The sequence below is a fragment of the Schlesneria paludicola DSM 18645 genome, from assembly GCF_000255655.1.
Classification (GTDB): domain Bacteria; phylum Planctomycetota; class Planctomycetia; order Planctomycetales; family Planctomycetaceae; genus Schlesneria; species Schlesneria paludicola.
Map to the genome: position 1 here is coordinate 214,978 of NZ_JH636436.1, position 461,373 is coordinate 676,350.

The window sequence follows — 461,373 nt, forward strand, 5'->3', positions numbered from 1 at the left end:
GTGCGATTGCCAAGAGCAATGAGCTTCTTTTATTCACATCAGAAAAATGCCGAGCGCTTGACTCGCATATCACGCTTGACAGGTCGATCCCGGAAACTCGCCAATCTGAATTGTTATTACTCTTCTCTGTGTCTCCGTGCCTCTGTGTCTCCCCTCATCCCCGCGGGACCCACTTGTACGTTTCGCGTACTTTGGGCGCACATGGGTGGTGAGCGAGACACAGAGGCACGGAGACACAGAGAAGAAGATGACACAGAGAAGATCAACGCAAGCAGAGCGAATGGGATCTCACTTCTTTTTCTTTTTGGGAAGAGGTGTGCGGTTGTCTTCCGCGGGAGTGAGTGGTGCTTTCGCTTCTTCGGCGCTCAGCGGGCGGACTTTGATCTCTTTGAGGCCTGCGGTGGTCGCGAAGCAGGAGATTCCGAAGGGGCGTGAAGGTTCGACTTCGCCGCGAATCGAAATTTTCTTCCCCTTCGTGGCGACGCTGACAACTTGCTTCTCGTCGATCCAGGCCATCAATCCCAATTCGGAAACACGCAGGCGGATCGTGTACCACTCACCGCTTTCAAACGATTCATACCGAGCCGTCTCGTTATTCGCGGCATCCAATCCGTCAAGGCTCGAGATTCCGACAACGCCACCACCCCAGCCTCCGATGATCAGGCTGCAGGGGTCTTCGTTGATTTCAAAGGTCAGGCCACAGAAGAAATCATTTCCTTCGATGCGTTGCGCCCGGACCACCACTTCGTAGTTCATCTTCGGCAGGTCTTCGCCGGTCCAGGTGATTCCGGTCATGTCGGAACCCTGCTGCATGACGATGACACCGTCTTTAACGGCGACGTCCCCTTCACCGCCGAAGTTCGTCGACGTCCAGTTCTTCAGCGTCTTGCCATCGAACAAGGATTTCCAGGTGGGATCTTTTGCGGCCGACACGGTCTGAACGCTGGAGAAGACTGCAGACGTTGCGGCGATGGCAAAGGCCAGCATGAGAATGCTCCGCCGCTTGAAGGTCACGGCGTTCACAAAGTTATTCAGGCGCGGCATCGTCGAAATCTCCAATGGCATGAATCAGTTATCGGACTCTCAAGAGAGCGGAGAAGATTATACCGCCTGAACTCGAAAGAGGCATTCGTTCGCGGCCAGTCCTGGCATTCGTGAATGCTTCTTCATCAAGATCGAATCACACGACGTGTCTATCGAATCTTATCTTCGCCGCATCGCCGAATGAGATCGAAAGCAAAACCCCGATCGGCACGCAAGAACGCGCCGATCGGGGTTTTGAGATTGCTCGTGAGGCTGCAACTACACTTGGGTGATTGGACTCGCACCCGTTTTGTATTCCAATGCCGCATCGAATATTTCGTTACCGCCGAGTTATCGAACGACGTCATCGTCGTCGACACCTCTTAGACGGCCCCGCATCGGTCCTATGGTGCGCGATGGTTCGACTCGTTTAAATTCATGATGATCGAACCCGCCGAGCGCTGCCTGCATCCCATCAGGGTCGTCTGGAAATCCAAGACCCTCGGCAGTATTGAGGATGGTTTTCAATCGCAAGGAAATGATATCGGCTTGAGACGCCTTACGCTTTTCCAATTGCTGATGGAGTGACGTCACACGTTCTTCGATGGCGGTCAGTTCTTCTTGACGCCGTTTCAGGTCTTGTTCGAATTGTTTGACGAGCTGTGACTGAATTGTTTCGGACGCGACCTTTCGGGCCGCTTCATCTTTGGACTCTTTCAGAATCTCCAAGGCATTCTGAAATTCCTTCATGCTTTGAAGCTCTTCTTCGGAAACGGGGACTTCGATCACACGTGCGACGCGTGCGGTCTCGGTCACGAGTCGTGTTCGAGTTGGCCGGTTTGGCATGTCGCTGACGTCAAATCCTGGAGCCGCATCACGCGTGCCACTTTGGAAGGTTGTTCTGTCCTTTACGGAATGCGAACGACCCTTGGGTGCCGCCGGAGCTACTGGTACAGCAAGGGGACGCTTCGTTGGTACCTGAGGAGACGACTCAAGTGTGTCTTGAGAGCAGACATATGCTGTCGCGCCGATCACGCTCAACAAGCATGCTACGCCGATCTGGATGTTTGTTCGGTTCATGAAACGATCCTTGAGCTGAGGTCAGGGGACTGGAGTTTGAGATTTGTCTTTTGGCGAAATTGCGAGCTGTTCCATCGCTTGCAGAGCGGTCTTGAGATCATGCAACTCTCGTTGCCAGGCATCGTCACTTGTCGTCTGCCGAATTGAATCCGTTGGATTCCAGCGGTTCTCGATGGCATCGAGCACCGTGCGCGTCTGATCGAGTTCTCGCTGCCACTCGTCCGGTGCGCTTGTGAAAAGTTGCTCAGCGTTGACACGCTCGTGCACCGACGGATTGACTCGATCGAGGTGAAGTGCAAAGGGATCAGTAGGTGAGCTTGGGCTGTCGCGAGGAAACTCTATGACTGGTGGTGATGTCGGGTTCGTGGGACCCGGGGCGAACCAACGGGACAATCCGATTCCCCCGAGCAGGCAGGCGGTGACAATTGTCGCCTGACGCACGACATTCACGATTGTTGAACGTCGCTGCAGCCAGCGCCTGTGCCAGTGCAGGCGACGTGATCGTCGGCCCTGTTGAAGGTGAGCGAGCAGCGATGACAGGCGTTGTTCGACTTCGCGGGCATCGCGATATCGGTCACCTGGATTCTTCGAGAGCAGGCGGTCAACCGTCTCGGCGAGTTCCGCAGGCACATCATGGTTGACTTCGTCGAGCGGACGATGCGGGTCGTGGCAGATGCGATTCAGAATCGCCATGGCGTGCTCGGCCCGGAAAGGAGGGCGGCCGGTGCACATGAAATAGATCACGCTGCCCAGACTAAACAGATCCGAACGATGATCGATCGGTTGGCCGCTCGCCTGTTCTGGTGACATATAGTGCGGTGTTCCCGCAACAATGCCGGTGCGCGTGAGCGTTGCGTCATCAACGGTGCGAGCCAAACCAAAATCGGAAATCAGCACGCGTTCCAGAGATTCTTCCAGCAGGATGTTCGCGGGTTTGACGTCACGATGAACCAATCCTTGAGCGTGTGCGGCCGCCAATCCTGCTGCCGCCTGACTGGCGATCCGCAAGACTTCTTTCGTGTCGAGCGGTCCACGTTCATCGACACGGGACTGTAGCGACTGGCCGGGAACGTACTGCATCACCAGGAACGGGGTGTCACCATCAGGCTGTACGTCGTAAATGGGAATCACATGCTCGTGAACGACGGCCGCGGCGGATTGCGCTTCTCGCGAGAAGCGCCGTCGCGCGGCACCGTGATTCGCCAGATGGGGCTTCAGCACTTTGATCGCCACCACGCGGTGCAGTTCCGTGTCGAATCCCTTCAATACGACACCCATTCCGCCAGCACCCACGACGCGTTCGACCTCATAACGACCGATCCGGCCGAGCATTTCGGGGTGACTGGGCGGCGACAGGAAATCGAGCGACACCGGTTCACATTCGGCCCCAGGTTCGTCGGCGCTACCGCCCTCGATCGAGATCACAACCGAGGAACCAATCGCACCCTGATAGGCGGCCGTATCATCGCCGCGGGCCAGTAACGTTTCACGGACTTCGCTTAGGAGTTCATGGTCGTCGGAGAGTTCGAGCAATCGCTGTTGGCAGCGGGGACACGTTTCGACATGATTGGCTGTCGAACGAAATTCGGCACTGGAATCGTCGGCGACCAGCAATTGTTTGAGGTGAGCATCGTTACATCGCATCGTCATCCTCCCACTGCTTGATCTCTTCACGCAGCCGTGTGAGCACTCGGCTGCGTGCGATGTAGACGGCACCGATGGTCAGGCCCAGTTCCCGCGCCACGTCATCGACGGGCCGGTTTTCGATTGCTGTGAGTGTGAATGCCCGCCAAGTGGCGTCTTTGAATGTGGATCGGACTCGATCCGCTGCGCGGCACAGGAGTTCTCGACGATGGGACAACCGGATTTCACGGCTCGAAAAACCATCGCTCGCCGGATGTTGTTCAAGCACGCCAAGCAACGACGTTCCGCCGCGTGCGGTGGCGTGACGGCGTCGCTGACTCGAAATGTCGATCAACTGATTGCGAGCAATCCGAAACAGCCAGGTCCGGAACCGAGCCCGATTGCCATCGGGTTGCCAACGTCCCACCGATCGGGCCACTGCCAGCATGACGTTCTGCACGAGTTCACTGGCATCGGCATCTTGCAGGCCCCCACGCCGAGCAAACCGGTAGACGAACGGTTCATAGATCGAGGTAAAATCGCGCCACGCCTCCGCGTCGGCCGTGGAAGGCAGACGCAAGATCAAGCTGGCTCGAGTTTCGGGGATGTTCGCCATCAAGGTCTCCTGAACGACATCATATACACGAACCATAAAGCGAATTCTTTCACGTTTTTTTGATTTCCTCGAAAAGGCAACAGGCAATTCTCCGTCGGCATTTCTCTGTGTCTCCCTCACCCCCGATGGACCCACTTGTACGTTTCGCGTACTTCGGGCGCATGGGTAGTGAAGGAGACACAGAGGCACGGAGACACAGAGGGAAGAGGGGAAGCGCCAGTGCTTTGCCTGGCGATTGGAAAGCGCTTAGGATCGTGGTTCTGCGCAAGGCGGATCTTTGAGTTGCGGTGTAATGACATCAGAGGGATTTCAGAATGACGATGTTGATGAATCGTGGCAGACTCAATACCCCGCGGATGGTTGCGGCCCTTTTCGTCGCTCTGCAGGGTTTCAGTTCGCAGCTTGCGATGGCTCAGAATGTTCCGCCTGCCGGATTCATTTCGCTGTTCAACGGTAAGGATTTGGCCGGTTGGCAGGGGGGAACGACATTCGATCCCGCGAAGCTTGCCGCGATGCCAGAGGCGGAACGCGCAGAGCAGATCGCCAAGTGGACGGCGACCATGAAGGAACACTGGCGGGTTGAGGCGGGCGAACTCATCAACGATGGTCTCGGCGACTATGCGACGACCGACAAATATTACGGGGACTTTGAACTTCTCGTCGAATACAAGACGGTTGCAGGCGCGGATTCCGGCATCTATCTGCGTGGTTGTCCGCAAGTTCAGATCTGGGATATCAACCAGCCAAGCCTGCCTGCCAACCCCGATCGCAATCCCAATAAGGGTTCGGGCGGACTGTTTAACAATCGTCCGAAAACCCCGGGCCGAGATCCGCTCGTCGTGGCCGACAAACCGTTTGGAGAATGGAATTCGTTTCGGATCATCATGGTGGAATCGCGAGTCAGCGTTTGGTTGAATGAGAAGCTGGTTGTCGATCACGCGGTCATGGAGAACTATTTCGATTCCAATCGAATGCTTCCCGTTCCGAAGACCGGGCCGATTCAATTGCAGACACACGGGGGAGAGATTCGCTGGCGGAATATTTTCCTTCGTGAGATTTTCCCCGACGAAGCGCAAAAAATCCTGGCGGCGGGTTCGGCGATCCTGAAGTGAGACGACGAATTCAGACGACTTGGAACGAGGCTCGCGAGTCTGTTTTCATTCCTCTAATGTACTCAACAACGAATGACTGACGAGTCGAATTGCAAACCTGTCGGAACAGAGTGGCTGTGCCACTAGCAGAACAGAGTGGCTGTGCCACTAGATCGAGGACCACTTGATGACTTGGAACAGAGTCTGCTTTTCCTTTTTCCTGGTGATGGGTGCCATGTTGACTGAATCCGCTTCCACGACGCGGGCCGACGATCCCGTGCTGTTTATTACCTCGTTCGCGGCCGGCGAACAGGGGGGCATCCAGGCCTATCAGTTCAACGTGATGACGGGAGCTTTAACACCGAAGCATCGAACATCCGGTGTCGAACATCCCTTCTTCATTGCACTTTCTCCTGACAAGCGGTTCCTGTATTCGATCCACGCCAAGTCCTTCGGCGGAAAAGATTCCGAAGAGGTCGCTGCTTACGCGCTCGATGGTCGCAGTGGTCAGATGACGCTGCTGAATCGGCAATCGAGTCGCGGCACGGCGAGCTGTTATCTCGATGTGGACTCAACCGGCAATACGGTCCTCGTTGCGAACTATTCCACCGGCAACATTGCGTCGTTTCCGGTCAAGAAGGATGGGGCATTGGGTGAATCGGTTTCGTTCTTTCAACATGTCGGCTCAAGCGTCGATCCGGCTCGTCAAACTGGCGCGAACGCGCACTGTATCGTCGTTAGTCCCGACAATCGATTCGCACTGGTGGCCGACCTGGGCATTGACCAGATTCTCACCTATCGCCTCGATGCGGCGACCTCGAAACTGTCGCCGTCTGAGCCGCCTTTTATCAAGTCGCCAGCAGGCGCGGGACCGCGGCACCTGACATTCCATCCCAACGGCCGCTATGTCTACGTCATCAATGAACTGAAGAACTCGGTGACGCTCTATGACTATGCAACGGCATCGGGGCAGTTGACCGAACGCCAAACGATTTCGACGTTGCCGCCGGACTTCACTGGTGTGACACATACCGCGGATGTGAAGATTACGCCAGACGGTCGGTATTTGTATGGAACCAACCGAGGCCATGACAGCATTGCCGCGTATCGGATCGCTGACGATGGCACGCTGACGTTGATTGAGATTGTCCCGAGTCGTGGTCAGGGACCACAGAATCTGTTGATTGCCGGGCATGGGGCGTGGCTGATTTGTGCCAATATGCCGGGCAACAATGTGGCGGTGTTTCAGATCGATGCCAAGACCGGCAAGTTGAGCGCCACCGGGGAACCGGTCTCGCAAATCAGCCCATCCTGTATCCGCTTGTTGCCGTAGTCAAAGAGTGTTGGCTCGCGTCCGTTCACATTACGGCGCGAGCAAGCCAACGAACTTGCGAACTCTAACCTCGGACGATGCCTCAAGATTCTGTCATCGTAGAGCGGCGGTGCTACGATGGGTATCGGCGATGGAGGTGTCGTATGATCCCGTCGATCAAATCGTTGCGGGCGGCGGTCACGGTGAAGGTATGGTCGGCGTCTTCGATGAACTCGATGTTCAGGTTGCCCCGTGCACGCAAGTCCTGGGCTTTTCGCTTGGCGTGGTAGTTGAGAATTTCGTAGCCAGGATCGGACACCGAAAAGAACATGGCGAGGTGACGTCCGGCTTGTTCGATGCGGCCAAGGTCGCCTGGTAGATCTTCCTCGCGCGGGTGTCCCAAACCACTCGAAGGGGCGGTGTCGGACAATGATGAGTCGTGCGATGCCGCGACCGATTTCCGGCGACCATATCGCTGGAAGACCATGGAGATCGCGCCGCGAACACCGATCTTGCTTCTGCCGGAAAGCAGGCGAAGCCATTTCTTGGGGTCGATCGCGACGCTCTGGTAATAGTGGAATGATCGTAGCGCATTCGTGGGTGAATCGCTTAACGTCATTCCTTCTTTCCAGAAGAAGGTCAGCGGGTTGATCAACACGGATTCGACGAGTGCGGGGTTGGAAATCTGTGCGGCCGATTGAAAGGCCGCATACGCCCCCGAGCACAGTCCCGCCATGACAATGCGTGTGGCGCCAAGTTGCTGTTGGAGTTCACGAATGACCAGATCAATGTCTCGAAAGGTCGTTGTGGGATAAGGATCATTCTCGCGGCCCCCGGGTTCGATAGGGCTATCACCCAATCCGCAGAGATCGATTCTAAGGCAACGGAAGCCTTCCGCGGCGAGCCGTCTGGCAAGGTGCACGTTCAGTCGATTCGGACCAACACGATAGGTCGATCCTCCATTGAGCAATACGATCATGGGATGATCGTAAGAAGGGGATTCCTTCGGTTCGCTGACAATGCCAAACAGTTGCGGTTGCCCGTTGATTGTAAACGTCGCTTCACGGATCGAAGCGTGTGCGGTGGCTGCCATGGTCGGGCCACTGGTCAGTTCAATCGAAGCGGGAAACGAGGCCGATTGTCGCGGTGTCAGATGCTGCAAAGAATTGCTCGTGCCATCCATCAACCAATCGACCAATTGCTGGATGGCGGTATCGGGGACTTCAGTGCGATGCGGCTCCGCCATCATCTCGTCGTAGCCAGCGGTGGAGATCTGCTGGACACGAAGGCCGAGTGAACTCCAGTGCTCAGACAACTTGCCATCGTCGGGCCGCTCGGCCGGAGTCGCGATCAGAATCCGGCCACAGTCGGGCGGCGATTTCATCAGGTCAATCACACCGAAGCTGGCGATCGTTTCGCTGGTGAGTTTAAATCCGGCCGCTTCGACGTCGTTCGTGGGAGCGGCAGGTCGCGCGGGGGCATCCGAGGTCAGGCTGATCGCTTTCATCTCGCGGGCATAGGCGCGTCCTTTGACAACTGGAGCCCAAAGGATCAAGTTGTCGATCTGACTTTCCGTCGTCGCCAGAGTGGCGAGCGTTGCGCCCAGGCGTAGTCCAATTACTGTGATCTGCTCGCAGCCAAGCGTCTCGCGCATCCAGTGGATTGCATCGTGGATATTCGACAACCACGTACCGACGCGATCAGAATCTTCGTCGAACCCGGGTGAATCTCCTGTCCCATGCCAGTCGAATCGCAGCGTCGGCAGGCGGTGCATCGCCAGCGTGTTGGCCAGGTGCCGCAGGGTGCGGTGGGAATGGATCTGTTCGTATCCCAACGGCGAGCAGATCACGATGCCATGATTCAAGCTTTTCTGAGAAGGATGCTCGTGCAGCCATGCAAAGCAAGGGCCACCGCGGCCATTCAAGTAGAACGCCATGCTCTGTGCGGCGATCGGAACACCCACAAGTCTGTCTCCCGTAGTGGTCGCCTCATCGCTCGGGGATGCCAACATCATTGTTCGTCTCGATTCAGGATGAGAGAAACCGACGTCGGCGTCTCGAGATTCAACGCTTCGATCTCGCCGCGGAGGACACTCGGCCGTGTTCCGGTTGCAATCAATCGGACAACTTTCTTTCGCTGCGGCGGCAAATGAAAGTCGTTGTCATCCGGGCGGAATCCCCCGATACGCAGACGGACATCATGCAGAAACCGATCCGATTCGATCGTCAATTGGCATTCTGTCGGGCTGGTCTGTCTGACCTCGGTATTGATGGTTGCCGAGGCCATGATCGACTCGCGTCTCCGGACGAAATATGAGGCATCGCTGATGATCCGACGATCCGCGTCGAGCAGTGAAACAATCACGACGTCATGATGTGGCGGACCGAATCGATAGGCATAGTTCGCGTCGTAGAAGCTGCCCAGCACTTCATCGGCGCTGATGCACTGACGTCCGCGTGCCGGCAGTTCCAGTGGTACCTCTTTACGTGCAACAATGACGTTGGGTTCTTTCCATAACGTGACTTCGACGGACCCTGTCCATCTTTCGTTCGATTCGTTGATGCTATGAATGTGCAGTCCATTCAAGCCTTCGTCCGTGATGACGATCTGGCGATTGCGCCACGTCCGTTTCAAGAAGTAGTAGGTGGCTTTGGGCAGGCCGGTGCTGTCGATGAGGCCCCAGCCTGCTGCGGGCCATAGATCTTTGAAGAACCAGACCAAGCCACCACGATTTTCACTGTGACTGCTCCGCCATTCGGAGAAGGTCTGGGCCATCATCTCGCCCGGGACGACGCGGCTGAGGTCCAGATATCGAGGCATATCGGTCGATCGAAGCATCACCGGATCGACGTTAAACAGTTGTTTTAAGTAGTGGTCCCGGACATCTTCGAAGTCCCAGCCCGCACCGGTGTCGCGTGGAACTCGCTGTTTCCATTTTGGATGGTGCATCGTCGGCAGGGCGCCTTCGGTGATCAGATTGATCGTGTCCGGTTCGGGTAGATTGGCGAAGCCCAAACATTCGGGTGTGAACTTTACGCCGGCCTGACGGAGTTCGGTGGGGGGGCGAAGGTACGCACCCACACCATAAAAATGACTGATCCCCGTCGACGGATGGAATGGCAGGACGCCGCCCGTTGGTGTCGAAGGGACGTAGGTTGTACCGGGATGCAGTTCCGCACAGAGCGCCGGCAGTCGCTCTGCGAACCAGGGGTTGCTCCAGCGCTCACGCGGCATGCCCAGCATGGCGGCTTGTTGTTCGACTTCGCTGTTGCCGCAATAGACGACGATGCTCGGGTGACTCGCCAGTCGTCGCAGTTGTTCGGTGGCCTCGGATTCAATATTGGCGGCGAACGCGGGATCATCCACGGGGTAATCCATGTTGGCGAACATCATGTCCTGCCAGACCAGAATTCCCAGTTCGTCGCACAAGCGATAGAACGTGTCGCTTTCATAGATCATCGTGCCGACCACGCGCAGCATGTTGGCGCCGGCCTCGCGCGCCAGTGTCAAGTCGTGGCGCAACGACTGTTCCGTTCCATCCAACGTGAAGACGTTCGAGACGGTCCAGCACGCACCACGGCAGTAGATCGGCTCGCCGTTGATGCTCAGCGAAAACCCTTGCTCGCGACAGACGCTTAGCGTTCGAAAGCCGACGGATCGATGATGCAAAGTGAATTGATTGGAACCAGACTCCAGTACGACGCGACACGGAAGCTGCGGTTGCGAGCCGTGCGTATGCGGCCACCACAACGGCGCGTCTGGCACCCGCAGTTCTCCGCTGAGTCGGACATCGCTGCCTGTGGTGTCTGCTCGGCCGCCCTTGGTGATCTCGATGTTGCATTCGAGTTCGCCGACGCGGAGAAGGACTCGATCGATCGGCACGGCGGCAGACAGGTCCGCGCTGAGCGAGACGATGCCCGTCGTTCCTTCGAGCCGGGTCGTGAGATGAATGTCGGTCAGAGACGCACTGGCTTGTTCGAGTCGAATGGCGCGCCAGGGACCGATGGCCGGGACGGGCGGTGACCAGCCCGGAATGCGTCCCAGTAGCGGCGTGCGTCGCCACCTGAGCTGTTGCTGCCCCACAAGATTTGTTTTCCAGCGCGGTCGTGGTCTCTTCTTCTGCAGATCCGCCGTCACTGAGCGAAAGCCGATGACGAGTTCATTGTTGCTGTCGAGTTGCCGCGTCACATCGATCGTGTATCGGCGAAACGCATTGTCGGTCGTCAGGAGCTGTTCGCCATTCAGCCAGATCTCGGCCAGGCTGGCTAAACCGTCGAAACATAGCCAGCGCCGCTGATCGACATTCGACTCGCTGGGGTTGGGGCCTGCAAACGACGTCCGGTACCACCAATCCAGGGCATCAATGTTTGTCGGATGTTGCATGTCCCAGCGGCCGACAGACTCGAGCGTTGCTGCGACGGTTCCCGGGACCGACGTTGCCAGCCATTCTGCGGGCAGCGCGTCGAGCTGTGAAGGACTCGTGATCGAGCCAGATGCATGCGAACAGCACGACCATTCACCGAGCGGCAGCGTCGGCGTCGTTGGGTCGTCACGTTCTTGAATCGCGAGCATCTGGTTCTTCCGAACGGTTCAATCGGCCAGCAGAAAAAGCGATTTCAAATCGTCGGTGGCAAGCTGCCACTGGGTGGCCATTTGATCAATCGGTGTCAAGTCCAAGGTTCGCTTCCGGGCCATGGCGCGGGCGAGTTGGAACTGCATCGTTTTTGCGCCGCTGGACAATCCTTCGTAGACGTCAATCGCTCGTTCGAGACGCGCGATGCCGCGCGCCTGCAGCCATTTCAGATAGGTTGCCGACAGTTCGTAACAGGCACCGAATTGACGCAGGGTGGCAAACGAGTATTGATGGAAAGTTTCAATTGGCTCATTGGCCAACCATTGCAAATCGGCTTCGAAGCGCGGTTTGAACTTGTGGAACGGATTTGCCGCGGGCAGTTTGTGCAGTTCGACCTTCAGGCGATCAACCGAGGCACGCGTCAGAGCCTCGCCGACGAGGGCCAAGGCGTTGCTGCGTTTGACGATTTCGACATACGGTGGAAGCACCGAAGGGTGCGGGAAACCTGACAGGTGCAGGATCTTGGCAAAGTCGTCGCCGCTCAGGTGGTAGTAGCCTTGACCGTGGAAATAGCCCAGATGCTGATTCGCCGGATCGATCTCGATCACGGCGACGGTCGATTTCATATGTTCGCGCTGGTACGCGGTTCCGGCGGTGTCGGGAAGGTAGTACGAGTCAAGTTCGACCAGGACCGGTCGCCCCAGGCTGACTTGTTCTTCCAGGTGCTTGACCAGCGGTCGCCAGATCATCAGTTCTTGAATCTCAAGTCCGAATAACTGATACAGGTCGACGTGCGGAAATTTGAAGAACGTCCACTGATCGCCTTCGAAATCCGCGGTCAATGTGAATGGCAATGCCGCGATCGGTTCGAAACCCCAGGCATGCAGGAGTTCGATCCAGACGTCGACATAGCAATTCGTCTCGGCCCACTGACGTTCGCCGCTATGAATGGCGTGCCGTTGGTACGTCGTTGGGTCGAGCGGGAAGACGTGGTTGCTCATAGTGCGAGTAAATTCTTGATGTCGGCGGGCCAGTGATCCGGATCAAGGCCATGCGTTTTGAACAGTGCCAGGGCAATCCGTTCCAGGCCGAACCCGATACAGGACGAGTGTGCGTATTGACCGTCGTCGGTCTTGATTTCGAATGAATGTCCGAAGTGATCGAGATGGCAGTTGCACGACGTGATGGCGGTGGGCTTTTCGGTGCTCGCCACGGCGATCACCAGTTCGTATTTCAGGTCCTGTTCTTTTTGCGTGGCGGCCATCATTCGTCCGCCGCGACCGAAGAAGGGATCATTGGCGAGGACGCGTTCGACTTTCAGGCCCACGCTATTCAGGATCTCTTCACCCAGGTTCAGCCAGTGATTGCGATGTTCAAGAGCTTGCTCGGGCGTTCCGAGCCGCACGAACTCGCGCTGGCGGAAGATCTGCATGCGGCAGGGATCGATCGACGGTTCGTGGCGAAACACGAACGATCGCAGATCGACCAGTCGGCCTTGTGCGGGCAATGTTCCCGTCGCCGTCGGATAAAGCGGATAACAGGCTGCGGGCGTCATCATGACTTCGGTAGGTGTCAGATCGCGCGTCCAGTCTTCACCTGCAGCTCGCTTTTGCAGCAGCTTGACGTGATCGCGTTCGTTGCCGGTGAAGCTGTGAACCGAACCCATCAAATCGGGAAAGGTTTCGAGGTGATTCGTTTTCAGATAGGCCTGACGATTCAGGATCGCCGGGAACCGCATCACCTCGGCTTTGAACCCCTTGGCACGCTGCGTCACAAGATGCTCGAACTGTTCGATGATGTTTTCGAAAACACCGCTGTGTCCGTACAGGCCTTTGACGCCCAAGGGGATCAAGAGTCCCGCTTTGGTCAATTGATCGAGGTAAGCCTGGTAAGAGGCGGTCAGCACATCGTTCGAGATGCACATCGTTCAATGTCCTTCTTTGTGAACCATCAGCATGGTGGCGTTCAATTTTGTGATGCGGTCGTTGTTGACCATCAGGGCGGCGCCGTACGAGTCGCGCAGATGACGGGCCAGACTGAACTTGGAATCGTTGCGATAGCCAGAGATTCCGCAGATCAAAAGCGCCTTGCTGACGATGTCCACAATCCGCTGCGAACAGGACACCTTCAGGTTGTTGGTGCGAATCGAGAAGCCGAATCCTTTGAAGGCATCGGAGCAATTTTGTTCGAGCAGATCCTGATACTCTCGCGTCAGACTTTTGACGTTGTGCCGCATTTCTTGCAGGACCTGGTCCACTTCTGCCAGTCGAATGGCCGAGATGGGCGTCTCGCCCGGTGTCTTGCGGGCTTCGACGCGGACGAACGCGCGGGCGCGATTGACGGCGTCCATGGCGATGCCCGACCAGAGTGCACCCCAGACAATGTGCGAATATGGATGCATCGTTTCCGTCAGGATTTCTGTGAACGAGACCGGCAGGATTTGTGCCGCATCCCCTTCCGCCGTCAATGTGAATCCAGAACTGCAGGTTCCGCGAAAGCCCATCGTGTCCCACGTCGACAGCGGGATGGCCGTGAATTCACCGCGTCGGACCATCACGTGCACTTGATCGCTGGCGGGTGATTCGGGCGAACGGCGGCAGGTGACCAGGATGTCATCCGCTTGCAGCCCATACGAAATCACAGGAGCCTGTTTGGTCAGTTTGAAGCGATCGCCGTGCGTCTCGACTGCGCAGAGGCTCGACAGCAAATCTCCGCCTGTTCCGATTTCGGTTGTGGCAGATGCCATCAACAGTTGTTGTTCGGCAAGTTGCCGCAGGTAGTCGCGAAAGTAGGCCGATTGCTGCCCGTGTCGCACGACACACGCCACCTGGATGCAGTGCATGGCGTAGATCATCGCGGATGAACCGCAGTACTGACCCAGGACTTCGCACAGTTCGGCGATCTGGCTGATGTTCAGTCCCATGCCGCCGTATTTGGTGGGAACGTAGGCGCTGAGCAGTTTGGCTTCGCGCAGTGCAGCGAACGCTTCTGTGGGAAACCGTGCCTCACGGTCCACACTTTCGGCATGTGCGGCGAGCGACTGTTTTCCGACGGCGTGGACCTGCCGGACCAGTTCGTGGAAATCGACCGTCGCATCCAGGCTGCAATTGCAGGCGAGCGTATTCATGAGGTTCCAAGCATCTTCCAGGGAACATTACTTCGTCAGGTTGGAAACGGCTTCGGTGATGGCGGAAATGCTTTTGAATGTTTTGCGGCTGAGCATCGATTCCGGGAATTCGATGTCGAAACGGTCTTCGAGCGCCAGCATGATTCCCACGGTGGCAAGCGAGGTCAGGCCGACGTTGTACAGGTCGGCATGCTCATCAAGGCCACCGACATCACACGACAGTCGTCCATGTTGAGACAGGATCTCGCGGATTGTTCCAGAGTCGACGCTGACAGTGTTGGTAAGGTGATTCATCGTTCGGATACCGTTTCACAACAAACAACAGGGAACCGTAAATTTACAAGGAACCGTAACGAGGGACGTTCAGTCCACACGTCCGAGACAATTTCAGAAACCTGCACACTCCCTAAAGGGGATGGGCGGGTTTTCGAGGCACGCTTCAATTCTTGGCTGCGGTCTGGTGTCGGGAACGTTCATGGGCTCAACGGAACACACACCGGCAGCAGGAACCAGAGAAATTTTTGGTTCAAAAGCTCCTCGTGTCTGGCCCGTCACAGCAACACTCGCCACAGGGTGACGTTGCTGCAAATGAATCGAACAGGTTTGATTCGGCTTCCTGCGAAATCCCTGCAGGTTGCGCCCTCGAGCGGCTCGATCCGATTGGAAGCCTAGCTTGAGAATCCCCGCGTGAAACAAAAATGTTGCGGTCCGGCCACTGACTTTGTTCACTTTTCGCAAAGGTGACGATTCCGCACATCGTCACGAAGATTCGTCGTTCCAACAGCTTTGGCGACAGTGTATTACGTTTTCTTAATGAATCTGCTATTGAATGATTCGGGTGACGATTTCCGTTCAGAATTGTAGCCTTCGATCAGAGTTCCGCCATGTCGGATTTGCATTCACCGGATTTCGTTGTATTTGGCGAAATGATCGGTCTACGATTCGGGACATTGATCGCAAATTTCCAGTGATTGCCACGGTATCCAGGTCTTACAAACAAGCACCAAAAGGAAGGATGATTTCGCGATGGACCAACTTCTGACCGGTCTGCACCAGTTCCATACGGACATTTTTCAGCACGAGCGGTCATTTTTCGAATCATTGGCATCGGGACAGCATCCGAGTGCCCTGTTTATCGGTTGTTCGGATTCGCGCGTCGATCCCTCGATCATCACGCAAGCGCGGCTCGGTGAGCTCTTTGTTTTGCGGAACGCAGGCAACATCGTTCCTTGCCACGGTGCCTCAAACGGTGGTGAACCCGCCACGATCGAATATGCGGTCACTGCATTGGGTGTCAAAGACATCATTATTTGTGGCCATTCGGGATGCGGGGCAATTCAGGCGATGTTGGAACCGCACAGGATGGACAAGCTGCCGCTGGTTCGCGGCTGGCTGAATCACGCCGATGCCACCCGGCAGATCGTTGCCGAAAATTATTCGCAATACAGCGGCGAGGAACTTCTGGAGATTGCGGTTCGTGAGCATGTGCTGGTTCAGATCGAGAATCTGCAAACGCATCCCTCGGTGGCCACGAAACTGCAGCGGGGTGATCTGACGTTGCATGCCTGGATCTACGGGATGAATACGGGCGAGATCCTGGCGTATTCCACGAAAGACGGCGGGTTTGCGTCATTGACGAACCTCGATCCGCGTGAAGGCAGCAAACGCAGCGTGGCCAACCACCGCGAATCGAAAGGCACGAAGAGCTCGAAGAAGAAGTCGCGTGCCTGACCGACGAGATGGTCTTCGGGTGGCCGGGACTGGACGAGCGAAGCGCTGGACGCCCGGGGTTTCGGCAAACCCCACCAATCCCGGCCCTGCCCCCCCCCAAGATTTCGCTGTGAAGAAGCACGAGTGGTTTCGGCGATTTCGGCGGGCGTCCTTCATGCTCTGGCTGTGGCGAATTGACCTTGGTGTCAACGGAGGTGATACTCACAGGTGGCCAATCGTCCAGAGTTTGCCGTCGTGAGGTGTTGCCGATGTCGTTTGCTCGTGCTTGTGGGCTCACACTGCTTCTGATCGTCGCCTCGGGCGTTCACGCGGATGATTCGCCTGTCGACTACATGACGCAAGTCAAACCGTTGCTCGCGAAGCATTGTGCTGGCTGTCACGGGGCACAGAAGCAGAATGTGGGATTGCGTGTCGATTCGGCTCAGGGGTTGTTCGTCGGTGGTGACAGCGGTCCGGTCGTGATTCCCGGTGAGTCTGCCAAAAGTCTGCTGGTTCACGCCGTGACAGGGACCGAGAACGCCTCGCAGATGCCGCCCGAGGGGCCACCGCTGAGCACGGACGCGATCGCGTTGATTCGGCGTTGGATCGATGCCGGCGCGAAATCGCCGGCGGATGAAGTGGTCGAAGCGGCGGCGGCGAAGACCAGTGATCACTGGTCGTTTAGGCCGATTCACCGGCCAACCGTGCCTGTCGTGACGCGATCCGGATCTCTGCGGAATGGCATCGATAATTTCATTCGTAGCCGGTTGGAGCACGACCGGCTTGAGCCGGTCGAAGACGCCGATGCCACGACCCTTGTTCGACGCGTTCATCTGGATCTGCTGGGGATTCCACCGGCAGTGGAAACGGTGCGGGAATTTCTTGAGGATCAATCGCCCGATGCGTATGAACGGTTGCTCGACCGCCTGCTGGCATCGCCCCACTATGGTGAACGCTGGGGACGCGACTGGCTCGATTCGGCCCGCTATGCCGACTCGAACGGCTTCACGCGTGATCAGCCGCGAACGATCTGGAAATATCGCGACTGGGTGATCGGCGCTTTCAATCGCAATCTGGGATTCGATCAATTCACGATCGAGCAGCTGGCGGGGGATCTGTTGCCCAACCCGACGTTGGATCAACTTGTCGCCACCGGATTTCACCGGAACACGCTGATCAATGAAGAAGGCGGAACTGATCCCGAACAGTTCCGCGTCGAGGCGGTGGTCGATCGAGCCAACACGACAGGGACCGTCTTTCTGGGGCTGACCGTCGGGTGCTGTCAGTGTCACGACCATAAGTATGATCCACTGTCCCAGCGGGAGTATTACCAGTTTTACGCCTTCTTCAATTCGACCGAATTCACGCCGGGGAATCAGACGTTACCCAAGATTGATGTCCCAACCGCTGACCAGATTCGGATGGGTGAGCCGGAACGGGCCGCGCAGATTCGCGCGGAAATCAGTCGGCTGGAACAAGAATTGAAGGATCGTGATGCGGACATTGCCGCCGATCAGACGGCATGGGAGAAGCTGCTGACGGAAGACGACAAGAAGAAGCTTCCGTACAATATCAAGAATGCAGTGGATCTGGTGGTGGCGGATCGGTCGGACGTTCACAAACGCGATTTGAGCAACTATTTCCGCGGCCTACCACAGGCACGCGAAAAGCATCCACAACTCAACGAGATTTCTCGACTGCGTGACCTCGAGCCGAAGTTCGCTGTCACCATGATCACGCGTGAGAGTGCCGCACCCCGCGAAACGCATATTCATGTTCGAGGAGATTTCCTGCGTCAGGGGGCACGCGTTGAGCCGGCCGCTCCGGCAGTCCTGATCTCGACAGGGGGGCAGGGGCCCATGGGAAGCCGCTTGAAGCTCGCAGAATGGCTGGTGTCGTCGGGCAATCCCTTGACCGCGCGCGTGATCAGCAATCGGTACTGGCAACGACTGTTCGGCCGCGGACTGGTGGAAACCGAGAATGACTTCGGGACCCAGGGCGACCGGCCGACGCATCCGGAGTTGCTCGATTGGCTGGCCAGCGAATTCCGTGATGTCAGCCCCTCCTCGGCGGCAGGTCCCGCCTGGGATTTGAAGCGACTGCTGCGATTGATGGTTTCGTCGACGACGTACCGGCAATCGTCGTTCGCGCGTGCGGACCTTGTGGAACGTGATCCATTGAACAAGTTGCTGGCACGCCAATCACGATTGCGGATCGATGCCGAGATGATTCGTGATACGGCGCTTGCGGCGGCCGGCCTGTTGACGGAAGAACTGGGCGGGCCGCCGGTCTATCCGCCGCAACCCGAAGGCGTGTTTGATTTCACTCAGGATAAAAAGCCCTGGAAGACGTCGACGGGGCGCGACCGGTTTCGGAAGGCGATGTATACCCATCTGTGGCGATCCAGCCTTTACCCGTCGATGGCGGTTTTCGATTTCCCTGAACCGAATGTCGCCTGCACCCGCCGTGTCCGCTCGAATACCCCCTTGCAATCGTTGACCCTGGCGAACGACGAAACCTTCTTCGAATTTGCTCAGGGGTTTGCCGTTCGGTTGCTGGAATCGGCGGCGTCGGACGACAGTCAACGCCTGGGGATGGCCGTGGAGACTGCAGTGGGGCGGGAACCGACGTCGCTGGAACTGGCTCGGTTACGCGGCTACCTGCAGCAACAGCGGGAACGGTTTACGCATGACGTTGCCGCTGCGGAACAGTTTGCCCCGAAGTCCAAGCCCGCGAACTCGTCTGTTCAGGAGGCCGCGGCGTGGACAGCGGTGGCCCGCGTTTTAATGAACCTGGATGAGTTCATCACGCGGGAATAGGCGACTTTACGGCGTGCCGGACGAGATCGAGTTTCCTTCGTTCCACGTTTTCCTTCGTTTCACGGTCACGAAATGTGACAGGGGGCGAGGTCCGCCGACGACTTTGTGCCAAGTTGTCAAAGATGCGTGTGTTCCAGAGTCGCTCGTCTTGAAGCCGCCACCGTGGACACGATCCGCACATGAGACGTACGTGTGACGATCGCGGACCCCTCTGTTGATTGCCGGAAGACAATCTCAATCGGACCGCAATCGATTCCGGCCGCCCATGATAGGTCGGCAAAGGCGGTTGGCCTGATGATCGAGAGCAGCGATCGGAAGGCTCGCAACCGGGCTTGTCCACGTCCGGCCGCAAGGGGGTGAAGGAGAGCGAGGTTTCTCAATCATTCTAAATTCGCCACTTCGCCAGGTTTATCTTCTCGACGTGCGAAGTCGCAGGCCCAAATTTTTTGATCACCTTAATCCTCTTGATCGCTTTGTTCTCTATCACCTTATTTCACTGGAACTTAGATGTGCTCAGTGGGTTCGGATCGTGTTGATTACGTTGAGCAACATGCTAGCGGTCTTGTTTACGAGGCCCGGGTTTTCACCCGATGTGTGATAAAGCACGTGACGAGCGCGCACTCGTAGTGGGAACCTGGATGAGCGTCGCAACGGAATTGAGGTCGTGGAAGAACTGCATTTGAATTTCCCGCTTCAATCAGAGACCAGGGCAGGTTCTGGGTTCGAGGAACCTGAGCCCACTGGTTCACGATCCTCGGGTTTCCTGCCGGGCTGATTCTGTGATCATACGATCTCCGGGAATCTTGTCAGGACCAAGTCGATGCAATCTTCTAAACCTTTGGAAGACTCATGGTTGCGATCCCGTACCGAGGTCGTGCTCGCGCTCGGATCATTCGCGTTCATTGAGACTCGATGATCCAACGCGTTGCCCGATCAAACGACCAAGACGAGCCGAGCGGTGGCGCACGAAGGTTGTTGCTCGTTTTTTGAAAACATGTCGGGGTTTTAGAAACGCACTGACAGTCCGGCGCCGGTAAACATCGAGTCAGTCTCTCGGCTCAGCCGTTGTCCGACGCGCGCGTCGAGCTGAACGTTCGTGGTGAGGTAATAGAAGACGCCGGTATCGATGTAGTTCTGGCCGCGATTATCGCTCGAATTCGTCGAGAAAATCGTATACCACTCGGCAAACCCACCTACTCGTTTTGAGACTTGGAAGAGTAACGACAACGATTGATGCCAGGTCTCGTTGCTGTCCGATCCATGCACACCCACGGGAACGGCGGGGCTAATGCCCGTGATGACCTGTGTGACATCTGTGTTTCGCAGGAAATCGACACCGGTACTGGCCTTTAAATACAGCCATCGTCGGAAACCCCAGCCGAGGACGAGATTTCCAAAGGGTTGCATGACACCGGCCGAGACGCCGCCCGTGCCGGTTGGCAACGTCGATCCGCCGAGGATGGTGACCATCGGACGCCAGTCATCCTGCTGGAAGGCTTCGTACTTGAAGCCGACATAGAGGTCACTGCCGCCAAAGCTGTTGTCTTTCAATCCTGTGGCTTGATCGGTGACGTCGGTCATCACGTAGCCGAACCATTTCATTCGAAGCTCGAATTCGTCGGTCAATCCGACTCGGATCAGCGATTCGGGCAGTGTCCGGTGGCTGGTGTGCAAACCGCTGTCGTTGCTGCGCGAGAACGTGTACCCCGTTTCGATGATCGTGACCCCTTTGCCCGCGGAATAGGTGGCATCCGTAAAGTCGGGCCGGTCGGTGTTGATCAGGTTGTAGAAGTCCCATTCGTCCGTGACCTCTTGTCCGAGCAGGTTGGGACGCATGTTTTCCCAAAGGCTTCCTGGGGCGTGACAATCGAAGGCGCGAATGCGAGGAAATTCGGCGGGATCGGCGATCGTGATGTGGCCGTTTCCCCAATCGGTTGGGCGAGGATAGGCCGGAGGGTTCGCGGGATGATTGCTCACAAGAAAATTGGTGAGATCCGGTTGATGATCTGGCGGGAAGACGGTGTCTGGTTGCGTTGGTGGAGCCGAGACCAGGGTGGCGCGTTGCGGAGTCACAAAATCGTCCGCGGCGGGGATCGCCTCGACGAACACGAGCAACACGGCCATCGCAACGAATACAGGCTGAAAGAAGTGACCCAACAGGGTCTGACCAAGAGTCCAATTGTCGTCCGACGAATCCGAGTCCTCATCATTGCTACCGCGAGACGATCGTCCCAGGCTGCCGCCCCGTCGATTCTGATCACGAATTGCCTGCGCGGGGGCATTGCGAGCGGTTTGCCAGGCCGGTTTCGTGTCAGGATTTCGACTGTGCGGGACATTCGATTCAAAGTTGGCCCGCACGGAATGGCCACAAAGCAGCGACAACGCCAAGAGCCACAGGAGCGATCGTCGTCCGAACGCGACAAGAGGACGCTCGGTGAGCGCCAAGCAGAGCTTAAAGACGTACATCTGATCCGATCTACTGCGAACCGGTGGCACTTCGCGTGATTGCGATGTCACAAGTCGCGATAACGGTTGGCAAACAGGCGCCGATCGCCAGAAGCGGGTGGCGCTCCATTCTGGCGAACGGCTGATGTTTCACGCCGAAAGGTTTACGAAGCGGACGTCATTGAGTTCGAGAGCTTGGTCTTCACAACGGCATGACAGTATCGAGTCAGTGCGGAGCCTGTCCCTATCATTGCGCACAAAGCTCAGTGGAAAGATCGGCAGATTCGTTAAGGTCCATGATGGGGCGTTCAAGCCTCTCGAATTTGTCATGTACCGGTGCGTTGGGATCGCGTCCCACGGTTCGTGACGAGCCTGAAATGAAGAATGCCGCTCGAAGACGATCGTCTTCGAGCGGCATTGAGAACCGCATTCTTCACGCCGCGTCGTGATTAGAACGTGATACAAACGTCGGTGATGAACAGAGCCTGGTTGCTCTTGTTTCCATCGCCGTAGGGTTTGAACCCATTCGGATTGACGGCCAGATCCGTGCCGCCGGTGTACCAGTCAAACCGGAAGTTCGGGCGAATGAAGAAGTTGGGTTTGCCGGTGGGGTACCAGCGAGGTCCAACTGTGGTTTGGAAGAAGTCACCCGTGTATCCACCGGGCAACGTTGCGACTGGCACACCGGCCATGTTGCCGGTGATACCGCTGGGGGCATTGCCTGGCAGGAAGCCAGCGACGCGGTAACCTTCTTCGTCACGCCACCATTCAAAGTTTGCACCCCAGGTCCAATGATCATTGAACTTGCGGAAGAGGTATTGGTTCACACCGTACCAGTTGGCGCGACGACCATTGATGGTCGCATCTCGCTGGGTACCGAAGTCGGTCTGGCCGACATAGGTCCAGTCGTCGTTGATCGGTTTCGTGTAGACGACCGACTGATAGTATCGCTGTGTAAATTGCAGGTTAAAGTTCGGTTCCTGAGTCAAGAAGATCATCTGAGTCAAGTTCGACTTGTCTTGGAACGTATAGCTGTAGCCGCCGACATAGCCCATGTGTGGGTTATGGCCGTCGAAGTTGTCCCAGCCCTGGATCATCCCGCTGCTGACCGTCAACTGATCATTGACGGTATAGGTCGCCAAGGCACCGGTATGAGTGAAAGGCTCACCCCACTGATAGGTGTAGGGCAGAGAGCTGAAGAAGTTCTGGGTCGTGTCGACGGTGAAGTAACCGACGGGCGACAGGAAGTGGCCAACTTTGACCTTCAACTTCTTGTAAGCACCTTCCAGATAGAATTGTGGAAGGGCCAGGCCATACAGGCCGAAGTTGTTGTTGATGTTTGGCGTTTCCAAACCGGTTTCGGTCGTCAAACGAGCGTTGGTACCGTACAGCAGGTCAAAGCGACCCCCGAAGTCCCAATCCTTGTTGGTCGTATCGGTGGCTTTTTCACCGTACAACCAGAGCTGGTTCATTTGATATTCGTTGGAACGGTCCGTCCAGGTCACGGGGCCGTTGTAACGATTGGAAGGGTTGTTGAAGTTCATGGTATAGCTTTGCGCCAGGTTACCACCGAACTTCCAACCCTTGTCCTTCAGATGGTTGTTTCCGCACTCGTCGGTAAACAAATCCATCAGCGTGAACGGATCAGATGAATCTGCTCCGCCCGCAGCCGCGCATCCTCCGGCAGCAGCAGCCCCACAGCCAGGAGCGGCAGGACCGCACACGGGAGCGGGGGTTGCAGGAGCCGCACAGGTATCGCAATTCAAGCCGGCATACAGCCCTTTCAGGCGGTTTGCGGCGTCATCAAAAATATGATCACAGCAGGCGGGCTGAGCTGACGTGCAGCCTGTGGCGGTCGAACACTGTGGTTCGGCCGCCGACAGCACTCCCGCCACCAGCATTCCTGCCGTGCCGACCATCATGGACAGACCCGTCCCGATGTCGACGAATCGAAGCTTCCTTAGACCCAACATCTGTCACTCCTTGTGGTACTTAATCGGAACTGCCCAGCGTCGCCTCGTTCGTTACTCACAGTTAACCGTCGAGTTCCTGCCGACACCCGTCGTTGAGCGTGGCGACAGCAGTCGCATAGATGCGACACCTCGTCGAAACGCATAGAGCCTGTCGCCCCCCTTAAAAAGCGCGTAAGGAGTTCGGGCCTGCCCGTCGCTATCGGATTGATCCCAGTGAGAATTCGAACGATTAATTCAGCTACTGCGCGTTCGGCGTAACGCCATTAAATACGCTGATCGTCAAGGGTTTCCTGGCTTGTGTTGGCCCTCATGACGCTTCGGCGGAATCTGCCGAAGTGTGGTTAGTCAGTCGTTTTTTGTTGCATTTATAATACTGTTAAATGATTCGTGTTGATGATCCGTGGAGCACGTCGAGAATTGCCGCTCGACCTCAGACGGATTTCCGAAGGATCAATTTGTTGACACCAGAAACGAGTGTTCCATGCCGACGAGGACGCGCAATCGACGGCACGAGAGTGGGCACACGCATCGTTGTCGACGGGCGATCGTGCCTTCGAACTGTCTACTGAAGGTGATTGGATTGGGGGCGGCGAGAGCGCGCATGGCATGCGATTCAGGTCGACCAATTGGCGACTCTGTTGATCTTCCGACGGCGGCGATCCAAGATACTTCGCTTCTATCCCAGAAATGCGATTGTCGATGTATACCCGCAGATTGCGCGTTCGCAGTAGAAGGTCAGTGCGTCATGGAATCGTCCGTCCCCGTTGTGATGTCGTCGGGTGGTTTTTCTTTTCGGGCCATCGCGGATTGGGCAAAGTGGCCCTCCGACTGGGTCATGAATGAAGTCACTGCGGTGGCCACGGATTCACAAGATCGCGTGTTCGTATTCAATCGAGGCGATCATCCCGTGGCGGTCTTCGATCCCGATGGCCAGCCGCTATTCTCATGGGGCACCGATCTGTTTGATCGGCCGCACGGCATCTGGATCGGTCCGGGCGATGAGGTTTACTGTACCGACGACTTGGGGCACGCCATCCACAAGTTTACGGCGGAAGGCCGGCACTTGATGACGATGGGCGTGCGTGGCCGACCGTCCGACACCGGCAACAGTTCGATCGACTATCGTACCATTCAGCGCAGCGGGCCGCCGTTCAACTTCCCAACCAATCTGGCCGTTGCACCAGACGGTGACCTTTATGTTGTGGACGGGTACGGGAATGCACGTGTGCATCAGTTCTCGCCTGATGGGACGCTGCGCCGATCCTGGGGTGAACCGGGGTCTGGCCCGGGACAATTCAAAGTGCCGCATGGAATCGCCATCGATCGAAACGGCGTGATCTTTGTTGCTGACCGCGAGAACAGTCGCTTGCAGCGATTCTCGCCGACGGGCGAATACCTGAACGAGTGGGCAGATGTGGCTCGGCCCTGCGAGGTTGCGATCGATGACCTCGGACGCGTCTACGTGGCGGAACTCGGGTACCGGACGGGGATGTGGCCGGGGACATCGGCACCATCGGTTGACTCGACGGGGGGCCGGTTTAGCATCTTCGACACAACGGGAACCCTGTTGGCGCGGTTCGGCGGCGGTCAGCGCCCGTGCGAGCCGGGCGATTTCTTTTCACCACACGACATCTGGCTGGATTCAAAAGGAAATGTGTATCTCTCGGAAGTGATCCGTTCCTGCTGCGGAAACAAGCGTCCCGCCGTAGGCGATTATCACACGTTGCAGAAGCTCGAACGACTTGAAGGAACAGCTCCATGAAAGCGTGGCGATTCTATGGTTTCGGCGATATGCGATTGGATGACATTCCGGAGCCCGTCTGTCTGCCAGGGCATGTGGTGGTTGAGCCCCTTGTGGTTCAGCCGAGCGTGACCGAGGCGCAGTTGGCGTTCGGCATTCCGACCTTGGCCTATGATCGAGTCAAAGAGCGACTCGAAAAAGATGCTCCGATCCAACTATTTGGTCACGAATTCTGTGCCCGCATTTGTGAGATTGGTGCTGGAGTGACCGGTTACAAGATCGGCGACCGTGTCGCGGCACGGGCAAAGCTTCCCTGTGGCAATTGTTCGTTATGCAATTCCGATCGCAGCACGCTCTGTCGACGCGGACCCGTCATCGGGTTTGACCAGCCGGGTTGTTTTAGTGAACGGGCACTATTGCCCGAGATATCGCTGGTCAAAGTCGACGACCGCATTTCCAACAGCGTTGCCGCCTGCCTGCAGTCGCTCAGTGACAGCGTGGCGGCGGTCGAGACGGCTCAGATTCAGATTGCCGATTCGGTCGTCATTTTCGGTCAAGGCAGCATGGGGCTGGAATGCCTGCAGATTGCGCGGATCAGCGGTGCCGGGCAAGTGATCACCGTGGACGTGCGTGACGAGGCCTGTGCCGTGTCGCGCGAGTTGGGAGCCGATCATGCACTCAACGCCAAGACCTGCGACGTCGTGGCCACGATTCGAGAACTGACTGGCGGGATCGGGGCGGACGTGGTGTTTGAATGCGCGGGGGGAAGTCCGAAACAGGGACTCGCCGGACATCAGACGCTGCTGAATGCACTCAACTCGGTCCGTTCAGGCGGCAAGATTATCGGGGTGTCGTGGTTCGGTGGACCGGTCGAACTTCCGATCGATCTGTTTCGCGAACGCAGCCTGCGGTACCTGTTCCCGGATATCAGCACGCGGGAACATCTGCAGTATACGGTTCAGGCGGTCGCGTCGGGCCGTGTTCGATTAGAACCGACGATTCGGCATGTGCTGCACGGGATTGAATCGGTTCCTAAGGCGTTTGAGATCACGGCGCATAAAGGGAAGTTTCAGGCGATCAATCCGGCCCAGGTGGTATTTGAGGCGTGAGGCGTTCCGTATCTTCTCCCTTGGTGGAAAATCCTCGTTGCCAAGCTCCCGCTTGAGGGTGTCCGGGAATTCTCCCTCGTTGCCAAGCTCCGCTTGGCAACGAGGGAGGCGGACGAGGGGTCGCTCCCGCTTGCTAACGAAGTAAAAATGCTCGCGCATTGGGATGCTTCCCATGACTCGCTCGCGCTATCAGATCGTTGAAACCGAGTATTCGTACTTCATGACCTGCACAATCGTCAGCTGGCTGCCGGTGTTCACGCGGGTTGAGGCCGTTGACATCGTCTATGAGTCGTGGCGGTACGCCCAGCGTGAACGAGGGCTGAAATTGTTCGGCTACGTGATCCTCGAGAACCATCTCCACCTGATCGCGTCGGCGCCCGATCTGTCGAATGTGATGCAGCGTTTCAAGTCCTTTACCGCCCGCCAGATTCTCGCTCTGCTGAAATCCAAGGGCGAGCGAACGTTGTTGTCGCAGCTTGAAACATCCAAATTGCAACACAAGACCGAGAGCCAGTATCAAGTGTGGGAGGAAGGGAGTCATCCTCAGCAGATCAGGCCGGACGAGATGATGTGGCAGAAGCTGGAATATATTCACAATAATCCTGACCGTCGCGGATATGTGGATGATCCCACACAGTGGCGGTATACGAGTGCTCGAAATTATGCGAAGCAACCGGGGCTGATTGATGTGATCACGGATTGGAAGTGAAGGCGTAGGAGCGTTACCAAGCGGAGCTTGGTAACGAGGGAGAATTCCCGGCCGCGTCTCCCTCGTTCTCGTTCCCTCGTTACCAAGCTCCGCTTGGTAACGCCTCATGTGATCCCGGTTTCTGCGGAGTGCAGCACTTCAGGAAGCGTTACCAAGCGGGAGCTTGGTAACGAGGGGAAGACGAGGCTGATTGCTTCTTCTCTGTCAGAAATCGTCTGCTGGTCGCGCCAGAGTTACTTTAGGCAATTCCGGTGGTCTATACTGCATCATCCACGCGTCGACCGGGTGGTCGGGCTGAGACGGATTCGCAGAGCAACAGGAATGCAGATGCAGCAGACAGACGTGGCGATTATTGGCGGTGGAATCATCGGGCTCGCAACCGCCTATCGGTTGCTCGAGCGGTTTCCGGGCCGCAAGGTAACGATCCTCGAAAAGGAACGCGAAGTCGCGCAGCATCAGACCGGGCATAATTCCGGTGTGCTGCATTCGGGCATCTACTACCGGCCCGGGTCTCTGCGTGCGATCAACTGCCGTGAAGGCAAGTTGGCGATGGAAGCGTTTTGCCAGAAGGAAAACATTCCGTTCAACCGCTGTGGCAAAGTCATCGTCGCCGTGACATCCGACGAGATCCCGCAGCTCGAACGAATCTTCGAACGTGGTCTGGCGAACGACATTCGCTGTGAGCGAATCGGGCCCGAACGACTGAAAGAGATCGAACCCCATGTGGTAGGTGTCCAGGCGATTCATGTCCCGGATGCCGGAATTGTCGACTACCGTCAGGTCACGGAACGTTTGGCGGAACGCTTTAAGGAAGCCGGGGGAGAGCTCAAGACCAGCGCGAAGGTGACAGGCATGTTCCGTCACGATCAGCGCATGGTTGTCCAGAATACCGCGGGGGAGCTGGAAGCCCGGCTGGTCGTAAACTGTGGGGGCCTGCATAGCGACCGTCTCGCCTGGCTCTCGGGGACACGTCCCGAGGCTCAGATTATTCCGTTTCGTGGTGAATACTTTGAGCTGAAGCCTTCGGCCCATCATTTGTGTCGCGCGTTGATCTATCCAGTGCCCGATCCCGACTTTCCGTTTCTCGGTGTGCATTTCACGCGAATGATCCATGGTGGCGTCGAATGCGGTCCGAATGCCGTCTTCGCCTTCGCCCGTGAAGGCTATTACAAAACCAGTTTCAACCTGTTCGATACGTTGGAATCGGTGACGTATCCCGGCTTTCTGCGAATGGCCTGGCGCCACTGGCACGCGGGACTGAACGAATTGTATCGCTCGTTCAACAAGGCGGCGTTTGTGGCCGCGCTGCAGCGGCTGGTTCCGGAAGTCCGTGATGAACATCTTGTTCCTGCGCCGGCCGGAGTGCGAGCCCAGGCGCTAACACGCGACGGGAATCTGGTCGATGACTTTCTGATTCTCGAGAATGACCTGGTGGTGAATGTGTGCAACGCGCCGTCACCTGCCGCGACCGCCTCTTTGAATATCGGCAAGCTGATCGTCGACAAGCTGGCCCCGCGATTCGAGTAACAGGTTCGATTCGCGCGTCATGCCTTCGTTCTTCACGTCTCGGCGAATTGATCGGCAGAGGAAGAACGCATGATTGATTGCCGCGCATCTTTCTCAAGATGTCGCGATGCATGTTCACGATTATTTCATCGTCCGTGCACCGGATCTCCACATTTCAACGGTACTGTTCCGCCACGTTGCCCCTGGAGTTGGTGACAGCGCGGTTGCTCCGCGAGAAGTGTTTCATGGGGCATTGAGGAGAGTGTCATGCCGGTCACTGCAATGTGCTTTGATCGCTGGTTCGCCGTCATCATGATCCTGCTGGGGTGTGGTCTGTCTGCGGGCTGCACACAACAGACGGCGAAGCAGGTACCCGTCTATCTGGCCCGGGGGCTGGTTTATCTGGATGGCGAGCCTCTGGCGGGGGCCACGTTGATGTTTCATTCAGAAGCCGCAATCAATGGTCCCGATGGCAAACCGATTCCCGTTCCGGGTGCCCTGACGAAAGACGATGGTTCGTTTGTCGCGTCCACATATCTGCCCGGTGACGGTCTGCCCGTGGGAGACTTCCTTGTGACGGTCAGTTGTGAGAATCGTCAGGCCAAGCCGGTTCGCGACGAGTATCCCGAACTGTTGCCGCCGCAGTACCAGAACCCTGCGAAGTCGGGTCTGGTGGTTTCGATCTCCAAAGGGCGAAACGAACTGGATGTCATTGAATTGAAGTCACTGAAGAACTCGGGCGCCGTCCGGGTTGGTGCTCGGTAAGCCGTTTTCTGTTCACCAAAAAGGAATGGTCGTATGACCCGTAGCACGAGACATCGTCGTGGTTTTACTCTGATCGAGTTGCTCGTTGTGATCGCGATCATTGCGGTCCTGATTGCCCTACTGTTGCCCGCCGTGCAGCAGGCTCGCGAAGCGGCGCGCCGCACGCAGTGCAAGAATAACCTGAAGCAGATCGGACTGGCGATCGCGAACTACGAAAGCACCTATACGGTGTTTCCTTTGGCCCGAATTCAGGATGCTGCAGGCAACGACTGGCACAGTTGGACGACGATGGTTCTGCCTTACATCGATCAGGCCAACATGTTCAACGGCTACAACAATAATCTCTATTGGAACGATCCGGTGAACGCGGCGATTGTGGGGACGAAGTTGCCGTTCTATGTCTGCCCGTCGACTCCTGAAGAGAATCGCACCGATTTGAATTCGACGAATACTCCTAAACCCGCCGCAGGCGATTACACCGCAACAGGATCGCTCAGCAACAAATACTACGCGGCGCTGGGTTACTCGGGCACCGTCGGGAATGCGAACTACAACCCGTTTGCGGACAAGAATCAGGTTCTGATTCGTCAGGGTGTGCTCGCCAAGGCGAAGGACGATCCCTCGAACGCACAAGTGACCTATGCCAAGATCGTGGACGGTTCGTCGAACACGGTGACGGTGATCGAATCGGCCGGAAATCCCTCGGCGTACGGGCCGAGCAAAAGCAAGTTTGCGACGGGATCAGGACAGTTGACGGCGTCCAATAACGGTGCCGATTTCCCGGTGGTTGGCAGTAGTTATGCGTATGCGGGTGGCACCGGCTGGGCTGATCCCGGCCGCGTATCGGGCGTGCAAGGCTGTAGTGCCGATGGCACAAAGCGCGCGGGAACACCGTTGCGGCCGATCAATGGGTGCAACGACAGCGAAGGATACAGCTTTCATGTGGGCGGAATTCACGCCGTACTGGCGAGCGGAGCTGTGATCTTCGTGTCGGAAAATATCGATGCCAAAAGTTGGGCAGCACTCATTACCCGAGCGGGTGGCGAAGTCGTTGGCGAGTTCTGATCTGGATTCAAATCAAAGCGGAAGCACCTCTGTTCGTCGGCCCCGCCGGGGATCATCTCAACCCCGGCGGGCTCCGATTCAAACGGCCGATCATTTTTCGATCGGATAGCCGGCCTCTTTCCAACCACGGAAACCACCGTCGACGCTGATGACGTTGGAGTAACCCATTTTTTGGAGGTTGTCAGCCGCCAGAGCCGAGCGGAATCCGCCGCCGCAGTAGAGGACGATTTCGCGGTCGATATCAGGAACGAGCGATTCGATATCGCGTTCGATGATCCCCTTGCCCAGCGACTTGGCACCCGGCAGATGACCAGCGGCGAATTCACTTTCTTCGCGAACGTCGTACAGCAGGAATGACTCACCCGCTGCAATGCGCCGCTGGACGTCTTGAACGGAACACTCGCGAATATTGACGCGCACAGCGTCCACCAGTTGCAAGAAACGTGGCGCGTGATTGGCCATTGGAAGCTCTTTCAAGTCGAGTCGATCTTTGAGGTGAGTCTACGCAAAACGTGCCAGCATCTTACCTCGCCATGTGACATTCGGTCACCAGCCGTCGACATTTTCGAGGCCCGGGTCGATTGATTTGAGTGCTCCGTTGCGAGTGGCGATCGCCTTGAAGACGTGAGGAGTGATCTGTTTCGAGATCGATTTGGTCGAACCGTCAACCAATGAGAAGTTGCAGAGCGTACCGTGGTAACTGCCAAAGCTGAAAAAGCGGAGCGTCGCGATGGTTGTGCCCGAGGTTTGATCGGGGTTGGAATCGGGTGATGTGTCCCAACCGCTTCCGACGGCGAATGGCCAATATGTGTCCCACAAATCGGGATGGTCACGATCGTCCCACACCCGGACGCAGCAGCTAAACGCATCGGCCCAAAATCCGAACAGTGAGTCCCCAATAAAGATCGTATTCGACGACCCGTCGGTCACATCGACCATCTTGACTGCACTGTAACGATAAAGCATTCCGTTGGGTGAGGTGGGAGCATTTGCGGGACCGCTTCCATTTGCGTCATACGCACCCATTGATCCGCGATACGTCGTGTACCCCCAGTTCCATGGCCTTGCGGTAGGAAGGTTTGCCATGCTGGGACAAACATAACTTGCGATGTTCGATTGAACGATGCTTTGATTTGAAAAGCCGTTCCCTTCGCTCATTTTTTTCTTGGTGTAGTCAATCACGATGGTACCGGCATCCATTTGCGGCAGGATCAATGCATGCCATCCCCAATCCTGCGGCAGGACCCAGTCTGGAAATGTCGTCGTCCCGTGAATGCCGCGAATCACCGTATTGAAGGAGGGTGGATCCGTGAAGGGGACGGTCGTCCAGCCAAAGCGAAACTGATCGACCCAGCCCGTGGGGAATACGCGAAACGCACTTTCATAGTTATGCATCGCCAGCGTGATCTGTTTCAGGTTGTTGATGCACTGGGTGCGCCGTGCGGCTTCGCGGGCCATCTGCACGGCTGGCAGCAAAAGCGCAGCCAGCATGGCGATGATTGCGATGACGACCAGCAATTCAATCAAGGTAAACGCATGGCGTGTTGTACCCGCTGCATCGCGATCCATGAGAGGGGCCTCTTCGTTTCGAATAAGAGAAGAACCGACCGAGCCGGTGTTCCGGCGCAAGAGGTGAGACGAAATGACAGAGATGTCATTGGAAGCGTATCGCGCTGAGCGACGGCCGACAAATCTGTCCGTCTGATGTGACTCGGCGAGCACAAATTTCCCGTGTGGGTTTTTCGTTCCTCGAGCCGAACATGACCGACCGGAATCGATCGGGACCGCGCGATCATGTTGCGACAGGGTGATCGCGCAGTGTGAATGCAAGCCGCTTCGCGGCCGATTGAAATCAAAGAGCTGACACCTCGAACTTCACGAGGTCAGGGTGATTTGAAGCTCGGCGAGGTCAGTCCCCGTTGTTTCAACCGGCTGTCAGCGCAGGATGAGATAGCAAATGATTCCGACCAGGATTGTGAGCGAGGCGAATGACACGAAGTTCTCTTGAAGCGATCGCAGCGGCGATTGTTCGTTTGAGTGAGATTCTGACGGCCGCGTGGTGGGTGTGATCTGACCCCAGATCACACCTGACTTCGAATTCAAATTGGTCGACATGATCGATTCCTGCAAGTTTTGGCCGTCCCAATTGACGGCTTCAACTACAGATACGGAGGTGTCCGACCGCTCTTACAGAAATTGCTCAAAATATCGAGACTTTAGGGGTTCAAAACTCGCATTGAATCCGATTCGGTGGTGCGGTGGATTCGATTGTTTGTCGTAATGCGTTTCCGCTTAATTGTTTGGGGAGATTGTTGGTGCGTCATGGGTGGCTGAGGTGTGGTGAGGAAACACGATGCCGGTGACGCTCTTGAAATGTTGTTTCAACTGGCGATTGATTTCTTTCAACGATTCTTCAACCGCCAGAATGTCATCGGGGATGTCGGTTGCGAGCGGTCCTTCGATCTTGACTTCTGAACGCTGCACGGTGAGCCAATTATGGGGGGGCAGGTTCGTTGAGGTCGGTTTTTCGGGGAAGCAGGCCCGCAGTTCTTGTTCGCTGAAATCGTCACCGCAACAGAAGAACAGCATCTCGGTTCCTTCGGGTGGCTCGAGTGTGAGCGAGCGATGTGGGGCGGGGACGACCAGGCGGTCCACGTTTTCGGCGACATCGCGTACAGGCCGGATGATCTTGAGTTGGCCAGCGGGGTTGAACCACAGCATCACGGCTTCTTCGCCTTGGGAAATGTGACAATACACGAAAATGCGATCGCCGGTTCGCAAAGGCAGCGCGTTGGAAAGCATGCGAACGCCATCGCGGTGAAGCACATTGATGACGGGGCGAGAATGGACGAAGTTCACACTTTCGAGTGAATCCGACTTCCGATCGTTTGTCAGCCACCAGGCGGTCGCGATCGCACTGGCGAGTAGCAGGGTTGCCGCCGTCACGACCACCCAGACGCGACCGCGAGCCCGAAAACGCTCGATCTCTGCCGCGACGGCATCCGGTGCGGGGCGCGCCGCGGGGTCTGCGGCGAGGCACTTTCGACAGATGTCCCTCAGCCGGCGCGGCACATTCGCCGTGCGGAGTGGAGTGAAATCGACTTCACCTCGACGTGCATGTGCCAGTGATTCGTTGACGGTTGTGCCGGCAAACGGGGCGCGGCCGGTTAACATCCAGAACAGTGTGGCACCCAGACCGAAAACGTCGCTGGCGGGAACAGCGCGGCCCAAACGACCATTAGCGAGCGCCATTTCTGGGGGAAGGTACTCAGGTGTGCCACCGGTCAGTCTGGCATTTTCGCCCCAGGCGTCTTCCATTCGAGACAATCCGAAATCGATCAGTCTGGCTCGGCCATGCGCGTCGATCAGAATGTTCTTTGGTGTGACATCACCATGCACGACTCCTCGACGGTGGGCATAGGCCAGGACGCGAGCCATCTCGGCTGTGATCCGTGCGGCATCACGGAACGCGGGGCGTTCCGTCGAAAAGAGTTGCTCCAGATTCCGGCCGGGAACATGTTCGAGGACCAGATAAGGGCGTTTCTGAAAAATGCCCACGTCGAACACGCGGATCAGCCCCGGGTGGTCGAGTTCCGCCAGCAGCCGGCCTTCGGCGGAAACGGCGTCCCCGTTTTCGGCAGGACCATCGGCATGTTGCCGGGACAGCTTCAAGACCAACTGGCGCTCCAGGTTGGGGTCGATCACCCGATACACGTCTGCCTGGCCTCCAGAACCGAGATTTCCAATCACGACGTAGCGGCCAATTTTGGTCGAATTCGGAAGGGGCTCAACGGAAGGGCCTGCGGCGGGCCGCAATTTGGAAGTCGATCCCATCGAGACTGCGAGCGATTGGAGTTCGGTCATTTCGCGGCGCAGTTGATCGACGCGTGCGAGGCAGATTGGGCACTGGTCGACATGGGCGCGCAACCCGTCGTCGGCCGGTTCGCCCGCGGCGAGCGGCAGGAGTTCGTCGTCGGTAGGGCAATCGGTCTTCATGAGGGGGCGAGCGATTCCTCGAAGGTGGCGAGTTCGTCCCGCAGTCGTGCTAGGACGCGCGAGGCATTGACGTAGACGACATTCGTGGAAACTCCCAGTTCGGCAGCGACTTCGCTGGCGGGGCGTCCCTTCAAGATTTTGCCTTCAAAGCAGGCCCATGTTGCGGGTTGAGTGGTCTGGCGGACCTGTTCGATGCCCACTTCCAGGATGCGGCGGCGGTACATCTCGTCCCATTCGCGGGATGCCCCGTCGGCGTCCGTGGGTTCGTGTTGATCGGCCCATCCCTGCTCGGCGCGATTGCGGACGACCTGCCGGCGCGACCAGTCGGTCAGGGCGTTCTGCGTCACGCGCCACAGCCAGGTCCGAAATCGTCCGCGGCCGGAATCGAATTCGAAGCGGCTCATCGCGGGGACCAGTCTGGTGAACAGATCTTGAACCAGATCGGCCGCATCATGCTCAAGGACCCCTTGTTTTCGGAAGTACGCCATCAGCAGCGGATGATAGATGGTGAAAAACTCGGTCCAGGCAACTTCGTCGGATTTGTTGCGGACGCGCTGGATCAAGGAGACTCGGGTTTCAACCATATCACCGAAGTATACCGGGTGAGACAAATCACGGGAAAGGTGTCGTGCGCGAGGATTTAGGACGCCCGCCAGTTTGCGAATCTGTCAGGTTGTCCGTCGCGTGACCAGATCTGTTTGAACAGCCGCTTTACTCTCATTGTCCAGCAAGGCTATTCTGGTTGAACGGCTTTGATCGCCTGCTCGTGACGTCCCGCCTGAATCTGGAACCGATTTGATGAAATCGATCGCACGTCTTCTGCTCGGTCTGACAGTCTGTTGCCTTAGCGCGATCTCGGTCGGTTTTGCAGAAGACGCGGCTCCGCCGGCCAAGCCGGTCAGCTTCTATCGTCAGGTGCGCCCGATCCTGCAACGACATTGCTCGGGCTGCCATCAACCGGCCAAACTGGGCGGGAACCTGCAACTGATCTCGTATGAGCTCTTTCAGAAGGGAGGGGATGGCGGACCGTCATTCATTTCCGGCAAGCCGGATGAAAGTCTGATCGTCAAGCAGATTTCGGGTGAGAAGCCCGAGATGCCGCTGAACAGCGACCCCCTTTCGGAAAAGCAGGTCGCAACGATTCGCACCTGGATTGCTCAGGGGGCAACCGACGACACCCCCGCGACGGCCAAAGATGACATCTCGGCCGAGAAGCCACCCGTCTATACGTCGGCGCCGGTGATCACAGCACTGAGCTATTCGCCTGACAGCCAATTGCTGGCGATTTCGGGATATCACGAAGTTCTACTGCATCACGCGGATGGCAGCGGATTGGCGGCCCGCCTTGTCGGACGTTCGCCCACGATCACGTCGATTCGATTCTCGCCCGATGGAACCAAGCTGGCTGTTGCCGGTGGCGCACCGTCCCTGTTTGGCGAGATTCAAATCTGGGATGTGGCCAAGAAGGAATTGATTCGTTCGGACACGATCGGTTTCGACACGCTGTACGGCTTGTGTTTCAACGACGAGGGAACGTTGCTGGCCTATGGAACCTTCGACAACCGTGTCCGCGCGATCCAGGTCGCCGATGGCAAGCAGGTTATGTCGATGGACGCTCATACCGATCTTGTCTTTGGGACGACGTTCTCGTTGAAGAATGACCACGTCATCAGTGTCAGCCGTGATATGTCGATGAAGCTGACGGAACTGAAGACATCACAGTTTATCGATAACATCACCAGTATCACGCCTGGAGCATTGAAGGGCGGAATCATGGCTGTGCAGCGTCATCCGAAGGAAGAGCAGGTCTTGATTGGCGGTGCCGATGGCGAACCCAAGCTGTACAAAATCTTCCGGACCCAGGCCCGTCAGATCGGCGATGACTTCAATCGTCTACGAAGTTACACCAAGTTGCCCGGCCGCGTTTGCAGTCTGCAGTTCAATGTCGACGGCACAAAGTTCGTTGTGGGCAGCAGCAACGCAACATCCGGTGCCGCCAGAATCTACAAGACGGATACGGAGCAGCCGCAGGCCGAATTGAAGGGACAGACGGCCGGCGTATTTGCCGTGGCGTTCCGGCCCGATGGACAGCAGGTCGTCACGGGAGGACTGGATGGAGTCGTGCGGATGTACAACGCCGAGACGGGCGAACTGGTCAAAGAGTTCTCGCCCGTGACCCTCTCACCGGCTGTCGCCGCCGCTCAGTAGTCCTTGCACTGTCATGATTGCTCAGTAGTCGCCTTCGTTCAGGACGGCGATTTCGGGCAGGTGTCGATAGTCGTCGTTGTAGTCCAGGCCGTATCCCACGACGAACACATCGGGGATCTGGAACCCGTGATAGTCGGGTGTGATCTCGACTTCGCTACGGCCCTGTTTCCATAGCAGGACCGCCGTTCGGATGCTTGCAGGGTTCTTCGATCGCAGTTCGTTCAGAAGTCGGACCAATGTTCGACCCGTGTCGAAGATATCATCGACCAGCAGCACATCACGGCCTTCGATCTGCGGCATCAAGTTGGTGTCGATGGTCAAATCGCCCGCGACGGTGGTTTCTCCGCGATAGCTCGAGGCACGCAGGAATCCGATCTGGTGTGGCGTATCGATCGCGCGGATCAAGTCGGCGACGAGCACGATACTGCCGTTCAAAACGCCCAGCACCGTCAGTGGTCGGCCACGAAAGACCTCGGAAATGGTTCGCCCCAGTTCGGCCACTCGTTCGGCAATGACAGATTCAGACAACAGCGTGTCCATCAGACCAAAAATCCTTCACGGGAAGTGATGACTCAACGTGCGAGTCGCAAGTCGTTACTCTACGCGTCGCGATGTTGGGCAGTCGAGTCTCGGAGCGGGCTGGCTAGGGAAATCAGGGGAACAGGCACTTTGGCGCCTTTCGATGCGATCGGCGTGTCGTGGCACGGTGGCCAGTGGCTCGCGGAATTCCACAGGCCGTTCGAATCCGATTTGAGGTCCTCACGCACGGTGACCGTTTTTTACGCCATGCCGCTCGGCGGGATAAAATCATGACTTGGTCCACGATCACGATGGCGGGGAAGCCTGCCGATCTCTTTCTGCCTGACTCACCGACGAAACCGGCGGGTGTCGTGCTGTTTCTGCATGGCTATGACAATGCCACGTTGAAGGCCAACGCGTTGTACACCGCGGCGCTGAACCAGCACCACCTGATCGCTTTGTGCCCGCATGGACCGCATTGCTGGTGGACGGACGCGATCTATCCGGCATTTGACGAGGAAGTCAGCCCGCTCGAATTTCTGGCACAGCATGTTCCGGATTATTGTCGCGAGGCCTGGTCGATCGAGCCGCCGCACATCGCGGTTTGCGGCGTCGAGATGGGCGGGCAGGGGGCATTGCAGTTGGCCTATCGCCACGCGCGGCAGTTTCCGGTGGTCGTCGCGATATCCCCGAAAGTCGATTTCGAAACGTGGTGGGGGCATGGCACGTCGCTCGACGAAATCTTTTCGGACCGCGAAGCGGCTCGGCAGCGAACGGCGACGCTACACATCCATCCGCTCAACTATCCCAAGCATCAGTTGCTCTTGTGTGATCCCGCCGACGTTTATTGCATGGACGGAGTGGTGACGCTGGTCAGCAAATTGTCCTCAACGGGAATGCCGTTTGAATACGATCTGGAATCGACCCACGGTGGGTTCGGTTGGAACTACGCCAATCAGATGGCGTCGCGTGCGGTCGAATTCATGGCGACGAAGTTGAAGACGCTTTGACCCCGCGGCTGGTTAGCAACTCGTGACTTCAACGGGCTGTCAGGGTGCCCGATACGCCGGAAAGAAGGCCTCGGGAGTGCTGGCGGTCTTGCCTGTTTTCGCTTCCCATTGCTGGCACAATTGAGTGTAGAGTTCTTGATCGGCGATCATTCGCCAGGTGTAGAACGGGGCTCGAACGTGTGAGAAACCGGCTTTGAACTGAAAGAGCGAGTCTTCCGAGCCACCGTAGCCACCACCCAGATGCATCACCGTGTTGCCGCGTTCTTTCGCCCAGGTGCGGACAGAATCGAGCATCGCCTTGTTGGGGTACTGACGATGAAATTCTTCCGTCGTTCCGCTCAGGTGATACTGGACGATTCCGCAGACTTCGGAAAACAACGCGGCGCAGGCAACTTTGCCCTCGATGTAGCACACATAAAGCTGCAGGACGTCGCCGACCGCCTGTTTCAGTTCGTCGAAATAGGCGCGCGGAAAGTAGTAGTGTTCGCCGGCGCCGACCCGTTTCATGGTTTCCGTGTACGCGCGGTAGAACTCTTCCATCTCTTTCCAATCCGGCTGCATTTCGCCGGTAAGTCCTTTCTTGCGCGACCGATTGATTTCGCTTCGATGACCCGCTCGTGTCTGGTGCCAGAGTTCTTCCGTAGGCAGCGTCAGGTCCATGCAGATGGTCTGACCGTGATGCACGAGATACCCCGCCTTTTGTAGCGGCGCATGCGGAAAAGGAATCGTCGGATGCGAGCGCGCGAACACCGTGACGATGCCTCGTTCGCGCAGTCCCAGACGCATGGCCTCGAGTGCCTGGTCGAGAAACGGTTCGACGGGCGAGTCATCCTGATTGATCACCAGGGGCGAGGCGTATCCATACGGTGTGACTGCGTCGAACAAGGGACGCGAGGATTCGATTGAATCGGGCAGGGGGCGGATGATCAGCGTCAGTAGGAAGCGGTGTCCCGCGTCATCTTCCGCATGAAATGCCAGCGGTTGTCCGTCGGCGCTCGGGGCACTCAACCGATCACGGGCACTGAGCGCGACATAGTTCGGCAAATGATAAAAGTCATGTGGTGAGTCGGTCAAAAACCGACTCCACAATTCCGATTCAGGTCCAATGAAGTCACATCGCATCCAGCAGACCTCGAATTCACAGCGCGATGACTGAGGAACATCTGGTGAGACCGCGAATCAAGGATTCGCGATGTCTCGATTCGCGGGGGTGTGCAGGTCGAACTAATCCACTTCCGCTCTCGCCCGCGAGCTGTTGAGTGCCTGAGGCTTGGGCGGGGTGGTTTTGGTCCGGCCATCAAGCACTGAAAAGTTCGATCTGTGGAAGGAGATTGCCAGGATTCTTGACGTGACGGGTTTGGAAGTGCACCTGGACCGTGCCCGATGCATTTCAAACCGTCACGCGTCGAATGACGTCCGTTGATTGTTGATCGCTCACGTTAGTTTGCGATCTTGAATCCACTCCGTGTGGAACATCTGGCCACGCGGCTTGTCAGTTCGTTCGTAGGTATGAGCCCCGAAGTAGTCGCGTTGGGCTTGCAGCAGGTTGGCGGGCAACCGCCCCTGGCGGTATCCATCGTAGTAGCTGAGTGCGGCGCTGAAGACCGGAACAGGCAGCCCAAGCTGGACCGAGGTCGAAAGCACTCGTCGCCAACTTGGTTGTGCCTTTTGCACAGCCGAGCTAAAGAACTCGTCGAGCAGCAGGTTTTCCAGACCGGGCGTCTTGTCGAAGGCGGCCTTGATGTCACCCAGGAACCGCGAACGGATGATGCAACCACCACGCCACAGCAGGGCGATGTTGCCGTTGTTCAGTTTCCAGCCAAATTCTTTCGCTGCCGCGTCGAGCTGTACATAGCCTTGGGCATAGCTACACAGCTTTGATGCGTACAGAGCCTGACGTACGTCTTCGATGAATTGCTTCTTGTCGCCGGTGAACTTAGCGTCTTCGGGGCCTTTCAGGATCTTGCTGGCGCGAACGCGGGCGTCTTTCTGAGCCGACAGACAGCGGGCATAGACCGCTTCGGTGATCAGCGTCGTGGGGACACCCAGATCCAGCGCGTGCTGACTCATCCACTTCCCGGTGCCCTTTTGCTGAGCGGTATCCAGGATCTTGTCGACGAGGTATTCACCCGATTCTTTGTCCTTGACGGTGAAGATGTCGCGGGTGATCTCGATCAGATAGCTTTCGAGTTCGCCTTCATTCCAGCTCTTGAAGACCTGGTACAATTCTTCGTTGGAGAGTCCCAGTGCGTTTTTCAGGATGAAGTAGGCTTCGCAGATCAACTGCATATCGCCATATTCGATCCCGTTGTGGACCATCTTGACGTAGTGTCCGGCTCCCGCGTCGCCGACCCAGTCGCAGCAGGGGATGTCGTTGTTGGGGCCGACCTTCGCGGAGATTTTCTGGAAGATCTCTTTCACGAACGGCCAGGCGTCGTGGTGTCCACCCGGCATAATGCTGGGGCCTTTGAGCGCCCCTTCTTCTCCACCGGAAACACCGGTTCCGATGAACCGCAGTCCCGCGGAACGCAGTTCGGTGTCACGCCGATTCGTGTCGCGGAAGTCCGAGTTCCCGCCGTCGATGATGATATCGCCGGGCGACAACAGGGGCCTCAGTTGATCGATCACACCGTCAACGGGGGCACCGGCCTTCACCATGATCATGATTCGTCGCGGAGCTTTCAGGCTGCTGACGAACGATTCGAGCGTGTGATAACCCTTGATGCGGTCAACGGTTCCCGCGTGAACCTTATCGGCCGGTTCGTCTTTCAGGCCGCCAACGAATTCATCCGTGGTGGAGGTCGTGCGGTTATACACCGCGACCGAGAATCCGTTGTTGGCCATGTTCAGGACCAGGTTTTGACCCATGACGGCCAAGCCGACAAGACCGATATCATGCTGTGACATGCTGCAAGAATCCAAATCCACAAGGTGAGGTATGCCGCTATTGCCTGACGAACGGAACAGCCGGACATTTGTCTCAAATTGAATTCCAGATTGTAAACCGCTCAGGGCAAACGGAGCAAATCACAGCCCATTCGACATCGGCGGCGTCTGATGCAATCTGGCAATCGTCCTGCGGAAATCCGACAATTCGGGGATGACCGAGGGTGAACCAATGGCCAAGCCGGGAACTCGCTGTTTCAACGTGACGGCGTCAATCGCGAAAAACGGACTGTGTTTCAAACGGATGGCAGGGTTCAGCGGGCCGCGAGAGCCAGGCAGGTGTTTCCGGAGACGACGATTCCATGTTGACGATCCGACGGGCGGACAGGGCGGATATTCCCAACATCGTGCGTCTGACGACGTCCCTGGCAGAGCGTTTCATCACCAGAGACTGCACCCAGGAAGGAGCGCTGAATCTGGTTGACTCAATGAACGAATCCCAGACACATGAACGATTCGCAGGGGCCTATCGTTACTTCGTGGCGTGCGACGATGGCGAAATCGTGGGAGTGGTGGCGACTCAGGAGGATCGTCATCTTTACCATCTCTTCGTGGCGGAGCGTTATCACCGTCGTGGAATTGGACGAGACCTCTGGCAGATCGCGCGGCAGGCCTGCATCACCAATGGCAATCGGGGCCATTTCACCGTGAACTCGTCCCGTGGTTCACGCGGGGTCTACGAATCCTTTGGGTTTGTGGCGCAGCCGGAAGTGGTCGTGAACGGAGTGCCGTTCGTACCGATGAGTTTGACGCTCGACTAGTCGAAAACGCGTCCGCGTTCTTCAGTCGGCTGGCCCAAATGCGTCACTGACCAGTTTCGGCAGAATGGTTTCAGAATTGCCCTGCAGCCAACATTCCCCGCGAACGTGTGGATCGATGGTGATCGTCGTCGCGCCTGCCTTGGAGGCACGGTCGGGCAGCATGGCTGCGGGATAGACTGCGGCGGATGTACCCACTGTCAGGAGCAGATCGCATTGATCGGCGGCCTGGCAGGCTTCGGTCCAGGCTGGTTCCGCCAAGGCATCGCCGAAAAGGATCAGATTGGGGCGATGTCGGCCCCGCCAGTCGAAGGGAAAACATTGCCGCAGTTCCCACAGAAATGACACCAGGGAAATCTTCTTGTGTGTATATTTTTCCAGCGTTTCACTGATGCGGATCAGTTCATCGCGTTGAAACCGTTTGATGACCTGTTGCGTGGATGTGTCGATCACCTCGAGCAGTGAGCCGTGGATTTCGTGGACATGGGTCGAACCGGCGGCTTGATGAAGTCCGTCAACATTCTGGGTGACAACGGTCGTGGTTGTGTGTCGTTCGATTCGAGACACGGCCCGATGTGCTGCGTTGGCGTGTGCTTTCGCGATGGGGGCGACCACATTCAACACAAACTCGGCAACCTGATGCGGTCGAGTGAGCGCCGTCTTGAGCAGTCCGTCCCAGGTCGCAAATTGTTCAGGAGGAAATCGATTCCAGAAGCCATCGGTATCGCGAAACGTAGGAATTCCACTGCTCGCCGAAATACCCGCTCCAGTAAAGACGACGATTCGTTCGGCTTTACGCAGCGCCAAAACAGCCGTGATCCAATTGTCGGTGTCCATGGGGCGGTGCCTCGGTTTCACGTCAAAACGACCTACCCGAAATCCTGCCCGAATCAGGGTGCGAATGACAGGCTTTGAATCCCCCTCGGCAACGATGGCTGACTCGCTCCGAGCGGCACCGTTGCCCGACTCTCAAATCACGACGCTTTGGACAACGAATCGTTGTTCGCGGAATCTCGGGACAGTTCCCTGGATTGTGTTGTTGCCGAAGAGGGGCCCGCGCGTTGAATGCGAACGTGATTCGGTGCTTCGACGCCGATGACGACATTGCATTTGCCGGTTCGGGTCACGGTAATCGTGGCGTTGCCGATCTGAATTTTCTCGCCCAGTTTTCGGGTAATGACCAACATGGCTAGTTCCATTAGCGTTTGGCATGATCTCGGGCGTTGCGTGTGCAACGGCATGCCACCCCAGATAAAGGACGCTCGACCTTGAGCGTAAAGTCTTGGGTTTGGTTCGCCAGAAAAGCGAAGAGATTTTGTCTCGGTTTCGTCCGAGACGGCACGGCCGGCACCCGCCGGAGATGGTCTTTGTCTGCGGCACAGGATAGCGAATTGATCGCGTCTGTCCAGACACAACTTCCTGTGTTTGATGGAACGGGGAAAAACGAAGGGACGCCCCGTGTACCGTCTTCCCTGTTCGCGTTTCCATCGCCACGGGGAGTGCCGATTCCCTGTGGATGAGGTCGTGTAAGTGCTTTAAGGGATATAGGTTACGCGGTGGCGGCTCTACTTCTGGCGCACTCGATTCTCGGGAGGGGATTTCGCAACCTCAATTGGCCATTACAGATGCACTTTGCCGTGCACTTTCGTGTCGTTCGCCAGATGGGGCCGGGTGCCGCTGAGGTACGCTTTGCCGGCTTCAATCAAGTACTGAATGCCGCTCATTCCGCTGTTGTCCCAGTATTCACAGGTCTGTCCCCGAACCTGAATCAGTACCAGGGATGGGTCGTCTTTTCCGCCTGGGAACCAGACTTTGAATGGCTCCTTCCAGAGTTCGGCAATCTTTTGACGGTCTTCAACGGCCGTGGCACTTCCGCTGATCGAAATGAATTTGTTGGACGACTGCATCGTCACGTTAACGCGATTGTCATGCGTGATTTCATCCATTTTTCCGGAGTTACGGTCGGTCATAAACCACAGTGTTTCATCGGCTGGCGTTTCAGCGAGCATCATTGGCCGGGCTCGCAGTTCTCCGTCCTCAGCGCGGGTCACGATCATTCCAACGTGAAATCCCTTGAGCATTTCATGCAGATGTGTGCTAGGGGCTGTATCCATGATGCACTGTCCTTTCAACGGATCGTTATCGTATGAGCGAGGATGGCGAAACGGTGAAATTCGTTCGCAAATCTCACGCCATCGACGGGGCGACGTCACAACGATTGCGTGAATCACAGGAAGATCACATGTATCTAAAAGCGTTCGTGTTTTCCGTCAGGTGTTCAATGCGACTGTACGACCGGTGCGAATGGCCTCTTGGATGGCCGTGATCACGCGTAAATCTGCGAGTCCCTCTGCACCTGGTGTGCGTGATTCTTTTCCCGATAGGACACACTCTGAAAAGTGATCCATCTCAGCCGCAAAATGATTGACGGGAGACAAGTTGAGTTCTGATGCCATTTTGGAATCACGTAGTATGAGGCGTTGTCCGAGATAGGCAAATGCCGAATCGAGATGTAGGCTTCCGTGCGTACCATGGACGTCGTAACGTCGCGCCTCACTCGTGCCGAAACTGCAATCGCCCTGCGCGATGGTGCCCGAGGGAAATTTCAGCGCAAAGGCAACAGTTTCAGGGACTTCACGGAATCGTGGATCATCCTTCGGTTGATGAGCAGTGGCTGAGACTTCAATTGGCTCCTCGCCCGTCAAATACCGGAATGCGTTCAAACAGTAGATTCCCACGTCCTGTAGCGGTCCGCCGCCCAAGGTTTGGCTCAGGCGAATGTTCGGAGCCTGGGTATTTTGCCCGTTCGTGGCCCTCATGGTTTTGAGCTTGCCGAGCTGCCCCTCACGGCATCGCTTAATCGCTTCGACGTTGAACGGCTCGTACCGCAGTCTGTATGCGATCATCAACTGACGCCGGGCCGTTTTTGCGGCCGCAATCATCTGTTCGCATTCTGCAACCGATGTCGCCATCGGCTTTTCGCACAGGATATGTTTTCCAGCTTTCAGGCCGCGCAGCGTGTACTCGGCATGCATGCTGTTCGGCAGAATGATGTAAATGACATCGACCGCAGGATTCTCAGCGATCGTGTCGTAGCTGGAATAGTCGTAAATCTGTTTGGGGTCGACGCCATACACGGCGGCAACTTTCTTCGCCTTTTCGGGATGACCGCTGACGAGGGCCACGAGTTTGGCGAGATCGCATTGTCCGAATGCGGGAAGGACTTCTTCGATTGCCAATTGGCCCAATCCCACGATGGCCCATCCGACTTTTTTGGCAGGCGGTTCGGGGATTTTGACGTGCGGCGGCTGCTTGTCGGATGGGGCGAGGGGTGGAGAATCAGCCTTTGTCATCGTGTGACTCACAAGTAAAGTGGTGCCAGCAATTAATGAGGCGTTCGCGACCAGAAAATCGCGCCGGTTTATGTCATCGATCGGGAGCTGGGGCATTACGGCGTTCCTGCGGAACCGGCATGAGCGAGCTGAGCTTGCCCCATTCGTCCCAAGGCAAGGCTCAGCGCCAGTGCGGAGTAAATTCCAAATAGCGATGTATTCGAGAGTCGCTTCTCGAATCCTGGGGTCACCCGCCGCGGAACGAGGTAGTAATCCGTAACGAAGGCTAGAGCCGACACGGCCGCACCACCGACCAGAGCCTGCCTGACATCCTGGCGGTCGACCGCGCGACCGAAATACATTTCAAAAATTCCTGCCCACGACGTCACTGCGGCTCCATTCAGAGCCATTCCGGTTGCGGTGTATTTCCAGCTCGCCTCATCGTGGGTCGCAGCTTCGTCACCCCAGGCGATATGACTGATGGCGTTCAGAGGTGCGATCGCGTTGCCTTCTTCCAATTCCCCACAGATGGCGGTGGCCAACGTTGTCGCTGTTGCGGCGGCGGCACCTGTCTGAAGCGTATTTTGCAAAAGTGCGGACGAGCCGGTCATGGTTACTCCATTATTTCAACGGTGAAGAAATTCGCGTTCGTGAGCACGACGGCCCGTTCTACGATGACGCAAAGGCCATTCCGGGGATGCTCACTTGCGGCGTCAGTTCGTGACGCAAGTTGTCGTAAAGAAGTTCCCCACCAACCGGTTGAGGACCCTGTCGAGTCTTTTGATTCAGCAGCGCGGGAGACCTGGCGAGATCTCCCAACGGAACGGAATCGCGCGCCTTGGTCCGAATCGGCGCAGGGCCGCACCGGTTCAGTGTTGACCGACAGCGGCTTTCCGGGGACCTGTACCTATTCGTCACAAAGCGGCGTTTTCTGCTCCGTGATGTTTGGGCAGGTCAATGACATCTCTCGGTTCAGTTCGATGTACGTGTGCCATTTTTCGGGGACGTCATCGTGGTAGAAGATGGCCTGTGGCGGGCATTCGGGAATACAGGCGCCACAATCGACGCACTCATCCGGGTGAATGAACAGCATCGATGCGCCTTCGTAAAAGCAGTCAACGGGGCACACGGCGACGCAGTCTGTGTATTTGCAGCCGAAGCAGGGTTCTGTCACGACCATGGCCATCGTCAGTTCCTTTCAGGATCAGAAAAAAATCAGTCTCAACCCGCTAATGCCGAAACAGCCTGAAGGCCGGGCGTGAGAAATCGATTTTCGTTCGCGATTTTGGGAAGTCGTCGATTCCGTGCGCGCGGCTCGATTGGTTCGATCCGGGCGATATCATTCTCTGATGCCGGGATGGCAGATTGGTTGAAGGCGCGTGGCTCAGTCCTGACGGGCACGATCCACGCGGCGAAAATCTCGACTGAATGGGCTGCGTTGAAATGTCCGACGACACCGTCGATTCGAAACTTATCGAAGCATGGTCACGTGGTGACGAGCGTGCTGCGACGATCCTTTTCGAGCGTTATCATGTTCGCCTGACCGCACTCATCAAGGCGAAACTATCGCGCCAGTTGGCGCGTCGAATTGATCCGGAAGACATCCTGTTGTCTGCCTATCGCAGCTTTTTCATCACGTCACGTGACCGACGTTCTTTGACCGCGGCCAATGACGATCTCTGGCCGCTGCTGGCGACCTTCGTGCTGCGAAAATTGGCGCGACAGGTCCGTTACCACCACGCCGGTCGTCGGTCCGTCGCGCACGAGCAAGCCGAATCGTCTGCAGGGATGGAAAGTGTGTGGCAACGGGAGCCCACCGCAGAGCATGCCGCGGTGTTTTTGGAAGAAGTCGAACGCCTGATGAAGCGCCTCGACGAGACCGCACGTGAAGTCGTGGTCCTGACCCTGCAAGGGTATGACGCGCCCACGATCGCTGGCCAACTTGGTCTGAATGAACGAACCGTTCGCCGAGCCCTCGAACGGGTTCGAGCATTGCTTCCCATCGAACGTGCCGATGGCATGGGTTCGCCTCAAGTGTCGTTGTCAGTTGCGCCCGGTGAGGGCCGAGTTCAACGTGATCGTGTCGAGCGGAGGGGCACAACAACCTATGATCAGTTCGTCCTTCAGCAATTCGTCGGCTCTGGTGCGTTCAGTAAAGTCTATCGTGCGATCGAACGTGCTTCCGGTCAGACTGTGGCGGTCAAGTTTCTTCGCAAGGAATGCTGGACTGACACGCGTGCGATCGAGGCCCTGATTCGTGAATACGATCTCTTGCGGCAGCTCAACCACCACAAGATTTTGGCGATTCGAAGCTGGGGAACGACACCCCGCGGAGCCTTATTCCTGGTGACCGATTTCATCTCGGGAACGAATCTGGCCGAATGGCGTCAGCATACAAAACCTGGCGTCAAACGGATTCTTGAAGTGGTTCGCGATGTTACGCTCGCTGTGGGCGCCGCCCATGCGAGACAGATCTTTCACGGCGACTTGAAACCCGCGAATGTCATGCTGAAGGACGATGGTCAGATCGTGTTGTGTGATTTTGGACTCGCCCGGTACGCCTCTGATCCAGACGATGTGCCACGCGGCGGAACGGCCGGGTTTCTGGCTCCCGAACAGATTTCCGATGTGTTCGGGAGCCTCAGCGCGCAAACCGACGTGTACGGCATTGGGGCGATGCTGTTCGCGCTACTCGTCGGGCAGCCGCCGATGACGGGGCGAGACTTGCCAGAGACGCTGGCGAATGTGCTGTCGGCATCCGTACCGAAGCCCGCGTCGAGTTATGGCGTTGTCACACCACCAGGATTGGACGAGTTTCTTCTGCGCTGTTTGCAGAAGGAGCCGTCCCAGCGATTTGCCTCTGTCGACGAGGTCTTGCAAGCATTGGATGCCATCCCGAGCGATTGACTGCGGCGGGGCAATCCACCTCTATCATTCAGAATTCTGGAAGCGAGATTGACATACCTACACTGCGTAGGCATAGTTTGCCTACGCAGTGTAGGTATGAAGCGACCTTCAAGGATGTGATCGTGGGAAATGAGAACGGGCCGGGGCTTACCGCTGCACAGCGGGAGATCATGGAGATTGTCTGGAAGCGAGGTTCCGTCACCGTGACCGAAGTTCGCGATGCGCTGGCGCAAGAACGCGAACTGGCACGCAACACCGTACAAACGATGATCGTCCGGCTTGAAGAGAAGGGCTGGCTCGTTCACCGCGAAGAAGGCCGCACGTTTGTGTATTCCGCAGCACGCCCGCGCAAAGTGTCGCTCGGGGCCAAGGTTGCGCAGCTGGTTGATCGGTGGTTCGCCGGATCGTCCGACGAAATGGTCACGGCGCTCATCGAGTACCGCGGCCTCTCGGCCGATGAAGCGGAGCGAATTCGTCAAATGGTCGAGGAAGCCGAAGCGAAAACGAAACGTCAGAACAAGCGGGGGAGACCGTCATGACTTCGCCGGAGTTTGGGGCATTCGTCAATCCGATTGCCACCTGGGCCGTCAATGTCGTGCTGGAAGTGACCGGTGTGATCGCCATCGCACTGCTTGTCGGGTCATTTCTACGCAGTCCCGTTACCCGGCACGGCTTGCTGTTGTCATCACTGCTGCTGGTTCTGTTCAGTCCAGCGATCGCTGCCTGCTTGCAGTGGAGTGAAAAGAGCCTGGTCAAGATTGTGCTCGTGAGCGCGCCAGGCACGCCAGCAGCACTGCCGATCCCCGCGGGTGCTTTAACCACTTGGCAATCGGACGAAGGCTCTGTCATCCCAGAGGAATTCAATCCGATTGCTGCCAACGAAGGTCACGCTGCGGCCGTATCAAACGCGAACCCGCCACAGCGTATGTCCGAGTTGGCGCGGCAGACCGAGGAATCGACGTTTAGGCTAAGCCCTTCAGATTCGAGTCGGAAAGAACGCGATGCCGGGATTGGCACACGTTCGCACATCGCGTCCGCCGCCGCGTCGTCGACTTCCCTAACGGACGTCCTGAGGTCTCTTGTTCAGACGCTCGGAGCCCCGCTCTTGCTGATCTGGTTCTTTGGAACGTGCCTGCTGATGCTGAAGCTTGCCGTCGGTTGCTATCGACTGGCGATATTGATGCGGGCGGCGATTCCGAATTCTCATCCCCTGATCCGCGATGCCTTCGAACGTGCCGCTCGATCGTTCGGAGATCGTCCGTTGCCCGAGTTGGTGTTGTCATCTCGAGTTTCTGGTCCGCTGTCTGCGGGGTGGATCCATCCCCGCGTGATCCTGCCCCTGACAATCATCGATCAGCTGACAAGCGATCAACTTCACGACGTGTTGGTTCATGAAATTGCACACGTCGTTCGACGCGATCCGTTGATTGTCTTGCTGCAAAACATCACGGCGGCGCTCTTCTGGCCGCATCCTTTGGTGACCCTGTTGAATCGTCGTCTGGGGCAGGCTCGCGAAGAAATCTGCGACAATTATGTGTTAAATGTGATTGATGCCGCGTCCTACAGCCGCACCCTGCTGACGATGGCGCAGTTAACCCACGCAGGGGCGACTTTGCCAGGCACGGCGGGGCTCTTCACGTCACGATGGAAGTTGGAATGGCGAGTTGCCGATCTGCTGAACGACCGCCGTAGTCGGGGAACCAGCCTGACGTGGCGCAGTGCAATGCTGGTCGGAGTGGTCGCGTCGGCGATGATCGCGGTCACGATGCTGGCCACGGTGTCGATCGCCGTTGAAGGGAAATCTAAACAGGACGACGTCGGCACGGCGAAGCAGGAAGGCCGGGCGAAGTCGGAGGAACCGGATGATGGGCTGCTCACCTTGCGTCTGGATCTGCAACTGCGCGATGGTTCGCCAGTGCCCGGCGCGATCGTAGAGACGACCGGACAATACCTCATCACTCCCCAAATCAAGGTCGCCGACAAGCGGGGGCGGGCACAGATTCGCGACCTGTTTGAGCATGGTGCCAGAATCTCTGCTCGTTCTGCCGATGGGAGGTTTCAGGCGACACTGACCAAGAATCCGAATGACCTTCGGCGGGATTTCGCGAATCCGATCGCGCTCACACTGACCCCGGCAATTCAACACCGTGTCGTCGTGACGAGCGAAGGGCGTCCGGCGGCTGATGTGCTCGTCATTGGATCGGGAGTTTCATTCAGCGCGCAGCAGCGAACGGGCCCCGATGGGATTGCGGTTCTCAATCTTCCCGCAGACGACAAGGTCCTTGTTGTCGTTGCATCAGATCCGCGGCGCGGTGCTGCGGCTGTGCGAGTCTCCGACGAACGACCACTTCAAGAATTCACAACGTTGTCGTTGTTGCCACCCGCTCCCCTACAGTTTCGATTTGTCGATCAGCGAGGCGATCCCGCTGCCGATGTCGAATTTGGTCTTCATGTTCAGTTCGACGACGCCAATTGGATTCTGGCACGCGACCTGCAAATGGTCCGCTCGAAAACCAATCAACAAGGGGAGGCGGATCTGTCATGGCTGCCGCGCGATCAACTGAAAAGGGTTGAAGTCCAGATTGTGGGTTCGAATTGGAAGGTCGATTCGACAGATCTCGATCAGCTATCACAGCGTGTCGTGACGGTCCATGTTCGACGCCAAAAACCGGTTGTGGGCAGGTTGAGTATGCCCGATGGACGCAATCCCGAAGGGGTGCTGATCTGTGGATCTGGTTTTAGTACGACGATGAACGGGACGTATGCACTCGCCCGCGTCAGGCGAAATGGTTCGTTCATGTTTCATGCCGCTTCGGATCATGGCTACGCGATGGGAGTCGCCGACGCGGACTGGGGCAGTGACATTTGGACGGGTGTCATTCTGAGCGATGATGCGGCGAAATCACCGCAGATCAAGATCACCGCGTACCCTGCCACCCCTGTGACGACGCTCGTGACGCGCGGGGCTCACAAGGTTCCCGTGGCCGGCGTCATGGTTTATGTGAAACAGTCTGCCAGCTTTGAATGGATCGACTCGACAGGAAAGAAGCACAACTGCTTGGGAGGTGTCTCAGGATCGTGGAATACCGACGCCAGGGGTCAGGTTCGAGTAGGTGTCGGGCGCGGAACGGTGGATGTCTCGTTGTATGCGGGCAAGTGGCATGAAGATCAATCTCGCGAGGTCACCTCGACGCAACCCCAGGAGTTCCTTTTTCATCGTGAATGGGATGGAAATCGGCAAGTCATTGCGAGTCTTACGAAGGATGGTGAGCCCTATCTGCCGTCGTCAAACCTCTTGATGCGTGCCTGGACCAATACGTCGCCCTACAGCAGTCCTGTTTATGAACCTGTGTTGAAAAATGACAATTTAATTGAGGTGAATTTTGACGAGAAGGCGATGGAACTTGTCGTGGTTGATCGTGAGCGTCAGATGAGTGGTTTCGGTCGAGTCGGGCTGACGGAGAAAAGTGTCGAGTTGGCGATGTTTCCGACGGCGACATACAGCGGAACTCTGTTTGATGAGAAAGGGGCGCCTCTGGTGGATCGCACCTTGAAGCTGACGACGGCGGGATCATTTCAGGATGTCGCTACACCCCAGGTGACCGACCATGAAGGTCGGTTCCACTTTGACATCGCTCCATCGCTTACGCCGCTCAGGATCGACGTGACGAACGACCTGGGACAGCCTCAATACTTCTTATTCACTCACGAGCGGTTGTTTGAACCGGGTGAAGTTCGCCACAGCGATGAGCTTCGTCCGACGCGTACGGACAAAAATAAGGAGCCGCAGGCACCAAAACGCGCGGTGCCCCTGGCCGAACGGCTTGCGTCAACGTGCGAGAACGTGCGTGTCAGTCACATGCATGCACTGCTGGTTCTGCAGGGAGACGAATCCCCAACCGTGACGGAATTGACCACCCGACTGTTCGACTACGACAAGCACAAGTTCATTCTGCATTACTTGCCAATCACCGTTCCCGCGACACAACTTCCGCTGGAAAAACCGCTCTTCGAAGACCGGAAATGGCCGCAACCCGGTGCGGGTGAAGTTGTCTTGATCGCACTCGATGGAGATCAGAAGACACTTGCGACGATGATTATCGGCACCGCCGATTTGCCCGATGCACTGCTGACTGCCAAAGAGTTCGTGGTGGCGCACCGTCCAGCCCCGATCGACGCAGGGGCCCAATATGAAGAGGCCTGTCGACGGGCTGAACGAGAGCATCGGCGCGTCTTCGTCCTCCTAGGCGGGACTCGCTGCGGACCCTGTTTCCGAATGTCGCGTTGGATCGATCGTCACCTTGCTGTGCTTGAAAAGGACTTCGTGATTTTCAAGTTTATCCCTGAACTGGACGAGAACACCCAGGGCCTTATCGACCAGATTGGCGGGCAAAAGCAGGGAGTGCCGTACTACGTGTTGACCGAACCTGACGGCACCATTTTGACGACCAGCGAAAGCTTGTTGGGGAATATTGGGATGCCAGGCACAGTCGAAGATCTCCGCCACTTCCGTCGGATGCTTGAAAAAACGACTCGTCAAATCACGGCAAAGGAAATCGGCCAACTCATTGAGTCGCTGGCAACGAAGTAGGAGCGGCACGCTTTCTATTTCGTTCTAAGTTCGATGTAGGCCGCCGTATGAAGTGAGTTGTCAATTTGTTCGCGAAACTTGCTGTCAGGTGCGCGTGGTTTCAACGACGATGGTATCGGCGAGCAGGTCGCCGAGGCGTTGGCGGTTTTGGGTGAGGGCGATGCACGCGATGCCCGGTGCCCAGCAGAAGAACCCGCAACTGTCGAACGCCAGGAAGATTTCTCGCAGCAGGCTGCGGGCGATGCCGCAGGGGCGCAAGGTGGTTCTTAACGCACGGAGGCCGCAGCACCATTTTCCCGGCGTGATTCCCCAGAGTCCCTGCATGAGGATGATCGCGATGACGCTTGCGACGATCCAGAGTCCGAGCGGGATTGCGACGTTCTGTGCGGTATGAATCGTGGGATGATCGACATTCCGTGCAAAGGCTTCGGCGAATGCGTCCCAGTCGAATCCTTGTGTCATGACCCAGCCGAGCAGGGCCGTCGTCAGGATCACCAGCGTAATGTCGATCAACCGGGCGAGGCTCCGTCGCCCCAACGAGGCGAGCTTCACGGATTGGTTGCCAAATTCGTAGTTGCGCGTCGTGTACCACCGCATCAGGAACCAGATCCCGCCACCAAAGAGTAATCCATAGGTCAGCAGTGCAGCAGGTGACAGGGCCAACATCAGGCATTCAATGTACAGCGGTGGAAATGAGAAGATGCGTTTCAACTTTGCCGCGGTGGGACGGATGCCATGTCCGTCCACTGAATAAAGAGATTCCTTGCCCATGGTCGTCGTCACGACCACGTACGATTTCTGCCCGTCATGACAGGTCACAGTCCGAAAGTGGACCGCTCCGAGTGGCAATGGTTGAGTGGCGAACATGGACCAGGTCTGTCCATCGAAGCGATAGACGTTTCCCATTGGATTTGTGGTCTTCAGACCGTCAACGATCATGACGGCTGGCTGGCCGTCAATGAGCATGGCAGTAGGTTGATCGCGCCAGAACATGGATTCACTGATTTCGGCGCGAACCAGCGACCACGGGGCGAGTTCGGTATCGGCATTCGCAACGCGCAGGGCCGACGCACATTCTTTGATGGGATTGAATTGTGCCACGTCACGATGCTTGAGGGGATTATGGACAAGCATCGTTGTCGATTCGGGCCAGAGATCGAATCCTGCGCGATACAGTATTCGGCCATCGGATTCGATGAATGTGTGGAGTTGATTGCCTGATGTCAGGACTCGAATGCTTCTGGCACCGTTGAATGAGATCGGGGTACCGCCGATTGTCCACGTCCGATTTGATGACGGTAGGACAACAAATCGACCAGTGTCCCATCGCCCGTCCTTCATTGACGAGACGAGGATGCCGTCGTCGGTTGATTCAATAAGAGCGGGATTTCGATTCAACGAGATCCATTGTCGTTCAACCCAGGGGTTGGCGGATTTGGAGACGTAAGAGGGAAACGGGGACGGATGCCAATCACCATCTATGAGTTTGAACGCTTCCTGCTGCATGGATTCGATGGTCCATGGGGGCTCGCCGTTGATGGACGAATTGGCCAACCACAATTCATCTCCGATCACCGTGGGAACTCGTCTGTGATCTGCAGGGACTTTCCAGCCAAGATCGACCAACTCGCCTGTTTCTGGATCCAAGCTCCAGACCGTCAAATCCCATCCCTGGCTTTGCGGCGTCTTAGAACTTTGATTCGAATAAATAAATCGATCTTGCCAAAATTCCGCCCGGCTCAAGCGTCCAAGATAGGGGCTGACGCCGAGCCGCAATCCGCGAATTTGATTCCAGTCAAATCGTCCGATCAGCAGTGAATCCTGTGCGACCCGGCTTCCTTCGATAGACAGAAAGGCAAGCTGCGGCAAGCTCATTCCAATCGACAAGAAAACGACGCCAAAGAGGTAGAGTGGACGCTTGCTTGACATTCTGCTTCTTCAACAGTGACCGATGATCGATAAGTGGGCATCCCATGAACGCGGAGATGTGTCGAAGAGGTTACTGATATTTATGACAAAGTGTCTCGAAGGTGTCGAAGATTTCAAGTAGCTCAATGAAGAATCCGTTCGTGAAGAGTGCCGACTGCTTGGAGGCAATATACAGGACATTGACGGGTGAACCGAAAATGCCCTTCGAGCTCCAGGTCCAACGAATTCCATGGCGAGTGGCGTATTCGAAATCATTCACGAGAAATGATTCAGAATCGCAGCAGTGACCCGAAGCGATTTGGGAATTCAGAAGTGCGGACCATGCTGTGACCTCGTCTCTGTCGAGTAAACAACGGCTGATCTCTTGCACGTCGTTGATCGAATGCTTCAACCGCAATGAGCAGAGAGTTTGTTTCTGTTGATTCCAGCCGACACTGGTAAGGACTGGACAAAAATCGATGGAATGTCCGAGCGACGCGCGTAATTGTCCGATCGATTCAAGTTCATACGTCAGTCGCATGCCGGGGGCGACAAAGCGAAACATGAACGGCTCGTTTGCTTCGGAAGGATCGGAATCGTCGTTCATGACACCTCCCTGAATTGGATCGGTGGTTCACTCGGTGCAATCTCGACTGATTCATGGACAGAGCGGATGTTGATCGGTCCGAAAGATCGCTGTCACTTCAATGGAAATAAAGAAGTGAGTGGCAACGGCATCTCGAGCCTCCCATGCACACTTTCCGCCCGCTGAATGAGAGCATACTCTTTCGGCTGAATCTACTCCCATTGACCACGACGATGATCGGTTCGTCGGACCTTCTGTATTCAGGCTGATGAGACCGCATGGAAAAGTTTGTGACCGGGGAATCGAAACGGACTGTCGATTCAGCGGCGAAGACGTTGTTGCAGCCATTCGATGCGGTTCAACAGGGAATTCGTTCCACGTTGCTGGGAATGGGGGCCAACGCATTGCTGGCGGCGATCAAGCTGGTTGCGGGAGTGCTGGGAAATGCGTACGCATTGATCGCCGATGCGGTCGAATCGATGGGCGATATTGTCGCCTCGTTGATCGTGCTCGCGGGGCTGCGGATTTCGCGTCGCGAACCTGACGATGTCTATCCGTACGGCTATGGGCGTGCGGAAACGCTGGCGGCGGCAGCGGTCTCGCTGATCATGATGGGGACGGCGATCGGGATTGCGTGGGCGGCGATTGTTGAGATTCAAACCCCGCGTCATGCCCCCGCGCCGTGGACGTTGATCGTGCTCGTGGTGGTGATCATCGTCAAAGCGGCCGTGTCGCGAACGGTCAGCACTGCCGGGGCGGAAATCGGCAGCCGATCGGTGACGGCCGACGCCTGGCATCACTTGGGGGATGCGATTACGTCCGCCGCGGCGTTCGTGGGGATTGCGATTGCCGTCTACTGCGGGCCGGGTTGGGAAACCGCCGAAGACTGGGCCGCGCTGCTGGCATCGGCCATCATCTTCGTCAACGGTGGATTTTCGTTGCTGGGGGCGATTCACGATCTGATGGATCGCAAATTGGAGCCGGAACTGTATGCCGCGGTGAGGCGGACCGCGGAATCCGTTCCGGGCGTGTGCGCCATTGAAAAGTTGGGTTTGCGAAGAACGGGTCTGCGCGTGTTCGCCGACATTCACGTCCAGGCTGATCCATCAACACCTTTACTGGAAGCCCATGCGATCGGGGGACGCGTCAAAATGGCAATTCGCCTGGCGCATCCGGTCGTGGTGCATGTGCTCGTGCATATGGAGCCGTATGAGGGTACGACGGGTGATACGGCTCGGTGAGGTTGCCGATGCGTTGAGATCGACTGCGCACCCGTATCCCCGCTCAACAACCCTTACCAAGGTTTTCTAGATATGGCCGCGGTTGAGCAGGGCCAGGATGATTAGGATCACCAGGATCGTGCCGAGACTTCCACTCGGACCGTACCCCCATCCTCGGCTATAAGGCCATGCGGGTGTGGTTCCGACCATTAACAACAAGACGATGATCAGCAGCAGTAACATGGAACGGTCCTCTGAATTTCAAAGTTGTCAAAACAAGACTGCCCGGCCGTCTCTGCATCGTGAGATGACGGCGTGCGAGAGTAACGCGATGTTTGGCCGCGATGACGAGCAATGTCGTCTGGGTGCCGGAAGAACAGCGATCAATTCAGGCGGTGGATCAAGTGACGAGATTTACATTACGCAATGCGCATGCCAAAGTCCCTGTTACAGATCGTCGGCGAGCTCGACAGTCTGATTTCTCGCATTCTGCAGGGCATTGAGCCTCGAAATCGGAGTTTCGGACGGATGGAGGCGGGACGCATTGTAAGAGAATGCGTGATGCTTGGACGATCAGGTTGCTGGGCCACGTGACAAAGGTTGCTCGAAGAGGAGGGGCAGAATTGAGTTTGGGGTCTTGTGCAATCCGGAATTTCAGCACAGATGGATCATGCGCTCGGCTGAGAGCCTCGAAAACGACACCGCCCAGGCTGTGGACCTGGGCTGTGAAATTGTTTCTGTGAGCGTCACGAACGCGAGCGTTCGTGTCCACGACGAGAGAAATTACGTGCGGTGAGCGTTACCAAGCGGGAGCTTGGTAACGAGAAACTCAGGTCTGTCGACACGAAAAGCGCGTGGCGACGCTGTGATGGTGACGCTGTTAAGATGGACTAGTCGTTGCTTTTCGAGCTGGCGATCAGGGACAGCAGTCGCAGGATTTCGACATACAACCAGACCAGTGTCACCATCAGGCCGAAGGCGGTGTACCATTCGTAGTACTTCGGGGCACCCTGGGCTGCGGCCTGCTGAATCGCGGCAAAGTCGATGATCAGGTTCAGGGCGGCCACGATCACGATCCCCACGGAAATCGCGATGCTGAACGGCGATGGCTTGTACAGGAACGACATCTGGATGCCGAAGAACGAGCAGATCATCGCGACGAAGTACATCAGGGCGATACCACCCGTTGCGGCGGCGACACCCATCACGAAACCGCGGGAGGCTTTGATCACTCCCGTTTTGTAGGCGAACAGCATGGCGGCCATTGTGCCGAGCGTCGCGAGGGCGGCTTGGGGGACAATGCCATTGAACATCTTTTCGTACATGCCAGAGATGGCACCGAGCAGCAGTCCTTCTGCCAATGCGTACAGCGGAGCGGTGGTTGGAGCCCAGGTCGGTTTGAAGGTGGTCGCCATCCCGAAGATCAGGCTGCCGATCACTCCACCAATCATCCAGGGCATCGCGGCCCCGGGATTTGCCCCTTGCGTCATGGCAAATGTCATCGATCCGGTTCCAATGCACAAACCCAACAGGATCAGCGACTTTGTCGCGGCCCCTTGAATCGTCATGCTTTGGCTGGTCGGAAAGAACTCTCCCCGAAAGGAATCCATGCTATTGGCGGACAAAACGGGGTTGCTGCTTCTCAACACGGTGAATCTCCTGATTTATTCCATTGAGCCGGAATCGATTGAGCGCGAGGATTCCAGTTGTTGTCGAACATTTCTGCTACGCAATCTTGTCTCAATCTGGTGGATGAGGCGATTCCACATTCGCCCCAACCTCTTAGGACAGTTATAGTATACGCCGAAACATTCTTGTCGGCGAGACGCTTTCCGATTGTGAATCACGCCTGGCCCACGATTTTGTGACGGAATGGCATCCTGGGCCGGATTCCCGTTCAAAATGACTGTCACATTCCGTCCGACGGCCTGTCTTTCTTTTTTTCGCCGGGGATGAAAGTCGAGTACAATCCGTTTCAGGGATCGAATTTCGGCTCACGACAACCGATAAACGTCGCGGGTTCGAAGATGGTTCACGGTGGTCCAGAGAATCGCCGCGCTTTTTTGAGTGGTTTCGGCCGCCCCGTGAACACGTTAGTCTGTAGATGAAATGGCCAAAGTGGTCTCTCTTGTCGGATGCGTGCCCCGCTCTGACGTCTCGCGTTCTATTTTTGTGATTTTTGCTCATGACTCGTCGGATGGAATTGATTGCTACGTCTGCCTTTGGCCTGGAAGCGGTCGTCGCGCGCGAACTGCAGGAACTCGGGTACACCGAACAAAAGGTCGAAGATGGCCGAGTGACGTTTATCGGAGACGAATTGGCGATCTGTCGATGCAACTTATGGTTACGTGCGGCGGACCGCGTGCTGGTGAAAATCGGCCAGTTTCACGCTCCTGATTTTGGGGCGTTGTTCGATCAAGTCGAGAATCTGCCATGGCATGAATGGTTGCCGGTGGATGCCAAGTTCCCGGTGTCGGGGAAATCGGTCCGGTCCAACCTGCACCACGAACCCACGATTCAGTCGGTGACGAAAAAAGCGATCGTGGAGAGCCTAAAACGGAACTACCAGCGGCACTGGTTTCAAGAAATCGGAACCGAGTATCAGATCGAAGTCTCGCTGTTAAAGGATGAGGCCCTGCTGTCGATCGACACCTCGGGCGTCGGTCTGCACAAGCGTGGTTACCGGGCAAACTCGGGCATGGCACCGCTGCGTGAGACGACCGCCGCGGCGTTGGTGCTCTTGAGTTATTGGAATCGCGAGCGGCCGTTTCTCGATCCATTCTGCGGGTCAGGGACGATTGCCATTGAGGCGGCGATGATTGGGCGGAATCGGGCACCGGGAATGAGCCGCGGTTTTCTGTGTGAACAGTGGTCGCAACTGACGCGCGCCCATTGGAAGCAGGCACGGGAAGAGGCGCGCGACAAGGCACTCGGGAAGCCGACACTGTCACTACTGGCAAGCGACATCGACGAAAACGTATTGCGGATCGCACAGTCGAACGCGATTGAAGCGGGGATCGGCAGCGACATTGATTTCAAAAAGATGGACGTTTTGGAACTGAAGACGGCGCTGGAATATGGCTGCGTCATCACGAACCCACCGTACGGTGAACGGCTGGGCGACGATGAATCGGCCGCCGCGATCTATGACGACATGGCGGATGCCTTTGGACCACTGAGTACATGGTCGATTTACGTTCTGACCTCGCATCCGGGATTTGAACGGTACTTCAAGCGTCGCGCGAACCGGAAGCGAAAGTTGTACAACGGTCGGATCGAGTGCCATTTCTATCAGTATCTGGGACCACGGCCGCCGTGGGAGAAGCCTCGTGATGTGACGAGTGCCGATGAAGCGGATTCAGACGCCGGTGACGTGACGGATTCGGACGGTTGAGACGAGCATAGATCGCGTCCGTGTTTTTGGTGGACATTGTCGTCAACGTGGTCCACGAATCCGTTGGCGAACACCCTGATTTGTGTGCCACTGGCGATGTCCGTGTCCGACGAGCATTGTTTCGTCGTGGGGCAATGAAGATCGCCGAGAAACCATTCGATCGTGGTTCGGTCTGAAAGACGAAAGTCGTTTGCTTCCCCACTGACGGTGTTTTTCGTTTTCGTATCGACTGCCACTGGCACACAAGAAATCCTGCCGAAATCCTGCTGGTGTTTTGAATGGTTTGCCTTGAAAAGGCAGGGAGGTTTATTGGAGTTGGACTCCAATTTTTATCACCTCAATTTTTCCTGAAATCGATGTCCCACCCTTATCGGGGTTGCGACGATCGAATCATAATGTGCTGATCCGAAACTCGTCTGATCCACATTTTGACGCGATTCGCCAGTCAGCTCGTGTTTCGAGTTGAATAAGAATGTGGACTAAGAAACCAGGAGCCTGCCATGAATGTTCGCGCCATCGTCAAATCTGCGACGGTTCTGATCGTTGCCTTTGCCTCGGTTCCATGGGCCGTTGCTGCCGACTGGGGTCTGAAAGAAGGAAATCCGGGGATCAAATCTGTGGGCGCTCTGGCGTTCGGTCCTGATGGAATTCTGTTCGTCGGCGATTCCAAGTCGGCGGCCATTTTCGCCATCGGGACGGGTGACACCAAGGTCGATCCGTCGCACAAGCGAATCGACCTTCCGGGCCTCAACAAGCAAGTGGCCACGCTGTTGGGAACCGTGCCTGCTCAGGTGACCGTCAACGACCTGGCCACCAATCCGCTGAATGGTCATGTCTATCTGTCGGTCACCAAGGGTACGGGGGCCGAGGCGACACCCGCGATCGTGCGGATCGGGGAAGGGGCCAAGTTGACGGAAGTCTCGCTGACTAAAGTTCCGTTCCAGAAAGTCGTGCTGCCGGATGCGCCAGAAGACAAAGAGATCGCTCGAGGCAACCGGAAATCGAATCCTCGCGACGATTCGATCACGGACCTGGCATACGCCGAAGGCAAAGTGTTTGCGTCGGGTTTGGCTGCGGGAAGTTCGCCTTCCAGTGTCCATCAGATTCCATTCCCCTTTGCTGAAGGTCTGACGGGCACCAGTGTCGAGATCTTCCACGGGGCGCATGGCCGTGTCGAAGATTATGCCGCGATTCGCACGTTCGTCCCGATGACCATCAATGGTGAACCCAGTTTGCTGGCCGGTTTCGTTTGCACGCCGCTGGTACGGTTTCCCATTAGCAATCTGAAGTCGTCGGAAAAGACGCGCGGAACGACGGTGGCGGAATTGGGAAATCGCAACAAGCCGCTGGACATGATCGCGTACAAGAAAGAGGGCAAAGATTTTCTCTTGCTTTCGAATTCCGCGCGCGGCGTGATGAAGATTAGCACCGAGAATATTGCGCGACCCGAGGGGATTACGGAACCGGTTAAGGATGGTAATACTGCCGGTCAGGCGTATGAGACGATCAAAGATCTGGACGGGACCGTCCAGCTTGATCGCTTGGGTGAAGATCACATTGTGGTGATCGTTCAGACCGAGGGCGTTCAAGACTTGAAGACGGTTCCCCTTCCTTGATGCCACTTGCTTGATGCTGCCATCTCGTCGACATCGGTGTGTATTCACTTTGCCTTAAGGCTCGATGTCTACCATTCTCGCGTTCCTCCACCACCTGGATGAGCTGTCCCGGTGGTGGAGGGGGCCATTCGCCGCTGGGCGATTGACCGTCGCGCCGCGAAGGTGTGTCGGCGCGTCGTGTTGGGCCAAGGCAGGTGAGTGAACCTTTACTCGAGATGAAAAGCCGAGAAGGCACGCGCAAAAATCGCTCCGATCGACAATTCTTTCCTGTGGGAACTGTCGAATTCGACACAAATGAGACTCCGGGCTTGTGTGTGTGAAATCCATGTTCGATCATATGTTGTTCGAACGCTTGATCTGGTGCTGATCAGAAATTCTGACACCGTCGCAGCGCCGTGGCCAAGACCCGACTGACGGGATTGCAACGATCGAGGGACATCTTGTCGATACAACAGAAACCGGCTGCGAAGCCCAGCCCCACCACCGATGAAAGCAATGGACGTGCCGTTTCGTCGGTCAACGGTGTGCACGTTACTGAAGCGAAGCCTGCCGTCAGTCCTTCGGCGTCTTCGTCGGGATACGGCTGGCTGATCTGGATCGTCTTGATCGGTGGGACTGCAGGAGGATGGTACACACGAGAGCAATGGCTGCCGTATGTCGGGCCCTATGTTGGCTTGGACAACAAGCCGCCTGCGAAGCCACCCGTCCGCGTGATTCCCGTGGTCACGGCAAAGGTTGTTCAGAAGGACATGCAGGTCTATATCAACGGCCTGGGCACCGTGACTGCGTTCAAGACAGTGACGATTCGCAGTCGCGTCGAAGGTGAACTGGTGAAGGTTGCCTTCACGGAAGGGCAGATCGTCAGAGAGGGGGATCTGCTGGCAGAAATTGACCGACGCCCGTTTGATGTCCAGCTCCAGCAGGCGGAAGGACAACTGGCACGCGATGAAGCGACGCTCAAGGCGGCCGATTTTACCTTCAAGCGTTACGAAGAACTGCAGGCTCAAAAGGCCATCGCGGCGCAACAGGTCGACGATCAACGTTCCATTGTTCAGCAGACGACGGGGGCGATTCAATCGGATCGAGCCACCGTCGCCAATGCGAAGCTGCAACTCGACTATTGTCATATCACCGCTCCGATCAGCGGTCGTATTGGGCTGCGGCTGGTCGATCAGGGCAATATCGTGCGTGCAAATGATCCGAACGGCATCGCCGTGATCACTCAGTTGCAACCCATCGCCTTGGTCTTCACGATTCCTCAGGACGATATTTCTCGCGTGCAGAAGGCCAATCGTGACGATCAACCGCTGGTCGTCACCGCCTTTGATCGCAACTTCAAGACCAAACTGGCGCTAGGAAAACTGTCCGCCATCGATAACCAAGTCGATGCAACCACAGGCACGGTTCGATTGAAAGCCGTATTCGACAACGAAGACGGCCTGCTGTTTCCGAATCAATTCGTCAATGCGCGGCTGTTGGTCGATACCAAGAAAGACGCGATTGTCGTTCCAACGGCCGCCGTGCAGCGTGGGCCGAATTTCTCGTTCGTCTATGTCGTTCAAGAAGACGAGACGGTCGAACTGCGGAACGTCACAGTTGGAATGAGCGAAGGGGCCGAATCCGCGATCGAATCTGGTTTAGCACCTGGAGAAGTGGTCGTTACGGAAGGTCTTGATAAGCTGCAAAAAGGTACGAAGATCACGACGAGCAGTGGTGAGCAAAGCAAGGACGGGAAAGGCAAAGGCGAGAAGGGGCAAGACTCAAAGTCGAAGGGTGATCACAAAAAAGGTGATCCCACGAACGACAAACATCGTAAAGACGCGGGGCAAGATCCTGCTCCTTCCGGGAAGAGTTCTTCGACGGAAAGCCGTCCCGCGGAAGCCGCCAAATCGACCCATCCGGCCGCTAAAAAGAGCGAGTCATGAATCCGTCTCGTCCGTTCATTTTGCGGCCGGTGGCGACAGTCTTATTCATGGTCGCCATTTTGCTGTCAGGGATGATCGCGTATCGCGAACTGCCTGTGTCGGCATTGCCGCAAGTCGATTACCCCACGATCCAGGTCGTGACGTTCTATCCGGGTGCGGGGCCGGACGTGATGACGTCCTCTGTGACCGCGCCGCTGGAACGTCAGTTCGGTCAGGTTCCCGGCCTGGCGCAGATGACCTCGTCGAGTTCTGAAGGTTGCTCGGTCATTACGCTTCAGTTCGCGCTGGAGCTGAACATTGATGTCGCGGCGCAGCAGGTTCAGGCGGCGATTAATGTGGCGTCGACCTTTCTGCCGCGTGATTTGCCCAACCCGCCGATTTATACGAAGACCAATCCGGCCGATTCTCCGATCTTGACGTTGGCATTGTCATCGGACACCTTGCCGTTGTCGAAAGTGGAAGACCTGGCGGATACGCGTCTGGCTCAGAAGATTTCGCAATTGAGCGGCGTGGGGATGGTCAGCATCAGCGGTGGTCAGAAACCGGCGATCCGCATTCAGACCAATCCGACCTCACTGTCGGCACTCGGGCTGAACATGGAAGACCTGCGAACTGCCCTGTCACTGGCCAACGTGAATCAGGCCAAAGGCAGTTTTGATGGTGGGCGGCAGGCCTACACGATCGGTGCGAACGATCAGTTGCTGACGAGCGAGCAATATCGGCAGCTCATCATCGCCTATCGGAACGGCGCACCGGTGAAACTGGTTGAAGTGGCGGATGTCATCGACAGCGCCGAGAATGTTCGTCAGGCAGCATGGATGAACGATACGCCCGCCGTAATCCTGAACATTCAGCGTCAACCCGGTGCGAACATCATCGAAGTCGTGGATCGCGTCAAAGCCCTATTGCCGCAGCTTCGAGAATCTTTGCCGGCGGCGATCAAGACCGAGATTCTGACGGACCGCACGATCACGATTCGCGCGTCGGTTGAAGACGTGCAATACGAATTGCTGATGACGATTGCACTGGTTGTGTTCGTGATCTTCGTCTTCCTGCGGAATTTTTCGGCGACGGTGATTCCCAGCGTCGCGGTGCCGCTGTCGTTGATCGGCACGTTCGGGGTGATGTATCTGCTCGACTACAGCCTGAACAACTTGACGTTGATGGCGCTCACGATTTCCACCGGCTTTGTGGTCGACGACGCAATCGTCATGGTGGAAAACATCATGCGGTACATTGAAGAAGGCGAGCCACCGCTTGAAGCGGCACTGAAAGGAGCCGAGCAGATCGGTTTCACGATCGTCTCGCTAAGTGTCTCACTGATTGCGGTGTTGATTCCGCTGCTATTCATGGGGGATATCGTCGGTCGCTTGTTTCGCGAATTTGCCGTGACGCTCAGTGTGACGATTCTGCTCTCGGCCGTGGTCTCGTTGACACTCACTCCGATGATGTGTGCCAAGCTGTTGCGGCATCAACCGGCCGCCCAGCAAAGCGCGTTGTTCCGCGCGTCAGAATGGGCGTTTGAGTCGGTGATCTGGCTGTATGGCCAAACGTTGACTTGGGTGTTGCGGCATCAGACGCTGACCCAGTTTGTTTCAATCGTGACTCTGGTGGCCACGGTGTATCTTTACACGATTGTGCCGAAGGGGTTCTTTCCCGTGCAGGATACGGGTGTGATTCTGGGGATCTCTGAAGCCCCGCAGGATATCTCGTTCGAGGCCATGGCGACGCGGCAGTTGGAATTGAATCGGGCGATCCTGGAAGATCCCGCCGTTGAAAGTTTGTCGAGTTTTATCGGGATCGACGGCACGAACATCACGATGAACAGCGGCAGGATTCAGATCAATCTGAAACCGCTGGAAGAACGTCATATCAGCGCATCGGAAGTGATCACGCGACTGCAGCCGCACTTAGCCAAGGTGCCAGGAATCACGCTCTTCATGCAGCCGATTCAGGACCTGACCGTGGAAACACGCGTCAGTCGTACGCAATATCAGTACAGTCTTGAGGATCCCGATACGAAAGAGTTGGGTGAATGGGCCCCGAAGTTTGTGAGCAAGTTACAAACACTGCCGCAACTGCGTGATGTGACCAGTGACCAGCAGAATGCCGGGTTGCAGGCGCGCGTCGTCATTGATCGTGACACCGCATCGCGGCTGGGGATCACACCGCAGGTGATTGATGACGCCATGTACGATGCGTTCGGCCAGCGGCAAATTTCGATCATGTTCACGCAGCTCAATCAGTACCGCCTGGTGCTGGAGGTGAAGCCGGAGTTCAAGAATGATCCCCGCGACTTGAAAGAGATTTACATCCGTTCGCCCGAAGGCGGCATGGTGCCGCTGAACAGCTTCACGCGTCTGGAGTACGACAAGGCGCCACTGTCCATCAATCACCAGGGGCAATTTCCGGTCGTCACGGTGTCGTTCAATCTGGCGCCCGGGGTGGCACTGGGTGACGCGGTGGAAGCGATCGCCACGGCGCGTCACGAATTGAATATGCCCCCCAGTATTGCAGCGGCGTTTCAGGGAACGGCCCAGGCCTTTCAGGCCTCATTGAAAAATACGCCGTTGCTGATTCTGGCCGCGCTCGTCACGGTCTATATCGTGCTGGGCGTCTTGTACGAAAGCTACATCCATCCGATCACCATCTTGTCGACGTTGCCTTCGGCGGGCGTCGGAGCCCTGCTGGCGCTGCTCTTGTGTCGTCACGACCTGAGCGTGATTGCGCTGATCGGGATCATTCTGCTGATTGGGATCGTGAAGAAGAACGCGATCATGATGATCGACTTTGCGCTCGACGCACAGCGGAATCAGGGGATGTCGCCGCATGAGGCGATCTATCAGGCCTGTCTGCTGCGGTTCCGACCGATCATGATGACGACGATGGCGGCGCTGCTGGGGGCCGTTCCTCTGGCGATGGGAACGGGTGTTGGTTCCGAATTGCGACGTCCCCTGGGGATTACCATCATTGGGGGTTTGATCTTCAGTCAGCTTCTGACGCTCTACACAACCCCGGTGATCTATTTGTGGTTCGACTGGCTGGCGACGCGGATCGGTTTCGATACGTCCGCGGGCGTGCTGCACGATGATCCCGAATCGTCGCTCAATCAACCGGAACCGGTTCATCACGAACGTGAGGACGGCCCATGAGCCTTTCGTCACCTTTCGTCCATCGACCTGTCGGGACGACGCTGCTGACGGTGGCGATCACACTGGCCGGAATTCTAGGGTATCTGTTACTACCGGTGTCGCCGTTGCCGCAGGTCGATTTCCCGTCGATCAGTGTGACGGCGAACTTACCGGGCGCCAGTCCCGAAACCATGGCATCGGCGGTGGCAACGCCGCTGGAACGGCAGTTCGGTCGAATTGCGGGCATTTCCGAGATGACGTCCGCCAGTTCGCTGGGCACGACCTCGATCACGATGCAGTTCGATCTTGATCGCGATATTAATGCCGCCGCGCGCGACGTTCAGGCGGCGATCAATGCGGCGCGCGGCCAGTTGCCGACGAACCTGCCCAACAATCCTTCGTACCGAAAGGTGAATCCCGCGGATTCCCCCATTTTGATTCTGGCTTTGACGTCGGACACCTATACGCGAGCACAGCTTTATGACGCAGCGGCGACGATTCTGCAGCAGCGGTTGGCTCAAGTGCCGGGTGTCGGTCAAGTCGCGGTTGGCGGTGGTTCCGCCCCCGCAGTTCGCGTCGATTTGAATCCGACCGTGCTCAATCACTTTGGAATTGGGCTGGAGGATATTCGCACGGTCCTGGGGACCGCCAACGCGAATCGTCCGAAAGGTTCGATCTCTGATGAACGGCAAACCTGGACGATCACCTCGACCGACCAACTGATGACGGCGGCGGAGTACGAGTCGCTGATCGTGGTCTATCGCAACGGTGCACCCGTCCGTCTAGCGGACATCGCGACGGTGACGGATTCCGTCGAAGATGTTCGCGCCTATGGGATCTCGGTCGAGAAAGTCGATGACAAGGTCGTGGCGAAACCATCGATTACGATCATTGTCTACCGGCAACCGGGGGCCAATATCATCGCGACGGTGGACCGGATCGTCGCACTGTTGCCGCAACTCGATGCGCAGATCCCGGCCGACATGTCCTTGTCCGTGGCGATGGACCGGACAGGAACGATTCGTGCATCGCTGCACGATGTGCAGTTCACGCTGCTGATTTCGATCGGTCTGGTGATTCTGGTGGTGTTCGCGTTCTTGCGTGATCTGCGAGCCACGTTGATCCCGACGGTCGCCGTTCCGGTTTCGCTGATTGGGACATTCGGCGTGATGTATCTGGCGGGGTACAGTCTGGACAACTTGTCGCTGATGGCACTGACGATCGCCACCGGGTTCGTCGTCGACGACGCGATCGTCGTGATTGAAAATATCTCTCGGCATCTTGAAGAGGGGGTGGCGCCCTTACCGGCGGCCCTGCAGGGAGCCAAAGAAATCGGTTTTACGGTGCTCTCGATCAGCGTGTCGCTGGTGGCGGTGTTTATCCCGATTCTGTTGATGAATGGGATTGTCGGCCGCTTGTTTCGAGAATTTGCGGTCACGCTATCGGTGGCCATCGCCGTCTCGATGGTCATTTCCCTGACGACCACTCCGATGATGTGCGCGGTGCTCTTGAAGTCCGCGAAGGACCAGCGTCGCGGTCGCCTTTATCAATTCACCGAGCGCATCTTCGACGGAATTCTTGCGGCCTATGAATACACCTTAAAGATCGTTTTGCGACATCAACGGATCACGATGCTGGTCACGCTGTCGACGATCGGCTTTACGGTCTATCTCTATATCATCATTCCGAAAGGGTTCTTTCCTCAGCAGGACACGGGCCGAATCTCTGCCAGCTTGACTGCAGACCAGGATGTGTCGTTCAAATCGATGTCACTTTTGCTGAAGCAGTTTTCCGAGACGGTCGGCGAAGATCCCGCCGTGAGCGGTTTGATTGGATTTGCTGGAGGCTCGAATAGCGGCGCTTCGAACTCGGGCCGCATGTTTATTACGTTAAAGCCGCTGAGCGAACGACGATTGAAGGCCGATGATGTCATTGCGAGGATTCGCAAGAAGGCGGCGCGCATTCCGGGGGCACAGCTCTACATGCAGCCCGTTCAGGATCTGCGGATCGGTGGACGCGCGAGTAGTGCGCAGTATCAGTACACCTTGCGTGGTGACAATCTGGAGGAGCTAACCCATTGGAGCAACAAGTTGCTGCGAGCCATGCGTGACATTCCAGGTTTGGTCGACGCGAACACCGATCAACAGAACAAGGGTCTGCAGACACGACTGGCGGTTGACCGCGACACGGCGGCACGGCTGGGCATCAATATGTCGACGATCGATAACACGCTGTACGACGCCTTTGGTCAAAGGCAAGTTTCGACCATTTATAAGCCGCTGAATCAGTATCATGTGGTGATGCAGGTCGAGTCCGAGTTCTCACAGAATCCGGATTCGATGCGGCATATCTTTTTGCGTGGTGCCGCCGATGCGCAGATTCCGCTGAGTACCCTCTACCGGCAATCGTCGGCGAACTCGGCACTGAGTGCGAATCACTCGGGGCAATTTCCGTCCGTGACGCTCTCGTTCAATTTAACCGTGGGCACGTCCCTGGGAGATGTCGTTCCGAAGATTGAGCAAGCGGCGGTGGACCTGGGAATCCCAGAGAATATCCAAGGGAAATTTCAGGGAACGGCGCAGGCCTTCCAAGATTCGCTTCGGAATCAGCCGCTGCTGATTCTGGCCGCGCTCGTCACGGTCTATATCGTGCTAGGGATCTTGTACGAAAGTTACATCCACCCGATCACGATTCTGTCGACATTGCCCTCGGCCGGGGTTGGTGCACTCTTGGCGCTCATGATTTGCAAAACCGAACTGAGCGTGATGGCGATGATCGGGATTCTGCTTCTGATCGGGATCGTGAAGAAGAATGCGATCATGATGATCGACTTTGCGATTGAAGCCGAACGCAATCACGGACGGAGTCCGGAAGATGCCATCTTTGAAGCCTGCATTTTGCGGTTCCGTCCGATCACGATGACGACGATGGCCGCATTGCTGGGCGGCTTGCCGCTGGCGTTGGGACAGGGTGATGGGGCGGAACTGCGGACTCCTTTGGGCATCGCCATTGTGGGCGGTCTGATTTTCAGCCAGATGCTAACGCTGTACACGACCCCCGTCGTTTATCTCTACCTCGATTGGCTCTGTTTGTGGTGTGAACGAGTTCGATTCGGCGGCCCGCGACCAGCACCGGTTTCTCAACAGACTGGCGTGAATTTGCCAACGGCCTAGAATCCCCCCTGATCGAACGCGCTCAACGGGGAAAGGTCATGTCGACGTCGGAAAACTTGATAACGCTGGAACAGTACGAAGAACGATTGCTGGACGGCGATCGCTGGATCGAGTTGGCGGAAGGTCGGTTGATCCGGCTGAATCCTCCTGACGACGCCCATGGTGATGTCGTTCGCAACCTGTCACGGGCACTCGCCACGTTTCTCAAGAAGTCGCCCGACACCTATGCGTGCTTCGAATTGCCGCTTATTCTGCAGCGGGAACCCGCCTTGGTGCGTTGCCCTGCGATCTCGTGCTTTCGATTCGTCGCAGGTGGCCGCTTTGCGGAAACGGATAAGCTGCTGACGGAGACTCGGCCCGTCTTGATCATCGAAGTGGCGTCGACCAACGAACGCCGGGAAGCGATGTCAACTCGCGTCAAAGCGTATCTCGCGTGGGGTGTCGAAGTCGTCTGGGTGGTTGATCCGGTGACGCGGCACGTCCATTTGTTTCGGGGGGGGCTCTCGGGCGATATGTTGAAAGAGCCACAAGTGCTGGTGGGTTTCCCGGTCTTACCCGGATTTGCCATTCCCGTCTCGGACCTTTTCCGCCAGCCAGACTGGGTCAAAACAAAGCCCGATCCGTTCGACGAATAGGGGCGCCGTCGCTCTGCTCTGACAGGGTGGGAAGCATCGCGCGGGGCCGTTGGCCAATGCTATCGATTGGCCCCGGGGACCCACAGGACGTCTCGCTGCCCATTGTCATTGGCGCACCGTGCCAGCACGAACAGCAGGTCGGACAGTCGATTGAGATAGATCATGACATGGGGGTTGATTCGTTCGCTGGCCATCAGGCGAACGACCTCAATCTCAGCCCGTCGGCAGATCGTGCGAGCCACATGCAGGCGGGCGGAAACAACTGATCCTCCTGGAAGAATGAAGCTTTTGAGCGGCTGCAGTTTCTCATTTGCCTGGTCGATGGATTGTTCGAGGTACGTGACCTGTTCGGCCGTCACGCGCAAGGGTTCGTAACCGAGCGGTTTATCCGATTCGGGGATGCACAGATCGGCTCCGACATCGAACAGGTCATTCTGAATTCGTTGCAGCAGATTTGCGAATTCGATGACAGGTGCGTCCGCCAGGACACAGCCCAGATTCGAGTTGAGTTCATCCACCGTACCGTACGCAATGATCCGCTGGTCGCTTTTCGAGACGCGACGGCCGTCCCCCAGAGATGTTTCGCCCGTGTCGCCTGTCTTGGTGTAGATGCGGTTCAGATAGACCATGTGAAACTGCCGTTGAGAAAGATGTGTCAAAGACCAATAGTCGCGATGCCGGGGAGTCGACTCAAACGAAAACGGTTGCGACTTCGATTGAATGAGGCGAAAGAATGATGGGAACGGCGATCATAACCGGGCGATGACATCGAAGGCCCGTCCTCGCTACGATGGATTTTCTGGTTTGTTTGTGTGCCACTGGCGATGCCAGTGCCCAATTCGTATTGACCGGTAGCAGGACAATGAAGGATGTCGATCGACACTTTCAGCAAGTGTCTGATCAGAAAGTGACTTGTCGTCCGATTCCCAATCAACGGTGTTCCTCAGTCCTGAATCCACTGGCGCTGGCAAAGCCAGTGGCACACAACAGATCGCGAAAGCAGGTTCGTATTGCGGCTTCTGTCATCGTTGAAAATCCTTCACATCGCTGCCCATCAGTCCTCGCGGTCGTACAGCGGACCGGTGATCTTGATAGGACGGATATCCAGCCGCATATTGACCACGGTGAAGTCGTCTCCGCCGTAGATTTCGGTGTACCAGGCGACCGTTTCTTCGTCGCGTGTGAATTTGAATTCGAATCCATCGACGGGCTGTTTCTTCGCGGCGTGACCATCGAAAGCCAGGCCGATCGCTACGGGGCTGACGGTTTCCATCAAATTGCCCATCAAGTCGATCACGGTCGTGTTACTGAGGATATCAGTGGCAAACAGGGGTCGCCGCAGGGCTGGACGAAAATCGGGCGAGTTCGGGTCAAGCTTTTCGTCGTCGAGTTTTTCCTGGGCGGGCATCACCTCGCGCGTTTTCAGATCGAAGCGATCACCTCGGTCGAGATAGGTCAGCCGGGCATTCTTGAGATTGAAACGGGGTTGTGACGGGTCTCGTTCGGCACGCGACAGATCCAGCACGAGGGCTCCCTTATAGCCGATGACGCGGACATCTTTTCCGTTCGTCACAATGATGGCGGAATTCTCGTCGACGCCGATTCCATACTTGAATCCCTGGTCTTCCATCGCGACCAGCGTTCGGGCAAATCGACCACGAACGAACAGGTGTTGATCGACGAACCATTCGTCATCGATGAACCCCAGCCCGCGATCGATTTCTTCACCCCAGCGGACACCATTTTGCATTGTCCCGAGCACCGACTCGGCATCGCGGTACATGACGCGACTCATGACGGCCGCGCCGGCACTTGTACCCGCGATCACGCCGCCCTTACGGTACACTTCCCACATCGCGTCGAGCATCGGAGTGTGCTGGCCACTGGGCGTGTAAAGGGCTTTGACGATTTTGTCCTGTTCGCCCCCGATCAAGAAGATGCCTGTTGCTTCACGGACTTGTGCGACCAGATCGGGATCGGAGACGGCATCTTGTGGTGCGATCGGAACTTTTCGCCACGCCACGGGGACGAGGAACGCGTCGGCACCGGACTTATTGAGTGCCGAGATGACCCATCCGCCTTTTTTCACGGGATCGCCGCTGGCCGTGGGGAAGACGGCAATTCGCGAGCCGGGACCGCCGGCCAGTTCGACAATTTCGTCCCAGTATTCGCGTTGATTGAATCGCTCGGACCCGCCGATGATGACCAGCGAGCCCTGCTTTGATTCCGTTGCGGACGGGCCGTTCTCTGCAGACGCACCAGACAAGAATGAGATGCCGCAGAGTAGAGCCAGCAGAACCGGTGGCCAAAGGCGGATCGCGGTCTGTGAAGAGTCAGAAGATTTCGTCGACCGTATGATGCTGATACTCCTGAGACGACAGCGGCGCATGACTCGTCACTTCCGTGTGAACCGCAACTCAAATTCGGTCTGATCAATCCAGACGCATGACTTTGACGAGCGTCTTGTCATCGCGAAATCTTCGGGCGGTCGGGATTGAACGGCCTTGCCGAAACCCCGGGGCTTCCAGCGCTTTGTTCATCCAGTCCCGGCCACCCGACTCGTCTTTTTCGTCCTGACAAAAGTACTCGTCGCGAAAGAGTCGCGATCGGATGCCACTCTTTCGGACAATCACCGTCCGTCCTTGGCGAATCCATCATTCCCCAAGGTCCGCAATTATACGCGAATCTTGGCAGAGTCGACCACACTGGATCGTCCGATCTGGAAACTGTTTCAGGCTTTGACTTTGATTTCGACACCTGAAATACTCGTGAACTGGCGGACACTCTTATTGACGTTCGAACCGTCGAGCATCTGGTTTGCGAATCGATTTCGAGATTTGCTCGGAGGATGACGATGTCTGATTCGACATCAAGCACTGCACCCGCTGCGATCGCACCGGCGGTGTTGTCTGACAACAATCGAACGGAAGCCGGTTCACGCGAGCGACGTTCCTCATCCATGCGACTGAGTTTTCTTGGATTGGTCCTGGCGGTCGTTGGGCTCGGCCTGGCCGTGATTCCGAGTCTGGCGACTGAACGTGTACTGCCCAATCCGTTCGAATCGAAGGAAGAGGCGAAGCGACGAATTGACGGTCCACCGGCGAAGGCTGGTGGCATCACAGTTCGAGTGAAGAATTTTTCGATCAATTTCTTTGGCAAGGATGTGAAAGAACCGGCGCCCGCGCAGCCGCCTCTGGCATTCACCAACGATCCTGTGCGGTGGCTGATGATTGTAGGTTGCGTGCTGGCACTCGTCAGCCTCGTCATTGCCTCGGTGGCGCATCGTCAAGAACGACACGGTTTCATGACGTTTACGGCAATGAGTTGCTCCGTCGTGGCGCTCACTTGGCAATTTCTGGTTTTTGGCATCATGCTTGGGGTGGCCGCCGCGATCCTCTTTCTGTTGATCGCGGCCTTGAATCGGTAGTTACAGGCAGGCTCTGCTGCAGTCATTTTGATGGTCATGATGCTCGAACGCTACCTTCCAGAAATCGCCATGCCTGCGTATGCCTTTGTGCCGGCGCGTCATCCTCATCCCGTGACCGACGCACGAGGGCATAGTTTTGGACGGACGGCCGTGCCGGTGTCCCCGTTGGATACCCATCAGCCATTCCGATCCACGGAGTACCTGCATGCCATCGACCTCTTCAATGCCGGCTACTATTGGGAAGCACATGAAGAGTGGGAAGGTTTGTGGGTTGCCGCAGGGCGGGCTGGGGTCGCCGGAAATTTTCTGAAAGGGTTGATCAAACTTGCCGCGGCGGGGGTCAAGTCACGCGAAGGCCAAGGCGGGGGCGTTAAACGCCATGCGAAGCGCGCTGGAGAATTGTTCCGAATCACGCGCGCGAATCTGCCTGAGGGCCAAGCGGTCTATGCAGGCCTGACATTGGACAATTTGGTTCAAGTGGCTACGGAACTGGAATCGCATCCGATCATCGATGATTCGTTTTCCGTCGGGGGACAACCCGTGCTGTGCATTCGGCTGACACTGACGGCTTCGTAGCCGGTCGCGGTCAGAGTGGGAACAGGCCTGCTGCTTGGTCAGAACGAAAATACGCGTCGGGTGGCCGGACGAGCGAGGCGCTGGCCACTTCGGGTTACGTCAGTTCCCACGGTTGAAATGGGACGCCGGGCAAGCCCGTTCAGCGACTGGTTGCGTCTGACCCTGCCGATTCGGGCGAGGATGGACCGAGAACTTCCCACAGTTTGACGGTCTTGTCATCGCAGCCTGATGCCAGCCAGCGTCCGTTCGGTGTGAACGCAATCGCGCGGACGATTCCTTCCTGGGGCAGGCTTTGCAGTTCGATTCCGCTGACGGCATCCCAGATTCGGATCGAGCGATCGACTGATCCGGTCGCGATCAACTTACCGTTGCTCGAGAACGCCACCGTTTCGATCTTGTTACGATGGCCTCGCAAGGTGAACAGGAATGTCCCTTGCGTGGCCTCATAGATCCGGGCCGTACCATCGGCACTGGCGGTGGCGATCTTGGAACCATCGTGCGAGTACACCGCCTGCTGGATCGTGCCGGAATGTCCTTTCAGTTGCAGCACTTCTTTACCCGATTCCATGTCCCATAGCCGCGCCGTGCGGTCATAACTGCCGCTCAGCAATCGTTTGCCATCGGGAGAAAACGCGATGGAGTAGACGAAGTCGGAGTGACCCGAAAAGGATTTGACTTCTTTGTTGGTGGTTGCGTCCCACAACTTCACGTCGCGATCGAGCGACGCCGTGGCGAAGTACTTTCCATTGGGGGAGCAAGCGACGCCGGCAATCTTAGCTCGATGTCCACGCACTTCTTTGAGTTGTTTGGCATTGGATGCGTCGATCATTCTGAGGAAATTGTCGGCGAAATTGCCGATCGCGATTCGCTTTTCATCGTGCGAGAACGCGACGCCGGAAACACCGAACTTGAAGTCATCACCTTTCCACAACCGCTGTCGTTCGGTGACATCCCATAGCTGCAGGGAGCCTGCGGTTCGGTACAGGCCCGTTCCAACCGCCAACCGCTTGGTGTCGCGCGTGAATGCCAGGCTCAGGATGGGTTGTTCCATTTTCAGGACGATTGGGTCCAATGCATTCACGACCTCGACGGGTTTCGAATCACCCATCGCTTCGACGCTTCTTGTTGAAGGAGCGGCCGCCGCCGCTGCGGCTGCCGATTTGGATTTCCAGCGTGTCAACGACTTGTCGACGCTGCCCCCGACGAGTTCGTGTGTGTCGGGTGCAAAGGCCAACGATGTGATCGCATCGGAGGGACCGCGTAAACCTTGACGCTCTTTTCCGGTGACGGGATCATAAAGTTTGACTGTGCCATCGAACGCGCCCGCGGCCAAGGTTCTGCCGCCGTGGGAAAACGCGAGGCACCAGAACATCACACCCTCGGTTCCCGTCATGGTCGCACGTTCTGTCCAGTCATCGGTCTTCCACAATTTCACGGTGGCGTCTTCGCTGGCGGTGGCGACTGTCGTGCCATCGGGGGAACATGCCACTGCACGGACGGCCGCGGTGTGACCCTTCAACGTGGCGACGGGTTGCAGATCGGCAAGCTGCCAGACGATGGCCGTGCGATCGGCACTTCCAGAAATCAGGTACTGACCGTTTGGTGTAAAGGTGACGGATCGTACGCCGGCGGTGTGCGCCGACAGATTTGCCAGTTCCTTTCCATCCGCGATATTCCAGAGCCGAGCCGTCTTGTCGTAGCTGCCTGTGGCGAGCTTGAGCCCGTCGGGCGAGAACGCCACGGAAAACACCCAGTTGGTGTGGCCCGTGAACTCGGCAATCTCTGCACCCGAGGCAACGTTCCAGACCTTGACCGACTTATCGAAACTGCCCGCGGCGATCAGTTGGCTGTCCTGGCTGAACGTCACACAGGCCGCGACGTCGCTGAACGCTTCGATTTCACGCGCGACGGTCCCATCGCTTGAATTGCGAATGGAAATGCGTCCGTCCTCGCGGGCCAATGCAATCCAGCGACCGTCATTCGAATAGGCCAGTGCCTGGATCGCTTCAGCTTCGGGCGCATCGTTGACGGACGGCGTCGCCGGTTGCCCGGCGGTCGTATCTTTGGTGGCGATACTGGAGGTCATGGATTGATAGTCGAATTTCGCCGATTCGGCTTTCTTTTCGACGTCCCACAGATGAGCTGTCCCTTCGCGAGTGATCGAGGCGAGCCACGCACCACTGGGTGAGATCGCGACAAATTTGGCACCGGAATTGTCGCCTCCCAGATCCGCCAGGAGTTCTTTCTTCTCGCCATCCCAGACTTTGAACTCACGCTCGTTCGATGTGGCAAGGCGATTGCCATCGTGTGAGATCGCGACCGATCGGATGCCTTTTTTGTGCCCTTTGAGGACGCTGACTTCCTTACCCTGGGATGTATCCCAAGTGCGTATTGAGGCGTCCCATCCGACGGACGTCAGTCGAGTTCCATCTGCGGAGAATGCGGCTGCTTCGATGAGTTCTTTGTGCCCGGTCAACGTGTGCAGTGTTTCGCCCGCGAGAACGTCAAAGAGGCACAAGCCATCACGGTCTTTGGTTGGGACCCCCGCCGCCAGCAGTTGCGCATCCTTAGTGAATGCGAGAGCCAACAGGGATGACGAATCGGGTTCAAGCGTTTTCAGAAATTTCTTCTCTGGCGCGTTCCAGATGCGTACCGACTTGTCGACTGTGCTGGCCAGGGCCAGTTGAGTTCCATCCAATGACCAGGCGATGGCGTTTGTGCGCGCCACTGGGCCCGGAAGGATCTGTCCGACTTCACCCGTACTGGTGTCGAGTAGTTTGACTCCCGATTGCGGTTCTGCTGGACCGATGGCCAACCATTTTCCATCGGGTGAGAATGCGGCCACCAGGATTCGTGCGGGTTGTTCGTAGTGGAAGAGCGGCTTCATTTCGCCCACGCTCCACAGCGTAATCTCACCCTTTGTCGATGTTTTTTCGGCCACGGCGATCGTGGCGAGAATCGTGTTGTCGGGCGAGAAAATCGCGGAGCCCCATCCGACCGGAACGGTTGGCGCCTGACGCTGATTCATGGCGTTGTTCGGTTGAGCCCGTTCGATGTCCACGAAATCGATCGGCTCGGCAGGGGCCGGAGTCGTGTCTGAATCGTCCGCGATCCCTGGCACAGAGCTCGCGAACAAGACGATGAATAGGGAAAAGAAGTGGTGCAAGCGGAATTGGCGAATCATGGTTCATGCTCCTCGCCGAGATGTAGACGTTTTGTCTCTCTATTATGTCGATGATGCCAGAATCCCGCCAGCACGGAAGTGGTGACGGTCTGGGATTTTACCGGATTTGAATTTGAATGAGAGTGAAGTCGGAATGTAGGCGTGGGTCAAGTGACGGGCGTCGGCGGGTGGTTATGATCCGATTTTCGTCGTCGGTCGATCGTCGCTCTTTGGTGCGATTCCTGATTGCGGACGAATTCGAAGTGATGAATTGTTGGACGCTGGCGGAATGACGTCGGTATACTCAATGCGAATTGAAATGACGGGGACTGGTTCCGCCGATTCTCAAACGCGGACGAAAGCTGACGGTGCGAAGGTGCCCATTCCCTGGATTTCACGACGATCCGTTTCCTCTGTTCGAGGAGGCCCCATCATTTGCCGATCCGGCACAGTTCTGACGCAAGCGAATCCGGTTGATCTCGTTCATCCGACGTTGCCGTTCACATCTTTCTCTCTCTGAATTACGAGGTGCTTTCATGGCTCTGTTTGAGATTGAAACTGACGCTCACATCATGATCGCCTGGGCCGATGATCAAGCGGGTGCCGAGGCGATTACGCGGCGCAGCTATCCCGAAGACCACATCAAGCGCGTCGCCAAACGCCCGCATGACGTCTGGGTCATCTCGAAACGATTGCTGGGAATTGAAGGCACGGGCGAACCCTGCGACAAGGCCCGCGACTGCCTTAGCCGATCCAGTGGCGACAAAGTCCACGCGATCCGCCTTTATATGCAAGATACTGGCACGGATCTGCATGAAGCCCAGCGCGTCATCGAAACGAATATGTCGCTCGGTTGGTAAGTCATCGATCCCTGCGGAGCGTTCTCCTCAATCCCGCAGAGGCGTCCCTTTCACCGGCCCGGGTCAAAGGCTGCCAGCGGCGGCCCACGGCCCGGGATTGGGCCGTCGACATAATCGACTTCAGAATTCACCAAGGACTTCGCTGCCAGCGCGGGTGCTGAGGGCTCGCCAGAGAGAATTGTCGATGTTTTCGTTGATGGTTCGCACCGTGCCGTCCATCAACGCCGCGTTGACGCAACCGGTGTGGTAGCTGCGCGACGTGACAGCGGCGTAGGAGGGCGCGGCGGGCAGTGTTCCTTCTTGCCAACTGTTGTAGTCGCACTGATCGTAGGTGACGCCCCCCACCACGCAGGTGACTTTCGCATTTGGATTCAGAACCGTGGTGAAACCGGAATGGTGAACCTGTCCATTCGCCCATTCCGTATGCTCGGTGTTTTTGGCATTGCCGCCGGTGGCGGTCATGAAGCTGGCGATCACCGCGGGAGCCGTGGCGGCCGGGGGAATCGTCACCGGTGTCGGGGGCACATTCCGATGGTAGGGGCTCCAGGCTTTGACTTCAGAGACCATCAGCGTGTTGCTGCTGCCGTCGCTGACTTGTGCAAAAGTGATCTTGGCGTTCGGATAGAACAAGCCATCGCCGCCCTGACGCGTCGTCGGGTCGAAGACGAACCAGGTGCCATAGTTCACGCCATAGGTTGTCGGACACAACTTCGGTGACGTGTCGTCTCGCGTGGTCCCAGCCTTTGCGTCACTCGGGCAGACGTACGTGGGAATACGAAGGCCATCAATGGCCATTTGACCGCTCCACCCCTTGCTCAGGTCCACCAGATTGGCAAGGTTTCCCTGTTCGAGATACGGCAGAATGCGACCGTGGACCGACCATGAACTGCTCGCCACATTCGCGAGTAAGGTTGCGCTGGGAGGGATTTGCAGGTAGGTGTCGGCGTAGTTGTGGATCGCCAGACCAATCTGCTTCAGATTGTTTTTGCATTGAATTCGCCGTGCCGCCTCGCGCGCCTGTTGCACGGCTGGCAAGAGCAGCGCGATCAGAATCGCAATGATGGCGATGACCACCAGCAACTCGATCAAAGTAAAACCACGCCTTGGCGAACAAACCCTTCGCGGCATTCAACGCTTCCTGAAATATCAAAGACTTGGCGAGATTGGTGAGAGATTGAGGTCAGCGCCTTAAGCAAACGCCATTCCGGATATTAAGAGTTCGTAATGTTTGTGCATGGGCTCTGCGTGTGGCGTTGGCTGGCCTTGAGCGACTGGAGGGCGTTTTCGACATCACATCCGTCGATCCTATCAAGCCGTGTTACCGTCAGGGGAGTTTCAATCGATGGAGCCATTCGCCGATCCACACCGTTTCGAGACTCAGACGGTGTTGGGGAAAGATTCCGCATCACGATGAAAACTTCCCCGTTCAGAAGGTCGATCCAACCCAATTTAATTAACTTTGCAAACCAACTCGGTTCAGTTTTCTCGCGGAGACAACGGCGATGGACGTCCTTGGTACTTGGCGAGCGATCCAGGCTTTTTTGAGGTTTGACGTGACTTGAAGGGGTGCCGCGGGTGGGATTCTTTCAACTGCCGCCGTCGCTGTCGGCTCCGGGCTTAACGAAGCAACTCGAATTCAATGACGAATATTCGGGATGAACGGACAATTGTCCGTTTGCGAGGAAACTGTGAAAAAGCGCAATCTACCCCGAACTTACTCGCATTCCCGCCCGCAATTAGGGTAGTCTTAAGAAACGGAAAGTTTTACCGATCTGATCTTCAGAAGGTCACTCGTCCGTCGGGTCTGATGGTGCCGGTTGCGGGCAATTCCATCGTGATCTGATTCATCTCGAAATCGCTGGTTCAACAGCGGCACACAACTCAAATTTCGCTGGTAGAGGCCTGGTCATGGCTGCGTTTTAACCTTTGAGCATTCTCGGCTCACGATACGTGTCTTCTATTCTCACAGGTCATCGGCGACTTCGAATTTAGATAGGACGGCGGCGTTTGGATTCGACAACACGGCATGGAAGTGTGGCTGGCGAGCGACTCGAAACCGTCTTCTCTTCCCAAACCACAATGACGGAGACGTCGTCTCGCGGCTCGTTGAATCAGTCATCGGCGTGGGTGATTTGCCTGCTGCGATGGATGGGTTGCGCCCTGCTGGCTTCGGGCGGGTTCGTCTCGAACTCGGTGGAAGTGCAGGCGGGCGAGAAGCGGGCCAAGCAGGCCTTTGACGTCGAAAAACGCTTCAAGGAACTCGACCGAAACCGTGACGGGAAGGTCAGCCGCGACGAGTTTCCCCAAACCGAACTGTTTAACCTGGTGGATGCGAATCGGGATGGACAGATCACGTTGATCGAGGCCCGCGAACGCGCCCAGGATCTCGCAAGATCTAAATCCATCCCGACCGGTGAATCCACCGATGCGACGGCAAAGTCACTCGATGAGGTGCCGATTCGCCAGCGGTTCAAACGCCTGAAACCGGCAGAATGCGGCGTCGGCCGGATCGTGTCCGACGTGTCGTTTCAGAGCATTGATGGTGCGACGCATCATCTGGCGGAGTACAAGTCGCAACGCGTGATCGTCGTGGTGGCGACAAGTGCCAGTTGTCCGCTGAGCAAACGTTACTTGCCCACGCTTGCCCGATTGGAGCGGACCTATACGAAGGATGTTCTGTTTATCTTCGCGAACTCAACGCCGACGGACTCGGTCGAGTCGGCACGCGAACTCGTCAAGACACATGCTCTCAAGGGCCCTTATGTGCTCGACGCCGACGCGAAACTGCTGTCCGCCGTCGGGGCGAAATCGACCACCGATTGCTTCGTGCTCGATGCGGCACTGACCTTGCGATACCGGGGAGCCGTCGATGACCAGTACGGCTTGGGCTATGCACTGGCGCAGCCCAAGCAGGCACTGCTCGGCGACGCCATCGATGCCGTGCTGGCGGGACATACACCGCAGATCGAAGCGACAGACGCTCCTGGCTGCTTGCTCAACAAACGCGGTCCAGCGACTGCCTCAACATCGCAAGTCAGCCTGAAGTTGCCGGTCGCGGCGGGCACACACACGTATCACAATCGCATCTCGCGGATTGTCCAGAACAATTGTATCGAGTGTCATCGCGCCGGCGGGGCCGCACCGTTTTCGTTGACGAGTCCTGACGATGTGGCGACGCGCGCGACGATGATCGAAAAGGTGGTCAGCGAAGGCACGATGCCACCCTGGTTCGCGGCTCCTTCGCGCAAAGGGGCCGAGACCAATTGGCTCAACGATCGGTCCCTGGTCGAAGCCGACAAGGCGGACCTGACGGCCTGGCTTAACAATGGCCAGCCACTGGGTGACCCGGCCGATGCCCCAATTCCGCGTGTGTTCTCGAACGATTGGCAGATTGGTGTGCCGGACGCCATCGTACAGTTGCCAGCGGCCGTCAACGTTCCCGCCGAGGGCGTCATGCCGTATCAGGTGGTCACGGTGGCAACCGATTTCGGCGAGGACAAATGGTTGCAAGGGTTCGAGATTCGCCCGACGGCACGCGATGTCGTGCATCACATCGGCGTCTTCGTCGAAGCGGGCACCGATCCCGAAAAACGCGCGAACGAGGCCGAGGATCTCGGTGAATATTTGGCCTTATACGTGCCCGGCAACGGGCATGAGATTTTTCCCGCAGGACTGGCGAAGTTCTTGCCGAAAGGATCTCGATTGCGATTCAAACTGCACTACACGCCGAACGGCACCGTCACCAAGGATCAGACGCAACTTGCATTCATTTTTGCCAAAGAGCCACCTCAGTACGAGCTGCATGTGACCGGCGTCACGAATCAGGGGATCAAAATTCCGGCGGGGGCTGGCAACCACAAAGAGTCGGGTTGGCGGCGTTTCAAGGATGACATTCAGATCCTGTCGTTCATGCCCCACATGCACGTGCGTGGAAAAGCCTTCCGGTACGAAATGATTTCCAGCAGCGGCAATTCGACGACGTTGCTGGATGTTCCTCGTTTCGATTTCAACTGGCAATTGGCCTACCGGGCGGCGACGCCGATCACCCTGAAAAAAGGCGTGCGGATTGTCGGAACAGGCTGGTTCGACAACAGCGACCAGAACCCGGCGAATCCCGATCCGACAAAACCCGTTGTCTGGGGTGCGCAATCCTTCGACGAAATGCTGATCGGCTACTTCGAATACATCGTTCCCAGCGAACGTCTATCGGCTGCAAAACGATAGACATTCGTAATGTGTCCAATGTCGATAGGTCCTGATACCTGCAAACCGATCACTTGGTGGAGGGCGGGGCGACGCGTGCACCGACTCGTTCAAGCTGGTTTCCGACTTTTTCGAAGCCCAAGCCCACTTCATCGACGACATAGCCTGTCCCTTCGATGAGATTGCCTGAGATCGCCCGTGATTCTCTCGCGATTTGAGCGGTGGTTGCTTTCATCCGGTGTTCCGTCCGAGCTGCGGCATGTTCCAGATTGTCGGCGGTGGCTCGCAAAAAGTATCCGGCCCGCCGGACTTCCTTTTTCTCCCAGGCTTCTGTCGCCTTGACGTACTGTGACTCTGAGAGCGCATGCATCGCGCGGGCAGTGGCCAGGTCGAGTTCTTCGACGGATTTCATGGTCCCAATTTCAATTGTATGGGCGGCATGTTCCAGTTCATGTTCCGCATGAATCAACCGGCGTTTCATACGTTCTGTGCCACTCGTGGCCTCGATTCGAAAGTGGACCGCCGCCTTGCGAAGTTCTGCTGCAGCGGTTTTGGCATCCAGCATCAGGAAGGCTTCTCGAGCTCGACCGATATGAAGACCAGGTTCATCCGACATCAAATACCAGCGGTCTTCTTCAATCACCACGAATCCGGCGGGGGCCTGTGGCTGATTCGTGGCTGTGTCGCCTTGGTCAGACTTGGCGGTGGAAGTCAGGGCCAAAACGACAAGGAGCCATGCAAACAGAGAGATCATGGAACGGAGAGGCATGTTGTTCTTCCTTAAACGGCTCAACGAGGACGGGTCTGCGACAACGCCAAACCAAGACGCGGACGAATCGATTAAAATCACGAGAGTTGTTCCAGTGACGCTCGAGAAATGGCTTGCTGGTCATCGGAGGAGTTTCTCGTATCGCTGATTTCAATCACGTGCATGTCGCGATAGGCAGCAAGCATGCCAGCCAGCGCACCCTGAGCAGTTCTTACAAGGATTCACGGTAAATCATGCTGGATTTGCCGCACAGGCCGCGAAAAACGGCCCAATCCACCCGGCCGCGCGATCGCTCGTCCTGTCGGCGCTGATCAGTCTTCGACCAGCCGGACGAAGCTCGACCGGTCGAGTGGATTCGCGAACGTTGCGCATTTCCCGTCCATCAATGCATTCCACCCAAAGGATTGAAGATGGAGCCTTCCGATTGTTTTCAAAATCTGATTGCCGTTTTGATCTCAAAATGTCTATCGCCTTGTGGATCGATAAAGACGGCGTGACTTTATAGGCGTTCGACATGCAACAATCCGCGCGCGGGCAGAGTGGCTTGGTCGTTGCGATGGCAGGTGGAACATTGTGTTTCGTGGGATCGTTGATCAGGGCGATCCATGGGTTGCCCGAAGACATCGGGATTGCTCGTGACGTTCGGCGACCGATTGAGGTCCTTGCCGTCGCCAGTTTGGACGGAGGACGCAATGCGACAACGGTGACTGCGGAGCAGCTTCGAAATGCGCTGATCGACGCCGCACAGAAACTGGTCGATCTGAAAATTGTCGCGGTTGAAAGAGTCGGATACGCACCACCGACGCCGGACGTGCCGGTCCCAGTGGTGTTCAAAGAGATGTGGATACATCGTCATTCGGCTCAGGCCTATGTCCTTCATCGCACCGAATCGAACGATGATCAATGGTGGACTGGCTTCGAAGCGATTGAAGGGCCGTTGACGACTCACCATCTGGCGGCAATGCCCGGTCGAAAAGTGTGCGTAGACACGGCACGAGTTCCCTTGTGTGCGGACTCGAGTCACCGGGGGAAGCGCGAATCTGATGGAGCAAGGCTGACGAGCTACTCCGTCAGTCAGGCGCCCAGTTATCTGTTGAATCTGTTTGTTCCGTTGATTGAGGCGAACAAGGCCTGGGTTCCCTCTGAGCGTTCGAACTCGGCTCCCGTCGTCGATTCCCTTGCTCTGTTACCGCTAAGTGACTGGCGAATACTAGGGGAAGAAAAACTGGGCGAAGAAGACGCCATCCTTGCGGAGATTGGCCAGCATGAAACGCGTTCGTTTCCTGTTCCGGGGCGTCAGGGCAAGTTGTTGTCGGTCACGCGAACGTATTTGGTTTGGTTCGCGAAGATCTACGGTTGGATGCCGCTACGAGTTGAGAGCTCGATGCGATACGCCTTCGATGGACGCGAGTATCGGTTAGAGCGTCGTGCCGATGGAAAATCGTTTTTGGTCTATGAGGCTTCGGATTTCATCCACTGGAACGATGTCTGGGTACCGCGCGCTGGCAGGCAAGCGACCTATATGCCCGTACCCGATGAGCAATCCAGGCCGGTTATGCCCGACATGCTTGACGGATTGTTCTACGACGGTCGAATCCCTTTCAATGACGCGATGCAACTGGGGTCCGAGTCCGAATGGCGCATCTTGAGTCTGGAACAGATTGAACCGTCATTGAATTTGTGGTTCGAACCGGAAGACGGGGCGGAAGTTCTGAATCTTGGGACACACAAGCGATTCATTCAGGGTGATGCCGTTGCGTCCGCGGCAATCGCGGCGCGGGAGGATGCCATCGAGAAAATGGTCGGCCAGCCGGCGCCCGAGTTTCCAGAAGGAGCGATCTGGCTGAATGGACCGCCGCTCACTCTGAACGCATTGCATGGCAAAGTGGTGATCCTCGATTTTTGGGCCGACTGGTGTCCATCCTGCCGCAATGACTTGCCCGAACTGAACCGGCTGCATGCGCAGCGTGATGACAATGGAATCACCGTGATTGGGATCCATCTTGAGGGAACCGCACGACCAGAGATCCAGAAAGTCGTCGACGAGTATCAACTGCTCTATCCAATCTGTCTCGACGTTGCGAGGCGCCCCGACGCGGAAAACGAGGTGCCATCGGCAGGTCTGTTCGCATCCCACTTCGCGATCAATGGTATTCCGCATTGTGTCGTCATCGACCAGCAAGGCATCGTCGCCGCGTCGTTGACGGGCCGATTTGATGAGGCCTTGGCGATTGCAGAAAAGCTTGCCGCGACGGCCAAGTAAACCTCACTGGGGCCTGGCTTCCACCCAAGCCAGACGTCTTTGACCAGGTCAGGTTTCGATTCAAATCGTGAAGACGTCGTCGGCTCATTCCCGACTGCCATGTTTGTTTTCGACGGATTTCGTTTGCAAAGCTGGCGTGGGGCGGTCTATTATTCGGCCTATCGAAAGAGACGAATTGACTTTAGTGTTTGAGGTTCCTCTCATGCGGCGATCGGCACAGAGGCAGCGCGGATACGTGGTCGGGGTCGGCCGTAGAACAGCGTTCCTTGGAGGAATGCTCATTGTTGTCGCGGTCGGCTCGCTTGTTGCGAGTGACCCTGTCCGCGAGGGAAACTCGGCACCCGTTCGTCGCGACGCGGGCGAAGTGGCCTCTGGCGAAGTCGAACGTCGGTCGACGACCGTCACGGCGGAAGAGATCCGTGATGCACTGCTGAATGCCGCAGAGAAATTGGTCGATCTCAAGATCGTGGTAGTCGAGAAGGGGAATTTCAGTCAGCGCACACCAGGCATGGAGGTTCCCGTTACGTTCAAGGAAGTGTGGCTGCATGAAAGCTCGTCGCAAAGTTACATCGACTGGCGAAGCGAAGGACACGGTGACGAATGGTGGACAGGATTCAAGCCCCTTGAAGAGCTCATCACCGCAGAAGATCTGGTGACACTTCCAGGCCTCAAACAATGTGCCGACCTGGCTCGAGTTCCCTCGTTTGCCGATTCGCGCCTACTGCGAAAACAGGCGCCCGATGGATCGAAGCTGACGCTTCATTCGTTGTGCAAGACGCCCAAATTTGTGTCGAATCTGTTCGTTCCGTTGATTGAATTCAACAAACCTTGGATTGCACCCGAACGTTTAGCAGGTGCGCCGCTCGCTGATTTAATCGCGCGCCTGCCACTGACTCACTGGCGAATCCTGGGTGAGGAAAAGCTGGGTGAAGAAGAGGTCGTCGTTGCCGCCATACGTCTGCAGGACACGATCGAGTTTCCGTTGAAACGACACGGGGGAAAGTTGTCGCTGACGCCGACGTATCTGGTCTGGTTCTCGAAACGATTCGGATGGATGCCGCTGCGGATTGAGCACTCGGTGCAATACGGCTTCGAGGGTCATGAGTATTGGATGGAACGTCGTTCCGACGGAAAGCAGCCATTGGTCTACGAAGCCACAGATTTCATGCCGGTCAATGATGTCTGGGTGCCTCGCTCGGGCAAGCAGGCAAGCTACATGCAAGAGTCGGAAAAAGAATTTGGTGGTTTTGACGAACTGGTCGACACGCTGCAGACCAACCGTAAGCTGCCGATTCCGGGTGAGATGCGATTGGGGTACGAGTATGAATGGAAAATTCTGAGTCTAGAAAAGATCGATCCGACGTTGAATCTGTGGTTTGAACCTCAGGACGGCGCGGAAGTTTACAACATGGATACGCACAAGCGATATGTGCAGGGTGATGCGGTGGCTTCTGCGGCATTTGCGGCTCGTGAACACGCGATCGAACGAATGGTCGGCAAACCCGCTCCCGAGTTTCCCGAAGGGGCCACCTGGCTGAACGGACCACCACTGACGTTGAAAGCACTGCGAGGAAAGGTCGTCGTGCTTGATTTCTGGACCGATTGGTGCGGCCCCTGTCGCAACGATCTGCCCAAAATGAAAGCCCTTTATGATCAGCGCGAAACCAACGGATTGATCGTCATCGGCGTTCATCTGGCGGGCAGCAAGCTGCCTGACATTCAAAAAGTCATGGACAAATTTCAGCTCGAATATCCGATCTGCATCGACGTCGCGACGAAAGACGATCCGAATCACGAATCGTTATTTCCCAGTCAGTATTCGACGTCGTTCGGAGTCGGTGGGATCCCGCATTGTGTTGTCATCGATCCGCACGGAGTTGTGGCCGCGTCGATCTCAAATCGGTTTGATGATGCAATCGAAATCGCGACCGAACTCTCGAAATCCGCGAAATGAGTGATGTTGAGGTGACCATTCGTCGTTCGCCATTCAGCGCGGGTCGCGGTTTCTGTTTGACGAAGAAAATCTCAATGCGGACTGTCAGCGCAACGGGTTAGTGCCTTGCAGGCGAATCCTGACAAGCAGTTCGTTTAAGGCAGGTTCTGCCGTAGCAACTTCTGGCAATCGACTTTCTTCAAACGCGCGTTGCAATTCGTTTCTGAGCCGCTCGTATTCTCGCCGATGAAATTCCAGATCGGCTTGCTCGAGTCGTCCCAGTTCGGGACCACCTGTTTTTCGTGCGATCAGCTCGTCGATGTACGGCAGCTTTGCGGTCTCGTTCAGTCGAGAGAGATTCGCCTGCACCTCGCTGGTTCTCATCAGGTGGATGCCCGTCATCAGCACGCGATAAACATAAAGTAGCGGCTTCACATGCGGGGGATCGGCCTTTTGAAAGAGCTTCCATTGAGTTTCCGCAAAACCAAAGTAGTGGTGCGCGTGATGTCTCGTGATGCAGTTCGCCGCCAGCGACTTCAGCTCGTCATGTTCCGCAGTCGTGAATATGATCAATGGCGAAAGAAGTTGCTCTAACACGTAGCCATTCTTCTTCAGCATCAAGTTGAAGAACTTCTTGGCATCATGTGTGACCAGGTCGATTTCGAGGCCGTCATGAATTTCGGATTTCTCGACCGTTTCCTGGCCGGTTTCCAACCCGACAAGATCTTTGATGGGCAGCAGATGGACGCCGCGCAGGTCGAAGTCGGAATCGGGCGACGGAAATCCATACAAATGAGCGCCGCTGATCGTGGCGAACAGCAACGGATACGGATGATCGACAATGTGCTTGTACAGACGCGAGTCAAACGTCATGGCAGTTCCTTCGACAACGCCGCATTTCGAGCTTTGATGAGCAGGGCATTCGCTCGTTCATAGTCCGGTCGCTCAGGCAGTTTCGTTTCGGTGAATGCTGCGTCAAATTCGGCATGCAAGCTCAATCTCAACTCCTCCGTTTCATCCCACCGAACTTCACCTCGTTTGATGGCGAGTAATTGCTCCCGATGCTCTTCGACCCGCACTGGCACAAAACCGTGACGCAGCACGCAGATCCCCGAGATCAGTAGTCGGATCAAGTGCATGACGTGCTTCCATTTCACTTGCCCCTGATTATGAAGATCCGATTGCATCTTCTTGAACTGGGACATCACGTAGCCGTTGTACGTCTGGTAGACCAGGCGCGACAAAAAGATCTCCCGAATCTGCAGCAGTTCCTCGGCCAGTGGTGTGGTCTTTTCGATGAGTGGCGTATAGAGGCATTCCAGCACGTTCGGGTTCGCCTTCAGAGCCAGTCCCAGGAACCGTTGAAATTCCCAGTAATGTTCCTGTGTCGCATCGCATTCGATCTGTTCTGGAACGCCGTAAAGCGACCAATGCAACTCCGCGGTTGGCAGGAAGATGCCTCGGTAGTCTGTGTCCGATTGCTCATCATCCAAGCCATACGCGCGCGAGCCAATGACACAGCGGTAAATCACTCGATCGAACAGATTGCTGTGCGCCGCGGAAATCTTGGCGTCACCGATCTCGCCTTCTTTGTAGTGCGCCAGCATGACAATGTCTTCGTGACGCAACGCGCCTTCGACACCATCGAGAAACCGAATTCGATAAGGGTGATCGTGATCCCTGGGCGAGCGGACAATGACGCCGACGGCACCTCGAGGATGCCGCACGCGACCGCCTGACTCGACAATATCTTTCAAAGCGACAATCTGCGTCCCTTCGGAAAAGATCAGATGCGGATTCTGGTGAACGCGTTCCGTCATAAGGCCGTGTCTCCGATAGATCGCAATGCAATGAAAGTTCCTGCAATACGCTCTATTTGAGTAAGAAAGATTGGATGAACCCCTCGTACAGATCCTTCATGAGCAGGTCAAAATTTCGATTGATGCGGCGACGGCGTGCCGCGACAGTCTCACAGGTGGCGTTCGTGAATGCCTGAAGTCTTCATCACGGCCAATTCTTATTCCGTAATCATTGTCAGTCCGTGCGACTCGTTCCATGAAGGTGGCTCGTATTGTTTCGCGAGCTCGTGGATCACGCGTTCGGGCACAGGGCAAGTTCGTTGCTTGTTCTGACCGAGGATGATGGGCAGCGGAGGTTCGAGATAAACGATCTCAATTCGGGCATGATAGTCAGCGAAGAGTTCGATCCAGCGTTGCCGAGTCTGTCGCAAAAGATTTGTCGCATTGAAGGCGAACGATGTTTTGGAACGCAGCCATTGACGGCAGCGTTCTTTGGCCATTTGGACCACTTCTCCTTGATTCTCCGTGGCGTCGATGTTGAGTTCACTACGGATTTCGTCGAGCGATACCACTGGTAGGTCTGGATGATGCTTCGATAGCCAGAAATCTTTCCCACTTCCCGGCAATCCTGACATCAAAGTCACCGTGCAGCGATATTCCTCATGCGGTGCGTAGTGCAGGCTCGGTTCTGATTGGCGGAAGAATAGGAAGCGAGCTTGATCGTTGACAAAAGGGAATCGACAGTCGAAACAACCGCACTCTTGTGCGACCATTTTCCAGAGTCCCAGGTTTTCTTCCGGACGTCCCATTTCGTTGGTAGAGCGACCCCGCGTGTCGGCCAATGCGAACAGATAGAGAAGCCGATTGGAAACCACCCATGAAAGTGAGACCACTTCGTGATTCGGATTCGAGCGTTCTAACAAAAAAGCGGGACGACCGTGAAAGCGAACCATCCGCGCGATTTCTTCTCGAACGGTCAGATCGCATTGCAAATCTCTCAAGACTGATCGAGCGAGGTGTTCGCCTTTGATCGCATGTTTAGGAGAGGTGATGCGGCCCGTGTTGGCATCGAAGTGAGATGTGAGTGGCTTCCCCGCATCATGAAGCAACCCCGTGAAGATCAAGACGGTTCGATTGTGAGCGGAGAGTGTTAGCCACTCATTCAACTGGGGTAGTTGGCGACAAACCATCTTTGTGTGCGTCCAGACATCTCCTTCCGAATGCCATCCGGCATCTTGCTGACATTCCGCCATCGCTCGACACCATGGCTGCTCCTCGGCCCAGCAGAGGATTTCTTCGAGTGATTCCTGTGTTAGCGTTTTCCAGTTCATCGCCAAATATCCACACCATCTCGCAATTGATTCGGAACCATGGCCTGATGTTGCCAGTGCGTGCTCTGTTTGAGTCTTTCCACAAACTCGGGACGTACAAATTTCGATCGTCCCGATACGATGCCATCCGATTCCGTTCGCAAGTACAGTCCTTCCATTAGGTGATCGGTCTGTCGCGTCACGGGATTATCAAACTGGCTATCGAATCGCGATGGACCGAGTAGTTCACGCAAATCATCGCGTCGCAGACTTCCGACGTGCAACACCGGGACTGTTTCAATCTCGAGTCCGTCTAGCAATGATTGTCTTCGAGCGAGATCGAGAAACTGCAACTGATGTTTGTCGTAGATGTCAAATTCAAAAAAGTAATGCGAGAGTTGCTGGTAAAAAACCGAGTGTCGGGCGTAAAGCCACTCGCCAAATAGGATGTATCGGTCCTCCAGTCGATTCTCGATTGCGAATCGTTTGACCGCAGCCCACTGTTTGAACAAATCATATTGAGGGTGCATTCCCTCCGTGATGAGATGTCCACGGCATTGAAGGACGATCTCACCGTTCGATTCGAAGTGGATGCCGACGTTTGTGCCATCGAGCTTTTCTTCGACGATGAGTGATTCGTCAGCGATAAACCGTAATGATTCGGCTTCTCCAAGGTGCTTGTCGTCGTCTGTGCCCTTCGAGCCGAATAGGTGTGGTGTACGGGGGTATTTGACGAAGTCTCCATGAGAGATTCCCATCAGGATATCCCTCGCGACGGAGAACGGGTAAAGAAAGATTGGATGAACCCGTCGTACTGATCCTTCATTGGCAGGTCAAAGTTTCGTTTGATGCGGCGACGGCGTGCCATGACGGACTCACCAGTGAGGGGATTCTGGGCGTTTTTTTCGATCTCTTCCCAGTACAAGCCAATGCCGCGCTTCTGCCATGCCGGAACGTCGTTGAAGTTCAGGCCATGCTCGTAGAGGAGTTGATTCTTCTGGCTGACGGAGAGTCCGCAGGTGCGCGATGTCGCCTGTTGCTCGTCCAGCCCGGTCTTCCGTAGCGTCCAATAACAGTATGCGTTTAGCGCATTGCGAGCCGCGTCTTCATTTCTCCAGCGAAAATAGTCGACAACCAGATTCTCGCTCGGCAGCTGTGAAATGCGACAATCGAAGGTGGCGACATGTCCTAATAGCAGCGAAAACTTCGCGCTGGCCTCGGCGGCGAGCGTTGAATTGTACTTACGAAGTTTTCGCCCGAAGAGCTGTTCGTCGCGATCGAAAAGCAGAGAAATTTCGTCGCTTTCCGAGTACGCATACCATACACGAAAGCCGCACGTCATTAGGTTCTCGGCGGTCTCCGCCATGAGATCGCGAAAACCTGTGTCGAACGGAGCTTCGAACTGGCAAACGTCTTTGGTGAGTCGCGTAAAGCTGCGGCCATCCAGCCGTGCGACCATGTACATGCCCGGCAGGACGCAATAATCTGCGGCTGTCTCGTAGATCCGCATTTTCGAGTCAAGTTCATCAAATCTCATCGTGCCACTCTTCGACGACGAATTGTCCGGCTTCTAAACGAACGTAGTACAGCTTCGTAAAGCCTTCGGTGAGCGTTGGCCGTTCCAGTTTCTTGGCTGTCGCGAAAATCGCGACGTCCGGAACACGCTCGGCCTTGGGCCGTTGTTGATTTCTTTGCAAACAGTCGTCTACCTGGGACTGAAAGTAATAAGCGACAACGGAATACTTTGCCTCCGTCGCGGCCTGAATGTAGGGGGCTCGTTCGGCACGCGTCGGGCTGGTGTTGTCGACGACGAACCGCTGACCCGTTTCCAGACACAGGTCGAGCATTCTTCGTTCGCGATTTCTTGTTTTCAGCAGATCGAGACTGATACGGACGTGTGTCGTGAAGAATCGCTCCTTGAAGAAGGATGATTTTCCGGACCCCTGAATCCCAATAAAAATCACAGCTTCCATTCGGCGTCTCGTTGCATGTCACGGTTCAAGAGGTCGGGAAAGTGTGGGCGACCGGCGCGTGATTTCGGCGGCGGCTACTAAGTGTTCAGACTAACGAGTGATTTAGTGAGACAGAAATGGGCTGAATGGTTCATTGAAATTGACGAGGCATTACGAAGCGGGAGCTTGAGGGTGTCCGTGAATTCAACGTGCAATTTCTCGGGCGTCTGCGAGAAATCAAAATAGATTCACGGACACGTTCGGGCGGGAGGTTGGCAACGAGGAAACTTCTCTGCTCCGTGACGATTTTCGATCGGTCGAGTGTGAGCTTTTTCTTCCGCCCCGTAGAGGGCGGACGGGTAGAAGCCCAGGGCTGTGATCGCTTCGATCGATGCCCTGGTTTGCAGTGCTCCACAAGATTCGCCGCTCTGTCAGAGCGGCAGGAAGCGATCGAGGACCCGATTGGGACCGTTCTTTTGCCCGGATAGGCAACGCCGTGAAGGATTTTCAACGCTTGGAAACAGGCTTTTGCGGGGTGTTCTCTTTAGTCCCGCAGGGGCGTCCATTCCACCAGCCCGGGTCAAAGGCTGCCAAAGGCAGCCGACGGCCCGGGATTCGGGTTCGGAAATGATACGAAGGCCTGTAAGGCCGGCCAGTCGAAAGGGATGCGGATTCGGTTCGGGTGAATGGTCGGCCTTTCAGGCCTTAATAGAGTTCGGGGGGGGCTTGCCCCAGCCCGTCGGAGTCCTGCGGCCTCCTTTGGGCCGGGCTGGTAGAATTGCTGGGCCGTTGGCCCGCAGGAAACGTCACGGTTGGCTCCCAATTGGCGGGCAAAAATCCCTTACAGAGCGTTGCCTGATAGTGCAAAATTTTGACGATGGTCATACCCAGGGGAACGATCGAAACGATCGCACCCCTGGGCTTGTTCACTCCACCACGTAGTAGTGGTCAGAGGGAACTGAGATCGCAAGAGGCGTTACCAAGCGGGAGCTTGGTAACGAGAAACGAATCAACAGGCCGGGGAGCTTGGTCACGAGGAGCGAGGAGGACGAGGGGAGAAGAGCAGAACATTGGGAGCGAGGGGGTCAAATCTTCGACGCCCATTCAATTCCCGGACACCCTCAAGCGGGAGCTTGGCAACGAGGAGAATCAACACGCCGGGTTTCTCTTGGTCCTGTACGACAATGTGTCGATCTGTGGCTGACGCTGGGACTTGATCGCTGATGAGTCGTTCCAACTACGGTTGAACTTGCTCAAGTTCTTGAAAGGTGAACTTTCGGCCTTGGCCACGGACGGTCTCTTCCAGTCCAACGTGCAGCAGGCATGGTGTGCCTTCACGAGTGATGCACAGGAAGGACGCTGTCGACATGGGATCGAAGGAGTTGCTATTCAGATCGTAGAATTCGAGTTCCTCAGTCTTGGTTCCTTTGGCTTGCACCTCTTCCACCGTGAATTTTAAGCCGAGTCCTTCTTCTTCCGGCTTCCACCGGTCGCGTCCCAGTTGCCACAGTTCCAGATCAATTGGACGAAGCGTGTGGATTCGTTCTCCAGACTTTGATGATTCGGATTCCATTCCCAACATGTCGAACCCTTCCTGCGTTGCCCAGGCGAGGATCTCGTCCAGTTTCGTTTCGAGATTGGCACCGCGCCATTTTTCGGGAAGGTGTCCCTGACGGCCCGTATCGAGATCAAAGAGCACGAACTTGGCGGTCGGGTTTTGGATGGAGTCCAGGAAAAGCCCGCTGCTAATTTGGATTCTGAACCGCATCTCAGGTTGTAGGATCCAGTCGGATTCGGCTTCGGGTTTTACGACCAGGTTCACGCGAGAATACGACTTGTCCTGGACGAACTCATCCCAATGTTTCTCCCACCAATCGCTCCACTTTTTCGCTGTTTGGAGGAACTGCGCACGTTTGATGGCTCGCTGGGTGGGGGTGCCCGTATCTCGAACCGAGTTGATCTCGTCTTCGCCCAGTTCCTGACCGGTCAACTGGTAAAGAGTGGAAAAAATTTCGCTGATAGGGCGACCAAGATGATATTCGTTTCCCTTCTGAAACTCGGTATCGGGAATGCCGGGCTTGCCTTTGAAGCGGATGATCCATTGGTGCTTTTGTGCGAAGGCCAGCACTTCTCGATCATTTGTGTTCAGGCCCGAATCAGAAAACATCCCCCGTTGTAATGTTTTGGGAATGGCCCGGATCAAGGCCGGTACGGCCCGTCTATCGCCGATGGCCCGCAAGATGAACCCCAGGCATTGCAGCATGCGACGATCTTCAGTGTCGTCCAATTCGGCGATCAAGTCTGGGACGGCATCGGGGCCCAGATCGGCAAGCTGCTTCATGGTTCTCAACCAGAAGTCCGAACCTACGTCGCGAATCTCGAGTTGGTCCAGCAATGGGCCAGAGGCACCGCCTCGCACCCGTCTCTGTGGCTGCTTCGCAGGACTTCCGTTGCCTTTTGCACGAATGGCCCGCTGTTTCGCTTGTTGATTGTCGAAGCGGATTTTGCGTGCTAGTTCTTCATCGGGATCAGGCTCTTGCTTTGCCCCCGATTTTGGCGGGGTCACTCCTTGCTGAAGGTTAAATCGGACTTCCTCGCCGTCTTTGACATTCACGTAAGCGAAGTAGTCCCCGTTCATGAGGTAGACATAGTTTCGTCCCGGTGCCACATGCAGGCGGAAGTTGCCATTATCGGTGATCTTGGCGACCCCTACCGCGGCGCCCGTCCGCGGTCGAGCGGGGCCATAATGGGCGACAAAATTTCCGTGATTTGCCGTAGGGCGAATCGGTTTGCCTTTCGCATCCAAGACTTCGCCAACGATGAATCCGCCGCGCACCATCTGAATGTTGGCATTGGTCACCGTCTTGCCACTTTCCGCATTCAATGCTTTGACCGCGACCGCGATGCGATTGTCGCTTTCTGCCCAGATGTTGTAATGGTCTGAGGTCAGTGTCAGTCGGTACGCACCTTGTGCATCGGTCCGAGTCTGTCCACCGCCATGTTCCGCGATTCCTTGCGCGGTCACCGGAATGTCCGCCAGGGGACGCTTTGTCACTGCGTCGATGACGATCCCTTCGACGATCGCGGGTGGTGACAACGAGACTTTGACATATTGGGGAATCGCCGTGCATGACGCCAAGGTTAAGGGATAGTCGGGGTGCGTGACCGCAAATCGCATCTCTGTCGTCATATATCCCGTGTTCGTTTTGGCATCAAACTGCTGTGTCGATTCGGGAGTCCACTGTTGTAGCCCATTGATTGCAAATCGCCCTTTAGCGTCCGTGACGGCGCTGAGAACTCCTGGAATGGGATGTTGGCCAAACACAGGCCGAAATACGGTTGCGCCGGGTATGGGATGACCGTCCAAATCCGTCACGATTCCCGACAGCACACCCTCGGCGGAGGAGAGTTCGAATTGTTTTTCCAGGGTTTCTGGATCGTCGGCATTGATCCATAGGAACTGCGTGACGTGACCTTTGGCGGTCAGGGTGAGAAACAGATCCAACTGTTGTGGTCTCGCGCGGGACGAGTTGGCGATTAGATTCGTCAATTCAAACTTGCCCTCGTCATCCGTCGTTGTCTCCGTGATCTTGAGTGGGGGAGTGAAATAGTCGGCCTGACGGAATACAAGGACTTGAACCTGTCCCATGGGTTTGGATTGCTCGTCGACACAGACGCCGCGAATCGTCATTGTTCGTTCGACGTGATTTTCTGCTGGTTTGACGACGGCGGGTTGTGGTTCCGCGGCGTTGTCCGTAACGGCCACGTTGGGGGCCGATTTCTGCGGTTCAACCGCTCGGACTCCGCCCACAAGGAGACAAAGTGCTCCGAAAAGAATCGCCAGGCCGCAGGTGGCGCGACGCGTCGAGCGGGTCCTCAAGTTTCGCTCAGGTGTCAACAGGCCCGTTATCCGTTCTTCGAGCGTCCAGTGCGTTCCCCACAACCCAAGAGACGGTGAGACTTGCGCGAGTCGCGAACATCGTTCGGTGAGTTCGAGCAATGTTTGGGCGTAGCTCACCGCATCGCTATGGTGGAGTACGAAGTTGTCGCAGACTTCTTCCCGTGACTGCGAGATTTGACGGTTCAGTCCGATCACGCCTGGGTGCCACCACCAGACGAGACTTGCCAATCTTTGCGTCACACTGATCCAAATGTCGTAACGAACCAGATGTGCGTATTCGTGAATCAGCACTTCACGCAGTTTGGTGAGTGAATCGGGATTGAGTAGTTCCTGCGGAATCACGATTGTGGGTTTCCAGAACCCGATGACCATCGGCATGGGCGTGAGTTCGGAAACCGCAACGCGCGTTGATGCTTGAGGTCCGAATATCTGCTGGAGGATCTGGTTAATCGTGGTGCGATCTCGACTACTGAGTTGATCGACCATTGCGAGTGAAGGAATCAGCCGCTGCAGTTTTTGAATCTGACTCCACCACTGCAGCAGGGAGATCGCCGAACCGAGGACCCAAACCAGGGCGAGCAGTTTGGCAATCGTGTCGATCAGCGAACTCTTTTGTGGAGGAATCGAGTTCGTCGGCATGGAGGAGATCTTACGAGCCGGTGTTGCCGACGTCGTTGCAATGATCGTGTCAGAATCTTCTGTGGACGCGTCTTTCGATGTCTTGGCCGTCATATTCACCGCATGATCGGTGTCCTCGATTTCTATCGTTGCGTCGATTCTGTCGAACGCCCGCGGCGGAACAGAGTTCGAAGTTGCGACATCCTGCGAGCGGTGAAAAGAGTTCAGGGCGGCTTGACCCCACGACTGCCACCAGGTTGTGCGGGGCAGGGCCGTTGCCAGGAGTGGAGTACTCAGAATGAGTCCCAGTCCCAGCAATCCGACCGTGTGCCGTCGCGCGGGATGATGGCGGCAGAATGAGATCACGAGCAGTGCTGCGACGGCGATTACTGTCGTCATTGCCACGATCACGAGAACAGACTCGAGGACGCTGCTCATGTTTTCTTTCTCCGTGCCTGAGAAATACGTTGGCGAATTCGTTCGGCTTCACCGGAGGAAAGCGATCCCCCGTTCAACAGCGTGGCGACCAGACCGTCGAGCGAGCCGTCAAAGACGGTTTCGATCAACTTTTGCACGCTGGTCTGTTGCGATTCTTCGCGTGAGACGGTCGGCCGATAGAGAAAGCCGTTGTCGGTCTCGGTGTGCGTCAGCCAGCCTTTTTCTTCGAGACGGACGATCTGGGTTTGGATCGCGTTGCGCGAGACACCGCGCTTGGCGTTCAATGTTTTCCAGACGTCGGCAACGGGACACGCGCCCCGTTCCCAGATGACATTCATAATCTCCCACTGCGTCTCGGAGAGCGCCGGAAGATCCCCCGCATCGGTCATTATGCCTCCTTCGCGCAGTGTTACCTACATTTGTAGGTCGCAGTCTACCTACAAATGTAGGATGGCGTCAAGCGGGGCGAGTCGTGACTGATGCTCGATGGAGGTGAATGTCGATTTCTCTGGCGTAACGAAGGGCTGAGATTGTTGTTGCGACCGATCGTCAGGTTCGAAAACAAATTTTCAAGAGGGAGAATGTCATCGTGGGCCGACAGAGGCCCTCGCGTCGGGGGGAAGGGATTGGACGAGCAAAACGCTGGATGCTCCAGGGCTTCGGCAAAGCCCCTCTCCAAGCCGGCCTACCGAAGATTTCGGTATGGCAAGACAGGAGCTCAATCGCCGCGGTTGATCAGGTTGGGGCCGTCGCCGAGGACTTTTTCGTACTTGCCCTTCTCGGTCTTCTGGTATTTGGTGAAGCCCATCTTTTCCAGACTGCGGTTGCTGATGTCGCCTTTGATCGGGCCACCCGTCGGACGGGGGACGCTGGCGGCCGAGATCAGACGCTCGACGGGCTGTCCGGTTTCTGGATGTTTGGTCAGCGACGGCTCGCCGATGCGCTGCAAAACTTCGAACACGTCTCCGTGGGAACCGTCATCATTGATCACGACGTATTCATAAAGCGGCATGTCGTTCTTCTCTCTCTGTTCGTGCATTCGACAAAGGACATACTCCATGATCCATCGAAAGGGCACGAAAGGCAACGATCGGTCATGGCCTGCGGCGCAAAACGGTCGATTCCATTCTCGTGACGGGGAAAACCAGGTTTCCAGGGTGTTTCGGCACCTTCGTGCGATGGCCATTGTGGCACGATGCCAGCGGGCGAATTGGCGCGTTGCCCTGTGTCTGATCGACCAGATGGTTGCAAACATCTGATCGGCGAAGTCGATTTCGGGGACGGTACTGACGTCGTTTTTCTGGAGGACAACAAGCGAATCGGCCTGAGCAAACCGCACATCGTTGGAATGACGTTTGAGAATCCGGTCGACGCACAGCATGACAACGGGAAATGAACAGCTCATGCTCGTTCGTTCGTCGATTGTGCGCGGCGCGATTGGGAGATGAGAGATGGCTGTGAAGGTGGTTGGACGACTTCTTCGGAGGGGTGTTTTCAGTTCGGTGGCCGTTCATCGCAGAAGTGGGCGCGACCGTAGTGGAAAGGGTTTGATGTTATCAGGTCAAATGTACACTATTCCTTGAATTTCAGGTGGGGGATCGTCTGGAGAATTCGCGGATGAATCGAAGTCACTCGGGCGTGATTTTCGGCTTCGGCCAGGATGTTTATCCATCTGGATGCGTGTCTTAAGTTTTTGTTTTGTATGCCTTTATGTTCTGTGTAAGTGGTCTGTGCGATCCAGGGTTGTGTGGTATTCTGGACGCAAATAGAATGCGCGGGTTGGTGCCGGGCTTTGGAGACCTGAATTCAGGAGTTGCGAGTCCGTTGCCAGGCGTTTTTTAAGTTCGGCGGCAAATGCCGGTCAGAGTTGAAACGGACCTCTTGAATGCGTTTTTTGCTGATCGATCGTATCACGGAACTCGAGCCCAATAAGTCCATTACGGCGGTGAAGAATCTCTCGCTGGCGGAAGAGTATTTGGCGGACCATTTCCCGGGATTTCCCGTGATGCCAGGGGTGCTGATGCTCGAGACGCTGATTCAGGCGGGTGGCTGGCTGATCCGGCAGTCGGAAGACTTTGCGCATAGCACAGTTCTTCTGAAAGAAGTCCGTGCGATTCGGTACAATAACTTCGTGTCACCCGGCAATTCGCTGATTGTGCAGATGACGCTGCGAAAGCAATCAGAAGGAACGTGGGAATTCAACGGTTCCGGAACGGTCAACGGAGAGTCCGCCGTATCGGCAAAGCTCACGCTGGAAGCGTTCAATCTGAGTGATCGAAACCCGGCACTGGCGGAATCAGACGAAATGCGCCGCCAGTTCTACCGCGACTTGCTACCTCAAATCTGGACTCCACCACAGGCCTGACACTTCGATAGTGGCGCTGATTCCTCAATCATTTGAACGAATTTCCATCGAATCCTCTGGGGTCGGTGAATTGATTTAATAAGGATTTGCATTCCATGAAAGTCTCCGATCGAGTTGCCTTGGTTACTGGTGGCAGTCGCGGAATCGGCAAAGCGATCGTCGAAGCACTCGCCCACGGAGGTGCCAAAGTCGCATTCGTCTATCAGTCGAATCAAGAGGCGGCTGACAAGCTGGTTGCAGAACTGACTGCAGCGGGGCGAGAGGTCATGGCCATCAAGGCTGATGCTTCAAAGAAGCCGGAAGCCGATGCGGCGGTGGAAGCTGTGATCGCCAAATGGGAAAGACTGGACATTCTGGTCAACAATGCCGGGATCATTCGCGATAAGCTGATTCTGGCGATGACGATCGAAGAGTGGCAGCAGGTCATCGATACGAATCTGACGAGCGTGTTTAATTTCTGTCAGGCCGTGATTCGCCCCATGATGGGCAACCGTTACGGTCGGATTGTAAATATGTCCAGTGTTGCGGCCGATTTCTCCAATCCCGGTCAAGCAAATTACGCCGCAAGCAAGGCGGGGATTGAAGGGTTCTCGCGTTGTCTGGCAACCGAATATGCCAAACGCGGGATTACGGTGAATTGTGTGGCCCCTGGTTTCATCGAAACCGATATGACCATAGCAGTTGTGAATGCTGCCGGGGATAAGATTAAGAGTTCGATCCCGGTAAAGCGGCTGGGTCGTCCTGAAGATATCGCCAATGCGGTGCTATTTTTGGCGAGCGAAGAATCCAGTTACATCACGGGACAAGTCCTTAAAGTCGATGGTGGATTGACGTTGGGTGGAATGGGTTGAGTGGAACTTCAAACCTGATCTGACAGGTCGATGAACTCGCCGCGAGCAGGCCAACGTGCCTGCGGGCGATGCTCGCGAATCTGTCAGGACAGATTGGCTGCGCCACGAGTGGGAATCGGGTCTTGCCGCGTGCTGCTGTTCATGTCGACGTTCTGTTGGGGAACTTCGGCGGAAATTGAACAGAAGAAGAGCATGGCAAGACAATAAAGCCCCGTGTTGCTCGGGCTGGGCATGCGGGTTTTGAATAAATGAGTGGGTTTAACCGGTTGGTGCCTCACCCCGTCGGCCGGGAAGAAAACATGAACATTTGAACTGGGTGAATTGAGAATTGGTTCGCGTCGGAACTTACTAAGAAAATTGACCGCGCGATCCACAGGAGAATTTCGGATGCCTTCGCACGATGAGATTTACGAAAAAGTCAAAGCCACATTGATCGACGCCCTGGGCGTTGATGACGATGAAGTGACCCCCGCCGCACGCCTGAAGGCTGATCTCGGCGCGGAATCAATCGACTTTTTGGACATCGTTTTCCGTTTGGAAAAAGCCTTCGGAATCAAGATTCCACGTAATGAGCTATTCCCCGAAAGCCTGTTTGCACCGGATTCCGGCTTTGCCGAAAACGGTAAGGTGACGGAAAAGGGGATCAGCGAACTGCGAACGAAGCTGCCGCACGCTGACAAGGCCGCCGTTGATAAGTTGGCTGCCAACCCCAAGGTTGAGAACGTTGAAGACCTGTTCACAGTGAGCATGGTTGTCAACTTCCTGGCCTCGAAGCTGGCCTGATATCGTCTGATGCTATTTTCGGGGACGGGTTTGTCCGTCCCCGTTATCTTCATTGAATGTTGATCCCCTCGGATTTCGAACCCGCGCATTGCCGGTTCCATTCATCCGGGCCGCCACGCGCATCCGCGCGTTTTTTCCTTTCTCGAAGCCGCGTCGAAGAAGACTACCATGCGCTGGATTTGGATTGACCGTTTTGTCGAGTTCGTCAACGGGTCGCATGCGAAAGCGATCAAGAACGTCACGCTTTCCGAAGATCATTTGCACGATCATTTCCCCGGCTTTCCGGTCATGCCTCAGTCTCTGATGCTCGAAGGAATGGCCCAAACCGGCGGGATTCTGCTGGGGAAAGTCAATGAGTTCAATCACGTCGTCATTCTGGCGAAAGTCCCGAAGATGACGTTTCACAGTTGGGCGATTCCCGGCGACACGCTGACCTACACTGCCAAGTTGATCGATGCACGTCCTGAAGGCGGCATGGTCGAAGTCGAAGCCCATGTCGGCGAGCGACTAGTGGCCAACGGTGAAATCGTCTTCGCGCACGTCGACGAAAAGGCGGCCGGGGGCGGGAAGATCGATCAGAAGAACTTTGTGTTCTCGATGCGGTTACTGGGTGTGATGGATGTCGGAAAAGCGGGTGACGGCTTGACCCCGACGCCGTGAATTGCGTCGTGAACCAATTCTCGCCGCGAATCCATGGCTTCGCGACTGCGAGAATGAGCGATCCGAAACGCCCTGGCATCGGCTTCCAGGTTCCTGTTTGTATTTGACTGCGAGTTCCACCGAAGAAAACGCCACGGGGCGAGCAGAGCGATGTAAGGAGTTTACGATGAGACGGCGAGTTGTCATCACGGGGATTGGAGCGATCACGCCCGTGGGCAATACGGTCGAAGAGATGTGGAAATCGCTGCAGGAAGCGAAAAGCGGAATCGGTCCGATCACCCACTTTGACGCATCGCACTTTCCGACCACCTTCGCTGCCGAAGTCAAAAACTTCGATCTGAAGGATTACGTCGACGATCCCAAGCGATTCGAGCATTGCGGTCTGAACATTCGGTTTGCGATTGGTGCCGCCCGTCAGGCCGTCAATGATTCCGGCGTCGTCGATTCTGTTGATCCCGCGCGATTCGGTGTGTATCTCGGAGCAGGCGAAGGCCAGCAGGATTTTGCACGCGTGATGAGTCTGATTGCGGAATCGCAACGCGACGGACATGTCGATCTGGAAGCGTTCACGCGTACAGGCTTGACGCGTCTGCATGCCCAGCAGGAGCTAGAGCAAGAACCGAATATGCCCGCCGGACACCTGGCCAGCATCTTTGACGCTCAAGGTCCCAACCTGAACTGTCTAACAGCGTGTGCGGCGTCCAGCCAGGCGATTGGTGAAGCGACCGAAATCATTCGCCGAGGCGATGCGGACGTGATGCTATCGGGCGGAGCGCACAGCATGATTCACCCGTTTGGGGTGACCGGTTTCAACCTTCTGACCGCGCTGTCCACACACAATAATGAACCGCAGCGCGCGTCGCGCCCCTTCGACCGCGATCGTGATGGCTTCGTGCTGGGCGAAGGCGCGGGCATGGTAATTCTCGAAGAACTCGAGCATGCCAAGAAGCGTGGAGCACGCATTTACGCCGAACTCGTCGGATACGGTTCGACCGCTGATGCCTATCGCATCACCGACATCCATCCCGATGGCCGGGGCGCAGTGGCCTGCATCAGGATGGCACTGCGTGACGCGCAGCTTAATCCAGAAGACATCCAGTACATCAACGCCCACGGGACCAGCACCGAAGTCAACGACAAGGTCGAAACGGCCGCGATCAAGACGTCGTTTGGTGCCGCCGCTTATAAGACACCGGTCTCCAGCATCAAGAGCATGATGGGGCACCTGATCGCCGCGGCCGGCAGTGTGGAAGCGATCACCTGTCTGTTGTCGATGCGAGACGGGGTCCTGCCACCCACAATCAATTACGAGACTCCCGATCCCGATTGCGATCTGGATTATGTTCCGAACGAATCGCGTCAGGCACCGGTTCGTCGAGCCCTTTCCAACAGCTTCGGTTTCGGCGGCCAGAACTGCTCATTGATCTTTGCAGAATATCGCTAAGGGCAGGCCAACGAAGTTGCGGATGATTCTCGTCAACGTGTGGCGATCAGGTTGATGAGTGCAGTCGGACTGCACTCATTCTTGACTTCGCTTTTTTCTTGTCTTCCCTTTGTGTCCTTGCGCCTTGGCGTTGGATTGGGTTCAAGAAGAAATAAACGCCAAGGCGCAAGGACGCAAAGGGAAGAATGGCAATTAGTCCAACGAGGTCGGTGTCAATACGAGCGTGTGTTTCGGGCTGTCAGTTGTTGGTGGCTCGCCGCGGGTCGGTTGCCGCGATGATCTCGTTAATGCCGCTCTGGTTGAATCCTTTGTAGCCGTCATCGCGCTGCAGGATTTCCATGTGTGAGCCCAGCGCACCGTGTTCGAGGAACTGTCGTGCCTGATCATCGGTGATTCTGTTCGCGGTCCGTAGTCGTTCGACACGGGTGGGGTTGACGGGCCATTGCTCTCCGCGGGTGAAAGCCTGTCGCAAATAGGGGAAGTCGGTGAAGGGGGGCATGGTATCAATGCCCACCTGTTTCAACTGGTCGCGTGTGGCGGCGAAATCGAACTGGCATTCCAGGTGATGCATTCCCGCTTCGAGAAATGCTTCGCCGTGCAGCGCACACCAGAGCCCGACTGTGCCGAGCGCGTCGCGAGGCGGAAGGGGATCGTGCGAAAAATCCTGCGCCAGTTCTTCAGGCGACAGATCGACATCGGCAAAGATGGTGACACCCGTCACGGGTTGTTCGATGACCTGCGCGCCCCATCCCGCCTCGCGACCGGCATAGAATCGCTCACGGCAGACAAAGCCCAATTTCTCGAGAAATGCGATCAGCGGAACAAACGAGGCGCGGCTCGATCGATAGGTGTGATGGTCATGGTTCGCCCAACCCAGGCCAAGCGTTTCTTGTCGTGCGAGTTGGATCCGACCCGCACGATTGCGTCGTTGCCAATATTCCCGTTCGGCCGCGAAAAACAGATCGCAGGCGCGATCACGGCCCAAGTCGGCAATCGCCGCGTCGATCAGCCGGTTCGCTTGCGCGAACCCCGCTGCGTCGGTCGGACAGGCACGTCGTCGTAAACGCAGAGCCTCGGTATGGCGCGCCAGTGTTTCGAGATCGCAATCCCCGAGTGCGTTGCACGGGGCCGCGGCGTCGAAGCCTGCGTATCCATGGCGTTCGACGACCCAGAGTTGCACGTTCTCGCCCCGTGTGACGCGTGCGGTTCGCAACGGGGCAAATGGGGCGCCTTCAATCTCAATGTCAGAGAGGCCGTGTGCGACCAGGAAGTCCGGAACCGACTCCACTTTGATTGCCAGTCGTCGTGCCCGTCCCGTGAGATGAATGATACGGGGAAACATTCCCGCCGAGTGGCTCCAAACCGAATTCCCGTCATTCGAGGTGGTTTCCTGGTATCCGACTCGCGTCAATTCCGCACGGTGCGGCGCGTCAAGGTCCATTCCGAAATGATCGATCCAGTCGAGCATCCGCGTTCCTGTCTCGTCGAGCATCCGCTGGGAGAGCCGCTCGGCAAAGTGGCAATCGCGCAAACAATCGTGCAGCAGCCGATGGATGAACGAGGCGGTCTCGGGTTGTGGCAACCACGTGTGTGCGGTCAATGAAGCGACGACGTCGGATGTCGGGACGCGAGCAGAGGTCATGGTTTACCTTCCTGGCGGGGACAAACGCAGAGCAGCCTGTGGGATGAAGGGGCAAGTCTGTTCACGCGCACGCGGCCAATGGCATCGTATCGTTGCGACCTGCGGAGGCCTCTTTCCGTTAATTCAATACCTTGTCATTAAGATTGTAGGTCAATTCGTCAAGCATGGGCGAATTCTCACTTCGGCAGCAGACATGACATTGGTGCGGTGCGGCACCTCCCTTGATGCGGAGGCTGGTTCCGCAATTATCCGCATTCGAATGAACCCTGCCATCTCATTCCCTTGAGGAATTCAAGGGATTCCGCGATTCAAGATGTTGAGCCGAATCCGGACTTGCACGGGACCTTGATGGGACTGTTGCGCTGCGCGGACGCCTCAGATTGACGGTGACTCCCGGCGCAATCGCCAAGGGACGTCCAGTCCGTGTCGTTCCATGAGGATCGCATTGGCGAGAATTCGTTCCGGCGGTCCATCCGCACGCAATTTGCCTTCGTCCAGTACCAGAACGCGTTGGCACAGATCGAGGACAAAGTCCAGGTCGTGGGTGGCGATGAACTGCGTGCCAGGGAACTCTTTCAGCAACTGTAAAAGCTGTCGACGTGCTCTGGGATCAAGGTTGCTGGTGGGTTCGTCGAGCACCAGGACACTCGGTTTGCACGCAAACACTCCGGCAAGGCACACCCGCTTCCGCTCGCCGGTGCTCAATTGGGACGGGTTTCGCGGGCCATGATCGGGTAGACCCACCGCCGCAAGGCTGTGTTCAACACGGGCCAACGTTTCGGTCTGTGACAGTCCCAGGTTCAGTGGTCCGAAGGCGACATCTTCTCGGACGGTTGGGCAAAACAACTGGTCGTCGGGATCTTGAAAGACGAAGCCGACCTGTTGGCGGATTTGACGCAGATGAGGCTTGGTGACGGCCAGCGATTGGACAAAGACCTGTGCCTCGATCGTGTTAAGTGCCGGGCTCGGCAGCAACCCATTCAGATGCATCAGCAGTGTTGATTTGCCCGCTCCGCTGGGCCCGACCAGCGCGACTCGTTCGCCGGCCGTGATCGAGCATGAGATCTCATTGAGCGCAACGCGGCCGTTCGGATATCGAAATGAGAGCCTGCGCAGTTCGAGCGCGAGTGGCGTGTCCGGTTCGGTCATCTCGAGGTTCCTCGGTCAGAGTCGAGGAATCGAATTGAGCCGTCCCAGCCTCGGGACAGCATGGCATGGTGTGTCCGTTCGGCGCGTTCCATCGCCCGGAGCAGCAGCAATCCGATCAGTTGCGCATTGCCGACCCATTTCATTTTCAACGACCCATGACCGAAGTCACGAGCGTCGCGGGCATGACGCAATCGAGCCAGTTCGTCCCAGAGAATAAATATGTAACGGTACATGAACGAGAGCATGGCGATCAGCAATGTGGGACATCGCCAACGAAGTAGAGTGGCCAAAAGTTCCGGGAACGGCAGGACGTGAATCAGCCAAAGTCCCGCGAGGAATGAGGTCGTGCAGCGGATCCACAACGCCAACATCCACGACCAGGCGGCCGCTTTGTCCCACTGTGTCAGCGGGACAGTCAGGCCAAACATGAACAGCATCGGTAGAAAGAGGGCCAGCCGGCGGATCAAGTAGCCCAGGGTGACACCGGCGAAACTCAGGCCGACAAACACGACCACCAGCAACAGGCCGTGCGCCGGCCAATGTTCCAAGGGGATGAGGCTTGCGAGAAGAATCACCGCGAGGGTGATCGCGAGCCTGAGGCTGGCGGGAAGAGCTCGACAGGGATTGTCTGTGGTGGTGATCGAACTAGGCGGCATGGCCACCGTCCGCAACAGGTTCCGGTAACTTCCAGCGCGCCGCCTTGCCGAGCGCGATGGCCATCGCGAAGACGACGCAGGTTCCCAGGATGCCCGCCAATGACGTTGCTGCTGCCGACCATTCTAGCGGCGCGGGAAGTGGAACTTCGTAGTCATTCAGGATTAACCCATCGCGTTCGACCTGCAGAACATCCAACCCTTTCATTTGCGCGACTTTGTCGAGCCCATCGGGTTCTTCGGATTTGAAGGGGGCGAGAAATGCCGCAACGGCGAGGGCCGCGACCAGCCCCGCGACGACGGCTTGGCCGACGGAGGTCGTGGCCGACTTCGAAGTTGGCGTCGTAATCAGGTCCGGCCGCCGTGCGAGCACAAAGCCCAGCACCGATCCGGTGATGAACGCTTCACCGATTCCGATCAAGGCGTGATACAGGACCATCAGCGTGAAGATGCCGCTCAGGCTGAAATCTTTCGAATTTGATGAACAGGCGAATTCCAGGCAGAAGACCGCGGCCGCCGACAGCACCGACAGCCATGCGGCCGCGATTGCAGCGGGGATCGCCGTGAATGGAGCGTTCCCGAGGCATCGACGGATCAGCGCGTATACGGCATAGCCGCCCCACGCCCCCACCACCGCCATGTTCAAAATATTGGCGCCGAGCGACATCAGTCCGCCGTCGTTAAATAGCACCGCCTGCACGAGGAGGACCAGCGTGATCGCCAGGCATCCGGCCCATGGACCGAGGATGACCGCCGCCAGGACGCCTCCCAGGAGATGGCCGGAAACGGGCAGTCCGATCAGGGGAAAATTCACCATCTGCCCGGCGAAGACGACTGCTGCAAGCATGCCGGTCAATGGCACCGCACGATCTTCGAGATCGACTCGAAGCTGTCGCAGGCTATACCCAACAGCACCCAGGCTGAGCAGGCTCGCCGCGGCGCAGACTTCGGGGCTGAGGATTCCATCGCGAATATGCATGGCGTCTTCGTGGAATGAAGCAAGGTCCGTGAAAGCACACCCATGCCGTACCCCGGGGGCAGTCTGCGGCATGGGACGGGGCTGATCGCTCGATCAGAGCTTTCCTTCTTTACCGAGCTGATGGAAGTAATGCGTGATATTCTTTTGATTGGCCAGCAGCCAGTCGATGCCCGGTTCGTTGTGCATCGCTTTGTGAATGGCCTTGGCCGTCGCCTGCCGATTGGTTTCGAACAGGATGTCGTGGTCGACTTCAACTTCCGTCACGCTTGGATCGAGCCAGACGGAAACGATGATGCCCAGATCGTTGGCTTTCTCTTTGGGGATATCGCCGGCTCGGACGGCATCGAGCACGCCGTTGGCAATCCCTGCCTGAACGGTACCCATCAGGATGTTGGTGTACTTCGTGCTGTTGACCGTCACCTTGCTGACCATCAGCGTGACCGGCCGGACCTGGACGTCGCAATTCAGGATTGCGAACACGCGTGAGTGGCCGCGAGTCTGGTCGCCGATCAAGTTCGCGATTGCATATCCGACCGGGCCATCCAGTTCGCCAATGACGACTTCCGGTTCTGCGGCGGAGTAGGCGGGGGCTGCTTCCACGAGTGCTTCGCCCGTCCGCAAGACGATTCGTTGAGGGATAGCGGCGGCGGCAGCTTTCACAACCTTCTTTTTGGCAGCTTTTTTCTTCGGCATTTCGGCAATCCTGATTCGAGCTCAATGTGAATGAATTACGGTGTCCGCGTATGGTGGCGTCTGGTGGGGTTGATCGTCAATTCAGCGGTCTGCTTCGAGCTGGATGATCTGTTTTTTCAGTTACTCCGCAGGAACGGAATCGCGCTTCGGCTCGACGTTCTCTGCCGGGGTGTAGTGGCCAATGAAGACGCGATCTTTGGGAACGCCTTCGCTCTGGAAGCGATCGCAATTGATGACGGCAAGTTGTTTCCACTCAAATGGAAGTTCGGGCGGATCGGTGGCATAGGTGTGCAGGCAGAAATATTCGACACCTTCGGGCAACTTCGTCACCGGCATCTCGACGATTGGAATCGGCTGTTGATAGAAAAATGCGAATGCGTGATGGACAAGTCCCAAACTGACCAGTTTTGTGCCGGCAGGAAGTGTCTGTTTCAATTGCTGGATGGGGCCTGCGATGTCCTGACAGCGATGTTCCTGAACGGTGGTGATCAGCCCGATCTGAACGAGAGCCAGGAAGATTCCGATCCCATACACGCCACGTGCCATTCCCCGGTCGATCGGTTCGCTCAGTGATCGCTGGGTCACGAACGCCAGCCAGGCAGTCACGATGGTAAAGCCAAAAGCGGGCAACAACGGTAGCGAAATCCAGGCACTCGGTTTGACGAGTGACACGATCAGGACGATGACGGCCGTGCCCAGCATGAGCGCCACGTGGGCTCGAACAAAGGTCTTCCAGAGCGATCCCCATCCCCTGTCTTTCATCTCTGCGGCAAGGCAATCGACGGCGATGCCAATCAGCACGGCAAAGTTGGGGAACAAGGGCATGTAGTAGCGGACTTTTGAACCTGGTGGTAACCAGACAAACACGAACGAGAACAGAATGCAAATCGTCATGAAGAGTGCGGTTTCACGACGCTCGCCCAGTTTGGAACGCACGTGACGGTTGGCGAATGCGAGCAGCAGGACAGACCAGGGCATCAAACGCACGCAGAGCAGTTCAACCGGGTATGCGACCAGATGGGACAGGAACGTCGACCAGCGGCGATCCACGAATCGGCCGGCGACATCCCCAAAGAACATCATCCAGCTCTCTTCAATTCCGCGCATCCAGGTGAAGGGGGCTTGCCAGGCGCCGAAGACCAGCAGAAAGACGGCGATCCCGATCAGATGCCCACGGGTGAGCAGGTGCCGCCAATTTCCCGTCAGCACCAGGAAGATTCCCGCTGATCCTGCGAAGTAGACGGGAGCCTGCAGTCCTTTTGTCAGCATTCCCAGTGCGGCACACGCATATCCGATGGACCACATTTGCCAGGCGGGCCACTTTGCCATCCAGCCCCAATGCCATAGCAGCATTGATGCGGCAACGAAGACCGTGAAAACCGCTTCCGTTTCGCCGGATCGTGCGAACTCCATCACGAGTAGCATCGTGGCGAAAGACACGGCACCCGCCGTGCTGCCGAGTTTTGTGTTACGTTGACGCAGATAGCCATAGATCATGATGGTCACGGCGATCGTCGACAGAATACTGGGCAACCGCGTGGCGATGACATCGATCGAGCCGACAGCCAGTCCGGTGATCGCGATCAGCCAATTTTGCAGTGGGGGGCGGCTGAGCAGCAAAACGCCCTGCGTTGTGGGCACAATCCAGTCACCCGTTTCGACCATTTCGCGTGCGATGAGCGCTCGGCGTGGTTCTTCGCCAAAGAGCGGAAGCGCATACAGGCGTGCAAAGTAGGTAAAGGCTGCCAGCAGGATGACGGCTAGCAGAGACGGCTCACGCCACCAGGGAATCCGTCCCGGCGGCTGATCGATCGAAGGGGATTCAGTCATCAGTTCGCGCTACTCATCACGGGGGCATGACCAGATCAATTTCAGGATCACGTCACATCAGACCCCTGCGCGGGTTTTGTAACCAATCGAGCGTCCGTTGCACGACGGTAAGGTCTGATGTTCGACATTTCGCATTCGTAGGCACTGCGTCATTCGTCGCGAGCGTCCGGCGGATTGCTTTTGTCTGACGGGAGAGATGATCGTCTGTTCGATTATGTTCCGCTACGGGACAGGAAAGAATTCGAGGGGGAAGTGTCATCACCTGCAGTCTCGGCGGGGGCATCCGCCTGACCAGACCATTCTGGGCTGACCACTTTCAGGGAATCTGGACTGGGTTCCGATTTCGAGGACGTGGCACTCAGTCGGTGAATCTCGGCCATGTTTCGCAGCAGGGCCGAGCGTTGTTCGGCGCGGTTGGCCGACTTGAGTTCGCTTTGGGCCAGTTGCTGTTCGAGTTGTTCGATGCGCGCTGCCGCGTTTTCGGCTTCGGCCGTGAGTCGCTGTTCCAAATCTGCCTGTTTTGCGACCGCTTGCTCGTTGGCGTCGGTGAGCTGTCGTGTGAGGTTGGCGATGTGCGAGACTGCTTGCTCGTGTTGTGCTTGCTGCGCGGTCAGTTCGCTTTGACGTGCGGTCAATTCACTTTGGAGGTCGGCCAACCGTTGATCGCGCTGGCGAATTGTCTCGTCGCGTTCGCTTCGTTCCTGCGAGCTTGTCGTCTGCAGTTCTTCGAATCGCCGTTCGCTCGATTTGAGCATTTCGGCCATTTCCACATTGGCCGCGTCGAGCAAATGATGCTTCTGGTTGGCCTCGGCCAGGTTCGATTCCAGTTCCTGGTGTCGCTGTTCGAGCTGCGCGTGTTTTTCGGCGGCCTGCTGACGCTCATGGGCCAGCGCATTTTCCGATACGGCTCGCAGGGCATCTCGTTCCTGGGTCGCCATTTCCAACGAGGCCTGCCATTCGGCCTGCAGCCGTTCTGATTCGGCAAGGCTCGACTGCAGACGCTGAATTTCGGTGTGCAGCGCGTCCAGTTCTTCCTGAGCCTTGAGGGCCGCTTCTTCCACCTGCTTTTGATTCGTTTTTGATTTCCAGAACCAGCTCATGTGATTGCCCTTTTGAATGGCGTCATCGGATGTGGAATAGGTTCCTGTCTCGTACCCGAAGGTTGCAAGGACAAATCGCCGAAAACGCAAAATTTCACGGACGGGAGTCAGCGTCGATCAACGATTCGCAGCAGGAGTGGCAACAGGATGAGATTTCCCATCAGCCCCCCCAGCATGGCGACGCTGACCAGGATCCCGAAATACACCAGTGGAATGAAATGAGAAAGTGTCAGGACGGAAAACCCGACGACCAGCGCCACGTTGGCAAAAACGAGTGCCAACCCGACGCCTTGATGCGTGCTTTTCAGTGCGGCAGAATAGCTCAATCCGCGACGTCGGGCATCCGTGTAGCCAGCGAGGTAGTGAATACTCGAGTCCACGGTTAGCCCCATCGAAACGCTGGCGATCATGGCCGTCGCCAAATTGACCGGAAGCCCGATCCAGCCCATCGTCCCGATGACCAGCACAATCGGAAAGAGATTGGGAATCAGTAAAATTGATCCAAACGCGAAGCTGTGATACGCCATTGTCATCAGGATCACAATGGCGGCGGCGGCGATCAGGAAGCTACCGAGCTGGTCGTCCATCAGGCTTTCGATCAAGTATGTCAGCAGTACAAACAGGCCCGTGGCGCGTGCTTCCGGAAAGTGTCGTCGCGCGGTCGCTTCGACATCGTCAATCAACTTTAGCTTGGTTTCTGAAGGTTGGCGTTCGCGAGCACGCAGCATTATTCGCATGCGGCCATCCTGCGCGTTGTACAGACTGGTGATAAAGTCTGGCTGCATTCGTTCGAGGGCCGAGATTCGCCAGGACAACGGCAGGAATGTGAGCACGTCCAGTCCGTCGGTAATCGAGACCACTTTTGTCAGTCGGCCGGGTGAGTTCTGATCTTCGAGGTCGCGCAGTTCCGCAGCCAGTTCACGAACTTCTGAGAGGAAGTCGGGATCGAGTTCATTCGGGGCAGGAAAGTTCACTTCCCAGGTTCCAGCGCCGCCGAGTCGCGTTTCAAACAGGTCCAGGGAGCGCACAATCGGGCTGTTCGCGCGAAAGTTTTTGCTGAAATCGGTCTCGACTTTGAGGTAAAAAAGTCCCGCGCCGCAGAATGCCGTCAGGGCGGCCATCCCGGCACCCACAAGCAGTGGACGATGCTCGACCCAGACGGTCAAATGCCCCAGGGCTCGCGACACACGATCTTCCGCAGGTGCCTTGCCGGGAATCCGTTGCGACTCGCCAATGAGGATGCTGCCCGGCAGTACGATGGCACAGGCGACCATCACCAGCAGTGTGGCCAGCGTCATCATGATGCCAAAGCTGGCCACGGGTGCGATGTGGCTAGTCAGCAGGGCAGCAAATCCCGCGGCTGTGGTTGCGATCGTCCAGAAGATTGGCACCGTGAGGTCGAGCATTGTCTTGCGCAATGCCTCGACCGGTTCCGCACTCGCACGGTTCTCGCGATATTTCAACGTGATGTGCATCACGGTCGCGATTCCGATAATGGTCACGAGCGAATTCAGCATCGAGCTGACCATGCTGAGCTGCATGCCACTGACGACCAGCAGTCCTTTGGTCCAGAACAGCGTAACTTGCACGACCAGAAGGGGTAGGATCATCCATCGCAGGCTCCGGAACAACGCGAAGATGACGGTCATCAGCAGGGCGGATGATGCCAGCCCCAAAGTCGCGCCGTCTTCTTCGACATAGCGGAACATGTCGTGAACCTGCACCGGTTCTCCCACCACGGCGGCGGGTGGCGTATTCGCATCCGCTATCTCGCGAACGCGTCGATACGTTTCGGAGCGGGGGATCGATGCGGTTCCGGGCGGTTCAAGTCGGCAGAAGATCGAGGTGGTTTTTTCGTCGGTGCCGACCAGGATGCCTTCCATCAGCTTGCGGATGATGGAACGTCCGAAGGGGGCCTGCAGTGCATGAGCCAGGTGCTGGAAGCTATCGGCTTGCAGGCCGGGGACGGTCCGCAGCTTTTCGGCGAGAGCCTCGATTCGTTCTGCGGCCGCCGGGTTCAGCTTGTCGCCACCCGGTTCGAAGAGTTCCGGGTCGGTATAGGCGACAACGACAAATTCATCACCGCCAAACAATCGTTTGCTGTCACGCCAGGCGGCGAGTCGAGCATTGTCTTTCGCGTACAGGGACTCGATCGACTGATCGAATTGCAGGCGTGACGCGGGGACGGCAGCGGCCAACGTTGTCGCGATTGCGAAACACAGCCACCAGCCGCGGTAGTTCAGCAGAATGTTCGTCAGGCGGACGAGCCAGGGGCGAGTCGTGACGGTCATCGTGACTCTGGTGTGTGAGCCCGGAAGGCAAACGCCCGATGACGGGCATCGGACAACAACCCAAACTCAACACCCTCCAAGGGGCGTCACAGCGAGGCTGATGCCATTCGAGGCCAAGGCAAAATGATTCGCGGGAATCCAAAATGGATTCCCGACGAAGTTTGTCAGACGAAGACCGTGATGGCTTCGTCGATTCGACGATCTTGCTCTGCCGTTCTTCGTCTTCAGTTTGGCGTGCGCGTGGCACGCGAAAACATGAAGGACAGATCAAACGACGGATCAGGATTCGGTCTTAACGATCTGGCTTGCCGCCGGATGGTGCTCCACCACCCATTGTGCTGCCACCAACCATGCGTTGGATGCGTGAGCGGCGTTCGGCGCGGCGACGGGCACGACGGCGGGTTTCGCTGGGCTTTTCGTAGAACTCGCGGCGGCGCATTTCCTTCTTGATGCCTGCGTGTTCAACCAGTTTCCGAAACCTCTTAACCGCGTCATTGATCCCTTCGTTATCCCGCAACCTCAGCTTAACCACACAATCCTCCAGTCGGATGTTTCAAGAAAATCTATACCGCGCAGCCGACAATGGTACCGTCCAATTCGTTCGCGGAACAGAAGAGTGTAGCAATCCCCCTCAGGTATGGGAAGCGCAGCCGGCGCTGAGGATTTTGAGAGAGTTTTTCCGTTGTTTCTGAGCGGCTTCGAATGGAATAGGAGTCGAACGACGTCTGTGGTTCTTCGTGCGAGCTGCCATTGTCCATTCGGTGTGATTTGTTTTAAGTCTATGTGCAATAATATCTTGTGTGCCTTATCTCCATGACGCACGTTTCCAGACAATGAACCCACGTCAAAGCGGACGTGCGGGTGCGGGAAAATTCTGAAATCATCGGTCGGTCAAATCCGCCGAAGGACGATTCCTGGCGTCTCGGCTGACGGTCAGCGACCGTGCGATTGGCGCAGGGAGCTTGAGTCGACGGCGCGAACCACGAGGACACGTTGCTTTTTCGTGCTTTGTTCGGTGTAGCCGAAGAAGCAATCGCCGACCGTGTCCTGATCGTCAGAGGTGCAACTGATCAGCGTCAAATTCCCCAAATTCATGTTCACGCTGAACTTCAGGGCGTGGCGGACATCAATGTTCTGTCCGCCGCGATAGCCGAATTCCCGCTCCAACGCGGCATAGCGCATCATGCCGGGTTCGCCATGATGAATCTCGGGCTGAAAGTCGACGCGAACCCAACCTTCTTGCAGGCGGGTCGCTCGAACGCGCATCACACCGCGAGCTCGTTCGAAATCAAGCGTCTTGATGCGCCCCTTTTCGCGGACGGTAAATCGACATTGTTGATGTGTGATCCCTGTCTCGACTTCGAGTTGCCCGCCAGGCGAGAGAAAGTGGTGGTTGCCCATCAGAGGTTTGGAGTCGTCAGACACTTCACTCGAAATTTCCGCGCGCATCCCCAGCAACTTCTGAATCGATGGCGGTGGATTGGAAGGGACAACACCCACCTGGAATCCATTCGTTCGCAGCGATCCACGCAGTTCCGAATCGGGGATCGCGCCAATTTCGTCGACGTCTTTCCAGACTTCGCGGCACAGCAAATGGTCATCGGCAGGCCGCTCGAGCAGGAAAATATCCAACTGAATCGAGTCGGGTGAGGCTTGCAGCGGAGGCAAAATTGGGCGGTTCGCCGAGGTGGTCTGGGATGAATCCATCGCAGGAAACAGAGCACAACCCAGGGGCGCGCACAAGCAGATCGCCACTGCTAGCAGTGGCAGCCATCGGTACCGCGCGGATTGCCGTACGTGCGGGGACAATTGCGAGTCCGCAGGAGTAGGGTTTGATCGGATGTGAATTGACGAACAGGTGGGAGAGGCGCGGAATTTACTCGCCAACCGCCAATGATGTCAATTTGATTTCCGAAGCCCGATAACGAGCGACACTCCAATCCGCGCTGTGGGCCGTGACCTTGCCCGTTCCTCTCTCGCCGATATTACGAGGATCTCGCACGGTGTCGTGTCTTCTCGGGATCAACTTTTAGACGTATCGAAGATCTACGTTGCCTGCCACTTTGGACGATCGCGGATTGAAACAGCTCACTGAGAGAATTGTCGATTCGACTCCGTCACCATCCGATTGCTTGCTGCTCGTTGTGTTCAATAGGCGTTCGGGTCAAACGGCTGTTCTCCGAATGAGATTCCATTGGTGGTGAGTAGTTTTACGTAGACGTGCGCGTCGATGCTGCCGCTTAAGAATTTGCCTGAGGCATCACAGAACATGACGAAAACACCTCCAGCATGCAGTGAGCTTGGGCGCGCTTTCGCTGCTTCGCTCCGCGAGGTCACTCCCCGATTCATGCGCCATTCCGGCGACGATTGAGTGCCAAGTGTGCTGCCTACGAATTCCGTATTCAGCGGTCGCCGTGATGATTCCAATGACGTGCCAGCACCGAAAAGAACCTGTTGCTGGTTCACTGCGATTGGCAGGCCAAACCCGATCCTGGCAGTGTCGGTGTCGTACCAGGTTCCGGCCTGTCGATTTTCTGTGAGCATGAGTGTCGCGCTTTGGCCGTCGTTGGTACTGATCTCATCCAGGGTCTGAGCGAAATCAGGATGGCGGCGCCAAAACACGCCTGTGGCACCACTGATTTGCAGATCCGACGACGTGTCAGGAGCGTCGGTGCCATGCCAGTTGAGAGACCCCAGTTGGTGAAAGCCCTTGGGGTCACCTTCGAACAAGTCTCGTGAAATGAACCCGATGTTGGCGACGTAGCTGAGTCGTCCCGGCGTATTAGCGGCATCGAGATCGACGGGGCAGGTGAAGACGTCGAGCGAAATCTTGTCCGCTTCGGACATGGTCATGCTTGTCGGATTGTCCGGCGAGGGGGCGAGCACGGCATTCTGTTCGATGTTCCTTCTCAATGAGGAATGGTCGAGTGCCGGAAGCAAACTCATCATCAGAGTCCTATTCAGTGTTCCGGTTTGTCCCTGCTGATTTGTGATCTCGACAGCGTCGACGAGGGGAGGTAACCCGCCCCCCAGATTCGAGCTTACATTCATCACCGAGATGCCCAGTTGTCGGATGTGACAGAGGCACTTGAGTTTTGACGCACTCGACCGCGCACTGAGGATCCAAGCGGGAATCATGGCGAGCAAAATGAAGGTGACCAGAAGCACGCCAACCAGATCCATGCGACTGAATGCGGTTCGATGCGATGTCGTGGCTGCGTGAGGCTTGGGCGTGCCGGGGGTGAGGTATTGTTTCATAGTTCCACCGAGGCCCGCATGGGTTGAGCGGCACAAGATTTTGGGGTCTGTCACGACGATACTAGCACGCGATAACTTTCCAAGGTGAACCATTCACAGCCCAAAGAGAGGGGGACAGCCACTTTTTCTCGGTCAAATTGGCATTCACAGTGCATCGACGAAGGAAACACTTCCCATTACCGCGGGAAAATGAGCCCGTCCCCGGCCGGCGAACGATCACCATTCCACGGTGTGAAGGATAAGACAACGGCGAGTGGTTAGGTCCACGAAACCGAGTTTGCAGGTCCAGTGGTTTCGATATGCTGTGGGACGGGCCGCACGATCGAGAGGAATCAGGCGAGCCGAGACGGGTTCGCTTTTCGAGGCCAACTCATGGCAACGCGGGAACTGAGCGCGATGGAACCGTGGCAACTTCGACGTGTGGTCGTGTGGATTCGTTCCTTTAGGGTACGAATCGCGCTCGCGATGCTGTCGATTGTGATCGTTGTCGGCTTTCTCTATTCATGGCCGAGGCGTGGGGCATTTGCGATCCGTAGGGCGGGAGGCATGGTTTGGTCCGAGGAGGATGCGGCGTGGGCGGATCGTCTGGGTCGACCAGCCTCGTTGAATCACATTCTTTGGATGGGCTATTTGCGTGCTGATGACAGCCTGAATGTCGTGGATCTCTCCACCAGTCACTCCCTAACGAATCCTCTCTCCGGCATCCAAAGTTTTCCCAATCTGAAATACCTCACGGTCAATGGGCGACAGCTCGATCAGAGTGTTGACGATCTGAGGGGGGAATTCCGCTCATTGGAGTGGGTCACGGTGCACTCCGCCGGTGATCGACAGCTAACCCGGCTGACGCGATTTCCAAACTTGTCGTTCATTGATCTCAACAAGCCCATCGCGATTGATCTGGGTATCGACTCGCTCAAGAATCTTGGCGTGATTCAAATCCGTGAGTGTGCCAACCTGGCAAATTGTCTGAAGCAGATTGGCCGTTTGCCGCATGTTCAGCGTTTGCACTTCCATTTGTGTACGGGATTTTCGGACGACGATCTGAGCTTTCTCATCGGGCTCCATTCATTGAAGTTTCTTCAGTTCGATGAATGCACTCGGATCGGTGATGTCGGATTACGACATTTGTCAGAAATTGAAGGTTTGAATACCTTAAGCCTTCCGATGTCGTTGGGTGAAATCAGTGAGGAAGGAGTCCAGACGCTCGCGAGTTTTAGAAGGCTCAGGTCACTGAATATTTCCAAGTCGCAATTGCGCCCAGAACAGATCAAGACCTTGACCGAGCGTTTGACTGGCCGTCGATTGATGGTCGATTGAATCTGTTGATCTGGAAGCAAGTCTTGCGTGCGAGTTTGCACTGCGAATGCAGACGCGCCAATGGGTTCAACGGGCACTGTTTCGAAGGTTTCATGGCAGAAGGCTCGACGAGTTTGCCATGACGAGGTCATAGAAAGATGTTGAGATGAGTTTTCAAGCACAGTCTGTTCATTGGAATCAGCAGAGGCCCATTCGTGAGGTCATTGCAGAGGTACAGGCGCAGGGGGCAGAGTATGTCATCGTCGAAAGCGAATCGAATCCAACGGTTTCTGCAAATCTCGCGGCGGCTTCTACGAATGCGGCGGATCTGATTGTGTTTCGTACTGCGGCGGACGCGGGACGATGGAAGTCGCTGGGAGAGTGCCTCCCTAAGGGGCTCTATTTCCTGGCTGCCGTTCCATCAGGCCATTCGGCGGTTGCAATCTCGGTGCCGCTTCTTGCGGCGCATCAGAACGTGGTGACTGCGGCAGGCTCTTTGAATGAACTCGTGGCTCGGCTTGCGGCATTTGCAACGGTGTCGTTCGTTGATGCGGTGGTGGATGGAGGACGCTCTACGTTCGCATGCCCGCGACTGATTCAGTCTGCGGGAGGAGGCCGTCACGGCTGGGTTCAAGAGTTGATCGACGCGATTCCTGCGGGGAAGGATCGTGCGGCGGTGACGGCCGTTACGGCATTGAAAGCCGGCTTACATCTGATGAACGAGGACTTTGATGCAAGCCATGCCTGTTCGCAGTCGATCGAGGGAATGGGGGCGAATCGTACCGGTGACTACTGGCACGCGATTCTGCATCGACGCGAACCCGATTATGGGAACGCCAAATATTGGTTTCGGCATGTCGGTCGGCATCCGGCGTATGTCGAGTTGGCCCAGTTGGTTGAGCGACGTTTGAATGCGGCAGACGCTTCCTTGCCCGCGAAGCTTGAGTCGTGGAGAGGAATGCTCCTACCACAGGGCAAGTGGGATCCATTTGCGTTTGTCGATCTCTGTGCGGCCGCAGAACACGACAACGAGACGCGTGCATGGTGTGAAGTTGTTCAGTACGACGAGATGGTCGTCTTGCTTGAGTCAACGGCACGCGATGTCATCAACAACACGATGGCCTGAAAATTGTGTTGGTTTTGCCGGCGCAATCATTCCTGTCAGGTCAAAACGCGAGCACACGATGGACATCGTGTGCTATGTTCCCGGGAGAGTGCGGATTGTTGGAGAATTCCCAAGTGTCGATGTTTATTCTTGATATCGACGTTTAACCGTCTGCTGAAACCAGGGAGACGGACGCGAGAACGTTGGGGGCGCGTTGCGACTGTTCGATGTCGCCAGATTTTAGATAACCGGGGGACCTGTCGCGAATCATTCGAGCGGATGCGGATCGAGAGAAGAATCTGTGGCCGACTGCCGAAAACACTGGGACGATTAAGGCGACAAGCGGCCCGTTGCATCCAATGGTCGACGAGGGTGAAGTCCGACATCATCTCGCATTCAGAATTGCTGCTTGTTCCGAGGTGTCTGGTTCGAAGTGATCGAACTGGCACACTCGGTTTATAGGTCGTTTATCACGCAAGGAGAGAGTTGCATGCCCGCCATTACCGTGAACGAATATGCGGATATTGCCTCGAAGGTGAAGAAGGCCAGTGTCGCGGGCCGGTTCAGGCCAGCGAAGTTCGCGTATAGCACGGGGTGGATTCATAACGGTTTTGCCGGTTGTTGCTATGTTGATGACGCGGCGAAACAGTGTGTGATCGCGTTCAAAGGGACGGGTGGATACGACGCAGATGATTCGGTTGAGGGCGCTCATAAGAAGGGGACAATCGTCAGCGATCTGACCGCCGACTTGAAATTGTCTCTTGGGGTGATTCCCAATCAGGCCAGCACTGCGAAGAGTTTTTTCAAACAATGCGCACAGACCTATTCGTCATACGATTTGACGGTGGTGGGACATTCGCTGGGTGGGTATCTGACGCAAGTCGTTTCGTACTGGTACGGCGTCAATAGCGTCACGTTCAATGCACCAGGTGCCTGGGGTGATTTGCAAAAGGCGTGCATCAATCTTTTCAAACCACAAGTGATGTGGCGTACGATCAAGGCTCATGCCAAAGACAACGGCAAGTGCGCGAACTTCATTCACGTGGGTGACATCGTCGGCAACTTCGGTCTGCACCGAGGTGAAACCTATCGCGTTTGTGGGATTTCACATGCCATGAAGTCGATTCAAGATACGCTCTACAATTCAAAATACGGCACGAAGGACCCGTTTTCGCTGTAAAGCGAGGAACGCGGTCTTTGTTCGTTTTAGTCGCCTTCAGGCTGCTGCCGGTTCAGTTCCTTGGTCAGTTCATCCAGGCGGACCTGCAGCAGTTCGACGGTTTGCTTTCCACCCGCGAAGGCGACCAGTAGCTTTCCATCGTGTTCCATCACGTGTGGATAGTCGACATGGCGGCCACCGACTAATTTGCCCATTTGGGTGAATGTGACCCCGTCATTGCTGAGCGAGATGACCAGCGGATCGCGCTTTTTGGGGTTCGCATTCGACACCAGAACGTATCGTCCATCACGTAGCCTCAGGCCGTGGATTTTGGACGTCGCGTCAGGGAAATTGGTACGAACGGGGGTGTCCCAGGTTTGGCCGTTGTCTCTGGAGAACGAGCGGTAAAGGAAGCCACTGTGTCGGTTATCGCGGAACAGGGCCAGCAGGCGATTGTCGGGCAAAACCCACCACAATGGTTCTTCTGCGGCAAGTTCGCTGCTGGAACCGAGCACCGGGAATGACTTCCAGGCATCGATTGCGTCCGTGCCTCCGACCAGAAAATGGACTCCCGTCGTCTTATAGTCATGCATCCGCCGCGACATCATCCATTGGCCGTCGGGAAGACGTTCGGGCGGGAAGTTGTTGATTGCGTTGTCGCAGATCACACCTCGATCAACCCAGGTGCGGTTGGCGTTGTTCCATTGGAACGCGCGGAGCGAAAGACTGGGGCCAAAGAACCCGGCGGCTTCATCCAATGAGGCGATCGCCAACAGTTCATCGTTTCGTTTCCAGAACCCCCGTGCGATCCAACGCAGGCCCTTGGCTGTTCGTGTGCCGTAGAATTCGGATTGAGGGCCCGAATTGGGTGGCTCGGGCGTCAGAAATTCGGGCGTTGACCACCTCTTGCCGTCGGGACTGGTGGCGAACTTCACGCGTTGTCCGACGCGGTCTTCAACCCCAGGGCCGTCGCTCCACATGATCCAGAATTGGTGGTCATGATGGATCAGGTAGTTGTGCTGGTTCACCCCGCCTTTGGATTTTTCGACTCTCGTGAGATCGCCGCCGGGAACGCGGACATCGCTGACGATGGCGTGCTCGCCGGGGATTTGCGGAAGCGTCTCAAAATTGATGAGCAGGGGATCGGCGGGCACCCAACGGCCCGCGAGCATCGGCCGTTCTTCCGATTGAGGAGGGGCAGCGGCGGCGAATCCAGCGAGGAAAACACACCTGGCGAGGAACGCAAATCTGACGAACCAATGCATGTCTTTCGTCCCACGACAATCAAGAAGAGTGGCTACCACGGCGATACTGAGATCGCGCACGGCACCATTGGAGACGAACGTTTTGCGCGAAGTCGGGATCAATCAGACCGATGGTGACTCCATCGGTCAATCGTCTGATCGATTTGTGTGATGCTTTCTGCTGGATTGGAGGTGTGATTGTTTGGATCGCTCGATGAATGGTGCGTCCCAGATTCGAATCGTGCCATCGTGCAAAGCCGCTGCGAGCGAATCGCCGCTTGGTGAGAATGCGATCTGATTTGCAGGGGCGGGGAGATTGGGAATTGTCAGGACTTCCTGACCCGCGGGAACATTCCAAATATGGATTGCGCAATCATTGCTAGCGACTGCAAAGTTGCGGCCATCCGGCGAAAAGGCCACGGATCGAATCCCGATGGTCGCATAGTTATGCTCCATCAGGATTTTCCCCGTTGGCAGATGCAATAGTTTCACCATGCCGTTTTTCTTGCCGTAGAGCAACAGTTCATTCGGTCCTGTCGTGATCATGGAGTCGGCGAGGGTTTCCGTTGAATGAATATCGCGCAGCCACTTTATTCCGACAGGCGAAAGTGCCAGGCACTGGGTTTCCGACTTTTCGTTGCGAATCAACTTGCACAAGCCAGACGATGCCCAAGACTGGATTCGTCCGAATGAATGCACGGCCAGAAGTTGATCGTTTGTCTGAAACGCGATCGATCGAACGGTTCCCCCTTCCATCTCGGCATGTGTTATGAATGTTCCTTCAGGGACATTCCATCGCCGGATCGTACAGTCACGACCAGCGCTCGCGATCACTTTGCTGTCTGGCGAAAACGCGAGCGTGCGGACATCATCGGTGTGTCCGTTCAATCGCATTTGGACTTGAAGCGTGTCTGCCCGCCAGATGACGACATCATCGCTATAGCTGCCAGTGGCGACCCATCGTCCATCCGGTGAAACTGCGATGCATGACACCAACGAGGTATGCTTCATCGAAGCTTGCAGTTCTTCGCCTGTTCTCACATCCCAGCCACGTAAAAATGCGTCGTCGCCGACGCTGTACAAAGTTTTTCCGTCAGGCGCGAATGCCAATCCCCATGCTTCGCTGGGTTGGTGTCCTTTGAGCTCGCGATATGGTTTGACCGGTCCAGGCCGCCACAGGATCAGGCGTCCCCCATCGTCACCGATCGCCCATGTCCCGGTGGGCTCATGTCGACTGATGCAGCTCATGGCTTGCGGCAATTGAAGCTCGGTCGTCGCACGCAGGCCATCTTGAAACTTCCAAAATTTCAATTCGGGCAGCAATGTTTCATTGCCCTGCATAAGTTCCGACCATGCTTCGTGATCCTGACTATAGGTCGGAGTCAACGAGCCAATGATCAGGTTTTCTCCGCTCGCATCGAATGCACAAGCGCCAGCAGGCCCCTTCAAATCTGGTGTTGCTTGAATCAAGGCACCGTCCATTGTGTTTCGGATCTCAAAACTGCTCGGAAATTGCATTCCGATGGCGATGAATTCTCCATCGGGAGAGAATGTCAACGCTTCGTTGATCCCCTTTATTTTCGATTTGATCGTGCTCCACTCGCCAATTTCAGGTGGCTTAGGGAATTCCCCTGCCGAAACAGTCTGTACCTTAAGTGCGCATTTGATCACGATGCCGTGAATCGGCAGGCTCGGAAGTGAAGACTGCAAGCTGGCCCAAAGCTGTTTGCCGTTGGGGGAAATTGCGACGGCATCGACGCTGTATTGGGTGTTGGGAGCGGCTGGCGTCAGGACGTTCGTGGTCAAAACTTGGGAATTGAGGTCCAGCGTCAAGATGGTTGGAGGGATGTCTTTTCCTGACACTCCCACGGCGGCCCAGCTTCCATCCGGCGCGATGACAACTCTTCTGACTTCAAACTCGCCAAGTGGCTTCCGGAAAAGTTCCTTTCCCGCCTGAAGATCCCACAGAATGAGTTCTTGCTGTCCGGAACTGAAGTGCCGAAAGATGGCGCGAGTCGCTTGGCTGTTAATATGAGCGACATGTTCGTTCATAAGTTCAGGAATTGGCCAAACTGCGAGTAACGCACCGCAGTGAGCATCCCAGCGGCGGATCGTCCCCTCTTCCGAAATGGAATAACAGAGATCGCCCTCCGGTGTCACAGCGGTCGCCAACACTTGTTCCATATGCCCGGCCAAATCTCGAAGGCTTTGCCCTTTGGCAAACAAATACCGCCATTCGAATCCACGAGGATCGTCAGCATCCCTGTCTGGACGAGGCAAATATTGCTGTAGCAGTGCAGCCATCGGACGAATTTGTTGTTTCTGCCAAAAGTCGTCCGCCCTGAGCATGGTGGCTGCGTACTCGCGCTGATTTGCGAAGCAGGCCAATTTCTCTGAGCGCAGGCCATGAAGCATCGCGAGCTCGGTCTTCTCCATGGCGATTTTGGCTTGCTCATTGGCTCGATCAGACTGCTTTATCGCATGCTGTGTCTGGATTTCACGTTCTTCGATGGTTGCGACAAGTTGATTGTTCAGTTTTCTGAGTTGGTTGAGGTGCCAGCCCCCGACTGCGAACAAGGCGACAAGCAGGCAACTCACCAACACGACCAACGAGGCAACGGCAGGCCGTCGACGGGACCACTTCGCAAACCTTTCGTGCATGCTCCATGGCCGAGCGATGACTGCTTCCCCGCGGGTGAACGCTCTCAAGTCATGTGCGAGAGCGCTTGCTGTGGCATACCGAGAAGCGGGTTGGGGTGAGAGACATTTCAGGCAGATTGCAGCCAAATCTTTGGGAAGATTCGGGATCTTCTGCTGGATGACCGCATGCCCCGACTTGGATTGGGGCGGCTGAAACGAAAACGCCAACCGTCCCGTGAGAATCTCGAACAACACCGCACCCAGGCTATAGATGTCGGTCTCGGGGCCGATTTTCGCGCCGCGCCCTTCTAGTTGCTCGGGTGCCATGTACTGCGGAGTACCCGCCATCAGCGTGGCGCTCGGCGTCCGCGAATCTCCAATTTGGGGTGGGCTCGTTTCTTCGAAATCATCGAGTAATCTAGCTAAACCAAAGTCACTGACCATCGGTTCGAAGGCATTGCAGAGATCTGCGAGTGGCACCGAACCAGGAAGAACTGAATCTCGTTTTCCTGAAGGGTCACCCTTGGGGTGCAACAGAATATTTGTCGGCTTGATATCCCGGTGAAGAATTCCATGCTGATGGGCATGATGGACACCTTCTGCCAGTCCGATCATCAATTCGACAGCGACATGAATCGGCAATTTGTGTTGCTGTGGGGAATTGATTGGTGGAGATGGAGACTCAGAATTGTGCATTAATCGTTCATCGGGGGCCGTGTCCTGATTCGATGTGTGGTCATTGCGAAGCCATGAAGAAAGGGCTCCGCCCGCGCAATAGGCCGTGACCTGGTAGCTGATCGGACCTGCCTGTCCAGCTTCATACACTGGGACCAGATGTGGATGGGTGAGCTTTGCCGCGAGTTGTGACTCGCGGACGAATCGTCTTTGGAGATCCGGCGTCGCCAACGTTTCGGGCCGCGGGATCTTTAATGCGACCAGCCGGTGCAGAACCGGATCATTGGCCAGGTAGACGACACCGAACCCACCCGAACCCAACCGCCTGATCAGTTGAAATCGTCCAATTCGATGCCCGCTACCCAAGGTGGAGATGTCATCTCCTTCTGCGATCGTCTCAGCAGTGACGTGGCGGGTCGGTATTCCAGATGCTGCGGAAGCGGAAGATCGATCGGACGTCGATAGCAATTCGAATTGGATCACCGTCTCGGTTTGCCTACTATTCACGTCAGGCGACTCTGACTCGGTCGTTGTGGATGGCCAGTTGTGGGGCGGGGCAGTGTCTTGCCTCGAAGTAATCGCGAGCCGTTGTTGTCGCCGATCCCGATCCAAGAATTGCAAACAAGCTTGGGCCTGTTCGAATCGTGACTGCAATTTAGGATCGTTGAGCGGTGGCAGGGTTGGCGCGATCCCCGCAGCGAGGGCTTCATCGAACTTGACAAGCTGTTCACTCAGCTCGATTTCTGGATCGAGGGGCGATTGAGTCATTTATTGAATCGAGTTCCTTTTGGAGCAATTCCAACGCTCGGACCCATAGTTTCCGCGCAGCCTCATCCGATTTGTTTAGACAGCGGCCGATTTCGTCAAAGGATTTGCGATCGTAGTTCCTCCATCGAATCAAATCTTGATAGTGATCGGGCAGTCGTCGAATGGCCTGCTGGAGGGCATTCTCGGTTTCTCGTCTGATGACAATGCTGCTTGCGGTTCGGTCCTTGCTGGAGAGCGAGATCGATGACGATTGATCATCGTCTCTGGCTGACAGCGACACCTCTTTGGAAAGGTTTCGTTTCTCCGTACAACGGAAGTCACGTGCAATATTTGCAATATTATTGAGCAGAATCCGCCTCAACCATGCCTGAAACTGAGCCGGTGATTCGCCCTGAAAGTGAGAAAAATCCCGCGCTGCTTCAAGAAAGGATTCTTGCACTAAATCAGATGCGCTTGCCTTCACTTTAAGGTCTGGGCCGAGTTCGACATCTGCCATCAGCACAAGGTAGGTGCGGTAACATTCCAAAAGAGGACCGAGCGCATCACCTGAACCGGTCTTTGTAATCGCCAGTAACCTTGCCGCGTTGGCTTCATTCTCAGTTGTCTCGTGTTCAGCCTCGGCCATCACGTTCAACTCCCATGGCTCGTTGTCGCATCAAACCGGACGATAAATCTCGTGGTTTGTGAAAAATGCACAAACTCAGGTGGGGACGGCATTAGTGGTTGCGATGGTGATGATTTCTCATCCAGAAATCTTCCGTTCGAAAAAATAGCGTCCGGTTTTCCATTGCCCAGTGCCTCAATGAGATAGAGCGCTCAGTGATAGCTGATCAGGATGGTGCGGACGCGGTATTGGGACCAAAGCGAGGGTATTGGCGAGAGCGGGTCGCTGGTTCGATCTAGATCGGCGTCACTTCGATCTTAATGATTATTTATATCTAGCGCTGTACTGATTGTGGATGCTCGAATTAATAATAATGTTCGTGAAACGATACTCTCTGTACTGGGTGACCATGTTCGGCGTTCGGGCGAACGTATCGCGTACACCTTCCTCAAGTCCGATTCTGAGCGGGAGTCGTTGACATACCGGCAGCTCGATGACCGGGCTCGCTCAATCGCGGCCGCATTGCTTCGGCATGCTCGACCCGGCGATCGAGCGTTACTGGCTTATCCCTCAGGGCTTGAGTTCATCCAAGTTTTTCTTGGGTGCTTGTACGCTGGGATCGTTGCGGTGCCATCCTATCCACCGAAACGTAAGAGAAATTCGGTCCGCGTTGGTGCGATCTCCCACGATTGTGGGGCGACGCTTTTATTGGGGACCAGGGAGACTCGAGGCAGCCTGTTGACAGAAATCTTGGCACGATCGCCAGGTGCGGTCGTGCTGGCAACTGACGAAATCACGACGACTGGGGGGAAATGCCTGAGACCTGTGGAAGCCACGGATGTCGCATTCCTGCAATACACTTCCGGTTCGACCGCGTCTCCGAAAGGAGTTGTGGTCACCCATGGCAACATTGTTGCAAATCTGCGGCTGATTCAGGCCTGCTTCCAGTTTTCTGCCAATTCAACCTTGGTGTCATGGCTACCGATGTTTCATGACATGGGCTTGATCGGATGCGTGATGGCCCCATTGTTCCTGGGGTTTCCAGCGGTCTTGATGGCCCCGAGCACGTTTTTATTCTCACCAATTCAATGGCTTCGTACCGTTTCAGAGTTTCGAGCGACGTGTACTGGTGCACCAAATTTTGCATACGACTTGTGCGTAAAGGCAATTACGCCAGATCAGCGACGCGGTCTCGATTTGTCGTCTCTTAGAATCGCATTTAATGGTGCCGAGCCGATCCGGGCCAGTACGCTCGATCAGTTCAGCGAATTATTTTCTGATTGTGGCTTTCGTCGCGACGCCTTTTTTCCGTGTTATGGCCTGGCTGAAGCCACGCTCATGGTTTCTGGTGGACCTCCGCTCGCGCCCAGACCCATTTTGAGGTTGGGTGCCGATGCACTCGAACAGCACCGAGTCGAAGAATCCATCGATGGTCGACGCATTGTGGGCTGCGGGCGACTGACAGACCACCTCGAAGTGTGCATTGTCCATCCGGGGACTGGCGTTCAGTGTGCTCCCGATGAAATCGGAGAGATCTGGGTTCGAGGTGCGAGCGTGACGCAGGGTTATTTTCGCCGTCCCGAAGAAACGATTTCGACTTTCAAAGCCACGATTGAGCAAGAGAGCGGTGGGTGGCTACGGACTGGCGATTATGGATTCATTCGAGATCAAGTTCTCTTCGTGACCGGGCGACTCAAGGATTTGATCGTGATCCGCGGTCGAAACATCTATCCGCAAGATGTTGAGCGCGCTGTCGAACCCCACATCAAGAATCCGACCGCGAATTGTGTTGCCGCGTTTTCGATTGAACTCGAGGGTGAAGAACGTGTTGTCGTCGTCTGCGAGGGCACACAAGAAATCCAGCGCCTGGCGAACGATGCTGACAGATCGGCTGATCTTCGAAGTTATATGGACGCGATGCTGTCGAATCTTCGGGCCGACGTTCTTGCGCTGTGCGACGTTCAAGTGCACTACGTCGCGATCTCGGCGCCATTGGCTTTTCCGCGGACGAGTAGCGGAAAGGTCCAGCGGCGGGCATGTCTGAATGGCTTGATTCATCGGACGCTTCCGTGTCTTGAGCTTCCGGGATGTATTTCATCTTTGGATGGATTGTCACTGAAAACCGAATCTTCTGAGGTTTAGCGACCGTGGACGATCAAATCATCACGCCCCACAGACCGGATTTTCAGCGAGGCACGCTGATAAAGGGGGATGGCACGGAAGCATTCATCCCCCGGGCGGCGGTGGCAAGTTCACTGAGACTCTTTCTCATTTTGTGTCATGGCGTTCCATTCATTGGCGGATTGATCGCCGTTGCCATCATTCCAATCTGGCCGCCAAGTGTCCTAGTGCTCGTTTCGATGGCGGTCATGTGGAGTTTGTCGTTGGGATTTGGAATCACGATCGGGTACCACAGGCTGTTCAGTCATCGTGCATTTCAGACGTCAACTCCCATGCGAGTGTTTCTCGCGATTTGCGGATCAATGGCGGGACAGGGGCCCTTGATTGCCTGGGTTGCGCTGCATCGTTGCCATCATCAACATACCGACACGGATGGTGATCCTCATTCACCATGGCCGAATGGTTCAAAATGGTTTCAGAAGCTAGTTGGGTTGTGGCACGCTCACTATGGTTGGTTGTTTTCGTCGGGATTCCCCAACTCATTGCAGTATTGTCCGGATCTGATTCGAGATCGTGCGATTGCGCGAACAAGCCGCATGTTTCTGGTCTGGTACATCATGGGATTGTGCCTCCCCTCCATCGTCATCTGGATGGTCACTGGGTCCACGAAAGAAATGATCCTGACATTCCTATGGGCTGGCTGCTTACGTGTGGCCGCCGCGTCTCAAGTGACGTGGAGTATTAATTCGCTGTGTCATTTTCTCGGAGCGGTTCCGCATGCGACTGGCGATCATAGTACGAACCTGTCCTGGCTAGCTGTCCCGTCGTTTGGTGAATCCTGGCACAACAATCATCACGCTTATCCACAGTCGGCGAAATTCAGTTGTCGTTCATGGCAGCTGGATTTGGGTTATGCCCTGATCTGTGTCATGCGGTATTGCGGCATGGTGTGGGACGTGCAGACACCGAAGACTCAGAAGGGTGAAAATCGATGATCTCTGCATCGGACATTGAAGATGCGATCTGCGGAATTCTGCAGCGCGTGTCGAATGAATGCGCAGCGCGAATTGATCGAGAGATGTCATTCGATCGATTCGGACTTGATAGCCTCGCGCGCGTCGGCCTGTTGACCGAGTTGTCGAAGCAATTGCGTCTGAAATTTGACACGACCGAAGCGCTGGATTGCGAATCACCCAGAGAGCTTGCTGAATTTCTGGTGAGCCAACAGAAAAGTCGGGTGCGATCATGAACGATCAAACGCATCGTGTACACGACGAGAAATCACCGTCACTCAAAGGAAGCCTGATTTCCTATCTGGCACTGAATGGCAAGACAAACGAAAAGCGTTTGTCCGACTGGACGGAATGGCTCGCAAGTCGTCGGAACGACAAGCTGTGGCCCTACTCACGGGTGATCGAAGGGCATCCCGGGGTCTCAGCAACAGTCTGTACGGAAAAACGCGAACATCCTCGTCGCCTCTTGAATTTTGGGTCTCAGGACTACCTCAGCCTCTCGAAGCATCCTCAGGTCATTGAGGCGGCGGTGGACACGTGTCGTGAGTTGGGCGTGCATTCCGCTGGCAGCCCGATTCTTGCTGGTCGAACTGCGCCCATGTACGAACTTGAGAACCGCATCTCTCAACTCTGCAAAAAAGAATGTTGTGCGATTTTCTCCACGGGATGGGCCGCCGGATTCGGAGTCATGGCGGGCCTGGTGCGATCTGATGATTCTGTCGTGATCGATCGACTCGCGCACAATTGCTTGTGCGAGGGTACCAAACACGCCACGGATTCGATGTTTTTGTTCGCTCACAATAGCACTGCCGAATTGACACATGCTTTACAGAAAGCCCGTCGTGCAAATGATTCAGGAGGGGTCTTTGTCGTCGTCGAGTCGTTGTACTCCATGGACTCGGATTCGCCTGATCTGCAAGCCGTCGTTTCAATTGCGCGCCAATTTGACGCAATTACGATTCTTGACGTTGCGCACGATTTCGGATGTATGGGGGCGTCTGGTTTGGGGCTGCTCGATGTCACGCCAGAGGAATTTTGGCCCGACGTCATAATGGGTTCGTTCTCGAAAACGTTCGCATCAAACGGCGGGTTTGTCGCAGCGAGTGAGCAAGTCATCGACTATCTGCGCTGTTATTCCTCTCCGTTTGCGTTTTCCAATGCGCTGTCCCCGGTTCAAGCCAGTATCGTGCTGACCTGCTTGGATCTGGTCTTCTCGGAAACAGGATCGGAAATGCGCCAACGACTTGCCGCGAATGTGGATGCGCTGCGCAGGGGCATGACTCATCATGGTTTCCATGTTGCCGGAAAGCCAAGTCCTATCGTGCCAGTGTTCGTGGGATCGGAAGCGAATGCGCGTGTCGTGTCTCGAGAACTTGGCGAGCTTGGATTGATGGCAAATCTCGTGGAGTTCCCGGGAGTTCCGCGTGGTTCTGCACGCTTTCGTTTTCAAGTGATGCGCGACCACACCATGTTTGAAATCGATGCTGCCTGTGAAGTCATGCGCAAGGCGGCCGATACCGCCGGGTTGCTGATGGACCACTGGTGACCCAGGCAGATGCAGGATTTCAGCGCGTCTCGATTCCGAACTACAGAAATGCCATTCTTGTAAAAAGTTGCAACGATGACTGTGGACGCCAACCTCGTACGATTTCCAAGTTGTCATTGGCTTGCGACACACTATGTCGCGACACCAATTCTGTTAGCCCTTCAGGGTGAAATCCATGGCGGCAATTCGCCGCGAATGAGTGAGTATTATCGACTGAAACGGTCGAATGCTGGCAATTTGGATATCGTCTCTCAGTTTCTGGACCGTGTTTTCGGCAATTCCTCTGAGTGCACGACATTTCCGCAGATCCCAACAATAGTGTGGCGGCTTTACGATTCAGATCTTGAAAAGCGATTCAAGTCCGAGAATCCATGTGACATGCTCGACAGTGTCTTCGCGATGGCGATGGACAATTGGTCAATCGACGATCAGAAGCACAGTGACGTCCTTCATTCGGCGTTGATAACAATTCTATTGTCGCACCAAGTTCTTCTCCCGAATGAGGGAACCGTCGACCCGCGAACCCGAGTTCAAGAGTTGACGTGCGAGTATTTCAAGTATCTTGGGCTCGTCGATGTGACGGCAGCAGGAATCAGCGTTACGAAGCATTGGAGTTACTTGCAATCGAACTCGCATCACTTGGGGGTGGCGGTTTCTTATCGTTCTCAGCTATCTCACATGCGATCGTTGCTTTTCGGCGATCCCGCGTCGGTTTTTCATCGAGAAGACAGCGGGGGCGAGTCGCACGTCGATCGATCGGAAAATGTTGCTGCAAGCGGGAAACAGCATCGTCCCTACTTTGACCGTCTGGTGAAAAGTCTTGTCAAGAAGTATGCCGACATTGATGCGAATGCGCCGCTCTATGTGGGTGATCTGGGCTGCGGGGACGGTTCGCTCTTACGCAGAATCTTCGATGAAACACGCGAAATCGATCGTCGCAATGATCATTTTCGGCCGATCGGGATCGATTTGAATGCCGAAGCCCTCGCGGCAGCTCGTCGTATGTTGCCTCCGAATTCGATGCTCTTCCAAGGCGATATTCGCAAACCGCAAGAATTGATCTCAGAATTGCAGAAGGCCGGGGTCGAGACCGATCACGAGATTCTGCATGTTCGAAGTTTTTTGGATCATGATCGATCGTTCGCACTTCCAGAGAACGTTGAGGAAGCATGCAAATGGAGGTGTTTGAAGTTTTCTGGCGTCTATGCGGACGGATCTGGTGCACGGATACTTCCAGAGCTGATGTTTCAGGCGTTGATCGAACATCTGCGAAGCTGGTCTGCATCGATTGGTGAACACGGTTTGCTTCTGCTGGAAGTTCACTGCCGCGTCAAACACTCGCCGGAGACGCTTGTTGATGACAACGCTGCGTACTTTCAGGCCCTACAGGCGCTCTCTGGACAACAGTTGATCGAAGCCTGCTATTTCCATCTGGCCGCCGGGATGGCTGGACTCTTCTCGCGCTCGGATACCCTGCTGCAATTTCCCGAACTCAGTGCCGAACCACTAATCACATTGCACTGGTTTGATCGGCAACGTGTCGCGGTACGCCTTGGCACGCCGGTCGATCTTCAATCGATTTGTGAACTCGAACAGACTTGCTGGAACAGTTTGGCGACGCCGCGACACGTCATCGAAAATCGTTTGAACAATCCACTGGAAACGTTCTTGCTTCATGATCGAACAACAGATCGATTGGTTGCGTCTCTCGCCGTGCAGCGTGTGTCGCAAGATGTCAACATCATGAATGCGCGATGGGATCGACTTGCCCGTCTTGCGGCTGACAACGGTCCGATTCTGCTCTTGATTGCGCTGAACGCGGATCCTGATTACCACGAGGTCGCTTGTGGAGGTTTGCTTTTAGAATTCGTTCTGAATTTCGCGCGTCTTTCCAGTGATTTCGACGCTGTGATCGGGGTTTCTCGATGCAAGAACTTCTCAGGGAAGACTCACGCCGAATATCGGAAATATGTCTTCGCTGTGAATTCCCAGGCGTTGCCGATCGATCCCGTGTTGCGACTTCATGTTCTACATGGTGCAAAGATCGAAGACATTGTGATGGACTATCGCCCTGACGACACTGCCAATCTTGGGTGCGGGGTCGTCATTCGATATCCACTTCGGTCGGAAGAACGCGGCGTAGTTCAAGAAAATCCGAAAGCCACACACGGCGAATTCTCATTGTCGGAATTTGCCGAAGAGATCGTTGAAAAGCTGGGTGACGAGCGGATCGATCCTTATTCACATGATCGCGCTTTTCGAGACATGGGCCTGGATTCGCTCGATCTACAAGCGTTATCGCTGTTTCTCTCTGAGAGAGTCGGTCGGATGATTCGTCCCGATCTCTTTTTTAAGTACCCCACACCTCGTCAGTTGGTCCAGTACGTAACTGAAAAAGATGGATTTCAAATGTCGACAAGCAAGACAGGCCGAGAATCGCCTGTCGCGAACACCGAGACATCGCGTTCGGTTGCGATTGTTGGTATCGGATTGAGGTTGCCTGGTGGCTCTGACACTCCATCGTCCTTCTGGGAATTTCTGCGTTCTGGACGGCACGGGATCGTCGACGTCCCCGATGATCGATGGGGAGACGTCGAATGGACTCGCCAGGCGGTGAGGGTTCGGCGCGCGGCGTTTATTCGAGATCTTGATGAGTTCGACTACAGTTTTTTCGAGATTTCTCCTCGAGAAGCCCGACTGATGGACCCGCAACAAAGGTTGCTGTTGCAGACAACCTGGCATGCTCTGGAAGACGCTGGGATCGCGCCATCAAAACTCGCGGGGTCGGCGACGGGAGTCTGGGTTGGAATCAGCAGCAACGACTACTGTCGGCGCGTTTTCAGTCGCATCGAAAAAATTGAAGCTCACAGCTCGACGGGAACCGCGTTCAGTACCGCCGCCGGGCGCATTTCGTACGTTCTCGGATTAAATGGGCCGTGCAATTCAATCGACACGGCGTGTTCGTCGTCGCTCGTTGCGGTACATAACGCCTGCGGCAGCCTTTTGTCAGGCGAGTGTGAACTGGCGATTGCAGCCGGCGTGAATGTTATTTTCCCAGAGTACTCGATTAGTTTTTCCAGAGCAGGAATGCTTTCACCCGATTTTCAGTGTCGATCCTTTGATTCGGAAGCCAATGGTTACGTCCGTGGGGAAGGGTGTGGGGTTGTCATTCTAAAGAAACTCTCGGACGCTGTGCAGGATGGTGATCGAATCTATTCTGTCATTCGATCGACATCCTCGAATCATTGCGGACGCAGCAATGGGCTGACGGCACCAAGTGGTGCGGCGCAGGAGAAACTGGTTCGTCAGGCTGTCGACAAAGCAGGGGTCGATGGCGGTCAAATTCGGTTTGTTGAAGCGCACGGAACTGGAACGTCACTTGGTGACCCCATCGAAGCAAATGCGCTACTGAGTGCCCTTCGTTGCAGTGGCACCGAAAAGCTGATCCTTGGTGCCTTAAAGACCAAAATTGGACATCTGGAATCCGCCGCGGGGGTCGCGTCCCTCATCAAAGCTTCGCTGTGCCTTGTCGCCAACGAGATTCCACCAAATCTCAATTTCGAAACGCTGAATCCGTCGATTGACGATTCGCGGGACCTGATCACCATTCCCACTTCGTCCATTCCATTGGCGCCCATTGCGGACCGCCGACTTGCTGTGGTGAACTCGTTCGGATTTGGCGGGACAAATGCGTGTGCATTGCTCGAACAATGGAGTGGGCCCTCACCACGTCAGATGACTGATGGCGTCAAGTTACATCCGTTCAAAGCGAGTCGGGCGTGGTTTTCGTCTGACGGACTGCGAGCCCGTTACCATGAGTTGCCGTTGAGTGGATTCGTGCGCAAAGAAGCAAACGTTTTCGAATGGCAGATCGAAGGATTGTTACTCGCGCAAATCAGTGAACATCGTATCAAAGGCCATCCAATTCTCCCTGCCTCGTCCTATGTATCTTTGCTACTCGAAATAGGTCAACGCTTGCGAGGTCACATTCTTTGGGAAATTCGGGATGCTGAGATTCTCAATCCGGTCTTCCTCTCTGAACCAGTGACCATTCGTGTGAGCTGCTCACCGCACGACACAGACAGGGCCAGGATTGCAATTGAGTGCAGTGTTCTTCGCAATCGAATCGAATCATCTCGGCTGTTCTGTCTTCGAGCGACGCTCGTGGATCTATCCGAGAATCCTCCGAGTGACATCGGCGCAGAGCACAAGATTCATGGGAACGAGTCGACCCTAATTCCTGAAAAAGATCTCGAATGGCAACGCACGTTCTATACGCGGCTTTCAGACCTTGGATATGAATATGGTCCTGTTTTTCAATGTCTTACGGAGGGGCGTATTCGGCACCAACGCGGCCTTGGCTCGCTAAGTTGCCCCCAAAAAGACGGCATGTCACGCCCATCAGATCGCCTTTGTGAAATGTCCGCACGCATTGATTCAGGATTGCATCTTGGTGTCGAACTGTTGCGGCATGTCGTCACAACCGCAGCGACTGCGATCTTGTTACCTACGAGTTGGAAATGCTTTCGGCTGTTGCGAGATTTTCGACTCGCCACACGAATCACAACTTCCGTACGGCTTTCAGATGAATCAAATGACAATGCAAAATCCGTCATCTGTTCCAGGTACGAATCTGACAATGGCGAACTTGTCGCGGAATTTGAAGATGTACAACTCAGTACTGTTACGACAGCGTTGCTCGTCTCGCTCGGTAAGCCACAAGAGGTTCGCATGGACGAGATGTCGCACACGTCCTTCGAAAGTTTGTCCGAGGATTTCCTTCCGAGGCTTAGGGCAAAAGCCGCCGAGATTCTGGGATTGAGTTCGACAGAAGAACTCGACGTCGATTTGCCTCTCTCCACGCTCGGAATGGATTCGATCATGTTCGTTGAGTTGAAGCTCGCCATCGACGACTTATTCGGGATTCAGATTGCGACCGACGTATTCGTACAAGAGCCATCTCTTCGTCAAATCGCCAGATCCATTTCAGATTATTCGAGTGTGAAGTGATCGTTCTTCAGTGGCGTTGGGGATTGTTGTTCCGGCGGTCGCGGCAACGCCATAGGTTGATATGTCCAAGCTTGACGATTCTCGGAAAACAATCCGCGAGTCGTCTCCGCAAATTGAGAATTTAAACGAAGTGCGATTAGCAAGATTCAAACGGAGACGAAATGACGGTGGTCGAAATTCGTTACGTGTTGACGGAGATTGAGATCAGCGCGGGGTGGCGATGATCGTCATGCGATGATTTCGGGGATCAGGTGACCGTGGACGTCGGTCAGGCGGCGGTCGATGCCGTTGTGGCGGAATGTGAGTTTGGTGTGGTCGATCCCTAAGAGATGCAGCATTGTCGCGTGGACATCGTAGACCTGGGTGGGATGAGATCGATCAAGGGGTTTATAGCCCCATTCGTCGCTGGGGCCGTATGTCGTGCCGCCTCGGATGCCGCCGCCGGCCAGCCAATTTGTGAACACGAAGGGGTTGTGGTCACGACCTTTGCCCCCTTGGGCGCAGGGCATTCGACCGAATTCGGTCGTCCAGTGAATGATGGTGTCGTCGAGCATGCCGCGTTGCTTGAGATCCATGATCAGGGCGGCGGCACCAGTGGACATCCCCAGCGACAGGGGGCCGTGATCACGGGGGACGTCTTCATGAGAATCCCAGTTGCGACGCGGGAATCCATTGTCACAGCCGGACCAGATCTGCACGAATCGTACGCCACGTTCGAGCAGGCGGCGGGCGATCAGACACTTGCGCCCGAAGACTTCGGTCTCTTCAGGGACGTTAATTTCTTTCGGATATTCGCCTGACCCCTGATCCAGGCCATACATTCTCAGGATATGTTTGGGTTCGCCCGTGATCTCAAGGGCTTCTGGGGCGGCGAGCTGCATGCGTGCGGCGAGTTCGTAAGACTTGATCCGCGATTCCAGACGCGAATCGCCCGTGCGCGATGCGGCGTGCTGACGATTCAAGCGGGTCAAGACTTGCAGGCCTGCAGCGTCGGCTTCTTTCGTGACGATTCCTTCTCGAGCGGGAAACAGGTCTTCAATCGGATTCGCCGCGCCGGGGCGGATCAGGGTTCCCTGATGTCGTGCAGGCAGGAATGCCGAATCCCAATTTTTCTGGCCATTCGACGGAAAGCCGCGGTGATCGGGCATCACGATGAACGTGGGCAAATTGTCGTTCATGCTGCCCAGGCCGTAACTGACCCATGCGCCCATTCCGGGAAAACCAGGCAATTGAAATCCGGTCGCCTGCAGCAACGTGGCGGTACTGTGTACGCCCGTCTTGCCGACAACATTGTGAATGAACGCCAGATCGTCGACGACCGCGCCCAGCGGCTGCGTGATTTCCGAAAGCGACTTGCCGCATTCTCCGTGTTGTTGCCATTTCCAGGGTGCGGCAAACGTGTTCCCGTGGCCGTTCTGAAACAGTTCCACCTTTTCACCCGGATCCCACGGCTGTCCGTCACGTTTTTCAAGTTCTGGTTTGTGATCGAACATATCCACATGGCTGGCGGCACCGGCCATGAACATTTGGATGACTCGCGTGGCTTTGGCGGGCCGGTGGATCACATCCAGCACCCCGTCGGATGCGTGAACGATTGTTTGGGAGTCGGCCGCACCGACTTGTGATTCACGCCCGAGCAAACTGGCGAGTGCCAAGCCCCCGAGACCCCCGCCCAGATTCCAAAGAAGATCGCGGCGGGAAAGGGAATCGACCTGATCAAAGCGTGTGTCGCTGTGGCTGGACAGTGGCAAGATTCATCTCCAGGGATGAAATTTCGTCGCGGAATTGTCATGTTCATCCTAACGATTTCGCCGTCCGTCCGGCACGTTAGATTTCGTTCGAGCCTCATTTTTACGACTCTTCGATCGCGAGACTGCTTATGCGCATTGCCGCTGTACAGATGGATTTTACTCTGGCCGACGTCCCCGGCAATTTGGCGCGCATGATCGAGAAAGTGCGAGAGGCACATGCGGGCGGTGCAAAGCTAGTCGTTTTCCCCGAATGTGCCCTGACGGGGTATGTTTTCGACAGCCTCGACGAAGCGCGTCCGTATGCGGAGACGATTCCTGGCCCCTCGGTCAGCGCCATTTCCGCGGTTTGCGTGGAAATGGGGGTTTACGTTGTGTATGGGATGCTGGAACGTGATGGTGATCGAATCTTCAACGCACTGGCGCTTGTCGGGCCGAAAGGGTTGGTCGGTTCGTACCGGAAGGTTCACTTGCCGTATTTGGGCATCGATCGATTCACCGATTTCGGGGATCAACCGTTTGCGGTTTACGATATCGAAGGTGTGAAGATCGGGATGAATATCTGTTATGACGGTGGGTTTCCCGAATCGGGCCGCTGCATGGCTCTGATGGGGGCGGATTTAATCGTGCTTCCCACGAATTGGCCGGCGAGTGCCGTTACGGCGGCTGACTACATGACGAATACGCGTGCGTTGGAAAATACCGTCTACTACGCGGCCGTTGATCGAATCGGTGTCGAACGCGGCGTGCCGTTTATCGGGAAAAGCCGGATTTGCGACCCGCTTGGCCGAACCATGTCCGCAGCGGATCATGCGAATGATGCGATCCTGTATGCGGACATTGATGTGGCGCGCGCGCGGAACAAGCATCTGGTTCGCGAAGCCGGCGTCAACGAAGTGAATCGGATTGCAGATCGGCGCCCCGAAATGTACGGAACGATTGTCGAGCCGCATTCATTGAAGCGACCCGGACGATAGACAGTCCGCGCGATGTACGGTCGAGAGCGCGATACCTCGTCCAAAGAAAACACAATCCCTTCGCACCAGCTCTCTCCCAAAAACTGGCACGAAGGGATACGTGTTATGTCGTTTCAACCGCCGTGGCGGCTGGAGTGTTCTTGATTGATCTGGCGCCGGTCGAACTCGGATCGCGTGCCACTCGGTCAAACGAGTGAGCGATTGTCGACAGCGACGATGCCAGGTCAGGCGGCGCGACGTTCGGCTTGATCGACGTCATCCACGTGCAACGCAATCGTTGGTTGTTCCGTGGGTGACCAGGCCTTGATGTTCGAGCCTGGTCCGCCGCGGGGAGGATAGCCGTATTCGCGGAGTTTACCCGAGAGTGTACGGATTCCGATTTGCAGGGCCTTGGCCGTCTTTTCACGGTTGCCGGCGAAGCGGTTGAAGGTCGCTTCGATCAGCTTGCGTTCCATTTCGGCGAGCGTCATGCCGGGGAGGGCGTCGGCGTCTTCATTGGCGCTTTCTTTCGACATCCATGGTTCGATCATGGAGCCGGTCAGCTTTGTGCCCCAGTCGAGAGCACACGCTCGCTCGATCATATTTTCGAGCTCGCGGACGTTGCCTGGCCAGTCGTAGCTTTGCAGGACATGCAATGCATCGATCATGATTGAGCGTGGTGGTTTGCCTTCGCGACCGGCGACACGTCGCAGGAAATGTTCGGTCAAGGAACCGATGTCTTCCTTGCGGGCACGGAGCGTGGGCAAGTCGATCGAGACCTGACAAACTTCTTCGTGCAGGTCGCGGCGGAATAGCCCGCGGTCGACCAATGAGCCGAGATCGACATGCGATCCGAAGACAAAGCGAACGTCGAAGCGGACGCGTTCGTGCGTTTCGGGATGTTCGAAGCGTTGTTCGCGAAGCAGGTTGACCAGTCGCTTCTGAACGGGCAACGCGATGAACTGGACTTGATCCAGCAGCAGCGTTCCGCCGTCCGCTTGTTCGAGGCGGCCTGGTTTGTGGCGGCTCATTCCGCCTTGCTCCTGTTCCATCTGGCCAAACAGCTCTTCTTCGAGCGTTTCGGCGGACAAGACACTGCAATCGATTTTGACAAATGGTCGATGAGCACGTCGGCTGGAGTCGTGAATGGCCTGGGCGACCAGATCGATGCCCGTGCCTTGTTCACCTTTCAGCAGAACGCAGCCCGATTGTTCCGAGACCTGTTGAACTTGCTGACGCAAGGTCTGCATGGCGGGGCTGTGTCCGACCATATCGCGAAGATTGCGATTACTGAGTTGTCGTTTCAGGCGGCGGTTTTCCGCATGCAATCGTGACCGTTGGCTGGCTCCGGACAGCACGCGTGCGAAGGTCGAAGCCGTGTAGGGTTCGGTCAGATGCTCGACGCCCGAGGCACTCGAGAAGAGCTGTGGGCTGTTCTCAGAGGCTTCTGGAACAACACAGATGACCTGTGTCGACCAGCTCTTTTGCTGAATTTGATTCGTCAATCCCGCGGCCGTTTCACCGGCTGCCAACACGTCGACCAGACAGATGTCGGCCGATTGTGTGTGAAGTGACTGCAGGGCGGCTTCGACGGTGGAAACCGTTCGGCAAACCATTCCCAGGGCTTGTCCACTCTCACACAATCGTCGAGCGGACTCGGGATCGTGGGACACAACCAGGATTGAGGGAGCTGGTTCGCTTGCCGTGGTGGCTTGGCTTGCGGCAGCACGCTGTGGGAACGGAATGACGTCTGGATAAGCAAATGACATACGGGCACCGTGATTCTGGGAGGAACCGGGCAAGGGGATATGAACGCACCGTAAGCGTGAGTACGAAACGTAACCGCGCAGTGACTGCGTTTATGGCGAACGAATTGATTTTGGGAGATGCCAACGGACAGGTGACAACGAACGATTGTTCGTGGTCGGGTTGCCGATCACGGGCGAGAATGAAACGCACGAGTTTGCACGAAAAGTGCGGGCTCGAAACGTTAGTCCCCGTCGGTGGTCGACCGTGAAATCGAATTGTTTTTTGGATTTGGAGAAAGGCGGGCGAGATGTATCGGCAAGCCAAAAACGTGTCAATCTGTTTTGTTGATTGATTCTTCAGTTTCTTAAAGATTTTCAGAAGCCTCATTGATGATGGGGGTAAACATCGGCAGAAAGAACCAGACACGGCAGACGTCTGATTTACGAGCGGGGGCGAAGGCCATCACTCTAGGTTCATGATGAACGCGTTCGCGCGGTCGCTGGATTTTCCGCGAGATTGCAATTTGGATCATTGCGGTCGGTGTTCAAGACCGATCGAACTCTGGCGAGCGGCAATGGTTCAAAGCTTGTTGAAATATGAGGGGGGCAGGTACCGGGGGCGTTCAGGATGTGATGGCGTTTTCGACTCTTATTGGAGCCAGTCGCCGTGATTTCAACAGGCCTTTTAGCGAGGTCTGCAGACAGGTGGCGCGATCCGTCTTCCGGGAAATGCCAATTTGGACTAACCTTGCCCGATGATTCGCGGGCCTTTTTCCGCGCGGTCTCTGGTTTCGCTGGTGATGATCGCCAGTCGAAGCAGGTTGATGGGTCGAGCTTAGCAGACAGTTGAAGTCGAAGGGATCAGTCTCGCATCCCCACAATGGCCGGGCACTGATCACGTCTTATCCTGATCGAGTTTGGCTTCGCCATTCCTGATGGAAGTATTGGGTCAGTCAGTCCCGAGGTTTCAATCGGCTGTTCGTTCTCGAACTACACGCAGCCCCCTCAAGGAAGATGGGAATCTGTGATGCGTTTGGATGCATTGATTTTCGGTGGTGGTGCGGCCGGCCTTTGGCTATTGGATCGGCTGTCACGCGACGGGCATCATGTGTTGTTGCTCGAGGCACACGCGCTGGGGGCTGGTCAGACGATCGCCTCGCAGGGGATCATTCATAGCGGCATGAAATACACCCTGACCGGGTTGCTCACGCAGTCTGCGAAGACTGTTCGTGAAATGTCGCTCGTCTGGCGAGATTCCCTGCTAGGACGCAGCACGCCCAATTTGTCGCACACACAGTTGCGATCAGGGTTCTGTTTGCAATGGCACGCGGACACGCTTGTCGCGCGAGCGGGAGCGATGGGGCCGCGTTACGCCATGCTGCCGAAGCCCGAAACGGTCTCGATGCACGAACGCCCGGCTGTCTTGAGTGGCGTGTTTGGTGTCGTTGCTCGGACGCCCGAGCAGGTCATTGCACCCCGAAGTTTTATTCAGGATCTGGCGAATCAGTATCGAGATCGCATCCTGAAGATTGACGCCAAGGCGGGCATGGAATTTGAACTCGAGAGTCCCGGAGAAGTGGCCGCCGTACGGCTCACTTCTCCCGCCGATCAATCGACGCTCGAATTGAAGCCACGACAGGTGATTTTCACAGCGGGGGCGGGGAACTCACAACTTCGCAAACATGCCGGTCTCAGTGCCGATTTGATGCCGCGGCGTCCATTGCGGATGGTACTTGTTCGCGGCGACCTTCCGGAATTGAATGGACACTGTCTGGATGGCACGAAACCTCGCGTCACGATTACTTCTGAAAAGGATCAGCAGGGACGCATGGTCTGGCAGGTGGGGGGGGAGTTCGCCGAGGAAAGCATACGAATCGACGAAAAAACATTGACGGAACGAGCACGGTCTGAACTCTCGATCGCCCTGCCCGGCGTAGGCTTACGACATGCGGAATGGTCAACCTATGCCGTCGATCATGCCGAGGGAGCCATGGCGAGTGGCGCAGGGCTGGAGAGTATTCAGGTGTTATGTGCGGGAAATGTCACGACGGGATGGCCTACGAAGTTGGCGCTCGCCCCGATTCTGGCTCAGGAAATCGCGAGTCGCGCCCGTGCGCCGTATGTGATGACGGCATTTGATACCACGCCATTTGTACATTGGCCGCGTCCGTCTGTCGCGCAATTGCCGTGGGATGAAGCAGGTCGCCGCTGGTGGCAAGTGGCGGAAAGCACCGGGTTCGAGCTTCGCCGCGCGGCGTAGGACGATTTTCCATTGCGAATGTCTCATCCCAGTCCTTGAGGCTGGGGTCATCGACACTGGTGCCGCCGAGACGTCCTGCGTTGCTGTCAGTGCCGTGCTTTAATTTGCGTAAGTGCTGACGCAACTTGACGTTTTGCGTCAACAGATTCCTGGATGACCTGACAAAACCGGTCAGGACGAGGGATTCCGCGAAGCAGCATCAGGGTTTGTCCGGCCGCGCCCGTCAGACGAATATCGCCTGTCTGGTAGAACGAGAGTCGCGAATCGGGATCAACGCTGGCGAGTGTAATCTCTGGCAGTGTGGCCGACTCTAACAGACGAAATCCCAATGAGTTGACGCGTTTGATGACTCGGTTTGTCAGTACGTATCGTGAGCCAAAAACCTTCATCCACAAGTAAACAGTGGCGGCGAGGGGCGCGACGAGCAGTCCAAACAGCAGGTTCGAGATTTTCATTCCCCAGACTTTGGTGGGAATGCAATCGAGCAACCGATGGATAAAGTCGCCGGCAGACGTTGCCGCGATCGAGGGGTAGACCTCTTCAACCACGGTCTCGTGGTTGGGGCTCACACCGGAAATCGCCTGGGGCTTTTGAATCAGCATGGTTTCGTGCCGCCTCTCTGATGAGTCTTCACGAAGGAACTGGGATTTCACGACCGACGGGATTCGATGTCGTGAAGATACCCGACGGTTTCCCGAAACGCCAGTTCATGGCCGACTTTGCCGCTCGGACCTGTTGGGCTGGGCAATCCTCGAAAAACGTACAGATGAGGAACTTTACCGGTTGTGCAGATTTTTCCAAAAGTTCCGGATGTCTGGCGCCGATAATGTAAGCAAGGGAATATTGCGCGTCGGCGTGCCGAGGACAGTTTTCCCGCGGATTTGAATCCTAATGCAGTCGGCGACTTGACATTAAGTCTTTTTTGGGAATACAGTTGAGTCTCATCTACACCATCGAATTCCGTCCGGCCCCACGGTGTCGGCATTCTACGGGAGACTCAGGTTGTGACCAAAAAAGAAATCGTCAAAGAGATTTCCGAAGCGCTTGGGATGACACAGCTCAAGACCAAAGAGATCGTTCAGAAGACGTTCGACGCCATCGTGAAAACGTTGGTTGAGGACGGTCGGATTGAACTACGCAATTTCGGGGTGTTTGAAGTTAAGAAGCGAGCGGCACGGAAAGCACGTAATCCACGTACGGGTGACAAAGTTTTTGTCCCCGAAAAATTCGTGGTGACGTTCAAGCCGGGCAAGGAAATGGAAGAGAAGGTTCGTCAGTTGGAAATGGAAGCGGCAGCCAAGGCGGCATCTCAGCAACATGCGCAACAGCAAGTTGAAGTTCAGCCCGCACAGCCACCGCAACATGAAACAACAGAGCAGATCACTTGAGAGCTAAAGGTTCGAGATTTGGCGAGACCTGATTTGTGGCGTAATCGTCATGGATCAGCCGATCAAGCGAATCGGAGTTGGTCAGTTTTCAAGTTCCTCATATGATCCAACCAGTGGCAGCTCTGCTGGTTGGGTGAAGTCGGAGTCGAAACTTCGAACGACAGGATGTCGTGTCGAATGCGAGCGAACGAGACCGCCTGCGGGCGGCGGGCACGGAGGCCATCATGCGGAATCGGTTGTATATTGCCCTGTTTCTGTTGGCAGGTAGCTTGGGGCAGGTCGGTTGTATCGTCCCGATCTATTCATCCTCGCCCGATATTCGCGCTCGGCAACTGATCTATGTGTCGGAAGGTTACCGACATATTCCCGAAATCTGGGAACGGATCTGGGGTCTGGATATGCCTGACGTGGCGACGCCTTATCGTACACACGGCGGCGTGATCTGATTCGATGCGCTGAGTCGTCGGTCAGAGATCGGCGAGACCTCGTGGCAGCGCTGCGCGAACTGGTTTGTCCCGTCGAAGCACGGCTTCGTACAGCGGATCTATGCACATGCATTCCGTGAAAGGTCTACAGGTGGAGTTACCTGTCGGAGATCTTAAGGCAGGGGCATTGTCCTTTTGCTTTACCATTCAATTCGGGCTGTCATTCGGCGCGTAAGCGACGTCTTGTCGCGCCCATTCTCGATCAGCCCACAAGCGAGACGATCCGGTGAGCAGTTTCTGTCGACGCCCCATCGGCCGTCCGGATACTGCCCCCGTCTTGTTTTGAATCAGAGACTTCTTCTCTTTCTCTGTGTCTCCGTGCCTCTGTATCTCCCTCGCCCCCGCTGAGCCCACCTGTACGTTTCGCGTACTTCGTGTGCGCATTGGTAGGGGGGAGACACGGAGGCACGGAGACACAGAGAATGCAAGGGGGGAGCAGGGGCTCATTGTCGTGAGGGGTTGTCTGTGGATACCATATTTGCATGACGGTGGTGGGAATTGTTGCGCGCGGCCATGGGGGCTGAATGGTGCTCTTTCGCCAGGCGTCGCTGAAGTGAGTACCTCGTCGTGCCTTGTTTGGAAGTTCAGCTCAATCGTCTGCGTTTGAAGAATCCGATCCTCGTCGCCTCGGGGACATTTGGATATGCCCGTGAGATGACGGCGTATGCCGAGTTTTCTCAGCTTGGGGCACTCATTCCCAAGACCGTCACTCCGCTGCCGCGTCCTGGTAACCCACCACCACGGACAGTGGAAACACCCTCGGGGCTGCTCAATTCCATCGGACTTGATAACGATGGTTTGGACGCATTCATCGCCAAGCATCTCACCGCGCTGCTGGGGTTGGGGACGGCGGTGATTGCCAACATTGCCGGGAAGAACACGGCCGAGTTCGTTCAGATGGCACAAAAGCTAAGCGAGTATCCGGGGCTTGCGGGGCTCGAGCTGAATATCTCGTGTCCGAATGTCAGTGGTGGCGTCGACTATGGGACGAATCCGAAAATGACGGCGGAAGTCGTTGCGGCCGTGCGCGCAGCGTGTGACCTGCCGATCATCGCGAAGCTGACTCCCAATGTGACCAGCGTTGTCGAGATCGCACGTGCGGCGAGCGATGCCGGGGCCGATGCGCTGTCGCTGGTCAACACGTTTCAGGGGCTGGTCGTCAATTGGCGCAAGCGTCAGCCGGTACTGGGGAACGGGATTGGTGGTCTGAGTGGCCCGGCGATTAAGCCGCTCGCGCTGCGGATCGTCTGGCAGGTGGCTCAAGCAGTGAAGACGCCAATCATCGGGGTTGGTGGAATTCAATCGATCGACGACGTGATGGAGTTCTTAATCTGCGGTGCATCGGCGGTCCAAATCGGCACCGCAAATTTTTACAATCCGACGTTGGCGACCACGCTGGTGACTCAATTGGCTTCGATTCTTGAGGAAGAAGGCTGCGAATCGGTGACGGATCTGGTGGGCACAATTCAGCCCTCAACGGTGGCACGTCTGGCCGCACAAAGTTGTCAGACTGCCAAGTCGTCTGTTTGATGAGGTCCGTCGCCCGATGACGATTCGATGGAATCCATCCGGAGAGTTTCATCAGGCGGCGACACGAGGTCATGTCTTCACAGAGCCAGATTCTTCGCGAGGTTGTTTGTTGATGCTCGATTGAAGGAGGTTCGCGTGTCGTTCCGATATCGGTGTCGCGGATGGTGGGTGAATGCCTCGTGGGCAATTGCCCTGTTCGGGTTCGGTGTCGTCGCCGATGGAAACCGTTTCGCGCAGGCCGATGAACCGTTGCCCGAGCGAGTCGAATTCAATCGTGATGTTCGGCCGATTCTTTCGGATGTTTGCTTTCACTGTCATGGCCCCGATGCGGCACAGCGCAAGGGCGATCTGAGGCTCGATACGCACGCCGGGGCGACTGCGGATTTGGGTGACGGTCGGCGTGCCATCGTGCCCGAACATGCGGAGCAGAGCGAACTGGTTCGGCGGGTCGAATCGACCGACGCCGACCTGCAGATGCCACCGCCCGATTCGGGGCGAACACTTTCCTCGCGGCAGCAAGCACTTCTGCGACGATGGGTCGCTCAAGGTGCGAAGTGGGATTTGCATTGGTCCTTCGTCAGGCCCGTACGAGCAGAATTGCCGCGTGTGAAACGAAGTGAGTGGGCGCGCGGCCCGATTGATCTGTTCGTGGCCGCTCGATTGGAACAAGAGGGAATCCCGCCGTCCCGAATGGCAGAACGAACAACCTTGCTGCGTCGCGCGACGCTCGATCTGACCGGACTGCCTCCTTCGCCAGACGACATGGCCGATTTCCTGCGAGACGAATCGCCTGATGCCTGGGAGCGTCAGCTGGATCGTCTGCTGGCATCACCGCGCTACGGCGAACGGATGGCCGTGCGCTGGGCGAATGCGGCACGCTATGCAGACACCAGTGGCTACCAAAGTGACGGCGAACGCACGATGTGGCGATGGCGCGACTGGGTGATTGACGCCTACAACGCAAACATGGCGTTTGATCAGTTCACCGTCCAACAACTCGCGGGGGATTTGTTGCCCGATCCGACGCTCGAACAGCAGATTGCCACGGGCTTCAATCGAAATCATCGCGGGAACGCGGAAGGGGGGATTATCCCCGAAGAGTACGCGGTCGAGTATGTGGTCGATCGCGTTGAGACGACAGCCACGGTGTGGCTCGGTCTGACGTTGATGTGTGCGAGATGCCACAACCATAAGTATGATCCGTTGCCCCAGTCCGACTTCTATCAGATGTTCGCTTTCTTCAACAACGTCCCCGAGAAGGGGCGGGCTGTGAAGTATGGCAACTCGCCTCCGTTCCTGACTTCGCCGACCCAATCCCAGCAGCGCGACTTGGCCCAAATCGATCGTCGCTTGTCCGCCGCGCAGGCAACGTGGGCGGCGTTGCAATCGGACGTCGCATCGACGCAAGAGAAATGGGAGCGGCAGCAAGTCCCTGATGTGCCCGCGGCTGCGGCCGTGCGCCATGGATTGATTCTGCATTTTCCTCTGGATGGCAATAGTAGTACGGTGGTCTCGTTGCCATCGGCGAACGGGCGTCCCGTCGGCTATTTGGGTCAATTGAGAACGTCGCCCGTGATCTCTCCGAGTCTGGTACTGTCGAGCAAAGACGCCGGAGATCCGCTGTTTGTTTCCGCTGGGCAGGGCATGGCACTTCAGGTTGATGACCAGCATCACGCGGCAGTGGGTGACGTGGCGAATTTTGGATTCTTTGATCCCTTTTCAATTTCCGCCTGGATTCGCCCTGAAGGAGATCGAGGCGGAACCGTAATTTCCCGGATGACGGATGCGATGCACGGCGATGGCTGGTGCGTCGTGCTCGAACAGGGCAAGGTTCAGGTGCATTTGACGAAACGATGGCTGGACGACGCGTGCCGTATCGAGACCGTCGATTCGATCGAGCCGGGACGCTGGCGACAGATTTCCGTGACATACGATGGCAGCCGCGAAACGGCGGGAATTCAGATTTTCGTCGATGGGCTACCCTGGCGGTCCGTGACATTATTGGATGAACTGAATCAGTCGTTCGACAACAAGGGGCCGCTTCGCATCGGCGGCGGGAATGGGCCAGACGGAAGGTTCCATGGTCTGATCGACGAAGTGCGCATTTTCGATCGAGTGCTGTCCGCGGACGAGGCCGCGATTCTTGCCGTAAATAAGCCCCTGTCGGCAATTGCGGCGACGCCCAAAGGGGATCGCACGGCCGCTCAAACGGCGGCATTGCGACTGTTCTTTGTCCAGCAAGCGGCGGATGAAACAATCCGTACCGCGTGGACAGAGCAACTACGACTGCGGGACGAGCGATCACGGTTCGTTGACGGGTTGCCCACAACGATGGTCATGTGTGAAATGCCGCAACCGCGTGACACGCATGTGTTGCTGCGGGGTGAGTACGATAAGCCAGGTGAACGAGTCGGCGCGGATGTCCCGGCGAGTGTGATGCCGCTGGCACACGATGCGCCGCGGAACCGACTGGGGCTCGCCCGATGGCTGGTGAACCCCGCTCATCCTTTGACCGCGCGCGTGGCCGTGAACCGCTGCTGGCAGATGTTGTTTGGGATTGGTCTGGTCAAAACCGTGGATGATTTCGGACAACAGGGAGAATGGCCCAGTCACCCCGAACTGCTGGACTGGTTGGCGATCGAGTTTCAGGGTGTTCCAGCGTCGTCTTCTCAATGGGATACGAAACGGCTGTTACGGCAGGTGACGTCGAGCGCGACCTATCAGCAGTCGTCTCGAACATCTGACGAATTGCAGCAGCGCGATCCAGAGAATCGCTGGCTGGCACGAGGTCCGCGGTTCCGACTGTCGGCAGAAATGGTGCGCGATCAAGCGCTGGCGGCGAGCGGGTTGCTTGTTGAACAGCTTGGTGGTCCGTCGGTCAGGCCCTATCAGCCGGATGGTCTGTGGAAGGATCTGGCGGGGATCGACTATGAACAGGATCACGGGGCCAGCTTGTATCGGCGAGGACTTTATACCTATTGGAAACGGACGGTGGCACCGCCATCAATGGTGACGTTCGATGCGGGTGGACGCGAAACGTGTATTGTCAAAGAGACGCGAACCAACACGCCACTGCAGGCACTCAACTTAATGAACGACGTTACATATGTCGAAGCCGCGCGCGTTCTTGGCGAGGCGATGATGAGGGAGGCCGATGCCACGCCGTCACAGCGAATCGATCGTGCATTCCTGAGAGTGCTGGGGCGAACCGTGCATCCCGTGGAACTGGCGGTCTTGAGTGCCGGGTACGCCGATCATCTGGCTCACTTTCGAATGCATTTGAGCGATGCCGAGACGCTCACGAAACAAGGTGAATCGGTTCGAGCCCCGCATCTTGATGTCGCGGAGCTGGCCGCATGTACGACAGTCGCGGGGCTGATCTTGAATCTTGATGAAACGGTGACACGCGAGTAGCGGTTGATGGCCGAGCGGGTTTGAATCCTGGGTTGGTGAACAATCAGTACGAGGCACGAGATGGCAGTTCATGAAAGTCTCTGGTCAGAGGGCCCTTTAAGCAGTCAATCATGTGTCACGAGCGACTCAACTCCGCTGACCGCAATTGACGATGTCACAGGTCTGCCGCTGACTCGAATGGGTCGCCGTTCGTTTCTGGATTCATCGCTGGGGTTGGGTTCCGTGGCACTCGCCTCTTTGACCAATCGCGCACTGTTTGCCGACCCGAGCGGAAACGTGAAGACCGCATCCGAACTCTCACATGCGGGGCCTCACTTTGCTCCGAAGGCAAAGCGGGTGATCTACCTGTTTCAGTCGGGGGCCCCGTCGCAGATGGATTTGTTCGATTGGAAACCGGGGCTTGCGGCAATGCGCGGCACAGAATTGCCCGAGTCAATTCGTCAGGGCCAGCGGCTGACGGGGATGACGTCCCGACAGGCAAGCTTTCCCGTGGCGCCGACGAAGTTCCAATTCGCACAACGCGGTCAGTCGGGTGCCTGGGTGAGCGAACTGCTGCCTCACACGGCAGGCATCGCCGACAAATTGGCGTTCGTCCGTTCGATGCATACCGAGGCCATTAACCACGATCCGGCGGTGACGTTTTTTCAAACGGGCAACCAATTGGCGGGGCGGCCCAGCATGGGCAGTTGGATTTCGTATGGCCTGGGATCGGACACCGAAGACCTGCCCGCGTTCGTGGCGATGGTCTCGATCGGCACCGGCAATCCCAATGATCAACCGCTCTATGACCGGCTGTGGGGTTCTGGCTTCTTGCCTTCAAAGTACCAGGGAACGAAATTTCGTTCCGTCGGTGATCCTGTCTTGTACTTGTCCAACCCCGAAGGGATGGATGTTCGGACGCGGCGACGAGTGCTCGATGATCTGGCCAAATTGAATGCTCAGAAGTTGGACGAGTACCACGATCCGGAAATCGCCACACGAATGACGCAGTACGAGATGGCATTTCGCATGCAGACGTCGGTTCCGGAGCTGACTGACATGGCGAGCGAGCCGGATCATAGCTTTGAGCTCTATGGGGAAGATGCCCGCAAGCCTGGAACGTATGCGTACAATTGCCTGCTCGCCCGACGACTGGCAGAGCGTGGGGTGCGATTCATTCAACTGTTTCATCGTGGCTGGGATCAGCACGGCAATCTGCCAAAGGCGATCGCCGGCCAGTGCCGCGACACCGATCAAGCATCATCTGCGTTGATTCGAGATCTCGAACAGCGCGGCATGCTCGACGAGACTCTGGTGATCTGGGGCGGCGAATTTGGGCGGACGACCTATTGTCAGGGAACGCTCACAGCCGAGGATTACGGCCGCGACCATCATCCTCGCTGTTTCACCGTTTGGCTGGCGGGGGGAGGCATCAAGCCGGGCACGACGTGGGGCGAGACGGATGACTTCAGCTACAACATCGTCCGTGACCCGGTGCATGTACATGACCTTCACGCCACGATGTTGCACTGCCTGGGAATCGACCACACTCGGCTGACGTACAAGTTCCAGGGCCGATACTACCGCTTAACGGACGTGCATGGGAACGTCGTGAAGGGGATTTTGGCTTAGAGACCGGTGATTCGGGAAGCGTTGCCAAGCGGAGGCTTGGCAACGAGAGAAATGGAAACGCTCTAGTACAGGGCGGTGGCGAGTTTTCGGCGGTACTCGCTGGTGAGTTCTGATCCGGGTCCGAGCATGTCGAAGATCTTGACCATGGTTGACTTGGCTTCGGCGCGGGCCTCGCCAAAATCTTTCTGGACGATCTCGAGGCAGATTTCGAGTGCTTTCCGGTGCTGTTGCGAAGCGGCGTAGGCTTCGGCGAGATGGATCTGAGCGATCAGATTTGTCGGATCAGCCTCGGCCACCTTGCGGGCTTCTTCGACACCACCGCTTTCGGCTGCGGTGCGGCGAACGTCGAGTTCCGACTTGAGCCGTTCGGCTTCCGGTTCGAGGAAGCCGCGTTGTTCGAGTGCCTCAAGGATCGTGGCGCATTCGTCGAGTCGTCCTTGTTTCAGAATGACACCTGCGAGCAGGATTTTCAGTCCGTCCTCGTCGGGCATAAGTTCCAGAGCCTGACGATATTTCAGTTCGGCTGCTTTCGGATCGGTTTCGGCCAGCTTCATTCCCTCTTGTGCCAGTTGCTGTGCGGGCGAGGGCAGCAGGCGCGCCAGCCATTCGCGAATCTGCTCAGCACTCAGCAGGCCAGTGAATTGATCGACCGGTTGGCCCTGTACCATTCCGAAGACCGTCGGCAGCGATTCCACGCGGAATGCCTGTGCGATTTCGGGTTGTTCGTCAGTGTTGACTTTGGCCAGGATGAACTTGCCGCCCATTTCCTCGGCGAGTGATTCCAGGATCGGGGCGAGTTGGCGGCAGGGATTGCACCACGGAGCCCAGAAGTCGACGACGACGGGAACTTCCATCGACTTTTGAATGATTTCTTGTTCGAACGTCTCACGGGTGACATTGATGACGTAGGCTGATGCAGACATCGTCGGCTTTCTTTGGAAAGTGCGCTTCATTGATCGTGAAAGTGTACGGCGATGACGAAACCGCGGCAAACTCGGCGTGGGGTTGAATGGAAACCGGCGGGGTCAAAGTGAGCTTTCGACAGAATCGATCTTTGCGACTTTTGAGCAGAAAAAGGCTTCGTGATGATCGAAAAAGCGGGATGGCGGTGGGTTTATGCCGATTTCGGAGTCCCGCGAAAGTTCTCTGTCGACGGGCCTTTCAAATTGACGCCCGTCGTTTCAGGTTCCTATGATAAAGTATCAGTAAAACCTGATGTCTTCCCCGCCTGAATTGCTCCCGCCTTGCTGACCCTCCTTGGAGTCGAGCCGCATGATGGTCTCTCGCTGCACAAGATCCCTCTTTCTGACCGCCAGTTTCTGTTGCGTTTCATCAGTCTTTGCGCAAGAACCTGTCGTCAATGGAACAGTGCCAGGCGCACTGCCTCCTGGAGCGGCGACGGCGATTCAGTTGAACGGTGGGAATCTGGCCGTCGCGAAAAAGCTGTGGCTCAGTTTTCCCGGCGACGCAACGCTGGCCGAGGGGATCGACAAAAATGGCGAGAACCCCGCTCAGGTGACGTACAAGGTCAATGTTCCTGCCGACACCGCATGCGGGATTCACGCCCTGCGTGTCGTGACCGACAAGGGGGTTTCCCCCTTGAAGCTGATGTTGATCGACGATCTCCCTTCGATTGCCTCGGTCGGTTCGAATGTGCAGTTGGCATCGGCTCAAGCGATTTCGGTTCCAACAGCCATTGACGGGGCTGTTGCAGGGCTGAGCTGGCAGTTTTTCAAGTTTCCAGTCCAGGCCGGGCAGCGTTTGTCGATCGAAGTGCTGTCGCGACGGATTGGTTCGTCGCTCGATCCGATCATTCGGGTGCTCGACCTGCATGGCCGCGAGCTTGCGTATAACGACGACACTCCGGGGCTAAGTGGTGATTCGTCGATTGTCTACACGTTCAAAGATGCGGGCGAGTACATTCTCGAACTGCGCGACATCAAGTATGGTGCCGGTGCTTTTCGGTTGCGAATCGGTGACTTTCCGGTCGCGACCGTTGCCTATCCGATGGCGGTTCAACGCGGAACGACGACGAATGTGACGCTGGCGGGATTTGGCGTTGACGGGCTTGTCCCGACCACCTTGTCTGTTCCGGCGACGCAAACCGCAGAATGGATGAACGTCAGTTTGAAACGACCGAATGGATTCAGCGGATTCAGTGCGGTGGAAATCGTATCGACGCCGCAGTTTGTGGAGCACGAGCCGAACAACACGCTTGAACAGGCGAATAAGGTTGATCTGGGGCATGACATCAACGGTCGATTCGAGCAACCCGGTGACATCGATCGTTTTGTGTTTGCCGCCAAGAAAGATCAGACGGCGACCTTCACGGGGATCACGCGACAGCAAGGTTCACCGACGGACCTGAACTTCAGAATCTTGAACAAAGAGGGCGGGCAACTGGCCGTGGCCGAGGATGTCGGCACGAACGAAGGTGCGGTGACCTTCAAGTTTCCGGCGGATGGCGAGTACTCGCTGATCGTGGAGGATCTGAATCATCGTGGCGGCAGCGAACATGCCTATCGAATTGAAGTGACCGCGGCGGCTCCCGCCTTTTCGCTGGCGGCGTCGCTCGACACGTTCAACATTCCCGCGGGTGGGTCGGTGATGGCGACGGTGACGACGATTCGCACCGGGCACGCCGGTCCGATCGAACTGAGTGCCGTGAATCTGCCAGCCGGCGTGACGGCCAGTCCGTCGATCATCGGTGCCGGTCGCAATGACGCCGTCATGACGTTGCACGCACCCGCAGAATTCCCGGCCGGTGAACTGTACGGGATTTCGATTGTCGGAACCGCACCGATTGGTGGGGCGAATGTCGTGGTTCCGGCCGAGATTAATGGTGTCTTGAAGGCTCGCAACAACAACATGCGATGGACGCCATCGGCGCTCAGTAAATCGATTGTCGCGTCTTCGGCTCCGGCTCCTGGATTTGCCTGGCGTGCGGAACCCAATGTGATCGTGTTCGGAAAGGATCTGTCGGCCAAGGTGAAGCTGATCGCCACCCGCGCGGCGGGATTTGAAGAAGCGGTCGCAGTGGCTGTCACACCTGCCCAGAACGGCCTTCCTGCCGGAGTGACGGTCGCGGTTAAGAACATCGACAAAGGCCAGAACGAAGCCGAGATTGTGATCTCGGCGAACAACCAGGCGGCACTCGGCGACTTCACTGCCGGCTTGAGCGGGACCTTGAAACAAGGCGACAAAACGGCTGTACAAGGGATGGCGCTTCGCTTGCAACTCGCCGCCCCGATGACCATCAAGCTCGATCCTGCGGCTGGCAAGATCACCAAGGGTGGCGAATTGATCGTGAAGGCCGTCATCGAACGGAACCCCGCATTCACCGCGCCGGTGAACGTGACGTTCCAGAATCTTCCCGCAGGGATCACGGCTGCGGCAGCGACGATTCCCGCAGATCAGTCCACTGTGGATGTGAAGCTGACAGCCACCGCGGACGTGGCTGCGGCCACTGTGAACAATCTCACCGTAAAAGGTGATGCCGCGGTGGGAACTGCGAAATTCGAAGCCACATCGCCAGCGGTGACTTTAGCAGTCGAATAAATGCATAAAAATTGATACATTCATCTGTCTCTGACGATTCCTGGACGGAGAAGACGGCTATGAGAATGACAGTACTTTCCCGATTATTTTCGCTGGCAGCCATCGCATTGGTGCCTGCGTTCGCTTTGGCGGAAGAGGCCATTGACGTTGGTCAACCCTCATCGATTGTGCTCGAACCGGCCAAATTCGATCTGCTCGGGAAGCGTTCACGACAGCAGTTGCTGGTGACAGGCGTCTATTCGGGCGATGACGTCCGCGACCTGACACCTGTGGCGGAATACACGTCGTCGAATCCGGCGGTCGTGAAGATCGAAGGTGCGGTCGCGCTTCCGGCCGGCAATGGAGACGCGATCCTGACCGCGAAGGTGGGGGCTCACGTCGTATCTGTGCCCGTGACCGTGAAGAATTTCGAAGCCGCCGCTCCGATCAGCTTTAAGAACGAAACGCAGATGGCGCTGACGAAGGCCGGCTGCAATATGGGTGCGTGTCACGGTTCCCCTTCGGGCAAGGGTGGCTTCCGACTGTCACTGCGTGCCTATGATTCGGTTCTGGACATTATGACGGTGCGTTCCGAGTTCTTCGGACGACGAACCAACATCATGGAACCCGGGCAAAGCTTGTTGCTGCGAAAGCCGCTGATGGAAGTGGCGCACGGCGGTGGAAAACGCTTGATGAAGGGCGAGCCGGCGCATCGGACGCTTGAGCAATGGATTGCCGAAGGAATGCGGCTTGATGCCGACACCGAACCCGATCTGATCAAGATCGTGACGGTTCCATCGAAACGCGTGCTGCGTCAGCCTGCGGCTCGTCAGCAGATCGTGGTTCAAGGGTATTTCAGCGATGGCTCGATCCGTGATCTGACTCAATTGGCCGACTTCAGTTCCTCCAGTGAATCGGTTGGATCGGTAAACTCATTGGGTCTGGTGACCAAGAATGGTCGTGGGGAAACTGCTGTTCTGGCTCGATATCTCGACAAGATGTCGACAACGTACATGACGTTCCTGGAAGATGTGCCTGGGTTCGTCTGGAACAATCCTGCGGAGAACAACTTCGTGGATTCGGCGGTCTTCGAGAAGTTGAAGCAATTGCAGATTCTGCCCTCGGATCTGTGCAGCGATGACGAATTCCTTCGCCGGGTGACACTCGATTTGACGGGCCGTTTGCCGACCGCCGACGAGGCTCGGGTCTTCCTGGCCGACAAAAGTGGTTCGCAGCGTGCAACGTTGGTCGAACGTCTGCTGGATAGTGACGAGTTTGCTTCGTTCTGGGCCCTGAAATGGGGTGATGTGCTGCGTTCCAACAGCAAGAAGCTGAAGACCGCCGGGGTTCACAAGTTCCGACAGTGGATTTATGAATCGATCCGCAATGACAAGCCACTCGACCAGTTTGCTCGTGAGTTGCTGACAGCCAATGGCAGCGTGTTTGAGAATCCACCTGCCAACTTCTGGCGTGCCAGCCGTGATCCATTGGATGCAACAGAAACGACGGCTCAGTTGTTTCTAGGTGTCCGTATCCAGTGCGCGAAGTGCCACAACCATCCGTTCGAGCGTTGGACGCAAGACAACTACTACGGAATTGCGGCCGCGTTCGCGCGTGTCGGTCGGAAGAACTCGGTCGACGCCGAAGAAGAAGTGATCTTCACTCAGGGCGGTGGTGAAGTGACGCAACCTCGCACTAACAAGCAAATGAAAGTGCATCTGTTGCTGAAGGGGGATGTCGACGTCCCTGCCGATCAAGATCGACGCGTCGTATTCGCAAAATGGTTGACGGAACCTGAAAATCCCTTCTTCTCGAAGAGCGTGACCAATCGCATCTGGGGGCACATGTTCGGACGAGGAATTGTCGATCCGATCGACGACTTCCGCGATTCGAATCCTCCTTCAAATGCCCGATTGCTCGACGAACTGGCTCGTCAGTTTGCCGCGAACAACTTCAGCCAGAAGTGGGTGATCCGCACGATCTGCAACAGCCGCACGTATCAGTTGAGCTCGCGTAAGAATCCGTTCAACAAGGATGACGAGATTTATTGCTCGCACGCCAATACCCGATTGCTGACTGCGGAACAGTTGCTTGACGGGATCTGTGCGGTGACGAGTGTTCCAGAACAGTTCCCCGGCATGCCATTGGGAACACGCGCATGTGAACTGGCCGATCCTCCAACCGATCACTACTTCCTGAAAGTGTTTGGCCAGCCACAACGTGAAATGGCCTGTCAGTGCGAACGTTCCAGCGAATCGAACTTGTCGCAGGCGTTGCAGATGATCAATGGTCCTGTGGTGCACAACAAGCTGCGTGCAGACAATGGCCGAATTGCGATCATGCTGAAAGAGAACAAGTCGAACGAAGAGATCATCACGTCTCTGTATCTGGCGGCGTTGGCTCGTACGCCATCTGCCGAAGAGATGACCGCATCGACCAAGCACATTGCTGCCCAGCAGGACCGTCGGCAGGCGTTGGAAGACGTCGGTTGGGCGATTCTGAATTCGAAAGAATTCTTGTTCCAGCACTAACGGCGGTCGTTCGCGAAGTTTTTCGAAGCCCCCTTCTCGTTGTCGAGAAGGAGGGCTTTTTTTGTGCTTGAATGTCGGGAAGACGCTGTTGATTTGCGAGATTGGAGCCTCTCGCGACTGTGGTGCCGATGGCATTCTCACCTCGTCGATTTCTCGCCTCGCAGCGGGGGACGAACCAGCGAACACTTAAACGCCTTTCCTCGTCATAGACCGACAATACACTGGCGTGATCACTTGTCATGCCCGACGACGACCACCTACCTTGGTGTGATCGAAACCAGCCAGGCGCACGTGCTCTCTCGCATTTTTCATGAGGAACCGGTCTGAATCATGGCCAAAGATCTTTCGCTGCCTGATCCCGCAATCATCCTGGATTTGATTGAAGCGTTTCGACGTTCGAAAACGATGTTCGCCGCCGTGTCGCTGGGTGTCTTCGATGCACTCAATGACGGACCCAAGTCTCTCGATGTGCTTGCCAAACACCTGAATGCGGATGATGACGCATTGAAGCGTCTGCTGGACGGTTGCGTTGGGTTACAACTTCTCGTGCGGACCGGCGAGGGTGACTATGGGATGACTCCCGCGGCGAAGACGTACTTGACGTCGACCAGTCCGAATCGCTTCACAGGGTACATTGGCTATAGCAATTCGGTGCTCTGGAAGCTGTGGGGAAATCTGGAAGATGCGATCCGTGAAGGGACCAATCGCTGGAAGCAGACGTACGGGTGGGACAGCCCTTTGTTTGAAAACTTCTTTCACACCCCCGAAGCGTTGCGTGAGTTCCTGATGGGGATGCACGGGTTCGGGATGCTCAGTTCGCCGGTGGTCGTGAACAGCGTGGATCTCAGTCGCTTCCAGACGCTGGTCGATCTGGGTGGCGCGACTGGACATCTGGCGATCGCCGCGTGCCAGCGCTATGTCGGGTTAAAAGCCGTGCTGTTTGATCTGCCGGGGGCCTTACCGCTCGCGCGTGAGATCATTGCCGCATCGGGGATGGCGGATCGGATCAGTCTCGTCGGCGGCGATTTCTTCAGCGATCCGCTGCCAGAAGGCGATCTGATCGCGCTGGGCCGAATTCTGCACGACTGGACTGAAGAAAAAATCCATCGATTGCTGAAACGAATTTACGATCGATTGCCGACGAATGGCGCGATCCTAATCGCGGAGAAGTTGCTGTTGGAAGATTACAGCGGTCCCCGTGTGGCTCAGATGCAAAGTTTGAATATGCTGACCTGCACGGAAGGAAAAGAACGGACCCTCTCCGAGTACGAAGCATTGCTTCAGCAAGCCGGATTCAGCGATGTCGTTGGTTGTCGGACTTCGTCAGTGATTGATGTGGTGATGGCGACGAAGCGCTAACATTTTAGATGTCGTTGGAGTTGAAGGAGTGTGGAGAGAATCAGTTGGGGCGATGACTGGGATTCCTTCTGTAACGATTAGCCGCAAGCCACGTTTTTCGTATGCACGTCCGTCAAGAAAATGCCGCGAGATTCGAATGCGGATAAGAGACGCTTGACTCTTGGCCAGTCTTCGCCGAACTCTTCGCGCTTTTGGCGGGTCCAATACTCAATGATTTCGTCCGGGAAGGGTCAGGACGAGTCAGTCTGGCACCGGCGAAATCGACGACATACGGAGGTGAAACTACAGTCATCTCAATGATACAATTCTCTAGCTCGTAGTTGACGAGCTTCGGGATCGGCATACAGTTCTGCCCTGTCGCGAGCTGAAAACGGAAGAATTGCCATGCTTCACCAACCGCAAATAGAATACAGGCACTTTTCTGCCGAAGTTCGTATTGAGTTGCGCGCTGGCAATCGCACATTCGACGTCGCAAGTATCGGGCAAACGAAGTCATCCTTCGCGATGGACAGGATATTCCAATTGGAGATGTGGAGATTCTTCTCTTCGTGGATGGTGCAGAATTCCGTTGGTCTGTTCGGTTGCCAAACGGAGCAGTACCCTTTGAGCACAAAGTATACATGGTTCCACGCGGAAAGATGACTCGCGTTGTTAACTAGAGTACACCCAGAGGGCTGAATGCCTCAGGTTGATTGGTCGCTGCCACTGTCCGCAGGCGTTTCATCAGATTGCTGCTCCAGTCTGAATGTGCTTTCCAACGGCAGCACTGATGAGTGTCTCGGCCACGGTTTGCGTTGACAAGTCAGACACTCAATCCAACTGTGGACGTGGATGAGCGCCCAATCGATAAGAGTCGGCGAGAGTCCGAATGGATTCGAGGCCTTCGTAGACGTTGGTTGATCGCTTGCCAGACCAGCGATTGGCGGGGCCTTCGATGACAATTCGCAGGGTTGAGAGATGGAACTCTTCGGCCATTCCGAGTGCGACACCAACTTGAAAACGATCCTGCGGATAGATCGGGCAGCGAACTGCGTCGAGTGACCAGCGATCGAGTCGCATGGGTGTCCAGCCGTGCTCGACGATGTCATCACCGAAATATCGCTCCATCGCTGCGGGAAATCGAGATTGCTCGTCGCTGTCGATGGAGATCGTCACGCGTTCGGGTTTGGCGGCGTAGACCGCCCATGCAGGCCAGTGATCGCATAGGCCGAAGGGTTCTGTTACAGGCCAGATCATGGCGAGAATCACCACTCCCCAGGCGAAGCGATTGCCCCAAACGGATGCCGATTGCGCCGGCTGGGATAGGGCACCAGGGGTCTCGGTGGGCGTGGCAGGGGGGCTTTGACGGAAGAGCAGCGCGTTTTGCACCAGGAAGAAAACATTCCAGAGCAGGACGCCTGGTTGATGGTTGTGTCCCCAAGGGCCAAGAGCCATGAGTAGCGTCAGGTGCATGATCGCCGCGCCGTAGATAGCCACGCGGCGCGTACGGGGCCAGGCGAGGCTTACTGCAATCGAGAGCTCGGCGCAAGGAATCGCGGCCGAGATGATCGATCGAGCGGCCGCCGACCAGGATTGAATGCCCGTCTTCAGTCCGATCGATTTGAGCAACCCGTCCAGCAGGAAGGGACCATGTTGCTGCGTGAATCCATAGTCGAGTTTGGACCAGGCCGACCAGACGTAGATGCCGATGACGATCCACCGCCAGGCTCTGCGGGCCGTTGACGCGTCGGCGGCAGAGAGGACGAGTGAGACCAGGATGAACTGCCAGGCCCACGGCTGCAGACGATGCTGATCAATGCAGACAAGTCCGAGCGTACATCCCATCGAGATCAATGTCACGACGCGCCTGTATCGGATGCGCGGCGCAACAAGGAGTGATCCTTGGGCGGCAAGTAGGACGTACAAGAACGCCCAATCGACGGCGGCGTGTAGCCGTCCGGCGACGCGGAATAAGGGGACCTCAGGAAACGCGGATTGCGGGGTCCACAAGGGCCAAGTCGATGCAATCAGTCCTAGGAAGCCCGCCGCGAGCAACCGGAGCAAGTGATCATTCGCCGGGTGTGATTGGTCAGAGATGGACTTCAATCGGATAGGCCGTCACTTGGAGGTGTTTTCGTTGTCTTGCTGGGGATCTCGAGCGTTGGCTTTCTCGAGTCGCTTACCTTCTTGATAGAACTGCTCCATCTCTTCGAGCGTGGCGGTGCGGATGTCGCGGCCGTGCTCTTTCAGGCGGCGCTCGATGAATTCGACGCGGCGCTGGAACTTGGCATTGCTGGCGCGAAGGGCCTCTTCGGGGTTGACGTGCCAGCGGCGGGCGATGTTGGCCAGCACGAACAGCACATCGCCCAGTTCCGACTCGATCCGTTGTTGACGTGCGGCGTCGAACGGTTCTGGATCGGGTTCCACAGGCAGATCGACGGATGCGGCCACGACGGGAATCTCGCCATTCGGAAAGAGTTCGTCGGCCAGCTCTCGTAGTTCTTCCTGCAACTTGTCGAACAGCATGGCACGCTGGGGGAAGTCGTATCCCACCCGCGCGGCCTTTTTCGAGAGCCGAGCGGCGCGTGCCAACGACGGCAATGCCGCCGGCAGTCCGTCAAAGATCGAATCGCGTTGCTTTTCTTCCTGCTTGATCCGGTCCCAGTTCCGATTGATTTCGTGTGATGAGTCGGCCGCGACATCGCCAAATACGTGCGGGTGGCGTCGGATCATTTTCTGGGTCAGGCCGTCAACGACGTCGGTCAGGTTGAAGCGAGCCTCGTCGGCGGCGATCTGGCTATCAAGCACAACCTGTAGCAAGACGTCGCCGAGTTCTTCGACGATCTCGGCGTCGTTGCCTGAATCGATCGCTTCGAGCAGTTCGTATGTTTCTTCCAGTGTGTACGGCTTGATCGATTCCAGCGTCTGCTGGCGATCCCAAGGGCAACCCGTAGAGGATCGAAGCCTCGCCACCACTTCGCACAATTCGCGAAACTTTGGCCCCAATTGCTTGGGGTCTGGTGGCGTGCCCGGAACAGGCGATGTCGATGGCATGTTATTCGAGGACAAATCGGTCATGCGTTATGACTCGGAAACAATTTTTGCGATGTCCACGAACTCATTCTTGAGTGCTTTATAGAGCTTGCCGTACATCGGGTAGGACTTGGTGTAGATCCGTTTGGCTTCGGCCTGAGGGTCTGTGCTTGCAATCACCTTCACGGTCGCGCCGCACGCTTCGACCACCGATTTGTACTTGCCCGTTCCAGAGGCCGCCAAGAGTGCCGCACCGAAAGCCGGGCCTTCATCGGCATTGATGATGCTGACCCGGCGTCCGTAGACGTCGGCCTGCATCTGACGCCAGAAGTCACTGCGAGCACCGCCACCCGACAATCGGATTTCGCGGATCGGGATGTTCATCGAATTGATGACTTCCAGGCAATCTCGCATCGCGTAGGTCGCGCCTTCCATGATCGAACGGATCATATGCGATCGGTTGTGACGCAGGCTGAGTCCGATCCAGCAGGCACGGGCATATGGATCGGCATGCGGGGTTCGTTCGCCGGTCAAATACGGCAGGAAGAACAACCCCTCGCAGCCCGGAGGGGCCTCGGCGGCTTGTTCGGTGATCAGGTTGTACGGGTCGGTTTTCAGTTTCTTACCGTCGTTGATTTCGGCCTGCGCGAGTTGATTGCGGTACCACTGCAGGCTTCCACCGGCGGAAAGGACCACACCCATCACGTGCCACTTCCCACGGACGGCATGGCAGAAGGTGTGAATGCGGCCGGCGGGGTCGATCTGCACGTCGTCGCTGTGTGCGAAGACGACGCCACTGGTTCCCATGGTGGCCGAGATGATTCCGCGTTTGACGATGCCATTTCCGACGGCGCCGGCCGCCTGATCACCGGCACCACCGACCACGGGGACGCCTTTTTTCAGGCCCAGCAGCTTGGCAGAGGCTTCGGTCAGTTCGCCGGTGATATCTTCGGATTCGTAGACTTTCGGCAGGGTCGAAATCTTGATGTCCAGCCGATCGATCAATGGCTTGCACCACTGACGGGCACGCACGTCGAGCAGCAACGTTCCCGATGCATCGCTGACGTCGGTGGCGAATTCACCGGTGAGCCGGAATCGCACGTAGTCTTTGGGTAAGAGAATATGGGCAACACGGGCGTAGTTTTTCGGTTCGTGGTTTTTGAGCCACAGGATCTTCGGTGCGGTAAATCCGGTAAGTGCCGGATTGGCCACCATCTCAATCAGCTTGGCGCGACCGCCCACTTTGTGCTCGATGTCGGCACACTCTTGCGTGGTGCGTTGGTCGTTCCAGAGGATCGCCGGACGGATGACGGCTTGCTGCTTGTCGAGAAACACGCTGCCGTGCATCTGACCGCTCAGTCCGATCCCACCGATGTCATCCGGCTTGATTTTGGCTGATTTGAGGACTTTCTTGACCGTGGTTTGAACGGCTTCCCACCAGTCTTCGGGGTCTTGTTCAGACCAGCCGGGCTTGGGGGACGAAAGGGGGTACTCTGCAGTCGCCACGGCCAGTATCGATCCGTCCTCGTGCATGGCCAGAGTTTTTGTGCCGCTCGTGCCTACATCGATTCCCAGAAATACGGCCATCGTTTGCGATTCCTTGATCTGAACAGACAATCATGCAGCGGGCAAATAGTCGAATTGGTAGACACTGGTGTCCTGAGCCAACGGTGCGGGTAACACACCTGACTTCGGGAACGACCATTCACAATGTGAAAACGAGGATGAGTCCGTTTTGACGCCCGCCGATCGATAAGCCCGTATTATATCACGGTATGATGTCACTCGCCACGTAGCACGAAGGCTTTAGTATCGATTCTGTGCAGAGAAAGAGGTCTACGTGACCCACTGAGGCCGGTTGACGATGGCAACCGCCACGGTGTGGCGTCCTTCTGAGTCTTCTGCAAATTGCGCGAAAGGATGAACCAAACGTGCACGTCGGAGGGGCGAAAATCAGGAGAGGACACGTTCGTAGGTCGACTGGTCAAATCCGACAATCAGGGTTTTTCCGACTTTCAAAGTGGGGGCGCGAAGTTTGCCACTACGTCCCATGATCAGTTCAAGCAGCTCTGCCGGCCGCTCGTGTTTGAGATCAAAATGCAGGACTTTCGTTCCGCGTGTGACATAAATTTCATTTGCGGCATCAATCAACGCTTGTGCATCACTCTCGACGAGTGGCACGGTCCGCGCGTCGACGGTCGTATTGACGCTGACATTGTGTTCGGTCAAAAACTCGGTGGCCTTGCTGCACGAGTTGCAGTTCTTGCGGTGGTAGCTCCAGTCAACTTTCGACACGTCAATACTTTCCATCGTTTGGGGTTCTATATTGAAAAATGAAGTGAGATTTGTACCGCAATCGTCGGGCGTTTTCAGTCATGATGAATGACGCCGCCGAGATCATTTCAATCACTCCTGGTTGATCGATTGGTGATAGAATCCGGGCAGGCGCAAATGTCGGGCTCGGTCGAGCATGCCTCTAAGCGTTAAACGTTGAAGTGAGCGGTTGGTTGATTCCGCAGAGGGCCTGTTCTAGGCTAGTAATTGTGACAAAGTGTCTTTTATTTGCACTTGGGTGGACTGAATGTCGCGTTCGATCAACCGGTCTTTGATTTTGATTCCTGTCGTGGCGGCATTGGTTCTTGCGGGAATGTGGCTGGCGATTGCGCCGGATTCATTGATTGTCTATTGCGCGCATGACGCCGAGTATGCGCAGCAGATTCTGAACGATTTTTCCCGCAAAACAGGCATTCCCGTTGAAGTTCGGTTCGACACGGAAGCGACGAAATCACTGGGGCTGATCAATCTGATTGTGCAGGAGCGTGATCGACCACGGTGCGACGTGTTTTGGAACAACGAACTTCTGGGGATGGTCGAACTACGCGAGCAGGGGCTGCTGGAGTCCTATCAAGGGGTGGGATGGAACCGAATTCCCGATCAGTTTCGTGATGAGGATGGGTATTGGGTGGGGTTTGCCGCGCGGATGCGAGTCTGCCTGTTCAACACGCATCAAGCCCCCGCCAGCATCGAAACGCTGCAACACCTGATTTCCACGGAGCCGACCCGATTCGCGATCGCCAAGCCGCTGTTCGGAACGACATTGACGCACTATACGGTGCTGTGGCACTTGTGGGGCGGCGAACAGCTTCAGGAGTGGCATCGCGATTTGCGATTGCGCGGAGTTCGCGAAGTTGATGGGAATGCGGCTGTGAAAGACGTGGTTGCGATGGGAACCTGTGATGCAGGACTCACCGATTCCGACGACGCCTTTGTGGCACTCGACAACCAGGCACCCGTGGAAATGCTCCCGGCCTATGTGATGAAGGGGGCGTCGGATTCTGGTTCGTCAGAGGGCGGTACAGAGGCTACTGACCAGTCAACGAGCCGTGCTGCGCGACCAACCTCCCATACGATCTGCATTCCCAACACGGTCGGCATTATTCAAGGGACGCGGCGGCCAGAGGCGGCCCGAAAGTTGGTCGACTATCTCGCGTCGGAGGAGGCGGAACTGGCGCTCGCTCGTGCGAAGTCGCGGCAGATTCCATTGGGGGCCGTGCAGAAGGCCGATTTGCCAGAGGACGTGAGGAAGCTGGCCGAGTGGGCCAAGAGCGGCATTGATTTGCGGCCCATGCTGAACGACCGACGCGAGTGCTTGGTATGGCTGACGAAAGAGTATTTGAAGTGAGATCCGGCAGGTTTGTTGATAATTTATGACTCGTCCACATGGCCGTGATGTGTTGTCATACCGCCGTGGAAGGTGAATCCACATGATTGTGAGTGGTCGGAAACTGTGACGGACACGATCAGTCTGGAAGCATCGTGCTGGTGGACTCTGACGCGGACGTTCGTTCTATGTCTCGCGGCGTGGCCTGTCATTGTGCTCGTCGAGCGAGGTCTTCGACAGGTTGCCACCCCCCAGCGGCCGCTCGTGCTTACCGCGATCCTGCTCCCATTCTTGTTTCCGGAATTGCTGGTTGGATATACCTACCGCGAGACGGCACTGGCGCATCCAAAATGGGCGGAATGGATCTGTGCAGGGCTGGTGTTTTTACGCGTGATCACCGTCGGAGTTGTCACGCTGCATGCCTCGCCCGCGTCATTGATCGGTCCGACCGCCTTGCACAATCGGTGGTTGCTGGTCCGAGATCACCTGACATCCAGGCGTGAATGGTGGCAGCTTTGGCGGTGTTATTGGCACGGTCCTGTTCGGCGAGTTCAACCGGCGCTGGCATTGATGGGACTGGTAGCGTTTCAAGAGTTTGAGCTTGCGGCCTTGTTACAGACGCCCAGTTGGACCGACTGGTTTATCACGGCGCAGCGGCTGGGGCTGCGGCAGGACGAGATGCTGAAGCGAGCGTTGTGGCCGGTCGTCATGCAGCTTCCAATCATCCTGTTGATCATGGCTGGGGTGTCGCGTCGAGGTAGACAATCGGTTGTGGTCAGTGACGAGGTGGAACGGTTCAGGCCAGCGCGATTGGGGGCGTTCGTGACCCTCTATCTAGCCATTGCGATCACCTTCGGCTGTCTGATCCCCTTGGCAATGGTGGTGGGAAATTTGCCGAGTGGTTTGAAGTTGCTGATGCGTCAGTCGACTCAGTCCCTGGGGTTGGGCCGAGAAATTCTCATCGCCGGTTTGGTCAGTCTGTGTACCGGCTTGATCACTTGGAGTGCCGCGCGAATGTGGACCGGCCAGCGATCGCCTCGTTCTGCCCGCGGTACGGGGACGGAGTCCACAAACGTTCGACCGCGCCAGGACATGCAAGGTGCAGGCGTGGGCGAACGTTTGGTTTGTCAGGGACAGGGGCTGCGTGGTCTCTGGATCGCGCGGCAAGTGCTGCTCGTGCCGGGGCTCTTGGGATCGCTGCTCTTGAGTCTGGCGACGGTCGTCTGTTTCCAGTCATCCTGGTTGCGTCCGGTTTATGATACGCCGATTCCCTGGGGGTTGGCCTTGACTGTCTGGTTGTTACCACGCGCGGTCCTGTTGCGGCTGTGGGTGGAGTCGGTTTCTCAGACGGAAGCGATTCATCTCGCGGAACTGCTGGTCAATGAATCTTTAGTGACTTCCGGGCAGGATACTGAAGACGCTCGGCGAGCACGTCCCGCAGGCAGTTCGCGATCCAGTCGCGACTTGCTTTTTCGTCTGCGTGATCAGCCGCGGATTCTGGCGATCGGGTTGCTGTGCTATTGGGCCTACCTGGATCTTTCGACAGCTTATTTGCTGGCACCGTCCGGCATGCCCTCCGGACTTGTTCGGCTCTACAATTTCATGCACTTTGGGCGTTCAGCGGCCCTCTCGACGGAGGCGTTGCTGTTCTTCGGCGCACCAGTCGTGGCGGTTCTCTGCATTGCGCAAGGACTACGTATGCTGAAGCAGTAGTCATATTGCAATTGATTCCCCTCTGTGCCTCCGTGTCTCCCTCACCGCCGCTGGTCCCACGAGTTCGTTTCGCTTACTTCGGAAGCACACTGGCGGTGAGGGAGGCACGGAGACACAGAGGAGGAGTTAGGCTCGGACTCTAAATGCGGGGCCGCTATACTGGTTGGGCGTGCCTTTTCCTGAATCCTTTTTGAAGTTGAGCGAATTGCGATGACCGAATTTCGTACCGAACATGATTCCATGGGTGATGTCCAGGTTCCGGCCAAGGCGTACTACGGCGCACAGACACAGCGCGCGGTCGAGAACTTCCCCGTGTCGGGTTGGACACTGCGAACGGAAATGATTCGGGCCATGGGCCTGGTCAAATGGGCCGCCGGTGTGGCCAATCGCGATCTCGGCAAGTTGACAGGGACGGGCAAGAATCCGCTCACCGCCGCTCAAGTCGACGCCATGCTGGCCGCAGCAAAAGAAGTCGTTGCGGGCAAGTTTGACGCCGAGTTTCCCATTGATGTTTTTCAGACTGGCTCGGGGACTTCGAGCAACATGAACATCAATGAGGTGATCTCGAATCGTGCGATCGAAATCATCGGTGGCAATCGCTTCGAAATGAAGAAGCCGATTCATCCGAACGACCACGTGAATATGGGGCAAAGCACGAATGACACCTTTCCGACGGCCATTCACGTCGCCGTGGCTCTCTCGATTCACAACTCGCTGATTCCTGCGTTGGCTCGCTTTGCACAAGTTTTGTCAGACAAGGCGCGCGAGTGGGACAAGATCATCAAGATCGGACGCACGCATCTGGCCGATGCGACACCACTCCGCCTGGGGCAGGAATTCGGTGGGTTTGCGCGTCAGTTGGAACTGAGCGTCGGTCGTGCGAAGCAGGCGCTGCAAGCGGTGCTTGAACTTCCGGTTGGGGGGACTGCGGTAGGAACGGGGATCAACACACATCCCGATTTCGCGCGTCAGACCTGTGCGGCACTTGCCAAGGAAACAGGTGTGCCGTTCATTGAAGCGGTCAATCACTTCGAAGGCAATGCGCAGCGTGACGGTTTGGTTGAATGCCATGGCCAGCTCCGCGTGATCGCAACCACGCTGTTCAATGTGGCGAACAATATTCGCTGGCTGGGTTCGGGCCCACGTTGCGGCTTCTACGAAGTGATGTTGCCCGATCGTCAGCCGGGCAGCTCGATCATGCCGGGGAAAGTGAACCCTGTCATGTGCGAAAGCCTGATGCAAGTGGCGGCTCGCGTGATGGGAAATGACCAGACAGTCGCGTTCAGCGGCGCGACCGGCGGCCAGTTCCAACTCAACATCATGATGCCCATTATGGGGCATGCCACGCTGGAGTCGGTGGCGTTGATGGCTCAGGGGACGACGGCGTTCATCGATTTGTGCGCGCTCGACATGGAAGCGAACCCGGAAGCGTGCGACGCCAGCGTTGAACAAAGCCTGGCCATGGTGACCAGTTTGAATCCCTACATTGGCTACGAAAAAGCGGCGGCGCTGGCGAAGGACGCGTTCAAGAGCGGCAAGACGATTCGGCAGTTGTGCGTGGACCAGAACATTCTGCCTGCGGACCAGTTGAAGCAGGCACTTGATCCATGGAGCATGACCGAACCGCACGCCTGAGTGGAATGGTTGCTTGTGTCGGCTGATGAATGTCGATCGTTCCGGAATACGCTTCGATATCGTCCTGCCATTTGTGGGGCGTTTGCTTGAAGAGAATCGGATGTGTCGATTGGCACTCGACTCAGGAATGATATGATCGTCTGATCAGACAAGCACAAATCCGTACGATCGGCCTCTCGACTCAGTCAAACCCTTGTCGTTGATAAGGGTTGACTGAGTTGTTGTTCTATTGGACGAGATCTTGCGCTGAGTTTCTCGTGACGGGCTGTTCGCAAGGCCCAACGCGATTCCGTTTGCTCGACCAGCGTATCGCTCTATCAGGTGGAACCGTGATTCATGGCGATCGTATTTCGCTGCGAAAAATGTGATACTCGTTATCGAGTGAACCTCGATAAGGCGGGGTGTCGCGCCACCTGTCGACGTTGCGGACAAAATATCGTCGTGCCCGATCCGATGCCTCGGGATCAGGTGCTTGATCTACCAACGTTGCAGGATCAGCGGCAGCCATCTCTGCCATTGCCGCCGGCCGATCCCGCGCGATTTAAGCTCGTCGCGGATCATATCGAGCATCATTTGGGGCCGATCGACTATGTGTTTCACGAGCTGGTTTCGGAATATGTCCATATCGACATCCATCGAATTCCGCCTCAGAAGCATCGTCCCTGGTACACGCTGGTAACCAGCGGGATGTCCGAGCGACCCATGACCGTACCGGATGGAGCCGAGTCACTGAGATTCGCAGAGCTTCTCATCTGTTTGCCGCCTCATTGGCCGCTGAGTATGGAAGATTTTCGTGACGAGCGGAACTACTGGCCGATCCGCCTGCTGAAAGTGTTGGCGCGATTACCACACGAGTTTCAGACGTGGCTAGGGCTTAGCCACTCCATCCCCAACGGTGAACCGCCCCGACCGTATGCGGTGAATACTAAGTTCTGCTGCTCTGTTCTGGTTCCGCCCCTGACCTGTCCCGATCCGTTTCGTACGTTGCAAATCGATGACGACCAAACCGTGCAGTTCTATGCGGTTCTTCCTCTGTTCCCTGAAGAACTGGATTGCAAGTTGCGGGATGGGATGAACGTGCTGATCGATCGTCTGGACAGTGCGCGCGTGACGGAAGTGGTCAATATTCGTCGCAAGAACTCCTGTCGTAAACGGTGGAGTCTGTTTGGATAGGGTGTGGATCACAGGTACGGAGGTAACCTTAGTACCCTCGTTCCTCGGCTTCCCTTGTTGCCAATCTCCGCTGGGCAACGCGTCCGACACAATAGAAATGTGTACGTCGATCCCCGTCCACTTCCCGGCTCGACAGAAGACGAGATCGCACGAGGTGTTACCAAGGGACGATTGGTAACGAGGGCTTCAATTCGTGTTTCCACATTGAAGCAGGCATCGATCTGCAGATTTTGCCGGTGTGGCGATGGATTCGGTTTCTCCTGCCGGTGTCTGATGTGAGTGCGTGCACTTTCTCGACGAATCTTGATTGGTTCTGGCCGCGACAGGGAATCTTTGAATGTATTCGGCCGTGGCTGCCGATTAATCCGGATGTGCCGAGCTTTCCGCGCTGGCGGACCGTCTGTTTGCAGGGATCATCCGATGTTGTTCAAACAATCCCGACTGCCCTTTCTCGTTCTGGCGATTTGCATGGGATTGGGTTCGCTGCCGACATACGCGCAGAACGTGTCGTATCCCAGCCGACCCAAAGTCATCGCGTTCTCGCGCGCCGAGAACGTCAGGTCGCTTTACGTTGCGGTGATTGGTGAGGTTCACAAACCCGGTACCTTTCATCTTGATCCATCGACACTCAACCTGCACGCAGTTATTCGGCGCGCGGGCGGCCTAACGGTCGATGCCACGCACGCCATTCATGTCGTTCGTCAGGGGAAGATCAGTCACCAAGAACGTTTTTCCGAGACGCAGAACAGCCCGTTGCAGCCGGGTGACTTATTGATTGTGGAATCGTCTCAGAGCAAGTCGACGACCGGTACGGTCACGGAATTTGATCGCGACGCTTCAACAATTCATGCAGGATTCGAGCAGCCTGCACCTCCTGCGGGTGTGCAAGTGGCGTTGCTCAATGTGCTCGACTATCCACTCGTTGTGACGATGCGGCCGGACGAGGCATTCGTTGGTCAGATTGTTGATCAGTTGGGACAGGGGCCCGAAATCCTGCCGCATTTGCGGGTCGTGTCGTCCGATGCTTCGATGCGTTTCCTTCCGGATCAAAACAAAGCCGCGATTCATCTGACAGGTGGCTCGGCGATTGTCTTTGAGAAGGGAATCGTGAATCGAAATCGCCTGCCGAATGGGTTGCCAAAACCCATTGAATCGGACATCGCCCAGGGAGCGCAGTCGAGTCTGATTGGGCGACCCTCAGGACAATCGGCCGAACTGCACAGTTTGGGTGAGAAGGCGTTCCTTTCGTCGTCCGGTACGCACGAGTGGCATTCGCTGACTTCGCGGCAACCTGCGCAGGAGGCTGTTCAGCCAGCTCCCACAGAACTCAAGCTTCCAACAGAAGAAGTCAAATCGGATATGCAGCAACCCGTGCTCAGGTTGAGACCACGAATTGCCACGATGCCTTCATTTACTGGCGACCCTCCGATTGCAAATTCGTCGACACGTCACCCCGAGCCTGATCGCAGTCCGCAAGTCCCGATTCCTCAGCCGGACGATTCGATTGGGGACGATGCGTCATCATCATCTTCGCCGATGATCGCTCCTTCATTGACGATCGACGACGATGTCGTGAACCAGATCAAACCGGCCAAGTCCGCAATGCCGCTTGTGATTCTGTTTTCGGTTTTATTGGTCATGGTTGGTGCGGCGGTAATGCTTCGACGCCAATCCCAAGTGATACCTGTCGCGTCGTCGCAAGCGTCGCCTGCAGTGATGAGTGATGTCGTCCAACAGGCGACGGTCATTGAACCGACACCCGCGATTGCGCCTTTGACATCGAAATCGAAACTGGAGCAGTTGATCAAGAATGAACTGCCGATCACGTTCGAAGTGGTGAGCTTCCCCGCCGGATTGGAACTCCAGGGACGGCTTGTTCCGAAACCGATTTTGCGGGTTGACGATTCGCAAAACGTTGTGAAACAGAATGGACCACACTTTGGATTGACGGAGCCGGAATCTGGTGGCTATTCGCTGCAAGAGGTGATCGCGCAGTTGGACAGCGCCGAGCCTGATACCGTTCGTCGCCCTCATTTCATGGGCTCCAAACCACAAGAAGTCGTTACGGCTTCGATTCCCGCAGCGATGTCGTCGGGACCGATTGCAGAGGGTGAACGCCCGCATGCACCGCTGGCGAAAGCATTATTCGAATTGGAACAGGGAGGTCGCTCGTGACGATCGGACTCGACCTTGGCAGCTTTCAATTTCGCTCCATGCGAATCATTGATGGCAAACTGGTAGCACGCTGTTGTCCGGCGGTCTTCGCCACCATGGCGGATACAACCTCACATCGCCGTCTGCTGCAACAGTCCAACACACAGTTTGCGACATGCTCGGGGCAATTGCTCGTCTTCGGCGAAGATGCGCGCGAGTGGTCGGAAATGTTGAATTTGACACCGTGCCCATTGCTTCGCGGAGGGCGAATTCCCGCGTCTGATCCCGTTTCGCGGCAGGTGCTGGCGTTGATCGTCGATGCGCTGCTACCTGCACAGACAGAACTGAATTCGGTGTGCAAGATGACCTTGCCCGGTGGTGGCTTCGATGATCAGGCAGATCATCGCGACGCCGAGTTCTTTCTGCAGTTAGTGACGCTGCGGGGTTATCGTCCCGAGTTCATCACGGCGACGCATGCCGTGGCGCTGTCTGAACTGCCTGATGCCGCGTTCACGGGAATCACCGTGACGCTCGGGCATACCACGTGCGAGTTCGGGATTACGCACAGTGGACGAGAAATTGTAAGATGTGTCGTCATGAGCGGCCTGGACAGTTTTGATGGTTCGCCGCGACTGGGGTCGGGGGAAGTCATTCAAGAGCCTGTGGCGACCACGGCAAGCATCGATCGCGACTATTACCGCTTCTTTGTCGATGTCATCACCGAAGCGCGGATGCAGTTCGAGCGTGAAGGAACACTCAAGACGCTGCCGCGGATGTTGCCAGTCGTCTGCGCTGGCGGGATCACCGCGACGTCGTCGTTCTTACCGCTCTTTCAGACCGCGTGGAACGAAGCCAACTGGCCGATCGAGACGGCACCGATTCGTCTTGCGGCGAATTCGTCTCTGTCAGTCGTACGAGGTTGTCTGGTTCAGGCGGAGCTCGAACAGCCCAGTGAAGCGAAAGCGGCCTGAACGCGCGATGTGAGTGTGGCGTGAACGCACGATCGTGCCGCAATGCGTTGCAGGGAAGTTCTCACGGATTCCCTCGTTGCCAAGCTCCTACTTGGCAACTTTTCCCTACACATCAGAAATGTGTACGACGTCGCTCCGCCAATTTCCTGCACGTCATGAAACAAGATCGGCAGAGGCGTTACCAAGCGGGAGCTTGGCAACGAGGAAAACGAACGAGGGGAAACGAGAAGAACCCTTTTTGATTCAGGAGCTGACCGTGGCCCGGTCAGTTCCTGAATCATCCGGGGCAGACCTCAGTCATCGTGATCGTGGTGGTGCCCATGATCATGATCGTGTCCGTGATCATGGTCGTGGTCATGATCGCAGTCTTCATCGCATTCGTGATCGTCATCGTCTTCTTCTTGATCGACAAAGAACGCGATCTGAGCAGCCAGAATGATGTCACGTAGCGGGACATCATGTGCCTTGGCGATCTCGACACAGTCATCGTATTCGGCGGTGAAGACAACGGGTTCTTCGCCACGCCAGCCGACTTTGCCTTTGATCGGGCCGAAGTCGGTCTCGACCGTATAGGCCATCCGTTCGCGGACCGAACGTTGAATCCGCTGTCGGCGGATTCCGAACGTGGCGGTTTCACGGAAGATAATGGTTTCGAGTTGCGCGACATGTTCGAACGAGCTGATGACGCTGAGCATCACCCCAGGCCGGTCCTTCTTCATTTGGACCGGTGTCGTGTAGACGTCGAGGGCTCCGGCGGCGAGGAGCTGCCGTTTCGTGAATCCCAACACTTCTCCCGAGATGTCATCGAGGTTCGTCTCGAGCAGAATCACGCTGTCGCCTGACGTTTCGACGCCATCGGTTTCACCAATGATCAGACGCAGTACATTGGCTCGATCGTCGAATTCACGCGTTCCGGCGCCGTAACCGATCGTCTCGATCGTCATATCGGGCAACGCATCGACGTACTGGCTGACCAGCGTTTTCACGATGGCCGCGCCCGTGGGAGTGGTCAGTTCCGCTTCAATGGGGACATCGGTGAGTGGGATTCCCTTCAGCAGCTCGGCGGTTCCTGGGGTGGGGATGGCGCAGACGCCATGAGCGATTTTGACCTGACCGCGGCCAGTAGGAATTCGGCTGCAGATCAGTTCTTCCACGTCCAACCAGTCCATGCCGATCGCGACCGAGACAATATCGACGATCGAATCGATGGCACCGACTTCATGGAAGTGGACACGATCGACGGTTGATCCGTGTACCTTGGCTTCCGCTTCGGCCACGGCATGGAAAATTCGCAGCGCCAGGTCACGCTGATTGTCGTTCAGCCCTTCGGACTTATTGATGATTTGCCGGATATCGCTGAGGTGGCGATGTGCGTGCTGTTCGGGATGTTCGACGCGAAAATGCTTGGCGCGAAACCCGCCGCGCTGAACGTCTTCGACATGTAGTTTCACGCCGGGCAGATTCAATGAGGCGATTCCGGCGGTGAGCAGTTCGGGGTCAAGTCCGGCGTCGATGAGCGCGGCGACGGTCATGTCTCCACTGATTCCCGAGGCACAGTCCAAATAGGCAATACGCATGCTGAATGCTTTCTCTTGATACTCGATCCACCGGCCGCATCGGGCAGGGTGGTATTCAGAATTTGGTGGCGTTTTGACGGAACATTACCCGCACAGGAAGCGCCGTGACAATCGTGTTCTCATTCCACCTCCCGTGAAGTGGTATGAAGCGTGCGGGAATTCCGTCGTAATCCACGGAAGTCGCGAGCAAGGCCACACTTCCATTTCGTTGGTTTTCACGTCATGGAAGAGCCCGTTGCAGGTTGTTTCGTTGGCTTTCAGCGGGCGCGGCCGGCATCGCGGGTTAGCGCGGCCAGTCGCTGTTGCGATTCCGTGGTCAGCATGCCGGGTACGTACTTCCAGCACCAGTTGGAGATCTCGGGGCCGCATGTCCCTGGAGTGTTCATGCGGGCGTCTGAACCGAGTGACAGCACATCCTGGACGGGTGTGATTGCCAGGTTGGAGCCTGACCGCCAGGCGAGTTCGATGAATTCCCAGGCGATATTTGCTTCTTCGCAGCGCGTGTACTGTTTCAGGCGTTCCAGTTGATCGGGACGAGTCAAGATATGGGAGCGGAACCAGCCGAGCGTGGTGTCGTTGTCGTGAGTGCCCGTGTAGGCGACGGAGTTTGGCTCGAATGCTTCAGGGCGATGATGGTCCCATGCCTCACCCGGCAGCATGAACTGCAGCACCTTCATGCCCGGAAGGTGGAACTCGTTACGAAGTGCATGAACCGCGTCCGTAATCATTCCCAGGTCTTCCGCGATGATCGGAGCGGTGTTTTCGCGGGTGGAGATCGAACCGAGCTGCGCCCGGCAGAGGGCGGAAAGAAGTTTCGCGCCCGGGCCGGGAATCCACTGTCCGTTGATCGCCGTTGTTTCTCCCGCGGGGACCGACCAATAGGCTTCGAACCCGCGAAAATGATCGAGTCGCACGAGATCCACGAATTGCAGAGCTGTTTCCAAACGCTGAATCCACCAGCGATAGCCGTCGTGCTGCATGGCGGCCCAGTCATACAGCGGATTATTCCACAGCTGACCGGTGGCGGCGAAGTAGTCGGGCGGAACACCGGCCACGTGCGTGGAATTGCCATGTTCGTCGAGCTGAAACAACACGCGATTCGCCCAAAGGTCGACGCTATCATGTGAGACGTAGATCGGAATGTCACCGATAATCTGAATGCCATAGTTTTTCGCGTGTTGGCGAAGCTGCTGCCATTGCCTGACGAAGAAAAATTGCAGCAGCAGGGCCGCGCTAAACCGATCATTGAGCTCTGGCCGAATCGGCAATTGAGGGTCAGTGACGAATTCGGTCCAAAGTTGCCACGGGCGATTCTGATTGGCACCACGCAATGCCATGAATTTCGCGTGGTTTTCCAGCCAGACGAGGTGTTGTCCACAGAATGCGGCGAACTCTTGCTGCAGTGGATGACTGCCGGGAAGCGCGCGCATCGCAATAATCGCCGCTTCAAGCAGGCGCGTTTTCTTTTCGCGGGCGAGTTGATAATTCACACGCGGTCCCGATTCGATGTCAGGAAGCGCCGCAGTATTCAGATCAGATTCGGTCAGTAACCCGTCGGCGGCAAGCAGATCGGGGCTGATCAGCAGCGGGTTGCCCGCGAATGAGGAGGGGGATTGGTACGGCGAGTCGCCCGCATCGGTCGGGCAGAGTGGAAGGACCTGCCAGTAACGTTGTCCCGCGCCGGCCAGCCAGTCGATAAACTCGAATGCTCGCGGGCCCAGGTCACCGATCCCGTAACGTGTTGGAATTGACGTCGGGTGAAGAAGGATGCCGCTCGCTCGTTCCGTTAGCATGTCAGGTCGTCCGAGATGTTCAGCGCGGTGGTTTCGGCAATCTTCGAACGGTGCCGTGCGCGTGGCGCGTTCGCGATTGGGCGGGGGACAATTCGTTTGGCCCGATTATCGTCAATTGGGACGATTTTTCGGATTGTTTGGGCATTGAATCATCCAGACTAGCGGGAATCCTGACGAGGCGGCTGCGGAAAGGGAAGGGCTGTTCCCGCACTGTTTCGGTTCGGTTGTCCGAATCCCCTGAAAATGCTGTGACTTTTTGCTCGCTTGCCACTCCTCCGAAAGGTTGCCACCATAGTCCCCTGACTGGGATGGTTCACGAAGCCGAAATTCGCAACCTTCCTATGCTTCCTATTTTCACAAACCCCGGCATCGTGCCCCATGACGTCGTCGTTGATCACAAAACAGTCTGCCTTTGACGACCTGTGCGATCATATTCACAAGGCCGGATTGGTCGCATTCGATACCGAGTTCGTGTCGGAGCACACTTACCGCCCGGAACTTTGTTTGCTGCAGTTCGCCACGAAAGAGCGTTGTGTCGCCGTCGATCCGTATGAGGTCGACTACAAACGCTGGTGGGAGTTGATGGCGGACGAGAAAACAACCGTCATCGTGCACGGCGGGCGGGAAGAGGTGCGATTCTGCTTTACGCACGTCGATTTGCCACCGAAACGGCTTTGGGACGTGCAGATTGCGGAAGGGCTTCGGTCGCGTAGTTTTCCGCTTGGGTACGAAGCCCTGGTCAAGCGGATTTTGGGACGCACGGCCCAAGGACGCGAAACACGCACGGATTGGCGTCGACGACCTCTTTCCGCGACGCAACTTGAATATGCCCTCGACGATGTCCAACATATTCTGGAAATCTACGAGCGTCAGCGCAGTTCTTTGCAAAAGATGAAGCGACTGTCGTGGGCTGAAGCCGAGATTCAGCGAATGATTGACGAGATCGCGGCAGAACGATCGCCAGACAGTTGGCAGCGATTGCCTGGCCTGCACCGGTTGACGCAGCGTGAACTGGCAGTGGCCCGCGAAGTCTATCGCTGGCGTGAAGCCGAGGCCGCCGCAAAAGACCGACCGATGCGAAAGATGTTGCGTGACGATCTGGTCATCGAGCTGGCTAAACGCCGTCCGACCACGGAGTCTGATTTGCTCGCCGTTCGTGATATGAATCGTCCCGAGTACAAGCGAGCGGCCGGGACACTGCTCGATTGTGTCGCGGCGGGGATGGCCCTGCCGAAAGAGGATTTGCCGCAACTTCCCAAATCGCTGGACGAGGACAAGGCACACGACGAGCAGGTCGTCGGACAATTGCTTGGTCTGGCATTGGCCAATCGTTGTGCGGAGCTGAATGTGGCAATGGGTCTGGTCGGAAAGACCGCCGACCTGCGACATCTGGTTCGCTGGCACGTTTACGGTGAACGCGACGGTGATCCACCGCGATTGACCCAAGGATGGCGCGCGGAAGTTTGTGGTGACCTGTTAACGGACGTACTGGCGGGCAAAATCGCGCTGCGTGTCGCCGATCCACAATCGGACCATCCACTGGTCTTCGAACGCCGTGACTCAATTGAGCCTGAACCGACGAAGTGATTCAGGCCACGAGTTCATTGTTCCGGACGATCCGACTTGGAACTCCTCCTACACATCAGAAATGTGTGCGTCCGTTCGAGGCCACTTTGCGGCTCGATAGAGAATCGAATCGTAAGGGGCGTTACCAAGCGGCACGGCTTGGTAACGAGGAGTCAAAAAGGACTGGCTCCGCGAGGTGCCTGTCGTGATTGTCTCTCAGCGGTAGATCCACTGGGGATCGCCTTCAAGGACGATTTCGGCTTCGTTCTGATCGAAGCGGTCGCCGCGGCGCCAGTATTTCTGCATGACGGTCTTGGATTGAATAATCGGTTTTTCGTCCGGGCCATTCACTTTGCGAATGCTGTTTGAGAAGCCGGTCAAATACACGGTATAGCGATTGGCGTCCGGGTTGACTCCACGCCACATGAACACCCCTTCGACCGCTTTTTCTTCGGGGCTACCGGGTTCCGACTGATCGGGAATTGGTCCAACGATGGCAACCGAGCTTTTGTAGCGACCCTTTTCTCGCTTGTTGATGGCGGCGAGTGCTTCGGGGATCACCTGATCCGAAAAGACTTCGTTTCGGTCATTGTCGGTGACCACCAGCAGGGCTTCGGGGATGAACTGTTGGGGAGCGACCGGCTTGTCCAGTTCGTTGACAGCAGGATTTTCTTTAGTTTTCGACTCGAGCTTGTGGTTGAATCCGCGATAGACGATGTACCAGACGAATTCCAGCTTTTTCTTTCCGGTTTTGGGATCGCTCAGTTCAACCGGGATCATGCGCATCGGTTTAAAGTAGAGATCCATCACCCACAAATCGCTTTGTGATGCCTGCTCTTCGACCGATGCAAACGCGGGGAAGCGGATCTCTCCGCCGCGGATTGATTGGGCTCTGGCGTTGGAGGAGATTCCGAATGCGACGACGCCGGAAAGTCCCCACAGAAAACCGCGTCGATTGATTAAGGTCGTCATCGTGTCTGAATCCTGGCGAAGGGCGTGGCGGTTCTCGACGCAGTGTTTGTTCGAACAGACCACGGAGACCCTCTCGTGATCACGATAAAAGTGCCGCTTGGGTCAGGTCAAGAGGCTTCAGTTCAAATCAAGTCCTGTCAACAGTTTCTCGATGGCGTCGGCTCGATGAGCGACCTCAAGCACGCTGCGGCGGATTTCTTCGGGATCAACGGTCGACAATGGGTAATTGTCGACCATGACAAACACAGCCTGCTTGTCGATTTCGGCGATTGCGAGCGCTCCGTGCAGAATTTCAGAGTTCAGCCGCAAGGCCGGTTCAAAATAGACCGAAAGTGCGGGACAGCACACGCTTGAGATCCTCAGGAGTCGATCGGCCGCTGCATGATCGCTCGGCTCGACGAAGGCTGTTTGATGACGTCCGCCCGAAAAAGTCAGGTCGATCCGGTAACGCCGACCTTCCCGTCTCCAGCGAATATCCGGGTGGTTCGCGAAGGCTTTCTGGATCAGGCTTTCCAGATCCTCGGACTGGCCGAGAATCGCTTCCAGCAATTGGACGGCTTCGACGCCCGACTGAGGCCGATTCTGGGCGGCTTTGGCGAGCAGCATCGCGGCGCATTCGGCCATCTCCATGGGGATCGGTTGCTGGAACGAGCGAAAGCTGGGTAGGGGATCGTGCCGTACGGACTGGATCAGTTTGTCGAGCGAGTCGCCGCGGTAGGGCAGTTGTCCCGTCAACAGGTTGAAATAGCAGACCCCCAGTGCGTAAACGTCGCTAGCAGGTGAGGCGGGCTGATGCTCGAACAACTCCGGTGCCATGAACTGAGGGGTCCCGACAAAGTCCAGAGCCGTCTTGTCTTCGGGATTAACGACCACGCGCCGCGCGAGTCCAAAGTCGGTGATTTTGGGTACACCTTGATGCGTCAACATCACGTTGTCAGGCTTCAGATCACGATGAAGAATGCCAGCCGTGTGTGCGGCCGCAAGTCCCTCGGCGATTCTCAGGGCGAGTGCCGTCGCGCGAACGGGTTGTTGGATTCCTTCATCCTCGATCAATTGACGAAGTGAACGACCGGCGACGAATTCCATTTCAATAAAGTGGTAACCGCGTTCTTCTCCGATCGCGTGAATCGTGACGATATTGGGGTGATTCAGCGCGGCGGTCGCCTGTCCTTCATTCATGAATCGCAACACGTACGCCGGGTCACGCATGGCCATGGATGGTGGCAGGATTTTCAACGCGCATTTGCGATGCAAGTCTCGATGGTGAGCCAAGTAGACTCGCCCCATCGCGCCGGCGCCCAGCAGGGCGTCGCAACGATAAACGCCCAGATTCTGACCGATCAATTCGTCGACTTCGTGCGCGAGTGATGCCGCTGGGCCATCGGCGAAGCGTTGTTCCTGCGAATCATTTGGCGGACGAATGTGAGTGTCGCACGTGTGATCCGCGGAAAGCGGGAACGAATGACCGCAACTCGGGCAGGGTTCAATTCCGTGTCGAGGAACAAAGGAAAATTGGCAGTTCGGACAGAATGCCGCCGCGAAGAGCCGTGTATTTCTTCCGGGTTGTTTTGTCTCTTCCGTCATAATGGCCAGGTTTCAGGAGATGGTCGAACTTCACGACGTACAATTGTGACGAGTGGGACCCGGTTTTGACCACATCGACCCGTTGGGAATTGACGGCTGTCGACAATTTGTCTGCCTTTTTCCACATCCAACACCCGCCGATACCGAGTTGAGATTTTCCTATTTCCCCTGTATCTCCGTGCCGCTGTGCCTCCCCTTCCCCCGCTGAACCCACCAGTACATTTCGCGTACTTCCGGGGCACATTGGTAGGGCGGGGGACACAGTGGCATGGAGACGCAGAGAAGAGACAAGCAGGTGCGGTCTGGCGTGGGGGGGGATTCGAAGAGTATGGTGTGGATTCCGTTTTAGGCCGTCTGAACACGGTGAGAGGACACGAATGCGCGATTGCCGGTTCTTTTTTTTTGTTGTCAGCCTGATCGCATGGACTATGTCCGGACAATTCTTGTGGGCGGACTCGCCAACCGATGAGGGGTTGCTGTTCTTTGAACAGAAGATTCGTCCCGTGCTGGTGCAGCACTGTTACAGTTGCCATTCGAAAGACGCCCAGAATCAGAAGAAGCTGCAAGGCGCTTTGTTTCTGGATTCGTCGGAAGGAATTCTGGCTGGTGGCGACAGTGGTCCCTCCCTGGTGAAGGGGCAATCCGCTGAAAGCCTGCTCTTGAAGGCGATGAAATTTGATGGCCGCGAAATGCCTCCTTCGGGCAAATTGTCGGACGAGATCATTGCGGACTTTGCAAAGTGGATCGATCTGGGGGCCCCCGATCCGCGACATGCCGATGCTCCGGTGAAAGCGAAACGAGAAATCAATCTCGACGAAGGCCGTCGCTGGTGGTCGTTTCAGCCGTTGCGAATCGTCGTTCCACCTCGAAGTTCGGACGAGTTGTCATCACGTACCCCGATCGACGGTTTCCTGTTTGCGACCCAGGCTCAAAAAGGGCTCAAGCAAAATGGGCCCACCACGAGAGAGAAATTGATTCGAAGGGCCTACTTTGATCTGATCGGTCTGCCGCCGACGCCCGAACAAGTTGATGCCTTCTTGAACGACCCATCACCGCGCGCGTTCGAAGCGGTTGTGGACGGGTTGCTGAGCAGTCCCCGTTACGGCGAAAAGTGGGCACGGCACTGGCTGGACGTCGCTCGATTTGCGGAGAGTGGTGGCTATGAATTCGATGGTTTTCGACCTGGGGCCTATCACTATCGCGACTGGGTTATCCGTGCATTGAATGACGATTTGCCGTACGACCAGTTCGTGCGATGGCAATTGGCGGGTGACCGATTGCGGCCCGACGACTTCCTGGCGGCGTCGGCCAGCGGATTTCTGGTGGCCGGACCGTTTCCGGGGCAGACAACGGCGAAGACGATCGAAGGCATTCGCTACGATCAGCTCGACGACATGCTGATGACGATCGGTGGTTCGATGCTTGGTCTGACGCTGGGCTGCGTTCGTTGCCACGATCACAAATACGATCCCTTGCCGCAGAAAGATTATTACGCGCTGGCGGCGACATTGGCGCAGACTTCCCACGGTTCGCGCTACATCGACCCCAATCCCGCGGCGACACAGCAAGCATGGGTGCGCCATCAGCAGGCCGCCGCCCCGCTGGTCGAGGCGATGCATACCTTTGCTCGAGATGAACTCCCGAAACGGTTCATGGCTTGGCAGGCGGCCGAGTTGGCTCGTCAGCCAGAATCTCCGCGATGGCAGGTGATGGAACCTGTTGCTTTGGATGCAGAACGCTCGTGGTTGAAATGGCTGCCCGGCGGCATCATTGCTCATGACGGTCAAATTCCGCCAGGAACGAGCCTTGAGCGTGATGGAAAACGGCGAATGGTGGCCAGTGAAGACCGCTTCACGATCACGCTGCAAACGCACCAGAAGAATGTCACTTCGTTCCGGCTGGATGCCTTCGCCGACAGTTCGCTGCCACAGCGCGGGCCGGGCCTGAATGGCGATGGCCAATTTGAATTGACCGAGCTGAAAATCATTGCGAGGCCGCTCGATCGGAGCGCGATCGACGCGCCGCAAGAGCTCAAGTTGAAAGCGGTCGCGGCGGCGTTCGAAGACCCGAATCAACCGCTCGGTCAGGCCGTGGATGGAAAGCTGGAAACGGCCTGGGTGGTCAGGTCGACCGCGAAGAAAGACAACGCCGCGATCTTCGAGCTCGAGGCGCCTCTGGCGGGATTTGGGGGCGGTACCGAGCTGGTTTTTGAGCTGAGATTCCGCAGTCTGGGGATCGGCCGCATGCGGTTTTCGTTGAGTACCGTGCCGAATCCAGCGACATGGGCGGGAGACTCGACGCCGCAAAATGTGGGTGAGATTCGGGCCATTCTCGCCGCTCATGGCAATACGTTGCCTGAATCACATCGTGTATCAATGACGCGCTGGTTTGCTCCGTTCGATGTCGATACGGCACGAGTCTATCAGGCGGTGCGAAATCACAGTGCGGCCGAGCCGCGGCCTCCGCTGGCGGAAGTCTACACAACGATCGCGGGCGGGCAGGACGTGTATCTCTTGCGACGCGGGGAAGTCGACAATAAGCAGGGAAAAGCCGAACCGGGTTACGCCCAGGTGCTCTTCCGAGAGAATTCCGGATCTGCACCCGTGGTTGCGGCGACGTCATCGGTTCCGACTGATCCACGCGTGGCGCTTGGAAATTGGATGACCAATGTCGACCAGGGGGCAGGACCATTACTGGCGCGGGTCATCGTGAATCGAGTATGGCAGCACCATTTTGGTGAAGGGATTGTGTCGACACCGAATGACTTTGGTGCTCAGGGTGACCGCCCCTCGCACCCGGAACTGCTTGAGTGGCTGGCGACGCAGTTGGTCACGGGCGGATGGAAGCTCAAGCCGCTGCACAAACAAATCCTGTTGAGCGCCGCATATCAGCAGTCGCATGAAGTGTCGGGCGAGGCTTTACAGATTGATCCGACCAATCGTGACCTATGGCACTTCCAGACGCGACGATTGGATGCCGAGCTCATTCGCGATGCGCTTCTGGCGGTGGGTGGAAACCTGGATCAGACGATGTATGGCCCCAGCGTTCTCGATGATACCACTCGTCGAAGCGTCTATCTGCGAGTGAAACGCAGCGAATTGATTCCCCTCATGACGATGTTCGACGCCCCCGAACCGACTCAAAGTGTGGGCGAACGCACGAGCACCACCGTGCCCACGCAGTCGCTGGCTTTGATGAATTCGCCCTTTGTGCGGGCACAGGCCGAAAAGTTGGCTCAGCGTATTCGTCCCTCGGTCGAGACACCGGTTGCAACCTCAATCGATCTTGCCTATCGCATCGCATTTGCGCGACATCCGACTGCGGAGGAAGCCGCGCAAATGCAGGCATTCGTGGACGCACAGCGGACGCTCATTGCGGGTGACCCGGCGGCAAGCATTCAGCCGGCGCTGGTTGAGTTCTGCCATGTGCTGTTGTGTTTGAATGAGTTTGTCTACATCGACTGATGGTTTGTCGGAATAGGATGGTTCGGACATGGTCAACGACTTTACTACGAACGGCATCGCGCTTCCGCCTCGTCGTCAATTTCTGCGGCAGGCCGGTTTGGGGTTCGGGTCACTCGCCCTGGCGAGCATGCTGCATCGCGACACCAGTGCGTCGCCGATTAGTGGAACGGACCCGCTGGCTTTGAAGTCGCCCGATTTTCCCGGGCGTGTGAAGTCGATCATCTGGCTGTTCATGACGGGAGGTCCGTCGCAGGTCGATACCTGGGACTATAAGCCAGAACTGCAAAAGCGTGACGGTCAGGAACTGGCCGGGTCCGATCCCAAAACGGGCTTTTTCACGACGAGTGGCAAGTGCTTGAAATCGCCGTTTGAATGGAAGCAACATGGCGAATCTGGCTCGTGGGTTTCCGGGATCTTTCCGCATCTGTCGCGGCACGTCGACAAGATGTGCTTCCTGCATTCGATGCATCTGAAGCAAAATAATCACGCACCGGCTTCGATCGAATTGATGTGTGGTACCAATCGGCCCGGGTTGCCAGCCCTGGGGGCCTGGATGACGTACGGGCTGGGGTCGATGAACCAGGATTTGCCGTCGTATGTCGTGCTGCATGACACACGGCCGCGTGGCGACGATCAGATTTGGTCGGCCGGTTTTCTGCCGAAGACGTATCAAGCCCTGTCGCTGGATGCGCGCCGTAAAGAGACCGTCGACAATCTGTTGCGAGACGGCAAGCATAGTGACGCACAGCAGCGCGCACAGCTCGACCTGATCCGTCAGTTGAATCAGAAGCATGCAGCCACGCGGCCGACACAAGCGGATCTGGCGGCACGGATCAATTCATATGAACTCGCTTACCGCATGCAGATGGCGGCGCCGGATGCTCTCGATCTCAGCAAAGAATCGGAAGCGACGCACCGGATGTACGGAATGGATGATCCCGAATGCGCCACGTTCGCGCGACAGTGTATGTTGTCGCGGCGTCTGGTCGAGCGAGGCGTGCGGTTCGTCCAGATTTTCGCGGGCAAGGGTGTCAGCGGTGATGGTAGCGTGAATGATGTGCCGTGGGACTGTCATTCGGATCTGGAGACCAATCACCGCTCGTGCGGACGGTACACCGATCAGCCAGCCGCGGCACTGCTGGCCGACCTGGATGCACGCGGGTTGCTCGATTCGACGCTCGTGATCTGGGGTGGCGAGTTTGGTCGCACTTCAGATTCACAAGGTTCGAAAGGCCGCGATCACAACCCGAACGGATTCACAATCTGGATGGCCGGCGCGGGTGTGAAGGGTGGGTTTCACTATGGTGCGACCGACGAGTTTGGTTACAAGGCGGTCACGAACAAAGTTCATGTCAACGATTTGCATGCGACGTTGTTGCACTTGTTGGGGCTTGAGCACACGAAGCTGACGTATCGCTTCAACGGCCGGGACTATCGGCTGACTGATGTCGCAGGAAATGTCATTCCAGAAATCCTGGCCTGAGTCGCCCGCCTGTGCGGGCGAAGTCCCTTTGAGGGCCGCACGAGCAGTTTCAGCGGGATTGAGGTCTGTCGTCGACGAGGTGTCGAGGGACTGCGCGTCCGACACTGCAGGGCCAACGGTTCAATCCAAAGCGGAAGGAGTCGGACCATGTTGATCAAACGATTGGGGCGGACGGGGTTGGATGTCAGCCAACTGGGATACGGCAGCATGGGGCTGCGTGGTCCGAAGACATGGGGCGTGCGGGTCGTTGATGATGAATCGGCCGAACGAATTCTGAATCGGGTGCTGGATTCGGGTATTAATCTAATCGACACGGCACCTGACTATGGGATTACCGAGCAGCGTATCGGACAGTTCATCAGTGCACGGCGGAGTGAGTTCTATCTGGCGACGAAGTGTGGATGTGCTCCCATTCAACATGCCGATTCACTCGAAACACGCCATCTCTGGGAACGGGATGTCGTTGCCAGGAATCTCGAAGCCAGTTTGGAGAGGATGAGAACCAATTGCATTGACATCTGGCAGTTTCACGGCGGCGATGCCGAGACTCTACAGCGTGCGGGGCTGATTGATCTGATGCTGGACGCACGGCGTCAGGGATTGATTCGCTTCTTGGGTGTTTCGAGCAGTCTGCCGAACCTAACGGGGTTTGTTGACTTGGGGGTGTTCGACACGTTTCAGATTCCGTACTCGTGCCTGGCGCCCGAGCATCACGATCTCATTTCGCGTGCAGCGGAAGCCGGGGCGGGGATCATCATTCGCGGTGGGATCGCTCAAGGCGGGCCGGACGCGGCAATTCAGCGACCGGCACTCAATGATGTCTGGGCCCGCGCAAACCTGAGTGAGCTTTTGCCGGAGGGAATGTCGCGAACCGAGTTGATCCTGCGATTCACGCTGACTCATCCGCACAGTCACACGACGATCGTCGGGACGTGTAACTTGGACCATCTGGCCGAGAATCTGGACGCAGCAGCCAAGGGACCGTTGCCGCAGTCATTATACGATGAGGTGCGATTGCGGGTGGCCTCGGTCTTGGAGGATCGTCGCACTAACGCAACGTTGTGAATCAGGCTGTTTCCGCTTTTTCGCTAAGAGGCGCCTTCCACAGACAGGCGTGCAACCGACCCCGGACGATCCTTCAGGTCAAATCGACCGGGGATGGCTGCGGTTCAATCAAATTGTGAAAGATCCGTCTGGCGAAGCCGCCTTGATGTTCGCTCATCGGTGGCAAGACTCGAGGGAGCGCACGTGAGGATCAAGTGGCATTTGTTGAATCTTGCCCGATTTTGAAATTCCCTGACCAAAATGATCAACTTAAGCGCCGCACTGTATTTCATGGGGAAAATCACGTGCTCATCAAGTTGATCATTTCCAATCCCATATCCATTAAAACCACGATTTTCGACAGGCCGCGGACAGACCGGTAGCGGTGTCTCATCGCGTTGCAGTGAGACGTCTATGATTCGTCGAGGACAATGGTGACCAGTGTCGCGGCTGGAAGCGCGGTGCTGTAAGCCCCTCGCGTTTCGCCAGAGTCCTCCAACCCTTGGTCGCCGTCGATCTCAGGCGTGGTGACGCTCTGGCAGTCAATCCGTCGGACTGAATTCAACATTGTCATTCCGGCACGATAGCAAAGTTCAGTGACGGCGCAGCGAGCAGATCGGGGGTTGTTTCCAAACGTTTGGATGGTCGGACGATGCTTTCGAACGTGCGCCGTTCAGTTTCTGCTAGTTCGATCGTCGGGCGCCGAGGAGAAATTTCGAGACGGGGGACTTCAGGAGCTTGGGGCGTCGGCGCGTGTTGATCGCGCATTCTCGTCAGCTTGCCAATGAAAAGAGCCCGTCTTCAAAAAAATGAAGACGGGCTCGTGCGTTTGTCATTGAGTTGACAGACTGCGATTAGTAACGGCGTCCGCCACCACCACCACCACCGCCGTAACCACCGCGGCCGCCACCGCTACCTTCTGTCTTGGGACGTGCTTCGTTGACTGTCAAGGCTCGACCGTCATTGTCCATTCCATTCAGCGCCGTGATCGCTGCGTCAGCATCTGCCGCATTGCTCATTTCGACGAATCCAAAGCCTTTGGATCGACCGGTTTCGCGGTCCATGATCACTTGTGCCGATTGAACGGCACCATGCGCTGCGAACAGCTGTTCCAACTGGCTGTCGGTGACTCCGTAAGACAGATTCCCGACGTACAGCTTTTTGCCCATGAAGGGGCCTCCTCAGAAAAAACTCTTGCTCTGCATCAACAGATACAGACACCTGTCGCCTTGACGACAGCACGTCACCGCAACTGCGCAGTAACCATAAGGGCACAATACGGTGGTCCGCACAGAATCACAATTCGCAAAGCCTTCGTTCGCGTGACAATTTTGTATTTTTTTTGCACATTTCTGGGAATTGCGTATGGTTGCACGTGGTGGAGGTCATAACTGACCGGTTTTTTGGAGTACCTGGTCCGCGATTGTGACGAACTGTTTGACTCGGTCGGCGACAATATTGAGGCTCTTTTGCCAGAAGTCGGGTTTGCGAAGATCGAAGCCCATGGTTGACTGCACGGCCTCTTCGGCATCCTGGCATCCCGTGGCGAGCAGTAACTCGCGATACTGCTTGGGGAAATCGCCTTTCGACTCTTTTCCAATCGCATAAACGCCCAGCGATAACAGATAACCGAATGTGTAGGGGAAGTTATAAAAGGGCAGTGATGTGATGTAGAAATGCAGTTTTGAAACCCAGAAACGTGGGTTCCAGCCGTCGTCAGAAAGCAGTCCTAGGTAGGCAGTGCGCTGGGCTTGCTCCATCAGTTGGCTGAGCTGAGTGGATGTTAGTTCACCGTTTTTTCGCTGCCGATGAAACTCATCTTCGAACAGGAAGCGGGCGTGGATGTTCATCAGAAACGCGACCGCGTCGCCAATCATTCCGTCGAGCATTTGCAGTCGTTCGTAGTCCGAGGCGGCGCGTTGCAGCCGCTGTTCGCCCAGCACGGCTTCTGCGAAGGTCGAGGCGGTTTCCGCGAGATTCATCGGATAATCTTGCAGGAAGACGGACTCATCGCGCAGAACCCATGAGTGATAGGCGTGTCCCAATTCGTGCGCCAGGGTGCTCATGCTGTCGGCGCTGTTGGTGTAGGTCATGAAGATGCGTGACTGTTGCGCTGTGGGGAAGACGGTGCAGAAGCCGCCCTGCTGTTTGCCAGAGCGGTTTTCGGCTTCGACCCAGCGGTCTGACAGGGCCATTTTCGCGAAGTCACCCAGGTCTGGGCTGAATTCCTGGAAGGCATCAATGATCCATTCACACGCCTGATCGTACGAAATGTTGTCGGTGTTCCCTGTGCCTGGCAGTTGCGGAAGCGGTGCCCATTGGTCATACCAGGCCAGACGTTCGACACCGATGAGCTGTGCTTTTTTCTCGAAATACGTTTTCAAGACGCCTTTGTTGGCGGTGATCGTCGCCCACATCGTGTCGAGTGTTTCGCGTGTCATGCGATTCGCACGCAACGGGGCTTCAAGATGGTCGCGCAGTCCGATGTGGCGGTAGGTCGTCAATCGGCTTCCGGCGATGTGATTGATGGCTTCCGCGCAGGTGTCGGAGATTGTGGACCAGGCGGAGTCGAGCGCCAGGAAATTGTTCTCGCGCACTGTTCGCTGCGGCGAGTCGAATTGTACTTGTCCTGGCGAGCGTGTGACAAGTTTGCCTTTCTCTTGCACCTGGACCTTCAGTGAAGAGGAGACCTTGTCGAAGAGTCGTCCCCAGCCATGCAGGCCATCGACGGCCAAATCTGCCGCAAGAAGCTCTTGCGGCTTCGGTAAGCGCAATGCGGCGTTCTTGCGACGGGTGATTAAGAAGTAACGGTTTCGTGTCAGGACCGGATCGGCATCAATGAACTTCAGAAAATCGGCTTCGGCTGCATCGCGCAAGGCGAATTCGATGCTGGTGGCGATCTGTTCGCGTGCGGGCGTCGTGGCGGCGAGTTCGGCTTGAAGCTGCCGATAGGTTTGATTCTCGGCGTCGGCAGCGGCCTGACAATCGATGAAGGCGCGATAATCCGTGGCGAGCGCGTCAACGGCTTCGTATTCCGAAATAAGTTGCGACCAGGCCTTGACGTGTTGAGGTTCCGTCGTAGCGGGGGCCAGCCGATTCGTGGAGTCCGCCAAGACTTGCAGTCGTGCTTTGAACTGTTCGAGCTGCTGGCGGAACTCGGGCGTCCCTGGGGCTGGGGCAAGTGATGCGAGATCCCAAGTCTGAGGGAAGGGCGTCGTCGTCATGGGATTGGGATTCCTATTGGCGGTTCAATGGTAGAAACGAATTCGTCTGTTTCGATGCGACTTCTTCTTCGTGAACAATTGACGAGTATGCGTTCTCATCTCCGAGACATTCTTTCAAATGGTCGTCGATTCGTCATTCGTGTTAAGACCGTGCGCTAAGATTCATTGGAAGTCGCGAGGCGTTCAGTGGCATCGAAATATCAACATCTTTTTGTGCATTGGTTCTGCGGGATTTCTGAGCAAATTGCATAATGACTATGCAGAATCGAGAAGCGGAGTACGTCAATAATAGGCAATAATTCTCGTGTCTGGTAATTCGGCACGGCGACTGCAACGTTCCATTGTTTTCCGTCGATCAATGACTACGATCCTCGCGCTGCCAGTCATTTGAGAGACCTTCGCACACGCGAGAATCTTGAGGATGACCGTCAACGGACCTGGTTACGATGACTCAGTAAGCCCGCCATTGAGCCTGCTACGTATCCTGCCTGTTTCGTCTGACACTTAAAGAACGGTGCCACAGCAGTCGATGACCTCTCGCTTGCAACGCGAACGTGCGTTCCCGCGATCACGGAGATCGTGCGGACTGAGTTTTTTTTAAAGAATTTGGTTTGGTGATGTCCCGTTTTGTTTTTCCCGCGTGGATTGATCGTGCGATCCCTTTCGCCGTGGCATTTGCAGTTGGTTTTGGTGCGTATGCCACGGGCCTTGTCGCCTGGGGGTTGTCGCCGTCAACGCTGGACGTTGGCTACCAGCCGAAGCAACCCGTTCCGTTTAGCCATGCGTTGCACGCTGGCAAGCTGAAGATGGACTGCCGCTACTGTCACAATACTGTTGAGAAGGCCGCGCACGCGGCGGTTCCGGCAACGGCCACCTGCATCAAGTGCCATGCGGGTGCTGATGGAACTGGTGTTGTCTCGACGGTGTCTGTGCATAGCCAGAGCGCCAAGTTGTTGCCCGTTCGCGAAAGTGCAGCGACCGGCAAGTCAATTCCGTGGACTAAAGTTCATGATTTGCCTGATTACGCCTACTTTAATCATTCCGCCCACGTCACTCGCGGCGTCAGTTGCGTTTCGTGTCACGGCCGCGTGGACAAGATGGAAGAAGTCGTTCAGAAGATGCCGCTCAGTATGAGCTGGTGTCTGGACTGTCATCGCAATCCAACGCCTCATCTTCGGCCACCCGAACTGGTGACGGCTCTTGACTGGGTTCCTGAAGAATCGCCCGAAGTACTTGGTGCACGCATCAAGGATCAGTTGCACATCGAATCCAAGACGAACTGTTCGACGTGCCACCGATAAGTGCTCTGCAGACCGTCTCGCGAAATCTTCGAAGACGTCCAAATTGACGGCGTGAACGCCAAGCCAGCGACGAATATCGCAACCTAATAAGAAGCCTGTGATTTTTCATGACTGCACTTGTGAACGCTGACGAGAAGACCTACTGGCGAAGTCTGGGAGAACTGGCTGCAACGCCTGAGTTCACAGAGTTTCTGCATCGCGAGTTTCCCGTCGCCGCGTCAGAGTTTCCTCAATCGATGTCGCGTCGACGTTGGTTGCAGTTGATGGGCGCATCGCTGGCCATGGCGGGAATCAGCGGTTGCTGGCAGAAAGAAACGCTGGCTCCCTTTGCGGCGCGGCCCGAAAACCGCATTCCTGGCGTTCCCCAGCGATTTGCCACATCGCTCGAAATGTCCGGATATGCGCGTCCGGTCATCGTGACCGCCTACGACGGTCGTCCGATCAAGATCGAAGGTCATGTCGACCATCCCGCCAGCATGGGCGGGACGGATTCGTTCACGCAGGCGGCCTTGCTGCACTTGTACGATCCGGATCGCAGCCGCGATCCACAGCAGTACGAAGGCAGTGAATGGTTCACTCGGACCTGGGATGACTTTGTCGAGTACTCAAAGGGCGTAATGACCTCGGCCCGCGCAACGGGTGGCAAAGGTGTTCGCGTCATTGCGGAACACAGCTCATCACCCAGCCGATTGCGTCTGGCACAGCAGTTCGCGAAATTGCTGCCCGAAGCAAAGTGGTACGAACACGAGTCCGTGTCGCGCGTCAACGAGCGGCAAGGTGGCAAGCTGGCGTTCGGGCAGAATGTGCGGCCGATTTACGACCTGTCGAAGGCCGATGTGATCCTGGCTCTCGATTCGGATCTGTTCGATTTCCATCCGAACGCGGTCAGCCTGATCCGCAAGTGGTCGGAGCGTCGGGTTCCCGAAGCGGGTCCGATGAACCGCGTGTATGCGGTTGAAAGTCAATTCTCGACGCTTGGTGTCGCCGCGGATCACCGCCTGCCGATCCGGTCCTGTGACATTGCCCACTTCCTGGCGACACTGCAGGAGTCGATTACTGCTCAGGCAAGTGCTGAGAAGGCACCGGTCATCGATCACAGCCACGAAGAGGCGACCACGAAGTTCATTCGCGTCCTGGCGAGCGACCTGATTGCCCATCGCGGCAAGAGCGTGATCGTGGCGGGGCCATCTCAGTCGCCAGAAGTGATTGCGGCGATTTATCGACTCAATGCACAGCTCGGCAATCTCGGTGAAACGGTCACGTTCCTTGCCGAACCCGAATCGACTGCCGTCGACACAATTGATCCGCTGGCCACGCTGGCTGAAGAGATGGAACGTGGCGACGTCGAGACGTTGATCGTGCTGGGCGGTAACCCCGCGTACGAGTCCGCTTCGTTTGCGACCGCCATGGCCAAGGTGAAGCATCGCGTGCGACTTGGTGCCTATGTTGATGAAACCTCGCAGGCTTCGAACTGGCATTTGCCGCGTGCACATCAGATGGAAGTGTGGGGCGACGGCTATTCCTACGATGGCATCCTGACGATTCGTCAGCCGCTGATCGACCCGATCTTCTCCAGCCGCAGTGACGAGCAGTTGCTGGCATTGCTTAATACCGACGAGCAGCCCAGCACGGAAGCGATCACGCGTGCGACGCTGGAATCGATGCTCGCCACAGCCGGGCTCGAAGACAACTGGCGTACGCTGGTGCACGACGGTTTCCTGTCCGACAAGGGTTTGACGAAGGTCACACCGACCGTGGTCGCAACCGCCGGGACGGTGGCCGTTCCGCAGGCGAGTGCTGGGTTGGAAGTGGTCTTCTGTCCGAGCAACAGTACCTACGACGGTCGGTTCGCCAATAACGGCTGGTTGCAGGAGACGCCCGCTCCCCTGACGAAGATGACCTGGCAGAACGCCGCGATTATTGCTCCTGCGACGTCGAAAGAACTGAAGATCAATACGGGCGATGTCGTGCGAGTGACCGTCCGTGGAAAGAATCTCGATCTGCCTGCATACGTGCTTCCAGGACAAGCCAAGAATTCGATTGGTTTGGCGCTGGGGTATGGTCGTACCGCTGCCGGACACGTCGGTGGTGACACAGCCAAGAACATTGCTCCCGTCGGTGCGAACGTTTCGACGTTGCGAGCACGTTCGACGACAACGATCGATCGCGACGTGAAGCTGGTGACGACCGGAAAACACGTCACGCTGGCCATCACTCAGGATCACCACGCAATCGATAAGGTGGGGCTCTCGGAAATCGCCGGGCGAATTGGTGAACTGGTTCGCGAAGGAACCGAAAAGCAATTCGCCGATCATCCCGACTTCGCACAGCACGTCGTGCATCACCCACCGTTGGAATCGCTGTGGGAAGAGCGATCGGCCGAAGGTCATGCATGGGGCATGTCGATCGACCTCAGTCGCTGTATCGGCTGCAACGCCTGTATGGTTGCTTGTCAGTCGGAAAACAATGTCCCCATCGTCGGCCCCGAGCAAGTCTCGAAGGGTCGCGAAATGCACTGGATCCGTGTCGATCGCTACTTTGCAGGCGACATCGATTCGCCGCAGGTGGTGACACAGCCGGTGACCTGTCAGCACTGCGAGAACGCACCGTGTGAACAAGTTTGCCCGGTCGCTGCGACGGTGCACAGTCCCGAAGGGCTGAACGACATGGCGTACAACCGCTGTGTGGGAACGCGGTATTGTGCGAACAACTGCCCTTACAAAGTCCGACGCTTCAACTTCCTCGATTTCACCAGCCATCTCTCGAAGGCGAACGAAGAACTGTCGCGATTGATTATCAATCCGGAAGTGACGGTTCGTAGTCGCGGTGTGATGGAGAAATGCACGTTCTGCGTGCAGCGGATCCAGACAGTCAAGATCCAGGCCAAGAACGAGCAACGTCCGATTGTCGATGGTGCGATTCAGACCGCTTGTCAGCAGGCGTGTCCCGCCGGTGCCATCCAGTTCGGCGATCTGATGGACAAGCAAAGTCAGGTTTCGAAGGCGCACGCGAATCCGCGGGCGTACGCAATGCTGGCTGAACTGAACGTCAAACCACGAACGAAATACCTGGCCCGAATCCGTAATCCGCACCCCGAACTTAGCGATGGGCACTCGACGGATCACGGAGATGCTCACGGTCATACAAGTTGATTTGCGCGACGAACGTGCTGATGCCGTTTTCAATGTCCGACACGAATACCGAAGCGACCTAGAAAAGTTATGGCGACTGTCACACTCGACGATCTGAACAACACCACCGAATTGCCAGGCACCCGTGCACCTCTCGTGCTCGGTGGTCTGGACAACACGGCGGTGACCGAACGTATCTGCCAAATCGCAGAATCCCCCAAGCCTCCGCTGGCGTGGTACATCGCCTTTGCGATTTCCAGTTCGCTCACGGTGATGTTGTTCGGGTTGATTGGCTATCTGGTCACGACCGGGGTCGGGGTGTGGGGTAACAATGCCCCGGTGTTCTGGGCATGGGACATTGTTAACTTTGTGTTCTGGGTTGGTATCGGCCACGCCGGAACGCTGATTTCCGCGATTTTGTTCCTGTTCCGCCAGCACTGGCGTACGAGTATCAATCGTTTCGCCGAGGCCATGACGATTTTCGCCGTAGTATGTGCGGGGATCTTCCCCAGCGTTCACGTCGGTCGTGTGTGGGTGATCTACTGGTTGTTGCCCGTGCCAAACCAACAAGCGCTTTGGCCGAACTTCCGCAGCCCACTGCTGTGGGACGTGTTCGCCGTTTCGACATATGCCACCGTTTCGTTGCTGTTCTGGTACATGGGGATGATCCCGGATATTGCGACGTTCCGCGATCGTGCTACTTCAAAGTGGCGACAAGTCCTGTACGGTGTCCTGTCACTCGGATGGACCGGATCGGCTCGTCAGTGGCACCGCTATGAAAAGGCCTATCTGTTGCTGGCTGCCTTGGCCACACCGCTCGTGCTTAGTGTGCATACCGTCGTGAGTTTCGACTTCGCCGTTTCTCAAGTGCCAGGCTGGCACACCACGATCTTCCCGCCGTACTTCGTTGCGGGGGCCGTGTTCAGCGGATTCGCGATGGTGGTGACACTGATGGTTCCTGCCCGGGCTTTCTTCGGGCTGCGAGACCTGGTCACGCTGCGTCACCTCGAGAACATGAACAAGATCATTCTCGTGACCGGCACAATGGTGGGATATGCGTATGCGATGGAGTTCTTCACTGCCTGGTATAGCGGCAATCGCTACGAACAGTTTGCGTTTATCAATCGTGCCTTTGGTCCTTACTGGTGGGCCTACTGGACGATGGTGACGTGTAACGTGATCAGCCCACAGTTGTTCTGGATCAAGAAGGTCCGCACGACGCCCTGGATGATGGTGATCGTCTGTGTTTTCGTGAACATCGGCATGTGGTTTGAACGGTTCGTGATCACAGTCACGTCACTCAGCCGCGATTTCCTGCCATCGAGCTGGGGTTACTACAAACCGACATTCGTCGACATCGGCATGTTCATCGGCAGCTTTGGTCTGTTCTTCACACTGTTCCTGCTGTTCTGCCGATTCCTGCCGATCGTGGCGATGGCCGAAGTCAAGACGGTGATTCCTGCGAACCATGCTGATCACGCCCATTGAAGAAGATCCTGCCTGTCACAGGGCTTGAGTGTTTGTGAGTTTTTTCCATGACGACCGCGACTGTTGCACCTGAGATTGAAAGTCCAAGCGGCGCCCCGGCTTCGGCCGAGATTGAGTCGCCGAAGCTGGCTGCCGTCATCGCTGAGTTTCCTTCAGCGGCGGCGGTGACTGAAGCCGCGCGGAAGATTCGCGCCGCGGGCGTGTCCGGTTGGGACGTTCACAGCCCGTTCCCCATTCACGGGATCGACGACGTCATCGGCATTCGCCCCACTCGATTGCCGTGGATCACGTTGTGCGCCGGTGCGACCGGGATCTGTGTGGCGCTGCTGATGCAGTGGTGGATGAATGCGGTCGACTATCCTTTCTGGATCAGCGGTAAGCCGTTTTTCGGTCTCCCGGCTGCGGTTCCCGTTGCGTTCGAATTGATGATTCTGTTCGCTGCGATCAGCACGCTGCTCAGCATGTTGTTGTTGAACGGTTTGCCTCGATTCTCGAATCCTCTGTTCTCGTCGGATCGATTCCTGCGAGCCACTAGCGATCGCTTTTTCATTTGCTTTGCCGCGTGTGATCCGACGTTCGATCGCGAAAAGGTTCAGAAGCTGCTGACCGAGTGTCATGCAACAGGTGTCGACGAGTGCTTTGCACCACCCGCTTCTGACAAGCAATGGCCGAGTGGGATTCGTGCCGGGTTGGCCGTGGTGTTTGTGCTCGCGTTGATTCCGCCCGTGCTGATCGCACAAAAGCGAGCAACGACGACGACGGAACCACGTTTCCACGCGGTTCCGGATATGGATTTCCAGCCGAAGTTTAAGCCACAGCGAGCGAGTACCTTGTTCGCGGACGGACGCGCCATGCGACCGCAGCCCGCTGGAACGATTGCTCGCGGTGATTTGCGTGCCGACAGTCGGTTGTACAAGGGCCTTGAAAGTCCCGAAGGGCAGCGTGCTCTGGCAGAGTCGCCTCGGACGCCGGGTTCACAAGCTGTGACCCGATTTGTTTCCGCCGATGCGTCGGAATCCAATCGTCTGGTTGCTCAAGCCGATCCCGCGGCAGCTCCCGCCGGTCCTGCTGATCCACTCGATTCACAGCCTTGGGTGAAGACCTTCCCCGTGCCGATGACTGCCAAGACCATGAAGCGTGGGCAGGAGCGATACAACATCTACTGTGCGGCCTGTCACGGTTTGGGCGGCGATGGGGACGGACTTGTCACACGTCGGGCACTTGAACTTGAACAAGGCACGTGGATCAAGCCGACGACGTTCCATTCTGACAACCTTCGTAACCAGCCGATCGGACGAGTGTTTCACTCGATCACGAACGGTGTCCGCAAAATGCCAAAATATGGAGATCTGATTCCTGTGGAAGATCGCTGGGCGATCGTGCTGTACGTGCGAGCGTTGCAGCAGTCGAGACATGCCGACGTGAAAGATGTTCCGTCGGACCTCGTTCCCCAATTGCGCGATCTGCCTAAGGAGTAATCGAACCCATGACGTCAAACACTGCCGAGATCGCCGACGTGTCGGCATCATTTTCCGAACAGAAGCTGACAGGCGCGGGCCTGCTGGCTCCCCAGGGTGCGTACTTGTTCGGCGCGCTGGGCATGACGGCTGCGCTCGTTCTGGGACTGTGTGCCGGGGACGGAATGCGTGAGTTCTGGCACAGCTACCTACTGGCTGTCTGCTTCTTTACCAGTCTGGCTTTGGGGGGATTGGTGTTCGTGGCACTGCAGCACCTGACGCGGTCAGGTTGGAGCGTCATCCTTCGCCGATTGGCCGAAATCTTCGCGATGTCGATTCAGGTCTGTGGACTGCTGTTCATTCCGATCGTGATTGCCGTGCTGTGTGGTTCCGGCTCGTTGTACATTTGGAACGATGCCGAGATTGCCAAAAGCGATCCTTTGATTCAAAGCAAGGTGCCCTACCTGAACGCTTCGTTCTTCGCGTTGCGCACCGTCTTCTACTTCGTGGTCTGGACCTTCATCGCCCGCAAGTTCTGGCAGTCATCGCTTGAACAGGATGGCAATGGGGATAAAGAGACGACGTTACGGCTGGAACGGTTTAGTGCACCGATGCTGCTGGTTTACGCGTTGACCGTCACGTTCGCGTCGATCGATTGGATCATGTCGCTTGATCCGCACTGGTTCAGTTCGATCTTCGGGATCTACTTCTTCAGCGGCAGTCTGATGGCCTTCCTGGCTGCGTTGACGCTGGTGATCAATCTGCTGCAGCAACGGTTCCAGTTGCTGCCGATGATCACGGCGGATCACCGCCACGACTTGGGCAAGCTGCTGTTTGGATTCATGTGTTTCTGGGCGTATATCGGGTTCTCGCAGTACCTGTTGATCTGGTATGCGAACGTTCCCGAAGAAACGGTTTGGTTCAAAGTTCGGCAGTCTGGTGGTTGGGGGGCGGTGTCGATCGCGCTCATGGCAGGGCACTTCGCTTTACCGTTCCTGGGCTTGATGCGCAAGTCAATGAAACGCGATCCGCAGATGCTAGCCGCCTGGGCGCTGGTTCTGCTCGTCATGCATTCGGTTGACTACTACTGGTTGATTTTCCCGACGCTCAATCCGTCAGGCCCGACGCTGCCGCTGCTGCCCATCTCGTGCTTGATGGGAGTGGGGGGCTTCTATGTTGCCGCCTGGTTGTCGATCGCTGGACAGCGTTCTCTCGTGCCGCTCAATGACCCGCGACTTCCGGAGTCGCTGGCTGTGCATAACTAACTGACCCTTCTTGAAGGACCCGGCCTTCGCTGGTTTGCTTTTCGACTGGAGTTGAATGATGGCTCGTTATGATGACCTCAATACACAGAACATTTCGGTCGTCGGTCTGTGCGGCGCAGTGGGAACGTTTGTGATCATCGTCGCACTGCAGGTGCTGTACTATAACTTCGAATCACAGGAAATGGCTCGCAAGGTTCTGAACGTACCGCAGGTGGGATCGGAATCGATCCTCAGCGAACAGCGGGCACGTTTGTCCTCGTATGGCTGGGTCGATCGCGAACAAATGATCGTTGCGGTCCCCATCGACGAAGCGATGTCACAGGTTCTGGCCCGCGAGCAGCAGGCCGTCGTGAGGAATTCTGCGAATGCCAACTAGTTGTCGCCCAATGCCGATGACCTTCGGCTGGCGGCTGGTTTGGATTCTCTCTGTGCTGGCCCTCGGCTTGGCCAGTTCGTGGTCGCAGAGGGTCTGCGCGGAAACGTATGACAATCAATTGCCGGCCGAATTGGCTGGCATGGGTGTCACGGAACATCTGTCGGAGCGGATTCCGCTTGAGGCCGAGTTTCGAGATGAGTCGGGAAAAGTGGTCAAGTTGGCGCAATATTTCGCCTCGGGCCGCCCGGTCATCTTGTCGTTTAACTATTCGAATTGTCCGATGCTTTGCAGCCTGCAACTTTCGGGGCTGGTCACAGGATTGAAAGAGGTCGAACTGACCTGCGGCAAGGATTACGAGTTCGTGTCGATCAGCATTGATCCTCACGAACAGCCGATGCGTGCGGCCCAGACGCGTCAGCGGTACTACCAGATGTATGGTCGGCAAGGTTCAGGCAACGGTTGGCATTTTCTGGTGGGATCGCAGAAGGCGATTACCGATTTGACCGAAGCGATCGGTGTGACGTACCGCTATTTGCCCGAGAAAAAAGAATATGTGCATCCTGCGGTTTGTGTGGCGATGACGCCTGAAGGACGTTTGTCGCGATATTTGTATGGCGTGACGTTCGATCCCCAGACCTTGCGGCTTGCCCTGGTGGAATCGAGTGCAGGAAAGATTGGAACGACGCTCGATCAAATCCTGTTGTTTTGTTTTCACTACGACAATACGGCAGGACGCTATTCGATGTCCGCACGTCGCTTGATGACGGTGGCGGGGCTCTTCACGACGGTCGTCCTGGCCAGCGTGTTGGGACGAATGTTCTGGAAAGAATCACGACTTCGGCGTCGTCTGAAGAATGACTTGCTGGGGCACCCTGTTGCCACGGGCGTCCTGCCGATGTTTGCCAAAGTGGACCAAGATCCTTCGCTGAAACCAGTGCGCTAACGACGCTGGTATGACTGATGTGCTTTCGCCGTTGAATTGAGGCTGCAGAAGAGACGCTATGAATTTCATGACCCTGGCCGCCGATGTCGCAACTGACGGGGGATCGTTCTGGTTCCCGGCGCCGAGTTCCACGATCGCCGGCGAAATCGACAGTCTGTTTAATTTCATTCTGTCGCTGTCCGCGTTCTTTTTCGTGTTGATCGTCGGGCTGATGCTGATCTTCGTGATCAAGTATCGCCGTCGTCCGGGGTACGTGCAGGGCTCGGCGCCCGACCATAACGACACCCTGGAAATCGTGTGGTCGGTCATTCCCGCCCTGCTGTCGGTCCTGATCTTTTACCGGGGATTCGTCGGTTATCTAGATGCCCGCACGCCGCCTGCCGAGACGTACGAAATCAAGGTTAATGCCAAGAAGTGGTCGTGGGCGTTCCAGTACCCCAATGGCTATATCGACAACGATCTGCACTTGCCGGTGAATCGCGCGATCAAGTTGACGATGACTTCGGAAGACGTGATCCACAGCCTGTTCATCCCTGCGTTCCGCACGAAGATGGACATCGTTCCCGGCCGGTATACGACGATGTGGTTCAATCCGACGCGTGAGGGCGAATTCCCACTGCTGTGCGCCGAGTACTGCGGCACGAAGCATTCCGACATGCTCGCCAACGTTGTCGTTCATCCCTCGGGTGAATTCGAACGCTGGCTGGAGCAGGCCTCGAACCTGCTGGCCACGTTGCCGCCCGTCGAAGCTGGAAAGATCCTGTACACACGGCGGGGCTGCGTGCAGTGCCACACTCTAGATGGAACCGCCAAGGTCGGCCCTTCGTTCAAGGCGTCATTCGGCACCAAGCAGTCGCTGGCGGACGGGACGTCCGTTGAGATTGAAGAGAACTATATCCGCGAATCGATCCTCGACCCATTGAAGAAGGTCCGCGCGGGATTCCGGCCTGTGATGCCGTCATACAAAGGCCAACTCAAAGATCCCGAAATCGACGCGATCATTGAATTCATCAAGAGTCTGAAGTGAAAGTGAGTATGAGTATGTCCACCGCACCAAATAAGACTGCTGTGTGCGAGTCATCCACTAGCGATCCGTCCGCGAACTATTTGAATTGTTCTCGCGGATTCTGGTCGTGGGCGGCGACCGTTGATCATAAACGTATTGCCGTGATGTACCTGATCTCGGTGCTGGGCGCCTTCCTGGTGGGTGGCGTCCTGGCGCTGGTGCTCCGCACGGAATTGTGGACGCCTGGCCGGACGATCATGGATCATGATACGTACAACCACACGTTCACCCTGCACGGCGCGGTGATGACGTTTCTGTTCATCATCCCCAGCATTCCCGCGGCACTCGGCAATTTTCTGTTGCCGATCATGATTGGCGCGAAAGACGTGGCGTTCCCACGAATGAACCTGGCAAGCTACTACTTGTGGCTGATCGGAGCCGTCTTCCTGCTGGCGGCAATTCTGCTCGGCGGACTGGATACGGGATGGACGTTCTATACACCGTACAGCACGACCACGAATTCCAGTGTGATCACGGCCAGTCTGGGGGTGTTCATCCTGGGGTTCAGTTCGATCTTTACGGGTTTGAACTTCATCGTGACGATGCACACGATGCGTCCAGCATGGATGAGCTGGTTCCGGCTGCCGCTGTTTCTGTGGGCGATCTATGCCACGTCGATCATTCAAGTTCTCGCGACCCCAGTGCTCGGCATTACGTTGATGCTCTTGATCGCCGAACGTGCTCTGGGAATCGGGATTTTCGATCCAAAGCTGGGTGGTGACCCGGTCCTGTTCCAGCACTTCTTCTGGTTTTATTCGCACCCGGCCGTGTACATCATGATTCTGCCGGCGATGGGGGTTGTCAGCGAGTTGATCGCTGTGTTCAGCCGCAAGGCGATCTTCGGTTACAAACTGATTGCGTACAGTAGTATCGCCATCGCTCTGTTGGGGTTCCTGGTCTGGGGACACCACATGTTTACGAGCGGTCAATCACGCATCTCGGCGATTATCTTCAGCGGACTGACATTCAGTGTTTCGATTCCATCGGCCATCAAGATTTTCAACTGGCTGGGGACGATGTACCGCGGTTCGATTCTGCTCGCGACGCCCATGTGCTATGCACTGAGCTTCATGTTCCTGTTTACGATCGGGGGATTGACGGGGTTGTTCCTGGGTGCCCTCGCGGTGGACGTGCATCTGCATGACACTTATTTCGTGGTGGCTCACTTCCATTACGTGATGATGGGGGGCACGCTGGTTGCCTTCCTGGGCGGTCTGTTCTACTGGTGGCCAAAGATGTTCGGGAAGATGTACAGCGAATTCTGGGGCCGCATCGGCTGCTTCGGTGTGTTCGCCGCGTTCAATCTGACGTTCTTTCCACAGTTCATCATGGGTGCCCGTGGGATGCCCCGTCGGTACTACAACTATCATCCGCAGTTCCAGTTCTATCACCAGATGTCGACCGTGGGGTCGTTCTTGCTGGGATTCTCACTGTGTATCGTGGCGGGCGTGCTGATTCATTCCTTGCTGCGAGGCAAGAAGGCGCCAGCGAATCCCTGGGGCGCATCCTCGCTGGAATGGCAAGCCGCTTCCCCGCCGACCATGCACAACTTCGATCACGCGACCGTCGAAGTCGATCCTTATGATTTCGATGCGCAGATTTATGATCCGGCTCTCGGCGGTTATCGATTGCGCGAAATCCCGCCTGTGAAGCGTTCCGTTCCTCATCATACTCCCGAACCCGCTGGCGTCTGAACCGTTCGTTTTCACGCCTTCCTTACGAGGTCCAAGAGCCGCAATGTCGACCGTACCTTTGCCCACGACCGCCGCTGATCCGACGATTCCCCTGCCGGTTTCGTCTGGACATCACCATGCCGCACATGGCTCGGGGGATTCACACGACCATCACGATCATCCCAAATTTCTGGCTCATCATTTCGAATCTGCTGAACAGCAATTCGATTCGGGCAAGCTGGGAATGTGGTTGTTTCTGGTCACGGAAATCATGTTCTTCAGCGGGCTGTTCTGTGCGTACGCCGTGTACCGGTCGGCTCACCCCGAGATCTTCGTGTATGCCCACAAATTTCTCGACACGAACCTGGGGGCGATCAACACGGTTGTGTTGCTGGTCAGCAGTCTGACGATGGCGCTGGCTGTTCGAGCCGCTCAGCTTGGACAACGAAGCGCGCTGATCATCAACCTGGTGTTGACGCTGGCCTGTGCCGGGGGCTTTCTGGGCATCAAGTACGTTGAGTATTCGCATAAGTGGCATTCCGGTCTGTTGTGGGCTCGTGATTTTCATCCGCATCTGGAACATGGCGATGGTGCACATGGTTCCGAGCATGCGGATTCGCACGCAGCGGGTGGACACGAACAGCCTGATCCCGCGTTGGCACCACGAAATGCCGGGATTTTCTTCAGCATCTACTTCTGCCTGACCGGGCTGCACGGAATTCATATTCTGGCCGGAATGGGGGCCATCATCTGGATTCTGGTTCGGTCGATTCGAGGTGACTTTACGCCCGAATACTATGGTCCAGTCGATTTCGTCGGCCTGTATTGGCACTTGGTCGACTTGGTGTGGATCTATCTGTTTCCGCTGCTGTACCTCATTCACTAATCGGATCGCGGTCGCTGCCGCTCTTGTCGTCTGACCCGTTTGATCTGGAATACGCCCGATGTCGCACACTCCTGCCGCCACTTCACCTGCTGCTGAACATCATCACGCCGAGCATCACTCGCACGCGATGCCGCTGAGCATTCTGATTCCGACGTTCGTCGCGTTGATCGTGCTGACGATTGTGACCGTCACGGCTTCGAAGCTGTCTTTGGGGGCGGCGGAAATCTGGGTCGCGATGGGAATCGCGACCGTCAAGGCGGCCCTGGTCGCGCTGTACTTCATGCACTTGCGGTACGACAAACCGTTCAATGCGATGCTGATTCTGTTTTCGCTCGTGTTCGCGGCGGTCTTCGTCGGCTTGGCGCTGGTGGATTCGCAGGCATATCAACCCGAGATCGGAGCCTACGATCTCCAAAATCCGCCAGTCGATGCGGCACCAGCCGCCGCTGAGCAACCAGCTGCTACGACCGCCCCAGCAGCAGACGCTGCGCATAAGTAACTTGATCCACCGAACAGTCGCACTGTCGCTGTTACAGTTCATCCATGCATACGCCTACGACATCGGACCACCATGTCGTAGGCGTATGCATTTCTCTGTGCCTCCCACGCTACCAATGTTCACCCGAAATACGCGAAACGTACATGTGGGTCCAGCGGGGGAGGGGGAGACACAGAGGCACGGAGACACAGAGAGAAGAGATACGTACCGTTCGCTGCCGGGATTGGTCTTCTCAGAAAATGGCTCCTGCAATATAAGCCGATGTTCGTGAAGTGACCCGAGTTTGGCTCGTGGTTTTGTCGCGCCATGTCCTTTTTTGTCATCGAATCCGTTATGGAGCCTCGTTCCCCCGGTCGTGATGCTACGGCAGTCCATGTCCCCGTTCTGTTGCGTGAAGTGCTGCAACAGCTCCGGCTGGAACCTGGATTGACCGTTGTGGACGGTACGGTCGGAGCGGGAGGACACAGTCGCGAAATGCTGAAAGTTGTTGGTCCATCTGGACGCCTGATTGGTCTCGACCGTGACCCCATGATGCTGGGGCATGCCGGGAAAGTCGTGTCCGGCCCCAACATGTTCCTGCGGCACTCAAGTTATGTGGAACTTCCGGCTGTGCTTCGTGAACTGGGAATGACTGGCGTCGATCGAATCCTGCTGGATCTGGGACTGTCCTCTGACCAGCTCTCGGACGTCTCACGAGGATTTGGTTTCTTGAGTGACGGACCCTTGGATCTGCGCTTCGATCCGTCATCGGGAAAGTCGGCTGCGGATGTGCTGGCCTACGCCTCGGCCGCGCAGTTGGAGGAAGTCTTCACAGAATTCGGTGAAGAGCCCCGCGCGAAGGCTCTTGCGGAATACCTGGTCAAACGTCGGACATCGGCGCCCATTCGTACGGGTGCCGATCTGACGCAAGCGGTGGCGGAATGTCCGGCGATTCGTAAGCAGGGGCACAGCGATAAGAATCCCGCGACGCGTATTTTTCAGGCATTGCGGATTGCCGTGAACCACGAACTGGAACATGTGGAACGCGGGATTTCGTCCAGCGCCTATGACTCGTTGAATCCTGGGGGTTTGTTGGCGGTGATTACTTTCCACTCGTTGGAAGATCGGTTGGTGAAGAATGAATTTCGGAATCAGGATCGATGGGTCAATCTGACGGCCAAGCCGATTGTCGCATCGCCCCAGGAACAGCGCTTCAACCCGCGGAGCCGCTCGGCGAAGTTGCGCGTGGCGCAGAAGAAAGTGTGACATCGCACAATATCTGCGCGAAGAAATTGAATGGTGTCGGTGATGGGAATGCTGATGGTGGGATTCGGTAAGCGAAAAAACGCACTGGCATCGCCAGTGGCACAAAGCGCAAAGAGCCGGTGATACACATAATAAGAAGAGAGTGATGCACGGGCGGAGAGTGAGCATGCGATCGCATGCGGCGACGTCTGGAATTCCTGCGATTGGGGCCAGCAGAATTCGGTGACGTGAGCGAACGGTAAATGAACTTGTCCTGGAATGATCAAGTCCCTTTGAGGAAGGAACCTCATGATGACACGCGAAGCCAAAGTCGGCCTGATGATGGTGGCTGTACTGGTCGGCGTGTTCGGCTTTCTCGTCTACAAGCGGATTCATCGTCCGATGGATTTGCGTGCTGACCAGAGAATTTTGAACGAGGAAACGTCGACCACGAATCAGGACGACTTTCCACCGCCGCGTGATGAAATTGCACTGCCCGATCATCAGCATCGTCCTTCGAAGACGTTGCGCGACGCGAAAGCGGTCGTGCGTAAGGTCGAAGAACTTGCGGAAGATGTCGTTGACGACGTTGAATCGTTCGCGCAGACGAAACCTCGCAAAGACAAGGCGAAGGCCGCGATCCCGAACGACTTCTCGGATGACACCGAGTTCGTGAAGCTCGAACCGCCACCGCGCGAGGAACATCATCGATCCGATTTCCGGGCTCGCAAGGTCGAGGCCAAGGCGGAACCGGAAGTGATCGAGGATGACAGTCCGTTTGACGATTCAGACGAAGAATCGCCCGCATCGAACATCATTCTGACTTCGTCCGAGGAGCCGCAGAGCGATCCGTTTGATTTACCCGCAGCAGAGGTCGAAGAACGTTCTGACAAGCCCGACGGTCAACTGCGTCACCGTCGGCAATTGCCTCCCGCGGATGAACCGTTTGAACAACCTGTGGAAACAGCACGGCAGGCTCGTCAGGTGGTCGAAGAGGACAGCGGGCTTGATACACCACCGCAACGTCCCTATGCCGATACCGATACGTTCGAATCGACGCCACGTGGCCGGCGCGAGGCGGCTCCACTTCGTTTGAGCGACGACGTGCCTCCTTCGCGTCCTGCTGGAAATACCGTGGCGACGGTGCATGGTCCCAAGTACACGATCCAGCCCAATGACAACTTCTGGATTATCTCGCGAAAGCGGTATGGGGCAGGGCGATACTATATGGCTCTGGCCGAACACAACCGCAACGTGATTCCTGATCCCAAGCGGATGATGCCTGGCGTTGTGATCTCGACGCCCGACGTCGAACATCTGGAACGCGAGCACGCGAGCATTATTCCAAAGCCGCCCGTCGCGGATGTGGTCGTTCCCGTCGCCGCCACGCGCGCACAAAAACTGGACGATGGACCGCCAGGATTTTTCGTCTCGCGCGAAGGACACCCGATGTACCGCGTGGGAGATAAGGACACCCTGACCGAAATCGCTAAGGTCCACCTGAACCGATCGACGCGTTGGGTCCAAATTCTGGAACTGAACCGCAATGTCCTCCGAGACGGAAATGAACTCAAGATTGGAACGGTTCTTCGCCTTCCCGCGGATGCAAGCCGAGTTCGAGTGGCGGACGCTCAACGCGACTTCCGATAAATCTCAGTGACGGCGTGTTTGGATTGGGAATGTGGCTCGGCGATTCACCGGTTTGTCGTGGCACTGCGGCAAGACGATTGAGGGTCACGCGATCTGGTGAAGGTTTGCGTTCTCCGTAAGACACGCGCGAGATTTTGCCATCCTTGTAATTGTGACGACAGGTGACCCGGACGCCATAGGGTGTCCGGGTCATTTGCATGAGTTGGTTCGATGTTCTTCCGCTTTGGCGCCGCATTATCGTTGGTCGTGCTGGTTGCTCTGGGCGGTACGATGCTGGAAAAGCAGAATCTCGAGTTAAAACGAGCCATCTGCCAGCAGCAGTACCGACTGGACGAACTGCGCGATTCGCTCGTTCGACTGCGTCTTGATGCGCAGCGAATCGGAACCCCCGCGCGATTGCTTGGACCATTAGAACGTGGCGAGCTCTCGATGCAGCGATCGACGAAAACCGAGCGAACGGACGAACGTCGCACACCGCTTCTGAACTGGAGCTCGACAACTCCCGATATCGAACGACGATGAGCCATCGAGGGTGACGGTCGGCTTAGTGAAGGCGTGAATCGGCTATGTCCGAGGCATCGACAACCTCCGTGCAGGTACCGCAATGGCGGCCTCGTTTGGTTGTGACGATTCTGGGGATTGGCTGGCTGGTTCTGGCGGGGCGGCTCGTGCAGCTGCAGTGGGTCCAACAAGGACAGTTCGCAGACAAGGCCGAGCAGCAGCGTGAGCTGGTCGAAGAAATTCCCGCTCGACCTGGCGACATCGTTGATCGGCAAGGGCGACTGCTCGCCACGACGCTCTCGGCCCGCAGTTTGTATCTGGTGCCATCACGAATTAAAGCACCAGCCGAGATCGCGGAATCCCTAGCCAGTGTGCTGCAGATTTCCCGGGAAAGTCTACTGGAACGACTTTGTCAGAACGCGCATCGTCACTTTCTGTGGATCAAACGCCGACTGACTGACGAGGAAGTCAGCCAGGTTCGGCGGTTGAACCTTCCCAAATCCACCTGGGGTTTTCGGGACGAATATCGCCGAGAATATCCTCAGGGTGTCGTCGCCGCGCATGTGTTGGGGCTGCGTGATATCGACGGAGTGGGTCGGGGTGGGATTGAAGAGAACTTCGATCGAGAACTGCGGGGGCAGCCGGGACAGCGACGTGTCGCCCGGGACTCGCGTGGACATGTGATTGAGATTTTGGATGAGGAGCTTCGGCCAGCTCATCCTGGCCGCGAAGTTCGGCTGTCGCTGGACGTCGTCGTGCAGCTCTACGCCGAACGCGAACTCGACAGCGTGATGCAGGAGTGGAAACCCGAGAGCTGTTGTGCGGTGGTGATCGATCCCGCCAAGGGAGAGATTTTGGCGATGGCCACGCGGCCGACATTCGATCCCAATGAGCCTCAGGATGCGTCGCCTGATTCCTGGAAGAATCGCGTGATTGCCGACATCTATGAGCCCGGCTCGACGTTCAAACCGATGATCGTCAGCTATGGCCTTGATCGCGGATTTCTCGAGAAGGACGATACCTACAATTGCGAGAACGGCCAGTATCGTATGGGGCGACGTCTGCTGCACGACCATCATCGCTATGGTTTGCTCAGCCTTACCGATGTTCTGGTCAAGTCGAGCAACATCGGGATGGCCAAGATCGGCGAACGAATGGAAAACCCGGCCTTACACGAGGCGGCGACGATCTTTGGGTTTGGCCACAAGACGGGAATCGAGTTGCCAGGCGAACTGCCGGGGATTCTGCGTCCGTTGAAAGATTGGACCAGTTATTCCACAGGCTCGATTCCGATGGGGCACGAACTGGCCACGACACCGTTGCAACTGATCACGGCGCATGCTGCACTGGCCAACGGCGGCCAACTCATTCGGCCACGCATTGTGTTGCCCGATCCCAACGAATCGGACGTCACGATGCGTGGCATGACCGAATCCATCGTATCCAGCGAAACGGCACAATGGATCGTCGCACATCCCATGCAGGAGGTGGTTACACGGGGCACCGGCAAGAAAGCCAAGATTCCTGGTTACCATGTGTTTGGGAAGACCGGTACCGCGCAGTGTATCTCGCCCGAAGGGGGATATGTGCACGGCAAGTACATCAGCTCGTTCGTCTGTGGGGCTCCTGTCGAATCGCCACGGCTGTTGACGCTGGTTGTTGTCAATCAATCGTCGGTGGGTGGCGAGACGTTTGGAGGTCGCGTGGCTGCACCCGCCGCTGCGAATATTTTGCGGCAGGCGCTGACGTACTTACGCGTCGCGCCCGATGAGCAACTTTTAAGAACTGCGAAGAATCCGAAGAATTAGGCTTTGATAGGTACCTGAAGCGAGAAGTCTTCGTTGCTAAGGTGCCGCATTGGGAATGCATCGTATACATCAGAAAGGTGCATGACGGGCAGAGGTCGTGTTCCTGTTTGACAGAAAATCAAATGGTAACGAGGCTAAAACGAGGCCAAAAACCATGGACTGCCCGCGGAGCCTTGTCACTTTCCCTTGCCGAGGAACGTCCGGATCGATTCGTAGATGCCGTCCTTGTCTTTGATGTGTGACAGGATCAGGTTTTCGAAGTTGCTTGCGACTTTCTTCAGTTCGCGAATGTAGTCGCCTGATCCGTAGGGGCTTTCGACCTGGCCGTAACAGACCAGATTGCACACCGGCAGAAAATGTTCTTGAAGCATTTTCAGGCAGCTCGTGTTGTCTTCGCCCCAATTGTCGCCGTCAGAGAACTGAAACAGGTAGATGTTCCAATCGGCAGGTGGAAAATCCCGTTCGATGATTTTTTGCGTTTCCGTATAGGCCGACGAGATTCGGGTTCCGCCGCTTTCACGCACGCGATAGAAGGTGTCTTCGTCCACTTCATGGGCGACCGCATCGTGTACGACATAGCGTCGTTGCAGTCCGTCGTATTGGCTTTTCAGCCAGGTATCGATCCAGAATGCTTCCGTGCGGACGATCTCTTTCTGATCGTCCGTCATCGAACCGGATACGTCCATGATGTAGATCACGGCCGCGTTGGCTTGTGGCAGGGGAATATCAGTCCACGAACGGAACCGTTCGTCTTCTCGTGTCGGCACAACGGTCGGTCGGAGCGGATTGTATTCATTCGACGAGATTAAACGACGCAGAGCGCGTTTGTAGGTTCGTTTGAAATGCCGTAGCGAATCGGGGCCAGTCTGGCGAATGCTATTGTACTTGGTTTTGATGGCACGAATTGTGTCCTGGCCTTTCGGCTGGATCGCGGGCAACTGGAGTTCATCACCCAGCATCTGTGCCAGTTCTTCGATCGTCAGTTCCGCTTCACGGATATGTTGGCCAGGCGTATCGCCAGGCATCCCCTGACCATCGGCCTCATCTTCGCCCTTGCCGATGGCTTCCCCTGGTTCACCTTCTCCCTGACCGACTCCGCCCGAACCTTTTTGTCCGTGACGAAAATGAGGGATTTCGATGTTTGGAACGGGGATGCTGACGGTTTCCCGGCCTTTACGTCCCAGGATTTCACCGTGCGTAATGTACTTCTTCAGACCCTGCCGGACCTTTCCCCGGACGATCTCTTTGAATCGTTGATTGTCTCGATCGATCGAACGGGTCATGTCGAGCCCTTATGGAATCAGGCGTCGGGGATGGTCTGATCAGTTGTGAAATCCAGACGAGAATCACGCGTCGCAGTCCGCCGAGTTCAAGGCGGCACTGCGACGCGTGCCTGGACGATAAGTCGCCGTGGTCCTATTCGCGTTTTGCGTCTCCTCGGGCGAAGATACTCGCCACATATTGAAGGACATCGGTTGCGGACTCATCGTTATAGCCAAAGTTCTTGATCAGTCGGCTCTTCACGACATCGATCTTTTCCTGCGTGTCTTTGTCGACCACGTTCGAGACCAGGCTCGTCAGCTTAATCGTGTCTTTCTGGTCCTCGAACAGCTTCATTTCCAGGGCCTTATGCAGCCGTTCGTTGGTCTTGTAGTCGAACTTCTTTCCATCAAGCGACAGGGCTCCGATGTAGTTCATGATCTCGCGGCGGAAATCGTCTTTCCGCGTTTCAGGGATATCGATTCGTTCTTCGATCGACCGCATCAAGCGTTCGTCGGGTTGTTCGTCCTGACCGGTGAACTTGTTCCGAACCTTCTCGCGCTGTGTATAGGCTTTCACGTTGTCGATGTAGTTCGAGCACAATCGCATCAGGGCTTCTTCATCGGCGGCGATCGCACGCTGCACTTCGTTCTTGACGACGTCGGTGTATTCGTCTTTGACGACAGAAATCAACCGGCGATACCCTTCGCGCGTTTCTTCGTTCGGAATCAGCGAATGGTGTTTGAGGCCATTCTCCAGTTCATTCAGAACCATGAACGGATTGATGCAAGTCGCTTCGGTGTTGTTGACCAGGGCATTGGAAATCTTGTCCTGGACGTATCGTGGCGAAATCCCCTGCAGACCTTCGTGCTTGGCCTCTTTGCGAAGCTGTTCGATGTTTTCGGTCGTGAAGCCTGGAAGCGTCTTGCCGTTATAAAGCTTCATCTTCTGCAGCACGGTCAGGCCGTGATGCTTCGGTTCTTCCAATCGCGTCAGGACGGCCCAGGTGGCAGCCACTTCCAGCGTATGTGGCGCGATATGTTTGCCACGCACGCGCCGATCATTGTAATCCTTTTCGTAAATGTTCAGTTCATGGCCGAGCTTGGTCACGTATGGAATATCGATCTTCACGGTACGGTCGCGTAACGCTTCCATGAATTCGTTGGATTGTAGTTTGCGGAATTCTGGTTCGTTCGTGTGGCCGATGATGACGGTATCGATGTCCGTCTGTGCGAACTTTTTGGGCTTGATCTTATGTTCCTGCGAGGCACCCAGCAGGTCGTACAGGAACGCCACGTCCAGCTTCAGCACTTCGATGAATTCGATCATCCCGCGATTTGCGACGTTGAATTCGCCATCGAAATTGAAGGCGCGAGGATCGGATTCGGAACCATACTCGGCAATTTTCCGGTAGTTGATATCGCCCGTCAGTTCTGTGCTGTCCTGGTTCTTTTCGTCCTTCGGCTGGAACGTACCAATTCCGATGCGGTCCTGTTCAGACAGGAAGAACCGTTTGACGACAACATTTTGTAGGACCTTGGTCCAGTCGCCCTCGGCCTTTTCGAGACGTTCCTTGAAGACGAAACGGCTGAGTGGGCAGACGTCGCCGGTGATCTCGACCGTATACTGCTTGTTGCGGTCACGGCCTTCATTCAGCGAAGCACAGACCTCGTCGCGATAGGCATAAGGAATCAATTGCAGCGGTTCGCTGTTCATCGGATCCCAGGTGACTGAACCGTCGCCTTCCTGCCATCCGAAGGTGTAGACGGCACCTTCTTGTTTGCGACTGTATCGCTGCAGACCTTTCTTCAAGAGTCGTGCGATGGTGCTCTTGGAACTTCCCACCGGTCCGTGCAGCAGCAGGACACGTTTTTCGCTGCCGTATTTCAGTGCGGCCGAGCGGAACACGTTGACCAGTTGAGTCAGGGGTTCGGTCAGCCCGAAGATGGCATCTTCCCCGCCCGAGTCAGGGTCATCGAAAAAGCGATATCGGACCTGACCATCGCGTCGACCTTCGTCGACGGGATACGTCCCGTACGTCATGATCATGTCGTAGATGCGCTGATGCGCCGTACGGGTGACCTCGGGATTTTTCCTCACGAGATCGAGATACTCATCGAACGAACCTTGCCAATGTTCATGTCGGTACGCTTCAGCATCCTGGCGCGCCGCAATTTTTTGCAGTAAGCTATGTCCCGTACTCATGTGACCGATCCTTGTGACAAATGTCGATCATGACGTCCGCCGGCAAAGGGCTCGGCTGGTGACTCACGTTCGCGACCGGATGGTCGTCTGTCGCACAGTCCGCGGGAAATGGTTTCAGATTCCCGTGTCGTGCGATCGTTCAGATGACCGCCCCGTCCTGGCAATTCAGAAGTGGAAAAGAACAGCAGATCCATGCCGTGGCAGGCATCGTTTGCGACCAGGCGCTCGAACTGAGAACCCAGTCGTGCGAGTCAAGCAATCCACAATCGTGTGTTACCAACCATCAAGCAATCGGCGGACCGCCTCGAATTTGGTCGTCCAGTCACGTCACCAAGGCGGACAGAAAAAGTTCTTCGGAACGCAGGTTGATAGACAATTGGAATTATCACAGGGAAGTCAGTTCAGGCAAGACCAATGTTGCCCAGACAATGGGCAATTGTGGAGTTCCTCTTCGGATTTGTGAACAAGATCGTTCCTTGCGTCTGATTCACTGCAATCCGACAAACCTGAATACGCCGACTTCAGGTTGATCGTTTGCGATGGATTCGATCTCCTGCGGACACGATCCATTTGGATGGGTTCGGCGAAAATTCTTTGCCCAGATGAAGTTCGTGACGGGTCACAAGTTCTGTCGATCATGGGGCGCTGGCAGCCAAATCGTGTGCCGTGAATGCATGATTCTTGAGCACGGGGACGCACTGGCTGATGTCGAGCATTGATGCCAGGTCGACGTCGGCAGTGAATCCGCCTTCAATCAGTTCGCGACCCGAAGCACAGTCGCGCAGTCGGACCGCCAATCGGTTCGAAGCCTGTTCAAATGCGTCCGCTGCTGTGAGTGCTTCCGGACTCTTACGTCCCGGTAAGTGGGAAATGACGGCCCCCGCACCGATCTGATCTTCCCACGCCGGACGAAGTGATCCGTCAGGCCAGCGCTCGCCACACGCGATCACAGCGACGGGGCCCGGATGCTGGGAAACGAACTTTGCGACGGCGGTTGCATTTCTGAGGCACGCTGTAGTGACCGTCCCGAACTTCGACGCAGCCTGCGACAGCGTCGATCCATTGGGTGACGGCAGCACCAAACGCATTCCTGGCGAGAGCTTCATCAGTGAGACAGGCGAGAGCGTAAAACTGTCGGGGGCTTCGCGGTGACGTTTGGCGACGATGGCACTGCGTGACTGAGCGTACGCTTCAAGTTCTTCCTCATGAGCGCCGTACACTCCATACGGCAGGACAAATGCCTCCCGTGACGTCGCCACTTCGACACAGGTGGAAAACGACAGCACGTCGACGATGACAATCGTGCGAACATCGGGACCCAGCGCAGCAACCCCACGCGCGCCCCATTCAAAGCGAACATCGAACGCCGATTGATCGAAGAACATCATTTCGGAGCTTTCATTCAGGCGGTCTCTGTTTCCGAGTGGATGCATCGATCACGATGGTGTCGGCGACGAGATCGCCCAGGCGCTGTCGGAGTGGTGTCAGGGCGATGCTCAGAATGCCAGGTGTCCAGCAGAGCAGGCTACAGGAGTCGACGTAGAAAATGATTTCTCGAGTCAGGCTGCGAGCGATGCCGCAGGGGCGAAGTGTTGAACGCACCGTTTTGATTCCGCACCACCGCTTACCTGGTGTGCGGCCCGTTATGCCCTGGATGAGAAGAAAAACGAAGACGGAGAATGCGATCCAGATCGCCGTTAGCTCAACAGCGCGTCTGACGATCGGAATCGACGGATGAGCGACTCTTAAGTTGATCGCTTCCAGGAAGGCGGGCCAGTCCAGGCCCCATGTGAGAATTCCGCCGAGGATCAGGGCGCTCGTTGCAATCAACCCAATATCAATCATTCGAGCCAGACCGCGTCGGGCGAGCGATGCCAGCTGGACGGTCTCTTGCCCGAAGGCATATTCCGGAGCCGCATAGCGCCACATCAGCAACCAGACGCCGATGGCGCACAGGATGCTACTGCCGACGAAAATGCTGAACAGGATTGAAAGCTCGGTCTGGGTCTTGAGCGACGGATGAGGCAATTTCGATTGCAGTGGATGAATCCCGCTCGCATCCACGAAATAGACGAACGCTTCACCCAAGGGAGTCGCAACGACGATATACGAGCTTTGTCCATCGGAGCGCGTGGCCGTGCAAAAGTCGCGCACGGCGAAGGGGAATGACAGTGTCTCCCAAGGTGACCAGTCTGTTCCATCAAACCGATGAATCGTACCCGTCGACTCTTTCGGTTGAGCTTCTTCAATAATCAAGACGGCGGGTTGCCCTTCAATTAGCAGTGCACCTTTCGCCAGTTGTCGGCTGGAATGCATCGTAATCTCTGAGACGATCGCCGGGCGATCGCACACGAGCGACCATTTGACCAGTTGGGCGTCGTCGCCAGCGGAGACTCCAACTTCATTTGATCCGACACTCCGCGGCCACGTCACCCTGAGCGGACCCGGGCGTTGGTCGGGCGACGATGCATTGGGATTGAATTCGATTCCCTGACGATAGAGCACGTATCCATTCATGCTGAGAAAGACGTGGGACTGGTCGCCGCAGCGGATGAGTTTGAAGTCGGGAAGATCGCCACGAAAATGAACAATGGTGTCACCGTACGACCATTCGCAACTCAAATCCGGAAGATCGATGGGCTTCGTCGGAATCCAATCGTGTCTTTCGTGACGCGGTGTAAACACGGCAAGCCTTTTTATGTCCGGACTGACATAGGCTGGTTCCCCGTCGATCAAAAACCTCGTTCCCTGATCCACGTGATTCTTGAACATGGGGATGTCCGATTTCTGAGCGATACCGTCAATCAGCTCGTAAGACTGTGCATTCGGGTCGCGGGGTAAGATCCACAGACGGTCTTCAAACGATGCGACGACATATTCGCATGTTGCTGGGACATCAAGTTGCCGGGCCGTCGTCCCCGATTCCGGATCGAATGTTCGGAGAGTCAAAGTTCGTGTTTTGTGATCGATGAGTTTGTTGTCCAAAAGGACAAATCGGTTTTGTGAGAAGGCGGCCTGAATCAACTCGCTCTTATGCGAGATGGGAATGCGACTGAATCCCGGGATCGAATGAACGGGCAGACTGCGTGATCTGAAATATTCGATCGCGGCTGAGTAGATGAATGCAGTTTGCGGAACGGAAGAAATCGCCGCAATCAGGAACAAACCGATCAAATACAGGCGTTTGTGACAGGACATGTTCTCGTCAAATCTTGTCTGGGGCGATCAAAGTTTGGGCGTCGGCCGTCTTCGATAGAGACGGAATGGCTTTGAGAGTATGGCAGTTTTCTATAGGATGCCGCAATTGCACGAAACACGATTCTGCCATGCGAACAGGTGGTGGCCGGGGTGATTTGACGACACGTGATGTTTTCACCATCGATCATGAATCGTCGTATTTGCTCTGCATCAAATGGAACGATCAGGTGCTTCATTCGAAAGTGATCCCCGTGCGACAAAAGATTCAACTTGCCGCGTTGACTTTCGCCTTATTGGCCACCTGGAATGTGCATGCGTGGATCATTCCTTCAGATCGCGGGGAATGGCCGGTGAGTTGGCCCAAAGAACTGGAAGAGTTGAGGCCGATTGCAAAGTCACTCGATTGCGCGACGGGCCTGCAAGAGTGCATCTATACGATTCCGTTCGATTCGAAAGAAGACTTTGAAAAGTACTGGCCGAGTTTGATGATGGTTCGCACGCCCGGCTCGACACTCACACTCTCCAAAGTCGATGAGATCGAACCTGGATGGGGCAAACTCTTGACCAATGCCAAACCGTGCGTGCGGATTCGCGGTCCTGTCGCTTCCGTGTTGGCACGATATGAAAAATCGTTCGGCAGCGATTTGTCGTCCAATGATCCGGAAGCTGAGTCGATCAGAGAGCTGGTTGGCCCTCACGGCGAACTGCCCGAGTATGTGACTCAGATCCTCGTTAATCGTGCGACACCTGTGTGGCGTGATTCAGGCAAGGCTCCTGAAAACGTCGTGGGCTTCAAGCATCGATTGCGAGTCGACATTGAACTTGTCGTTGACGGGGACGTGATCGACCTGAACCGGATCCCACTTCCTCAGGACTCGCGAATCATTGATCGGCGCTTTCCCGCTGTCCAGGTTCCCAAACGCTGAACCGGACTCATTTCTCTACGAACGGAAACTTCGTGCGACACGCCACGATGATCGCCTGCGGAAACCCGTCATCGAACCGTTTGTCGATCACGTGCCGAAATGATTAGGCTATCGTGACCATCGTGGTGGCCTTGAATGCTGTTTCTTCCGAGCTGGGAAATCTGAATGCGACTGCTGCCTCTCCGAGATGTTCTTTGCGTTCTGGTGTTGAGCACTTGTTTCGGTGCGGCGAAGTTACACGCCGACGACTTGCGAGTTGGCGTGGCGACGGCAGATATTACGCCCGGATCGTCGTACCCGATGAGCGGTTACTACAGCGAGCGGTTGTCGACGGGCACGAAGGATCCGCTGCAAGTCAAAGCAATGGTCTTTCGGCAGGGGGATCAGTCGGCTGCGTTCGTGATCTGCGATCTGATCGCGATTGCCTCAGATCTGTCTCATGTCGTTCGTCAGCGCGTGGAGAAGCGTGTTGGGATCCCGGCCGATCATTTGATTCTTTCCGGGACGCACACTCATACGGGGCCTGACTACGGACGGGAACTGTTCTGCGTCATGACGGATCGGCCGTTGCCTGCCGCGAAAGAGCGGCCACCTTATGTTCCTCATCTGATTGATGCGATCGTGTCATCCGTCGTTCAGGCGTACGAGTCGGCCAAACCAGTGAAGCTCGCGGCGGGAACCACGCTGCAACAGACACCGGTGGCATTCCATCGTCGCTATCTGATGAAGAACGGCGATCTGCGAACTTGGATCGGGCTCAAAGATCCCAACGTGCTGCGAACAGCGGGACCTATCGATCCTGAAGTTGGCATGTTGCTGCTGCGTGATCCGGCCGGGGGCAAACCGCTGGCGATGCTCAGTTCGCATGCCCTGCATCTGGATACGGTCGGCGGGACCTTGTGGAGCGCAGACTATCCGTTCTTTATCGAGCGGACGCTGCAGGGGGCGCTGGGAGGGCAGTTCGTTTCGCTGTTTGGAAACGGTTGCTGCGGGAATATCAATCACATTAACCCGAATTCCACTGAACGGCCCGCCACCGATTTCATCGGCACGTCGTTGGGCAACACGATTGCCGCCGCGGTTCCTCAATTAACTGAACTTTCAGCACCACAACTGCAGGTCCGGCGCGAAGTGGTGCGATTGCCTCTTCAGAAATCGACGCCCGAACAACTCGAGAAGTCCAAGAAGTTGCTCCGCGAGATCCAGGGAGGCAAGCAGGCTGACTTCTATGAACATGTCGACGCGTACAAACGGGTTGTGCTCGAACAGCTGCGAAGCAATCCCAACGTCGAAGAAACGATGTCGCTGATCGGTTGGGGCTTGTCATCCACGAAGGCGGGCTCAGGTGAAAGCCTGCCGGTTGATGTTCAGGTGATCACGTTGGGGCGCGATGTGGCGATCGTGGCACTACCAGGTGAAGTCTTTGTCGAATTCGGGCTGTCGATCAAGAATGCGTCGCCCTTTAAAACGACTCTGGTCGTGGAGCTGTCGAACAATGTCGAGACGATTTATTTGCCAACGCGAAACTCGTACGTCCCGACTCGCGATTCGTTTACGGGTGGTGGATATGAAGTCGTGAACTCAACAACGGCCCCCGGTGCCGGGGAATTGCTGGTCGAGGCGGCGGTTCGATTGCTCGTCGATTGCGCGCACCAATTCAAGGAAGAGCCCGCGAAGGCCAAATAAAATTTCGGTTACCATAGCGGCCGTTGATGCGAGATTTTGGTTGGCAAAACGCAGTATCTTGTGTGCGTCACGGATCTTGCGACCGTCATAACCAGTCGTGAAGGGGCTTCGCGGTTGACTGTTGTGAGCCTGTTGGTGGCGCATGCTGGGATCAGAGAGCCCAACCCGTTAAACTCTAGGAATGACACAGAAACTCTTTTCCGAATTGGGCTTGTCGCCCGAACTGCTTAAAGCCATCGAACGCATGGGGTTCGAGCAGGCGTCTCCGATCCAGGCCGAAGCGATCCCGCGGCTGCTCGAAGGCCACGATGTGATCGGGCAATCGCAGACCGGGTCTGGCAAGACCGCGGCGTTTGGGATTCCCGCCGTTGAATTGGCAGATCCAACGAATCGCGCCGTGCAGATCCTGATGATGTGCCCGACGCGTGAACTGGCATCCCAGGTTGCTGAGGAAATTGCCAAACTGGCGGCGTTCAAGAAAGGCGTGCGTGAGCTGCCGATCTTTGGCGGTCAGAGCTATGACCATCAGTTCCGTGGCCTGAAGGCCGGTCCACAGATCGTCATCGGGACTCCCGGGCGGTTGATCGACCATATCAAGCAGGGCACGCTGAAGCTCAACGAAGTTAAGATGGTCGTGCTCGACGAAGCCGACCGAATGCTGGACATGGGTTTTCGCGAGGATATCGAGACGATTCTCGAATCGATTCCGACCGAACGTCAGATCGTGCTGTTTTCGGCCACGGTTCCGCCGCCGATCCGCAAGATCATTGAACGGTTTACACGCGATCCGGTCACGGTGCGAATTGAAGCGACTGCGCTGAACGTTCCCGCAATCGAGCAGTTCTACGTCGAAGTCGACTATCGATCGAAAACCGAAGTTCTGTGCCGCCTGCTCGATTTGCATGACGTGCGTTATGGACTTGTTTTCGGGTTCACGAAGATTCAGGTCGACCAATTGACGGAAGCGCTGATCGCCCGTGGCTACAGCGCCGACAAGCTGCACGGCGACATGACCCAGCCGATGCGCGAGCGGACGATGAAGCGGTTCCGCGATCGCAAGATTGAACTGCTGGTTGCGACCGACGTGGCGGCACGTGGGCTCGACGTCGACGATCTGGAAATCGTGTTCAACTACGAATTGCCGCACGATGCCGAGGACTACGTCCATCGTATCGGCCGCACGGGGCGAGCGGGAAAAAGCGGTAAGGCGATCAGCCTGGTCAGCGGCCGTGAATTTGGCCGCTTGCAACAGATCATTCGGTTCACCAAGTCGAAGATCCCGCGGATGTCGGTGCCTCGACTGGAAGAGCTGGAAGAGAAGCACGCGAACCGACTGGTCGAGTCGCTGCACAACACGATTCAAGCGGGTGACTTCAAACCGCAGGATAAGCTATTGGAAGATCTGATCGAAGCAGGGCACGCACCCGGCGAGATCGTTTCCGCCCTGATGCACCTGCTGGCGGAAGAGAAGCTGCGAGCGCCCGAACGGATTGCCGAAGATGATCCGCGTCCACAGCGTCGTCCGCCGCGCGATCCTTCATTCGGGGATCGTCCGCCGCGTGGACCGGGTGAAGACGGTCCGCCGCAGATGACACGTCCACGCGAATCGGCGGGACGGGGCCCGCGAATCGACGAGTCTGGTGTCTGGATCAAGTTCAATGTGGGTGACAACGCGGGCGTCTCGCCAGGCGATTTCGTCGGTTGCATCGCCAACGAAGCCAACGTACCGAGGACCGTCATCGGCGGCATTCAGATTCTGGCGACAGTGAGCTTTGTGCAGGTGGCTGAAGAGTTTGCCGAGCAAATTTTGGAAGCGGTCCAAGGCGTCCGCCTGCGTGGTCGACGTGTTCAGGCCGCCCCTGGGGCGCCGCCACGACGTGATTTCCGACCGAGCAACGAAGGGCGACCTCAGCGGCGTGGGCCACGTTCCTGATTCCTCTCAGCGAGCAATTCCCCATGAACAGGGTGAATGGCTCGCGCGTGTTTGCGGTACCTGTCGCAGTCGAAAGTCGTGGTGAGTTCTGTTTGGTTGATTGCGAACGTGACATCCGCTTGTCACTGATGCGCGCGCGACTTACGATTGTGAGTTACTGACTGCTGGACTTCCCGCCTCGCCGAGGACGATTCGATGCCCAACCCGCCCACTGACAAAACAATCCTGATTATCGATGACGATCGCGAGATCGCGTCGATGCTGCACGGTGTCCTGACTGGGAACGGTTACAAGGTCTATCTGGCCCCCAACGGCATCGAAGGCAAGGGCCAGATCGAGAACTTGAAGCCGGATCTCGTCATCACCGACATGATGATGCCCCGGATGGGCGGGTTTCCCGTATTGGAGTTCCTGAAAACATTGGAAGCTCCTCCTGCGGTGATCATGATCACTGCCAACGAAGGCGGTCGACATAAGGCTTATGCCGAGATGCTAGGCGTCGCTGACTACCTGCGGAAGCCATTCCCGATGGAAGTGCTGCTCGAGTCTGTCCGCCGGATTTTCGCGGCGAAGCAGGAAGACGCCGACAAAGACAAGCCCGCCCCGATCAAGCGAGCCGCACGCAAGAAGGCGGCGAAGCCGGAGCTGGATGGCGAAGAAGAGTGAACTTGATCGAGTCACGTGCGGAATGGTCCGCACGGGTTCGGACAGCGATGCCGACGTCGCGTTCAGGTCTCTGCGGACAATGATGCTTACTGGTAGCCCAGATTTCGCTCGATATCCTGGGCTTCCTTCGACATCAGCATCTTCTTCAGCGGGTCGCGTTCATCTTCCAGTTTCCGATTTCCGCGACCAATCTTTCCGACCTGTGCCCATTTGTCTTCTTCCTCTTCCGGTTCAAATCCGTCTTGCTTGGAGAAATAGGGGATCCCATTCCTGATTCCCACAGAGGCGCACCCGGGCAGGCAGCAGCCAAGCAGGGCGATGGAGCAGAATAGGGCACGGTAAGGGCGCAGCATGACAGGGCTCCACGATCGAGCGGAGTAATTTTGCAGAGTATTTTTTGGGTGTTGGGAGAGAAGCGGCGGAGCTTATCTCAGAATCGCCCGAATCTGTCGAGGTGAGTTCCCCATGCCCGCTTTCGCACAACCGCTTGATCTGCTGGCAATTGCTCCACATCCCGATGACGCTGAAATCAGCGTCGGTGGAACATTACTGACGTGTCATCGCCAGGGCCTTCGTGTGGGGGTGCTCGATCTGACCAACGGTGAACCGACGCCACACGGTTCGCCCGAAATTCGCGCCACAGAAACCGCGGCCGCCACGAAGATCCTGCAATTGGATTGGCGTCAGAATCTGGGGCTGCCCAATCGGACGCTGGAACACACGCTCGAAGCGCGTCGCAAGCTGGCGACCGTCTTTCGCCAGACACGCCCGCGGATCATCCTGGCTCCGTATTGGGAAGACAGCCATCCTGACCATGTCGCGGCAACCAGTTTGATCGAGGCGGCGCGATTCTGGTCCAAGCTGACAAGGACGGATATGGACGGTGAACCGTTTCACCCGCCGCGAATCTTCTACTACTTCAGCATCCATCTGCGGATTCATCCTCAGCCGTCATTCGTCTTCGACATCAGCGACGCAATCGACGAGAAGATGGCGTCGGTCCATTGTTATGCCAGCCAATTTCTGACCGGCCGAGTCCAGGAATTTCCGACGGCCTTGGACGACATTCGCGACCGGGCCCGATATTGGGGCTGGTCCATCAACAGCAAGTACGGCGAGCCGTTTGCTAGCCGCGAATCGGTACGAATGAGCTCGTTCGCCTCGACTTTTGACTTCACGCCCCGCTAGCCGCGGGTCTGGTTTGTCGGCAATTCAAACAGGATTGCTGGAAGCTGTCCCAGGGGGGCAGCCGTCGCTTAATCAGTCTCCTACTGATCAGGCTCTTGATTGGTGCTTGTCAGACGCTCGTCAAAGAAGCGATCCAGTCCTTCGATCATTAGCGAGGTATCCTGGCCGCCGTACACGTCATTGTGATCGGTGTTGGGAAGTGTCAGCATTTTTTTTGTGACTCCACTGTTCGACATTGGGGGAGCCGCGGCGAACAGGCGTTGTCCGTTGACGAAGGGGACAATGGAATCGCGTGATCCATGGATCGACAGGACGGGGCAGGTCACCTGCGTGATTCGCGTCGCCGACGGAAAACGATCGATCAGTAGCCACGACACGGGTAGATAGGGGAAATGAAACTGAGCGGCGGCCACCAGGGAATCGAATGTTGACTGGACGATCAGGCCTGCCGGGATCATTCCGCCCTGACAAAGTTCGCTGGCCAAGCGCGTTGCGACACCTCCTCCGAGCGATTCGCCGTAGATCACAATTCTGCCGGGAGACACGCCGAGTTTCTCTGTCAGATGGTCCCACACCGTTCGGGCATCGCGAGCGAGCGCCGCTTCCGTCGGATGTCCAGCGTTGTCGCCATATCCTCGATAGTCGACGAGTAGCGCGTGGACATCCAATGACTGCAGCCGCATGAGTTGGGACATGCGATAACCGCGATGCCCGGCGTTGCCAGGGAAGTACAAGACGACGAGTCGGTCGTTGGTGATCGCCTGCCCAAGGTTATTGGAGTCGACTCTCTTTGACGATTTTGCCAGAACCAGCCAGCCGTACAAGTCCAGCCCGTCGTGCGTCGGAACGGTCACATCGAATCCGCATCGGTCCAGTCCAAAGTCGCTTACGGTCATACGCGACGTGATCTCGGGGTGATAAATCAATCGACGCTGGAAATAGGCGAGCAAAGCCAAGGCACCGACGATGGTGACAAGCAGAATGACGAACATGCGGCGAACCTGGTGGATCAGCGGACGTGAGGGATGTGGATTCGTGGTAGGACTGGACACGGTCGTACGATTGTTGCCAGACATCAGGTGTCCTACGTCCCGCGTGTGCGAAATGATGCCGACATGATACTTCTGGAAATTCAAACCGGAATTGTCAATTTGATGAACTCGCGACAAGCAGGCGAGTGGACGATGCTTGTGAAGCTGTCAGGGCAGAGTGGCCCTTCCACTACAGTCCGGCGATTTTCAAAAAATTCTTGAGCAGCTCGATCCCGCCTTCTGTCAAAAAACTTTCTGGATGAAATTGGACTCCGTGAATCGGATACTCGCGGTGACGCAGGCCCATGATCTCGCGGGCGTGGCCCGGGAAGTCGGCCCACGCGGTGACTTCCAGTTCGGGGCTAAGCGTTGCTTCAGGGACGTACAAGCTGTGATAGCGTGTCGCGGTGAACGGGTTCGGCAGGCCGGCAAAGACTCCGGTTCCCGTGTGATGGATGGGGGATGTCTTGCCGTGCATCAGACGCTCGGCGCGGACCACGGGTGAGTGGAACACTTCGGCCATCGATTGGTGGCCGAGGCAAACGCCCAGCGTTGGGATCTTCGGTCCCAACTGCCGGATCAACTCCATCGAAATGCCCGCTTCATGCGGCGTGCATGGGCCGGGCGAAACTACGATTCCTTGTGGTTGCAGCGCTGCGATCTCGTCGATCGTGATCTGATCGTTGCGTGCGACGCGAACTTCCAGCTTCGAATCGATTTCGCCGAAACGTTGGACCAGGTTGTAAGTAAACGAATCGTAGTTATCGAGAATGAATAGCATTTGATTTCGAGGTTTGCGGTACGGTTCGCGCGAGGAAAATGTGTGAATTCATCTGACGTTCGCTGTCGAGCATGTCAGAATCGAGTTTCGGTTTCGGCGTACGAAACCGGCAGCTCTTTGATTCTCGCCAGTTTCCACCGCAGATCGGGGGAAGTAAACTGAGTTTGTCAATTTTATTCGTGTTGCGGGCGGTCGTGGGCGAGCGGATGGTTCGAACGGAATCCGATCGCTGCCGCCAATCCGCGAATTGGTAGGGATGGTGAATCCCACGAACGGCCTGTTTGACGCCTCAATTTCAGAGACCCAACGAAAGTATCCGTAATGTCGATGTCGGTTTCTCGTCGAACATTTTTTGCAGCAACAGCGGCCACAGTGGCCGCGAATTCGCTCGTCGTGCCAAAGGTTGCTCCTGCGGCAGAAAACCATGTGCAGCCATTCCGATACTGCCTCAATACCAGCACCATTCGCGAATGTTCATACCAGGGAAAAAAGATCGACATTGTCAGCGGTATCGAAGTCACCTCCAAAGCGGGTTACACGGGGATCGAACCGTGGATTGGTGAATTGGACACGTATGTCAAAGGGGGAGGTTCGCTGTCGGATTTGCGTAAGCGGATTTCTGATGCCGGACTGACCGTCGAAAGTGCGATTGGGTTCGCCGCTTTTTTGCATGAGGATGAAAATGAGCGGAAGAAGGGGTTGGAAGAAGCCAAACGCTGTATGGGGCTGGTGAGAGAAATCGGCGGGACTCGAATCGCGGCGCCTCCAGTGGGCGTGACCGACAAGACAGGGCTTGATCCCTTCAAGCTGGCGGAACGCTATCGGGCCTTGTGCGAAGTCGGCCAGGCGGAAGGTGTGCTGCCGCAGCTCGAACTGTGGGGATTCGCCAAGACGCTGCACCGGATGGGCGAAGTGGCTTTCATCGGGGTTGAGGCGGCTCATCCCGCCGCCTGTTGCCTGCTCGACATCTACCACATTTATAAAGGTGGCTCAGACTTCGAAGGGCTGGGGATGTTTGCTTCGTCTCGAATGCACAACTTTCACGTCAACGATTATCCAGGAGACCCGCCGCGCGACACGATCAACGATTCACAACGCGTCTATCCCGGTGACGGCGTCGCACCTTTGGGGCAGATTTTCCGCACGCTGCGTGACAACGGCTATCGCGGAGTGCTCTCACTCGAACTCTTCAATCGCACATACTGGCAACAGGACGCGTTCCAAGTGGCCAAGACCGGTCTCGAAAAAACTCAGGCGGCGGTTGCCAAGGCTCTTGGATAACCGTCTTGGTATTTCTCTGTGTCTCCCCCACCACCAGTGTGGTCCCGAAGTACGCGTCGCGTCCATGTGGGTCCAGCGGGAGTTGGGGAGACACAGAGGCACGGAGACACAGAGGGTCGGATCAATACGAATGGGATGGTGGTTGTGACGAAACGGTTTCGGGTAGCGAGTGTTGGTGATGTGCCGGTGGGGGAAGGGCGCGAGTTCGTGGTGGGTGGGCGAATTGTGGCTCTTTTCAATGTTGAAGGTGCGTTCCATGCGATGGATGGGATCTGCCCTCACGCGGGCGGACCGCTTGCGAAGGGAGCCCTATCCCAGAATGTTGTGACCTGTCCCTGGCACGGATGGCAGTTCGATGTGACCACGGGCCGCCATTGTTTGAATGCTCAGCTACAGCATCCTCGATTTCCAGTGACCATCGAAGGTCGTGAACTCTGGATCGAATTGCCGTCGGAATAAGATTTGCGTTCGATTGTCCAAGACCTGGAATTCTCAGTCGCGACGTATGGTACCTCGATAACATTGAAGAAGTCGTCGCAATTTCACAATCAGGCTACGGGAGGCCTTTCATGGCGAGTTCAAATTCACAGCTCGATCAATTGAAGACAATGACGGTGGTCGTGGCAGATACGGGCGACTTCGAATCGATGAAGGCCTATCAGCCGCGCGACGCCACCACGAATCCGTCATTGATTCTGGCCGCGGCGTCGAAGCCCGAATACGCGCATCTCGTCGATAAGGCGGTTACCGATCGCAAACAGTCGGGCCTGACCGGACCCAAACAGATCGAAGACATCATTGATCACGTGCTGGTGAATTTCGGTCTGGAAATTCTGAAGATCGTGCCTGGTCGTGTTTCCACCGAAACGGACGCTCGTCTGTCATTCGATACCGAAGGAACGATCGCGAAAGCGAAGCAACTGATTGGACTGTACGAAGCGAATGGGATTTCCCGTGACCGCGTCCTCATTAAGATCGCCTCGACCTGGGAGGGTATTCGCGCCGCCGAGAAGCTGGAAAAAGAAGGTATTCACTGCAATCTGACTCTGTTGTTCTCGTTCCCGCAGGCGGTCGCTTGTGCCGAGGCTCGAGTGACACTGATCTCGCCGTTCGTCGGTCGAATTCTCGACTGGTACAAAGCGGCCAACAAACGTGACTATGCACCCACGGAAGATCCCGGCGTGCAGTCGGTCACGCAAATTTTCCAGTACTACAAGAAGTTCGGCTACAAAACTGAAATCATGGGCGCCAGCTTCCGAAATAAGGGGGAAATCACCGAATTGGCGGGCTGCGATTTGCTGACGATCAGTCCGGCACTGCTGGGTGAACTCGCCGCATCCACCGACCCGCTTCCCAAGAAGCTCGACGCAAACGCCGCATCGTCTGCAGACCTGAAAAAAGTTTCGTTCGACGAGAAGGGATTCCGCCTCGAACTGAACGAAGACGCCATGGCCACCGAAAAAACGGCAGAAGGCATCCGCAAGTTCGCCGCCGACATCGTCAAACTCGAGAAAATGATTTCCCCCCGCGTTCTTTAGTCCGCGTCGGGGGATGAGTTGCGAATCGGGAGGCCGCCCGCGCGTTGTGGATTTTTAGCTCGAGTGGGCTTCCTTTGTGCCGTGTTTGAGGCACGGCGACGCGTTCAATTGGAGGGCGGGATTTTCTCGTCCCCCTTTTTTTATTGACGAACTACGAACTTTTTCGTACGATCTGGAACTACGAATGACTTCGTATGACTGTTCTGATGAGAGACGTTGCTGATGTCACCCAAGCCACAAGAGTCGCCGACCGAATCTGAACTTGAGATTTTGCGTGTCCTTTGGGCGAACGGGCCCTCGACCGTCCGTGATGTGCACACGGTGCTGAGCAAGTCTCGAACGGTGGGCTACACCGGCATCTTGAAGCTGATGCAGATCATGGCGGACAAGGGGTTGGTGACACGCGATGAATCCGAGCGGTCTCACGTCTATTCCACTTCAATTCGCGAAGAACAGACACAACGCAGACTGGTGAAGGATCTGCTGACGTCAGCCTTTCATGGCTCGGCCGACAAATTGGTCATGCAGGCCTTGGCTGCCAAGAAAGTGACACCAGAAGAACTGTCTGAGATTCGGCGCATGCTCGACGAACTTGAGCAACGTTCCAAATAAACGCTCGATCACATCGCGCGGCAAAACCAGGGGGATTGTCATGGCCATGATTCCACTCGATCTGATCGTCCGTTGGTTGTCGTGGATCTTGTTGCACTTCGTCTGGCAGGGTGCTGCGATTGGAGGGCTGCTCTGGATTGCGTTGAAGGTCGTGGATCAGCGGGCGTCGAGGACTCGGTATGGGTTGGCCTGCGGGGTGCTGTTGGTCATGACCGCTTTGCCGCTGGTCACGGGATTTGTGCTGAGCGGTGACGTTCGTCCCGTGCTGAAATTGTCGAATCCGACAATGACATCAGAACGGAGTTTCCCCCTTGAGGTGCCACGTTCACCCGCCCAAGTCGCCATCCTCAATGCCGATGACGTCGTCGATCGACCGCGTCAGGCGCAAAGGGCCGAAACCCTCACCTGGCGGAAATTTTTTGACACGGCGATCCAACGTTGGTCTGGAATGTTGGTTGCGGTTTGGCTGAGTGGTGTCACGTTATTCGGGACGCGAATGATTTTGTCGCTCTACGCCGTGCGAAGATTGCGACGATCGGGCGTCGTCGTTACGGATTCACTGCTCACCAGCACGATCAGGTCGCTGACCGAGCGCCTGAAGGTCCGGGCCGGTGTGCAGTTCATGCAGACGGCGTTGGTGCGCGTCCCGCTGGTGCTAGGGTGGTTACGCCCTGTGATTTTGATTCCCGTCTCACTGACTTCGGGTCTGACCATCGAGCAGATTGAAGCGGTGCTGGCGCACGAACTGGCACACATCAAGCGTCATGACTATCTGGTCAACGTGCTGCAAAGTCTGGTCGAGACGCTGCTGTTCTATCATCCGTCGGTCTGGTGGGTCAGCCGCATGATCCGTGATGAACGTGAGCACTGTTGTGATGCGATCGCGCTTCAGGCGATTGGCGACCGACACGTCTATGCCAAAGCGCTCTTCGAACTGGCGCGCCAGGCGACTCAGCCGATGTCGTTGGCCGTCGCTGTTGACGGAGGCCGTCTGGCAGATCGGATTCGTCGCATCATGGGTTTACCTGCGGCGAAATCGGTCGTGGCAGGCCCCGTGGCGATCGTGCTGGCGGGATTGTTGCTGATGTTTTTCGTGACGGCATCCTCACTTTTCCGTTCTGCCAAGGCGACCGCTGAAGATCAGCAGGCGAAGCTGCCTGAGGCGGAGAAAAAATCGGACGATGAAAAAGAGGGGACGGCCCCTGCGATTGAGAATGTCCGAACGGTTGTGTTCGTCGTCGCCAAGCATCAGCTCTTCCACGAAGGGCAGATCGTCACCTGGGACGAGATCGAGACGATTGTCGACGACGAATGTGCGATCCATGGGAAGATTCGGCCTGCATTTCTGCATACCAATGGCGGTTTTCAGCGGATAGCTAAATTTCCCGTCAATCAACTCTGTAAGCGGTTGTCCGATTCAAAAAAGCTCAACGGATCGGTTGGGGGCACGATCTCACCGCGCGCCTCTGCACGCTACGACCGCATCGAAACGCCTGCGGATTTTGTAATGGATGAGTCGGCGCGATGGACGGGCAAGGTTGTTGACTCGGATGATAAACCACTCGCCGATGCGGAGATCGTCCTGTTGCCCACAGAATGGCCAGGAGGATTGAGCCTGTCCCTTCGTAACGCGCGTTTACGCGATCCACACGACGAGCACGTCGTCAACTCCGATGGCTTGGGGCGATTTGAAGTGGTTGTCGAGCCCGACGAGAAACTCATTGTCGGGATTCATCCGCATGGATTCGTGATGACGAGTCTGGAAAAATTTGAGCGAGAGAGGCTGCTGCGATTGCAGCCTTGGTCTTGTATCCATGGCAGCGTTTATTTGAAAGATGACGTGACGCAATCCGTCAATTTTTCGGCAAATCGACTGAATGTCCTCTTCAACGTCGCTGAAACTCCACTCGCGAAAGACGGAACGTTCGATCAGAAATTTCTTCCACCGGGCTCGATTACGGTGCAACGAGGCATCGTCACTGATGCGATGTTTCGCTATTTGTTTCCAGTCGCTTCGCCAACACTAAAACCCGGTGAATCCGCGGAAGTGAATGTTGGTCCAATTCCTGACAATCAGAAAAAGGAAACGCTGGAAGAATTTGAGAGAAAGCGTCGCGCCGAAGAAACGCAGACGAAGCCGATGTCTGAGTTGAAATCAGGGGACAACACTCAGGCCGTTCCCGCGGCTGATCCATTGCCCCGCGTCACGTTCACGGTGGCTCGGAATGTTCTGGTTCATCGCCGACAATTCGTGACTTGGGGCCAGGCAGAACAGATTCTGAATGACGCATGCAAACAACACGGAACAATTCAGCCAGTCTTTCTGCTGACCCGTTTCTGTTCTGATCCATCAACGAAACTTGCAGAGATTTACGCGCGCCTCTCTCAAAAGAGCAGAATTGAGCCGTTTGCGGTGAGACATGCGTCATTGCGAATCTCAAACCGCTACGACCAGCTTCCACAAATCCCCGTCGTTTACGCTGATACTCTGCGGGCCAAGGGGCAAGTCGTTGATCCAGACGGGGCGCCCCAAGACAACGCGGAAGTCCTGCTTTTGAGGAGTACCATGACGCTGTTTCCTGGAGATGTGAGCGATCGTCAAGGCGTCGATCTTTGCGACGGTCGCTTAGAGAATCCGGACGATGAATATGTCGTTGTCAGTGACGCGGCGGGACGGTTCGAGATCGTCGCACAGATGGGCGAACAGATTCTCGTCGGGATCCATCCACGCGGGTTTGCAATTGCGACGATTGACGAATTCAAGACGGATCACATCTTGCGACTCAAGCCCTGGTCTCGAGTTCGTTGGCGATTCCCTCAGAACGCACCACCGCAGCATTCAATTTGGATTGCCAGCAGTCCGAACATCGGGGAGCCCTCTTCGAAGATCGAGCCACCCACGTTCAATGTCTGGTCGAAGCGTTCCAATCCCGATGGAACATTCGATGAAAAATTCGTTGTGCCTGGGCCGGTGACGATACGACGCGTGAATCACGATTCGAGAACTGTTTCGTCGCATCTGGTCTCGAAGCAGAATCTCGTGTCCGGCGAAACGACGGAATTTGACGGTGAGCCGTTCGCACGTCAGGTCGAAATGGCGATGGTCCGCGTTGACCCGCACTCATTTTTGTCATCACAAATCCATTGGCCATCGAGAAAATCCAAGAATCCAACAGGAGCGAATCATGTCGCTTTCATTCTCGCGCAGCATGTCCAACTTTATGATGATCAAGTTGTAACATGGGACGAGATCGAAGAGATTCTGAACAAAGAATCTGACGCACATGGAGTCGTAACTCCCGTATTCGTCAATACGCTCGGGTCCGCAGCCCGACAGAAGGAAATCAACACCAAACGGTCTCAACTTTATCGTCGGCTCTTTGAGAAAGATCGAGTTGATGGAGTGCGAAGCCGAGTCGCTTCAACGCGTGCCAGTGCCCGCTATGACCGCTTGCGAATTGCGGGTGACTTGGTGCCTCTGGGAAGCCAGATGCGAACGGGACGAATCGTGGATGTCAAAGGTGAATCGGTTGCCGGTGCAGACGTTCTATTACTCCCGACGGCAAATCAGAATGTTGCGATTCATTTGTGGAATGGACAGTTGCGAGATCCCCACGATGAACATCGTGTCGTGGCCGATGCACGGGGATTGTTTTCGATTCGGTCTGAAGTGGAGGAAGAATATCTTGCTGCGATTCATGAGACCGGTTTTTGTTTGATGCCGCTTTCCTCATTCACAAATGATCAGAGCGTGAAACTTGAGCCATGGTCGCGGCTGCACGGAACTATCGCGAAAGACGAAGACGACAAACAGTCCATTCACTTCGTCACTCAACCTGTCGCGAATATCGAGTTTCACACTTGGGATACGGAAATTTTGCCTGACCGATTTTTCGATCAGCGATTCGTTCCGCCTGGCGCCATTGCGGTGCAGCGATCGGTTGAGACGCAACGAGGGGTGACGAGTTACTTCACGACGCAAAAGTTGACAATGCTGTCGGGGCAGTCGGAGTCGATCCGTTTGGGCCCGATCCCGCCTGAACAGTCACCGGGGTTTCGACTTCGTCGCCTTGATGTTGATCAGCGCATCCGTCCGGTGATTCCCAAGGAACGCAGTTCCATCTTCAAGAAACGCACTTCTTCGGACAATGCCGCCCCAGAGTTGAACGGCTTTGAGAAGTTCGAGGCACCGTAAGACAGATCTGTTTTACGCAATCCCCGCTGGCGAATTCGGCGAGTAAAACCAAGCCTACTTACTCGGCAAACGCACGATGCCGTCCCAGTTTTCCGGGGCGGTGCGGTTGTGTGAGACGATTTGTTGCATCAGAAAATCTTGGGCGCGGTCGCTAGGCGGCATGGCGTGCAGACAGCGATAGGCTTCGTCCCACTGGCCCTCGATAAAGTGTTCGACCCCGCGTTCGTAGCTTTCGATCTGGGCGTCGGACAGATCGGGATCATCGCTGAGGGGCGGTAAGAGTTCGCTGACGATGACCGGGTTTTCCATGCCGTAGGGCAGCAGCTTGGCCAGTCGTCTGAGGCGGCCTTCGCTGCTTGCCAGTCGTGGCCTGACGATGCGGGCTGTGGCTTCATCCAAGACGATGGGGACTCGTAGCTGTTTGGTCATCGATTCCAGTCGACTGGCGAGGTTCACGACCGGGCCAAACACCGTGACCTTCACTTGCTCAGCGGTTCCGATTTTCCCGGCGACCGCCCGGCCGTGCGCAATTCCGATTCCCATCGTAAAGTCGGCGAGCGGGTGATTGCGCGTGGCGGCGGCTTTGGCGAACGCGGCACGAATTCCGAGCGCCGCCCGGCAGGCATGCACGGCGGCATCGGGTGAGGGAAACGGCCAACCCCAGAAGCCCAGTGTCGCGTCACCCTGGAAGTCGCCGGTGACACCACCGTTCTCCAGGATGTGCTGCGTCATGACTCCCAGTGCGCGGCTGACTCGTTCCAGCAGACCGATCAGATCGCCGACTTCGGTTTCGGCTCGCTGACTGAAGCCGCGCAGGTCGCAGAACATGACAGTCACATCGCATTCGCTCGGTTCGAGCAGTGTCGTGTCGAGTTCATCACCGAGTGCGGCCAAGATCGGCGGCGCGAAGAATTGCCGCAGTCCGGCCTTCTGTCGTTCCAATCGCTTGGCGCGCACGACCGCTCCGATGATCTCGGCGACCAGTTCCGTAAACTTCACATCCGCTTCAAGCTGCAATGCGTCCGAAAGCGTCGTGCCGGGGATGAATGTCTTTCCCATCCGTCCCGCGACGTACAATCCCGCCGATTCCAGAGCCAGGCCAGGGACAGGAGTGCAATAGGCCCAATCGAATTCCTGCATCAGAGTCTTGTCGTGAGACTGTGGTGAATCCTTCTCCCAGATATGCAGGACGCTCGACCTGCGGCGTTCGAGTGCTTCCGTGACGAGCCTGCGGCTGGGGCGGAATGGCCCCGCAGTCTCATGCCGACGGTCCCAGTGCAACATCTGGACATCGTCTGTGCCCGCCGTCGTCACGATGGCGACAGCTTCTGCGTGGACGACGCCTTTCAGCAGAAGGTTCGCCAGGCGGTGATAGAGTTCGTCGTCGTTTCTGGCGCCGGAGATCACCTCGGGCAGGTGAGTCAGAACTTCGATGCGATTCTCGGGATCCTGATAGCGGATTTTTCTGAGTTCTTGTGGTTTGAAGGCAACTTCTTCAAACGGAACGGCGACGATGCCGGGTTCGGCTTCCATCGGTGCCAGATGGAAGGTCGTCGAACCGATCACGAAATGCTGCCCGATCTCGACGCGGCAAGTGGCGACGGATTCTCCGGCGAAGAACAGCGGATTGCGAGCGGAATCCAGACGCGTCAGTTGCAAATGGTCCAGATGCACGTCGACTTGAACGTGACGACGCGATAGTTGCGGGTCCCAAGGAATGCTGATGCTGGCGTCGGTGTCGCGGCCGATCACATACCGTTGACCGGGCGCCAATTGTCGTCTCGACCGATGAGCCGGTTCCAATCCTTGAGACGCAAGTTCGAGCACGACGACATCCAAACGAGTTTCCTTGTGTCTTGAACAGTCCGTCATGTTGGCAACTTGGTGAAAAAACGACAATCGGAAGGATGTGCTTTTTCGATCTGGGCCAGTCACTTCATCTGTCGGATTCGGAGAAATTGAACTACGGTACGTGATCGAACGAGTTCCTCTTTTCAGAACCAAAGCGCCCTTCATGCGGATTCCGACCTCACGTCAACGAGCTTCTCAAGCCGACATGCAAACGGCCATGACACCGCTGATTGACGTGGTGTTTCAACTGCTCATCTTTTTCATCTGCGCGTCGACCGGCCATATGAAAGAGTTGCTGTTGCCCACGGATTTCCGCGCGGGCGATGTGGGGGCTGTCACGGAGCAGGAACGCGAAAAGCCATTGGGCGAGGTCTGGATTCGGCTGAAACGTGTCGGTGAAAAGACGCGTGCGTTTCTCGAAGAACGTGAGTTTGATGATCTCGCGAATCTCGGGGCGACGCTCCGTTCGCTGGCCGCGGCAGCCAATGAGATTCCTGTGAATCTCGACATTGGGGCAGAGGTCCCCCTCGGCGACGTGATCTACGTCTATGACATCTGCCGCGCCGCCCGCTTCCGTTCCGTGAACTTTGCCGCGACGGACCGTTCGATAAACGGCACGCCTTAGATTTCCCTCTGTGTCTCCGTGCCTCAGTGTCTTCCCCACCGCCGCTGGACCCACATGGACGCGACGCGTACTTCGGAAACGCACTGGTGGTGAGGGAGACACAGAGACGCGGAGACACAGAGAAGAGGAAAATAGGGGGGCTCGCCAGGGATTGGGGGCAATGTTTATGATTGTGGGGGTGGTTGATCTGGTTCCTTTTTCGACGAAAAGATCCTCATGGATAGCGCGGCTTTGCAGTTTCTCAAGGATTTACTTCACGCACCTAGTCCGTCCGGATATGAGCGGCCGGTGCAGGATGTGGTTCGTCGTTACGCGGGTACGTTCGCGGATGAGGTGCGCACCGATTGGCACGGGAATGTGATTGTCGCGGTCAATCCGACGGGTTCGCCCCGGATCATGCTTGCCGGTCACTGCGATCAGATTGGTCTGCTGGTGAAGCATATCGACGATCGAGGATTTCTGTGGGTGCATGCGATCGGCGGCTGGGATCCGCAGGTCCTCATCGGGCAGGACGTTCAGGTCTGGACCAAAACAGGTCCCGTTGCTGGAGTGATTGCTCGAAAGCCGATTCACCTGCAGTCACCCGAAGATCGTAAGACGGTCCCCGAGATTAAAAACTTGTGGGTCGATATCGCCGTGAAAGATGGAGAAGAAGCACGAAGCCTGGTGGCGATCGGCGATCCCATTACAGTCCAGTTGGGATATCGCGAGTTGCGAAACGGCTTGGCCGCCGCGCCCGGGATGGACAATAAGGTCGGGGCCTGGACCGTGATTTCGGCGGCAGAACGCGTCCGGCGAGGAAACCCCAAGGCGGCGGTGTTTGCAGTGTCGACGGTTCAGGAAGAGATAGGTCTGCGGGGTGTCCAGACCAGTGCTCATCAGATCGATCCACAGCTAGGAATTGTCGTTGACGTCACGCATGCGACGGATTGCCCGACGATCGACGAGAACCAATACGGTCGCGTCAAATTGGGGAAAGGCCCGGTGCTCTATCGTGGTCCCAATGTGAACCCGGTGGTGTTCGAGCGGTTGATTGAGCAGGCGGGGGCACTGGAGATGCCTGTCCAGATCAATGGTCTGGCGACGGCGGCGAGCAACGATGCGGCGCAATTGCAACTAACGCGGGGCGGTGTGGCGACGGGACTGGTCTGTATCCCGAACCGCTACATGCACAGCCCGGTGGAAGTCGTGTCGCTGGAAGATCTAGATCATGCGGCGGAGTTGATCGCCCGCTTCTGCCTGTCGGTGGATTCCACGAGCGATTTCACTCCGTGAGTGAATATCGCAGGGGGCGGAAAGTGGTGGCCGGATTGAGGAACTGAAGCGGCCTTCTGAACCTCAGGCTCGGTCGGGTTATGTGGAAGTGCAAGACCCTTGGTTTGTGGCAGGAAATGTGATTCAAGACAAAGGGCCCGGGACGACATCACGTCCCGGGCCCTTCTCACTTCATCGTCGTCATTGGTCCGTACGGTTGGCTTGTCACTTCTTCGCGAAGGGATGGATGAACAAGTCCAGGTACAGCACGAGTGCCATCAGGCACAGCAGGAAGGCAAAGCCGACATAGGTGGCCCCAATTAGCACCTTCTCGTTTGGTTTTCGTCGCGTGCAGGCTTCCCACAACAGAAAGACCATGTGCCCCCCGTCGAGGACCGGGATCGGCAGGAAGTTCAACACCGCGAGATTGACGCTCAGGAAGCCCAGGAACAGGAGCATCGCGATCCAGCCTTCCTGTGCGAACTGATAGGCCGTCTTCGCAATGCCCAGTGGGCCGTGCAATTCTTTATAGGACACCCGACCGGTTACCAGGCTGCGAAGTGTCAGGTAAATATTTAGGGCGGATGTGCGTGTGTGTTTGATCGACATAGCACAGGCTTCGCCGATGGTATCAGCTCTTTGCATGAGCCGCTTACTTTCCAAGCGGATACCCACGATCGGAAGCAACCAGTTGGGATCGGGCTCGGGATCGACGTCGACATTCACAGGGGTCGAATCTTCCGTCACGGTCAATGTGACTTTGCGATTCGGGAACCGTTGCAGCATCCAGAAAGCCCAGGCCGAGTTGTTCTTCACGTCCGAGTCATCGAACTTGATGGTGATCGTCGAATCTTTGACCTCGTCCTGACTGCTGGCCGGCAAGTCGGCTCGCTTGGTCAGCATCATTTGCTTCAGAGGACCAGGCTTGATTCCTGCCTTTTCGGCCGGGCTGTTTGGCGCGACCGCGAGCACGACGGGCAGCATATGGAATGCGACGCCGATCGAAGGAATCGAAAGAGGTTCGCCCGGTTGTTCCGGTTGATCGAGCCAACCCGGTGCGTCGTCAGGAACCAGTTTCAACGTGACGCTTTCGCGTCCACCGCCCACCGGCTGTCGTGTGACGATCACTTCAATTTCGGTATCCGCCCGTTTGGCGAATTCGACGGGAAGCTTTAGCGGATCGATTTCGGTGCCGATGTTCAGGCCGTCGAGTGCCGCTAGTTTGTCGCCCTTTTGCAGCCCGGCCTTCTCCGCGGGGGAGCCATGTTGGACGGCAACGATCGGTCCCGTATCGAGGGTGATGCCCAGCGTGCGGAAGAAATTGTCGGTCAGGGTAATTGTCTCGGTCGTTGGCTGGGCGAGCTTGATTCCCTTGTTGTCAAAGTGTCGCTCGACGGTAATGACGAGCGGATTCTTGGTATTGGCGGCAACAGCGCGGTGGAATTCGACCGCCGTTTTGACCTCTTGGTCGCCCACTTTGGTGATCTGGTCACCTTTGCGGATTCCGTGTTCGGGGTCTGCCGCGAATCGACCTGGAACTGGTTCATAAACCGTCAGGCTTTCCATTGGGGTCACGCCGATCTGAGGATGCGATCGTGTCGCGTCGGGTTCGACGGTGATATCGAACTGCTCTCCATTGGCATGTTTGCCTTCAAGACGCAGCGGGCCCGACGACAGAGCGACACTCATTTGCAGGTCGACGAAGGTTGAAATCGGGCTGCCGTTGATTTTCTCAATGAAGTCACCGGCGGCGATTCCGGCTTCCCATGCGGGCATTCCAGGTCGTGCATCACCAATCAACGACGGTGATGTGGGGAACCCGGCTTTAAAGACGACGATGAAGAAGAGGAACGCAGTTAGGACGTTCATCGTCACGCCGGCCGAGATGATGGCCATGCGCTGCAGCACTGTCTTGGCGACATACGATCGTGGATCGGCGGCGATTTCTTCACTCGTCAATTGACTGGGGTCGGCATCGTCCTGGCCCAGCATTTTCACATAGCCCCCGAAGGGAATCAGTGATAAGGCGTATTCCGTCTCGCCCCATTTCCGGCTGAACAGGACCGGGCCGAACCCGATGCTGAATCGCTCGACATTGACGTCGCACCACTTGGCCACCGCGAAGTGCCCCAGTTCGTGCAGGAAAATCACAAGGCCCAGTCCGAGCGCCGCCAGGGCGACGTTCGACGCTTTGATGGCCAGCGGCATTAATTCGACAGCGAGGATTTCCACCGTTGCATCTCCTTTCGCGCCCAGTCGTCGAGGCGAAGCAGTTCCGCCAGACTTGGTTGAGCGTCGAAGTTGTGTCCTTTCAGAATATCACCACAGGCCTGTGGGATTTCTGTGAATTTCAAACTTCCGTCCAAAAATCGCTGGACGGCGACTTCATTCGCCGCGTTCAGCACGGCGCCGCAGGTCCCGCCGCGCTTTGCCACTTCAAACCCGAGTGCCAACGCTGGGAACGCGTCGAGATCGGGAGGGAGAAAATCGAGCTGGTGGGCGCGCGTCCAATCCATGGTCGGACTGGTTCCCGCCCATCGCTCGGGGTAGGTCAGGGCATACTGGATCGGCAGTTTCATATCGGGCGGCGACAGTTGAGCCAGCACGCTGCCGTCCAGAAATTCGACGAACGAATGCACGATGGACTGGGGATGAATGACGGCCGCAATCTGATCGGCATCCAGATCGAACAGCCAGCGGGCTTCGATGATTTCGAGAGCCTTGTTCATCATCGTCGCGGAGTCGATCGTGATCTTGGGTCCCATCTGCCAGGTGGGATGTGCCAGCGCACGGGCAATGGTCGCTTCTTGCTCGAGCCGATCTCGCGACCATCCGCGAAACGGTCCCCCGCTGGCTGTGAGTACGATTCGCTTCAAATCGCGTCGGCGACCCGAAAGCATGGCTTGGAAGACTGCGCTGTGTTCGCTGTCGACGGGGATCAGCGGTGCGCCTGTTTTTGCGGCTAGATTCATGACCAGCGGGCCGGCGACGACGAGTGTTTCTTTATTGGCGATGGCAACTCGTTTGCCCGATTCGATCGCCGCCCACGCGCCGCGAAGTCCGGCTGCACCGACGATGCCGCAGACGACGGTATCGACGTCAGGATGACTTGAGATTCGTTCCACGCCTTCAGGACCGAACCAGACCTCGGTTTCGCGCGGAAAGGCGTTGCCACCGATCAGCTTTTGTGTCGCGGGGTCGGCCAGCACGGCAAAGCGAGGTTTTGTTCGCTGGCATTGCCGGGCCAATGGTTCCCAACTGCGGTGAGCGGTCAGCGCGGTCGCCTGCAGACGTGAGCCATGCGCCTCGATCACATCCAGACAACTGGTGCCGATCGAGCCCGTAGAGCCGAGGACGGAAATGCGGTTCAAAGCTGGCGGATCAGAAGGCACGCATCACTCGCAGAGACCATCGCAGTCGAGGGATGTGTCGACATAACTCACGTCGTCATGACCGATTACGCACTCCCTCGGGACCGTGCATTTTAGGCGCGGATAAGATTCCCAGCAAGAGCGATGAAATTGGGGGGCATGACGAGAGCGGGTGTCCTAAAAGCTGACAAGGTCGAAGGCCTGAGTTGGTCCTCGAACACCCTGTTGAAGTAAGGAGGACAGGCACCTTGGCATTCACGATGTCATGGCGTTTTTTGATCTGGGCGGCGCCAGTCTCCGTTAGCTCAGCAGATTACCAAACGTTCCGACATGCATGATTGAGATTTGCTTGTTGCAGGAACGATCGAGGTGGGAGTCGGTCGTCGGTTATGCCCTCGTCGATTAGATATTTCCCCATCAGGTCCAATCCATAACTGATGCACTCGTCTAACGTTGGCATTTCTGGACCAGGGGCAGGTGGTTCCGTATACAGATTGAGCCAGCCAGATGCGGAGCGACCGGCCGTTCTATAAGTGGCTTCTAATGCGAGAGTGTTTGTGTCGTGTCGAAATTTGAAGACAGGCTTCCCCACTCCATGTGCTCCGCACGTTTGTCTCGGCAGAGATTCGCCATCCTCTCTCCGTAACGCGACGTTCGAACAGCGCAAGCGCTTTATCCAAACTGATCATCGTCACTCTTCCCTCAGAAACGACCCGACCCCGGTTTATGGCCGGGGTCGGGTCGTCATTTTAAGAGCGGTACCACTAGCGTGCGTTCCGTTGCCATGCAGCTGCGGCCGAAGGAACACCCGTGAACATTGACGTCTTTCGCGCGGGGACCGTCGCTTCTTCGCGTGGGGCGGGGACGGAGCGAGCTGGAACGGTTTCTTCGTAGGGGCTAGGCCGTGGTGCCGGTGCAACCGGAGTTGCAGGTTGGAATTGAGGGGTGGAGCTGATTGCTGGATAGCCACCCGATGGCACCGTCATCGCAGGCATGGTTGGAATCATGGCCGATGAATAGGGGGCAGGTTGAAACCGCGGTGCCGCCACACCGATCGTCGTCGGAGCGAACTGCATTCCCAGCGCGGGGCCGCCGTTACAGGTGTCACAACTTGAAGCGAAGGCCGTTGCCTGGACTGGAACTGTTTCCTGAACGTATTGCACCGACTGGACGGGCACCATTCGCGTCGAAACCTGGGGGACGCGACGGGTGACCTGCACAGGCACCGCGACCGTTTTGACCTGTTGTTGAATCGTGGTCTGCTGGACTTGTTTGGTGACCGGTTTCGGAACCCAGACCATTTGGTAGCCGCCTTCATCGACGGTGACCGTCTTGCAGCTCGTCACGGGGATGTTTTCGACCACTTGCTTGTGGCAAACCTGGGTTTCGGCGACATCCGCGAACGTCGTCACTTGCTGCGCCTGAAGCTGTGTCGTCACCACGGGGCGATTGCGCGTCACGGTGCACTGTACGGGAACGACCGGTGGGTCGATCGTGCAATAGGCGGGAAGGGGCTGTCCGTAGAACTGGGCTTCGGAAATGGCCGGCCAAGCGCATGCCACAAAAGCCAAGGTCACATTGCGGAACAGTGAATGGTTCATGAACCAGATTCCTCGATTGATCAGCGGTCGGATTGAAGTATGGCCGCCATGCATGATCGGAGACAGATCGAGACTCGAGCAGGCTCGAGTCTGTACTTGCGATTCCATGAATCGTGCTCCGTGTTCCGACGGCCCGTCATACAACAACAGCTATTCGGTGTATCGGTGAACCCGGGCCTGCAACTGTTGTCAAAATCGGAAAACTGAGAGAATCTTTCGCAATCGTTTTATTTTGCGACTACGTTACGGCGTTTCTGGCAGGTTGTCAGAGCTTGTTGCGGCGGAATTGGCCGATGCCGTCGGTTCAAGCCGCGGAAAGTGGCGCGCAAACTCAGGCTCGCACTGACGTAACATCAGATTCGGGGCCAGATTCACGATGACCGCAGCGACAATCAACGGGGCCAGTGTCCAGTGGCTGCGGCGTTTGACGGCTGTGGTCTCGGTAGGAATCAACGTTCGGGCGGTCAATTCATCGAACATGCTGTAGACCGCGATTGCCGAAAGAATAGTGGCCACAAGGGTGCAAGCCAAAACGAGCAAGCTGCCCGCGATCAGTTCCGAAAACAACAGGTCACTACTGGCGAACAGTCCGGCCGCGAAGAGCGCGAGCATCAAGAGCAGTACCCGGTTCGATTCCCGCGACGTCTCACGGGGAGGGGTGTCCGCAGTTCCCACTGAGGTGGCGCCAAGTGCGATCCAAGACAGTGCGAGCGAGGTGATCAGTTGCTGCTGCATCAGCCATGTCATGCAAAGTCCTGTCAGACTGAACGCGTGACAGCCAAGGAGTGAGAGACCGGAAAGGCTCAGGAAGATATTCGCGGAACGCACTTGCGGGTTGCTCGGTACGATCGCGCGCAGGGCGCCCCAAAGGGCACTTCCCAGTGCGACGGCGACGATCATTCCGTCCAGTTCCATGAACAATGATGGTGCGATGGGAAAGACGAATCGCAGCCATGCCGTGCCGACGACCGAAGATAAACCGACCAGACACAACGTGGCGATGGGGCCAGGCGTGTTGCGAAAGATGGCAAGCATCGGTGAATGAAAGGGGAACAGTCCAAACTGGATAGCGAAGCCGCACGACATCAGGCAAAACATCCAGGGAAAAACGTCGCCTGCATAATGAAACGCCAGTTGATTGTTCGACATCCATTTTTGAATCTCGAACACGATTGCGGCGATGTTCCAGAGGGCTTTCGGTGGGGGAGACGCATCTTCGATTTTCATCCAGGGAACCGCCATGACCAGCATCGCGAACCCCAGCATGACGAACGCTCCGCCGCAGAGTTGCATCCACAGAAATCGTTCGGCGAGAGTTCGCCGTTGCGATCCACCCGATTGGCCGATCAGCACGGACATGATCAGCACTGCCGTTCCAAACGCGACAAGGTACAACCGCAGGTCATACGCCAGCATGGCGCCGATCGATGCTGATTCAAACAACAGCACACCAGGGGCACACCATCCTGAGCCATTGTGAGGCTCTTCGGTTCGCCACAAGATGATGCACGTGCAAAGGATTAACACGAACGTGGGCCATAGGTTAATCCCGTCGACGGCCAGCCAACGCTGCGAGTATTGGTCGGCCCTCTGTTTGTCGACTTGCCTGTGCAGAATTTCACGGTCATCCGCGATGGAACGCGCGCTCGCGCCCGGTTCAGGAACGAGGCGTCTGGCCGCAATCTCGTCATTCCGCTCGAGTATCGACTGCCAGGCGACGCCACCGAAGAGCAGCAGGGTACACACTGCGTTAGAGACGGCAAAGTGACGAACCAGATCCCGCTCGGTCAATGCCGCAGCTGATGTGACGAGAAACCCGATCACGGGTGACAACATCAACAGCAGTGGCAATTGATCCCAGAGCGATGTGAACCAGTTCATTCCTTGCAGGCCCTTTCTGGACGGATGCTAAGCGAACGGATGGCGAGAAAACAGCGTTGAGTCGGGGAGGGCGTGGGCGAAGCCTAGGGGACGACGCAACGCACATCGCGATATCACGACGATGGCGAAAACCACAATTCGATCCAAACGTTGACAACCTTCACTGTCCCATGGGCGACTCGCGAGAGCAGTGTCTCGGTGCCGATCGTGATTGCGCAATTGCTCAGTGGGTTTTGCCGAAAGTACGTGGCGTGTCTGAGCGAATTTGGGCGGCGGTGAGGGACGACGTCTAAACAGGCTGCTATCATGTTGCGGCCGTGCTGCGCGTCTGGATCATGTCACGCATTTCAAGAGAGAAAGAAAGACCGAACCGATGTTCCTATTCGATGCACACCTCGATATGGCGTGGAATGCGCTGGAGTGGAATCGCGATCTGATGCTGCCAGTGGCGAAGATTCGCGAGTTCGAGCAGCACTTCGACAATATCATTCCTGGCGAATGCACGGTCTCTTGGGATGCCTTGCGACGTGGTCGTGTCGGGCTGATGATCGTGACGCTGTTGCCACGGTTCCACCGAAAACATGCCCCCCTGACGTTTCCGCAGCAGCGTGAAACCGCGTACGCGATGTCGCAGGGACAATTGATGTACTACCGCGCGATGGTTGCGCGCGGTGTGTTGCGTGAAATTCCTGACAAGGCGGCGCTCGACAAGCATGTCGCGGAATGGAATGCGTTGCCCGATGGTACGCCACCCGAATCGCTTCCGCTCGGATACATCCTCAGTATGGAAGGCAGTCCGCCCATTCTGTATCCCGAACAGATCGCCGACTGGTACGCGGCGGGATTGCGCTTGCTGGGGCCCGCCCACTATGGACCCAGTCCGTATTGCTACGGCACGGGCAGCACCGGCGGATTCAACGAGGACGGTAAGAAGCTCTTGCGCGAAATGGACAAGGTCGGGATGTTGCTCGACGTCACCCATCTGGCGGACGAATCGTTCTGGGACGCGATGGAGATTTACCAGGGGCCCTGCATCGCCAGCCATCACAACTGCCGTGCTCTCGTTCCTGGCGATCGCCAGTTGGAAGACCGTCAGATTCTCGAGCTGATCCGCCGCGGTTCGGTGATCGGAGCTGCCTTCGATAACTGGATGATTCAGCCGGGCTGGAAGATCGGCGTCACCGATCCGTCTACTGTGAAGATGGATCATATCGTCAATCACATCGACCATATCTGTCAGCTTGCGGGCAATGCCAAGCATTGCGGGCTGGGGACAGACCTGGACGGCGGTTTCGGAAAAGAGCAGTCTCCCTCGGATCTCGACACGATTGCCGATCTGGGCCGAATGGGTGAACTGCTGTCGAAACGCGGGTATTCCGCCGCCGACGTCGAAGGAATCATGTCGCGGAACTTTGTCGAGTTCTTCCAGCGAGCTTGGGCGTCGTGATTCAGTGATCGTGTGGGGAAACCGAAACCCGCGCTCCTTTGCGGGGCGCGGTTTCGCAATTTGATGTGATCCCGAGTCGCCGCGATGGCTCAAAGCCACGAATACAATCGCAACAACCGATTCGTTGCTTGCCGGGCGGGGTCTGTCACGGCATCATCTGCGGAACCGTTTTTCGCGAGATTATTTGACAAGTTTGAAGGAAGCCCCGATGCAGCGGTCTGTGTTTTTGAAGCTCAGCGCGATGATGTTCCTCCAGTACTTTATCTGGGGAGCGTGGTTTCCGCCGAGTTTTGGTTTCTTCGGTGCGGGGGCCTTGGGCTTCGACGAATGGCAGCAATTTGGTTTGACGGCCGCTTTTCCCATGTCGGCCATCATCGCCATGTTTTTTGGAAACCAGTTTGTTGACCGTAATTTTGCGGCTGAACGGTTTCTGGCGTTCAGCCATTTGGTGGGGGGGCTCGCTCTGATCGGATTTGGTGCTCTGTCGTGGAAGGCGTTTTCGGCAGAGGGGCAGTCGGTGGGAAGTTACTGGCTGTATTTCGCGTGCATGGCGACGCATTGCTTCTTTTACGTGCCGACGATTTCCGTCACGAACTCGATCGCCTTTTCGAGCATGTCCGATCCTCAGAAAGATTTTGGTCCGGTACGGCTGTGGGGGACGATTGGCTGGATTGCAGCCAGTTGGCCGTTCATTTTCATTCTTGCCGATTGGGCGAAGATTCCTCAATTCGGATCGGTTGGTTTTACGGATTGGCTGGGAGCTGCGCTGGGTACGCCTCTGACCGGGACGGCCTTGAATCAAGGAAAGAGCTGGGCCTTTTTGACGGGGGGCGTTGCCTCAATTCTATTGGCCGTGTTGAGCCTGACGCTGCCGCATACACCTCCTAAGCCGATGCACGATGAAAAGCATTCTCTGGCATGGTTGGAAGCGATGCGTTTGCTGAAGCATCCATTCTTGCTCGTGCTGTTTGTTGTCACATTTATTGATGCCACGGTCCATGATGGATTCTTCATTTTCGCGTTCACCTACCTGGAAAAGGTGGGTGTTGCTCCGAACTGGATTCAGCCGGCGATGAGCGTCGGGCAGATTGCCGAAATTGGCACAATGGCGATCCTGGGGTATGTGCTGAAAAACCTCGGCTGGCGGACCACGATGATCCTCGGAATCCTCGGGCACACGGTTCGATTTGCGGTGTTCGCATTCATTCCCAACCCCTACGTCGCCGTCGCCGTGAACATCCTTCACGGGATTTGTTATGCCTTCTTCTTTGCGACGTTGTACATTTTGGTCGACGAAGTCTTCCCCAAAGATGCACGCACGAGTGCTCAGGGGTTGTTCAACTTTCTGGTTCTGGGCATGGGGCCGATTGTGTCGCGCTACTTGTGGCCGGCCATTCAGGCAAGATACACGCATGATGGCGTGATCGAGTATCGCACTTTGCTGCTGTATCCCGCTGCAGGCGGCTTGATTGCGGCGATTCTGCTACTGCTGTTCTTCCATCCTCCGAAAGGGAAGGTCGCGGAAGAGGCTCCTGTCACCACTTGATCTGAACTCACAATCCGTTAACCCAAAAAGCGATGGGGGCGATTCGCAGACGCGAATCGCCCCCATCGTCATTCCGCCAAAGAGATTTGAATCGCTACTTGTCGGTCAATTCGCGGAACTCTTCCACTTCCGGCGGCGCGACGTTCAGGTCGATTAGTTCACCCGTCAGGCAGTCCAGATAGAACCGAATCAAGGGTCGCAATCCCGCTTGCGGATTGAGTTCCAGAGCCTTTCGCAGCGAGGCCGTCGCGTCTTCGACGGCACCGGATTCCATCTGCGCAACGGCCAACTGAAAGTAGACGGTTGGTCCTTCGATTCGCATCACCTGAAGTGCTTGTGCGGTGGTTTGCACTGTCGCGGCCGGATAGTAATCCGCCCAGTCCGGATTGAAGGTCAGAAAGGGCAGCGTCGACATCGTGGATTGAGTCTGCGACGAGATCATTGAGCGTGTCTGATCGTTCCAAAGCTTGATCGAACGAGTGTAATTCGCGGCTGTCAGGGCCGAGATGGCGGCAAAATCACGCCAGGTCATCAATGCCGTATCCGCACCCATGCCTTCCAGGGGGTCAATCTGTTCGGCGGCCTCACGATTGCGGCCCACTTCCATCAGCCAGCTTCCCAGCGCCAGTTTCGCCAGTGGATTCTTTGCAAGGTAGATCGCATCTTCTTCCAGCGTCTTGATGGCGGTCAGCAGGCCGCCTGCTTGAGAGGCTCCGTGTGCGACCTGAAGTCGATCAGATCCCTGGTTCAAATGATCGCTGGTCATTGTCTGAATGCGGCCGACAGATTCGTCCAACTGGACGATGATTTCTTTAATTCGTTCTGCTTCTTGTTCGCGCTCTTCTTCTGACAATTTGGCCATCGGTGGCAGTGATTGAAGTTTCCGCAGCAGTTCCAGTTGCACATCGATTCGTCCCATCGATTCGTACTGCTGAAGCAGTTGGCGAATGGTGTTGGAATCTTCCGGGTGCAGGGACAGAGCTTGTTGAAGCGCGCTGATGGATTCGTAGTATCGAAGTTTGTTCGGGGGCAGGGGGCCGCCCTGACTGAGGATTCCCGATTCAATCTGGCCCAGAATCGAGTAGGCCATGCCCAGGACCTTATAGCCCTCGGTTGAGTTGGGGTCGTCTCGCAGGCCTTCGTTCGCATTTCGTATCGCCAACAATGCCGAGGCGCAACGTTTTGAATTCGAGGTGCTGTTGCCCGCCGTGGCGAGCGCAAAATCGTGTTGAGCGGACTGGACGGCGTGCGGCACGACGGGACGCCGAAGTGAAAACAGATTGTCGTACGTGGTTGTGGGCTTTGCGTACTCGCGTGTCACCTCCTCGACGACTTCCGGCTTGTCTCGGAACGCCTGCTTGACCACGTCAAACGCATGGTCTCGCACGAATGAGGTGGCCGTTTCGTCGCTGGGGTCGATTCGGATGAAGACGGCGGTTGAGGCATTCAAGCTGGTCATTTCAAAGTCGCTGCACGCCAGCAGGCTAAACAAAGTATGGTAATCCGCCGGGGGCAGTGGTCCGTTCAGGCGAGGACAGGCCTGTCGGATGCGATACTTGACGAAGTTCGATTTCCAGATCGTTGAATCGTCTCGTTCGTCATTTCGTTCGCGCAGCGCTTTCCGGAGGACATTGTGGAGTTGCAGCAGGTTGGCTTCGTCGCTGCCATAGAAAAGGCCCGCTCGGCTGTCGACGAATGTTTTCTGGTTTCCCCAGATCATCAGGTCGCCCTGGCGCATCGAGAAGTTAAAGGGGTGATCGTCGATTAACGAGGAATGCAGGTTCTGATAGTCCTCCATTGCTCCTGCAAGATGGGCGTCAAACCCGACGCCGGTTCGTTTTCCGCTCGGTCCGTCGATTCGGCCGCTGAGAATCAGCCAGGCGAGCGCAAAGAACCCGATGACGGTGACAGCCCGCCCCCCGCGCGAGAACATCAGTTCGCGCCAGTCGATCGAATAGGTTTGCCCGAATTTTTCGCGATACCAGACTTGGGCGTTAATCGTGCCGATGACGCAATTCACGAGACTCGCAGCGGCCAGTTCGTGCGTGGCCAGCAAGCTCATTCCATTAAAGCCCAGCACAATGAATATGTGCGACCAGCGCAAGTGTGCCCGATTCAAGATCAGGCTGACGAGGGTGGCCGCAGCCAGAACCAGTGCTGCAATCATGCGATGATTCAGTGCGTTCCAGTGGAAATCACTAAGAATCGGAAAAAAGACCTGATCGGCGATGGCGGGCTGCGGATAGGCGAATCGCATCGCCGGATAGTCGGTCAAGTACATTCGAAGCGGTGCGAGCCATGATTCCCATAGGAACGGATGGACGGCAACGACTGCCAGGGACGCGAGTGTCACCTTGAGAATGTCAGATTTCTCTCCGTCTGCGGCCGGCTCGCGGCTCAACCATTCACCCACAGTCCACAACGCCAGCAAGAACCAGCCGAACCAGGCGCGTTGGTCACACTGAGCCCAGATCCAAATCAGCGGGACCAGGGGCCACAGGCTATGGCGTGGCCCCGGTTCTTCCGATCGAACCAAGACCCACAGTACCAGACTGACGCCCAGCAACGTGATCAGTTCTGGTTGGATGGTAAACTGGGGATAGCAGACCAGCAGGGCCAGTGTCGCACAGATCGATCCCCACCAGGTTCGGATGTTCATGCGGACGCTATGAGCGAGCAATCCAAACGTTAGGCAGGCGAGCAGCCCCTGCAACAGTGAAAGGCCAATTCCCCCACTGACGGCATGGATGCCGGCGACGACGAGATCGAAAGCCCAGGGAAGATTGATCCAGCGACGTTCGCTGGCGGTATACGAAAACGGGTCCTGCGCGGGCGGGAGGAAACCATGGCTGGCCAGATACTGTCCGCTTTTGATGTGGAGCAGCGTACGCGTTTCAGCGATCTGGGAGACACCCAGCAAGAGCGCCAACCCAACGACGGCCCAGCGAATCACAAAATCGCCTCGAATTGCTTCGTCTTCGACCAATTCCGGCGTGAGCGGTTCCCATTCGGGAAGCCCTTCATCCGCCATCGGCGTGATGGCCGGGACCTGGCTCGCAATGGGTTCAAGGGCGGGCGATGGCTCGTTGGGGGCAGGCTTTGGGTCGAGTGGCTGGTCAGGTTGTTCAGGCACAATCTCGCTCGCTGTAGAATAACGTCAGGACCGGATGATGTGGTCCATGGTAAAGCCGCTGAATTTTGCTGGTCAACCAACTCAGTCTGACTGTTCAGAGGAGACTTGCAACAGACGGAGAGTGAGGCGTCAAAATCGGCGTCAGCACTCACCAGATCCAAGCACGCGAATGGCCTACGAGCCGTTTGCCAAGAGTGTTGGGGCTGACGTGCGGATTCGAGCGGGAAACGCAGTTCCAAAGCCGATGGATCGGTGTTTTGGGCACTGCCATGACGAGTTGCGCGTGTCCCAGGAAGATGCTGGAACCCCAGCCTGCGTACCGAGATTCAGGCGAGGCAGGGGACGCGTAGGATGGTCGCGACTCGACCAGCTTCCGATTCCGTCAGCAACCCCTTTAAACGCATCGTCATGTCTGAAGACGCGTGCCAGCGGCTCAGAGCTTCGAACATCGACTCCAGACGATTCGGATCGATGCCCATCTGGATTTTCCGTTCGATCGATTCCTCTGGTGCCATATCCAGAAACTGGTTTAACAGCAGGAAATCAACGTCATTCGGCAGTTCCAGGTACAGCAGTCGCAATTCGCGGGCAAGATAGGAATCGAGCGGAAACGACAAGTCGATCGGACCGCCGCCCAGCAGTCTCGCCACGAGTTCGGGCTCTTTCTCGACATACTGTGCCGTCAATTCGCAGGCCGCATAGACCACACTTTCTTCGAGCAGATTCGCCTGGAATGCTTCGCGGCTGACATGCTTGTGCCAGGTGGACGCAAGTAAATCCAACTGCACGGCAGGTGCGACTTCGCGAAGAAAGGGAACCTTGCCGAGATATCCGAACGGCTTCATTGGCTCGCTCAGACATCGCTTGTGAAGTGACAGGGTTTCGAAGGTTTCTCGGAATGCGACGCGAAAGGCGGCATAACTGAGCAACGTTTGCGGAAGCGGTTTGTGGTTGATCTTGAGCATGAACTCAGGATGGCTGCCGTGGGGGACTAAATACAAGAAAATCTTTCGATTTTTCCCCACGCAGCCGTGATTGCTGACAATTCATTGACGATCGAAAACAATCATGTTGAGATTTCTCAACGCAACGTTACAAGGCGATGCGCTGACCGTTCTGCGTTGCGATTTTGGAAAGGATCGGACGATCTCGGCCGGTCATGTTTGATGCCGGATTTCGATCAATTGATACTGTCCGACGCGCGGTGCTGTCAGCGGCCGCAGTTCTTCGTCGAACAATCGAACGGTCAGCCCGTATTCAGGGATCATGCGGCAGAACCGTTCGGCGCGCATCCGCCCGCCGTCGACGAACCAGGCGACGCCGTCCCGCGCTAAGGTGCGACGGGTCAATTCCAACAGTGGCTCGTGGTGCCGGTCTTCGTAAAGCAGTTCGCAGCCCCACAAGTATGGGTACTGTTTGTCGGGCGGGATTCGCCAGTCGAGCACCAGGCCTTGTGCCTGGGTGAATCCATGCCGTTGAGCGTTGTAGAGCGCAAGCTCAACCGCCTTGGGTTCGTAGTCGCTGATCGTCACGCGCAGTCCGCGGGCGAGACCGGCGAGACCCACGATGCCAATACCAGCGCCAATCTCCAAGACCTCTGCCTCTTTTGGCCAGTCTGTTTTCAAGATGGTGGCGACCATCTTGAGTGCCGCAGGCCAAAGATAGGCCCAATATGGCATGTACTCGTCCCGATCGAAGGCCGTATGCACCTCGGGGTCTTCGAGGAAGGCATCGGGCACCGCCGGAAGGACAAGGCGAAAGGTGTGTCCTTCGACGGTCCAGGTGCGTTCCGTCCATCCACCCGGAATCGCAGGCAGCTCTTTCGGTTGCAGCTCGACGGGCAGGGGCAGGTCGCGGATTTCGCGCGTATCGGGCGTTGTTGTCATAGCGGTGAGCGTTTTCGTGCCAGTTCAGAGGTAGTCGTGAAGTTGCCGTTTTTCGAGCTCGGCCAAGAGCTTCTTGAGAGCTCCCTCGTCGCTCTTATCCGCGACGAGGGTTGCCGTCGCGGTGTGTACGATGATCAGGTCTTTCAAGCCGAATGTGGCGATTAGATGGTCGTTACTGGAACGGACGATGCATCCTTTGGATTCGACCGTACAACACAAACCATCGAGGGTGTTGCCGTCTCTGTCCGAGGGCAAGAGGCGCGGAAGAGCGTGCCAACTTCCGACATCGTCCCATCCGAACGGTGCTTCGAGGACGCTGACACGGCCAGTGACTTTTTCGAGTACCGCATAGTCAATCGAGATGGATGGCATCTGGGGAAATTCGGTTTCAAGAGCGGTCTGCCAGCCGTCCGTGCCGATTGCGGGGCGCAGTCTCTCAAGTCGCGCATACAAATCGGGCGTGAATTCTTTCAATGCTTCGAGAATCGTCTGGGCGCGCCACACGAAGATCCCGCAATTCCAGTAATACTCGCCGCTGGCCATGAACTGCGAGGCGACCGTCAGGTTCGGCTTCTCTTGAAAGCTCTTGACGTGGAACAAGGGCGATGTCTGCGACGCGAGGCGCTCACCCCTCTGAATATAACCGAATCCCGTGGATGGGTACGTCGGTTCAATGCCGAACAGAACGAGGGTATCTGGTTCGTTCTTGATCAAGTTCACGGCGTCGTTGACGGCCTGCTGGAATTTCTCAGCAGGGGAGATGACATGGTCTGCGGGTGTGACCAGCATCACGGCATCGGGGTCAACGGCCAATAGTTGAATGGCGGCGAGGCCGATGCAGGGAGCGGTATTGCGTCCACACGGTTCAACAAGGATTTGGTCTGAAGGGACATCTGGAAGTTGCCGTGCGGATTCGACGGCGTGCAAAGCGCCCGTCACGACCCAGGTTCGCTCAATCGGAATTGCGGGCTGACAGCGATTGACTGCTTGCTGAATCAACGTCTCGTGACCCGTCATTCGCAGGAACTGTTTGGGCAGTTGACGGCGGCTCTGGGGCCAGAATCGGGTTCCGGAACCACCTGCCATGATGACTGCATGCAACATTTCGAATGATTCCTCGCGTACGACGCCTCTGTTACTATCCGCCTCTGCCGGATTTCGTCATCGGAACGGGCTTCGATGAGAGTGCCTGTGCCGATGTCCAATCCTTCTGAATCTTGACGCGCGGGCGGAAGTCGAGATTCAGGTCAGATTTTTTGTACGGGAGTTATATTTCATTCGGGCGTTTCTCACACTCAAGTCAGCGTACGAAATAGTCGCCGTACGATATTGCTTGCGTTGAATCAGTGTGAAGCGTGTTGGTTCCGATTGAATTGGTCCGTTGAATGGCAGTGAAGGATTGCGAAATGTCTTTCGTCGAAGGTGAACGAGTCAGTGCAGCGGGGCGAATTGTCAAGTCGGCGATTGAAGACGGACGCTTGTTGCTCGCGGCTGGCCAGAACCTGACACGCTGGCTGAGCGAACCGTACTATGCGGATTATCGTCCGAAGCTGCTGACACTGATCGAACAGTCCGCATTTGACGAACTGAATCGTTTGTTCTGGGAACGGATTCCGTTCGGGACGGGAGGTCGCCGGGGGCCGATGAGCGAATTCGGGTCGGCGACGATCAATGCCCGGACCATTGCCGAATCTGCACAGGGATTGGCGGTCTATGTTCGGCAAGTTGCGCGAGAATCCGGGTCCTTCTCGGACCAGCGAAAGCTGCGTGCTGTTGTCGCTCGGGATACTCGCCATCGGTCTACAGAGTTCGCGCGGTTGACCGCTTCGATCCTGGCGGCGAATGGATTTGAAGTCTTCTACTTTCCTGAACCACGAGCCACGCCCGAATTGTCGTTCGCTGTGCGCAACCTCCATTGTGATACCGGAGTGATGATCTCGGCGTCGCACAATCCTCCTAGCGACAATGGATTCAAAGCATACTGGAGCACCGGCGGCCAAGTTCTGCCCCCTCACGACGCAGGGATTATTGGGTGCGTGGATGCGTGTCAGGAAATTCCCGCGGCGGATTTTGAACAAGCCGTCAGCGCGGGCCAGATCGTGCTGTTGACCGAAAAAGGGGATGTCCCGCGAGTGGATCAGGCGTATATCGACGCGGTCTGCTCGCTCAGTGTTTCCCCGGCACGCGACGTCAAAGCACTGTATACGCCGATGCATGGGGTCGGTGAATCGTCGATCTATCGAGTCCTCCAACATGCTGGGTTTGAGGGGGTCGAGCTGTTCGAGCCGCAACGGGTCCAGGATGGGAGTTTTCCTAACGTCCCTGACCACCTTCCCAACCCAGAGCGACCGCAGGCGCTCCAGCCAGCCATCGACTACGCCCGAGAACATGGCCATGCTCTCGTATTGGCTTCAGACCCCGATGCCGATCGCTTGGCAGTGGCAGTTCGAACGTCCGGCGATCAATTTGTCTGCCTGACGGGGAATCAATTCGGGGCATTGCTGGCTGACTTCGTGCTGTCTCGACGCGCCGCCCAGGGAACACTGTCGCCCGGGCACTATATTGTTGAGACATTGGTCACGACGCCGATGTTGCAGGCGATTGCGAGGGCCTTTGGGGTTCGTGCCATCAGCGATCTGCTCGTAGGATTCAAATACATCGCCGCGGCGATGGACGAACATGGCCCGGACAAGTTTGTCTTCGCGGCCGAGGAATCTGTGGGGTATCTCGCGGGCGAATATTGCCGCGACAAAGATGCGTGTGTCGCGGCGCTGTTCGGACTGGAACTCGCCAGCGAATTGCAACGTCAGGGGAAGACGCTTGTCGATCGTCTGGACGAACTATATGTCGAGCATGGCTATTATCACGAAACACAGTTCGTACAAGTTTGTCCTGGTCCTGAGGGGAATGCTCAGATCACGCGGATGATGCTCGCACTGCGTGAAAAGGCCCCAACGAAACTGGGGTCCGTGGTGTTTGCGACGGCTCGCGACTTTCTCAGGCACGAAGTCCGCTCGCTGCCTTCCAACACGACGAAGTCTCAGCTTCCATACCCGTCTGGTGACCTGCTGATTTTGGAAGGAACTTCTGGTCCTTGCCGAGTCTCTCTGGCAGGCCGTCCTTCGGGGACCGAACCGAAGATCAAGTTCTACCTGTTCACAAACTGCTCGACCGAGTTGCCGCTGGACCAAGCTAAGGCGGCAGCTCGTAAGTGTCTGTCGGAACTTGAATCGGGTTTGAAACAGTGGCTGGTGTCGAACGCGACATGAGCGGACATCGTGAAGCGACTTCTGTCGCCACCTATTACGCGTGTCTCGCAATTCGTTTCGCTTGGAGTCAAAAGCGACGGCGGTCTTCGTCTTGAAAACGAGCTCAAAACCAAGGCCTCTGAGCCATCTCGCTCCTTTAAATGGTGAGGTCAGCGCGCGAATGGCGCGCTTCTCGACGAGGCGCGGTTCGACGAAGATGTTGCATTCGGCGTTGATCTCAAGGCGGGGAGCACTCCATGGCGGTACTCGAACGGATTTCTCGTTCTAATATTTGGACTTTCAAAAAGCTTCGCCTGCGGGCGCTGCGCGACTCACCGATGGCGTTTGCCAGTACGTACCACCAGGAATGCCAGTTGCGCGATTTGGACTGGCTGGTCCGTGCCGATCAACTGGACGATGGACGCAGCATCGGCTTGATTGCCGTTGAGTCAGACGTCGCGTGCGGGATGGTCCGTGGCGCTACAGATGATGTCGATGCCACGGTTGGTTGGGTGGAGTCGATGTGGGTTGCCCCCACCCATCGCAAAGTTGGCGTTGGTGGACAATTGATCCTGGCCATCGTTGAGTGGGCGCACACTCGAAACCTGAGGATGCTCAAGCTGGAAGTGACCTCAAACAATCAGCGCGCGATCAGACTTTACGAGAGGCTTGGGTTCTCGCCAACTGGAAAGACTGCACCGTATCCACATGACTCCACCTTGACCGAGAATGAGATGTCTCGGGACCTCTTGGTCTGAGCAGGAGATCAGCGAATCGTTGCCGAGCGGGGGAACTGAATCCTCAGTCCACGAACAGCAATTCATTCAGTCCGTACAGCGATTGGATATAGATGGCCCAACGCGTCTCGTCGACCGAGCCGGTGCCACCTGTCAGAAACCTCTGGCTCAATTGTCGTTCCTGCGGCGAGGGTTCGCGTTGGAACAGCAATTGATAGCAACGCGAAATCTTCTCGTCGGTTGATGCGTCAGGCTTCTGTTGTTGTACCGCTGCGGCGAAGGCGGCGGATTGCGACTCAACGAATTCGCTGTTCAAGATGAACAGCTGCTGAAGTGGTGTTGTGGTGGCATCGCGCGACGGGCTGTGTGACGTCGGTGGCGGAAAGTCATACAGTCGCAGCATGTCGTTCTGTTCATCGCGACCCACCCTGCCGTACAGTGTTCGGCGAAGATTCGTGGGCAGGTCAAGCTCTGCGGCGGGGCCGCCCATGGTCGAGTTGAGCTGTCCCGCGGCCGCCAGCATGGTGTCTCGCCAAGGCTCGACATCCAGCCGACGCCGGTTCATACGTGCCAGCCACTGGTTCTCGGGGTCAAGCTGCAACGACTGCGAGCCTGCACTCGATCCGTCGACGCCCAGTGTCGTTTCGCTCGATTGGCGGTAGGTGGACGAGGTCACCATTTGTCGGTGCAGACGCTTCATTGTCCAGGCGCGGGGCGAATTGGGGTCGGTGTTGTCGGACAGGCTTTCTGCCAGCCATTCCAGCAGGTCGGGGTGGCTCGGACGCTCACCCTGAATGCCGAAGTCGCTGGGCGTGCGAACCAAACCGCGGCCGAAATGATGAGTCCAAAGCCGATTCGTGATCACGCGCGCCGTCAAGCCGCGTGATTCGTTGAACAACGCCTCGGCGAATTCGCGACGTCCGCTTCCCGACACAAACGGCTGAGGCGTCGAAGGGGAAAGCACTTCAATGAATCGCCGCGAAACGATCTCTCCCGGATTCCCCGGGTTTCCACGGCGAAACACAGGCAGGTCTCGGGGTTGATTCTTGCGGATGTCAAGCTTTGTCATTTCGGGGCCGTCGGGCAAAACAAAGATGCTGGCTTCTTCGACGACATGGGCCATCGGCGTACCAAACATCGGCGTCGTGCCCCGGATGGTATCGATGTCGGTCTTCAATTTCTTGGCTTCATCACATTCCTTATCGTTCATTGCCTTCAGTGATTCTTCCAACTGATCGACGCGCTGACGCGCTTCGGCAATCTGTTCGGCCAGAGGTGACGGCAGCAGTGGTCGGTCAGACAGTTGAGTGCTGGCAAAGATTCCCGCCATTCCGTAATAGTCACGGGTCGTGATGGGATCGAACTTGTGATCATGGCAGCGCGCACAGGCAACGGTCAGGCCGAGGAACGTGCGTGAGACCGCGTCGATCCGCTCGTCCCATTCGTCCGCGACAATCACTTCGATGACGCCCGGTGCCAGTCGCAATTCTTTCCAATAGGTGGGGCTCAGTCCGATCAGTCCCAGCGCCGCATAGTCCTCAGGAGATTTTTGTTCGAGCAGGTCCGCAGCGAGTTGACGTTTGACGAACAGGTCATAGGGCAGGTCTTCGTTGAGTGCGCGGATGACCCAGTCGCGATACAGCCAGGCTTGATCGGCGTTCTTCAACCACGACGGGGTGATGTCGGTGTATCGCGCCAGATCCAGCCAGTACCGGGCCCATCGTTCGCCGAAATGGGGTGATGCCAGCAACCGATCGACGGCTCGCTCATAGGCATCGGGGCGCGAATCGTTTACGAACTCTGCGACGTCGTCCACGTTTGGGGGCAGCCCGAGCAAGTCGAATGACAATCGGCGGAGCAATGTCCGGCGGTCAGCCGACGACGACGGGCTGAGACCGTGCTGAACCAGTTCGTGCTGGATGAAGGCGTCGATTGGCTGTTGAGCCGGTGCGTTCGGGGCCAAGGCAGGAGGTCTGTGAGACTGAAGTGGCTGAAACGACCAAAAGGCGCGTGCCTCGTTCCAGTCGATTTCCTTGCCTTTCTTTTGTGTTGTTGGCGCGTACTCCGGAACGAACGCACCCTTTTGAATCCACTGTGTCAGGAATTCGATCTCGGTCGCCGACAGCTTCCCTTCAGGCGGCATCTGCAATTTCGGATCGCCGTATCCGATGGCCGTCATCAACAGGCTTTCTTCTGGTTTACCCGGGATCACGATGGGACCGCGCGAGCCACCCGCTAGTAAGCTGGTTCGTCCGTCGAGGGCCAGATGCCCATTGTCCTCCGCCGTATCGACGGAATGACATTCATAGCAGTGCTTGGCAAAGATGGGGCGAATCTTGCGTTCGAAGAAATCACCCAGTGCCGACTCATCGGAATTGCCGTCTGCCGCATGACAGCAGGTCGACATGAATCCGATGCTCACCAGCCAAATCAGTTTCCCGAATCTCATAACACCCTCTAAGCCGCGACCAAATAACCTGACGTTAGTGTAGGCGAGCCCTCTGCGCAAATGTAACAAAAATCGCGACCCGAAACGTCCGTAGAGGACCTTTTCCATTTACGGTTCGAATTTTATCAGGCCGCGTGAGATCGCCAACTGACGTGGCCTTTGGTGCCATCCGGCGTCGAAGCATGAAGCATGCTCGTTGGCGTCCAAGGAAATCTTGTGTCCCATTTGAGGAGGGACTCTGATGAATCTGTCGTCCAAGATCAGAGATCTTGCGCCTTGCGATACGACTTTGATGACTCGTAGACTTCTCTCGAGATACGTCGCAGGCAAACTGCAGAAAGCATGAATTCGCCGACGATGGCCTTTTCAAGCCGTGCGGTTCGTGGATGCAATCGCACACCCGTTGTCAGAAATGTTTTTTTAAGGACGGACGATGAGTACCATTCGTGTGATGCTGGATGCCATGGAACTGTGCCGGATGCGGACGCTGGGCACGCTGGACGAGATCGCCAAGTCGCCAGATCCAGCCGCCATTCTGGGGTGGCGACCGGGACCCGGCCGGGCGCACATTGGCTGGCAACTGACGCATATTGGCATCACTGAAGAACTGACCGCGACCGAACGGCTCGTGGGAACCGTTCCTGCATTTTCGGATCTCGTTCCGCGTTACAAGTTTGGCAGCACACCCGACGACGAAATCCCCTCGGTGGAATTGATTCGCCAGGTGCTGGCCGAATCACGGCAGCATGTGCAGTCCTGTTTCGCCAAGTTCACCGAGGACGATCTTGAGACGATTCCTGAATGGTATACGGGGCGGGGCTGGACGCTGCGTCGGATTCTGCAGATCCTGGTCTGGCATGAAGCCCATCATCAGGGACAGGCCCACATTACGTTCAATCTCTGGAAAGCCGCACATTCGAAGGCGTAAGATGAATGTGCAAAGACATTTCCGGGTGACCTTCGTTACTCCGTGGTAAGATCTCGTGATCGGAATCACGTGTCTCACCTCGAACACGAAGTTTTGATGCGACCGAAAAGCATCGTTCCGACCGCGCAAGGGTTGTTTCATGCGGAACAGAATGACGTTGCTGTTTGTTGCCGTGATCTGCTGGTCGTCGGTGGTGCGAGGCGACACATTCACGATCCGCGAGGATGACGGCAACCTGGCAACCGTGGAAGCAAGGCTTGCTGGCGAGCGACTGGGCTTTGTGGCGCTCGAACGGACGGACGGACGGATTGAGATTGTTCCGCAGCAGCAGGTCGTCAAACGTGAACTTGGTCCTGATCCTGAACCCGTTTCATGCGAAACGGTTGTCGAACGCCTGACGGAACAGTTTGGTGCCGAGAAGTTTCGCGCACATTGCGACGCAACCTATGTCATTGGATTGGTGCTGTCTGAGCCGTTGCAGAAGCAATACGAAAACCGTGCCGCCGCATGTTTGAAGAAGGCCGTGGGCTTCATGAAACGCGTCGAGAAAGTCTTTCTCGATTTCGCCGGCGATATGAAGTTTGAAACAACCAGGCCCCGGTATCCACTAGTTGTGATCATCTTTGAGACGGATGATGATTTCACGCGATTTGCCGAAGCCGAAACGGGTGGACGCGGCCTGTCGGCCGGTGCGATGCTGGGCTACTACAGCGGGCTCACCAACCGGCTGGTCATTCGCATGAGCGAATGCCATACGTTTTCGACACCACTGCACGAGGCAATTCACCAACAGGTCTACAACCGCGGACTGATTCAGCGGCTGGCCCCAGTTCCGTCCTGGTTCAATGAAGGAATCGCAACAGGGTTTGAAGGCAGCGGAGAGAAAGTGAACGGTGGGCCGCTACGAATCAACACTCGGTACGTTCGCGCGGCGATGCAAGCTCAGAACGTCAATTGGGATGAAGTCGTCGCTGACGATAAGTCGTTTCGTGGTGACGTTCTCGCGGGTGAAGCGTATGCACACGCCTGGAGCATTCACTGGTTCCTGGTGACGAAGTATCCCAAGCAATATCTCGAATACCTGCAGCTTCTCGGTCAGAAGCCGACACTCGCCATTGATGACGCGTCAACGCGCGTCAAAGACTTCGAAAAGGTGTTTGGCAAGCCGGTTGGAAAACTGCAGAGCGAGTTTCCCGCCTCGTTGGAGCGTGCCGCCAGAAAACAAAAGGTCTCGTTTGGCGAACAACGTCAGCCAGGCTATTTGATCTTGCAGTCGAATCTGGGTGAAGTCGAAGTCACTGCGGTGAAGAATGGAGCCACCGGTGAACTGGTGACGGAAGGCCACATGCGGAACTTGTCATACATCCGCCCGATGAGCTTTCATATCACGCTGGAAACGGATGCGGGAACGTATGCCGAGTGGTATGTCCCGAACGTTCCTGCCCAGAAAATCGTGACGCTCTCAAGACGCCTGGCTGACAAACAGATGCAGGGGGGGGCGAACCAGGGAACCGGTTCGACGTTCAGTATCAAGGTTCGTTCGGTCGTGCCCGACAGCGAAACCGGAAAGACCTGGCAGCGGGGGCAGTTGCCGGTTCCGGTCTTCAATCGAAGCTGAGCGGGGCCCCGGCAGAAATTGCCGCCGACTTCTTTCGACTTCGCTGATGAGAGTTCGGCGAGTTTGCCGATAAGACTGACGTTGCGGCTCGTGCGGATGAGGATCTGTTTCTTGTTCGGCGGCCGATGCGATCAATTTGACGGAACTTCCATTCCCGGAAACGACGGCGGACCGGCGATCAACGCCTCGTCCCGGAGAATGGCGGCTCCGTTGAGTTTGATCGGAGACGAACGAGAGGATCACTCATGGACCTGAGCTATTGGGGCTTCCAGCGCTGGCCGTTCGAACGAACGTTCGCGCAGGACCGATTCTATTCGAGTCCGATCCATGAAGAGGCCCTCGCACGATTGCTGTTCCTCGTCGAAGAATCTCGACGGACGGGATTGTTGACCGGCCCCGCAGGAACGGGCAAAACGTATCTGCTACGGTTGCTGCATGAGCGTGCGGAACGCCTCGGTCGATTGACAGTTCGCTGCGACGCAACTGGGATGAGTGGGATTGAACTCGCGACTCAAATCGCGATCGGCTGCCATGTTCCTATTGCGATGGACGATTCGCCATTGCGTGTCTGGCATGGGATTGGAGAACGATTCGCCGCGCTCACCCTTGTGCAACAACCGGTACTGGTCATCGTGGACCATTTCGACAGCACAGAGCATGGTTGTCAACAGGCGCTTTGTCGACTTCGTCAGGCTGCCGATGCGGCGGGGACCAAATTGACGATGGTTCTGGCCTCGCGCGAACGAGCGGTGCCGAGTCTGCTTCAAGATCATATTGAACTCGGAATCGACGTCGTCCCGTGGACTGCTGATGAGACGACGCAGTTTATTCGGTTTTGCCTGGCTCGGGCGAATGCCAAAGAGATGCTCTTCACCGATGAAGCCGCAGCGGCGGTCTTCGAGGCCACGTGCGGAGTTCCGAACTCGATCGTGATGCTATGCAGTCTGGCGCTGTTGGCCGCCAAGGGGCAGGACGAGACCGTCGTGACGAGCGAGTGCGTGGTCGCATGCGCCGGGGAATTGCCGCGACGATCCGTCAATCAAGTGAGCGACAATCGAACGGCGGGGACAAGGTCGATGGCAGGCAGCGCCGCCCGATAGGCTTCGGCCGGGGACTCGCTTGCATCGATGCCGATTTTCGCTGTGCGTTTTCCCCGTGGAAGTGTGATGCGATCGTCCCGTCCGATAGGTGGGCACATCGACACGTCCCGCCCGCGACCGTGAAGGTCAGGCTTTCTTCGCTGCTGGGCCACGGCTCTGGGCCGAATTCGCTTCGCATCTTCACGCAGAACTCCCGACTTGATTTTTATCGAGATTGAACGACGTCCTTGTGAGTAGGCCATCCTTCGCGGTGATGTTGTTGAGTCTTGCATTCACCGTTTAAACGAAAAACCGGCTGGAATCGCAATGGTTCCAGCCGGTCAATGTTCACCGTGATCTACCGATCGTCTGTCTTTGATCGACATGCAAAGCGATGTCGATTATGGGATGACGAAATACAAACCTGCGACGTATCCGGCCTGCACCACGGCAGCTTCGGCATTCAGCGGGATTGGATAGTGCAGCTTTGGAGCACAATCGCCCGGACGATAGTAGCCCAGCATATACTCGTCCTTGCAGATCGGATCGATTGTCATCTGATAGGGCAGGAAGGCTGCCTGAAGTCCGAAACGACCGATGGAAGCGATGGGCTGCAAAAGATGTCCATAGGTATGGCCATATCGCTCGAGCGCTGGGTCGGCAAAGTACAGTGGATGGCAATGGAAGTTCGAGGCTTCCCATGCGAGAACGACAGGCGGAAACTCGCGTTGTGGATAGGTGGTTTGAGTGAAATTCAGGCCGAATTCTTTCCCCTTCTCAAGGGCGAACTCCCGCATATCCTGATCGCGTGTTCGATCATAAAACGGATCGATATCCGAGATCGTACGGGTCCTTGCATTGCGCATGACACCACCGACTCTATCGGCCATCGGGGCTTGCGGTGCCACTTCCTGCTTTTGGACATCCGGCGATGGAGTGTCAGGTGACGGAGGAGGTGGTGGTGCGGTTTCTTGAACTCTGGCTGCCACCAACTGGCCCCCGCGAGTGGTGCCCGCATCACTTGTCTTGCCGACGTCGGGTGAGGCGCTGGCATTGAGGTCGTCGTCAGGCAACGGTTGGCGAGCGGGCAACACCCAGTCATTCGACGTGTCAGTGGGAAGTGCCGTCAACCGAGGAATCAGCGGCCCCCCTTCGGATGACGAAGGAAGCTTGTCTTCAGAACCCGCCAGCTGTGCCTCGTCCGGAAGTCGCGAGGGCACCTTGCGCTGTGGAGCGGGCGGATCAGACGGGTATTGTTGCTTCACACGCTGCCATCGCTCTTCTGCCGAGCGACGTTTTAATGTTTCCAACATGCCGGTTGCAGACTCTGCCTCATCTTCGGCGCGCGTCGTAGTGACAGACATCGCAAGTAGAGACAGCATCAACAGCACAGCTGTTGAGCGAACCAAGTTCAAACGAGTCACAGAAGCGATTGTCATGACGATGATTCTCCTCACGGATCGAAGCCAGGCTTCAACCGGATCGTCTTGTGTCTTTATCGTCGGCCGTGAATCGATCGCCCGACGATCGGTCAGACTCGTCGAAGCCGTTCGACGTACCGACCTTCTCAGACAGAATTACATGGAGAATACATCGGCTGTTGAATCTGGGTAATCCGCATTCAGCGCAGATTAACATTCGGCATCAGCAGACTTCGCCGATGAGTCTGACGCCTAGGTATAAGCGTGACGATTGCATCAGCGCGCCGTGCGTCGATAGGGCTCCGTTTCATCCGCGGAATTGGCGGACAACCTGTCTGGTTCGGTTCCTTGATGTCCCGAGAAGGCCTCTGCATCGACTGAACGTCTGTTCGTACGCATGCCGGTGGATTCCATGTCGTCATCGTCGAGCGGATGTCCGCGGCGCGAAGCGGGGGCGGCCGGGCGCTCGTCGCGACGTCGCATTCGGATCTGACGTGAATGCAATGCGTTATTGGCAGGTGATGCTTGTTCCGCATTTAGTTCGGCGGGGGCCGCGACTATGGGGGCCGTGGCCGAGGATGCAGCGGCACTGGCTTTCTGTTCAAGGAGTTGTTGCACCATCGCCTCAAGTCGCTTCACGCGATCGGAATCAGTCGAGGTTGCGGGTGGCTGCTCCGTCGTTTGATGCGACGCGAGTTGAATCGGGTTGGGTGGCGGCGCGGCCTTGCTTCCGGCCGTCGATTCTATCGTTTGTGGGTTCGGACCCGTGCTGATGGTGGTGGTCCGTCGCAGTTCTCCCGTCATGGCATCGGTCGCAATCTTCTTCAGTTCCTCGTCCGAGAACGGCTTTGCGTCGTCGCCGCGTTGTGGCTTTTTGTTCCCATTCAAGGGCATATTCGAGAAATCGGAAAAGACAGTGGGGCCCTGCTTGGGTTTCAGGCGAATCCGCAATGAACAATTGGCATCATTGACGCCGCGCCGTGTGTAGGGAATGAACACGGTATAAGTCAGCCCCAGTGTCGACTGCGCCAGATGAACATCCCATGACCCACTATCAAATTCGAACACACGCAATGGCTTCGCTTGTTCTTCGAGTGTGCCCTGATCGTCGAACAAGTAGATCCGAACATCTCCGTCAACTTTGAGTGGAACGGGAGATCCATTTGATAGAAACAAGATCTGACCAGAGAATCCCTTGCAGGGGCGTCCATCTGGATCGTTCCCATCGGCATGCTGCCATAGGCCGATGATCTGGACAGCAGGATTGGCGGCGGTGGCTTTCGGCAGTCTCTTCTCAAAAGGCGAATGAAACGTCGCGCATCCGAATGAGCTGCATAGCAGAACATTGCATGACAGGATCATGAGAAGGGATCGAGTGCCAAACATCTTCACAAACTCCGCTGCGATCTCGGGGCATCGTGCGTTCAAAACGACCCCTGAAGTCGACATGATTCTTGACATTGCCGTGGTCAATTGCCCACCTAATTCAATCTGCGTTCGCGACTGGCTTTGCCGGAATTGATCGAGACGCTTCAATCTTGTTTCTGGTGTTCGTTTCAGCGTTTTGGTTTCGTGGATTTTTTCTTATCAGGTTCTGGTGCTGTCCAATTGGCCGTCGTGACGCGTTCTGGTGGCGTATCATCAGTTTCCGTCGCAGCGGACCGCATGGCATTCAATTGTTGGATCTTTTGATCGGGTGCCGGTGGAACGGGGCTGTCCGACGTCGGTTGATTTGGCTGCGTCGGTTTGGCGGGTGGCAACTCTGTGGGCTTTGCTGGAACCAGCTCTGTCGGCCTTGCATTGGGGACAGTGTTGCTCGGCACAGGATTCAGCGGGGTGGGCTGTGGTGGGACCAGATCCGCACCAGGTGCGACGATAGAGCCAGGTGCAACCCATCGCTCGGCGTCGTCAAAGACTTCTTCGGCAGGAATCGCGCGCAGTGGACCATGCATCGCTTCGGCCTCGCCCTCGATAAAGTGAATGCGGCCCATTTCGATATCCTTCAGACATTCTTCTTCGATCGGACCGTTCACGACGCGCGGTGTGAGAAAGATCAGCAGCTCGCTACGAATCGAGGCTCGCGAATCGTAGCGGAACAGATGTCCGACGATCGGCAGGTCGCCCAGGAAGGGGGCTTTGCGAACCGACGCTTCATCGCGCGAACTGATCATTCCACCGATCACGATCGTACTGTTCGATGGAACGAGTACGGTCGAACGAACGTTACTGAGATCCGTAATTCGCTGTCCGACGGGTTGACCGCGCGAATCCGTCGTCACGTTCACCGTTTCTTTACTGAGCTGACTTCGGTACGCATACAGTTGGATGACAATATTGCCGTCTTGATTGATGCGAGGCGTCACGTCCATTCCGATCCCGGTCGGCTGTTGCGTCAGAATTGGTGAAATGACTCCCGTCGTCGCATTGGTGTTGAACGCTGTCACGGTCGGAATGTTCTGACCGACGAACACCGAAGCGGGTTGGCTGTCGAGTGCTCGAATCTGTGGGCGGCTAAGGATCTGAATCTTGCGGCTAGCGGACAAGGCTCGCAGCAACGCATTGACAGAGTTCGATCCGGCAGACAGTACCAGGCCACCATACCCCAGATCGCTGTTCGTTCGGCCCAGTGAAAAGTTGGTTAGGCTTTGCGCACCCACCGTACCCGCGGCAGCCAGGATGTTGTTCCCCAGGGGAACGCCGGGGTTATTGAAGTTGAACCCGGGTGATCCTGCCTGCGACAGCAACGTTTGCGATGTGACTTGAGTTTGTCCGATCGGCGTCGAAGTCGTGGTCAGAACGACGGGCTGGTCTTTCGTACTGCGATCAAACAGAACGGGGCTTTGCAGTCCAAGCTCAATTCCGAACTCATCTGTGTTGTTCAGTTGGACTTCCACAATCATGGCCTGAATCACGACTTGCTTCGGCTCGGAATCGAGCTTCGCAATCATCTTCAAAATGGCGGGCATATACCGCGGTGTCGAACTCACCAGCAAGTTGTTCGAGACCGTGTCTGGGATCACGATCACTTCGCGTTCGACCTGTTCCACATTGCTGACCAGGTTCGGATCGGTTTGCGACAGATCGCGCTGCTGCTGGAAGAATTGCGTCACAGCTGTGGCGATCAACGTTGCCGGGGCGTTGTTCAAACGCACGACTTCGTTCACCCGTGCCCGCAGATTGCTTTCGTCCAGTCGCAGCAAGATCGCCTCGACGACTCGCAGGGCGTCGGCACTGCCTGTCGCAATCACACTGTTCGTTCGCGTGTCGACCGAGAACTTCATCGGAACCAGACTGCTGCTCGCGTCGTCGGCATTGGCCAGTGCGATTCCCAACTGCTGACGAATCGTATTTCCGGCACCTTGCTGTTGACCGTTGAACAGGGCATTCAACTGCTGCACCATCTGGTTCGCGTCCGCATTCTCGAGCGTGAAGACCTTGATCACCGAGACGGTATTCGTCGGGCGATCGAGTGTCTGAATCAGCGCCGCAATCAGCTCCATGCTGTTCTCGGAGGCGGTTACAATCAACGAGTTCGCATGGGCGTCAGGCGTGACGCGGATATCGGATAGGATTCCCGAACGAAGTTGTCGAGAAGTTCCTTTTTCCACCGTCAGGAACTGCAGAACGGACGATTTGACTCCCTTGAATTGCTCGTCGATCTGACCGCCGCCCAGTCCCAGATTGGCATTCTGACCTGAACTGCTGGCTGCACGCGGCGGAGCAAGCACACTTTGAATGGCCGAGTTGATCACGGCAGCCATTTCGGTTGCGACGCCGTTCTTCAGGACGAAAATTCGGACTTGGTTTACGGCACCGACTTCGTCACGATCCATTTTCAGGATCAGCTCTTTGATCTCGTCCAGATCGCGAGGTCGGGCGCGGACGATGACCGAGTTCGAACGAGAGTCGGCAATCACCAGAACCTTGGCACCGAGCGCCTTACGCTCTTTGTAGAACTCGGTGATCATCTCTTGAATATCCGTCGCAATGGCCGACTTCAACTGGAACACCTGAAACTCGGTCTGTGGGTCAACCGGGCGGTCGAGTTGATCGGCCAAGTCCAGGATCGATTCGACTTCAGCGCCTGGGGCCACGATCAGCAGTGCGTTCGGTTTCGAGACCGGAATAATCGCCACGCTTTGATGCGGTTGCGTCGCGCGGCCCGGGAACTTCGTCAGCTTTTCATAGACCGATGTCAGCAGTTCTGCGAGTGATTCGGAATCGACGTTCTTCAAATGGATCAGATGGACTTCCGGTGCCGTCGCTTCGCTCAGTGTTTCGATCTGCTTGATGACTTTCATGATCTGATCGACATCGCGCTGATTGCCGCGAATGATCATCACATTCAGGTCATCGATCACTTCAATGTTTACTTCGCCCTTGAAGTTGCCCAGCGTCTCTTCGACAGACTGGTCTCGGGAAGGAGCCTTCTCGTTCGGGGGTGGGACTTCTTCTTGGGCATCGTCGGGGATACGCCGCTGATTTTCGTCCGCCAGCCAGACTGGTTTGCCCTCTGTGGCGTGACGTGCCAGGGCTCGTGAATTGGCGGCGGCCCGCAATCGATCGATTTCGGCCGGAAGCTGATCTGCGACCTGGCAGACGTACTTCGACGTCGCTTTGATTTGGGTCTGGACATCCTGGTTGGCGGGACGATCGATGATTCTCAAGAGTTTCATGACTGCATCAATGCTTTTTGCCGTGCCATCGATCAAGAGCTCATTGCGCTCTTCATCGATCGAGATCATGAATTCGATGGTGGCGGGCTGTGCTGCTTTTGGCGAGGACGGATCAACCGATTTGAACTCGGGACTAACCACGCGGAAGGCGGGCAGGCCAAATCGACCCGAGTCCAACAGCTCGGCCTCGGACTTCATGGCGCGATAGATTCGCTTCGAGAGTTCGACCGCGGCCAGATTCTTCGTCCGATAGGTGGTGTGCGGAGCGGCATCACCGACATCGCTCAACTCTGTGGCAAGATCATTCTCGATGATGTGGCGGCCACGCCCTGCGGAGGTATCGGAGTTCGACTCATCCAGCGAGGCCTGTCGCACGGGACGCGATTCCCGCGTGCTATTGCGTGAGGTCGCCTGACGAACTGGCGATGCGCGGCGAGCGGTGGCGTCAGCGTGGCGCTCTGGGGCAGGTTCTTGATAGCCTGCGCGATCAACGGCCTTTTCGCGTGATGCTGAAACAGTCTCCGACTGCATTCGACGCGGAGCCGCGGCCTCATCCAGATGTTGCTGTGCAGAGTTTGGCGACGGCTTCCTGGGTAGGACCGCAGGTGGATAGTTCGGTTTCTGAGTATGAATTTCAATCAGAATCAGGAACTGGCCTTTTTCGATCAGTCTCAATCCCTGTTCTTCCAGTTCCTTATTGACGATCCGCATCGCTTCAGCACGCGTGTACATCGTTCGATCGGTGCGCGAAAATCGCCCGTGCGGCATCTTGTCCGCGACGATTTCCATATCACCCGTTTCGGCCAGGTCTTGGAAGACGCGTGCCCACGACGCGGAGAAATAGTTCAATTTGACCCGGGTCTGGGGATTTTCTTCCGGGACCGCGTCCGTGCTCTTTGGCTTCGTCGCGGCAGAGATTGGCTGGGACGAGGGGACCATCGAAGTGATGATCACGACCCACGCGACGACAAGCAGGCCCGAAAGTGACATCAAACCCATCATTGGCCAACGCGACGAACGTGGACCGTTCATCCGTGATGGCGGGGTAAGATCGCCCGGGGGAGTGTTGGAGTGAGAGATGTTCATTAATCTTTATCGATGAGGTAGACAATCCATCTACAACTGATCCAGTCGATTTAATCGGCAGCGTTTCGCATGTGCTTGACGGTAAAAGCTCGCTAAACACTCCAAATTAAGGTTCGTTACAGACGAACCATTGCCGAGGCGTTCGCAGTGGCAACTTGAAGTATTGATCCAGTCGAAGATCGGTAGAAGTTGCCGTAGTGTCCGAAGCGACGCCTGTCCGAATGGATCGTCAATAATACAGGCGTCACCGAGCGCAGTGGCGCACAGCACGCAGAATGAAAGCCGGTGGTCGGGCCGTTCTTTGGCGAACGTCGGGATGATTTTGGCACCAACAAAGAACTTTCGATTCTTTGATGAAATCCCGGTTAATGAACTTCGTCGAGCACGGTCTAACAGCGTGTGAAAACATGTCGCAGCCTCTTTTGGTTCTCGGAACCGCGGCGACATTCTTCGTGCTCAGCAAGCCTGTCCCCTTCGTTCTGAAGGGCTGCGAGTGGCTGGGAACGTTCTTCCTTTTAAGGAGTCGAAGCATGTTAAACGAACGTCTAGCACATTCTTTCTTTGAACGACAAGAAGAAGCCCATAAGCTTGCGGGCGGACTGGCAGCGCTTTCGCGGCGGGCGACGCTTTACCGACATCTGTACCTGGCTTCCCGTGGCAATCACACGTTTCCGCTGATTGCGGCACACGGGGCCTTATGGTCGGGAGGATACTTTCGCTTCGGTATGTCTCTGGGGTCCGTCCTTTCGTGGCAATATTTCGGTCGGCCCGAGCGTCGACGGCAGCAACAAGAGAAGTTGGTCGAGTTCGCCGATGTCTTTCGAGAAATCAATCGTCGCGTTTGCATCGATTCGTACGTCAACTTCCATTTCAGTCGCGAATTTGGCCAGCATGCAAATGCTTCTGATTTCATCCCTTCGGAATTGCTTGACCCATTGAATCGCATGCACGCCGCCATCGCGGCCGATCGTGAACTATCCGAACGCGAGAAACAGATTGTGTTTGAAGCGCATTTCCGTCACGAGCAGGCGCACGTCGTGGGACCAACGTTGATTGAAGCCGTCCAGGCGTTTGATTGGCCGCTCGTTCGCGAAATTGCCTTGCGTCCGCGAATCCGATTTGCCTATTTCCCCGGTCGAACCACGATGCAGTTCTGTAACTTCGCGTCTCAGGCGGAGCGACTCGAGAAAGGAATGACGGCATTCACGCTGGCCGCTCAGGTCGGCTGGTCAAACGTTGACGCGGCCTTGCGACTGTACCGTGTTCTACCAGATGCCTACTTTTCGGCACCGTTTGCCTACTTCAATCAGCTTCGAAGCTCGATCTTGGCGATGAGTTGAGACGTTGTAAAATTGATTCTGGTCCCGATTCATCACTGTCTTATTTCGTGTTTTCGGGTGAGACTGCAGTGGCGGGTAAACGGTCTGGGTCACCGCGCCATACGAGGTACGAATAGATCACCATCCACAGAATGGCGATCATGTTGACGGCGATCGCCAGGGCCATGGTCCATGCCGACGCAATCACACCAACTCCCGCGACCGCAACGCCCATCGCGACGAACAGCCAACCGGCCAATCGATGAGTCTTGTTCCATGATCGGCGACTCGAGAGCGTCCAGGGGGTTCGCACTCCCACAAACCAATTGGGGCGCAGCTTTCCCATCACGTTTCCTAGTGTGATGAACATCGCACCCAAGACGATCGGAACGATCTGCCCCACTTGAACCTGATAGCCCAAAGCCGCGAACAGCAAGCAACCATGAATGACCGTCATGACAATCAAGAGCGAAATCCTGATGACGGTATATGCCGGTGCGAATGACGGATAGTTTACGCGAGCCGGATCGATCCGTGGCAGGAATCGCAGCAGAAGATACAGCCCCGTTGCGATCACAGGGAGGATGAAGAGACCTTCCAATCGACTGCCGAATCGATCGACTTCACCCGCGAGGTTCCAATGCACGGGAATCTGAACAGGGGCCCACGGCCAAGCCACAATCGCGGCAGTAAACATCGCCACGAGGAGAAATAGCTGAGGTGCTTCAATACGCCATTGAGTTCGCATGATTCAGGGCCTTTGCAATACGGGGCACTCATTGCACGTAAAATGCTTTGACCAAATTTTCGCGACGTTTGCCTGTATCGAGTGGCACCCTCATCGGCTTCCGTGACGAAGCACTTGCCCTACGTTTGGGGTTAGTACCGCAAGTTGTCACCGCGGTGGGTCGCCGACGATCTGCGGTTTGTTTGCTTTGGCTCGGCGCGGCTGCTTCAGCTGACCCACGTCGAAAATCTCCATCAGCGTGTCGACCGTCTCTTCGACGATCGACAGATTCATGCTGTACGTAATCGTGGTGCCCGTTTTCTCTGCGACGATCAGTCCGGCATTTTTCAGGACGTTGAAGTGGCCGGAAAGCGTCGACTTGGCGAGTGTGAACTGGTCCGCAATCTCACCGGCGGTCATTTCCCGCTCACGCAGCAATCGCAAAATGTCTCGCCGAGTGGGATCGCTGAGTGCCTGGAATGCATCGTTCATGGCACGCCTCGTTAATTTGGTGTTTCGCTAATTAGCGAAATAATAACAAGCGGCAAGGGTGAGTCAATCACTCAAGAGATTTCAGCGCAGAGGAGGTTCGCATTTCCGGGATGTCGACGAGCGTAAACCTGCGGAAGGTTCCGTTCATCAAATTCGGTGAGTTCCCTTATCCCGCCATGCGCGGCGTCTGTTCGGTCGTGGCCGCCTTTTTTTGACGACGTTCGCTCTTCCAGCGGCGATGGACCCAGAAGTACTGCGCGGGAGCTCTTCGAATCGCGCGTTCCAGTGCGGAGGTGTACTGCTGAGTGATCTCGCCGACCGGATCGCCGCTGGTGATCTGTCTTGGATCGATCACCGCTTCGCAGCCGACTTCAAAGCGTGCTCCAAATCGATCATCGGAACGATCGGGCAGGCGGATCGAATAGCCCACCATGATCAGCGCGTCGTATTCCAGTGCCAGTAAGGCGATCGACTTGAAGGTTGAAGCAGGGGTGCCGAAGAAATCGACGAAAATCCCGCGTGGGCCTGCATCCTGATCGCAAAGCAGGCCCAGATTTCCGCCTTTTTCAAGCAGGTGGATCATTTCGTCATAGTCACCGGATTTCAGCAACATTCGGTGACCGGTCAGTTCGCGCTGCTTGCGGAACCAGTCGTGCAGATATGGGTTGTCCATTTCTCGTGCGACGATCCCCATCGGAAACCCCCACATTCCGAACAGCGAGGTTCCGACTTCCCAGTTGCCGAAATGGCCACCGAGCATCAAGACGCGCCGTCCCGAACAGATTGCGTCGTTCGTTCGCGTAAAATCGGCGAACTGCACCATCTGGCGATAGGTGTGCAAATGGAGTTTCCGCGCGGAATGCACGAATTCGACAACGGTACGAAAGAGATGCACCCACATCTCGTAAATGATTTGGTCCACTTCGTCCGACGTATATCGGTCGCCGAAAGCGCGTTTGACGTTGTCTTGCGCGACTTTGAAACGAGTCCATTTTCGGGGCAAGCCGTAATGAATGAACGTGGCGAATAGGCGAGCGAACCATGCTGCCGTACGCGGAGACAAACAATCGATCAAACAGACGATTGATTGAAAGGCGAAGAATTCCACTCGATGACGCAAGTTGAGCATGTGTCGAGTCACTCCTTTGACCGACGACCGTCTGAGGGCGGTAGCAAAACGAACGCACTCGCCGTCTGAGAAGTGTCCCTGGAAGGCTTTGCCGCGTCAATCGACGTTCCCGCCGGTGTTGAAGGCATTCCCGCTGGGGACGGGGCGTTGGCGCAGCAGTGGCTTCCGATTTTTTGATTCGTGACGCACTCCATCGGGCACGTCTTGGCGATGAGCCGCCAATGAAATTCCTTCGCCGCCCTATCCCTTGTGACGTGAGAGCTTCCGTTAGAGATCAAGCGGAACCGTTCTTTGAGGCGCCGGCACGCAGGCATCCCGACCGATATGCATCGGCCATTGCGAGCGGGATCTCGGCTTCGGCCAAAACCACCTTGGCCTGGTTCTCGACTGTGAGTGCTTTCATCTCTTGTTCGGCTGCCACGGCCCGAGCGCGCCGCTCTTCCGCTTTCGCTCGAGCGATACGCATGTCGGCTTCTGCCTGGTCGGCCTGAAGCCGGGCACCGATGTTGTCACCGACATCGATATCCGCGATATCAATTGACACAATCGCATACGCGGTCTGCGAATCGAGTCCCTTGGCGAGCACCGTTTTGGCAATGAGCATTGGATTGGCCAACACTTCGTTGTGCGTGTTGCAGGAGCCGATGGCCGAGACAATTCCTTCACCAACCCGTGCGACGATCGTGTCTTCCGTGGCACCACCCACGAGTTGGGCAAGGTTCGTTCGCACCGTGACGCGGGCTCGAGCTTTCAACTGAATTCCGTTTTTGGCAACGCCGTCGAGCGTTGTTCGGCCAAATGATTTCGGATCTGGACAGTCGATCACTTTGGGATCGACACTGGTTTGAACCGCTTCCAGCACATTACGACCAGCCAGATCGATGGCTGCCGCGGTGTTCCAATCGAGCTCAATGCGAGCGCGGTGAGTCACGATGAGCGCGCGAACGACGTTCTTGATGTTCCCGCCAGCGAGATAGTGCGCTTCGAGACGATTCGTAGTGATGTCACGCAGTCCCGCCTGTACGGCCATGATCTTGGCGTCGACGATCGCCGTCGGGTTCACTTTTCGCAGTGACATCCACAACAGAGCGAATGGACCAATGCGAGCACGGGTGACAAAGGCGCGAAGCCAGAGTTTGAAGTACGCCGCGATGACTGCCAAAAAGATGACCATCACCAGTACGGCGAACCCGACCAGAACGATCAACGCGATTCTGACTGTTTCTTCGGGCATTGGCGAACGTCCCCAGGAGATGTTGACTGCAGCGTCCCTGATTCTAAGAGACAGGGTGACTGCGGTCGAGCGACTCTACGTCAGTTGTCGGATTCTGCGCCACCCCGGCGATTCGGTTTCTTGCCTGGGTTGTCATCAGTATGATGGATTTTCATCACGTCATCACATCTTTTCTCGAAAGGAATTCCATGAGTGCCGAAGCCCGCGTTGCCGAATTGCGTCTTGAACTTCCACCAGCACCCAAGCCCGGGGGGATTTATCATCCCGTGCTGATCGTCGGAAATCTGGCCATCGTGTCGGGGCATGGCCCCGTGCGAAACGATGGCACAATGATTTCTGGAAAGGTGGGCGACACGATGTCGGAAGTCGATGCCCACAAGGCGGCACGTCAAGTTGGCCTCACCATGCTTGCGACCTTGCGCCGCGAATTGGGCTCATTGGATCGGATCGAGCGGCTCGTCAAAACCCTTGGGATGGTGAATGCGACGCCCGATTTCGCCAATCACCCGCAGGTCATCAACGGTTTTAGCGGATTGATGGTGGAAGTTTGGGGCGAGGTGAAGGGGCGTGGAGCGCGAAGTGCCGTCGGTATGGGGTCGTTGCCTGCAAATATCGCCGTCGAAGTCGAAGCAACGTTTGAGCTCAAGAGCGAATGAGGAACGCGCCTACGAGGGGGTGCCACTGGCGGGTCAAGACGACCGCCAGTGGGGCACGCCGAAGTGCCCATGTTTCTGCTTTTGTCGTTCCGCTGTTTTTTTGAGTGCAGGGACCGCTTTTGACGGCCCGCAATAATCAGCCCGCCATCAACTGCTGCTCAAGCATCTGCACAATCTCACCGATCGACCAAGATTGCGACGCGACGCGGATCGTCTCGTTCTGTTCGAGCCATTGCTGCACTTTTCGTTCGGCCGACATCACGGTGCTGTGGTTGCGGCCACCGAAGTGCTGTCCGATTTCTGTGTAGGCCGAAGGCGTCAGCTTTCTTGCTAGAAACATGGCCAGCATTCGCGGTTGGCTGATGGTCCGGACACGGCTTTCCGACTGCAGGTCTTTGGGGCGCACTCCAAACAGGTTGCACACAACGCGTTCGACATCACCCAGTCGGATCAATCGCATGCAGTCGCGTTCCAGATCGGCGAGAACGTCGCGTGCCGTTGATTGCGTGACCTTCTTCTTGGTCATCGAATAGTACGTTTGCAGGCAGTTCAACGCTCCTTCAAGTTCTCGGACACTTCCCTGGAACCGTTGCGCGATATGTTCCAGGGCTTCCGTCGCGAATTCGCCGGCCATTCGTCCGGCTTTCACCTGGACAATTTTCAGCCGTGTCGCGACGTCAGGGGTTTCCAGGCGGCAGACCAGTCCCGATTGAAAACGCGAGACCAACTCGTCGCTCAATTTGGTCAAGACGCGTGGATGCCGTGTCCCGCTCAGAACGATCGTGCGACCGTGATCGGCGAGCTCAACGAACGTGTGTAGGAATTCTTCTTGAAACACGCGCTTTGATTCAAAGAATTCCACATTGTCAACAATCAGCACATCAACGCTGCGAAAGCGCTGACGGAAGCTGGGCAGCGAGTGATCGCGTAGTGCTTGCGTGAAGTAATTTGCAAACGATTCCGCCGTGATCAGCAACACATTCGCGGAAGGCTGGGTGCGTTTGAGTTGCCGACAGATTCCTTCGAGCAGGTGTGTCTTGCCCGATCCCACGGGGCCGCAAATATAAAGCGGATTGAATGGGACCGGTTGACCGCTGCCCAACTGGCGAGCTGCTGTCAACGCCAGTTCGGTTTGAGGGCCTGTCACGAAATCATTCAAGTCTGCGAGTCGCCGACTGCGATTGGGTGGCAGGGTTGTCGTGGGGCTCGCGGATGAGCCTTGGATCGCAGGTGTGCTGGCTTCTGCCGCCAGGGCGCGTGGCGATTTCGCGGGCTTGTCGCGTGTTGGGACGCCCGTGGAGGATTGGGACGAACCCGTCGCCGACGTGATCGCCAAAGCGGAATCGACGGTGAAATTCGCTTGCGCAGAAGGGCCCAATACCGATTGTGCAGCGGACGTCAGTTCCGTGCGAAACTGCTTTTGCATCCAGTTCAATAAGAACGGGCTGCCCACAGCGACAGTCAGTCGATCGTCTGTGATTGCGAGCTTGACCTTGCCTTCAAACCACAGGCCATATCGCTTGGCTCCCAGGCGTTCCTGGATCGCGATCAGGACCGCTTGATTCAAATCGGGTGTTGTGTGTTCGGAATGAGCGGAGGTCATCTCCGCGCGGACGGACGGCGTCATGCCGGGTTGCATCTTGCACCCCCTTAACAAAGCCGAACCGCTGCCAGTCTTCCGCCGGCGCACAAAATGTGCGCCACAGATCCTTCTGACAGTGCGAGCACAACGCACCAACCCCGCCGCCGCAGCGACAGAAGTTGGAGATTGATAGCGGTAGAGCTAACCGGAAAAGATGTGCCGAAGACTTGGATGGCCCCCAGTCGTCGGCCTCGTTCAGATGATTGTTCGAGCGGGCACGATCCTATCTTGCGGCACGAGGGAGTCAAACCAAAAGGAATGAGAAATTTCTCGTGATTTTCATACGCGGTCTTGGCCCGCGCTAAAGTCCCTGAATTAAGCCGACTTGCTTCATGCGGCATGGTCTATGATTGGTCCTCAACACCTTCAGGTCATTGTGCAAATGATGTGGATTACTCGCGTGCCACTCGCGCGGAACGTCGCACCATTGCCTGCCTTCGCGCGACCTCTGTGAAGTTCAATTCGCCATAAAGATTGTTTGCGTAGATGTTTCCACAATCGACTGCAAGAAACATTGTGCTGCGGCCCGTGAAGGCTGCGGCTTGAACGCTATCGGACAAGATTCGACGGCCAAATCCTTGTCCGCGAAATTCAGGCACAATTCCAAAGTAGACCAGCTCGATCGCATTCTGTTCGGGGTGCTCGTTCGTGAGTGTGATGCCAATATCGTCCGCCCCTTGGCGATACAACCGCCAGCCAGCCGGATCGAATTGGCCTGATAATCGATGACTGACAAGAGCTGCCCGGCCATTGCGGAATCCGTCCAGGAACGGGCAGTCAAGGCTGTCCTGGTAGGATCGCTCGATGACACTCGCGAATCGGTCGGCTCGCGAGTCATCGAACGTGTCGAATTCCAGTTCGCCATCATTCGGTGACAGTGCCACGTCATCGGCAGACAAGGTGCGTGCCATGAAACAAAGATCGGCGAGGTGTTCAAATCCAAATCGCGCGATGAGTTCCGTCTCGGCGGTGTCGCCCGGCGCAAGCAAAATTTGGGCAAGCCGTGAATCCGTCCTATCGATCTCGTCACACATCCGCGTCATTAACGCGTCTTCCACTGCGGCCGGGGCGGGTGCCTGGCACGAGACGACTGGCGGCCAGACCAAAGTCACTCCGTCGAGTTGATGCATCAACAGAGCGGCCCCAACGACTTGTCCGTCGGCTTCCGCGGTCATCAGTCCGCTCAAGTTCAGTCCGCCACGCTCTGATGACTGAAGCGTGTCAGCGATCCTTGTTTCCTGCTCATCGACTGGAAAGCGCGCGAACAAGAGTCTCAACGCATTGGATCGATTCGACGGCGGTGTGAATGAAATCTTAAGTGTCAATTTGAATTCCTGCTCAACTGCCTGGCTTCGGCTCGCGAGGTGTCGGAATGTAACCGTGTGTCGGAATCTGCGTGTGATGAGGCGATCAAGCTCGGGATCAAATCCACATTCTCCAGCGGATCGCCACCCCGAGGTGCGACAAGTCTCAGGCAACATTGCCTATTTTGCTGGCAGGCTGAAACGATTAAATGGGAAATTTCGCGAGAGTCGAGAGGCGAGCCAAAAGCCTTCACAAAACGGTCGAGCTCGCCCCATTATCCTATTGTCAAACTTGGCACGCACATTTTTAGGGCACCGCGAGCGCGGTCGTGCGTGCGCACACTCGAAGCCCATTGCCGCAGGTGTTATACTCTGCCTGCGACGGGATCAGCCATCGATCGGCTTAGGATTTGCGTTCATCGCGGACCGATCTCTCATCAGAGGCTTGTTCTGGGTCAGAATCGGGCAGTCTCTCGTGTCATGTGGTTTGAGTTTGGAAAGGCGATTTCTCAGTCAACTCTCCTGGCCACCGAACAGCTGGCGTTTATTTCGCTCATCTCCGTTGCATTCCATCATCTTTGATCTGACCGTTTGATACCACGATAGCAGGGAAGACGAACTCATGGTTCTGCCGCAGGTGACTCAACGAAGTTTTTCCGAAAAGCTGGACGCACTTGCACGCAACTACTGGTGGTGCTGGCAGCCCGAAGTGGTTTCCATTTTTCGCGACCTCGATCCTGTTCGCTGGCGGCAATTTGATCACAATCCCATCTTGTTGTTGGGGTCATTCACCCATGAACAGTTGGAAGCGCGTGGACGCGAAGCGGTGCTGCATTCTCGTGTCAACTACGCCTTTCGGCGCTGGCAAGAGTACATGACTTCCAAGCACACTTGGGGGGATACACATACTGGCCTTTTGGGAAACAATCCCGTGGCCTATTTCTCGGCAGAATTCGGCATTCACGAATCGCTCCCGAACTATTCTGGTGGTCTCGGGGTCTTGGCGGGGGATCATTTGAAGAGTGCGTCCGACCTGGGTGTGCCTCTCGTGGCGGTCGGACTGTTTTATCAAGAAGGCTATTTCTCGCAGCAAATCGACGAAACGGGTTGGCAACGTGAAATCTATCCGTATGTGCAAAACACGCGGCTGGCAATTACGGCCGCCAAAACCCCGGCGGGCGAACGTGTAATCGTCAGTGTCGAAACACGCAACGGGCCGATTTACGCACAGGTGTGGCAGGTTGATGTCGGTCGCATCAAACTGTACTTGCTTGACTGCAACGTCGAACAAAACACACCCGAAGACCGTAAGTTGACCGCACGATTGTACGGCGGCGATCAGCGCATTCGAATTCGGCAAGAGCTGGTTCTGGGAATCGGCGGTACACGAGCCCTGACGGCCATGGGATACGACCCCTGCGTCATTCATATGAACGAAGGTCACTCGGCCTTCGCCCCACTCGAATTTATTCGCATGCGCATGGTTAACGACGGACAGTCGTTTGACGATGCGATGCTCAAGACGGTCTGGCATTGCTGCTTCACGACGCATACTCCGGTGCCCGCTGGGCATGATCGGTTCGACTGGGGGTTGTTCGAAGAACACCTTGGTCCCATTGCCGACCAGTTGGGAATCGGGCCTGGGGGGCTGATTGGACTGGGACGCGTCGATCCCAACAATACAAACGAAACCTTCTGTATGACGGTGCTGGCTTTCAAGTGCAGTCGGACAGCCAACGCGGTGTCCAATCTGCATGGAGTCGTCAGTCGGCGGATGTGGACCGGCTTGTGGCCGTGGCGTAGTGAAGAAGAGATCCCGATCGGTCACATCACCAACGGAGTGCATGTGTCCAGTTGGCTCGCTCCGCAGATGAAAACCCTATACGACCGCGTGTTGCCCTTGGACTGGCATCTGCGGTCTGGCGAGCCCGAAGTTTGGGCCGGCTTCGAGAATGTGACGCCTGGTGAGCTGTGGGAGACGCACCAGTCTTTGAAAAACCGCATGATCATGTTCGCGCGGTTGCGGATGCTGCGTCGTGCCGAACGCTTGGGGTTGTCGGATGCCGAAAAAACGGAAATCTCAAGCTTGCTCGATCCTGAAGCGCTGACGATCGGGTTCGCTCGCCGGTTTGCTCCTTATAAACGAGCCGACTTGGTTCTGCGTGACATCGACACCCTGACCAAGATCGTCTGTGATTCGAAGCATCCTGTACAATTTGTGTTTGCGGGCAAGTCGCACCCCGCCGACGACAACGGCAAGGCCATTTTGCAGAGCATCTTCAAATTGACGCAGCAACCAGCGTTCAAGGGCAAGATCATGCTGCTCGAGGACTACGATATCAATCTGGCCCGGCACCTCGTTCAGGGTGTTGACGTTTGGCTTAATAATCCGCGTCGTCCGCTTGAAGCGTCCGGTACCAGCGGTCAGAAGGTTGTGCTCAACGGCGGCTTGAACTGTTCCATTCTCGATGGCTGGTGGGCCGAAGCCTACGACGGTCAGAACGGCTTCACGATCGGAAATGGTCGCTCACACGTGAATCAGGACATTCAGGATGATCGCGACGCCAAGTCGCTGACGCGCGTTCTGCTGGATGAAGTCATTCCACTCTTCTTCGATCGCAATGACGAAGATGGCTTGCCCGAAGAATGGATCGCCCGAATGAAACGCTCGGTTCGAACTCTGGGCTGGCGCTTCAATGCGGATCGCATGGTGATGGATTATGTCCAGAACGCATACATCCCTGCCGCCGGTGGGGTCTCGTGCGACATGGGACGTCGCCCGTAGTCGTCGCCCGCAAGTGAAGTGTCGCGCTCTGATCGCAGGTGTATTCAATCCGTGAGGCTTCGGGGCTGCGTTGGTTGAGGTTTGAAATTCATTCAAAGCGTCGTGGCGCATTTCCGTGCCGCGACGCTTTGGTTGTTTTCGGATCATCGGCGTCCTGTGGGGATTCGGCTGAAGGGCGCCAGCTTGATCTGATGTTCCTTGAGGTGTGCCGCCTGCATTCGTTTGCAAGTGATTACACGTCCCGGTGTGGTCTTCCGGCCCGGATGACGTGGGCTCGGAACCTCGTCCACAGAGGTCGCTCTGGTTTTTTGGTCAATTTGGCCGACTGTTCTCGGAAACTTGACACTCTCTGCCACATCCCCCCAGACAATTCATCGTGAGGTCCGTTGATGTTCGGCAATTCTTCGCGTTTGAGGGATAATACCGGCAGTTTCAGCCGCGGAAACAGCTGAAACTTCGTATTCAGGATGGGACGTCCGCTGCAGAAACCGTCGCGACGTTCCGGCAGTTTTGGCCGACGTGGCAGGCCTGCTTAGCCAATAGGCAAGTCATTGACGCTAATTTTTGAGCCGCCGATTGTCAAATTGACATTACAAAAATCCGAACCGTAACGTACTTGACGTGTCTTAAGTACCGTCTATTGTTAAGTATGAAGGCTTTTGGGCGATTGCTGAGAGGTTTGGCACGCAGACTGCATATAAAAAACGTGCCGTTTGGCGAATGAGTTGCTCAGCCGTGTTTTTGGTCTTCTACCCAACGGGAGGGAGGCTGCGATGACCACCGAAGAAGTGACAACCGAGTCGATGATTAATCCCCAGTCGGTCGTTCGGCGCCTGGCGGCTGCCGAAGGATATCTGGAATTGGGAATGCCAGGTTATGCCTTGGCAGAATTGAACAGTGTCGTAGATGCCGGGCCATTTGCGCCGATCGCGGAACTGTTCCGCGGCGAAGCGCTTCAGGCTCAGGAAAAGTATGCGGACGCAATCGAGCCTCTCAATCGAGCGGCTCGGATGTTTCCCGCCCCGTTCAATCAACGCGCATTGCTCGCGTTGAGCAATTGCTACCGTCAAGACGGTCAGATCCAACTGGCTGACGAAACGGCAGCGGCTGTTGAAATGCCTGATGATTTGCCACAAGGCGCAAAAGTGATCATCGCGCCGATTTTCCATATCGCCAAATCGGCAGGAAAGCGGATCTCCGACGATCACAACTGACAAAAATTTCGAGCTGAGTGCTCAAGTCACTCGACTCGAACTTGGACTTTAATTTTCGCATCAAACGAGCGGTCGAAATCCCAACGGTTTCGGCCGCTCGTCGTTTTCATCCCACGTGAAAGAGCGTTGCCTTCGATCGCTCAAATCGTCTCCGCTCAGGTCAAACATCAGCCACATCGGAAATGTTCTTGATTCGGAATTTGAACACGCATCACATTCCGTCGAGGTCATTCAGCTCGGTGCGGATCTTCTGAATTGCTTCCTGCGTCATTTCATGTTTGGAGCCTGTTGCCAATCCGGTCTCTGCAAACTCGCTTAGGATATTCCTGCTCGATGTCTCTTTGATGCCGTGATTGACAACATGAGTTTGCCATAGAGGTCTCCACAAGCCGGGCTCATCCACTCCCATTTGCGGGCATTGGGTCGGCTGACCAATGGCTGCGGGCTTTTGGGGGCTAAAAAATGATCATCTCTTGATCTTGAGAATATTTACGATAGTGTATATGCATGAGCGTGCACATGAATGCCTTTGAAGCCTTGGCTGATCCGACTCGCCGTAGCATTGTCGAGGCGCTGCGGAAGGGTGAACGGCAAGTCAACGATATCGTTGAAGAGGCCGGTATCCACCAGTCTGGTGTCTCTCGTCATCTGCGCATCCTTCACGAAGCGGGCTTCGTTTCGATGCGGCCGGATGGACAGCGGCGCCTGTATTGTCTCAGACCCGAACCGTTCCGCGAACTCGATCAGTGGCTCGCGCAGTACCGCAATTTGTGGGAAGCACGCCTTGACCGATTTGGAGCGGCGCTCGAGAAGCGGCGCTCAAGCGGAAGCCCCCCAAAGAAGGAAAGCAAATGATCGACAAGAATGAAACCTCGGCGACTGGCGACACGAACCGGCGAAAGATCGTCATCGAACGCACGTACACCGCCGCGGTCAAGGAGCTCTGGGAATTGTGGACGACCAAGGAAGGCTTTGAATCGTGGTGGGGACCTGAAGGCTTCCGCGCCGAAGTGCGTGCTCTCGATGCGCGGCAGGACGGCACCCTACACTATGACATGATCGCCGATTCACCCGAGATGGTCGCGGCAATGAAGCAAATGGGCCGACCAGCATCCCATGAGGGGCGTGCAACGTTTACTGTGTTCGCGCCTCACGATCGGTTATCGATTACGAGCTTGATCGATTTTCTGCCAGGAGTGAAACCGTACGAGAGCACGATCAAGGTGGAATTCTTCCCCTCGGGAACGACCGTGCGGATGGTTGTCACGCTCGATCCCATGCACAACGAGGAGTTCACACAGATGCAGAAGGAAGGTTTCGCGAGTCAGCTCTCGAAGCTCGACAAGCGGTATGATTGGGTGCAGGTGTGACGTCGATGATGCCGCCGCGTTCCGAGGACAAGTGAGACTCGCTTTGGCCTGATCCAAAATGGTGGCACGCCGTCGTGCTGCCATTGGAACGCGATCGGGATCGTATTCCGGTTCGTCGTCGAGTGGTTCTGGACACGGTTCGCGCCTGTCGACACTACTTGAGCGCGGCGCGTTTCTCTGCAATAAACGGCAGGTGATGTGAGATGTGTCGGATGGCATAGAGAACCAGTTTTCTCAGGGTGACCAGACCCAGTCCGCTGTGAACAGCGGAACGCTGCCAGCCTTCTACGGGTTGGGCTTTTAAACTGCGGGCAACGTGGCGGCGAAGGGCGGTGAAGAGCTCGAGTTGCTCATTGATGTCGAGTGATTGGTAGTTCAATCGTTCTGGATAGGGGCCTTCATCGACGCTGATCAAAAGAGGCCGCTCCAGCGCGATTGTCCGAATCATCCGTTCAGAGAAATAGAGTTCGCAGTCTGTCAGATGACAAACAACTTCCAGGGTGCTCCACTTGCCTGCGATCGGGCGGGCACGCAGTTGTTCGGTCGTGAGACCGCTGACAGCCGCACGTAGCAAGTCGATCTGTTCTTCGTAGGTCGCGATCAGGTCGGCGGCGGAGAGAGACCCGTCGTCGCTTTGCATGTGTGCAAGGTAGGCTGGACTGCTCATGTCGGTGACTCATTTGGCATGGAATGATGGGCCTCTTCCCTCGGAAGAGCCGTTCAGGATTGTACCGGCGAACGCATTCGGCGGGCATCCGGAAATCGGCGCGATTGACCTCGAACACCCGCGAATGACAATCCCAGGCAACATCGATTCCGACGCTATTGGTTTTCTCATTCCGAGCTCGATTGGCCCGACCCCAGAAGCAGCAAGTACGCGGAAAGTAGTGTCAGTGGGACGACAACGGACCAATAGGGAATGATCCACACCGTCGCTGTTGATTTCAGTCCAAAGATTTGTCCGTCAAGGAATATGAATCCCAGGAAAGCCGATTTCCGTGTCCATTCATTTCCATTCAGGTATTTTCTTTCATGCAGATCGAGTGATTGAGGAAAAGCGAAGCAAATCGCGGGTATGGGGACGTCAAACAGGCTGTCCCATTCTTGCTCCTCAAGCTCTTCATCAGTTTGGCTGTGCCTGGTCCAAACGAGCCCATGTTTATCAGAAATCCAACGATTCATCGCATGCGACGTTGGGAACATGATCATGTCGGTGAAGTAAAAGCTTCTCACCCATCCGATTGTGGCCACGCACGCCAAAGCCAGCGTGGCAATGCCAGCTTTGCGTTTCCATCCCCTGAAGAACTCTCGCATGATTTGAGCTTGCTCCAGATTTGTGACGCCGCGTCTGTAGTTTGGCCGTGCGATGGGGGAATTGCCAGCGAGCCATTAAACGATCCAACCGTTGGTGTGAGCTGGTGCCAGTTTGGCTCGTGACCTTCGTGAGACGAATTGAGCAGACTTTGAGACATCGTGGTGAGACTCGATCGCATCGAACAGCGATAGTTCTTTCGCGAGTTCCTCGAAACCCAAGTTCTCTCGCTACCCAAACCGATGGTTATCGATCGATGCTGAAATTGCGCTCTGAATCCTGGTGGAATGATCCAGCCAACCCCGGCATGACCGCACTCTACCTGGAACGGTTTCTCAACTACGGCCTGACGCCGGGCGAGCTTCAAAGTGGGCGTCCGGTCATTGGCATTGCGCAGTCGGCAAATGACCTGGCTCCGTGCAATCGCGTGCATTTACAGACGGTGACGCGACTCTGCGACGGTGTTCGAGATGCGGGTGGCGTGCCATTTGTATTTCCCATGCATCCGTTGCAAGAATCAGTGCGGCGGCCAACGGCGGCGCTGGATCGCAATCTTGCCTACCTGGGACTCGTCGAAGTTTTGCACGGCTATCCGCTGGATGGCGTGATCTTCACCACAGGTTGCGACAAGACGACTCCCGCCGCACTGATGGCTGCGGCCACCACCGACTTGCCTTCGCTGATCTTCAACGGCGGGCCGATGCTGAACAGCTATCTCAATGGGGAACTCGCCGGTGCAGGTACCATCATCTGGGAAGCTCGGCGGCGGCTTGGTGCGGGCGAGATCGACGAGAAGCAGTTCATGGACCTGCTGGCGGGATCTGCTCCGAGTACGGGACATTGCAATGTCATGGGAACCGCACTCTCGATGAACTGCCTCGCAGAGGCCACGGGCATGGCGCTGCCCGGCAGTGCCAGCATTCCGGCGCCGTATGGCGAACGCGGCCAGATCGCACACTTGGCGGGCCAACGAATTGTCGCGATGGTGCGTGAAGATCTGAGGCCATCAAAAGTCATCACCCGTGAATCTCTGCTGAACGCCGTCCGCGTGAATACCAGCCTCGGCGGGAGCACGAATTGTCCCCCGCATCTCATCGCCATCGCGCGTCACGCGGGGGTGGAGTTGCAGATCCAGGACTGGGAGACGGCGGGCTACGATCTGCCGTTGCTCGTGAATCTCCAGCCTGCCGGAAAGTACCTCGGTGAGGATTTTCATCGAGCGGGTGGGTTGCCGACAGTGATGCGAGAGCTGCTGCGGCATGGTTTGCTCGATGGCAACGCCTTCACCATCACGGGACACAGCCTGGCTGTGAATGTGGCTGACGCGCCAGCTCCAGATGGAAAGATCATCCACACCGTGGAATCGCCGATGCGCCAGCGGGCGGGCTTCCTGGTACTGACAGGGAATCTCTTTGAGGCGGCGCTGATCAAGACCAGCGTGATTAGCGAGGACTTCCGCAATCGTTATCTCTGCACGCCGGGAAGCGAAGATCGCTTCGAATGCCATGCCGTGGTGTTTGATGGCCCCGAGGACTATCACGCGCGTCTGAATGATCCCGCCTTGATGATGGATGAGAACACCATGCTGGTCGTTCGCGGCACGGGCACCATCGGCTTTCCTGGCAGTGGCGAAGTCGTGAACATGCAGCCGCCCAATGCCCTGTTGCGGCAGGGGATCAAAGAACTTCCCATGCTAGGCGATGGCCGGCAAAGCGGGACATCGGCCAGCCCGTCTATCCTCAACTCCTCGCCCGAAGCGTATGCCGGAGGCGGCCTGGCGAAGCTGCGGACAGGGGACCGTATTCGCGTTGATCTTCGCACCCGCCGTGTCGATGCGCTGGTGCCCGCCGCCGAATGGAACGCACGCGACACTGCCTTGTTCGATGTGCCGCCGCCGAATGCGACACCCTGGCAGCAAATTTACCGCAGCCATGTTGGCCAGCTCCACACCGGTGCCTGTCTCGACTTTGCCTGTGCCTTCCGTTCCGTGTGCAGCACGATTCCGCGGCACAATCACTAATCCTTCTCATTCCATGGAAGCCTCTCATGAAACTCATTCGATTCGGGACACCCGGCCAGGAACAGCCGGGGCTGATCCTCGCTGACGGCCGCTGCATCGATGCATCCGCCTTTGGCAGTGACTACGATGAAGCGTTCTTCGGCGGCGACGGTCTTGCACGGCTTGGCGCATGGGCGGCCGCGCACGCCACAACCGCTCCTACAGTCGATTCTCACGTGCGACGGGGCTCGTGCATTGCGCGTCCCAGCAAGATCGTCTGCATCGGTCTGAACTATGCCGATCACGCGAAGGAATCCGGTGTCGAGATTCCGAAGGAACCGATCCTGTTCATGAAGAGCACTTCGTCGCTCGCGGGGCCGAACGATGAGATCGTGATTCCACGCGGTTCAAGCAAGACGGATTGGGAAGTCGAATTGGCCGTCATCATTGGCAAACGCGCCAGCTATGTGAATGAGACCGAAGCGATGCAGCATGTCGCCGGTTATGCACTTCATAATGATTACAGCGAACGTGCCTGGCAGCTCGAACGTGGAGGTCAGTGGGTGAAGGGGAAGAGTTGCGACACCTTCGCGCCGCTCGGTCCATTCCTCGCCACGCCCGACGAGATCCTCGACCCGCATTCGCTGTCCATGTGGCTGAAGGTCAATGGCGTCGTTCGGCAGAACAGCAGCACGGCACAGATGATCTTCAAGGTCCCGTTTCTTGTCGCCTACATCAGTCAGTTTATGACGCTGCTGCCGGGGGATGTCATCAGCACGGGCACTCCTCCCGGAGTCGGCCTCGGATTGAAGCCTGTCCCTGTTTTTCTGAAGCCCGGCGATGTTGTTGAACTAGGCATTGAGGGCTTGGGCGAATCTCGGCAGCAGGCCGTTTCGGTCACCGTTCACAGCCCGAAGAATGGGGAACAGGCACATATTCCCGGTTCATTGGAATCCACGGTGCACTGACCAGAGCAATCCTTCCCTTTGCCGCGGGAAAATGAGCCAGTCCCCGGCCTGTGAACGATTGCGCCGTTTCGTACTCCTCAAACTGAATCATTCAAGAGCGTCACAACATGCGTCTACAAAATCAGGTCATCTTCATCACCGGCAGTACGACTGGAATCGGCGCCGCCATGGCACGCCGATTCGTTCGCGAAGGGGCACGAGTCATCCTACATGGTCGAGACACGGCCCGCGGCGAAGCGTTACGAGCGGAGTTGGGCACCGACTGTGCGGGTTTCGTCCTAGGGGATCTTGCCGAAAAGGAGTCTCCTGCGGAGTTAGCCGATGCCTCACTGCAATGCTTCGGCCGCGTCGACGCTTTGGTGAACAATGCCGCGCTCACGACTCGGTCGCATCTTCAAGAAACCGATGTGGCGTTTTTCGATCGGATGATCGCCGTGAATCTGCGTGCACCGTTCATGCTCATTCGCGCCCTGCTGCCCGCCTTGAAACGGGCCGAGGGCTGTGTGCTGAATGTGGGAAGTATCCTCGCACACTGCGGCCAATCGAATCTTCCCGCGTACTCCATTAGTAAGGGCGGTCTCATGACGCTTACCCGCAACTTTGCGGACACGCTTGGCCCGGATCGCGTCCGCGTGAACCAGCTCAACGTCGGCTGGACACTGACGGACAACGAATATCAGACGAAGATCGGCGACGGTCTTCCGGCCAACTGGCCTGAAACCTTGCCTCTCTCTGCCGCGCCGTCCGGCAAGCTGTTGATGCCCCAGGATATTGCCGAAGCGGCCCTTTACTGGGTCAGTCCCGCCAGCCGTCCGATCACCGGTAGTGTCGTGGATCTTGAGCAATATCCCATCATTGGTCGAATTCCCAATCAGGAGCACAAAGTTCAATGAATGCGCCCGCTTTTCAATTAGGATCAAGGACCGCTGTCATCACCGGTGGTGCTTCTGGTATCGGATTCGCAATTGCCAAACGCTTTGCCGCGCATGGTGCTGCAATCGAAATCCTCGACCTGCAACCGACCAATCTCGACGCGGCCGTACAGGAACTTAGCGACATGGGATATCGGGCACACGGTGAGGCCTGCGATGTGAGTGATTCTAGTTCTGTCGACGCCGCGTTCTCCCGGATCCTGACTCGCCACAAGCGGATTCACATCCTGGTCAACAATGCCGGGATCGCTCATGTCGGCAGCGCTTTGAATACTTCGCCGCAGGAATTCGCCCAGGTGCAGCGCGTGAACGTCAACGGAGTGGCGCATTGCACGCAGGCCGCGCTACGGGAGATGACGAAAGCGGGAAGTGGAGTCATCTTGAACCTCGCCTCGACCGTGGCCCAGTTTGGTATCGCAGATCGATTTGCCTATTCGGCCAGTAAAGGAGCCGTACTTGCGATGACCTATTCCATTGCGAAGGACTTCCTTGGCCACGGCATCCGCTGCAATGCGCTCATGCCTGGTCGGATTCATACACCGTTCGTCGATCGCTTCATTGCGAAAAACTACGCGGGTCGCGAAGTGGAAATGTTCGACAAGCTCTCTCAGGCCCAGCCAATCGGTCGCATGGGCACACCTGATGAGGTTGCTGCGGCCGCGCTATTTTTGTGTAGCGACGAAGCCTCTTTCGTGACGGGAAGTGCCTATCCCGTCGATGGTGGCACTTTGACCCTTCGCTGATCTGTGCCTTCCTGCAGCCCCCTTAAGCTCCACTTCCGCGGGGGCCAGCCAAGGCCGAATCAACGCACTTTCGCACCTCACGTGGTGACTTCGCGAACTTTTCGCGGAAGGCGGCGTTGAAACGGGTCAGGCTTCCGAAACCGCTGGCATAAGCGATCTCTGCGATACCACGCTGCGATTGCGTGAGCAGTTGGTGAGCATGCACCAGACGCGCATCGGTGAGAAACGTGTGAAACGTTTTGCCGGTCTGCTTGAGGAACTGTCGGTAAAATGTGGCGCGGCTCATGGCGCTGCGTTTGATCGCTTCTTCCAGCTCAATCGGCTTGGTGAAATGTTCCAGCATCCATTGCACGACGGCCTCCAGGCACGGTCGCGTGGCCTCGTTGACCCCGACGCGAATCTGCCCACGACTCAGCAGCGTGGTCTGGCTTCGCGGGGCATCGTGCAGCAGGGCCAACAATTCCAACAGCAAGCCGGCGCGGGCGAGCGATGATCTCGTCGCCATGGCTTCGAGCAGCACCAGTGCCCGCCGCGCAATGGAAAACCGATAGTGTATTCCTCGCCTGGCGCTGTAGAACAGCCGCTGCAGCTCCTCAGCACCGCCCAAGCGATACAGCGGATGCTCTGCGGGAAGCTGAAACTGCAAGACATAGCCATCCGTGCGTTCGGCTTCCATCCAGCAGTGCGGCAGGTCACCACCGAGCAGCACACAATCCAACTCGCCAAACGTGCCGACATGGTCGCCGACGTACCGCGTGCCTGAGCCGCGCTGAAAGATCGTGAACTCCATCTCGGGATGGCTGTGCCAGCGTCCCCCGACACCCGCCACGGGAATACGTCGTCCACTTGCTTCCAGAGATTGCAACGACTTCGCGCTGGCCTGCCAGTGCAGAAGACGCAGATTTTCATTGGAAGCGAACTGAATGTTTTCGAGTAGGACTGCCATAGCCCGAAAACTATCACTCGGATCTCAATAGCGTCAAGATGTGTGAGACGATTCGGTCAAACATTGAGACTGGTCTGTCAGATGTGGTCGCTCGCGTTGAAATAAAGGACACTGACTCCGCCAGGTGCCTGTCCCCCTCTCTTCAGACTGTGAACGGTTACATCTCAATCTATAGAGTGTTGTGCTGGCGTCTGCGCAACGACAAAATCCAATGTTCCGCAAGAACGTTGGTGAGAGATTGCACAATCCGGGCGAAGGCCAAGTGATTGCAAGAAACAGGATCAACGAAAAAGCTGTTTGACTGTTCAAGCATTGAGTGTTTTCGATTGACGGTTATGGAGGAAAACCCGAAATGAATGAACGACAAAAGGAAGTGTTCGGTCAGCAGCCATTGCCGTCCACGGCGAATTTGAAAGACACTTCTGTTGTGCTGCTCTCACCGCAAATTGCTGGTACTGTTATCGGTGCCATTGTCGGATTTGGGCTTGGGCGTGGCGTATACACAGCTGTTGCCGAGACAATGGAGTGGGGCACAATCGCGACCCTCTGCGTCGGGACAATCATCTTATGTGTCGTCGGAGGCGTCATTGGGGGGCTCGCACAAGTGGCGATCAACTTCGTCGGAAAAGACGTTTAGCAGCCTTCTGAAATAAGCGGGAGTGGCTCCGCCCGGATTCAAAACCCCCATGGCACCGTGAAGGTCAACGTACTTGTCCGTCCACATTTCAAGACGCCGTTTGCGGTTGCGGGCCGTAGAAGCAAGCAAGAACAAGTGCGTGAGTCTTCCTAAAGAAGAATTCAGTATCGTGTTGCGGTGATCATGTTGACAAAACGTAATCTAGCTCCGAAAATTTGTTTTCCCATTGTATGGGTGATATATGTTGGTGAGGCGTTGTAGCTGCCAGCATCGTCAATATCGTGCAACGCTGACTGGCTGAAGCCAGAGGTGTTTTGCGGGACCCTTGGAGGTCTCCATGGATTTCTTAGACGAAGAACATCGTCTTCAAGCCGCCGGGGCTCTAACGGACCGGTTCAATCTTGCGATCGAGGCACGATGCTGGCTCATCTCAAGATTCCAGTGTGTACCTCTATCTGACCCGTTGTTGAGCGCTGGTTGCTGCTGTTGAAGCGTCTCGATTTGCCGATCCCAATGCCGCGCGGCTCTGATTGCGCGCGTGCTGCAGGGTGAGGAAGCGAGGTGGAGTGCTCGCCGTCTTTCCCGGTTTTGGCGTCCGCCTTCGCGGTTGGCAGGAATCAAGAATCAATTTGTTGACCTGACAGGTCAGATAATGAGAACGAAAATAGGAAACGTCCCATGACTGCTGTTCGCTGCCGATGCCGTGGATTTACATTGATCGAACTACTCGTCGTGATTGCAATCATTGCGGTATTGATCGCGCTTCTTCTTCCCGCGGTGCAACAGGCCCGCGAGGCGGCTCGGCGCACTCAATGTAAAAACAATCTCAAACAAATAGGCCTTGCTCTTCACAATTATCACGATGTTTACCAGGTCTTCCCGATGGGGTTCACCGATACGGTGATGGGAAACTCAGAGACGATCGGCGATGGTTGGGCCTGGTCGGTATTCCTGCTGCCACAACTAGATCAAGGTTCGTTGTACAATCAGTTTGATTTCAGCAAGACTCCATACAGTTGTGTCACATGTGGTACAATACCGACGGGAAATCAAGCTCTCATCGCGACATCGCTTCCTGCGTTTCGGTGTCCATCGGACGTGGGGCCGAGCGTGATCTCCAACAATCCAGGGAACGCCGCCGCAGGGAAAGGGACGAACGCCGTGGCGCTTTCGAACTACATGGCAAGCGCCGGTCCATTTGATGGAAAGCCTTGTGTGGCCAGCGCAACAGATGCAACGATACCTGTCTCCGAAGTGCGAAACATCGGCCTGTTTCGAATCAACACGTCTCTCGGGTTTCGTGACATTACCGACGGAACGTCGAATGTGTTGGCCGTGGGTGAAGTTCGCTATATCGCCAATGGAACGGATACGACCGGAAGCACCTACGGGTCGTCTCGGCAGTTCATTTATGGCAACGTGACAACAGGTGGGGGGCCGTTGTGTAGCAACAATGGGCCGGGAAACAACGGTCTGCATCTGCACGCTCGATGGACTCGCGAGAAAATCAATCCGCCGTTGTTGTCGGCCAACAACGTTGACCGTGCATTCCATAGCTTGCATACAGGTGGGGCTCAGTTTCTGATCGCCGATGGCTCCGTACGGTTCATCAGCGACAGTATCAATCATACCAATACGGACTATGTTGCCAGCCCCTCGAATCTCAGTGGGCCGTATGGGACGTATCAGCAACTCTCCGGGGTCAACGATGGTCAGGTGATCTCTGATTTTTAGTTGCGTTCGAAATCTGACGTGACAGGTTGATGTGCCCGTCGCAAGCAGGTCAGCCTGGCTGGGACGATGCGCGAACCGCTCCTGGAGGAGTGGTTTGCCACCTGCTCTCGGGATTGACATCGTCGTTCCGAAAAGTTGACCAATCGCTTTGGTCATCAATCTCGGTCTGTGGTTTTTTGGATGGCAACGGATTTTATCAGGGTCTTGAATATGCATCAGTCGGCGAGGCGAAATCTTTTGATGGTGGCGCTCGCAGTTTGCCTGAGCGTGGGGTGTGGAGGAACATCCGGTCCACGACTTGAAGCTGTGTCCGGCACAGTCACATTAAATGGTGATCCCGTTCCTGGCTTGAAGATTGTCTTTGTTCCCAAGGAACAAGGTTCACCCTCATATGGTGCAACTGATGCGAGTGGCCGATATCAGTTGCAGTTCAGTCAAAGTCGTGCCGGAGCCCAACGTGGTTTACATCACGTATTGATTGAGAATCGCGAACCGGAGACGGATGACAGAGGTGTGCCCATTTCGATGACTCCCACGGTCAGGATTCCCGAAAAATTCGGGAGACCTGGCCAGTTGTCGGCGGATGTCTCCGCGGGGCGAAACAGATTCGATTTTGAGCTTGAATCGGAGCTGATGCAAACCGACCATCGACAGGCTCTCCGTTCGCAAGCGATCAATAATTAGTCGCAGACGATGGCCATCTGAAGGTCGTCCCATCCTCTAGAAGAAACGGATGCCTTCGATTCCTGGCGCGTGCTCATAGGCGGATGAGTGGACAGGTCTATGTATCGATTGATATATGGATCTGTCCATTTTCATTTCTATAAGCTGACTCTCAAGTATCGAACGTTTGTTGTCGAGGAGAGCCAGAATGGTGATGTGGTGGTTGTCGAAATCTCTTGACTCGCCGAAACTGGCGTTCGCCATTATCCTTGGCCCGAACGACATCGCCAAATTCGTCTCGGTTCAAGGCGGGAATCTTTAATGACTGGCAAGGTATTCAAACTCAGTCCTGATCAAATCGACCCGCTGGCACTTCAGCGTGGATGCTGTGTTGCCAGTGACATGATCACTGTACAGGGCATGAGCGTTGGCTATATGTACCGAGAGACACCGGATTTCAAAGACGACAGCGGTTGGCGTTTTCTCGCTGGAACCGAATCACAAGAATACCTCGAGAACCCTGAGAATCTTCAGATTTACGACGTAAACACGATTGCCAATTACGACTCGGAGATTATTCCCTTTTTGGACGAAATAAGCGGTTCTGCGTTTGAGCGATGTCAATCCACTGGAGGGTTTGTCGCAACCGACTTTCCATGCGAACCCTAATCGCTGACGAATTCAGCCGTCCTCACATTTTGCGTTGATCATCGGCGCAGGCTCACGAATATTTGCGTCGGGCGGGTGACGTTTAATAGCCTGTTATGAATTACCCATGAGCGGTTCCGGGATGACGACTTGGATTGGCTCGAAAATGGCTCGAACTGAGAAGGGGCGGATCATGACTGAGGGCAAGTCGAAGCCGAAGACCAAGAGTGAGCCTCGTACGAGCGAGGTGCCAAGGCCCGCCGCCAAGACGAAGAGATCGGCGAAGACGAGTGCGAAAAAAGCCGACGGCGCCACTCCGGTTCTGGCGGCGAAAAAAAGCCATGAGCAAGCAACCGGGAAAACCGCCTCTTTGCTCATCGATCAGCGGATTCGTGATTTGGGGGATTGGCGCGGCGATGTTCTGGCCCGTATGCGCGCCCTGATTCTGGAGGCCGATCCCGAGATGACCGAAGAATGGAAATGGATGGGCACTCCCGTCTGGGCGCATCAGGGGATCGTCTGCACCGGAGAGTCTTACAAAAAGGTTGTAAAGCTGACATTCGCTCAAGGGGCCAAAGTCGCAGACCCCTCACGTCTCTTCAATTCCAGCTTGGATGGTAACACGCGAAGGGCGATCGACATCCACGAAGGAGAGATGGTTGATGCCGTCGCCTTCAAATCACTCATCAAGGCGGCAGTGGCCCAGAATGGCTCGACGACTTCGAAAGCGAAGGGCGCCAGGCCGGCTGCCAGCGATGCCAAACCCGTGAAACTCCTTTCAGGTGGTAATCCGCAAATCGCGAAAGCCGACGGCGACGCTCCGGTCCAGCAATACATTGCTGCGATGCCGGGTTGGAAGAGTGATGTCGGCCGGTGGCTCGATGCTCTTATCGTGCAGTGTGTGCCCAACGTTCAGAAGGCCGTGAAGTGGAACTCGCCGTTGTATGGCGTCGAAGGCCAGGGCTGGTTCCTGGGTGTCCACACGTTTGCACGCTACGTCAAGATTGCATTCTTCAATGGAACGTCGCTGCAACCGATGCCGCCACAGTCCAGCAAGGACAAGAACACGCGTTACTTTCATATCCATGAAGATGATCAACTCGATGAGGCGCAAGTGGCTTCATGGGTGAAGCAAGCTGCGGCCTTGCCCGGATGGATATCATAACCCTCCGTCAACAATATTGATCATGTCTAGGTTCCCGGTCCTACTTCTCTTCAGTGGTGATGGCTGTCGACGTACTTGGGATCGAAGAGGCACTCGATCGTCGATCGTGAACAGAAATGTCGCGGGGGATGACGAGTCAATCGAAAATTTGCACCATGAGCCAGGAAAAGCAAATCGTGGAGCCAGACAACACTGCAGTGCGGGTTGCCTTATGGCGTGCGTTGCACGTGGCGATCGACTCACCCCCGCATGTGTTCGAAGACGAAGTCGGACTGAAACTGGTGGCTCCAGATGACGGATGGCAAAGCCGCCCCGACATGAGCCCTTTTACGAAGCCCTTCCGCGCCTCGATCGTCGCGCGAGCCCGCTTCATCGAGGATCTTGTCGCAGAACAGGTTGCTCGCGGTGTCGGACAATATGTCATCCTTGGCGCAGGTCTGGATACCTTTTCGCAGCGTCGCCCTGAACTTGCCTCCCGTCTGATTGTCTTCGAGGTCGATCCGCCTGGGCCCCAGGCGTGGAAGCGTCAGCGACTTGTCGAAACTGGGTTTGGCATCGCACCGTATCTGCGGTTGGTGCCGGTTGATTTCGAAGCCGGCGACACATGGTGGGATCGGCTCGTTGGATCAGGCTTCGATGCAACGCGGCCAGCTGTCGTTGCATCCACGGGTGTCAGCATGTACCTCACGAAGGATGCGATCACAGCGACGCTGCGCCAAGTCGCCGCACTCGCGCCCGGCTCCACGTTCGCGATGTCGTTCATGCTGCCGATCGAAATGGCAGACCCCGAAGTGCGCCTCGGAATCCAGCGGGCGGTCGAAGGAGCGCGCGCCAGCGGAACGCCGTTCATCAGCTTCTTCACACCTGCAGAGATGCTGGCGCTGGCCCGCGAAGCCGGCTTTAAAGACGTCGAGCACGTGTCGGCCGCCACACTGACGCAGCGTTATTTCGCAGGCAGGACCGACGGTCTTCGACTTCCCAATAATTCAGAAGAACTGCTTGTCGCGACAACTTAGTCGCCTGTTAAAATGACGAAGACGGATTTGGCCCAGACTCAAGAATGTCATGACGATGTGAATTCTGGACGCCAAGGTGCCTGGCCCCCTGAGTTCAACAGGCAGATCGGGTTGCGCGTCTCTCAAGGCTCTCTTTGGATTGACTCTTGCTTGTAGAGCAGGAATCCGGCTTTGATGTAGTTGGGTAAGGCGGCGGGGTGATCCAGCGTGCAGGTATGCAGCCAGATTCGTTTTGGTTCGTAACTCCATGTTTTGTCGATGACTTGTTGCAAGAACCATTTGCCAATTCCCTGGCCAATGATGCCAGGAACGAGGCCGAACTGGACCAGCTCAATTTCATCCGGTTGGCGACGATCCAATTCGGCAAAGCCGGCCGGTGTGTCATTGACGTAAAGGACGTGCAATTCATTTCGTGGATCACCAAAGAGCGCGGCAAGCTGCTCATCCGACATCTTTCGTCGGCTCAGCCAGCGGTAAGGCTGGCCAACCGCTTCGTAGAGCGGGCGGTAAAACGGCACGGTCGGTGATCGGAGGTGAACCACGCTCAAGTCGTTTCGCGGGGCAGGGACAGTACGTGGTGAGGGGCACCGCATCTCAAGGTAGTAGACTTCGACTTCGATCATCTCCATGAGCTTGCCTCCTCCGTGCAGGGGACTGCGGCTTGAGATTCTGAATAGGTGTGAGCTGTGGGCTACAGTTGCGGTGAACGGGTTCGCCGCTTGCCTTGTGGATTCCGGTAGGCCCCAAAGGCTTTGAGGATTCGGGAAATTCTTCGATCGCGACATGATCGCAGGAAACTCAAGTGATTCGCAAACAGGGGCTCGACCTGCCTGTCGTCGACGAGCAAAATCAGTTTGCTGCACAGATCGAAAATAACTCAGCTCGAATCAAAGCCGATTGCTGCAGGCTGATCGAGTTCCTGGAATCAAGCAAACGATTGGTGGTCAATTTCCGAGAGCTCATGCATCACCAATGTCGACGAGAAGGGCCGCCATGATAGCCGTAGACCATGACAGGCGCGGGGGCGACGACCACTCCGACGCTTGTCGAGGGACTTGCGTGAATGCCACCACTGCCCGGAAGCGCCGGGATCTTGGGGAGTTTCTGTAGTGTGAGAATAACTCTGTCGCTGGTGCCATATGTTTTCAGTTGGATCATGGCATTTGGGCTGAGGTCATAATTTCCGACAGAGTGCTTGACCGTTCCAATGATGACCTCATCCGAAAGACCGCTCTGGACCATCCGAATCACGTCAATGTTCGTCAACGCTTGTCCTGTCGATGCAAGATACTGAGCGTGCGTCACCGCTGCGGCCTCGCGTTGCTCCTGCACGTCTGCGGCGTTGCCAATGAGACCGCCGGTAACTCCACCTGCCAGCGCGCCGATCAAAGCCCCGCCGAAAAGATGGCCAGAGTCTTGGCCAATCAAGGCACCCGTCAAGGCGCCAATTCCGCTTCCCAGTGCGGTACCCGCTTGCCTGTTATTCGAATACTGGCAGCCTGGCAATAGTGCGATGGCGCTCAGTGTCAGGCAGAGGAATCTTCGTCGAATCACTCGCGATCGACCGCTGTATTTCTTGAACGCCGCTTGAAGCCATTTTGTTAGATGCCGCACGTTCAACCTCCCCGTCAGATTCGCTGTCCGTGAACTATCGGCACCACCTCAATTCGATCGTGACGTGATTGAGGCCGGTTCCGAAGTCTGGGAAAAGACTGCCGGTCAGCCAAGCGGCCACCGGCCGATTCCGCCGCCCATGCGGATCGTTGGACAGTCGAATACGCCGTGCGTTACAAGAACGTCAGCAATTTCATTCCTTGGCGAAGTTGACCGCGTATCAATTCGCAATGGTTGATGAATGGATGGTCAAGCATGATCCAGTGGCAATCCAGAGCGGTCTGCCTACAGTCGATTGAGGCTGCGGTGTTGACGGGCCAGGAGCAAGTGTTGGTCGCGGTAACGCGGATCGAACTTGCCGACGTCACCCACATTCGGGGGAGCGCTCTACGTGCAAAAGCACCACTTCACAATGCCAGTTCGACGCGTCCTTGTCTGAAATCGTCAGAGCCAATTTCGTTGTTTCTATTGGAGCTTCAAACCTGAATTAACACGTTGATGAACTCGCCGTGAGCAGGGCCACGTGACTGCAGGCGATGCGCGGACCTGTCAGGGCCGAGTGGCTGTGCCACGACGGCGTTGCTGAATCCGCGAACGTCCAACGGCCGAAATCGAGACGAGAGGAGTAATAGTCGTGTCCTTCCTGGCGAACCGACGACTTTTGGTCATCACCGCGTTGATCTGCGTGGCCTTGATCGCTGCTGCGACGACGTACTGGTTGGGAAAATCGCACCGCCTGAATGTGATTCTTGTCACGTTCGATACCACCCGAGCTGATCATCTGGGGATCTATGGGTATCAACGTGGGCTGACATCAAGCTTCGACGATTTTGCCCGCAATGGCGTCGTGTTTGATCGGGCCTACGCACCTGCGCCGATCACACTCCCTTCTCACGCTACCATGCTGACGGGGCTGTACCCGCCGGAACATGGTTTGCGCGTCAATGGGAGTAGCCGACTGGGAGACGAAATCCCGGTACTGCCACAAATCCTGAAACAATATGGATATGACACCGGAGCCTTCGTTGCTGCATTCGTACTGGATTCCATGTTTGGCCTCGACCGAGGATTCGATACCTACGATGACGACTTGTCCAAAGCAACGCGATCGTCTGAGTCGGACGAACTCCGTCGCAATGGTGAAGAGATTGTCGATTCTGCGATCTCATGGATCACTCAGCGAACCTCTCGCCCGTTTTTTTGCTGGGTTCATCTGTATGATGCGCATGGTCCCTATGATATGCGAGCAGAGCAATTCAAGAATCAATTCGAACAGAATCCGTATGATGCGGGAGTTGCTGTCGAGATCGAACAGTTCGGTCGTCTGCTTCAGTTTTTGAAGGAACGCAATCTCGACAAGAACACTGTTGTCGTTGTCGCGGGCGATCATGGTGAAGGTCTTGATGACCATATGGAAATCGAGCACGGGATGCTCGTCTACAATTCCACACTTCACGTGCCGCTGGCATTTGCGGGCCCCAAAATCGGCCAACCAGGGACGCGTGTTGCCGAAGCGGTCTCGCTTGTGGATCTCACTCCCACGCTACTCGATATCCTCCAGATTCCACCGCCGAAACAGGTCAGTGGGCGAAGCCTGCTTGAGGCTCTAAAGGGGAATTCGATTCCTGCGACAGTCTGCTACGCAGAAGCCGAAGCACCATTCTATGTGAACCGGTGGTGTCCGCTGAAGACGGTCATTTCCGACCGATGGAAATATATTGAATCCACACGTCCCGAACTGTACGACCTGCAGCATGATCCGGGTGAAATTACGAATTTGATCGAGTTCGCGAGGGACGAACGCCAGGAACTGCAAGCGGTTCTTGATGTGATGCGCGAAAAATTTGACCAGCACAGCGCAGTGGACGTAAAGCTGTCACAGCAGCAACAGGCCAATCTGGAAACGCTCGGATATCTGTCAAATGGGAAATTCAACACGAATGCCGAGCGACGGGACACGCGAGTCTTGCCAGACGTCAAGGACATGCTGCCCTATCTCGCAAAATACGAAAGGGCACGGCTGGCAGGCCTGCACGGAAAGCTCGACGATACGATCGAGCAACTCAGAAAACTCGTGCAGGAACGCGATGACTACGTGGGCGCATTCATTCTTTTAGGCGATTGTCTGAGTCGAGAAGGCCGTCATGATGAGGCGGTCGAGCCCTACCGTTCCGCTCTGAATCTCGTGCCTGAAGTCGTCGGAATCCGACTGCGATTGGCGCATTGTTTCACCGCCCAGGGCCGGTATGAAGAAGCGGAAGTCCAATTCCGGGAAATCGTAGCGCAAGATCCCGAGATCGCGCAGTCGCATTTTCAATGGGGCGAGGTTCTATACACATTGCATCAGATCGATGACGCGCTGGCACAATTTCGCGAAACGATTCGAATTGAACCCGCCTTCATCGCCGCAAACATGCGCCTGGGTGAGATTTTGACAAGGCTCGAGCGTTACAACGACGCGGCGGCCTGTTATGAACAAGCTCTCAAGTTCGATCCTCGGAATACGGTCGCTTTGACTGCGCTATCAACGGTCCTGATGCACGCGGGTGAAACGGGCAAAGCCTATCAGTATGCCAGGAATGCCGTCGAACTCGATTCCGTGTCCGTTGACCATCGCCTTCTACTGGGAAGCATTTTGATTTCACTCAATCGACCTCGAGAAGCGATTGCCGAGTTCCGCGAGGCGCAGCGACTACGCTTTGATGACCCTCGCCTGCTCGAGGGAATCCAGCAGGCAGAAGCCGCCCTCAGCCAAGGGGGAGAATAAACGGTCAGGTCGATCGAATCATGAGCAAATCGACTCCTTCCGAACTGCTTTCACGGCGACCACCACGATGGCAGCGAGGGCTGATGTGCCTCGCCACCTTTTGCGTCACCCCATTTGGCGCACTCCTGCCGGATCGGTTCTTTCAAACGGTCAGCGACGAACGGCTTGATCGAGGGCTGGTGCTGATACTGCCGGGAATTGAAGGCCGCAGCTTCTTGAACGTCTCCATTCTCAACGGACTCGTCGACGGCGGACTGCCACATGCCCTGGAAGTCTTCGACTGGACGACTGGCAACAAGTTCTTCACCCTCTATCATCTGCGTGCGTTGCGCCGGAATCTGACCGTCGCACAAAGGCTCGCCGAACGCATCGTGAAATACCAACACGAATATCCCGGCCGACCCGTCTGGATTGTTGGCCACTCTGGCGGTGGCGCCATGGCCCTCCTCACGGCGAACGCGTTGCCGGAAAATCATCGACTTACGGGACTCATCTTGTTGGCCGCTGCAATTTCACCACGGTTCGATATCTCTCCGATCCTGAGCAAGGTCGAACGGGGAATCTGGAATTTCTCGTCCTGGCTCGATTGTGTCTTCGTTGGAATCGGTACCACGATCTTCGGCACCGTCGATGGCCAGCACACCCCGGCCGCAGGAATGTTGGGGTTTCATCAAACCTCCAATTCGAGCGACCCCGCTCAGACGCCCGAATCGCCGAACGCCGCAGCACTGATTCAAGTGTCCTACCATCTCCGCATGATCGCTGCCTTCAATCTCGGCGGCCACTTCGGCTGCGTGAATCGCGTCTTCATTGCCGAAAACATTGCACCGCTGATCAGCGACAACCAAGTGATGTTGTAGTAAGGGGTACTGCTCCAACGCAGGCGCGAAAACGCCATGACACGATGAATACCAAGGTGCTTGTCCCCGCGATTTCTGAGTCGTCTTGGGGACGTAGCCAACTCTTGATTCCCGCCCCGCGTGAGGCCAGACTACAGACGGATCGTCACGAGTTGCGAGCGATCCCGAATTTTGTTCGACAATGCATGTGTTACGCAAATTTTTAATCTGACTGATTACGAGCCTTCGAAAATACAACGATCGGAATCTCGAAGAATGACTCCCGGTCAACTTGTCACTCGGATTCGCTGGATCTTTGCTGCGTTTCTTCTGATCGCAATGACGTTGGCGAGTGCTATTCTGCACAACGAGACCCGGAATCTGATCACGATTTCAAATCCATCATCAACTGCCCTTGGATTTTTGGATATTTCGGTTTCTGAAGGGTTGGCGTCGGGGCAGTTGTCTGACGATGAAGGGAAGAACATCCCGCAGGCGATGACAATTGCCTCCAATCTTATTGTTGCACCAGGCGAGAAAGTCTATCTGTATATCCCCGCTGGACGTAAGCAACGTGTATTTCATTTCGAGTACGAAAAGGACGCTGGTGGATTTGGATGGGGTTCCGCAAGAATGATGAACCCATGGGGTGATCGAGTGACATTCACTGGAGTCGAAGGCGGAATCCAGATCGTGTATGGATCGTCACGATTCAGGGTGTGGATTAACTCCAATCGGAACTGGATCCCGTTTCTTGGAAGTTGGCTCGGCTAGTGATCGCATTGGCGCGATCTGTTTCGGACTGCCTGTTTTATTTCGTGGGTATCGATCATTTGTTCGATTGGACGCTCCCGAACCTTTCTGCCGCGTAACGGTTCACAGGTTAGTGAGAGTGCAGACTTATTATATTGGCAATGATTGGTTTGATTGCAAAAGGTCCACGCGGTGTCACGCGTTTTCTGCGATAAATATGCGTCAGCCCCTAACCCGACAGCGGGCAGCGCCCGTGATGACGCCGTGATAAGCCGATTGTGGTGTGGTCGAAATCTTGAGATCGAACTCTTACGATCAGGGTGTGCTCGTTCCCAACTACGGCGTTCTACGGAAGAGGCGATCATGGGGGATCTTTCAAGTCCGCGGGTCATCTGTATCAAGGGTGGATTGTTTGTTCTTTTGGGGGTGATGGCGCTGGGATTGATTCTGCTCGAGCATCCTGAGGTACGGACGGCCATTCTTCTCGGAATCTGTATCTGGTCCTTTTGCCGTGCGTACTACTTCGCGTTTTACGTCCTCCAGAACTATGTCGATCCGAACTATCGATTCGCGGGATTGACGTCCGTCGCGATCTATTTTCTTCGCCGGGCAAAGCATTGATTTTGTGGAGGAAATTATCAGGGAGATGGCCGATGTCGGTGCTTGTGATGTCAACTGGATTCGAGCTCTACCTTGAAATCTGATACGGCTCACCTGTTTTGGGGTCTTTTGATTTCAGAAATGCATAGCGATGGGTGGGCGACTGGTAGATGAAAAGTTTGCGAAGTGCTTGTTGAATAGGGTGACAGGCAACTTGTGGAGTCTGTGACCCTATTCAACAAGCCGCCACGTCGAATTTCTTCGTGATTGAATCACTCAGGCCTCATTGGAATCTATTGTTTTTGTCGTTTTCGAAACGGCGTTCCTCTTCGACGAAAGGGGACTTCCGCGACGCGAGGGGCGGCGCAAGTCGCTCTGAGGCGATGCAGCTGTAAGGTTCCGTTGCACTTCCGGTATTCCTTTCAGAATCACGTTTCCGCAAATCACGAATCGTTCTATTCACAAAGGAATCTGTCATGACTCAAATGGAGAAAGTGTTGTACACGGCGAAAACTCACACTACGGGAGGCCGGGATGGTGCCGCGAATAGCACCGATGGACGACTCGACGTCAAACTGTCGTCGCCCGGTGTCTCGGGTAACGGGACTAATCCCGAGCAACTGTTCGCTGCCGGTTGGTCGGCCTGTTTCCTCGGCGCGTTGAGTGTCGCGGCCAGCGAAAAGAAAGTTGCCCTCCCTGCCAACCGCGCCATTGATGCCGAAGTCGATCTCGGGACAAACGATGGCGGCTATTTGCTGCGTGCCCGTCTCAATGTCAGCCTGCCAGGCTTGGACCACAATGTCGCCCGGGCCCTGGTTGATGCGGCGCATCAGATCTGTCCTTATTCCAAAGCCACGCGTGGCAATATCGAAGTCGTAATTAATCTGGTGTAAACCGGTGCGAAAGATCTCAACAGACGCCGGTGCATTGATGTGTATCGGCACCATGGAAGCTTCCTTGGAAAGGTTCATCATGAGTCTTGAACAAAAGGTCGCCGTTGTCACAGGAGCGTCACAGGGTATCGGTGCCGGCCTGGTCCGGGGCTTTCTTGATCGGGGTTATCAAGTCGTTGCGAATTCCCGTTCAATCGCGTCCGAAAATTCTCCGAACCTGTTGACGGTCGCGGGTGACATTGCCGATCCAAATGTGGCCGAGCAGGTCATCGCCAGCGCCGTCCAGAAATTCGGCCGCGTGGATACCCTAGTAAATAACGCGGGGATGTTCATTTCGAAACCGTTCACAGAATACACGCAGGACGATTTCGTTCGCAAAATTTCGCTCAATCTAGGCGGCTTTTTTTATGTCTCGCAACAGGCCATTCGTCAGATGCTTGAACAGCGCCGTGGCCACGTGATCAATGTCACAACGACCCTGGTGAATCAACCAGTGAAAGGCGTGCCGTCAGCGTTAGCGTCTTTGACCAAAGGTGGATTGGATGCGGTCACTCGATCGCTGGCGATTGAGTACGCCGAGCAGGGCATCCGCGTGAACGCTGTGGCTCCGGGCATCATCCGGACGCCGATGCACGCGCCTGAGACTCATGCTGCTTTGGCCGGTCTGCATCCACTTGGACGCCTGGGCGAAGTGCAGGAAGTGGTCGATGCCGTTTTATACCTGGAGTCGGCGGGATTTGTGACTGGTGAAACACTGCACGTCGATGGTGGCGCACATGCCGGACATTGGTAATACTTATGTGGGAATGAATCATGCCGATCGTGACAATTCAAATCACCCGTGAAGGAACAACGCCCGACCAGAAGGCGGCGTTGATCAAAGGGGCAACAAACCTGCTGGCCGACGTCTTGAACAAACTGCCCAGTTTGACCTTCGTGATCATTCAAGAAGTTGAGATGGAAGATTGGGGAGTGAATGGTTTACCTGCTGCTGAACACAGGCGTCTGATCGCGGCTGGATCACTCGATATGCCGACCCACTGACCGCTTGTTGGAAAGGGGTGTGTCGAATCTAGGCGGCCCCGTCACGTTTACTGCAAAATGCAGATCGCCGGTCCTGTGGATTTCAATAGAGTGCGAGGGCCTGTTCCATCTCCGTTCGAAGTTGTACGACCAGTTCGGCCGCAGGGATCTCGCGAGCCAGCGGGGCTCCTTGTCCTGCCCACTGGGCTCCGTATCCGTATTCTCCCACGGCTTTCGCCGCAGCGTGCAGTGACTTCCCGGCATCGTACGCAATGGGGTAATCCGGAATGGCTTCAGAAGTTGTAAACATTCCAAGGGCGGTGAAATGATTGGAAAGACATCGGGCGGGGCGGCCCGAGATCGCTGATGTCATCACTGTGTGTTCGGCTGGTGTCCCCAGCAGGGCACTGCGGTATGCCGCGTCGGCCGACGATTCTGGACACGCGACAAAGGCCGTACCGAGTTGCGCCGCGACCGCACCAAGTGCGAGTGAGGCAGCAATCCCGCCTCCGTCCATGATTCCACCGGCTGCGATGACCGGGATGCTCAATTTGCGGACGAGCAGTCGGGTCAAAGCGATCGTTCCTAGTCGATCATCAGGGATGTGGGGGTCGAAGACTCCACGGTGTCCACCCGCTTCATAGCCTTGAGCAACCACAGCATCGATTCCGGCTGTGGCAATGGCGTTTCCTTCATCGAGATTCGTCGCCGTGGCGATCAGAATGATTCCAGCCGAGCGGAGAGCCTCGATCTGCGCGGAGGACGGCAAGCCAAAATGAAAACTGACGATCGGGGGCCGTTCGTTTAGCAGGACCGAGAGCTTGGCGTCGTCGGTCAGGAACGTCCGATAGATCTCGGCAAGATGTGTCGGCGGCTTTGCGCCGTAACGGGCGAACTCAGGGGCCAGTCGAGAAAGCCATGCCGCTTCTCGAGCGGAGTCCGACTTCGCGGGCTGGTGGCAGAAAATATTCACATTGAACGGACGGTCCGTCAGAGATCGAACGGAGGCGATCATCTTGCGAGTTGCCTCGGCATCGACTGAGCCGACTCCAATGGAGCCGAGGCCCCCGGCGTTCGAGACGATGGCCGCCAATTCCGCTGTGGACACGCCTGCCATCGGGGCTTGGACGATGGGCAGCTCGATCCCGAGCTTGCGGAGAAATGGGTTCATGAAAGCTCTCCTTCGCGCTTGGAAACATCATACCCGCTCGTTGTTAGGGGCAAGAAGGACCGGTGTGATTCTCGATACGTCGCTGGTGAGACCAATCTTCCAAACGTTTGGAAACGACGGCGGTTTAAATCGAAGTCACGAGTAGTCATTCGAAGTGAATGTTCGCTCCCGGAAGGTGCGGGGAGGCCAGTCAGCGGAGTGCGGACAGGCAACGAATATCCGGTGTGTAAAGTGACCTGAGGAGCAGTTTGAGAACCGCGTTCCCCGTCGGCTTAGGGCTAAACGAAGCAACTTGCCGGGATGCTTCTTTTCTCGCCTAAATCAGTGGTCGAGACGATTTCTCGTTCTTCAGATTGGCCGAAAACTGCTCATGCCGCGGAGTGTGGGGTGTCGTTTCGGTCGACGAACCAGGGGTAGATGGCGGGTAACACGAACGCCGTCAACAGAGTGGACGTGATTAGTCCGCCGATCACCACCGAGGCGAGCGGGCGTTGGATTTCGGCACCGGCGGAATGCGAGGCGGCCATTGGTAAGAAGCCCAGGCTGGCGACCAGAGCCGTCATCAGCACGGGCCGCAGACGGTGAATGGCCGTTTCTTCAGCGGCCCCACGCGGAGAATGTCCCGCGTGACGCAACTGTTCGGCGGCACTCACCCAGACCAGACCGTTCAATACAGCCACTCCGAACAGGGCGATGAAGCCCACGCCGGCAGAAATGCTGAACGGCATTCCTCGAAGCGCCAGTGCGAAAACACCACCCGATGCGGCGATCGGAACGGCGAGGAAAATGAGGCTTGCCAGGCGCCCCGAATGAAACGTCGTGTGCAGCAGCAGGAAGATTAGTAACAAGACCACCGGCGTCACGATCATCAATCGCTGCTTGGCCGATTGCAGGTTCTTGAAGTCACCACCCCATTCCATTTCGTAGCCGGTGGGCAGTTTGATATCGCGTTCGATGGCACTGCGTGCATCGTGAACGAAACTTTCCACATCGCGACCTCGGACATTGCACTGCACATAGGTTCGTCGCTGTGTCCGATCGTGGTCGATTCCAGGCGGCGAGTCTTCCATGATCAGATCGGCCAGTTCACCCAGGGGGATCTGCCGTCCGTTCGCTCCGAAGACCGGCATTTGTTCCAGGCGGTAGAGGTCCGTACGCCATTCGGTCGGAATGCGGACTACGATCGGAAATCGCATGCGTCCGCGGAAGACTTCACCAACTTTGTGTCCGCCCATCGTCGCCACAGTCTGCATCACCTGATCAGCATCAATGCCGTAGCGAGCGAGCGCTTCGGGCTTTACCTGAATACGCACAGTCGGCAGGTTGGCCTGGTTCTGAGCTTTGACGTCAACGGCCCCCGGAATGCCTCGCAAGACCTTTTCGATCTTCTTGCCATACTTGGTCAGCGTGTCAAGTTCCTTCAAATTGGACAGGTCGCCATCAGACTGCAGCGAGCCAACGGGGGCGTAAAGCAGAACGGCGACATTGGCCTTCACACCGGCGACCAGTTCATCGACTCGCATCTCGATTGGCTGTGTGAATCCGAACAGAGCTCCCGGGACATGATCGTTCAGGCGGGTCCGCATCTCATCGATAATTTCGAGTCGTGACTTGTGTTCGGGCCATTCGCGTTCCGGTTTCAGCAGGACCCAGACGTCTGTTTGCTGTACGCCCATCACGTCATTCGCGATTTCCGGCCGCCCGGTCTTACAGAACACGGTTTTCACTTCAGGAAACGCGAGCAGCAGTTTCTCGATCTGTTCACCCATGGGAATCGAGTCTTCAAGTGTTGCACTGGGCAAGCGATTGACTTCGATCAAGAGGTCGCCCTCGTCCAGTTTCGGCATAAACTCGCCACCCAGGTTGGCGGCGATCGGCACGCTGACAATGAGGACGAGGACTGCGGCTGCCACCGTCATCAGAGGTCGTGCGATCGTTTGATGGACGAGCGGATGATAAACGCGGTGGATCAGTCGAATGATCAGGATTTCTTTTTCCTGCATCTTACGAGGCAGTGCGAGCGACGCCAGGACGGGCATCAGCGTCAGTGATAAGACGAGCGATCCGGCCAACGCGAACAAGACGGTTAGGGCCATGGGGCGGAACAGTTTGCCTTCCGTTCCTTGCAGGGTCAGCAGGGGCAGATACACGATGGCGATGATCAATTCGCCAAACATTGTCGGTTTGCGAACTTCGATGGCCGCGTCGCGAATGACGTCCAGATGCGGCCGATCCTGACTGTTGTGCGAGATTCGGCGGATACAGTTTTCGACCATGATCACCGAACTGTCGACGATCAGTCCGAAGTCGATGGCCCCCAGGCTCATCAAGCTCGCCGTGATCCCGGTGACGGCCATCATGTTTGCAGCGAACAGCATCGACAGCGGAATGGCCAGCGCGACGACGATGCCCGCCCGCAGGCTGCCCAGCATGATCAGCAATACGATGACGACGAGCGAACCCCCTTCAACCAGATTGGTTTCGACCGTCTTCAACGTGCGATTGATCAAGTCCGCACGATCGTAGGTGACTTCCGTGAACACACCCGGTGGGAGTGTTTTGTTGATTTCTTCCAATCGTTCTTTCGCGGCCACGACGGTGGTGCGTGAGTTTGCTCCCCACAACATCATCACCATTCCCATCACGGCCTCGCCACGACCATCTCGAGTGACGGCACCTTGTCGAGTCAGGGGCGCGATCAGGACATCGGCCACATCGCGGACCAGGACGGGGGTGCCATCCTGATTGACGCGAATCACGACGTTTTCGATATCGGCTTCGTTCGTCAGCAGGGCTTGGCCACGGATGAAACGCTGCTCGCCATGATGTACGACGTATCCACCACCCGAAGTGCTGTTGTTCGCAGAGATCGAGCGAAACAATTCCTGCAGCGAGACATTGAAGCTGGCCAATCGGTCAGGGTCGGGACGGACTTCGAAGGATTGATAGTAACCGCCGTGCGAGTTGATCTCGGTGACGCCCGGAACTTGTCGCAGTCGTGGCGCGATCTGCCAGTCCAGAATCGTGCGCAGTTGCATCGGCGTATAGTCTTTGCCTTTGACTTCAAATTGCAAGATTTCACCGAGTGCCGTGGTGAGCGGGTTCAACTTGGGCGTACCGTACCCTTTGGGAACTCGTTCGGCGGCATCCGTCAATCGTTCGGTGATCAGTTGTCGGCACCGAAAGATATCTGATCCTTCCTGGAAGACGACCGTGACCAGGGACAGGCCAAACTTCGAGACGCTGCGGATTTCCTCGACATTCGGCAGACCGCTCATTGTCAGTTCGACGGGCGATGTCACGTACTGCTCGACTTCGAGGGGCGACAACGCTCCGGCGTCCGTCACGATTTGAACTTGAACGTTCGTCATGTCCGGGACGGCATCGATGGGCAGGTTCACCGCGGAGTAGACACCGAGTCCGCCCATGATGACGACGAGCGAGATCACCAGCATCCGGTTGGCGAGGGAAATGTCGATCAGCTTCTCAAGCATGGAATCAGCCTTCTGTGCGATCTCGTCGCATCGGGAACTGGCGAACGATCACAGCATGATCATAGATCCGATGCCCTGTGTCGAGTACGTTACGAGGGGTAGGAAGATGGGGTTTCGGTGATTTGTTGTGGCAGCAAATCCGCAAATCTCTGCGACTTCTTGCAAACTGTCAGTTTTGCATGAAAACTTTTTCATCTGAATTCCTGGTGAGTTAAGTGGGGGCATAAGGTCTAGTCATGGGCGACGAGTCAAAAACATGGCGCGTGGGGATCGTTGGATTGAATCCCATCGGGCTGTTTTTGTTGGAACAGTTTCGTTTAATTCCGAACGTACGAGTTGTGGGTATCTATGACCGTGATCCATCACGCTGCCATCTTGCGAACGAGCTGGACTGTCGCGTTTGGGATCATCCGGCGCAGGCCTTTTCTGCGACAGATGTGGATGCGGTCGTGTTGGCCGATCAAGTCAGTTCCGAATCGATTGCAATGGGCCTGCAGAACGGTAAGCACCTTGTCGTGGATCGCCCTTGGGGCGTGTCCTCTCGCGAATGGCGGGAACTCAGCGAAACGGCCGGGAGATCGTCGGCTCAATTGACGTTTGTTTGCTTGCGACGCTGGTCTTCGGACTTTCCGACCGTTCTGGTCGCCATGAGATCCGGCCGCGTCGGGACGCTTCAATCGGCGCGATATGTCTCGCACGAAATGTGCCTGGCGTCGGAGTTGGCGGCGCCGCGATTCCTGACCGAGATCGCGTTCAGTTTGCTCGATCAGCTTTTACTGCTGACGGCATCGAATCCGAAAGATGTGTTTGCCAAGAGGCTGGGTTCTGCGGCAGGGGGCGAGGACACGGGGCTGATCGCTACGATCGAGTTCGAAAATGGCTGTGTTGCCCAGATCGATCTGCAATCCCAGTCACGGTTGTCGCAACGAACGGGGTGGATGCTTGAAGGTGCCCAGGGCAGTTATCGCGATGACCGGCTTTATACTGTGACGACCGATGGCGAAGTCATTGATGAGCCGTTGTCGCCTCCGAACATGCCGGACAATTCGTTTGTCCGGGAACTGGTTGCGAGCTGGAACGGCGAGGCGTCGTCACTGCCATCGTTGACGGAAGCGGTTCGAACGGTGCAACTGGCTGAAATGATCGAGCGATCCGCAGAGAGGCGTGACGTTGTGCGAAGCTGATGTGATTCTGTCATGTTCGGGCACGAGCCACCGCGAACCGTCAACGAAAACTCTTAAGTTACCATCCAAATGAATCGTCGAGCGTACCCCAGGATGATGGGGAGCCAGTTTTCTCAAGAGGAAGTGAAATGTCAGACTCCATGTTTTCGGTACAAGATCGAGTCGTCCTGGTTTCGGGGGGAAGCCGTGGGATCGGCCGTTCTCTGGCGGAGGGGTTTGTTGAGCGCGGCGCACGTGTTGTCATCGCCAGTCGCGACGCAGCAACGCTCGAACAAACGTCGCGTGAGATTTCGAAGGGGACGCATCCTGTGACGCCGGTGGTGTGCGATGTCTCGCAGCCCGACCAGATTTCGAAAATGGTTGAAACGGTAGTCGAAAAGCTGGGGCGAATCGATGTACTATTGAATGTTGCGGGCATCAATGTTCGCAAACGCGTCGAGGAGTATACCGTCGAAGAGTTCGACAAGATTCTCGACATCAATCTGAAGGGCGCGTTTCTCGTCGCACAGCAGGTTGGCCGGAAGATGATCGCCCAGAGACAGGGCGGCGCATTGATCAACATTGATTCTTTGAACTCGTTCCGTCCGCTGAAAGGGGTTCAGCCATACGCCATGAGCAAGGCGGCGGTCAGTGCCATGACGCGAGGCATGGCGATGGAGTGGGGCGAACATGGGATTCGCGTGAACGCCATCGCGCCGGGGTTCATCCTGACCGATCTGACAAAAAAACTCTGGTCAGACCCGACGATGCAGGCGTGGAACGATGCGAATTGTCCGATGAAGCGACTGGGGCAACCGGAAGACTTGATTGGTACCGCAGTGTTTCTTGCCAGTGACGCAGCGAAATTCTTGACGGGGCAAGTCATCTATGTCGACGGCGGAATCACCTGTGGAATGCAGTGGCCGATTCCATTCGACAATCCTTCGCTCAGCCGATAGCCCGCAGTTTGCCAAATGAAGAAGCCCTCATCCTGAACGCGCCAGGATGAGGGCTTGGGTTATGGCGGGACGGCAGGCTTATTCGATGCCATCGGGTGTCGCATATTGAGAAGGGTCGGCCAGGAACGCTTCGTAGTTGGCCTGCGTTCCGAGCAGATACAACCGGCCCTTGTACCAGGCCGCATATTCCAGAGTTCCTTCGACGACATCCTTATCTCGAGTGAGCGCGACGACGTCGGCACCGTACGCGGCGGGGGCATAGCGAATCGGATTGGCTTCGAATTTTTCACGTGCCTTGGCGGACGAGAAATGGAACTTCTGCTTGCGATACGTGAATTGATATTCCAGGCGGGCATCCACCAGTTCTCGTTCGTCACGTAGCGACACCGGGCAGAATCCCTTGAGTCCTTTCATGCCGAATCGTTCGCGTATGCGGCTCATCTTTTCGATGTGCGGTTCGAGACTCTTCGGTAGTTCGCTCGACTTGGCGGGCGGAACAAACTCGCGTGCATCACCTGATGACGGTTCACTGAACGGTGCAGGTTCGGTTGTTCGTTTCGCGTCATCCGAAGGAATCTCGACCAGTTCTGGAGGAGCTCCCAGTGTGGGGACGCCAAGATTGGGGCTGGTTTCGGTTCCTTGCTGAATCACGGGTTCGACGAAGTCTTTGCCTTCGACCGCGAAGGGGTCTTCGTCGGCGGCCGAGACATTCATTGGCAGAGGTTCGTCACTGTCATCGGTAGAAGCTTCAATCGAGTTGGGCTCTGCGATGTCGGTGCTGGGCGATGCCTCCGCAATGACTTCGGGCACTTCAATGCTGCTCGAAGTCAGGGTGGACTTTGGCGACTCTGCCGTGGCGGGCGCTGCCGCGACGGTTGGTAGTGCCGCTGGCTGTTTGCGATCCGCGATCGCTTCCGGTTCATCAGGGAATGGATTCGGGAAGTCGCCGACAACCTCCACCTTTGGTGGTTGTTCAACTTTCGTTGGCTTGGGCAGCGATGCGACGGTCGAAACGGTCACTCGTGGCTCGATCGTAAGCGGCTGAACCGGTACCGCAGGCGTTCTGGCAACCGTCGTGGCGGGAGTGATGGTTACAGGAGTCACAGCCAGCGGAATTGGTTCGTCAGCCAAGGGCGGCAACGAGCTGACGGCGGCCAGCGGTTCTGGCGATGTCGAATCGACTCGCGAAACCGTTTGCACAGGCGTGGTGGCCACGGTCGCCGATTTCGTCTGGGTTTCAGAGCGCGACGTTTGGGATGTTTGTGGGTTTGATGGATTCAACATCCCGGCCAAGGTCCCAGGTGGAACCTGGCGAGGGGCAGATTGAACAATCGGAGCTTGAGTCAGCGGACGCATTCCCGAAGATGACACCGCGGCGGGAGCATTCGGAACGGCCGTCAGCATCGGAGCTTCAGTCGCTGGTTGATGAACCACATCAGGTGGAACGGGAGCTTGGGTTGGCAGTGGTCGTTGTGTGCCCGAGATCTTTCTGAAGAAGCCGACGACCGGATTTTTTGAGGGAGGCGGTGACGACGGAGCACGTATGGGGTCGACAGGGGCCGTCACTGGCTGCGTTCCCTGTGCATAGGCGGGATTTTGATTGGGATAGGGAACCGCCTGATGGCGGGGCTGATATTGCTGTTGATTTGGCTGTTGATACCGTGGCTTCTGCGTCGCAACCGGTGCGGCTTGTGTACGGGGTGAGAACACGGGGCGGGCTGCGGGCTTCGCTGCGGATTTGGCCGCGGCCTGTGGCGCCGGCTGGGCTTGTACGGGCGGCTGAGGTGTGGTTGCCTGAGGAGTGACAGGCTGCAGAGTGAAATTGCCTGTGTCGGGCATCTCACGACCGTCTTGTTCGTAGAGTGCCTCAAGCTGACGCTGGACTTCCGACTTTCCGTCGCTGGTCTGCGCTGTCAGTTGGATGGCATTCGACTCGGTGGGGTCGCCGGAAGCCGGCAGTGGTCGAGGTTCGGCGAGTGGTTGAGCGGGGGCTGGTTTGGCAGGTGCAGCCTTCGTGCTTGAAGCGACCGTGCCGGCGGATTGGCCGACCGCCGGGTAGGACTGCAAAAACAGTCCGGTGGTGGCCGCTCCCAGCATCCACGCCCGCAGTTCGTTTCGCTTCCGAATACTCATCTCCGTCTCCTCGCATCAATCTCGCCGTCCATCGGCGATCTCTGCCGGTTGGGCCCGACACGCTGACATTCAGCGCTCAGCATTACTGATCGTCGCGAGGGTTGGTTGAGTTGTGACGGTTTTATGGATCGCAGGCGAGAATCGGACTGTATGGGAGGATATTGCGGTGCAATCCGAACATTGGGCAAACTCGTGGCAGATATCCCATTTTCCACGCCGTGTTTGGAACTTGGCTAGGGGAATTGTTTCCGAGAATGTCGGATCGACGTGGCCAAAAAGTGTATCAAACAAATGAGGCGTGATGGCGCAACACGAACAGAATCCATGATTTCGGCGTCGAGCCGGCTAGGTGGAAATGGGACGACTGACCTGCCCGGATCACTCGAACTCTTCGTCGTCTTCCTTGCTCGCCTCGGTCATACCGAGTTGCCGCATCTTGCGATAGAGGTTTGATCGATGGAGCCCCAGCAAGCGCGCGGCTTCACTCATGTTCCCCTTCACCCGCTTGATGGCGCGCCGGATGAATTCTTGCTGGAAGCTGTTTGTGGCTTCGCCGAGACCCAGATCGAGCGATGGTTCAAACGCGTTCTGCTGTTCGGGACTCAGGATGAAGGCCAGATCTTCAGTTTCCACTTTCTCGCCAGGAGCCAGAAACGCAACACGTTCCATCAGGTTGCGAAGTTCGCGAACATTTCCAGGCCAGGTGTGTGCCTGGAGGCGCGATCGCGCGTCTGCAGAAAGTTGCAGGTTTGCCCGGCGAGCCTGGATGGCGAACAGATTCAGAAAATGTTCGGCCAGCGGCAGAATGTCGTCCGGGCGGTCGCGCAGCGATGGTAAATCCAATGTGACGACATTGAGTCGAAAATAGAGATCCTCGCGGAACTTCTTGGCTCGTACGGCATCCGCCAAATGGGCGTTCGTTGCGGCGATGACTCGCGCGTTGATGGGGATGGATTGTGATCCCCCCACGCGTGTGATGACTTTTTGTTCGAGAACTCGGAGCAGTTTCGCCTGTCCGCCCGGACTCATGTCGCCGATTTCATCCAGAAAGATTGTACCGCCTTCCGCAACTTCAAACTTGCCGCGGTGCATCTCTCTCGCGTCGGTGAAGGCCCCCTTCTCGTGGCCGAACAGTTCGCTTTCGAGCAGTGTTTCCGTGAGGGCTGCACAATTCACGGCAATGAAGGGGCGGCTGGCCCGCGGGCCCTGATAGTGCAGCGACTGCGCCACGACCTCTTTTCCGGTGCCGCTCTCACCCAGAATCAGAACTGGCAGGTCGGTCGCTGCCAGACGGCGAATCGTGCTTCGCATCGCCTGCATGGCGGAACTATCGCCGATGATGGTGACGCCTTTTGTGACCTGTTCGGTCAGTTGGCGGTGCGATCGCAGGAGGACTTCGCGTTCTCGGGTGTTCTGCAGTGCAACGGCAACTTGCAGCGACAAGTCTGCTAAGGTTTGTTCATCGTCGGCGCTGAAGGATCCTGAGTTCTTGTTGATAACTTCGAATGCGCCGAGCAATTTCTTGTCGGAACCGTGCAGGGGTCCGCACAGCAGATTGCGCGTCTTGTAGCCGCTGGCCATATCGACCTTGCGGCTGAAGCGAGAGTCGTGATAGGCATCATCGACGCGTAGCGTTTTTCCGGTGTGGATCACTTCGCCGACGATTCCGGTGCTGTCTGGGAGGCGTAGCGAGTTCCCTTCAACGCCCAAGGCGGGGCAGGCCACGACTTCGTGATGATCTTTGTCCCAGATGAAAATGCTGGCACGATCACAGTCGAGCAGGCGGGTGGCCTCGCGGGCGATCAATTCGAGCAGTGGCTCGGTCTCATGAACGGCCGAGAGGTTCAGCGAGATCTTGAGGATGCTTTGCAGTTGTTCGATTCGGCGGGTCGACTTGCTTCGCGCCGCAAGAAAATCGAGACAAGCACCGATGGCTTTCGACATCAGCATCGCGGACGGCAACGCGTCGTCCGGAAAGCTACGTCCGGCAAAGACCAGGACCGAGCTGGCGTGAGCGCGACTGTGCAGTGGCGTGACCACAATAAATGTGCCCGGAATGGCATCCATCGATCCCACGAAACCTGCGTCACGGTCGAGGACATCCATCAGCAGGCTTTTGGGCATCTCGTTCAAGCCGAGTCGACCATGTTGGGCCAGAGCGACCCATTCCGGCGTACGTAAATAGACGCCAACTGAGTGTGCGGCGAGTTCTCCAGCCAGTTCGTGAAGTTGCGTTCGCAGGAAATCGAGATCGGAATTGGCGGAGACGGCGGCATCGACCAATTGCTCTACGGCCTGCAGGACGCGGACACCATCATCCGCTTGAATCAACGACGTTACCTGCTGCCACGCAATCCATTTGGCGGTCACGACAAGGCTCGCTTTCCGAAAGCTCACCGCGGATCTGGTATCAATCCGACGGCCCAATAAGAACTAGATATCAATTGTGCACCGAGCAAGAATCGCAATGATATCAATCGCAAGCAGTGCGTCCACTCAAGCTAATCAAAGCGATTACGCCGGATCTGAATCGCGTGCCACGTCCATCGGTTCTTCGATGCAGGCACGGCTTTTCGGGCGGATCCCTGCAGTTGATTTTCGGTTAGCCGAAATGTCGTTCGAGCCGTTTCGTTTCCGGTTCGGAGTCGCTCGGATTCATCAAATCAGATTGATCTCTCGACTGAAAGGGGCGCGCAACCATCATTTCAGATTGGCAACCGTTGTTTTCAGCGTCTGCCTTGCTCACGCGAGAACCAATCGCGGTTGCCGATCCGACTTGGTGCAATCTCGCTACTGCTTCTTGATCTTGTTGGGTTGGTACAGATTCAACCCACGCGAGTCTTTTCGATCAGGGTCGAATGCCCCATCGATGCGGACGATGTCACCTGACTTCAGGTTCTTCAACTTGGGATGATCGCCGAGTGCCAGAAACCCGCCAAAATCATCCGACGCACCAGGCTTGTCGTCATACATCATCAGCCAGGTGCCGCTTGGCTCATCAAATTCGACGACACCTTTGATCCACTTGAATTTAGGATCGTGTCCGTAGGTCTTCGATGTTTCGGGCATCGACAATGTTTCGCGATTGGCGTACTGAATTTCGGCTTCGCCCGCACCTTCTTCTTCCTCAGATGCCGTCCTTTTCAGTGGGCTTTCGAAAGGCGAATCGTCGTCGGCGACATTCTGATGCTCGAAGTTCCGATGAATTCGCGATTCTTCCTGTTGAAATGGCGAATCCATTTCGGTTGAACGCGCGCCGGATGTCGGGGTCAGGGTCGTTCCCTGTGACGAGCGGCCATTGTTGGTGTCGTCAGGTTCTGGCACGCCGTTGTTGGGCGACGTCTTAAAATCGGGACCGTACGTCGAAGGATTCTGATCCGGTGGCGAGTTTGGTGTCGTCAGTGGATCTGTAGGCGTAAACGTCCCGCCACCGCCGTTGAGAGGCGTAGGGCTGGTTGTAGGTGGATACAGCGGAGCGCTTGGCTGATTGTAAGGAGCGCCCGGTGTATAGGTTGGTCCCGAGGGATATGACCCAGGAGGATAACCGCCGCTGGGATATCCATTATAGGGCTGTGGTTGCAGCACGGCCGGATTTCCGCCGTAGTTATAACCGTTAGGGTAGCCCCCATGATACAAGCAGCCAGGCATCGTCACGACGATGAACCCAACGAGATATGCAAACCGGTATGGCATGCGACCAGTCCCTCTGGAACGGACACAGAACTGTCGACGCGCCGTCGCCCCCCAGCGTCGGATCGGGCGGGATTGTAAGGATGGTGAGAATCGTGTCCATACCGGTTCGGCAGAAATTGCCGCGTTAGACTCTACAGCGTCGCAAAGATGCGCCGTTTCTGCCGAGTCGCTAGAGGATCGTCGAGACGCAGGGCGTGCGTCTCGACCTTGTCGATCCGTCAGTTTTGCTTGACGTGGGTGAAATAGAAGAGGGCGCTCAGGGGGACGCCGACGAGCAGCATCGAAACCGGCAGCCAATCCAGGCTTTGTGGCATAATGTACCGCCAGAACTTGTCCCAAAGCAGGAAAGTGTCGAGTAGCGCGGGGGTGATCAGCGCCCAGCACATCAGCACGAGGCCCAATTGCTTCCGCTGGGCTTTCTCGTCATCCGAAAACTCGCGTTTTTCTTTCTTTGGTTTTGCGGCCTTAACGGCAGCGACTGTGGCCGTACTTTTGCTGCTCTTGGATTTGGCGGGCTCGGCGACTTCTTTCCGCATTCCTTCGGCGTAATTCGCGACGATCGCCTGGTTGATTGCTTTTCCAGACGCGATGACGGGACGAATCGGCTTGCCGAATCGCAAGCGGATCTCGTCTTCCAGTTCGGCATCGGGTTCGTCGGCGCAGGCTACGACAACGGCTGCTTCGTCAATGAACAGCGGTAAGCAGTTATGGCGACGGACGACATTTTTTGGCACCATGTCCATCGCGTCATTTTCAGGAACCAAGTCACCCAAATCGACGTAGGAACGTCCCAGTTCGCTGGCAAACGCCCGCGCGGCGGTTTCCTGATCCACAATCTTCAACTGGACAATGGCATCACGGACTGTCAGGCCGGTGCGCTCAGCGTGCGCAATGGCATTCCGTGCCTGCTCGGCGGTAATCACACCTTCATCAAGCAGGTACGACGTCATGGGGCGACGCCCCGATTCGTCACGATCATCGACAACCCGTCCCTGGCTGCGATCGTACTCGACCTTCAGTTCTTCGTCGGTCAGGCACAACATTGCCTTGGCGAGTTCATTCAGCAGGGCCTGCGACTGGTTCGAATACTGGCCCGTTGCGTACTTGCGAACATGGGCGTTCAGTTTCTTGTAGTTTTTGCGAATCTTCTCGACGTCGTCTTCGAACTGCACGAGTCGCAATAGCTGATAGTGATCGGGTGGCCGCGGACCTTCGGGAATGCCGAGCCAATCTTTGTAGACGTCGATCGTCACCAGGGAAACCTCCTGTTATGTCGTCATCGATGCGGCTGTTTCGACGAAATGCTCCTTCATCGTACTGCGGGCGCACAGCGCCCGCAGTGATTGGACCAGCATCGTGGCGATTATTCCACGTGGTAGTCGCGTGCCAGCAGTTCGAAATCATTCACGTTGTTGTCGGTCAGGCCTGAATCGCGAACGATTTCCGTGGTGGCGATGCGATTGCCGGTCAGTTCCTTGGCGGCGGCATGGATTCGCCCATTCGAATCGTAGCTATACGTCACTTCGACGGGCGAGCCAGCGGGCAGATTGGGCGGCAGGTCGACGATTCGGAAATCGCCAATTTGCGTACAGGCATCTGGATCGCTGGCATCCCCTTCCAAGATATAGACGTGGATCGTTTTCTGATTCGCCGAGTTGGTGACAAACCGTTGGCTAATGCTGAACGGAATGGACGAGTTGCGGGGAATCATGACGTGATTGATTTTTCGCGTCCGGTCTTCTGGGCTGGAAACCTTGACTCCCAGCGAGTGTGAATTCACGTCATTCGTTTTGACGGAACGCAAACGAGCGGTGACCAAGTCGCTCAGGCCGGCAATCCCCCGGCTTTCGCGCGCTTCCAGAATCGCGGCGTGAATGGCGGCCCCCTGTGCCACGGCTTCTTCGGGACGCAGTTCACGTGACGGAGTTCGTTGACAGACTTCCACGAGCATCGCTTCGACAGACGGCATATAAGTCGAACCACCGACCAGAACCACTTCGTCGAGCACTTTCGGTTCGACGCCGGCCTGTTGCAGCACCAGTTCCGTCGTGTCGCGTGTGCGTTGCAGCAGGTCCGCCGTCATGCGTTCGAAGTCTTTACGCGTAAACTGCAGCGTGAGCGTCTTCCCCTTGAAGTACACCGACAACGACGTTTGAGGTTTCGTACTGAGTGCCCGCTTGGCGTCTTCGCATTCCACCGCAAAGTTACGGATGGCTTCTTCATCACTACGGGGGTCATCGCCGAATTTGCGGAAGAATTGTTCGGCGACGTGATCGGTAATCCGTTTTGTCCAGTCGATACCTCCCAGCATCACATCGCCGTCGGTGGCCAGCACGCGGAACTGGGTTGGCGTGTATCGCACGACAGTTACGTCAAACGTACCACCCCCGAGGTCGTAAACGAGGATCGTTTTGGAGTCCTGTTTGAGATCCGATCTGCCGAGTTCGCCTTTCATCCAGGCGTATGCCAGCGTGGCGGCGGTGGGTTCATTGATGATGTCGACGACGTTCAGGCCGGCGATCCGGCCTGCATCCTGGGTGGCCTTGCGGCGTACGTCGTTGAAGTAGTAGGGAACGGTAATGACGGCATTGGCGATCGGACCAATGGCCTTCTCTCCATCCTGTTTCAGCTTTTTCAGGATGAGGGCGGAAATGAATTCCGACGTCAATTTCTTGTTCTGATAGACCACGAAGTAGTCTTTGTTGCCCATCTGGCGTTTGACGGCTTCGACAATATGATCGGGCGATTCTTGTGAGATGCGTTCGAAGGATGGGCCGACGACGATTTGTCCGTCTTCACCCAACAGCACGACGGATGGGGTGATATTGCGCCCATCGGCATTCAGCAAAGAGAAGGGTTGGCCATCCTTAGTGAGTTGTGCGATCGAGGAGTAGGTTGTTCCCAGGTCGATGCCGACAGTTTGGCCTGCAATGAATTTCATGTGTCGTCGTTTCCCTGAAGTCGAAGATGAGTATCGCGAAAACCGAAATCGCCCGCGAATTCGAATGAATATGACGGGCCGAAGCACAACTCTAGGCATTTTACAGAGCGGGCGTATTCTGACCGCCCGACCAGAGGGAAATCAAGCGCCCGTTCTGTTTACAACGGCCGAACCGCCAGGTCGGGCAGGTCGTAACCCGCAGTTCGGCCCGAAAATAGGAATTCGTCGGAAAAATTTGTTGCTCGACGTCGTCGGGCAACCGAAATATCCTCGACGATTGCGGCTTGCCGAAATTGACCGATTCCACTACCGTCCAACGACATATGAGGCATGGATTGCCTCGTGCTGAGAAGCCCTGTCGACCCGTTTCTGCTGGGATGGGGTGTCGCTCAGCCAGCCGCAGGACACGAATTGACGACGCTGTTGATGGTCGTTGTCGTTCTCGCCAAAAGGAGTTGACGATGAGAGGCATGCGGAACACTGGGGGCGTGGTTTCGCTGGCGTTACTGGCATCGTTGGTAGGGCACTATGCCATTCACCGCCATTTCGAACGCCGCAGTCAAGTTCCGTTGTCGCATGCCAACTTGAAGCAGGTTGCAGAGTTTGACGCGGGTTGTACGACGGACGAGGTATTCGAACCCGGGCCATCGAAACCTGGTCGCTCGCGTCTTCAACAACCCTCGGCACTGGAAGATCAGATCCGACGTGAAGTGGTCGCTGCGTTGAGTCAACAAGACCAGATCGTGCTTCCCCAAGTGCTTCAAGTGGGTGATCCCCCGTCCCAAGTCCCATCACCTGCCGATTCGTTGCCCGATGAGATTCCCGAAAGTGCCGAGCCCACGCCGGATGCCGGTGAAGCTTCAGCCGTTCGCGGTGTCATCGAACATGAGTTGTCGCATGCCACCCGGGAAGAACGCGAAATCTGGTTCGACGAGCTCAAAACGCTTCCCGCTGCGGTCGTTCGCGATCTGCTTCAGGTCCGAAAACAATTGCGGGCACTGCCGAAACTGATGGGAGGGATGCCCGAAAAGCTGGCCTCGGCCGATTTGGATGAGATTCCGAGTCGAAGTCGTGAGATCGCCGCGGAACCCGCCTCCACCCGGATTCGTTTCAATGCACCAGACCAGTTGGCCTCGTCGGCGGCTCTTGAAGCGACGATTTCGCAGTTGCGGCACAACGTCACAAATGCCGCCACGCCAGGTTTCAAACGCCTGCGTGTCACGCTTGTCGATGTTTATAGTTCCCGAATGGGGGATTCGCCTGCCACCGGCGAGCCTGCGGTATTGCAATCGCTGGGGACCCCGATTCAGGGAGAAGGGTGTCGGATGGGGCCGCTGCTCGTCGATCACACTCAAGGCACACTTCGAAAGTCCGGGCGTCCGCTCGATCTGGCCATCTCTGGTGAGGGATTTTACGTTCTTAAATCGGTGGAGAATACGTACCTGACGCGGTGTGGCGCATTCACTCTGAATCGCAATCGTCAGTTGTGTCTCGCCACGACCGGTGAAGAGCTTCTGCTACAACCTGTGATTACCGTTCCGGACGGAGTCCATGAAATTCGTGTGTCTGCCGAAGGAGCGATTTCGGTCACGAAGTCTGGTGATGTGTCCAGATCGACCGTGATCGGCACAATTTTGCTGGGGCGCGTCGCCAGTCCAATGCGATTGCAGCCGGTGGGAAGTGCGCTGTTCGCCGTGAACGACGCGTCAGGGCCGATCATCCTCGACGCGCCTGGAGCACAGGGGCAGGGCGAGTTTCATCAGGGGTTTCTCGAGCAGGCGAATGTCGATCTCGAAAAAGAGCAGGACGAGATTGAAGAGCTGACGTCAATTTTGAAGTCATTTCCCTCGCAAAGTCTTCGGCCAGCCACGGCCAGTCATTCGCACGAATCCCCCAACCGATAGTGAGAATGGCTTCTTGCATCGGGGTTGCTGGGGATTCACGGCCTCTCTGGTGTTCCCGTCAGCATGCTCGTCAGATGCCGCCATTGGTGTGCGGTGTTTTTGGTCGAAGCCTGACTCAATCGCGGAGGAATCCCAATGAGCCTTTTCAGCGAATTCAAGGCATTTATTCGACGCGGCAACGTTGTCGATCTCGCGGTGGGACTGATTATGGGGGCGGCGTTCACAAAGATCGTGAACTCGCTGGTCAATGACGTCATCATGCCGCCTATTGGCTACTTGATCGGGGGAAAGGAATTCACGGAGATCAAATTCGTGCTTCCCCGCACGAAGATCCTCGATCCCTTAGCGCCAGGCGGTCTAAAAGAGCTGGAACCCGCGACGATCAATATCGGTAGTTTTCTGCAGGCGAGCTTTGATTTTCTGCTTATTTCGATTTGCGTCTTCGCGATGATCAAAGCGATGAATGCCTTCAAGCGATCCGAGGCCGCCGCTCCGCCTGCAACACCGGAGTTGTCGCTGACCGACAAGCTGCTGACGGAAATTCGAGACGAGCTGAAGTCGCGATGAGCGGCGGATTTGCTTTGAGGCCCAACGGGGCCGGCAAGTCCCCTAGCCAGGGTCGGAGGCGTCCTCGCCGCAGGCCCTGGAATCGTTCCCACGAGACAGCGAAGGTCTGAAGGACCGACCTATCGATTCGCGATGATTCAAAGATCCACAAGACCAAATCGTATGGTCTGGCCGCAGCAACTTTTTCGCGTGGTGCGTGTTTATCATCTGAGATGATCCCATTCCCTCAATTGTGTCACGCCATGCCTCAATCCTTGTCGCGTGTTTGGTTGCATTTCACTTTCAGTACGAAAGACCGCCAGGCATTTCTTCCGAGGTTGGACTCTCGTGAAGCACTGTTTCGAATGCTTGGTCACGAAATTGAGAAAGCCGGATGCATCCCCAAATGTTGTGGGGGTTGGACTGACCATGTTCACGTCATTTGCGGGTTGTCGCGGACTGTGACAATTTCCGCCCTCATTCAACAAATCAAAATCGAAACGTCAAAGTGGGCGAAGAAGTCGCCCCTTCAGATTGGGGCATTTTCATGGCAACAAGGGTATGGTGCCTTTTCGATCAGCGAATCAATCCTCGAAAATGTCATCAAGTACGTCCAGCGGCAGGAGGAGCATCATCGACATCGTTCATTTCAGGATGAATTCCGCGAACTTTGTCGCAAACACGGACTCGAAATCGATGAACGATACGTCTGGGATTGAATTCGACTGGCCGGTCCTTCAGACCTGATCGTTCCATCTTCGTCTAATCCAGGGCCTACAGCGAAGACGCTTTCGACCCTGGCTAGGAGACTTGCCGGCCCCGTTGGGCCTTTAGAGCAGTCGCTTTCAAGCCACATTCCGATCCTGAACCCCAATCCCAACGCGCCACTCAAAATGGATACGTCTTTGTGAGCGCAAGGGTCTCGTCCACGCCAATTCCAAGGCCGCAATCAATCCTCACACCTGTTGATTGACATCCCGCACTTTGCGAGTGGATTGCAAAGCGCGTAAGATCGAGACTTGGGTACCGCGAGCCTTCGTTGGCCACGGCATGAACAAATTGAACGCCGCATTTCCCTGTCGTCGCGCACGCCGAGTTGAGAAGAGCCGATATGCCACTAATTCCCGAAGCCGCCGCGTTTCTCGATCAACTTGCAAAGCAGAACCTGCCCCCGATGGAGACTCTGCCGATCGAGGTGACGCGGCGGGCGCTGGCGATCGGCGCAAAGCCCGCTCCCAACCCGCCGGTCTTAAGGCAGGTGCAGAATCTCTTGATCAAACGTCCTGATGGGACCGATCTGCCCATTCGCATCTACTTGCCGACAACATCCACGCCGCTGGCGGCTTGCCTGTACTTTCACGGCGGCGGATGGGTCTTGAACAGCGTCGACACTCATGATGACCTTGTCCGGCGGCTGGCTGCTGCGTCGGACAGTGTGTTTGTCAGTGTGGAATATCGTCTGGCACCCGAACACAAGTACCCTGCGGCCGCCGAAGATGCCTACACGGCGCTGCAATGGGTGTACAATCACGCGGCAGAACTTGGCTGCCATCCCGACCGGATCGTGATGTCGGGTGATAGTGCGGGGGCCAATCTGGCTGCGGCCGCCTGTCTGATGACGCGGGATCGAAACGGTCCGAAAGTGGCCTTCCAGGTTCTGATTTATCCGATCACCGACTGCAATTTCGAGACACCGTCGTACATCGCGAATGCGAAGGGGTATTTTCTGACCCGAAGCGAAATGATGTGGTTCTGGAAGCATTACGTTTCGTCGCCCGAGCAAATGCACGAAGCGTATGCGTCGCCGCTACGAGCCGAGTCGCTGCAGGGATTGCCGCCGGCGTTTGTGATCACTGCCGAGTTTGATCCGCTGCGAGACGAAGGTGAAGTGTATGCCGCGGCCTTACGCGCGGCGGGAGTTGACGCGACCGTCCGTCGCTATGACGGGATGATTCATGCGTTCATGCGTCGCGTGCAACAATTTGAAACCGCCAAGATCGCGATTCAAGAGGTTGCGGACTACCTTCGTCGTGGGTTTCGTTCGTGAGGTTTTGGTTGACTTTTAGGGCGACGCGGGAAATCTCTTGCCCGGAAGTGCCAGAGCCATTTGACCTGCCCGTTCATGGTGTGCACGATAGGCTTCCCGGAACGACTGCAAATCGATCGGTTCTATCTTCTGAACCGCGGAATGCCCGCGTCTTATCGGGGCGAGTCCGCCGGACGACCGAACGTCTCATTTGAGATAACCGCTCTTCACGAGCCGAAATCGAACAGAAAAAGAGCATGCGAAAATATGTCATCATGGGGGCGCAGGGTTGTGGCAAGGGAACCCAGGCGAAGCTGCTAAAACGCGACTTCGATATCGTACATATCTCGGTGGGAGATATTTTTCGCTGGCACATTCAGTCTCATTCGAAGCTTGGCGCGCGGATCAAGCGGTTGATCGCCGCGGGACGAATGGTCGAAGACGAGACGGTCGAGCAAATTATTCGCGACCGTCTGTCGCAGCACGATTGGAATTTCGGCTTTGTGCTCGATGGGTTTCCACGAACGAAAACTCAGGCCGAGTTCTTCCTTGAGAGCTACGATATTGACGCCGTGATTCACATTGCTGTGCCTGACGAAGTCGTCTTCGAACGCGTCCTGGCACGACGGCTCTGCAGTCAGTGTGGTCTCGACTACAACCTGATTCATCATCGTCCGGCGGTGATCGATACCTGTGACGTCTGCGGCGGAAAGCTGGTCATTCGCAGCGACGATAATGAAGCCGGATTACGGCAGCGGCTGCAGGACTATCGGACACAAACCGAACCGGTGCTCGAGTTGTTTCGCCGCAAAGAACTGGTAATTCAAACCGACGGTTCGCAAAGCGTCGAAGCGGTCAGCCTCGATATTCAGAATCAACTGGGGCTGGTACCGAAAGCGTAAGGCCCACAGTGGACGACGCCTCAGGATCATTGGCGAGTCTGGCACTTTGGGCAACGGTAATGCACCACGTTGCCGCGGCAAGGCGGATGGCGATCGTGCGTGCCACTTTTTTCTGCGAAGGGGAGTTTTCTCAAACTCGCGACTTCAAAAGCGGAACCTTGCGGCCGAGAACAGGCGGCGGATGGGGAGGACAATTTCGAGCGGTCTGAACCTCGATTCTTGCCTTGTCCGCGCTGGGGCCAACTCGCTCTTGCCCGAAAACTCCGTTCTCCGGTAGAAATTGCCGGAGCATCGACAGGGCGGACGGAGTCCGCGCCGAGATTGACGGGCATTCAACGGCAGGGACGCCATGAACGCAGGGACATTGTTAACGTGGGTGGATCGCAATCGCTGGTCCGCACGGTTCTCAAAATTATCGCTGGCACTTGCAGGCTTGGGGTTATTCCTGGGGCTTGTCGCAGCATCGATGTGGCAGCAGTGGAGTCTGACGTTTGGGCCTGATCCCGGCTTCCAACTCGCGGCCAGCTTGTCGCTGGCATTCTCGCTTTGGCTGGGGACGTACTGGGCAGCGCCGCGAGCTGACGGCACCGAACGCAGCACGCCCCTGACGTTTGTGATCGGCCTTGGGGCATGGTCTCTCCTGCATCCGTTTTGGATTGATACGCTGACGATTGGCATGAAGTGGTTGCCGGTCAGTTGGCTGGAAAACTCGTTCACAGCGCCCGTGGTCGCCTTGGTGGTTGCCGCACTCGCCTGGATCATGCCAGGAATGCTCGCGTCGGCGCTCGTCATGCAGGTGACACAAGGCCCCGCCTCGTCGGCGGGCGTGCGTCAAGCGAATAACGCAACGATGCTGTGCGGGATCGCGTGCGGTTTGGTCTTGAATTCGTTGGTATTGTCACCTCGGTTCGGGCTCTTCATTCCCATCATGGCCGCATGCCTGATCCTGGGGCTGACGATCTGGCGATTTGGATGCGTTTCCTCACAACGAGGCGTGAGTTTTTCAGAGTCTTGTGTTCGTCATGACACGGGAGTGATGGTCATTCGTTGGGGGATGGTCTTTTTGACGGGCGCGTTACTGGCGTGTCATGTTCGGTTGGCCAATCAATTGATGCCGCAAGGGGCGTTCGTCGTCGATGTGCAGTTGGCAGGTCTCTTTTTTGGAATGGCTGCCGGTCTGTTCGTGGCATCGCGGCTGGGTCAATCCATTGATCGCGCTGCGTGGGGGGGGGTAATTGCGGCGGTCGCGGCGAGTGTGATTCTGGCCTTGCAGCCGCTGCTGGTCGATTTGTCGCTGCGCATGAATGCCACACTGACGGTCGTGTCCTTGCTTTTGCCGGCTCGGTGTTTGCTTTTGATGGCCCTCGCCTTCCCGTGCGGCTTTGCCTGGTCGTGGGTCGCAGATTCGAACTCGAATGAAGTGCGATCGCGGATGGTGTTTTACGGCGTTCCCTGTGTTGCAGGCTTTGCGTTGGCGACCTACGTGATGGGTGGCTTATGGGACGCAACGTCAGTCCTGATTTGTTGCGTTCTGGCGATGTCGGTTGCGGCGGCGGGACTTCGTATTCGCACACTTCAGGCCCAGTTTTCTTGGAACGGGCTGGTGGCGACGGCCTGTCTACTGCTGACTGCGGTGTCACTTCCGATCTGGCACCATCGCGACGATGCTGTTCGCAGCGCCAAGCTGCTGTTCTCGGCTCCTGCCGTGATTGCCTATCGCACCGGATGGGAACTGAAATACCTTGCGTCACTCGACGATGTGCGACTGCTTCATCGACGGGAAGGCCGAACGGGGCCGCTGACGCTTTGGCGCGGCCGCGTGGCCGAACTCTATGTCCGCGAAGCGGGAATTCCCCGAGCTGTTATCACAAATACGGCTGACGCGGTCCCTCAGTTTTCTCCAGAAGTACTCCAGGCCGTTTATTCGCTGGTCATTGCCGACCGACCAGGACGAGTGATGCTGCTGGGGTTGTCGGCCGGAGTTCCACTGTCAACGTGCCTGAGCTTTCCAATTCGTGAAGCGGTGTGCGTCGAAGGTGATTCCAATCTGATCAGTCTTGTGCGTGGCGAATTGCATCGGGAGACGGGCGCAAACCCATTGGCAGATGATCGTGTCACCTTGCGCAACGTCAGTCCAGAGCTGGCCTTGATGGCAAAGCCAGACGAATCGTTCGATGTGATTTTGAGCTGTCCGCCTTCGTCCTCTCTGACCAGTGGCTTGGCTTCGTATACCACCGAGTACTATCAGCGCGCCGCACAGCAATTGTCAGAACGGGGGGTGTTCTGCCAGCGATTCGAAGGGATCGACTTTGGTCCCGAACCGATGTTGAGCGTCATCCAATCGATGCGTGAGTCGTTTCGCCAGCTCATGGCGATCGAAACGTCTGCAGGCGATTTGCTGTTATTCGGCACCATGTGTGAAGACCTATTTGTCCCGAGTGATCTCGCGCAGCGACTCGAAATGCCGCACGTTTGTCGCGTGCTCGCTCGAAGTGGAATGGATTGGTCGGCACTCTTGAATCTTCCGACCTTCGATCATCTGGCATTGGGTGAGATGTGTGACGACCATAAAGTGGCTCACAATTCCTGCCTTCACGGAACGATCGCCGCACGTGCCCCGATGGAAGTCATGCGTTGGGGGAACAAACAACAGGAGGTCCAAGCGGTCTTGACGGCCACTCGGGTGACACCTGCACCGTTCTGGATTGACGAATCCGGACAGCCCAAGGAGTTGGAAGAGGAACGCGATCTGTCGCGTCGTTCGCGATTGGTGGAATGGCTGGGAGAAGGTGGGGCTTCGAAAGAATTGATTCGGCGGCTGGAAGAAGTCACGTCACAGCGTTCACTGGTACGTGAGAATCCTGATACACACTGGTGGGCATATCGCCGCATCCTGAAGAAGCAATTGCAAGATCGACCTCGTACGGCGATCCAGCAGGTCAAAGCCGTCGACAAGAAAGGGTTGCATCCCGAAGATTCGCGGCGACGTGACTATTTTGAGGCTCTTGGAAATGCCGCGCGCCGACCAAAACCGACGCGGGAACAGGTGGCCGCCGTAGAGCAGCAGCTTGACCCCTACGATCCCCTGGTCAGTTACTTCGGTCGTCAGGAAACGGCCGATCTGCTAGCGCGGGCCGGTGAAGACCCTGCTCGCGAACTGATGTATCGCCTACATGTCATCTATTTCTCACCGACGGTGGATGCGTCCGTCCGTAACGTTGCCACCGCGATTCAATTGCTGGTGAGTCATCCAGAATCGATTCCCGATGACACGCATCGGTTTGACGCGTTGAATGGGATGATTCAGACCCTGCGGGTGCGATGGGAAGTGCGACAAAACATTCGTGAAGACTCATCGAAGAAGGTGATGGACGATGTCGATCAAAGTTTGCTTGCTGTCGAAAAGGGGCTTGCGGCGATGAACGAGTTGGCCGCGACGACAGGGATTTCTGACGCCGAATGGCAGACAAGGAAGCAAGTCATCGAGCGTCTGATGACTCGCCCGCTCAGAACGTACCGTGGGGAACTTCAGGCCCGTCTGACGCGAGGTCAGGCAATGGCCCACGCGATTATTGATGAAGCCACCAACGCCGACCGTGATCTTCCTGGCGTAGCGGAGTGATTGGATTCCGTGACGGTTGGTGTCCTGTTGAAATCAACAGGACAGGCACCTTGATTCTCACGACATCATAGGCGTCGTCGAATCCGCGTAGGACCAGCCCCTGTTATTGGTCGCTACGGTGATTGAAGTTGGTCTACACAACTGGCGTGATCTTTCTGAGATCGCGCCAAATTACCTTGAATCACATTCAATCGTTTCGCCCGGAGCCAGCGGCGACAAAGTTTTGCGATCCTGCAAAGCAATTCCGAATGACGTGTGCATTGCCTCATTCGCTGCCAGTTGGCTTCCGGGATCGCAACTAGAAATTCCCACCAGCGAGTCCGAAGACCGCTTCTCTTCGAGGCGTGACTGGGATAGCCGACGAGGGTGATTCGCGTGTCTCACGCTCCTCAATACGCCCTTTATGCCGCATGACGGGATGCCGTCTGCTGATCGTTTGCTGAGATCAATCCCGTTGGCTGTGTTCGACGTTTCCTGCGGAAGTGATTCAGGAAATCGAGCAGACCCGGGGCGAGCCACTTAATGTTCCACAGCAGATGAGCCATCGGTCCAATCAAAGGCATTCGGTGGTTTCGGCGGATCGCCTTGATGGTGCTCGCCGCGACTGTGTCGATCGTTGTGCACAGCCATCGGGGTGGATGGGGAACGGTCTTTCCCTGCTTTCCGGTGGCGCAGTCGCGATACAGGTTCGTAAGGCACGGGCCGGGGCACAGCGCCGTTACACCCAGTCCGCGACGACCGTATTCCGCGCGAAGCGCCTCGGAATATCCGATCAAACCGAACTTGCTGGTGTGATAGGCGGCGAATCGTCCACCCGCAACGAGTCCAGAAATACTGCACACATTGACGATGTGTGCTTCCGGACGTTCAAGCAGCGTCGGCAGCAGTTCGCGTGTAAGCTGGATCGGCGCCAGCAGGTTAATACCCAGCAACCAGTCCCATTGCGCGGCGGTCATCGAGTGGGTTGGCCCGTAGTAGGCAACACCCGCGTTGTTCACCAGGATGTCGATCGTTTGCGATCGCTCAAGGAGTAACTGGACTGCCGCGGTAATCTCATTAGGTTGCGTCAGGTCGACACGTGTCGTGTCGGCGCAGACTCCCAAGGCCTTGATCTCGTCCGCAAGCGATGTCAGCCCTGTTTCGTCGACATCCCACAGGGTGAGATCCGCACCCTCACGCGCCAGGGCCAATGCAATTCCACGTCCGATCCCCGAAGCCGCGCCGGTAACGAGGGCCTTCCGGCCGCGAATGACTTTCACTTCTGGATGTCCTTACGAAGCTCGGAATGCGGATTGTTCCGGAATACGGGTAATTTCATGTGCAGACGTCACGGTGCTAGCAATTTCAGGATGCCTTTTCGCACGTAATCATCCAGCCGATCCCAGTTGTTGACCATGTCCACAACCTGCGGTGGCAAATTCGCGGGCAGGCTGGAACCGGGGTTCGTTGGTGGATTGTTGTTCGCCGGCGGATTGCTTGGTGTTTGATCTCCGGGGCCGGGTTCCATTCCGTGGGGATAGGGAATGGGGCCTTCGGGGCCGTGTACGGCATTTGAGTATTGCAATTGAATCGGTACGGTTCCACTTCCATTGGTCAGCGGTACTTCTTTGAAGACCAACATCAATTGAGGGGCTTCGGAGATCGGGTAGTCGCCGATTTCCTGACCGCTATCCGACGTCCAACCCAGTACCGACATCGTATTGGCCGTGATGGCGTCGTCGACATCCGGGTCGGTACGGGCCTCTTGAAGCTCGTGATAGAACGTGGCGACGACGTTTTTCCAGTTGGCATCGAACACGGGGATTCCGTTTGTCTTGTTATTTGCCTGACGTTCTGAGTACACGCCGACCGCGTAGTAGATCGTCTTGCCGTCGATGTGTGCAGAGCCGTGATATCCGCCCAGACCGCCAGTGGAATCTTCGGCCTCTTCCTGTGGAATGGCTTTGTTCAGCACGGCCGTCTGCTGGCCGCTGTTCGGATCGGCCAGAATGGTTCCGCGAGGCAGCATGAAGTTGACGACCAGATTCGGTAGATCCTGTCCATCGAATGCTTTCTGGCGATAGAGATATTGGACCTGCGTCTCCAGGTCGTTCTTGGTGACGTTTTTAGGATTCCAGCCATCGACGAAAAATGATCCCAGGAACTGATTACTGATCGGCTTATTGCCGAAGTACTGCATAATGACGTTGTTCAGGTTCTGGTCTGTCATCGCCGCGGCGAGCGCCTTGTCGATGCTTTTCCAGTCGTTGGCGGCCCAGGCTGCTGATCCGCCCACGTAGAGGTTGATGAATTTCAGGTCTTTAATCGTGCGACCGCCGCGGTATTTCAAGTCCTCTTGTGGTGTTGGCGGAATCCCGTTCGCAATTGCGGAACTCTGCATCCCATTCATCCGATGGATACGCCCGCTAATTCGCGGCGGTTGCGCTGGTCCTGAGAGCAATTGATAGTCGCGGCCATCGAACTGGCCACCTGCGCTCGCAACCATGGGATAGGGGCTCACCCCGTTCAGCCGGGCTCCCTGAGCCTGGGCGACTTGCATGTTGGTGAGAGCGGCCTGGGGCAGAATCGCAGATTGCGTCATGCCGCCGGGCTGACCGAATTGCGCTCCCTGCATTCCAGGCTGAGCCGCGACGGGCGCCCTGTTGTACGGTTGCTGAACAGCAGACGGCGCGACGTTGCGGTCGCGATAGGATGACCGCATCCCCATCGGGTCGCTGGTGCAGCCAATCGTCAGCCATGTCGCCAGCAGCAAGACAAAAGACATCCGTGTCATTGATACGCCCCTCACGTAATCCGATCCTGCCTTGGATCGGCGGTTTTGGCCGGTAAATATCAGAACCGTCCAAAGCTGGAAAGGCGACTTTTGCCGAAGACAAGCTTGCCGAAAGTCCGGGTTGTCACACTGCGGAGGTTAATTGGAATGGGTGAAGTCGATGTGAAGCCATCACTTCTGCTGCATCTGCGTGATGGTGTCACGCAGATACGCAGACTGCACGGCAATGGATAGTCCCATGGGGGTGTGCATGACTCGTTCTTCGAAGGGCAGAGTCGATCGGTCGGTCTGCTGCTGCATGCTGGACGCGACACCGACAATGAGGGGGCGGTTGTTGACGATCGTCGCGATGGGAGCTCCGCTATCACCGCCGAAAACTTTATAATCGATCAGGATTGTCTTATTGGCCTTCAGAGGAATCAGTGGATGAGAGGCAATCGAACCTCGTCGCAGCACAGGCCACCCTGCTTCGTTCGACTCCAGCTTGGCGGGGAAGCAACTGATCCAGGTCTCCTGGCCGACGCGAATCGTTCGATTGATCAATTGGGACTCATCGGCGATCAGTTCGAAGGGAATCGGTGCGACTGTTGCATCCGCAGGCAGATCGATCGGCATGGCAGCGACATCCAGGTCAGGATGTGCGGTCCACAAATCCCGTTGTCCCTCCCGAATTTTGATCGAGACAACTTTCCGTACATAGCAATCATCCACCGTGCGGCTGCGCAAAATCAGATCGCATTCGTCGGCGTCCATTTGATCCAGAACATGCGCCGCAGTGGCGAGCACGCATTTGTGGGGCACAGTGGCGCTTGCAGCGGGGACAGACACGATGAAACAGGTCCCCGAGTGCTCGCCGTCCGTCAGGCGAAACGTCGCGGCGAGTAAGTCTTCGACGGGCTCGCCAGACCATCCGTTGGTTGAGGCTGCCGCTCCGAGGAGTATGGCTGCTGCGAAAATCGTCCGTGCATTCCACACGTGAGCCCCCATTTCGTGAATGAAGCTTCCTGCTTGAGAATGACGAGCGCGCGTCTCAGTGAAAGTACCGGCAGACCGTGATTTTGGCGAGCTGAGTTGCTTCGCTGGTCAAATTCGTTTCGCCCAGAGCCAATAGTGAAGGTCGTTTTCGTAAAGCTGACAAGCGGCATCGAAACGCATATTTCACTTGGGATGGCATGGGTGAACAGATTGCAGGGAGAGGAATTCCTGCACGTGCGCGATCCACTGATTCGAATCACGAATCGCTGGTGACGAGTTTCGCAAACAGCGGTGCCGCGGCCCAGTCCCGAAACCAGTTCCGAATGTCATTTGCCAGCGACGACAAATCGTCGTGGCGAATTTCGGCGAGACGGTCGAGTGCCTCGGCAACGGTTTTCTGTTGTTGCAATATGGTCAGGAGTTCAAACTGGTCTCGGGCAACTTCGTATCGCCGCACGACGTAATTCCGGCGAGTGATGACCAGTAATACCGAACGTGGTTCTGGTGGCAGCGCAGGCTGACCTCGCCGCAATGCGCTTGTGTATTCGTGGACTGGAAACTGAAACTCCATCAGTCGAACACAGTCATGGGCGATCAGACGGCTGCTTGCGAAGCGTTCGGGGGACAGTCCTTCGAAATCGGCGGGCTCAAGCGATCGGGCCGATTCCGGTCCACGTCCGTTGAAGACTTCGTTGTAAACTCGCTCGAGCCGCGCCAGTTCAATCGCAAAATCGGCGAAGTCCGGTTTCATAGTCCGCGGTGGACGGGTGGAGGTCAGAAACTCATCAAAGGATTGACTGAGCCGATCGAGCGTATAGCTTGTCGAGGGATGCTGCAGCAGATAGCCAAATGCCAATCCGTCGAATGCGTCGTTGCCGACCGCATGGCGGACCGCAGGGAACTGAGCCCGCAAACATTCGATCAAGCGACCAAAATAGGCTCGATTGTAAATCTGCAGTCGTTCGTGGCTGGTCATCTGGCTGGAGGGAAGAATGATCCGTTCGGCATCACCCTGCGGGATTCCTGAGACGGCTTCGGCGGCAATCATTCCTGCACGGATTCCGTCGGGGTGGGTGACCACCACCTGCATCCAGGATTGAATGTCGCGCAGTGGTCGCTGATCGGTGGAAGAAGATGCATCGGGCATGGGGGTGTTCGTCGATCGTGATGGAATCGCGTGCTGGCGGCCTGGTTCAATCTGCCTGGGCCGTCACGACCAGAGCAGGGTGAGGAACCGTCGGGTACTGTTGGGGCGAACGGGGGAGATCGGCTTTAGGTTCGGGGGCGAGCTCACCGGCCAAGATTTGCTTGGCTTTCAAGATTTCGTTGTGGACAACAGGGAATTCGGGGATCTGCGCGTCCCACTCCAACAGAGTCGAGACACCTCCTGTGAGTTCATGGGCCAGGCGAAATAGATCCCAAACGGGATTGATCACCGGGCCGTCATGGGTATCGATCAGATGTGTGCCGCAGTGGGTGTGCCCCGCGAGATGCATCTGGACCACACGATGATGTGGGATCGCACGGAGGTATTCCACAGGATCAAACTCATGATTCTGGGCAGAGACATAGACATTGTTGACGTCCAGCAACAGCCCGCAATTTCCGTCTTCTGCCATCCGCGAGAGGAATTCGGCCTCGCTCATGGTGGAGTCGGCGAAAGTGACGTAGCTACTGGGGTTCTCCAGGACCAGCGGTCGTTCCAACACGTCTTGGACGATCCGGATACGCTCGACGACGTGCGCCAATGATTGTTCGTTGTAGGGCAGGGGCAGCAGGTCGTGTGTATTGATCCCCGCAACACCGGTCCAGCAGACATGGTCTGAAACCCATAGGGCTTTCGTGTCTCGGGCCAGTTGCTTCAGCTTCCGCAAGTAGTCGAAGTCGAGCGGCTGCGTGCTGCCGATTGAGAGCGACACACCGTGCATGACAACCGGGTAGCGTTCAGCGATCTGTTCCAGCACGTATCGGGGGCGTCCCCAGGAATCGAGAAAGTTCTCGGAGATCACTTCGAACCAGTCGACGGGCGGCGCATGGTTGAGGATATGGTCGAAGTGAACCGTTCTCAGGCCAACCCCCAAGCCAACATTGTCATATCCAAGGCGACTGGCCATCAAGCCACTACCGTTTCTCTAAGGTGTCGAAATGTCGGGGTCTTTCGCACGCACAGCGCGCGGTGTCGTGATCCAGACAAAAGTGCGACCTGCTTCGTCTTGCCACAATTCATGCTTGAGTTTCTGCGTTGCCAGCATCCGTGTGAGTGCCAGGTTCCAGTTGCTGTTCTTGCGTGGAAACGACACCTTCATCTTTTCAATGTCGAGTTTGGCGGCCCGCAGTTCCGCATCGTCGACCAGAATCGGCGTGTCCGCCGATGTCGCGATCGCATTCAGGACATCGACCAGTTCAATATCTTCCAAGTCGATGACCGACACGGCGAACAGTTTTGGTGCGGCTTTAAAGTTTTGACGTTGCAGCGGCCACCCCACAGGCCACAGTTCTTGCTTGGCGGGTATCGGTTCGATCAAAAGTTCGACATCGCCGCCGGGTGTTCGATTCGGGCGAAAACCAAGTCGACTTTCACCAATTCCCACGGCCAGGGCCGTGGCCGCGCTGAAGCCTGTCAGATCCTGACGGATCTTTATTTTGTCGGCTGACTGCGGCAGCTTTGTTTTGGCGTCGGGGGACCAGCGCAATGGGAACTGGTTGGGCAAAGGAAGCTTGGAGACGAATTGATCCAGCGGCAGGCCCTCAGTCTCAAACTCGACAGGCTTCACGAGGGCTTCGTAGATTTCGGCAAATTGCTCCTTGGTCAATCCCCACAGTGGGCGGCCGGTCGGAGTTCCCTGAGCGCCATAGGTTCGTAGTTCGGTGATCCAATCTTTCAGCTTGTTCGCATCGCCGACAGCGAACGAATTGTCGGGGAAGTTGATCTTGCCGTTTCGGTCGAGCGTGCCGATGGCTGTCACGTATCGCAAGGTTCCGATCGTTCGTTCTTTGATTTCCGGTTTGTCGTTCGATGTGGGGCGGTGGATGCGTAACGAAACATCCAGCGGGCCAAGAATTTTCAGCCAGTGTTGCGCATAGATCGCCGCAGCATCGGATTCTTGCAGCACTTCGAATTCGACAAGGGTTGTCTTTGCTGCATTCTTGCTCTTGGGCAATTTCTGCGGGGAATCGCCGGTACGGGACGTGATTGGATTCTGGGCCCATGCCGGAGTTGTGGCAAGCAGGCAACCCATGACGCCACCAATCCCGATTCCGACGATGAAGGGTCGCATGATTCGCTCCGCCGTAGACGATTGCCATCCCTGCTCACGCCGCCAGGAGGAAGACTCCCATGATTCATGGAACGTACGGTTCCCGGCGCACGCGTCGACATCGTCATCGTAGGTGAGCAGGTTCGTCCATCACAAGGCCTGTTGCGCAGGCCTTGTGGAACAGACAACAGATGGAAATTTGCGGAGAATCGATCTCAGGCGTGGCGGTTAGTCTTCGCTGTCGTACTGCATCAGACTGAAAACGTCATGATTCTTGAGCCGATCACGGCCCTTGAGAAACGACAATTCAATCAAGAAGGCACATCCGACGACTTCGGCCTGGCTGCCTTCCGCGAGCTTCACGCAGGCTTCGATCGTTCCGCCAGTTGCGAGCAGATCGTCGACCAGCAATACCCGGCTGCCCGAATGGATCGCATCGACATGCATCTCAAGTGCGTCGCTGCCATATTCGAGATCGTATTCGAATTTGCGTGTTTCGAACGGCAGCTTGCCAGGTTTGCGGACAGGCACAAAGGCGGCGCCCAATTCCAACGCTAATGGGGCGGCAAAAATGAACCCGCGCGATTCCGCAGCCAGAATGGCGGTCGGCTTGGCCGCTCGGAACCTGTCGGCAAATTGGCGGATCGCAAATCCAAATGCTTCGGGGGCCGAAAGGAGCGGTGTGATATCGCGAAACATGATTCCCGGGTTGGGGAAATTGGGCACACTACGGATGTAATCCTTCAAATTCACGAAATACGTCCTTCTTGCACAGGGCTTCGCGTTCGATCAACGATCCAGTTATTCCATTTTGACCGTAAGACTCTGTTGAAACTGGGTGCGAAAAGCAACCGAAGCTGTCGACATGCCTTGACATCAAGTCGAATAGCGTGCGAATGACACGCGTGTTTGCCTTTTGAGATGAGGGTGATCCCACGATGTTGGGGTGACGTATTGGGATGTGTAAGAGTGAAGCTTGTTAGGCATTCCCGATGGCTTCCACTGCCTGTTAGGATACCGCCATGACCAACGAACCCGCAGCCTCTGGCACTCCGTACACCAATCTTTCCTCAAGACCTCTCGAGATTCTGCTCGACGACGGTCCGCTCATTGCTCTGAACAAGCCCGCAGGCTTGCTGACGCAAGGGGTTCCGCATGCTCAGGCATCAATGGAGGGCCTGGTCAAAGCGTATCTCAAGACGAAGCTCGATAAGCCCGGTAATGTTTATCTTGGGGTTCCACATCGGTTGGATCGTCCGGTGTCGGGGGTGGTGATCTTCGCGAAGAATTCGAAGGCGGCCGCGCGACTGGCAGAACAATTTCGGGAGCGATCCCTGCGGAAGATCTACCTGGCCGTGACTGAAGGCGTTCCGGACCCGGCGGAAGGGTGTCTGGTCGACTGGCTATTCAAGGACGCCGAGGATGCACATGTGACAGTCGTCCCTGCCGGGACACCAGGAGCCAAACGTGCGGTGCTGGATTATCAAGTACTAGCTGTTCATCAAGGCCGCGCACTGGTCGAAGTTGAACTGCACACGGGGCGAATGCATCAGATTCGAGTGCAATTTGGCTCGCGCGGCTGGCCGATTGCCGATGATCGCCAGTATGGATCGAAAAGTCCCGCGACGTTGAGCGACTATGATCCCCGGGTTTCACCCATTGGCCTGCATGCCTGGCGATTGCACTTGCGACATCCCGTTCGTTACGACGCATTGCGGCTGGAGGCACCTTTGCCCGCCAATTGGTCGCGATTCGGTTTCAAGCTACCGAAGGGAATTTAATCTCCCGATGCTGCAAGACGTCGTCGCTCGACTTTGATGATCGCTTCCGTTTGAATGTGGTCGCTCGCCCGCATCGTGACTCTAATTATCGAGTGCCATCGTGAGTTGTAAGTTGCTTGGGATTCTCGCGGTTTTGTTCGTCAGTAGCTTTCTGATTGCGCCCGTCGCACTGGCAGAGGTTGCAGGGGCGGACGTGACCCAGGCGGCCGATCATTCGACGGAAAAACTGGGAGACTTGCTGAATCCGATTGCCGTGCTGCCCTTCGTCATTCTGCTGCTGTGCATTGCCTTGTTTCCATTGCTGAACCCACATTGGTGGGAGCACAATCGAAACAAGGGGATTATTGCACTGGTGCTCGGCGTGCCTGTCGTCGGGTATCTGATGACCTTTGGTCATCACGGTCTGGAGGCGATGGAGCACGCAGGCAAAGAATACGTCGCTTTTCTGCTCTTGCTGGGATCGCTGTTTGTCATCAGCGGCGGTATCTATGTCCGCGGTGCCTTGCGCGGTTCGCCGGCGATCAACACGATGTTTCTCGGTCTGGGAGCTCTGATTGCCAGTTTCGTTGGAACGACCGGCGCTTCGATGCTCTTGATTCGCCCGTTGTTGCGTGCGAACGGTCATCGTCACCGCGTGGCGCACATTGTTGTGTTCTTTATTTTCGTGGTGTCCAACTGCGGGGGGCTCTTGACTCCTTTGGGCGATCCTCCATTGTTCCTCGGCTTCCTGAAAGGGGTGCCGTTCGGGTGGACGCTGCGTCTGTTTCCTCAGTGGGCCTTCGTGAACGGTACGCTGTTGGTGATCTTCTACCTGTGGGACACCCTTGCGGTTCGAAGCGAGGCCAAGACACCTGAACAAGAAGCGGCCCTGGAAGAACCGCTGACGACGGAATCGTTTGGAATCGAAGGGCGGCACAATTTTCTTGGGTTGGCCGTGATTGTGGCCATCATTTATAGCTGCGGCCAAGGGTATGGAAATGCCTTTTTTAAGCAGTATTTGCCCGGTGATGGCGAGGTTTGGCCGTTTGGGGTCCAAGAGCTGCTGATGGCTTTGACGACGGCGATCTGCTTTCTGTTCACTTCCCGCGGCACGCATGAGAAGAATCGCTTTGGTTTTGGGCCGATCATCGAAGTCGCCGTGTTGTTTGCAGGGATTTTCGTGACGATGATTCCGGCCCTGGCGCTGTTGAACGTGCATGGAAAGTCCCTGGGGGTTGACGATCCAGCGGAGTTCTTCTGGGCAGCGGGAATTCTTTCCAGCTTCCTGGACAATGCTCCCACGTATCTGACATTCGCGGCGACCGCGTGCGGCATGTATGGAGTCAATACGGAAGACGGGCGGTACCTGCATCACTTCTTGAACCTGCCAGAAGCGGCGCAGACGGCGCGAATACTGGCTGCGATCTCGTGCGGGGCGGTCTTCATGGGGGCCAATACCTATATCGGAAATGGTCCCAACTTTATGGTGAAGGCGATTGCCGAAGAAAACAACGTCAAGATGCCCGGCTTCTTCGGCTATATGGCGTACTCGATGGGAATTCTGATCCCAATTTTCATCGCCGTCACGTTTATCTTTTTCCGCTAGTCGCTCGCTTATTGAAGGCAATCATGCGCGCCATCCAACTCGAAAAACCGCTGAATTTCCGCATCATCGATATTCCGGAACCTGACGCCCCGCTGGCGGGGGAGGCCTTGGTTCGCGTCCACCGGATTGGCATCTGCGGGACGGATCTTAGCGGGTACCTCGGCAAGATGCCGTTCTTTTCTTATCCGCGGATTCCCGGTCATGAACTCGGGGTGGAAGTCATTGCCGTGGGGTCAGACGTCACGAATGTCAAAGCGGGTGATACGTGTTCGGTTGAGCCCTATATGAATAATCCGAACAGTTTTGCCAGCCGACGCGGCCGGGGAAACTGTTGTGAAGACCTGCAGGTGCTGGGGGTGCATACTGACGGAGGCATGCGGCCTTATTTCAAGCTGCCAGCGCGCAAGCTTCATAAGGCAACTCAGCTTTCGATGGAACAATTGGCGCTTGTGGAAACGCTGGCGATTGGCTGTCACTCGGTGGCCCGCTGCGCACCGCAGCCCGGTGAAGATGTGCTGGTTATTGGTGCAGGCCCGATCGGGCTGAGCGCCATTGAGTTCGTGAAGCTGACCGGTGCGAACCTGATTGTGATGGACATGGTCGAAAGCCGACTCGATTTCTGTCGCACAAAGATGGGCGTCAAGCACACGCTACAAGCGGGGGGCGGGAATGAAGAGAAGTCGCTACGAGATTTGACGGACGGACACCTACCAACAATTGTGATCGACGCGACGGGTAGTCCGAAGTCGATGTCGAATGCGCTGAATTATGTAGGCCATACGGGCAAGCTCGTGTTCGTCGGAATCACAACTGACAATGTCACCTTCCCGCATCCGCTGATGCATCGCCGTGAAATGACACTCTTGGCAAGTCGGAACGCGATGCCCGAGGACTTCGATCGGATTATCAACCTGATCGAAACCGGGGTGATTGATACCCGTCCCTGGATCACGCATCGAACCAATTTCGACGAGTTAATCGGCCAATTCCCGAGCTTCACAAAGCCCGAAACAGGCGTGATTAAAGCGATCGTCGAAGTGCCTTCCGAGTAAACTATGCATCCAGCGAGTGGCCGAGTTTTTGTCCCACACCTCGCCTTGCGTTGCGAATGAAGTTCTTCGCTGTGGCCTCCGCTGCTTCGTGGTGAAATTCTCTCTCTCGAAGAAACGACTTCACCACGGAGCAATGGAGGGAGGTCACTGTTGCCGCCGATTGATCTGAAATGGATCGATCGGCGCCTGGCCCGCGCCTTACTCTCAAGGTCTGATGGGCGGCGTGAGTGCTGCAAGCCATTTTCCGTGTTGTGTTTATGGCGTACGTCTAGCAAATTGGCTCTGTCGTGTCTGCGATCCAGCTGCTGAAAACCGAATCACGATTCTTTGTGGCACTGCGCAATTCTGAAACTTTTTCAGACAAAATTCAGAATTTACTTTTCTTGCGTTGACTTGGATGCCTCAATCTTTTACATCTAATGCATCACTGATTTGGTGGGGGTTATTTCTCTAGCAGATTAAACGGAACTGCCGATACATCAGGCAATGACGTGACCGGGATTCTGAACCTAAGGTGATGAATCGAGCAAATTGACCAGCGGTTGATGGCGGCTTTGTTGTCGATCATTGTTTGTTGTAAACATATTCTGTTTTGTGTCTTACGACAAATCTGTGTGACGAGACGCGGATGCAATTCCGTTGAATGTGGTATCCGCTTGACGGCGAGGATTAAGTAATACTAATTGTGTCGTGATTATATTTAAGTAATCGTGACTGGATACATGTTGGTTTATGGCCGTGCTGATGCCTTGGCCAGACCCCGTAATCGAGCGGGGATGTAAGCATCAGTCAAGTTTGAATGTGAATTTCGCAGACGCGTCAACGTGACGCGAAATCTCTTCGTGAAGCAGGGTTTATCAAAATGAAGTCGCTGGGTTTCATGCGTCCGTACGGGCTGGTCGCTCTCGTTCTTGTTGGTGGCTCGCTCCCAGGGTGCGGCAAAGCAAAGCAGCCTTGGGAAAAAGTCGTTCCGGCATCCGGTGTCATTGTCTACAACGGCAAGCCTCTGGCCGGTGCCCAGATTCTGTTGATTCCCGAGGACGAAAAATTCCCCTCCTCGGTTCGTCCTTCCGCGACATCCGGGGACGATGGAACATTCCAGATCGGAACCTATTCTCACAAAGATGGGGCTCCTGAAGGCGGTTATAAGGCCGTCGTACTGCACTATCCGGTCGTTGGTCCGAAAGAGAATCCGACCGTGGGTGCCAATGACTTGCCGGCCAAATATGCCAAGCCCACGACGACGGATCTGCGGGTCGAAATCACCGCCAAGAATTCCGACGTCTTGGAATTGACTCTGAAGAAATGAGGCTTCCTGGTGAGCGGTCGGGTGGGGACACCCAGACACGCCGGGAATGCGGGCCGTCGCTCCTCGTTCGTTCGATGCATGCTGAAGGTGTGTCGAACGAATGAAGGCGATCTCACGTGACCTCGAACAAGGAGCTCAGCATGTGTCAAACACAATGATTCATTGAGTTGTATTTCGATTGATTTGTGGTGGTGCTGAGACACGAAATTGATGCGGACATCGTCGTCCGACATCTCGATTCAAACTTGCAGACTGAAACGCTGCTCAAACCTGAAAGAATTTGAAATGGTCCGAATGCATGCTCGAAAACTGCGCCCCAGTTCGCGCGGCGGATTTACCCTGATTGAGTTGTTGGTGGTCATCGCCATCATCGCCGTCCTGATCGCGTTGTTGCTGCCCGCCGTTCAACAGGCTCGCGAAGCTGCTCGCCGAACACAGTGCAAGAACAACCTGAAGCAACTCGGTCTGGCTGTTCACAACTTCGAAGGTACCTTCGGCCATGTCCCCAGCAGCCTTCGTCCGCCGACAGCGGGCACGGTTCGCCTCTCGGTGCTGACGGCATTGCTCCCGCTAATTGACCAGGCGAATATCTACACCAAGTATGATCAGACCGTGAACTGGAGTGCCGCCGCGAACAAGCCGTTGTCGCTGACCAAGATTCCTGCGTTCATCTGCCCATCGAATCCCCAGGGTGGTGCGCTCGACGGTGTGCCTGACACCCCATCGGCTTGGGCTCAAGATACTGCCGCCGTGAGCGATTACTCGCCGATCTTCGGAATCTCGCCCCTGAACGCGCCGTTCACAACGGTTCCGCTGACTGCCTTGTACACCGACCCAGCCGACAGCACGTTCCAGTACGTTGCCGGTTTCTTCCCCAAAAATGCGACGATTACGACGGCTTCGGGGCAAACGTTGTCCGGTGCGAAGTTCCGCGACGTGACCGATGGACTGTCGAACACGATCGCGGTCGCCGAATCGGCTGGTCGGCCTGCTGTCTACCGCAAGAGCCGTCAGTATGGATCGTTGCCCGGTAATCACGTGAATGCAGGTGGTTGGGCACGTCCAGCCAGCGATATCATGTACTACGGTTCGAAGGCAGACGGTTCAGATCTTCTAGGAACCACGCCTTTCAATGCCACGAACGGTCGCGACGTCGGGACGGCGGACCCAACCTACGGTAGTGCCGCATATCCTTACACGAACGCTCCGTTTGTCTTCGGTGTGCATGGAACCAGCGTTCCATACGCGTTCCACACCGGTGGGGCTCACTTCCTGCTCGGTGACGGTGCGGTTCGCTTTATCAGCGAGAACATCAACTTCGATACGTTCATCGGTCTGCTCACGCCAAAGGGTGGCGAAGTGATTGGCGAATTCTAAGTCTCGATTGTTGACGGTTGGAACGAATTCGAAATCCGATGGTGCCGGGCTTTGTCGTGAGCAGAAAATCTGATTCACGCGACAAGGCTCGGCCCGTTTGGGTTTCTTTCGTTCAACGGGATCAAACGAACGAAACAATGGACAGGATCTGGGCTGAAACGGTTGGCGGTGAATTCCGTTCAGCCCGCCTCTGACTACCGGATGAAAGCGCAGCGGCTCGGCACTTGTCATCTCAGGGGCAATTTCAAAGTCAGCCACGCACGACGCCCATCGGCGAGAGCAGCCTGCTTCGATGAATAACGGGCGAAACAGCGAGACTGGGTTCGACAACACAATTGAAAGGATCGGGTGCTTCGAAGTGGCGAGTGCATGCATGCCAGAGCCAACGCCGTCCTTTTGCTATCTGAAACCGATTGAGTGCCTAAGAAATCGAGACAGAGCGATGAGTGTAATCAATTCTGAAAATGCCGCGGATGCGACTGTCGTAGCAATTCCCGAGCTGACGATTCAAGCGATCCGCGATGCGCTGAGTGGTCTGCGCTATGGTCAGGTGACCGTTGTGGTCCAGGACGGGCGCGTGATGCAGATTGACCGGACGGAACGCCATCGGCTTCCCAGCGAACGAGCGTCGTCCTGATTGCTTCAATACAACGCGAGTATCGAGTCCGGCCGCGTTATTGAATCCCCTCGTACGATGATCGAGGGTGTGTTGCTGCCGCATGCGAAGTGCATTGCGGAATGGCGAAGCGAATCACGTGAACTGCGGCGATCGTCGCGGCAGTTCACGTGATTTTTGATCGTCGCTGAAGCGATAAACCATCAGGGTGAGGTGCGCTTGATCCTGTTGTCTCGCGGCCGTCCGGTACGAGTAACAATGTCACTTGTGCTGGTTTGAGCGGGGCCAAGTCTGATTCAGCCTATTTGGCAGCGATCGGTTGAGTGATTCCTGGAGCGGCGATGAACTTCAGCAGTTCTTTCCCGTCGTCATAGTTCCAGATTCGAACTTCGCCATCGTGGCTGCCACTGGCGACTCGTTTCGATCCAGCATGGTAGGCGGCGGCGTAGACCCAATCTGCTTGTGGACCGAATTTCTTAACTTCGGCTCCACTCGTCAGATTGTGTTGGCGGGCAAATTTGTCAGCGCAGCCACTGAATGCCGTCCCGTCTGCCTGCATCGTCAGGTGAAACACTTCGCCGCCCAGCACGATTTCTCGGGCTTGTTTCGCATCGGCAGCGTTCCAGACGCGAATTCGGTTGTCGCGACCACTCGATGCGACGGACGCTCCGTCGGGCAGGAAGCCGACGCCAAAGACGGGTTGTCCGTGTCCATTGAAGGTGGCCTGTGATTCTCCGGTCACGCTGTCGAACACTTTGCAGGTCTTGTCGCGGCTCGCGGTCACGATCTTTTTCCCATCGGGCGACCAGGCCAGATCCATCACCCAGTCTGCGTGGTCTTCGATCAGTTTTTGTTGCTTACGCGATGCGACGTCGAACAGGCGAACCGACCGATCCGCACACGCCGCGGCCAGTCGCGTGCCATCTGGACTGTACGCGACCGAGAAAACTTCGTCGTCAGTTGTGAACAGGTCTGCCAATAAGGTTCCATCCGCGACGTTGAACAATTTGACCTCGCCCATCTGTCCTGGTGTGCCCGCCGCGACGGCCAAAACCGTACCATCCGCGTTGAACTCAAGGTCATGCGGCCGTTCGGCCAGATTCTTGATGCGGCGAACGAGTTGTCCGTCTGCGGGATTCCACAGTAAGACTTCGCGATAGCCTGACGTGGCCAGCAGAGTTCCATCGGGACTGAAGGCGAGTGCCATCACGGGGACGGCGACACGGTATGATTCCGGGGGCATCGGCTGTACGAGTTTGGGCATGATCGTGATCAGCGTCGATGTGGCGGCCACGCCTGCATCGAGTCGAGCGCCTGTTTCGATCCACTTCTTGATGATCGCGATCTGTTCTGGCAGCAGAGGATCTGCGTCTTTGGGCATCGAGTGATCTTCGATCATCGATTGCAGCAGTGATTCGCCCGGATTCGACGCGACGACGGAAGGGCCGCTTTCGCCACCTTTCATCAGATTCGCGAAGCTTTCCATATTCAGCCGCCCCTTGGCCGTTCGTGCATTATGGCAGGCGAGGCATCGTTCCGAGAAGATCGGAGCAACCTGCTTGGCGAACGAAACCAGGCGTCCCGCCGCAACCAGGCTGGTTTCCAGGTCGATCTGACGCGTGACAGCTTCTTTGGTCAGTGCCGCGAAGGCGGCTTCGGCAGCTTCGATTTCTGGTTGAAATGCCGCGACAGCGGCTTCAGCAGCTTTGATCTTGGCAGGCTGTTCCGCGACAATTTTCTTCGAAGCTGCCAAGGCCACTTCGATTGGCTGTACGGCCTTTAAGGCGTCATCAAGTGCCTTTGTGGTGGCGACCAGCTTTTCGGAGGCCGTTTTGACTTTGTCGGCTTCGGCCTGTTCGGTGTCTTTACCTTTGGCCTCGAGCGCCGCTTTGGTGAACGCTGCCAGTTCCGTTTCGGCTTTTGCTCGTTCTTCGCTGGCCTTCTTGACCGCTTCCTGTAGCTTGGGAAGCTTGCCATCAATTTCTTTGATTGATGCTTCCGCTTTGTTGAGTTCCAGCTTCAATGTCGAAAATGCGGTGGCTTTTTCTTTGGCTGCCATTCGTGCGGCGTTGATTGCGGGTTCCCCAGCTGCCTTGCGTGCCTGTGATTCGTCGGCCACCTTCTGTTGCTCGGCAATTTTTTGCTCAAGGTTCTCTTGGGCGAAGACGCCATCCATTGCGAACAGAATCAGCGACACGGCGGCCAGTCGGCAGGCAAAACGCTGCATGGAGCAGTCCTTCGTCACAAGGCATGAAGATCGATCACGGTGGGGCGGCAAGATTCTCAGGCCCAACGCATCAACTATAAGGCAGGAAAACCAGGCAGGGGGTACCGTCGATAACGCTGGCATCAGCATCTCTCGATGCAAGGGCGATGTCAAGTTTCGAATCGACCAGAAGGCGAAGCACGCCGAGAGACAAGCTCGGGGAATCGCAAGTCGAGTTTGCACCGAAGTGGAGATTAGGTAATGGTTTGCCCCGTCAGTCCATAGAAGCTTCGGCAATCTGAAGGGGAATTTTGTCGTGTGGCCCGTCGAGGATCGGTTTGGAACTCTCGAATGTGTCGAACTCAGAATTCGCCAAATTCACGACAACTTACAAGTCCGCGATCATTCACCACTCGGTGGTCACGTTTTCGACGTTGATACCGCTGACATAATCCCGCATGGCTCCGTTTCTCGTCGAAAGGGCTTCGAAGACTCTGGTACTAATTCGTTTTGAAATGGTTTTGACCGATCCATCCACCAGGGCAAAGCAGACCAGTTCGCCTTGATGGCTGCTTCCAAACCCGAAGAACTGAAAAACGACTTTTGGGGTGTTTGGCCAAATATCGACGTACGTAAATTTCAGCCAGGGATAATTGGGTTCGGGAGTGTAAGACCAGAACGAATCCCATAAGTCTGGATGTTCTGGATCGTGCCAGACGCGGACACAACAACTGTACTCATCGGCCCAATAGCCGAATAAGGATTCACCGATCATGACCGTGTTCGAAGCGCCATCTGTGACTTCGGCCAGCCGTACTGAACGGTCTTCGTACAGCATTCCATTAGGCGTTCGCGGGGTATTCGGATTCCATTGATCGTCGGAAATGTTGGGGGGATAGACAACGTTTGGATTGTTACTTCTGTACCATTGGGGCTGCGTGTCAAAGGCGCCCATGCATCCCCGATATGTTGAATAGCCCCAATTTTTTGAGGCATTCATGCCCGGGCGTCGATGAGGCAGATTGGGGATGCTGGGACAGACATAGAGTGGAACCGTCGTTCCCAAGTATTGTTCGTTTGGAGTGGTCAAGTACGATGGTTGAGGGAAGCCGGCGCCGGGGATGTCGAACTTGCGCGAGTTGAAATCGAGAGTCGTCTGAACCTGTCCGACATAGGGGAGCAGAATGGCCTGCCAACCCCACCCGCCATCGTTCGATCGTGGTGGTCGTCTTCTGGCCTTGGATGACCGTCTCCACCGAAAATGGCGTTGGTAGTGCAGCATACTGTGGGTAAGACCCGCGAACCCGAATGATGCCGGGTGGGAAAAACTGATACGTGCTCTCGTAGTTGTGCATCCCCAGGATCATCTGCTTGAGGTTGTTCAAACACTGCGTCCGGCGCGCCGTCTCGCGCGCCTGATGGATCGCCGGAATCAACAGTGCTGCCAAGAGCGCGATGATCACCAGGACGACCATCAGCTCAATCATTGTGAAGCCTCGTTTTCGAGGTGGCGCACACTTGCTGTGAATGGCAATGACATGAGTCATCGAAGTGTCTCGCCCAAAAGGATGAAATCCATCAGATGCGGTGATGACAAATTTGACTTCGATTGTTCGTCAGGCAATGGGAAAACTGACTTGCCAACACGGTGCATCGGATCACGCATCGTGATTGAACTTGAATCATGAGCTTCCGTAACAATGGGATTGTATTAACAGGCTAACAAAACTAAGACAAAATAGGAACGAATGCCGTCAATTGCGGTCATTTGACAGACATCGTGTCGGTCGCGCGTTGCGGAGATCGCGCGACCGACCATCGTCAGGATGGCTTTGACAGTCTGCAATGAGACCCAAACCGACTTTGCTTCTCGCAAACTGCGTATGTCACCCGAGTTCGCCATTTCACTTGGTTGATGTTTCGCAAATTGAGTAGTTTTGGCGACCTTTCCCCAACTGATCTCCCCGGAATCGGCAGTTTCCGCTATTTCTTTCGCGGTACCTCGTTATCGGGGAGGTTGTTCTCGGTCAAACCTTGGGTGAGCACACTGTGTCCACGTCGATTTCTGGAATTGATTCCACAGCTTCCACACCCATTCATTGGATTGGAAAGGTCATTGTCGACGCCGTAGTCGCACTTGGCGACCTCGTCACATTTGGCGGTACCACGGCGAAGTGGGTCTTCGCGCGCTTTCCTCGGGGGCGAGTCCTTTGGCCGATCTTGTATGAAGTGGGGGTTCGCAGCGTGCCGGTCGTCTGCGTGACGGGGCTGTTTATTGGCATGGTGCTTGCCGTTCAGTGCTACGACATCCTCAATCAGATGCACTTCCAGAGCCAGATTGGCTCTGTTATTAACGGAACGCTGGTCAAAGAATTGGGACCAGTTCTGGCGGCGGTGATGCTGGCTGGACGAGTCGGCAGCTCGATTGCGGCCCAAATCGGCACGATGAAAGTCAGCGAGCAGATCGATGCGTTGCGAGCGCTCGGGGCCGATCCGATTGCGTACCTCGTGGTGCCGCGGTTTCTCGCCTGTTTTTTGATGATTCCGGCCCTGACGATGATTGCAGAAGGAGTTGGGATCTTCGGTGGATGGTTTGTGTCCACTCAGGTCTACGGTGTCAGCAGCCACTATTTCTGGTCCTTCTCGGACCGATTCGTCACGGCATTCGATGTCGTGACGGGTGTCCTGAAGAGTATGAGTTTCGGGGCTGCGATCGCTCTGATTGCGTGTCAGCGAGGCTTTCGCTGCGGAGCCGGTGCCGAGGGGGTCGGGCGGGCGGCGACGGAAGCTTTCGTGGCGTCGTTTATCGCGATTCTGGCTTTGGACTTCGTGTTGGCTCTGGTGTCAATCCAGGTTGTCCGCCTGTTGTGGATGCTCGGGGTCCCCGTCACTTAGGCGTTTGATTCTCCGAAGACGGGCCGCTTGATGGCCGGTCACATCGATTGCTGAATTCAAATGAGAGGTTAGGAAACCGACAGGTGGCTACGAAGACCAAACTCGTCAAAACTGGTGGGCCAACCGCAACCCGCGGTACAGCCACGGTTCGTTCCGACGTGGCCGTCGAATTGTCGCATGTCAGTCATGCATTCGGTGATCAGCAGGTCCTGCGGGATCTCTCGTTTCGAGTTCGCCGAGGTGAAACGCTGGCGCTGATTGGTGAGAGCGGTTGCGGAAAGAGTGTGACGACGAAGTTGCTGGCCGGGTTGCTTGCGGTCCAAGCAGGCGACGTGCTTTGGGATGGTCGTTCAGTACGTGATCGAGATGTGGCGGAACTTCGGCGTGATCGATTACGGATGGGCTATCTGTTTCAAGGGGCCGCCCTGTTCGACAGCATGAGTGTTTTCGAGAACATCGCATTTGGCCTGCGTGAGAATACCGCGCTGCGTGACGCACAGATTCGCGAGATTGTCGCCGATCGATTGCGTGAGGTTGGGCTCTCGATGGATGTGGGAAACAAGCATCCGGCCGACTTGTCAGGTGGTATGCGCAAACGGGTCGGGCTGGCCCGGGCGCTCGCCATGTCTCCCGATGTGATGTTTTATGACGAACCAACGACTGGGCTCGATCCGATCATGAGTGGCGTCATCAACGATCTGATTCTGCAAACGCAACAGCGGCGAAAGGTGACCAGCATCGTGGTCACGCATGACATGACGACGGTTCGTCACGTGGCTGATCAGGTCGTGATGCTTTACCCGCTGGCTAAACTGAAACCGGACGAGCGACAGATGGTCTTTTCGGGGACAGGTGATGATGTCTTCGCTTCTGGCGACCCGCGCGTCGCACCGTTTGTCGGGAATGGAGTACGTCCGTCGACGGTTTAGTGGATTCACAACAGGGCTGGTGGTCTGAGGCCAGCCTTCAGAGATAAATAGCAACGCGGGTGGACCCGGTTGGAAGGATGAACATGGCCACGGAACGGCAACTTCAATTTCGAGTTGGTGCACTCGTCATCGTCGCCACGTCAATCTGCGTCGGATTGGCGATTCGGTTTGGTGATACGCAATCGTTGTGGAAGCGGCACTATCCACTGACAATTCATTTGGAGAATGGTGCAGGGCTCTATCCCTCGGCGCCCGTGACACTCAGCGGTCTCACGATCGGTTCCGTCCGACGTGTCGAGTTGAATCAGACACGCGGAGGCGTGAACGTCCAGGTTGAAGTCCAGGAGTCGATTCGACTGCCGATCGACAGCCGTGCGATCATTTCACGTTCGCTCATGGGAGAATCGACGGTCGACTTCATCCGCGGAACCGATCCAGATCTGTTGAAGCCGGGGGGGCATCTCGTCGGAATCGCAGCGGCCGATCCTCTGGTGATGGTTCAACGGCTGGAAGCCAGGACGCTCGAAACACTCAGTGCGTTTTCAGAGACCAGCCAGGAATGGGGCAGCGTTGCGAAGAACATCAACATGTTGCTCGACACCGAGCGGGGGCATCTGGATCAGGTCGTCGAGCGGGCGGCGGAATCATTGCATGAATTCACCCGGGCGATGCAAAGTGCGAACGCAATGATCAGTGCTGCCAACCAGATTGTCGCCGATCCTGCCTCACAACAGGCCATTAAGGAAACACTGAATAGCCTGCCGAAACTCGTGAATACAACGCGGACGGCGATTGACGAAACACGTCAGACCGTGGTGGCGTCGCGGCAAGTGCTCGACTCGATGAACCGCAATCTGGTCAATCTGTCACAAGTCACCGAGCCGGTGGGCAAACGCGGCGAAGAGATGGTCGCGAAGCTGGACAGCAGTCTGACGAACATCGATTCGCTGTTGACTGAGCTGAATCGATTCGCCCGTGTGGTGAATCAGAAAGACGGGTCGCTGCAGAAGCTGGTCCAGGACCCTTCGTTGTATGACAACCTGGACCGTTCTTCACAATCGATTGCCGTATTGATGAAGAATCTTGAACCGATCCTGCGAGATATGCGTGAGTTCAGCGACAAGGTCGCGCGAAACCCGGAACTGCTTGGCGTCGGCGGTGCGGTGCGGCCCAGCACCGGTTTAAAGGACGAAGAAATTCTGGATGCCAAACGAACCGCTGTTCCCAAAGTCGCCCGCGGCAAGAGCCCCCGCTAACGGTGCTTGGGCTGTTGACCTCGCGAGACCTCCTGTCCGTTTCCCTCGTTCCACTTGGTAACACTTCTTACGATCTCGGCTTCTATCGATCAAGCAGGCGGTTTGAGCCCCTTCTTCGTACTTCAGCTCACGCGAAGCATTGCCAAGCGGAAACTTGGCAATGAGGGTGAAATGCCCGCCAATCTTACAGCCCAGGGTGCTTGTTCTTGTTCTTTGTGCGGGCAACTACGTCTCACCCGCTTCCGTGCTCTTTTCCTGGATCAGCCCGAGCGATCGCAGTTTTGAACGCAGGGTCATTCGTGAAATTCCCAAACGTTCCGATGCCTGTAGCTGGCTGCCATCAAAATGGGCCATGACTTCCTGCAGGACAAGACGGTCCACTTCTTGAGTGATCACGCGGTACAGATCCGGCTTGTCGTCGTTGAGCAGTTGTCGCACATATTCCATCAAGTCGAACTCGGGGATGCTCGGCTTGGTCGGCGAGGTCAGCCCGGGAACAATGACTGCGGGCATCGAAATCACCGGTGCGATGGTTGGCGACGAGTGGGAGAAGCAGCTTTGGGGCAGACAGTCGGGTGTCAGTACACCGCCGGTTGCGTGGACCATCGCATACTTGATGGCACTTTGGAATTCCCGGACATTTCCCGGCCAGTCGTGGGCCTGCAGGATCGTCATCACTTCGGGTGAGACTCCAATGATGCTCTTGCTCAGATCTTGATTGAATAACTTCAAAAAATGTTCGGCCAAAATCGGGATGTCATCGGCGCGTTCGCGTAAGGGGGGCAAATGGATGGTGAATCCATTCAAGCGGTAGAGCAGGTCCTGACGGAATCGTCCCTCGGCAACCAGTTGATTCAAGTCACGATTGGTTGCGGCGATGATTCGCACGTCCGTCTTGACCGTGATGTTTCCCCCGATTCGCTCGAACTGCTGTTCCTGCAGTAGACGGAGTGCTTTGGCCTGAGTGGCTGGGCTCATATCGCCGATTTCGTCGAGGAAGATCGTGCCGCCGTTGACCTGTTCAAATTTGCCAATTCGCCGCTGGTCCGCGCCGGTAAACGCACCCCGTTCATGACCGAACAATTCACTTTCGAGCAGCGATTCCGGCAGTGCGGCGCAGTTGATGGCCAGGAACGGTTTCAGGTTCCTCAGGCTGTAATGGTAGATGGCGCGTGCAACCAGTTCTTTACCCGTCCCACTCTCACCCAGGATCAGAACGGTGCTCTCTTGAGGCGCGATTCGCCCAATGCCTTTATAGACATCCTGCATCACCGGAGAATTGCCCACAATGTGATCGGCCGTCAGGTCATCGGTTTCTTTTGCTTCGAGCAGTGCTGGAACGCGGTTTAGGCGACTGACTTCCAACGCCTTGTTGACTGTTTCGCGCAGACGTCCGAGGTCAACCGGTTTGACCAGGTATTCAAAGGCGCCCAGACGCATTGCTTCGATCGCGGTTTCCGTTTTGGCAAACGCGGTCATCACAATGACTGGCAGACGTTCGTCGAGTTGTCGGATTCGTTCGTATGCCTGCAATCCGGTCAGATCGGGCAGGCGTACGTCGAGCATGACGACGTCAGGACGCTGAGTTTTGACAAGTTCGATCCCTTCGCGCGCCGTGCTGGCCGAGATCACCGTCAATTGTGATGACGCCAACGTCGACTTGAATGAGAAGACAATGTTGGGCTCATCATCAATGACCAGCAATTTGCGCATAAGGCAACTCAGGGGGAAGATTGTGAGTGACGCTTGCTCGAACACACCGCGAGGATCAATTCACGAAGTTTATCGCGTTGGGAAATAATCGAGAAGAGGCCTGGAAAGAACGGCAGCGATCGGACCTGTTGGTCGTGGCGGTGTTCGCCCACGTCGACAGGCCACACGGGAAACGTTAACAGGATGGGTTTGAGCGTGATCGATTCGAAGAAAATCGATCGCTGCGTTGTCTTACTGCGCGCACGGCTCAATTCGGATGCGGTTGCGATAGATCCCCTTACTGTGGCCGACACTCTCCCAGCCGCGACCCACGGAGGTGCTGGCAAGTGTTAGCCAGATTGAGACCGACGAATCAGAGGCGTCTCCATTGCGCCGGAACTCGATGGCGTTCTGAGTGATCCCCCATCCCGCCGTCGGTGACAGGGCGGTGCTGCATTGGCTGGCCCAGTCCTCGAACACAATCCTCGCGATCGGTTTTTCCTCGTCATAAAGTTGCAGGTTCAATGCGCCTCGGTCCTGAAGCGGTCCACTCGCGAGATCGTGGAAGGGGCCTTTTTCGCCGTTTGCGGCCTCAACGACATGGAATCGATGCGCTGCATCCAGATAGGCAAAACGAGCGGGGCGACCCGCTGGATAGTCGGCGGGTTCGATGTCAATTCGAACATTCGGACAAGGTGAGAAGACGATCGACGGCCGTCGATGGCCCGAAATTGAAATCTCTGTAAAGAAGTTGAGATGTGAGAAGACGGGGTGCCCGAGTTGAGTGAACGCTTCGATTTCACAGCTCGAGCCCGCTTCGTCGACCAACAGTTGCAGTTGATGTTCTGCATCCCCGCCATAGCGGTACGTTGCGCGTTCGTCGTTCTGCCATTCGCCGCGGAGGACACGTTGCGGCATTCTGTGAAAGTCGGCAGGAGCAAGAATCGTCCAGCATCGATCTGGTGAGCAACTCTCAAACGTCAGCAACGGAGTAACGTCCATCATCAGCGGCCCCATTGAGACTTGGATCATGCCTATCGAGGGGTTGGCGAGGAAGGCCATGGGGTGTCTTGGTCGCCCATTGCCTAGTGGCCGATCGTTGCTCGACACGGTCGCATTCGCGGGTAACGCCGAGATCTGTTGATTGAGCGGCACGACTGTTGGCCAAGGGGAACGTTGCATGAGCGGAGTGGCGACGCCCAACAGCATGGTTGGAGCGAAGCCGCGTACAGCCCGCGAGATTGTGCCACCTTGGGGTGACCGTACAAACCAGGCCAGCCAAATCGCGGCTAAGATCATCGTTGCAGGGATTCCGAATCGCTGAGCGCTGATCGGAAAGGTCAACAGAGCTGTCACGACCGCGCCGGACCAGAATCCCAGAAGAGCATGGATTGCCAGCCGGGCGACGGCATCCCGCCTGTTCCAAATTCCATAACAACCGGCAATCGAAACGACAAAGATGACCAGTGGAAAAATCTGATTCATCCAGAATCGCGAATGGCACCAGGGAAATCCGCCCGGCATCAGCCACCACCATCCGCCAGCAGTGATCACATGCATGATCAAAATGTACGTCCACAACCGTCCGCCATGAACGTTGCCGTCGTCCAGGAGTGCCACGAGGGGTTTCATACAAGGACTTTTCTGTTCAGGCGCGGAACCCGGCGAACGCGGCTCGGTCCGCCGAAATGTGCTCTCTTCTAGAGCACACGGTGCGCGTTTTCAATGATCGTTGTACGACTCAATTGGCGGGGGGAAGTGAGAGAGACACAATTGCACCGCCCTGCGGGCTGTTCGATGCGCTGATCACACCGCCGTGAGCCTCGATGATCCGCTGGCAAATGGACATCCCCAACCCCGTTCCTGTTTCCTTGGTGCTGAAAAACGGTTCGAACAACCGTTCGAGCATCTCGGACGCGAATCCTTTGCCGCTGTCATGGATCGAGATGATCGTCCACGGTTTTGTGCGAACGGTGTCTGACGAGCCGTGCCAGTCCGGTGAGCGGGTGTTCGAGATCGTCACATCGACTCGTCCGCCATCGGGAAGGGCATCGAGTGCATTCAAGAGCACATTGAGCATCACCTGGCGAAGCTGTGCGGCATCGGCCTCGACGATAACCGGCGTGTCGGGGAAATCATCAAAGATCTGCACTCGTTGTCGGTCGGCGCGGCCCGAGATCAGCTCGACTGTCTGCTCAACCACCAGCCGGACATCAAGCGGACGTTTCTCGAGAGTGGGAGGGCGAGCAAAGTCGAGAAAGTCCTGGATCGAATGTTCCAGTCGAGAGATCTCTTCTTCGACAACGAGCAGTTGTTCGCCGCGCAGGCCCTGGCCGTCGTCGCGTTCGATCGCTCCTTGAACCAGCATTTTCATGGGCATGAGTGGATTTCGAAGTTCGTGCGCCAAGCCAGCTGCAAGCTGCCCGACGGCGGCCAGTTGTTCACTGTGCAGCACTTCGAGCTCGCGTTGCTGCAACCTGCCGACGATCGTCGCAATGTGAGTTTCCACTTCCTGCAGTCCGGCTTCGAGTTCGCGAAACCCTCCGCTGCGTGAGATTCGAACGGGGCCGACGACATCCGACATCAATCCCGCTGCGCCACGCACGCTGATATCGAGCTGAACGATCGACTGGCTGATCCCGCGGGCAATCAATAGTCCCGCAATCAGCCCCGCGGCACCCCCGGTAATTCCCAGGAGCAAAAAGCCCTGACGCGATTGTTCGGCGGTGCGCCGATTGGCCTCGTTGGTGGTATCGACGACGTTGCGATTGAGGATCAGGAACGCGTTGGAAGGCTCGACGACATTTGTAATGTCTTGTAGCAGCCGATCGATGCTCTCTTTCGACGCCCCGCCATTTTGGGGAACTTCATTAAGAAAGAGCGTCAGATGCTCGGTGAATTTCGACCATTCCGTCCGAACTTTTTCCATTTGCGCACGCTCTTCGTCGTTGTGCGCATGCTGATCGGCGTTTGCGATATGTTGCACCGCGAGTTGTAAGAGGCTGCGAATCTCGTTCAGATGTTTGACGTCATCGTTTCGCCCGTACTGCTGCAACAGGTGTCGGATCTCGCGCATGTCGATGTACAGGTCTTGGGCTGCGATGATCCCATGGACTTCATTGGCGATTAGCTCTGAACTGCGCAAGTGCTGCGATTGCACACTCCAGGCCGCGATCACTCCCAAGGCCACCAGCAAGCCGCTGATGATGATGGTGGGGGCCGCGATCCGGAAGATGAAGTGGCGATTAATGCGCAGTTGACCGTTCATGTCGTGCCAGGGTTCCTGCGATGTGTCGACGAAATGTCGTGACGCGTCAGCATATCTCCCGCAATCTCTGTGGCACAACCGAGTTCGATTTCGGCGAGTGCTACGTCATGCGAAGCTTCACCGGCGACGACTCCGAGGGACTCCCGAGAACAAATGCTGGCCAGTGTTCATGGCCAGTCTTTGGCCAATTCCGGTGATGTCATCTTCGCTTGCGCGAATGCGTGTGCGGCGGATAGCAGGTCCTGAATTTGAACTGAGATCTGTAAGTGTTTTCTGCGTCATTGCTTATGTTGCAATACTGTTAGGCCCCGCTTCCTTCGGTCAGAGGCAGTGCAAGTACGGCATAGCTACTGCTTATTGGCATTCCGCGGGGTAACGAGATCGAATTCGGGGCCAGGCGAGGATGAGTCGGATGTTCATGATCTCTTGGAATTCAGTGATTGCTCAGGCTTATCACCCACCCGTTTTTTTCCTGGCTGGTCTGCTCGGTTCGGTATTGATCTGTCTATTGTCTCCGGCCGCGCGATCGGTACTGCGCTTCCGGCGACATGGTGATCCGACCCTGGCTGCCGGCGATCGAAATTATCAGCGATTTCGCGACGAGCTGATCTCGTCGCCGCGCCATATCGGTTTCGCGGATTCGATCCTGGAGTTGGACGACCAAGATTTGCGTGTTGAATGATCTGTTCCGTCTTCCATCTATCTGGCTGAGAAGCCGCTCATGTTTCTGGAGCTTCACAATGACTGCACCTCCCCCAACGGTTGCTCGTCACGATCTCAATCCAACCAGCAAGATGTCATTTGCCGTCGCCCTGTGTGCCTTTGCGGCCGCGGCAATCGGATTGCTTGTCAATCAATGGATGTCCGGCTGGATGGCCGTCGGGGGAATGGCGGGCATCGGCTTGTTCTACCTGGCGGTGGGACTTCTGAATTTGAATACGACGGCACCGGGAATCGGGGATGACAATCTGGCGGAAACGTCCGCGCATCGACTGTCGGATGTGGCCAACGTGCATGATCGGCCTGTTGAGCGTCAGTCGGAATTGATCTCGGCCTCGAGCAACGACAAATTGGCCAACGCCAACAAGTAATGTCAGGGTGATGAATGGCTTCGGATCCCCATATCACAATCGAAAAACCGCAGAACGGTATCGCGGGGCTGAAGCATTTACGGCACGATATTGTTTCCGGGATTGTCGTTTCTCTGGTTTCGTTGCCATTGTCTTCGGGAATCGCCATCGCCTCTGGCGTGCCGCCGATCGTGGGGTTGATCTCCGCAATCGTTGCGGGATTCATCTTCCCATTCATTGGCGGTGCCTACATGACCATCGCCGGTCCTGCTGCGGGACTAGCCCCGGCGATCATGGCGGTGATGATTTCGCTGGGCGGCGCAGGTGATGCCGATCATCTTGGGGAAGGGTATCACTTCCTGCTGGTGGTCATCTTTATCGTTGGGTGTCTGCAAGTCGTTCTCAGCCTGCTGAAGTTGGCGAGATTTGCCGCGATCATTCCCGTCACCGTTGTCGAGGGGATGCTGGCGTCGATCGGACTGCTGATCATCGTGAAGCAATTGCCCAAGTTTTTCGGCTTTACGGGCAAGGTTCATGCGCATGAATTTCTTGAGTTCGTTACGAGTGTACCGGAATACGCTCAGGGAATGACGACCAGGGTTTTCGCCGTGGCGCTGTCCAGTCTTGTACTCTTATTTGTGCTGGGGTCTTTCAAAAAAGTCCGGCTGCTGCAAGTGGTTCCGCCGCAACTTGTCGCCGTGGTTTTCGGGGTCATTCTTGGTCAGTTTCTGAATCTTGGCGAATTGGGCCCTGGATTCATGATCAAACTGCCCGAGAATCCCTTTCATGGAATTCAATCGCCAGATTTCGGTGAACTTCTTGCACGTAGCGATCTCTGGCAGGCCGCGATTGTCGCTGTGGTGATGCTGACGATGATCGATGGTGTGGAGTCATTGGCGACGGCGATGGCCATCGATCGAATTGATCCCTTTCATCGCAAGTCGGATGCGAATCGCGTGTTGCTGGCCATGGGGGTCGCGAACGTCGCCTCAAGTCTTGTCGGTGGTTTGACCATCATTCCAGGTGGCGTGAAGAGCAAAGCGAATATCGCGGCCGGCGGTCGGACTCTCTGGGCAAACTTTACCAACGCGGTCTGCCTGGTGATTTATCTTCTTGTTGGGGCTGCCTGGATCAACATGATTCCACTGGCCGTTTTGGCATCGGTTCTGATTTACACAGGTTGGAAGATGTGCGAACCACTGGTCTGGCGGCACGTGGCGCATATTGGCAAAGAACAGGTTGTGATCTTCTCATTTACGATCGCGGTGACCTTGCTGACCGATCTGCTGATTGGAATCGCGGCGGGTGTCCTGGCCAACTTCTTTCTCAGTGCTCTGTTCTGCCGTCACGCCATCGCGACGGCCCAGTCCGTGGGCGTCAAAGACCTGTCCTTACGAAGGTGTCTGAGCGATTTCTTTCGAAACCCGGTCTTCAAACGCGAGTATGCCGATCACGTGTATCACATGTACGTTGACAAGCCACTGGTCTGTTTCAATGCCATGCACTTGTCTGAGGAACTCGACGAGATTCCATCCGATGTCAAGTCCGTTCAAGTCCATCTGGAAGAACGAGTCATACTGGTCGATCACACCGCAGCCGAGAATTTGATGCATGCGATTAAAGAGTATTCCCATTCGAACGTTCCGATTGAAATTGTTGGCCTGGAACGCCTCGATTGTCTTTCTCACTATGACGCCTGTGTGCGCGTGGCGACACCGGTGATCCAGTCCGCGTAAAGAAAACGCCGTGAACTTGCGGTCGATCTTGAATAAAGGATTTCCGAAGATGCATCCGTCGCGTATGTCGAACTTTCAGTCGTCGTTGTGCCCTGTTGCCATGAGCTGTTATTCCGCCTCGGGGTGCGCGGCAATTGGAGCGTTGTTTGGTCTGGCAAGTAGCCATTTTCCCGCCGTCGGATTTGCTGCGATCGCCGGAGCCTATTTGATCGCCGGGTTGGTGGATCAATTTGTGGTTGTGCCGCTTCAGCGACGTGAGTCCATATTGCCCATGCATCCTGCCGCATCGGGAGCTGAGAATCTCGTAGCAGAGGCTGTGATCACCGTCACCCGCCCTCGAGATTTGGCGACCTCGACGCACTAGCGGCACTGTCGTTCTGACCTGACCGACCTTGAGAAGTCGTCCGCAGACTCATTGGCCTGCCCGCAATGAGTTGTCAATTCAGGTTTGAAGGTTCACGAGCGGCACCACGACATGACAATGAGTGGTTTTAGCAGCTTAACGAATTAAGGGGGCAGGCAGCCGGGGTCTCGCAATGTTGTGCGCTTTCGAATCGTTGAAGAGCCAGTTCCTCGATCTCAACAGGCTGTAAGGCGTATTCTCGATTCATAATTTGACGACACACTCGTAGCCTGTGTCCGTATTACTTAGATGGTGCTGCTGAAATCCGCGCAATGGGCATTTAGCGCAATCGAGAATGTGTCGATTCAGGACCTCGTGGCGTGCCACTTCATCTCTCAATAACAAAGCAACAATCTCAATAAAATCCTCTGCGTATCGAGAAAAACGGTCTCGATCTTGTGTTGGATGAAAAACGATGAAATGAGATGCTTGAGAAAATGGCGACGGTTGTTGAGGGCTCTTAGAAATCAGAATGAGGGACTGGATGCCTGCATTGCTTAAATGGGGCTTCATACCGTGCGATGATCGCATCAAATCGGAGTGAATGTACTGATCGTGAAGTTCGCGCATCAGCCAGTGGAGCTCCACTGGCTGATGACATTTAAAGGCCTGTTTTATGGCGTTTTCGTTAACTTCAATGTTGACCTGTGATTGACCTTGGGTGACGATTTCGACAGGCTTGTTGTGAAGGTGCGTGAACTTTGACGACTCAATTAAAAGTCGGTAAGCAATAGGCTCTCCGCCGTTGACCGCGCCTCATGATTGATCTATTTCAGAGGGACTTCAATCAGTTCCCTTGATCAATGCGTGCCGTAGGATGCGGCAAATACGATGCGCATTTTTAAGGCATCGTCTGGCGATCAGGGGAAGACATTGTGTGGGTCTCCCCAAAGATCTTGTTGCTCGGTGTGATGACTAAGTCAAATCTTAGAAAGCACTTGCCGGTAGCTGGTGATGTTGGGTTCGTCACACGCTTCAGCAATTAAGCTGAAGTTTCTGACAGCAGCCAACTTCGGCACGCCCACTGCGTCCCGAGGCTCTGATCTAGCTCGCTACTCTTCGTGAGTGGTGAGTCAGGTTTTCTTTTTCAACGCTCAGGAGAAAATCGCCGTGCTGAACGAATTCATCCACAATTTCACCCATAACCTGTTCAAGCCACTGTTGCTGTTTTTCTACGCGGGATTCCTGATCCCCATCCTGCATGTGAAATTGGAATTCCCCAAGGCGGTCTATCAGGGGCTCACGATTTATCTGCTGCTTTCGATCGGCTGGAAGGGTGGGGAAGAGCTCGCTGGTCTTGAACCGCATCTGTACGCACAGGCGGCGGGCTTCATGCTGATCGGAGCACTGACAAACTTCGTGATCGGAATCGCCGCATACGTCATTCTGCGTTGGACGACAAAGCTCCGTAAAATCGATGCTGCGACGGTCGCCGGTTATTATGGCTCGGATTCGGCGGGAACGTTCGTCACGTGCACGGGTGTGTTGGCGGCCGCTCATATTGCCTACGCCCCTTATATGCCAGTCATGCTGGCCATCATGGAAATTCCAGGCTGTCTGGTGGCTCTGTATCTCATCGCTAAGATGCGTCAAGCCGGAATGGACGCTGCCGGGAACATGCCCGGCGAATTGGGTTACAACCGGTTCCGCCAGGCGATGGTCGCTGCTCCGCGACATCTCGGCGAAACGGCCGAGACGGAACATGCCGACGAGCATGAAGACGAACTTGAAGAAGAAATGGCCACGGTCGGGGCAGGGCACAAAGTTGTCGCCTCACGCTCGCAAGGTGGTTCGACGATCACGAAGTCAACCGGTGGAAGCTCAGGTCGCGGTGGAGCAAATCATCACGGGGGCAGCTATGGGGCAGATGCGTCCGGATCAGATTACCAGGCTGACGAGGCGGAAGCTCATCTGGCTCTGCAGCAAGTGAATCTCGATCCGCAAGATCTTCCGGTCAAGAAGGGCAGCGCGTTCATGAATAAAGAAACACTGCATGAAGTGTTTCTGAATCCAGGCATCTTCCTGTTGTTCGGTGGAATTGCGATCGGCTTTATCTCGCGATTGCAAGGCGAGTCCGTCACGAAAACGGACGACGCGTTGTTCGTGAATTTGTTCCACGGGTTGTTGTGCGTCTTCTTGTTGGAAATGGGAATGACGGCCTCGAAGAAGCTGAAGGATTTGGGTGACGCGGGCTGGCAGTTCGTGGCCTTCGCGCTGATTGCTCCGAATGTCTTCGCGACGGCGGGAATGCTGATTGCCCATGCATACAGCATGTTCCTGGGGCAACCTTTTGACGTGGGAACGTATGTACTGTTCGCGGTGCTGTGTGGCGCCTCGTCTTACATTGCTGTGCCGGCGGTGCAGCGACTGGCCATTCCCGAGGCCAGCCCGACGTTGCCGTTGGCGGCGTCGCTGGGCGTGACTTTCAGCTACAACGTGACGGTCGGAATTCCGGTCTACATCATGATTGCGACGATTCTGACAAAAATGGCACCAGTTGCCGCCGCGGCTGCGGCCGTCCACACTGCCAGCCTGTAAGGATCCCCTTACTTTCGTGACGAAAGATTGGATGGAGCATCAGACGGAACGTGTTTTTGTCTGATGCTCGCTTACACGAGGCATTCATGATGCCGGATCGATTTGGCTGCTTGGCCGTCTGTTGACGTCAGGGGGCTCGATCTGCGTCTGAATGGATTTCTCGAGGTTCGATGGAGCACATGGCACAGTCGCTTTGTCCAGACTGGGACTCGAACATCGCCCGCATGCTCGTTGGCCAGCACGCGGCGAGTTCATCAATGTGTCGATTCCGGCTTGGAGCTTCACCAGGTGTGAAGTTCCGCTGAATTCTGGGATTTCAGCAGACGATTTCGCCAAGGGATGCAAGGATTACGAAATGCCGAAGGTGACGAATTCTCTCAAGTCAATCACGCAGAATCCGGCGAGCCGAATGGCTTTTGCCGTCGCCATTTGTGCGTTGTCGGCGGCTGGCCTGGGTGCGATCATCAATCATTGGATGACCGGCTGGATGGCGGTCGGTGGCATGGTCGGTGTCGGCCTGTTTTACCTTGCCATCGGTATTCTCAATCTGGGTCGCGGCGAGCCGGACAACGAAGGCGACGCCTCGTTGAACATCAGTCAGCGACATGCGAGCGCCGAGAATCTTTACGGCGAGCAGATCGCTCGCCCGCAACTGAATGTCGTCCCACAGTCTGGTCCCGATCAGAACCCGTCAAAAGACGGTTGATCGGTGGGGGATCCCACTGTGTCTCCGTGCGTTCCGCATCGCCAACGTGTCATTAGGCGTGCGGAAAACGCCCACGTGGACCTCGTGAAGAAGGTCGAGATTTCGGAGACGCAGAGAAAAAAAGACGGTTAAAAAATGCCGAGTTGGTCGCGGGCTTCGTCCGTCATTCGATCTGGAGTCCAGGGTGGCGACATGGTCAGCTTGATCTCTGCCGTTTCGACACCGGCTAGCTTCTCAAGTGACATCTTGGCCTGCGAAATGATCTGCGGGCCGGCCGGACAGGCAGGGCTGGTCAGTGTCATTTCGACCAGCACTTTTTTGTCCGTCTGATTGATCGAATAGACCAGTCCCAGATCGACGATGTTGATCATCAGTTCGGGATCGATCACTTCGCGCAGTGCATCGATCAACGCCGTGTCATCAGGTGGCGTTGCATCCCCAGTTGAGGCCGTCTCACCAGCAGATCCTTCTGTCGTTGTCCCCGCGTCGACGGACGACGCACTGACTGCCGACTCGACCGGAACTGACGGGGCCGGAATCGTGGCTGTATCAGAGCAGCAACCACTCGATGACTTGGATTCCGTCGCGACCGGCAGTTTTTCGGAGGCGGGTGTTTCGGAACAGCAACCGGAAGCGGGGGCGATTGGTAACGAGCCTGTTTCTGTTGTCATGACTGGGACCTTACGAAAATTTCGTCACCGCGAACTTGGACTTCAAAAACGGTGATCGGTTCAATGGCGGGCATGCACAGCGGTCGACCGGTGCGCAGATCAAAGCGTGCCCCGTGGCGGGGACAGGTGATCGCGCAATTCTCGACAGGACCATTTGTCAACGGTTGCCCATCGTGCGAACAGACGTCTTCGATTGCGAAGAATTCGTCTCCGATTCGGACCAGTAGCGAGGGGATATCGTCGACCAGAATCGACAGACGGCCACCAGGCTGAATCTCGCTCACCGCCGCAACACGTTCAAATTCTGACATAAAGGCAATTTCTTATCGGAACAATCAAAGGATCTGGAACAGTGGGGCGTCTCGGGGGCGTCAACTATTCGCCGCCGATACCCAGCTTGCGTTCGACGGCCTGGCCGAGCGTCTCGCGGACAATCTCAATCGGAATCCGGTCGTAAACTCGCTGGAAGAATCCTTCGACGATCATATGCATGGCTTCCGTCCGATTCAGTCCGCGGCACATGCAGTAGAAAAGTTGTTCTTCGTCGACACGCCCACAGGTTGCACCGTGTGTGCAGCGAACGTCATCGGCCTCGATTTCCAGGCCCGGGATCGCGTCCGCGCGACATTCATCGCTCATCAACAAGCTGTCATTCCGCTGATAGCCGTCCGTTTTTTGAGCGTCCACGGCGACCTTGATCATCCCGCGCCAGATGCAGCGGGCTTTGTCACGAACAACGTCTTTGTAAAGTAAGTCGCTACGTGTGTTCGGAGCGTTATGAGTCTGCTGCGTGTAGTAGGAAATGACTTGGCGCTCTGTTGCGAACGTTACGCCATTCACTTCGGCCGAGGCACCCTTGCCGTCCAGGAACACGTCTTGATGGACATGCGCCAGTTTGGCCCCTAATGCGCCTGCAGTCCATTGGAGCGAAGCGTCGGCCTCGACACGACCAACCTGATGCGCAAAGTGCCAGACTTTCTCGTTCCAGTTTTGAAGCTGGACATATCGCAAGTTCGACCGTGGCGCCAGCAGCAACTCGATAGCGCCGACGTGGAGTCCGGTGGTGCTTAGCGATGCGGAGGACGTCTCTTCGAGCAGCGTCGCCGAAGCGCCTTCTTCGAGGATGATCAGGGTGTGGCTGAAATCGGCAACGCCATCGGCGGCCAGTCCAATCAGGCTGTACAGCGGTTCGGTCACTTGCACGTTGCGTGGAACATACAGGACTGTGCCACCCGTCCAGAATGCGGCGTGCCAAGCCGCGAATCGGTCTGCGTCTGGTTTGACTGCCTTTGTCAGGAGGTGCGGCCTGAGCACATCGCCATGACTACGGACAAGATCGCTCAGGTTCCCGAACAGTACACCCTTCTGCGCCCATTTTTCGTCGAGCGTCGAACGGTTGCAGACGCCATCGACATGTGAAACGACGCCTGCAAATTCGGCTCGGTCGGCCAGCAGCGTACCGAATGCCGCGCTCGACTTGGCGGATTCATCCGCTTGAGCCGCGACGGGAAGCGAGAACTTCTCGGGACGAAAGGCGCGAATGTCGACGCGTTTCCACTCTTCGGGATCGAGTTCGGTGACCAGTAGTTCACGGTAGGTCTCGAATGCCGCACGTCGCTGGTCTGTGACCCACGCGGGTTCAGAACGCGTGGCGAGGAACTGCTCGAACGCAGTCGCGTCAAAGGAAGTCGTTCGGAGAGTGGATGCAGTCAACATGGGTCCAGAATTTTTCAGTGTTTGAAAATAGAATGCAATTGATGGTGACGGAAGAATCGGATGACGTCTCGGCCGCAATGGACTACGTGATCGTGTTGCTCGAAATCGCAATGGGTTCCCGCGGGCATTGCCACACGGCAACTCAAGACGCATTCGTCAATCAAGAATCGACCGCCGATGGTCTGTACTCGGACGTTCCACATGGCTTGCGAAACGTCCGAGTACACAAGAGTCAATCCATGTCGGGAATTAGCCGACACTTCCTTCCATCTGCAGCTCGATCAGGCGATTCATTTCCACGGCATATTCCATCGGCAGCTCTTTCACGAGCGGTTCGATGAATCCGGTGACGATCATGGCCGAGGCTTCGGTTTCGGACATGCCGCGGCTCATCAGGTACAGCAGCTGTTCTTCCGCGATCTTCGAAACCGAGGCTTCGTGTTCGATCGTCAGGTTGTCGTGATTCACTTCGATGTAAGGATACGTATCGCTACGGCTGTGCGAATCGAGAATCAACGCGTCGCAGACGACGTTGCTCTTGCAGTGATGCGCATCATGCGTGGCTTTGACGAGTCCTCGGTATCCAGCCCGGCCGCCATCTTTCGAAATGCTCTTCGAAATCACGCGGCTTGAAGTGTACGGAGCACAGTGGACCATCTTCGCGCCCGCGTCCTGATGTTGTCCTTTGCCAGCGAACGCGATCGACAACGTTTCACCGCGAGCCCCGGGTTCCATCAAGTAGATGGCGGGGTACTTCATCGTCAGTTTCGAACCCAGATTCCCGTCAACCCATTCCATCAGCGAATCGCCGTACGCCTTGGCTCGCTTCGTCACCAGGTTGTAGACGTTGTTCGACCAGTTCTGGATTGTTGTGTACCGGCAGCGTCCACCGCGTTTGACCATGATCTCCACGACGGCCGAATGCAAGCTGTCACTACTGTAGGTTGGGGCCGTACATCCTTCGACGTAATGCACCGAGGCGCCTTCGTCGACGATGATCAGCGTCCGCTCGAACTGTCCCATGTTCTGGGTGTTGATGCGGAAGTAGGCCTGCAGCGGAAATTCGATCTTCACACCCTTGGGGACGTAAATGAACGAACCACCCGACCAAACGGCTGAATTCAGTGCGGCGAACTTGTTGTCTGCCGAGGGAATAATGGTCCCGAAGTATTCACGGACCAGATCCGGGTAGTCGCGGACGGCCGAATCGGTGTCCGTGAAGATCACGCCTTGTTTGGCAAGGTCTTCCTGCAAACTGCCGTAGACGACTTCGGACTCGTACTGAGCCTTCACGCCAGCGAGATACTTCTTTTCTGCTTCGGGGATGCCCAACCGGTCGTAGGTCTTCCGGATGTCATCGGGCACGTCTTCCCACGACTTCTCTTGTCTTTCCGACGCCTTGACGTAGTAAAACATGTTCTGGAAATCGAGGTCGCGCATGTCGCCGCCCCACGTGGGCATTGGCTTCTGATAGAACAGATCCAGTGCTTCGAGGCGGAATTCCCGCATCCACGCGGGTTCGCTTTTCATCTCAGAAATCTGATGGACGATGTCGCGATCCAGCCCGCGTCGGCTCTGAAACACATACTTGTCCGTCGGATCGTGGAATCCATACTGGTAGTCGCCCACGCCGATTTCGTCTTCAACAACTGGCAATTCTGTCGTCATCTTCGTTCTAACTTCCCGGCAGAATGGTCCTGCCTTATAGCCTGTCTATCTCGCCTTGTTGCGCCGTTGCAAGATAGGAATGTCGTTCAGTCGTCCGATTCACAGATCCATCGAGCCGTGCAGGGCGGGCCTGCTGTTTTGAATCTCGTTCCCGTGATGGCGATCCACCGCTGCGAGGCATTTCGTCGATCTCGACCTGATTTCCCGCCTTCGTATGAGGGCCGATTATTTTAAGGCAGGTGTCGTCGCAGGGGCGGCTTTCTGTCGTTCTTGTTCTTCCGCCGCTTCAGTCGGGTGCCGCTCACGAATTGTGGCATAGCCGTGATTGTGCAGTTCGTGCGCTAATGAGGCATCTCCGGTTTCGACGATTCGTCCGGCCAGCATCACATGCGTGAATTGAGGAATGTTGTATTCCAGCAACCGTTCGTGGTGAGTGATGATCAGCACACCCATTTGCGGACCCGCCAGTTTCCGCAAACCTTCGCTGACGACCCGCACGGCATCGCTGTCGAGACCGCTGTCGGTTTCGTCAAGGATGGCGAACTTGGGCTGCAGCATTGCGAGTTGCAGAATTTCCATTCGCTTCTTTTCACCACCCGAGAATCCCTCGTTCAGGTATCGACGAGCGAACTCGACGTCCATCCCCAGTTCTTCCATGCGGTCTTTCAATTCCTTCCGGAAATCCCGCATCGGAATCAGACCTTCGCCTTCCTTCCGGGCGGGATTGCGGATGTTCGTGACGGCGTGCCGCAGGAAGTCTGCCACTTTTACACCCGGAATTGTGACCGGATACTGAAACGCCAGGAACAATCCCAGGCGGGCTCGTTCACAAGGGTCCAGGTCGTTCAGCGGTGTGCCATCGACTTCGATGGTTCCAGACGTCACTTCGTATTTGGGATGTCCCACCAGGGTATACGCCAGCGTGCTCTTGCCCGATCCATTCGGTCCCATCAAGGCATGGATTTCTCCCTGACGGATTTCGAGACTGACGCCTTTGAGAATGGGCTTCTCATCAACGGAAACATGCAGATCGGTAATCTTGAGCAGGCTGGACATTGCGTAAAAAAACTCGTGACTAAAAGGTGAGATTCAAACACGGGAAAAGGCTCGCACACATCTGGTCGATGCGGCGACAGCCTGTGGCTAAACGAGTTCGCTTAAACTTTGCGTGACGGGCAATGCGACTCGGCCGGTGTGATGCGGCATCGGCAAGACTTCGAGCGATCGCGTGATCTTCTTAGCTTTAATTTTGTCTTGAATTCGCATCAATCCTTCGAGCAATGCTTCCGGCCGCGGCGGGCAGCCTGGCACGTACACGTCGACCGGGACGACCAGATCGACTCCCTTAACAACATGGTAGCCGTACTTGAAATAAGGGCCACCACCGACGGTGCAGGCACCCATGGCGATGACATATTTCGGATCGGGCATTTGTTCGTACAGACGACGCACTCGACTGGCCATTTTGTAGGTGACGGTTCCGGCGACGATCATCAGGTCGGCTTGACGTGGCGTCGCGCGGAATGCACCCGCGCCAAAACGGTCCATATCAAACCGGCTGGCGCCTGCGGCCATCATCTCGATGGCACAACATGCCAGACCGAATGTCATCGGCCAAATACTGGATTGCCGAGCCCAGTTCATCGCCTGTTCCAGCGATGTGGTGATGACGTTTTCCTCAAAGCGTCCTTCAATCCAGGTCGTCATGGTTGCTCCGTCCGTTTCTTGTTTGAAAGGTTGAGTCGGGCACACTGAATTGTGAAGATTTCTGGAGCCCCAACTCTACCATCAACCGTCCCGGCTTTCATCCAAGGCTACGTTCCGGCTTGCGCCGAAGCAGTTCTGTCGACCGTTCCATATCTCAATTACGAATGATCATGCCGGATGAAATTCACAGCAGTGGTGTCCATCACGACAACACGATGCGAGCGTCAATGGCACACCCAAGACTTGTTCAAATACCTGTTGTTCGAGCTCGCAAATCCCGCGGTCCTGCTGCGCCAAATCGTGATAGGGGCAGTGGTTTTCCCGCAGGATTGGCAGCATTTCATGTGAGGTCATTTCGCGTGAGTCCACTTCGACCGAAAAGCCGCGAGAGGACAACGCTGTTCCTAATTGAGCAAACCGACTCGCCAGTTCCGGGCCATTCACGTTGGCCCCGTATTGGCGAACCATCGCATCCCGAATGCGACCCGTCACGCGGTGACGAATATCGGGCTCGTCGATCGAACTCAGTTCGCTCCAGAGGAGTCGGGCGAGCTCTGTATAATTATCGCCCAGCCGACTGCGGCCCTGGCTTGTGATTCGATAGGTGTGATGCGGCCGCCCGCGTCCGGCACGGATCGTTTCGCGATCGACTAGACCCAGTGATTGCAGGCGATTCAGCCGTTGCCGAACCGCGGTTGCCGTCACGCCACTCGCCGCACACAAGGCGGGGACAGTCATCTCGCCGAGCCGTTGCAGGCTCTGCAAAAACTGTTCGTCGTCATGTTCCAGCGAAGATTTCATAAAACGCACAATTCCAGTTGGCTATGCGGCTGTCTCAACTGAAATCTTAGTCGTCCAAATGATTAAAACAATAGACGCAGCGAAAAATGAATCTATTTCTTAAGAGCGAGAAACATCCGCACCCTCAGGTATTGGCAATACGAGGTCTCTGTGTCTCCTCATCCTGCCCTTGTGCCCCCCGAAGTACGTGCAACTTACACGTGGTCCCAGCGGGGTGGGAGAGATTCAGAGGCACGGAGACACAGAGTAAGTGCTTAATAGCTTGATAGGGCAGGGGATGTGGCTCGGCCGATGGCTGAAATGGCGAGAAAGAGCCAGCCGACTAAGAAGGCGACGCCCCCCAAAGGTGTTACGGCACCCCACTTGGTGGCGCCTGTGAGGGTGAGTGTGTACAGGCTGCCCGAGAACAGGACGATTCCAATCGCGAATGCCCACCCGGCGATCGACGTCATCCGCGAGGGGCGGCGTTCAGAGACTAGGCCGACCGCGATCAGTGCTAGTCCGTGATACATCTGGTACTCGGCGCCCGTGCGAAAGTCGTTCAAGAACTTGGTGGCGAGCGGTACGGTTTGTCCGGCGAAATCCCGTGTCTGTCCCGCGTACTTTTCGGTGAAGACCTGATTCAATCCATGGGCCGCGAACGCACCGAAGGCCACGGCCAGCCCACAAAAAATGCATCCAATCGAGATCCAGCGCGCACCTGTCATGTTGTCTCACGTTTCTGAATCGCCAACTGCACGACGGATTGTTGCTGGCGGCGATGCCCGCGTACGCCGGATGTGTGCAAAACCGCTTGCATGAATCCGCTCAAAGTCCGGGCATCATAGTTCGGGGCTCAGTGTCAAAAAAGCAGACACCTGACAAGTGTCGAGATTTCTCGGAAATGGGGGCTGGATTTCAAAACTGTGCCGCTAAAATCTTCGATAATACTTCAGACGAAACGTCTCGTTTTGTCCCGTCGATTCCGACAACAGATTCTCACGCATGCCGTTTCCATATCAAAAAAGGGATGCTGCCATGATTCTGCTCGCCGCTCGCCGCCATCGGCCTGGGTTAACACTCGTCGAATTCGTCGTTGTAATGGCGATCATTGCAGTTTTAGTGGCCTTATTGCTCCCCTCGGTTTCGAGAAGCCGCGAAGCCGCCCGGCGGACTCAGTGTAAAAATAATCTGAAGCAGATGGGGTTGGCGATCCAGAACTATCACGAGACCCATAATTCTTTCCCCGCGGGTTATGTCCTGCCTCCAGAAGGCCCTTATGCTGGATGGGGCTGGGGTGTGAGTCTTCTGCCGAACCTTGACCAACGAACCCTGTACGAGCAAATTCAATTTCAAGGTGGTTTGCAGCAGGAGTACAACAAATTGGAGAAGAACCGTTTGTTGGCTGTATTTCGCTGTCCTTCTGATCCCGGTTCATCGGCTGTTCCGCATCTTGCGGTGGTGACCTCGGGTGTCCGAAATGGCGTCGTCGTTCCCGCGACTGTGGACGCTGCCGACATCTTTCCAAGGTCCGTTTACTTCGGGGTTGCAGGGTATCTGCCAGCAGAACTCGGCGGGATTGAGCGTGCAGATGTGGGTGAAACGTTTGAGAATGCCGGGCGTCTTGGAAGGACGGGGGAATCTTATTCGCCGGAACGTCGCTATTGCGATCAACTCAGCTTTCGTGGCACCTTCGCGCAAAACAGCAATGTAAAAAGGGAGGATATGAAAGATGGGACCAGTAACGTCTTGATGGTTGGGGAACGTGCTTCTCCTGCGAGTAATTCACCTGGTAGCGTCGGCCATGGAACATGGCTGGGTGTGCCGGATTGTACGACATCGGCGGGACTGGCCGCGGCGCTGGGCGATACCAGCGTGAAGCTGAATCGAGCATCTAAAGGACGAGATGACTCGACTGGCTTTGGCAGTTTTCATACTGGCGGGTCACACTTCCTGCTGGCGGATGGTACGGTCAGGTTCCTGAACGAAAATATCGCGATCACCACGTATCGTGACCTGTCGACGATTGATGATCGCCGGCCGGTCGGTGACTTTTGATGGCCACTGCTGATCGCTCATTTCGATTGCGAGTTGCTCATGATAAAGTGACGCCACGTCGAGTTGTCTCAATCTTGCAGCGTCGACTTTCTGAAATCCCTTGTGGATTTCGTTGTCATGGTTCACGGATAGGGGACTGACGCGATTTTCATCGCGGATAGCGCGAGGCACAAGATGAGGCATTCGCGATCAAGTAACTCTTTGCCGGTGAAAATGGGTTTGTCTCGTGAACGGCTATGACTCCATTTAGGAACGCCGACATGAAGTTATCGCGATCGCACAATCTTCGTGCTGGTTTGACTCTGACGGATGTGGTCATTGTCATTGCGATCCTTGCCGTCCTGGCGGCGTTTCTGCTGCCGAACTTGCGAAACACGCGCGAGGCCGCCAGGCGGACGCAGTGCAAGAATAATCTCAAGCAGTTTGGCCTCGCGTACCATAACTACCACGACACTTTTTCTGTCTTGCCCGCCGGCTACTACTTAAGCGTGGATGGCGCTTACACCGGATGGGGCTGGGGAATTCACATCGCGCCCTATCTCGATGCCAGCAATTACTACAACGGCGTCAATCAGTATGGTGGGTTGCAGCATGAGTACAACAAACCGCATATGAATCCGGCTCTTTCGGCATATCGCTGCCCTTCCGACGAATTGGCGTCAAGGCATGTTCCACATCTGGCGGTCGTCACTTCCGACGTGAAGGACGGCGTCGTCATTCCTGCCACACAGGATGCGGCCAATGTCTTCTCAAGATCGAACTATTTTCCGGTGGTCGGATATCTACCTATGGAACTAGGGGGGATCGACCGAACTGATCCAGGCGAATCTCAGACAAATCCAGGTCGTCTGGGGAATGTCGGAAGTTTGTATTCCCAGACGGGCCGCTATTGCGATCAGCCGAATTTTGGCGGCGCTTTTGGACAGAACAGCGGGATTCCGTTCGAAGAGATCAAGGACGGTCTTTCCAATCTGTTCTTGCTGGGTGAGCGTTACGTGCCTACGAATGTCGAACTCGGTTCCGTCGGCCACGGAACGTGGTTAGGTGTTCCCGACTGTACAACTCCTGCAGGATTGGCGGCCGCTCTGGGAGATACCAGCGTGAAGGTAAACTTGGGTTTTAAGACGCGCGCAGAAACCACGGGATTTGGAAGTAGTCACACCGGAGGGGCTCATTTTCTGATGGGTGACGGCGCGGTGAGGTTCGTCAGCGACAACATCTCGATCACGACTTACCGAGATCTGTCAACGATTGACGACGGTCGAGAAGTCGGCGACTTTTGATGAAGCCTGATCGAAAACGCTCGACTTCAATCGCATTGAGGAGCAATGATCGATATGAGTCCAACAATGACCCGCCATCGACGGTCTGGTTTCACTCTGATCGATCTCGTGATTGTCGTGGCGATCCTGGCCGTCTTGGTTGCCTTCCTGCTACCAGCGACTCGGCAAGCCCGCGAAGCCGGTCGGCGGACCCAATGTAAATGTCATTTGAAGCAGATCGGCCTCGCGTTTCACAATTATCACGATGTCTTCCGTTGTTTTCCCGCCGGGTATCACCTGGCCAATGAGGGGCCATATACCGGGTGGGGTTGGGGAGTCAGTCTGCTACCGTATCTCGACCGAAAGCCTGACTACGAGCAATTCCACTTGCCACTGGGTTTGAACGGCACTTCCAATGAAACGCCTGCGTCGACCGAACTTTCTGTGTTTCACTGTCCTTCAGATCCGACTCAATCTCAATTCTTTGAATTCGCCGTCGTGAATTCGGAAGTTCGCGGTGGCGAAGTGGTTCCCGCGCCTTTGGATTCCATCCGGCGTTTTCCAAGATCGGCCTATTTTGGCGTCGTGGGATATGTTCCAGCGCACCTGGGGGGAATCGAGCGAACCGATGTCGGCGAGTCGCAGGAAAACCCTGGTCGGCTAGGGAACGTCGGTAGTTCCTTTGGCCCGGATCGGAGGTACTGTGACCAACAGAATTTTCGCGGGATCTTCGGGCAGAACAGCGCCGTCACGATCCGCGAAATCAAGGATGGAGTCTCGAATGCCCTGATGGTTGGCGAACGTTATTCACCATGGATGGATGGTTCACCACAGAAAAAAAATCGTGCTGGCGTTGGCGATGGGACATGGCTTGGAGTTCCAGACTGTTCAACTGCCGTGGGGCTCGCCGCGGCGTTGGGCGATACCAGTGTGAAACTGAATTTGGGGCTCAAAGCACGACGCCACGAAACAACAGGGTTTGGCAGTCTTCACTCTGGCGGGGCCCATTTTCTACTGGCTGACGGCGCGGTGAGGTTCATCAGCGACAAGATCTCGGTCACGGCTTACCGAGATCTGTCGACGATTGATGACGGTCGACAGGTGTCGGAATTCTGATCGGCGTGTTGAAATCGCGGGGAACAGGCTTTGTCCAGACTCAAAACCCCTTTGATATCGAGCATGCCAAGGTACCTAGCCTCATGATTTCAATCCGCCGTGATGGGTAGGGGCTGACACCTGCTCGTGTGGCTGGTCGCGATTCAATGCGGTTTCCTTCCGCGCGACGAGCGATCCCTGTATCCTCCGGATGACATCATCGGGATGTACAACTTCGACTCCACGGCGGAAAAATTGCACGATGAACGACACTGTCGCCCAATATCTGACCCAGCATGCCGATCGGTTTGTGGACGAGCTGAAAGAGTTTCTGCGCATTCCCACCGTTAGCGCCGATCCTGCCTGCAAACCGCACATGTTGCGTGGGGCCGAATTTGTTTACCGACAGTTTTCTCGACTGGGATTCAATGCCGAAATCGTGCCCACGGCAGGCCACCCCATTGTCTATGCCGAATGGCTCAAGGCACCAGGTGCACCGACCGTTCTCGTTTATGGCCACTATGACGTGCAGCCTGCGGACCCCCTCGATCTCTGGACGACTCCTCCCTTCGAGCCGACCTTGCGAGACGGTTGCCTTTACGCGCGCGGGGCGACGGATGACAAAGGTCAAGTCTTCACACATATCAAGTCGGCAGAAGCCTGGTTGAATGCTGTCGGGGCGCTGCCGGTCAATTTGAAATACGTCATTGAAGGTGAAGAGGAAGTTGGCAGTCGCAATCTGGAAGACTTCCTGGAAGCTCGCAAGAAATCGTTTGCCTGTGATGTGGCCGTTGTCAGTGATACCAGCCAATACGGACCGAATCAGCCCGCAATTACTTACGGACTTCGCGGAATCGTCGCGGTCGAAATGACGCTGACGGGACCAAAAAAGGACCTGCATTCGGGTGTGTTTGGTGGTGCTGTCGCAAACCCTGCCAGCGGCGTCGCCAGATTGATCGCGGCGTTACACGACGATCAGGGGCGCGTGCAGATTCCCGGCTTCTATGACGACGTGACGCCGCTCACCGATGCCGAACGAAAGCAGTTCGCCGATCTCGGGTTTGACGAAGAGGCCTTCAAGGCTGAATTGGGCGTCACAGAGGTGTTCGGCGAGGTCGGATATTCGACAACCGAACGCCGTTGGGCTCGACCAACGTGTGAAGTGAACGGACTGTTCAGCGGCTATACCGGCGTCGGTCCAAAAACGATCGTTCCTTCGAAGGCGACCGTGAAGATCACCTGCCGCCTGGTGCCTTCCCAAGATCCCCACAAGATCGTGCAATCGTTGGAAACGTTTCTCAAATCGAAATGCCCCTCGTCGCTCACGTTTGAATTCACTAGCTATCACGGTTGCCCCGCCTTCGTGCTCGATCCCACTAGTCCCTACATCGAAGCCGCCTCGCAGGCGATTCGTGAGGCGTGGGGAGTTGACACCGTGCGGCTGATCCGCGAAGGAGGATCGATCCCAGTCGTTCAGACCTTCAAGGATGTGCTGGGGCTGGACACCTTGCTGCTGGGCTGGGGCCAGAATACTGACAATCTCCATAGTCCGAACGAACACTTCTCCGTCACCGATTTTCATCGGGGGATCAGCGCCAGTGCCGGGTTGTGGCAAAAACTGGCTGAAATGCCAAAGTAATGAGATTCGAGTGCGAGATCCCGCTCGCCGATGGCGTCGTTGCGTGACGCAGATAACCATAAATCGAATGAAAGTCTGAATGTGAGCCAGCCACAATTGCCGACCAACGATCCACAGTTTCCCGGTGGAACCGTTCAACTGTCCGGACGCAAGCTGGTCATTTCCCTGCTCATTATGGGGATTGCGACGACATCCCTGATGTTCGTGTATTGGGAGCAGCACACACGACCATTTCGATCATTGCGCGAAGCGATCGGGCGTGAATTTAAACATTCCCGTCCGAACGTCGAAGGAGGTCGTCAAAAAGGACGAGGTCCCTGGACCTTACGGATTTCGATGAAAGTCGATTTCCCGCCTACAGAGGATACGGGTCGGGCTCAGGAAATTGCGAATCGAATTCTGCAGCTCACAAGTCAAATTCAGCGCGACAACCAGTATGAGAACATTGAGCTGAATTTGATTCAGTTTATCCCTCAGGAAGTGGCCAAGACGAAGACGATCACTTGGACGGCTGAGGAACTGAAAGCGGAACAATAGCGTGCCTCTCGTTCTGAATAGGATTGCCTGTCCAATTTCGAGCTATGCGCGAACCGAGGCTGCCTTCACGGCGCGTGTGGGCAGGACGGGGTCGTCATAGCCCTTCAGGCGATAGATGCTCGCTTTCTCGACTTCGGTACGGACGAAGCTGTCGTCGAGGCTGAAGGTGCTTTCGGCACCTCCCAAGAACAGGTATCCGTCGCACCGCAATTTGTTGCGGACCTTTCCCAAAATGTCTTTCTTGGTTTGGACATCAAAATAGATCAGCACATTGCGGATGAAGACGATATCCATCGTATTGATCGCAGGCCATGCATCGATCAAGTTGAGTTGACGGAACTCAACCTTGTTTCGAACGCGTTCGCACAACTCCCACTGCATGCCATTACGCTGAAAGTATTTCACGACCAATGGGCTAGGAAGGCCTCGATTCACTTCAATCTGATTGAATCGTCCCGACCGAGCTCGTTCCAGAACCTGCGTGGAAAGGTCGGTCGCCAGAATCTTCACGTCCCACGCGGCAAGTTGCGGAAAATTTTCTTCGATCAGCATCGCGATCGTATATGGTTCCTGGCCAGTGGAACACGCAGCGCACCAGATTCGTAGTTGACGGCTGAGAGAACGTCGGGCAATCAGCTCTGGCAAGATCACCTTCTTCAGCGCCTCGAATGGTTGCAGATCGCGAAAAAAAGAGGTTTCGTTCGTGGTCATCGCTTCGATGACTTTGCCGTGAAGCGTTCCGTATCCGGTTGTCCGCATTTTGGCAACGAGATCGGCGATTGTGCCGAGACCTTCGGTACGGGCCAACGGTTGCAATCGAGACTCGATCAGATAGCTCTTTTCCAAGTCGAGCACGATTGCAGCGCGTTGGTGGCAGAGATCGCGAATGTATTCGAAGTCAGCCGTTTCCAAAGCACACCCCAACGATCGATCGTCTTGAAATAATTGTGACCCTTCGATATCCGGGTCCGATGAAATGTCACGTTATTTATCGTAGGTTCCTCGAAGGACCTGTACTGCGTTCATCCGACCTCGGTTTGAATGTCCCGCAAATGTGCGAGGGCGGTGTTTGTCCGGTTCGTGAGGGAAAGTCACCTTGATGGGGCATCGCGCCAACAAATGGATCGAATTGGTCTTTGTCGTGCGCTAAATGAATTCCGCAGACACCGCAGCGAGTCGCTCTTTGACCATACTGACAATCTTGTTGGTACTCTCTTCGCGTAGCCCCAGTCGTTTTAGATCTTTCGTGAGATCAAGCTGTTCTACTGCGACCTGTTCGTCGTTAGTGTGTTCGCCAGGTGTGATTACACGATGCGCCACAGCATTTGCGAAATGCGTGACGTGGACAAGATCGTTGTCGCAGGATTCTGGCGTATGGTGAAAGCCGATTCCCAGGACGAGCGGCTCGGGTAACCCCCAGTGTTGAGCGATCAACGCGCCAACTTCAGCGTGTTGCAGCGAAAGGATCTCGGCCTCGGCTGCAAAAGCGGACTGCTTTCCGTCGATCTGGGCCCTTGCCAGAAACTCCAGTGTTTCATCGTTCAAAAAATTGCCCAGGACCACTTTTCCGATATCGTGAAGCAGGGCCGCGGTGAACGCGAGTGATGAAATCCGTTTCCGAGTGAACGATCGCAAAATGTCCGCCGTCATCGCGGCAGCGAGCGAGTGCGACCAGAAAGTACGGCCTGACAAATGATATCCCGGAATGACGCTCGCGATGTTGGGTTGAATGCATGAACCGATCGCGAGTCCCAGGACGGCGCCACTTCCCAAGCGAATCACGGCGTCTTTGACTTCACCGATCGTTCGGCTTGAGGAACTGTAGACGGAATTCGCAACGCGTAGCAATTTTAATGTTAATGCGGGGTCGCATTCGATCACCTGCACGACGTCGGAAAGATCGACGTTGTCGTTGGCCACAATGCTCGCCAGCCGAACCGTCGATTGAGGAAGCGCGGGCAACCCATAAGCGCTCCGTATGACCGCGTCCTGATCGAGTTGCAATTGACTCACGAGCATACGTCGACCTCCAGGTGGTGGGATATCTGTCGATGCTTCTGCACCCGATTGTGAATTTCGATTGCGATCTGATGCAACGGAAGCACGCAGTCGGCCAGTCCAGCTTTTGCGACGAACCCTGGCATTCCCCAGACCACGCTGGATTTCTCGTCTTGTGCAATGATTTGTCCGCCGACCTCCCGAATGAACTGGCAACCGCGCAGACCATCCTGGCCCATGCCCGTCAGAATGACTCCCAGTACACCCGCTCCATAGGCTTCGACCACAGAACGAAATAAAACGTCAACAGAAGGGCGGCAGGAATTCTCAGGAGGAAGCTGATTCAGATACATTACAACTTCGGTGGATTGACGCTTCACGGCCATATGAAAATCACCTGGGGCGATATAGGCCGTTCCGCGCTCAAGCGAAACCCCGTTCGTTCCATGGACCACACGAATTTGCGACATCTTGTTCAACCGCTCGGACAACGCCTCGGTGAAGTTTGCCGGCATGTGCTGGACAATCAGAATCGGCACGGGAAAGTACTTTGGGATCGCGGGCAAAATCTCGCATAGCGCATTCGGACCGCCTGTCGAAACACCCATCGCGACGACGTCGATTCGACCCTCCGAAGAATTTGCCGTTGGAACAGCCAAATGTATTCGAGAAGCTGATTTCTGTTGAAGGCCCTTTTCGGGATTTCTCACGGACGAGTTTGATGGCGACTTAAATCTAGGGCAGAGTGCTTTGATCTTCGGAATCAATTGATCTCTGAGCGTGCGTTGAACTTCGGCCGGGCTGAATTCACCGACCGGTTTGGCGACATAGTCGCTGGCGCCCCGTGCGAACGCATCGAGTGTCAACGACGCTCCGCGCTGTGTCCACGCGCTAAACATGATTACCGGAAGTCGGGCATAGAGCTTTCGGATTTCGGTCAAGGTTTCAAGCCCATTCCAGCCGGGCATCTCTACATCCAGGATCACGACGTCGGGACAGACTTGCGCGATCTTGGCGATCCCGATTTTGCCATTCGCCGCAACGCCTGCGACCTCAATAGCCGAGTCTGCTGAAAGGACCTCTGTGATCGATTTTCGAGCCACAACGGAATCATCAACAATGAGTACACGGATCTTGATCATTGACGATATGCTCAGTCTCAGTGTCACACAAAACCTCTGCAAGAATGATCGATTCTTCAGCGGCCCAATCTGTCAAAAATTCATCGGTGAATGTGAGAAACGCACACTTACTTCGCGCGTCGTATTAAAGAGTGTCCAATGGCGATTATTCGTCCAATGCGCACAGACTCGCAAAGGTGATTCCAGCGACAATTCCCCCCCCCAATGTTTCACGCTGCATTTGTGAAGAGTGTTTCCAGCGTGTCGATCCATCCAGCAGGACGCATGAGCTTTTTGGCTCGTGTTGGCGTTTTTAAAGCGGGACTGATGCCTGTCGCTGTCGTCGGTGATGCTTGCCCTCACCGGTGTTGCTGCAGCCGATGTCAGTCACCGCAGTCATCTTCGATAGTGATCGTACTATCGATCAATAAGTCTAACGGCCGCACGGTGTGGGGTGGGTGCCTCAGGTGCATTCGGACGAGTGTCAGAATGCACCTGAGGTTCCGACGCGCAAGACGTCGGTCAATGTGGTCGGTGATTGGCGCGAGTCGCCATCTCGATGCCGGATTGTTTCGCTCGTCTTTGCTCAAATAAGATGACCGACCGCAGTGCTGCTCACTGCGGTCGGTCATCTGTGAATCGCTTCGCAAATTATTTTGACACCGGAGTGTTGTTTGTTCGCTTGGCGGTTTCAGTGCGTGCACTGTTGTATTCAGAAACAAGATGCTGCAGTTCAGCCGCCATGCGAGCGAGCTCTTGCGAGGCGCATTGGCTGTTGAGTGCACCTTCATTTGTTGTCTTGGCGGCCTGTGCGACGGACGTAATATTCTGAGCGATTTCTGTCGTGCCTCGTGACGCCTCGACCACGCTACGGCTGATCTCGTTCGTCGTCGCCGTCTGTTCTTCAACAGCGCTGGCGATCGTGCTTGAGATGTCGTTGATCTGATGGATGACGGCGCTGATCTCGTCGATGGCGGTGATTGCGCCGCGAGTGTCGTTCTGGATCGCCTCAATCTTGTGGCTGATATCTTCAGTCGCCTTGGCTGTCTCTTTCGCGAGTTCTTTCACTTCGTTCGCGACAACGGCGAATCCCTTGCCTGCCTCGCCAGCACGCGCGGCTTCGATCGTTGCATTCAGTGCCAAGAGGTTCGTTTGCTGCGCGATGGACGTAATGACCTTAATGACATTCCCGATTTCCGTACTCGATTCACCCAGTTTCGCGATCGTGGCATTGGTCGCTTCGGCTACTTTCACGGCGGATGTTGCGACGCGGGCCGCATCCGTTGCATTCTTGGCGATCTCTTTAATGCTCGCGCTCATTTGTTCGATGCCGGTTGCCACGGTTTCGGTGTTTCGACTCACCTGTTCGGAAGCCGCCGAGACGGCCTCTGTTTGGGCTGATGTCTCTTCAGCATTCACACTCATTTGCGAACTGACGGCGGAGAGCTGTTCCGACGCGGCGGCCATCGCTGACGAATTTTCGGCCACGACCCGAAGCACCGATTCCATCTTGGTTGTCATTTCCTTATCGCGTGCATCTCGAGCAATCGATTCGGTCACGATTTTCCAAACGACTGACGCACCCAAATAATTCTTCTTGGTGTCGAACACTGCGTTGACCATGAGATCAATCGTTTCGTCGCCGAAAGCAATCTCGGTGTGTCGAGGCAGATTTCTGGGATCACCGAGGACTTGTCGCTGATGAGTCGGATTCTTGTGAAAGACATCAATACTCTGGCCAATCAATTTCTCTGCTGGCACCGGCAGCATCCGCTGGAGCAACTTGAGCGTGGATAAGGCGGACGGGTTCATGTACTGAATTCGATTTTCGGTATCTGCAAACATGATGTTGATTGGGACATCTTCGACAATACCCGCATACAGAGCGTTGGCCTGCCGAAGCCTGACGGCCTCTGTAATGTCATGTGCATATTCAATGACCTTCGCGGGCTGACCATTCGTATCTGTAACAGGATTGAACGAAGCCTGAATCCAGATTTCTTTTCCATCCTTGCCGAGGCATTTATATTCGCCGGTCTGATACTGGCCATCTCGGAGATCCCGCCAGAACTGCTTTGCTTCGGCGCTGGACCGCTTGATTGGTTCAAGGAAGATGTCGTGATGCTGGCCGACGATGTCGCTCAGCGCATAGCCCGTTGCGTCAAGGAAAGTCTGGTTGGCGGAAATAATCGTGCCGTCCAGCTTGTATTCGACGGCACCCTGAATTCGGCGAATCGCGGCGATTTCACTGGCGGCGTCGAGATTCTTCTCCGATGCTTTCAGCGACTGGATCATTTCGTTTACCGCGCGAGCAAGGCGCGCGAATTCGTCGTTTCCACTTTCGTCGAGGTGCTGGGTGAGGTCCCCTTTCGCGATAGCGCTGACAACTTTTAGTGTCGAATTCATCTGTTGAATGATGCCGCGGCCGATGGCATATGCAAAAGCACATGAAAAGACGATCACGGTAAATCGCAAGAACGTCAGGATTGAAGAACGAGTGGCGATCGCAGTCGAGGTCGTCTTCTCGTTCGCACTGGCGCTTTCGGTGGTCAGCTTCGACAATTTGTCGATCGACGCACGATGCTCAGTATAGGTTTGCGCAAGTGGACCTTCGAGAAGTTCCGATGCCAGTGTGGTGTTTCCTGCAATGATGGCAGGGATAAACATTTCTTCGAATGTTCGGAAGAAGGCGTCCGCAGGGGGACGCGATCTATTGACCAGTTCATCGCGGATGTCCCCTTTGAGAAGGGCATTATCCCAAAATTCGATACCCTGGTTGTATTCGACCCTCAGTTGTTTGTACTTCTCAATCAATGCTTCAAGGGCTTGGGGCGGCTTCGCAATCAGCATGCGATGTGCCACGAGATTCGCTTCAATGATGTAGAGCGGGGGTGGCAGGATATCCGCGATCAGGTTCTTGTCCTGAACAATTCTCGCATACAATGGGCCATTCACCTTTGTGTAGTTGAGAATCGATGATGAGAAAACCCCAAAGCCAATCAGGCAGCCGACGAACATCGTGACGAGAACGATGAGCTTGGTGCGGATTGAAAGATTTCGAAGGATCGACACAGCAGTTTTCTCCCGAGCGGGCACGTAGTGATACGAGGTGGTATCCGCTGATATCGGAAGAATGGCATGGGCGCTCGATGCCAAAATCTCGGGCGACGCCCTACAGACTCACTTCTGCATCGAATAGAAAACTGCCGAAATCCATTTGAATCGGAGTTCGGACTACGGTTGTCACCACCGGATTCACGATCAGAAATGCCGATAGACGCGTGCGAAATCAGTGCAGGGATTTACACAGTCACGACAAGAAAGTCCTGTGCGCTCGAGGGGAATGCGAACTGTGTGACGAAAACGAACGTTGCGATTCTTAACGCGCGGCGAGTTGAGGGATCTCGCGATGCCATTGGGTCTCGCGTTCAAACATCCGCGCCGCCCGAAGCAAGCGGTCTTCTTCGAAGGGCGGGGCGAGCAACTGCAGGCCGATTGGCAGCTTCGTAGACGTCATTCCACAGGGAACCGAGATTCCAGGGATTCCAGCCAGGTTGGCGCTGATCGTATAGATGTCGGACAAATACATCGCGAGCGGGTCACTTGTTTTTTCGCCCAATTTGAATGCGGCAGTCGGGGTCACCGGGCCGGCGATGACGTCGACCTTTTCAAACGCGGCGTCGAAGTCGCCGCGAATCATGCGGCGCACTTGAAGTGCTTTGGTATAGAACTTGTCCGCATACCCGGCCGAGAGGGAAAACACGCCAAGCATGATTCGCCGCTTCACTTCGGCTCCGAATCCTTCGCCTCGGCTGGCTTCATACATCTCCACCAAATTGTGGCCCGCATTGGAACTGCGGTGCCCATAGTGAACTCCGTCATACCTCGACAAGTTGCTGGATGCTTCCGAGGTGGCGACCAGGTAATAGGTCGAGACCGCATAACGCGAGTGCGGCAGATGCACGTCGATCAGTTCCGCGCCGAGAGTCTTGTAGAGTTCATAGGCGTGGCGCACGCTCCGCTCAATTTCGGGGTCGAGGCCTTCGGCGAAATGCTCGACAGGAACGCCAATTCGCAATCCCCGAAGTGGCTGCTCGAATGTTTGGCTATAGCGAGAGGCCGGCTGTTGCACACTGGTGGAATCGCGTGGGTCGTGGCCCGCAATGGCTTCGAGGAGCAAGGCTGCGCCATGCACGTCGGTGGCGAGAGGTCCGATCTGGTCGAGCGAACTCGCATAGGCAATCAATCCGTAGCGGGAGACGCGTCCGTATGTCGGCTTCAAGCCGACAATTCCACACAGCGCGGCGGGTTGCCGGATCGAACCTCCCGTGTCGCTTCCCAGTGCTAAGGGGGCCATCCGTGCGGCAACCGCTGCCGCGGAACCACTGCTAGAGCCGCCTGGGATTCGTTCGGTGTCCCACGGATTTCGGGTCGGACCAAAGGCAGAGTTCTCGCCCGACGATCCCATCGCGAACTCGTCCATGTTCGTTCGGCCGATCAATACGGCGTCGGCCTGACGCAGTCGGGTGATCGCATGGGCGTCGTACGGCGGCACAAACTTCTCAAGAATCCGGCTGCCGCAGGTGGTTGGCTCGCCCACTGTACAGAGCAGGTCTTTCACCGCGACAGGAATTCCCGCCAATAGCCCCACTTCCTGGCCAGAGGCACGCTTCTGATCGATCGCGGCGGCCTGGCGGAGTGCTGAGTCGCGGTTCACGTGGACGAATGCGTGGATCTGGTTGTCGTGGTGCTGGATCTGATCTAGATGCGCGGTGGCGACTTCAACGGCCGAAACCGCTCGTGCGTTCAATTGAAGTTGGAGTTCGGCCAGGGGGATGGTTGTCAGAGACGATGCCACGTATCGGTCCTTCCGTCATCCAATCAGATTGTTCTGATGCACAAATCTCTACCAAACCGATGGCGATCGCGTGCATAACAAAAAAGCAAGAAGATTCTGAGTTGGGATCGCAGTTGATGAATTTCGCGGGCTGTAAGCGCAGGAAATCTGTCGAGACTCTAGCAAGCTGTCAGGTTTCAATCGAAGCGATTCCAACGAAAAAAGCACGACTAAGACTAAGCGCCTCGTCGTGCTTCTTGAATCCAGGATCTTCGAAGTCGAAATTACTTCGCCTTCTGTTCGCCCTTGAGCGTGGCGACGCGTTCTTCCAAGTTGTAGTACGGGCTCAATCGTCGCACCTTCGTGGCGATGACGACCTTATCCGCCTGGGCGGTGGCCTTCATGTACTTTTCGACCAGCTTTTGAATTTTGACCTTACGGTGACGGCGGCGAGCGATCTCGCGATCTCGTTCAATACGCGGCATAATTCGGGGTCTTCTTTGGAAGCAAAATGCGGATACGTAGGATGTTAAGCGATGAATCGGATTCGATTACCGCAATTTCTTGTGACAGGTTTTGCAGCGAACTCGCATTCCTACCAGCTTGTTGCACTTTGGGCAGCGTTTGGCTTTGCGAGCGAGTTTCAACTTGGTTCGTGGGCGATAAACCATTCCAGCACCTTCAGTGACGCCGACCGGTCAGGGCCTGCGTCGATTCCGTGTTGTCTGAATATTCGATGTCGTTTGCTGCATTCGAGCTTAATCTGATGCTGACGATCGACTTGCGATCAAATCGCCTATCGAAGTGCTTTACGAGCAAAACACTCGCAAAACGATCCTGCAACAGAGCAAGCTGTTCCTGATTTTCTCAGGATGAACCGGACAACCGGAACTGACAACGTCAGGTGTCCCAGTTTTCCAGGTAAGGAGTCGATTTGGTCTGCCGGACTCGCTTTTTCGGCGGCGGACGGCTCCCGAAATCGGGCCCGGGAGTTTAACGATTGGCCGCCGGTCCCGCAAGTGATGAGGTCCCTTGTTGACTTTTCACTGCGATTTGACTGTAATCTTGCACGCCGATCGTAACCAATCGGTGGTACGGTTTTCAACTTGGCGACTGCGTCCGCTGGGCGATGACTCAATTGGTCCTTGGGTGATCGTGGATAAGGTCGCTAAGACTTGCAGTGGTTTTGGGTGTTTTTGAGTGCTGGTGCTCGATGAGCGGGAAACTTTCGTCGTAATTTCGGCGGGGAATTCCGGTTCCTCAGGTTCGAGGAAACAGGATCGACCGGGACGCGCAGAACAACCGATAGACAGATTGTGAAGTCTTTCGTTGGATGCGGTCTCGTGCGAGTTGGATTCTGTTCGCAGAGATTTCCATTTCACAGCGTTGGTTCGCGATGAGGCGGACCAGGTTGTTGGAAGGCATCAGTGGAAGAAAACAGCGACTGGCGAAGGTTGCCGGGCGCGAAAATAACAACTTTGGCGCCAGGATTGTGTTGCCAAAGTGCTGACGGGGTCTGGCTATGACGGCTAGTTCCGATTCTCATCGCGTGGTTGTCACGGGGGTGGGAGTTGTTTCTCCGATTGGGATCGGTCAGGAATCGTTCTGGCAAAATTTAATTGCCGGGCGGTCGGGGATCGACCTATTGACGGCATTTCCGTCCGGTGGCTTGCCTTCGAAGCTGGCTGCCGAGGTCCATGATTTCGATCCTCTCGAACATATCTACAATCGCAAATTCCTGAAGGTGATGTCCCGCGACATCCAACTGGGGGTTGCGAGTGCTTCGATGGCGATGAAAGACGCCGCGCTGCCACATGGGTCGATTGACCCCGAGCGGTTGGGTGTCGAATTCGGCGCGGGGCATATGTCTGCCACTCCAGAAGAGCTGGCAGATGCGTCGCGTCATCTGCAGCAGACCGCAGACGGCGTGTCGTTCGAAGGCTGGGCCGAAGAAGGGCTCGGTCAGATCGCACCGCTGTGGTTGCTGAAGCAACTGCCGAATATGCCTGCTTGTCACGTTGCGATCGAGCACGACGCACGTGGTCCAAACAATACGATTACAAGCTGCGAATCGTCGGCGCTGTTGGCGTTGGCGGAAGGGATGCGGGCGATCGAACGTGGTGCGGCTGACGCGATGATTGTCGGGGCCTGCAGTTCGTACATTCATCCTTTGGAAATTGCTCGGCTGAATCTGTACGAAAACCTCGCTCGCGGCGACGATCCGCGGTTTGCCTGCCGGCCATTCGATCGTGATCGCAATGGAACGGTCGTGGGCGAAGGGGCTGCATCGTTTGTTCTTGAGCGATACGAACATGCGATCAGTCGTGGTGCGCCAATCTATTGCGAAATCCTGGGTGTGGGTGCGGGTTGCGATGGCAGTGATCCAGCCAATCGATCGAGTGGCCTGGGGCTCGCCCGGTCGATCGAGGCCGCACTGAAGCGGTCAGATCTGACTCCGCGCGATCTGGGGCATATCAACGCGCACGGTAAAGGCACGTTGAAAGACGATATTGCGGAATCGCGAGCGTACCACCGTGCGTTGGGGGCGTTGGCTGATTCGATTCCTGTGACGGCTCTGAAAAGTTACTTCGGGCATTTTGATGCCGGAGCAGGGGCCGTGGAGCTGGCGGGAAGTCTCTTGGCGATGCGTCACGGTCAGCTGCCTGTGACCTTGAACTATCGGAACCCAGATCCCCTGTGTCGTTTGAATATTATTCACGACGAGCCGCTGAAGATCAGTAATGGTATCGCGTTGAGTGTCAACCGAACACGAATGGGGCAGAGTGCCGCCGCGGTGATCCGCGCGATTTGATCCAGCAATTGCTAGAGCATCCCTCGCTCGCGGGCTATATATTGTGGCCCGCGAGCGAGGGATTTTTCATTCTCTTGGGCTGCGACAGAGTTCGTGGGAGGCCTCGTCTGGCGAGGGCGAACGGTCGTTTCGCGGCGATCGGCGCTGCGGCTCGGGGGAGAGCGGAGTTGGTCGCGATTGCATTGATCTTGTATCGCGGGACTCGCAAGAGTTCTCACGGGCGAGTGCCTCACTTTTAGAGCAGGGATGGATTGCATGTCTGATGCGGGTAGTGGTTTGAGCGTTGGGTTTATTGGGGCCGGCCAAATGGCCACGGCGCTGGCAAAGGGGTTTATTGCTGCAGGCTCGCTGTCGAGGGAGTCGATTGTTGCCTGCGATGTGGTGGCGGCAGCGGGACAACGGTTCGTCGAACAAACCGGAGCTCGACTTGGCGAGTCGATTGCCGAAGTGGCGTCGGCTTCAAGCGTGATCTTTCTGGCGGTCAAACCACAGCAAATGTCCGCCGTGTTTCATGAGTTGCGCCATGCCATGACGCACGATCCGCTGATTGTTTCGATTGCGGCGGGTGTCACGCTGAAATCGATGTCGGCTGGATTGCGCGAAGATGTGCGAATGATTCGCGTGATGCCAAACACGCCGTGTCTTGTCGGGGCCGGAGCCAGCGCCTTTGCGCGTGGGCCAAAGGCGACTGCGGCCGATGGCGCGCTTGTCCAAAAACTGCTGTCAAATGTGGGGTTGGCGGTCGAAGTGCCGGAAAAGCTGCTGGATGCCGTGACGGGACTTTCGGGTAGCGGGCCGGCTTATATCTATCAAATCATCGAAGCACTCAGTGATGGTGGCGTTCGGATGGGGTTGCCACGTGAAACGGCAACGAAGCTGGCGGCGCAAACTGTTGCAGGGGCTGCACAAATGGTGCTGATGACGGGTCAGCATCCGGGGGCCTTGAAGGATGCCGTCACCAGCCCCGGTGGAACAACGATCGCCGGTTTGCATGCTCTGGAGCGTGGGGGGCTTCGCGGGACTCTCATGAACGCCGTTCAAGCGGCAACCGAACGGGCTCGCGAGCTTGACGCGTCGTAAAATCTTATGCCCGTAGCGGAAACGTGAATTCTTGCGGATTTTATCGGGATGGCTGTTCCAACCAGAGAGATCCGCTAGAATGGCGAGTTCCACTCCATCTGTAGGGTGGTTTGTTCGGGTTGGTGAATGACTCAACCCCATCTGGGTTGTTTTCAGGTTGAAGGACTGGACGATGTCCAAAGCGGATTTGAAGAAGATTGATGTCAAAGTGGCGCTCGCAGAGAAGTACGAGCGATTGGCCTCGGTGGCTGGCAGCAAGCCAAAGCGCCGAACGTTCATGTTCCACGCCAATCACTTTCGCAATCAAGTGAAGGCCATGCGAGACAAGCTCGGCATCAAGTGATCGCCTGATTGTTTCATTGTCTTCAGCGCTGATGTTTCGCTGAAATCGGTGTTCATCTCAAAATGAGCATCAGGCTGAGCAACATCGTGGGTTGCGCCGAATTGGTGATGACTCGTGCAAATACAACGAAAAAAGCCCTTCCAGCTCTTGGTGGGGCTTTTTTCGTTGTCCGTGGCGGGAAGAGTGCAGGGGTGCGGCGCCGAAAAAAACGTACCGTGGGCAAGCACCCACGGCACGTTTTCATGTCTGCAAGCGACACGGCTCAGGATCGTTTCTTGGATCGATTGAACTCACCATTGAAAGAAGCGGCCGACGCAAAGACCGTTGTCACTCGTCGTCGTCGTCCTCTTCTTCTTCCTCTTCGTCGTCATCATCCTCTTCGTCTTCTGCCACCGCGGCTTTGCGGCTGGGGCGGACGTCATCTTCTTCGATTTCTGCGGTGACCAGTTTCGCGGGCGCTGCGCCTGGGGCCTCGCCGATGACTTCCTTCAGTGGCTGAATGAAGTACATCTTCTTTGATTTCTGGCGTAGCAGTTCGATCTTTTCTTCGGCTGCTTCGCGTTGGTCGTAAGGGAAGCGACCTTCTTCTTTCATGCTGCCGTTGTAGACGACCCAAACCAGGCGTTTGCGGGCCTGGACTTTTTCTTTGACTCGCTTGGTCTTGGTGCCAGCCGATTTCTTCGTCTTTTTCGGTGCGTCAACGGATCCGCCGCGGGCTTCCAAAGCCTCCGCCTGCTTCCTCAGTTCCATGCGTTTGCTAGCCATTGCGATCGAAGCCTCTTTCGTTCCGGACCTTCTGCGATGAAACCGGATGAGGCGTTCACCCGGTCGTTTTTGCCGCAGCTAGTATAGCTCGTTGCGATTCCGGTCGCCAACTGATCCGTAGTCTCCGAAGTGCAGGGACTCGCGGAACCGGAATTTCCCCGCAGAAGTCGCCGAGGCGTTCATTGATATGAGCGAGCCCCCGTGTTCTGGGTAGATTGTGCGAGATGGGCGATGGGCAGGGATCGGCGAAAACGACCTTTCAGGGCGTTTCTTTCGTTTGATTCGCTACAGGAGGTTTCATCGAATTATTCAGAATAGTTTGTGCAAACGAACATCTCCGGCCGATGAATAGATAGCGGGCAGCCAGCGCGCCTCGCGGGTGGAGTCCTACTTCGCCTGCCTGTGACGGATGAGACTAGTCCGGGGTGAACCTCGGACTGGCGTTCGGAAACCAAGTTCAGCGACACACAACGCCATTCGGGTGCCGCCCTTGCGAACGATTCCGCTCACCAGACATAGAGACGTCAGGGAGGAATTGGAAGGAGAATGTTCCATGCGTAAGTACGGAAAGTGGGTGTTGACGCTCAGCTTGCTGGCGACTTCACCCGGGTTGACCTTCGCTGCGGATTCGAAATCGAAGGATGCGAGCCCAGCTCGTGTCTCGCGAGTCGATAACCAGCGCGTGGCAGAAGATATTGCCACTGCCTTGCGAGGCAAGGTCAAGGGCGAGATTGGCATCGAATACAAAGATGGTGTCGCGATTCTGACCGGTTCGGTAACGGATCCAAAGAGCAAGAAGACGGCGGAAAATCTGGTTCGTGGGGTGACGAATGTTTCTAAGGTGGACAACCGCCTGAACGTCGTCGAGAAGAAAAAGACCTTCACGGATCGGCTTCGCAGTGCAGATGCTTCGGATGAAGTTGTGCAGGCAGGTCATGCGGGTGAACCCCGTGGACGCGGCCGCGTTCAGCAGATCAATGCCGAAATCGCACAGCTCGGATTGGACGACCAATCGAGTGCTGTTCCACCCGCGGCGCCTGCTGCGTCTGGTGGTACGGCGAACCAGGAAGTGGCCGAACAGATCGGTGCAGTCCTGTCTGCAGCCCAACTGGATGGCTATGACATTCAGATTCGGTTCCAGAATGGGGTTGCGACCCTGGATGGAAGCGTCGGCAATCAAGCGGAACGCGCTGCGGCTCACCGTGCCGTTTCGGGTGTTCCCGGTGTCCGAAGCGTGACGAATCGGCTTCGCTGCAGCGAAGAGCCCGCACCACAAGCCTATCGTCCAGCACAGGGACAAAACCCCTATGCTTATGGACCGGGCCCAGGTGCTGGTCCGATGCAAGGGCCTGGACCGATGCAGGGACCTGGACCAATGCAAGGCCGGGGCGACGTGCGAGGTGCAGGATATATGCAACAGGCCGGCGGACCTGCGGGTTATCCCGCGGGGGGCGCGATGCCGATGGGACCTGGGGGCGCTCCTCCCTATCCGCCACAATACGGCTACGCCGGTGGCGGGGCGTCGCAAGCGGTTTACAACAGCCCCAGTATGCCCGATCACGCATGGCCCACGTATGCCCAGTATCCCAACTCGGCAGCCGTCAGCTATCCTCAACAGTACAGCGCCAGTGCCTGGCCTTACATTGGTCCGTTCTACCCCTACCCGCAAGTTCCGCTCGGCTGGCGAGATGCCACACTGCGATGGGATGATGGACAATGGAATTTGATGTTCAAACCGCGTACCGATCGCTGGTGGTGGTTCATGAACCCAAACAACTGGTGATCGCCAGTTGTCTGATCGCGGGATTGGCTGGACATCGAGCTTACGCATCGAGTTCCATGACCAATTCGAAGTGAAATTTCTCTGCCCACGCAGAGGAATCGGTACCCGAATGGCTGAACGCCTGCGGTGGTCAATCTGCCGCAGGCGTTTCTCATTTCTGCTTTCCTGGTGATTTCGCGCGATGGTCGACACGACGGCTGTCTAACGGCTTGCGGCGGAACCCCGGACACTCGATTGAATCGAGATGTTTTCAAATAAATGACTGATACAGGCGACAAAATCGGAATATTCACGCAAGTCTTGCGACGAAACATTCGATACATACGTTACAGACGGCGCATTGCCGCCAATTCAATGGATTCGGGGATCTCCCGGAGAGAAACGATGATCAAGCCCTGCACATGGACGCGACGACTTGCTCTGGTGGCCACCCTCGGCCTGATGACGCTGAGTAACAGCGGATGCGTGCTGTTAGGCGGTTTCCTGGACACCACCTTCGCACTCGGGGCCTTTTACGGAATGACACCCATCATTCCGGTCAGTGCCTACTACAGCGAAATGATTGAAGACGCCTACATCCGGGAAGAGCGTTACGACAAGGTGCCAATCCTGGATGCAGTCGAGGGTGAGCATGCTCCACTCTTCTGTCAGGATCCGCCAAGTGACGATGAAGTGATGCGGACTCTGCCCAATGATACGTCGGGCGGCTGGGTCTTCCTGGCCGAGACGGCTCGCAACAATGTGAAGATCGTGACCGAGCCGATCGTCGATCGTATGGATGAATGCCGGTTCTACCCGCTCGTCGGACCTGCCCGCCTGCATCACTGCCACTACAAGTGCACGGTCTTCTATGATCTGATCAAGCGATCGGACTGGCCGGTTCCCTTCTACTTCAAAGATGAATCCAGCCAGGTGGTCTACATCGACCATGACCATCTGATCCGTTGCACCGGAGCCGCGGCCGCCGCAGTCTCCCGCTGAGCACGCGATTCAAATCCGATATGAAAAAGCACCGCGTCTGCCTGTGTGGCTGACGCGGTGCTTCCCATTTCTGGAACCAGAACTTCTAGCCAGCCGGTCGGCGCGTGACCGTCAATTTCCAAATGTCACTGTTGTGGTTCTGCATTGTTTTCAGGTGCGGGTGGTACAGCAGTGGTGGGATTGATTTCGGTCGGGGCACTCGGCGTGGGCATGTTTGACGCAGCGGTTTCGTAGGACACGTCTGGATATTCAAATGGAATCAAGCCGCCACCGAGAGCCTGGTAGGTATTGACGATGGCTGACAGTTGCTCTCTTTTGGTATCGATCAAGACCAGTCGGGCCTCGTTGAGATCTCGTTGCGCGAACAGCACATCGATGTACTCGGTACGGGCATTCTGAAACAGCTTGGTGGCGATATCGACAGAAGCTTCCAACGATTGCAATTGCTCTTTCTTGATCTCGATGCTCTGAGTGTAGTTTTCGACTTTGGACATCCGGTTGATGACTTCGGTGAATGCGTTAAGGACGGTACGCTGGTAGTCGTAAAGGGCTTGCAACTGTTTGGCGTTTGCGGTCATGTAGTCGGCCTTGATCGCATTTCTGTTGATCAAAGGTGCAACCAGATCTCCCGCGACCCCATAAATCAAGGATTCCGGCGTCAAGAATAAGTATCTGGTATTGAATGCCTCATAACCCACACCTGCGCTCAGGATCAGCTTGGGATAGAAATTGGCACGCGCAACTTTGATGTCGAGTCCCGATGCTTCCAGTTCACGTTCCGCTTGGCGGATGTCGGGACGATTCAGAAGCAGGTCACAAGGCATTCCGGTGCGCAGTGCGTGCAAGTTCAGGTCGTAGAATCCTTCGGACGACCGACGCGCGACGGGTTCTGGAAAGCGACCAACGAGAAAGTTGATTCGGTTTTCAACTTCGATGATTTCCTGCCGAATGATCAGCTTTTGGCTCTGATTCTTGCGAACTTCGGCCAGGAATCGTTGGACACCAAGTTCTGTGCCGCGAACGCCTTCTTTCTGAGCTTTGGCGACTTCGAGACTTTGCTCTTGCAATGCGATGGTGATGTCAAGAGTCTCAAGGCGTTTGTCGAGTGCCAGCAATCCGTAATAGCTCTCGGCAATCTCTGCGACCAGGCGGGTTACGACATAGTTTCGTCCCTCAAGGGTGCCCAGATAACGTCGTGCTGACGAGTCGCGGGCGTTTCGCAACTGCCTCCAGATGTCGACCTGCCAGGAAAAGTTGGCGGCTGTGAGGAAATTTGGCAGTGGAGTCGGAAAGTGATTGCCGCTGCCCGAAAACAGCTGCTCATCTGCAGCTCCCGCTGGCGTATACAAACTGGGCTTCTCCAGCCCTGCGCGTCCCCCAATCGTGACGAAGGGAAGATACGCCCCGCGTCGCTTCAGGATCTCGTTGTTCGCGATCTGAATGTCTTCCGCCAGGATCTTCAGTTGCTGATTTCCGGTCAGGCCTTGATCAATCAGGCCTGTCAGGATCGGATCATTGAAGAACTCTTCGATCCCGACTTGAGAGGTGTTTTCCTCACTGACCGCACCATTGAAGGTTCCTGGCAGCTCCCTTGACGCCCAGGGATTGCGGAGCTGCGGTATCCCACAGCCCGGAAGAATCAGCACGAGGCTGAACACGATCGCGGTTGCGATGGCGTATTTTTTATCCGTGGTATTGGAGAATCTCACTAAGAGGTTCATCTGTCTCGTCCTTGCTGAATTTGAGCTTGTCGGCAATCCCACCGAACAAGTGATATAGGCCGGAAACTAGGTGTGGGTCGCGTCAGCTTGCGCTGATATGTCAAAGACCTTGCCATAAGCAGGCCATCGAAGTTGTCCGCGATGCTTGTGAACCATTTTGAATCTCGTCGCTGTGCCACGAGATCGTCGATCGAGGCGCCGATGTGCGCGCCGTGGTTGAACTCCGGACCTCCTCTTTCGTCGAACGCAGCAGTCCTGCGAGAAGTGACGACGTTTGGCGAAAGAACCCGGACCCGCGATACGTGGAAGTCCGTCCCCCCCATGTTCGTACCCGTAGCGAAGTCAACGTTGGATGTCCTGCGGGGAAGCCGGCTTGCCATTTCAATTGCGATTGGCGACGCGCGATCACCCTTTTCCAGTGAAGGGCCCCTCAAGCACAATCCGGCGGAAGTTGCCGATTGCTTGTTGTGGTCGTGAAGAGGCTTAGGGGTGCCGAAAGATGCAGATCTGACACGCGGCGGAGAATGGCGACGGGGGCTGTGTGAAGCGACAGTGCCCGCGTCACGCATGATCACCTTGCTTGTGGCAGGTCTTCGCATGCGAATGGAGTTCGCCTTCGAAATGACGATCGAACGACCCGGCACCATCGGACCGGTTCGTCCGTCACGACATTCGACTTCTGTCAGTGACAGAAACGCGGTTGATATTGGCATCCAAGCCAATCGAAGTCCATCCATGGCTGTTCCAAGTACTATCCTATCATCGGATTACGTCTTGACGGCTTCCTGATCCGTCAAGACAAGAGATTGAGCGGCAATCTCGTTGCCAGATTTGCGATCTGAATAGTAATTTGATCGACTGAGAGATTTAGAAGCAAAAGCCAAAGACAGAAGGTATAGAGAAATTAAACAAGTTGACGAACTTGCGGGCCTCAGGTTGCTTCAAGGCGTAAACTTTATTGTTTGACGGGTGCCAAGTGGGGTTCGAAATCGACTTGAGTTTCGGCAATTTATGACGCAACAAGATTCGAAGCCCAGGCACTGCGTGAGTTGCCAAGAGAGAGATGTTACGGTTTTGTTATCTCTTTTTCTTGTTGTGTTAGCGCGAAGTCAGGCCCTTGCGGAATGCCTGATTGTCGTATGCAGTGAAGGCGTGGACCGGGAATGCCGCACGTCGAAGATCGCGTTGAGGCTGACGCGTCGTGCTTGAATCAGGCACGCACAAACCCTTGTGTTTCAGGGTGCGGATCGAAATCGGGTCGATAGTTCGAGAGGAGACGTCGGAGTCGACTCTCGCGAATCGTTGCAGCAAGTGTGTTTATAGAAACAATCACAACGATCAGTGCGCGGAAAGCGCCGAAGACAGATTGGGTGTCAAATGGAGATGCACCTGGATGGTTGCTCGTAATTTCTTACGAGCAACCATCCAGGTGCATCTCGAATTCTCCAGAAGTCACAACTCGCCAGATCGCCGCTGCAAATGCCGCCTTTAAGTCGTCGGCCGCTTGCGTCTGATTAGTGGTGTTCGATGATCTCGCTCAATGGCTGATCGACCTCGTCCTGAATGAATTTCCCACCATTGTCGGTAATCTGACCGAACAGGTAGTAAAGGCCGGGAATCACCAAAACACCAATCACGGTGCCTAGAAGCATCCCGCCGACCGCGGTGGTACCAATCGTGCGGTTTCCGATCGCGCCGGGGCCAGTCGCGCGAACAAGCGGGATCAGACCCGCGATGAATGCGAACGACGTCATCAAAATTGGCCGGAATCGAAGTTTTCCACCTTCGATCGCGGCCTCTTTCAAGCTCACTCCTTCATGGTGTCGTTGCACGGCGAATTCGACGATCAAAATTGCGTTCTTGCCGAGCAGTCCGACCAGCATGACGAGACCAATCTGGCAATAGACGTCATTGGCCAATCCCATGAATTGGAGGAATAGGAACGAACCAAAGATCCCGACCGGCAGCGAAAGGATCACGGCCAGTGGCAGGATGAAACTTTCATACTGCCCAACGAGCACCAGATAGACGAAAATCACGACGATGATGAAGATATAGATCGCCAGGTTACCTTTACCCGCTTCATCGTACGAAAGTCCCTCCCATCCGATCCCGTATCCGCGAGGCAGCGTTTCGGCGGCAACTTCCTGGATCGCCTGGATGGCTTCACCGCTGCTATATCCGGGTGCAGGCGCCCCTTGGATGGCGGCGGAAGGGTAAAGGTTGTAGCGGTTGATCTCGTTCAAGCCCTGCAATTTGTTGAGCTTCATGAACGCCGAGTAGGGGACCATATCTCCTTGATCGTTCTTGACGAACAAGTTATCGAAATCTTCGGGATAACGTCGGAACTCGGGCTTGGCCTGGACGAAGACCTTATAGAACTGACCGAAGCGGATGAAGCCTTGCTCCCAGGTGCTACCGATGACGATCGAGAGATTGTCCATCGCTTTCGCGATCGAGACCCCTTTTTGCATCGCCACGTCGTTGTTGATTTCTAATTCGTATTGCGGATAGTTGCTGGCGAAGAAGGTGAATAGGCCTTTCACCTCTTTGCGTTTCGACAACGCTTCCATGAATTTGTCAGTCACTTCACCGAGTGCCTGATAATTCATCGTGTTTGTTTTATCCAAAACGCGAGTCGAGAATCCGCCGGCAGCTCCGAAGCCGGGAACGGCAGGGGGTTCGAAGAACTCAAGCTTCACATTCGACATGGCACGGCCGTCATGCTCAAGCTGTGTAATGATTTGCTTGGAGGTCATCTTACGTTTGGCCCAGGGCTTGAGGTTGATCAGGCAAGTCCCTGCATTCGAGCCGCGACCCTCGGTCAAAACTTCGTAACCGGCCAATGATGAGACCGAGTGAACCCCTTCAATTTTTTTGGCAATCTCTTGCAGTTCGTGAGACTTTGCGTTGGTGTACTCGATGGTCGAGCCAGGTGGAGTTTGAATGATTCCGTAGATCATGCCTTGATCTTCGAGCGGAATGAAACCGGCCGGAAGTTTGGTATTCACAACGTAGATGGCGACACAAAACCCACCGACGACCAGCAACGTCAGCATGCGTTGCGTGACGATCGGTCGCAGGAATGCCGCATAACCACCGGTCACTTTCTCGACGCCACGGTCGAAAAGATGCAAGAACATGCCCAACGGCCCACGCTTTTTCACCTGACCCGTGTGGGGCTTTAGAATCATCGCGCAGAGCACGGGCGTCAGCGTCAGAGCCACGATCCCCGAGAGGATGATGGACGTCGCCATCGTAATTCCGAACTGCCGATAGAAGGTTCCTACGGGGCCGGTCATGAATGTTACCGGAACGAACACCGCCGTCATCACGAGCGTAATGGCGATGATCGCGCCGCTGATCTCGTTGACAACCTCCTTGGTGGCGACATAGGGTGAGAGATGTCTTTCATGCATCTTGGCATGTACCGCCTCCACGACCACGATTGCATCGTCCACCACGACCCCGATTGCCAGCACCAGTGCAAAAAGAGTGATCAGGTTGATCGACATGCCGAGCAGTTGCAGGAAGAAGAAGGTCCCGATCAGCGAGACCGGAACCGCCAGCGTCGGGATCAACGTCGAGCGGAAGTCACCAAGGAACAGATAGACGACCAGCGAAACCAGCACGAAGGCCTCAAGCAGTGTATGAAGCACCTGTTCGATCGAGGCTTCCAGGAATGCAGAAACGTCGTAGCTGACCTCAAATGTCATGCCCGGTGGAAACGACGCTTCCTTGATCTCTTCCAGCTTGTGCTTGACCTCCTCAATGACCGTGGCGGCATTGGTGCCAGGGAGCTGCTTGAGGACGATGGCTGCAGAGGGATGGCCGTCGATGTCCGAATAAATGTTGTAATACGAGGGGCCTAGTTCGACTTCGGCCACATCCTTTAGTCGAATGATCTCGCCTTCCGAGTTGGCCCTCAGGATAATTTTTTCATATTGCTCAGGCTTGTTGTATCGTCCCACCCAAGTCAAAACGTATTCGATCGTTTGAGACGTCTTGCCCGTGGCCTGACCAAGCCGTCCGGGCGAGCCAATCATGCTCTGCTCGCCCACGGCCTTCATGACGTCGTCCGAGGACAGGTTGTAAGCCCGCATGCGGTCCATATCCAACCAGACCCGCATGGAATACTGCCGACTGCCAAGAATCGTCGCGCTGCCGATACCCCGAACTCGCTTGATCTCGGGAAGCAAATTGACAAATGAGTAGTTGTACAGAAAGTTCTGATCGTGACCTTCATCCGTGCTGTAGATGTTCACATACATCAGCATACTCGTCATGGCCTGCATGACGATGATCCCCTCGCGCTCGACCAGGGGCGGAAGTCTGTTCTTCACGGTTTGAATACGGTTTTGCACGTTCAAGACCGCCACGTTCGGGTCTGTACCCGGTTCGAAGACGATCTGGATCGTGGCCTCACCGGCACTCGTGGCGGCCGAAGCCATGTACCGCATGTCCGGGACACCATTGATGGCCTGCTCCAGGATCACTAGCACCGAATCGACCAAAACGTTGGCGCTGGCGCCCGGAAACGCCACCGTCACCACGACGCTGGGTGGCGCAACCGAGGGGAACTGCGAGATCGGGAGCGTCTTGATCGACAACCCACCCAGAAACAAGATGATGATCGAGATGACGATCGCCAACGCGGGTCGGTGCAGGAATTGTGAGAACATAGTTGTGAGCGGCTCTGGTTGGATTCTGGATGTCAGTATGGCAGTGTAAGTGCTATTCCGCGTGGTATTTCAAATTTGAAACAACCTGCTCGGCTTGACGATCCTCATACTCCACTTTGTCGCCGTCGCGAATCTGTCGAATCCCCTCAAGCACAATCTTGTCCTCGACGCCAAGTCCCTTCTTGATGACGAAAATGTCATCCAATTCATTTCCCGTTTCGATCTCGCGCTGGTGCGCGACATCGTCTTTGTCGACAACGTAGACATATCGCTTGCTGAGCACCTCGAAGACCGCACGTTGTGGAATCACGATCGAGTCGTCTTGCACGCGACTGATCAAAATTGTGCCCGTCTGGCCATGACGCAGCAGGCGATCCGGGTTCGGGAAGTCTGCACGGAATTTGATATTCCCTGTTTCGTTGTTGAAGTCGGCCTCGATCGCGCCGATCTTGCCAACCTGCTCGAAGATGGTGTGGTTTGCCAACATCAGTTGGATTTTCAATTCATCCTTATGCTGCTTCAATTCGGTCATGTACTCGAGGTACTCTTTTTCGGGGACATTGAAGTACACCCACATCACGCTGTTGTCTGACAAAGTCGTGAGAATCTCACCTTCTTGAACCAGGCTGCCCTGCTGATGCAGCAGTCGATCGACAATGCCGTCAAACGGGGCTTTGACTGTTGCAAAGTCCAATTCGGCCTTCGCCAATTGTGCCTTGGCATCGGCCTTTGCCATCTTGGCCTGCACCAGCAAGACTTCATTCTGAGAGACCACATTCTGCTGATGCAGCTTCTGCGTGTACTGGTATTCGAGTTGCGCGAGCTTTGCCTCGGCACTCTCTGCCTCAAACTTTGACTGGTACAGAATAGGTCTGACGGTGAACAGCAGATCGTCCACCTTAACCGTCTGTCCCTCTTTGACAGGGATCGCCTCAAGATAACCCATCTCCAAGGCTCGTACCTTGATATGACGCTGCGAGTGAATTTGGCAGACGTATTGCTGGGTCACCGTCACGGGCTTGGACTGTGGATTGGTGGCCACGATCTTATGCGCCTCGTGGTGATGTTCCTCTCTGTGCGTGTTGCATGCAGGCAGGGTGAATGAAATCAGCGCCAGGCTGATTGTGAGGAGAGATGAGTGTTTCATGCGGTTTTTGCTCAATTGTTCGGAAGGTCGAAGCATGGGTTAGCTGGCAGAGATCGATGAGCCACATCTCAAGAAGCACAAGATTGACAATGACGTTTGCATTGAACCACAAGTGGGTCTGGATTATGCCCGCAATCTCACTTCAAGGTGTGTGGGCGACATTGTCTTTATCTGTCACGGAACGTCACAGACTCGGTGTCTATGCGTTAAACGACAATGTCGTAAGTGACAGAGTGCCGCAACTTTGATACCTTTGCTGAATTGCAAGGTTTGCCAAGCTGATAAGACCGTTGATCGATTCATTGCGTGCCTGACTCAATAGGTGGAGTGACGGCCCGATTTGCGAAACGAAATTCGTGTATTGTATTTCCACTTCGGACGAGGGCAAGACGGGTTGCCTTGCGTTTCAGGTATCCAACGGTAAATTCAGAAACCGAACGACGGTCTGAATGAGACGCATGCGCTTAACAGGCGTTGCCATAACGAGAAACGTCACAACGCATGAACTTTTGTGAATGTTTCGGTTTGCGAAGTCCCCGTCCACGAAAGGCGGATTACTCTGTGAGCAACCACACGGACCGTCGATCCTTGCTTTGTCATAAGCAGGCGGTGTCGACGAGAGCGCCGGACTGAAGCCATCAACGGACTGTGTTTCGTTACGCTTGCGGCGGTGAGATCTAAGTGGCTGTGCCTCTAGGAGATGGCCTTCAGCAATTCACCGATCGTATGGTGCGATCCAAGGGCATGACGCAGCCGAAGCTTTGAATTGATGACGTAACGATTGCGCCGACCCTCTTTGGAGACTTTGAGATACCCGGCTTCAACGAGTTCCACAACAATTCGTTGCACCATCCGCTCTGTGATTCCAACCGCGGTCGCGACATCCCGAAGTCTTTGATCGGGGGTTCGATAGAGGCACAAGAGAACGTGCGAATGATTCGTCAGAAAGGTCCATCCGAGGCTTTTGTGCGTTTCTTCGTCGCTGGATTTGATCGAGAGACTTCTGGTGGAACCGAGAGTTCTTACGTTCGATGCCATAAACTTGCCCCAATACATCGCAACGCAAGAACAGGATTACACGAAATACAATACGCACTTTCCGCAGGGCATCCTACCGTTGAGACCTGAAATAGGCGAGCGAAATCTCGTTGATCCGCCAATGGCCGCGAGACGGAGGTGCAAAGGGAAAAGGCGTCTCAGCCGTCGGCAAGTGTCTCCAGTGACGAAAAGCGAAGGGACGCACGGTGGTCTTGGGGCGGGCAATGGGCGATTGGCAAAGTGCCTGCCCCGATTCGATTGGCCCTGCACGTGTTCTTATCCTGCGCGCCGATCGATTGTCTTCGTGAAACGGAAATTGCTCTGAATCCGTGTTGATTCGTGGTCGTGTCGTTCTGTGATTGACCTTTCTGTGGGAAGAACGCGGCCCAAATAAAGCAACGCCGCACGGTCAAACCCTGCGGCGTTGCGTCAACAAGTCGTTGGCCCTACTCGAGTTTCAAAATTCTCCGACCGTGTTACCATCGGCGATCAGAGCCAGATTTGCCTGCAACTGGGCGTTAATGTTCTGACTAAGGAACCGTACTGAACCATCCGCCATAGCGATCTGCATTCCGCCCGTGTGTGTACTGCCGGGCCAGGACCAACTTGCCAGTTGGCCGGGGACCGCTGTGGATCTGCCGTAGACGGTTGTGTCCCAGTTATTGATCTTGCTGTAGGCGAACTCGATGCCCGCACCACCCACCCAGTCGAGGCAAGACCATGGTGGGGCTTGGCCGTTGTAAACCGAAAGGCAGGTCTCCGAAATCATGACGGTGTTGCTCGCACCGTCCTTGATATCGCGCATGTTGGAATTCGAACTCCATCCGAACAAGGCGCGCGTTGCAATTCCTTCCGTTGACCACAGCGACTGCGTAAACGGTGCCGAATAGTTGTTCCAAGGACTGGTCACGCTAAAGCCGTAGGATGTCAGATATGTCGACGATCCTGGTGTTGCCGAACATCCGTAGTACCCGTCTCCCGCATCCGTAATCGATTGAGGTCCGTTGTCGGACGGACACAGCAGCGCGGCCAGTTTTGTGGCGGCGGCTTTCGCGTTTGCGGGGTCAACTCCCTGTGGAGGTGAGCCAAATACTCCCATCGCGCTATTGTGATTGATGGTGTTGTACAAGTTCCCTTGATCGAAATTGGGCAGTAACAACACCAGCCCAGATTGGTTCTTTACGGCAGCTGACGATGCCGCGTAAGGGAAGGTGCTGAACGTGTCATGGTAATTGTGGATTGCAAGGCCGAGTTGTTTGAGGTTGTTTTTGCACTGCGTGCGCCGTGCGGCCTCTCGTGCCTGTTGCACTGCTGGAAGCAGCAATGCGATCAGAACTGCGATGATCGCGATGACCACCAGCAATTCAATCAATGTAAACGCGCGACGGTTTCTGACAATCATGCCAAATCCTTACAGATGAGCTGAAAAAAACACTGAAACCACAACGGACAAAATCAAGACATCTCTCACGCCACCACGGTCTACGAGCGCTTCGCCAGCTGTTGATAACAGGCGGCAGGAACCCCGGCTTTCAAGACGTCATGGCGTTTTCGAATGGGGACGGTGACCGTCCCGTCATTTCAACGGGCGGTGAGTCGGGATGTGGCGCAATGGCTTCGGAGTCTTCGGCGAAGTACCGTCTTCTCGGCTGTTGCCGCCCTCTGCCGCGTCGAGTCGTCAACGGCGGCCGTTCAGATCACATCCCACATCGTCTCGAAACGCGCTAACGCATGAACTTGGCGTGCGGAGTCTTTCCAGCGGGGCCGGCCCCGACTTTCGGCACTTTGAACTCAAGATTCGTCGCTCCCTCGTTCCCGATGGTGATCTTGTTATAAGTTCCGGCTTTTGCCACATCTTTCCAACTGGCCGGAATCGCCTGAACGGCGCGACTATTCGCCGGCGGTTGATCGCTTGGTGGAACCTCGCCCGTTGGCGTCAACCACAGCGAAAACACCACGATATATGATCCCGCAGGTAACCCCTTCTTGTTCTGATAGTTCTTGATCTCGAAGGCACCTTCGGAATTTGTCAGGCCCGAGCCCTGATGCGCCGAATTACCTTCGCCCGTCGGCATGAAGGTCACCATCATTCTTTCATAGGGCTTTCCGTCGAACGTCGCGCGGCCTGATACAGGTACGAGCGTTTCCGCCGGTCCTGATGCAGACGCGACACACCCCGCGACACTCAATAAAACAAGGCCTAATCCGGCCCAAGACGCGTTAATCTGTGACATGAGCGCCATACCCATTCTGAACAGTGTTCAAAGGACGATGACGACGTCTGTCATCGTTAAACAATCGTTTCGTGCATCGAAGTTCCGGTAATTACTAATGAAACTGGAACTCACTAATGAAACACGGATCAGCAGGTTTCGTGCCGAGTCCATTCGTTGTCGACTTGGTTGCGATGAAGTCCAAGCGGCGTCGTGGCGCGCGCGGGCGTCCTGTTAATACCATTGGGATGATTCGTCGGATTGGTCTGTGCGACGACAAATCGAATCGCGGCACGCTTCGGAAACTGCTTCAGGCTTCAGCATTTCTCGTGACGCGTCAAACCTGAATTATCACATCGATAAACCTGCCGCGAGCGGGCCAATGAGCCTGCGGGCGATACTCGGAAACCAGTGGGGACCGAGTCGTGTGCCACTACAGTGGCGGGTGGCTCTCCATTTAAGTGACTGGCCGATTGAGCGAGTCACGTTCGTCAAAAATCACCGGAATCTCTTCGCCGATTCTGTTCGTTAACGCGATCAAATCGTGGCACAGAAGGATGCGATCAATTTCCTGAATCCGAAGTTTCACGTGAGCTTTGAATGTTCTTCATAATCCTTGAAAATAGGGCATTCGATGTGCGCGAATGATAAGTTGATGGGCATGCGTGCTGGCATACAGCGCACTCGATCGGACGATGTCCTCGGTGACATGGTCGACGCTGCTTCGGATGCCTGAAAGAAGTAAATGGGCATTGATGACGGAGCTGTTCTTCGATCGTCAGCGGGAGTGTGATACATGGACGATCGTGCACTGTCGCCTCGCCGCCAGTTGAAATAGGGGGCTCTGGCCCGATTCAAACGTGCCATGACATCGTTAAGACCAAGGCGCCTGCCCCTCTTATTTCAGCAGGTTGTTAGCCGGAAGTCATGTTGTCTTTCTTGGCGGGCGGGCCGAATTCGGCGGAGATGCTTCGTGCGCACAGTACCGCGGATTCAATAAGTGCAGACTGATCCAGTCGCTCATCCCGGCGGCAGAGGTGCGAAACGCAAAGGACTCCAAGCAGGCTCGAGTCACTTCCCAGCACTGCCGTCGCACAATCCCTGACACCCACGACAATGGGGCTGTCTTCGTTGGAGTATCCGCGTTTGCGAATCTCAGACAGTTGTGATTCAAGCGATTTGATCCGACTTGCCGACTCGCCTGACTGCTGCCAGTAGTCTTGACGTCGATGTTCTGGAAGCATCGACATCCCGACGAGTCCACTGACACGCCGATGCAGTTCAAACGTCGCTCCGATTCGAACGGTCAGCATCACATCTGCATCGCCCTCGGCACGAGCCACAACTAGCATCCGGTTTTGCACGACAATGTTCAGATGGCAAGATTCTCGTAGTTGTCGAGCCAATTGTTCCATATGTGGCATCGCGCGCGCGACCAGCATTTGAGTCGAACAATGCTGCGAGCCGAGTTCGAACATCTTTGTGGACAATCGATAAATCTGCCCGCTATCCCGGACCAGATATCCACGTTCTTGAAGGCAGACCAGCACTCGATACAGCTCTTGCTTACTGCGTCCCAGCGCTTCGGCAATGCCGGTCATGCTCATACCGCGCCGCGCATCACCCAGAAGTTCTAAAACGTCGAGGGCCTTGTCGACGGCCGGCGCGTTGTAGACGGTGGCCTCATCACCGGTAGTGACCGATCGCTTGGGGGGCGCATCTTTCTTAGGGCCGATTTTCATAAAACTCAATTTTGAAATGAGACTTTGACTGTCGATCCCGTGACCCCACGAATGTGGTTTTCGAACCGTCGAGAATATCGAGAGTCGCTGACCCTCGCCAGCAATCGCAACGTGCGCAAGACCGAAGCTCAACAGACTGCCTGTGGTGAAGACCAGGCGCCAAAGTGTTCAGCGACAAGTCCGTACAAGGCCACATGCGCATTTCGCATCACGCAAGTTAAGATGTCTGTCTTGCTGGCTGGTCCGTTCGGATGCCCGTAACGCGTAACGGTTCACAAGTCGGGGGCTGGCTTATTTTCTCGCGGCAAACGAAAGGATTGCTCTGGGCGATGCACTGCGGATTTCAATGAACCGGGAAATTGTATTTGTTTCCCTCTCTTCGGGCTGTGCAGGGTTACACCTAACGCGCGAAATGCGCTTTCATCGAAAATGTATAACATCATTTCGATGAGTGCGCGTTTCTTTTCTTCGCCAGCGAATTGCTGTCGCGTTTGTTTTTTCTTTTTGACATGAAAGACGAATCGGTATAATCGCGTCTGGCCGCTGGAAACTGACTGCGGGGTTGTAAGTTTCCGCTGCAGTGCAGTCTGCCTCTCCCTTCGAATCATCTCCTGTCCGAATTTACTGAAATCCATGCGAGTGGGTCGACATCTCTGGCCCCGCTGGCTTCTATGAAAGGAATTCACTGTGGTGGATCTTGTTCAGACGATCTCGTCCCAAACCGGGATTCCGGCCGAAACCGTGAAAAAAGCGATTGGATCAGTTCTGTCTTTTCTCAAAGACCAGCATGGTGAAGACGCCTTGAGTGGATTGAAGCAGTCCCTCCCGACCCACAACGAAATGCTGGCTGCATACGAGAACAGCCCGTCGGATGGGGCCTCAAATGGCCTGCTCAATGCGGTCGCCGGTCTGGCGAGCAAATTTCTGGGCGGTGGCAGCGGAGATGGCGCAAAGCTCTTGCAGGGACTGGGTCGTGCCGGCTTGGGAGTCGATCAGATTTCCGTGTTCCTGCCCAAACTCATCGAGCACTTCGAGAGCCTGCTGTCGCCTGAAATCGTGGCGAAGATCAAGGCAATTCTCACCAGTGCAGCCGCGACATCGACGAAGTAGCTGCCGGGTTTGGACTGGCGCGAAAACGACCCGACGGCTGACGTCGTGTGAGCCGCCTCCGCTCCAATTCGAAAGGCACCTGGACGTTGCAACGCCCAGGTGCCTTTCTTCTTATTTCAGCCGTCGGTTCGTTCAGAGCTCATTCGCTCGACTCGACTTCAGATTGGTTTTCCTCCAGGGCTTGCGATCGAAGGTGGTGCATCTGTCGGTAGGCCGCGAGCATTGGTGACTTGCTGTTCGGCCTCTTGTCGCAGTTTCGCAATGAGCCCATGCGACACTTTGAATGGCAACTCGGAGAGTGCTGCCAAAACTAAGTTGACCTCATTGAGTGTCAACTGGAAGCTCATCTTCAAATCGTCTAATCCTTCCATTGTCATTCCTAATCGATTGTGTCGTTGATCACGTCGTACGTGAGTGTTGATTCAAATCTCAAATTGATTTCCGAATCGCAAGTTGAGATAGCGGGGGCAACTTCTTGTCGTTCCACATTGCGATGGCGTCGTGACGTTCGAGAAGCTGCCCCCCCTTCCGATTCATTTCGTTCAACAGGCGGTAAGGTTACGCGGCCATGATTCCGCTCTTCTTAAGAGCCGCAACGACATCGCCGATCGTGTATGCACTCGTGCCGGTATTTCCCGTGAACGTAGAGCCGCTCAATACGGCAGTGCCTGTGCTGGCGGTGAATCCGGTCGTCGTTCCTGTGGTGGAGTATTGGGTCGTGGGAGTGGCCCCCCAGAATCCCATTTTCTGAGAACTCGTCGCCCCGACCTTGGTTCCGGTTCCCGTTCCCAGTGAGATGTCGACTGTGTCGCCAAGGATCAGATTGCTCACGACGCCAGAGGGAATGGTCGTCGTCCCAATGAGCAGATTGCCGCTCAGATAGCTCGGAGCGTTCCCGTCAAAGTAAAGGTTGTAATTCGTGCCCGATCCCGTGTTCCGGTTGAGAAGGCTGCGGAACGCGTAATTGTTCGTGCCCGCTGCGAGGTTGGCGCAGTAGTATCCGAACAGATTGGTGATGGTCACCCCATTCGTCGTCCAGTCGTCGGCGCGATAGGTGTAGCCATTTCCGGCCGTCGCGCCGCCCGAGGTCATTGTCCCGCCGCCGTTCATGCAGATCGGGTTGGTGACATCCGTTCCAAACGTCGGCAGAAAAAATAGGCCTCGCGCTGTAATTCCACCGGTGTATGTTCCAGACACGTATACGCCGATTGTCGAGTTCGCGGCGATGCCGACGCCGAGATTCTTAACGCTGCTGATCGCCTGCGAATTCGCATTCATCGTGTTGCCGAGCGTCAGCGACGACACGCTAAACCCACTGCAATTCAAATTTCCTCCCAGTTGCGGCGCGGTGTCCTGCTTTACGCTCATCAGGACGGGCGACCACACCGCCGCCCCTACCGCAGAACTCTGGCATACAAAAAGTTGCGGAGACGTCGCATGCGTTTTCAGCCACATCGACATCGGATAGTAGTAATTCGGAGAACTACTGTCGTCCGAGGCGCCAGGCGAGGCAGAGCTACTGACGTTGGTCTTCGGGTTCCATGTGACCAAGCTCTTGAGGTCATCATTGATCGCCTTGCCTCCATCCCCAGTCGGGTCAGGAGAAAGAACAGACAATCCCATGTAATTGACAAGTGCAGACATACTAAATCCTTTCGAGGTGCGGTAGACAAAACTCAAATGGTAACACGGGCTTTCAGATTTATGTTCGCTTCACTACTCTGTGTTCGAGATTGCACGCACTCCGAAAACAGGAAATACTCGTCGGGAGTTGTGCATAAAGCGAGCGTAATAGCAGGTCTCCTTTTCGTTGTTGCTCTAGGATAGTTTGATCGTGCTCATTGCACTCGATCGGCAGTTTATTGAATCGGCCTTGTCGAGTGCGCCAACTTTCGTTTTTCGACGGCGGTCGCGACGCAAGTCCTGTCAGTCTAATTGTCCTCTAGTCCAGATTCTCTCGTGTTATCAATTCTATACTCGGTGAGGTAAGTCCCCTTCAGGGGACTTACTTGACGCCCATTCCCGAGATTCGATGCGATGGATATGGCGACAATGTTGTATTGATGCAGACGTTTAGCGATGCCTTCTCGAGTCAACGTTGCCTTTGAGCCATGGACCATGTGTATCGGGCGGGCAATCCGGGTTGGAGCAATCAAGTCCAAACAGTTCTTTAAGCGTTGTTTTCCCCTTCAGCAAATCGCGAGCAGCTCGAATTGCATTTAGTTCATTCTGCTGACCGAAACGACTAGGATCAAAACGAACTTTTGGATCCGTCCACCAATCGCTCACGATCCAAATCGACTTCCCAATGTCATATATTGCGGCTGGGTCCATGTTCTTCAGGAGCCAACTACCTGACGAGTTGCCGTAGTGCGCATTGAGAATTGTCAACATCCAGTCGACGTCTACGTTTGCGTAATCCGGAGTGTCGATTTCAAGGTTTAGGAGATATCCAGTCTTGCCATTGGTTGGGTCATATGTGGTGACAAATGTGCGTAAGTCAGTTGTATGTGCTAAAGCGGCGCAGAGTTTTTGTCGTCTTTCTACTGGCGTCCACTTCTGGCGAGGCTCAAGGCCATATGGATCGGTACTGCCGGGGACGAATGTTGCACTGTAAAGGTTGTTACCATCTACATACTCAAGCGGATCGCGTTGGCACCAATTGCCAACAAAAGAATTAAAATTGCGGTGTCTCACCATGAATAGCATGGCATCGGCGTCGAATCGATATCCGCAGAAGAGCGTTTCCCAACTGAAAGGACTTGCCGCGCGAGAGTCAAAGCTTTCCGTCAAAAACGACGGGTTTCCATAACACGAATAATGGTAGTGCTCTTGTACCGCTCCGGAAGTATCAACAATGGCTGTGACATTCCAGTTGGTATCTTGAGTCGCGTAGAGTCGCTGTGAGCCGTTGTCTCGAAGGATGAGATCGTCGATGTATCGACCGCCCCATAGAAAGTGTTTGTCTGCAGTGGTTGAGGTTCCGACGCGCTCTTCGACGCAACGCCAGTCACTCGTGAAGTAGGAGTGTCGCGTCTCGGTGAGTGTACCACTTGTGTAGCTCTGAGCACCTGTTCGAAAATGCCGACTGTCGTATTGACTCTGCTGAATGGTTTCGATCGTTGAGAAGTCCGCCACCTTGACGAGGCGGTTCCATGCGTCATAAGTAGCCGTCATCTTGGGCGTGACGACCAGCTCTGCCCATTCGTCTGCAGTCAGGTTGGCCCATTCATCGACAGAGAGTGTTGGCCAACTGAAACCGTTTACCGCCGGGATGGTCGTCATGTTTCCGGCGGGGTCGTAGGCTGGTTGCGCCCAAGCGTTGCCCGCGCTGTTGGCGATGCTCGTGATCTCATTGACAGTGTTTACCGCGCGAGTCTGCACCGTCGTCCATGTTCCGCCGCTGGACGCTTCGTTGAAGCCTTGCCAGTTGCCTGTCGGATCGAGCGTCCAGCATTGTCCAAACGTCGGTGACGTTATGCCCGTGTTGGTCCCATTGAGTGTTCCTCGCTGCATGTCCTTAAGGCGGTTCAGGCCGTCGTTGTGGTAATACTCATCGAAGGCTTTGCCTGCTGCCGAGGCCACCGTGTTTTGGCGCCAGAGGCGGTTACCTGCTCGGTCGTAACCGTATTTGATGCGATCGACGTCTGTGCCTGTGCCTGTGTTGTACCAGCGCGAATCGACGACCCGGCCAAAGAGGTCCAGTCCCCAATAGATGTCGCCTGTGGTGGGGCTATTGCCGCTCGACGATCCGAGTAACGTGTGTCGAGTACTGGGCTGGGGGTACGTCGTTTGAATTGGAAGCCCGGACCCCAGGTAGGCGTAGTTGACGAGAGGTGTCGTTCCCTCGTTGACGAGTCCATTCACGCGACTGAGTGAGTCGTTGATTCCGCCGGGTGTACCGTAGTCGATCGTAATTTCACGGCCATTGGGATACGTCAGAGTGGTCGATCGAACCATGTTCGCCGATCCGTCTGTGTATGCGTACTGGACCTTCGGCGTTCCGACGACGACCGCACCATTGTGTGATTGGGCATCCGAAATTGGCTGACCAAATGAGTTGTAGGTCATTGCGACATCGTTGACGATTGATCCTGATCCGACAGTGGCGTTGTCGTAGCTTGTCATCCCGGAGACGAGGCCGCGAACCTCATATGTGGTCGTCAAGCGTCGAACGGTTCCGTCCACGTCCGATCCGAGCGTCGTCACTCGGTCATGAATCGTCCTTCCGAGCTGATCGAAATTGAATTGATGTACGCAGCCCCGTTGATCGGTCAGAGAGATGCGTTGCCGTTGGCGGTTATATGAGTAGGCGACGCGGTCGCTGCTTCCTGTCGAGTCTGGGTATGCGACGTATCTCAAGAGCATCGAAGTGGCAATGCTGGAATCACTCAGCGTGGTTCCGTACGTATATGCCGTAGTTTGGTTGCCAGTTCTTGGGTTCACCGCAACCAGTGTCGCTTGCAGTCCATCTGGCGTGTACGTGATTTGTGTGGTCACGTTCGTATCGTCAGATGTGGCGCACAAGCCTCCGCCAGAGGATGAACTGCTACTCGTCGTGATGTAGTTCTGCGTGATCGACAGCGCGCGTCCGGCAGCGTCGTAGATCGTGCGGGTCACGATTCCGGCCGGGCTTGTCGTCGTTGCGGGCATTCCTGCAATATCGTATCCGGTGCTGGAAACAAGGGCAGAATCAGAGCGTGATGGAATCGTCGATGATCGCGAGAGGCTACTGCCACCATTTGTTCCATACTCTGCAACCGCTTGCATCCTCTGAAGTGCGTCAGGGTATTGTGCCGTGTAGCTGACCCTTGCTTTCGGAGTCGTGCTTGGGTCCTGCAAGGCGCCGACTTCTGTCGCAGCCGCATCGTGATAGCGAAGACGAGCCGTAGTCTGAATCGCGTAGTTCGCGGCATCGTAGTTCGTTTCGAATTGTTCAATTACAGTGTTGTTCGCTACCGTGAAGGCATCCGCATAGCTGCTGTCGGTACCGTATGCCAGGTATTGAACGGAAGCTCGCCCAAGGCTGTCATAGGCCGTTTTTATGAATGACTGGGAACCGGCCGGGAAAGATTTGATTTGATTGCCCGTCGCGTCGTACCACAGATTGTCGGTCAGCGCATTCCCGACAGTTCCTGTTGTAGGATCGACGCCATAGACGATCCGCTGATAGACGCGACCTCGGTTATCATACTTTGCCGCGCTGCGGCTGATCAGATTTCCGCTCGAAGTCGTATTGTATCGGTCGAGCTGAATGACTCGGTTGAGATTGTCGTACGTGTTCTTCTGATAGAAGTCGATCTCACCGTCGACGGCGGTTCGTCGGCCACGGAAGTCGTACAGGAACGTCGTCACGCGATTGTTTGCGGAATTGTTGTCGACGTAGTCTGTCTGGCGTGTGATGTTTCCGTTTCCGCCTGTCAGCCCCGCGTCGTATTCGAGTCCGGTCACTTGGACCATGTTGTTGCCGGAGGCACCGCCGCCACTTGGGTCATTGTCGGTCGCGCCCGTGTCGTTCGTGCCAATCCAAGTCGCGACGGGAAGGCCACGGCGTTCATAAACAGTCCGGGTAATCGTACCGCCGGGTGTGACCTGGCGATTCAAGCGTTTCATCACATCGTAGCCACGACCGCTTTCGTCGTAGTTCGTTCCGGAAGTGCCGATTCCAGTTGTGGGGATCAGCTTGTAGACGCGTTGGCTGGCGATGAAGCAGCACGCCAGATACTGCGTCGTCGCCCAACGGACGTACGACGATTGAGCAAACGTGTCGGTTGAAAGAAGTGCGCCGGATGAGGTCACGCCACTGCCGCGAGTCGCGCTGATCTGCTCCGTGACATTTCCGGTGGCATTGGTGATCGTGATTTGCACCGGATTGACAAGCGTGAAGCTATAGCTGGGTGAGGTGCCTGTCGCGTAGCCTTGGCCGGTCCAGGTTTGAAAATCGCCATCCTGATAGACGGTCCAGGTGGTGCTGCGGATGCTTGTTGCCGTGCCGTTCAAATCGATGGTGTGCGTGGGGCCCATGCTTCGGACGGTCCGACCCTGGATGTCAATCGAGTAATCCGTGGTCAGATGCAAGCCGCCTCCAGAGGGAGTCGACCATCCCGCGGGGCCACCGGTGACCAACGACATATTGACATCGTCGATGCGCTGAATGACTGCCCCGGTGGGGATGTCGTAGACAAGACGCGTAATGAAGCCGCGTTCGTCCATCATCCAGGTCTTGTTGCCGTAGGTGTCGAAATAATCCTTCCTGGTGTCGGCGACCCCCGAGCCGTTTTGCCCAATCGAAACGACCGGAAGCGTGGTCGTGATCTGCTTCACGGCGCAAGTGCCTGAATGGTAGGTGTAGGCATAGCTGGTCGTGATCGGCACTGCTCCGGAATTGTCGGAGTAGACGGTCTCTTGCGAAGGCAGATAATGACAGCTTGCAACACCACTTCCCGACGACGAACTTGATCCGCCGTTGCAGCAGGAAACATAAGACTTGCTGCGAATTGGGACGGGGGTTCCGAGTTGGCCCTCTTGCACTGTTTCGGTGGCGAGCCAATTCGTGGGCGAATGATACGTGAATTTGGAAATCGCGCCGGTCGAGTTGCTGAGATACTGATAGGTGTCTGTGAGGGAATTGTAATTCAGGAGCGTTGCGATCGATTCGTCATAGCCCAAAACGGCCGCCGAGGATGCCGTCAAGCTCGCCACGGCATTGCTGTTGTAGCGGTAAAACTCATACCAGGCCGCAGGACTATGGCCACTAGAAGATGAGGACGAAGAACTGGACCCGCTGGAACCAGCAAGGTAGACCTTCAGCATCACCATCCCGGCATAGTTCGTATAGATGATGTTCGTATTGCCGTCTGGCAGCGATTCGGTCGTCTTGAATTTCCAGTTGTTGTAATCGTGAGGGAACGAACTGCGGGCGTACGTATAGCGATAGGTGAGAGTGCCGCGATCGACGGTTTCAGTGATCACACGACCTTGTGTGTCGTAATTGAAATAGTGATCTGAGTAGTTGAGGAGTTCGGAATCGGTTGCCGTGTCGGGATTCAATCCGTCAGCAATCAGATCCGCATAGCCTTGGGGCCCGACAACGAACTGGAGCGGGGCCAGAAACAGCGTGCTGGAATATCGGTAGTAGGTTGTTCCAAGGGATTCCCACGCGCCGTCTGTCCAGTTGAATCGTTCGACACTTCGAAGATTGCCAAACTCGTAGACGTTACCAATATACGTGTATGCGGCCTTGGCGACATTGGTCGTTGTGGCCCCCGTTGTCGATTGCAGCAAAACCAAATCCAAACGCCCCGACCAGTCATACGAATAACTGAACGTTTGGGTTGAGGTCACTCCGTCGATTGTGACCGTTCGTTGAATCTGCGCAATTTCTCCAATCGTGGTATTGGTCCCGTATGCCGTGACGCGTGTGACGTTCCCGGCAGCATCCGTAAAGCTGCTAAAGAGACCGCGCGGATAGGTATTTTGATCGCTGTCATTGAAGCGGGTGACGCCACCGTCCAGCCCTGTCAGCAGGAACATGTGATTGACGGTGTCGTGAACGAGCGTTTGAGGCTGACCGAACCGTGCGATATACGATCCGTCCGGCTGCAAGTCGAACCACAGCGTGTTGTTCGCGTCTCCTCGAACATTGATGACATTCGGGCCGCCCCCAACGAGGTAGGGCCAATCCGACGAATACCAGTTGGCTCCGTTGGGGCCATCATAAATTGTCGGCGAGCAATCGGTATCGACCGGATCGCATGGCGATCCCCCTGTGGCCCCATAGTGGCGACTTTGATAAGTGCGTGTGTGTGACCAGTTCGTGCCGTATCCCCTGCCTTCAATGTCCTTTTGAATGAGTCGAATTTCACCATTCGCGTATCGAATCGGGAACGAGCTGAACCCGTAGGGACTTGCTCCCGGCTGCATGGGGCCCCCACCGCTTCGCCCACCTTGGATTGGCGAATCAGGTCCCATACCGCCGCCACCACCACCGCCACCACCACCGCCGCCACCACCGCCACCACCTGAGCCGGGGCCGCTGCCGGAACCTGGGCCACCAGGCCCGCCTGTGCCGCTTTCGAGGGGGCAGTCGGGGCAGGAACTTGGAGGGCAGCACTTGTCAGGCGGCGGAGGGATGCAGGGTTTAAATGGAGTCAAACCTTCGTTGTTCGGATCGATTGGACAGATGCTCATAGAAGACTTTCGCTTGGGATTTGTGGTTTGATGACAATCGGGAATCGCGAGAATGACGCGTTCGTGAGCCGTTGTTCCGCCCGAGCCGATTGCGTTCGTTGGCCTCGGTGGGCGGTGTTGCGACCTAGACAATGGGTGTGATGCGGCGGGACGTTTATTCGCTCAGAGCGCGCACCTGGATCGTGGTTGGGGCGATACTGAAATCTTGAGAGAAGACGACTTTCAGCGACTCGCTCGCCTTGTCGGGCCCGGGGCGGGCGGTTGCGAGCAGGTCGCCGCACATGGATGGCTTGTAGACGTTGTTGCCGCTGTGCAGGACCTCGCCCAGAACGCGTCGTTCGTGGATGTCGTAGACGATCGTGTGTGGGAAGGGGCGACCACGAAAGCGGCGCGAATCTCCTGCGATCGCGCCGGTGATCAAGATTCTCTCAGGGGATTCGGAGTCGAAACTAATTCTTGCAAGTACGCCGAAATCGGTGTCCAGTCGCAAATTGACCGCGCCCCGCAAGTGCACGATGTTGCTGTCGTAGTTGGCCATCGCGGTCTGATCAGGGCGCCAGAACCCACAGTAGCACTCCTCCGAATTGACCCGAACGGCCGGAGCGAGTTCGTCCAGGCTTGGGCCGCTCATCCGGTACAGGTGATATTTCATTTCACCCGTTCCGTGGTTGGTCGAGCCCACGAAACTGACATGGGCGTTTCCGTCGTGATACGAGAGGCAAGGAGAGCACTCGAGTTCGTTGCGGCCCAAGCCGGTCCGCAGTGGCTGGACTTCGCCGTACGAACCGACCTTGGGGTTGCACACGGTCCACGCCAGTCGCCAGATCCGTTTTTTACCAGCACGGCTATAGAGTGGGGCGCGGCGTCCCATCATCGGAGATCGAGCGAACAAGAGTGTGAAGCGGCGGCCGCGCCGGGCCAGGAATGGCATGTGAGTCAGTTCTTGACCTTCCCAATTCGAGGGTAATGTTGTCGGAAGGGCGGTATTCGGCATGTGTGAACTCCTGTGAAAGGCCTAAAACAAGACGTACAGCGACCACGGCACCTTGAAAGGCAGGCGCTGATGGATGCTTGGCGAACCGAGTTGCGTCAGCACTCGGGGCTTCGGAGATTTCGAGGCGCCGCAATGTTGATTGCGACGAAATCCTCGGACTAATGACCGCTTCGGCGGGCGACGAACCAGTCCCAGTCGTAGCGATTGAGGAAACTTTCCTCATGCATTCTGAGCGGTTGGAGAGACTCGTGTGTGCAAAGCTCCCATCCACTCTTGGCGAGCTGATCGTGCCACCAATTCATCGTCTGGATGCAGATGTGAGTGGGGTCTTCATTTTCCATTTCGCGCCCTTGTCGGGCGAACATCTCCGACGTGTCGAGGGCACAGTAAAACAGCCCGCCTTCCACGGTGACCCGTGCGAGTTCTCGCAGAATGAAGGGGACAAGTTCGGGTTTCCAATGTTCTGCAACCTGCGCGGAGTGAATTGCGTCGAAATGTTGATCCGGATACAGGTGAAGATTCACCGCATCGCAGACATTGAGGCTTGGCGCCAAGTCTGGCCACTTTTGTCGGCCGAGTGCGATCATCGTTTCGCACAGGTCGACGCCATGACCAGTGGCTCCGGCTTCGTTCAGGCCGCGGAGAATACTGCCGCATGCACACCCGACGTCCAGGATTCGCTTTCCACGAAGCTTGAGCGAATGAACCAGCCAGCGTCCGTATTGGCGCTGCCAGTCACCAAATTCGAGATAGTCAAGTCCCGCCCGTTTGTGTTCATCGTAGTATTGGGCGTCATAACTGGTCGCATGTAGCTCTTTCAGGAATCGCTGATTCGAGATTTGATCGATGCTCACCCCCGTCAGTTGATGTTCGACCAATGCTGGCAGGTCAACCTGAAGCTGGTTGTAGCCTCGGAACTGATAGTGGCTGGCGAAATAGTCCAAGGCTTCGGGCCCCGCCGCGAGTGCCTCGTGATGGCGTGGGATCAGATGCATTACGTTGTCGGCGAGATCAAAAAAATGGACGGGATGGTGATTTGTCCAGACCCCGATCGTAGGAGTCGTGGTGGCGCCGGCCACATGGAGTGGCCCGCTGTCGATACCAATCATCAAGGCCGAGCATTCAATGAGCGCCGCCAGGCGAGCCGCGTCGCCGGTTCCGATTTTGGGCCATAACTTGTGATTGGCATCGGGGCAGAAAATCGTGCGATTGTCGGGCAAGGGCGAGCGACGGTCCCAGTCCAGAATGAGTGGCGTGTAGCCAGCGTTCTGAACGGTTTCGCAGACGTTTCGAATAAGGTTGTGATCGAGATTCTTTTTCTCGCCGGACGTGTTTCCTTCGTAGTGGATGACGACGACGGGAAATCGGCCATCGTCACGTGCGCCGAAAGGACAAATGGAAGCCAGGTACCGTCGGGCAAGCTGTTCATCCTCAGCGGATCTCTGAATTTCATAGCGGAAGAGATCGGGTTGAGCCGGCAGGTGGAAGATCTCGGACAGGCAGCGGCTGGGCTTGGTGCTTGGCTTGTCACGTAGCGACTCGCGGCATTCATCCCAATTGAGTTGGAATCGCTCCTGATACTGGCAGCAAGGAACCGGTTCGGCCTGATCAAGGATGTACGTGTTTCGACACAACCCTTCGAAAGCGGAATGCTTCCCGAACAGAGTCGCGATATCCACATTCCACTCCGGCCGCAATTTCTGCAAATGCTTGAGTACGATCGTGAATTGAACGGCATCGCCCAGTCCATGACAAAACGTGAGTAGGACGTTCCAGGTTTTGGGGGCGGTTCCATCCATCGCGGGTGAAGTCGGCCTCGGTTCAGTCGGCGGCATCAGCATCAAGGAGTCCTCATTGGTCGGTCGGCGAGGTTCTATCGCCAGGGAAGGAGAATCGATGGGCGCAGTTGAATTCTCTGAGCGAATTCCACTGCGCGGGCAGCGCCGGTCGGTTGAGCTGAACCAACTCGGGCTTGGGGCTTAACTGCCTGTTGAAGTAAGGGGGACAGTCAGTCAAGCATTCACGATGTCATGGCGTTTTTTAATCTGGTCGGAGCCAGTCCCCGTTACTTCAACAGTTCGCTCAGTGTTTTCGTTGTGCGAGAGGGCTCCGCCGCGGTAGTAGAGTTCAATGCTCTGGGTGACCTGTTGAGGGCTGATCAGATCCAGGCATTGGGGAATACGCAGATCTGCCGAAACTTGTGCAGGTGACGTGCAGAGGTCGTATCGATCTTTGGGGTCACCGTCTCCGACAAGCTGGCAGCGTGACTTCCAGCAACCTCCTTCGGCACAGCAGGGAAGGGCTCCGTTTGTGCTCAGAAACTGGTGGTTGGGATACGCTTCCCAATGTGCTGGCTCGCGCCCACCCGCAATCACCACGCATGGTCGTCGCGGCGGGCGACCTGGCTTCGTCTCGACTGCAGCGGCCAAATGCATCGCAAACGTGACGGGACAGACGACACCGTCCGCGTGATACATCAATCGCACAAACTCACGCGGCGTTGTCTTTCCAATGAGGTTGATGACACCGCGCAAGGGCGGGTGCCAGTGGCTGGCTTCGCCACATTGAACGAACGTCACTTTGCCCTGAAGATTGTCGACGACCTGTTGATAGCTGTGTGGGTTCCACCATTTGGCCGTGAAGTCAAATTTCCCGCCCGCCACAATGATCCAAAAGTGTTCGGGGACGCCGAACGATGCTCCGGGAGGCGTTTGCAGTTTCTCGTCATTTGACAGATGAATGTCGCCTGCGAAACGCGTGACGGGGATGTCGAGGTCAAGCCGACGCTCAAGGTATTGCGTGAATCCATGAATAAAGTGATAGGGACGCTGATTACACTGGTGAATGAGTGGATAGTGCATGTCGATTGACTCGACATTGGGATCATTCTCATTCAGCTTTGTGAGATAGGGATTGTTCTCCCAGAGCATGTCCACGGAGGTGCGAACATCGGTTTGAAACTGCCCAGGTGCCGCTGCATGCAGATCACGAACCGTCGCGGTTAGCATGACAATATCACCGGGTGACTGAAAAGACTTCAAAATCAAACGACGCACGGCGCTCTTTCATTTCGTGTTTACTGTTTTTAGCCAGGGTAACTGTTCACAGGCCGGGGACTGGTTCATTTTCCCGCGACTAAGGACAGAGTTGCGATGGTCGAAGCACTGTGGATTGCAATGGTTCGGGGATGTGCCTGTCCCCCTCTCTTCAGACTGTGAACAAGTTACGTTGTCAGGTTCTGATTGATCGCGTGATCTGTGCCGTCATCTTGCGTCGCATTGTGTACAGATATCGATCGATATGTATTGTTGGCATTCGATGTTGTGATTCGAAGGCCGATCAAACATCGGGCAGCCGTACGCAGGCCGAAGGCTGGCTCGTTTTCCCGCGGCAAAGGGATGGGCTGCGGTGGTCGAAGTGCGTGGATTCCAATGGTCTGAGAAAATGTGTCTGTCTTTCTCTTGTTGGGTGATAGACGTTTGTGAATGCGCGAGCCATGTGCTCTGAGCCCGTCGAACAAAGCCATGCGGCCAATATCAATTTGAAAAGAGTGTTTAACTGCGTGTTAATGTGTTGCATATTATGTTTTCTCAATTTGTGTGTACGTTTTCTTGTACAGGGTGAAGTCATGATGTAGCCGTTCACAGGCCGGGGACTGGCTCATTTTCCCGCGACTAAGGACAGAGTTGCCATGGTCGAAACACTATGGATTCCAATGGTCCGGGGAAATGTGCGTGTCCCCCTCTCTTCAGATTGTGAACGATTACGTCATGATGCACGCCATATCAATTCAATGATTTGCGTCGAACGCGTTGTGAGCCTCGGAATGTGTGGAGGCTCAGGAGGGATCAGGAATGACTGACTTCCTTGTTCCGTCTGTGTTGCTGCACACAGTCGGGGATGAAACTATTTGGGTTGCGTCATTCAGTTCTTGTGTGACCACGGGTCTATCACCTCTTTAATGTGTCTTGATTCACCCCGGCGTCGATTCATTGGCAACATCGTATCGGTGGAAAAATCTTTCAAAAGACGGATCTTCCAAACGTTTGGAAACAAGAACGAATTTACTTCTAAGGCACATTCTTGAGGTACCTCGGAAGGTAACCGTTCACAGCCTGAAGAGAGGGGGGAAGGCACGTTTTTCCGGACCATTGGGGTCCACAGTGCTTCGACCATCGCAACGATGTCCTTAGTCGCGGGAAAATGAGCCAGCCCCCGGCCTGTGAACGGTTACCCTCGGAAGTTCTTTCGCTATTGGATCGGCGACATCACGTTCTTCATACATTGCCAGCGCGACGTCATCGAATTGGCGTCGGATACCAGTATCGAGTCGAGCAGTTGATTCCTCGTTCCCAAGCTCGGTCTTGTCTCTCGCCAGCGACAAGGTCGGGTGGCAAAACGTCTCCTTCTGGATTTCGCGAATCAGCAGAGACACCGTGACGGTAGTTCCGATGCGAATCGATTATGATTGAGTCTAAGGTCCTCGATTAGGAACAATCATGCGGATTCGCGTTCTCTCTCTACTGGTGGTGTCGTTACTGGCGGCTTCTGCTTCCGTTGCACAGGAAACATCGGCCGAGGCGATGGCCGTCAAAAAGCTGGAATTACTTGGCGGTAAGATTGAGCGAAATGCCGATCTGCCAGGCCAACCGATTGTGGGGATCTCATTTGCGGGTAACGCTCGATTCAATGACAGATACGTTCATTTGATTTCCCCGCTCGGACGATTGGAGTCGCTGGATCTTAGCAACACCCAGATCACGGATCTGGGTCTGAAAGAGCTTCGTAAGCTCAACGCGCTGACGTCCCTCAATCTCAGATATACGGCAATTTCCGATGTGGGCCTGAGCGAATTGAGCGAGATGTCGAAGCTCGACACGCTCAATCTTTCGGCGACTCAGATTTCCGATGCAGGTCTCGACAAGTTGCTTGCTCTGAGAAACTTGACGGCGATCGATCTGAGCGAGACCGCGATCACAGATTCTGCGCTGAAGCCATTGTCCGTTCTCGAAAACCTTTCGACGATCAATCTCAGTACGACCAAGATCGACGGATCGGGGTTGGCCGACTTGAGTGGGCTTAAGAATCTCAAAACGCTCGTACTGAGCCATTCGCCGATCACCAACGAGGCGCTTGCTGGGGTTGCTGCTCTTCGGAACCTGACAACACTCGAACTCTGGAACACGCCGATTTCCGCTGACGGGCTGAAATCGCTTGGCACTCTCACCGACTTGACCAAGCTCAACTTGGGCTTCACGTCACTCGACGATACCGGGCTTGCGGAACTGGCCACCCTGACGAATTTGAAGGCACTGAATCTGATGCAAACGGGAGTTACCGACACGGGGCTTTCGAGCTTGAGTCAAATCAAAAACCTGACAAATCTGAATCTGAATGACACTCAAATCACGGATGCGGGCATGGTCGCCATTGCCAGGCACAAAGATCTCAATGAGCTTCATCTAGAAGGCACTCGGCTGACGGATGTCGGGTTGAGAGCCTTAAAGACACTGGGTGAATTGGATGTCTTGCAGATCGGAAAGACTGCGGTCACAGATGCTGGCGTCGAGGAGCTAGCTGGGTTCAAGCATCTGAAGATTTTGAGATTGGGAAGTACGAAAGTCTCCGATGAGGGCCTCAAATCTCTATTAGGGCTCGAACATCTTCAATCCCTGGGGCTTGGAGGAACGGGGATCACCGATGTTGGAGCCAAACAGCTGGCGAGCCTCACGACGCTGACGGGCCTCGATTTGGATGCCACGGCGGTTACTGACGAGGGAGTTCGAGAGTTGGGGGGGCTTTCGAATCTCGAATACCTGTCCCTCATTTCGACCAAAATCTCGGACGATGGCGTCTCGGGATTGGGGGCATTCAAAAAGTTGAAAATGTTGTTCCTCCATAATAATCAAATCAGCGATGAAGGCTTGAAAGGGCTGAACGATCTGTCGCAGTTGACGACTCTGTATTTGAGTATGACGCAAGTGACAGACGTCGGGATGAAAGAGCTGAAGAACCTGAAACATCTTAAAGACCTCGTTCTATGCGATACTCAAATCACTGACGCGGGCTTGAAGGAATTGACGGGGCTCAGCGAACTGAATGTCCTGGTGATACGAAACGTCGCGGTCACCGACGCATGCCTTGAGCACCTGACCAGCTTCAAGAACTTGACACATCTTTGCATTGACGTGCATCGCTTTTCTGAAGCAGGGCTAAACGCATTCAAAACATCCATGCCAAACGTGCGGGTCTTGCCGTGATCGTTTTTCAACCCGTTGCCTCAGGGCGTTCCCCGATAGCCGTTCACAGACCGGGTCTGGCTCATTTCCCCGCGGTCAAGGGAAGGAGATTCGAGTCGATGCACTATGGATTCCAATTGAACCGGGAAAATACGCCCGTTCCCCTCTCTTCGGGCGGTGATCGGTTACCGATCGTCGTGCAGTCGGACTCTGCAAAATCAGGCGACTTTGCGGGCGACGGGATTCGTATGTCGCTTTCGTGACGAGGTTCGGGGCGGAAGACAGAGGGAAATCAAGGGGACTTGTCTCGATCTATGGTCGTGATGAATCCGAAGTGTGTTCAAATGGGTGTGGATCTTCCAAACGTTTGGAAACGACACCGGAACTGCTCGTCGCGCAGCGGCTGGGCTTTGCTATCCTGGCAAACTGTTGCTGGTGAACTCAGGAAAGTGGATGGATTCACGGGCTAGCAGCCTGTTGAAGTAACGGGGACTGGCTCCGACCAGATTAAGAAACGCCATCACATCGTGAATGCCGATGTGTCTGTCCCCCTTACTTCAACAGGCTGCCTGCAAGATCACGAAGCCCATGTCGCCAAATCGTGGATGATGTGGCGGGTGCCATGCAACGGGGATTGGCCTTCATCCTCGATCAAAGGCGCGCTGACGTCTCATTGCATCGCAATGAGGCTGCCGCTACCGGTCTGTTCGATGGTTTGCGAAAACGGCGATTTTGAGCAGGGTGTGCAGTGCAATGATCAACTTCTTGATCACGTGGTTTCCCCCTGAAAAATAGAAAGATGACCCAAGTTGCTCATTTTTGTCAGGCAGAGTTGAAAATCGGGCAATATTTAAAAAAAGACACTTTTGAATGCAGCTCGGTCACGTATTTTTCATGAAATGTCTTTGCATGCGACTGGTGCCAGAACCAGCGCATATCAGGCCGAGGCACACACTTGCTGAAGGGGGCGAACGGCTTCGTGTGAAATGGTCGTTCGATCTTCTGCATGGCTCGGGCGGATTAACGGTCGCCAGGCAGTCGGATCGGCAATTCCCAGAAGGATTTGGGCCTTCACTTGTTTTGAATTGGGCTTTTGCCTGGTCTCACGAATCCGTTCGTCGTCGGTGTTGTATTGTCGTTGTGACGTAAAATGTTGTGAGCCAATGCGATGTTGTTGTTCTTCTGTCAAGCAGGGCTGTCGGTCGCGAAGTCTTGTATTCAGGATTTGTCGACAGGGAAGGGGCGGGCTGCGCCGTCAAAAGCCGCGGCAATCTCGTAGGCTGGCGAGTGGATCACCGTGCTGGGGCGGGGTATCATCGCCCGTCTGGACAAAGGTGATCTGAATCCTGAAATCTCCTCCGTCGAAAGTTGCTGCCGTGCTGGCTGGCCCGTTGTTTTCTCGTGAAGCCCTCACCGTACCACGTCAGTTGACTCATTTTCTGATTCGGTCGGGATACATCGCGGCGCTATTCGTGTTGATGTACACCGCCGCTCAGACGACATTTGGCTGGCAGCAGGTCCGAAATCTGGGCGACATCGCGCGCTTCGGCCAACTGGTTTTCCAGGTGTTCGCCGTGGTCCAACTGGCGCTGATGCTGTTCTTTGCGGTGCTCTTCGCGGCGGGCAACGTGGCGCAAGAGAAGGATCGCCGCACGATGTTGTTGCTGCTCATGACCGACCTTCGCGATCGTGAACTGGTGCTCGGAAAGCTGACGGCCAGTCTGCTGTTACCGATCGTGCTACTGTCGGTTTCGATTCCCGTCTTCGTGATCGTGCAATTGCTGGGCGGTGTTTCGCTTGCCCAGATTGGCTGTGCCATCGCCATTTCTGCGGCGGCGGGTCTGGCCGCCGGAAGCTGGGGATCACTCGTCGCCTTCTGGCGCGACAAGACGTTCCAGACGCTTGCGATTAGTCTGATCGGGATCGTGATCTACATGGGGCTGGTCGAGGGGATTCTCGCCGCGATCGGATCCGTCTCCAATGTCGCGCTCGTTGTGGGGGCATTCAATCCCTTTCGAGCAATGCTACGAGTGCTCGATCCGCTAAATGTGGCGGGCGGCGTTTCGTTCGTACAGGTCGCGTCAATGTCGACTGCGGCACTGACGTTCCTCGCGATTGCGATTGTGGCGGTGACGATTCTTCGTGTTCGGGTTTGGAACCCATCACGCACCCTGGGGGATCTGGCGACGATGGACGAAAAGGATCGGGGTGTGGTTCGGCCGCCGCGTCCCGTTTGGAATAGTCCCATCATCTGGCGTGAAATGATGACCAAGGCCTATGGCCGCAAAATCTTCGTCATTAAACTGGCATATCTGGTGATTGCCGCCGCCGCGTTCTATGTGGTTCTGACGACGCCAGCCGGTTCGGCTCTGGTGCTGGGGATGATTTCCCCGATCGGTGCCGCGTTCGTGGCGTTGAGTCTTCTCACCATGATGCTCGTGAACGCGCAAGGGGTCACGGCTTTGACGAGCGAGCGTGATGCCGGGACGCTCGAATTGCTGCTGGTGACGGACATCAGCGCGAAAGAGTTCATTTTCGGCAAGTTGGGCGGCGTGCTGTTCAACAGCAAAGAACTGATTCTGACGCCGCTCCTCTTCATCATCTGGTACATGTTCCAGGGTGTGCTATCGGTCGAGAATTTCGTCTATGTGACGATTGGGTTCATCTCGCTGGTGGTGTTTGCGGCGATGCTGGGATTGCATTCGGGTTTAAGCTATTCGATCTCGCGAATCGCGATCGTGAACAGTTTGGGTACGATGTTCTTTCTGTTTGTCGGGATCTTCATTTGTATGATCTTGATTTTGCAGGCACGTTCATCGTTCGGCCTGCAACTGCCCAGCTTCCTCGTCTTCATTCTCGGGGGCAGTCTGGGGCTATGGGCGTCGCTGACGCACCGGAATCCATCTCCCGCACTGACGCTCGCCGCGGGAATTCTGCCGTTTTGCACGTTCTATGCGATTACCAGCTTTTTGCTCGGCCAGACACTGGGTGTGTGTCTCTTCGTCGTGGCAGCCTATGGCTTTACCACGATCGCGATGCTGATCCCCGCCGTAAGCGAGTACGATTCGGCACTCGGTCGCACGGAAATGCCGAAAGGGTAGTCGCATACAACCCACGTCTGGCTTGGACAAAGCCCCGTCTCTCGTGAGGAATCTGTTTCATGCTGGTGCGTATGGCGCGTGTGTGTTTGGTGCTGGGCATGAACGTTGTCGGGTTCACGGCGATGGCCGCCGATCAGACGGCGCCGCGCGTGCCGGGGTTCGATCGATTTTACGCCGTTCCCGCCAGTCAATCGGCTGACGCCGACGAAGATGTTGTTGTCCTTGATCCTGTGACGGGTGGGCGAATCCTGCTGGGTGACCTGAACTGTACTTCGTGTCATCAGGCCAGTGCTGAGGCGAAATCGCGACTCTCGCCCAAGCAGGCACCGATCCTGGATGACGTGGGGTCTCGAGTGAAAACGGATTGGCTACGGAAGTTCCTCGCGAGTCCGCACCAATTGAAACCCGGGACCACGATGCCCGATGTGATCTCGGCATTGCCGGAGGCCCAGCGCGATTCCAGCGTTGAAGCGTTGACTCATTTTCTCGCCTCGACAGGAACGATCTCTGAAGCTCGCCCCGACGGGGACGCGGCAACCCGAGGAGCGGTCCTGTTTCGGCGTGTGGGGTGTCTCGCTTGTCACAATTCGAATGCCGATGGCGCACCCGATCATCCGACATCTGTCGTATTGCCGGACGTGGGGAAGAAGTATACCGCGTCCAGTTTAATGGCCTTCTTGAAAGATCCGCTCAAAGTTCGTCCATCCGGGCGGATGCCGGCGTTTGCTTTGAATGACGACGAAGTTCGCTATCTCGCGCATCACTTCGTTCGTGATGGTCTGACGTCACCCAATGTGAAGTATTCCTTGTACACGGGGAATTGGAGCGGCTTGCCGAAGTTCAGTGAGTTGACACCCGTGATGTCTGGAGTGGTGTCAGGATTCAGTTTGGGAGTTGCGGATCGCAGCAACGATTATGCAGTGCAGTTCTCAACATATCTGAAGATCGACAAGGCGGGCGAGTATCGGTTCTGGCTGGGCTCCGACGATGGGAGTCGGCTGACAATCGACGAGCAGGTGATCGTCGACTGTGATGGCGTGCATCCCCATGAAACGAAGCAGGGGCGTGCTTCGTTAACGGTCGGATTTCATCGCGTGGTTGTCGAGTTTTTCCAGCAGGGCGGCGGGGCGAGTTTAGAAGCCGAGTTTTCGGGGCAGGGAATTACGCGCCAGCCGATCGCGGGATTTGCCTATCTGGATCCGGTGGTGCCCGCCGCTGTTTCACGTCCCGACTCGCCTGTGTTCACGTTGAATCAGGAATTGGTGGTCAAAGGGCGAGCACTGTTCGCGACGCTGGGCTGTGCGTCGTGCCATCAAATGAAAGTCGATGGTCAGGCGATCGTGTCGACGCTGGCCGCCAAGCCGCTTGGGGAGCTCGTTTCAGGGGCTGGATGTCTCGCCGAGAACGTTTCGGGACGCGCTCCACGGTTCGGGTTGACCATCGCTCAGCGTCAGTCACTGGGGGCGGCGCTTCGAGCCACGGCGAACGAAACGCTCGCAGAAACTGTGCATCGAACTCTGGCGACTTTGAACTGTTATGCCTGCCATCAGCGAGGAACGCTGGGCGGCGTGGAAGTGGTTCGGAACGAGTCCTTTGAATCATTGCAGAAAGAGATGGGCGATGAAGGACGCTTGCCTCCAGCTCTGACAGGGGTCGGTGACAAGCTGCAGCGAGACTGGCTGAAACATGTCCTGAATCAAAGTTCGGACGATCGGAAGCAGTATCTGGCGACACGGATGCCCAAGTTTGGTCCTGCAAATGTCGAACAGTTGGTCTCACAATTTGAGGCGGTCGACAAGGTGGATGATCGTCTGCCCAATGCGGAATTCACCGAGCCGGAATATCGCGTCAAGTCGGCCGGTCGTCATCTAGTGGGCGGGCAGGCATTGTCCTGCATCAAGTGCCATGACTTCGGTTCGCATGCATCGACCGGCGTTCGCGCGATGAGTTTGACGACGATGAATCAGCGGCTGCGGCCCGAATGGTTCTATCGTTATGTGCTTGATCCACAGGTCTACCGTCGGGGGACTCGCATGCCGGCGCCCTGGCCCTTCGGACAGACGACGATTCGGGACGTGTTGAACGGTGACGTCAACCAGCAGGTCCAGGCCGTGTGGTTGTACTTGTCGGATCGCAATAAGGCCTCTGTCCCCGCGGGGCTGATTCGGCAGCAGATCGAACTGAAGCCGGAATCGGAACCGATCATCTACCGCAACTTTATCGAAGGCGCCGGCGCGCGTGCGATTGGGGTGGGGTATCCCGAAGGGGTGAATCTGGCGTTCGATGCGAATCAGATGCGACTTGCGATGATCTGGCACGGGGCGTTCATGGATGCCTCACGCCATTGGACTGGACGTGGCCAGGGGTTTGAGCCACCGCTGGGTGATGATGTCGTGCCGCTGCCCAATCAGGTGCCATTTTTCGTGCTTGATAAGCCGGATCGTGAAGTTCCGACCATTTCTGCGAAAGAGGCAGGGTACCAATTCCTGGGATATCGGCTGGACGAGAACTTGCGACCGATCTTCCGCTATTCGCTCTCGGGGCTCACGATCAGTGATCAGCCGATTCCCTTGGTGGGCCCAGATCGAAAAGTGGGGCTGAAGCGGATCCTGCGATTCGAAGGGGCAGGCGAGACGAGTGCGCTGTGGTATCGTGCAGCGGTCGGCAGCCAGATCGAGAAGAGTGGTGACGATCGCTATCTGATTGATCGTGTGTGGACGATGGAACTGCAGGTTCGAGGCGCAGATCAGCCGCTGATTCGTTTTTTGCAGGGCAAGCAGGAATTGCTCGTTCCGATTCGGATGGTCAACGGTCAGGCTGAAGTGATTCAGCAATTCCATTGGTGACTGTGACGCCAGCTCGATTGATGGTCGGTCATGCTCGAGATACTTGGGTGGATCAGCCCGCATCGTTCACCAGGAAATGCAAGACGCGTGAGTGGCACTTGCCAGACTCACGCGTCTTCTGAGATTCATCGCAGCCACACTTCAAAAGAGTAGTCGGCTGAAAGCATAGGCGCTCGCCCGGTGATGGCCATCAGACCAACCCCGGCTACACTTCCAGCCGACGTACCCTTGGTGGAAACGACCGCGAAACATCGAATTCGTCCAGCGTCCGTGCGGCGGTCCAGGTCGAAGTCTTTTCGACAAGTCACTGATAAAGCAAGGCTCGTGCCGCGTTGGGTTTTGTGGCCGATAAATTGGGACTTTGCACGAATGCCTAGCGGAAAAACGTTGTGCAAATTTTTCATGCCCGTTCAGATGCCTGGCGAGTTGCTTAGTGGCAAGGCATCGACGCACAAAGAATCTCAGGCTTGCGCCGGCGGTTCTGACCGTCCCCTTCGGGATGGCGCGGTGGGCGTATGGCATGCCTGTTGGCGCAGCCACGCTGTCCAGGCAGGTTCGCGCGTATCGCGTACGGGCTCATTGGCCTGCTTGCCGCGAATTCAGTGACCCGTCCGTTCCGAATTGGAATTGCGGTCGACCGAAGAGTCAGGGTTTATCAACGTTTCCCATGAAGGGAATCGGTTTCGTACGTCTTCCTAACGTTTGGAAACAGCATCCATTTTGGTGCTGCGAAGATTGGGGATGTTGATATCGTCGATGTGGCCGTCAAATTGATAGGCCATCGGACGGAAGTGATCTTTGGCAATGTGCGCGAGTCGAGAGAGCCTCCGTGTGGAGGCATGACGAAGTTTTTGTCTGCCGCCTGCAAATCCTTCAGTGGTTTGCCAGCGCGTCGACAAGGCGGTCGATTTCGTCCTTGGTCCGTGATTCGGTCACCGCGACCAGCAGGCATTGTTCACGGTCTTCAGCGGACAGCCAGTCGAGGTCTGAACACCGATTCAAGGCGGGGCCAATATCGATCTTGGCTTCGGCGGCCCGGCGGATGGCCGTGTTGGCGCCGTCCTTGTATTTCAGCACGAACTCTTTGAAGAACGGAGATGCAAAGCGAAGTTCACATCCCTCAATGAGCTTGAGTCGGTCGGCCGCATAGTGGGCCTTGCGACAACTGAGTTCCGCAACTTCGCGTAGTCCTTTGGGGCCCAGCAGGGCGAGATACACCGTGGCACGCAGGGCCATCAGTCCCTGGTTCGTGCAGATGTTACTCATTGCTCCAGCACGGCGGATATGTTGTTCGCGTGCCTGCAGGTTCAAAAAGTAACATCGCTGACCGTTTCGGTCGACCGTTTGACCGATCAGTCGTCCCGGCATTTTTCTGACGAATTGCTGACGACATGCGAGGATTCCCAGGTAGGGTCCGCCGAATTGGAGCGGGATGCCCAGGGACTGTCCTTCTGCGACGGCGATATCCGCGCCAAGGTCCCCTGGGCGCTTCAGGATCCCCAAGCTAAGGGGATCGAACGAAACGACGAGCAACGCTCCGGCCTGATGTGCGGCCTGTCCGATGGCTTCGACGCTTTCGAGGCATCCAAAAAAGTTCGGTTGCTGGACGACGACACATGCCGTCTGGTCATTGATGACTGAGGCCAATTCCGACGGGTTGACGAATCCATTCGGGGCGGGGACCACAACGAGCTCGGTCGTCTTGTTCACCAGGTAGGTCTTGAGCGTTTCGGTGGCTTGGGGGTTGATTGACCCCAGCACGACGACACGCCCACTCCGGTCTGTGCAACGCATGGCCATTAGCACGGCCTCGGCGACGCCACTGCCACCCTCATACAGGCTGGAGTTGGCGACATCGAGACCTGTTACCTCGGCGATCATCGATTGGAATTCGAAGAACGCTTGAAGCGTACCTTGGCTGGCTTCGGCCTGATACGGGGTATACGCGGTATAAAACTCACCACGCGAGGTGACTTCGTCGACCACGCTGGGGATGAAGTGGTCGTAGGCTCCGCCACCCATAAAGCAGGCGCGTGTGGTGGCACCTGCGTTCAAGGCGGCCAGGCGAGTCAACTCTTGCTGCAGTTCGAGTTCGGTCAGCGCACGAGGCAAATCCAGCGGCTGTTTGAGCTGCAGTTCCGAAGGAATTTGATCGAGCAGAGTCTGCAGGGAACCGACACCGATTCGCTCAAGCATCTGCCGCTGTTCGTCGGCAGTCGAGAAGAGATAAGACAACGGGAATACCTTACTTGAAACTCCGTTTTCGGAATCGTCTATTAGTGGGCGGAGGCGTCGCAGTGTGCTTTGTATTCCGACTGGCTGAGCAGATTGCCGAGCTCGCCCACGTCGGTCACGTTTGCTTTGATCAGCCATCCATCGGCGAACGGGCTGGACGTCAAAAGATCCAGTTCGGCGGCTATGGTTTTGCCATCAGCACCACGACGTTCGGTCAGGCGTTCGTTTCTGGCGAGGACTTCACCACTGACGGGCGCATAGAGATCGCTGACGGCCTTGACGCTTTCCACTTCACCGAATGGCTGTCCTTGCGTCATTTTCTTGCCGATGGGGGGCAGGTCCGCAAAGACGAGATCGCTGAGAAGGTGCACCGCAAAGTCGGTGATTCCAATCGTCGCAGTCGTGCCCTCAAGGGCGACCCATTCGTGTGTTTTCGAGTACTTCAGTTGATCAGGCGACATTCGAACGCGGCTCCAATTGTATTCACGATTGCGTTGGCAATCGGAACATCATTCACAAGGACTGCATTGAGAGGTGGGCTGTCCACATTCCACCTGATGTTCTACGTCGGCGATTTTGCCGATCCGACGGGCATGGCGTCCACCTTCAAACGCGGTTTCGAGCCAAATCTCGATCATGCGAAGAGTCAGTCGCTCGCCCAGCAGGTCAGCTGAAAGGCACAGAACATTGGCGTCATTGTGACGACGACTCATTTCCGCCGTCAATTCGTCATGACAAAGTGCCGCGCGGACACCGGGAAATTTGTTGGCGACAATACTCATGCCGATCCCGCTGCCACAGATCAGAATCGCCCGATCCGCCTGTCCTTCCGAGACCGCGCGCGATCCTTTCGCACCATAGTCCGGGTAGTCGACGATCTCTGCCGTCTCAGGGCCAAGGTCGATTGGCTCGTGCCCGAGTTCGGCAACTTGGGCGAGAATTCGGGACTTCACTTGAAAGCCCCGATGGTCACTGGCGACGACAATTTTCATAAGACTCGACTCAATTTTTGAACCCGGGCCGTCCGGCAGACGTTTTTGTATTCGCGAAGAAGTTCGGGCGGGGACTTATACGTTTATTCTCGAACGATTGCGGGCCATTTCTATCGGCTCGCCGGAACCAGCCCATCCCAGGTTCAAGGAGTTTCCCGCGTGGCATTGTAGCAAGAAAAGTGGTTAGGTAAGAGTCTATGGCCTGGTCGGGATAAGATGAGTGATCAATGTCTTTAAGTGATGCTCAATACTGACTTTACATGCTGCATATTCTCTGGCTCCGCCACCGTATGGGTCAGAGATATCGAGGTGTTCAGATGACAATAAGTTAACGCGATCCGCAAAATCGGGGTAAGCGCTCACAATGGATTGCCGGTGCCCGCGGGTCATCGTTAACACGTGGTCAGCATGTAGCAGAAGCCGTTCCGTCAGTGGTTGGCTTTCGTGATTTCGAAGGTCAATCCCCTCTTCCGCGAGCAAATTGACCGCTTCGCGACTGGCAGGGGAACCATTACCCGCCGACAATCCAGCAGAAAGAACGTTAAAGCCGCGGTCGATTAATTCTTCGTCATGACATTGCAGTCGCTCAGCGAGCAGTTTGCGGAATAGTGCCTCCGCCATCGGGCTTCGGCACGTGTTTCCTGTGCAGACGAATAGATAAACTTCGCTGCAGAGTCGCTGCAATGTGCAATCGGAGACGACACCCGGTTCTGCAATCGTCCAGTCATTATGATCGACGCGGACAGTGGTGGATGGTTCACCGTAACGGGTGGGGCCATCGTCCAAAATCATCGCAACGTGTTCGCCGAATTGCGCTGCAAGATCTGCTGCGTTGCGCGGCATCCGCATGTCACCAATGTGTTCGGCGCACGCGATCAAAGGAGCAGGGGATAGCCTCAACACTTCTTGCAGAATCTCTTGAGCCGAAACGCGGAAGCTGACCGCGTTGTCGGTGGAAATGAGGGCTTGCTGCGTGGCGTGACTAAAGTCGCGAAAGACTCCATCAACATTCGCATGAGGTATCGAAAGCGTGAGCGGTCCCGGCCAGGCGCGACGCGAAAGCTTATCGGCGTGCGGCGGCATCTGTGGCAGATAGTCCCACAATTCAAAGCAGGATTTCAGTAGAATCGTTCGTCGTCCCCGTGGATCGAGTTCCACGAGTTTCCGCATACCAAGCTCGCTCAATGGGTTCGCGACGATCAAATACAACGTCTCTGTCGGAAACGCGACCAGATCGCCATCCGCCAACCGGTGACACGCACGATGAATTGCATCGCGAGGGTCGTCAGTGCGGCGAATATCGACAATCTGATTCATAAAGCAGATCCGAAGTTGAACCGGTCAACTGTGCACGATGCGAAATGAGGAAGAATGCCCAAGCCGATTCAGTCTCCGACGGTCACCTCGAAGACCGGGGACGACGGCGCGGCAGGAAGAGTGTATCCTTGTGGTGGCTGATGATCAACCACCCAATTGAGCGAGACGGCAACAAGTTCTGAAGTGGAATCGAGTTAGGAGTTCGATTCGAACGGAATTTCCACCTAGCAGTCCCGGCTTGGGGGAATCACGCCGAGGAATATGACAACGGCGAGGTTTGGGGGGATTTGGAGGCTGATTCAATGGGGTGATTGACTCCCGTCCTTTCAGCCGAGTTGTTGGGCTCACTCATCACAGGATGGCCGTTTTCCGATCACAGACCGAGTGTTTTGGCATGGATGAAGTTCTTTCACAATCGGCTCACTTGGTCGGAGTTTGCGGCTCGGGCATGAAAGCGCTCGCCGAATTGCTGCTTGATCGCGGTTGGCTACTGTCGGGTTCCGATCTGTTGCCGCCAACGGCCTCGATCGGGCGGTTGGTGGCACGTGGTTTGGTCTTTCGTCAGGGGCACCATGTCGAAAATCTTCCTGCCTCGGCCAGCCGATTGATTTACAGCCCTGCAATTCCAATCAGCAATCCTGAGCGACAAGAGGCGAAGCGACGACTGCTTCGTCAGGTTTCTTATAGCCAGATGGTCGGCGAACTGATGAGATCGTCACAGGGCGTCTGCATCGCAGGTACGCACGGCAAGAGCACTACAACCGCAATGACGGCGTGGATTCTCAAGGCGGCCAGCCGATTGTCGGGGGCAGTCATCGGAGCCGAACTTTGCGAATCTGGCCGCAATGGTTGGAGTGGGGCAGGCGACCTATTTGTGGCGGAGAGCTGTGAATACCAACGCAGCTTTCTCGATTTCCACCCTAGGTTTGCCGCGATTCTGGGAATGGAGCCGGACCATTTTGACTGCTATCCCGATTTCCGATCGCTGCAGAATGCCTTTTGCGATTTTGCAGACCTGATTGCCGCGGATGGGGTATTGCTGTTTAACGCGGACTGTCCTGTTTCACCGCTTGTTCTCGGGACATCCACGACAGCAGCGAGGCGGGTCTCATTTGGAACGAATCCTTCGGCGACCTGGTCGATTCAAGACGCAGAGGAGCATGATGGGGGGCAGACCTGGACACTGCTGCATCACGGTCACTCCGTGGGACAAATCAAGCTGCCGCTTTACGGTCGACACAATCGTTTGAACGCATTGGCGGCTACCGCTCTGTGCCTTGAAATCGGTATTTCGCTCGAAACAATCTGCGGGGCACTCAGCACATTTCAAGGAATTCACCGACGACTTGAGTTCGTCGGAAATTACGACGGAATCGTGTTTGTGGACGACTATGCACATCATCCGACCGCAGTGAAAGTCACCTTGCAGGCCTTGCGAAACCACTTTGGTACCCGGCGGATCGTCTGCGTCTTCCAGCCCCATCAGGTGTTGCGTACGACATCGCTGATGGATGAGTTTTCCGGTAGCTTTGGGGATGCCGACCAGGTGCTGATCGCTCCGGTGTTCGCCGCCAGAGAATCGGTAACCGACCAGCCGCGACAGGTAGCGGAACAGTTGGCGGACAGAATACTCGAAAATGGAGTGAAGGCCGAAGCGTTCGCGTCTCTTGACCAGATCGTGACCACATTGGAGGATGCAACGCGCCCTGGAGATGTCATTGTGACAATGGGGGCTGGCGACATCGACCGGATACACTATGAGTTCACTCGACGCCTTTAATTCGATTTTGCAGCGGGACGAACCGCTGGCGCCCTACACGTGGTTGAACTTGGGGGGGCCCGCGCAGTACCTGCTTACACCGCGCTCCGTCAAAGAACTGATGGAAGTCGTGCGAGTCTGTCATGACGAGCAGATTCCGATTCACATTCTGGGTGGCGGTTCCAATCTCTTGGTCAAGGATGAAGGAGTCAGTGGAGCCGTCATTCGCTTGACCGCCCCCGAATTCGGCCATGTATCGATCGAGGGCGAGCGTGTTCGTGCGGGCGGCGGTGCATTGCTGTCCCATGTGATCGCCGAAACCGTCCGAGTGGGGCTGGCGGGGTTTGAGAATCTGGCTGGAATTCCGGGGACCATCGGTGGAGCGCTCTGCGGGAACTCGGGCGGCCGTCTTGGTGAAATCTCGCAACTGGTGGACAGTGTGACCGGCTTGACTTCGCTTGGAGAGAAAGTCGTCAGGACGAAGGACGAATTGTCGTTCGACTATCGTCAAAGCAACCTGGGCGATCTGGTGATTCTCGAGGCCGAGTTTGTCCTGACACCGGGCGATTCCGAGGCGATTTCCCAGATTTTGAAGAAGAACTGGATCACGAAAAAATCCGTTCAGCCGCTCAGCTCGCAATCTGCGGGGTGTATCTTCAAAAATCCGCGTGGGCAGCGTGCGGGCCAGCTCATTGAGCAAGCTGGTTTGAAAGGTACTCGAGTCGGCGGGGCGGAAATCAGCGAACGTCACGCGAACTTTATTGTGACCCATCCCGGTGCCAAATCTGGCGATGTTCTGACGCTCATCGATCTGGTTCGATCGAAGATTTCAGAGCAGTTCGGAGTTCATCTAGAGTCAGAAATCAAAATCTGGTAATGATCGCTAGGACTGATTGGAGCAGGAAGGTCGCAAACTGCGATTGCCCCTGCTGTCCAATCGGTGCAACCTCGGTAGGATCCATATGGACTTGGCGCGTCGCGACTGCGTTCCGTGACAATCCGGCCGATTGTCAAACTCAATTGCGGTCTGATCGCAAGGAAGCGGTCCATGAATCCATCGATTCACTCGTTACGAATTGCGGTGCTCGCGGGTGGTGATTCCGATGAGCGTCCGATCAGCCTGAAAAGTGGTGCTGCGGTCGAGGCGGCATTGTCGCAGTTCGGTCATCGCGCTCTGCATCTTGATCCAGCAATCGTCGAATTGAGAGGCGTCGATTGGAGCCAGTTTGATGTGGCGTTCATCGCGTTGCACGGCCGATTCGGTGAGGATGGGCAGGTTCAGCAATTGCTCGACGACGCGGGTATGCGTTACACGGGAAGCTCTGCGGCGGCTTCACGACTTGCGTTCAGCAAGTCGGCGGCGAAAGAGCGATTTTTGCAATCGGGCGTACCGACTCCCGCATATGCCCTGATTCATTACACCGATGATTTCGACCGGATACAGCAGCAGGCCGAGACTGTGGGTTATCCGCTGGTCGTCAAACCGGATACCCAGGGTTCAAGCCTAGGGATCAGCATCGTGCGAAAGCGTGAGCAGCTTTCGGGCGCCCTCAAACGATGTTTTGAATTCGACGGATTCGGGTTGATCGAGGCCATGATCGAGGGCACAGAGTGGACTGTCGGTTTTATCGATTCGCAGACGCTGCCAGCGATCAAGATCGAAACCGATCGTGAGTTCTTCGATTGGCAGGCAAAGTATGACGATGATGCGACGCGTTACATTTTCGACGCCAAGCTGCCGATGCCCGTCATTGAACGTATCGAATCTGCGGCACGCGATGCCTGCAGATCACTGGGGACCAGTGGCTTGATGCGAGTTGATCTTCGCGTGGACGATGCACAGCAGCCATGGGTGCTGGAAATCAATACCATTCCTGGATTTACCGATCACAGCCTGTTGCCCAAGGCCGCGGCCCGAATGGGGATCTCGTTTCCGCAGTTGTGCGATCAGGTCGTACAGTCGGTGATGGGCCACCAACCGCCACAACCGCACATCTTGCAGGCTGTTCGAGTGCGACGAGCCGCTTCGTAACGGACGAGTTCGCAGAAAACGCGAGATCGTCCATGATCGGCATCATCTGCCGATCGTGGACGATCCGATCTTTCCATCATGCGGTGCGAACCGTTCGTGCTGCGCGGTGTGAAACTCGTTGGATTGCAGCGATCCTATGGCTCGTGCGGTGAAACACAGTGCTGAAGCCAAGAAGACGACAGTGGCGGTTGCTCCCAATTCTTTGATGGAAGCGTTCTTCCGTCCGGGTACCTTGTTTCGGCTGTCTCTACTGGCAGGGGTCTGCGCCCTCTGGCCTTATGCGGCGCAGCGGCTTCCTTCGCTTGCCAAGCGCGCGGAATATCAAACGACATTTTCGGCGATCCAGATTAGCCCGACCCCAACCGGGCCAGTTCCCGCGAATCTCGTTGAGCAGGTCGAGCGGCAATTTGACGTTTCGCGAGAACTTTCGATTCTTGACGAGCGACTCGCTGCCGACGTTGCGGAAGCGTTTCGTCAGCATCCGTGGGTCGCACGTGTTGTGAGTGTGCGTAAATCGTTTCCCGCTGCGATTCGTGTTGAGCTGGAATATCGGCGACCTGTGGCCATGGTTCAGGTTCCTGGTGGCCGGATTCCGATTGATCTATCAGGAGTTGTCCTCCCGACGGCTGATTTCTCGGCCAATGATCTGGCGAGTTTTCCCTTGATTCAGAACATCGCACCGAGTCCCTCGTTGCGGCCGGGATCAGTCTGGAAAGACCCGGCGTTGCAGTCGGCGGCCAAGCTGGCCAATTTACTTCGAGACAAATGGCAGCCGCTGAAGCTCGAAGCGATCTTTGTGCCGCGAGAGGATCCGTCCAGTGATCCAAAAGACGTCTCACTGGTGCTGATCGGACAGGGAAGTTCACGAATTCTTTGGGGGCGTGCACCCGGAAGTGATCACCCTGGAGAGCTTGAGCCCGTCCAAAAGATTCGCCGCCTCGAGAACTATCTGACCGAATTCGGCGATTACACGCAGCCGAAAGGTCCATATGAGATTGATATTCGGCACTGGCGTGAAAACTCACGGCGTCCCCTGGTCAGTGAGCAAAGTCAGGCAAAGCCGCCCAAGAATCTGCAGAGTTCCGAAGGCAAGCGAAAGACGCGCAGTTGAGTTGTCGCGCGGTGTCGCTGGAATGAACTCAATGCGCTCCCGCCTTTCCAGCGACTGATCACGCGTGACGTCGTGTGAGGCGGCAATTTTTGTGAATAACTCTTCGATGTCCATGGCGACCTCAAGCCCGTCCGGCTCTTCTCTGTGCCTCCGCGCCCCTGTGTCTCTCACTCCAACCAATGCGCGCCCGAGCGAGAACCGACGACCAGTGGGGCCAACGGGGAGGTGAGAGGCACAAAGTCACCGAGAAAGGGAGGGCGTTGATGTCCCGCAGCTCGGTGTTTCATCTCTCGATGAAACACCGAGCAACAGAAGTCCTCAGACGAGTTGCAACTGTGCCAATTCTTCACGCAATCGGATTCTCGCGGTATGCAGCCGTCGTTTGATCGTTCCCACGGGGCTGCAGAAACGGTCGCTCATTTCGATCAGTGACTGGCCTTCGAAGTAGAAGGCGACCAAGGTCTGCCGATCGAGATCGCGAAGGCGTTCCAGTCCCCCACGCAACTGGGCCGCTTCTTCACCCGTCATCAAGACATCCAGTGGCGATCGTGTTTCCGCATCGACGGCACCCAGGACTTCTGGATCCTGAGGAGCCACGGGGGGCCGCCTGACGGCCCGGTTGATGGCCAGGCGAACGGCGATTCGCCGCAACCAGCCAGGAAAGCGCTCAGGCTCTCGCAACTGATTCAGCTTTCGCATGGCTTGAACGAACACGTCCTGTGTCAGCTCTGCCGCTTCTGCGTGGTTTCGTAAACGCCTTAAGGCGATCGCGTACACGGTTGATTCGAACCGTGTCACGAGTTCGCCGAACGAGGCCCGGCATCCTGCTTGGGCCAGCAACACAATTGGCAAAAAGTCTTCATTGTCCATTTATATGACTCGTTTCCTGAGCCAGAAAACAAGACGATGCGTCTTTGTTTTGGCTGGCTGTGAATTTGGTCGAATTCTGTTGAGGACCAACGAGGGGATAAGCTGAACCGAACGTGCAGACGTGATTCATCACGCGCCACCCGAACGCCCACCAAGTCCACCCGCTGAGTTCAAGTAAATGGAGCCACCAAACAAAACACGCTGTGCGCGGTCTGCTGGCGTTGTCCAATTACGACTCACCGGAATCCGAGAAGAAAATGTCCCGTACTCGGAATGCTCAGCCGCATAAGTTGCGATTGAGGACCAACGTCGCCCAGACTGTTGCCGGCAGAGGTAGATGGTGACTTTCATGTCGCCACATACCGCCAGCAGGGCCGTTGGTCAGATGCGTCGTCTGTAGGCACGTCCGCCAACGTCGACTTGATTCAAGTACGACATGGGGGGGCGTTACCGAACTCGGCATCGGTACAGGAGATTTCGAGACCGGATACATATCGCAGGGTTTAAAAGAGGGATACGCACGACGTGCATTCGCGCCATCCACAACCAGAGCGCCCTGAATACCGGCAGCATTGGCGTTGATAATTGCGTTCTGAATGCGATTGATAGCTTGCATCGTGAATACCTCCTGCGATTGCCGCAGTCTCCAGGAAACGAGATTGATTCTGTGTTCGGAAAAATTCCGCAAATACGAAGAACTTCGTGGATCACGCCCCACAAACCGCGCGCGGAAAGGAAACAATTTCCTCCGCGGTTATTCGAATAGACGGTTTTATCCGTCCAAAGGTTCACGGGATTTTAGCCAGTTTCCTGGATTTTTCCGCTACAAATTTGACGGATTGTCATAAGTTGTTTTTCAAAAAATGTTTGCGGCAAATCTGCCCTAAAAAGAAAAAACAGAAAAATCAGCGTAATCGCTAAAGTTTGACGCCACGCCACGCCGAAATAAGAGGAACAGGATGCTCTGTGCTTGGTCTTCCTAATAGAGCTAGGAACTCGAATGAAACTTCTGCGATTTCTGACAGCGATCACGATGACGTTGTCTATGGTTGGTTGCTGCTGCGGTCGAAACGTCGTTTCGGACTGCTGTGATCCCTGTGGTGGGATGTCACCGGGGCGAGGGCTGATTCGATTCCCCGGGCTTCGTGGCGGGTTTGGCGGTTATTCTGCGTGTGGATGCGATAGCTGCGGAACAAGTGGTTGGAGCGAATATCCTAGTGACGGCGGCTGCTCTTCTTGTGGGAGCCCGGCGATGTCGACCTATGGTACACCCAGCACTGGTGGTGGTGGGTGCAACTGTGGTTCCACGTCATCCCCGTCGTCGGTGAACTATCCACCTGCTGGATTGCCTTCGACCCCGACTCCACTGCCCAGTGTCGATACGAACTCACCAGCCGCACCGGCGCCTCCGATCTCGCCGGCAACACCAAGTGACATTCCGCCTGCAAGTTCAACCATGATTCCTCCTTCAACGCCCGCCACGCAAATGGTGTCGTATGAAGAATTCCAGAAGCTGCCCGGAACCGTGATTTCGGGGCCAGGAATGGGCACTGGTTCGGCACCGGGATCCTCGCCGCGCCTGTTCAACCGGCCCGTCAATGGTCCCTCGCAACCAATGGTGTCCGCACAAGGACAATCACAAGTCTGGGTTCAGGCGAAATAGTCCGCGATCTTCGGCAACGGTGAAAAACTTCAAAACGGCCTCTCGTCTGACGAGAGGCCGTTTTGTTTTGGCTTCAGTCACATCCACTGAGCCGTCATTTCTTGCCCGAGAGTGAACGCGACCACGAGGCTTCGTAGTCTGTTGAAATCATTTCGCGGAGGTCTCAGTGGTGGTCGATTCCTCAGAAACAAGAGACTCACCAGGGAGAATCTGAGGTCACAGAGAATGACGTCATTGAAACGAGCATCATTGAAATGCGATATCCGATGTTGAAACCCTGATGTTACACGTCCGAAAATTCTTCATCGCGCTGAAATCGTCGCGCCGACCATACTTCGTCGCGAAGGCCCGGTTCGGCCTACTTCGAAACGACGTTCGTGGAGTTTGGTTGAACTCCCGCCTGTTCTGCCTGGCGCTGCTGTTCGAAGGCACGCTTCATCGAAGAATAGCGGCGTTCCAGGAAGACGATGATCAGCACGATGATCAATACGCCGCCCCATTTGACGATGAGCGAATCTGCGGGAAGGTATTCAACGACCAATTCCGCCAGAAAGAGCATCGCGGCATTTCCGATGACGGCTCCGATCGTGCTGCCCCAGAAAATTGCCCAGCGAGACAGGCCCAGCAAGCGACCAAAGATGGCGCCGCCGACGCTGCCTGTCGCAGCCAGGGGAAAGGCAATAAATGCCAACAACCCCAGGAATGTCATCCGTTTCATCCACGGCTGGTGAGCCAGAATGAATTCGCTGTCGCTGGATAAGGCCGCGATTTTGGGGCCAATCCAGGGCACGCGAAACATGAATCCCACATGGAACGCGAAGAACAGAGCCACCATGACATCTTGGAACGTGACCATCCAGAACAGGTGCGTCGGTTCAAGTCCCGGAAACGGCGTAATGATCGAAAATCGGCCCAGGAATGCGAAGGATGCCGCGGTCGCCCAAAGCAGATGTTTACAGAACGTCGGGCCCGCGACGACATAGACCGCCGCGAATGCTGCCAAGGTCAGAATGAAGGGACCAATGAGCGTCCCCAGCCAGAGCGGAAAATAGTTCTTGTGAAACGTCTGCTCGAATTCAAGAAACGATTCCAGCAACTGCTCATGTTCATGAGCGGTCGGAACCGTGTGATTGTTCGGTGGGGGAGCAGCTTCAGCCATGGATGTCGACGGAGTCGTCTGGGCGACCTTCCCAACGTGAAAATGGATCAGCGATTCATCAAGAATCATACACCAGAGGTGAACAGGTGGGCGACTGAGAATAGGCAGTCGGCCCACCGGGTTCAATTGCTGACCGCTTTTGTTGCCGCAGGAATGGCTATCCGGTCGTGCTCACGTCATCCGAGAACTGTCGCCGATTTATGGCATGATGCTTTGAATTGGTACCCAGAGCCATCCCGGCATGAAGAACAGTCCCAGCGTTGCCGCGAGGCAGATTCCCCCAGCGATCAGGGAGGGTGCTTCGGCCGCTGCTGGCGACTCGTCGCGATAGATCGGATCACGCAGGAACATGACTCCGATGATCTTCAGATAGTACCATGCACCCAAGGCCGCATTGATCGCGAGGACGACGGCGAGCCATCGACTGGAGTCATACCCCTGCGACCAGGCCGCGAAGAACAGGTTCAATTTGCCGAGGAAGCCAGCCGTCGGTGGCAGGCCGGAAAGGCTGAACAAGAAGACTGCGAACACCAGGGCCAACGCGGGACGGGACTTCGCCAACCCTGAAAGGTCGTCGAGAGTCTCGATTGGCTTGTCTCCACGACGGGCCGCGATCAGAACGGCGAATGCACCTAGCGTCATCGCTCCATATACCGCCAGATAAAACAGCATCGCGCCGATGCCGCTGACGGCGTGTCCACCCGTGCGGTTGAGCACGTCCTTGGTGATTTCGTGTTCCAGCCCCACAATCAAACCGACCAGCATGTATCCGGCATGCGACACGCTGGAATAGGCCAGCAGACGACGAATGTCGGTTTGCATAAGGGCCATCAGGTTTCCCACGAACATCGTGACCACGGCCAGCCACCACAGCAGCGGTGTCGCGGCGGGGGTCATAGTCCAAGAATTCATGGCTTGTTCGGCACCCGTGGCGGGAACCATCAATCGAAGAAGGGCAACGAACCCGGCAATCTTGGGCACAAACGACAGCATGGCCGCAGCCGAGGTCGGAGCACCTTGGAACACGTCGGGAGCATAGAAGTGGAATGGCACGGCTGTCAGTCGGAATCCGAGTCCCGCGATCAGCATGACCGTGGCGACGGCAACCAGCGGATTGGCGGGCTGACCTTGAGCTCCTGCAAACGCGGCGTGAATTGCGCCGAGATTTGTCGTTCCCGTGGCACCGTACAAGTAGCTCATTCCAAACAGCACGATTGCCGACGAAAAGATGCTAAGAAGGAAGTATTTTAGGGTGGCTTCCTGGGCGGGTGCATCGCGACGTGGAAGCAGCAGGAACAGGTAAGTTGGGATGCTGACGAGTTCGAGTGCAACAAACAGCCCGATCAGATCGTTGGCTGCAGCGATCAGGTTGACGCCAGCCAAAATGGCGAGCAGGCAGGCATGGCATTCTGCCGAACGCGAATCGTCGGCTTGATTCCATTGAAGCAGGACCAGTACGAATCCGGACGTCAGTGTCAGGCCGCGGATGTACCAGGTCAGTTCATCCAGCGCAAAGGGGCCAAACGTCCGCGCGACGGGCGTGCTTTGCCACCAGACCAGGCCGGCCATGATCAGCACCAGCAGGGACAGGAACCCCCATCGATGTCTGAGCCCTTCAGGGGCTTCGCCCTTTTCATTCACAAGGAATGGAGCGGCGAAAAAGATCAAGCACACGCCGGCCAGCAGGACGGCGTCAGGAGCGATCAGAGTCAGGGCGCTATTCAATTGTTGAATGGCTACGTTCACGGGCGAGTCTCCGAACCGAGAGCCATGCTCGGCATTGTCGTCAGGGATGCAGTTGTCACAGGCTTGATGTCGCCAACTTCACCATACAGCTTGGTCACGGCTTCGACATCGGGACGAATTAGATTCAGCAGTGGTTGCGGAAATAGACCCAAGACCAGGCACAGACCGAGCAGTGGGGCCAGTGCCGCCACTTCGCGGACATTCAGGTCGGTCACCGGTGCGTGTCCGTGACCGTGATCATCAGGCAGATGCACGGGGCCAAAAAAGGCGTGCTGCAACACACCCAGCACATACCACGCACCCAGTACGACACCCAGGGCACCGAGTGACGCGAGGATTACACCGAGGCCCGAACCGGCCTTGAACATTCCCGCCAGACACAGAAATTCACCCACAAAGCCGTTCAGGCCGGGGAGTCCGATACTGGCAAACGAGGTAAAGACCATGGCGACGGCGAGCAACGGCAACTTCGTGGCCATGCCACCAAGCTCGTCCAGTTTTCGCGTGTGATAGCGTTCGTAGAACATTCCGACGAGACAAAACAGAGCGCCCGTCGAAAGGCCGTGGTTGATCATCTGCAGCACGCCGCCGCTGACACCTTCGGTGTTCAACGCAAACAAACCCAACATGCAGAAACCCAAGTGAGCCACCGAACTGTAGGCCACCAATTTCTTGATGTCGTTCTGCGACAACGCACACAGGGAACCGTACAGGATGCCAATGACCGACATGGTTCCGATGAGTGGCAGTCCGATTTCTCGGCAGGCATAAGGCAGCATCGGCAACAGCAGGCGCAGGAAACCGTATGTTCCCAGTTTTAGCAACACACCGGCCAGCAAGACCGAACCTGCGGTGGGAGCTTCTACGTGGGCCAGTGGCAACCATGTGTGGAATGGGAACAGCGGTACCTTGATCATGAATCCGGCTGCGATCATCAGGAATAAGACGATCTGCGTCGAATCAGGTAGACCACCGGTCGCGAGAGCGGCCGCAAGGTCAGGAATGGCAAAGGGTGTGGTCAGTGTGGGGTTCTTCTGAACAACAGTCACAACCAACGAGATCAACCCGAGCAGGGTGATCAAGCTGCCCGACAGCGTGTAGATAAAGAACTTGCCAGCGGCGTAGCGACGCAACGGACCGCCCCAGATCCCGACCAGAAAGAACAAGGGGATGAGTGTGAATTCGAAGAACACATAGAACAACAAAATATCGAACGCACAGAAGACGCCGATCAGACCTGTTTCCAGAATCAGCAGGCAGGCATAGAACTCGGCCGCCCGTTCTTGAATCGCTGTCCAGGAAACCAGCACTGACGAGATGGTCAAGATCGTTGTCAACACGACCATGGCTAGACTGATGCCATCCAGCCCCAGGAAGAATTCGAACTTCACACCTGGACTATGGGGGCCTGCTTGGGACAGGTCGAGCCAGGTGTGCCGCTGCACCATTTGAGGATGAACGGGTCCCCGTTCTGCAGCCGGGACGGCGGGCAGTTGGAGATACTGCGCGGCGACCGCCCACGAGACGAGGAATGTCGTAATCGTGGCAAGCAGTGCGACCCAACGGGCACGCTGGGCAGTGGCCTTGGGGTCAAGCAGCAGCAGCATGGCGGCTGCGACTGCTGGCAGAAAAATCATGACGACTAACAAACTGGGCATCGAATCATACCTTTGCGGCGGAAAGCCGATTGCGGGCACAGGGAACGGATGACAGGCGTGGGTGTCGAACTCCTTACATCGTTCCCGCCAATGCTCGCAGCACCGAGATCAGGCAGACAATCAATCCGATCATCATGACGGTGCCATAATTCTGAACCATTCCATTCTGAATCGGGCGGATGATGCTGCCGAATAGCCCGGGAATGAACCCGAAACAGTCGACGATCGTGTCAACCACCCAGCGGTCAAATAGTTCGCAGACGGTTGCAAACGCTCGCAATGGTCCTGCCACAAACTTGTAGCCGCACCAGTCGATATACAACCCTTCATGAGAGATATTGAAGCCCAGCGACATCCCACGCTTTAGGTTTTGCGGGATTCCCGGCGAAACCACGTAGAACAGGTACGCCACACCGATGCCACCCAGAGCCAGAATCGTACTGATTCCCATCATGATGTAGTCTGGATCAAAGTGATGCGCTTCGGGCAGACCCGGTGTGTGATGCAGGTAATGGCCATAGAGCTCTGTCGGACCGGTGATGGCTCCGATGAACAAGGCTGCGATGGCGAGAATCGCCAATGGTCCTGCCATTGCGGGGGGCGCGTCGTGTGGATGATGTCCGGCTTCTTCCGGAAATTTCTCTTCACCCCAGAACGTCATGAAGTAGGCGCGGAAGGTATAGAACGCGGTCATCAGCGAGGTCAGCAGCGCGACGCCAAGAACCATTTGATAGTACTGTCCACGTGTGGGATCTTGAGAGGCATCGACGAGGACAGCCAGGATTTCGTCCTTACTCCAAAAACCAGACAGCAGCGGAAATCCGGACAGGGCCAGAGCACCCGCCAGGAACGTCCAGTGGGTAATCGGCAACGCTTTCCGCAAACCGCTGAATCGCCGCATGTCGATCACATCGCCCATCGCGTGCATCACCGAACCGGCTGCCAGGAAGAGCACCGCCTTGAAGAAGGCATGCGTAAACATGTGGAACATGGCGAACGTCACAGCATGAGTCGCCAGGCCTTCGCCGCCGCCAGCGGCTCCCAATGCCATAAACATGTAACCGAGCTGACTGACCGTCGAGTACGCGAGGACGCGTTTCAAGTCGTACTGGGTGAGCGCCGTGATTGCGGCGATCAAGGCCGTGGCAGCGCCGATGATCGAGACAATCAACTGCACACTGGGGGCGTGTACGAAGAAGGGAGTGCAGCGGGCGACGAGATACACCCCGGCGGTCACCATGGTCGCGGCGTGGATTAAGGCGGAGACCGGGGTGGGGCCTTCCATCGCATCAGGCAACCAGACCTGCAGCGGGAACTGAGCGGACTTGCCCACGGCACCCACAAACAGCAGTGCGCAGATCGCGGTGAAGATGGTCGGTTGCGTTGCCACGATTCGATTGATGGCATCGGGTGATTCGAACAAGGTGCCGAAATCGAGTGTCCCAAACGTCAACCAGATCAGCAGAATTCCCAGAATAAACCCGAAGTCACCGATACGGTTGACGACAAAGGCTTTCTTGGCTGCTGCGGCCGCGCTTGGCTTATGGAACCAGAACCCGATCAGCAGGTAGCTGCACAGCCCCACGGCTTCCCAGAAGACGAACATCATCAGGAAGTTGCCGGACAGGACCAGCATGCACATCGAGAAGACGAACAGGGACATCGCCGCGAAGAACCGGGGGTATCCGGGATCACCGGTCATGTAGCTGCTGGCGAAGATGGCAACCAGCAAGCTGACCGAAGTCACCATCGTCAACATGAGGGCTGACATGGCGTCAGCACGCAAGATAATCGGAACATCGATCGTGCCAATCTTGATCCATTGGTAGACCGTTTTCACGATGGCGTGGCTGGCTTCGTGCTCTTCATGACCGAACCCGCTCGGCACCACCACGCTGAGGAGGTACAGCGACGCCGCAAACGAGATCGCCAGACCGAGCACCAGGGGGCGGTGAGCGTACTTGCGACGGATGACATGTCCGACCAGCACGATCCAGGCACACGCCAGCAGCGGTGCGGTGGGAATCAGCCAGATCACGTTCTCTTTAAGCCACTCTGTCACGGTCAACTCCGAATATTCGTTTGCCCATGGACCGTTCCACGGGGCTTCAATCGTCAAACTTTGACTCGCTGACCCGCGATCAACAGTGTCGCGAGGTCACGCTGGCGTTTGGCTATGTCTTGGCCTGTGTCGGGCTGGGCGATTTTGGCATTCTTCCGGCCGGGGTCAGGTGTGGCAGATCCGCGTTCGGATCAGCAGGAGCCACGGTGGGGGATGCCACCCCGGAACCGGAGTACACTGGAAGATCGTCTTCACCCAGTTTGCCCCACAAGAACACGTCCAGCGACTTGCGACGCTGGTAAAGCGACAGAATCATTGCGAGTGCCAATCCTGCCTCGCACGCAGCGACGGTCAGCACGAAGATCGTGAAGATCTGACCTTGTGGATTGTTGTGATAGCGGCTGAAAGCGGTCAAATTGACCGAAACGCCATGCAGCATCAGTTCTGCTGAGAGCATGATCAGAATCAAGTTGCGACGCGTCAGGAAGCCGATCATCCCCAGGATGAACAGCGTTGCGCCGATGATCAACTGATTTTCCAAAGCGGTGGTCGTCATAGTGTTCCTTGTGACCTCCGCGGTGCGAGTGCGATGGCGCCGATCGTGGCAATCAACAGCACCGTTCCGGCCAACTCGACAAAGTAGAGATAATCTCCGAATAGCGAACGTCCCAGGACTTTCAGTGAACCGATTTCGCGGGAGGTGTTTGTTTCGGTGTACGCGGCCTGGCTGAGCGGATTCGCCTCGATGGTGACGGGAACGGCGATGAACTGCCCGGATTGCGGTGCGTCATTCGTTGATTTGCCGTCGATCCCACCCCATTGCTGGAGGGTCAACAAGAGTGCCCCCAGCAGGACGAACGCACCGAACGATGCCACTCCTGGCTGGAATGGGTGGTTATCGTAACCGCCGCTGGACGCGGTTTGCTGGGCAAGCATGATCACGAACATAAACGTCACGATGATCGCACCGGCATAGACGATAATGGTCGTCGCCGCCAGAAAGGGGGCCGAGTTGATCAGGAACAGGCCACAAACCGCCAGGGTCACGATTGCGAACCACAAGGCCGAGTAGACGGGGTTGCGGTCGGTCACCATCAACGTGGCACTGATGACTGCCGTCGCTGCAAAGACGAAAAACAGGGCGCTACGGATGAAGTCGCCCGTGGCGGGCAACAGCATGGGCTGGAGAGTCAGCAGGGCAGCCAGCCCTACGAGTCCACCAAGAATCCGCGGGCGATGCTTGCCTGCAGGCATCAGCAACCAAACGGCCAGCCAGCCCAATCCCAACGGGATCAGCAGCAGTCCGTTTTCTTTCAACCATTCCATCACAATTCATTCCCGTCAGAAGCAACTAGTTGCAGGAATCAAAATGAATTCAGCAGCCGAGGTGTTTGAGCCGTCACGCTCATACCGAGTGGTTACTCAATCACTCCCGCCGTGGAAGACTTGGCCGCGCGGTCGTCTGTTTTGACAGACGTCGCAGGGCCTAGCGTATGCAGTTCAACGAAATCACTGGCATGACCCAACTGGCCTTTGTGCGTCCGGATGGGGTTGTTGGGGGTGTCTTTGGTCTGGTCAAAGACGCTTAACAGTTTCTCTTTGTCGAACATCATTTCCTGGCGGGTCAACCCGACCAGATCGAAGATGTTGGTCAATTCGATGGAATCAACGGGACACGCTTCTTCGCACATCCCGCAGTAGATGCACTTCAGTTCGTCGATCACAAAGGATTTCGGGAACTTGTCGCGATCGGCCCAGTGAGGATCATCCTTCGGGGCATCCTGAGCGACGATGTCAATGCACCGAGCTGGGCATGCCGTGGCGCACATCATGCATGCCACGCATTTGACGCGACCTTTGTCGTCGCGATTCAAACGGTGTACGCCACGATAGTGTGTTGGCAGTGCCGGTTTTTGTTCTGGGTAGAATTCCGTGACGGGGTTGAAGTCCGTGACGTGATTTCCCGTCGTCCGCAAACCGTCGAAGACCGCGGGAAGGAATGTCGATTCCCAGAAGTTCATCGGCGGTTCTTCGACCCAGTCGACGTCTTTCGGATCAATGGCCATGATTCGTCCTTATCGTTCTTAACTTCCGCTTGTCCGTGATCGTCACGCGTTGATGGCGTTTCTGAGAAGCAATGCGGAGTTCAGTTGTGCAATCTTCAGTGTGCGTGTGCGTGATGTCCGGCCGCTTCAACGGGTACTGCGGCCAAACGTCGTGCGAATGGACGTGTCGCCTGAGTGCCCATCAAGCCCGCGCCCAAAATTAGTCCCAAAGACATTGGCAAGAGCCACCAGACGTTCAAATTGAATTGTTTGACGACCATCACAGTTACGACATTCAGCGTCGCCAACGGGATCATCACCTTCCAGGCAAGGCCCATCAGTTGATCGAATCGGAAGCGAGGAATTGTCCATCGCAACATCTGAATCACGATGATGAAGGCGAACGACTTGGTCAGCAGAACGAGAACCTTAACCAGGGTTGAACCCAGATAGTTACTGTTCGCTTCGGCGATGAATGGGAATTGCCAGCCACCGAAGAACAGGATGCTGGTCAGGAAGCTGATCGTGATGACGTGTGTGTATTCACCCAGGAAAAACAGACCCCATTTCATGGCGCTGTATTCGGTGTGCCAGCCACCGACGAGTTCTTGCTCACACTCTGACAAGTCAAACGGGAGACGCTGCGCTTCCGCCATGGCTGCGGTGAAAAAAAGAACGCACGCCAAAGGCTGAAACCAAATGTTCCAGCCAAAGATTCCTGCATTGGCCTGATGCAACAGGATCTTTTCGAGACTCATGGAATTGGTCAGCAGGGCGATACCAACCACCGACATTCCCAAGGGGATTTCGTAGCTGACCACTTGAGCGCTCGCCCGCATTGCACCAAGTGCGCTGTATTTATTGTTCGAGGCCCATCCACCGAGGATAACGCCGTACACGGCGAGGCTGCCGACTGCGAAAATGAAGATCAAACCCAGGTCAATCCCCGGGGCAATGATGAACGGAAATTGTCCGTCGGTCGAACTGAGGTTGTTTGGAACCGGTCCGAATGGCACAACGGCGAAAGCGAGCATCGTCGTGAATACTGAAATGCCCGGCGCAAGCAGAAACAAAACCTTGTTGACGTGACCCGGGATCACGTCTTCCTTGAGCAGCAGTTTGACCATGTCGGCGACGGGCTGAAGCAAACCCCAGGGACCAACCCGGTTGGGGCCGATGCGGTCTTGCATCCACGCGGACAGCTTACGTTCGAGCAGAATCAGGTAGGAACACACGCCCAAATTGATGTTCATCACGATGGCAATCGTGAGCATCGGCATGACGAAGGGGCGAGCCCATTCCGGAAACCAGTTGATGAGTTGTTCAAGCATGACGCGGATTGACTTGTCTTTAAAAAGGTTCCAAGGACAACATGCGGAACATCAACCGACTGGTTGAAGTGTGGCCGCGCCGGTCGAGGATAACAACACTCCCTCTTCGGACAGATCGCCCACCTTGAGCGCTGCCAGTGCGGGGATTTCGCCCGCGATTTCCTGTCGTAACGTCGAGGCGTGGAACAAGCCATGGCGTCCGGCGAGTTCCATTAAAATTCGTCCATCGGGCCGACTGAATTCCGGTCCACGCAATCCGCGATGAATGGCTTGTGCCAACCCAGCATGATTGACGAACGTACCATCTTTTTCGGCCCAGGCCGCCCCGGCGAGCACAAACTGAGCTTTGTCGCTTGCGGGTGTGGCGATCAGGTCTTGAACGATGAGCGTCTTCAGTTTGTCGAGCTTGCCGATGTCGGCTGCATCAATCCAGCCTTCAGGATCTCCACCCAGGACATACAGCGTGTCGATGCTGCCGCGGGTGACTTGTTCGAGAATTGCTGATTGCGTGACGACCTGTCCACCGAAATGCTTGAGGACGGCTTCGACACCGCGCTTGTTCGGGCACTTTTCGGCGCGGATCGTAAACTTCGTTGGCAGGACCGGTTTTCCGTGGACGTCCTTCGGGTACAGGTCATCGCCTCCGACCATCCGAACGTGCCCCAGCCCCAATTTCACCTCGGGATTGATCGACTTCGCGTATTTCGCGAGCAGATACGCTTCTTCAACGGTTGCCCACGGCGAGATCAGTACCGCCAGCTTGGATTTCGCCTGCTGCAAGGCGTTGCGGACGGCAGGCAGAATCGCATCCCAGTCTTTCGATGTGACCGTACCATTGGAACGTTGTTCAGGCGTCTTGAGCCGCTTGTCCGAATGGATGTACTTCCAGCCGAACCGACCTTCGTCACACATGAAGCTGCCCTGGGCCTGTGGATTTTCACGAGGCTTCAGGCGATACAGGACGTCTTCGTTCTGATCGACCGTGATGCTGCAACCGGTGCTGCAGTTTGGACAGACGCTGTTCTTCGACTTCAGCCACCAGACGCGCTGTTCGTAGAGGAAATCTTTGCTGCAGAGCGCACCCACCGGGCAAAGGTCGACAACATTACCAGCCAATTTGTTGTTACACGGTTCGCCGGGGAAGATGTCGATCTCTTCGTGCGTTCCGCGGCTGACGACCTGCATTTCGGCCGTGCCGCTGATCTCGCGCGTGAACCGCACGCAGCGCGTACACATGATGCAGCGATCGGTGAACAGAGTGATCTGATCGCCGATGTAATCTTTGTCCGGCTTGATGTTCTTAGGCTCTTGCAACCGGCTGTAACCGCGTCCGTACTTGTAGCTGTAGTCTTGCAAGCCGCATTCGCCAGCCTGATCGCAGACGGGGCAGTCGAGCGGGTGGTTCAGCAGCAGGTACTCAAGCGTCGCCTTCTGTGCGGCGAGCACCTTTTCACTGTTGGAAATCACGACCGTGCCATCTTTGACGGGAGTCTGACAACCGGGCAGCAGTTTGGGCTGCATGGCGATCGTGCCGTCCGGCTTTTTCTCGCCGACTTCGACCAGACACATGCGACAACTGGCGACGACCGATAGATCATGATGCCAGCAGTAGCTAGGGATTTCGTCACCGGCCCTTTGAGCAGCCTGAATGCAGTTCAGTCGCTCGTTGGCACCAATCTCAACCGGCTTGTTGTTAACGATAACTGTGGGCATAAGGCTTCAATGGCTTATCGTGGGATAGGGATGACTCAGAAGATCCAGTTGCAAGCAGGTTGCTCAGTGGACTTCCATCAATGCGTCTGAGGGTTTCACGGTTTTGCGTCCGGTGCGAATGTACTCTTCAAACTCGCCGCGGAACTTCTTGATCGCATTCTTGATCGGCCAGGCTGCTCCGTCGGACAGACCACAGATCGTGGTGCCGGGGATGATGCCCATCGACGAGGCGACTTCGACGAGAAGATCGAGGTCGCGCAGTTGGCCTTCGCCCATTCGAATTCGGGCGAGAATCTTGTGCATCCATGCGGTTCCTTCACGGCAGGGCGTGCATTGGCCGCACGATTCATGCGCAAAGAAGCGAGCACAGTTGAACAGGACGTCGACCATGCTGGTCTCATCGTCGATCACGGTGATCGCCGCCGTGCCGAGACCCAGGCAGCCGGCCTTGCCGGGGCCGTTGAAATCGAGTGGAAGATCCAATTCTTCCGCAGAGAGAAAGCCCATGCTGATTCCACCGGGAACGACCGCCTTGGCTTTGCGACCTTTCCAGACACCACCGGCATGCTTGTCGATCAATTCACGAGTTGTGATACCCATTGGCAGTTCAACACAACCCGGCTTATTGACGTGACCGCTGATGCAATACAGCTTGGGACCGTAGCTGCCGGCGTCGCGAGGATTGTTGGGGTCGGGCGGGACACCCAGACTCTTGAACCAGGCCGAACCGCGATCAAGAATTTGCTTGACGCATGCCATCGTTTCGATGTTGTTGACGATGGTGGGTTTTCGGAACAGCCCTTCGATGGCGGGGAACGGAGGCTTGATTCGTGGCCAGGCGCGTTTGCCTTCGAGGCTTTCGATCAGTCCGGTTTCTTCACCACAGATATAGGCCGCCGCACCGCGATGCAGCACAACGTCGAGATCGAATCCGGTACCATGGATGTTCTTTCCGAACAGTCCCTTGGCATAGCATTCGTCGACGGCCTTCTGCAAGACGCGATAGCTGCGACCATACTCGTATCGCAGATAGATATAGGCCTTGTTCGATTTAATGGCGAAGCAACTGATCGCAATCCCTTCGAGGATCTGATGGGGATCTTCTTCCATCAGGATGCGATTGTTGAACGTGGCCGGTTCGGATTCATCCGCGTTGATGGCGAGATAGATCGGTCCGGCATGGTCCTTTGGCAGGAACGTCCATTTTAATCCGGTGGGAAATCCGGCCCCGCCGCGACCGCGCAGCCCCGAATCTTTCACCAGATTGATGACGTCGACCGGTGGCATCGCGAGCGCTTTCTTGAAGCCCTCGTAGCCGCCGTCACGCAGGTAAGTTTCCAGCGACGCACTGTCTGGTTTCCCGACGCGTGCCAAAAGTGTTGGTTCAAAGGTGGGCATATGTGTCTCGGAAGAAGCATGCACGGTTCGTATCAGAATCGCCGTCGATTCTGGTCGCATCCGCTAGGCTTCCAACTCCTGAATTCGACTCTCACAAGGACTTCAAAAGTGCATCCGCCTTCTCGGGCGTGATGTTCATATGGGCTTCGTCATCGACCAGGATGCAGGGAGCGCCTTCGCAGGCACCCAGGCATTCGGCAAATTCCATCGTGATTTTTCCATCCGCGGACGTTTGCCCAGGATGCACATGCAACTTCTCGCACATGTGTTGCAGCAATTCTTCACCGCCGCGCAACATGCAACTGATGCTGCGGCAGACCCAGACGCGATGCTTTCCCAGCTTGTGCTTCTCGTCTTTGAAGAACTGGTAGAACGACATCGTGTCGTGGACTTCGGACGGGTGCAGTTCAAGCAGTTCCGCAATCTCACGGACAGCTTCGATCGAAACCGATCGCTGTGCGTCCTGCACCAAGTGCAGCGCTGGCAGGACGACGGCTCGCTTATTCGGGTACTTTGGGAATTGCGCCCGGATCTGGTCTCGCAATTCCTCGCTCAACACGCCCATCGTTTCTCTCACTTCACAACAAAACTTCAGTACTTTGCGCTGCGTCTGTCTTTTGCGCTGGTGGCCAGGGTGCCACGGAAATCTTCATGTCGTGGGCTGCGGCCCGGTTATCGATCCAACTCTGCGGCGATGATGTTCAAGCTCCCGAGAACCGCGACCACGTCGCTGAGCTGGTGGTTCTTGATGATCTGCGGGAACACCGAGAAGTGAACGTAGCTCGGGGGACGCGTTCGGGCGCGGTACGAACGCGGCGAACCATCGCCGACGATGTAGTAGCCCAGTTCCCCGTTTGGCGATTCGGTTGCCGCGTAGATTTCTTCTTTCGGAGTCGGGAAGCCGCGGTTTGGCATCATGACTTCGAAGTGCTGAATCAAACCCTCGATGCTGCGGTAAACGGACGGCTTGGCGGGAATGACGGCTTTGCTGCCGGCGTCAACGTTCACTGGGCCTTCGGGAATGTTCTCGATGCACTGCTCGATGATCTTGATGCTTTCGACCATTTCCTGCATTCGCACGAGATACCGTGCGTAGCAATCGCCGTCTTTCGCGGCGACGACTTTGAAGTCGAGGTCGGCATAGGCAAGGTAGGGCTCGTCCTTACGCAAGTCACGCAGCACACCACTGGCGCGGGCCAAGGGGCCTGTCACACCCATGTTGATGCAGTCTTCTGCGCTCAGATGGCCAATCCCTTTGACACGCTCGATGAAGATGCGGTTACGGGTGAGAAGGCGGTGCACTTCGGCATGGACGTCAGGGAAGCCTTTGACGAACGCCCGTACCTTGTCGACCCAGGCATTGTTGACATCAAACGCGACACCACCGACGCGAGTGTAGCTGGTGTGGAATCGCTGGCCCGAGGCGGTTTCAACGATGTCGTAGATGCGTTCACGCTGCTGGAAGAAATACAAGAACGCCGTGAAGCCGCCGAGGTCCAGTGCACAGGTTCCGGTGTTGAGCAGGTGATCCTGGATTCGCATCAGCTCGGCGAGAATTGTTCGCAGATACTTGCAGCGTGGAGTGATCTCGATCCCCAACAGCTTTTCGACGGCATGGTGCCACGAAATCTCGTTGTGCAGCGGCGAGATGTAGTTCATCCGGTCGACGATGGTGACGTACTGATTGAAGTCGAGGTGCTCACCCAGCTTTTCGAATCCTGAATGCAGGTATCCGATGTGGGGTACGGCATTGACGACCGTTTCACCGTCGAGCGTCAGGATCAGCCGCAACGTGGTGTGTGTGGCGGGGTGCTGCGGACCAAAGTTCAGCGTCCAGAGGTATTCCTTGTCTGGAGCGTCCATTTCGGCGAGATCAGATACTTCGAAAGGCATAATCGTCTCTTGGACGTGGAATTGTGATTGGAATCAGCTCGGCCGGGCGGTCAACGCGGCTCATCCATCGAAATCAAACGGAAATCAGCTTTCGGCGCGCGTCAGCACCGGGAAATTGTGTCGCTCGCCCAGTCCCTTGAGCGGATAGTCTTTTCGCAGCGGGTATGCGGTGAATTCATCGGGAGTCAGAATTCGTCGCAGATCGGGGTGTCCCGAGAACTTGATTCCGAACATGTCATAGACTTCACGTTCAAGCCAGTCGGCCGACTTCCACAGTGAATAGGCGGAAGGCAACACAGGGTCAGGATCGTTGACGTGTGTCTTCAGGATCAGCCGTTCGCCCCTCGTGGTGCTGACCAGGACGTAAACGACACCGAAGCGATCCTTGGCGCCTTCGTATTCGAGGTAGTCGACGGCGGTGACTTCCATCAACGTGTCGAACTGCAGGTCCTGCTTGAGATACGTCAGAATGTCGAGCAGATTCGCCGCTGGTACGGAAACGCGGTGATTGTCGCGAAACTGGCTGAAAGACAGTTCGGATTGCGGGAATCTGGATTTGAGAGAGTCTTCAGTGGGCATCGTGTGTCAACAGTCTTTTGAGCAAGAACACCGTTTTCGCAGTCCGCGTTCGTTGTGCACGAATCGCTTTCCGTGAGGTTGAACGATTCCGGGCGAAGATCGCTAGTTCAAGGCCACTAGCTTTTCGTTGGCCTCTCGAATTCGGATCAATTCGTCGAGGTCAAACGGAGTCGGCCCCATCGGTTGGGTCCGTTTACCGAATTCGGTCCCATTCAGCGTTCCACCATGCTTGATCTTGTCTTGCAAGGCGATGATCCCGGCCATCAATTGTTCAGGGCGGGGCGGGCAGCCTGGAACGTACAAATCGACCGGGATAAACCGATCGACGCCTTGAACCACTGCGTAGGTGTCGAAGACACCGCCAGTACAGGCACATGCACCCATGCTGATGCACCATTTCGGCTCGGGCATCTGCATCCAGATTCGCTGCAACACGGGCAACATTTTCATGGCTACGCGGCCAGCGACAATCATCAGGTCGCACTGGCGAGGACTGAATCGCATGACTTCCGCACCGAACCGCGCGAGGTCGAATCGTGACGACGCTGTCGCCATCAATTCGATTCCACAGCAGGCCGTGGCAAATGGCATGGGCCACAAACTATTCGCGCGTGCCCAACTGGCTGCTGCGTCCAGCGTGGTCATAAAAACATTATCAGGAACGTCTTTCATCGCCATTTAAAGACCCCTTTTCGCCAGGCATACACATACGCGATGGCGAGTGTGGCCATGAACACGAGCATGATTCCGAACACAGTGCCCCGTAATTCCACCGGAACGCCCAAATGAGTGGCGGCTGATGGGTCTTCGAGATATGCGGAAACAGCCCACGGATAAAGGAACAGCAGTTCCACGTCGAACACGAGGAACAGGATCGCTACCAGGTAAAATTTCACGTCAAAGGGCTGGCGGGCGTCACCAACGGGGTCCATCCCCGATTCATACGGCATCTGCTTGACAGCCGTTCTCTTACGGGGTCCCACAATATGAATGATGACCAGGTTCGTAATTACGAATCCGATCAGAACCCCGACAAACAGCAGTACGGGATACGAACTCTCCATGCGGTGTCAGCCTTTGAAACCTGAACAATTCGCCGTCAGCAGGATTGAAAACCATCTTCGTGATCGGTGGTCAATCTGCAACATTCACGCCACGTCCACTACCAAGCTCGGGATTCTAGGACCGGCTTCCACAAACTGCAACGCAACGTTGCGGGTCGGGGCGCCTGAACACCGGGGCCGTTTTTGAGTTCCTTTTCGGACTCAAGGGGTGTAAGTCGCCGGTCGGAATCATGAAAATAACGAGCTCGCAAGGCGTTCGGAAATCCGTCAGCTTGATTTGGTTTTTCCGAAACCTTGCCTCGGTCAAGAGATCCAACCAATTCAGGCCGCCCACTTGGCAAGACCTTCTTTTCTCAACGGCACACCAAGATAAAACGCGGCGATGTCTCGAATCGCGTTTTCGGCAGAGAATCCATCTTCGGCAAAACGAATGCTTTCTTCTCGCCACATTGCGTGTGGTGTCGGCCATGCGTTCGCAGTTTCGGCAAACATCTCTGCAAAGTCCGAAGGCTCAAAACGGTTCATCCAGCGGATCGCGCGGCACGGTCGAAGTTGATTGTACGACTCAAGGTCAGACAGGATTGGAACCGCGCCGCATCCCAACGCTTGATACGTTGAAACAGACAGCATGTCAGTTTTTGGGACAGAAATCCCAAAGTCACTAAGCTTTAGCCACGCAGCGACTTCGGCGTGCGGGAGCATTCGTTCAATGAACGTGACTCGGTCACGGAATCGGCTTTGTTCGATGAGCTCGCGAACACCTTGCATATAGTCGGCTTGCGATTCACCACACAGCAGGACGAGGCGACCCTGGCCACCGCTGTCACAAAACTTGAAAAATCCTTGGATCACTTCGCGTGTGCGATAGTGAGGATGGGTTCGGCGATTGACCGTCCAGATCGGTTCGTTCAGCGGCAGTCCTGCTTTTTGGCGCAGATGGGCCCGTTCGATATCGCTGGCGCCGTGAAAGGTTTTGCCGTCGAGACCCAGATGAAAGCAATAAATCAGCTCCGGAGGGATTTCATATTGCTCGATCAAAATCTTCACGCATTCGGTGGAGGCGACCTGGATCCGTTCTGCTCCCTGCAGAATCTGTCGCAGCAGCCAGCGATAGGCGAATCCGCGTTCGTGAGCACCGAACACTTCTGTGCCATAGACGCCAATAATGTATCGTCGACCGCTCAGCCAGGCGGCAAATCCATTTCCGGAGGCACAGTGTGCGTGGAAGATCTCGTCCGACGACCGGGGTCCACGAAACCGCATGACCAGGCCGCTCAGCAGGTACCGTAACGACATGGGTGCCTTCTTGATCCACCGTGGCAGGATCGGGCGAATCGAGAAGCATTCGTTTTCAAAGGGTTCTACGGGATTTGCCGTTTCGATTTCGACGAAGGTCTGCGTCTGCGCGAACAGGGTTAGCCACTGTGCCACATGCACCGAGTCACCTGTCGCGATGAAACGGATGGTGCCGAGCGGCTGACCGGGCTGAAAACAGGTCAAGTCCTTGGCCAGTTCGTCCTCGCGTCGAATTTTCATCAGTCGTGCGAGTGCTTCATCGACGGGGGCCGCTGTGTTCATGGCAGATGCGTTGGGGGGCAAGTTTCCGGTCACTGACGCGTCCTCTTCACGCTGATTCATCTCAAATTCACGCATTTTTGCGGAGAAACAAACAAATACGGTCGGGCGAGTGTGACGTGGTTCAAGCGGCAACTCGTCCGATCGGCCGCGGCATCGGCTTCTTGGATTGGGGCAACAGATTCTGAGTTGATAGGCGAGGTCGTCCTGCTGTGATGACGGCCCGAGATGACGACAGGCAGCCAAACAGGAGAAAGACCAGATTTCCGGTCAATGAAAATGTCAGATTGGGCTGAGTCAGATTACCGATCATCAGTCCGACGATCATTCCCTGCATCCCGCGCAGCAGATACCACGGTTCAGACTCGCTTCGCGCCCTGCGTTTGAGGCGTATGATCGTGCTCAAGCCGCTGACGAGCAGGGCGAGGTAGAGCATCAGTCCCAGGGTTCCGCATTTGTGAAGCACTTCCAGATACTGTTGATGGGGAGTGTCGAATTCGGAATACCGTGAGAACGATTCGAACATGTATCCGAAGACTGGTTTTTCGACCGCCAGTTCCAGTGCCAGTTGCCAGATGTCAAATCGCCCTGATGATGGGTCTTCGCTTTCGGTGCTTCGTTCCAGACGCTGTTGGACTCGCTCTTCGAGCGTCGCCACAACCGCAGTGTCTTTTGCGATCGAGAACAGGCCGAAGCCAATGACGCTGAACACCATGATCGCGACGAAACACCCGGCCAAGACAGCCGTACGTCCTGTGGTGATCAGATAGATGATCGTTCCAAATAGGAGTACCAATGTACTTGAACGTGACATTGATCCCAGGATCGTCAATGCCGTTCCGCCAGCGAGACACCAGCCTAATAATGGAAGAAAACGGTGTCGTGATGATTCGGCGGCAGCCAGAAGCAACGGGACCATTGCCGCATAGAAGCTCATCGGCGAATTGGGATATCCGCTCAGGTCCCACTCGTAGATCGACCTGCCCCACTCACCCGCCGGAAATTCAGGGCTCGTGATCGTGCAGCACATTGTCATGGCAGAGACGACTCCAAAGACCCAGCCGATGGTCTTGATGAACTCAAAGGGATCGATCCAGATTCCCAGCAATAGCCCCAAAACCACGAATCCGATTGGTTTGACGAGTTTGAACGCCGAATAGAGCCGGATCATTTCTCCGGTCATCCCCATTCCGATCCCCGCCAGAGTTGTGGCGTATGCGATGAACACAATGGCGATCAGGGGCGTCAAACGGTCGCCATGGACAACCTGCTTGGTATTTTTGGCGATCGACTTTGGTTGTGGCGTCCGCGCAAACAAGTAGAGAAACGGAACCAGCAAACAAAGGACGTCCGACAACATCAGTTCGATCGGTTTGTCGCCGACGGTTGCTGCGGTGGAATGAATGGGCCAGACAACAAACGTGCCGGCGATCCACAGTAAGACTGTCCTCATTGTGGGACCTCACTCTTGATTTCAGGCGTCCGCGTCGAGATTTCAGGCGTTGATTGCCAGGCGGGGTGTTGTTGCAGGCTGACGCTGACCGCGATCGTCCAGACTAAGCTCGTCGCAATCTGGGCGAACCCGAGTCCCAGCAGCCCGTAGGGGCGGATCAACAGGAAGCTGATGGCCACGTTGACGACGGCACAAAGGCCCATGATCGCCAGGAGCGTTCGTTCGCGACCGGTCATCTGCAGGACATAAGCCGACGTTCCAGAGAACGAGGCAATACAGGCCGAGATGAGAAGAGCGATAAGCACATGGTATCCAGGTTGATAGTCTCGTCCGATCAGCGTGAAGATCGTATCGCCAAAGCAGGCGACGCCGACCGCGACCGGTAAGGTAAATGCCACACACAAGGCTTGTCCTTGGACAACAAGTCGTCGCATCTCAGTGAAACGGCCGGCGGCGTACAGGCTCGCAAATTGCGGTGCGATTACCAGACCCAGCGACTGGCTTCCCAGGATCGAAACATCGGCGAAACGTTCCATGGCGCTATACAAACCTGCTGATTCGTGGGCGACCAAAGTCGCGCCGGCGATCGCGATGCTGATTCGGCTCTTCAAAACGACGAGTATTTCCGCAGCAAGGAATGCGATGGCTACACGCGCCCACGCCAATCGGTCTGCGTCGTCGATGGCCTGGCCGTTCATCCGCCATGGAGATCGAAGGAGTGGTGATCTAAGGAAGAAGTACAGGACGAGGGCTGACATGCTCAGGATCGACACCAGATGCAACATCATGGCCGTCGAGGACGAAAGCGGTTTGGCGGGAGAAGATAACCACCACGTTGCGCCCGCCAGAACGAAGAGAATGACGGGCCAAAGTGCCGTGCTGATCTGGCTTTCAAACAGTCTTCCGGCACTCCGCAGGCTGGCTTCCTGGATCTGGCGGATCGAAAGCAGCGGGATCATGGCTGCTGCTGGCAACATGCAACTGGCGAGTTTGACGCCAATCGTATTCCAGTAGGTCAGGACCACCGCGCTGAAACCGAGTGATACGAGGCCGGCCGCGATGACCGAGGCGAATGTGGAGTCTCGGATGATCGCGGCCCGCTTATTCAGTTCATTCTTCGCGGTGTATTCGGCGATATAACGCAGGACGGTATTGTCGATTCCCAGCTTGGCAAATACGCAAAGGATCTGAGCCCAGGCAAAGGCAAGCGAGTATTCGGCGAAACCGGCGGGGCCTAGGCTGCGTGCCAACACAATATGACTCAGCAGCAACCCGCCAGCGCCGAGGACGCGAATCGAGAGCGCTATGGCGCCGCTACGAGTGACTGACGCGGCTCGGCGTGTCGTCCTTGTCGCCGATACTGGAACCGAGCAAGTCGCACTCATAAATGTTTCGCATCTCGAAAAATATCGGGTGTAGGACCTGCCATGAAGTTGGTTCCGCTGTATCGCGTCAGGGGCGATTTGAGTCAGGGGCCTCTGACAACTTGTTCCGTCGCCTCGAAAGATCTGCCCTGTGGTTCGGAGTGCGGGCGGAATCTCAACCAAAATTACGGGACTGTCAATCCCGGATTGGCCCGGCTCAGGCTCGCCGGACGGCGTGTCACGTGTTCCGTCATGAACAGGGGAAAACTGGACTTGTCGCGGGGGAAGGGTACTTCTATATCTTGCCTGGCAGCGCTCAACTCGGATTGCTTTCTTTTGATGAGTGAATCGCACGGATGCGACAAATTCTCCAGTCTCTTTCGACGGGCCAAACGGAACTGGTCGAGGTTCCATGTCCAGCGGTCTCATCGGGCCAGCTCTTGATCCAGTCACGGATCAGTCTGGTCTCGGCCGGAACGGAACGGATGTTGGTCGAGTTTGGCAAAGCGAATTTGCTCGAAAAGATCCGGCAACAACCAGATCGAGTCCGTCAGGTTCTCGACAAGGTGAAAACAGACGGACTGTTGCCGACCATGGCGGCGGTGAAAAACAAGCTCGATCAGCCGATTCCGTTGGGATATTGCAACGTCGGAACGGTGGTCGAAGTCGGTGCCGGGGTCGACGGCTTTCAATGCGGTGATCGTGTTGTCAGCAACGGCCCGCACGCCGAAATGGTCTGCGTGCCGAAGAATCTCTGCGCACGGATTCCTGACGATGTGACGGACGAAGCGGCCGCCTTCACGGTTCTGGGGTCGATTGGATTGCAGGGCGTTCGGCTCGCTCAACCGACGCTCGGCGAGGCATTCGTTGTGTCGGGTTTGGGTTTGATTGGATTGATCACCGTCCAGTTGCTGCGTGCTCACGGCTGTCGCGTGCTGGGTTTAGATTTCTCGACAGCGCGGCTTGAGTTGGCTGAAAAAATGGGGGCCGAAACCTTCAATTTGAATCACGGAGATCCCGCTGCGGCCGCACACAAATTCTCGCGTGGCCGCGGCGTCGACGGCGTCTTGATCACGGCATCGACAGACAGCGATGAACCTGTGCACCATGCGGCGCAAATGTGTCGACGACGTGGTCGCATCGTCCTGGTCGGTGTCGTTGGGATGAAGTTGTCGCGTACGGATTTCTACGAGAAAGAGCTTTCGTTTCAGGTGTCGTGTTCGTATGGGCCTGGTCGATATGACGAGAGCTACGAGCAGCGTGGCATCGACTATCCGGCGGGCTACGTGCGTTGGACGGAGCAGCGAAACTTCGAGGCGATGCTCGACATGATGTCGACGGGATCCATTGATCCTACTGTGCTCGTGACGCATCGATTCGCGGTCGAATCGGCTGTCGGGGCGTATGATCTGATTTCGAGTAAGCAGCCGTCGTTGGGTGTGTTGCTTGAGTATCCTCGCGCAGCGGAAGTCAAAACGCTGCGCGAGCAGACGGTTCGTCTGCATCGGCTCGAGCCACTGCGTTCAAAATCTCAGGCACGATCAGCAATGCCACGGGTCGCGGTGATTGGAGCGGGGAACTATGCGTCGCAGGTATTGATCCCCGCGTTCAAAAAGTGTGGGGCGACGTTGGCGTGTGTTGCCTCACGGAACGGACTGACCGCTTCCCATGCCGCGCGGAAGTTTGGATTTGAACGAGCCACCAGCGATTTGGAATCCGTCATGACGGATTCGAGCATCGACGCTATTGTCGTTGCGACGCGACACGACAGTCATGCCAGTCTTGCCCAACGTGCCCTGGCGGCAGGCAAGCATGTCTTTGTCGAAAAGCCGTTGGCTTTGAATGTTGCGGATTTGGCAAGCGTGCTGGCTGTGTACCAGCAGGCTAGCGCAGACCATTCGGCAATCGCACCAATTCTGACGGTGGGTTTCAACCGCCGATTTGCCCCGCAAATTCAGCGAATGAAATCACTCCTCCGTGAGCTGCACGAGCCAAAGTCGTTCGTCATGACCGTCAACGCAGGTTCGATCCCGGCCGGACACTGGGTTCACGACCCGCATGCCGGCGGCGGTCGCATCGTGGGCGAAGGATGCCACTTTATCGACCTGCTGCGGTTCTTGTGCGGAAGTCCGATCGTGGCGGTTCAGGCGACAACATTCGGTCGGGAAGCCGCGGTTGCAATTCGTGATGACAAAATGACGATCACGCTGTCATTTGCCGACGGGTCATTCGGCACGGTGCATTATCTAGCGAATGGGCATCGTTCGGTCTCGAAGGAACGGTTGGAAGTTTTCTGTGCTGGCCGAGTCATTCAACTGGATAATTTCCGGCGGATGACGGCCGTCGGATGGAAATCGTTCCGCAAGATGAATCTCTGGCAGCAGGATAAAGGGCATGTCGATGAAGTTCGGGCATTTTTGAAAGCGATTTCAGAAGGTGGTCCGCTGCCAATTCCTTTGGAAGAACTGAATGAAGTCACCCGTGCGTCATTTGATGCGGTTGTTGCCGCCCAGTCGAACCAAGTGGTTCACAGTCAGGACGTCTCCAGCGAACAGACGTTGCCCTTTTGTGCCGTTGGCGCAAATGCCCCGCTCGTGCAGACCGCGTAAGCGACGCGACTGAACGAGCGAAACGTCAATCGTTCAGTCGATGACGTGCGAATAGAACTGTTTTCGGGGCGTGGCTGTCGCCTGTGACGATCGTCGCGAGGCGATTCGAGCGATTGACCGGTAAAGGCTGGGGCGACAACTTGCTCTGCGGCATCCGGTTTGCATATCGTGGCGTGACAACGATTGTCAGATGAGTAAACCCCGCGAACGCTCTGCGGAGATTCCCCCACGTGCATGTGATGACCCCTCGTGAAGTTTTGGCTCTGTGTCGGCAGAAAGATCTGCGGGCCGTCGACCTACGGTTCATGGATTTTCCCGGTACACAGAAGCATTTCACCGTCCCCGTGACGGCCCTGACCGAAAAAAGTTTCGAAGAAGGGTTCAGCTTCGACGGTTCGTCCATCCGCGGATGGCAGTCGATCAACGAGAGCGACATGCTGGTTGTTCCCGCATCTGGAACGGCCTTTGTTGACCCGTTCATGACGCAAACTTTGGTCATGACCTGCAATATTCAAGACCCGATTACGCGTGAAGACTATGCCAAAGATCCGCGCAATGTTGCCCGCAAAGCAGAAAACTACATGAAGTTGACGGGGCTTGCGGATACGGCCAATTTCGGGCCCGAGGCCGAGTTTTTTGTCTTCGACGACGTGCGTTTTGATCAGAATGAGCACGAAGCGTACTACCACGTTGACAGTATTGAAGGTCAATGGAATCGTGGCCGTCACGAAGCTTCCGGCAATTCAGGCTACAAAATCCGCCACAAAGAAGGGTATTTTCCCGTTCCGCCGACGGATACGCTGCAGGGGGTTCGCACGGAAATGATGCTGACGCTGCAGGATTGCGGCGTCGAAGTGGAAGCCCAGCACCACGAGGTCGCGACGGGGGGGCAGTGCGAAATCGACATGAAGTACGCGCCGCTTGTGCAAACGGCGGATAATCTGCTGCTCTACAAATACATTGTCAAAAATGTGGCAGCACGGCACGGAAAATCAGCAACCTTCATGCCCAAGCCACTCTGGAACGACAATGGGTCCGGTCTGCACCTGCACTTCTCGCTCTGGAAAAATGGGGCAAACCTCTTCGCCGGGTCGGGGTACGCCGGGCTTTCGGATATTGCGCTGCACGCCTTGGGCGGAATCCTGAAGCACGCACCCGCGTTGATGGCGATTTGCTGCCCGACGACGAACAGTTACAAACGGTTGGTTCCGGGATTTGAGGCCCCGATCAATCTCACCTACAGCAGCCGCAATCGGTCGGCCGCGATCCGAATTCCCGTTCATACTCCGACACCGGAAAGTAAACGATTTGAGTTCCGCTGCCCGGATTCGTCATC

The 461,373-nt window shown here is 56.1% G+C and carries 340 protein-coding genes and 1 pseudogene (1 of these 341 only partly in view); 163 read left to right on the top strand and 178 right to left on the bottom strand.

Annotation, left to right across the window (positions count from 1 at the left end; all coding sequences use genetic code 11):
- Positions 1 to 288: 288 nt before the first annotated feature.
- The 4 genes from OSO_RS46215 to OSO_RS0133970 form a co-directional block, all read right to left on the bottom strand.
- Entirely contained in the window at positions 289 to 1,044 is a 756-nt protein-coding gene (locus OSO_RS46215) for a 3-keto-disaccharide hydrolase (RefSeq protein ID WP_157605849.1), read from the bottom strand.
- 330 nt (positions 1,045 to 1,374) lie between these two features.
- Positions 1,375 to 1,839, bottom strand: coding sequence for a hypothetical protein (locus tag OSO_RS0133960; RefSeq protein ID WP_157605852.1), 465 nt, complete (start codon positions 1,837 to 1,839; stop codon positions 1,375 to 1,377).
- Between the two features lie 285 nt (positions 1,840 to 2,124).
- The gene (locus OSO_RS46220) at positions 2,125 to 3,747 is read right to left on the bottom strand and encodes a serine/threonine-protein kinase (RefSeq protein ID WP_010587313.1); all 1,623 of its coding nucleotides are present in this window, start codon (positions 3,745 to 3,747) and stop codon (positions 2,125 to 2,127) included.
- A complete protein-coding gene (locus tag OSO_RS0133970) occupies positions 3,737 to 4,378 on the bottom strand; it encodes a sigma-70 family RNA polymerase sigma factor (protein WP_010587314.1) in 642 nt (213 codons plus the stop codon). The genes OSO_RS46220 and OSO_RS0133970 overlap by 11 nt, the downstream gene beginning before the upstream one ends.
- Positions 4,379 to 4,656: 278 nt before the next feature.
- Between OSO_RS0133970 and OSO_RS0133975 the strand changes: the two genes are divergently transcribed.
- Both OSO_RS0133975 and OSO_RS0133980 read left to right on the top strand, forming a co-directional pair.
- Complete coding sequence (locus OSO_RS0133975) at positions 4,657 to 5,454, top strand: 3-keto-disaccharide hydrolase (RefSeq protein ID WP_010587315.1); 798 nt, start codon at positions 4,657 to 4,659, stop codon at positions 5,452 to 5,454.
- A 166-nt stretch (positions 5,455 to 5,620) separates the two neighbouring features.
- On the top strand, positions 5,621 to 6,766 hold the full coding sequence (locus OSO_RS0133980; RefSeq protein WP_010587316.1) for a lactonase family protein: 1,146 nt from the start codon (positions 5,621 to 5,623) through the stop codon (positions 6,764 to 6,766).
- 112 nt (positions 6,767 to 6,878) lie between these two features.
- Here the strand turns inward: OSO_RS0133980 and OSO_RS0133985 are convergent, their stop codons facing one another.
- The 6 genes from OSO_RS0133985 to OSO_RS0134010 are packed head-to-tail and all read right to left on the bottom strand — an operon-like array spanning position 6,879 to position 14,739.
- The gene (locus OSO_RS0133985; protein WP_010587317.1) at positions 6,879 to 8,759 is read right to left on the bottom strand and encodes an alpha/beta fold hydrolase; all 1,881 of its coding nucleotides are present in this window, start codon (positions 8,757 to 8,759) and stop codon (positions 6,879 to 6,881) included.
- Positions 8,756 to 11,317 carry a glycoside hydrolase family 2 protein gene (locus tag OSO_RS46225; RefSeq protein ID WP_010587318.1) on the bottom strand — a complete coding sequence of 854 codons (2,562 nt, stop codon included), beginning with the start codon at positions 11,315 to 11,317 and terminating at the stop codon, positions 8,756 to 8,758. The genes OSO_RS0133985 and OSO_RS46225 overlap by 4 nt, the downstream gene beginning before the upstream one ends.
- Positions 11,318 to 11,335: 18 nt before the next feature.
- A complete protein-coding gene (locus tag OSO_RS0133995; protein WP_010587319.1) occupies positions 11,336 to 12,319 on the bottom strand; it encodes a DUF1839 family protein in 984 nt (327 codons plus the stop codon).
- Positions 12,316 to 13,242: an amino acid--[acyl-carrier-protein] ligase gene (locus OSO_RS0134000; protein ID WP_010587320.1), complete on the bottom strand. Its 927-nt coding sequence runs from the start codon at positions 13,240 to 13,242 to the stop codon at positions 12,316 to 12,318. The genes OSO_RS0133995 and OSO_RS0134000 overlap by 4 nt, the downstream gene beginning before the upstream one ends.
- Before the next feature lie 3 nt (positions 13,243 to 13,245).
- Complete coding sequence (locus OSO_RS0134005) at positions 13,246 to 14,445, bottom strand: acyl-CoA dehydrogenase family protein (RefSeq protein ID WP_010587321.1); 1,200 nt, start codon at positions 14,443 to 14,445, stop codon at positions 13,246 to 13,248.
- A gap of 27 nt (positions 14,446 to 14,472) precedes the next feature.
- Positions 14,473 to 14,739, bottom strand: coding sequence for an acyl carrier protein (locus tag OSO_RS0134010; RefSeq protein WP_010587322.1), 267 nt, complete (start codon positions 14,737 to 14,739; stop codon positions 14,473 to 14,475).
- A 732-nt stretch (positions 14,740 to 15,471) separates the two neighbouring features.
- On the opposite strand from OSO_RS0134010, the gene OSO_RS0134020 reads away from it, so the two are divergent.
- Entirely contained in the window at positions 15,472 to 16,176 is a 705-nt protein-coding gene (locus OSO_RS0134020; RefSeq protein ID WP_010587324.1) for a carbonic anhydrase, read from the top strand.
- A 248-nt stretch (positions 16,177 to 16,424) separates the two neighbouring features.
- The gene (locus OSO_RS0134025; protein ID WP_010587325.1) at positions 16,425 to 18,974 is read left to right on the top strand and encodes a PSD1 and planctomycete cytochrome C domain-containing protein; all 2,550 of its coding nucleotides are present in this window, start codon (positions 16,425 to 16,427) and stop codon (positions 18,972 to 18,974) included.
- 1,005 nt (positions 18,975 to 19,979) lie between these two features.
- On the opposite strand, the gene OSO_RS0134035 is transcribed toward OSO_RS0134025, so the two are convergent.
- Positions 19,980 to 21,440 carry a transporter gene (locus OSO_RS0134035; protein ID WP_010587326.1) on the bottom strand — a complete coding sequence of 487 codons (1,461 nt, stop codon included), beginning with the start codon at positions 21,438 to 21,440 and terminating at the stop codon, positions 19,980 to 19,982.
- A 428-nt stretch (positions 21,441 to 21,868) separates the two neighbouring features.
- Positions 21,869 to 23,392 (bottom strand): outer membrane beta-barrel protein, encoded by a 1,524-nt coding sequence (locus OSO_RS0134045; protein ID WP_010587327.1) that lies wholly within the window; start codon positions 23,390 to 23,392, stop codon positions 21,869 to 21,871.
- Between the two features lie 745 nt (positions 23,393 to 24,137).
- Here OSO_RS0134045 and OSO_RS0134055 point away from each other — a divergent pair.
- From OSO_RS0134055 to OSO_RS0134080, 6 genes are all read left to right on the top strand, one after another.
- Complete coding sequence (locus OSO_RS0134055; RefSeq protein ID WP_010587328.1) at positions 24,138 to 25,154, top strand: peptidyl-alpha-hydroxyglycine alpha-amidating lyase family protein; 1,017 nt, start codon at positions 24,138 to 24,140, stop codon at positions 25,152 to 25,154.
- Positions 25,151 to 26,242, top strand: coding sequence for a zinc-dependent alcohol dehydrogenase (locus tag OSO_RS0134060; RefSeq protein ID WP_010587329.1), 1,092 nt, complete (start codon positions 25,151 to 25,153; stop codon positions 26,240 to 26,242). The genes OSO_RS0134055 and OSO_RS0134060 overlap by 4 nt, the downstream gene beginning before the upstream one ends.
- Positions 26,243 to 26,414: 172 nt before the next feature.
- Positions 26,415 to 26,951 carry an REP-associated tyrosine transposase gene (locus OSO_RS0134065; RefSeq protein WP_010587330.1) on the top strand — a complete coding sequence of 179 codons (537 nt, stop codon included), beginning with the start codon at positions 26,415 to 26,417 and terminating at the stop codon, positions 26,949 to 26,951.
- A gap of 327 nt (positions 26,952 to 27,278) precedes the next feature.
- Positions 27,279 to 28,478, top strand: coding sequence for an L-2-hydroxyglutarate dehydrogenase (gene lhgO / locus OSO_RS0134070; protein WP_010587331.1), 1,200 nt, complete (start codon positions 27,279 to 27,281; stop codon positions 28,476 to 28,478).
- A 246-nt stretch (positions 28,479 to 28,724) separates the two neighbouring features.
- On the top strand, positions 28,725 to 29,222 hold the full coding sequence (locus OSO_RS0134075; RefSeq protein WP_010587332.1) for a hypothetical protein: 498 nt from the start codon (positions 28,725 to 28,727) through the stop codon (positions 29,220 to 29,222).
- Between the two features lie 33 nt (positions 29,223 to 29,255).
- Positions 29,256 to 30,287 (top strand): DUF1559 domain-containing protein, encoded by a 1,032-nt coding sequence (locus OSO_RS0134080; RefSeq protein ID WP_010587333.1) that lies wholly within the window; start codon positions 29,256 to 29,258, stop codon positions 30,285 to 30,287.
- 90 nt (positions 30,288 to 30,377) lie between these two features.
- Here the strand turns inward: OSO_RS0134080 and OSO_RS0134085 are convergent, their stop codons facing one another.
- The 5 genes from OSO_RS0134085 to OSO_RS0134105 form a co-directional block, all read right to left on the bottom strand.
- Positions 30,378 to 30,749: a rhodanese-like domain-containing protein gene (locus OSO_RS0134085; protein ID WP_010587334.1), complete on the bottom strand. Its 372-nt coding sequence runs from the start codon at positions 30,747 to 30,749 to the stop codon at positions 30,378 to 30,380.
- Between the two features lie 84 nt (positions 30,750 to 30,833).
- On the bottom strand, positions 30,834 to 31,856 hold the full coding sequence (locus tag OSO_RS48960) for a DUF1559 domain-containing protein (protein ID WP_157605855.1): 1,023 nt from the start codon (positions 31,854 to 31,856) through the stop codon (positions 30,834 to 30,836).
- 366 nt (positions 31,857 to 32,222) lie between these two features.
- Positions 32,223 to 32,402: a hypothetical protein gene (locus OSO_RS0134095; protein ID WP_029247769.1), complete on the bottom strand. Its 180-nt coding sequence runs from the start codon at positions 32,400 to 32,402 to the stop codon at positions 32,223 to 32,225.
- A 177-nt stretch (positions 32,403 to 32,579) separates the two neighbouring features.
- The gene (locus tag OSO_RS0134100; RefSeq protein ID WP_010587336.1) at positions 32,580 to 34,283 is read right to left on the bottom strand and encodes a serine/threonine-protein kinase; all 1,704 of its coding nucleotides are present in this window, start codon (positions 34,281 to 34,283) and stop codon (positions 32,580 to 32,582) included.
- A complete protein-coding gene (locus OSO_RS0134105) occupies positions 34,280 to 34,867 on the bottom strand; it encodes an RNA polymerase sigma factor (protein WP_010587337.1) in 588 nt (195 codons plus the stop codon). The genes OSO_RS0134100 and OSO_RS0134105 overlap by 4 nt, the downstream gene beginning before the upstream one ends.
- A 214-nt stretch (positions 34,868 to 35,081) precedes the next feature.
- On the opposite strand from OSO_RS0134105, the gene OSO_RS0134110 reads away from it, so the two are divergent.
- Complete coding sequence (locus OSO_RS0134110; RefSeq protein WP_010587338.1) at positions 35,082 to 36,491, top strand: c-type cytochrome domain-containing protein; 1,410 nt, start codon at positions 35,082 to 35,084, stop codon at positions 36,489 to 36,491.
- Positions 36,492 to 36,512: 21 nt separating this feature from the next.
- Here OSO_RS0134110 and hpt read toward each other — a convergent pair whose 3' ends face one another.
- Entirely contained in the window at positions 36,513 to 37,031 is a 519-nt protein-coding gene (gene hpt, locus OSO_RS0134115) for a hypoxanthine phosphoribosyltransferase (protein ID WP_010587339.1), read from the bottom strand.
- Positions 37,032 to 37,300: 269 nt separating this feature from the next.
- Here hpt and OSO_RS0134120 point away from each other — a divergent pair, with 269 nt between their 5' ends.
- Positions 37,301 to 38,020 carry an alpha/beta hydrolase-fold protein gene (locus OSO_RS0134120; RefSeq protein WP_157605858.1) on the top strand — a complete coding sequence of 240 codons (720 nt, stop codon included), beginning with the start codon at positions 37,301 to 37,303 and terminating at the stop codon, positions 38,018 to 38,020.
- 39 nt (positions 38,021 to 38,059) lie between these two features.
- Here the strand turns inward: OSO_RS0134120 and OSO_RS46235 are convergent, their stop codons facing one another.
- The gene (locus OSO_RS46235) at positions 38,060 to 39,094 is read right to left on the bottom strand and encodes a GNAT family N-acetyltransferase (RefSeq protein WP_157605861.1); all 1,035 of its coding nucleotides are present in this window, start codon (positions 39,092 to 39,094) and stop codon (positions 38,060 to 38,062) included.
- Positions 39,095 to 39,454: 360 nt separating this feature from the next.
- A complete protein-coding gene (gene gnd / locus OSO_RS0134130; RefSeq protein ID WP_010587342.1) occupies positions 39,455 to 40,927 on the bottom strand; it encodes a decarboxylating NADP(+)-dependent phosphogluconate dehydrogenase in 1,473 nt (490 codons plus the stop codon).
- Positions 40,928 to 41,268: 341 nt separating this feature from the next.
- Here gnd and OSO_RS0134140 point away from each other — a divergent pair, with 341 nt between their 5' ends.
- Positions 41,269 to 41,727 (top strand): GNAT family N-acetyltransferase, encoded by a 459-nt coding sequence (locus tag OSO_RS0134140; protein WP_010587343.1) that lies wholly within the window; start codon positions 41,269 to 41,271, stop codon positions 41,725 to 41,727.
- Between the two features lie 21 nt (positions 41,728 to 41,748).
- On the opposite strand, the gene OSO_RS0134145 is transcribed toward OSO_RS0134140, so the two are convergent.
- The 6 genes from OSO_RS0134145 to OSO_RS0134170 form a co-directional block, all read right to left on the bottom strand.
- A complete protein-coding gene (locus OSO_RS0134145) occupies positions 41,749 to 42,561 on the bottom strand; it encodes an SIR2 family NAD-dependent protein deacylase (RefSeq protein ID WP_010587344.1) in 813 nt (270 codons plus the stop codon).
- A gap of 137 nt (positions 42,562 to 42,698) precedes the next feature.
- Positions 42,699 to 42,911, bottom strand: a complete 213-nt coding sequence (locus OSO_RS46240) for a carbon storage regulator (protein ID WP_010587345.1) — start codon at positions 42,909 to 42,911, stop codon at positions 42,699 to 42,701.
- A 432-nt stretch (positions 42,912 to 43,343) separates the two neighbouring features.
- Positions 43,344 to 43,838, bottom strand: a complete 495-nt coding sequence (locus OSO_RS46245) for a pyridoxamine 5'-phosphate oxidase family protein (RefSeq protein WP_040593568.1) — start codon at positions 43,836 to 43,838, stop codon at positions 43,344 to 43,346.
- A gap of 156 nt (positions 43,839 to 43,994) precedes the next feature.
- Positions 43,995 to 45,077 (bottom strand): Gfo/Idh/MocA family protein, encoded by a 1,083-nt coding sequence (locus tag OSO_RS0134160; protein WP_202800020.1) that lies wholly within the window; start codon positions 45,075 to 45,077, stop codon positions 43,995 to 43,997.
- Between the two features lie 95 nt (positions 45,078 to 45,172).
- The gene (locus tag OSO_RS0134165) at positions 45,173 to 45,667 is read right to left on the bottom strand and encodes a hypothetical protein (protein WP_010587348.1); all 495 of its coding nucleotides are present in this window, start codon (positions 45,665 to 45,667) and stop codon (positions 45,173 to 45,175) included.
- Between the two features lie 296 nt (positions 45,668 to 45,963).
- Positions 45,964 to 46,242, bottom strand: a complete 279-nt coding sequence (locus OSO_RS0134170) for a ferredoxin family protein (RefSeq protein ID WP_010587349.1) — start codon at positions 46,240 to 46,242, stop codon at positions 45,964 to 45,966.
- Positions 46,243 to 46,499: 257 nt separating this feature from the next.
- On the opposite strand from OSO_RS0134170, the gene OSO_RS0134180 reads away from it, so the two are divergent.
- The 3 genes from OSO_RS0134180 to OSO_RS0134190 all read left to right on the top strand — a co-directional run bounded on the left by OSO_RS0134180 (position 46,500) and on the right by OSO_RS0134190 (position 52,554).
- The gene (locus OSO_RS0134180; protein WP_010587350.1) at positions 46,500 to 47,963 is read left to right on the top strand and encodes a protein kinase domain-containing protein; all 1,464 of its coding nucleotides are present in this window, start codon (positions 46,500 to 46,502) and stop codon (positions 47,961 to 47,963) included.
- 122 nt (positions 47,964 to 48,085) lie between these two features.
- Entirely contained in the window at positions 48,086 to 48,502 is a 417-nt protein-coding gene (locus OSO_RS0134185; protein WP_010587351.1) for a BlaI/MecI/CopY family transcriptional regulator, read from the top strand.
- Positions 48,499 to 52,554, top strand: coding sequence for a M56 family metallopeptidase (locus OSO_RS0134190; protein ID WP_010587352.1), 4,056 nt, complete (start codon positions 48,499 to 48,501; stop codon positions 52,552 to 52,554). Before OSO_RS0134185 ends, OSO_RS0134190 begins: the two co-directional genes overlap by 4 nt.
- An 84-nt stretch (positions 52,555 to 52,638) precedes the next feature.
- Here OSO_RS0134190 and OSO_RS48965 read toward each other — a convergent pair whose 3' ends face one another.
- On the bottom strand, positions 52,639 to 54,483 hold the full coding sequence (locus OSO_RS48965; RefSeq protein WP_010587353.1) for an RDD family protein: 1,845 nt from the start codon (positions 54,481 to 54,483) through the stop codon (positions 52,639 to 52,641).
- 70 nt (positions 54,484 to 54,553) lie between these two features.
- Positions 54,554 to 55,069: a hypothetical protein gene (locus OSO_RS0134200; protein WP_010587354.1), complete on the bottom strand. Its 516-nt coding sequence runs from the start codon at positions 55,067 to 55,069 to the stop codon at positions 54,554 to 54,556.
- A 257-nt stretch (positions 55,070 to 55,326) separates the two neighbouring features.
- On the opposite strand from OSO_RS0134200, the gene OSO_RS0134205 reads away from it, so the two are divergent.
- Positions 55,327 to 56,289 carry a cation diffusion facilitator family transporter gene (locus OSO_RS0134205; RefSeq protein WP_010587355.1) on the top strand — a complete coding sequence of 321 codons (963 nt, stop codon included), beginning with the start codon at positions 55,327 to 55,329 and terminating at the stop codon, positions 56,287 to 56,289.
- 66 nt (positions 56,290 to 56,355) lie between these two features.
- On the opposite strand, the gene OSO_RS50225 is transcribed toward OSO_RS0134205, so the two are convergent.
- Positions 56,356 to 56,511: a DUF3309 family protein gene (locus tag OSO_RS50225; RefSeq protein WP_010587356.1), complete on the bottom strand. Its 156-nt coding sequence runs from the start codon at positions 56,509 to 56,511 to the stop codon at positions 56,356 to 56,358.
- A 647-nt stretch (positions 56,512 to 57,158) separates the two neighbouring features.
- Positions 57,159 to 57,914: a Bax inhibitor-1/YccA family protein gene (locus OSO_RS0134220; protein WP_029247774.1), complete on the bottom strand. Its 756-nt coding sequence runs from the start codon at positions 57,912 to 57,914 to the stop codon at positions 57,159 to 57,161.
- A gap of 551 nt (positions 57,915 to 58,465) precedes the next feature.
- On the opposite strand from OSO_RS0134220, the gene OSO_RS46255 reads away from it, so the two are divergent.
- The 6 genes from OSO_RS46255 (at position 58,466) to OSO_RS0134260 (ending at position 70,142) form a co-directional block, all read left to right on the top strand.
- The gene (locus OSO_RS46255; RefSeq protein ID WP_010587359.1) at positions 58,466 to 59,662 is read left to right on the top strand and encodes a THUMP domain-containing class I SAM-dependent RNA methyltransferase; all 1,197 of its coding nucleotides are present in this window, start codon (positions 58,466 to 58,468) and stop codon (positions 59,660 to 59,662) included.
- 500 nt (positions 59,663 to 60,162) lie between these two features.
- Positions 60,163 to 61,278: a hypothetical protein gene (locus OSO_RS0134235; protein WP_010587360.1), complete on the top strand. Its 1,116-nt coding sequence runs from the start codon at positions 60,163 to 60,165 to the stop codon at positions 61,276 to 61,278.
- Positions 61,279 to 61,718: 440 nt separating this feature from the next.
- Positions 61,719 to 63,203, top strand: coding sequence for an MdtA/MuxA family multidrug efflux RND transporter periplasmic adaptor subunit (locus OSO_RS0134245; protein ID WP_157605864.1), 1,485 nt, complete (start codon positions 61,719 to 61,721; stop codon positions 63,201 to 63,203).
- Positions 63,200 to 66,355, top strand: a complete 3,156-nt coding sequence (locus OSO_RS0134250) for an MdtB/MuxB family multidrug efflux RND transporter permease subunit (RefSeq protein WP_010587362.1) — start codon at positions 63,200 to 63,202, stop codon at positions 66,353 to 66,355. The genes OSO_RS0134245 and OSO_RS0134250 overlap by 4 nt, the downstream gene beginning before the upstream one ends.
- Entirely contained in the window at positions 66,352 to 69,507 is a 3,156-nt protein-coding gene (locus OSO_RS0134255) for a multidrug efflux RND transporter permease subunit (RefSeq protein WP_010587363.1), read from the top strand. The genes OSO_RS0134250 and OSO_RS0134255 overlap by 4 nt, the downstream gene beginning before the upstream one ends.
- A 38-nt stretch (positions 69,508 to 69,545) precedes the next feature.
- Positions 69,546 to 70,142, top strand: coding sequence for a Uma2 family endonuclease (locus OSO_RS0134260; protein ID WP_010587364.1), 597 nt, complete (start codon positions 69,546 to 69,548; stop codon positions 70,140 to 70,142).
- Positions 70,143 to 70,201: 59 nt separating this feature from the next.
- Here the strand turns inward: OSO_RS0134260 and OSO_RS0134265 are convergent, their stop codons facing one another.
- From OSO_RS0134265 to OSO_RS0134280, 3 genes are all read right to left on the bottom strand, one after another.
- Complete coding sequence (locus OSO_RS0134265) at positions 70,202 to 70,771, bottom strand: cob(I)yrinic acid a,c-diamide adenosyltransferase (protein ID WP_010587365.1); 570 nt, start codon at positions 70,769 to 70,771, stop codon at positions 70,202 to 70,204.
- 425 nt (positions 70,772 to 71,196) lie between these two features.
- Positions 71,197 to 72,531, bottom strand: coding sequence for a cyanophycinase (locus tag OSO_RS0134275; RefSeq protein WP_010587367.1), 1,335 nt, complete (start codon positions 72,529 to 72,531; stop codon positions 71,197 to 71,199).
- Positions 72,532 to 72,574: 43 nt separating this feature from the next.
- On the bottom strand, positions 72,575 to 72,775 hold the full coding sequence (locus OSO_RS0134280) for a hypothetical protein (protein WP_010587368.1): 201 nt from the start codon (positions 72,773 to 72,775) through the stop codon (positions 72,575 to 72,577).
- Between the two features lie 221 nt (positions 72,776 to 72,996).
- Here OSO_RS0134280 and OSO_RS0134290 point away from each other — a divergent pair, with 221 nt between their 5' ends.
- Together OSO_RS0134290 and OSO_RS48975 are read left to right on the top strand one after the other, a co-directional pair.
- Entirely contained in the window at positions 72,997 to 73,569 is a 573-nt protein-coding gene (locus OSO_RS0134290) for a hypothetical protein (protein WP_157605867.1), read from the top strand.
- A gap of 36 nt (positions 73,570 to 73,605) precedes the next feature.
- On the top strand, positions 73,606 to 74,145 hold the full coding sequence (locus OSO_RS48975) for a DUF309 domain-containing protein (protein ID WP_050986270.1): 540 nt from the start codon (positions 73,606 to 73,608) through the stop codon (positions 74,143 to 74,145).
- 139 nt (positions 74,146 to 74,284) lie between these two features.
- Here the strand turns inward: OSO_RS48975 and OSO_RS0134300 are convergent, their stop codons facing one another.
- Positions 74,285 to 77,329, bottom strand: a complete 3,045-nt coding sequence (locus OSO_RS0134300; RefSeq protein WP_010587372.1) for a WD40 repeat domain-containing protein — start codon at positions 77,327 to 77,329, stop codon at positions 74,285 to 74,287.
- A 515-nt stretch (positions 77,330 to 77,844) separates the two neighbouring features.
- Here OSO_RS0134300 and OSO_RS0134315 point away from each other — a divergent pair.
- A complete protein-coding gene (locus OSO_RS0134315) occupies positions 77,845 to 78,168 on the top strand; it encodes a DUF6793 family protein (RefSeq protein ID WP_010587374.1) in 324 nt (107 codons plus the stop codon).
- 120 nt (positions 78,169 to 78,288) lie between these two features.
- Here the strand turns inward: OSO_RS0134315 and OSO_RS0134320 are convergent, their stop codons facing one another.
- A complete protein-coding gene (locus OSO_RS0134320) occupies positions 78,289 to 79,296 on the bottom strand; it encodes a DUF1559 domain-containing protein (protein ID WP_029247776.1) in 1,008 nt (335 codons plus the stop codon).
- 879 nt (positions 79,297 to 80,175) lie between these two features.
- On the opposite strand from OSO_RS0134320, the gene OSO_RS46265 reads away from it, so the two are divergent.
- On the top strand, positions 80,176 to 82,392 hold the full coding sequence (locus OSO_RS46265) for a redoxin family protein (RefSeq protein WP_050986271.1): 2,217 nt from the start codon (positions 80,176 to 80,178) through the stop codon (positions 82,390 to 82,392).
- Positions 82,393 to 82,441: 49 nt separating this feature from the next.
- Here OSO_RS46265 and OSO_RS0134345 read toward each other — a convergent pair whose 3' ends face one another.
- Entirely contained in the window at positions 82,442 to 83,140 is a 699-nt protein-coding gene (locus OSO_RS0134345; protein WP_010587377.1) for a hypothetical protein, read from the bottom strand.
- Between the two features lie 514 nt (positions 83,141 to 83,654).
- Here OSO_RS0134345 and OSO_RS48980 point away from each other — a divergent pair.
- Positions 83,655 to 85,403: a TlpA family protein disulfide reductase gene (locus OSO_RS48980; RefSeq protein ID WP_010587379.1), complete on the top strand. Its 1,749-nt coding sequence runs from the start codon at positions 83,655 to 83,657 to the stop codon at positions 85,401 to 85,403.
- A 274-nt stretch (positions 85,404 to 85,677) separates the two neighbouring features.
- Complete coding sequence (locus tag OSO_RS48985) at positions 85,678 to 87,357, top strand: TlpA family protein disulfide reductase (RefSeq protein WP_010587380.1); 1,680 nt, start codon at positions 85,678 to 85,680, stop codon at positions 87,355 to 87,357.
- 84 nt (positions 87,358 to 87,441) lie between these two features.
- Here the strand turns inward: OSO_RS48985 and OSO_RS0134375 are convergent, their stop codons facing one another.
- The 9 genes from OSO_RS0134375 to OSO_RS52160 form a co-directional block, all read right to left on the bottom strand.
- The gene (locus OSO_RS0134375; protein WP_010587381.1) at positions 87,442 to 88,209 is read right to left on the bottom strand and encodes a nucleotidyltransferase domain-containing protein; all 768 of its coding nucleotides are present in this window, start codon (positions 88,207 to 88,209) and stop codon (positions 87,442 to 87,444) included.
- Positions 88,206 to 89,156: a nucleotidyltransferase domain-containing protein gene (locus OSO_RS0134380; RefSeq protein ID WP_010587382.1), complete on the bottom strand. Its 951-nt coding sequence runs from the start codon at positions 89,154 to 89,156 to the stop codon at positions 88,206 to 88,208. Before OSO_RS0134380 ends, OSO_RS0134375 begins: the two co-directional genes overlap by 4 nt.
- Before the next feature lie 197 nt (positions 89,157 to 89,353).
- Complete coding sequence (locus OSO_RS0134390; protein ID WP_010587383.1) at positions 89,354 to 90,466, bottom strand: AAA family ATPase; 1,113 nt, start codon at positions 90,464 to 90,466, stop codon at positions 89,354 to 89,356.
- On the bottom strand, positions 90,463 to 91,203 hold the full coding sequence (locus OSO_RS0134395) for an RNA ligase family protein (RefSeq protein ID WP_010587384.1): 741 nt from the start codon (positions 91,201 to 91,203) through the stop codon (positions 90,463 to 90,465). Before OSO_RS0134395 ends, OSO_RS0134390 begins: the two co-directional genes overlap by 4 nt.
- Positions 91,203 to 91,982 (bottom strand): tRNA(His) guanylyltransferase Thg1 family protein, encoded by a 780-nt coding sequence (locus OSO_RS0134400; RefSeq protein WP_010587385.1) that lies wholly within the window; start codon positions 91,980 to 91,982, stop codon positions 91,203 to 91,205. Before OSO_RS0134400 ends, OSO_RS0134395 begins: the two co-directional genes overlap by 1 nt.
- Positions 91,972 to 92,418, bottom strand: a complete 447-nt coding sequence (locus OSO_RS0134405) for an AAA family ATPase (RefSeq protein ID WP_010587386.1) — start codon at positions 92,416 to 92,418, stop codon at positions 91,972 to 91,974. Before OSO_RS0134405 ends, OSO_RS0134400 begins: the two co-directional genes overlap by 11 nt.
- 1,216 nt (positions 92,419 to 93,634) lie before the next feature.
- Entirely contained in the window at positions 93,635 to 97,354 is a 3,720-nt protein-coding gene (locus tag OSO_RS0134415) for a M56 family metallopeptidase (protein ID WP_010587387.1), read from the bottom strand.
- Positions 97,351 to 97,743 (bottom strand): BlaI/MecI/CopY family transcriptional regulator, encoded by a 393-nt coding sequence (locus tag OSO_RS0134420; protein WP_010587388.1) that lies wholly within the window; start codon positions 97,741 to 97,743, stop codon positions 97,351 to 97,353. The genes OSO_RS0134415 and OSO_RS0134420 overlap by 4 nt, the downstream gene beginning before the upstream one ends.
- Positions 97,744 to 98,072: 329 nt before the next feature.
- Positions 98,073 to 98,759, bottom strand: a complete 687-nt coding sequence (locus tag OSO_RS52160; RefSeq protein WP_010587389.1) for an FmdB family zinc ribbon protein — start codon at positions 98,757 to 98,759, stop codon at positions 98,073 to 98,075.
- 480 nt (positions 98,760 to 99,239) lie between these two features.
- Here OSO_RS52160 and OSO_RS0134430 point away from each other — a divergent pair, with 480 nt between their 5' ends.
- The 5 genes from OSO_RS0134430 (at position 99,240) to fabF (ending at position 103,457) form a co-directional block, all read left to right on the top strand.
- A complete protein-coding gene (locus tag OSO_RS0134430; RefSeq protein WP_010587390.1) occupies positions 99,240 to 99,719 on the top strand; it encodes a 3-hydroxyacyl-ACP dehydratase FabZ family protein in 480 nt (159 codons plus the stop codon).
- A 95-nt stretch (positions 99,720 to 99,814) separates the two neighbouring features.
- Positions 99,815 to 100,570 (top strand): 3-oxoacyl-[acyl-carrier-protein] reductase, encoded by a 756-nt coding sequence (fabG, locus tag OSO_RS0134435; RefSeq protein ID WP_010587391.1) that lies wholly within the window; start codon positions 99,815 to 99,817, stop codon positions 100,568 to 100,570.
- A gap of 387 nt (positions 100,571 to 100,957) precedes the next feature.
- Positions 100,958 to 101,353: an acyl carrier protein gene (locus OSO_RS0134445; RefSeq protein WP_010587392.1), complete on the top strand. Its 396-nt coding sequence runs from the start codon at positions 100,958 to 100,960 to the stop codon at positions 101,351 to 101,353.
- Positions 101,354 to 101,521: 168 nt separating this feature from the next.
- Positions 101,522 to 102,013 carry a 3-hydroxyacyl-ACP dehydratase FabZ family protein gene (locus OSO_RS0134450; RefSeq protein WP_010587393.1) on the top strand — a complete coding sequence of 164 codons (492 nt, stop codon included), beginning with the start codon at positions 101,522 to 101,524 and terminating at the stop codon, positions 102,011 to 102,013.
- Between the two features lie 166 nt (positions 102,014 to 102,179).
- A complete protein-coding gene (fabF, locus tag OSO_RS0134455; protein WP_010587394.1) occupies positions 102,180 to 103,457 on the top strand; it encodes a beta-ketoacyl-ACP synthase II in 1,278 nt (425 codons plus the stop codon).
- Positions 103,458 to 103,695: 238 nt separating this feature from the next.
- Here fabF and OSO_RS0134460 read toward each other — a convergent pair whose 3' ends face one another.
- From OSO_RS0134460 to OSO_RS0134525, 11 genes are all read right to left on the bottom strand, one after another.
- Positions 103,696 to 105,099: a hypothetical protein gene (locus tag OSO_RS0134460; RefSeq protein ID WP_010587395.1), complete on the bottom strand. Its 1,404-nt coding sequence runs from the start codon at positions 105,097 to 105,099 to the stop codon at positions 103,696 to 103,698.
- Between the two features lie 375 nt (positions 105,100 to 105,474).
- Positions 105,475 to 106,248 carry an energy-coupling factor ABC transporter ATP-binding protein gene (locus tag OSO_RS0134465; RefSeq protein ID WP_010587396.1) on the bottom strand — a complete coding sequence of 258 codons (774 nt, stop codon included), beginning with the start codon at positions 106,246 to 106,248 and terminating at the stop codon, positions 105,475 to 105,477.
- A complete protein-coding gene (locus OSO_RS48990) occupies positions 106,245 to 106,904 on the bottom strand; it encodes an energy-coupling factor transporter transmembrane component T family protein (RefSeq protein ID WP_010587397.1) in 660 nt (219 codons plus the stop codon). The genes OSO_RS0134465 and OSO_RS48990 overlap by 4 nt, the downstream gene beginning before the upstream one ends.
- The gene (locus OSO_RS46285) at positions 106,894 to 107,880 is read right to left on the bottom strand and encodes an energy-coupling factor ABC transporter permease (protein ID WP_010587398.1); all 987 of its coding nucleotides are present in this window, start codon (positions 107,878 to 107,880) and stop codon (positions 106,894 to 106,896) included. The genes OSO_RS48990 and OSO_RS46285 overlap by 11 nt, the downstream gene beginning before the upstream one ends.
- A 93-nt stretch (positions 107,881 to 107,973) precedes the next feature.
- Positions 107,974 to 108,519 (bottom strand): formaldehyde-activating enzyme, encoded by a 546-nt coding sequence (gene fae, locus OSO_RS0134480; protein WP_029247781.1) that lies wholly within the window; start codon positions 108,517 to 108,519, stop codon positions 107,974 to 107,976.
- Positions 108,520 to 108,693: 174 nt separating this feature from the next.
- Positions 108,694 to 110,403, bottom strand: a complete 1,710-nt coding sequence (locus tag OSO_RS0134485; RefSeq protein ID WP_010587400.1) for an ArnT family glycosyltransferase — start codon at positions 110,401 to 110,403, stop codon at positions 108,694 to 108,696.
- Between the two features lie 212 nt (positions 110,404 to 110,615).
- Complete coding sequence (locus tag OSO_RS0134490) at positions 110,616 to 111,503, bottom strand: coiled-coil domain-containing protein (protein ID WP_157605869.1); 888 nt, start codon at positions 111,501 to 111,503, stop codon at positions 110,616 to 110,618.
- Between the two features lie 107 nt (positions 111,504 to 111,610).
- Positions 111,611 to 113,794, bottom strand: coding sequence for an efflux RND transporter permease subunit (locus OSO_RS0134495; RefSeq protein WP_010587402.1), 2,184 nt, complete (start codon positions 113,792 to 113,794; stop codon positions 111,611 to 111,613).
- A 292-nt stretch (positions 113,795 to 114,086) separates the two neighbouring features.
- Positions 114,087 to 114,326 carry a 30S ribosomal protein S21 gene (gene rpsU / locus OSO_RS46290; RefSeq protein WP_050986273.1) on the bottom strand — a complete coding sequence of 80 codons (240 nt, stop codon included), beginning with the start codon at positions 114,324 to 114,326 and terminating at the stop codon, positions 114,087 to 114,089.
- A 401-nt stretch (positions 114,327 to 114,727) separates the two neighbouring features.
- Positions 114,728 to 115,501, bottom strand: a complete 774-nt coding sequence (locus OSO_RS0134515) for a hypothetical protein (RefSeq protein ID WP_029247782.1) — start codon at positions 115,499 to 115,501, stop codon at positions 114,728 to 114,730.
- A gap of 441 nt (positions 115,502 to 115,942) precedes the next feature.
- Positions 115,943 to 117,052: a DUF1559 family PulG-like putative transporter gene (locus tag OSO_RS0134525; protein ID WP_010587406.1), complete on the bottom strand. Its 1,110-nt coding sequence runs from the start codon at positions 117,050 to 117,052 to the stop codon at positions 115,943 to 115,945.
- Positions 117,053 to 117,424: 372 nt separating this feature from the next.
- Here OSO_RS0134525 and OSO_RS0134530 point away from each other — a divergent pair, with 372 nt between their 5' ends.
- The 3 genes from OSO_RS0134530 (at position 117,425) to OSO_RS0134545 (ending at position 120,633) form a co-directional block, all read left to right on the top strand.
- A complete protein-coding gene (locus OSO_RS0134530; protein WP_010587407.1) occupies positions 117,425 to 118,369 on the top strand; it encodes a hypothetical protein in 945 nt (314 codons plus the stop codon).
- Between the two features lie 145 nt (positions 118,370 to 118,514).
- A complete protein-coding gene (locus OSO_RS48995; protein WP_010587408.1) occupies positions 118,515 to 119,474 on the top strand; it encodes a hypothetical protein in 960 nt (319 codons plus the stop codon).
- A 469-nt stretch (positions 119,475 to 119,943) separates the two neighbouring features.
- Complete coding sequence (locus OSO_RS0134545) at positions 119,944 to 120,633, top strand: Tle-like phospholipase domain-containing protein (RefSeq protein WP_010587409.1); 690 nt, start codon at positions 119,944 to 119,946, stop codon at positions 120,631 to 120,633.
- Positions 120,634 to 120,659: 26 nt separating this feature from the next.
- Here the strand turns inward: OSO_RS0134545 and OSO_RS0134550 are convergent, their stop codons facing one another.
- From OSO_RS0134550 to OSO_RS0134560, 3 genes are all read right to left on the bottom strand, one after another.
- Positions 120,660 to 121,784, bottom strand: coding sequence for an exo-alpha-sialidase (locus OSO_RS0134550; RefSeq protein WP_202800022.1), 1,125 nt, complete (start codon positions 121,782 to 121,784; stop codon positions 120,660 to 120,662).
- 219 nt (positions 121,785 to 122,003) lie between these two features.
- Positions 122,004 to 125,939, bottom strand: coding sequence for a WD40 repeat domain-containing serine/threonine protein kinase (locus OSO_RS0134555; protein WP_010587411.1), 3,936 nt, complete (start codon positions 125,937 to 125,939; stop codon positions 122,004 to 122,006).
- On the bottom strand, positions 125,899 to 126,564 hold the full coding sequence (locus OSO_RS0134560; RefSeq protein ID WP_010587412.1) for a sigma-70 family RNA polymerase sigma factor: 666 nt from the start codon (positions 126,562 to 126,564) through the stop codon (positions 125,899 to 125,901). Before OSO_RS0134560 ends, OSO_RS0134555 begins: the two co-directional genes overlap by 41 nt.
- A gap of 330 nt (positions 126,565 to 126,894) precedes the next feature.
- Here OSO_RS0134560 and OSO_RS46300 point away from each other — a divergent pair, with 330 nt between their 5' ends.
- From OSO_RS46300 to OSO_RS49000, 5 genes are all read left to right on the top strand, one after another.
- The gene (locus OSO_RS46300) at positions 126,895 to 128,685 is read left to right on the top strand and encodes a fatty acyl-AMP ligase (RefSeq protein ID WP_010587413.1); all 1,791 of its coding nucleotides are present in this window, start codon (positions 126,895 to 126,897) and stop codon (positions 128,683 to 128,685) included.
- A gap of 5 nt (positions 128,686 to 128,690) precedes the next feature.
- Positions 128,691 to 129,659 (top strand): acyl-CoA desaturase, encoded by a 969-nt coding sequence (locus OSO_RS0134570; protein ID WP_010587414.1) that lies wholly within the window; start codon positions 128,691 to 128,693, stop codon positions 129,657 to 129,659.
- Positions 129,656 to 129,913, top strand: coding sequence for an acyl carrier protein (locus tag OSO_RS0134575; RefSeq protein ID WP_010587415.1), 258 nt, complete (start codon positions 129,656 to 129,658; stop codon positions 129,911 to 129,913). The genes OSO_RS0134570 and OSO_RS0134575 overlap by 4 nt, the downstream gene beginning before the upstream one ends.
- Positions 129,910 to 131,223: an aminotransferase class I/II-fold pyridoxal phosphate-dependent enzyme gene (locus OSO_RS46305; protein ID WP_010587416.1), complete on the top strand. Its 1,314-nt coding sequence runs from the start codon at positions 129,910 to 129,912 to the stop codon at positions 131,221 to 131,223. The genes OSO_RS0134575 and OSO_RS46305 overlap by 4 nt, the downstream gene beginning before the upstream one ends.
- A 75-nt stretch (positions 131,224 to 131,298) precedes the next feature.
- Positions 131,299 to 136,233 carry a beta-ketoacyl synthase N-terminal-like domain-containing protein gene (locus OSO_RS49000; protein WP_010587417.1) on the top strand — a complete coding sequence of 1,645 codons (4,935 nt, stop codon included), beginning with the start codon at positions 131,299 to 131,301 and terminating at the stop codon, positions 136,231 to 136,233.
- Between the two features lie 227 nt (positions 136,234 to 136,460).
- Here the strand turns inward: OSO_RS49000 and OSO_RS0134590 are convergent, their stop codons facing one another.
- Complete coding sequence (locus OSO_RS0134590) at positions 136,461 to 137,984, bottom strand: DUF1501 domain-containing protein (protein WP_010587418.1); 1,524 nt, start codon at positions 137,982 to 137,984, stop codon at positions 136,461 to 136,463.
- A 128-nt stretch (positions 137,985 to 138,112) separates the two neighbouring features.
- Here OSO_RS0134590 and OSO_RS0134595 point away from each other — a divergent pair, with 128 nt between their 5' ends.
- A complete protein-coding gene (locus OSO_RS0134595; protein WP_010587419.1) occupies positions 138,113 to 138,958 on the top strand; it encodes a carbon-nitrogen hydrolase family protein in 846 nt (281 codons plus the stop codon).
- 224 nt (positions 138,959 to 139,182) lie between these two features.
- On the opposite strand, the gene OSO_RS0134605 is transcribed toward OSO_RS0134595, so the two are convergent.
- A complete protein-coding gene (locus tag OSO_RS0134605; protein ID WP_010587420.1) occupies positions 139,183 to 140,706 on the bottom strand; it encodes a sigma-54-dependent transcriptional regulator in 1,524 nt (507 codons plus the stop codon).
- A 1,006-nt stretch (positions 140,707 to 141,712) separates the two neighbouring features.
- Between OSO_RS0134605 and OSO_RS0134620 the strand changes: the two genes are divergently transcribed.
- The gene (locus OSO_RS0134620) at positions 141,713 to 142,945 is read left to right on the top strand and encodes an FAD-dependent oxidoreductase (RefSeq protein WP_010587421.1); all 1,233 of its coding nucleotides are present in this window, start codon (positions 141,713 to 141,715) and stop codon (positions 142,943 to 142,945) included.
- 86 nt (positions 142,946 to 143,031) lie between these two features.
- On the opposite strand, the gene OSO_RS0134625 is transcribed toward OSO_RS0134620, so the two are convergent.
- A complete protein-coding gene (locus OSO_RS0134625; protein WP_010587422.1) occupies positions 143,032 to 143,547 on the bottom strand; it encodes a hypothetical protein in 516 nt (171 codons plus the stop codon).
- A gap of 402 nt (positions 143,548 to 143,949) precedes the next feature.
- Here OSO_RS0134625 and OSO_RS46315 point away from each other — a divergent pair, with 402 nt between their 5' ends.
- From OSO_RS46315 to OSO_RS0134665, 5 genes are all read left to right on the top strand, one after another.
- Positions 143,950 to 144,333 (top strand): HU family DNA-binding protein, encoded by a 384-nt coding sequence (locus OSO_RS46315; protein WP_010587423.1) that lies wholly within the window; start codon positions 143,950 to 143,952, stop codon positions 144,331 to 144,333.
- Between the two features lie 224 nt (positions 144,334 to 144,557).
- Complete coding sequence (locus OSO_RS0134640; protein WP_029247786.1) at positions 144,558 to 144,779, top strand: hypothetical protein; 222 nt, start codon at positions 144,558 to 144,560, stop codon at positions 144,777 to 144,779.
- Between the two features lie 606 nt (positions 144,780 to 145,385).
- The gene (locus OSO_RS0134650; protein WP_010587425.1) at positions 145,386 to 146,348 is read left to right on the top strand and encodes a dihydroorotate dehydrogenase; all 963 of its coding nucleotides are present in this window, start codon (positions 145,386 to 145,388) and stop codon (positions 146,346 to 146,348) included.
- Positions 146,349 to 146,483: 135 nt separating this feature from the next.
- Complete coding sequence (locus OSO_RS0134660) at positions 146,484 to 149,762, top strand: DUF1553 domain-containing protein (RefSeq protein ID WP_010587426.1); 3,279 nt, start codon at positions 146,484 to 146,486, stop codon at positions 149,760 to 149,762.
- A 60-nt stretch (positions 149,763 to 149,822) separates the two neighbouring features.
- Entirely contained in the window at positions 149,823 to 151,373 is a 1,551-nt protein-coding gene (locus OSO_RS0134665; RefSeq protein WP_010587427.1) for a DUF1501 domain-containing protein, read from the top strand.
- Positions 151,374 to 151,435: 62 nt separating this feature from the next.
- Here OSO_RS0134665 and trxA read toward each other — a convergent pair whose 3' ends face one another.
- The gene (gene trxA / locus OSO_RS0134670) at positions 151,436 to 152,296 is read right to left on the bottom strand and encodes a thioredoxin (protein WP_010587428.1); all 861 of its coding nucleotides are present in this window, start codon (positions 152,294 to 152,296) and stop codon (positions 151,436 to 151,438) included.
- A 349-nt stretch (positions 152,297 to 152,645) separates the two neighbouring features.
- Between trxA and OSO_RS0134685 the strand changes: the two genes are divergently transcribed.
- From OSO_RS0134685 to OSO_RS0134700, 3 genes are all read left to right on the top strand, one after another.
- The gene (locus OSO_RS0134685; protein WP_010587429.1) at positions 152,646 to 154,931 is read left to right on the top strand and encodes a PPC domain-containing protein; all 2,286 of its coding nucleotides are present in this window, start codon (positions 152,646 to 152,648) and stop codon (positions 154,929 to 154,931) included.
- 59 nt (positions 154,932 to 154,990) lie between these two features.
- Positions 154,991 to 157,441, top strand: a complete 2,451-nt coding sequence (locus OSO_RS0134690) for a DUF1549 and DUF1553 domain-containing protein (protein WP_010587430.1) — start codon at positions 154,991 to 154,993, stop codon at positions 157,439 to 157,441.
- A gap of 330 nt (positions 157,442 to 157,771) precedes the next feature.
- Positions 157,772 to 158,800 (top strand): class I SAM-dependent methyltransferase, encoded by a 1,029-nt coding sequence (locus tag OSO_RS0134700; RefSeq protein ID WP_010587431.1) that lies wholly within the window; start codon positions 157,772 to 157,774, stop codon positions 158,798 to 158,800.
- A gap of 810 nt (positions 158,801 to 159,610) precedes the next feature.
- Here OSO_RS0134700 and OSO_RS0134715 read toward each other — a convergent pair.
- The 4 genes from OSO_RS0134715 to OSO_RS0134730 form a co-directional block, all read right to left on the bottom strand.
- Complete coding sequence (locus tag OSO_RS0134715; RefSeq protein ID WP_157605875.1) at positions 159,611 to 160,843, bottom strand: hypothetical protein; 1,233 nt, start codon at positions 160,841 to 160,843, stop codon at positions 159,611 to 159,613.
- A gap of 54 nt (positions 160,844 to 160,897) precedes the next feature.
- Positions 160,898 to 161,857 (bottom strand): nucleoside triphosphate pyrophosphohydrolase, encoded by a 960-nt coding sequence (mazG, locus tag OSO_RS0134720; protein WP_010587434.1) that lies wholly within the window; start codon positions 161,855 to 161,857, stop codon positions 160,898 to 160,900.
- Positions 161,858 to 161,860: 3 nt separating this feature from the next.
- On the bottom strand, positions 161,861 to 163,399 hold the full coding sequence (gene xylB / locus OSO_RS0134725) for a xylulokinase (protein ID WP_010587435.1): 1,539 nt from the start codon (positions 163,397 to 163,399) through the stop codon (positions 161,861 to 161,863).
- Positions 163,400 to 163,765: 366 nt separating this feature from the next.
- Positions 163,766 to 164,107 carry an ArsC family (seleno)protein gene (locus OSO_RS0134730; protein ID WP_157605878.1) on the bottom strand — a complete coding sequence of 114 codons (342 nt, stop codon included), beginning with the start codon at positions 164,105 to 164,107 and terminating at the stop codon, positions 163,766 to 163,768.
- A 286-nt stretch (positions 164,108 to 164,393) separates the two neighbouring features.
- Between OSO_RS0134730 and OSO_RS0134735 the strand changes: the two genes are divergently transcribed.
- The 6 genes from OSO_RS0134735 (at position 164,394) to OSO_RS0134760 (ending at position 173,119) form a co-directional block, all read left to right on the top strand.
- Entirely contained in the window at positions 164,394 to 165,494 is a 1,101-nt protein-coding gene (locus OSO_RS0134735; RefSeq protein ID WP_010587437.1) for a substrate-binding domain-containing protein, read from the top strand.
- Positions 165,495 to 165,599: 105 nt separating this feature from the next.
- A complete protein-coding gene (locus tag OSO_RS0134740; RefSeq protein ID WP_029247792.1) occupies positions 165,600 to 167,186 on the top strand; it encodes a hypothetical protein in 1,587 nt (528 codons plus the stop codon).
- A 210-nt stretch (positions 167,187 to 167,396) separates the two neighbouring features.
- Positions 167,397 to 168,821: a class II fumarate hydratase gene (locus OSO_RS0134745; protein ID WP_010587439.1), complete on the top strand. Its 1,425-nt coding sequence runs from the start codon at positions 167,397 to 167,399 to the stop codon at positions 168,819 to 168,821.
- A 336-nt stretch (positions 168,822 to 169,157) separates the two neighbouring features.
- Entirely contained in the window at positions 169,158 to 169,994 is an 837-nt protein-coding gene (locus tag OSO_RS46320) for a suppressor of fused domain protein (RefSeq protein WP_010587440.1), read from the top strand.
- 420 nt (positions 169,995 to 170,414) lie between these two features.
- Entirely contained in the window at positions 170,415 to 172,169 is a 1,755-nt protein-coding gene (locus OSO_RS0134755) for a polysaccharide biosynthesis/export family protein (RefSeq protein WP_010587441.1), read from the top strand.
- Positions 172,166 to 173,119 carry a disk-shape morphogenesis protein volactin gene (locus OSO_RS0134760; RefSeq protein WP_010587442.1) on the top strand — a complete coding sequence of 318 codons (954 nt, stop codon included), beginning with the start codon at positions 172,166 to 172,168 and terminating at the stop codon, positions 173,117 to 173,119. Before OSO_RS0134755 ends, OSO_RS0134760 begins: the two co-directional genes overlap by 4 nt.
- Positions 173,120 to 173,412: 293 nt before the next feature.
- On the opposite strand, the gene larC is transcribed toward OSO_RS0134760, so the two are convergent.
- Complete coding sequence (gene larC / locus OSO_RS0134765; protein WP_010587443.1) at positions 173,413 to 174,696, bottom strand: nickel pincer cofactor biosynthesis protein LarC; 1,284 nt, start codon at positions 174,694 to 174,696, stop codon at positions 173,413 to 173,415.
- A gap of 257 nt (positions 174,697 to 174,953) precedes the next feature.
- Positions 174,954 to 176,489: a 4-alpha-glucanotransferase gene (gene malQ / locus OSO_RS0134770; protein WP_010587444.1), complete on the bottom strand. Its 1,536-nt coding sequence runs from the start codon at positions 176,487 to 176,489 to the stop codon at positions 174,954 to 174,956.
- Between the two features lie 378 nt (positions 176,490 to 176,867).
- On the opposite strand from malQ, the gene OSO_RS0134780 reads away from it, so the two are divergent.
- Positions 176,868 to 178,076: a ribonuclease D gene (locus tag OSO_RS0134780; RefSeq protein WP_010587445.1), complete on the top strand. Its 1,209-nt coding sequence runs from the start codon at positions 176,868 to 176,870 to the stop codon at positions 178,074 to 178,076.
- A gap of 195 nt (positions 178,077 to 178,271) precedes the next feature.
- Here OSO_RS0134780 and OSO_RS0134785 read toward each other — a convergent pair whose 3' ends face one another.
- Both OSO_RS0134785 and OSO_RS0134790 read right to left on the bottom strand, forming a co-directional pair.
- Complete coding sequence (locus tag OSO_RS0134785) at positions 178,272 to 179,027, bottom strand: hypothetical protein (RefSeq protein ID WP_157605881.1); 756 nt, start codon at positions 179,025 to 179,027, stop codon at positions 178,272 to 178,274.
- A 117-nt stretch (positions 179,028 to 179,144) separates the two neighbouring features.
- Positions 179,145 to 180,611 carry a serine/threonine-protein kinase gene (locus tag OSO_RS0134790; protein ID WP_010587447.1) on the bottom strand — a complete coding sequence of 489 codons (1,467 nt, stop codon included), beginning with the start codon at positions 180,609 to 180,611 and terminating at the stop codon, positions 179,145 to 179,147.
- Between the two features lie 428 nt (positions 180,612 to 181,039).
- Here OSO_RS0134790 and OSO_RS46325 point away from each other — a divergent pair, with 428 nt between their 5' ends.
- The 3 genes from OSO_RS46325 to OSO_RS0134805 all read left to right on the top strand — a co-directional run bounded on the left by OSO_RS46325 (position 181,040) and on the right by OSO_RS0134805 (position 186,623).
- Positions 181,040 to 184,075 carry a PSD1 and planctomycete cytochrome C domain-containing protein gene (locus OSO_RS46325; RefSeq protein WP_050986275.1) on the top strand — a complete coding sequence of 1,012 codons (3,036 nt, stop codon included), beginning with the start codon at positions 181,040 to 181,042 and terminating at the stop codon, positions 184,073 to 184,075.
- A 28-nt stretch (positions 184,076 to 184,103) separates the two neighbouring features.
- Positions 184,104 to 185,558, top strand: a complete 1,455-nt coding sequence (locus OSO_RS0134800) for a DUF1501 domain-containing protein (protein ID WP_010587449.1) — start codon at positions 184,104 to 184,106, stop codon at positions 185,556 to 185,558.
- A 147-nt stretch (positions 185,559 to 185,705) separates the two neighbouring features.
- Entirely contained in the window at positions 185,706 to 186,623 is a 918-nt protein-coding gene (locus tag OSO_RS0134805; protein ID WP_010587450.1) for an aldo/keto reductase, read from the top strand.
- Between the two features lie 391 nt (positions 186,624 to 187,014).
- Here OSO_RS0134805 and OSO_RS51110 read toward each other — a convergent pair whose 3' ends face one another.
- The 3 genes from OSO_RS51110 to OSO_RS0134830 all read right to left on the bottom strand — a co-directional run bounded on the left by OSO_RS51110 (position 187,015) and on the right by OSO_RS0134830 (position 189,826).
- On the bottom strand, positions 187,015 to 187,170 hold the full coding sequence (locus tag OSO_RS51110; protein WP_157605884.1) for a hypothetical protein: 156 nt from the start codon (positions 187,168 to 187,170) through the stop codon (positions 187,015 to 187,017).
- Positions 187,171 to 187,456: 286 nt separating this feature from the next.
- Positions 187,457 to 187,771 (bottom strand): RNA-binding regulator, encoded by a 315-nt coding sequence (locus OSO_RS0134825; protein WP_010587452.1) that lies wholly within the window; start codon positions 187,769 to 187,771, stop codon positions 187,457 to 187,459.
- Between the two features lie 216 nt (positions 187,772 to 187,987).
- On the bottom strand, positions 187,988 to 189,826 hold the full coding sequence (locus OSO_RS0134830; RefSeq protein WP_010587453.1) for a M3 family oligoendopeptidase: 1,839 nt from the start codon (positions 189,824 to 189,826) through the stop codon (positions 187,988 to 187,990).
- A 617-nt stretch (positions 189,827 to 190,443) separates the two neighbouring features.
- Here OSO_RS0134830 and OSO_RS0134845 point away from each other — a divergent pair.
- The 15 genes from OSO_RS0134845 (at position 190,444) to OSO_RS0134925 (ending at position 209,094) form a co-directional block, all read left to right on the top strand.
- Complete coding sequence (locus tag OSO_RS0134845) at positions 190,444 to 191,127, top strand: cytochrome c3 family protein (RefSeq protein WP_010587454.1); 684 nt, start codon at positions 190,444 to 190,446, stop codon at positions 191,125 to 191,127.
- Between the two features lie 107 nt (positions 191,128 to 191,234).
- Positions 191,235 to 194,279, top strand: a complete 3,045-nt coding sequence (locus OSO_RS0134855; protein WP_010587455.1) for a TAT-variant-translocated molybdopterin oxidoreductase — start codon at positions 191,235 to 191,237, stop codon at positions 194,277 to 194,279.
- A 69-nt stretch (positions 194,280 to 194,348) separates the two neighbouring features.
- Positions 194,349 to 195,746, top strand: a complete 1,398-nt coding sequence (gene nrfD / locus OSO_RS0134860) for an NrfD/PsrC family molybdoenzyme membrane anchor subunit (protein WP_010587456.1) — start codon at positions 194,349 to 194,351, stop codon at positions 195,744 to 195,746.
- A gap of 47 nt (positions 195,747 to 195,793) precedes the next feature.
- Complete coding sequence (locus OSO_RS46330; RefSeq protein ID WP_010587457.1) at positions 195,794 to 197,224, top strand: quinol:electron acceptor oxidoreductase subunit ActD; 1,431 nt, start codon at positions 195,794 to 195,796, stop codon at positions 197,222 to 197,224.
- 8 nt (positions 197,225 to 197,232) lie between these two features.
- Positions 197,233 to 198,468, top strand: coding sequence for a hypothetical protein (locus tag OSO_RS0134870; RefSeq protein ID WP_010587458.1), 1,236 nt, complete (start codon positions 197,233 to 197,235; stop codon positions 198,466 to 198,468).
- Between the two features lie 55 nt (positions 198,469 to 198,523).
- The gene (locus OSO_RS0134875) at positions 198,524 to 198,844 is read left to right on the top strand and encodes a hypothetical protein (protein ID WP_237729382.1); all 321 of its coding nucleotides are present in this window, start codon (positions 198,524 to 198,526) and stop codon (positions 198,842 to 198,844) included.
- Positions 198,834 to 199,787: an SCO family protein gene (locus tag OSO_RS46335; RefSeq protein WP_157605887.1), complete on the top strand. Its 954-nt coding sequence runs from the start codon at positions 198,834 to 198,836 to the stop codon at positions 199,785 to 199,787. The genes OSO_RS0134875 and OSO_RS46335 overlap by 11 nt, the downstream gene beginning before the upstream one ends.
- A gap of 58 nt (positions 199,788 to 199,845) precedes the next feature.
- The gene (gene coxB / locus OSO_RS0134885; protein WP_010587461.1) at positions 199,846 to 200,814 is read left to right on the top strand and encodes a cytochrome c oxidase subunit II; all 969 of its coding nucleotides are present in this window, start codon (positions 199,846 to 199,848) and stop codon (positions 200,812 to 200,814) included.
- Between the two features lie 14 nt (positions 200,815 to 200,828).
- A complete protein-coding gene (locus OSO_RS0134890) occupies positions 200,829 to 202,547 on the top strand; it encodes a cytochrome c oxidase subunit I (protein WP_010587462.1) in 1,719 nt (572 codons plus the stop codon).
- Between the two features lie 43 nt (positions 202,548 to 202,590).
- Positions 202,591 to 203,412 (top strand): cytochrome c oxidase subunit 3 family protein, encoded by an 822-nt coding sequence (locus OSO_RS0134895; RefSeq protein WP_010587463.1) that lies wholly within the window; start codon positions 202,591 to 202,593, stop codon positions 203,410 to 203,412.
- A gap of 58 nt (positions 203,413 to 203,470) precedes the next feature.
- The gene (locus tag OSO_RS0134900) at positions 203,471 to 203,911 is read left to right on the top strand and encodes a cytochrome C oxidase subunit IV family protein (protein WP_010587464.1); all 441 of its coding nucleotides are present in this window, start codon (positions 203,471 to 203,473) and stop codon (positions 203,909 to 203,911) included.
- Between the two features lie 333 nt (positions 203,912 to 204,244).
- Positions 204,245 to 205,156 carry a 16S rRNA (cytosine(1402)-N(4))-methyltransferase RsmH gene (rsmH, locus tag OSO_RS0134905; protein ID WP_010587465.1) on the top strand — a complete coding sequence of 304 codons (912 nt, stop codon included), beginning with the start codon at positions 204,245 to 204,247 and terminating at the stop codon, positions 205,154 to 205,156.
- Positions 205,157 to 205,444: 288 nt separating this feature from the next.
- Entirely contained in the window at positions 205,445 to 206,785 is a 1,341-nt protein-coding gene (locus tag OSO_RS0134915; protein ID WP_010587466.1) for a LysM peptidoglycan-binding domain-containing protein, read from the top strand.
- Positions 206,786 to 206,995: 210 nt separating this feature from the next.
- The gene (locus OSO_RS0134920; protein WP_010587467.1) at positions 206,996 to 207,307 is read left to right on the top strand and encodes a hypothetical protein; all 312 of its coding nucleotides are present in this window, start codon (positions 206,996 to 206,998) and stop codon (positions 207,305 to 207,307) included.
- Positions 207,308 to 207,351: 44 nt separating this feature from the next.
- Positions 207,352 to 209,094 carry a peptidoglycan D,D-transpeptidase FtsI family protein gene (locus tag OSO_RS0134925; protein WP_010587468.1) on the top strand — a complete coding sequence of 581 codons (1,743 nt, stop codon included), beginning with the start codon at positions 207,352 to 207,354 and terminating at the stop codon, positions 209,092 to 209,094.
- A 176-nt stretch (positions 209,095 to 209,270) separates the two neighbouring features.
- Here the strand turns inward: OSO_RS0134925 and OSO_RS0134930 are convergent, their stop codons facing one another.
- From OSO_RS0134930 to OSO_RS0134960, 4 genes are all read right to left on the bottom strand, one after another.
- Positions 209,271 to 210,377 (bottom strand): DUF444 family protein, encoded by a 1,107-nt coding sequence (locus tag OSO_RS0134930; protein ID WP_010587469.1) that lies wholly within the window; start codon positions 210,375 to 210,377, stop codon positions 209,271 to 209,273.
- A 133-nt stretch (positions 210,378 to 210,510) separates the two neighbouring features.
- The gene (locus OSO_RS0134935; RefSeq protein WP_010587470.1) at positions 210,511 to 212,559 is read right to left on the bottom strand and encodes a PrkA family serine protein kinase; all 2,049 of its coding nucleotides are present in this window, start codon (positions 212,557 to 212,559) and stop codon (positions 210,511 to 210,513) included.
- A gap of 635 nt (positions 212,560 to 213,194) precedes the next feature.
- On the bottom strand, positions 213,195 to 213,947 hold the full coding sequence (locus tag OSO_RS0134955; RefSeq protein ID WP_010587473.1) for a 2-phosphosulfolactate phosphatase: 753 nt from the start codon (positions 213,945 to 213,947) through the stop codon (positions 213,195 to 213,197).
- A gap of 10 nt (positions 213,948 to 213,957) precedes the next feature.
- Positions 213,958 to 215,757: an RDD family protein gene (locus OSO_RS0134960; RefSeq protein ID WP_010587474.1), complete on the bottom strand. Its 1,800-nt coding sequence runs from the start codon at positions 215,755 to 215,757 to the stop codon at positions 213,958 to 213,960.
- Positions 215,758 to 215,885: 128 nt separating this feature from the next.
- On the opposite strand from OSO_RS0134960, the gene OSO_RS0134965 reads away from it, so the two are divergent.
- The 4 genes from OSO_RS0134965 to OSO_RS0134980 all read left to right on the top strand — a co-directional run bounded on the left by OSO_RS0134965 (position 215,886) and on the right by OSO_RS0134980 (position 220,968).
- Positions 215,886 to 216,683: a hypothetical protein gene (locus tag OSO_RS0134965; RefSeq protein ID WP_010587475.1), complete on the top strand. Its 798-nt coding sequence runs from the start codon at positions 215,886 to 215,888 to the stop codon at positions 216,681 to 216,683.
- 165 nt (positions 216,684 to 216,848) lie between these two features.
- Entirely contained in the window at positions 216,849 to 218,369 is a 1,521-nt protein-coding gene (locus OSO_RS0134970) for a neutral/alkaline non-lysosomal ceramidase N-terminal domain-containing protein (RefSeq protein WP_010587476.1), read from the top strand.
- A 181-nt stretch (positions 218,370 to 218,550) separates the two neighbouring features.
- Positions 218,551 to 220,302 carry a DEAD/DEAH box helicase gene (locus OSO_RS0134975; RefSeq protein ID WP_010587477.1) on the top strand — a complete coding sequence of 584 codons (1,752 nt, stop codon included), beginning with the start codon at positions 218,551 to 218,553 and terminating at the stop codon, positions 220,300 to 220,302.
- A 195-nt stretch (positions 220,303 to 220,497) separates the two neighbouring features.
- Positions 220,498 to 220,968, top strand: a complete 471-nt coding sequence (locus OSO_RS0134980) for a response regulator transcription factor (RefSeq protein ID WP_010587478.1) — start codon at positions 220,498 to 220,500, stop codon at positions 220,966 to 220,968.
- 86 nt (positions 220,969 to 221,054) lie between these two features.
- On the opposite strand, the gene OSO_RS0134985 is transcribed toward OSO_RS0134980, so the two are convergent.
- Positions 221,055 to 221,321 carry a hypothetical protein gene (locus OSO_RS0134985; protein ID WP_010587479.1) on the bottom strand — a complete coding sequence of 89 codons (267 nt, stop codon included), beginning with the start codon at positions 221,319 to 221,321 and terminating at the stop codon, positions 221,055 to 221,057.
- Positions 221,322 to 221,433: 112 nt separating this feature from the next.
- Between OSO_RS0134985 and bshB1 the strand changes: the two genes are divergently transcribed.
- The gene (gene bshB1 / locus OSO_RS0134990) at positions 221,434 to 222,156 is read left to right on the top strand and encodes a bacillithiol biosynthesis deacetylase BshB1 (RefSeq protein ID WP_010587480.1); all 723 of its coding nucleotides are present in this window, start codon (positions 221,434 to 221,436) and stop codon (positions 222,154 to 222,156) included.
- Positions 222,157 to 222,236: 80 nt separating this feature from the next.
- On the opposite strand, the gene OSO_RS0134995 is transcribed toward bshB1, so the two are convergent.
- Both OSO_RS0134995 and OSO_RS0135000 read right to left on the bottom strand, forming a co-directional pair.
- Positions 222,237 to 223,232 (bottom strand): alpha/beta hydrolase, encoded by a 996-nt coding sequence (locus OSO_RS0134995; RefSeq protein ID WP_157605890.1) that lies wholly within the window; start codon positions 223,230 to 223,232, stop codon positions 222,237 to 222,239.
- 145 nt (positions 223,233 to 223,377) lie between these two features.
- On the bottom strand, positions 223,378 to 223,968 hold the full coding sequence (locus OSO_RS0135000) for an anthranilate synthase component II (protein ID WP_010587482.1): 591 nt from the start codon (positions 223,966 to 223,968) through the stop codon (positions 223,378 to 223,380).
- 321 nt (positions 223,969 to 224,289) lie between these two features.
- On the opposite strand from OSO_RS0135000, the gene OSO_RS0135010 reads away from it, so the two are divergent.
- The 5 genes from OSO_RS0135010 (at position 224,290) to OSO_RS49005 (ending at position 231,594) form a co-directional block, all read left to right on the top strand.
- Positions 224,290 to 225,249: a sugar phosphate isomerase/epimerase family protein gene (locus OSO_RS0135010; protein WP_010587484.1), complete on the top strand. Its 960-nt coding sequence runs from the start codon at positions 224,290 to 224,292 to the stop codon at positions 225,247 to 225,249.
- Between the two features lie 135 nt (positions 225,250 to 225,384).
- Complete coding sequence (locus OSO_RS0135015) at positions 225,385 to 225,708, top strand: Rieske (2Fe-2S) protein (protein WP_010587485.1); 324 nt, start codon at positions 225,385 to 225,387, stop codon at positions 225,706 to 225,708.
- A 110-nt stretch (positions 225,709 to 225,818) separates the two neighbouring features.
- Positions 225,819 to 226,787 carry a transaldolase gene (gene tal, locus OSO_RS0135020; protein ID WP_010587486.1) on the top strand — a complete coding sequence of 323 codons (969 nt, stop codon included), beginning with the start codon at positions 225,819 to 225,821 and terminating at the stop codon, positions 226,785 to 226,787.
- Positions 226,788 to 227,009: 222 nt separating this feature from the next.
- Positions 227,010 to 227,399, top strand: a complete 390-nt coding sequence (locus OSO_RS0135025; protein ID WP_010587487.1) for a BlaI/MecI/CopY family transcriptional regulator — start codon at positions 227,010 to 227,012, stop codon at positions 227,397 to 227,399.
- 40 nt (positions 227,400 to 227,439) lie between these two features.
- Entirely contained in the window at positions 227,440 to 231,594 is a 4,155-nt protein-coding gene (locus tag OSO_RS49005; protein ID WP_010587488.1) for a M56 family metallopeptidase, read from the top strand.
- 54 nt (positions 231,595 to 231,648) lie between these two features.
- On the opposite strand, the gene OSO_RS0135035 is transcribed toward OSO_RS49005, so the two are convergent.
- A complete protein-coding gene (locus OSO_RS0135035; protein ID WP_237729383.1) occupies positions 231,649 to 233,433 on the bottom strand; it encodes an adenylate/guanylate cyclase domain-containing protein in 1,785 nt (594 codons plus the stop codon).
- 175 nt (positions 233,434 to 233,608) lie between these two features.
- On the opposite strand from OSO_RS0135035, the gene OSO_RS49010 reads away from it, so the two are divergent.
- Together OSO_RS49010 and OSO_RS0135045 are read left to right on the top strand one after the other, a co-directional pair.
- Complete coding sequence (locus OSO_RS49010; protein ID WP_010587490.1) at positions 233,609 to 234,070, top strand: ExbD/TolR family protein; 462 nt, start codon at positions 233,609 to 233,611, stop codon at positions 234,068 to 234,070.
- Positions 234,071 to 234,286: 216 nt separating this feature from the next.
- A complete protein-coding gene (locus OSO_RS0135045) occupies positions 234,287 to 235,345 on the top strand; it encodes a M42 family metallopeptidase (protein WP_010587491.1) in 1,059 nt (352 codons plus the stop codon).
- Between the two features lie 204 nt (positions 235,346 to 235,549).
- Here OSO_RS0135045 and rseP read toward each other — a convergent pair whose 3' ends face one another.
- The 4 genes from rseP to OSO_RS0135065 form a co-directional block, all read right to left on the bottom strand.
- A complete protein-coding gene (gene rseP / locus OSO_RS49015) occupies positions 235,550 to 237,556 on the bottom strand; it encodes an RIP metalloprotease RseP (RefSeq protein ID WP_010587492.1) in 2,007 nt (668 codons plus the stop codon).
- On the bottom strand, positions 237,532 to 238,716 hold the full coding sequence (gene dxr / locus OSO_RS0135055; protein ID WP_010587493.1) for a 1-deoxy-D-xylulose-5-phosphate reductoisomerase: 1,185 nt from the start codon (positions 238,714 to 238,716) through the stop codon (positions 237,532 to 237,534). The genes rseP and dxr overlap by 25 nt, the downstream gene beginning before the upstream one ends.
- A 743-nt stretch (positions 238,717 to 239,459) precedes the next feature.
- Positions 239,460 to 240,404: a hypothetical protein gene (locus OSO_RS0135060; RefSeq protein ID WP_010587494.1), complete on the bottom strand. Its 945-nt coding sequence runs from the start codon at positions 240,402 to 240,404 to the stop codon at positions 239,460 to 239,462.
- Positions 240,405 to 240,539: 135 nt separating this feature from the next.
- Complete coding sequence (locus OSO_RS0135065; protein WP_010587495.1) at positions 240,540 to 242,177, bottom strand: proton-translocating NADH-quinone oxidoreductase chain M; 1,638 nt, start codon at positions 242,175 to 242,177, stop codon at positions 240,540 to 240,542.
- Between the two features lie 373 nt (positions 242,178 to 242,550).
- Here OSO_RS0135065 and OSO_RS0135070 point away from each other — a divergent pair, with 373 nt between their 5' ends.
- Positions 242,551 to 243,624, top strand: a complete 1,074-nt coding sequence (locus tag OSO_RS0135070; RefSeq protein ID WP_010587496.1) for a dipeptidase — start codon at positions 242,551 to 242,553, stop codon at positions 243,622 to 243,624.
- A gap of 208 nt (positions 243,625 to 243,832) precedes the next feature.
- A complete protein-coding gene (locus tag OSO_RS0135075; protein ID WP_010587497.1) occupies positions 243,833 to 245,170 on the top strand; it encodes an MFS transporter in 1,338 nt (445 codons plus the stop codon).
- A 94-nt stretch (positions 245,171 to 245,264) separates the two neighbouring features.
- Here OSO_RS0135075 and OSO_RS0135080 read toward each other — a convergent pair whose 3' ends face one another.
- The 4 genes from OSO_RS0135080 to OSO_RS0135100 form a co-directional block, all read right to left on the bottom strand.
- On the bottom strand, positions 245,265 to 248,303 hold the full coding sequence (locus OSO_RS0135080; RefSeq protein WP_010587498.1) for a tetratricopeptide repeat protein: 3,039 nt from the start codon (positions 248,301 to 248,303) through the stop codon (positions 245,265 to 245,267).
- Positions 248,304 to 248,629: 326 nt separating this feature from the next.
- Positions 248,630 to 249,304, bottom strand: coding sequence for a hypothetical protein (locus OSO_RS46355; protein WP_157605896.1), 675 nt, complete (start codon positions 249,302 to 249,304; stop codon positions 248,630 to 248,632).
- Positions 249,305 to 249,460: 156 nt separating this feature from the next.
- Positions 249,461 to 250,189: a class I SAM-dependent methyltransferase gene (locus OSO_RS49020; protein WP_010587500.1), complete on the bottom strand. Its 729-nt coding sequence runs from the start codon at positions 250,187 to 250,189 to the stop codon at positions 249,461 to 249,463.
- Positions 250,190 to 250,213: 24 nt separating this feature from the next.
- The gene (locus OSO_RS0135100) at positions 250,214 to 251,293 is read right to left on the bottom strand and encodes a mannose-1-phosphate guanylyltransferase (protein ID WP_010587501.1); all 1,080 of its coding nucleotides are present in this window, start codon (positions 251,291 to 251,293) and stop codon (positions 250,214 to 250,216) included.
- A gap of 302 nt (positions 251,294 to 251,595) precedes the next feature.
- On the opposite strand from OSO_RS0135100, the gene OSO_RS0135110 reads away from it, so the two are divergent.
- Together OSO_RS0135110 and OSO_RS0135115 are read left to right on the top strand one after the other, a co-directional pair.
- Complete coding sequence (locus tag OSO_RS0135110) at positions 251,596 to 253,458, top strand: phospho-sugar mutase (protein ID WP_063710464.1); 1,863 nt, start codon at positions 251,596 to 251,598, stop codon at positions 253,456 to 253,458.
- A 236-nt stretch (positions 253,459 to 253,694) separates the two neighbouring features.
- Complete coding sequence (locus tag OSO_RS0135115; RefSeq protein WP_010587503.1) at positions 253,695 to 254,195, top strand: GNAT family N-acetyltransferase; 501 nt, start codon at positions 253,695 to 253,697, stop codon at positions 254,193 to 254,195.
- Positions 254,196 to 254,238: 43 nt separating this feature from the next.
- On the opposite strand, the gene OSO_RS0135120 is transcribed toward OSO_RS0135115, so the two are convergent.
- Complete coding sequence (locus OSO_RS0135120; protein WP_010587504.1) at positions 254,239 to 256,623, bottom strand: PSD1 and planctomycete cytochrome C domain-containing protein; 2,385 nt, start codon at positions 256,621 to 256,623, stop codon at positions 254,239 to 254,241.
- A gap of 433 nt (positions 256,624 to 257,056) precedes the next feature.
- Here OSO_RS0135120 and OSO_RS0135130 point away from each other — a divergent pair, with 433 nt between their 5' ends.
- The 3 genes from OSO_RS0135130 (at position 257,057) to OSO_RS0135145 (ending at position 260,269) form a co-directional block, all read left to right on the top strand.
- Positions 257,057 to 257,551 carry a DinB family protein gene (locus OSO_RS0135130; protein ID WP_010587505.1) on the top strand — a complete coding sequence of 165 codons (495 nt, stop codon included), beginning with the start codon at positions 257,057 to 257,059 and terminating at the stop codon, positions 257,549 to 257,551.
- Positions 257,552 to 257,690: 139 nt separating this feature from the next.
- On the top strand, positions 257,691 to 259,169 hold the full coding sequence (locus tag OSO_RS0135135; protein WP_083843057.1) for a DUF1570 domain-containing protein: 1,479 nt from the start codon (positions 257,691 to 257,693) through the stop codon (positions 259,167 to 259,169).
- A gap of 245 nt (positions 259,170 to 259,414) precedes the next feature.
- Positions 259,415 to 260,269, top strand: coding sequence for an ExeA family protein (locus tag OSO_RS0135145; RefSeq protein WP_010587507.1), 855 nt, complete (start codon positions 259,415 to 259,417; stop codon positions 260,267 to 260,269).
- Positions 260,270 to 260,649: 380 nt separating this feature from the next.
- On the opposite strand, the gene OSO_RS0135150 is transcribed toward OSO_RS0135145, so the two are convergent.
- The 3 genes from OSO_RS0135150 to OSO_RS0135165 form a co-directional block, all read right to left on the bottom strand.
- Positions 260,650 to 261,687, bottom strand: coding sequence for a hypothetical protein (locus OSO_RS0135150; RefSeq protein WP_010587508.1), 1,038 nt, complete (start codon positions 261,685 to 261,687; stop codon positions 260,650 to 260,652).
- 258 nt (positions 261,688 to 261,945) lie between these two features.
- A complete protein-coding gene (locus OSO_RS0135160) occupies positions 261,946 to 263,055 on the bottom strand; it encodes a hypothetical protein (protein WP_157605899.1) in 1,110 nt (369 codons plus the stop codon).
- A 170-nt stretch (positions 263,056 to 263,225) separates the two neighbouring features.
- On the bottom strand, positions 263,226 to 267,335 hold the full coding sequence (locus tag OSO_RS0135165; RefSeq protein ID WP_010587510.1) for a secretin N-terminal domain-containing protein: 4,110 nt from the start codon (positions 267,333 to 267,335) through the stop codon (positions 263,226 to 263,228).
- Positions 267,336 to 267,961: 626 nt separating this feature from the next.
- Here OSO_RS0135165 and OSO_RS0135170 point away from each other — a divergent pair.
- Positions 267,962 to 268,771, top strand: a complete 810-nt coding sequence (locus OSO_RS0135170; RefSeq protein ID WP_010587512.1) for a hypothetical protein — start codon at positions 267,962 to 267,964, stop codon at positions 268,769 to 268,771.
- 40 nt (positions 268,772 to 268,811) lie between these two features.
- Here the strand turns inward: OSO_RS0135170 and OSO_RS0135175 are convergent, their stop codons facing one another.
- From OSO_RS0135175 to floA, 4 genes are all read right to left on the bottom strand, one after another.
- On the bottom strand, positions 268,812 to 269,498 hold the full coding sequence (locus OSO_RS0135175; RefSeq protein WP_010587513.1) for an SdpI family protein: 687 nt from the start codon (positions 269,496 to 269,498) through the stop codon (positions 268,812 to 268,814).
- Positions 269,499 to 269,645: 147 nt separating this feature from the next.
- Complete coding sequence (locus tag OSO_RS0135180; RefSeq protein ID WP_010587514.1) at positions 269,646 to 269,969, bottom strand: autorepressor SdpR family transcription factor; 324 nt, start codon at positions 269,967 to 269,969, stop codon at positions 269,646 to 269,648.
- A gap of 166 nt (positions 269,970 to 270,135) precedes the next feature.
- Entirely contained in the window at positions 270,136 to 271,098 is a 963-nt protein-coding gene (locus OSO_RS0135185) for a lysophospholipid acyltransferase family protein (RefSeq protein ID WP_010587515.1), read from the bottom strand.
- A gap of 274 nt (positions 271,099 to 271,372) precedes the next feature.
- Positions 271,373 to 272,332: a flotillin-like protein FloA gene (gene floA / locus OSO_RS0135195; RefSeq protein WP_010587516.1), complete on the bottom strand. Its 960-nt coding sequence runs from the start codon at positions 272,330 to 272,332 to the stop codon at positions 271,373 to 271,375.
- A gap of 188 nt (positions 272,333 to 272,520) precedes the next feature.
- On the opposite strand from floA, the gene OSO_RS0135200 reads away from it, so the two are divergent.
- On the top strand, positions 272,521 to 272,988 hold the full coding sequence (locus OSO_RS0135200; RefSeq protein ID WP_010587517.1) for a RidA family protein: 468 nt from the start codon (positions 272,521 to 272,523) through the stop codon (positions 272,986 to 272,988).
- A 136-nt stretch (positions 272,989 to 273,124) separates the two neighbouring features.
- Here OSO_RS0135200 and dnaA read toward each other — a convergent pair whose 3' ends face one another.
- Both dnaA and OSO_RS46370 read right to left on the bottom strand, forming a co-directional pair.
- Positions 273,125 to 274,627, bottom strand: coding sequence for a chromosomal replication initiator protein DnaA (gene dnaA / locus OSO_RS46365; protein ID WP_010587518.1), 1,503 nt, complete (start codon positions 274,625 to 274,627; stop codon positions 273,125 to 273,127).
- Between the two features lie 395 nt (positions 274,628 to 275,022).
- Entirely contained in the window at positions 275,023 to 275,805 is a 783-nt protein-coding gene (locus OSO_RS46370; RefSeq protein WP_157605902.1) for a GNAT family N-acetyltransferase, read from the bottom strand.
- A 751-nt stretch (positions 275,806 to 276,556) separates the two neighbouring features.
- Here OSO_RS46370 and glgP point away from each other — a divergent pair.
- The 4 genes from glgP to OSO_RS0135250 all read left to right on the top strand — a co-directional run bounded on the left by glgP (position 276,557) and on the right by OSO_RS0135250 (position 281,303).
- Positions 276,557 to 278,719: an alpha-glucan family phosphorylase gene (glgP, locus tag OSO_RS0135220; protein ID WP_010587520.1), complete on the top strand. Its 2,163-nt coding sequence runs from the start codon at positions 276,557 to 276,559 to the stop codon at positions 278,717 to 278,719.
- 773 nt (positions 278,720 to 279,492) lie between these two features.
- On the top strand, positions 279,493 to 279,933 hold the full coding sequence (locus OSO_RS0135230; RefSeq protein WP_010587521.1) for a tetratricopeptide repeat protein: 441 nt from the start codon (positions 279,493 to 279,495) through the stop codon (positions 279,931 to 279,933).
- Between the two features lie 519 nt (positions 279,934 to 280,452).
- On the top strand, positions 280,453 to 280,788 hold the full coding sequence (locus OSO_RS46375; RefSeq protein WP_010587523.1) for an ArsR/SmtB family transcription factor: 336 nt from the start codon (positions 280,453 to 280,455) through the stop codon (positions 280,786 to 280,788).
- Positions 280,785 to 281,303 (top strand): SRPBCC family protein, encoded by a 519-nt coding sequence (locus tag OSO_RS0135250; protein ID WP_010587524.1) that lies wholly within the window; start codon positions 280,785 to 280,787, stop codon positions 281,301 to 281,303. The genes OSO_RS46375 and OSO_RS0135250 overlap by 4 nt, the downstream gene beginning before the upstream one ends.
- 154 nt (positions 281,304 to 281,457) lie before the next feature.
- Here the strand turns inward: OSO_RS0135250 and OSO_RS0135255 are convergent, their stop codons facing one another.
- The gene (locus OSO_RS0135255; protein WP_010587525.1) at positions 281,458 to 281,970 is read right to left on the bottom strand and encodes a DinB family protein; all 513 of its coding nucleotides are present in this window, start codon (positions 281,968 to 281,970) and stop codon (positions 281,458 to 281,460) included.
- A gap of 167 nt (positions 281,971 to 282,137) precedes the next feature.
- Positions 282,138 to 282,617: a hypothetical protein gene (locus tag OSO_RS0135260; protein WP_010587526.1), complete on the bottom strand. Its 480-nt coding sequence runs from the start codon at positions 282,615 to 282,617 to the stop codon at positions 282,138 to 282,140.
- A gap of 254 nt (positions 282,618 to 282,871) precedes the next feature.
- Between OSO_RS0135260 and OSO_RS0135270 the strand changes: the two genes are divergently transcribed.
- The 4 genes from OSO_RS0135270 (at position 282,872) to OSO_RS0135285 (ending at position 287,257) form a co-directional block, all read left to right on the top strand.
- Positions 282,872 to 284,635, top strand: a complete 1,764-nt coding sequence (locus tag OSO_RS0135270) for an IlvD/Edd family dehydratase (protein WP_010587527.1) — start codon at positions 282,872 to 282,874, stop codon at positions 284,633 to 284,635.
- Positions 284,636 to 284,661: 26 nt separating this feature from the next.
- Positions 284,662 to 285,582, top strand: coding sequence for a fumarylacetoacetate hydrolase family protein (locus OSO_RS0135275; RefSeq protein WP_010587528.1), 921 nt, complete (start codon positions 284,662 to 284,664; stop codon positions 285,580 to 285,582).
- 107 nt (positions 285,583 to 285,689) lie between these two features.
- Complete coding sequence (locus OSO_RS0135280; RefSeq protein WP_010587529.1) at positions 285,690 to 286,475, top strand: oxidoreductase; 786 nt, start codon at positions 285,690 to 285,692, stop codon at positions 286,473 to 286,475.
- Complete coding sequence (locus OSO_RS0135285) at positions 286,472 to 287,257, top strand: SDR family NAD(P)-dependent oxidoreductase (RefSeq protein ID WP_010587530.1); 786 nt, start codon at positions 286,472 to 286,474, stop codon at positions 287,255 to 287,257. Before OSO_RS0135280 ends, OSO_RS0135285 begins: the two co-directional genes overlap by 4 nt.
- Before the next feature lie 22 nt (positions 287,258 to 287,279).
- On the opposite strand, the gene OSO_RS0135290 is transcribed toward OSO_RS0135285, so the two are convergent.
- The gene (locus OSO_RS0135290) at positions 287,280 to 288,203 is read right to left on the bottom strand and encodes a helix-turn-helix domain-containing protein (RefSeq protein WP_010587531.1); all 924 of its coding nucleotides are present in this window, start codon (positions 288,201 to 288,203) and stop codon (positions 287,280 to 287,282) included.
- Between the two features lie 352 nt (positions 288,204 to 288,555).
- Between OSO_RS0135290 and OSO_RS0135295 the strand changes: the two genes are divergently transcribed.
- The 5 genes from OSO_RS0135295 to OSO_RS0135325 all read left to right on the top strand — a co-directional run bounded on the left by OSO_RS0135295 (position 288,556) and on the right by OSO_RS0135325 (position 294,066).
- Positions 288,556 to 288,840, top strand: coding sequence for a hypothetical protein (locus tag OSO_RS0135295; protein WP_010587532.1), 285 nt, complete (start codon positions 288,556 to 288,558; stop codon positions 288,838 to 288,840).
- Between the two features lie 678 nt (positions 288,841 to 289,518).
- Complete coding sequence (locus OSO_RS46380; protein ID WP_010587533.1) at positions 289,519 to 290,574, top strand: DUF1559 domain-containing protein; 1,056 nt, start codon at positions 289,519 to 289,521, stop codon at positions 290,572 to 290,574.
- A 984-nt stretch (positions 290,575 to 291,558) separates the two neighbouring features.
- Positions 291,559 to 291,906 (top strand): DUF2185 domain-containing protein, encoded by a 348-nt coding sequence (locus tag OSO_RS0135315; RefSeq protein WP_010587535.1) that lies wholly within the window; start codon positions 291,559 to 291,561, stop codon positions 291,904 to 291,906.
- A 145-nt stretch (positions 291,907 to 292,051) separates the two neighbouring features.
- Entirely contained in the window at positions 292,052 to 293,050 is a 999-nt protein-coding gene (locus tag OSO_RS46390) for a DUF1801 domain-containing protein (RefSeq protein WP_202800023.1), read from the top strand.
- Positions 293,051 to 293,205: 155 nt separating this feature from the next.
- The gene (locus OSO_RS0135325; protein WP_010587537.1) at positions 293,206 to 294,066 is read left to right on the top strand and encodes a class I SAM-dependent methyltransferase; all 861 of its coding nucleotides are present in this window, start codon (positions 293,206 to 293,208) and stop codon (positions 294,064 to 294,066) included.
- A gap of 122 nt (positions 294,067 to 294,188) precedes the next feature.
- On the opposite strand, the gene OSO_RS0135330 is transcribed toward OSO_RS0135325, so the two are convergent.
- Both OSO_RS0135330 and OSO_RS49030 read right to left on the bottom strand, forming a co-directional pair.
- The gene (locus OSO_RS0135330; protein WP_010587538.1) at positions 294,189 to 294,695 is read right to left on the bottom strand and encodes a GNAT family N-acetyltransferase; all 507 of its coding nucleotides are present in this window, start codon (positions 294,693 to 294,695) and stop codon (positions 294,189 to 294,191) included.
- A gap of 337 nt (positions 294,696 to 295,032) precedes the next feature.
- A complete protein-coding gene (locus OSO_RS49030; protein ID WP_010587539.1) occupies positions 295,033 to 295,680 on the bottom strand; it encodes a YMGG-like glycine zipper-containing protein in 648 nt (215 codons plus the stop codon).
- 634 nt (positions 295,681 to 296,314) lie between these two features.
- Here OSO_RS49030 and OSO_RS0135355 point away from each other — a divergent pair.
- The 7 genes from OSO_RS0135355 to OSO_RS0135395 all read left to right on the top strand — a co-directional run bounded on the left by OSO_RS0135355 (position 296,315) and on the right by OSO_RS0135395 (position 302,576).
- Positions 296,315 to 298,447, top strand: coding sequence for a sulfatase-like hydrolase/transferase (locus OSO_RS0135355; RefSeq protein ID WP_010587541.1), 2,133 nt, complete (start codon positions 296,315 to 296,317; stop codon positions 298,445 to 298,447).
- Between the two features lie 20 nt (positions 298,448 to 298,467).
- Positions 298,468 to 299,307 carry an alpha/beta fold hydrolase gene (locus tag OSO_RS0135360; protein WP_010587542.1) on the top strand — a complete coding sequence of 280 codons (840 nt, stop codon included), beginning with the start codon at positions 298,468 to 298,470 and terminating at the stop codon, positions 299,305 to 299,307.
- A 255-nt stretch (positions 299,308 to 299,562) separates the two neighbouring features.
- The gene (locus tag OSO_RS0135365) at positions 299,563 to 300,060 is read left to right on the top strand and encodes a hypothetical protein (RefSeq protein WP_010587543.1); all 498 of its coding nucleotides are present in this window, start codon (positions 299,563 to 299,565) and stop codon (positions 300,058 to 300,060) included.
- Positions 300,061 to 300,402: 342 nt separating this feature from the next.
- Positions 300,403 to 300,660: a hypothetical protein gene (locus tag OSO_RS0135375; RefSeq protein WP_010587544.1), complete on the top strand. Its 258-nt coding sequence runs from the start codon at positions 300,403 to 300,405 to the stop codon at positions 300,658 to 300,660.
- A 455-nt stretch (positions 300,661 to 301,115) separates the two neighbouring features.
- Positions 301,116 to 301,532, top strand: coding sequence for an organic hydroperoxide resistance protein (locus tag OSO_RS0135385; RefSeq protein WP_010587545.1), 417 nt, complete (start codon positions 301,116 to 301,118; stop codon positions 301,530 to 301,532).
- A 79-nt stretch (positions 301,533 to 301,611) separates the two neighbouring features.
- The gene (locus OSO_RS0135390) at positions 301,612 to 302,325 is read left to right on the top strand and encodes an SDR family NAD(P)-dependent oxidoreductase (protein WP_010587546.1); all 714 of its coding nucleotides are present in this window, start codon (positions 301,612 to 301,614) and stop codon (positions 302,323 to 302,325) included.
- Positions 302,326 to 302,345: 20 nt separating this feature from the next.
- Entirely contained in the window at positions 302,346 to 302,576 is a 231-nt protein-coding gene (locus OSO_RS0135395; protein WP_010587547.1) for a tautomerase family protein, read from the top strand.
- Between the two features lie 82 nt (positions 302,577 to 302,658).
- On the opposite strand, the gene OSO_RS0135400 is transcribed toward OSO_RS0135395, so the two are convergent.
- Positions 302,659 to 303,726: an NAD(P)H-dependent flavin oxidoreductase gene (locus tag OSO_RS0135400; protein ID WP_010587548.1), complete on the bottom strand. Its 1,068-nt coding sequence runs from the start codon at positions 303,724 to 303,726 to the stop codon at positions 302,659 to 302,661.
- A 368-nt stretch (positions 303,727 to 304,094) separates the two neighbouring features.
- The gene (locus OSO_RS0135405; protein ID WP_010587549.1) at positions 304,095 to 307,220 is read right to left on the bottom strand and encodes an efflux RND transporter permease subunit; all 3,126 of its coding nucleotides are present in this window, start codon (positions 307,218 to 307,220) and stop codon (positions 304,095 to 304,097) included.
- A gap of 236 nt (positions 307,221 to 307,456) precedes the next feature.
- On the opposite strand from OSO_RS0135405, the gene OSO_RS0135410 reads away from it, so the two are divergent.
- Both OSO_RS0135410 and OSO_RS46400 read left to right on the top strand, forming a co-directional pair.
- Positions 307,457 to 308,404 (top strand): Gfo/Idh/MocA family protein, encoded by a 948-nt coding sequence (locus tag OSO_RS0135410; RefSeq protein ID WP_010587550.1) that lies wholly within the window; start codon positions 307,457 to 307,459, stop codon positions 308,402 to 308,404.
- A 128-nt stretch (positions 308,405 to 308,532) separates the two neighbouring features.
- Entirely contained in the window at positions 308,533 to 309,342 is an 810-nt protein-coding gene (locus OSO_RS46400) for an SDR family NAD(P)-dependent oxidoreductase (protein WP_010587551.1), read from the top strand.
- Between the two features lie 78 nt (positions 309,343 to 309,420).
- Here the strand turns inward: OSO_RS46400 and OSO_RS0135420 are convergent, their stop codons facing one another.
- The 6 genes from OSO_RS0135420 to OSO_RS51115 form a co-directional block, all read right to left on the bottom strand.
- Positions 309,421 to 311,475 carry a YHS domain-containing (seleno)protein gene (locus OSO_RS0135420; RefSeq protein ID WP_010587552.1) on the bottom strand — a complete coding sequence of 685 codons (2,055 nt, stop codon included), beginning with the start codon at positions 311,473 to 311,475 and terminating at the stop codon, positions 309,421 to 309,423.
- Positions 311,476 to 311,853: 378 nt separating this feature from the next.
- On the bottom strand, positions 311,854 to 313,845 hold the full coding sequence (locus tag OSO_RS0135425) for a sigma-54-dependent Fis family transcriptional regulator (RefSeq protein ID WP_237729384.1): 1,992 nt from the start codon (positions 313,843 to 313,845) through the stop codon (positions 311,854 to 311,856).
- 420 nt (positions 313,846 to 314,265) lie between these two features.
- Positions 314,266 to 315,168 carry a hypothetical protein gene (locus OSO_RS0135435; RefSeq protein ID WP_010587555.1) on the bottom strand — a complete coding sequence of 301 codons (903 nt, stop codon included), beginning with the start codon at positions 315,166 to 315,168 and terminating at the stop codon, positions 314,266 to 314,268.
- A 218-nt stretch (positions 315,169 to 315,386) separates the two neighbouring features.
- Positions 315,387 to 316,421, bottom strand: coding sequence for a GspE/PulE/PilB domain-containing protein (locus OSO_RS0135440; protein ID WP_010587556.1), 1,035 nt, complete (start codon positions 316,419 to 316,421; stop codon positions 315,387 to 315,389).
- 110 nt (positions 316,422 to 316,531) lie between these two features.
- Positions 316,532 to 318,109: an Hsp70 family protein gene (locus tag OSO_RS0135450; RefSeq protein ID WP_010587557.1), complete on the bottom strand. Its 1,578-nt coding sequence runs from the start codon at positions 318,107 to 318,109 to the stop codon at positions 316,532 to 316,534.
- 158 nt (positions 318,110 to 318,267) lie between these two features.
- Entirely contained in the window at positions 318,268 to 318,441 is a 174-nt protein-coding gene (locus OSO_RS51115; RefSeq protein WP_157605905.1) for a hypothetical protein, read from the bottom strand.
- A gap of 129 nt (positions 318,442 to 318,570) precedes the next feature.
- Here OSO_RS51115 and OSO_RS0135465 point away from each other — a divergent pair, with 129 nt between their 5' ends.
- The 6 genes from OSO_RS0135465 to OSO_RS49035 all read left to right on the top strand — a co-directional run bounded on the left by OSO_RS0135465 (position 318,571) and on the right by OSO_RS49035 (position 327,109).
- Positions 318,571 to 320,013, top strand: coding sequence for a flagellar hook-basal body protein (locus OSO_RS0135465; RefSeq protein WP_157605908.1), 1,443 nt, complete (start codon positions 318,571 to 318,573; stop codon positions 320,011 to 320,013).
- Positions 320,014 to 320,148: 135 nt separating this feature from the next.
- Complete coding sequence (mscL, locus tag OSO_RS0135470) at positions 320,149 to 320,580, top strand: large-conductance mechanosensitive channel protein MscL (RefSeq protein WP_010587560.1); 432 nt, start codon at positions 320,149 to 320,151, stop codon at positions 320,578 to 320,580.
- Between the two features lie 242 nt (positions 320,581 to 320,822).
- Positions 320,823 to 321,278, top strand: coding sequence for a transposase (locus tag OSO_RS0135475; protein WP_010587561.1), 456 nt, complete (start codon positions 320,823 to 320,825; stop codon positions 321,276 to 321,278).
- A gap of 392 nt (positions 321,279 to 321,670) precedes the next feature.
- On the top strand, positions 321,671 to 322,606 hold the full coding sequence (locus OSO_RS0135480) for a LipP1 family hormone-sensitive lipase (RefSeq protein WP_010587562.1): 936 nt from the start codon (positions 321,671 to 321,673) through the stop codon (positions 322,604 to 322,606).
- Positions 322,607 to 322,842: 236 nt separating this feature from the next.
- The gene (locus tag OSO_RS0135485; protein WP_010587563.1) at positions 322,843 to 323,487 is read left to right on the top strand and encodes an adenylate kinase family protein; all 645 of its coding nucleotides are present in this window, start codon (positions 322,843 to 322,845) and stop codon (positions 323,485 to 323,487) included.
- 349 nt (positions 323,488 to 323,836) lie between these two features.
- Positions 323,837 to 327,109 (top strand): spermidine synthase, encoded by a 3,273-nt coding sequence (locus tag OSO_RS49035; protein WP_010587564.1) that lies wholly within the window; start codon positions 323,837 to 323,839, stop codon positions 327,107 to 327,109.
- 401 nt (positions 327,110 to 327,510) lie between these two features.
- Here OSO_RS49035 and OSO_RS0135500 read toward each other — a convergent pair whose 3' ends face one another.
- The 7 genes from OSO_RS0135500 to OSO_RS0135535 all read right to left on the bottom strand — a co-directional run bounded on the left by OSO_RS0135500 (position 327,511) and on the right by OSO_RS0135535 (position 334,867).
- A complete protein-coding gene (locus tag OSO_RS0135500) occupies positions 327,511 to 328,368 on the bottom strand; it encodes an SDR family NAD(P)-dependent oxidoreductase (RefSeq protein ID WP_010587565.1) in 858 nt (285 codons plus the stop codon).
- Between the two features lie 68 nt (positions 328,369 to 328,436).
- Complete coding sequence (locus OSO_RS0135505; RefSeq protein ID WP_029247808.1) at positions 328,437 to 329,882, bottom strand: hypothetical protein; 1,446 nt, start codon at positions 329,880 to 329,882, stop codon at positions 328,437 to 328,439.
- A gap of 171 nt (positions 329,883 to 330,053) precedes the next feature.
- A complete protein-coding gene (locus OSO_RS49040) occupies positions 330,054 to 330,857 on the bottom strand; it encodes a trypsin-like serine protease (protein ID WP_157605913.1) in 804 nt (267 codons plus the stop codon).
- A 256-nt stretch (positions 330,858 to 331,113) separates the two neighbouring features.
- Positions 331,114 to 332,004 carry an HvfC/BufC N-terminal domain-containing protein gene (locus OSO_RS0135520; protein WP_010587568.1) on the bottom strand — a complete coding sequence of 297 codons (891 nt, stop codon included), beginning with the start codon at positions 332,002 to 332,004 and terminating at the stop codon, positions 331,114 to 331,116.
- Positions 332,005 to 332,050: 46 nt separating this feature from the next.
- The gene (gene bufB, locus OSO_RS0135525; protein ID WP_010587569.1) at positions 332,051 to 332,971 is read right to left on the bottom strand and encodes an MNIO family bufferin maturase; all 921 of its coding nucleotides are present in this window, start codon (positions 332,969 to 332,971) and stop codon (positions 332,051 to 332,053) included.
- Between the two features lie 18 nt (positions 332,972 to 332,989).
- Positions 332,990 to 334,135 carry a hypothetical protein gene (locus OSO_RS0135530; protein ID WP_010587570.1) on the bottom strand — a complete coding sequence of 382 codons (1,146 nt, stop codon included), beginning with the start codon at positions 334,133 to 334,135 and terminating at the stop codon, positions 332,990 to 332,992.
- Between the two features lie 207 nt (positions 334,136 to 334,342).
- Positions 334,343 to 334,867, bottom strand: coding sequence for an adenine phosphoribosyltransferase (locus tag OSO_RS0135535; protein ID WP_029247809.1), 525 nt, complete (start codon positions 334,865 to 334,867; stop codon positions 334,343 to 334,345).
- A gap of 269 nt (positions 334,868 to 335,136) precedes the next feature.
- Between OSO_RS0135535 and OSO_RS0135540 the strand changes: the two genes are divergently transcribed.
- From OSO_RS0135540 to OSO_RS51120, 6 genes are all read left to right on the top strand, one after another.
- Positions 335,137 to 335,895 carry an RluA family pseudouridine synthase gene (locus tag OSO_RS0135540; RefSeq protein ID WP_010587572.1) on the top strand — a complete coding sequence of 253 codons (759 nt, stop codon included), beginning with the start codon at positions 335,137 to 335,139 and terminating at the stop codon, positions 335,893 to 335,895.
- Positions 335,896 to 335,995: 100 nt separating this feature from the next.
- Positions 335,996 to 337,480: a sodium:proton antiporter gene (locus OSO_RS0135545; protein ID WP_010587573.1), complete on the top strand. Its 1,485-nt coding sequence runs from the start codon at positions 335,996 to 335,998 to the stop codon at positions 337,478 to 337,480.
- Positions 337,481 to 337,503: 23 nt separating this feature from the next.
- Positions 337,504 to 338,532, top strand: coding sequence for a zinc-binding alcohol dehydrogenase family protein (locus tag OSO_RS0135550; RefSeq protein ID WP_010587574.1), 1,029 nt, complete (start codon positions 337,504 to 337,506; stop codon positions 338,530 to 338,532).
- Between the two features lie 862 nt (positions 338,533 to 339,394).
- Positions 339,395 to 339,841 (top strand): hypothetical protein, encoded by a 447-nt coding sequence (locus tag OSO_RS0135560; RefSeq protein WP_010587575.1) that lies wholly within the window; start codon positions 339,395 to 339,397, stop codon positions 339,839 to 339,841.
- Between the two features lie 285 nt (positions 339,842 to 340,126).
- Positions 340,127 to 341,218 carry a DUF1559 domain-containing protein gene (locus tag OSO_RS0135565; protein ID WP_202800024.1) on the top strand — a complete coding sequence of 364 codons (1,092 nt, stop codon included), beginning with the start codon at positions 340,127 to 340,129 and terminating at the stop codon, positions 341,216 to 341,218.
- A gap of 442 nt (positions 341,219 to 341,660) precedes the next feature.
- Complete coding sequence (locus OSO_RS51120) at positions 341,661 to 341,855, top strand: YezD family protein (protein ID WP_010587577.1); 195 nt, start codon at positions 341,661 to 341,663, stop codon at positions 341,853 to 341,855.
- A gap of 280 nt (positions 341,856 to 342,135) precedes the next feature.
- Here the strand turns inward: OSO_RS51120 and OSO_RS46420 are convergent, their stop codons facing one another.
- From OSO_RS46420 to OSO_RS52405, 3 genes and pseudogenes are all read right to left on the bottom strand, one after another.
- Positions 342,136 to 344,061: a c-type cytochrome domain-containing protein gene (locus OSO_RS46420; protein ID WP_010587578.1), complete on the bottom strand. Its 1,926-nt coding sequence runs from the start codon at positions 344,059 to 344,061 to the stop codon at positions 342,136 to 342,138.
- A 385-nt stretch (positions 344,062 to 344,446) separates the two neighbouring features.
- On the bottom strand, positions 344,447 to 345,322 hold the full coding sequence (locus OSO_RS52165; RefSeq protein ID WP_315849980.1) for a DUF1559 family PulG-like putative transporter: 876 nt from the start codon (positions 345,320 to 345,322) through the stop codon (positions 344,447 to 344,449).
- Between the two features lie 61 nt (positions 345,323 to 345,383).
- Positions 345,384 to 345,587 (bottom strand): annotated as a pseudogene (locus OSO_RS52405) (prepilin-type N-terminal cleavage/methylation domain-containing protein); the annotation flags it as partial.
- A gap of 502 nt (positions 345,588 to 346,089) precedes the next feature.
- Between OSO_RS52405 and OSO_RS0135615 the strand changes: the two are divergent.
- From OSO_RS0135615 to OSO_RS0135625, 3 genes are all read left to right on the top strand, one after another.
- A complete protein-coding gene (locus tag OSO_RS0135615) occupies positions 346,090 to 346,935 on the top strand; it encodes an MlaE family ABC transporter permease (RefSeq protein ID WP_010587583.1) in 846 nt (281 codons plus the stop codon).
- A gap of 83 nt (positions 346,936 to 347,018) precedes the next feature.
- Positions 347,019 to 347,864, top strand: coding sequence for an ABC transporter ATP-binding protein (locus OSO_RS0135620; protein ID WP_010587584.1), 846 nt, complete (start codon positions 347,019 to 347,021; stop codon positions 347,862 to 347,864).
- Positions 347,865 to 347,947: 83 nt separating this feature from the next.
- Positions 347,948 to 349,120: an MlaD family protein gene (locus OSO_RS0135625; protein ID WP_010587585.1), complete on the top strand. Its 1,173-nt coding sequence runs from the start codon at positions 347,948 to 347,950 to the stop codon at positions 349,118 to 349,120.
- Between the two features lie 225 nt (positions 349,121 to 349,345).
- Here OSO_RS0135625 and OSO_RS0135630 read toward each other — a convergent pair whose 3' ends face one another.
- The 3 genes from OSO_RS0135630 to OSO_RS0135645 all read right to left on the bottom strand — a co-directional run bounded on the left by OSO_RS0135630 (position 349,346) and on the right by OSO_RS0135645 (position 354,080).
- Positions 349,346 to 350,833 carry a sigma-54-dependent transcriptional regulator gene (locus tag OSO_RS0135630; protein ID WP_010587586.1) on the bottom strand — a complete coding sequence of 496 codons (1,488 nt, stop codon included), beginning with the start codon at positions 350,831 to 350,833 and terminating at the stop codon, positions 349,346 to 349,348.
- Positions 350,834 to 351,064: 231 nt separating this feature from the next.
- Positions 351,065 to 352,444, bottom strand: a complete 1,380-nt coding sequence (locus OSO_RS0135640) for a hypothetical protein (RefSeq protein WP_010587587.1) — start codon at positions 352,442 to 352,444, stop codon at positions 351,065 to 351,067.
- Between the two features lie 109 nt (positions 352,445 to 352,553).
- Complete coding sequence (locus tag OSO_RS0135645) at positions 352,554 to 354,080, bottom strand: sensor histidine kinase (RefSeq protein WP_010587588.1); 1,527 nt, start codon at positions 354,078 to 354,080, stop codon at positions 352,554 to 352,556.
- Between the two features lie 412 nt (positions 354,081 to 354,492).
- On the opposite strand from OSO_RS0135645, the gene OSO_RS0135650 reads away from it, so the two are divergent.
- From OSO_RS0135650 to OSO_RS51125, 6 genes are all read left to right on the top strand, one after another.
- Positions 354,493 to 354,762 carry a hypothetical protein gene (locus OSO_RS0135650; RefSeq protein ID WP_010587589.1) on the top strand — a complete coding sequence of 90 codons (270 nt, stop codon included), beginning with the start codon at positions 354,493 to 354,495 and terminating at the stop codon, positions 354,760 to 354,762.
- 58 nt (positions 354,763 to 354,820) lie between these two features.
- Positions 354,821 to 355,171 (top strand): hypothetical protein, encoded by a 351-nt coding sequence (locus OSO_RS0135655; protein WP_010587590.1) that lies wholly within the window; start codon positions 354,821 to 354,823, stop codon positions 355,169 to 355,171.
- Positions 355,172 to 355,185: 14 nt separating this feature from the next.
- Positions 355,186 to 356,886, top strand: a complete 1,701-nt coding sequence (locus tag OSO_RS46430; RefSeq protein ID WP_010587591.1) for a SulP family inorganic anion transporter — start codon at positions 355,186 to 355,188, stop codon at positions 356,884 to 356,886.
- Positions 356,887 to 356,935: 49 nt separating this feature from the next.
- Positions 356,936 to 357,250: a hypothetical protein gene (locus OSO_RS0135665; protein WP_157605922.1), complete on the top strand. Its 315-nt coding sequence runs from the start codon at positions 356,936 to 356,938 to the stop codon at positions 357,248 to 357,250.
- 1,149 nt (positions 357,251 to 358,399) lie between these two features.
- Positions 358,400 to 359,827: a sodium-dependent bicarbonate transport family permease gene (locus tag OSO_RS46435; protein WP_050986296.1), complete on the top strand. Its 1,428-nt coding sequence runs from the start codon at positions 358,400 to 358,402 to the stop codon at positions 359,825 to 359,827.
- A gap of 355 nt (positions 359,828 to 360,182) precedes the next feature.
- On the top strand, positions 360,183 to 360,533 hold the full coding sequence (locus tag OSO_RS51125; RefSeq protein ID WP_157605925.1) for a hypothetical protein: 351 nt from the start codon (positions 360,183 to 360,185) through the stop codon (positions 360,531 to 360,533).
- A gap of 128 nt (positions 360,534 to 360,661) precedes the next feature.
- Here OSO_RS51125 and OSO_RS50235 read toward each other — a convergent pair whose 3' ends face one another.
- The 8 genes from OSO_RS50235 to OSO_RS0135725 form a co-directional block, all read right to left on the bottom strand.
- The gene (locus OSO_RS50235) at positions 360,662 to 361,204 is read right to left on the bottom strand and encodes a metal-sulfur cluster assembly factor (RefSeq protein WP_010587596.1); all 543 of its coding nucleotides are present in this window, start codon (positions 361,202 to 361,204) and stop codon (positions 360,662 to 360,664) included.
- The gene (locus OSO_RS0135695; RefSeq protein WP_010587597.1) at positions 361,201 to 361,515 is read right to left on the bottom strand and encodes a non-heme iron oxygenase ferredoxin subunit; all 315 of its coding nucleotides are present in this window, start codon (positions 361,513 to 361,515) and stop codon (positions 361,201 to 361,203) included. Before OSO_RS0135695 ends, OSO_RS50235 begins: the two co-directional genes overlap by 4 nt.
- Before the next feature lie 64 nt (positions 361,516 to 361,579).
- A complete protein-coding gene (gene sufD / locus OSO_RS0135700) occupies positions 361,580 to 362,920 on the bottom strand; it encodes a Fe-S cluster assembly protein SufD (RefSeq protein WP_029247814.1) in 1,341 nt (446 codons plus the stop codon).
- A gap of 249 nt (positions 362,921 to 363,169) precedes the next feature.
- Positions 363,170 to 364,588 (bottom strand): Fe-S cluster assembly protein SufB, encoded by a 1,419-nt coding sequence (gene sufB, locus OSO_RS0135705; protein WP_010587599.1) that lies wholly within the window; start codon positions 364,586 to 364,588, stop codon positions 363,170 to 363,172.
- 225 nt (positions 364,589 to 364,813) lie between these two features.
- Positions 364,814 to 365,644, bottom strand: coding sequence for a Fe-S cluster assembly ATPase SufC (gene sufC, locus OSO_RS0135710; protein ID WP_010587600.1), 831 nt, complete (start codon positions 365,642 to 365,644; stop codon positions 364,814 to 364,816).
- An 87-nt stretch (positions 365,645 to 365,731) separates the two neighbouring features.
- Positions 365,732 to 366,295 (bottom strand): NADH-quinone oxidoreductase subunit B, encoded by a 564-nt coding sequence (locus OSO_RS0135715; RefSeq protein ID WP_010587601.1) that lies wholly within the window; start codon positions 366,293 to 366,295, stop codon positions 365,732 to 365,734.
- A gap of 168 nt (positions 366,296 to 366,463) precedes the next feature.
- Positions 366,464 to 367,096, bottom strand: a complete 633-nt coding sequence (locus tag OSO_RS0135720) for a helix-turn-helix transcriptional regulator (RefSeq protein ID WP_010587602.1) — start codon at positions 367,094 to 367,096, stop codon at positions 366,464 to 366,466.
- A 254-nt stretch (positions 367,097 to 367,350) separates the two neighbouring features.
- The gene (locus OSO_RS0135725; RefSeq protein ID WP_010587603.1) at positions 367,351 to 367,803 is read right to left on the bottom strand and encodes a DUF423 domain-containing protein; all 453 of its coding nucleotides are present in this window, start codon (positions 367,801 to 367,803) and stop codon (positions 367,351 to 367,353) included.
- Positions 367,804 to 368,113: 310 nt separating this feature from the next.
- On the opposite strand from OSO_RS0135725, the gene OSO_RS0135735 reads away from it, so the two are divergent.
- The 5 genes from OSO_RS0135735 to OSO_RS0135755 all read left to right on the top strand — a co-directional run bounded on the left by OSO_RS0135735 (position 368,114) and on the right by OSO_RS0135755 (position 373,666).
- Entirely contained in the window at positions 368,114 to 369,133 is a 1,020-nt protein-coding gene (locus tag OSO_RS0135735; protein WP_010587604.1) for a DUF1559 family PulG-like putative transporter, read from the top strand.
- Positions 369,134 to 369,393: 260 nt separating this feature from the next.
- Entirely contained in the window at positions 369,394 to 370,416 is a 1,023-nt protein-coding gene (locus OSO_RS0135740) for a DUF1559 domain-containing protein (protein ID WP_010587605.1), read from the top strand.
- Positions 370,417 to 370,482: 66 nt separating this feature from the next.
- Positions 370,483 to 371,511 carry a DUF1559 family PulG-like putative transporter gene (locus OSO_RS0135745; protein ID WP_237729385.1) on the top strand — a complete coding sequence of 343 codons (1,029 nt, stop codon included), beginning with the start codon at positions 370,483 to 370,485 and terminating at the stop codon, positions 371,509 to 371,511.
- A 241-nt stretch (positions 371,512 to 371,752) separates the two neighbouring features.
- Positions 371,753 to 373,129 (top strand): dipeptidase, encoded by a 1,377-nt coding sequence (locus OSO_RS0135750; protein WP_010587607.1) that lies wholly within the window; start codon positions 371,753 to 371,755, stop codon positions 373,127 to 373,129.
- A gap of 81 nt (positions 373,130 to 373,210) precedes the next feature.
- Complete coding sequence (locus OSO_RS0135755; RefSeq protein WP_157605932.1) at positions 373,211 to 373,666, top strand: hypothetical protein; 456 nt, start codon at positions 373,211 to 373,213, stop codon at positions 373,664 to 373,666.
- A gap of 42 nt (positions 373,667 to 373,708) precedes the next feature.
- Here OSO_RS0135755 and OSO_RS0135760 read toward each other — a convergent pair whose 3' ends face one another.
- The 6 genes from OSO_RS0135760 to OSO_RS0135790 all read right to left on the bottom strand — a co-directional run bounded on the left by OSO_RS0135760 (position 373,709) and on the right by OSO_RS0135790 (position 382,107).
- Entirely contained in the window at positions 373,709 to 374,578 is an 870-nt protein-coding gene (locus OSO_RS0135760) for a CheR family methyltransferase (RefSeq protein ID WP_010587609.1), read from the bottom strand.
- 234 nt (positions 374,579 to 374,812) lie between these two features.
- On the bottom strand, positions 374,813 to 375,685 hold the full coding sequence (locus tag OSO_RS0135765; RefSeq protein WP_010587610.1) for an HDOD domain-containing protein: 873 nt from the start codon (positions 375,683 to 375,685) through the stop codon (positions 374,813 to 374,815).
- The gene (locus OSO_RS0135770) at positions 375,676 to 376,806 is read right to left on the bottom strand and encodes a protein-glutamate methylesterase/protein-glutamine glutaminase (RefSeq protein ID WP_010587611.1); all 1,131 of its coding nucleotides are present in this window, start codon (positions 376,804 to 376,806) and stop codon (positions 375,676 to 375,678) included. Before OSO_RS0135770 ends, OSO_RS0135765 begins: the two co-directional genes overlap by 10 nt.
- Before the next feature lie 630 nt (positions 376,807 to 377,436).
- A complete protein-coding gene (locus tag OSO_RS49045; RefSeq protein WP_010587613.1) occupies positions 377,437 to 379,857 on the bottom strand; it encodes a methyl-accepting chemotaxis protein in 2,421 nt (806 codons plus the stop codon).
- A 307-nt stretch (positions 379,858 to 380,164) separates the two neighbouring features.
- Positions 380,165 to 381,643 carry an Asp-tRNA(Asn)/Glu-tRNA(Gln) amidotransferase subunit GatA gene (gatA, locus tag OSO_RS0135785; protein WP_010587614.1) on the bottom strand — a complete coding sequence of 493 codons (1,479 nt, stop codon included), beginning with the start codon at positions 381,641 to 381,643 and terminating at the stop codon, positions 380,165 to 380,167.
- 263 nt (positions 381,644 to 381,906) lie between these two features.
- The gene (locus tag OSO_RS0135790; protein WP_010587615.1) at positions 381,907 to 382,107 is read right to left on the bottom strand and encodes a DUF6800 family protein; all 201 of its coding nucleotides are present in this window, start codon (positions 382,105 to 382,107) and stop codon (positions 381,907 to 381,909) included.
- Positions 382,108 to 383,144: 1,037 nt separating this feature from the next.
- Between OSO_RS0135790 and OSO_RS0135805 the strand changes: the two genes are divergently transcribed.
- The 3 genes from OSO_RS0135805 to OSO_RS51530 all read left to right on the top strand — a co-directional run bounded on the left by OSO_RS0135805 (position 383,145) and on the right by OSO_RS51530 (position 385,857).
- Positions 383,145 to 384,434: a beta-ketoacyl-[acyl-carrier-protein] synthase family protein gene (locus OSO_RS0135805; protein ID WP_010587617.1), complete on the top strand. Its 1,290-nt coding sequence runs from the start codon at positions 383,145 to 383,147 to the stop codon at positions 384,432 to 384,434.
- Positions 384,435 to 384,689: 255 nt separating this feature from the next.
- Positions 384,690 to 385,514: a pyrroline-5-carboxylate reductase gene (proC, locus tag OSO_RS0135810; protein ID WP_010587618.1), complete on the top strand. Its 825-nt coding sequence runs from the start codon at positions 384,690 to 384,692 to the stop codon at positions 385,512 to 385,514.
- A 172-nt stretch (positions 385,515 to 385,686) separates the two neighbouring features.
- Positions 385,687 to 385,857: a hypothetical protein gene (locus tag OSO_RS51530; protein WP_010587619.1), complete on the top strand. Its 171-nt coding sequence runs from the start codon at positions 385,687 to 385,689 to the stop codon at positions 385,855 to 385,857.
- 327 nt (positions 385,858 to 386,184) lie between these two features.
- On the opposite strand, the gene OSO_RS0135820 is transcribed toward OSO_RS51530, so the two are convergent.
- On the bottom strand, positions 386,185 to 386,622 hold the full coding sequence (locus OSO_RS0135820) for a hypothetical protein (protein ID WP_157605936.1): 438 nt from the start codon (positions 386,620 to 386,622) through the stop codon (positions 386,185 to 386,187).
- A 553-nt stretch (positions 386,623 to 387,175) separates the two neighbouring features.
- Here OSO_RS0135820 and OSO_RS52345 point away from each other — a divergent pair.
- Together OSO_RS52345 and OSO_RS0135835 are read left to right on the top strand one after the other, a co-directional pair.
- Positions 387,176 to 388,405, top strand: a complete 1,230-nt coding sequence (locus OSO_RS52345) for a BON domain-containing protein (protein WP_010587621.1) — start codon at positions 387,176 to 387,178, stop codon at positions 388,403 to 388,405.
- A gap of 384 nt (positions 388,406 to 388,789) precedes the next feature.
- Positions 388,790 to 389,386 (top strand): hypothetical protein, encoded by a 597-nt coding sequence (locus OSO_RS0135835; RefSeq protein WP_040593766.1) that lies wholly within the window; start codon positions 388,790 to 388,792, stop codon positions 389,384 to 389,386.
- A 125-nt stretch (positions 389,387 to 389,511) separates the two neighbouring features.
- Here OSO_RS0135835 and OSO_RS0135840 read toward each other — a convergent pair whose 3' ends face one another.
- From OSO_RS0135840 to OSO_RS0135915, 8 genes are all read right to left on the bottom strand, one after another.
- Positions 389,512 to 391,107 (bottom strand): TolC family protein, encoded by a 1,596-nt coding sequence (locus tag OSO_RS0135840; RefSeq protein WP_010587623.1) that lies wholly within the window; start codon positions 391,105 to 391,107, stop codon positions 389,512 to 389,514.
- Between the two features lie 1,514 nt (positions 391,108 to 392,621).
- Complete coding sequence (locus OSO_RS0135860) at positions 392,622 to 395,789, bottom strand: efflux RND transporter permease subunit (protein ID WP_010587626.1); 3,168 nt, start codon at positions 395,787 to 395,789, stop codon at positions 392,622 to 392,624.
- A 52-nt stretch (positions 395,790 to 395,841) separates the two neighbouring features.
- Complete coding sequence (locus tag OSO_RS0135865; protein ID WP_029247820.1) at positions 395,842 to 396,936, bottom strand: efflux RND transporter periplasmic adaptor subunit; 1,095 nt, start codon at positions 396,934 to 396,936, stop codon at positions 395,842 to 395,844.
- A gap of 693 nt (positions 396,937 to 397,629) precedes the next feature.
- Entirely contained in the window at positions 397,630 to 397,974 is a 345-nt protein-coding gene (locus OSO_RS0135870; protein ID WP_010587628.1) for a helix-turn-helix transcriptional regulator, read from the bottom strand.
- Positions 397,975 to 398,431: 457 nt separating this feature from the next.
- A complete protein-coding gene (locus OSO_RS0135875) occupies positions 398,432 to 399,376 on the bottom strand; it encodes a DUF1559 domain-containing protein (RefSeq protein ID WP_010587629.1) in 945 nt (314 codons plus the stop codon).
- A 322-nt stretch (positions 399,377 to 399,698) separates the two neighbouring features.
- Complete coding sequence (locus tag OSO_RS46455; protein WP_157605938.1) at positions 399,699 to 400,208, bottom strand: hypothetical protein; 510 nt, start codon at positions 400,206 to 400,208, stop codon at positions 399,699 to 399,701.
- Between the two features lie 893 nt (positions 400,209 to 401,101).
- Positions 401,102 to 401,929, bottom strand: coding sequence for an IclR family transcriptional regulator (locus OSO_RS0135905; protein ID WP_010587633.1), 828 nt, complete (start codon positions 401,927 to 401,929; stop codon positions 401,102 to 401,104).
- 272 nt (positions 401,930 to 402,201) lie between these two features.
- Positions 402,202 to 402,564 (bottom strand): hypothetical protein, encoded by a 363-nt coding sequence (locus OSO_RS0135915; protein WP_010587635.1) that lies wholly within the window; start codon positions 402,562 to 402,564, stop codon positions 402,202 to 402,204.
- A 52-nt stretch (positions 402,565 to 402,616) separates the two neighbouring features.
- On the opposite strand from OSO_RS0135915, the gene OSO_RS0135920 reads away from it, so the two are divergent.
- On the top strand, positions 402,617 to 403,039 hold the full coding sequence (locus tag OSO_RS0135920) for a DUF2780 domain-containing protein (RefSeq protein WP_029247823.1): 423 nt from the start codon (positions 402,617 to 402,619) through the stop codon (positions 403,037 to 403,039).
- A gap of 158 nt (positions 403,040 to 403,197) precedes the next feature.
- Here OSO_RS0135920 and OSO_RS46460 read toward each other — a convergent pair whose 3' ends face one another.
- From OSO_RS46460 to OSO_RS0135950, 6 genes are all read right to left on the bottom strand, one after another.
- Positions 403,198 to 403,410: a hypothetical protein gene (locus tag OSO_RS46460; RefSeq protein ID WP_010587637.1), complete on the bottom strand. Its 213-nt coding sequence runs from the start codon at positions 403,408 to 403,410 to the stop codon at positions 403,198 to 403,200.
- A gap of 187 nt (positions 403,411 to 403,597) precedes the next feature.
- On the bottom strand, positions 403,598 to 404,683 hold the full coding sequence (locus tag OSO_RS49055) for a hypothetical protein (RefSeq protein ID WP_010587638.1): 1,086 nt from the start codon (positions 404,681 to 404,683) through the stop codon (positions 403,598 to 403,600).
- Between the two features lie 429 nt (positions 404,684 to 405,112).
- Positions 405,113 to 411,229, bottom strand: coding sequence for an RHS repeat domain-containing protein (locus OSO_RS0135935; protein WP_162130581.1), 6,117 nt, complete (start codon positions 411,227 to 411,229; stop codon positions 405,113 to 405,115).
- Positions 411,230 to 411,383: 154 nt separating this feature from the next.
- The gene (locus OSO_RS0135940) at positions 411,384 to 412,223 is read right to left on the bottom strand and encodes a hypothetical protein (protein ID WP_010587640.1); all 840 of its coding nucleotides are present in this window, start codon (positions 412,221 to 412,223) and stop codon (positions 411,384 to 411,386) included.
- A 158-nt stretch (positions 412,224 to 412,381) separates the two neighbouring features.
- The gene (locus OSO_RS49060; RefSeq protein ID WP_010587641.1) at positions 412,382 to 414,064 is read right to left on the bottom strand and encodes a methyltransferase domain-containing protein; all 1,683 of its coding nucleotides are present in this window, start codon (positions 414,062 to 414,064) and stop codon (positions 412,382 to 412,384) included.
- A gap of 171 nt (positions 414,065 to 414,235) precedes the next feature.
- Complete coding sequence (locus tag OSO_RS0135950) at positions 414,236 to 415,279, bottom strand: glycosyltransferase family 9 protein (protein ID WP_010587642.1); 1,044 nt, start codon at positions 415,277 to 415,279, stop codon at positions 414,236 to 414,238.
- A gap of 1,443 nt (positions 415,280 to 416,722) precedes the next feature.
- Between OSO_RS0135950 and OSO_RS0135965 the strand changes: the two genes are divergently transcribed.
- The 4 genes from OSO_RS0135965 (at position 416,723) to OSO_RS0135990 (ending at position 424,409) form a co-directional block, all read left to right on the top strand.
- The gene (locus OSO_RS0135965) at positions 416,723 to 418,483 is read left to right on the top strand and encodes a leucine-rich repeat domain-containing protein (protein WP_010587645.1); all 1,761 of its coding nucleotides are present in this window, start codon (positions 416,723 to 416,725) and stop codon (positions 418,481 to 418,483) included.
- Between the two features lie 98 nt (positions 418,484 to 418,581).
- Entirely contained in the window at positions 418,582 to 418,725 is a 144-nt protein-coding gene (locus OSO_RS51135) for a hypothetical protein (RefSeq protein WP_157605941.1), read from the top strand.
- Positions 418,726 to 419,838: 1,113 nt separating this feature from the next.
- Entirely contained in the window at positions 419,839 to 421,563 is a 1,725-nt protein-coding gene (locus tag OSO_RS0135985) for an ABC transporter permease (protein WP_010587648.1), read from the top strand.
- Between the two features lie 59 nt (positions 421,564 to 421,622).
- Positions 421,623 to 424,409 (top strand): PA14 domain-containing protein, encoded by a 2,787-nt coding sequence (locus OSO_RS0135990; RefSeq protein ID WP_010587649.1) that lies wholly within the window; start codon positions 421,623 to 421,625, stop codon positions 424,407 to 424,409.
- An 873-nt stretch (positions 424,410 to 425,282) separates the two neighbouring features.
- Here OSO_RS0135990 and gcvPA read toward each other — a convergent pair.
- The 4 genes from gcvPA to OSO_RS50455 form a co-directional block, all read right to left on the bottom strand.
- Positions 425,283 to 426,644, bottom strand: coding sequence for an aminomethyl-transferring glycine dehydrogenase subunit GcvPA (gene gcvPA, locus OSO_RS0136000; RefSeq protein ID WP_029247825.1), 1,362 nt, complete (start codon positions 426,642 to 426,644; stop codon positions 425,283 to 425,285).
- A 41-nt stretch (positions 426,645 to 426,685) separates the two neighbouring features.
- A complete protein-coding gene (gene gcvH, locus OSO_RS0136005; protein ID WP_010587651.1) occupies positions 426,686 to 427,105 on the bottom strand; it encodes a glycine cleavage system protein GcvH in 420 nt (139 codons plus the stop codon).
- A 48-nt stretch (positions 427,106 to 427,153) separates the two neighbouring features.
- Positions 427,154 to 427,636: a ribose 5-phosphate isomerase B gene (gene rpiB / locus OSO_RS0136010; RefSeq protein WP_010587652.1), complete on the bottom strand. Its 483-nt coding sequence runs from the start codon at positions 427,634 to 427,636 to the stop codon at positions 427,154 to 427,156.
- Between the two features lie 195 nt (positions 427,637 to 427,831).
- A complete protein-coding gene (locus OSO_RS50455) occupies positions 427,832 to 428,953 on the bottom strand; it encodes an arsenate reductase/protein-tyrosine-phosphatase family protein (RefSeq protein ID WP_010587653.1) in 1,122 nt (373 codons plus the stop codon).
- A gap of 394 nt (positions 428,954 to 429,347) precedes the next feature.
- On the opposite strand from OSO_RS50455, the gene murC reads away from it, so the two are divergent.
- The 4 genes from murC to OSO_RS0136035 all read left to right on the top strand — a co-directional run bounded on the left by murC (position 429,348) and on the right by OSO_RS0136035 (position 433,855).
- On the top strand, positions 429,348 to 430,733 hold the full coding sequence (gene murC / locus OSO_RS49070; RefSeq protein ID WP_010587654.1) for a UDP-N-acetylmuramate--L-alanine ligase: 1,386 nt from the start codon (positions 429,348 to 429,350) through the stop codon (positions 430,731 to 430,733).
- On the top strand, positions 430,711 to 431,589 hold the full coding sequence (murB, locus tag OSO_RS0136025; protein ID WP_010587655.1) for a UDP-N-acetylmuramate dehydrogenase: 879 nt from the start codon (positions 430,711 to 430,713) through the stop codon (positions 431,587 to 431,589). Before murC ends, murB begins: the two co-directional genes overlap by 23 nt.
- Before the next feature lie 171 nt (positions 431,590 to 431,760).
- Positions 431,761 to 432,744: a D-alanine--D-alanine ligase family protein gene (locus OSO_RS46480; RefSeq protein WP_010587656.1), complete on the top strand. Its 984-nt coding sequence runs from the start codon at positions 431,761 to 431,763 to the stop codon at positions 432,742 to 432,744.
- A 148-nt stretch (positions 432,745 to 432,892) separates the two neighbouring features.
- Positions 432,893 to 433,855 (top strand): cell division protein FtsQ/DivIB, encoded by a 963-nt coding sequence (locus OSO_RS0136035; protein WP_157605948.1) that lies wholly within the window; start codon positions 432,893 to 432,895, stop codon positions 433,853 to 433,855.
- A gap of 318 nt (positions 433,856 to 434,173) precedes the next feature.
- Here the strand turns inward: OSO_RS0136035 and OSO_RS0136040 are convergent, their stop codons facing one another.
- A complete protein-coding gene (locus tag OSO_RS0136040) occupies positions 434,174 to 434,725 on the bottom strand; it encodes an RNA polymerase sigma factor (protein WP_010587658.1) in 552 nt (183 codons plus the stop codon).
- 1,252 nt (positions 434,726 to 435,977) lie between these two features.
- Here OSO_RS0136040 and OSO_RS51145 point away from each other — a divergent pair.
- Entirely contained in the window at positions 435,978 to 436,388 is a 411-nt protein-coding gene (locus OSO_RS51145; RefSeq protein WP_157605951.1) for a hypothetical protein, read from the top strand.
- 358 nt (positions 436,389 to 436,746) lie between these two features.
- On the opposite strand, the gene OSO_RS46485 is transcribed toward OSO_RS51145, so the two are convergent.
- The 18 genes from OSO_RS46485 to OSO_RS51150 form a co-directional block, all read right to left on the bottom strand.
- On the bottom strand, positions 436,747 to 437,547 hold the full coding sequence (locus OSO_RS46485) for a small multi-drug export protein (RefSeq protein ID WP_063710467.1): 801 nt from the start codon (positions 437,545 to 437,547) through the stop codon (positions 436,747 to 436,749).
- Positions 437,548 to 437,745: 198 nt separating this feature from the next.
- Positions 437,746 to 439,293 carry an NADH-quinone oxidoreductase subunit N gene (locus OSO_RS0136065; protein ID WP_010587662.1) on the bottom strand — a complete coding sequence of 516 codons (1,548 nt, stop codon included), beginning with the start codon at positions 439,291 to 439,293 and terminating at the stop codon, positions 437,746 to 437,748.
- The gene (locus OSO_RS0136070; RefSeq protein WP_010587663.1) at positions 439,290 to 440,951 is read right to left on the bottom strand and encodes a complex I subunit 4 family protein; all 1,662 of its coding nucleotides are present in this window, start codon (positions 440,949 to 440,951) and stop codon (positions 439,290 to 439,292) included. The genes OSO_RS0136065 and OSO_RS0136070 overlap by 4 nt, the downstream gene beginning before the upstream one ends.
- Before the next feature lie 73 nt (positions 440,952 to 441,024).
- Positions 441,025 to 443,013, bottom strand: a complete 1,989-nt coding sequence (nuoL, locus tag OSO_RS0136075) for an NADH-quinone oxidoreductase subunit L (RefSeq protein ID WP_040593784.1) — start codon at positions 443,011 to 443,013, stop codon at positions 441,025 to 441,027.
- Positions 443,014 to 443,125: 112 nt separating this feature from the next.
- On the bottom strand, positions 443,126 to 443,569 hold the full coding sequence (gene nuoK, locus OSO_RS0136080) for an NADH-quinone oxidoreductase subunit NuoK (RefSeq protein ID WP_010587665.1): 444 nt from the start codon (positions 443,567 to 443,569) through the stop codon (positions 443,126 to 443,128).
- Positions 443,566 to 444,339: an NADH-quinone oxidoreductase subunit J family protein gene (locus OSO_RS0136085; protein ID WP_010587666.1), complete on the bottom strand. Its 774-nt coding sequence runs from the start codon at positions 444,337 to 444,339 to the stop codon at positions 443,566 to 443,568. The genes nuoK and OSO_RS0136085 overlap by 4 nt, the downstream gene beginning before the upstream one ends.
- Positions 444,340 to 444,431: 92 nt before the next feature.
- The gene (locus tag OSO_RS0136090; RefSeq protein WP_010587667.1) at positions 444,432 to 445,079 is read right to left on the bottom strand and encodes a NuoI/complex I 23 kDa subunit family protein; all 648 of its coding nucleotides are present in this window, start codon (positions 445,077 to 445,079) and stop codon (positions 444,432 to 444,434) included.
- 95 nt (positions 445,080 to 445,174) lie between these two features.
- Positions 445,175 to 446,389, bottom strand: a complete 1,215-nt coding sequence (nuoH, locus tag OSO_RS0136095) for an NADH-quinone oxidoreductase subunit NuoH (RefSeq protein ID WP_010587668.1) — start codon at positions 446,387 to 446,389, stop codon at positions 445,175 to 445,177.
- Positions 446,390 to 446,440: 51 nt separating this feature from the next.
- On the bottom strand, positions 446,441 to 448,102 hold the full coding sequence (locus OSO_RS0136100) for an NADH-quinone oxidoreductase subunit G (protein WP_010587669.1): 1,662 nt from the start codon (positions 448,100 to 448,102) through the stop codon (positions 446,441 to 446,443).
- Positions 448,103 to 448,165: 63 nt separating this feature from the next.
- Positions 448,166 to 449,500, bottom strand: coding sequence for an NADH-quinone oxidoreductase subunit NuoF (gene nuoF, locus OSO_RS46490; RefSeq protein ID WP_040593788.1), 1,335 nt, complete (start codon positions 449,498 to 449,500; stop codon positions 448,166 to 448,168).
- Positions 449,501 to 449,591: 91 nt separating this feature from the next.
- Positions 449,592 to 450,065 carry an NADH-quinone oxidoreductase subunit NuoE family protein gene (locus tag OSO_RS0136110; protein ID WP_010587671.1) on the bottom strand — a complete coding sequence of 158 codons (474 nt, stop codon included), beginning with the start codon at positions 450,063 to 450,065 and terminating at the stop codon, positions 449,592 to 449,594.
- Between the two features lie 107 nt (positions 450,066 to 450,172).
- Positions 450,173 to 451,393: an NADH dehydrogenase (quinone) subunit D gene (nuoD, locus tag OSO_RS0136115; protein WP_010587672.1), complete on the bottom strand. Its 1,221-nt coding sequence runs from the start codon at positions 451,391 to 451,393 to the stop codon at positions 450,173 to 450,175.
- An 84-nt stretch (positions 451,394 to 451,477) separates the two neighbouring features.
- The gene (locus OSO_RS0136120; RefSeq protein ID WP_010587673.1) at positions 451,478 to 451,972 is read right to left on the bottom strand and encodes an NADH-quinone oxidoreductase subunit C; all 495 of its coding nucleotides are present in this window, start codon (positions 451,970 to 451,972) and stop codon (positions 451,478 to 451,480) included.
- 102 nt (positions 451,973 to 452,074) lie between these two features.
- Complete coding sequence (locus OSO_RS46495) at positions 452,075 to 452,650, bottom strand: NADH-quinone oxidoreductase subunit B (RefSeq protein ID WP_010587674.1); 576 nt, start codon at positions 452,648 to 452,650, stop codon at positions 452,075 to 452,077.
- The gene (locus OSO_RS0136130) at positions 452,641 to 453,036 is read right to left on the bottom strand and encodes an NADH-quinone oxidoreductase subunit A (protein WP_010587675.1); all 396 of its coding nucleotides are present in this window, start codon (positions 453,034 to 453,036) and stop codon (positions 452,641 to 452,643) included. Before OSO_RS0136130 ends, OSO_RS46495 begins: the two co-directional genes overlap by 10 nt.
- 321 nt (positions 453,037 to 453,357) lie before the next feature.
- Positions 453,358 to 454,674: a glycosyltransferase family protein gene (locus tag OSO_RS0136135; RefSeq protein ID WP_157605954.1), complete on the bottom strand. Its 1,317-nt coding sequence runs from the start codon at positions 454,672 to 454,674 to the stop codon at positions 453,358 to 453,360.
- A gap of 61 nt (positions 454,675 to 454,735) precedes the next feature.
- Complete coding sequence (locus tag OSO_RS0136140; RefSeq protein WP_010587677.1) at positions 454,736 to 456,064, bottom strand: O-antigen ligase family protein; 1,329 nt, start codon at positions 456,062 to 456,064, stop codon at positions 454,736 to 454,738.
- The gene (locus tag OSO_RS51150) at positions 456,061 to 457,449 is read right to left on the bottom strand and encodes a lipopolysaccharide biosynthesis protein (protein ID WP_083843065.1); all 1,389 of its coding nucleotides are present in this window, start codon (positions 457,447 to 457,449) and stop codon (positions 456,061 to 456,063) included. The genes OSO_RS0136140 and OSO_RS51150 overlap by 4 nt, the downstream gene beginning before the upstream one ends.
- Before the next feature lie 335 nt (positions 457,450 to 457,784).
- On the opposite strand from OSO_RS51150, the gene OSO_RS0136150 reads away from it, so the two are divergent.
- Positions 457,785 to 460,037, top strand: a complete 2,253-nt coding sequence (locus OSO_RS0136150) for a bi-domain-containing oxidoreductase (protein ID WP_010587679.1) — start codon at positions 457,785 to 457,787, stop codon at positions 460,035 to 460,037.
- A 239-nt stretch (positions 460,038 to 460,276) separates the two neighbouring features.
- Positions 460,277 to 461,373, top strand: partial view of a type I glutamate--ammonia ligase gene (glnA, locus tag OSO_RS0136160; RefSeq protein WP_010587680.1) — the 5' portion only. The gene runs 316 nt beyond the window's last position; 1,097 of the gene's 1,413 nt are visible here — the first part of the coding sequence; the start codon lies at positions 460,277 to 460,279; its stop codon lies off the right edge, out of view.

Coding starts and splice junctions, on each gene's coding strand:
- OSO_RS46215 (WP_157605849.1), bottom strand. CDS start 1,044: ATGCCGCGCCTGAATAACTTTGTGAACGCCGTGACCTTCAAGCGGCGG.
- OSO_RS46220 (WP_010587313.1), bottom strand. CDS start 3,747: ATGCGATGTAACGATGCTCACCTCAAACAATTGCTGGTCGCCGACGAT.
- OSO_RS0133970 (WP_010587314.1), bottom strand. CDS start 4,378: ATGGTTCGTGTATATGATGTCGTTCAGGAGACCTTGATGGCGAACATC.
- OSO_RS0133975 (WP_010587315.1), top strand. CDS start 4,657: ATGACGATGTTGATGAATCGTGGCAGACTCAATACCCCGCGGATGGTT.
- OSO_RS0133980 (WP_010587316.1), top strand. CDS start 5,621: ATGACTTGGAACAGAGTCTGCTTTTCCTTTTTCCTGGTGATGGGTGCC.
- OSO_RS0133985 (WP_010587317.1), bottom strand. CDS start 8,759: ATGATGTTGGCATCCCCGAGCGATGAGGCGACCACTACGGGAGACAGA.
- OSO_RS46225 (WP_010587318.1), bottom strand. CDS start 11,317: ATGCTCGCGATTCAAGAACGTGACGACCCAACGACGCCGACGCTGCCG.
- OSO_RS0133995 (WP_010587319.1), bottom strand. CDS start 12,319: ATGAGCAACCACGTCTTCCCGCTCGACCCAACGACGTACCAACGGCAC.
- OSO_RS0134000 (WP_010587320.1), bottom strand. CDS start 13,242: ATGTGCATCTCGAACGATGTGCTGACCGCCTCTTACCAGGCTTACCTC.
- OSO_RS0134005 (WP_010587321.1), bottom strand. CDS start 14,445: ATGAATACGCTCGCCTGCAATTGCAGCCTGGATGCGACGGTCGATTTC.
- OSO_RS0134010 (WP_010587322.1), bottom strand. CDS start 14,739: ATGAATCACCTTACCAACACTGTCAGCGTCGACTCTGGAACAATCCGC.
- OSO_RS0134020 (WP_010587324.1), top strand. CDS start 15,472: ATGGACCAACTTCTGACCGGTCTGCACCAGTTCCATACGGACATTTTT.
- OSO_RS0134025 (WP_010587325.1), top strand. CDS start 16,425: ATGTCGTTTGCTCGTGCTTGTGGGCTCACACTGCTTCTGATCGTCGCC.
- OSO_RS0134035 (WP_010587326.1), bottom strand. CDS start 21,440: ATGTACGTCTTTAAGCTCTGCTTGGCGCTCACCGAGCGTCCTCTTGTC.
- OSO_RS0134045 (WP_010587327.1), bottom strand. CDS start 23,392: ATGTTGGGTCTAAGGAAGCTTCGATTCGTCGACATCGGGACGGGTCTG.
- OSO_RS0134055 (WP_010587328.1), top strand. CDS start 24,138: ATGGAATCGTCCGTCCCCGTTGTGATGTCGTCGGGTGGTTTTTCTTTT.
- OSO_RS0134060 (WP_010587329.1), top strand. CDS start 25,151: ATGAAAGCGTGGCGATTCTATGGTTTCGGCGATATGCGATTGGATGAC.
- OSO_RS0134065 (WP_010587330.1), top strand. CDS start 26,415: ATGACTCGCTCGCGCTATCAGATCGTTGAAACCGAGTATTCGTACTTC.
- lhgO (WP_010587331.1), top strand. CDS start 27,279: ATGCAGCAGACAGACGTGGCGATTATTGGCGGTGGAATCATCGGGCTC.
- OSO_RS0134075 (WP_010587332.1), top strand. CDS start 28,725: ATGCCGGTCACTGCAATGTGCTTTGATCGCTGGTTCGCCGTCATCATG.
- OSO_RS0134080 (WP_010587333.1), top strand. CDS start 29,256: ATGACCCGTAGCACGAGACATCGTCGTGGTTTTACTCTGATCGAGTTG.
- OSO_RS0134085 (WP_010587334.1), bottom strand. CDS start 30,749: ATGGCCAATCACGCGCCACGTTTCTTGCAACTGGTGGACGCTGTGCGC.
- OSO_RS48960 (WP_157605855.1), bottom strand. CDS start 31,856: ATGGATCGCGATGCAGCGGGTACAACACGCCATGCGTTTACCTTGATT.
- OSO_RS0134095 (WP_029247769.1), bottom strand. CDS start 32,402: ATGTCGACCAATTTGAATTCGAAGTCAGGTGTGATCTGGGGTCAGATC.
- OSO_RS0134100 (WP_010587336.1), bottom strand. CDS start 34,283: ATGAAGACCGATTGCCCTACCGACGACGAACTCCTGCCGCTCGCCGCG.
- OSO_RS0134105 (WP_010587337.1), bottom strand. CDS start 34,867: ATGGTTGAAACCCGAGTCTCCTTGATCCAGCGCGTCCGCAACAAATCC.
- OSO_RS0134110 (WP_010587338.1), top strand. CDS start 35,082: ATGAAATCGATCGCACGTCTTCTGCTCGGTCTGACAGTCTGTTGCCTT.
- hpt (WP_010587339.1), bottom strand. CDS start 37,031: ATGGACACGCTGTTGTCTGAATCTGTCATTGCCGAACGAGTGGCCGAA.
- OSO_RS0134120 (WP_157605858.1), top strand. CDS start 37,301: ATGACTTGGTCCACGATCACGATGGCGGGGAAGCCTGCCGATCTCTTT.
- gnd (WP_010587342.1), bottom strand. CDS start 40,927: ATGTCACAGCATGATATCGGTCTTGTCGGCTTGGCCGTCATGGGTCAA.
- OSO_RS0134140 (WP_010587343.1), top strand. CDS start 41,269: ATGTTGACGATCCGACGGGCGGACAGGGCGGATATTCCCAACATCGTG.
- OSO_RS0134145 (WP_010587344.1), bottom strand. CDS start 42,561: ATGGACACCGACAATTGGATCACGGCTGTTTTGGCGCTGCGTAAAGCC.
- OSO_RS46240 (WP_010587345.1), bottom strand. CDS start 42,911: ATGTTGGTCATTACCCGAAAACTGGGCGAGAAAATTCAGATCGGCAAC.
- OSO_RS46245 (WP_040593568.1), bottom strand. CDS start 43,838: ATGGATACAGCCCCTAGCACACATCTGCATGAAATGCTCAAGGGATTT.
- OSO_RS0134160 (WP_202800020.1), bottom strand. CDS start 45,077: ATGACAAAGGCTGATTCTCCACCCCTCGCCCCATCCGACAAGCAGCCG.
- OSO_RS0134165 (WP_010587348.1), bottom strand. CDS start 45,667: ATGACCGGCTCGTCCGCACTTTTGCAAAATACGCTTCAGACAGGTGCC.
- OSO_RS0134170 (WP_010587349.1), bottom strand. CDS start 46,242: ATGGCCATGGTCGTGACAGAACCCTGCTTCGGCTGCAAATACACAGAC.
- OSO_RS0134180 (WP_010587350.1), top strand. CDS start 46,500: ATGTCCGACGACACCGTCGATTCGAAACTTATCGAAGCATGGTCACGT.
- OSO_RS0134190 (WP_010587352.1), top strand. CDS start 48,499: ATGACTTCGCCGGAGTTTGGGGCATTCGTCAATCCGATTGCCACCTGG.
- OSO_RS48965 (WP_010587353.1), bottom strand. CDS start 54,483: ATGTCAAGCAAGCGTCCACTCTACCTCTTTGGCGTCGTTTTCTTGTCG.
- OSO_RS0134200 (WP_010587354.1), bottom strand. CDS start 55,069: ATGAACGACGATTCCGATCCTTCCGAAGCAAACGAGCCGTTCATGTTT.
- OSO_RS0134205 (WP_010587355.1), top strand. CDS start 55,327: ATGGAAAAGTTTGTGACCGGGGAATCGAAACGGACTGTCGATTCAGCG.
- OSO_RS50225 (WP_010587356.1), bottom strand. CDS start 56,511: ATGTTACTGCTGCTGATCATCGTCTTGTTGTTAATGGTCGGAACCACA.
- OSO_RS46255 (WP_010587359.1), top strand. CDS start 58,466: ATGGAATTGATTGCTACGTCTGCCTTTGGCCTGGAAGCGGTCGTCGCG.
- OSO_RS0134235 (WP_010587360.1), top strand. CDS start 60,163: ATGAATGTTCGCGCCATCGTCAAATCTGCGACGGTTCTGATCGTTGCC.
- OSO_RS0134250 (WP_010587362.1), top strand. CDS start 63,200: ATGAATCCGTCTCGTCCGTTCATTTTGCGGCCGGTGGCGACAGTCTTA.
- OSO_RS0134255 (WP_010587363.1), top strand. CDS start 66,352: ATGAGCCTTTCGTCACCTTTCGTCCATCGACCTGTCGGGACGACGCTG.
- OSO_RS0134260 (WP_010587364.1), top strand. CDS start 69,546: ATGTCGACGTCGGAAAACTTGATAACGCTGGAACAGTACGAAGAACGA.
- OSO_RS0134265 (WP_010587365.1), bottom strand. CDS start 70,771: ATGGTCTATCTGAACCGCATCTACACCAAGACAGGCGACACGGGCGAA.
- OSO_RS0134275 (WP_010587367.1), bottom strand. CDS start 72,531: ATGCGCCGCTGTCGTCTCAGGAGTATCAGCATCATACGGTCGACGAAA.
- OSO_RS0134290 (WP_157605867.1), top strand. CDS start 72,997: ATGTCTGATTCGACATCAAGCACTGCACCCGCTGCGATCGCACCGGCG.
- OSO_RS48975 (WP_050986270.1), top strand. CDS start 73,606: ATGATGCTCGAACGCTACCTTCCAGAAATCGCCATGCCTGCGTATGCC.
- OSO_RS0134300 (WP_010587372.1), bottom strand. CDS start 77,329: ATGATTCGCCAATTCCGCTTGCACCACTTCTTTTCCCTATTCATCGTC.
- OSO_RS0134315 (WP_010587374.1), top strand. CDS start 77,845: ATGGCTCTGTTTGAGATTGAAACTGACGCTCACATCATGATCGCCTGG.
- OSO_RS0134320 (WP_029247776.1), bottom strand. CDS start 79,296: ATGCCGCGAAGGGTTTGTTCGCCAAGGCGTGGTTTTACTTTGATCGAG.
- OSO_RS0134345 (WP_010587377.1), bottom strand. CDS start 83,140: ATGCCTCTCCGTTCCATGATCTCTCTGTTTGCATGGCTCCTTGTCGTT.
- OSO_RS48980 (WP_010587379.1), top strand. CDS start 83,655: ATGCAACAATCCGCGCGCGGGCAGAGTGGCTTGGTCGTTGCGATGGCA.
- OSO_RS48985 (WP_010587380.1), top strand. CDS start 85,678: ATGCTCATTGTTGTCGCGGTCGGCTCGCTTGTTGCGAGTGACCCTGTC.
- OSO_RS0134375 (WP_010587381.1), bottom strand. CDS start 88,209: ATGACGTTTGACTCGCGTCTGTACAAGCACATTGTCGATCATCCGTAT.
- OSO_RS0134380 (WP_010587382.1), bottom strand. CDS start 89,156: ATGACGGAACGCGTTCACCAGAATCCGCATCTGATCTTTTCCGAAGGG.
- OSO_RS0134390 (WP_010587383.1), bottom strand. CDS start 90,466: ATGAACTGGAAAACGCTAACACAGGAATCACTCGAAGAAATCCTCTGC.
- OSO_RS0134395 (WP_010587384.1), bottom strand. CDS start 91,203: ATGGGAATCTCTCATGGAGACTTCGTCAAATACCCCCGTACACCACAC.
- OSO_RS0134400 (WP_010587385.1), bottom strand. CDS start 91,982: ATGAGATTTGATGAACTTGACTCGAAAATGCGGATCTACGAGACAGCC.
- OSO_RS0134405 (WP_010587386.1), bottom strand. CDS start 92,418: ATGGAAGCTGTGATTTTTATTGGGATTCAGGGGTCCGGAAAATCATCC.
- OSO_RS0134415 (WP_010587387.1), bottom strand. CDS start 97,354: ATGAGCAGCGTCCTCGAGTCTGTTCTCGTGATCGTGGCAATGACGACA.
- OSO_RS0134420 (WP_010587388.1), bottom strand. CDS start 97,743: ATGACCGATGCGGGGGATCTTCCGGCGCTCTCCGAGACGCAGTGGGAG.
- OSO_RS52160 (WP_010587389.1), bottom strand. CDS start 98,759: ATGAGCTGTTCATTTCCCGTTGTCATGCTGTGCGTCGACCGGATTCTC.
- OSO_RS0134430 (WP_010587390.1), top strand. CDS start 99,240: ATGCGTTTTTTGCTGATCGATCGTATCACGGAACTCGAGCCCAATAAG.
- fabG (WP_010587391.1), top strand. CDS start 99,815: ATGAAAGTCTCCGATCGAGTTGCCTTGGTTACTGGTGGCAGTCGCGGA.
- OSO_RS0134445 (WP_010587392.1), top strand. CDS start 100,958: ATGCCTTCGCACGATGAGATTTACGAAAAAGTCAAAGCCACATTGATC.
- OSO_RS0134450 (WP_010587393.1), top strand. CDS start 101,522: ATGCGCTGGATTTGGATTGACCGTTTTGTCGAGTTCGTCAACGGGTCG.
- fabF (WP_010587394.1), top strand. CDS start 102,180: ATGAGACGGCGAGTTGTCATCACGGGGATTGGAGCGATCACGCCCGTG.
- OSO_RS0134460 (WP_010587395.1), bottom strand. CDS start 105,099: ATGACCTCTGCTCGCGTCCCGACATCCGACGTCGTCGCTTCATTGACC.
- OSO_RS0134465 (WP_010587396.1), bottom strand. CDS start 106,248: ATGACCGAACCGGACACGCCACTCGCGCTCGAACTGCGCAGGCTCTCA.
- OSO_RS48990 (WP_010587397.1), bottom strand. CDS start 106,904: ATGCCGCCTAGTTCGATCACCACCACAGACAATCCCTGTCGAGCTCTT.
- OSO_RS46285 (WP_010587398.1), bottom strand. CDS start 107,880: ATGCATATTCGCGATGGAATCCTCAGCCCCGAAGTCTGCGCCGCGGCG.
- OSO_RS0134485 (WP_010587400.1), bottom strand. CDS start 110,403: ATGACTGAATCCCCTTCGATCGATCAGCCGCCGGGACGGATTCCCTGG.
- OSO_RS0134490 (WP_157605869.1), bottom strand. CDS start 111,503: ATGAGCTGGTTCTGGAAATCAAAAACGAATCAAAAGCAGGTGGAAGAA.
- OSO_RS0134495 (WP_010587402.1), bottom strand. CDS start 113,794: ATGACCGTCACGACTCGCCCCTGGCTCGTCCGCCTGACGAACATTCTG.
- OSO_RS0134515 (WP_029247782.1), bottom strand. CDS start 115,501: ATGGATTCATCCCAGACCACCTCGGCGAACCGCCCAATTTTGCCTCCG.
- OSO_RS0134525 (WP_010587406.1), bottom strand. CDS start 117,052: ATGAAACAATACCTCACCCCCGGCACGCCCAAGCCTCACGCAGCCACG.
- OSO_RS0134530 (WP_010587407.1), top strand. CDS start 117,425: ATGGCAACGCGGGAACTGAGCGCGATGGAACCGTGGCAACTTCGACGT.
- OSO_RS48995 (WP_010587408.1), top strand. CDS start 118,515: ATGAGTTTTCAAGCACAGTCTGTTCATTGGAATCAGCAGAGGCCCATT.
- OSO_RS0134545 (WP_010587409.1), top strand. CDS start 119,944: ATGCCCGCCATTACCGTGAACGAATATGCGGATATTGCCTCGAAGGTG.
- OSO_RS0134550 (WP_202800022.1), bottom strand. CDS start 121,784: ATGCTCGCGGGCCGTTGGGTGCCCGCCGATCCCCTGCTCATCAATTTT.
- OSO_RS0134555 (WP_010587411.1), bottom strand. CDS start 125,939: ATGACTCAATCGCCCCTCGATCCAGAAATCGAGCTGAGTGAACAGCTT.
- OSO_RS0134560 (WP_010587412.1), bottom strand. CDS start 126,564: ATGGCCGAGGCTGAACACGAGACAACTGAGAATGAAGCCAACGCGGCA.
- OSO_RS0134575 (WP_010587415.1), top strand. CDS start 129,656: ATGATCTCTGCATCGGACATTGAAGATGCGATCTGCGGAATTCTGCAG.
- OSO_RS46305 (WP_010587416.1), top strand. CDS start 129,910: ATGAACGATCAAACGCATCGTGTACACGACGAGAAATCACCGTCACTC.
- OSO_RS49000 (WP_010587417.1), top strand. CDS start 131,299: ATGACTGTGGACGCCAACCTCGTACGATTTCCAAGTTGTCATTGGCTT.
- OSO_RS0134595 (WP_010587419.1), top strand. CDS start 138,113: ATGCGCATTGCCGCTGTACAGATGGATTTTACTCTGGCCGACGTCCCC.
- OSO_RS0134605 (WP_010587420.1), bottom strand. CDS start 140,706: ATGTCATTTGCTTATCCAGACGTCATTCCGTTCCCACAGCGTGCTGCC.
- OSO_RS0134620 (WP_010587421.1), top strand. CDS start 141,713: ATGCGTTTGGATGCATTGATTTTCGGTGGTGGTGCGGCCGGCCTTTGG.
- OSO_RS0134625 (WP_010587422.1), bottom strand. CDS start 143,547: ATGCTGATTCAAAAGCCCCAGGCGATTTCCGGTGTGAGCCCCAACCAC.
- OSO_RS0134640 (WP_029247786.1), top strand. CDS start 144,558: ATGCGGAATCGGTTGTATATTGCCCTGTTTCTGTTGGCAGGTAGCTTG.
- OSO_RS0134665 (WP_010587427.1), top strand. CDS start 149,823: ATGGCAGTTCATGAAAGTCTCTGGTCAGAGGGCCCTTTAAGCAGTCAA.
- trxA (WP_010587428.1), bottom strand. CDS start 152,296: ATGTCTGCATCAGCCTACGTCATCAATGTCACCCGTGAGACGTTCGAA.
- OSO_RS0134685 (WP_010587429.1), top strand. CDS start 152,646: ATGATGGTCTCTCGCTGCACAAGATCCCTCTTTCTGACCGCCAGTTTC.
- OSO_RS0134690 (WP_010587430.1), top strand. CDS start 154,991: ATGAGAATGACAGTACTTTCCCGATTATTTTCGCTGGCAGCCATCGCA.
- OSO_RS0134700 (WP_010587431.1), top strand. CDS start 157,772: ATGGCCAAAGATCTTTCGCTGCCTGATCCCGCAATCATCCTGGATTTG.
- mazG (WP_010587434.1), bottom strand. CDS start 161,857: ATGACCGATTTGTCCTCGAATAACATGCCATCGACATCGCCTGTTCCG.
- xylB (WP_010587435.1), bottom strand. CDS start 163,399: ATGGCCGTATTTCTGGGAATCGATGTAGGCACGAGCGGCACAAAAACT.
- OSO_RS0134735 (WP_010587437.1), top strand. CDS start 164,394: ATGTCGCGTTCGATCAACCGGTCTTTGATTTTGATTCCTGTCGTGGCG.
- OSO_RS0134745 (WP_010587439.1), top strand. CDS start 167,397: ATGACCGAATTTCGTACCGAACATGATTCCATGGGTGATGTCCAGGTT.
- OSO_RS46320 (WP_010587440.1), top strand. CDS start 169,158: ATGGCGATCGTATTTCGCTGCGAAAAATGTGATACTCGTTATCGAGTG.
- OSO_RS0134755 (WP_010587441.1), top strand. CDS start 170,415: ATGTTGTTCAAACAATCCCGACTGCCCTTTCTCGTTCTGGCGATTTGC.
- larC (WP_010587443.1), bottom strand. CDS start 174,696: ATGCGTATTGCCTATTTGGACTGTGCCTCGGGAATCAGTGGAGACATG.
- malQ (WP_010587444.1), bottom strand. CDS start 176,489: ATGCTAACGGAACGAGCGAGCGGCATCCTTCTTCACCCGACGTCAATT.
- OSO_RS0134780 (WP_010587445.1), top strand. CDS start 176,868: ATGACGTCGTCGTTGATCACAAAACAGTCTGCCTTTGACGACCTGTGC.
- OSO_RS0134785 (WP_157605881.1), bottom strand. CDS start 179,027: ATGACGACCTTAATCAATCGACGCGGTTTTCTGTGGGGACTTTCCGGC.
- OSO_RS0134790 (WP_010587447.1), bottom strand. CDS start 180,611: ATGACGGAAGAGACAAAACAACCCGGAAGAAATACACGGCTCTTCGCG.
- OSO_RS46325 (WP_050986275.1), top strand. CDS start 181,040: ATGTCCGGACAATTCTTGTGGGCGGACTCGCCAACCGATGAGGGGTTG.
- OSO_RS0134800 (WP_010587449.1), top strand. CDS start 184,104: ATGGTCAACGACTTTACTACGAACGGCATCGCGCTTCCGCCTCGTCGT.
- OSO_RS0134805 (WP_010587450.1), top strand. CDS start 185,706: ATGTTGATCAAACGATTGGGGCGGACGGGGTTGGATGTCAGCCAACTG.
- OSO_RS51110 (WP_157605884.1), bottom strand. CDS start 187,170: ATGTTGAATTCAGTCCGACGGATTGACTGCCAGAGCGTCACCACGCCT.
- OSO_RS0134825 (WP_010587452.1), bottom strand. CDS start 187,771: ATGGGCAAAAAGCTGTACGTCGGGAATCTGTCTTACGGAGTCACCGAC.
- OSO_RS0134830 (WP_010587453.1), bottom strand. CDS start 189,826: ATGACGACGACGCCCTTCCCTCAGACTTGGGATCTCGCATCACTTGCC.
- OSO_RS0134845 (WP_010587454.1), top strand. CDS start 190,444: ATGTCCCGTTTTGTTTTTCCCGCGTGGATTGATCGTGCGATCCCTTTC.
- OSO_RS0134855 (WP_010587455.1), top strand. CDS start 191,235: ATGACTGCACTTGTGAACGCTGACGAGAAGACCTACTGGCGAAGTCTG.
- nrfD (WP_010587456.1), top strand. CDS start 194,349: ATGGCGACTGTCACACTCGACGATCTGAACAACACCACCGAATTGCCA.
- OSO_RS46330 (WP_010587457.1), top strand. CDS start 195,794: ATGACGACCGCGACTGTTGCACCTGAGATTGAAAGTCCAAGCGGCGCC.
- OSO_RS0134870 (WP_010587458.1), top strand. CDS start 197,233: ATGACGTCAAACACTGCCGAGATCGCCGACGTGTCGGCATCATTTTCC.
- OSO_RS0134875 (WP_237729382.1), top strand. CDS start 198,524: ATGATGGCTCGTTATGATGACCTCAATACACAGAACATTTCGGTCGTC.
- OSO_RS46335 (WP_157605887.1), top strand. CDS start 198,834: ATGCCAACTAGTTGTCGCCCAATGCCGATGACCTTCGGCTGGCGGCTG.
- coxB (WP_010587461.1), top strand. CDS start 199,846: ATGAATTTCATGACCCTGGCCGCCGATGTCGCAACTGACGGGGGATCG.
- OSO_RS0134890 (WP_010587462.1), top strand. CDS start 200,829: ATGTCCACCGCACCAAATAAGACTGCTGTGTGCGAGTCATCCACTAGC.
- OSO_RS0134895 (WP_010587463.1), top strand. CDS start 202,591: ATGTCGACCGTACCTTTGCCCACGACCGCCGCTGATCCGACGATTCCC.
- OSO_RS0134900 (WP_010587464.1), top strand. CDS start 203,471: ATGTCGCACACTCCTGCCGCCACTTCACCTGCTGCTGAACATCATCAC.
- rsmH (WP_010587465.1), top strand. CDS start 204,245: ATGGAGCCTCGTTCCCCCGGTCGTGATGCTACGGCAGTCCATGTCCCC.
- OSO_RS0134915 (WP_010587466.1), top strand. CDS start 205,445: ATGATGACACGCGAAGCCAAAGTCGGCCTGATGATGGTGGCTGTACTG.
- OSO_RS0134920 (WP_010587467.1), top strand. CDS start 206,996: ATGTTCTTCCGCTTTGGCGCCGCATTATCGTTGGTCGTGCTGGTTGCT.
- OSO_RS0134925 (WP_010587468.1), top strand. CDS start 207,352: ATGTCCGAGGCATCGACAACCTCCGTGCAGGTACCGCAATGGCGGCCT.
- OSO_RS0134930 (WP_010587469.1), bottom strand. CDS start 210,377: ATGACCCGTTCGATCGATCGAGACAATCAACGATTCAAAGAGATCGTC.
- OSO_RS0134935 (WP_010587470.1), bottom strand. CDS start 212,559: ATGAGTACGGGACATAGCTTACTGCAAAAAATTGCGGCGCGCCAGGAT.
- OSO_RS0134955 (WP_010587473.1), bottom strand. CDS start 213,947: ATGATGTTCTTCGATCAATCGGCGTTCGATGTTCGCTTTGAATGGGGC.
- OSO_RS0134960 (WP_010587474.1), bottom strand. CDS start 215,757: ATGTCCTGTCACAAACGCCTGTATTTGATCGGTTTGTTCCTGATTGCG.
- OSO_RS0134965 (WP_010587475.1), top strand. CDS start 215,886: ATGCGAACAGGTGGTGGCCGGGGTGATTTGACGACACGTGATGTTTTC.
- OSO_RS0134970 (WP_010587476.1), top strand. CDS start 216,849: ATGCGACTGCTGCCTCTCCGAGATGTTCTTTGCGTTCTGGTGTTGAGC.
- OSO_RS0134975 (WP_010587477.1), top strand. CDS start 218,551: ATGACACAGAAACTCTTTTCCGAATTGGGCTTGTCGCCCGAACTGCTT.
- OSO_RS0134980 (WP_010587478.1), top strand. CDS start 220,498: ATGCCCAACCCGCCCACTGACAAAACAATCCTGATTATCGATGACGAT.
- OSO_RS0134985 (WP_010587479.1), bottom strand. CDS start 221,321: ATGCTGCGCCCTTACCGTGCCCTATTCTGCTCCATCGCCCTGCTTGGC.
- bshB1 (WP_010587480.1), top strand. CDS start 221,434: ATGCCCGCTTTCGCACAACCGCTTGATCTGCTGGCAATTGCTCCACAT.
- OSO_RS0134995 (WP_157605890.1), bottom strand. CDS start 223,232: ATGTCTGGCAACAATCGTACGACCGTGTCCAGTCCTACCACGAATCCA.
- OSO_RS0135000 (WP_010587482.1), bottom strand. CDS start 223,968: ATGCTATTCATTCTCGATAACTACGATTCGTTTACTTACAACCTGGTC.
- OSO_RS0135010 (WP_010587484.1), top strand. CDS start 224,290: ATGTCGATGTCGGTTTCTCGTCGAACATTTTTTGCAGCAACAGCGGCC.
- OSO_RS0135015 (WP_010587485.1), top strand. CDS start 225,385: ATGGTGGTTGTGACGAAACGGTTTCGGGTAGCGAGTGTTGGTGATGTG.
- tal (WP_010587486.1), top strand. CDS start 225,819: ATGGCGAGTTCAAATTCACAGCTCGATCAATTGAAGACAATGACGGTG.
- OSO_RS0135025 (WP_010587487.1), top strand. CDS start 227,010: ATGTCACCCAAGCCACAAGAGTCGCCGACCGAATCTGAACTTGAGATT.
- OSO_RS49005 (WP_010587488.1), top strand. CDS start 227,440: ATGGCCATGATTCCACTCGATCTGATCGTCCGTTGGTTGTCGTGGATC.
- OSO_RS49010 (WP_010587490.1), top strand. CDS start 233,609: ATGCGGATTCCGACCTCACGTCAACGAGCTTCTCAAGCCGACATGCAA.
- OSO_RS0135045 (WP_010587491.1), top strand. CDS start 234,287: ATGGATAGCGCGGCTTTGCAGTTTCTCAAGGATTTACTTCACGCACCT.
- OSO_RS0135060 (WP_010587494.1), bottom strand. CDS start 240,404: ATGGAATCGCAAGTACAGACTCGAGCCTGCTCGAGTCTCGATCTGTCT.
- OSO_RS0135065 (WP_010587495.1), bottom strand. CDS start 242,177: ATGAACTGGTTCACATCGCTCTGGGATCAATTGCCACTGCTGTTGATG.
- OSO_RS0135070 (WP_010587496.1), top strand. CDS start 242,551: ATGTTCCTATTCGATGCACACCTCGATATGGCGTGGAATGCGCTGGAG.
- OSO_RS0135075 (WP_010587497.1), top strand. CDS start 243,833: ATGCAGCGGTCTGTGTTTTTGAAGCTCAGCGCGATGATGTTCCTCCAG.
- OSO_RS49020 (WP_010587500.1), bottom strand. CDS start 250,189: ATGACAACAACGCCCGATACGCGCGAAATCCGCGACCTGCCCCTGCCC.
- OSO_RS0135100 (WP_010587501.1), bottom strand. CDS start 251,293: ATGTTGCATGCAGTCATCATGGCAGGTGGTTCCGGAACCCGATTCTGG.
- OSO_RS0135110 (WP_063710464.1), top strand. CDS start 251,596: ATGTCTTTCGTCGAAGGTGAACGAGTCAGTGCAGCGGGGCGAATTGTC.
- OSO_RS0135115 (WP_010587503.1), top strand. CDS start 253,695: ATGGCGGTACTCGAACGGATTTCTCGTTCTAATATTTGGACTTTCAAA.
- OSO_RS0135120 (WP_010587504.1), bottom strand. CDS start 256,623: ATGAGATTCGGGAAACTGATTTGGCTGGTGAGCATCGGATTCATGTCG.
- OSO_RS0135130 (WP_010587505.1), top strand. CDS start 257,057: ATGAGTACCATTCGTGTGATGCTGGATGCCATGGAACTGTGCCGGATG.
- OSO_RS0135135 (WP_083843057.1), top strand. CDS start 257,691: ATGCGGAACAGAATGACGTTGCTGTTTGTTGCCGTGATCTGCTGGTCG.
- OSO_RS0135145 (WP_010587507.1), top strand. CDS start 259,415: ATGGACCTGAGCTATTGGGGCTTCCAGCGCTGGCCGTTCGAACGAACG.
- OSO_RS0135150 (WP_010587508.1), bottom strand. CDS start 261,687: ATGACAATCGCTTCTGTGACTCGTTTGAACTTGGTTCGCTCAACAGCT.
- OSO_RS0135160 (WP_157605899.1), bottom strand. CDS start 263,055: ATGTTTGGCACTCGATCCCTTCTCATGATCCTGTCATGCAATGTTCTG.
- OSO_RS0135165 (WP_010587510.1), bottom strand. CDS start 267,335: ATGTCACTTTCGGGCCTGCTTGTCGTCGCGTGGGTCGTGATCATCACT.
- OSO_RS0135170 (WP_010587512.1), top strand. CDS start 267,962: ATGTTAAACGAACGTCTAGCACATTCTTTCTTTGAACGACAAGAAGAA.
- OSO_RS0135175 (WP_010587513.1), bottom strand. CDS start 269,498: ATGCGAACTCAATGGCGTATTGAAGCACCTCAGCTATTTCTCCTCGTG.
- OSO_RS0135180 (WP_010587514.1), bottom strand. CDS start 269,969: ATGAACGATGCATTCCAGGCACTCAGCGATCCCACTCGGCGAGACATT.
- OSO_RS0135185 (WP_010587515.1), bottom strand. CDS start 271,098: ATGCTCAACTTGCGTCATCGAGTGGAATTCTTCGCCTTTCAATCAATC.
- floA (WP_010587516.1), bottom strand. CDS start 272,332: ATGCCCGAAGAAACAGTCAGAATCGCGTTGATCGTTCTGGTCGGGTTC.
- OSO_RS0135200 (WP_010587517.1), top strand. CDS start 272,521: ATGAGTGCCGAAGCCCGCGTTGCCGAATTGCGTCTTGAACTTCCACCA.
- dnaA (WP_010587518.1), bottom strand. CDS start 274,627: ATGCAACCCGGCATGACGCCGTCCGTCCGCGCGGAGATGACCTCCGCT.
- OSO_RS46370 (WP_157605902.1), bottom strand. CDS start 275,805: ATGACCGCGGAAGCCGACGGACAAGTCGTTGGGGCCGCTCTGTTGATG.
- glgP (WP_010587520.1), top strand. CDS start 276,557: ATGGTTCTGCCGCAGGTGACTCAACGAAGTTTTTCCGAAAAGCTGGAC.
- OSO_RS0135230 (WP_010587521.1), top strand. CDS start 279,493: ATGACCACCGAAGAAGTGACAACCGAGTCGATGATTAATCCCCAGTCG.
- OSO_RS46375 (WP_010587523.1), top strand. CDS start 280,453: ATGAATGCCTTTGAAGCCTTGGCTGATCCGACTCGCCGTAGCATTGTC.
- OSO_RS0135250 (WP_010587524.1), top strand. CDS start 280,785: ATGATCGACAAGAATGAAACCTCGGCGACTGGCGACACGAACCGGCGA.
- OSO_RS0135255 (WP_010587525.1), bottom strand. CDS start 281,970: ATGAGCAGTCCAGCCTACCTTGCACACATGCAAAGCGACGACGGGTCT.
- OSO_RS0135260 (WP_010587526.1), bottom strand. CDS start 282,617: ATGCGAGAGTTCTTCAGGGGATGGAAACGCAAAGCTGGCATTGCCACG.
- OSO_RS0135270 (WP_010587527.1), top strand. CDS start 282,872: ATGCTGAAATTGCGCTCTGAATCCTGGTGGAATGATCCAGCCAACCCC.
- OSO_RS0135275 (WP_010587528.1), top strand. CDS start 284,662: ATGAAACTCATTCGATTCGGGACACCCGGCCAGGAACAGCCGGGGCTG.
- OSO_RS0135280 (WP_010587529.1), top strand. CDS start 285,690: ATGCGTCTACAAAATCAGGTCATCTTCATCACCGGCAGTACGACTGGA.
- OSO_RS0135285 (WP_010587530.1), top strand. CDS start 286,472: ATGAATGCGCCCGCTTTTCAATTAGGATCAAGGACCGCTGTCATCACC.
- OSO_RS0135290 (WP_010587531.1), bottom strand. CDS start 288,203: ATGGCAGTCCTACTCGAAAACATTCAGTTCGCTTCCAATGAAAATCTG.
- OSO_RS0135295 (WP_010587532.1), top strand. CDS start 288,556: ATGAATGAACGACAAAAGGAAGTGTTCGGTCAGCAGCCATTGCCGTCC.
- OSO_RS46380 (WP_010587533.1), top strand. CDS start 289,519: ATGACTGCTGTTCGCTGCCGATGCCGTGGATTTACATTGATCGAACTA.
- OSO_RS0135315 (WP_010587535.1), top strand. CDS start 291,559: ATGACTGGCAAGGTATTCAAACTCAGTCCTGATCAAATCGACCCGCTG.
- OSO_RS46390 (WP_202800023.1), top strand. CDS start 292,052: ATGGCTCGAACTGAGAAGGGGCGGATCATGACTGAGGGCAAGTCGAAG.
- OSO_RS0135325 (WP_010587537.1), top strand. CDS start 293,206: ATGAGCCAGGAAAAGCAAATCGTGGAGCCAGACAACACTGCAGTGCGG.
- OSO_RS0135330 (WP_010587538.1), bottom strand. CDS start 294,695: ATGGAGATGATCGAAGTCGAAGTCTACTACCTTGAGATGCGGTGCCCC.
- OSO_RS0135360 (WP_010587542.1), top strand. CDS start 298,468: ATGAGCAAATCGACTCCTTCCGAACTGCTTTCACGGCGACCACCACGA.
- OSO_RS0135365 (WP_010587543.1), top strand. CDS start 299,563: ATGACTCCCGGTCAACTTGTCACTCGGATTCGCTGGATCTTTGCTGCG.
- OSO_RS0135375 (WP_010587544.1), top strand. CDS start 300,403: ATGGGGGATCTTTCAAGTCCGCGGGTCATCTGTATCAAGGGTGGATTG.
- OSO_RS0135385 (WP_010587545.1), top strand. CDS start 301,116: ATGACTCAAATGGAGAAAGTGTTGTACACGGCGAAAACTCACACTACG.
- OSO_RS0135390 (WP_010587546.1), top strand. CDS start 301,612: ATGAGTCTTGAACAAAAGGTCGCCGTTGTCACAGGAGCGTCACAGGGT.
- OSO_RS0135395 (WP_010587547.1), top strand. CDS start 302,346: ATGCCGATCGTGACAATTCAAATCACCCGTGAAGGAACAACGCCCGAC.
- OSO_RS0135400 (WP_010587548.1), bottom strand. CDS start 303,726: ATGAACCCATTTCTCCGCAAGCTCGGGATCGAGCTGCCCATCGTCCAA.
- OSO_RS0135405 (WP_010587549.1), bottom strand. CDS start 307,220: ATGCTTGAGAAGCTGATCGACATTTCCCTCGCCAACCGGATGCTGGTG.
- OSO_RS0135410 (WP_010587550.1), top strand. CDS start 307,457: ATGGGCGACGAGTCAAAAACATGGCGCGTGGGGATCGTTGGATTGAAT.
- OSO_RS46400 (WP_010587551.1), top strand. CDS start 308,533: ATGTCAGACTCCATGTTTTCGGTACAAGATCGAGTCGTCCTGGTTTCG.
- OSO_RS0135420 (WP_010587552.1), bottom strand. CDS start 311,475: ATGAGTATTCGGAAGCGAAACGAACTGCGGGCGTGGATGCTGGGAGCG.
- OSO_RS0135435 (WP_010587555.1), bottom strand. CDS start 315,168: ATGCCATACCGGTTTGCATATCTCGTTGGGTTCATCGTCGTGACGATG.
- OSO_RS0135450 (WP_010587557.1), bottom strand. CDS start 318,109: ATGAAATTCATTGCAGGCCAAACTGTCGGCATCGACCTGGGAACAACC.
- OSO_RS51115 (WP_157605905.1), bottom strand. CDS start 318,441: ATGCCTCATATGTCGTTGGACGGTAGTGGAATCGGTCAATTTCGGCAA.
- OSO_RS0135465 (WP_157605908.1), top strand. CDS start 318,571: ATGAGAGGCATGCGGAACACTGGGGGCGTGGTTTCGCTGGCGTTACTG.
- mscL (WP_010587560.1), top strand. CDS start 320,149: ATGAGCCTTTTCAGCGAATTCAAGGCATTTATTCGACGCGGCAACGTT.
- OSO_RS0135475 (WP_010587561.1), top strand. CDS start 320,823: ATGCCTCAATCCTTGTCGCGTGTTTGGTTGCATTTCACTTTCAGTACG.
- OSO_RS0135480 (WP_010587562.1), top strand. CDS start 321,671: ATGCCACTAATTCCCGAAGCCGCCGCGTTTCTCGATCAACTTGCAAAG.
- OSO_RS0135485 (WP_010587563.1), top strand. CDS start 322,843: ATGCGAAAATATGTCATCATGGGGGCGCAGGGTTGTGGCAAGGGAACC.
- OSO_RS49035 (WP_010587564.1), top strand. CDS start 323,837: ATGAACGCAGGGACATTGTTAACGTGGGTGGATCGCAATCGCTGGTCC.
- OSO_RS0135505 (WP_029247808.1), bottom strand. CDS start 329,882: ATGACACGGATGTCTTTTGTCTTGCTGCTGGCGACATGGCTGACGATT.
- OSO_RS0135520 (WP_010587568.1), bottom strand. CDS start 332,004: ATGCCCGATGCATCTTCTTCCACCGATCAGCGACCACTGCGCGACATT.
- bufB (WP_010587569.1), bottom strand. CDS start 332,971: ATGGCCAGTCGCCTTGGATATGACAATGTTGGCTTGGGGGTTGGCCTG.
- OSO_RS0135530 (WP_010587570.1), bottom strand. CDS start 334,135: ATGCGACCCTTCATCGTCGGAATCGGGATTGGTGGCGTCATGGGTTGC.
- OSO_RS0135540 (WP_010587572.1), top strand. CDS start 335,137: ATGACCAACGAACCCGCAGCCTCTGGCACTCCGTACACCAATCTTTCC.
- OSO_RS0135550 (WP_010587574.1), top strand. CDS start 337,504: ATGCGCGCCATCCAACTCGAAAAACCGCTGAATTTCCGCATCATCGAT.
- OSO_RS0135560 (WP_010587575.1), top strand. CDS start 339,395: ATGAAGTCGCTGGGTTTCATGCGTCCGTACGGGCTGGTCGCTCTCGTT.
- OSO_RS0135565 (WP_202800024.1), top strand. CDS start 340,127: ATGGTCCGAATGCATGCTCGAAAACTGCGCCCCAGTTCGCGCGGCGGA.
- OSO_RS51120 (WP_010587577.1), top strand. CDS start 341,661: ATGAGTGTAATCAATTCTGAAAATGCCGCGGATGCGACTGTCGTAGCA.
- OSO_RS46420 (WP_010587578.1), bottom strand. CDS start 344,061: ATGCAGCGTTTTGCCTGCCGACTGGCCGCCGTGTCGCTGATTCTGTTC.
- OSO_RS52165 (WP_315849980.1), bottom strand. CDS start 345,322: ATGCTGCACTACCAACGCCATTTTCGGTGGAGACGGTCATCCAAGGCC.
- OSO_RS0135625 (WP_010587585.1), top strand. CDS start 347,948: ATGGCCACGGAACGGCAACTTCAATTTCGAGTTGGTGCACTCGTCATC.
- OSO_RS0135630 (WP_010587586.1), bottom strand. CDS start 350,833: ATGCGCAAATTGCTGGTCATTGATGATGAGCCCAACATTGTCTTCTCA.
- OSO_RS0135640 (WP_010587587.1), bottom strand. CDS start 352,444: ATGAAACCCCTCGTGGCACTCCTGGACGACGGCAACGTTCATGGCGGA.
- OSO_RS0135645 (WP_010587588.1), bottom strand. CDS start 354,080: ATGAACGGTCAACTGCGCATTAATCGCCACTTCATCTTCCGGATCGCG.
- OSO_RS0135650 (WP_010587589.1), top strand. CDS start 354,493: ATGTTCATGATCTCTTGGAATTCAGTGATTGCTCAGGCTTATCACCCA.
- OSO_RS0135655 (WP_010587590.1), top strand. CDS start 354,821: ATGACTGCACCTCCCCCAACGGTTGCTCGTCACGATCTCAATCCAACC.
- OSO_RS46430 (WP_010587591.1), top strand. CDS start 355,186: ATGGCTTCGGATCCCCATATCACAATCGAAAAACCGCAGAACGGTATC.
- OSO_RS0135665 (WP_157605922.1), top strand. CDS start 356,936: ATGCATCCGTCGCGTATGTCGAACTTTCAGTCGTCGTTGTGCCCTGTT.
- OSO_RS51125 (WP_157605925.1), top strand. CDS start 360,183: ATGCCGAAGGTGACGAATTCTCTCAAGTCAATCACGCAGAATCCGGCG.
- OSO_RS50235 (WP_010587596.1), bottom strand. CDS start 361,204: ATGACAACAGAAACAGGCTCGTTACCAATCGCCCCCGCTTCCGGTTGC.
- OSO_RS0135695 (WP_010587597.1), bottom strand. CDS start 361,515: ATGTCAGAATTTGAACGTGTTGCGGCGGTGAGCGAGATTCAGCCTGGT.
- sufD (WP_029247814.1), bottom strand. CDS start 362,920: ATGTTGACTGCATCCACTCTCCGAACGACTTCCTTTGACGCGACTGCG.
- sufB (WP_010587599.1), bottom strand. CDS start 364,588: ATGACGACAGAATTGCCAGTTGTTGAAGACGAAATCGGCGTGGGCGAC.
- sufC (WP_010587600.1), bottom strand. CDS start 365,644: ATGTCCAGCCTGCTCAAGATTACCGATCTGCATGTTTCCGTTGATGAG.
- OSO_RS0135715 (WP_010587601.1), bottom strand. CDS start 366,295: ATGACGACCTGGATTGAAGGACGCTTTGAGGAAAACGTCATCACCACA.
- OSO_RS0135720 (WP_010587602.1), bottom strand. CDS start 367,096: ATGAAATCTTCGCTGGAACATGACGACGAACAGTTTTTGCAGAGCCTG.
- OSO_RS0135725 (WP_010587603.1), bottom strand. CDS start 367,803: ATGACAGGTGCGCGCTGGATCTCGATTGGATGCATTTTTTGTGGGCTG.
- OSO_RS0135735 (WP_010587604.1), top strand. CDS start 368,114: ATGATTCTGCTCGCCGCTCGCCGCCATCGGCCTGGGTTAACACTCGTC.
- OSO_RS0135740 (WP_010587605.1), top strand. CDS start 369,394: ATGAAGTTATCGCGATCGCACAATCTTCGTGCTGGTTTGACTCTGACG.
- OSO_RS0135745 (WP_237729385.1), top strand. CDS start 370,483: ATGACCCGCCATCGACGGTCTGGTTTCACTCTGATCGATCTCGTGATT.
- OSO_RS0135750 (WP_010587607.1), top strand. CDS start 371,753: ATGAACGACACTGTCGCCCAATATCTGACCCAGCATGCCGATCGGTTT.
- OSO_RS0135765 (WP_010587610.1), bottom strand. CDS start 375,685: ATGCTCGTGAGTCAATTGCAACTCGATCAGGACGCGGTCATACGGAGC.
- OSO_RS0135770 (WP_010587611.1), bottom strand. CDS start 376,806: ATGATCAAGATCCGTGTACTCATTGTTGATGATTCCGTTGTGGCTCGA.
- OSO_RS0135790 (WP_010587615.1), bottom strand. CDS start 382,107: ATGCCGCGTATTGAACGAGATCGCGAGATCGCTCGCCGCCGTCACCGT.
- OSO_RS0135805 (WP_010587617.1), top strand. CDS start 383,145: ATGACGGCTAGTTCCGATTCTCATCGCGTGGTTGTCACGGGGGTGGGA.
- proC (WP_010587618.1), top strand. CDS start 384,690: ATGTCTGATGCGGGTAGTGGTTTGAGCGTTGGGTTTATTGGGGCCGGC.
- OSO_RS51530 (WP_010587619.1), top strand. CDS start 385,687: ATGTCCAAAGCGGATTTGAAGAAGATTGATGTCAAAGTGGCGCTCGCA.
- OSO_RS0135820 (WP_157605936.1), bottom strand. CDS start 386,622: ATGGCTAGCAAACGCATGGAACTGAGGAAGCAGGCGGAGGCTTTGGAA.
- OSO_RS52345 (WP_010587621.1), top strand. CDS start 387,176: ATGCGTAAGTACGGAAAGTGGGTGTTGACGCTCAGCTTGCTGGCGACT.
- OSO_RS0135835 (WP_040593766.1), top strand. CDS start 388,790: ATGATCAAGCCCTGCACATGGACGCGACGACTTGCTCTGGTGGCCACC.
- OSO_RS0135840 (WP_010587623.1), bottom strand. CDS start 391,107: ATGAACCTCTTAGTGAGATTCTCCAATACCACGGATAAAAAATACGCC.
- OSO_RS0135860 (WP_010587626.1), bottom strand. CDS start 395,789: ATGTTCTCACAATTCCTGCACCGACCCGCGTTGGCGATCGTCATCTCG.
- OSO_RS0135865 (WP_029247820.1), bottom strand. CDS start 396,936: ATGAAACACTCATCTCTCCTCACAATCAGCCTGGCGCTGATTTCATTC.
- OSO_RS0135870 (WP_010587628.1), bottom strand. CDS start 397,974: ATGGCATCGAACGTAAGAACTCTCGGTTCCACCAGAAGTCTCTCGATC.
- OSO_RS0135875 (WP_010587629.1), bottom strand. CDS start 399,376: ATGATTGTCAGAAACCGTCGCGCGTTTACATTGATTGAATTGCTGGTG.
- OSO_RS46455 (WP_157605938.1), bottom strand. CDS start 400,208: ATGTCACAGATTAACGCGTCTTGGGCCGGATTAGGCCTTGTTTTATTG.
- OSO_RS0135905 (WP_010587633.1), bottom strand. CDS start 401,929: ATGAAAATCGGCCCTAAGAAAGATGCGCCCCCCAAGCGATCGGTCACT.
- OSO_RS0135915 (WP_010587635.1), bottom strand. CDS start 402,564: ATGGATTTCAGTAAATTCGGACAGGAGATGATTCGAAGGGAGAGGCAG.
- OSO_RS46460 (WP_010587637.1), bottom strand. CDS start 403,410: ATGGAAGGATTAGACGATTTGAAGATGAGCTTCCAGTTGACACTCAAT.
- OSO_RS49055 (WP_010587638.1), bottom strand. CDS start 404,683: ATGTCTGCACTTGTCAATTACATGGGATTGTCTGTTCTTTCTCCTGAC.
- OSO_RS0135935 (WP_162130581.1), bottom strand. CDS start 411,229: ATGAGCATCTGTCCAATCGATCCGAACAACGAAGGTTTGACTCCATTT.
- OSO_RS0135940 (WP_010587640.1), bottom strand. CDS start 412,223: ATGCCGAATACCGCCCTTCCGACAACATTACCCTCGAATTGGGAAGGT.
- OSO_RS49060 (WP_010587641.1), bottom strand. CDS start 414,064: ATGCTGATGCCGCCGACTGAACCGAGGCCGACTTCACCCGCGATGGAT.
- OSO_RS0135965 (WP_010587645.1), top strand. CDS start 416,723: ATGCGGATTCGCGTTCTCTCTCTACTGGTGGTGTCGTTACTGGCGGCT.
- OSO_RS51135 (WP_157605941.1), top strand. CDS start 418,582: ATGCACTATGGATTCCAATTGAACCGGGAAAATACGCCCGTTCCCCTC.
- OSO_RS0135990 (WP_010587649.1), top strand. CDS start 421,623: ATGCTGGTGCGTATGGCGCGTGTGTGTTTGGTGCTGGGCATGAACGTT.
- gcvH (WP_010587651.1), bottom strand. CDS start 427,105: ATGTCGCCTGATCAACTGAAGTACTCGAAAACACACGAATGGGTCGCC.
- rpiB (WP_010587652.1), bottom strand. CDS start 427,636: ATGAAAATTGTCGTCGCCAGTGACCATCGGGGCTTTCAAGTGAAGTCC.
- OSO_RS50455 (WP_010587653.1), bottom strand. CDS start 428,953: ATGAATCAGATTGTCGATATTCGCCGCACTGACGACCCTCGCGATGCA.
- murC (WP_010587654.1), top strand. CDS start 429,348: ATGGATGAAGTTCTTTCACAATCGGCTCACTTGGTCGGAGTTTGCGGC.
- murB (WP_010587655.1), top strand. CDS start 430,711: ATGAGTTCACTCGACGCCTTTAATTCGATTTTGCAGCGGGACGAACCG.
- OSO_RS46480 (WP_010587656.1), top strand. CDS start 431,761: ATGAATCCATCGATTCACTCGTTACGAATTGCGGTGCTCGCGGGTGGT.
- OSO_RS0136040 (WP_010587658.1), bottom strand. CDS start 434,725: ATGGACAATGAAGACTTTTTGCCAATTGTGTTGCTGGCCCAAGCAGGA.
- OSO_RS51145 (WP_157605951.1), top strand. CDS start 435,978: ATGTCGACCTATGGTACACCCAGCACTGGTGGTGGTGGGTGCAACTGT.
- OSO_RS46485 (WP_063710467.1), bottom strand. CDS start 437,547: ATGGCTGAAGCTGCTCCCCCACCGAACAATCACACGGTTCCGACCGCT.
- OSO_RS0136070 (WP_010587663.1), bottom strand. CDS start 440,951: ATGCCCAGTTTGTTAGTCGTCATGATTTTTCTGCCAGCAGTCGCAGCC.
- nuoK (WP_010587665.1), bottom strand. CDS start 443,569: ATGACGACCACCGCTTTGGAAAATCAGTTGATCATCGGCGCAACGCTG.
- OSO_RS0136085 (WP_010587666.1), bottom strand. CDS start 444,339: ATGGAATGGTTGAAAGAAAACGGACTGCTGCTGATCCCGTTGGGATTG.
- OSO_RS0136090 (WP_010587667.1), bottom strand. CDS start 445,079: ATGGCCATTGATCCGAAAGACGTCGACTGGGTCGAAGAACCGCCGATG.
- nuoH (WP_010587668.1), bottom strand. CDS start 446,389: ATGCTTGAACAACTCATCAACTGGTTTCCGGAATGGGCTCGCCCCTTC.
- OSO_RS0136100 (WP_010587669.1), bottom strand. CDS start 448,102: ATGCCCACAGTTATCGTTAACAACAAGCCGGTTGAGATTGGTGCCAAC.
- nuoF (WP_040593788.1), bottom strand. CDS start 449,500: ATGCCCACCTTTGAACCAACACTTTTGGCACGCGTCGGGAAACCAGAC.
- OSO_RS0136110 (WP_010587671.1), bottom strand. CDS start 450,065: ATGGGCGTGTTGAGCGAGGAATTGCGAGACCAGATCCGGGCGCAATTC.
- nuoD (WP_010587672.1), bottom strand. CDS start 451,393: ATGCCTTTCGAAGTATCTGATCTCGCCGAAATGGACGCTCCAGACAAG.
- OSO_RS0136120 (WP_010587673.1), bottom strand. CDS start 451,972: ATGCCCACTGAAGACTCTCTCAAATCCAGATTCCCGCAATCCGAACTG.
- OSO_RS46495 (WP_010587674.1), bottom strand. CDS start 452,650: ATGGCGATGAAAGACGTTCCTGATAATGTTTTTATGACCACGCTGGAC.
- OSO_RS0136130 (WP_010587675.1), bottom strand. CDS start 453,036: ATGGAGAGTTCGTATCCCGTACTGCTGTTTGTCGGGGTTCTGATCGGA.
- OSO_RS0136135 (WP_157605954.1), bottom strand. CDS start 454,674: ATGAATCAGCGTGAAGAGGACGCGTCAGTGACCGGAAACTTGCCCCCC.
- OSO_RS0136140 (WP_010587677.1), bottom strand. CDS start 456,064: ATGAGGACAGTCTTACTGTGGATCGCCGGCACGTTTGTTGTCTGGCCC.
- OSO_RS51150 (WP_083843065.1), bottom strand. CDS start 457,449: ATGAGTGCGACTTGCTCGGTTCCAGTATCGGCGACAAGGACGACACGC.
- OSO_RS0136150 (WP_010587679.1), top strand. CDS start 457,785: ATGCGACAAATTCTCCAGTCTCTTTCGACGGGCCAAACGGAACTGGTC.